Origin of the sequence: Pseudomonas sp. CFBP 13710 (genome assembly GCF_014842235.1) — a bacterium.
Lineage (GTDB): Bacteria > Pseudomonadota > Gammaproteobacteria > Pseudomonadales > Pseudomonadaceae > Aquipseudomonas > Aquipseudomonas baltica.
In genome coordinates, this window is record NZ_JACYVJ010000002.1 from 57,672 (window position 1) to 519,044 (window position 461,373).

The 461,373-nt window shown below is 62.3% G+C and carries 416 protein-coding genes, 11 tRNA genes, 1 other RNA gene and 4 pseudogenes (2 of these 432 running past the window's edge); 246 read left to right on the forward strand and 186 right to left on the reverse strand.

All coding sequences use genetic code 11. The annotated features are described in order from the left end of the window. Positions 1-857: the 3' portion of an LPS export ABC transporter permease LptG gene (gene lptG / locus IFT44_RS04805; protein ID WP_185794112.1), read on the forward strand. The gene continues 205 nt to the left of window position 1, outside the view; only the last 857 of its 1,062 coding nucleotides appear in the window; the start codon falls outside the window, past its left edge; the stop codon is at positions 855-857. A 28-nt stretch (positions 858-885) separates the two neighbouring features. Here the strand turns inward: lptG and IFT44_RS04810 are convergent, their stop codons facing one another. The 12 genes from IFT44_RS04810 to gap form a co-directional block, all read right to left on the reverse strand. Then, on the reverse strand, positions 886-1,377 hold the full coding sequence (locus IFT44_RS04810) for an RDD family protein (RefSeq protein ID WP_192137094.1): 492 nt from the start codon (positions 1,375-1,377) through the stop codon (positions 886-888). A gap of 96 nt (positions 1,378-1,473) precedes the next feature. Further along, entirely contained in the window at positions 1,474-1,686 is a 213-nt protein-coding gene (locus IFT44_RS04815; protein ID WP_122479618.1) for a cold-shock protein, read from the reverse strand. A 420-nt stretch (positions 1,687-2,106) separates the two neighbouring features. After that, positions 2,107-3,231 carry a glycine cleavage system aminomethyltransferase GcvT gene (gene gcvT, locus IFT44_RS04820; RefSeq protein WP_192137092.1) on the reverse strand — a complete coding sequence of 375 codons (1,125 nt, stop codon included), beginning with the start codon at positions 3,229-3,231 and terminating at the stop codon, positions 2,107-2,109. Between the two features lie 55 nt (positions 3,232-3,286). Further along, a complete protein-coding gene (gene gcvP, locus IFT44_RS04825) occupies positions 3,287-6,148 on the reverse strand; it encodes an aminomethyl-transferring glycine dehydrogenase (protein ID WP_192104302.1) in 2,862 nt (953 codons plus the stop codon). Positions 6,149-6,157: 9 nt separating this feature from the next. Next, positions 6,158-6,535 (reverse strand): glycine cleavage system protein GcvH, encoded by a 378-nt coding sequence (gcvH, locus tag IFT44_RS04830; protein ID WP_122479614.1) that lies wholly within the window; start codon positions 6,533-6,535, stop codon positions 6,158-6,160. Positions 6,536-6,860: 325 nt separating this feature from the next. Continuing rightward, a complete protein-coding gene (locus tag IFT44_RS04835) occupies positions 6,861-8,369 on the reverse strand; it encodes a sigma-54-dependent transcriptional regulator (RefSeq protein WP_192104301.1) in 1,509 nt (502 codons plus the stop codon). Positions 8,370-8,450: 81 nt separating this feature from the next. Beyond that, the gene (locus IFT44_RS04840; RefSeq protein WP_192053506.1) at positions 8,451-8,852 is read right to left on the reverse strand and encodes a YbaN family protein; all 402 of its coding nucleotides are present in this window, start codon (positions 8,850-8,852) and stop codon (positions 8,451-8,453) included. A 19-nt stretch (positions 8,853-8,871) separates the two neighbouring features. After that, on the reverse strand, positions 8,872-9,489 hold the full coding sequence (locus IFT44_RS04845; protein WP_122479612.1) for a biliverdin-producing heme oxygenase: 618 nt from the start codon (positions 9,487-9,489) through the stop codon (positions 8,872-8,874). 113 nt (positions 9,490-9,602) lie between these two features. Then, entirely contained in the window at positions 9,603-12,161 is a 2,559-nt protein-coding gene (locus IFT44_RS04850) for a TonB-dependent receptor (protein WP_192175534.1), read from the reverse strand. A 144-nt stretch (positions 12,162-12,305) separates the two neighbouring features. Further along, entirely contained in the window at positions 12,306-13,199 is an 894-nt protein-coding gene (locus tag IFT44_RS04855; protein ID WP_192137082.1) for a FecR family protein, read from the reverse strand. Positions 13,200-13,240: 41 nt separating this feature from the next. Next, positions 13,241-13,762, reverse strand: coding sequence for a sigma-70 family RNA polymerase sigma factor (locus IFT44_RS04860; protein ID WP_192175535.1), 522 nt, complete (start codon positions 13,760-13,762; stop codon positions 13,241-13,243). A 126-nt stretch (positions 13,763-13,888) separates the two neighbouring features. After that, entirely contained in the window at positions 13,889-14,890 is a 1,002-nt protein-coding gene (gap, locus tag IFT44_RS04865) for a type I glyceraldehyde-3-phosphate dehydrogenase (RefSeq protein WP_122713527.1), read from the reverse strand. A 274-nt stretch (positions 14,891-15,164) separates the two neighbouring features. Here gap and edd point away from each other — a divergent pair, with 274 nt between their 5' ends. The 9 genes from edd (at position 15,165) to IFT44_RS04910 (ending at position 26,086) form a co-directional block, all read left to right on the forward strand. After that, positions 15,165-16,991, forward strand: a complete 1,827-nt coding sequence (gene edd, locus IFT44_RS04870) for a phosphogluconate dehydratase (protein ID WP_192104294.1) — start codon at positions 15,165-15,167, stop codon at positions 16,989-16,991. Beyond that, positions 16,988-17,941 carry a glucokinase gene (locus IFT44_RS04875; protein ID WP_192175536.1) on the forward strand — a complete coding sequence of 318 codons (954 nt, stop codon included), beginning with the start codon at positions 16,988-16,990 and terminating at the stop codon, positions 17,939-17,941. Before edd ends, IFT44_RS04875 begins: the two co-directional genes overlap by 4 nt. Positions 17,942-18,006: 65 nt before the next feature. Then, on the forward strand, positions 18,007-18,729 hold the full coding sequence (locus IFT44_RS04880; RefSeq protein ID WP_122479605.1) for a response regulator: 723 nt from the start codon (positions 18,007-18,009) through the stop codon (positions 18,727-18,729). A gap of 22 nt (positions 18,730-18,751) precedes the next feature. Further along, complete coding sequence (locus IFT44_RS04885; protein WP_122479740.1) at positions 18,752-20,158, forward strand: ATP-binding protein; 1,407 nt, start codon at positions 18,752-18,754, stop codon at positions 20,156-20,158. 154 nt (positions 20,159-20,312) lie between these two features. Beyond that, complete coding sequence (locus IFT44_RS04890) at positions 20,313-21,599, forward strand: ABC transporter substrate-binding protein (protein WP_185794103.1); 1,287 nt, start codon at positions 20,313-20,315, stop codon at positions 21,597-21,599. A gap of 140 nt (positions 21,600-21,739) precedes the next feature. After that, the gene (locus IFT44_RS04895; RefSeq protein ID WP_122479603.1) at positions 21,740-22,645 is read left to right on the forward strand and encodes a carbohydrate ABC transporter permease; all 906 of its coding nucleotides are present in this window, start codon (positions 21,740-21,742) and stop codon (positions 22,643-22,645) included. Positions 22,646-22,650: 5 nt separating this feature from the next. Next, positions 22,651-23,487 carry a carbohydrate ABC transporter permease gene (locus IFT44_RS04900; RefSeq protein WP_163007624.1) on the forward strand — a complete coding sequence of 279 codons (837 nt, stop codon included), beginning with the start codon at positions 22,651-22,653 and terminating at the stop codon, positions 23,485-23,487. Between the two features lie 4 nt (positions 23,488-23,491). After that, positions 23,492-24,652, forward strand: coding sequence for an ABC transporter ATP-binding protein (locus IFT44_RS04905; RefSeq protein ID WP_122479601.1), 1,161 nt, complete (start codon positions 23,492-23,494; stop codon positions 24,650-24,652). A 129-nt stretch (positions 24,653-24,781) separates the two neighbouring features. Further along, positions 24,782-26,086 (forward strand): carbohydrate porin, encoded by a 1,305-nt coding sequence (locus IFT44_RS04910; protein WP_244646990.1) that lies wholly within the window; start codon positions 24,782-24,784, stop codon positions 26,084-26,086. Between the two features lie 305 nt (positions 26,087-26,391). On the opposite strand, the gene hexR is transcribed toward IFT44_RS04910, so the two are convergent. After that, positions 26,392-27,252: a DNA-binding transcriptional regulator HexR gene (gene hexR / locus IFT44_RS04915; protein ID WP_185794215.1), complete on the reverse strand. Its 861-nt coding sequence runs from the start codon at positions 27,250-27,252 to the stop codon at positions 26,392-26,394. A 213-nt stretch (positions 27,253-27,465) separates the two neighbouring features. Between hexR and zwf the strand changes: the two genes are divergently transcribed. From zwf to IFT44_RS04930, 3 genes are read left to right on the forward strand one after another with little or no spacing between them, the layout of a single operon-like run. Then, positions 27,466-28,935 (forward strand): glucose-6-phosphate dehydrogenase, encoded by a 1,470-nt coding sequence (gene zwf / locus IFT44_RS04920; RefSeq protein WP_122479598.1) that lies wholly within the window; start codon positions 27,466-27,468, stop codon positions 28,933-28,935. Next, positions 28,922-29,635, forward strand: coding sequence for a 6-phosphogluconolactonase (pgl, locus tag IFT44_RS04925; protein ID WP_192053518.1), 714 nt, complete (start codon positions 28,922-28,924; stop codon positions 29,633-29,635). Before zwf ends, pgl begins: the two co-directional genes overlap by 14 nt. Continuing rightward, a complete protein-coding gene (locus tag IFT44_RS04930; RefSeq protein WP_185794099.1) occupies positions 29,632-30,318 on the forward strand; it encodes a bifunctional 4-hydroxy-2-oxoglutarate aldolase/2-dehydro-3-deoxy-phosphogluconate aldolase in 687 nt (228 codons plus the stop codon). The genes pgl and IFT44_RS04930 overlap by 4 nt, the downstream gene beginning before the upstream one ends. Before the next feature lie 87 nt (positions 30,319-30,405). On the opposite strand, the gene IFT44_RS04935 is transcribed toward IFT44_RS04930, so the two are convergent. Continuing rightward, positions 30,406-30,648, reverse strand: coding sequence for a DUF3820 family protein (locus IFT44_RS04935; protein ID WP_122479595.1), 243 nt, complete (start codon positions 30,646-30,648; stop codon positions 30,406-30,408). Between the two features lie 230 nt (positions 30,649-30,878). Between IFT44_RS04935 and IFT44_RS04940 the strand changes: the two genes are divergently transcribed. Beyond that, positions 30,879-31,337, forward strand: a complete 459-nt coding sequence (locus IFT44_RS04940) for a ferritin-like domain-containing protein (protein WP_122479594.1) — start codon at positions 30,879-30,881, stop codon at positions 31,335-31,337. A gap of 60 nt (positions 31,338-31,397) precedes the next feature. Here IFT44_RS04940 and IFT44_RS04945 read toward each other — a convergent pair whose 3' ends face one another. Beyond that, entirely contained in the window at positions 31,398-34,493 is a 3,096-nt protein-coding gene (locus tag IFT44_RS04945; protein ID WP_192104286.1) for a multidrug efflux RND transporter permease subunit, read from the reverse strand. Beyond that, positions 34,490-35,641 carry an efflux RND transporter periplasmic adaptor subunit gene (locus tag IFT44_RS04950; RefSeq protein WP_192175537.1) on the reverse strand — a complete coding sequence of 384 codons (1,152 nt, stop codon included), beginning with the start codon at positions 35,639-35,641 and terminating at the stop codon, positions 34,490-34,492. The genes IFT44_RS04945 and IFT44_RS04950 overlap by 4 nt, the downstream gene beginning before the upstream one ends. Positions 35,642-35,916: 275 nt before the next feature. On the opposite strand from IFT44_RS04950, the gene IFT44_RS04955 reads away from it, so the two are divergent. Further along, on the forward strand, positions 35,917-36,207 hold the full coding sequence (locus tag IFT44_RS04955) for a hypothetical protein (protein ID WP_163007611.1): 291 nt from the start codon (positions 35,917-35,919) through the stop codon (positions 36,205-36,207). A 2-nt stretch (positions 36,208-36,209) separates the two neighbouring features. On the opposite strand, the gene IFT44_RS04960 is transcribed toward IFT44_RS04955, so the two are convergent. Both IFT44_RS04960 and IFT44_RS04965 read right to left on the reverse strand, forming a co-directional pair. Further along, positions 36,210-36,524 carry a hypothetical protein gene (locus tag IFT44_RS04960; RefSeq protein WP_192175538.1) on the reverse strand — a complete coding sequence of 105 codons (315 nt, stop codon included), beginning with the start codon at positions 36,522-36,524 and terminating at the stop codon, positions 36,210-36,212. A gap of 93 nt (positions 36,525-36,617) precedes the next feature. Then, positions 36,618-37,517, reverse strand: coding sequence for a chemotaxis protein (locus IFT44_RS04965; RefSeq protein ID WP_122479589.1), 900 nt, complete (start codon positions 37,515-37,517; stop codon positions 36,618-36,620). Positions 37,518-37,803: 286 nt separating this feature from the next. On the opposite strand from IFT44_RS04965, the gene IFT44_RS04970 reads away from it, so the two are divergent. From IFT44_RS04970 to alaC, 7 genes are all read left to right on the forward strand, one after another. After that, positions 37,804-38,310, forward strand: a complete 507-nt coding sequence (locus IFT44_RS04970; RefSeq protein WP_122479588.1) for a disulfide bond formation protein B — start codon at positions 37,804-37,806, stop codon at positions 38,308-38,310. 571 nt (positions 38,311-38,881) lie between these two features. Next, the gene (gene cyoA, locus IFT44_RS04975; RefSeq protein WP_122479587.1) at positions 38,882-39,817 is read left to right on the forward strand and encodes a ubiquinol oxidase subunit II; all 936 of its coding nucleotides are present in this window, start codon (positions 38,882-38,884) and stop codon (positions 39,815-39,817) included. A 3-nt stretch (positions 39,818-39,820) separates the two neighbouring features. Continuing rightward, on the forward strand, positions 39,821-41,836 hold the full coding sequence (gene cyoB / locus IFT44_RS04980; protein ID WP_122479586.1) for a cytochrome o ubiquinol oxidase subunit I: 2,016 nt from the start codon (positions 39,821-39,823) through the stop codon (positions 41,834-41,836). A 3-nt stretch (positions 41,837-41,839) separates the two neighbouring features. After that, positions 41,840-42,469, forward strand: a complete 630-nt coding sequence (locus IFT44_RS04985; protein WP_122479585.1) for a cytochrome o ubiquinol oxidase subunit III — start codon at positions 41,840-41,842, stop codon at positions 42,467-42,469. Beyond that, the gene (gene cyoD, locus IFT44_RS04990; RefSeq protein ID WP_122479584.1) at positions 42,470-42,802 is read left to right on the forward strand and encodes a cytochrome o ubiquinol oxidase subunit IV; all 333 of its coding nucleotides are present in this window, start codon (positions 42,470-42,472) and stop codon (positions 42,800-42,802) included. Positions 42,803-42,813: 11 nt separating this feature from the next. After that, the gene (cyoE, locus tag IFT44_RS04995) at positions 42,814-43,701 is read left to right on the forward strand and encodes a heme o synthase (RefSeq protein WP_122479583.1); all 888 of its coding nucleotides are present in this window, start codon (positions 42,814-42,816) and stop codon (positions 43,699-43,701) included. 186 nt (positions 43,702-43,887) lie between these two features. Continuing rightward, on the forward strand, positions 43,888-45,087 hold the full coding sequence (gene alaC, locus IFT44_RS05000) for an alanine transaminase (protein ID WP_122479582.1): 1,200 nt from the start codon (positions 43,888-43,890) through the stop codon (positions 45,085-45,087). Between the two features lie 4 nt (positions 45,088-45,091). Here alaC and IFT44_RS05005 read toward each other — a convergent pair whose 3' ends face one another. After that, positions 45,092-45,739: a DJ-1/PfpI family protein gene (locus tag IFT44_RS05005; protein ID WP_122479581.1), complete on the reverse strand. Its 648-nt coding sequence runs from the start codon at positions 45,737-45,739 to the stop codon at positions 45,092-45,094. A 312-nt stretch (positions 45,740-46,051) separates the two neighbouring features. Between IFT44_RS05005 and IFT44_RS05010 the strand changes: the two genes are divergently transcribed. Next, positions 46,052-46,837 (forward strand): substrate-binding domain-containing protein, encoded by a 786-nt coding sequence (locus tag IFT44_RS05010; protein ID WP_122479580.1) that lies wholly within the window; start codon positions 46,052-46,054, stop codon positions 46,835-46,837. Between the two features lie 23 nt (positions 46,838-46,860). Here the strand turns inward: IFT44_RS05010 and IFT44_RS05015 are convergent, their stop codons facing one another. Then, entirely contained in the window at positions 46,861-47,724 is an 864-nt protein-coding gene (locus tag IFT44_RS05015; protein ID WP_342214262.1) for a methyltransferase domain-containing protein, read from the reverse strand. 82 nt (positions 47,725-47,806) lie between these two features. Then, positions 47,807-48,767 (reverse strand): annotated as a pseudogene (locus tag IFT44_RS05020) (LysR substrate-binding domain-containing protein). A gap of 124 nt (positions 48,768-48,891) precedes the next feature. Between IFT44_RS05020 and IFT44_RS05025 the strand changes: the two are divergent. Both IFT44_RS05025 and IFT44_RS05030 read left to right on the forward strand, forming a co-directional pair. After that, positions 48,892-49,668, forward strand: a complete 777-nt coding sequence (locus tag IFT44_RS05025) for a 2OG-Fe dioxygenase family protein (RefSeq protein WP_122479577.1) — start codon at positions 48,892-48,894, stop codon at positions 49,666-49,668. 12 nt (positions 49,669-49,680) lie between these two features. Beyond that, positions 49,681-50,298: a LysE family translocator gene (locus tag IFT44_RS05030; RefSeq protein WP_192057707.1), complete on the forward strand. Its 618-nt coding sequence runs from the start codon at positions 49,681-49,683 to the stop codon at positions 50,296-50,298. A gap of 57 nt (positions 50,299-50,355) precedes the next feature. Here the strand turns inward: IFT44_RS05030 and IFT44_RS05035 are convergent, their stop codons facing one another. The 4 genes from IFT44_RS05035 to IFT44_RS05050 all read right to left on the reverse strand — a co-directional run bounded on the left by IFT44_RS05035 (position 50,356) and on the right by IFT44_RS05050 (position 54,221). Further along, positions 50,356-51,909, reverse strand: coding sequence for an alkaline phosphatase D family protein (locus IFT44_RS05035; protein WP_192104279.1), 1,554 nt, complete (start codon positions 51,907-51,909; stop codon positions 50,356-50,358). 58 nt (positions 51,910-51,967) lie between these two features. Continuing rightward, positions 51,968-53,173: an MFS transporter gene (locus IFT44_RS05040; RefSeq protein WP_192104277.1), complete on the reverse strand. Its 1,206-nt coding sequence runs from the start codon at positions 53,171-53,173 to the stop codon at positions 51,968-51,970. Positions 53,174-53,274: 101 nt separating this feature from the next. After that, positions 53,275-53,898, reverse strand: a complete 624-nt coding sequence (locus IFT44_RS05045; RefSeq protein WP_122479571.1) for a LysE family translocator — start codon at positions 53,896-53,898, stop codon at positions 53,275-53,277. Positions 53,899-54,136: 238 nt separating this feature from the next. After that, positions 54,137-54,221, reverse strand: a tRNA-Leu gene (locus IFT44_RS05050). Between the two features lie 109 nt (positions 54,222-54,330). Between IFT44_RS05050 and queA the strand changes: the two genes are divergently transcribed. From queA to IFT44_RS05080, 6 genes are all read left to right on the forward strand, one after another. Beyond that, a complete protein-coding gene (queA, locus tag IFT44_RS05055; protein WP_192104276.1) occupies positions 54,331-55,395 on the forward strand; it encodes a tRNA preQ1(34) S-adenosylmethionine ribosyltransferase-isomerase QueA in 1,065 nt (354 codons plus the stop codon). 14 nt (positions 55,396-55,409) lie between these two features. Continuing rightward, positions 55,410-56,525, forward strand: a complete 1,116-nt coding sequence (tgt, locus tag IFT44_RS05060; protein ID WP_163007623.1) for a tRNA guanosine(34) transglycosylase Tgt — start codon at positions 55,410-55,412, stop codon at positions 56,523-56,525. 51 nt (positions 56,526-56,576) lie between these two features. Next, positions 56,577-56,912 (forward strand): preprotein translocase subunit YajC, encoded by a 336-nt coding sequence (yajC, locus tag IFT44_RS05065; RefSeq protein ID WP_122479568.1) that lies wholly within the window; start codon positions 56,577-56,579, stop codon positions 56,910-56,912. A gap of 62 nt (positions 56,913-56,974) precedes the next feature. Further along, positions 56,975-58,843 (forward strand): protein translocase subunit SecD, encoded by a 1,869-nt coding sequence (gene secD, locus IFT44_RS05070; protein WP_122479567.1) that lies wholly within the window; start codon positions 56,975-56,977, stop codon positions 58,841-58,843. 9 nt (positions 58,844-58,852) lie between these two features. Continuing rightward, positions 58,853-59,764, forward strand: a complete 912-nt coding sequence (secF, locus tag IFT44_RS05075; protein ID WP_122479566.1) for a protein translocase subunit SecF — start codon at positions 58,853-58,855, stop codon at positions 59,762-59,764. A gap of 120 nt (positions 59,765-59,884) precedes the next feature. Then, positions 59,885-60,433, forward strand: coding sequence for a glycine zipper 2TM domain-containing protein (locus IFT44_RS05080; RefSeq protein WP_122713500.1), 549 nt, complete (start codon positions 59,885-59,887; stop codon positions 60,431-60,433). Here IFT44_RS05080 and IFT44_RS05085 read toward each other — a convergent pair. Next, positions 60,418-61,377, reverse strand: coding sequence for a LysR substrate-binding domain-containing protein (locus IFT44_RS05085; protein WP_192175539.1), 960 nt, complete (start codon positions 61,375-61,377; stop codon positions 60,418-60,420). The genes IFT44_RS05080 and IFT44_RS05085 overlap by 16 nt on opposite strands. A gap of 509 nt (positions 61,378-61,886) precedes the next feature. Here IFT44_RS05085 and IFT44_RS05090 point away from each other — a divergent pair. From IFT44_RS05090 to argE, 8 genes are all read left to right on the forward strand, one after another. Continuing rightward, the gene (locus IFT44_RS05090) at positions 61,887-63,407 is read left to right on the forward strand and encodes an amino acid ABC transporter permease/ATP-binding protein (protein ID WP_192175540.1); all 1,521 of its coding nucleotides are present in this window, start codon (positions 61,887-61,889) and stop codon (positions 63,405-63,407) included. Between the two features lie 29 nt (positions 63,408-63,436). Beyond that, entirely contained in the window at positions 63,437-64,309 is an 873-nt protein-coding gene (locus IFT44_RS05095) for a phytanoyl-CoA dioxygenase family protein (RefSeq protein WP_192175541.1), read from the forward strand. 25 nt (positions 64,310-64,334) lie between these two features. After that, positions 64,335-65,168, forward strand: a complete 834-nt coding sequence (locus IFT44_RS05100; RefSeq protein ID WP_122479562.1) for a transporter substrate-binding domain-containing protein — start codon at positions 64,335-64,337, stop codon at positions 65,166-65,168. Between the two features lie 72 nt (positions 65,169-65,240). After that, on the forward strand, positions 65,241-65,972 hold the full coding sequence (locus tag IFT44_RS05105) for a class II aldolase and adducin N-terminal domain-containing protein (protein ID WP_192104271.1): 732 nt from the start codon (positions 65,241-65,243) through the stop codon (positions 65,970-65,972). 122 nt (positions 65,973-66,094) lie between these two features. Continuing rightward, positions 66,095-67,390 (forward strand): flavin-containing monooxygenase, encoded by a 1,296-nt coding sequence (locus IFT44_RS05110; protein WP_192104269.1) that lies wholly within the window; start codon positions 66,095-66,097, stop codon positions 67,388-67,390. A 62-nt stretch (positions 67,391-67,452) separates the two neighbouring features. Further along, on the forward strand, positions 67,453-67,863 hold the full coding sequence (locus IFT44_RS05115) for a RidA family protein (RefSeq protein ID WP_122713495.1): 411 nt from the start codon (positions 67,453-67,455) through the stop codon (positions 67,861-67,863). Positions 67,864-67,876: 13 nt separating this feature from the next. Beyond that, complete coding sequence (locus IFT44_RS05120) at positions 67,877-68,554, forward strand: DUF1028 domain-containing protein (RefSeq protein WP_192175542.1); 678 nt, start codon at positions 67,877-67,879, stop codon at positions 68,552-68,554. Then, positions 68,551-69,705 carry an acetylornithine deacetylase gene (gene argE / locus IFT44_RS05125; RefSeq protein WP_192104266.1) on the forward strand — a complete coding sequence of 385 codons (1,155 nt, stop codon included), beginning with the start codon at positions 68,551-68,553 and terminating at the stop codon, positions 69,703-69,705. Before IFT44_RS05120 ends, argE begins: the two co-directional genes overlap by 4 nt. Before the next feature lie 88 nt (positions 69,706-69,793). Here the strand turns inward: argE and suhB are convergent, their stop codons facing one another. Beyond that, entirely contained in the window at positions 69,794-70,609 is an 816-nt protein-coding gene (gene suhB / locus IFT44_RS05130) for a type III secretion system regulator SuhB (RefSeq protein WP_122479557.1), read from the reverse strand. A 133-nt stretch (positions 70,610-70,742) separates the two neighbouring features. Between suhB and trmJ the strand changes: the two genes are divergently transcribed. Next, the gene (gene trmJ, locus IFT44_RS05135) at positions 70,743-71,495 is read left to right on the forward strand and encodes a tRNA (cytosine(32)/uridine(32)-2'-O)-methyltransferase TrmJ (protein WP_192104264.1); all 753 of its coding nucleotides are present in this window, start codon (positions 70,743-70,745) and stop codon (positions 71,493-71,495) included. Next, positions 71,496-72,275: a serine O-acetyltransferase gene (cysE, locus tag IFT44_RS05140; protein ID WP_185794077.1), complete on the forward strand. Its 780-nt coding sequence runs from the start codon at positions 71,496-71,498 to the stop codon at positions 72,273-72,275. A 46-nt stretch (positions 72,276-72,321) separates the two neighbouring features. On the opposite strand, the gene IFT44_RS05145 is transcribed toward cysE, so the two are convergent. Next, positions 72,322-72,549 carry a hypothetical protein gene (locus IFT44_RS05145; protein ID WP_192175543.1) on the reverse strand — a complete coding sequence of 76 codons (228 nt, stop codon included), beginning with the start codon at positions 72,547-72,549 and terminating at the stop codon, positions 72,322-72,324. Positions 72,550-72,699: 150 nt separating this feature from the next. Between IFT44_RS05145 and iscR the strand changes: the two genes are divergently transcribed. From iscR to IFT44_RS05240, 19 genes are all read left to right on the forward strand, one after another. Beyond that, entirely contained in the window at positions 72,700-73,197 is a 498-nt protein-coding gene (gene iscR / locus IFT44_RS05150; protein WP_122479554.1) for a Fe-S cluster assembly transcriptional regulator IscR, read from the forward strand. Positions 73,198-73,231: 34 nt separating this feature from the next. Next, positions 73,232-74,446, forward strand: a complete 1,215-nt coding sequence (locus IFT44_RS05155; RefSeq protein ID WP_122479553.1) for an IscS subfamily cysteine desulfurase — start codon at positions 73,232-73,234, stop codon at positions 74,444-74,446. 53 nt (positions 74,447-74,499) lie between these two features. Next, entirely contained in the window at positions 74,500-74,886 is a 387-nt protein-coding gene (gene iscU / locus IFT44_RS05160) for a Fe-S cluster assembly scaffold IscU (protein ID WP_043186545.1), read from the forward strand. A gap of 90 nt (positions 74,887-74,976) precedes the next feature. Continuing rightward, entirely contained in the window at positions 74,977-75,300 is a 324-nt protein-coding gene (gene iscA, locus IFT44_RS05165; protein ID WP_122479552.1) for an iron-sulfur cluster assembly protein IscA, read from the forward strand. 8 nt (positions 75,301-75,308) lie between these two features. After that, complete coding sequence (hscB, locus tag IFT44_RS05170; RefSeq protein ID WP_192104260.1) at positions 75,309-75,830, forward strand: co-chaperone HscB; 522 nt, start codon at positions 75,309-75,311, stop codon at positions 75,828-75,830. A 46-nt stretch (positions 75,831-75,876) separates the two neighbouring features. Beyond that, complete coding sequence (hscA, locus tag IFT44_RS05175) at positions 75,877-77,739, forward strand: Fe-S protein assembly chaperone HscA (protein ID WP_192175544.1); 1,863 nt, start codon at positions 75,877-75,879, stop codon at positions 77,737-77,739. 3 nt (positions 77,740-77,742) lie between these two features. Further along, positions 77,743-78,084 (forward strand): ISC system 2Fe-2S type ferredoxin, encoded by a 342-nt coding sequence (gene fdx / locus IFT44_RS05180; RefSeq protein WP_122479549.1) that lies wholly within the window; start codon positions 77,743-77,745, stop codon positions 78,082-78,084. 13 nt (positions 78,085-78,097) lie between these two features. Next, on the forward strand, positions 78,098-78,298 hold the full coding sequence (gene iscX, locus IFT44_RS05185) for a Fe-S cluster assembly protein IscX (RefSeq protein ID WP_122479548.1): 201 nt from the start codon (positions 78,098-78,100) through the stop codon (positions 78,296-78,298). A gap of 88 nt (positions 78,299-78,386) precedes the next feature. Then, positions 78,387-78,812, forward strand: coding sequence for a nucleoside-diphosphate kinase (gene ndk / locus IFT44_RS05190; RefSeq protein WP_043186559.1), 426 nt, complete (start codon positions 78,387-78,389; stop codon positions 78,810-78,812). 28 nt (positions 78,813-78,840) lie between these two features. Beyond that, complete coding sequence (rlmN, locus tag IFT44_RS05195) at positions 78,841-79,989, forward strand: 23S rRNA (adenine(2503)-C(2))-methyltransferase RlmN (protein ID WP_122479547.1); 1,149 nt, start codon at positions 78,841-78,843, stop codon at positions 79,987-79,989. A 14-nt stretch (positions 79,990-80,003) separates the two neighbouring features. After that, positions 80,004-80,759, forward strand: a complete 756-nt coding sequence (pilW, locus tag IFT44_RS05200) for a type IV pilus biogenesis/stability protein PilW (RefSeq protein WP_043186565.1) — start codon at positions 80,004-80,006, stop codon at positions 80,757-80,759. Continuing rightward, positions 80,756-81,739 (forward strand): RodZ domain-containing protein, encoded by a 984-nt coding sequence (locus IFT44_RS05205; protein ID WP_192104258.1) that lies wholly within the window; start codon positions 80,756-80,758, stop codon positions 81,737-81,739. Before pilW ends, IFT44_RS05205 begins: the two co-directional genes overlap by 4 nt. 1 nt (position 81,740) lies before the next feature. After that, positions 81,741-82,850 (forward strand): flavodoxin-dependent (E)-4-hydroxy-3-methylbut-2-enyl-diphosphate synthase, encoded by a 1,110-nt coding sequence (gene ispG / locus IFT44_RS05210; protein ID WP_122713484.1) that lies wholly within the window; start codon positions 81,741-81,743, stop codon positions 82,848-82,850. Between the two features lie 22 nt (positions 82,851-82,872). Beyond that, complete coding sequence (gene hisS / locus IFT44_RS05215) at positions 82,873-84,162, forward strand: histidine--tRNA ligase (protein ID WP_122479544.1); 1,290 nt, start codon at positions 82,873-82,875, stop codon at positions 84,160-84,162. A gap of 42 nt (positions 84,163-84,204) precedes the next feature. Continuing rightward, positions 84,205-84,846 carry a tetratricopeptide repeat protein gene (locus IFT44_RS05220; protein ID WP_122479543.1) on the forward strand — a complete coding sequence of 214 codons (642 nt, stop codon included), beginning with the start codon at positions 84,205-84,207 and terminating at the stop codon, positions 84,844-84,846. Further along, complete coding sequence (gene bamB, locus IFT44_RS05225; protein WP_197976848.1) at positions 84,839-85,993, forward strand: outer membrane protein assembly factor BamB; 1,155 nt, start codon at positions 84,839-84,841, stop codon at positions 85,991-85,993. The genes IFT44_RS05220 and bamB overlap by 8 nt, the downstream gene beginning before the upstream one ends. 120 nt (positions 85,994-86,113) lie before the next feature. After that, the gene (gene der, locus IFT44_RS05230) at positions 86,114-87,577 is read left to right on the forward strand and encodes a ribosome biogenesis GTPase Der (RefSeq protein WP_122479541.1); all 1,464 of its coding nucleotides are present in this window, start codon (positions 86,114-86,116) and stop codon (positions 87,575-87,577) included. A 320-nt stretch (positions 87,578-87,897) separates the two neighbouring features. Continuing rightward, on the forward strand, positions 87,898-89,046 hold the full coding sequence (locus tag IFT44_RS05235) for a pyridoxal phosphate-dependent aminotransferase (RefSeq protein WP_192175545.1): 1,149 nt from the start codon (positions 87,898-87,900) through the stop codon (positions 89,044-89,046). Continuing rightward, positions 89,043-89,843: an amidohydrolase gene (locus IFT44_RS05240; RefSeq protein WP_192053944.1), complete on the forward strand. Its 801-nt coding sequence runs from the start codon at positions 89,043-89,045 to the stop codon at positions 89,841-89,843. Before IFT44_RS05235 ends, IFT44_RS05240 begins: the two co-directional genes overlap by 4 nt. A gap of 206 nt (positions 89,844-90,049) precedes the next feature. Here IFT44_RS05240 and leuA read toward each other — a convergent pair whose 3' ends face one another. The 13 genes from leuA to IFT44_RS05305 form a co-directional block, all read right to left on the reverse strand. Then, positions 90,050-91,720: a 2-isopropylmalate synthase gene (gene leuA, locus IFT44_RS05245; protein WP_192057690.1), complete on the reverse strand. Its 1,671-nt coding sequence runs from the start codon at positions 91,718-91,720 to the stop codon at positions 90,050-90,052. 383 nt (positions 91,721-92,103) lie between these two features. Further along, complete coding sequence (locus IFT44_RS05250; RefSeq protein ID WP_192104250.1) at positions 92,104-92,925, reverse strand: M23 family metallopeptidase; 822 nt, start codon at positions 92,923-92,925, stop codon at positions 92,104-92,106. 3 nt (positions 92,926-92,928) lie between these two features. Next, positions 92,929-94,308 (reverse strand): exodeoxyribonuclease VII large subunit, encoded by a 1,380-nt coding sequence (gene xseA / locus IFT44_RS05255; protein WP_122479737.1) that lies wholly within the window; start codon positions 94,306-94,308, stop codon positions 92,929-92,931. 93 nt (positions 94,309-94,401) lie between these two features. Then, positions 94,402-95,370 carry a peptide ABC transporter ATP-binding protein gene (locus IFT44_RS05260; protein WP_122479535.1) on the reverse strand — a complete coding sequence of 323 codons (969 nt, stop codon included), beginning with the start codon at positions 95,368-95,370 and terminating at the stop codon, positions 94,402-94,404. Further along, on the reverse strand, positions 95,370-96,338 hold the full coding sequence (locus IFT44_RS05265; RefSeq protein ID WP_192175546.1) for an ABC transporter ATP-binding protein: 969 nt from the start codon (positions 96,336-96,338) through the stop codon (positions 95,370-95,372). Before IFT44_RS05265 ends, IFT44_RS05260 begins: the two co-directional genes overlap by 1 nt. A 10-nt stretch (positions 96,339-96,348) precedes the next feature. Beyond that, positions 96,349-97,260, reverse strand: coding sequence for an ABC transporter permease subunit (locus tag IFT44_RS05270; RefSeq protein ID WP_049861914.1), 912 nt, complete (start codon positions 97,258-97,260; stop codon positions 96,349-96,351). Positions 97,261-97,270: 10 nt separating this feature from the next. After that, complete coding sequence (locus tag IFT44_RS05275) at positions 97,271-98,281, reverse strand: ABC transporter permease subunit (protein ID WP_122479533.1); 1,011 nt, start codon at positions 98,279-98,281, stop codon at positions 97,271-97,273. 76 nt (positions 98,282-98,357) lie between these two features. Continuing rightward, positions 98,358-99,953 (reverse strand): ABC transporter substrate-binding protein, encoded by a 1,596-nt coding sequence (locus tag IFT44_RS05280; RefSeq protein ID WP_122479532.1) that lies wholly within the window; start codon positions 99,951-99,953, stop codon positions 98,358-98,360. 72 nt (positions 99,954-100,025) lie between these two features. Further along, positions 100,026-101,405: an OprD family porin gene (locus tag IFT44_RS05285; RefSeq protein ID WP_192175547.1), complete on the reverse strand. Its 1,380-nt coding sequence runs from the start codon at positions 101,403-101,405 to the stop codon at positions 100,026-100,028. A gap of 162 nt (positions 101,406-101,567) precedes the next feature. After that, positions 101,568-103,166, reverse strand: a complete 1,599-nt coding sequence (locus tag IFT44_RS05290; RefSeq protein WP_122479530.1) for an ABC transporter substrate-binding protein — start codon at positions 103,164-103,166, stop codon at positions 101,568-101,570. Positions 103,167-103,378: 212 nt separating this feature from the next. Further along, a complete protein-coding gene (locus IFT44_RS05295; protein WP_185794064.1) occupies positions 103,379-104,980 on the reverse strand; it encodes an ABC transporter substrate-binding protein in 1,602 nt (533 codons plus the stop codon). Between the two features lie 256 nt (positions 104,981-105,236). Continuing rightward, positions 105,237-106,838, reverse strand: a complete 1,602-nt coding sequence (locus IFT44_RS05300; protein ID WP_192057686.1) for an ABC transporter substrate-binding protein — start codon at positions 106,836-106,838, stop codon at positions 105,237-105,239. 62 nt (positions 106,839-106,900) lie between these two features. Then, positions 106,901-107,611, reverse strand: coding sequence for an SIMPL domain-containing protein (locus IFT44_RS05305; protein WP_192057685.1), 711 nt, complete (start codon positions 107,609-107,611; stop codon positions 106,901-106,903). Positions 107,612-107,780: 169 nt separating this feature from the next. Here IFT44_RS05305 and IFT44_RS05310 point away from each other — a divergent pair, with 169 nt between their 5' ends. The 6 genes from IFT44_RS05310 (at position 107,781) to IFT44_RS05335 (ending at position 114,733) form a co-directional block, all read left to right on the forward strand. Then, the gene (locus IFT44_RS05310) at positions 107,781-109,040 is read left to right on the forward strand and encodes an ATP-binding protein (RefSeq protein ID WP_122479526.1); all 1,260 of its coding nucleotides are present in this window, start codon (positions 107,781-107,783) and stop codon (positions 109,038-109,040) included. Then, positions 109,037-109,597 carry a response regulator transcription factor gene (locus IFT44_RS05315; RefSeq protein ID WP_122479525.1) on the forward strand — a complete coding sequence of 187 codons (561 nt, stop codon included), beginning with the start codon at positions 109,037-109,039 and terminating at the stop codon, positions 109,595-109,597. The genes IFT44_RS05310 and IFT44_RS05315 overlap by 4 nt, the downstream gene beginning before the upstream one ends. A gap of 154 nt (positions 109,598-109,751) precedes the next feature. Then, positions 109,752-110,501, forward strand: a complete 750-nt coding sequence (locus IFT44_RS05320) for a FadR/GntR family transcriptional regulator (RefSeq protein WP_122479524.1) — start codon at positions 109,752-109,754, stop codon at positions 110,499-110,501. A gap of 769 nt (positions 110,502-111,270) precedes the next feature. Then, positions 111,271-112,182 carry a 5-dehydro-4-deoxyglucarate dehydratase gene (gene kdgD, locus IFT44_RS05325; protein ID WP_122479523.1) on the forward strand — a complete coding sequence of 304 codons (912 nt, stop codon included), beginning with the start codon at positions 111,271-111,273 and terminating at the stop codon, positions 112,180-112,182. A gap of 208 nt (positions 112,183-112,390) precedes the next feature. Next, positions 112,391-113,332, forward strand: a complete 942-nt coding sequence (locus tag IFT44_RS05330) for an AEC family transporter (RefSeq protein ID WP_185794060.1) — start codon at positions 112,391-112,393, stop codon at positions 113,330-113,332. 45 nt (positions 113,333-113,377) lie between these two features. Further along, positions 113,378-114,733 (forward strand): amino acid permease, encoded by a 1,356-nt coding sequence (locus tag IFT44_RS05335; RefSeq protein ID WP_122479521.1) that lies wholly within the window; start codon positions 113,378-113,380, stop codon positions 114,731-114,733. A gap of 13 nt (positions 114,734-114,746) precedes the next feature. Here IFT44_RS05335 and IFT44_RS05340 read toward each other — a convergent pair whose 3' ends face one another. The 5 genes from IFT44_RS05340 to gatC form a co-directional block, all read right to left on the reverse strand. Continuing rightward, complete coding sequence (locus tag IFT44_RS05340; protein WP_122479736.1) at positions 114,747-115,772, reverse strand: calcium/sodium antiporter; 1,026 nt, start codon at positions 115,770-115,772, stop codon at positions 114,747-114,749. 57 nt (positions 115,773-115,829) lie between these two features. Continuing rightward, on the reverse strand, positions 115,830-116,195 hold the full coding sequence (locus IFT44_RS05345) for a septal ring lytic transglycosylase RlpA family protein (protein WP_342214264.1): 366 nt from the start codon (positions 116,193-116,195) through the stop codon (positions 115,830-115,832). 149 nt (positions 116,196-116,344) lie between these two features. After that, positions 116,345-117,790, reverse strand: coding sequence for an Asp-tRNA(Asn)/Glu-tRNA(Gln) amidotransferase subunit GatB (gene gatB / locus IFT44_RS05350; RefSeq protein WP_192175548.1), 1,446 nt, complete (start codon positions 117,788-117,790; stop codon positions 116,345-116,347). Between the two features lie 11 nt (positions 117,791-117,801). Then, a complete protein-coding gene (gene gatA / locus IFT44_RS05355; protein WP_192104244.1) occupies positions 117,802-119,253 on the reverse strand; it encodes an Asp-tRNA(Asn)/Glu-tRNA(Gln) amidotransferase subunit GatA in 1,452 nt (483 codons plus the stop codon). 16 nt (positions 119,254-119,269) lie between these two features. Next, entirely contained in the window at positions 119,270-119,557 is a 288-nt protein-coding gene (gatC, locus tag IFT44_RS05360; protein WP_122479517.1) for an Asp-tRNA(Asn)/Glu-tRNA(Gln) amidotransferase subunit GatC, read from the reverse strand. Between the two features lie 205 nt (positions 119,558-119,762). On the opposite strand from gatC, the gene mreB reads away from it, so the two are divergent. From mreB to tldD, 7 genes are all read left to right on the forward strand, one after another. Next, on the forward strand, positions 119,763-120,800 hold the full coding sequence (gene mreB, locus IFT44_RS05365) for a rod shape-determining protein MreB (protein WP_008371426.1): 1,038 nt from the start codon (positions 119,763-119,765) through the stop codon (positions 120,798-120,800). A 166-nt stretch (positions 120,801-120,966) separates the two neighbouring features. Then, positions 120,967-122,040, forward strand: coding sequence for a rod shape-determining protein MreC (mreC, locus tag IFT44_RS05370; protein WP_197976889.1), 1,074 nt, complete (start codon positions 120,967-120,969; stop codon positions 122,038-122,040). Further along, positions 122,040-122,528, forward strand: coding sequence for a rod shape-determining protein MreD (gene mreD, locus IFT44_RS05375; protein ID WP_122479515.1), 489 nt, complete (start codon positions 122,040-122,042; stop codon positions 122,526-122,528). The genes mreC and mreD overlap by 1 nt, the downstream gene beginning before the upstream one ends. 34 nt (positions 122,529-122,562) lie before the next feature. Continuing rightward, positions 122,563-123,150, forward strand: a complete 588-nt coding sequence (locus IFT44_RS05380; protein ID WP_192057683.1) for a Maf family protein — start codon at positions 122,563-122,565, stop codon at positions 123,148-123,150. A 62-nt stretch (positions 123,151-123,212) separates the two neighbouring features. Further along, complete coding sequence (rng, locus tag IFT44_RS05385) at positions 123,213-124,670, forward strand: ribonuclease G (RefSeq protein WP_122479513.1); 1,458 nt, start codon at positions 123,213-123,215, stop codon at positions 124,668-124,670. A gap of 94 nt (positions 124,671-124,764) precedes the next feature. Next, the gene (locus IFT44_RS05390; protein WP_192137020.1) at positions 124,765-128,580 is read left to right on the forward strand and encodes a YhdP family protein; all 3,816 of its coding nucleotides are present in this window, start codon (positions 124,765-124,767) and stop codon (positions 128,578-128,580) included. A gap of 287 nt (positions 128,581-128,867) precedes the next feature. After that, entirely contained in the window at positions 128,868-130,310 is a 1,443-nt protein-coding gene (gene tldD / locus IFT44_RS05395) for a metalloprotease TldD (protein ID WP_122479511.1), read from the forward strand. Positions 130,311-130,351: 41 nt separating this feature from the next. Here tldD and yjgA read toward each other — a convergent pair whose 3' ends face one another. Next, the gene (yjgA, locus tag IFT44_RS05400; protein WP_192137018.1) at positions 130,352-130,873 is read right to left on the reverse strand and encodes a ribosome biogenesis factor YjgA; all 522 of its coding nucleotides are present in this window, start codon (positions 130,871-130,873) and stop codon (positions 130,352-130,354) included. Between the two features lie 107 nt (positions 130,874-130,980). On the opposite strand from yjgA, the gene pmbA reads away from it, so the two are divergent. The 5 genes and pseudogenes from pmbA to IFT44_RS05425 all read left to right on the forward strand — a co-directional run bounded on the left by pmbA (position 130,981) and on the right by IFT44_RS05425 (position 134,662). After that, positions 130,981-132,327: a metalloprotease PmbA gene (gene pmbA / locus IFT44_RS05405; RefSeq protein ID WP_185794052.1), complete on the forward strand. Its 1,347-nt coding sequence runs from the start codon at positions 130,981-130,983 to the stop codon at positions 132,325-132,327. A gap of 114 nt (positions 132,328-132,441) precedes the next feature. Further along, positions 132,442-132,658: pseudogene (gene aspA / locus IFT44_RS05410) on the forward strand (aspartate ammonia-lyase); the annotation flags it as partial. 33 nt (positions 132,659-132,691) lie between these two features. Continuing rightward, complete coding sequence (locus tag IFT44_RS05415) at positions 132,692-133,144, forward strand: hypothetical protein (protein ID WP_122479507.1); 453 nt, start codon at positions 132,692-132,694, stop codon at positions 133,142-133,144. Between the two features lie 2 nt (positions 133,145-133,146). Further along, the gene (locus IFT44_RS05420) at positions 133,147-133,758 is read left to right on the forward strand and encodes a superoxide dismutase (protein WP_192053586.1); all 612 of its coding nucleotides are present in this window, start codon (positions 133,147-133,149) and stop codon (positions 133,756-133,758) included. 10 nt (positions 133,759-133,768) lie between these two features. Beyond that, positions 133,769-134,662: a ZIP family metal transporter gene (locus IFT44_RS05425; RefSeq protein WP_122479505.1), complete on the forward strand. Its 894-nt coding sequence runs from the start codon at positions 133,769-133,771 to the stop codon at positions 134,660-134,662. A 91-nt stretch (positions 134,663-134,753) separates the two neighbouring features. On the opposite strand, the gene IFT44_RS05430 is transcribed toward IFT44_RS05425, so the two are convergent. The 10 genes from IFT44_RS05430 to IFT44_RS05475 all read right to left on the reverse strand — a co-directional run bounded on the left by IFT44_RS05430 (position 134,754) and on the right by IFT44_RS05475 (position 141,790). Beyond that, entirely contained in the window at positions 134,754-135,026 is a 273-nt protein-coding gene (locus IFT44_RS05430) for an HPr family phosphocarrier protein (RefSeq protein ID WP_122479504.1), read from the reverse strand. Between the two features lie 16 nt (positions 135,027-135,042). Further along, positions 135,043-135,900 carry an RNase adapter RapZ gene (gene rapZ / locus IFT44_RS05435; RefSeq protein ID WP_122479503.1) on the reverse strand — a complete coding sequence of 286 codons (858 nt, stop codon included), beginning with the start codon at positions 135,898-135,900 and terminating at the stop codon, positions 135,043-135,045. 2 nt (positions 135,901-135,902) lie between these two features. Further along, positions 135,903-136,367: a PTS IIA-like nitrogen regulatory protein PtsN gene (ptsN, locus tag IFT44_RS05440; protein WP_122479502.1), complete on the reverse strand. Its 465-nt coding sequence runs from the start codon at positions 136,365-136,367 to the stop codon at positions 135,903-135,905. Between the two features lie 12 nt (positions 136,368-136,379). Beyond that, the gene (gene hpf / locus IFT44_RS05445; protein WP_049860579.1) at positions 136,380-136,688 is read right to left on the reverse strand and encodes a ribosome hibernation-promoting factor, HPF/YfiA family; all 309 of its coding nucleotides are present in this window, start codon (positions 136,686-136,688) and stop codon (positions 136,380-136,382) included. A 78-nt stretch (positions 136,689-136,766) separates the two neighbouring features. Then, complete coding sequence (locus IFT44_RS05450) at positions 136,767-138,260, reverse strand: RNA polymerase factor sigma-54 (protein WP_192175549.1); 1,494 nt, start codon at positions 138,258-138,260, stop codon at positions 136,767-136,769. 163 nt (positions 138,261-138,423) lie between these two features. Further along, on the reverse strand, positions 138,424-139,149 hold the full coding sequence (gene lptB / locus IFT44_RS05455) for an LPS export ABC transporter ATP-binding protein (protein ID WP_043186715.1): 726 nt from the start codon (positions 139,147-139,149) through the stop codon (positions 138,424-138,426). Beyond that, positions 139,149-139,694: a lipopolysaccharide transport periplasmic protein LptA gene (gene lptA / locus IFT44_RS05460; protein ID WP_043186718.1), complete on the reverse strand. Its 546-nt coding sequence runs from the start codon at positions 139,692-139,694 to the stop codon at positions 139,149-139,151. The genes lptB and lptA overlap by 1 nt, the downstream gene beginning before the upstream one ends. Further along, a complete protein-coding gene (lptC, locus tag IFT44_RS05465) occupies positions 139,681-140,253 on the reverse strand; it encodes an LPS export ABC transporter periplasmic protein LptC (protein ID WP_192175550.1) in 573 nt (190 codons plus the stop codon). The genes lptA and lptC overlap by 14 nt, the downstream gene beginning before the upstream one ends. Positions 140,254-140,261: 8 nt before the next feature. Next, positions 140,262-140,798, reverse strand: coding sequence for a KdsC family phosphatase (locus tag IFT44_RS05470; RefSeq protein WP_192053946.1), 537 nt, complete (start codon positions 140,796-140,798; stop codon positions 140,262-140,264). 17 nt (positions 140,799-140,815) lie between these two features. After that, a complete protein-coding gene (locus IFT44_RS05475; protein WP_122479499.1) occupies positions 140,816-141,790 on the reverse strand; it encodes a KpsF/GutQ family sugar-phosphate isomerase in 975 nt (324 codons plus the stop codon). Positions 141,791-142,024: 234 nt separating this feature from the next. Here IFT44_RS05475 and IFT44_RS05480 point away from each other — a divergent pair, with 234 nt between their 5' ends. The 10 genes from IFT44_RS05480 (at position 142,025) to hisC (ending at position 149,910) form a co-directional block, all read left to right on the forward strand. Next, positions 142,025-142,834 carry an ATP-binding cassette domain-containing protein gene (locus IFT44_RS05480; RefSeq protein WP_122479498.1) on the forward strand — a complete coding sequence of 270 codons (810 nt, stop codon included), beginning with the start codon at positions 142,025-142,027 and terminating at the stop codon, positions 142,832-142,834. Then, on the forward strand, positions 142,834-143,631 hold the full coding sequence (gene mlaE, locus IFT44_RS05485; RefSeq protein WP_043186730.1) for a lipid asymmetry maintenance ABC transporter permease subunit MlaE: 798 nt from the start codon (positions 142,834-142,836) through the stop codon (positions 143,629-143,631). Before IFT44_RS05480 ends, mlaE begins: the two co-directional genes overlap by 1 nt. Further along, positions 143,631-144,098 carry an outer membrane lipid asymmetry maintenance protein MlaD gene (gene mlaD / locus IFT44_RS05490; RefSeq protein WP_043186734.1) on the forward strand — a complete coding sequence of 156 codons (468 nt, stop codon included), beginning with the start codon at positions 143,631-143,633 and terminating at the stop codon, positions 144,096-144,098. The genes mlaE and mlaD overlap by 1 nt, the downstream gene beginning before the upstream one ends. 10 nt (positions 144,099-144,108) lie before the next feature. Continuing rightward, on the forward strand, positions 144,109-144,762 hold the full coding sequence (locus IFT44_RS05495) for an MlaC/ttg2D family ABC transporter substrate-binding protein (protein ID WP_122479497.1): 654 nt from the start codon (positions 144,109-144,111) through the stop codon (positions 144,760-144,762). Then, positions 144,762-145,064: an STAS domain-containing protein gene (locus IFT44_RS05500; protein ID WP_122713625.1), complete on the forward strand. Its 303-nt coding sequence runs from the start codon at positions 144,762-144,764 to the stop codon at positions 145,062-145,064. The genes IFT44_RS05495 and IFT44_RS05500 overlap by 1 nt, the downstream gene beginning before the upstream one ends. A 113-nt stretch (positions 145,065-145,177) precedes the next feature. Further along, on the forward strand, positions 145,178-145,417 hold the full coding sequence (locus tag IFT44_RS05505) for a BolA family protein (protein ID WP_043186744.1): 240 nt from the start codon (positions 145,178-145,180) through the stop codon (positions 145,415-145,417). A 22-nt stretch (positions 145,418-145,439) separates the two neighbouring features. Next, positions 145,440-146,705, forward strand: coding sequence for a UDP-N-acetylglucosamine 1-carboxyvinyltransferase (gene murA, locus IFT44_RS05510; RefSeq protein WP_122479496.1), 1,266 nt, complete (start codon positions 145,440-145,442; stop codon positions 146,703-146,705). Between the two features lie 69 nt (positions 146,706-146,774). Next, positions 146,775-147,410: an ATP phosphoribosyltransferase gene (gene hisG / locus IFT44_RS05515; protein ID WP_185794044.1), complete on the forward strand. Its 636-nt coding sequence runs from the start codon at positions 146,775-146,777 to the stop codon at positions 147,408-147,410. A gap of 125 nt (positions 147,411-147,535) precedes the next feature. Then, entirely contained in the window at positions 147,536-148,864 is a 1,329-nt protein-coding gene (hisD, locus tag IFT44_RS05520) for a histidinol dehydrogenase (RefSeq protein WP_192057678.1), read from the forward strand. Positions 148,865-148,866: 2 nt separating this feature from the next. Beyond that, positions 148,867-149,910 carry a histidinol-phosphate transaminase gene (gene hisC, locus IFT44_RS05525; protein ID WP_192057677.1) on the forward strand — a complete coding sequence of 348 codons (1,044 nt, stop codon included), beginning with the start codon at positions 148,867-148,869 and terminating at the stop codon, positions 149,908-149,910. Positions 149,911-150,068: 158 nt separating this feature from the next. Here hisC and IFT44_RS05530 read toward each other — a convergent pair whose 3' ends face one another. Continuing rightward, positions 150,069-150,893 carry a hypothetical protein gene (locus tag IFT44_RS05530; RefSeq protein WP_192057676.1) on the reverse strand — a complete coding sequence of 275 codons (825 nt, stop codon included), beginning with the start codon at positions 150,891-150,893 and terminating at the stop codon, positions 150,069-150,071. A gap of 301 nt (positions 150,894-151,194) precedes the next feature. After that, the gene (algW, locus tag IFT44_RS05535; RefSeq protein WP_122479491.1) at positions 151,195-152,358 is read right to left on the reverse strand and encodes a Do family serine endopeptidase AlgW; all 1,164 of its coding nucleotides are present in this window, start codon (positions 152,356-152,358) and stop codon (positions 151,195-151,197) included. Between the two features lie 114 nt (positions 152,359-152,472). On the opposite strand from algW, the gene IFT44_RS05540 reads away from it, so the two are divergent. From IFT44_RS05540 to IFT44_RS05555, 4 genes are all read left to right on the forward strand, one after another. After that, positions 152,473-153,231 (forward strand): Nif3-like dinuclear metal center hexameric protein, encoded by a 759-nt coding sequence (locus tag IFT44_RS05540; protein WP_122479490.1) that lies wholly within the window; start codon positions 152,473-152,475, stop codon positions 153,229-153,231. Between the two features lie 260 nt (positions 153,232-153,491). After that, positions 153,492-154,409: a sulfate adenylyltransferase subunit CysD gene (gene cysD, locus IFT44_RS05545; protein ID WP_122479489.1), complete on the forward strand. Its 918-nt coding sequence runs from the start codon at positions 153,492-153,494 to the stop codon at positions 154,407-154,409. Between the two features lie 14 nt (positions 154,410-154,423). Beyond that, positions 154,424-156,322, forward strand: a complete 1,899-nt coding sequence (gene cysN / locus IFT44_RS05550) for a sulfate adenylyltransferase subunit CysN (protein WP_192175551.1) — start codon at positions 154,424-154,426, stop codon at positions 156,320-156,322. 147 nt (positions 156,323-156,469) lie between these two features. Continuing rightward, entirely contained in the window at positions 156,470-161,092 is a 4,623-nt protein-coding gene (locus IFT44_RS05555; RefSeq protein ID WP_192175552.1) for a hypothetical protein, read from the forward strand. Between the two features lie 79 nt (positions 161,093-161,171). Here the strand turns inward: IFT44_RS05555 and IFT44_RS05560 are convergent, their stop codons facing one another. Further along, positions 161,172-161,609, reverse strand: a complete 438-nt coding sequence (locus IFT44_RS05560; RefSeq protein ID WP_049860598.1) for a YhcB family protein — start codon at positions 161,607-161,609, stop codon at positions 161,172-161,174. Positions 161,610-161,749: 140 nt separating this feature from the next. Here IFT44_RS05560 and IFT44_RS05565 point away from each other — a divergent pair, with 140 nt between their 5' ends. From IFT44_RS05565 to zapE, 3 genes are all read left to right on the forward strand, one after another. Next, complete coding sequence (locus tag IFT44_RS05565) at positions 161,750-162,379, forward strand: alpha/beta hydrolase (RefSeq protein WP_192175553.1); 630 nt, start codon at positions 161,750-161,752, stop codon at positions 162,377-162,379. A 34-nt stretch (positions 162,380-162,413) separates the two neighbouring features. After that, positions 162,414-163,763, forward strand: coding sequence for a tryptophan--tRNA ligase (locus IFT44_RS05570; protein ID WP_192175554.1), 1,350 nt, complete (start codon positions 162,414-162,416; stop codon positions 163,761-163,763). Positions 163,764-163,848: 85 nt separating this feature from the next. After that, positions 163,849-164,943: a cell division protein ZapE gene (gene zapE / locus IFT44_RS05575; RefSeq protein ID WP_122479484.1), complete on the forward strand. Its 1,095-nt coding sequence runs from the start codon at positions 163,849-163,851 to the stop codon at positions 164,941-164,943. 165 nt (positions 164,944-165,108) lie between these two features. Here zapE and IFT44_RS05580 read toward each other — a convergent pair whose 3' ends face one another. Continuing rightward, positions 165,109-166,005, reverse strand: coding sequence for a GlxA family transcriptional regulator (locus IFT44_RS05580; protein WP_192175739.1), 897 nt, complete (start codon positions 166,003-166,005; stop codon positions 165,109-165,111). 289 nt (positions 166,006-166,294) lie between these two features. Further along, complete coding sequence (locus IFT44_RS05585) at positions 166,295-167,335, reverse strand: NADP(H)-dependent aldo-keto reductase (RefSeq protein WP_192175555.1); 1,041 nt, start codon at positions 167,333-167,335, stop codon at positions 166,295-166,297. Positions 167,336-167,586: 251 nt separating this feature from the next. On the opposite strand from IFT44_RS05585, the gene rplM reads away from it, so the two are divergent. The 7 genes from rplM to IFT44_RS05620 all read left to right on the forward strand — a co-directional run bounded on the left by rplM (position 167,587) and on the right by IFT44_RS05620 (position 172,247). Then, positions 167,587-168,015, forward strand: coding sequence for a 50S ribosomal protein L13 (gene rplM / locus IFT44_RS05590; RefSeq protein ID WP_043186791.1), 429 nt, complete (start codon positions 167,587-167,589; stop codon positions 168,013-168,015). A 14-nt stretch (positions 168,016-168,029) separates the two neighbouring features. Beyond that, positions 168,030-168,422: a 30S ribosomal protein S9 gene (gene rpsI, locus IFT44_RS05595; RefSeq protein WP_192175556.1), complete on the forward strand. Its 393-nt coding sequence runs from the start codon at positions 168,030-168,032 to the stop codon at positions 168,420-168,422. Between the two features lie 132 nt (positions 168,423-168,554). Further along, entirely contained in the window at positions 168,555-169,163 is a 609-nt protein-coding gene (petA, locus tag IFT44_RS05600) for a ubiquinol-cytochrome c reductase iron-sulfur subunit (RefSeq protein ID WP_185794208.1), read from the forward strand. Next, the gene (locus IFT44_RS05605) at positions 169,163-170,377 is read left to right on the forward strand and encodes a cytochrome b (RefSeq protein WP_244652100.1); all 1,215 of its coding nucleotides are present in this window, start codon (positions 169,163-169,165) and stop codon (positions 170,375-170,377) included. The genes petA and IFT44_RS05605 overlap by 1 nt, the downstream gene beginning before the upstream one ends. Beyond that, positions 170,374-171,096, forward strand: a complete 723-nt coding sequence (locus IFT44_RS05610; RefSeq protein ID WP_192175557.1) for a cytochrome c1 — start codon at positions 170,374-170,376, stop codon at positions 171,094-171,096. The genes IFT44_RS05605 and IFT44_RS05610 overlap by 4 nt, the downstream gene beginning before the upstream one ends. Before the next feature lie 84 nt (positions 171,097-171,180). Continuing rightward, complete coding sequence (locus IFT44_RS05615) at positions 171,181-171,798, forward strand: glutathione S-transferase N-terminal domain-containing protein (protein WP_049860608.1); 618 nt, start codon at positions 171,181-171,183, stop codon at positions 171,796-171,798. Between the two features lie 17 nt (positions 171,799-171,815). Next, positions 171,816-172,247, forward strand: coding sequence for a ClpXP protease specificity-enhancing factor (locus IFT44_RS05620; RefSeq protein ID WP_192175558.1), 432 nt, complete (start codon positions 171,816-171,818; stop codon positions 172,245-172,247). Between the two features lie 52 nt (positions 172,248-172,299). Here IFT44_RS05620 and IFT44_RS05625 read toward each other — a convergent pair whose 3' ends face one another. From IFT44_RS05625 to IFT44_RS05640, 4 genes are all read right to left on the reverse strand, one after another. Beyond that, positions 172,300-172,878, reverse strand: coding sequence for a BON domain-containing protein (locus IFT44_RS05625; RefSeq protein WP_122479478.1), 579 nt, complete (start codon positions 172,876-172,878; stop codon positions 172,300-172,302). After that, positions 172,875-173,468: a phosphoheptose isomerase gene (locus tag IFT44_RS05630; RefSeq protein WP_122479477.1), complete on the reverse strand. Its 594-nt coding sequence runs from the start codon at positions 173,466-173,468 to the stop codon at positions 172,875-172,877. The genes IFT44_RS05625 and IFT44_RS05630 overlap by 4 nt, the downstream gene beginning before the upstream one ends. 120 nt (positions 173,469-173,588) lie before the next feature. Beyond that, positions 173,589-173,960, reverse strand: a complete 372-nt coding sequence (locus IFT44_RS05635) for a YraN family protein (protein WP_192175559.1) — start codon at positions 173,958-173,960, stop codon at positions 173,589-173,591. Next, entirely contained in the window at positions 173,960-175,753 is a 1,794-nt protein-coding gene (locus IFT44_RS05640) for a penicillin-binding protein activator (RefSeq protein ID WP_192175560.1), read from the reverse strand. Before IFT44_RS05640 ends, IFT44_RS05635 begins: the two co-directional genes overlap by 1 nt. A gap of 164 nt (positions 175,754-175,917) precedes the next feature. On the opposite strand from IFT44_RS05640, the gene rsmI reads away from it, so the two are divergent. The 18 genes from rsmI to lpxC all read left to right on the forward strand — a co-directional run bounded on the left by rsmI (position 175,918) and on the right by lpxC (position 195,389). Continuing rightward, positions 175,918-176,820 carry a 16S rRNA (cytidine(1402)-2'-O)-methyltransferase gene (gene rsmI, locus IFT44_RS05645; protein WP_192104038.1) on the forward strand — a complete coding sequence of 301 codons (903 nt, stop codon included), beginning with the start codon at positions 175,918-175,920 and terminating at the stop codon, positions 176,818-176,820. Between the two features lie 76 nt (positions 176,821-176,896). Continuing rightward, an RNA gene (gene rnpB / locus IFT44_RS05650) (RNase P RNA component class A) lies at positions 176,897-177,272 on the forward strand. Positions 177,273-177,611: 339 nt separating this feature from the next. Beyond that, a complete protein-coding gene (gene mraZ, locus IFT44_RS05655) occupies positions 177,612-178,067 on the forward strand; it encodes a division/cell wall cluster transcriptional repressor MraZ (RefSeq protein WP_122479473.1) in 456 nt (151 codons plus the stop codon). Then, entirely contained in the window at positions 178,064-179,011 is a 948-nt protein-coding gene (rsmH, locus tag IFT44_RS05660; RefSeq protein WP_163007610.1) for a 16S rRNA (cytosine(1402)-N(4))-methyltransferase RsmH, read from the forward strand. Before mraZ ends, rsmH begins: the two co-directional genes overlap by 4 nt. Then, positions 179,008-179,301, forward strand: a complete 294-nt coding sequence (ftsL, locus tag IFT44_RS05665) for a cell division protein FtsL (RefSeq protein WP_122479472.1) — start codon at positions 179,008-179,010, stop codon at positions 179,299-179,301. Before rsmH ends, ftsL begins: the two co-directional genes overlap by 4 nt. Beyond that, the gene (locus IFT44_RS05670) at positions 179,301-181,046 is read left to right on the forward strand and encodes a peptidoglycan D,D-transpeptidase FtsI family protein (protein ID WP_163007622.1); all 1,746 of its coding nucleotides are present in this window, start codon (positions 179,301-179,303) and stop codon (positions 181,044-181,046) included. Before ftsL ends, IFT44_RS05670 begins: the two co-directional genes overlap by 1 nt. After that, positions 181,046-182,509, forward strand: coding sequence for a UDP-N-acetylmuramoyl-L-alanyl-D-glutamate--2,6-diaminopimelate ligase (locus IFT44_RS05675; RefSeq protein WP_192175561.1), 1,464 nt, complete (start codon positions 181,046-181,048; stop codon positions 182,507-182,509). The genes IFT44_RS05670 and IFT44_RS05675 overlap by 1 nt, the downstream gene beginning before the upstream one ends. Further along, entirely contained in the window at positions 182,502-183,869 is a 1,368-nt protein-coding gene (locus tag IFT44_RS05680; protein WP_192175562.1) for a UDP-N-acetylmuramoyl-tripeptide--D-alanyl-D-alanine ligase, read from the forward strand. Before IFT44_RS05675 ends, IFT44_RS05680 begins: the two co-directional genes overlap by 8 nt. Beyond that, entirely contained in the window at positions 183,869-184,951 is a 1,083-nt protein-coding gene (mraY, locus tag IFT44_RS05685; RefSeq protein ID WP_122479468.1) for a phospho-N-acetylmuramoyl-pentapeptide-transferase, read from the forward strand. Before IFT44_RS05680 ends, mraY begins: the two co-directional genes overlap by 1 nt. A 5-nt stretch (positions 184,952-184,956) precedes the next feature. Further along, positions 184,957-186,303 (forward strand): UDP-N-acetylmuramoyl-L-alanine--D-glutamate ligase, encoded by a 1,347-nt coding sequence (gene murD / locus IFT44_RS05690; RefSeq protein WP_192104030.1) that lies wholly within the window; start codon positions 184,957-184,959, stop codon positions 186,301-186,303. Continuing rightward, positions 186,300-187,514: a putative lipid II flippase FtsW gene (gene ftsW, locus IFT44_RS05695; protein WP_122479466.1), complete on the forward strand. Its 1,215-nt coding sequence runs from the start codon at positions 186,300-186,302 to the stop codon at positions 187,512-187,514. Before murD ends, ftsW begins: the two co-directional genes overlap by 4 nt. Then, a complete protein-coding gene (murG, locus tag IFT44_RS05700; protein WP_192175563.1) occupies positions 187,504-188,580 on the forward strand; it encodes an undecaprenyldiphospho-muramoylpentapeptide beta-N-acetylglucosaminyltransferase in 1,077 nt (358 codons plus the stop codon). The genes ftsW and murG overlap by 11 nt, the downstream gene beginning before the upstream one ends. Then, positions 188,573-190,018, forward strand: a complete 1,446-nt coding sequence (gene murC / locus IFT44_RS05705; protein WP_122713415.1) for a UDP-N-acetylmuramate--L-alanine ligase — start codon at positions 188,573-188,575, stop codon at positions 190,016-190,018. The genes murG and murC overlap by 8 nt, the downstream gene beginning before the upstream one ends. Next, positions 190,015-190,974 (forward strand): D-alanine--D-alanine ligase, encoded by a 960-nt coding sequence (locus IFT44_RS05710; protein WP_192053610.1) that lies wholly within the window; start codon positions 190,015-190,017, stop codon positions 190,972-190,974. The genes murC and IFT44_RS05710 overlap by 4 nt, the downstream gene beginning before the upstream one ends. 4 nt (positions 190,975-190,978) lie before the next feature. Then, complete coding sequence (locus IFT44_RS05715) at positions 190,979-191,848, forward strand: cell division protein FtsQ/DivIB (RefSeq protein WP_122479462.1); 870 nt, start codon at positions 190,979-190,981, stop codon at positions 191,846-191,848. Positions 191,849-191,862: 14 nt separating this feature from the next. Beyond that, entirely contained in the window at positions 191,863-193,119 is a 1,257-nt protein-coding gene (gene ftsA / locus IFT44_RS05720; RefSeq protein WP_122479461.1) for a cell division protein FtsA, read from the forward strand. A 52-nt stretch (positions 193,120-193,171) separates the two neighbouring features. After that, the gene (ftsZ, locus tag IFT44_RS05725) at positions 193,172-194,365 is read left to right on the forward strand and encodes a cell division protein FtsZ (RefSeq protein WP_049860625.1); all 1,194 of its coding nucleotides are present in this window, start codon (positions 193,172-193,174) and stop codon (positions 194,363-194,365) included. A 112-nt stretch (positions 194,366-194,477) separates the two neighbouring features. Beyond that, positions 194,478-195,389, forward strand: coding sequence for a UDP-3-O-acyl-N-acetylglucosamine deacetylase (gene lpxC / locus IFT44_RS05730; protein WP_043186858.1), 912 nt, complete (start codon positions 194,478-194,480; stop codon positions 195,387-195,389). Between the two features lie 96 nt (positions 195,390-195,485). Here lpxC and IFT44_RS05735 read toward each other — a convergent pair whose 3' ends face one another. Beyond that, positions 195,486-195,941 (reverse strand): DUF721 domain-containing protein, encoded by a 456-nt coding sequence (locus IFT44_RS05735; RefSeq protein WP_122479460.1) that lies wholly within the window; start codon positions 195,939-195,941, stop codon positions 195,486-195,488. Positions 195,942-196,249: 308 nt separating this feature from the next. Between IFT44_RS05735 and secA the strand changes: the two genes are divergently transcribed. From secA to IFT44_RS05750, 3 genes are all read left to right on the forward strand, one after another. Then, complete coding sequence (secA, locus tag IFT44_RS05740) at positions 196,250-198,991, forward strand: preprotein translocase subunit SecA (RefSeq protein WP_192175564.1); 2,742 nt, start codon at positions 196,250-196,252, stop codon at positions 198,989-198,991. A 226-nt stretch (positions 198,992-199,217) separates the two neighbouring features. Then, the gene (gene argJ, locus IFT44_RS05745; RefSeq protein ID WP_185794028.1) at positions 199,218-200,435 is read left to right on the forward strand and encodes a bifunctional glutamate N-acetyltransferase/amino-acid acetyltransferase ArgJ; all 1,218 of its coding nucleotides are present in this window, start codon (positions 199,218-199,220) and stop codon (positions 200,433-200,435) included. Between the two features lie 67 nt (positions 200,436-200,502). Further along, positions 200,503-201,447, forward strand: coding sequence for a Nudix family hydrolase (locus IFT44_RS05750; RefSeq protein ID WP_185794027.1), 945 nt, complete (start codon positions 200,503-200,505; stop codon positions 201,445-201,447). A gap of 98 nt (positions 201,448-201,545) precedes the next feature. Here IFT44_RS05750 and IFT44_RS05755 read toward each other — a convergent pair whose 3' ends face one another. The 3 genes from IFT44_RS05755 to IFT44_RS05765 form a co-directional block, all read right to left on the reverse strand. Continuing rightward, positions 201,546-202,106 (reverse strand): cob(I)yrinic acid a,c-diamide adenosyltransferase, encoded by a 561-nt coding sequence (locus IFT44_RS05755; RefSeq protein WP_192137001.1) that lies wholly within the window; start codon positions 202,104-202,106, stop codon positions 201,546-201,548. Between the two features lie 2 nt (positions 202,107-202,108). After that, complete coding sequence (locus IFT44_RS05760; protein ID WP_185794025.1) at positions 202,109-204,124, reverse strand: ATP-binding protein; 2,016 nt, start codon at positions 204,122-204,124, stop codon at positions 202,109-202,111. A 273-nt stretch (positions 204,125-204,397) separates the two neighbouring features. Further along, on the reverse strand, positions 204,398-205,375 hold the full coding sequence (locus tag IFT44_RS05765; RefSeq protein WP_192175565.1) for a putative 2-dehydropantoate 2-reductase: 978 nt from the start codon (positions 205,373-205,375) through the stop codon (positions 204,398-204,400). 157 nt (positions 205,376-205,532) lie between these two features. Here IFT44_RS05765 and IFT44_RS05770 point away from each other — a divergent pair, with 157 nt between their 5' ends. Next, positions 205,533-206,012 (forward strand): YajQ family cyclic di-GMP-binding protein, encoded by a 480-nt coding sequence (locus tag IFT44_RS05770; protein ID WP_192057661.1) that lies wholly within the window; start codon positions 205,533-205,535, stop codon positions 206,010-206,012. A gap of 199 nt (positions 206,013-206,211) precedes the next feature. Further along, positions 206,212-207,054, forward strand: a complete 843-nt coding sequence (locus IFT44_RS05775) for a mechanosensitive ion channel family protein (RefSeq protein WP_122479452.1) — start codon at positions 206,212-206,214, stop codon at positions 207,052-207,054. Positions 207,055-207,108: 54 nt separating this feature from the next. Here the strand turns inward: IFT44_RS05775 and IFT44_RS05780 are convergent, their stop codons facing one another. Together IFT44_RS05780 and IFT44_RS05785 are read right to left on the reverse strand one after the other, a co-directional pair. Then, positions 207,109-208,647: an AmpG family muropeptide MFS transporter gene (locus IFT44_RS05780; RefSeq protein WP_122479451.1), complete on the reverse strand. Its 1,539-nt coding sequence runs from the start codon at positions 208,645-208,647 to the stop codon at positions 207,109-207,111. Positions 208,648-208,688: 41 nt separating this feature from the next. After that, entirely contained in the window at positions 208,689-209,057 is a 369-nt protein-coding gene (locus IFT44_RS05785) for an MGMT family protein (protein WP_122479450.1), read from the reverse strand. An 81-nt stretch (positions 209,058-209,138) separates the two neighbouring features. On the opposite strand from IFT44_RS05785, the gene IFT44_RS05790 reads away from it, so the two are divergent. The 9 genes from IFT44_RS05790 to IFT44_RS05830 all read left to right on the forward strand — a co-directional run bounded on the left by IFT44_RS05790 (position 209,139) and on the right by IFT44_RS05830 (position 216,897). Then, a complete protein-coding gene (locus IFT44_RS05790) occupies positions 209,139-210,146 on the forward strand; it encodes a DUF481 domain-containing protein (protein WP_185794023.1) in 1,008 nt (335 codons plus the stop codon). Between the two features lie 155 nt (positions 210,147-210,301). Continuing rightward, on the forward strand, positions 210,302-210,793 hold the full coding sequence (locus IFT44_RS05795) for an FxsA family protein (protein WP_122479448.1): 492 nt from the start codon (positions 210,302-210,304) through the stop codon (positions 210,791-210,793). Between the two features lie 248 nt (positions 210,794-211,041). Beyond that, positions 211,042-211,335 (forward strand): co-chaperone GroES, encoded by a 294-nt coding sequence (locus tag IFT44_RS05800; protein ID WP_192057660.1) that lies wholly within the window; start codon positions 211,042-211,044, stop codon positions 211,333-211,335. A gap of 45 nt (positions 211,336-211,380) precedes the next feature. Beyond that, positions 211,381-213,027: a chaperonin GroEL gene (groL, locus tag IFT44_RS05805; protein ID WP_122479446.1), complete on the forward strand. Its 1,647-nt coding sequence runs from the start codon at positions 211,381-211,383 to the stop codon at positions 213,025-213,027. Between the two features lie 133 nt (positions 213,028-213,160). Next, positions 213,161-213,844: a two-component system response regulator ColR gene (colR, locus tag IFT44_RS05810; protein WP_122479445.1), complete on the forward strand. Its 684-nt coding sequence runs from the start codon at positions 213,161-213,163 to the stop codon at positions 213,842-213,844. Continuing rightward, a complete protein-coding gene (locus IFT44_RS05815; protein WP_192053618.1) occupies positions 213,834-215,123 on the forward strand; it encodes a sensor histidine kinase in 1,290 nt (429 codons plus the stop codon). Before colR ends, IFT44_RS05815 begins: the two co-directional genes overlap by 11 nt. 144 nt (positions 215,124-215,267) lie before the next feature. After that, positions 215,268-215,948: a class I SAM-dependent methyltransferase gene (locus IFT44_RS05820; protein WP_122479443.1), complete on the forward strand. Its 681-nt coding sequence runs from the start codon at positions 215,268-215,270 to the stop codon at positions 215,946-215,948. Positions 215,949-215,953: 5 nt separating this feature from the next. Next, positions 215,954-216,670 (forward strand): lipopolysaccharide kinase InaA family protein, encoded by a 717-nt coding sequence (locus IFT44_RS05825; RefSeq protein ID WP_185794021.1) that lies wholly within the window; start codon positions 215,954-215,956, stop codon positions 216,668-216,670. Then, a complete protein-coding gene (locus IFT44_RS05830; protein WP_122479441.1) occupies positions 216,670-216,897 on the forward strand; it encodes a hypothetical protein in 228 nt (75 codons plus the stop codon). The genes IFT44_RS05825 and IFT44_RS05830 overlap by 1 nt, the downstream gene beginning before the upstream one ends. A 37-nt stretch (positions 216,898-216,934) precedes the next feature. Here the strand turns inward: IFT44_RS05830 and IFT44_RS05835 are convergent, their stop codons facing one another. The 7 genes from IFT44_RS05835 to IFT44_RS05865 form a co-directional block, all read right to left on the reverse strand. Then, complete coding sequence (locus tag IFT44_RS05835; RefSeq protein WP_122479440.1) at positions 216,935-218,032, reverse strand: DUF1513 domain-containing protein; 1,098 nt, start codon at positions 218,030-218,032, stop codon at positions 216,935-216,937. A gap of 2 nt (positions 218,033-218,034) precedes the next feature. After that, positions 218,035-219,099, reverse strand: coding sequence for an imelysin family protein (locus IFT44_RS05840; protein ID WP_192175566.1), 1,065 nt, complete (start codon positions 219,097-219,099; stop codon positions 218,035-218,037). Positions 219,100-219,124: 25 nt separating this feature from the next. Beyond that, positions 219,125-220,552 carry a di-heme oxidoreductase family protein gene (locus IFT44_RS05845; protein ID WP_192175567.1) on the reverse strand — a complete coding sequence of 476 codons (1,428 nt, stop codon included), beginning with the start codon at positions 220,550-220,552 and terminating at the stop codon, positions 219,125-219,127. A 98-nt stretch (positions 220,553-220,650) separates the two neighbouring features. Then, positions 220,651-222,003 (reverse strand): imelysin family protein, encoded by a 1,353-nt coding sequence (locus IFT44_RS05850; RefSeq protein ID WP_122479438.1) that lies wholly within the window; start codon positions 222,001-222,003, stop codon positions 220,651-220,653. 129 nt (positions 222,004-222,132) lie between these two features. Further along, positions 222,133-224,202 (reverse strand): putative bifunctional diguanylate cyclase/phosphodiesterase, encoded by a 2,070-nt coding sequence (locus tag IFT44_RS05855; RefSeq protein ID WP_192175741.1) that lies wholly within the window; start codon positions 224,200-224,202, stop codon positions 222,133-222,135. 257 nt (positions 224,203-224,459) lie between these two features. Then, on the reverse strand, positions 224,460-225,056 hold the full coding sequence (locus IFT44_RS05860) for a superoxide dismutase (RefSeq protein ID WP_122479436.1): 597 nt from the start codon (positions 225,054-225,056) through the stop codon (positions 224,460-224,462). Positions 225,057-225,242: 186 nt separating this feature from the next. Further along, on the reverse strand, positions 225,243-225,842 hold the full coding sequence (locus tag IFT44_RS05865) for a LysE/ArgO family amino acid transporter (RefSeq protein WP_122479435.1): 600 nt from the start codon (positions 225,840-225,842) through the stop codon (positions 225,243-225,245). 89 nt (positions 225,843-225,931) lie between these two features. On the opposite strand from IFT44_RS05865, the gene IFT44_RS05870 reads away from it, so the two are divergent. The 3 genes from IFT44_RS05870 (at position 225,932) to IFT44_RS05880 (ending at position 228,890) form a co-directional block, all read left to right on the forward strand. Continuing rightward, positions 225,932-226,822: a LysR family transcriptional regulator ArgP gene (locus IFT44_RS05870; RefSeq protein WP_192175568.1), complete on the forward strand. Its 891-nt coding sequence runs from the start codon at positions 225,932-225,934 to the stop codon at positions 226,820-226,822. 139 nt (positions 226,823-226,961) lie between these two features. Continuing rightward, the gene (locus tag IFT44_RS05875) at positions 226,962-227,960 is read left to right on the forward strand and encodes an NAD-dependent epimerase/dehydratase family protein (RefSeq protein WP_192175569.1); all 999 of its coding nucleotides are present in this window, start codon (positions 226,962-226,964) and stop codon (positions 227,958-227,960) included. A gap of 90 nt (positions 227,961-228,050) precedes the next feature. Then, positions 228,051-228,890, forward strand: coding sequence for an ATPase (locus IFT44_RS05880; protein ID WP_192175570.1), 840 nt, complete (start codon positions 228,051-228,053; stop codon positions 228,888-228,890). A 37-nt stretch (positions 228,891-228,927) separates the two neighbouring features. Here the strand turns inward: IFT44_RS05880 and IFT44_RS05885 are convergent, their stop codons facing one another. From IFT44_RS05885 to IFT44_RS05895, 3 genes are read right to left on the reverse strand one after another with little or no spacing between them, the layout of a single operon-like run. Continuing rightward, positions 228,928-229,977, reverse strand: a complete 1,050-nt coding sequence (locus IFT44_RS05885; protein WP_122479431.1) for an alkene reductase — start codon at positions 229,975-229,977, stop codon at positions 228,928-228,930. 15 nt (positions 229,978-229,992) lie between these two features. Next, positions 229,993-231,159: an MFS transporter gene (locus IFT44_RS05890; RefSeq protein WP_122479430.1), complete on the reverse strand. Its 1,167-nt coding sequence runs from the start codon at positions 231,157-231,159 to the stop codon at positions 229,993-229,995. 13 nt (positions 231,160-231,172) lie between these two features. Next, positions 231,173-231,475, reverse strand: coding sequence for an ArsR/SmtB family transcription factor (locus IFT44_RS05895; protein ID WP_043186925.1), 303 nt, complete (start codon positions 231,473-231,475; stop codon positions 231,173-231,175). 141 nt (positions 231,476-231,616) lie between these two features. On the opposite strand from IFT44_RS05895, the gene IFT44_RS05900 reads away from it, so the two are divergent. After that, positions 231,617-232,189, forward strand: a complete 573-nt coding sequence (locus IFT44_RS05900; protein WP_192175571.1) for an acyl carrier protein phosphodiesterase — start codon at positions 231,617-231,619, stop codon at positions 232,187-232,189. A 59-nt stretch (positions 232,190-232,248) separates the two neighbouring features. Here the strand turns inward: IFT44_RS05900 and IFT44_RS05905 are convergent, their stop codons facing one another. Continuing rightward, entirely contained in the window at positions 232,249-233,019 is a 771-nt protein-coding gene (locus tag IFT44_RS05905; protein WP_192175572.1) for a lysophospholipid acyltransferase family protein, read from the reverse strand. Beyond that, positions 233,019-233,774 (reverse strand): L-ornithine N(alpha)-acyltransferase, encoded by a 756-nt coding sequence (olsB, locus tag IFT44_RS05910; protein WP_192175573.1) that lies wholly within the window; start codon positions 233,772-233,774, stop codon positions 233,019-233,021. The genes IFT44_RS05905 and olsB overlap by 1 nt, the downstream gene beginning before the upstream one ends. A gap of 209 nt (positions 233,775-233,983) precedes the next feature. On the opposite strand from olsB, the gene IFT44_RS05915 reads away from it, so the two are divergent. The 4 genes from IFT44_RS05915 to sbcB all read left to right on the forward strand — a co-directional run bounded on the left by IFT44_RS05915 (position 233,984) and on the right by sbcB (position 238,183). Further along, positions 233,984-235,063, forward strand: coding sequence for a serine hydrolase domain-containing protein (locus tag IFT44_RS05915; protein ID WP_192175574.1), 1,080 nt, complete (start codon positions 233,984-233,986; stop codon positions 235,061-235,063). Next, positions 235,060-235,389: an amidase gene (locus IFT44_RS05920; protein ID WP_192057648.1), complete on the forward strand. Its 330-nt coding sequence runs from the start codon at positions 235,060-235,062 to the stop codon at positions 235,387-235,389. The genes IFT44_RS05915 and IFT44_RS05920 overlap by 4 nt, the downstream gene beginning before the upstream one ends. A gap of 123 nt (positions 235,390-235,512) precedes the next feature. Next, positions 235,513-236,670, forward strand: a complete 1,158-nt coding sequence (locus IFT44_RS05925) for a phospholipase D-like domain-containing protein (protein WP_192175575.1) — start codon at positions 235,513-235,515, stop codon at positions 236,668-236,670. A 73-nt stretch (positions 236,671-236,743) separates the two neighbouring features. Continuing rightward, a complete protein-coding gene (gene sbcB / locus IFT44_RS05930; RefSeq protein ID WP_192175576.1) occupies positions 236,744-238,183 on the forward strand; it encodes an exodeoxyribonuclease I in 1,440 nt (479 codons plus the stop codon). 96 nt (positions 238,184-238,279) lie between these two features. On the opposite strand, the gene mvaT is transcribed toward sbcB, so the two are convergent. Continuing rightward, on the reverse strand, positions 238,280-238,660 hold the full coding sequence (gene mvaT, locus IFT44_RS05935; RefSeq protein ID WP_192175577.1) for a histone-like nucleoid-structuring protein MvaT: 381 nt from the start codon (positions 238,658-238,660) through the stop codon (positions 238,280-238,282). Between the two features lie 314 nt (positions 238,661-238,974). Here mvaT and purU point away from each other — a divergent pair, with 314 nt between their 5' ends. Together purU and IFT44_RS05945 are read left to right on the forward strand one after the other, a co-directional pair. Beyond that, on the forward strand, positions 238,975-239,826 hold the full coding sequence (purU, locus tag IFT44_RS05940; protein ID WP_192175578.1) for a formyltetrahydrofolate deformylase: 852 nt from the start codon (positions 238,975-238,977) through the stop codon (positions 239,824-239,826). A 2-nt stretch (positions 239,827-239,828) separates the two neighbouring features. Further along, positions 239,829-240,056, forward strand: coding sequence for a hypothetical protein (locus tag IFT44_RS05945; RefSeq protein ID WP_185794220.1), 228 nt, complete (start codon positions 239,829-239,831; stop codon positions 240,054-240,056). Here IFT44_RS05945 and IFT44_RS05950 read toward each other — a convergent pair. Then, complete coding sequence (locus IFT44_RS05950) at positions 240,025-241,020, reverse strand: lysylphosphatidylglycerol synthase transmembrane domain-containing protein (RefSeq protein ID WP_192175579.1); 996 nt, start codon at positions 241,018-241,020, stop codon at positions 240,025-240,027. The two genes, IFT44_RS05945 and IFT44_RS05950, sit on opposite strands and share 32 nt — an antisense overlap. A 216-nt stretch (positions 241,021-241,236) precedes the next feature. Here IFT44_RS05950 and IFT44_RS05955 point away from each other — a divergent pair, with 216 nt between their 5' ends. Continuing rightward, positions 241,237-242,709, forward strand: coding sequence for a helicase HerA-like domain-containing protein (locus IFT44_RS05955; RefSeq protein WP_192175580.1), 1,473 nt, complete (start codon positions 241,237-241,239; stop codon positions 242,707-242,709). Between the two features lie 68 nt (positions 242,710-242,777). Here IFT44_RS05955 and IFT44_RS05960 read toward each other — a convergent pair whose 3' ends face one another. Together IFT44_RS05960 and IFT44_RS05965 are read right to left on the reverse strand one after the other, a co-directional pair. Continuing rightward, positions 242,778-244,250 (reverse strand): inorganic phosphate transporter, encoded by a 1,473-nt coding sequence (locus tag IFT44_RS05960; RefSeq protein WP_122479418.1) that lies wholly within the window; start codon positions 244,248-244,250, stop codon positions 242,778-242,780. A gap of 297 nt (positions 244,251-244,547) precedes the next feature. Next, entirely contained in the window at positions 244,548-244,748 is a 201-nt protein-coding gene (locus tag IFT44_RS05965) for a hypothetical protein (protein WP_122479727.1), read from the reverse strand. A gap of 275 nt (positions 244,749-245,023) precedes the next feature. On the opposite strand from IFT44_RS05965, the gene pcaR reads away from it, so the two are divergent. The 9 genes from pcaR (at position 245,024) to pcaC (ending at position 254,500) form a co-directional block, all read left to right on the forward strand. Next, positions 245,024-245,893 (forward strand): pca regulon transcriptional regulator PcaR, encoded by an 870-nt coding sequence (pcaR, locus tag IFT44_RS05970; protein ID WP_185794003.1) that lies wholly within the window; start codon positions 245,024-245,026, stop codon positions 245,891-245,893. Between the two features lie 165 nt (positions 245,894-246,058). Beyond that, positions 246,059-247,405 carry an MFS transporter gene (locus IFT44_RS05975; RefSeq protein WP_192175581.1) on the forward strand — a complete coding sequence of 449 codons (1,347 nt, stop codon included), beginning with the start codon at positions 246,059-246,061 and terminating at the stop codon, positions 247,403-247,405. Positions 247,406-247,538: 133 nt separating this feature from the next. Beyond that, positions 247,539-248,399 carry a CoA transferase subunit A gene (locus IFT44_RS05980; protein ID WP_192136989.1) on the forward strand — a complete coding sequence of 287 codons (861 nt, stop codon included), beginning with the start codon at positions 247,539-247,541 and terminating at the stop codon, positions 248,397-248,399. Next, entirely contained in the window at positions 248,396-249,175 is a 780-nt protein-coding gene (locus IFT44_RS05985) for a CoA-transferase subunit beta (RefSeq protein ID WP_122479414.1), read from the forward strand. The genes IFT44_RS05980 and IFT44_RS05985 overlap by 4 nt, the downstream gene beginning before the upstream one ends. Then, entirely contained in the window at positions 249,172-250,377 is a 1,206-nt protein-coding gene (pcaF, locus tag IFT44_RS05990) for a 3-oxoadipyl-CoA thiolase (RefSeq protein ID WP_192175582.1), read from the forward strand. Before IFT44_RS05985 ends, pcaF begins: the two co-directional genes overlap by 4 nt. A 219-nt stretch (positions 250,378-250,596) precedes the next feature. Next, positions 250,597-251,886, forward strand: a complete 1,290-nt coding sequence (locus IFT44_RS05995) for an MFS family transporter (protein ID WP_122479412.1) — start codon at positions 250,597-250,599, stop codon at positions 251,884-251,886. 45 nt (positions 251,887-251,931) lie between these two features. Beyond that, positions 251,932-253,296, forward strand: a complete 1,365-nt coding sequence (locus IFT44_RS06000; RefSeq protein ID WP_192175583.1) for a 3-carboxy-cis,cis-muconate cycloisomerase — start codon at positions 251,932-251,934, stop codon at positions 253,294-253,296. 10 nt (positions 253,297-253,306) lie between these two features. Continuing rightward, complete coding sequence (gene pcaD, locus IFT44_RS06005; protein WP_192175584.1) at positions 253,307-254,095, forward strand: 3-oxoadipate enol-lactonase; 789 nt, start codon at positions 253,307-253,309, stop codon at positions 254,093-254,095. A gap of 12 nt (positions 254,096-254,107) precedes the next feature. Continuing rightward, positions 254,108-254,500, forward strand: a complete 393-nt coding sequence (gene pcaC, locus IFT44_RS06010; protein ID WP_185793997.1) for a 4-carboxymuconolactone decarboxylase — start codon at positions 254,108-254,110, stop codon at positions 254,498-254,500. Positions 254,501-254,548: 48 nt separating this feature from the next. Here the strand turns inward: pcaC and IFT44_RS06015 are convergent, their stop codons facing one another. From IFT44_RS06015 to IFT44_RS06030, 4 genes are all read right to left on the reverse strand, one after another. Further along, positions 254,549-255,814, reverse strand: coding sequence for an OprD family porin (locus IFT44_RS06015; RefSeq protein WP_122479409.1), 1,266 nt, complete (start codon positions 255,812-255,814; stop codon positions 254,549-254,551). Positions 255,815-256,141: 327 nt separating this feature from the next. Then, positions 256,142-257,596: an AdeC/AdeK/OprM family multidrug efflux complex outer membrane factor gene (locus tag IFT44_RS06020; RefSeq protein WP_122479408.1), complete on the reverse strand. Its 1,455-nt coding sequence runs from the start codon at positions 257,594-257,596 to the stop codon at positions 256,142-256,144. Then, positions 257,593-260,769: an efflux RND transporter permease subunit gene (locus IFT44_RS06025; protein ID WP_122479407.1), complete on the reverse strand. Its 3,177-nt coding sequence runs from the start codon at positions 260,767-260,769 to the stop codon at positions 257,593-257,595. The genes IFT44_RS06020 and IFT44_RS06025 overlap by 4 nt, the downstream gene beginning before the upstream one ends. 3 nt (positions 260,770-260,772) lie before the next feature. Beyond that, positions 260,773-261,921: an efflux RND transporter periplasmic adaptor subunit gene (locus IFT44_RS06030; RefSeq protein ID WP_122479406.1), complete on the reverse strand. Its 1,149-nt coding sequence runs from the start codon at positions 261,919-261,921 to the stop codon at positions 260,773-260,775. Between the two features lie 258 nt (positions 261,922-262,179). On the opposite strand from IFT44_RS06030, the gene IFT44_RS06035 reads away from it, so the two are divergent. Together IFT44_RS06035 and IFT44_RS06040 are read left to right on the forward strand one after the other, a co-directional pair. Then, complete coding sequence (locus tag IFT44_RS06035; RefSeq protein ID WP_122479405.1) at positions 262,180-262,812, forward strand: TetR family transcriptional regulator; 633 nt, start codon at positions 262,180-262,182, stop codon at positions 262,810-262,812. A 137-nt stretch (positions 262,813-262,949) separates the two neighbouring features. Beyond that, positions 262,950-263,846 (forward strand): DMT family transporter, encoded by an 897-nt coding sequence (locus tag IFT44_RS06040; protein ID WP_122479404.1) that lies wholly within the window; start codon positions 262,950-262,952, stop codon positions 263,844-263,846. A 141-nt stretch (positions 263,847-263,987) separates the two neighbouring features. Here IFT44_RS06040 and IFT44_RS06045 read toward each other — a convergent pair whose 3' ends face one another. Both IFT44_RS06045 and IFT44_RS06050 read right to left on the reverse strand, forming a co-directional pair. Next, entirely contained in the window at positions 263,988-265,496 is a 1,509-nt protein-coding gene (locus IFT44_RS06045; protein WP_342214266.1) for an MDR family MFS transporter, read from the reverse strand. Between the two features lie 124 nt (positions 265,497-265,620). Next, positions 265,621-266,550 carry an AraC family transcriptional regulator gene (locus tag IFT44_RS06050; protein WP_122479402.1) on the reverse strand — a complete coding sequence of 310 codons (930 nt, stop codon included), beginning with the start codon at positions 266,548-266,550 and terminating at the stop codon, positions 265,621-265,623. A gap of 311 nt (positions 266,551-266,861) precedes the next feature. Between IFT44_RS06050 and IFT44_RS06055 the strand changes: the two genes are divergently transcribed. Next, on the forward strand, positions 266,862-267,185 hold the full coding sequence (locus IFT44_RS06055; RefSeq protein ID WP_185793995.1) for a putative quinol monooxygenase: 324 nt from the start codon (positions 266,862-266,864) through the stop codon (positions 267,183-267,185). A 42-nt stretch (positions 267,186-267,227) separates the two neighbouring features. Next, a complete protein-coding gene (locus IFT44_RS06060; protein WP_122479400.1) occupies positions 267,228-267,467 on the forward strand; it encodes a hypothetical protein in 240 nt (79 codons plus the stop codon). Here IFT44_RS06060 and IFT44_RS06065 read toward each other — a convergent pair. From IFT44_RS06065 to bglX, 5 genes are all read right to left on the reverse strand, one after another. Beyond that, positions 267,460-268,086, reverse strand: a complete 627-nt coding sequence (locus tag IFT44_RS06065; RefSeq protein WP_122479399.1) for a flavin reductase family protein — start codon at positions 268,084-268,086, stop codon at positions 267,460-267,462. The genes IFT44_RS06060 and IFT44_RS06065 overlap by 8 nt on opposite strands. A gap of 96 nt (positions 268,087-268,182) precedes the next feature. Beyond that, the gene (locus tag IFT44_RS06070; RefSeq protein WP_185793992.1) at positions 268,183-269,502 is read right to left on the reverse strand and encodes an MFS transporter; all 1,320 of its coding nucleotides are present in this window, start codon (positions 269,500-269,502) and stop codon (positions 268,183-268,185) included. 160 nt (positions 269,503-269,662) lie between these two features. Further along, on the reverse strand, positions 269,663-270,991 hold the full coding sequence (locus tag IFT44_RS06075) for a sigma-54-dependent transcriptional regulator (protein ID WP_122479397.1): 1,329 nt from the start codon (positions 270,989-270,991) through the stop codon (positions 269,663-269,665). Next, positions 270,988-272,742 (reverse strand): sensor histidine kinase, encoded by a 1,755-nt coding sequence (locus tag IFT44_RS06080; protein ID WP_342214267.1) that lies wholly within the window; start codon positions 272,740-272,742, stop codon positions 270,988-270,990. The genes IFT44_RS06075 and IFT44_RS06080 overlap by 4 nt, the downstream gene beginning before the upstream one ends. Positions 272,743-272,766: 24 nt before the next feature. Next, a complete protein-coding gene (gene bglX, locus IFT44_RS06085) occupies positions 272,767-275,058 on the reverse strand; it encodes a beta-glucosidase BglX (protein WP_192175585.1) in 2,292 nt (763 codons plus the stop codon). A 223-nt stretch (positions 275,059-275,281) separates the two neighbouring features. On the opposite strand from bglX, the gene IFT44_RS06090 reads away from it, so the two are divergent. Together IFT44_RS06090 and IFT44_RS21220 are read left to right on the forward strand one after the other, a co-directional pair. Beyond that, entirely contained in the window at positions 275,282-276,487 is a 1,206-nt protein-coding gene (locus tag IFT44_RS06090) for a class I SAM-dependent methyltransferase (RefSeq protein WP_192136983.1), read from the forward strand. 85 nt (positions 276,488-276,572) lie between these two features. Next, positions 276,573-276,785 (forward strand): response regulator transcription factor, encoded by a 213-nt coding sequence (locus IFT44_RS21220; RefSeq protein ID WP_342214268.1) that lies wholly within the window; start codon positions 276,573-276,575, stop codon positions 276,783-276,785. A 22-nt stretch (positions 276,786-276,807) separates the two neighbouring features. Here IFT44_RS21220 and IFT44_RS06100 read toward each other — a convergent pair whose 3' ends face one another. Beyond that, on the reverse strand, positions 276,808-277,827 hold the full coding sequence (locus IFT44_RS06100; RefSeq protein ID WP_192175587.1) for a DUF4917 family protein: 1,020 nt from the start codon (positions 277,825-277,827) through the stop codon (positions 276,808-276,810). Positions 277,828-277,967: 140 nt separating this feature from the next. On the opposite strand from IFT44_RS06100, the gene IFT44_RS06105 reads away from it, so the two are divergent. Next, entirely contained in the window at positions 277,968-279,038 is a 1,071-nt protein-coding gene (locus IFT44_RS06105; protein ID WP_192175588.1) for a glycerophosphodiester phosphodiesterase, read from the forward strand. 98 nt (positions 279,039-279,136) lie between these two features. Here the strand turns inward: IFT44_RS06105 and IFT44_RS06110 are convergent, their stop codons facing one another. Together IFT44_RS06110 and IFT44_RS06115 are read right to left on the reverse strand one after the other, a co-directional pair. Next, positions 279,137-279,451: a hypothetical protein gene (locus tag IFT44_RS06110; RefSeq protein ID WP_122479390.1), complete on the reverse strand. Its 315-nt coding sequence runs from the start codon at positions 279,449-279,451 to the stop codon at positions 279,137-279,139. Between the two features lie 100 nt (positions 279,452-279,551). Continuing rightward, positions 279,552-280,133: a hypothetical protein gene (locus IFT44_RS06115; protein ID WP_192175589.1), complete on the reverse strand. Its 582-nt coding sequence runs from the start codon at positions 280,131-280,133 to the stop codon at positions 279,552-279,554. 368 nt (positions 280,134-280,501) lie between these two features. On the opposite strand from IFT44_RS06115, the gene IFT44_RS06120 reads away from it, so the two are divergent. Then, entirely contained in the window at positions 280,502-280,942 is a 441-nt protein-coding gene (locus tag IFT44_RS06120) for a VTT domain-containing protein (protein ID WP_192175590.1), read from the forward strand. 77 nt (positions 280,943-281,019) lie between these two features. Here the strand turns inward: IFT44_RS06120 and IFT44_RS06125 are convergent, their stop codons facing one another. The 7 genes from IFT44_RS06125 to IFT44_RS06155 all read right to left on the reverse strand — a co-directional run bounded on the left by IFT44_RS06125 (position 281,020) and on the right by IFT44_RS06155 (position 286,981). Then, positions 281,020-281,241 (reverse strand): PLDc N-terminal domain-containing protein, encoded by a 222-nt coding sequence (locus IFT44_RS06125; protein WP_122479387.1) that lies wholly within the window; start codon positions 281,239-281,241, stop codon positions 281,020-281,022. 375 nt (positions 281,242-281,616) lie between these two features. Continuing rightward, positions 281,617-281,787 (reverse strand): hypothetical protein, encoded by a 171-nt coding sequence (locus tag IFT44_RS06130; RefSeq protein WP_240998811.1) that lies wholly within the window; start codon positions 281,785-281,787, stop codon positions 281,617-281,619. 147 nt (positions 281,788-281,934) lie between these two features. After that, positions 281,935-282,894 (reverse strand): alpha/beta hydrolase, encoded by a 960-nt coding sequence (locus tag IFT44_RS06135; RefSeq protein WP_192103971.1) that lies wholly within the window; start codon positions 282,892-282,894, stop codon positions 281,935-281,937. A gap of 49 nt (positions 282,895-282,943) precedes the next feature. Next, positions 282,944-283,966: a transketolase family protein gene (locus IFT44_RS06140; protein ID WP_122479386.1), complete on the reverse strand. Its 1,023-nt coding sequence runs from the start codon at positions 283,964-283,966 to the stop codon at positions 282,944-282,946. Then, a complete protein-coding gene (locus tag IFT44_RS06145; protein ID WP_192175591.1) occupies positions 283,963-284,811 on the reverse strand; it encodes a transketolase in 849 nt (282 codons plus the stop codon). Before IFT44_RS06145 ends, IFT44_RS06140 begins: the two co-directional genes overlap by 4 nt. An 18-nt stretch (positions 284,812-284,829) precedes the next feature. Next, positions 284,830-286,131: an MFS transporter gene (locus IFT44_RS06150; protein ID WP_192175592.1), complete on the reverse strand. Its 1,302-nt coding sequence runs from the start codon at positions 286,129-286,131 to the stop codon at positions 284,830-284,832. Positions 286,132-286,231: 100 nt separating this feature from the next. Next, a complete protein-coding gene (locus tag IFT44_RS06155; RefSeq protein WP_122797196.1) occupies positions 286,232-286,981 on the reverse strand; it encodes an SDR family NAD(P)-dependent oxidoreductase in 750 nt (249 codons plus the stop codon). A gap of 189 nt (positions 286,982-287,170) precedes the next feature. On the opposite strand from IFT44_RS06155, the gene IFT44_RS06160 reads away from it, so the two are divergent. Next, positions 287,171-288,088: a LysR substrate-binding domain-containing protein gene (locus tag IFT44_RS06160; protein WP_122479383.1), complete on the forward strand. Its 918-nt coding sequence runs from the start codon at positions 287,171-287,173 to the stop codon at positions 288,086-288,088. A gap of 132 nt (positions 288,089-288,220) precedes the next feature. Here the strand turns inward: IFT44_RS06160 and IFT44_RS06165 are convergent, their stop codons facing one another. Together IFT44_RS06165 and IFT44_RS06170 are read right to left on the reverse strand one after the other, a co-directional pair. Next, positions 288,221-288,766 (reverse strand): cysteine hydrolase family protein, encoded by a 546-nt coding sequence (locus IFT44_RS06165; RefSeq protein ID WP_192136974.1) that lies wholly within the window; start codon positions 288,764-288,766, stop codon positions 288,221-288,223. Positions 288,767-288,847: 81 nt separating this feature from the next. Then, positions 288,848-289,738 (reverse strand): MBL fold metallo-hydrolase, encoded by an 891-nt coding sequence (locus IFT44_RS06170; RefSeq protein ID WP_192136973.1) that lies wholly within the window; start codon positions 289,736-289,738, stop codon positions 288,848-288,850. Positions 289,739-289,883: 145 nt separating this feature from the next. Here IFT44_RS06170 and IFT44_RS06175 point away from each other — a divergent pair, with 145 nt between their 5' ends. Continuing rightward, entirely contained in the window at positions 289,884-290,864 is a 981-nt protein-coding gene (locus IFT44_RS06175) for a GlxA family transcriptional regulator (RefSeq protein WP_122479380.1), read from the forward strand. 104 nt (positions 290,865-290,968) lie between these two features. Here IFT44_RS06175 and IFT44_RS06180 read toward each other — a convergent pair whose 3' ends face one another. The 7 genes from IFT44_RS06180 to IFT44_RS06210 all read right to left on the reverse strand — a co-directional run bounded on the left by IFT44_RS06180 (position 290,969) and on the right by IFT44_RS06210 (position 296,015). Further along, entirely contained in the window at positions 290,969-293,050 is a 2,082-nt protein-coding gene (locus IFT44_RS06180) for a TonB-dependent receptor (RefSeq protein WP_244652102.1), read from the reverse strand. A gap of 109 nt (positions 293,051-293,159) precedes the next feature. After that, positions 293,160-293,555, reverse strand: coding sequence for a DUF2946 domain-containing protein (locus tag IFT44_RS06185; RefSeq protein ID WP_192175745.1), 396 nt, complete (start codon positions 293,553-293,555; stop codon positions 293,160-293,162). 192 nt (positions 293,556-293,747) lie between these two features. Continuing rightward, positions 293,748-294,353, reverse strand: a complete 606-nt coding sequence (locus tag IFT44_RS06190) for a hypothetical protein (protein ID WP_122479378.1) — start codon at positions 294,351-294,353, stop codon at positions 293,748-293,750. Continuing rightward, positions 294,353-294,526, reverse strand: coding sequence for a hypothetical protein (locus IFT44_RS06195; protein ID WP_163007609.1), 174 nt, complete (start codon positions 294,524-294,526; stop codon positions 294,353-294,355). Before IFT44_RS06195 ends, IFT44_RS06190 begins: the two co-directional genes overlap by 1 nt. A 340-nt stretch (positions 294,527-294,866) precedes the next feature. After that, positions 294,867-294,940: transfer RNA gene (locus tag IFT44_RS06200), tRNA-Gly, on the reverse strand. Between the two features lie 165 nt (positions 294,941-295,105). After that, entirely contained in the window at positions 295,106-295,798 is a 693-nt protein-coding gene (locus tag IFT44_RS06205; RefSeq protein WP_192175593.1) for a pseudouridine synthase, read from the reverse strand. 7 nt (positions 295,799-295,805) lie between these two features. Further along, positions 295,806-296,015, reverse strand: a complete 210-nt coding sequence (locus tag IFT44_RS06210; RefSeq protein ID WP_185794202.1) for a cysteine-rich CWC family protein — start codon at positions 296,013-296,015, stop codon at positions 295,806-295,808. 221 nt (positions 296,016-296,236) lie between these two features. Between IFT44_RS06210 and IFT44_RS06215 the strand changes: the two genes are divergently transcribed. Next, positions 296,237-296,632 (forward strand): hypothetical protein, encoded by a 396-nt coding sequence (locus IFT44_RS06215; RefSeq protein WP_122713343.1) that lies wholly within the window; start codon positions 296,237-296,239, stop codon positions 296,630-296,632. Between the two features lie 49 nt (positions 296,633-296,681). Here the strand turns inward: IFT44_RS06215 and IFT44_RS06220 are convergent, their stop codons facing one another. Then, positions 296,682-297,794, reverse strand: coding sequence for an enoyl-CoA hydratase/isomerase family protein (locus IFT44_RS06220; RefSeq protein WP_192057619.1), 1,113 nt, complete (start codon positions 297,792-297,794; stop codon positions 296,682-296,684). 171 nt (positions 297,795-297,965) lie between these two features. Between IFT44_RS06220 and ung the strand changes: the two genes are divergently transcribed. Further along, positions 297,966-298,652 carry a uracil-DNA glycosylase gene (gene ung / locus IFT44_RS06225; protein WP_192175594.1) on the forward strand — a complete coding sequence of 229 codons (687 nt, stop codon included), beginning with the start codon at positions 297,966-297,968 and terminating at the stop codon, positions 298,650-298,652. Here the strand turns inward: ung and IFT44_RS06230 are convergent. From IFT44_RS06230 to IFT44_RS06245, 4 genes are all read right to left on the reverse strand, one after another. Beyond that, positions 298,649-299,686 (reverse strand): AbrB family transcriptional regulator, encoded by a 1,038-nt coding sequence (locus IFT44_RS06230; RefSeq protein WP_192175595.1) that lies wholly within the window; start codon positions 299,684-299,686, stop codon positions 298,649-298,651. The two genes, ung and IFT44_RS06230, sit on opposite strands and share 4 nt — an antisense overlap. Further along, positions 299,679-301,193, reverse strand: a complete 1,515-nt coding sequence (locus IFT44_RS06235) for a tripartite tricarboxylate transporter permease (protein WP_192175596.1) — start codon at positions 301,191-301,193, stop codon at positions 299,679-299,681. The genes IFT44_RS06230 and IFT44_RS06235 overlap by 8 nt, the downstream gene beginning before the upstream one ends. A 1-nt stretch (position 301,194) precedes the next feature. Next, entirely contained in the window at positions 301,195-301,653 is a 459-nt protein-coding gene (locus tag IFT44_RS06240) for a tripartite tricarboxylate transporter TctB family protein (protein WP_122479723.1), read from the reverse strand. A 153-nt stretch (positions 301,654-301,806) separates the two neighbouring features. Further along, the gene (locus tag IFT44_RS06245) at positions 301,807-302,790 is read right to left on the reverse strand and encodes a Bug family tripartite tricarboxylate transporter substrate binding protein (RefSeq protein ID WP_122479372.1); all 984 of its coding nucleotides are present in this window, start codon (positions 302,788-302,790) and stop codon (positions 301,807-301,809) included. A gap of 281 nt (positions 302,791-303,071) precedes the next feature. On the opposite strand from IFT44_RS06245, the gene IFT44_RS06250 reads away from it, so the two are divergent. Continuing rightward, a complete protein-coding gene (locus IFT44_RS06250; protein WP_049860714.1) occupies positions 303,072-303,743 on the forward strand; it encodes a response regulator in 672 nt (223 codons plus the stop codon). After that, complete coding sequence (locus IFT44_RS06255; RefSeq protein ID WP_192175597.1) at positions 303,736-305,118, forward strand: sensor histidine kinase; 1,383 nt, start codon at positions 303,736-303,738, stop codon at positions 305,116-305,118. The genes IFT44_RS06250 and IFT44_RS06255 overlap by 8 nt, the downstream gene beginning before the upstream one ends. Here IFT44_RS06255 and IFT44_RS06260 read toward each other — a convergent pair. Continuing rightward, positions 305,115-305,927, reverse strand: coding sequence for an HDOD domain-containing protein (locus IFT44_RS06260; protein WP_122479370.1), 813 nt, complete (start codon positions 305,925-305,927; stop codon positions 305,115-305,117). The genes IFT44_RS06255 and IFT44_RS06260 overlap by 4 nt on opposite strands. A 53-nt stretch (positions 305,928-305,980) precedes the next feature. Then, positions 305,981-306,922 carry a CAF17-like 4Fe-4S cluster assembly/insertion protein YgfZ gene (gene ygfZ / locus IFT44_RS06265; RefSeq protein WP_192103951.1) on the reverse strand — a complete coding sequence of 314 codons (942 nt, stop codon included), beginning with the start codon at positions 306,920-306,922 and terminating at the stop codon, positions 305,981-305,983. Between the two features lie 126 nt (positions 306,923-307,048). Between ygfZ and IFT44_RS06270 the strand changes: the two genes are divergently transcribed. Both IFT44_RS06270 and IFT44_RS06275 read left to right on the forward strand, forming a co-directional pair. Continuing rightward, positions 307,049-307,303, forward strand: coding sequence for an FAD assembly factor SdhE (locus IFT44_RS06270; RefSeq protein WP_122479368.1), 255 nt, complete (start codon positions 307,049-307,051; stop codon positions 307,301-307,303). After that, positions 307,287-307,739: a protein YgfX gene (locus IFT44_RS06275; RefSeq protein WP_192175598.1), complete on the forward strand. Its 453-nt coding sequence runs from the start codon at positions 307,287-307,289 to the stop codon at positions 307,737-307,739. The genes IFT44_RS06270 and IFT44_RS06275 overlap by 17 nt, the downstream gene beginning before the upstream one ends. Here the strand turns inward: IFT44_RS06275 and nadB are convergent. Then, on the reverse strand, positions 307,708-309,324 hold the full coding sequence (gene nadB, locus IFT44_RS06280) for an L-aspartate oxidase (RefSeq protein ID WP_192175599.1): 1,617 nt from the start codon (positions 309,322-309,324) through the stop codon (positions 307,708-307,710). The two genes, IFT44_RS06275 and nadB, sit on opposite strands and share 32 nt — an antisense overlap. A 579-nt stretch (positions 309,325-309,903) precedes the next feature. On the opposite strand from nadB, the gene rpoE reads away from it, so the two are divergent. From rpoE to pdxJ, 11 genes are all read left to right on the forward strand, one after another. Then, positions 309,904-310,485: an RNA polymerase sigma factor RpoE gene (gene rpoE / locus IFT44_RS06285; protein ID WP_011535354.1), complete on the forward strand. Its 582-nt coding sequence runs from the start codon at positions 309,904-309,906 to the stop codon at positions 310,483-310,485. A 30-nt stretch (positions 310,486-310,515) separates the two neighbouring features. Next, positions 310,516-311,109, forward strand: a complete 594-nt coding sequence (locus tag IFT44_RS06290; protein ID WP_192175600.1) for a sigma-E factor negative regulatory protein — start codon at positions 310,516-310,518, stop codon at positions 311,107-311,109. An 8-nt stretch (positions 311,110-311,117) separates the two neighbouring features. Further along, positions 311,118-312,068 (forward strand): MucB/RseB C-terminal domain-containing protein, encoded by a 951-nt coding sequence (locus IFT44_RS06295; protein WP_192175601.1) that lies wholly within the window; start codon positions 311,118-311,120, stop codon positions 312,066-312,068. A 321-nt stretch (positions 312,069-312,389) separates the two neighbouring features. Beyond that, positions 312,390-313,775 (forward strand): DegQ family serine endoprotease, encoded by a 1,386-nt coding sequence (locus IFT44_RS06300; protein WP_244652120.1) that lies wholly within the window; start codon positions 312,390-312,392, stop codon positions 313,773-313,775. Positions 313,776-314,045: 270 nt separating this feature from the next. After that, positions 314,046-315,842: a translation elongation factor 4 gene (gene lepA, locus IFT44_RS06305; protein WP_122479362.1), complete on the forward strand. Its 1,797-nt coding sequence runs from the start codon at positions 314,046-314,048 to the stop codon at positions 315,840-315,842. A gap of 9 nt (positions 315,843-315,851) precedes the next feature. Next, positions 315,852-316,706, forward strand: a complete 855-nt coding sequence (lepB, locus tag IFT44_RS06310) for a signal peptidase I (RefSeq protein ID WP_122479361.1) — start codon at positions 315,852-315,854, stop codon at positions 316,704-316,706. Between the two features lie 52 nt (positions 316,707-316,758). Then, on the forward strand, positions 316,759-317,136 hold the full coding sequence (locus tag IFT44_RS06315; RefSeq protein ID WP_122479722.1) for a DUF4845 domain-containing protein: 378 nt from the start codon (positions 316,759-316,761) through the stop codon (positions 317,134-317,136). Further along, the gene (gene rnc / locus IFT44_RS06320) at positions 317,133-317,822 is read left to right on the forward strand and encodes a ribonuclease III (RefSeq protein ID WP_122479360.1); all 690 of its coding nucleotides are present in this window, start codon (positions 317,133-317,135) and stop codon (positions 317,820-317,822) included. The genes IFT44_RS06315 and rnc overlap by 4 nt, the downstream gene beginning before the upstream one ends. Then, positions 317,815-318,717, forward strand: coding sequence for a GTPase Era (era, locus tag IFT44_RS06325; protein WP_192175603.1), 903 nt, complete (start codon positions 317,815-317,817; stop codon positions 318,715-318,717). The genes rnc and era overlap by 8 nt, the downstream gene beginning before the upstream one ends. Positions 318,718-318,842: 125 nt before the next feature. Continuing rightward, entirely contained in the window at positions 318,843-319,529 is a 687-nt protein-coding gene (gene recO / locus IFT44_RS06330; RefSeq protein ID WP_192057612.1) for a DNA repair protein RecO, read from the forward strand. Positions 319,530-319,570: 41 nt separating this feature from the next. Next, positions 319,571-320,314, forward strand: coding sequence for a pyridoxine 5'-phosphate synthase (gene pdxJ, locus IFT44_RS06335; RefSeq protein ID WP_192053694.1), 744 nt, complete (start codon positions 319,571-319,573; stop codon positions 320,312-320,314). On the opposite strand, the gene IFT44_RS06340 is transcribed toward pdxJ, so the two are convergent. The 7 genes from IFT44_RS06340 to IFT44_RS06370 all read right to left on the reverse strand — a co-directional run bounded on the left by IFT44_RS06340 (position 320,311) and on the right by IFT44_RS06370 (position 328,683). Continuing rightward, entirely contained in the window at positions 320,311-321,498 is a 1,188-nt protein-coding gene (locus IFT44_RS06340; protein ID WP_122479356.1) for a M20 aminoacylase family protein, read from the reverse strand. The two genes, pdxJ and IFT44_RS06340, sit on opposite strands and share 4 nt — an antisense overlap. Before the next feature lie 35 nt (positions 321,499-321,533). Continuing rightward, positions 321,534-322,835 carry an MFS transporter gene (locus IFT44_RS06345; RefSeq protein ID WP_192103939.1) on the reverse strand — a complete coding sequence of 434 codons (1,302 nt, stop codon included), beginning with the start codon at positions 322,833-322,835 and terminating at the stop codon, positions 321,534-321,536. A 381-nt stretch (positions 322,836-323,216) separates the two neighbouring features. Beyond that, positions 323,217-324,119, reverse strand: a complete 903-nt coding sequence (locus IFT44_RS06350; RefSeq protein WP_122479354.1) for a LysR family transcriptional regulator — start codon at positions 324,117-324,119, stop codon at positions 323,217-323,219. 54 nt (positions 324,120-324,173) lie between these two features. Continuing rightward, complete coding sequence (gene nadE, locus IFT44_RS06355; RefSeq protein WP_192175604.1) at positions 324,174-325,001, reverse strand: ammonia-dependent NAD(+) synthetase; 828 nt, start codon at positions 324,999-325,001, stop codon at positions 324,174-324,176. A 50-nt stretch (positions 325,002-325,051) separates the two neighbouring features. Further along, a complete protein-coding gene (gene copM, locus IFT44_RS06360; RefSeq protein ID WP_122479352.1) occupies positions 325,052-325,393 on the reverse strand; it encodes a CopM family metallochaperone in 342 nt (113 codons plus the stop codon). Between the two features lie 405 nt (positions 325,394-325,798). Next, a complete protein-coding gene (locus IFT44_RS06365; RefSeq protein WP_244652103.1) occupies positions 325,799-327,460 on the reverse strand; it encodes an ATP-binding protein in 1,662 nt (553 codons plus the stop codon). 68 nt (positions 327,461-327,528) lie between these two features. Beyond that, positions 327,529-328,683 carry an SIR2 family protein gene (locus IFT44_RS06370; protein ID WP_244652104.1) on the reverse strand — a complete coding sequence of 385 codons (1,155 nt, stop codon included), beginning with the start codon at positions 328,681-328,683 and terminating at the stop codon, positions 327,529-327,531. 467 nt (positions 328,684-329,150) lie between these two features. On the opposite strand from IFT44_RS06370, the gene IFT44_RS06375 reads away from it, so the two are divergent. From IFT44_RS06375 to IFT44_RS06395, 5 genes are read left to right on the forward strand one after another with little or no spacing between them, the layout of a single operon-like run. Beyond that, positions 329,151-329,501, forward strand: coding sequence for a metalloregulator ArsR/SmtB family transcription factor (locus IFT44_RS06375; protein WP_192057606.1), 351 nt, complete (start codon positions 329,151-329,153; stop codon positions 329,499-329,501). Between the two features lie 22 nt (positions 329,502-329,523). Continuing rightward, on the forward strand, positions 329,524-330,813 hold the full coding sequence (locus IFT44_RS06380) for an arsenic transporter (RefSeq protein ID WP_192057605.1): 1,290 nt from the start codon (positions 329,524-329,526) through the stop codon (positions 330,811-330,813). A 9-nt stretch (positions 330,814-330,822) separates the two neighbouring features. Then, the gene (locus tag IFT44_RS06385) at positions 330,823-331,293 is read left to right on the forward strand and encodes an arsenate reductase ArsC (protein ID WP_192057604.1); all 471 of its coding nucleotides are present in this window, start codon (positions 330,823-330,825) and stop codon (positions 331,291-331,293) included. A gap of 20 nt (positions 331,294-331,313) precedes the next feature. Beyond that, positions 331,314-332,027: an arsenical resistance protein ArsH gene (gene arsH / locus IFT44_RS06390; protein WP_192057787.1), complete on the forward strand. Its 714-nt coding sequence runs from the start codon at positions 331,314-331,316 to the stop codon at positions 332,025-332,027. 18 nt (positions 332,028-332,045) lie between these two features. Continuing rightward, complete coding sequence (locus IFT44_RS06395) at positions 332,046-332,597, forward strand: arsinothricin resistance N-acetyltransferase ArsN1 family B (RefSeq protein WP_192057603.1); 552 nt, start codon at positions 332,046-332,048, stop codon at positions 332,595-332,597. A gap of 215 nt (positions 332,598-332,812) precedes the next feature. On the opposite strand, the gene IFT44_RS06400 is transcribed toward IFT44_RS06395, so the two are convergent. The 5 genes from IFT44_RS06400 to IFT44_RS06420 form a co-directional block, all read right to left on the reverse strand. Then, on the reverse strand, positions 332,813-335,698 hold the full coding sequence (locus IFT44_RS06400; RefSeq protein WP_122479351.1) for a ribonucleoside-diphosphate reductase subunit alpha: 2,886 nt from the start codon (positions 335,696-335,698) through the stop codon (positions 332,813-332,815). A 531-nt stretch (positions 335,699-336,229) separates the two neighbouring features. Then, on the reverse strand, positions 336,230-340,666 hold the full coding sequence (locus tag IFT44_RS06405; RefSeq protein WP_192175605.1) for a SpvB/TcaC N-terminal domain-containing protein: 4,437 nt from the start codon (positions 340,664-340,666) through the stop codon (positions 336,230-336,232). A 108-nt stretch (positions 340,667-340,774) separates the two neighbouring features. Then, the gene (locus IFT44_RS06410) at positions 340,775-345,538 is read right to left on the reverse strand and encodes a Tc toxin subunit A-related protein (RefSeq protein WP_192136959.1); all 4,764 of its coding nucleotides are present in this window, start codon (positions 345,536-345,538) and stop codon (positions 340,775-340,777) included. Positions 345,539-345,639: 101 nt separating this feature from the next. Then, positions 345,640-349,200, reverse strand: coding sequence for a Tc toxin subunit A (locus IFT44_RS06415; RefSeq protein ID WP_192175606.1), 3,561 nt, complete (start codon positions 349,198-349,200; stop codon positions 345,640-345,642). Positions 349,201-349,388: 188 nt separating this feature from the next. Then, positions 349,389-350,912: a fumarate hydratase gene (locus IFT44_RS06420; protein WP_122479347.1), complete on the reverse strand. Its 1,524-nt coding sequence runs from the start codon at positions 350,910-350,912 to the stop codon at positions 349,389-349,391. Positions 350,913-351,241: 329 nt separating this feature from the next. Here IFT44_RS06420 and IFT44_RS06425 point away from each other — a divergent pair, with 329 nt between their 5' ends. Both IFT44_RS06425 and IFT44_RS06430 read left to right on the forward strand, forming a co-directional pair. Next, complete coding sequence (locus IFT44_RS06425; RefSeq protein ID WP_122479346.1) at positions 351,242-352,348, forward strand: GGDEF domain-containing protein; 1,107 nt, start codon at positions 351,242-351,244, stop codon at positions 352,346-352,348. Further along, positions 352,341-353,270: an iron-sulfur-binding ferredoxin reductase gene (locus IFT44_RS06430; RefSeq protein WP_192103924.1), complete on the forward strand. Its 930-nt coding sequence runs from the start codon at positions 352,341-352,343 to the stop codon at positions 353,268-353,270. The genes IFT44_RS06425 and IFT44_RS06430 overlap by 8 nt, the downstream gene beginning before the upstream one ends. A gap of 99 nt (positions 353,271-353,369) precedes the next feature. On the opposite strand, the gene pyk is transcribed toward IFT44_RS06430, so the two are convergent. Then, entirely contained in the window at positions 353,370-354,824 is a 1,455-nt protein-coding gene (gene pyk / locus IFT44_RS06435) for a pyruvate kinase (protein ID WP_122479344.1), read from the reverse strand. 190 nt (positions 354,825-355,014) lie between these two features. Between pyk and IFT44_RS06440 the strand changes: the two genes are divergently transcribed. Together IFT44_RS06440 and IFT44_RS06445 are read left to right on the forward strand one after the other, a co-directional pair. After that, positions 355,015-355,389 (forward strand): tetratricopeptide repeat protein, encoded by a 375-nt coding sequence (locus IFT44_RS06440; protein WP_056843377.1) that lies wholly within the window; start codon positions 355,015-355,017, stop codon positions 355,387-355,389. A 122-nt stretch (positions 355,390-355,511) separates the two neighbouring features. Beyond that, positions 355,512-355,874: a PilZ domain-containing protein gene (locus IFT44_RS06445; RefSeq protein ID WP_122479721.1), complete on the forward strand. Its 363-nt coding sequence runs from the start codon at positions 355,512-355,514 to the stop codon at positions 355,872-355,874. 15 nt (positions 355,875-355,889) lie between these two features. On the opposite strand, the gene IFT44_RS06450 is transcribed toward IFT44_RS06445, so the two are convergent. From IFT44_RS06450 to IFT44_RS06460, 3 genes are read right to left on the reverse strand one after another with little or no spacing between them, the layout of a single operon-like run. After that, complete coding sequence (locus tag IFT44_RS06450) at positions 355,890-357,737, reverse strand: DUF4350 domain-containing protein (RefSeq protein ID WP_192103920.1); 1,848 nt, start codon at positions 357,735-357,737, stop codon at positions 355,890-355,892. Positions 357,738-357,784: 47 nt separating this feature from the next. After that, complete coding sequence (locus IFT44_RS06455; protein WP_185793959.1) at positions 357,785-358,492, reverse strand: 4'-phosphopantetheinyl transferase family protein; 708 nt, start codon at positions 358,490-358,492, stop codon at positions 357,785-357,787. A 41-nt stretch (positions 358,493-358,533) separates the two neighbouring features. Next, positions 358,534-359,028, reverse strand: a complete 495-nt coding sequence (locus tag IFT44_RS06460) for a SprT family zinc-dependent metalloprotease (protein WP_122479342.1) — start codon at positions 359,026-359,028, stop codon at positions 358,534-358,536. Positions 359,029-359,192: 164 nt separating this feature from the next. Here IFT44_RS06460 and ttcA point away from each other — a divergent pair, with 164 nt between their 5' ends. Further along, positions 359,193-360,017, forward strand: a complete 825-nt coding sequence (ttcA, locus tag IFT44_RS06465) for a tRNA 2-thiocytidine(32) synthetase TtcA (protein WP_185793958.1) — start codon at positions 359,193-359,195, stop codon at positions 360,015-360,017. A 128-nt stretch (positions 360,018-360,145) separates the two neighbouring features. Here the strand turns inward: ttcA and IFT44_RS06470 are convergent, their stop codons facing one another. From IFT44_RS06470 to minC, 6 genes are all read right to left on the reverse strand, one after another. Next, positions 360,146-362,284: a mechanosensitive ion channel family protein gene (locus IFT44_RS06470; protein WP_192175607.1), complete on the reverse strand. Its 2,139-nt coding sequence runs from the start codon at positions 362,282-362,284 to the stop codon at positions 360,146-360,148. A 117-nt stretch (positions 362,285-362,401) separates the two neighbouring features. Next, positions 362,402-363,691, reverse strand: coding sequence for a M18 family aminopeptidase (locus IFT44_RS06475; protein WP_192175608.1), 1,290 nt, complete (start codon positions 363,689-363,691; stop codon positions 362,402-362,404). 123 nt (positions 363,692-363,814) lie between these two features. Further along, positions 363,815-364,450, reverse strand: coding sequence for an RluA family pseudouridine synthase (locus tag IFT44_RS06480; protein ID WP_122479338.1), 636 nt, complete (start codon positions 364,448-364,450; stop codon positions 363,815-363,817). 90 nt (positions 364,451-364,540) lie between these two features. Beyond that, positions 364,541-364,795 (reverse strand): cell division topological specificity factor MinE, encoded by a 255-nt coding sequence (gene minE, locus IFT44_RS06485; protein WP_122479337.1) that lies wholly within the window; start codon positions 364,793-364,795, stop codon positions 364,541-364,543. Continuing rightward, positions 364,795-365,607, reverse strand: a complete 813-nt coding sequence (gene minD, locus IFT44_RS06490; RefSeq protein WP_122479336.1) for a septum site-determining protein MinD — start codon at positions 365,605-365,607, stop codon at positions 364,795-364,797. The genes minE and minD overlap by 1 nt, the downstream gene beginning before the upstream one ends. 152 nt (positions 365,608-365,759) lie before the next feature. Next, positions 365,760-366,497, reverse strand: coding sequence for a septum site-determining protein MinC (gene minC / locus IFT44_RS06495; protein ID WP_192136953.1), 738 nt, complete (start codon positions 366,495-366,497; stop codon positions 365,760-365,762). 139 nt (positions 366,498-366,636) lie between these two features. Here minC and IFT44_RS06500 point away from each other — a divergent pair, with 139 nt between their 5' ends. Next, positions 366,637-367,566 carry a lipid A biosynthesis lauroyl acyltransferase gene (locus IFT44_RS06500; protein ID WP_192057594.1) on the forward strand — a complete coding sequence of 310 codons (930 nt, stop codon included), beginning with the start codon at positions 366,637-366,639 and terminating at the stop codon, positions 367,564-367,566. A gap of 107 nt (positions 367,567-367,673) precedes the next feature. On the opposite strand, the gene IFT44_RS06505 is transcribed toward IFT44_RS06500, so the two are convergent. The 3 genes from IFT44_RS06505 to IFT44_RS06515 all read right to left on the reverse strand — a co-directional run bounded on the left by IFT44_RS06505 (position 367,674) and on the right by IFT44_RS06515 (position 370,437). Then, positions 367,674-368,453, reverse strand: a complete 780-nt coding sequence (locus IFT44_RS06505) for an MlaA family lipoprotein (protein ID WP_122479333.1) — start codon at positions 368,451-368,453, stop codon at positions 367,674-367,676. Beyond that, entirely contained in the window at positions 368,446-369,744 is a 1,299-nt protein-coding gene (locus IFT44_RS06510; RefSeq protein WP_122479332.1) for a serine/threonine protein kinase, read from the reverse strand. Before IFT44_RS06510 ends, IFT44_RS06505 begins: the two co-directional genes overlap by 8 nt. Before the next feature lie 180 nt (positions 369,745-369,924). Then, on the reverse strand, positions 369,925-370,437 hold the full coding sequence (locus IFT44_RS06515; protein WP_185793954.1) for a DUF2062 domain-containing protein: 513 nt from the start codon (positions 370,435-370,437) through the stop codon (positions 369,925-369,927). 147 nt (positions 370,438-370,584) lie between these two features. On the opposite strand from IFT44_RS06515, the gene IFT44_RS06520 reads away from it, so the two are divergent. The 8 genes from IFT44_RS06520 to IFT44_RS06555 all read left to right on the forward strand — a co-directional run bounded on the left by IFT44_RS06520 (position 370,585) and on the right by IFT44_RS06555 (position 377,616). Next, complete coding sequence (locus IFT44_RS06520) at positions 370,585-372,816, forward strand: DNA internalization-related competence protein ComEC/Rec2 (RefSeq protein WP_192175609.1); 2,232 nt, start codon at positions 370,585-370,587, stop codon at positions 372,814-372,816. Between the two features lie 80 nt (positions 372,817-372,896). Then, positions 372,897-373,532, forward strand: a complete 636-nt coding sequence (locus tag IFT44_RS06525; RefSeq protein ID WP_163007608.1) for a MotA/TolQ/ExbB proton channel family protein — start codon at positions 372,897-372,899, stop codon at positions 373,530-373,532. After that, positions 373,529-373,957: an ExbD/TolR family protein gene (locus tag IFT44_RS06530; protein WP_122479328.1), complete on the forward strand. Its 429-nt coding sequence runs from the start codon at positions 373,529-373,531 to the stop codon at positions 373,955-373,957. Before IFT44_RS06525 ends, IFT44_RS06530 begins: the two co-directional genes overlap by 4 nt. Continuing rightward, positions 373,957-374,952, forward strand: coding sequence for a tetraacyldisaccharide 4'-kinase (gene lpxK, locus IFT44_RS06535; RefSeq protein WP_192175610.1), 996 nt, complete (start codon positions 373,957-373,959; stop codon positions 374,950-374,952). The genes IFT44_RS06530 and lpxK overlap by 1 nt, the downstream gene beginning before the upstream one ends. Before the next feature lie 25 nt (positions 374,953-374,977). Beyond that, the gene (locus tag IFT44_RS06540) at positions 374,978-375,163 is read left to right on the forward strand and encodes a Trm112 family protein (RefSeq protein ID WP_122479326.1); all 186 of its coding nucleotides are present in this window, start codon (positions 374,978-374,980) and stop codon (positions 375,161-375,163) included. Then, entirely contained in the window at positions 375,160-375,924 is a 765-nt protein-coding gene (gene kdsB / locus IFT44_RS06545; protein WP_192175611.1) for a 3-deoxy-manno-octulosonate cytidylyltransferase, read from the forward strand. Before IFT44_RS06540 ends, kdsB begins: the two co-directional genes overlap by 4 nt. A gap of 35 nt (positions 375,925-375,959) precedes the next feature. After that, complete coding sequence (murB, locus tag IFT44_RS06550; RefSeq protein ID WP_192175747.1) at positions 375,960-376,982, forward strand: UDP-N-acetylmuramate dehydrogenase; 1,023 nt, start codon at positions 375,960-375,962, stop codon at positions 376,980-376,982. Positions 376,983-377,022: 40 nt separating this feature from the next. Continuing rightward, positions 377,023-377,616, forward strand: coding sequence for a nucleotidyltransferase family protein (locus tag IFT44_RS06555; protein ID WP_192175612.1), 594 nt, complete (start codon positions 377,023-377,025; stop codon positions 377,614-377,616). A gap of 65 nt (positions 377,617-377,681) precedes the next feature. Here IFT44_RS06555 and IFT44_RS06560 read toward each other — a convergent pair. After that, a tRNA-Met gene (locus tag IFT44_RS06560) sits at positions 377,682-377,758 on the reverse strand. A 254-nt stretch (positions 377,759-378,012) separates the two neighbouring features. Here IFT44_RS06560 and dinB point away from each other — a divergent pair. Next, entirely contained in the window at positions 378,013-379,077 is a 1,065-nt protein-coding gene (gene dinB / locus IFT44_RS06565; RefSeq protein WP_192175613.1) for a DNA polymerase IV, read from the forward strand. A gap of 9 nt (positions 379,078-379,086) precedes the next feature. On the opposite strand, the gene IFT44_RS06570 is transcribed toward dinB, so the two are convergent. The 3 genes from IFT44_RS06570 to IFT44_RS06580 all read right to left on the reverse strand — a co-directional run bounded on the left by IFT44_RS06570 (position 379,087) and on the right by IFT44_RS06580 (position 383,202). Continuing rightward, positions 379,087-380,037: a hypothetical protein gene (locus tag IFT44_RS06570; protein ID WP_192175614.1), complete on the reverse strand. Its 951-nt coding sequence runs from the start codon at positions 380,035-380,037 to the stop codon at positions 379,087-379,089. 15 nt (positions 380,038-380,052) lie between these two features. Further along, positions 380,053-381,768, reverse strand: a complete 1,716-nt coding sequence (locus IFT44_RS06575; protein WP_192175615.1) for a proline--tRNA ligase — start codon at positions 381,766-381,768, stop codon at positions 380,053-380,055. Positions 381,769-381,930: 162 nt separating this feature from the next. Next, positions 381,931-383,202, reverse strand: a complete 1,272-nt coding sequence (locus IFT44_RS06580) for an OprD family porin (RefSeq protein WP_122479320.1) — start codon at positions 383,200-383,202, stop codon at positions 381,931-381,933. 840 nt (positions 383,203-384,042) lie between these two features. On the opposite strand from IFT44_RS06580, the gene IFT44_RS06585 reads away from it, so the two are divergent. Next, positions 384,043-384,474, forward strand: a complete 432-nt coding sequence (locus IFT44_RS06585; protein WP_192053959.1) for an HIT domain-containing protein — start codon at positions 384,043-384,045, stop codon at positions 384,472-384,474. Then, positions 384,471-384,677, forward strand: a complete 207-nt coding sequence (locus IFT44_RS06590; protein WP_049861523.1) for a SlyX family protein — start codon at positions 384,471-384,473, stop codon at positions 384,675-384,677. Before IFT44_RS06585 ends, IFT44_RS06590 begins: the two co-directional genes overlap by 4 nt. 63 nt (positions 384,678-384,740) lie before the next feature. On the opposite strand, the gene IFT44_RS21225 is transcribed toward IFT44_RS06590, so the two are convergent. Beyond that, positions 384,741-385,331 carry a cold-shock protein gene (locus IFT44_RS21225; protein ID WP_049861522.1) on the reverse strand — a complete coding sequence of 197 codons (591 nt, stop codon included), beginning with the start codon at positions 385,329-385,331 and terminating at the stop codon, positions 384,741-384,743. 314 nt (positions 385,332-385,645) lie between these two features. On the opposite strand from IFT44_RS21225, the gene IFT44_RS06600 reads away from it, so the two are divergent. From IFT44_RS06600 to nadA, 19 genes are all read left to right on the forward strand, one after another. Then, a complete protein-coding gene (locus IFT44_RS06600) occupies positions 385,646-386,116 on the forward strand; it encodes a Dps family protein (RefSeq protein WP_192175616.1) in 471 nt (156 codons plus the stop codon). Positions 386,117-386,433: 317 nt separating this feature from the next. Next, a complete protein-coding gene (locus tag IFT44_RS06605; RefSeq protein WP_122479717.1) occupies positions 386,434-386,721 on the forward strand; it encodes a ribbon-helix-helix domain-containing protein in 288 nt (95 codons plus the stop codon). 60 nt (positions 386,722-386,781) lie between these two features. After that, on the forward strand, positions 386,782-387,003 hold the full coding sequence (locus IFT44_RS06610) for an FmdB family zinc ribbon protein (protein ID WP_122479318.1): 222 nt from the start codon (positions 386,782-386,784) through the stop codon (positions 387,001-387,003). A 101-nt stretch (positions 387,004-387,104) separates the two neighbouring features. Then, positions 387,105-388,880 (forward strand): aspartate--tRNA ligase, encoded by a 1,776-nt coding sequence (gene aspS, locus IFT44_RS06615; RefSeq protein WP_122479317.1) that lies wholly within the window; start codon positions 387,105-387,107, stop codon positions 388,878-388,880. A 105-nt stretch (positions 388,881-388,985) separates the two neighbouring features. Beyond that, complete coding sequence (locus IFT44_RS06620) at positions 388,986-389,732, forward strand: YebC/PmpR family DNA-binding transcriptional regulator (RefSeq protein WP_192175617.1); 747 nt, start codon at positions 388,986-388,988, stop codon at positions 389,730-389,732. A gap of 160 nt (positions 389,733-389,892) precedes the next feature. Beyond that, on the forward strand, positions 389,893-390,417 hold the full coding sequence (ruvC, locus tag IFT44_RS06625; RefSeq protein WP_122479315.1) for a crossover junction endodeoxyribonuclease RuvC: 525 nt from the start codon (positions 389,893-389,895) through the stop codon (positions 390,415-390,417). 117 nt (positions 390,418-390,534) lie between these two features. Continuing rightward, on the forward strand, positions 390,535-391,143 hold the full coding sequence (ruvA, locus tag IFT44_RS06630; RefSeq protein ID WP_122479314.1) for a Holliday junction branch migration protein RuvA: 609 nt from the start codon (positions 390,535-390,537) through the stop codon (positions 391,141-391,143). Next, positions 391,144-392,199: a Holliday junction branch migration DNA helicase RuvB gene (gene ruvB, locus IFT44_RS06635; protein WP_122479313.1), complete on the forward strand. Its 1,056-nt coding sequence runs from the start codon at positions 391,144-391,146 to the stop codon at positions 392,197-392,199. Positions 392,200-392,339: 140 nt separating this feature from the next. Continuing rightward, complete coding sequence (gene ybgC / locus IFT44_RS06640) at positions 392,340-392,795, forward strand: tol-pal system-associated acyl-CoA thioesterase (RefSeq protein WP_192057584.1); 456 nt, start codon at positions 392,340-392,342, stop codon at positions 392,793-392,795. 2 nt (positions 392,796-392,797) lie between these two features. Next, positions 392,798-393,493 carry a protein TolQ gene (tolQ, locus tag IFT44_RS06645; protein ID WP_122479311.1) on the forward strand — a complete coding sequence of 232 codons (696 nt, stop codon included), beginning with the start codon at positions 392,798-392,800 and terminating at the stop codon, positions 393,491-393,493. 14 nt (positions 393,494-393,507) lie between these two features. Further along, positions 393,508-393,963: a protein TolR gene (gene tolR, locus IFT44_RS06650; protein ID WP_122479310.1), complete on the forward strand. Its 456-nt coding sequence runs from the start codon at positions 393,508-393,510 to the stop codon at positions 393,961-393,963. Beyond that, entirely contained in the window at positions 393,963-395,060 is a 1,098-nt protein-coding gene (gene tolA, locus IFT44_RS06655) for a cell envelope integrity protein TolA (protein ID WP_446730837.1), read from the forward strand. The genes tolR and tolA overlap by 1 nt, the downstream gene beginning before the upstream one ends. Continuing rightward, on the forward strand, positions 395,057-396,361 hold the full coding sequence (gene tolB, locus IFT44_RS06660; RefSeq protein ID WP_122479308.1) for a Tol-Pal system beta propeller repeat protein TolB: 1,305 nt from the start codon (positions 395,057-395,059) through the stop codon (positions 396,359-396,361). Before tolA ends, tolB begins: the two co-directional genes overlap by 4 nt. Positions 396,362-396,413: 52 nt before the next feature. Next, positions 396,414-396,917: a peptidoglycan-associated lipoprotein Pal gene (gene pal, locus IFT44_RS06665; RefSeq protein ID WP_043187198.1), complete on the forward strand. Its 504-nt coding sequence runs from the start codon at positions 396,414-396,416 to the stop codon at positions 396,915-396,917. Between the two features lie 6 nt (positions 396,918-396,923). Next, the gene (gene ybgF, locus IFT44_RS06670; protein ID WP_185793943.1) at positions 396,924-397,760 is read left to right on the forward strand and encodes a tol-pal system protein YbgF; all 837 of its coding nucleotides are present in this window, start codon (positions 396,924-396,926) and stop codon (positions 397,758-397,760) included. 162 nt (positions 397,761-397,922) lie between these two features. Further along, entirely contained in the window at positions 397,923-398,570 is a 648-nt protein-coding gene (gene queE / locus IFT44_RS06675; RefSeq protein ID WP_192175618.1) for a 7-carboxy-7-deazaguanine synthase QueE, read from the forward strand. 1 nt (position 398,571) lies between these two features. Next, positions 398,572-399,258, forward strand: a complete 687-nt coding sequence (gene queC, locus IFT44_RS06680) for a 7-cyano-7-deazaguanine synthase QueC (RefSeq protein ID WP_185793942.1) — start codon at positions 398,572-398,574, stop codon at positions 399,256-399,258. Positions 399,259-399,318: 60 nt separating this feature from the next. Further along, positions 399,319-399,394: transfer RNA gene (locus tag IFT44_RS06685), tRNA-Lys, on the forward strand. A 228-nt stretch (positions 399,395-399,622) separates the two neighbouring features. Beyond that, a complete protein-coding gene (nadA, locus tag IFT44_RS06690; RefSeq protein ID WP_192053723.1) occupies positions 399,623-400,681 on the forward strand; it encodes a quinolinate synthase NadA in 1,059 nt (352 codons plus the stop codon). On the opposite strand, the gene IFT44_RS06695 is transcribed toward nadA, so the two are convergent. The 4 genes from IFT44_RS06695 to IFT44_RS06710 all read right to left on the reverse strand — a co-directional run bounded on the left by IFT44_RS06695 (position 400,682) and on the right by IFT44_RS06710 (position 408,744). Next, positions 400,682-401,857, reverse strand: a complete 1,176-nt coding sequence (locus IFT44_RS06695) for an OpgC family protein (RefSeq protein ID WP_192175619.1) — start codon at positions 401,855-401,857, stop codon at positions 400,682-400,684. 251 nt (positions 401,858-402,108) lie between these two features. Continuing rightward, positions 402,109-406,401: a DEAD/DEAH box helicase gene (locus IFT44_RS06700; RefSeq protein WP_192175620.1), complete on the reverse strand. Its 4,293-nt coding sequence runs from the start codon at positions 406,399-406,401 to the stop codon at positions 402,109-402,111. Positions 406,402-406,515: 114 nt separating this feature from the next. Further along, positions 406,516-407,403 (reverse strand): protease HtpX, encoded by an 888-nt coding sequence (gene htpX / locus IFT44_RS06705; RefSeq protein WP_043187206.1) that lies wholly within the window; start codon positions 407,401-407,403, stop codon positions 406,516-406,518. A gap of 129 nt (positions 407,404-407,532) precedes the next feature. Then, entirely contained in the window at positions 407,533-408,744 is a 1,212-nt protein-coding gene (locus IFT44_RS06710; RefSeq protein WP_122479716.1) for a pyridoxal phosphate-dependent aminotransferase, read from the reverse strand. Positions 408,745-408,908: 164 nt separating this feature from the next. Between IFT44_RS06710 and msrB the strand changes: the two genes are divergently transcribed. Beyond that, positions 408,909-409,316: a peptide-methionine (R)-S-oxide reductase MsrB gene (msrB, locus tag IFT44_RS06715; protein ID WP_122479301.1), complete on the forward strand. Its 408-nt coding sequence runs from the start codon at positions 408,909-408,911 to the stop codon at positions 409,314-409,316. A gap of 20 nt (positions 409,317-409,336) precedes the next feature. Continuing rightward, on the forward strand, positions 409,337-409,819 hold the full coding sequence (locus IFT44_RS06720; protein WP_122479300.1) for a glutathione peroxidase: 483 nt from the start codon (positions 409,337-409,339) through the stop codon (positions 409,817-409,819). A gap of 9 nt (positions 409,820-409,828) precedes the next feature. On the opposite strand, the gene IFT44_RS06725 is transcribed toward IFT44_RS06720, so the two are convergent. Next, positions 409,829-412,138: a response regulator gene (locus tag IFT44_RS06725; RefSeq protein ID WP_192175621.1), complete on the reverse strand. Its 2,310-nt coding sequence runs from the start codon at positions 412,136-412,138 to the stop codon at positions 409,829-409,831. 126 nt (positions 412,139-412,264) lie between these two features. Between IFT44_RS06725 and IFT44_RS06730 the strand changes: the two genes are divergently transcribed. Further along, positions 412,265-413,155, forward strand: coding sequence for a DUF815 domain-containing protein (locus tag IFT44_RS06730; protein WP_122479298.1), 891 nt, complete (start codon positions 412,265-412,267; stop codon positions 413,153-413,155). Further along, on the forward strand, positions 413,152-413,643 hold the full coding sequence (locus IFT44_RS06735) for a GAF domain-containing protein (RefSeq protein ID WP_122479297.1): 492 nt from the start codon (positions 413,152-413,154) through the stop codon (positions 413,641-413,643). The genes IFT44_RS06730 and IFT44_RS06735 overlap by 4 nt, the downstream gene beginning before the upstream one ends. Before the next feature lie 13 nt (positions 413,644-413,656). Here IFT44_RS06735 and IFT44_RS06740 read toward each other — a convergent pair whose 3' ends face one another. Further along, positions 413,657-414,427 (reverse strand): hypothetical protein, encoded by a 771-nt coding sequence (locus tag IFT44_RS06740; protein WP_122479296.1) that lies wholly within the window; start codon positions 414,425-414,427, stop codon positions 413,657-413,659. A gap of 329 nt (positions 414,428-414,756) precedes the next feature. On the opposite strand from IFT44_RS06740, the gene IFT44_RS06745 reads away from it, so the two are divergent. The 7 genes from IFT44_RS06745 (at position 414,757) to IFT44_RS06775 (ending at position 415,682) form a co-directional block, all read left to right on the forward strand. Continuing rightward, positions 414,757-414,832: transfer RNA gene (locus IFT44_RS06745), tRNA-Glu, on the forward strand. A 2-nt stretch (positions 414,833-414,834) separates the two neighbouring features. Next, positions 414,835-414,910, forward strand: a tRNA-Gly gene (locus IFT44_RS06750). Between the two features lie 103 nt (positions 414,911-415,013). Further along, positions 415,014-415,089, forward strand: a tRNA-Glu gene (locus IFT44_RS06755). 2 nt (positions 415,090-415,091) lie between these two features. Next, positions 415,092-415,167, forward strand: a tRNA-Gly gene (locus IFT44_RS06760). A 103-nt stretch (positions 415,168-415,270) separates the two neighbouring features. Beyond that, a tRNA-Glu gene (locus IFT44_RS06765) sits at positions 415,271-415,346 on the forward strand. A 181-nt stretch (positions 415,347-415,527) separates the two neighbouring features. Beyond that, positions 415,528-415,603, forward strand: a tRNA-Glu gene (locus IFT44_RS06770). Positions 415,604-415,606: 3 nt separating this feature from the next. Then, positions 415,607-415,682: transfer RNA gene (locus IFT44_RS06775), tRNA-Gly, on the forward strand. 149 nt (positions 415,683-415,831) lie between these two features. On the opposite strand, the gene IFT44_RS06780 is transcribed toward IFT44_RS06775, so the two are convergent. The 12 genes and pseudogenes from IFT44_RS06780 to IFT44_RS06835 all read right to left on the reverse strand — a co-directional run bounded on the left by IFT44_RS06780 (position 415,832) and on the right by IFT44_RS06835 (position 429,721). Continuing rightward, positions 415,832-416,698: a TauD/TfdA dioxygenase family protein gene (locus IFT44_RS06780; RefSeq protein ID WP_192175622.1), complete on the reverse strand. Its 867-nt coding sequence runs from the start codon at positions 416,696-416,698 to the stop codon at positions 415,832-415,834. A gap of 62 nt (positions 416,699-416,760) precedes the next feature. Further along, complete coding sequence (locus tag IFT44_RS06785; protein ID WP_192053742.1) at positions 416,761-418,095, reverse strand: LLM class flavin-dependent oxidoreductase; 1,335 nt, start codon at positions 418,093-418,095, stop codon at positions 416,761-416,763. Positions 418,096-418,107: 12 nt separating this feature from the next. Continuing rightward, complete coding sequence (locus IFT44_RS06790; RefSeq protein ID WP_192175623.1) at positions 418,108-419,085, reverse strand: ABC transporter substrate-binding protein; 978 nt, start codon at positions 419,083-419,085, stop codon at positions 418,108-418,110. Between the two features lie 604 nt (positions 419,086-419,689). Then, positions 419,690-421,309, reverse strand: coding sequence for a dipeptide ABC transporter ATP-binding protein (locus tag IFT44_RS06795; RefSeq protein ID WP_192175624.1), 1,620 nt, complete (start codon positions 421,307-421,309; stop codon positions 419,690-419,692). Next, on the reverse strand, positions 421,306-422,262 hold the full coding sequence (locus IFT44_RS06800; protein WP_192175625.1) for an ABC transporter permease: 957 nt from the start codon (positions 422,260-422,262) through the stop codon (positions 421,306-421,308). The genes IFT44_RS06795 and IFT44_RS06800 overlap by 4 nt, the downstream gene beginning before the upstream one ends. Before the next feature lie 20 nt (positions 422,263-422,282). Continuing rightward, the gene (locus tag IFT44_RS06805) at positions 422,283-423,242 is read right to left on the reverse strand and encodes an ABC transporter permease (protein WP_192175626.1); all 960 of its coding nucleotides are present in this window, start codon (positions 423,240-423,242) and stop codon (positions 422,283-422,285) included. After that, positions 423,239-424,891, reverse strand: coding sequence for an ABC transporter substrate-binding protein (locus IFT44_RS06810; RefSeq protein WP_192175627.1), 1,653 nt, complete (start codon positions 424,889-424,891; stop codon positions 423,239-423,241). The genes IFT44_RS06805 and IFT44_RS06810 overlap by 4 nt, the downstream gene beginning before the upstream one ends. 84 nt (positions 424,892-424,975) lie before the next feature. Then, entirely contained in the window at positions 424,976-425,767 is a 792-nt protein-coding gene (locus IFT44_RS06815; protein WP_192053751.1) for an ABC transporter ATP-binding protein, read from the reverse strand. Positions 425,768-425,771: 4 nt separating this feature from the next. Continuing rightward, a pseudogene (locus IFT44_RS06820) lies at positions 425,772-426,545 on the reverse strand (ABC transporter permease); the annotation flags it as partial. A gap of 64 nt (positions 426,546-426,609) precedes the next feature. After that, the gene (locus tag IFT44_RS06825; RefSeq protein ID WP_192049845.1) at positions 426,610-427,404 is read right to left on the reverse strand and encodes a class II aldolase/adducin family protein; all 795 of its coding nucleotides are present in this window, start codon (positions 427,402-427,404) and stop codon (positions 426,610-426,612) included. A gap of 113 nt (positions 427,405-427,517) precedes the next feature. Further along, positions 427,518-429,101, reverse strand: a complete 1,584-nt coding sequence (locus IFT44_RS06830) for a rhodanese homology domain-containing protein (protein WP_192175629.1) — start codon at positions 429,099-429,101, stop codon at positions 427,518-427,520. Beyond that, positions 429,098-429,721: a cysteine dioxygenase family protein gene (locus IFT44_RS06835; protein WP_122479284.1), complete on the reverse strand. Its 624-nt coding sequence runs from the start codon at positions 429,719-429,721 to the stop codon at positions 429,098-429,100. The genes IFT44_RS06830 and IFT44_RS06835 overlap by 4 nt, the downstream gene beginning before the upstream one ends. Before the next feature lie 94 nt (positions 429,722-429,815). On the opposite strand from IFT44_RS06835, the gene IFT44_RS06840 reads away from it, so the two are divergent. From IFT44_RS06840 to mntP, 3 genes are all read left to right on the forward strand, one after another. Beyond that, positions 429,816-430,709 (forward strand): LysR family transcriptional regulator, encoded by an 894-nt coding sequence (locus IFT44_RS06840; protein WP_192175630.1) that lies wholly within the window; start codon positions 429,816-429,818, stop codon positions 430,707-430,709. Positions 430,710-430,857: 148 nt separating this feature from the next. Beyond that, the gene (locus IFT44_RS06845; protein ID WP_192175631.1) at positions 430,858-431,982 is read left to right on the forward strand and encodes an acyl-CoA dehydrogenase family protein; all 1,125 of its coding nucleotides are present in this window, start codon (positions 430,858-430,860) and stop codon (positions 431,980-431,982) included. 226 nt (positions 431,983-432,208) lie between these two features. Further along, positions 432,209-432,775, forward strand: a complete 567-nt coding sequence (gene mntP / locus IFT44_RS06850; RefSeq protein WP_192057570.1) for a manganese efflux pump MntP — start codon at positions 432,209-432,211, stop codon at positions 432,773-432,775. Positions 432,776-432,871: 96 nt separating this feature from the next. Here mntP and IFT44_RS06855 read toward each other — a convergent pair whose 3' ends face one another. Continuing rightward, complete coding sequence (locus tag IFT44_RS06855) at positions 432,872-433,837, reverse strand: aliphatic sulfonate ABC transporter substrate-binding protein (protein ID WP_192175632.1); 966 nt, start codon at positions 433,835-433,837, stop codon at positions 432,872-432,874. Between the two features lie 644 nt (positions 433,838-434,481). Between IFT44_RS06855 and IFT44_RS21315 the strand changes: the two are divergent. The 3 genes and pseudogenes from IFT44_RS21315 to IFT44_RS06865 form a co-directional block, all read left to right on the forward strand. Next, positions 434,482-435,156: pseudogene (locus tag IFT44_RS21315) on the forward strand (Tc toxin subunit A); the annotation flags it as partial. 153 nt (positions 435,157-435,309) lie between these two features. Continuing rightward, positions 435,310-439,446: an Ig-like domain-containing protein gene (locus tag IFT44_RS21265; RefSeq protein WP_342214271.1), complete on the forward strand. Its 4,137-nt coding sequence runs from the start codon at positions 435,310-435,312 to the stop codon at positions 439,444-439,446. Between the two features lie 48 nt (positions 439,447-439,494). Beyond that, on the forward strand, positions 439,495-443,601 hold the full coding sequence (locus tag IFT44_RS06865; protein WP_342214272.1) for a Tc toxin subunit A-related protein: 4,107 nt from the start codon (positions 439,495-439,497) through the stop codon (positions 443,599-443,601). Between the two features lie 77 nt (positions 443,602-443,678). On the opposite strand, the gene IFT44_RS06870 is transcribed toward IFT44_RS06865, so the two are convergent. Next, positions 443,679-444,089 (reverse strand): PA2817 family protein, encoded by a 411-nt coding sequence (locus IFT44_RS06870; RefSeq protein ID WP_192175635.1) that lies wholly within the window; start codon positions 444,087-444,089, stop codon positions 443,679-443,681. Between the two features lie 72 nt (positions 444,090-444,161). Then, positions 444,162-446,609: an acyl-CoA dehydrogenase gene (locus IFT44_RS06875; RefSeq protein WP_192175636.1), complete on the reverse strand. Its 2,448-nt coding sequence runs from the start codon at positions 446,607-446,609 to the stop codon at positions 444,162-444,164. Between the two features lie 384 nt (positions 446,610-446,993). On the opposite strand from IFT44_RS06875, the gene IFT44_RS06880 reads away from it, so the two are divergent. The 5 genes from IFT44_RS06880 (at position 446,994) to IFT44_RS06900 (ending at position 451,945) form a co-directional block, all read left to right on the forward strand. After that, entirely contained in the window at positions 446,994-447,926 is a 933-nt protein-coding gene (locus IFT44_RS06880) for an ABC transporter ATP-binding protein (protein ID WP_122479275.1), read from the forward strand. Then, a complete protein-coding gene (locus tag IFT44_RS06885; RefSeq protein ID WP_122479274.1) occupies positions 447,923-448,702 on the forward strand; it encodes an ABC transporter permease in 780 nt (259 codons plus the stop codon). Before IFT44_RS06880 ends, IFT44_RS06885 begins: the two co-directional genes overlap by 4 nt. A 154-nt stretch (positions 448,703-448,856) precedes the next feature. Then, a complete protein-coding gene (locus tag IFT44_RS06890) occupies positions 448,857-449,711 on the forward strand; it encodes a glycine betaine ABC transporter substrate-binding protein (protein ID WP_122479273.1) in 855 nt (284 codons plus the stop codon). A 267-nt stretch (positions 449,712-449,978) separates the two neighbouring features. Then, entirely contained in the window at positions 449,979-450,290 is a 312-nt protein-coding gene (locus IFT44_RS06895) for a DUF485 domain-containing protein (RefSeq protein WP_122479272.1), read from the forward strand. After that, positions 450,287-451,945 (forward strand): cation acetate symporter, encoded by a 1,659-nt coding sequence (locus IFT44_RS06900; RefSeq protein ID WP_185793918.1) that lies wholly within the window; start codon positions 450,287-450,289, stop codon positions 451,943-451,945. The genes IFT44_RS06895 and IFT44_RS06900 overlap by 4 nt, the downstream gene beginning before the upstream one ends. Before the next feature lie 102 nt (positions 451,946-452,047). Here IFT44_RS06900 and IFT44_RS06905 read toward each other — a convergent pair whose 3' ends face one another. Then, complete coding sequence (locus IFT44_RS06905; protein WP_122479270.1) at positions 452,048-452,206, reverse strand: DUF3309 family protein; 159 nt, start codon at positions 452,204-452,206, stop codon at positions 452,048-452,050. Positions 452,207-452,374: 168 nt separating this feature from the next. Here IFT44_RS06905 and IFT44_RS06910 point away from each other — a divergent pair, with 168 nt between their 5' ends. Beyond that, a complete protein-coding gene (locus IFT44_RS06910) occupies positions 452,375-452,707 on the forward strand; it encodes a YnfA family protein (protein ID WP_192175637.1) in 333 nt (110 codons plus the stop codon). Between the two features lie 218 nt (positions 452,708-452,925). Further along, on the forward strand, positions 452,926-453,123 hold the full coding sequence (gene csrA / locus IFT44_RS06915; RefSeq protein ID WP_043187251.1) for a carbon storage regulator CsrA: 198 nt from the start codon (positions 452,926-452,928) through the stop codon (positions 453,121-453,123). 3 nt (positions 453,124-453,126) lie between these two features. On the opposite strand, the gene IFT44_RS06920 is transcribed toward csrA, so the two are convergent. From IFT44_RS06920 to IFT44_RS06955, 8 genes are all read right to left on the reverse strand, one after another. Continuing rightward, positions 453,127-453,354 (reverse strand): YheU family protein, encoded by a 228-nt coding sequence (locus IFT44_RS06920; protein WP_122479268.1) that lies wholly within the window; start codon positions 453,352-453,354, stop codon positions 453,127-453,129. A 112-nt stretch (positions 453,355-453,466) separates the two neighbouring features. Beyond that, positions 453,467-454,657 (reverse strand): osmoprotectant NAGGN system M42 family peptidase, encoded by a 1,191-nt coding sequence (locus IFT44_RS06925; RefSeq protein WP_122479267.1) that lies wholly within the window; start codon positions 454,655-454,657, stop codon positions 453,467-453,469. A gap of 107 nt (positions 454,658-454,764) precedes the next feature. Continuing rightward, complete coding sequence (gene ngg / locus IFT44_RS06930; protein ID WP_192057563.1) at positions 454,765-456,507, reverse strand: N-acetylglutaminylglutamine synthetase; 1,743 nt, start codon at positions 456,505-456,507, stop codon at positions 454,765-454,767. Positions 456,508-456,510: 3 nt separating this feature from the next. Beyond that, the gene (locus tag IFT44_RS06935; RefSeq protein WP_192175638.1) at positions 456,511-458,283 is read right to left on the reverse strand and encodes an N-acetylglutaminylglutamine amidotransferase; all 1,773 of its coding nucleotides are present in this window, start codon (positions 458,281-458,283) and stop codon (positions 456,511-456,513) included. A 171-nt stretch (positions 458,284-458,454) separates the two neighbouring features. After that, complete coding sequence (locus tag IFT44_RS06940) at positions 458,455-459,219, reverse strand: ABC transporter ATP-binding protein (protein ID WP_122479264.1); 765 nt, start codon at positions 459,217-459,219, stop codon at positions 458,455-458,457. Positions 459,220-459,232: 13 nt separating this feature from the next. After that, positions 459,233-460,348, reverse strand: coding sequence for a succinylglutamate desuccinylase/aspartoacylase family protein (locus tag IFT44_RS06945; RefSeq protein ID WP_192175639.1), 1,116 nt, complete (start codon positions 460,346-460,348; stop codon positions 459,233-459,235). A gap of 9 nt (positions 460,349-460,357) precedes the next feature. Next, positions 460,358-461,068: an ABC transporter permease gene (locus IFT44_RS06950; RefSeq protein WP_192175640.1), complete on the reverse strand. Its 711-nt coding sequence runs from the start codon at positions 461,066-461,068 to the stop codon at positions 460,358-460,360. Continuing rightward, on the reverse strand, positions 461,065-461,373 hold the end of the coding sequence (locus tag IFT44_RS06955; protein ID WP_192053784.1) for an ABC transporter permease. Its footprint extends 420 nt past the window's final position; only the last 309 of its 729 coding nucleotides appear in the window; its start codon lies beyond the right edge, outside the window — the gene reads right to left on this strand; it ends in the stop codon at positions 461,065-461,067. Before IFT44_RS06955 ends, IFT44_RS06950 begins: the two co-directional genes overlap by 4 nt.

The window sequence follows — 461,373 nt, forward strand, 5'->3', positions numbered from 1 at the left end:
TGATCGGCTGCCTGATCGGCCTCGGCAGCCTGGCCAGCAGCAGCGAGTTGACCATCATGCGTGCGGCGGGCGTCTCGGTGGGGCGCATCGTCTGGGCCGTGATGAAGCCGATGCTGGTGCTGATGGTGGTCGGCGTACTGGTGGGCGAATACGTCGCCCCGCCGGCAGAGAACAAGGCTCAGGCCGAGCGCTCGCTGGCCCTGGGCAGTGGCGATGCGCAAAGCGGCAAGCACGGCATGTGGCACCGCCAGGGTGACGAGTTCATCCACATCAACACGGTGCAGCCACGCGGCCTGCTGTACGGGGTGACGCGCTACCGTTTCGATGATCAGCGCCACATGCTCAGCGCCAGCTTTGCCCGCAAGGCGCAATACGACGGCGATCACTGGCAGTTGAGCGAGGTCACCACCACGCTGTTTCACGCCGATCGCAGTGAAGTGGTCAAGGCTCCCGAGGAGCGCTGGGATGTTTCCCTGACACCTCAGTTGCTCAGCACCGTCATCGTCGCACCCGAAGCGTTGTCCATCTCCGGGCTGTGGGGATACATCCACTACCTGGCCGACCAGGGCCTCAACAACGGTCAGTACTGGCTGGCGTTCTGGGTCAAGGTGCTGCAGCCGCTGGTAACGGCGGCATTGGTGTTGATGGCCATCTCCTTCATCTTCGGTCCATTGCGCTCGGTCACCCTGGGCCAGCGCGTGTTCACCGGTGTGCTGGTGGGCTTCGTGTTCCGCATTGCCCAGGACCTGCTCGGGCCTTCGAGCCTGGTGTTCGGCTTTCCGCCGCTACTGGCGGTGGTGTTGCCTGCGGCGATCTGCGCGGTGGCGGGACTCTGGCTGCTGCGACGCGCCGGCTAGCGCCTGGCGGTCACCTTCGAACCGGCCCTCAGTGGCCGGTTTTTTCTTTGGCAACCCGCACGACCTGGCTACGTGAACCCAAGTCGTGCCAGGTGCGCTGGCGGCGCTCCATCAGCATCCACCACCAACCGAGCCCCAGGCACAGCCAGGACAGCAGTGCCAGCACGAAGCGCAGCAGCGCCTGGCCGAGGCTGACGGTGCTGCCGTCGACGTTCTGCACGCGAATGCCCCAGGCCTGCATACCCAGGGTCTGTCCGCCATGGGTCCAGAAACGAGCGAAGAAGGCGAACGACAGGCCTGTCAGCAGCAGCGACAGCCATGGATCGCGATCCAGCGCACCCGCCTCGGAAAGGACGCGCAGACGGGCCTCACCGTACCAACCCATCTGGGCCAGCTTGTACAGCGCGGCGGCAGCCATCAGCAGCGCCAGACACAGGATCAGGTCGTAGGTCGCTGCGGCCAGGCGCCGAGCCAGGCTCGCCGGTATCGGCTGCAGGTTGTGCGCTGCAATGGGCGCCATCGAAGATCCTTGGGCAGAATTGGCCGGTCACGTCGGCCGAGCGGCCACAAAAAAACCCCAGGCTATCAGCGCTGGGGCTTTTCGGCGACGCTCGAATCAAGCCTCGGCTTGAACCTCGTCAGCCTGCAGGCCTTTCTGGCCCTGCACGGCAACGAAGGTGACCTTCTGGCCTTCCTTCAGGCTTTTGAAGCCGTTGCCCTGAATGGCGCGGAAGTGTACGAACAGGTCCGGGCCGCTCTCAGGGGTGATGAAACCAAAACCTTTTTCGTCGTTGAACCACTTGACGGTACCGCTTTGACGATTCGACATAGCTTAATTTCCTTGAAACCTAGAATTATTAACAGCGTCTTTCACATGAAAGAGTACTGGGCTGATTTGCAGGAAAGTAAGAGACGTCGAACGGGTTGTAGCAATGATCAGAGCTACTGCCCAGGTCACGATCCAAGCGACCCATGCAAACACAGTGGAGAAACTTTACGCTAACTTCAGCGAGAAAAACAAGCCCTCGCAACCTGCGCATTTCGAGCTTTTTTTGCCGCATTTCAGGCCGTATCCGCCGCGTTGCTCCACGATCGTGCACGACGCTGTATTCCCTTGACGCCAATGGATTCAAGCAGTGGCAATCATGGGCCGAAGTGCGGTGGAACCATGACGCTTTATAGACGCGTCATAGTTTTTATCTACCAGCAGCGACTGTTTGCGCACTCGCAGGGATATCCGGTCTTTCATTCACCCACGATAATAGCGTTGAGCAACGAAGGGCATCTTGGCAACTTTCAAGGGCACGGGCTTGCCACGCACGATGGCCTGCAGTTCGTTATCCAAGGCAGCGGCGCTGGCGTCGACGTAGCCCATGGCAACCGGCGCGTCCAGTGTCGGGCCGAACCCGCCGCTGCACACGCGGCCGACTTCCACTCCTTGAGCGTTGATGATCGACGCACCTTCGCGCACTGGAGTGCGATCCTGCGGCAGCAGGCCGACGCGCTTGCGTGCAACGCCTTCGCGTTGCTGGGCAAAGATGATGTCAGCACCTGGGAAGCCACCGGCGCGCGCACCCTCGGCACGGCGCGCCTTGGAGATGGCCCACAGCAAACTGGCCGCAATCGGTGATGTCTCGCTGTCCATGTCATGGCCATACAGGCACAGGCCCGCCTCCAGGCGCAGCGAATCGCGTGCGCCCAGGCCGATCGGTTCCACTTCAGGCTCGGCCAGCAGGGCGCGCGCAAGCGCTTCTGCCTCGCTGCTGGGCACGGAAATCTCGAAGCCGTCTTCGCCGGTGTAGCCCGAGCGACTCACGTAGCACTCAACGCCCAGCAGCTTCACGCTGGCGAACTGCATGAAGGTCATGTCTGCGACTTCCGGCGCCAGGCGTGCCAGCACCGTTACCGCTGCTGGCCCCTGCAGTGCCAAAAGCGCACGTGCGTCGAACAACGCCTCGATTTCGCAGTGACCGTGCAGATGGCGTTGCAGATGGGCAAGGTCCTGATCCTTGCAGGCGGCGTTGACCACCAGCAGCAAGGTGTCGTTGCCCAGGTTCGCCACCATCAGATCGTCGAGAATGCCGCCTTGTTCATTGGTGAACATGGCATAGCGCTGCATGCCCACGGGCAGGTCGATGATGTCCACCGGCACCAGCGTCTCCAGTGCCTTGGCGGCATCGGCGCCGGTCAGGCGAATCTGGCCCATGTGCGACACGTCGAACAACCCGGCCTGGGCACGGGTGTGGCGGTGCTCCTTCATCACGCCCAGCGGATACTGCACCGGCATGTCGTAACCGGCGAACGGCACCATGCGCGCGCCCAGTTCCAGGTGCAGCGCGTGCAGGGGTGTTTTTTGCAAAGTGGCATCGGACATTGTTTGTTCCTTGCGAGGCAGGGCGCGCAGCGATCAACGCCGCGCGCCGCAGTCGTCACGCTTGCTGATAGGCTTCGATGGAAGGGCAGGCGCACACCAGGTTGCGATCGCCGAAAACGTTGTCGACCCTACCTACAGGTGGCCAGTACTTGTTTTCCTGCAGCGTCGGCAGCGGGTAGACAGCCTGTTCGCGGCTGTAGGCGTGGCTCCACTCACCGACCAGTTCGGCGGCGGTGTGCGGCGCGTTTTTCAGCGGGTTGTCTTCGCGATCCAGACGGCCTTCCTCGACGGCGCGAATCTCTTCGCGGATCTGGATCATGGCGTTGCAGAACCGATCGAGTTCTTCCAGCGACTCGCTTTCGGTCGGTTCGATCATCAAGGTACCTGCCACCGGGAACGACATGGTCGGGGCATGGAAGCCGAAGTCGATCAGGCGCTTGGCGACGTCGTCGACGCTGATGCCGCTGCTGTCCTTGAGCGGGCGTACGTCGAGGATGCACTCGTGGGCCACCAGTCCGTTGCTGCCGGCATAAAGGATCGGGTAGTGCTGTTCCAGGCGCCGGGCAATGTAGTTGGCGTTGAGGATGGCCACCTGGGACGCACGCTTGAGACCGTCGCCGCCCATCATGCGAATGTACATCCAGGTGATCGGTAGGATGCTGGCGCTGCCGAACGGCGCCGCGCAGACCGCACCCTGTTTGCGCTCCAGCGCGGCATGGCCGGGCAGGAACGGCGCGAGGTGCGCTTTCACGCCAATCGGCCCGACACCTGGGCCGCCACCGCCATGGGGAATGCAGAACGTCTTGTGCAGGTTCAGGTGGGACACGTCGCCGCCGAACTTGCCTGGAGCGCACAGGCCGACCATGGCGTTCATGTTGGCGCCATCGATGTACACCTGGCCACCGTGGTCATGAATGATCGCGCAGATCTCGCGGATGCCCTCCTCGAACACGCCGTGGGTGGACGGGTAGGTGATCATCAGTGCGGCGAGCTTGTCACCGTGCTCGATGGCCTTGGCGCGCAGGTCTTCGATGTCGACGTTGCCGCGTGCATCGCAGGCGGTGACCACCACGCGCATCCCGGCCATGTGCGCGGTCGCCGGATTGGTGCCGTGCGCCGAGGATGGAATCAGGCAGATGTCGCGGTGCGCTTCGCCACGGCTCTGATGGTAGGCACGAATGGCCAGCAGGCCGGCGTATTCACCCTGGGAGCCGGCGTTGGGCTGCAGTGAAACGGAGTCGTAGCCGGTGGCAGCGCACAGCATGCTCTCCAGCTCGTCGGTCAGTAACTGATAGCCCCGGCTCTGCGCGGCCGGTGCGAAAGGGTGCAACTGGCCGAACTCGGCCCAGGTCACCGGGATCATTTCGCTGGCGGCATTGAGCTTCATGGTGCAGGAGCCCAGTGGGATCATGGTGCGATCCAGGGCCAGGTCTTTGTCGGCCAGGCGGCGCAGGTAGCGCATCAGCTCGGTTTCCGAGTGATAGCGATTGAACACCGGATGCTGCAGGATCGCCGACTGGCGCAGCAGCGGCTCGGGCAGTTGATCGCCGACCTCATTGGCCAGGGTCTGGAACACCACCTGCGTGCTTGCGTTGTGGAACAGCTGCCACAAGGCTTCCACGTCGGCCTGGCGGGTGGTTTCGTCCAGCGAGATGCCCACGCGCTGCGCGTCGACTTCGCGCAGGTTGATGCCTGCAGCCCGGGCCTGCTCGTGCAGGCGCTCGGTCGCGCTGCCGGTGGCCAGGGTCAGGGTGTCGAAGAAATGTTGCTGCTCCACGCGCACGCCCAATTGGGTCAGGCCACGCGCCAGGATGGCGGTGAGCTGGTGGGTGCGTCGTGCGATCTGGATCAGGCCGGCCGGGCCATGGTAGACCGCGTACATGCTGGCGATGTTGGCCAGCAGCACCTGGGCCGTGCAGATGTTGCTGGTGGCCTTCTCGCGACGGATGTGCTGTTCACGGGTCTGCATGGCCAGGCGCAGCGCGCTCTTGCCATGGCGATCCACCGACACGCCGACCAAACGCCCAGGCATGTCGCGTTTGAAGCTGTCACGGGTGGAAAAGTACGCCGCGTGTGGGCCACCGAAACCCAGTGGCACGCCAAAACGCTGGGCGCTGCCGATGGCGACGTCGGCACCGAATTCGCCCGGAGGGCTGAGCAGCGTCAGGGCGAGCAGGTCAGCCGCCACGGCTACCAGGGCATTGCCGGCATGAAAGCGCTCTACCAGTTCACGGTAGTCGAAAATGTCGCCGTTGCTGGCGGGATACTGCAGCAGAGCGCCGAAGAAGCCGTCGGTGTCGGCGAGCTCATGCTCGTCGCCGATGACCACGTCGATACCCAGCGGCTCGGCGCGGGTGATCAGCACGGCCAGGGTCTGTGGATGGCAATGGCTGGAGGCGAAGAAGCGCTGGCTGTTCTTGTTCTTGCTCAGCCGTTTGCAGAAGGTCATGGCCTCGGCGGCGGCGGTCGCTTCATCGAGCAACGAGGCATTGGCGATGGGCAGTCCGGTCAGGTCGCTGATCAGGGTCTGGAAGTTGAGCAGCGCCTCCAGACGGCCTTGGGAAATCTCCGGCTGATACGGCGTGTAGGCCGTGTACCAGGCGGGGTTCTCCAACAGGTTGCGCAGGATCGGCGCCGGCGTGTGGGTGTTGTAGTAGCCCTGGCCGATGTAGTTCTTGAACAGTTGGTTCTGCTGGGCGATGGCCTTGATCGCGGCAAGGGCATCGGCTTCGCTCTGCCCGGCAGAGAGACCGAGCACGCTGGTGCCCTTGATGCTTTCGGGGATGACGCTGGCGCTCAGGGCATCGAGGCTGTCGAAACCCAGAAAATCGAGCATGGCCTGCTCGTCGGCCGGGCCTGGGCCGATGTGGCGAGCGATGAATTCATTGTCGGTGTGCAATGCAATGGCGCGAGTCATGGTGGGTCCTCAGCCTTGGGCGGCGATCAGGTTGTCGTAGGCGGTCTGGTCGAGCAAGGCGCGAACCTGTTCGAGGTCGTCGGGAATGAACCGGAAGAACCAGCCCTGGGCCAGTGGGTCCTGGTTGACCAGTTCCGGAGCCGCATCGAGTGCCGCGTTGACTTCGACGATCTCGCCATCCAGGGGCATGTTGATGCTGCTGGCGGCCTTCACCGATTCCAGCACCGAAACCTCGGCATCGCGCGCATGGCGGGCCAGTTCGGGCAACTGCACGAAAACCACGTCGCCCAAAGCATTCTGGGCAAATGGGGTGATACCGACCGTGACGCTACCGTCGGCTTCGAGGCGCAGCCATTCGTGTTCGACGGTGAAACGCAACTCGCTCATGGAAACTCCGCAGTGATTTGGGGTTCAGCAATGAGGGTTACTTAGCAAGATGGTTGCCAGATTTCCCAAAGTCACAGCCTGCAAGGGCTCCAGGCAAATCACACCCATCAAGGATCGCAACGGTTGTAACGAAAACACTACGCAACACCCAGACCAGCAAACTTCCTGATTCCCCTGTAGGAGCGGCGCGAGCCGCGTCGGCGGTAGACGCGGTCTATTGCATGGACCCAGGCGAGCCCGGACGCGGCTTGCGCCGCTGCTACAGAAGTCGTATCGAATTACGTACGCTGTATTGAAATAGATACAGTCCGGTTCGGCTGAGGTATCAGCTCGCGCCACCGATTCCATACTTGCGCAACCGGTTGGCGATGGCCGTGTGGGATGTCAGTAAACGGCTGGCCAGTTGCCGGCTGGATGGATAACTGGGGTACAGCTTTTCCAGAAGTGCTTTTTCGTAGGCGCCAACGGCCTGCTCCAGGCTGACGACGTCGCCGTCGTTGCGTCGACTCACGCTGGTGCCGGCAATGTCCAGATCGCCGATGTCGACTGTGTTGCTTTCGCAGACGGCGGCTGCGCGAAAGATCACGTTCTGCAACTGCCGAACGTTGCCCGGCCAGCGGTTGCCCAGCAGGGCCGGATAGGTGCTCGTCGTCAGTCGGCACATCGGTCGCTGAATCTGCGTGCAGGCCTGCTGCATGAAATAACGGGCCAACAGCAGGATATCCTCGCCGCGCTCGCGCAGGGGTGGCACGTTCAGGTTGAGCACGTTCAGGCGGTAGAACAGATCTTCGCGGAAGGCGCCTTCGGCCACCATCTGCTCCAGATTGCGGTGGGTGGCGCTGAGGATGCGTACGTTGACCTTGACCTCACGGTCGCCGCCTACCCGGCGAAAGCTGCCATCGTTGAGGAACCGCAGCAGCTTGGCCTGCAGGTACGGCGACATTTCGCCGATTTCGTCGAGAAACACCGTGCCTTGGTGGGCTAGTTCCATCAGCCCCGGCTTGCCACCGCGCTGGGCGCCGGTGAACGCGCCGGGGGCATAGCCGAACAGCTCGCTCTCGGCGAGGTTTTCCGGCAGGGCGGCGCAGTTGAGCGCCAGGAACGGCGCGCCGTGGCGCGCGCTGACGGCATGGCAGGCCCGCGCCACCAGCTCCTTGCCCGTGCCCGTCTCGCCTTGGATCAACAGCGGCGCATCCAGCGCCGCAACACGTTGCGCCCGGGCCTTGAGCGCACGGATCGGTGCAGAGTCGCCCAGCAGCGAATCGAACCCTTCGGCGTGGTCGTGGTGCAGGGCGGCCAGTCGCTCACCCATGCGGTTGGGCGGGTATAGCGTCAGCAGGGCACCGGCGTCGGTGATGGGTGTGGCATCGAGCAACAGCGTCTGGCCATTCAGGTTGACCTCGCGCAGTGGCAGGCGGAACCCTTGTTCGAGCAAGGCGCCGAGCAAGGCAGGATCGGCGAACAGGTCCGCCACCGACTGTCCGGCGGGCTCGCGGCCGTACAGCTCGACCAAAGCCGGGTTGGCCAACAGCACATTGCCGGCACTGTCCAGTGCCAGCACTGGATCGCCCATGGCGGCCAGCAAGGCTTCAAGCTGCAGGTGCCGGCGTTGTCCTGGAAGAATATCGACCACGCGCACGTCCTCCACACCCCGCACCCGGAACAGCGCATCGTGCAGTTCTTCCAGCACCAGCGGGCTGAGGGTCGGTGCGTCGATATAGACGTTGGGTGGGACCATCTCGACTGCGTCGAGGTTGAGGTTGCGCGCCCCCAACAGGGCCAGCACTTCCTGGGTGATGCCGACACGGTCGATGAAGCTGACGTGGATACGCATGGGGTCTCGAGCATTCCGGACAGCGGAGGGACGCAGTATGCCTTGCCATCGCGCAAAGCTGTAGCACCTACGCGGGCGTGCTCAGTGCTGGGGGTTGATGCGTTCGGGCCGCGACCAGATCCACAGGTTGACCAGCACCATGCCGGAGATCGCCGCGTACACCGGCCAGTGCTGCTTGAGGGTAAACCACATGAGCACTGAACAGAGGACCATGCTGACGGTTGCGCTGACCTTGGTTCGACGGGTTATGACCTTGCCATTGCGCCAGTTCCGCAACATCGGGCCGAACAGCTTGTGGTTCTCCAGCCAGGCGCTCAGCCGCGGTGAGCTTTTGGTCGCCGCCCACGCGGCCAGCAGGATGAACTCGGTGGTGGGCAACCCCGGCACCACGATGGCGATCAACCCGATGATCAGGCTGGTATAGGCCAGCAGGCCGTAAAGCACGCGGGCCAGCTTTGAGGGGAGCGGGCGAGGGTTGTCCATGAGTTCCATACAGTGGGGGTCAGGCCGGCGCCGTTTCCTTGTGGTCGGCGTAGGTGTGTTGCAGCAGCACCTGCAAGCGCGCAAACGCATCGTTGGCCGCCTGATCAGCTTGCGCTTCTTCAGCCGCGCTGAACGGCAGGGCGTCGAAGATCGCGTTGAAGGCTTTCCAGCCTTTGCCGCGTCCGCCCTCGGGTTCGGCCAAATGGCGAGCACCGAAACTGGCGGTGTAACCCAAGGCGTTAGCCCGTTTGATCAGGATGGCGGCGCCGAGTTTAGACCCTTCGGAGACGCGAATCCAGGTGAGTGCCGTGGCCTGACTGGGCTCGCTGAGGGCGCCCGGAACAGGTTGCGGAATGGCCACGCCCAGATCGATCAGATCGGCCTTGGCTGCCTCTGCGCGGCAGCGCTCGGGCAGATCGGGAAACAAGGCGATCAGGGCCGGGTCGTTGTACAGGTGTTGCAACTCGGATTGGAACAGGTACTGCATCTGCAGAAAGCGCGCATAGCTTTGCGGCGTATCGAATGGCGCGTAGCGGGCCACGGTATTTTCCAGGCTGTCGTGCAACGCCTGGCTGATCGCGCGCAAGCGGGCGGAGCGCAGTGGGGCGAGGTCCTGAGTGTGCTCGGTGACGGTCATTGCGAGTTCCTTGAAAAATGCGGTGCTGTTTAGACGAGACGAATCAACTCACAGCGGACCGTAAAAAAATCCCACCACAGGGGCAGCGGTTATCTGCCCCTACAGTGCCATTATCAGATGTCCCAAACCAGATTGATCGCGAAATTACGACCGGGAGCAGTGAGGCGGTCGAGGTTGGCGGGTGATGTCACCGCCGCTTCGCCCACGCCGTCATAACTGCGCACGTCGTCCCATAGCCAGTATTTCTTGTCGGTGAGGTTGTACAGGCCGGCGTTGACCGTGACGTCGTCGGTGACCTTGTAGTAACCGGCCAGGTCGAGGATGCCGAAGCCAGGCGTTTTGAACACACCGCTGCCGTCCGGCGACTTGAACGCGCTGCTGTCCACTCGGTTCTGCCGCTTGACCAGTGTCCAACTGAGCAGGCCACCATACTGCTGCTGCTCGTAGCCCAGGCCGAATACGCCCTTGAGCGGATTGACGCTGTTGATCGGTTGGCCGTTGTCTTCGTTCTTGCCATGGGCGTACGCGATGGAGCCCTGGCTGTAGAGACCTTGCGGTGCACCGAAGCTGTCCAGGTTCAAGCGGCCCTTGAGCTCGACGCCCTTGATGGTGGCATGCTTGATATTGTTGCTTTGGAACACGGCGGACGTCGCCCCGGGGCTGACCGCATCCTCGTTGATGAAGTCGCGGTACTGGTTGTAGAACACCGCGATATCGAAGGTGCCTGCCTCGAACTTGCCGCGTAGGCCGGTTTCATAACTTCTGCTTTTTTCCGGTTCCAGATCCGGATTGGGCTGGACCGTATAGCCTGCGCCAAGGTTTTCGAAGCGTCCATAAAGCGCCTTGGCCGAAGGTGTGCGGAAGCCTTCGGCGTACTGCCCATACCAGGTGTAGTGGTCATCGAAGTCGTAGGTCACGCCCAGCGTGGGTGACAACCGGTGCCAGTTCCGGTCGTTGTCGGCCACGGTGTACTCGCCAGTGGGGTTGACCGTGCGCAGGAACTCATCGGTCAGGCGGGGCTTGAGCTGGGTGTAGTCATAGCGGGCGCTGGGTCGCAAGGTCCACTGGTTCCAGCGAATCTCGTCCTGAGCGAACAGGCTGTAGGTGTTGATGGTCGGGTCGGGGAAGTCGCTGGATTTGACCAGGCGATCGGCCGCGCTGTCGGCGCCGATGGCTCGGCAACTGCCCATCACGGTCAAGCAGGTCCCGTAGCCGCTGCGTGAGCCGGTAACCTTCTGCTGGCGTATGTTGGTGCCGTAGGTCAGCAGGTGATCGGTTTGTCCCAACTCAAAGGCCTTGTCCAGTTGCAGGTCGAACACCCACTGGCGCTCTTTGTAAAAAGTGTCACGCGCTCGCAACACATCGCGCGCGCGCGGGACGACATAGTGCTCTTCGGTGTGCTGGTCGGTCTTGGCGATCTGGTAGTTCAAGCTCCACTTGATGTGATCGGCCACGACGCTGTCCAGCTCGAAGTCGTGATTCAAGCCGAAGCGCTCGCGGGTGATGGTGTCATTGCCACCGCGCGATTGATAGAAGTTCAGCGGCCTGCCATTTGCATAGGGGCCGCCATAGGCACTTTTCAGATCGACATCGCGGTCGTCCTTGTAATTTTCGTAGGTGAGCCCGAATCGAGCATCGTCGGCGTAGTTCCAGCCCAGCTTGGCCAGGACATTGGTCGAGCGCACGTCCTTGGGGTCGGCTGCGGTGCGGCTCAGCCCTGTGCTGGTATGGTCGCCGTAGGATTCGGTCTCGTGGCCACTGCGCTGGCTCAGATGCAAGAGGGCATCGACGTCACCCGAACGGCCGGCCACGGTGGCCGAGTTCAGCCAGCTTTCGTCTGCCGAACTGTAACCGGTCTTCAGGCGTGCGCCGACATCCTTGCCGGGCTTGATGATGTCTTCCGGGTCCAGGGTGTAGTAGCTGACCACCCCACCGATGGCACTGCTGCCGTAGAGCGACGACGCCGGCCCGCGCAGGATTTCCACACGCTTGACGATTTCCGGGGCGACGTAATTGCGCTCGGTTTGCGCATAGGGGCCGTTGAAGAAGCTGTCCGGCACCTCGACGCCATCGACCTGGGTGAGCACACGGTCGCCGTCGATACCACGAATGTTGTAGCCGGTAAGGCCGCTGCGCAAACCGGTGCCGCCTGCGGAGACGCCCGGTTCGTAACGCACCAGGTCCTGAAGGGTGTTGACGTTGTCACGGTCCAGCTGCGTGCGGCCCTGGACGCTGACGGTACTCGGGACGCTGTTGGCGCTTTGTTCCTGGCGTGTGGCGCTGACGGTCATCTGTTGCAGGGCGATCACGGCGCCCGGCGAGCTGCGCTCGAGTACAACGTTGTTGGCGCTGATTTTCCGGTAGCGCAAGGGTGTCCCTGCGAGCAGCCGATCCAGTGCCTGTTCCGGCGTCAGGTTACCGCGCGCACCGGGTGAAATGACGTCCTGGGCAAGCTCGGCGGGCAGTCCGACTTGCCAGCCCGTCGTGGTGCTGAAGCCGTTCAAGGCCGACGCCAGAGTCTGCCGAGCGATGCTGAAGGCGTGATTGACGCTGATGCGGGCGCTGTTCGGTGTCAGCTCCGCAGCGCTGCCTACGGCAGGCACGGCGGCCACCAGCAGGGCAGCGGTGAGCACCGAGTGGTGAAACTGAGGACGAGTGAAACCTTTGGACATCGAAAGCGCTCCCTGTCGCGTGTCGTTATAGTGTTACCGATCCGAATGCGAATCAGTTGCATTGGCTATGACTAGACGGATGGGGAAGCGCTACAGCGTAAAAATAATTATGCGGTGTCTCGGTCCGTGGATATGACGTATCCGTCAGTTCAGGATGACCAGCGCCGGAAACTCCCGCACCTGTGCCGACGTCACCTGAGCCAACGAGCGAACCACTTCGAGCGGGTTGTCCAGGCGGTAATTGCCGGTCACTGCCACCTGCTCAAGCTTCTTGTCGGTGTTGATGATCCACCCCGGGTAATAGCGCCGAAGTTCGGCAAGTACCTCGCCCATTGGGCAATTCTCGAAGATCAAACGGCCCTGGACCCAGGCCAGATCCTTCTGTGGATCGAGCCGCTCACGCGTGCCGAATCCCCTGGGGCCGATGCGTATGCTGTCGCCGGCGTTCAGGCGCACCGTCTCGTCGTGGCTGGCGCTGAGGTCGACGTTGCCGCGCTGCACCCGCACTTGCGCCTGGCCATCGTGGTAGCTCACGGCGAAGGCACTGTCGAGCACATCGGCACGCACCGGGCCTGCTTGCACCTTCAGGGGTTGTCGGCGGCTGGGAGGCACCTCGAAAAAAGCTTCGCCTTCGTACAGGCGTGCGCTGCGTTGCCGGGTGTCGATGCGGCTGGAGAAGGCCGAATCGGTGTTGAGCAGTACCTTGGAACCGTCTTCCAGTTGCAGGTGTTGCCGTTCGCCGACCTGGGTCAGATGAGCGGCCTGTACGCGCAGCGGCAGGTGGGTGAAATTCAATACGCCTACCACCAGCATTGCGGCGGTAGCCAGTGGTTTCCAATGCCGACGCCAGGCCGGCAGTCGGCGCCGCGTTTGCAGGGCGACGGCGGCCTGGTGAATCGGCGCGCCGTGCCATACCGCGCGGGCCTGCTCGAATGCCGCGGCATGTTCGGGGTCGGCCAGCAGCCAGGCCTCGAATGCCCTTTGCTCGGTGGGGTCGGTGCAAGGCTGGGCAATCAACCAATCGATGGCTTGCTCCATGGCAGGCGTCGGTGGCGCTCGCTCTGGTAGATGCTGCCGATTCACGGATGCTCCTCCAGGCGCTGGGCGACACCGATGCAGATCGCCATGATCAATTTCAATTCCTTTTGCACGGTGCTTGCCGAGACGTGCAGCTCATCGGCAATTTCCACATAACTGCTGCCATGCACTCGGCTCAGGATGAAAATCCGCTGCTGGCGCGGCGTCAGTCGAGCCAGGCTCACGGTCAGCCTGGCCAGAAGCCGCTCAGCATGGGCGACCTCGTCCGGACTGCTGGCCACTGCTGCAATGCTTTGTAGCACGTCGAGGGGCACATCTTCGACCATGGTTCGCTCGTGCACCCGCCGTGAGCGCAGATAATCCAGGGCCAGATTGCGTGCTGTCTGAAACACGAAGGGTTCGAGGTGCTCGATGCGTCGCTCACCCAGGGCACGATTCACCCTCAGGTAGGTTTCCTGAAGCAGGTCTTCGGCGGTGCTGGGGTTGCGTACCATGCGCTGAAGGGTTCGCAGCAGACTCAAGCGTTGGGAGAGGAAAACGGAATTGAAGCGTGATTGACTCACGGAATTGCCCGGACGGAAAGCAGAAGATGATAATGCTTCTCATCTGTGCGCCTGGTCAAGTCGCTATCTTTGCAAGAGGTATCGCGGCTGGAAACGGCATCCACCGTATCCAGCCGCTATGGCGCCTTACTTGGCGTTGATCAGCGCCAGGCAGTTGTCCAGCATGCGGTTCGAGAAGCCCCACTCGTTGTCGTACCAGGCCATGACCTTGACCAGCTTGCCGTTGACCTTGGTGTGGTTGGCATCGAAGATCGACGACAGCGGATTGTGGTTGAAGTCGGTGGAAACCAGCGGCAGGGTGTTGTAGCCCAGCACCTTGGATTGCTCGGCCGCGGCATGCATCAGCGCATTGATCTCGTCGCGGCTGGCTTCGCGCGAAAGGTTCAAGGTCAGGTCGACCAGCGAGACGTTGATCACCGGCACGCGCACCGCCATACCGGTCAACTTGCCGGCCAGCTCCGGCAGCACCAGGCCAACGGCTTCGGCAGCGCCGGTCTTGCTGGGGATCATCGATTGGGTCGCCGAGCGGGCGCGGTAGGGGTCGCTGTGGTACACGTCGATCAGGTTCTGGTCGTTGGTGTAGGCGTGGATGGTGGTCATCAGGCCCTGCTCGATGCCCAGCTCGCGGTGCAGCACCTGGGCCACCGGGGCCAGGCAGTTGGTGGTGCAAGAAGCGTTGGAGATCACTTCGTGGGACTGACGCAGCACGTCGTGGTTGACGCCATACACCACGGTGGCATCGGCGCCCTTGGCCGGTGCCGAGATGATCACCTTGCGCGCGCCGGCCGTCAGGTGCGCGGCAGCCTTTTCACGGTCGGTGAACAGGCCGGTGCACTCGAACACCACGTCGATGTTCTCGGCCTTCCACGGCAGTTCCGCCGGGTTGCGGATGGCACTGACCGAGATGCGGTCGCCATTCACCGTGAGGCCTTCCTTGTCGTGCTCGACCGTGCCGTCGAAGGTGCCATGCACCGTGTCGTACTTGAGCAGGTGGGCGTTGATCGCGCTGTCACCCAGGTCGTTGATGGCGACGACCTGCAGGTCCTGGCGGTAGCCTTGGGTATAGAGTGCCCGCAGGACATTGCGGCCGATGCGGCCAAAACCGTTGATTGCTATGCGAATGGTCATGAGTGATTCCTGTGATCAGATTGGGTGATTCCCCTTGGATCAGGTCCGGGCAAGCAGGTCACGTAATCTGTTTTGTTGTTGGAATTACAAGATTATTCGCATAGAAATAGAAAACAAGCCTTTTTAGTGGCAATATTTTGTTCTATCTACAACGAGTGACCGGTACAACCCTTCCTTCACATCGATTCTTGCCTGCAGGGCTTTGAGCCCTGACATGGGTCGTAGTTCGGACAGAGTGTTGCAGAGGTCGCCCCCAAAGCCTGGAGTTCTTCACATGCATCCCCGCGTCCTTGAGGTCACCCAACGGCTGATTGCGCGTAGCCAAGCTACCCGCAAGCACTACCTGCAACTGATCGACAGCGCCGCCAGCGACGGGCCCATGCGCGGCAAGCTGCAGTGTGCGAACTTTGCCCACGGAGTAGCGGGGTGCGGCACCGAAGACAAGCACCAACTGCGCATGATGAATGCGACCAACATCGCAATCGTTTCGTCATATAACGACATGCTCTCGGCGCACCAGCCCTACGAAACCTACCCGGAGCAGCTCAAGCAGGCGTTGCGCGAGATCGGCTCGGTCGGCCAGTTCGCCGGTGGCGTGCCGGCCATGTGCGATGGCGTGACCCAGGGCGAGGCCGGCATGGAACTGAGCCTGGCCAGTCGTGAAACCATCGCGCTGTCCACGGCCGTGGCCTTGTCCCACAACATGTTCGATGGCGCCCTGATGCTCGGCATCTGCGACAAGATCGTCCCGGGCCTGATGATGGGCGCGCTGCGCTTTGGCCATCTGCCGATGATCTTCGTCCCCGGCGGGCCGATGCCGTCGGGCATCTCCAACAAGGAGAAGGCCGATGTTCGCCAGCGTTATGCCGAGGGCAAGGCGAGCCGTGAAGAATTGCTCGAATCAGAGATGAAGTCCTACCACAGTCCGGGCACCTGCACGTTCTACGGCACGGCCAACACCAACCAGTTGCTCATGGAAGTGCTGGGGTTGCACCTGCCGGGGGCCTCGTTCGTCAATCCCAACACACCGCTGCGCGATGCGCTGACTCACGAGGCGGCCCATCAGGTGACACGCCTGACCAAGGCCAACGGCGAGTTCACGCCCATCGGCCGCATCGTCGATGAAAAGTCGCTGGTGAATTCGATCGTCGCCCTGCACGCGACGGGCGGTTCGACCAACCACACCCTGCACATGCCGGCGATCGCCATGGCTGCGGGCATCATCCTGACCTGGCAGGACATGGCCGATTTGTCCGAAGTGGTGCCCACCCTGTCCAATGTCTATCCAAACGGCAAGGCTGACATCAACCATTTCCAGGCAGCTGGCGGCATGGCTTTCCTGATTCGCGAGTTGCTCGCAGCGGGCCTGTTGCACGAGGACGTGAACACGGTGGCCGGTCATGGCCTGAGCCGCTATACCCGCGAACCGTTTCTGCAAGAGGGCCGGCTGGTCTGGCGCGAGGGTCCCGAGGCGAGCCTCGACGAAACCATCCTGCGCCCCGTGGCACGGCCTTTCTCGGCCGAGGGTGGATTGCGCGTGATGGAAGGCAATCTGGGTCGGGGCGTCATGAAAGTGTCTGCCGTGGCGTTGGCGAACCAAGTAGTGGAGGCGCCGTGCCGCGTGTTCCAAGACCAGCAGGAGCTGGCCGATGCGTTCAAGGCCGGCGAACTGGAAAAGGATTTCGTCGCGGTCATGCGCTTCCAGGGGCCGCGCTCCAACGGCATGCCGGAACTGCACAAGATGACGCCTTTTCTCGGCGTGCTGCAGGATCGCGGCTTCAAGGTCGCGCTGGTCACCGACGGGCGCATGTCCGGCGCGTCCGGCAAGATTCCCGCCGCGATTCACGTCAGTCCCGAGGCGGCCAGCGGTGGCCCGTTGGCCTTGGTGCGCGATGGCGATATCATCCGGGTCGACGGTGTCGAAGGTACCTTGCAGGTACGCGTCGATGCCCAGACGCTGGCCAGCCGCACCCCGGCGGTCGGCACCTTGGCCAATGGCGTAGGGTGCGGGCGTGAACTGTTCGGGTTCATGCGCCAAGCCTTCAGCTCGGCCGAGCAAGGCGCCAGTGCCTTCACTTCGGGGTTGGAGATTTTGCGATGACACTCGCCCTTATCGGCGACATCGGCGGTACCAACGCACGTTTCGCCCTCTGGGAAAACGATGCACTGCATTCGGTTCGGGTCTTCCCCACGGCAGACTACACCAGCCCCGAGCACGCCATCGGCGTGTACATGGCCGACCTCAAGCTGCAGAAGGGCGACATCGGCGCCGCGTGCCTGGCGGTAGCGGGCCCGGTGGACGGTGACGAGTTCCGCTTCACCAACAGCCATTGGCGCCTGAGCCGCAAGGCGTTCTGCGCAAGCCTGCAGATCGGGCACCTGCTGCTGATCAATGACTTCACCGCCATGGCGTTGGGCATGACCCGTCTACAGCCCGATGAATACCAGCTGGTCTGCGAGGGCGAAGCGGATCCCGCACGTCCGGCAGTGGTCATCGGCCCAGGCACGGGGCTGGGCGTGGGCACGTTGATCGCCCTGCGCAACGGCTGGATGGCATTGCCGGGTGAGGGCGGCCATGTCGACCTGCCCGTCGGCAGCGCGCGCGAAGCCCAACTGCGCGCGCACATCGAAGCGCAGATCGGTCACGTCAGCGCCGAGACGATTCTCAGCGGTGGTGGGTTGTTACGGTTGTATCAAACTGTGTGCGAAGTGGACGGCCACACGCCTTCCTGCACTTCGCCTGCGGAGGTTACCAATGCCGGGCTTGCCGGCGACCCCGTCGCTCGGGAAACCCTGGAGCAATTCTGCCGCTTCCTGGGCAGGGTGGCGGGCAACAACGTGCTGACCGTGGGTGGTCGGGGCGGCGTGTACATCGTCGGTGGCGTGATCCCGCGCTTTCTCGACATCTTCATGCAAAGCGGTTTCGCCGAGAGCTTCGCCGACAAGGGCTGCATGAGCGATTACTTCAAGGGCATCCCGGTGTGGGTGGTCACGGCCGAGTTCTCCGGGCTGTTGGGTGCAGGCGTGGCCTTGCAACAGGCGCAGGCTTGAGCGTTTAATCAGCCCTTGAAAAAAGCCGGGCGTATCGACCCGGCAATGACAACAAGGACGCCCACGTGAGCACTGTCGGCAAATCGATCCTGCTGGTCGATGACGATCAGGACATCCGCGAACTGCTGGACACCTACCTTAGCCGCGCCGGTTTCGCCGTGCGCACCACGGCCGATGGCGCGGGCTTTCGCGAAGCGCTTGGCGCCGAGGTCGGCACCGACCTGGTGATTCTCGACGTCATGCTGCCCGACGAAGATGGCTTCAGCCTGTGCCGCTGGATCCGCCAGCATCCGCGCATGGCCCAGGTGCCGATCATCATGCTGACCGCCAGCTCCGACGAAGCCGACCGCGTGATCGGCCTCGAGCTGGGAGCCGATGACTATCTGGGCAAGCCGTTCAGCCCGCGCGAGCTGCAGGCGCGCATCAAGGCGTTGCTGCGACGCAGCCAGTTCGCCAGCGAGCGCAGTGGCGAAGTACTCGGCTTCGACGACTGGCGGCTGGATACCGTCAGCCACCGCCTGTTTCACACCGACGGGGAAGAGGTGTTCCTGTCCGGTGCCGACTTCGCCTTGCTCAAGCTGTTCCTCGACCATCCGCAGCAGATCCTCGACCGCGATACCATCGGCAACGCCACTCGCGGGCGCGAGCCGATGCCGCTGGATCGCATCGTCGACATGGCGGTCAGCCGCCTGCGCCAACGCCTGCGCGACAATGACAAACCCTCGCGGCTGATCCGCACGGTACGTGGTAGCGGCTACTTGCTGGCGGCCCACGTTGCGCCTGTTTAAGCCGCGCTCACTGCTGGGTCGCATGCTGTTGCTGACACTGCTGGCGGTGCTGCTGGCGCAGGGCTTGTCCAGCGTCATCTGGCTGTCGCAGCTGCGTGCCACCCAGCTCGAAGGGTTGGTGACCAGCGCCCGCAGCCTGGCCCACTCGATGGCGGCCAGCGTCAGCTATTTCCGCTCCTTGCCACTGGCCTATCGGCCGCTGGTCCTGGATCAGCTGCGCAGCATGGGCGGTACGCGCTTTTTCGTTTCGCTCAACGACAAGCCACTGGGTATGCAGCTGCTCGAATCGACCGCGCGCAAGACTGCAGTGATCGATGCAGTTTCTGCAGTGCTCCGCACCCAGCTGGGCGTCGACGTGGATATCTCGGTGGCCTTCGTCAGCCCCGACGACCTGCGCATCTTCAATAGCGGCCTGAAGCTCGACGAGCTGCCGCGCTCCTGGGCGCACTACGCCTTGACCCTGGAACCGGTCAACCCGCCGGTGCTGGTCACCCAGATTCGCCTGGGACCCACCGAATGGCTGTACATCGCTTCGCTGTTGCCCGAACCCTATACCACGCTCGAGGAAGAGGGCCTGCCTGCCCAGCAGATCTGGTTCATCGCCCTGACCAGCGGGTTCCTGCTGCTGTTCATTGGCGTGCTCGTGCACTGGCAAAGCCGGCCCCTGAAACGCCTGGCCCGCGCCGCACGCGAGCTGTCGCTGGGCGAGGTGAGCAACGAACCGCCCATGGACGGCGGTGGCAGCGAGGTGGTGGAAGTGGCGCGTGCGCTGAATGCCATGCGCGAGCGCATCAGCCGCTACCTGACCGAGCGCAGCCAGCTGTTCAGTGCGATTTCCCACGACTTGCGCACGCCCATCACGCGCCTGCGGCTGCGCGTCGAACTGCTCGACGATCCAGCCCTGGAAGCCAAGTTCGGCCGTGACCTGGACGAGCTGGAATTGCTGGTCAAGGGCGCGCTGCAATGCGTCAAAGACACCGACATCCACGAAAACATCGAACGGGTCGATCTCGATCAGGTACTCGACTGCCTGGTAGAGCCCTATCTGGCGCCGCACGGCAACGGCCGAGTGACCCTGGAAGGCAAGGCGCGCCGGGCTTATACCGGCAAGCCGCTGGCGATCAAGCGCTGCATCGGCAATCTGATCGACAACGCACTCAAGTACGGCGACCGCGCGCACTTGTCCATCCATGACGACGCCGAGGCCTTCGTGTTGTACGTCGACGACGAAGGCCCTGGGGTGCCGGAGCAACGGCTGCAGAAAGTCTTCGAGCCGCACTTTCGTCTGGCCGGCACTCAGCAGGGCTACGGCCTGGGCCTGGGCATCGCACGCAATATCGCCCACAGCCATGGCGGCGAGGTGACCTTGCAGAATCTTCCGGCTGGCGGGTTGCGCGTGACGTTGGTGTTGCCACGCAAGGCGGTGTGAGACGTTCATGCGTGCTCACGCCAGCCGATCGAATGTCACCAGTCGGTGACATTTCCCCATCCCTTCGTTACCTGCGCCCCTGTGGCGATGTTTACACTCTCATGCAACGCAAGCATCAGACTTGCATCTGCATAACAACAAAAAAGGATGTCCCATGAACTCGCTCTCCCGCCTCGCCATCGTCGTTTCCCTTGCCTCCGTGTTCCCGCTCAGTGCCCTGGCTGCCGACTCCAAAGGTTCGGTCGAAGTGGTGCATTGGTGGACGTCCGGCGGTGAAAAAGCAGCAGTCGACGTGCTCAAGGCGCAGGTGGAGAAAGACGGTTTCACCTGGAAAGACGGCGCCGTGGCCGGCGGCGGCGGTTCCACCGCAATGACCGTGCTCAAGAGCCGCGCCATGGCTGGCAATCCTCCTGGCGTTGCCCAGATCAAAGGCCCCGACATCCAGGAATGGGGCAGCACCGGGCTGCTCAGCACCGAAGCCCTGAAGCAGGTTGCCGTGGATGAGAAGTGGGACAGCCTGTTGGTCAAGAAGGTGTCTGACACCGTCAAGTACGACGGCGAGTATGTGGCCGTTCCCGTGAACATCCACCGGGTGAACTGGCTGTGGATCAACCCCGAGGTGTTCAAGAAAGCTGGTATCGAAAAGGCGCCGACTACCCTCGAAGAATTCTATGCAGCCGGCGACAAGCTCAAGGCCAAGGGCTTCATCGCGCTGGCCCATGGTGGTCAGCCATGGCAGGACAGCACCGTGTTCGAAGACGTGGTGTTGTCGGTCATGGGCGCAGACGGCTACAAGAAAGCCTTCGTCGACCTCGATGAGAGCACCCTGACGGGTGAACAGATGGTCAAGGCGTTCACCGAGCTGAAGAAGGTCGCAACTTACATGGACCCCAACCGTGCCGGGCGTGACTGGAACATCGCGGCTGCCGACGTCATCAATGGCAAGGCCGGCATGCAGATGATGGGCGACTGGGCCAAGTCCGAGTGGACCGCGGCAGGCAAGGTGGCCGGCAAGGATTACCAGTGCGTGGCCTTCCCCGGCACCGAGAAAGCCTTCACCTACAACATCGACTCGCTGGCCGTGTTCGAACTCAAGAACAAGGACGACATGGCCGCGCAGCAAGACCTGGCCAAGGTTGCACTGGGCACCGACTTCCAGAAAGTCTTCAGCATGAACAAGGGTTCGATCCCGGTACGTACCGACATGCTCGCCGAGATGGACAAGTTGGGCTTCGACGCCTGCGCCCAGACGGCGGCCAAGGACTTCCTGGCCGACGACAAGACCGGCGGCCTGCAGCCGAGCATGGCGCACAACATGGCGACGACGCTGGCGGTGCAGGGCGCGATCTTCGATGTGGTGACCAACTACATCAACAATCCCCAGGCTGATCCGCAGAAGGCCGCCTCGCAGCTGGCCAAGGCCATCAGTTCGGCCAAGTGAACATCAGGCTGACACACCCAGCCCTGTAGCACCGGCGCAAGCCGGGTCCCGATCGCCGCCGTTGCATCATGCATTCGCGGCGCTGCCGGACGCGGCTAGCGCCGCTGCTACACACTATCCAACGAAGCGGACATCTCAACATGAGCTCAACTGCTGTCATGCGCAGGGCTTCGCCCCTGGACGCCCTGCAGCGCTGGCTGCCCAAGCTGGTGCTGGCACCGAGCATGCTGATCGTGCTGGTCGGCTTCTACGGCTACATCCTGTGGACCCTGGTGCTGTCCTTCACCACTTCAAGCTTCATGCCCAACTACAAGTGGGCGGGCCTTGCGCAGTACGCGCGGCTGATGGACAACGATCGCTGGTGGGTCGCGAGCAAGAACCTCGCGGTCTTCGGTGGCCTGTTCATTTTCATCAGCCTGGTGCTGGGGGTATTCCTGGCAGTGCTGCTGGACCAGCGCATTCGCCGCGAAGGCTTCCTGCGCACCATCTACCTGTATCCCATGGCGCTGTCGATGATCGTCACCGGTACCGCCTGGAAGTGGCTGCTCAACCCGGGCATGGGCCTGGACAAACTGCTGCGCGACTGGGGCTGGGAAGGCTTTCGCCTGGACTGGCTGGTTGACCAGGACCGGGTGGTCTACTGCCTGGTGATCGCGGCCGTTTGGCAGGCCTCGGGCTTCGTCATGGCGCTGTTCCTGGCCGGCCTGCGTGGCGTCGACCAGTCGATCATTCGCGCCGCCCAGGTGGACGGCGCCAGCCTGCCCACCATCTACCTGCGCATCGTCCTGCCGAGCCTGCGTCCGGTGTTTTTCAGCGCCTTCATGATTCTTGCGCACATCGCCATCAAGAGCTTCGACCTGGTAGCTGCGATGACGGCGGGAGGGCCGGGCTACTCGTCGGACCTTCCCGCGATGTTCATGTACGCCTTCACCTTCAGCCGGGGCCAGATGGGGCAGGGGTCGGCCAGCGCCATGCTGATGCTCGGCGCGATCCTGGCCATCCTGGTGCCCTACCTGTACTCCGAACTGCGGGGCAAACGTCAATGAACCCTATGACCGGCAAACCGGCCCTGACCTTCAGTCGCGTGGCGATCTACGCCGTGCTGCTGCTGGCCGCGGCCATCTACCTGGTGCCGCTGGTGGTGATGCTGCTGACCAGCTTCAAGACACCCGACGACATCCGCACCGGCAACCTGCTGAGCCTGCCGGAAGTGTTCACTGCCATCGGCTGGGTCAAGGCCTGGGGTTCGGTGGGCGGGTACTTCTGGAACTCGGTGATGATCACCGTTCCTGCCGTGCTGATCTCCACCTTCATCGGTGCCATGAACGGCTATGTGCTGTCGATGTGGAAGTTTCGCGGCTCGCAACTGTTCTTCGGCCTGCTGCTGTTCGGCTGCTTCCTGCCGTTCCAGACCGTACTGTTGCCGGCGTCATTCACCCTGGGCAAGTTCGGCCTGGCCAACACCACCACCGGGCTGGTGCTGGTGCACGTGGTGTATGGGCTGGCATTCACCACGCTGTTCTTCCGCAACTATTACGTGAGCGTGCCGGACGCACTGGTCAAGGCCGCACGCCTGGATGGCGCCGGGTTCTTCACCATCTTCGGCAAGATCCTGCTGCCCATGTCGATCCCGATCGTCATGGTCTGCCTGATCTGGCAGTTCACCCAGATCTGGAACGACTTTCTGTTCGGCGTGGTGTTCGCCAGCGGCGATGCACAGCCGATCACCGTGGCATTGAACAACCTGGTCAACACCAGTACCGGGGTCAAGGAATACAACGTGGACATGGCAGCGGCAATGATCGCCGGCCTGCCGACGCTGTTGGTCTACATCTTCGCTGGCAAGTATTTCCTGCGCGGGCTCACGGCCGGCGCGGTCAAGGGGTAGCAACATGGCAACGCTGGAACTGCGCAACGTAATCAAGACCTACGGCAGCGGCTTGCCGGACACGCTGAAGAACATCGAGCTTTCGATCGACTCGGGGGAATTCCTGATCCTGGTGGGGCCGTCGGGCTGTGGCAAGTCGACCCTGATGAACTGCATTGCAGGCCTGGAGAACATCTCCGGCGGGGCGATCCTGGTCGACGGCGAAGACATCAGCGGCATGAGCCCCAAGGACCGGGACATTGCCATGGTGTTCCAGAGCTACGCGCTGTATCCGACCATGACGGTGCGCGAGAACATCTGCTTCGGCCTGAAGATCCGCAAGATGCCCCAGGCTTCGATCGACGAAGAAGTAGCGCGAGTGGCCAAGCTGTTGCAGATCGAGCATCTGCTCGAACGCAAGCCCGGCCAGCTCTCCGGTGGCCAGCAGCAGCGTGTGGCGATGGGGCGCGCACTGGCGCGGCGGCCCAAGATCTACCTGTTCGACGAGCCGCTGTCCAACCTCGACGCCAAGCTGCGGGTGGAGATGCGCACCGAGATCAAGTTGATGCACCAGCGCCTGAAGACCACCACGGTCTACGTGACCCACGACCAGATCGAGGCCATGACCCTGGGTGACAAGGTGGCGGTGATGAAGGACGGCATCATCCAGCAGTTCGGCACGCCGCAGCAGATCTACAACGATCCGGCCAACCTGTTCGTGGCCAGCTTCATCGGCTCGCCGCCGATGAACTTCATTCCGCTGCGCCTGACCCGCCAGGACGGTCGCCTGGTGGCGCTGCTCGACAGCGGCCAGGCGCGTTGCGAACTGCCGCTGGGCATCGCCGACGCGGGGCTGGAGGATCGCGAGATCATCCTCGGCATCCGCCCCGAGCAGATCGCCCTGGCCAGCGAGCAGGTCACGGGTTTGCCCACCCTGCGTGCCGAAGTGCAGATCACCGAGCCGACCGGGCCGGACACGCTGGTGTTCGTCACCGTGAACCAGACCAAGGTGTGCTGCCGCATGGCGCCGGATGCTGCGCCGGCCATAGGCGCCACCTTGAACCTGCTGCTGGACCCGAGCAAGGTCCTGATTTTCGATGCGGCCAGCGGTGCGCGCCTCGGCGCCACGCGAACCGCGCAGGAAGCTGCACCCTTGGGCAACGTGACCCAGTTCAAAGGACGCTGAATAGCGATATCGGCGGGCGGCCTGTCGCCTGTCATTGGCAAGACTGTACAACACGTCAATAACAATAAAAGAGGAAGAGGGATGAACAGCAGACTTATCACTAAACCCAGACTGATCGGCCAGTTGTCGATGCTCGGCGCCTTGAGTCTGGCCGGCAGCGTGCATGCCGCTGGGGCTTTTACCGAAGAGTCGCCGTGGATGACCGGTGACTGGGGTGGGGCCCGTACGGAGTTGCTGGAAAAGGGCTACGATTTTTCGCTGGAATACGTAGGGGAAGTTGGCAGCAATCTCGACGGTGGCTACAACGACGACACCACCGCACGCTACAGCGACCAGTTCGCCCTGGGCGTGAAGATGGACCTGGAAAAGATTCTGGGGTGGAAGGATGCGGAGTTCAAGCTGGCCATCACCGAGCGTAGCGGCCGCAACATCTCCAATGACCGGATCGGCGACCCGCGTGCCGGCACCCTGAGTTCATCCCAGGAAGTCTGGGGCAGGGGCCAGACCTGGCGGCTTACCCAGATGTGGTACAAGCAGGGTTATTTCGACGACAAGCTCAACGTCAAGATCGGCCGCTTCGGCCCTGGCGAAGACTTCAACAGCTTCCCGTGCGACTTCCAGAACCTGGCGTTCTGCGGTTCGCAGGTCGGCAACTGGGTGGGCAACATCTGGTACAACTGGCCGGTCAGCCAGTGGGCGTTGCGTATCAAGTACAACATCACCCCGGAAGTGTATGCGCAGGTGGGCGTGTTCGAGCAGAACCCCTCGTACCTGGAAACCGGTAACGGCTTCAAGCTCAGCGGCAGCGGCACCAAGGGCATGATCCTGCCGGTTGAACTGGTATGGACGCCCAAGCTCAACGACCTGCCGGGCGAGTATCGCCTGGGCTACTACTACAGCACGGCCAAGGCCGACGATGTGTATGAAGATGGCAATGGCCAGGCGGCTGCGGTTTCCGGCGCCAGCTACAAGTCCCACAGCAGCAAGCACGGCGCCTGGATCGTCGCCCAGCAACAGTTGACCAGTCACAACGGCAGCGCCGCGCGTGGCCTGAGCATCTTCGCCAACGCCACCGTGCACGACAAGGACACCAACTTCGTCGACAACTATCAGCAGATCGGCCTGACCTACATGGGGCCCTTCGACGCCCGGCCCAAGGACGACATCGGTGTGGGCATCGCGCGCATCCACGTCAACGACGACGTGCGCAAGAATCGCCGCCTGGTTAATGATCTGAACAACATCGAAGACTACGACAATCCGTCATACCTGCCGATCCAGGACACCGAGTACAACGCCGAGATCTACTACGGCTTCCACGTGACCAACTGGCTGACGGTGCGGCCCAACGTGCAGTACATCAAACATCCTGGCGGCGTGAACCAGGTGGATGACGCACTGGTGGCCGGGTTGAAGATCCAGTCCAAGTTCTGATTTGTGGTGTGCGCTTTCCGGGCGACTCAGGTCGCCCTTTTTTTCGACCTAGTAACGGGCTCACCGTAGGAGCGGTCATCGGCCGCGAATGCTGCCCCGCGATGAAACTGGCACACCGCGGTGTTCTTTTCGCGGCCGCTGACCGCTCCTACGTGGGATCAGGGGCTTATTCATCCCATTTACCTGCGGTTTGACCGTAGGAGCGGTCATCGGCCGCGAAAGGCTCGCTGCGGTGAATCTGATCCACCGCAGCGTTTTTTTGCGGCCACTGACCGCGCCTGCAGATCCATGTCCTTTGCCTGCATTCAGTCCAGGCCATCCCCAGCCGGGTAGCGACTCACGTTCAGGCTTTCCTTGATCTTCCTCAGGTGCGGCTGGAAATCCACGCCGCGCCGTAGCGTCATGCCCGTGGCCAACACATCGAGCACAGTCAATTGCACGATGCGCGATGTCATCGGCATATAGATATCCGTGTCTTCAGGCAGGGGTATGTTCAGGCTTACGCTGCTGGCCTTGGCCAAGGGCGAGCCTGCTGCCGTCAGCCCTAGCACCGATGCACCGTTTTCCCGTGCCAGGCGGGCGACTTCCACCAGTTCGCGCGTGCGCCCGGTGTAGGAGATGATCACGAACAGCTCGCCGGTATGGGCAACCGACGCCAACATTCGCTGCATGAGGACATCGGCATGGGCCGACACCGCCAGGTTGAAGCGAAAGAACTTGTGTTGGGCATCGAGCGCCACCGGCGCCGACGCGCCGAGGCCGAAGAAGTGGATCTGGCGTGCCTGGATCAACATGTCCACGGCGCGGCTGACCAGCGCCGGATCGAGTTGCTGGCAGGCGCTGTCCAACGAAGCGATGGCACTGCCGAAAATCTTCTGGGTATAGGCCGCCGGGTCGTCGTCGGCTTCTACCGCGCGACTGACGTAGGCTGCGCCACTGGCCAGGCTTTGCGCCAGTTGCAGCTTGAGCTCGGGGTAGCCGCTGACGCCGAAGGAACGACAGAAGCGGTTCACCGTCGGTTCGCTGACCTTGGCGGCCTGCGCCAGAGCGGCAATACTGAAGCGGGTCGCCTGCTGCGGATTGAGCAGAATGACCTCGGCCACCTTGCGCTCGGCCTTGTTCAGCTCATCGAGGCGGCTCTGGATCTGTTCCAGAAGATTTCGCACACGGTCCATGGTATGTCCTTGGGTCTACTGCAGCGCCAGCGAGCATGTCTGGCCAGGCTGTCTTCACGGGTGGCTTATCCTACTGGGGGGCGCAGTGCGCCACCACCCGTATCTGCCTGAATGGGTAAATGTTGTGGTTATTACTACATTCTGCCTTGAATCGTCCCCTGAAAAAGGGTATTTCTACGTCAACTTGATAGAAGAACAAACATCATGCCCTCAATGACCGCAGGATCATGCACCTTTGCTCTTTTTGGCGCCCTGGGCGACCTGGCATTGCGCAAGCTGTTTCCGGCTCTATATCAACTCGATCGCGCGCAGTTGCTGCACGCCGATACACGCATTCTCGCCCTGGCCCGCGAGCCCGGCGACGAAGCCCATCACCTGGGTGTCATCGAGGCAGGGTTGCGCAAGTTCGTTTCCGACGCCCAGCTCGAGCCCGACGCGGTGCAGCGTTTTCTGGCGCGGCTGAGCTATGTGCACGTGGACTTTCTGGATGCCGACACCTACGTCGCACTGGCCGAGAAAGTCGGTGACGCCGAACAATTGATCGCCTACTTCGCCACACCGGCGGCGGTCTACGGCGCCATCTGCGAAAACCTGCACAAGGTCGGCCTGACCGCGCGTACCCGCGCCGTGCTGGAAAAGCCTATCGGCCACGACCTGGAATCCTCGCGCCGGGTCAACGATGCCGTCGCGCAGTACTTCCCGGAAAATCGGGTCTACCGAATCGACCACTACCTGGGCAAGGAGACGGTGCAGAACCTCATTGCCCTGCGCTTCGCCAACAGCCTGTTCGAAACCCAGTGGAACCAGAACTACATTTCCCACGTTGAGATCACCGTCGCGGAAAAAGTGGGTATCGAAGGGCGCTGGGGCTACTTCGACCAGGCCGGCCAGCTGCGCGACATGATCCAGAATCACCTGCTGCAGCTGCTCTGCCTGATCGCCATGGACCCACCGGCCGACCTGTCCGCCGACAGCATTCGCGATGAGAAGGTCAAGGTGCTCAAGGCGCTCGCGCCATTCACCGCCGACGGCTTGACCCAGCAGGTCGTGCGTGGCCAGTACATCGCGGGCTACAGCGAAGGCCGTCCGGTGCCGGGTTATCTGGAAGAAGAAAACTCCAACACCCAGAGCGATACCGAGACCTTCGTCGCGCTGCGTGCCGATATCCGCAACTGGCGCTGGGCCGGCGTGCCGTTCTACCTGCGCACCGGCAAGCGCATGCCACAGAAGCTGTCGCAGATCGTCATCCACTTCAAGGAACCGCCGCACTATATCTTCGCGCCCGAGCAGCGCCTGCAGATCAGCAACAAGCTGATCATCCGCCTGCAACCGGACGAAGGTATATCGCTGCGCGTGATGACCAAGGAGCAAGGCCTGGACAAGGGTATGCAACTGCGCAGCGGGCCGCTGCAACTGAATTTCTCCGACACCTATCGCAGTGCGCGCATTCCAGATGCGTACGAGCGATTGCTGCTGGAGGTGATGCAGGGCAATCAGAACCTGTTTGTCCGTAAAGATGAAATCGAATATGCGTGGACATGGTGCGATCAGCTCATCGCCGGCTGGAAGAAATCCGGCGATGCTCCCAAGCCGTACGCGGCAGGTTCATGGGGGCCGATGAGCTCGATTGCCCTGATCACACGCGATGGGAGATCCTGGTATGGCGATATCTGATTTGCAGTTCCCCGAGGGGGTCAAGGTTCACGATTGCGTGAGCGCACCGTTGCTGGCCGAAGCCCTGGCCGGCAAGGTCGCCGAGCAACTGCGCCAGGCGATCGAGCGCCAGAACGTGGCAACCCTGGTGGTTTCCGGCGGGCGCAGCCCGGTGGCTTTCCTGGAGTGCCTGGCGCGTCAGAGCCTGGACTGGTCACAGGTAGTGATCTCCCTGGCCGACGAGCGTTGGGTGCCCATCGAGCACGCCGACAGCAATGCCGGCCTGCTCAAGCGCCACCTGCTGGTAGGCGCGGTCGAGCAGGCACGTTTCGTCAGCCTGTACCACACCACGTCCAGCCAGGAGGAGGCCGCCGCAGTCGCCGATGACCTGCTCGGCCAATTGCCGCCGATCGACGTGCTGGTACTGGGCATGGGCGATGACGGGCACACCGCTTCGTTGTTTCCCGATAGCCCCAACCTTGAACAGGCTCTGGCGCTGGACAGCGAGCGCCGCTGCTGGCCCATGCTGGCGCCGAGCGTACCGCATCAACGCCTGAGCATGAGCCGTGCGTTGCTGGCCTCGGCCCGTTTCAAGGTGCTGTCGGTGCAGGGCGAAAGCAAGTTGACCACGCTGCGCACTGCACTGGCCGGCGACGACGTGGCGCAGATGCCTATCCGCGCCTTCCTGCACTCCGCGCTGGATATCTACTGGTGTCAATGAATCAAGGAACCGCCGCTATGATCACCACCGAACAACAGCAACGCATGGTCGACAAGGTTGCCCGGATCGACGCCCTGGCGGCGCGTGCGCGAATTCTGCCGGTCATCACCATTGCCCGTGAAGAAGACATTCTGCCCCTGGCCGATGCCTTGGCGGCCGGGGGGCTGACCGTACTGGAAGTGACCCTGCGCTCGGCACTCGGGCTTAGGGCCATCCAGGTGCTGCGCGAGCAACGCCCGGAACTGCTGGTCGGTGCTGGTACGGTGCTGACCCGCGAAATGCTCGCCGCAACCGAGCAGGCCGGCTCGCAGTTCACCGTCACCCCCGGCGTGACCCAGGACATGCTCGAGGCCGGTGTGGAAAGCTCGTTGCCGTTGCTGCCGGGCATCAGCAGCCCGTCCGAACTGATGATGGGTTACGCGCTGGGCTATCGCCGCTTCAAGCTGTTCCCCGCCGAGGTGAGCGGTGGCGTGGCTGCCATCAAGGCGCTCGGCGGGCCCTTCCCGGAAGTACGCTTCTGCCCGACTGGCGGCGTCGGCCCGGGCAACATCAACAGCTACATGGCTCAATCCAATGTGATGTGCGTGGGCGGCTCCTGGATGCTCGACAGCCAGTGGATTGAAAACCGCGATTGGGCACGCATTCAGGAGTGCAGCGCGCAGGCGCTGGCTCTGCTCGACTGATTCGACTTCGTTAGGCGCTTCACGCTTGTCTTTCAGTGCGCTCGGTCGGCGCACTTTTTTTTGCCTGAAAGAAAGTTGCCAGACGGTTCAGCGCCCATCGGCGATGCGCGGCTTGCCATGCTTGACCCGCAGCGGATCGAGCAGGTCGGACAAGCCGTTGTGATCGATTTCCTGCATCAGCGCCAGCAGCCCACCTAGTTCACCTTTAGGAAAACCCTCGCGGGCGAACCAGTTCAGGTAATGCCCCGGCAGGTCGGCGATTACTCGGCCCTTGTACTTGCCGAAGGGCATTACGAAGGTCACCAGCGATTCAAGTTTTTCGGGGTTCATGACTGAATATTCACAAGGGTGTGGGTCTGCAAAAACGGCGTTGCGCGAGGTTACATGCATTCTGCACGGTCACAAAGTCGTCGATCATGCATAAAGACAGCTTCGGAAAAACGTCGGCTATGTTAACTCTTTGATATATATCATTTTTGTTTGCTTTGGAAGCTGGCACGAAGGCTGCTGTATGGACAGCATCCCAACGCGGTTTCCGATTTCCACAGGAATTCAAAAAGATGAATGATTCTGCCAAGACGGTTGTTTCCATCCTGAACAAGCTTATCGAGACCTGCAAGGACGGCGAGGAAGGCTTCAAGACCTGTGCCGAAGACATCAAGAATCCCGAACTGAAGGCTTTGTTCACCAAGCATTCCCAGGAATGCGCCGAAGCGGCCGGTGAACTGCAGGCCGAGGTCATCGCACTGGGCGGCACCCCGGAAGACTCCACCAGCGTGAGCGGTGACCTGCATCGTCGCTGGGTCGACGTCAAATCGATCTTCACCGGCAAGGATGAAGAAGCGGTGCTGAACGAAGCCGAGCGCGGCGAAGATGTGGCTTTGAAAGCTTACAAGGAAGCCTTGACCGAGGCGCTCCCGGCCAACATCTTCACCATTGTCGAGCGTCAGCTTGCCGGTGTGCAGCGCAACCATGATCAGGTCAAAGCCCTGCGCAACATCGCTCGCGCCAGCAGCTGAGCAGTCACGCTGTCGCTGTAAAGAAAACGCCCGCATCGGGCGTTTTTTGTTGGTCGATGTTCAGTGGCTGGCCGGCAACGCCGGTGTTCTGGAACCGTCGGTGCGATGGAACAGCCGCTCCAGTTGCAGATAGATCACAGGGGTGGTGAACAGCGTCAGCATTTGGCTGATCAGCAGTCCCCCCACCACGGCGATGCCCAGTGGCTGGCGCAGTTCGGCACCGGCGCCATAGCCGAACATCAGGGGTAGTGCGCCCAGCAGTGCGGCCAGTGTGGTCATGATGATCGGGCGGAAGCGCGTCAGGCAGGCTTTGTGAATCGCTTCACGGGCGTCCAGCCCTTCGCTGCGCTGCGCATGCAGGGCGAAGTCGATCATCAGAATGCCGTTCTTCTTGACGATCCCGATCAGCAAGACCAGGCCGATCAAGCCCATGATGGAAAAATCCTGTCCCCATAGCCATAGCAGCAACAAGGCACCCAGCCCAGCCGATGGCAGGGTCGAGATGATGGTCAGCGGGTGAACGAAGCTTTCGTACAGCACGCCGAGAATGATGTAGACCGCCACCAGTGCGGCCAGAATCAGCCAGGGCTGGCTGGCCAGCGAACTCTGGAAAGCCTGGGCAGCGCCCTGGAAGCTGCCGGCGATAGAGGCGGGCATGGCCAATTCGGCTTGCGTGCGTTCGAGCAAACCGACGGCCTCGCCCAAGGCCACGCCGGGCGCCAGATTGAACGACAGGTTGGCCGCCGGAAACAGGCCATCGTGGCTGATCGACAGCGGGCCCTGAGTGGGTGCCTCAACCTTGGCCACGGCCGACAGCGGCACCATTTCGTTGGTCAGGGGCGAGCGCAGGTAGAAGTACTGCAGACTCTGCGCCTTGCCGCGCTGATCGGCCTTGAGTTCCAGAATGACCTTGTACTGGTTGGTTTCGGTCTGGAATTCGTTGATCTGGCGCTGACCGAATGCATCGTACAGCGCCTGGTCGATGTCGCTGGTGGTCAGGCCGAAACGCGAAGCTGCCACCCGATCGATGCTGATGTGGGTCACGCTGCCACCCAGCTGCAGGTCGTTGGACAGGTCGCGAAAGGCCGGGTTGGCACGCAGTCGTTCGGTCAGGCGTTCGGTCCACAGGTTCAGGCTCGGCCCGTCGTTGCTCTTGAGCACGTACTGGTACTGGCTGCGGCTTGGCCCGGCGCTCAGGTTGATGTCCTGTCCGGCGCGCAGGTAAAGCACCACGCCAGGCACCTGGGCGAGCTGGGGCCGCAAGCGGTCGATGAATGCGCTGGCCGACACGTCGCGTTCGCTCTGTTCCTTGAGGCCGATCCAGAATCGCCCGGTGGCGATGGTCTGGTTGCTGCCGGTTACGCCCACGGCGTGGGAATAGGCCCTGACCGCCGGATCTGCACCGATGATACGGGCTAGGGCAAGGTGTTTTTCCTGCATGTCTTTGTAGGAAATGTCGGCGGCCGCTTCGGTCGTGCCGAGAACGAAGCCGGTGTCCTGCACCGGGAAAAACCCCTTCGGGATGAGCACGTAGCCCGCCACCGACAAGGCAACGGTCAAGCCGAACACGGCCAGGGTGATGCCCTGGTGAGCCAGTGCGCGGATCAGACCTTTGTCGTACCAGGCCAGCAGGCGCTCACTGAAGCCCGCGCGTGCGGCGTGTGCGGGGCGGCGCATGAACAGCGCGCATAGCGTCGGTGCCAGGGTCAGGGAAACCACCACCGAAATGAGGATGGTAGAGGTTGCCGTCAGCGCGAATTCCTTGAACAGGCGCCCGACCACGCCGCCCATGAACAGCAGTGGAATGAATGCAGCAATCAGCGAAAAGCTGATCGACACTACCGTGAAGCTGATCTCGCTGGCGCCCTTGATCGCCGCTTCACGCATGCCATCGCCAGCCTCCAGATGGCGATGGATGTTCTCCACCACCACGATCGCATCGTCGACCACGAAACCGACACTGATGACGATGGCCACCAAGGTCAGGTTGTTCAGGCTGAAACCCATCAGGTACATGGCGGCGAACGTTGCGATCAGCGAAACGCCCAGCACGCTGGACACGATCAGCGTGGCCGACAACTGGCGCAGGAACAGGGCCATGACGGCCACCACCAGCAGCACGGCGATCAGCAGCGTCAGCTCCACTTCGTGCAGGGATGCACGGATGGTCTGGGTGCGGTCGTTGAGTACGGTGACATCCACGCTTGCCGGCAGCATCTCCTGCAGGCGTGGCATGGCGGCCAGTATGCGGTCGACCGTGTCGACGATGTTCGCACCGGGCTGGCGGAAGATCGTCAGGTTCAAGCCTGGCTGATCACCCGACCAGGATTGCACATAGGCGTTCTCCGCACCCTTGATCACGGTTGCGACGTCCTTGAGTTGTACCGGTGCGCCATTACGGTAGGCCACCACCAGCTGCGCGTACTCATGAGCCTCGAAGAGCTGGTCGTTGGTGGCCAGTGTGGACACGCTGGTGTCACCGTACAGAGCACCCTTGGCCAGGTTCAGGCTGGTCTGTTGGATGGCACCGCGCAGGTCGGCAAGCGTCAGCTCCAGCGCTGCGAGGCGCTCTGGGGCTGCCTGCACACGGATCGCCGGGCGTTGCTGGCCGGTGATGTAGACCTGGCCAACGCCCTCGATCTGGCTCAGTTGCCTGGCCAGCAGGGTTTCGGTGTAGTCGCTCAACACGTGGGTGGGCATCTGCGCCGAACTCACGCTGAGGATCAGCACCGGGCTGTCTCCCGGATTGACCTTGCGCCAGGTCGGCAGGTTGGGCATGTCCTGCGGCAAGCGTCCGGCTGCCGTGTTGATCGCCGCCTGGACCTCCTGGGCGGCGGTGTCGATGCTTTTGCTCAGGCTGAACTGCAGGATCAGGTTGGTCGAGCCCAGGGCGCTGCTGGAGGTCATCTGGGTCATGCCGGGAATGGCGCTGAACTGCACCTCCAGCGGCGTGGCCACCGAAGACGCCATGGTCTGTGGACTGGCGCCGGGCAGTTGCGCGTTGACCTGGATGGTCGGAAAGTCCGCTTCGGGCAGTGGCGCGATCGCCAGCCGGGTGAAAGCCAGGCCACCGAGCAACACCAGCGCTAGGGTCAGCAGCACGGTGGCCACCGGATGGTCGATGCACCAGGCGCTGATCGAGCGCCCGGTGCTCATCGCAAGGTCGCTGCGTTGTCCACCGTTGGCTCGAGCACCTGTACGCGGGCTCCCGGCCTCAACCGCGATTGCCCGTCACTGACCAGCACGTCGCCCGCAGCAACGCCGTCTATCAAGCTTTGGGTCGACGTCTGGTAGCGCACCTGCACCGGCACCTGCTCGACTTTGGCGTCTGTCACGCGGTACACATAATGGCCTTCGATACCGCGCTGCACTACGGGCAACGGCACCACCAGAGCGTTGCGTTCGACGCCGACCTGCAAGCCGACACTGACCAGTTGGCCTGGCCACAAGGTGTGTCGGCCGTTGTGAAACTCGGCCTTGGCGCGGATGGTTCCGGTGCTTGCGGCAATCTGATTGTCGAGCAGCGTCAGGTGACCCTCACCCACCAGCTTGCCCGTTTCGGTATCGCCATCGAGGTAGGCGCGCACCACTGCCGGCTGCGGCCGGTCGAGCAAGGACTGCAACGTCGCCAGCTCCTGCTGGGGGAGCGAGAATTCCACTGCGATGGGGTCGATCTGGGTCACTGTGAACAAGCCTTCGGCATCGCTGACACGCAGGAAGTTGCCCGGATCCACACGGCGGATACCGACCCGACCGGTTACCGGAGAGTGAATCTGGGTGTAGGACAACTGCACCTGAGCGGCAGCGATGGCGGCCTGATTGCCTTGCAAGGTCGCGGTGAGCTGGTCGAACAGGGCCTGTTGTTCGTCGAGCAACTGGCGCGAAATACCATTGTCGCGACTCAGGTCCTTGTAGCGGCGCAGATTGACCCCTGCCACCTGCAACTGCGCCTGGCTCTGGCTGGCTTGCGCCCGCGCCTGAGCAAGGCTGGCGCGAATGGCACGATCGTCGATGCTGGCCAGCGCATCACCCTTGTTCACCCATTGGCCTTCCTTCACGGCGACCTGCGCCAGAACCCCATCGACCTGCGCGCGCACGGTCACGCTGTGCAGCGAAAGCACCGAGCCGATACCGGTGAGATAACGCGGCACATCGGCCTGCACCACGGTGATTACACGCACCGGGATGGGCATTGCCGGCACTGGCTTGTTCGCTGCAGTGCGATCAAGCAGCAGCCAGGCCGCGCCTGACACGACGACAAGCAGCAAGCCTGCCAGTAACAGCGGTCGGATGGCTATGCGCATGCGTATCGGACACCGGCAGGGGGAAGAGCTGGCAGTTTGACCTTAGTCGCGTCGCCTTGCCAAGCCCAAGCCCCGGCGTGATTGGTCGTGCGCAGGCCACGCCTGCCGCGCGCTCCTGATTCGGAAGGGAAAAAATCGTTCGGCTTCGCTGGAAATACACCAACAGTATCTATCGGGTTTTTCCTACGAGTTGCGCTGAATAGACCTATAGCGCCGCCCAGTTGATCACCAGAGACTTTCTTCCTTACAACAAGTCGATAAATGAAGGAAGGCCAGTGATCGTTATGGACTGTGTGAAGTATGGCAAAGGATTGCTGCTGGCGAGTCTGATTCCCGTGATGCTGGCGTTGCTGTACGTCAGCACGCTGCCGGCGGCGATCAAATGCTGTGCATTTCAACTGGCCCTCGCCCTGGGCATGCTGGTGTTGCTGTCGACCCGCGTGCCGTGGGTAAGGGTGCTGGTGGTCGCCTCGTTCATGCTCAAGTTCGCGGCCCTGGAGGCCCTCGACGAGAAAGCTGGCAACGTGCCGTTCATCAGTATTCTCTACGCATTCATTTTGCTGTGACGCTACTTGCCCTGTACCGAATCCCACGGGGTCACGAACGCCTTGCGGCTCTGTTTTTGGTACAGGCAGAGTTCTGCGCCAGGCTGGTTCTTCATGTGCGCCTGCGGGTAGCGGCCTTGAATGAGCACTGCGGTATAGCCCACGCGGTCTTCGAACTCGGCGGGAGCGCTGGCCACTCGGGCCTGTTTCAGCGTGGTGGCTTCCAGGCAGGTGCTGGCGACGCGCTTGTCGTGTTCCGCCCACGCCTGGTCGGTCGATGCCATCGCGTGGGTGGTGAAGCCGCCGAGTGCGAGCAACAGGGTCAGGTAGGTTTTCATGGTCGTGGTTCCTGCGCCTTGTGAACAGGCAGCCATTATGCCCAACTGATGTTCATATGCGTACCTGGACGCCTGCGCCAGGCCCCGGCTGTTTCAGCGTGCCTGCTCCGTGACGAAGCGCGCCGCGGTGATCAGGCAGCCGGTGAGTTCCGGAGAGGAAAACTTGGTCAACACCGCGTTGGCACCGGCCAGGCGCGCCTTCTCGCTGTTCATCGTGCTGTCCAGCGAGGTGTGCAGCAGGACGTAGAGGTCCTTGAAGTCCGGTGTATCGCGCAGGGTGCGGGTCAGCGCATAGCCGTCCATTTCCGACATCTCGATATCCGATACCAACACATTGATCTGCGCATCGGTACCCTGCAGCTCCAGCAGGCAATCGATCGCCTCGCGGGCGCTGCGCGCCGTGCGGCATTCGATGCCCAGTGTGCGCAGGGTGATGAGCGACTGCTGCAGCGCCACATGGCTGTCGTCCACGACCAGAATCCTGGCGTTGGCAAGGCAGCGCGCGTCGGCATCGCTCAAGCGTTGAGGGTCGCCCTGCAGTCGCGCCGGGGCGATACCGTGGATGACTTTCTCGATATCCAGCACCTGCACCAAGGCACCGTCCACCTGGGTAACGCCGGTGATGAACGACTTGGTACCCGAGCCGTAGGGCGGCGGACGAATATCGGTGCTCAGGCAATGGACGATGCGGCTGACAGCCTGTACGTGAAGGCCCTGCTTGGAGCGGCTGACGTCGGTGACGATCAGGCAACCGCCGGAAGGGTCGAGCAATGGCTGTTCACCGATCGCTCGGCTCAGGTCGATGACGGACAGCGCCTGGCCACGCAGGGTTGCCACGCCCTTGACGTGCGGGTGCGCTTCGGGAAGCCGGGTCAGGGCAGGGCAGGGGATGATCTCGCTGACCTTGAGCAGGTTGATGGCCATCAACTTGCCGCTGCGCAAGGTGAACAGCAACAGCGAAAGGGAATCTGCGCGGGCGTTCTGGGATGCCATGTGAACCTTCTTGATGAAACCGATGCAGGGCCGTGAACAGCCGACCCATCGAGTGCGTTGCCTATGTATCGACTCGGCGTGCGCAGGCTTTAACGCGATCGTCGACAGGCTGCGAGCAGGGTCTTAACGTCGGTTTAATCGACAGAGCATAACTGTAGCGAGGTTGGCGGAAATCTCTGGTTACATCGTATTTCCGGATTTTTCCTACAGTCGTCCGCGCGAGTCAGCGTGTAGACTGGCGCCCATCGAAAACCCGCCCGTTTTGGCCTGTGAAGGGAAAGCTGCAATGAACGAAGTCAACTTGCGCCTGAACCGCGAACGCCGTTTCCTGGTGCTGCTGGGAGTGATCTGCCTGGCCCTGATCGGCGGCGCGCTGTACATGCAGATCGTGCTGGGCGAGGCGCCATGCCCGCTGTGCATCCTGCAACGCTACGCCCTGTTGTTCATTGCCCTGTTCGCGTTCATCGGCGCGGCCATGCGCGGCCGTACCGGCGTGACTTTGTGCGAAGGGCTGGTGGTGCTCAGTGCGCTGGGCGGTATCGCAGCTGCCGGCCGCCATGCGTGGGTGCTGGCCAATCCAGCGGTCAGCTGCGGCCTCGACACGTTGCAACCCATCGTCGACGGTCTGCCCCTGGCCAATCTGATGCCCAGTGTGTTCCAGGTGCAGGGGTTCTGCTCCACGCCCTATCCACCGGTGCTGGGCCTGTCGCTGGCGCAATGGGCGCTGGTAGCTTTCGTGATGACGGCTATTCTTGTACCACTGGGCATCTATCGCAATCGCACTCGCCGCTGAGTATTCCAGCACGCACGCCCGGTCATTATTCGTGCCGGAATCCGATTCCCCGTTGATGGGGTAAAGGCGCGAATGTGGCAACGTGTCGCCCTTGAGTTTGCAAAAGCCTCGTAATTACGGGCCTTTGCAAGGGTTGGCTGGGGTGCGACATCGTGTCGCAAGGCTTTGAAAGTGCGTCGGATTGTTGCATAATTTGGAAATACCTGTTGCCGGATTAGTCGTAGTCAATGGGTAATAGGCTCACTACAATCGCGGAAATTTCAGTGGGTCAGTGCCTCAAAAAGGGCAGGTCAGGTGGTCGCATGCACCAATGACAGGCACTTTTCGTACCGTTGGCACTGCCTGGCTGAACCCTTGCGTGGTCCGTGCACTCAAGGGAAGGAGTATGCAGCCCTTCGGCTGCGCACGTCATGACAGCTGCACCGCTCCAGACCGGTCTTGTCATCCCGCAGCAACTGCGAGCCTGGCATGTCCGTATTCAATCCCGATATAAATGCTGGCGCTTGGCAGGTCGAAGTGTTGGCTACCAAAACACAATTGCATTGAAGCAAGCTGCTCTAGAGGTCGTGAGATGAGTAAAAAGCGTTACCCCAGACTGTTTGGCATACTGCCCTTTTTAGGCATGCTTTTTCTCGGCGGGTGCAAGTGGACCCTGATCGACTCGAAAGGGCAGGTGGGCATCGACGAACGCAACCTGATCTACATCGCCACCGGGCTGATGTTGCTGGTGGTGATCCCGGTCATCGTCATGGCGCTCGCGTTCGCCTGGAAGTACCGTGCCTCGAACAAGGAAGCGACCTACACGCCTGAATGGGCGCACTCCACCAAGATCGAACTGGTGGTATGGGGCATCCCGCTGCTGATCATCATCGCGCTGGGTTACGTGACCTATGTGTCGACTCATCACCTGGACCCCTACCGTCCGCTGGAATCCGAGCACAAGCCGGTGACCATCCAGGTCGTGGCGCTGGACTGGAAGTGGCTGTTCATCTATCCGGAACAAGGCATCGCCACGGTCAACAAGATCGTCTTCCCGGCGAATGTACCGGTCAACTTCCGCATCACTTCCGACTCGGTCATGAACTCGTTCTTCATTCCGCAGCTTGGCGGCCAGATCTACGCGATGGCCGGCATGCAGACGCAGCTGCACCTGATCGCCAATGAAAATGGCGAGTTCGACGGCATTTCCGCGAACTACAGTGGTGCAGGCTTCACCGGCATGAAGTTCAAAGCAGTCGCTACGACCCAGGCCGATTTCGATGCATGGGTCAGTGAAGTGAAGAGCGCGCCTAAGCAGCTCGATGCAGCTACCTACGAAGCGCTGGCCAAACCTAGCGAGAAAAACCCGGTCGAGCTGTATTCCTCGTACGTTCCGAACCTGTTCCAGACCATCATCGACAAGTATGAAGGGATGAACCCAGGCAAAGGCGTCAGCCACGAGGGGAAACAGGCCTCGAACGAAGGGATGGACATGGGCAAGAATTCAGCTGCTGGGGCAGAGGAGTAAAAGATGTTCGGTAAACTTAGTCTGGAAGCGGTGCCCTTCCACGAGCCGATAGTGATGGTGACACTTGCCGTCGTTGCGCTGCTCGGGGCGGTGGTGTTCGGTCTGATCACCTATCACAAGAAGTGGACGTACCTGTGGACCGAGTGGTTCACGTCGGTCGACCACAAGAAAATCGGCGTTATGTACATCGCCGTTGCCCTGGTCATGCTGTTGCGGGGCTTTGCCGACGCCATCATGATGCGCTCGCAACAGGCTGTGGCCACTGCTGGCTCGACCGGCTTCCTGCCGCCCGAGCACTATGACCAGATCTTCACCGCTCACGGTGTGATCATGATCATCTTCATGGCCATGCCATTCATGATCGGTCTGATGAACATCGTCGTGCCGCTGCAGATCGGCGCACGCGACGTAGCCTTTCCGTTCCTGAACTCGGTCAGCTTCTGGCTGTTCGTGGTCGGCGCGCTGCTGGTCAACATCTCCCTGGGGGTCGGCGAGTTCGGCAAGACGGGCTGGGTGGCGTATCCACCGCTGGCGGGCATCCAATACAGTCCCGGAGTCGGTGTCGACTACTACATCTGGGCATTGCAGATATCCGGTCTGGGTACATTGCTGACGGGCGTCAACTTCATCGTCACCATCCTGAAGATGCGTGCGCCCGGCATGACCCTGATGAAAATGCCGGTGTTCACCTGGAACTGCCTGTGCACCGCTGTACTGATCGCTGCATCGTTCCCGATCCTCACCGCTGTACTGTTCATGCTGACGCTTGACCGTTATCTGGGCTTCCACTTCTTCACCAACGAGCTTGGTGGGAACCCGATGATGTACGTCAACCTGTTCTGGGCCTGGGGTCACCCCGAGGTGTACATCCTTATCCTGCCGGCATTCGGTGTGTTCTCGGAAGTCACTTCAACGTTCTGTCGCAAGCGCCTGTTCGGTTACGTGTCGCTGGTATGGGCAACCATCGCCATCACCGTGCTGTCGTTCATCGTCTGGCTGCACCACTTCTTCACCATGGGTTCGGGTGCCAACGTCAACGCCTTCTTCGGCATCATGACGATGGTGATCGCGATCCCGACGGGTGTGAAGATCTTCACCTGGCTGTTCACCATGTACCGCGGCCGCATCGAGTTCACCACTCCGATGCTGTGGACCATCGGTTTCATCGTGACCTTCAGCATCGGCGGCATGACCGGCGTTCTGCTGGCAGTGCCCGGTGCTGACTTCGTGTTGCACAACAGCCTGTTCCTGATCGCTCACTTCCACAACGTGATCATCGGCGGTGCGGTATTCGGTTACCTGGCCGGCTTCACTTTCTGGTTCCCGAAAGCCTTCGGCTTCAAGCTCAACGAGCGCCTGGGCAAGTACTCCTTCTGGTGCTGGCTGGTAGGTTTCTACCTGGCGTTCATGCCGCTGTACGTGCTGGGCTTCATGGGCATGACCCGTCGCCTGAACCACACCGACAACCCAGACTGGACGCCGTGGCTGTACGTGGCTTTCGTCGGCGCGCTGTTCGTGGCCGCCGGTATCGGCTTCATGCTGCTGCAACTCTATGTCTCGATCCGCGACCGTCATCTGAATCAGGACGTCTCGGGCGACCCATGGGATGGCCGTACCCTGGAGTGGTCGACTTCGTCGCCACCACCGTTCTACAACTTCGCCGAGCAACCAGTGGTTTCCGACCTGGACGCTTACTGGGGCATGAAGGAACGTGGTGAAGCCACTGCCAACGCTGCGGACTACAAGCAGATTCACATGCCGCGCAACACCGGTATGGGCGTGCTGATGTCGTTCTTCGGTCTGATTCTGGGTTTCGCTGCCATCTGGCACATCTGGTGGGCGGCTGCGATCGGTCTGGCCGGCATGGTCATCACCTTGATCGTGCGCAGCTATGACGATGACATCGACTACTACGTACCGGCTGAAGAAGTCGCTCGTATCGAAGGTGAACGCATGGCTCGCCTGGCAAACGCCGCACGAGTTGATTCTCGTCTGAACTCCACGGTGGAGAAGGCTTAAACAATGTCTAACGCAACCCTAAACGCGGAAGTGGCTCACGAGCACGAGCACGGTCACGACGATCATGATCATCACGATTCCGGGGGCATGACTGTCTTCGGTTTCTGGATCTACCTGATGACCGACTGCATCCTGTTCGCGTCGATCTTCGCCGCCTACGCAGTACTGGTTAACAACGTTGCCGGTGGCCCCTCGGGCCACGACATCTTCGAGCTGCCGTTCGTGGCAGCCGAAACCGCACTGCTGCTGTTCAGCTCCATTACCTATGGCTTCGCCATGCTGGCGCTGCACAGCAACGACAAAAGCGGTGTGATGAAGTGGCTGTTCGTCACTTTCCTGCTGGGCGCAGGCTTCATCGCGATGGAAATCTACGAGTTCCACAAGCTGATCGAAGAGGGCTTCGGCCCGCAGCGCAGCGGCTTCCTGACCGGGTTCTTCACCCTGGTCGGTACCCACGGCCTGCACGTGACCAGCGGTTTGATCTGGATGGCGGTGCTGATCGCCCAGGTCAAATCCAAAGGCCTGACCGCAACCAACAACACGCGCATGAGCTGCCTCAGCCTGTTCTGGCACTTCCTGGACGTGGTCTGGATCTGCGTGTTCACCGTCGTCTATCTGATGGGAGCTCTGTAAATGGCAAACCCTCATACCACTTCGGCCGGTAGCAGCCACGGTAGCTACAAGTCGTACATGATCGGTTTCGTGCTGTCGGTCATCCTGACCGCGATTCCGTTCGGCCTGGTGATGTTTCCGAGCATGTCCAAGGAAGCCACCCTGTGGATCGTGATGATCTTCGCGGTGATTCAGGTGCTGGTTCACCTGGTCTACTTCCTGCACCTGGACCGCACGTCCGAACAGCGCTGGAACGTGATTGCCTTCGTGTTCTCTGCGTTGATCATCGCGTTCCTGGTAGGCCTTTCGCTGTGGATCATGTTCAGCATCCATCACTTCATGATGGCGAAGTAAGGAACCCGGACATGTCCGTAAAGCACTTTATCCAAATCACCAAACCGGGGATCATTTTCGGTAACGTGCTTTCCGTGGCAGGTGGGTTCTTCCTGGCCTCTCAAGGGCATGTCGACATCGGGCTGTTTCTGGCCACGGTGATCGGTACATCGCTGGTAGTGGCGTCGGGCTGTGCATTCAACAACTGCATCGACCGTGACATCGACGTGAAGATGGAGCGCACCAAGAATCGCGCGTTGGTTCAGGGGCAGATTTCGGTGAAGGTCGCACTGATCTTCGCCACGCTGCTGGGGGTTGCCGGGATGGTCATGCTGTACGCATTGGCCAACCCGCTGGCGGCCCTGTGCGGCTTGATCGGCTTCGTCATCTACGTGGGCTTCTACAGCCTTTATCTGAAGCGCAAGTCGGTGCACGGCACCCTGGTCGGCAGCCTGTCCGGTGCCATGCCTCCGGTGATCGGTTACGTGGCAGTGAGCAACAGCTTCGATCTGGCGGCATTGACGTTGCTGGTGATGTTCAGCCTGTGGCAGATGCCCCATTCGTATGCGATCGCAATCTTCCGCTTCAACGATTACCTGGCGGCTTCGATTCCGGTGCTCCCGGTCAAGCGGGGTATCGTGGTGGCGAAGAAGCATATCCTGATCTACATCCTGGCTTTCCTCCTGGCGACGCTGATGCTGACCCTGGGTGGCTATGCCGGCATGAGCTACCTCGCAGTTGCCGCAGCCATGGGCATGTACTGGTTGTACATGGCCTGGACAGGTTACAAGGCGGTCGATGACAAGGTCTGGGCGCGCAAGCTGTTCGTGTTCTCGATCTTCACCATCACCGCGTTGAGCGTAATGATGTCCCTAGATTTCAAGGCGCCGGGCGAGCTGTTGCTGACCTACGCGCATTGATCCTGCTGCAGCGATAAAAACGCCCCGGACCGAACAGTTCCGGGGCTTTTTTTTGGGGCAAAGGTTGGGTCCGCACCGCATATTGCGCTTTACATCCCCGCATCGGCCCCGTTATCTTTCGGGCTGGCCACCGCAGTGGCCAACGTCGCTCGGACGGTTCCGGGCGCTTACGTATCCGAGGAAGTCATGGCCGAACCTGTTCGCCCGCGCCGCTTTGCGCGCATCGATCGTCTCCCCCCCTATGTGTTCAATATCACCGCCGAGTTGAAGATGGCTGCGCGTCGGCGCGGCGAAGACATCATCGACCTGAGCATGGGCAACCCCGACGGCGCCACGCCACCCCATATCGTCGACAAGCTGGTGACCGTTGCCCAGCGCGAAGATACCCACGGCTACTCCACTTCCCGCGGCATTCCGCGGCTGCGCCGGGCCATTTCGCGCTGGTACAAGGACCGCTATGCGGTCGATATCGACCCTGAAGACGAAGCCATCGTCACCATTGGCTCGAAAGAGGGTCTGGCGCACCTGATGCTGGCCACGCTCGACCAGGGTGATACCGTGCTGGTGCCCAACCCCAGCTACCCGATTCATATCTACGGTGCGGTGATCGCCGGCGCCCAGGTGCGCTCGGTGCCGCTGGTGCCGGGCGTGGACTTCTTCAACGAGCTGGAGAGGGCGATCCGCGAATCCATTCCCAAGCCGAAGATGATGATCCTGGGCTTTCCATCCAACCCGACCGCGCAGTGTGTGGAACTGGATTTCTTCGAGCGGGTGGTGGCCCTCGCCAAGCGCTACGACGTCTTGGTGGTGCATGACCTGGCCTATGCCGATATCGTCTACGACGGCTGGAAAGCGCCGTCGATCATGCAAGTGCCGGGCGCCAAGGACATCGCCGTCGAATTCTTCACCCTGTCCAAGAGCTACAACATGGCTGGCTGGCGGATCGGCTTCATGGTCGGCAATCCCGAGCTGGTCAATGCGTTGGCACGCATCAAGAGCTACCACGATTACGGCACGTTCACGCCGTTGCAGGTCGCAGCCATCGCCGCGCTCGAAGGCGATCAACAGTGTGTGAAGGACATCGCCGAGCAGTACCGCCAGCGCCGCAACGTGCTGGTCAAAGGCTTGCACGAACTGGGCTGGATGGTCGAGAACCCAAAGGCGTCGATGTATGTCTGGGCCAAGATTCCGGAGGCCTACGCGCACATGGGCTCGCTCGAGTTTGCCAAGAAGCTGCTGGCCGAAGCCAAGGTCTGCGTCTCGCCCGGCATCGGCTTCGGTGACTATGGCGACGACCACGTACGTTTTGCGCTGATCGAAAACCAGGATCGCATTCGGCAGGCCGTGCGTGGCATTCGCCAGATGTTTCGCAACGACAAGAGCTGACGCTCTACCCTGGCATATCGTGCCACTCGTACTGCATCTGGCGAGCGGTGAGGCGCGCCGCATCGGCACCGAGCAGGCGTGCCACCAGATGCAGGCTCATGTCGATGCCGGCGGAAATCCCGGCGCTGGTGACCAGGCTGCCAGCATCGACATAGGGCACATTCTCCCGCACATCGAGGTCCGGGTAGCTGTCGCGCAGCTCCTGGATGTCGGCCCAATGGGTGGTGACGCTCTGCCCCTCCAGCAGGCCAGCCTTGGCCAGGATCAACGCGCCACTGCATACCGAAGTGAGCAACCCGGTCGTCGCCGCCATCCGCCGCACCCACGCGAGGGTATTCGGGTCATTTACAGGTTGATCGATCACGCCCCCCGGCACGATCAGCACATCGCTGTGCACCTCTTCATCGAACTGGGCGTCGGGCTGCACCCGCAGCTCGTAGCGGGCGGTGAGCAGGTCGCGACTGGCCGCAACCGTGCTGACCACGAATGGCGCGTGAATGCTCAAACCGTCGCGCAGCGCAACGCGGGTGGCAACGCTGAACACTTCGTACGGCCCGGCGAAGTCGAGAATCTCGATACCGGGGTAGAGCAGGATGACAACCTGCAAGGGGCGGTCGAAAATCTGCAGTTCGGGGGGCAAGGCCTTGGACATACGGTCACTCCAGTCTGGAGCACGCATCATCGAGCTGAACGGTAAAAGGGTAAATGACAGTTACCCCACAGATCCTGCCAAAGTGTCGTGATTGCTTGCATCGCACGTTTGCGCGGCCAGGGCTGAAATTGTTTCTCGACGTTGCAATTGCCGAACATCACCTTTTTAAATGGCAACCTGATCCTGGCTTTTGGCCGATTGCGCGTAAACTTATCCTTCTTCGCGAGGCGGTCGACCATCACCGCACTCGTCCGCTGTGCCTCTGGCCAGTCATCGGCCAGGCTTCATCTTCACTTTCAGGATCATATCGTCATGACCAAACGGCTCACCAGCGCTCTGCTGGCTTGTGTATTGCTCGGCTCCAGCGCTGCCCACGCGCAGAAGGCGCCACCACCGGTGCAGTTGTCCCTGCTCGGGTCCGGCGGCGTGGTCAGTGCCATGCAGACCATCGTCGTCGAATACGAAAAAGCCACCGGCATCAAGGTCACCGTGCTGCCTTCACCTGCCATCGGCGACAACCCCATGGCCATCTCCAGTCGGCTGGAGCGCGGCGAGCGTGCCGACCTGGTGCTCACCGAAGACGCCGCGTTGAACAAACTCATTCAATTGGGTGAAGTGCAGCGCGAACCTCGCGTGGATGTCGGCAAGTCCTTCATTGCCATGGCCGTACGCCAAGGTGAGGCCAAGCCAGACATCGGCAGTGTCGACGCTTTTCGCAAGACGCTGATAGACGCCCGCTCGCTGGCCTACTCCAACAGCACCAGCGGCCTGTACCTGTCGCACCTGCTGTTTCCGCGGATGAAACTGGCCGAACAGCTTCGCGACAAAAGCAGCCTGGTAGACAGCGAACCTGTGGGTGCCGTGGTTGCTCGGGGCGATGTGCAACTGGGTTTCCAGCAATTGAGCGAGCTCAAGGCGGTACCGGGCATCGATATAGTCGGCCTGATTCCCGATGCGGTGCAGAAGATGACTTTGTATTCGGGCGGTGTCACGCGTACCAGCGCCCACCCTGAAGAGGCCGCCGCATTGCTGCAGTACCTGAGCACACCGGCAGCCCGTCTCGCCATTCAGGAAAGCGGGCTTACGCCGGTGCATTGATCACGCCGGGCGCCAACGGTGGTCTAGAGAATCTTCACAGTATGAAAGGCCACGGTGTCATAGGGCACGGTTACTTCCTGCTTGTCCTTGAGCTGGGGGTGGGTGGCAATGATTTCGCGGACTCTCTGGTAAATCGGCTCTTGCTGTTCAGGGGGGAGGGTGGCGATGAAGCTGATGGAGCGCACCCGGTTGAGAATCACGTCTTCCGGCGTGCCGGTGTGCGAATGGCTGAAGTGCTTTTCCACCAGCGGGTGGGCGAAGCCCTTGTGCGGGAACATTTCACGCCACTGTTGGGTGTAGAACCGCGGGCTGTCACCGGCCACCGCGCTGACCACGTCCGCCACCTGACGTACCCAGTCCTCGCGGGTATCGCGCAGGTTCCAGATCATTCCCAGGCGTCCGCCGCGCTTGAGCACCCGGTGGATTTCCTTCATGGCCTCGGGTTTGGCAAACCAGTGGAAGGAATGCGCGCAGATCACCGCGTCCACCGATTCGTTTTTCAACGGGATCTCTTCGGCGGCACCCTCGAGTATCTTCACGTAGGGCTTGTCGCCCCAGTTGAGTTCCAGCTTCTCGCGCATGGCGGAAACCGGTTCCACCGCGAACACCTCGGCGCCGATATCGACCAACCGCGGAATGAACTTGCCAGTCCCCGAGCCCAGGTCGAGTACAGTTGTATGGGGTGGGTCCCATTTGCTGTGCGGCTTGATCTGCATGATCTCGCGCAGCCAGTTGTCGAGTTCCTTCGGGTAGTCCGGGCGCCCCTTGTCGAATGAGCTGGCACCCTGCAGATAGCCTTTTACAGCCATCGATGGAAGGAGTTTGAGAAGTTTTTCGGTCAAGCTCTTGGGGTTTGTGGTGCTACTGTTTTTGTCGAAATTGCTCATGTTCGCCCTCGCACGCTTGCTAGCGCGGTTGTTGTCGCCAGGCTGATCGCACAGCGCAACGCCCAACCAGCCACGGTGGGCGTTATAAGACAAAGCGTAGCCCAAGGTCGTTGAGGTAACCTTTAATTCGTGCAGGGTGGGGTGAAACCGGATCAGCGTCCGTCGGAAAGTGTCTGGGCAACCGATGCCTCTGCCTGCTCGTTCAGCCACTGTCTGAAGACGGCGCACTTCGTGCTTTCTTCCGGCAATCGCGGGTACAGCACCACGTACTTCGAACCATCGCGAGTGAAGCCGAAGGGCGCTACCAATTGCCCGGATGCCAGTTCCTCTTGAACCATCAACAGTGACGCCACGCTCACGCCCAACGCAGCAGTAGCGGCCTGCAGGCACAGGTAGAAATGCTCGTACTCGACGGTTGCCACTTCCCCTGGCACTTTCTTCGCCAGTCGCAGCCACTGCTCCCAGGCAGCCGGTCGTGTGCTGCTGCGCAGCACGTGCACACCACTCAATCGCCTCACCGATTCCGCCAAGGCGGGCGCGCAAACCGGACCGACCCATTCAGGACACAACGCAGCACTTTCGACTGAATCGTCCCAGCGAAAATCGTCGCGTCGAATGGCCAGGTCAGCGCCGCATCGAGAAAAGTCGATCGGCCCACCCGCCGCCAGCAATTGAATCTGGATCTGCGGGTGCGCCTGATGGAAGGCAGGCAGGCGGGGAATCAGCCATTTCATCGCAATCGTCGGTTCGCAGGACACTACCAGCGTGTCTTCGCGCGCTTTTTGCTGCACCTGGCGGACCGCCTGCTCCAACTGCTCGAACATCGGCTGCGTGACGTCGTGCAGCAGCCGTCCTGCGTGGTTGAGAAAGACCGCACGATTGCGCCGATCGAACAGCTCCACCCCCAACGCGTCTTCCAGCGAGCGAATCTGGCGGCTGACCGCGCCGTGCGTCACGTGCAGTTGCTCGGCCGCCTTCATGAAGCTTTGGTTCTGCGCAGCGGCGTTGAAAAAGCGGAAAGAGGCGAGGGGCGGAAGGCTCATACGAACGACGAAATCTCACAGGTTTCGACGACTATAAATCGTTTTTTCCTGCCTGCGCAAAACTCCATGATTGCGCTCGTTGCCGGGCATTTTGGCAGCCTTACCAATAAAATGGAGAGAATCCATGGAAGATATGCATAAGCGTGCAATGCCGAGCAGCGCCATTGGACTGAGGCTTTTCGAGCCGTCAATCAACGATGTATGTGAAAGCGTGGCTCACAGTGGCTTCGCCTTTCTGCAGCCTCCCACGGTCGCTCACTTGCTGGACACCGTCGTGCCTGGCTTCATCCAGGACTGGGAACAGTTTCGGCAAAGCTGGGATCATCTGCAGCAGGATACATTCATGGGGGATGGCGGCACCTATCGCCTGCGTCGCCATGCGACCCTCTCCATCGAGCAAGGCAGTCGCCACTGGCAGGCTTGCGCTCATCGACCGCATTACCAGAACGTCGAGCACAACGGCCTCAACGGCGGCATCGTCCGGCATTACGCGCCGTTCACGACCGAGGTCTGCTCAGGCAAGGTGTTTTCGGCAGTGATGGACCTGTGCTGCGCCTTTCTCGGCGTCCTCGCTGGGCAAAGTGCCTGGCATATCGAAGCGCATCAGTTCCGTATCGATGCATCCCGCGGAGCGGCGTCCCCGACACCTGAAGGTGTGCACCGCGATGGCGTCGACTTCGTGTTCATGCTGCTGGTCAATCGAGTCAACGTGATGGAGGGCGAGACGTCCATCTACGACAATGACCTGCGGCTGCTGGCAAGGCACTCGATGATCCATGAACTGGAAGCCGCCCTGCTCAACGATGAGCAGGTTCGACACGGCGTCAGCGCCGTCATCCCCATACACCCCGATCGACCTGCCCACCGGGATGTCCTGGTCGTCACTTTCAAGAAACGTTGACGGGACGTGATCATGAACGAATTATTGGCAGTCGCCCTGATTACCGTACTGGCCGTCATCAGCCCGGGCCCGGACTTTGCCATGGTCACCCGCAACAGCTATGCCTACGGGCGTCAGAGTGGTTTGATCGCGGCTTTGGGCATTGCTTGCGGTGTACAGGTGCATGTGTTCTACACCGTGTTCGGCATCGCCGTGATCATCACTCAGTCGCCACTGTTGTTCATGGGCATGAAATGGCTGGGTGCCGGTTATCTCATCTACCTGGGCGTGCGCTCGTTGCTCAACACCTCCAAGTTGGCATTGGCCAACGTGGGAGGCGGGGCGCCGTCATTGTGCAGCGCATTTCGGACAGGCTTCTTCACCAATGCCCTCAATCCCAAGACCATGCTGTTCGTGGTAGCCACTTACAGTCAGGTCGTACAGGCGGGCAGTTCGATAATGACGAACTTTGCCTATGGCTTGTTCATGTCGTTCTCGCACTGGGTGTGGTTCAGCATCGTGGCGCTGTTCTTCTCGTCCGGGCCGCTGCGTCGGCGGATGCTGGAGAAACAACACGTTGTCGATCGGGTGATCGGCACCGCCCTCATAGGGTTGGCCGCGTGCCTGGTACTGCCGGGCCTTGGCAGTTGAGCCATTGCACCGCCCTCGCCGCGGCTATTTGTCCGGATGGGTGCTGTGCAATGGGCGTCAAACCGGCTGCAGCTTCTTCTCGAACACCACCACGCCATCCAGATCACGCAGTTGCACGGTCATTTCTCCGCTCTGGCCCTCGATCTGTACTTCACCGAAAAACTGGAAACCTGCGAACGGTGAGGTGTTCTGGGCCGGTGGTGCTTTCTGGAACACCACCTGTGGGCCAAAGGTGGCGTCCAACGGGTTGGGGCCGAAGCTGCCGGCGTTCAGTGGCCCGGCGACGAATTCCCAGAACGGTTCGAAATCCTGGAAGGCAGCGCGGTCCGGATGGTAGTGATGCGCGGCGCAGTAGTGCACGTCGGCGGTCAACCAGACCGTATTGACCACTTTCTGCTGGCGCACGAAGCCGAGCAGCTCGGCGATCTCCAGCTCGCGCCCCTTGGCGGCCCCATCATCGCCGTTGGCGATCGCCTCCCAGCGCCCGACCCCCGGGCTCATTTCACCATCCGGGACACCCAAGCCGATGGGCATATCGGCGGCAATGACTTTCCATTGAGCCTGCGACCCTTTGAGCCCGGACTTCAGCCAGTCCAGTTGCACCTGTCCGAGAAACGCCGTGCGGGCTTCGGGCCTGGCCGCCAGGTTATCGTCGTTGCCACCGCGGTAGCTGCGCATGTCCAAGACGAAGATGTCCAGCATCGGCCCATAGCTGAGCTTGCGGTAGATACGCCCGCCGTTGTCGGCGCGCTGCAGGCGCATGGGCGCGTACTCGAGCCACGCCTGACGTGCGTTGCCGACCAAATGGCGAATGTCGCGGTTCTGGTAGCGCGCGTCGAGTTGCTTGCTGGGCGACCAGTTGTTGGTCACCTCGTGGTCGTCCCATTGCCAGATCTGCGGCACCTCGGCATTGAAGCGCCGCACGTTTTCATCCATCAGGTTGTAGCGGTAGTTGCCGCGGTACTCGTCCAGAGTTTCCGCCACCTTGCTCTTGGCTTCGGTGGTGATGTTGCGCCATACGCGGCCATTCTCGGTGGTCACCGTGGCGGGCACCGGCCCGTCGGCGTAGATGGTATCGCCGCTGTGGATGAAGAAATCCGGCAAGCGCAGACGCATGGCTTCATAGATGCGCATGCCGCCGATATCAGGGTTGATACCGAAGCCCTGGCCCACGGTGTCGCCGCTCCACACGAAACGGATGTCGCGACGCTGCGAAGGCTCGCTGCGCAGATGGCCGAACCACGGTTCGCTGCTGACGCCGGTCTGCGCGTCTTCGAACTGCACGCGATAGAAGATCGCCTGGTCCACCGGCAGGCCGCTGAGTTCGACCCGCGCGGTGAAATCGCTGCCCGCGTCGGCCAGTGGCGATACCGAACGGCGAGGGTTGGTGAACATGCTGCGCGTATCCCATTCCACTACCATGCGTGCCGGGCGGTCGCAGCGGCTCCAGACCATGGCCCTGTCGCCCATCAGGTCGCCGGACTGCACGCCGTCAGTCAGTTGTGGCCGGTCCTTGACCGAGGCGATCACCGCCGGCGCCAGCCCAGGCAACAGAAAGCCTGCCCCCACGGCTTGGACGAGGCGACGGCGCTTGAGATCGAACATGGTCATGGCATAGCCCTTGGAAAGTGAAAGGGCTATGTAAGCGTGGGGATGTGACAGGGGCGTGTCAGCCAGGCACGATAACCTCGCTCGCCGAAGTTGCCTGCAGCGTACGCAGCCCTGTGAGCACGGCGGTCAGCATTAACAGCCCGGCACCGATGGCAACGGCGAACCCGGCACGGGTACCGAAGTGGTCGATGACCATACCGGCGACTGCCCCACCCATCGCGATGCCGACACTGACCCCTGTGCTCAGCCAGGTCAGCCCTTCGGTGATCTTGCCGGGCGGCAGGATTTTCGTGCCGATGTTCATTACCACGATCAGCGTCGGTGCGAACGACATGCCGGTGATGAACAGCAATCCGGTGAGCCAGTACACGTTGGGCGCGAAGATCGGCAACGTCGTTGCCACGGCAGTGAAGACCGCGCCAATCAGCAGCTGAGTTTCGTACGCCAGCCCACTTCTCACTGTCCCGAACGTGATCCCGGCAACCATCGAACCTGCAGCGAATCCCGCGAGGATAAAGCTGGCGGCTGCTGGCCAGCCTTGTTCCTTGGCAAAAGCCACTACCGCCACATCGACCGAGCCGCCGAGCAACCCCAGCGCCAGCATCGCCACCACGATGATCCGCAAGGCAGGAATGCGCAGCGGGGAAGTGGAGGGCCCCTTGACCGCCGGCACCGGCGGCGGCTCGGTTTCATGCTGGCGCAGAAAGGCAACCACGCCCACGGCCAACAACACGGCGGCTACCAGCGGGCCGGCTTGTGGAAACAGACCGCTGCTCAACGCGATGGACAACGGGGGACCGACGATGAAGGTGAACTCCACCAGCACTGTATCCAAGGAGTACGCGGCGTGCAGTTGTGGTTTTCCGCGAAACAGGTAGGCCCAGCGTGCGCGGATCATTGCGCCGAAACTGGGGAGCACGCCCGCCAGGGCGGCCAGCACGAACAGCACCGGCAGCGGCGCATGCCAATGCACGGCGCCGATCAGGGCCAGAAGCATGCCGATACTGAACGCCGCGACGGGCGCCAGCACCTTGCGCTGGCCGCGCTGATCCACCAGTTTCGAAATCATCGGCCCGAGTATGGCGCTGGTCAGGGTAAAAGTACCCGCCACTGCGCCTGCAACCCAATAACGCCCGGTTTCATGCACCAGCATGGTGATGAGGCCCAGCCCGATCATGGTCTGTGGAAGCCGGGCCATGGAGCCCGCCAGTAACAGAGCCACGACGCCCGGGGTTGCGAAGAATGTACGGTAGGCATTACTCATGTGAAGGGCGGAACTCCTTGTTCGCGGGGGGCATGAGGGAGAAGTTTACAGGGCCAACGAGGCGGGATGGATACCTGTCCGGAGGTGCTTCGGGAGAGTGGTCATATCGGCCGCTCAAGAAATAGAAGTCGTGCTGCCAGTGCTGTCATCACGCTCGCAAAGCCATAATTGGCCCAGCGTCGAGGCATGCTGTTCAACCGTCCGCGCAGCGTTCCCGCACACAGTGCCAGCACACTGTGAAAAACCAGGGAGATCAGCAGAAGCAGCACACCCAGCATGACCAGTTGAACCGTCACACTGGCGTTGCCGACAGTGACGAATTGCGGCAGAAACACCATGAAGAACAGCAGGCCTTTGGGGTTCAGCAAGCTGTTGAGCGTGGCGCGAATGAAGATCTTGCGGATCGAACCCAGGGGGCGGGGTGCAGCGCTTTCGCCAGTCGGCGCCGTCAGCGCTTGCCAGGCCAGCCACAACAGATAGCACGCACCGGCCAGCCGTAACAAGTCGAAGGCAGGCGCCCAACTCATGACGACAGCGCCCATGCCGGCGCTGACCAACAGCGTCAGCAGCAAGTCCGCCAGCGAAATCCCCAACGCCGCCGCCACCCCGGCCCGCCAGCCATGGGCCAGCGCATGGCTGGTGACGAAGGCCATGTTCGGTCCGGGAACGACCAACAGGAGCATTGCGGCGATAACGAACAGGTAGAGGTTAGCTGCATCCGGCATGACGAGCGCTCCTGTGGATTGAGTTCACAGGGTAGGCGCATCGAGGGAGCGGCGGGAGGTACAGTTCAACAGAAGGTGGGGACAACAGTGGTCGGGGCGGGGCCTGTCGGGCGACGGATGGGTGCGGAAGTGGTAGCGATTGGGCTGGCGCCTTCGCGGCCACTTGCCGCCCCTGCAACGGGAGTGGGAGAAATCGCAGACGAAAAAAAAGACCTTCGCGAAGGTCTTTTTTCTGATTTGGTGCCCCGAGGGAGACTCGAACTCCCACTCCTTTCGAAAACGGATTTTGAATCCGCCGCGTCTACCAATTCCGCCATCAGGGCTTACAGGCGGCGAAGTATAGAGACGGCGCGACCACTGGTCAATCAGCTTTCATGGTCAATTTTGCAGATTTTTGCTAGAATTTTCAGCCCTATACAGCCGAACCCTATCATGCGTGTCGCCGATTTCTCTTTCGAGCTTCCTGATTCCCTGATCGCTCGCCATCCGTTGGCGGAGCGCCATGGCAGCCGCCTGTTGGTCCTCGATGGGCCGTCCGGTGCGCTGGATCATCGTCAATTCACCGATCTGCCCGGTTTTCTCAGGCCAGGGGACCTGATGGTGTTCAACAATACCCGGGTGATTCCGGCACGGGTGTTTGGCCAGAAGGCGTCGGGGGGCAAGCTGGAGATTCTGGTCGAGCGCGTGCTGGACAGCCATCGCGTGCTGGCCCACGTGCGTTCCAGCAAGTCGCCCAAGCCGGGTTCGAAGATCTTGCTCGACGGCGGCGGCGAGGCCGAGATGGTCGCGCGGCATGATGCGCTGTTCGAGCTGCGCTTCAATGAAGAGGTGTTGCCACTGCTCGATCGGGTCGGGCACATGCCGTTGCCGCCCTACATCGACCGGCCTGACGAGAGCGCCGATCGCGAGCGCTATCAGACCGTGTACGCCGAGAAGGCTGGCGCGGTGGCGGCGCCGACGGCGGGGCTGCATTTCGACAAGGCGCTGCTGGCGCAGATCGAGGCGATGGGGGTCCAGACCGCCTTCGTGACGCTGCATGTCGGCGCCGGTACCTTCCAGCCGGTGCGGGTCGAGAAGCTTGAAGACCACCACATGCATAAAGAGTGGCTGGAGGTCAGCCAGGACGTGGTCGACGCGGTGCAGGCGTGCAAGGCCCGCGGTGGTCGAGTGGTGGCGGTAGGCACCACCAGCGTGCGCTCGCTGGAAAGCGCGGCGCGTGACGGCGTATTGAGGCCGTTCAGTGGCGATACCGATATCTTCATCTTTCCGGGGCGACCGTTCCATGTGGTCGATGCCCTGGTCACCAATTTCCATTTGCCGGAGTCCACGCTGCTGATGCTGGTCTCGGCGTTCGCGGGTTATCCCGAAGCCATGGCGGCCTATGCGGCAGCGGTGGCCAACGAGTACCGCTTCTTCAGTTACGGTGATGCCATGTTCATCACCCGCAATCCGGCGCCTCGCGGTCCCAGCGAAGCCGCGCCAGGGGATCAAGCATGAGTCGCACCTGTCGTATGTCGTTCGAATTGCTGGCCACCGATGGCAAGGCCCGTCGTGGCCGCCTGACCTTCCCGCGTGGCGTGGTGGAGACCCCGGCGTTCATGCCGGTGGGCACCTATGGCACGGTCAAGGGCATGTTGCCGCGCGACATCGAGGCGATCGGTGCGCAGATGATTCTGGGCAACACCTTCCACCTGTGGTTGCGCCCGGGCACTGCGGTGATCAAGGCGCACGGCGACCTGCACGACTTCATGCAGTGGAAAGGGCCGATTCTGACCGACTCCGGTGGGTTCCAGGTGTTCAGCCTTGGCGCCATGCGCAAGATCAAGGAGGAGGGGGTTTATTTTGCGTCTCCCGTCGACGGTTCCAAGGTGTTCATGGGGCCGGAAGAATCGATGCAGGTCCAGCGCGACCTGGGCTCGGACGTGGTGATGATTTTCGACGAGTGCACGCCTTACCCGGCCGACGAGCACACCGCGCGCACCTCCATGGAGCTGTCGCTGCGCTGGGCGCAACGGTCCAAGGACGCGCATGGCGAAAGCACCGCGGCGCTGTTCGGCATCGTTCAGGGCGGCATGCACGAGAACCTGCGCATGCGTTCGCTCGAAGGCCTGGACAAGATCGGTTTCGATGGCCTGGCCATCGGCGGCCTGTCGGTGGGCGAGCCCAAGCATGAAATGATCAAGGTGCTCGACTACCTGCCGGGCCTGATGCCGGCTGACAAACCTCGTTACCTTATGGGGGTAGGCAAACCCGAAGACTTGGTCGAGGGTGTGCGCCGCGGCGTCGACATGTTCGACTGCGTGATGCCGACGCGCAATGCGCGCAACGGGCATCTGTTCATCGACACGGGCGTGCTGAAGATCCGCAACGCGTTCCATCGCCACGATGATTCGCCGCTGGACCCTACCTGCGATTGCTATACCTGCCGCAACTTCTCGCGCGCTTATCTGCATCACCTGGACAAGTGTGGCGAAATGCTCGGTAGCATGTTGAATACCATCCACAATTTGCGTCATTACCAGCTGCTGATGGCTGGTTTGCGCGAGGCTATTCAACAGGGTACATTGGCCGCCTTTGTCGATGCCTTCTATGCCAAGCGCGGGCTGCCCGTGCCGCCCTTGGACTGACCGTTTTATAAAGACTTTAAGTCAATAACTTCTAAGTAACTGGAGCGTTGAATGAGCTTTTTGATCCCCGCCGCTTTCGCGGACGCCGCTGCACCGGCTGCTGGCCCTGCCGGCTCTGGCTTCGAGTGGATTTTCCTGGTCGGTTTCCTGGTCATCTTCTACATGATGATCTGGCGTCCGCAGGCCAAACGTGCCAAGGAACAGAAAAACCTGTTGGGCAACCTGCAGAAAGGTGACGAAGTGGTCACCAGTGGCGGCATCGCCGGCAAGATCAACAAGGTCACCGACGACTTCGTGGTCATCGAAGTGTCCGACACCGTCGAGCTGAAAATCCAGAAGGGCGCCATCGCCGCGACCCTGCCCAAAGGCACGCTCAAAGCGATCTAAGCTGCAGACTTTTACCCATGTCGGGGCGCGCAAGGCGCCCCGCGTCTTGAACGGGCGGCGTGATGCTGAACAAATACCCTCTGTGGAAATATGTACTGATCCTGGCGGTGCTGGCGATCGGTTTTATCTATTCCGCACCTAATCTCTATCCTGATGACGCGGCCATCCAGGTCAGCGGCGCGAGCACTTCGCTGCAGGTCAATCAGGCAGATCTGGATCGCGTCGGCACGGCACTCAATGCCGCCGGCATCCAGGTCAAATCCGCAAGCCTCGCCGAAAACGGCAAGGGTGGTCTGCTGCGCCTGACCAAGGCCGAAGACCAGTTGCCGGCCAAGGATGTCGTGCGCAAGGCGCTGGGCGATGACTATGTGGTGGCCCTGAACCTGGCTCCGACCACGCCGCCCTGGTTGCGCAGCCTGGGTGCAAGCCCGATGAAGCTGGGCCTCGACCTGTCCGGTGGCGTGCACTTCCTGCTCGAAGTCGACATGGACAAGGCGCTCGACGCCCGCATGAAAGTCTACGAAGGCGAAGTCAAGACGCTGCTGCGCAAGGAGCGCGTGCGTTATCGCAGCCTGCCGCAGCAGGATGGCGCCATTCAGCTGGGCTTCAGCGACACCGCTACCCGCGACCAGGCACAAGCCCTGATCCGCAAGAGTTTCACCGATTTCGACCTGACTGCCAGCGAGCGCAGCGAGTTGTCGGTGCTGCGCCTGGCCATGACCCAGGCCAAGGTCGCGGAGATCCGCGAGTACTCCATCAAGCAGAACCTGACCACGGTGCGTAACCGGGTCAACGAGCTGGGTGTGGCCGAGCCGCTGGTCCAGCGCCAGGGTGCCAACCGCATCGTGGTCGAGCTTCCGGGCGTGCAGGACACTGCCGAAGCCAAGCGTATCCTCGGCAAGACCGCCAACCTCGAGTTCCGTCTCGGTGCCGGTCCGGATGATTCCAAGGCGACTACCGAAACCTTCGAGTTCCGCGAGGGCAACCGTGCTCCCGCGGCAGTCGAGCGTGGCCTGATCATCACCGGTGACCAGGTTACCGATGCCCAGGCCAGCTTCGACGAACACGGCCAGCCACAGGTGAACATCAAGCTCGATGGCCACGGCGGCGACCTCATGAGCCGCGCCACGCGCAGCAACGTTGGCCGCAGCATGGCGGTGATCTTCATCGAGCAGCGCCCGACTACGCGCTACGTCAAGCAGACGGTCAATGGGGTCGAGAAGGACGTTGCGGTACAGACCTTCACCGAAGAGAAGAAGATCATCAGCCTGGCGACCATCCAGTCGCCGCTGGGCAGCCAGTTCCGCATCACCGGCCTCAACGGCCAGGGTGAGTCATCCGAACTGGCGCTGCTGTTGCGTGCCGGTGGTCTGGCGGCACCGATGTACTTCGCCGAAGAACGTACCATTGGTCCGAGCCTGGGTGCCGACAACATCACCAAGGGTGTCGATGCATCGCTGTGGGGCATGCTGTTCGTCTCGCTGTTCATTATTGCCATCTACCGCTTCTTCGGTGTGATCGCCACCGTGGCACTGGCCTTGAACATGGTCATGCTGCTGGCGCTGATGTCGCTGCTGGGGGCAACCCTGACGCTGCCGGGCATTGCCGGTATCGTGCTGACGATGGGCATGGCGGTGGACGCCAACGTGCTGATCTTCTCGCGCATACGTGAGGAAATCGCCAATGGCATGAGCATCCAGCGCGCCATTCACGAAGGTTTCGACCGCGCCTACACCGCGATCATCGATGCCAACCTGACGACGCTGCTGGTCGGCGGCATTCTCTTCGCCATGGGCACCGGCCCGGTCAAGGGCTTCGCCGTCACTATGTCCCTCGGGATCTTTACCTCGATGTTCACGGCCATCATGGTGACCCGCGCAATGGTCAACCTGATCTACGGCGGTCGGGACTTCAAGAAGTTGTGGATTTAAGGGGCTGCCATGTTACGTACCATCAACTTCATGGGCGTTCGCAATATTGCGTTCGCCATCACCGTGCTCCTTACCGTGCTGGCGTTGTTCAGCATGTTTCACAAGGGCATGAACTACGGGCTGGACTTCACCGGCGGTACGCTCATCGAGCTGACCTACGAAAAGCCGGCCGACCTGGGCCTGGTGCGTGAAGAGCTGGTGAAAGCCGGTTATCACGATGCCGTGGTGCAGAACTTCGGTGCTACCACCGACCTGCTGGTGCGCATGCCGGGTGAAGACCCGCAATTGGGCAACCAGGTCGCGGCGGCGCTGCAGACGGTCGGTGGCGACAACCCTGCCACGGTCAAGCGCGTCGAATTCGTCGGTCCGCAGGTGGGTGAAGAACTGCGCGACCAGGGCGGCCTCGGCATGTTGCTGGCGCTGGGCGGCGTGCTCATCTATCTGGCGTTCCGCTTCCAGTGGAAGTTCGCAGTCGGCGCGATCCTGTCGTTGATCCACGACGTGATCGTCACCGTCGGCCTGCTGTCGTTCTTCCAGATCACCTTCGACCTGACGGTGCTGGCGGCGGTACTGGCCATCATCGGTTACTCGCTCAACGACACCATCGTGGTATTCGACCGGGTTCGCGAGAACTTCCGGGTGATGCGCAAGGCGTCCTTGATCGAGAACATCAACGTGTCCACCACCCAGACGCTGCTGCGAACCGTGGCGACCTCGGTGTCGACCTTGCTGGCCATCGCCGCACTGATGTTCTTCGGTGGCGACAACCTGTGGGGCTTCTCGCTGGCGTTGTTCATTGGCGTGATGGCCGGCACCTACTCGTCGATCTACATCGCCAACGTGGTACTGATCTGGCTGAACCTGAGCAGCGAGGATCTGATTCCTCCAGTGGCCAAGGACCAGGTCGACGACCGTCCATAAGACGTTCGACTGTCCCGGCGGCAAGGCCCGAAAGGCGCGAGTATTGAACTCGCGCCTTTTTTTATGCTCCAAGGCATGGAAGCGTGGCTTCGTGCCATGATTGTAGTCAGGAGGTTCAAAGTGAATAAATCGTTGCTGATTGGTGCAGTGCTCGGTGCAGTCGGTGTTACAGCCGGAGGTGCCGTTGCAACCTACAGCCTCGTGAACAAGGGCCCCGAGTACGCTGACGTATTGGCCGCAGAGCCGATCAAGCAGCAGATCAAGACGCCTCGCGAAGTGTGCAAGGACGTCACCGTGACTCGCCAGAAGGCCGTTCAGGACCAGCATCAGATCGTTGGCAGCGTCCTTGGTGCAGTGGCAGGTGGTTTGCTCGGCAACCAGGTCGGCGGTGGCAATGGCAAGAAGATCGCGACCGTGGCCGGTGCCGTCGGCGGTGGCTATGCAGGCAACAAGGTGCAGGAAGGCATGCAAGGCCGTGACACCTACACCACCACCCAGACGCGCTGCAACACCGTCAATGACATCAGCGACAAGGTCGTTGGCTACAACGTGAAGTACCAGCTCGATGGCAAGGTTGGCCAGGTGCGCATGGATCGTGATCCCGGTTCGCAGATCCCTGTGAACAAGCAGGGTCAGTTGATCTTGGGCGAAAATCAAGCCGGGCAGTAAGCCTCTCGCTCTGCCTCGATCGCAGGCGCCGCCGCCCCAGGTGGCGTCAGCTCCACACTTGAACAGTACTCCATGAACAGCCGGGTCGCCCGACTTGGCTGGTTGTTGCGCAGGTGCGCCATCACCAAGGTCGAGGCAGGCATATCGTCTTCGATCTCCAGATGAGCCAGCAGCTTGCCGTCGTATGTCATCTGCGTACACGGCCGCGTCACCAGCACCGAAAACCCCAGACCTTGCCCTACCATGCAGCGCACCATTTCAATGGAAGGGGAGCTGTAGGCGACCACTGGCGCATAGCCCTTTTCGGTGAAGATATCCATGAAGTAGCTGCGACTGGGGACGGCGTCGAGCAGGATCATCGGCTCCTGGCTCAGGGCCTGCAAGGTCACGGACGGCTGTTGTGCCAGGGGATGCTCGACAGGCAGCAGCGCGTAGGGCTTGTGCGGTGCGTTGAGGGCCTGTTTGTGTATGGTCGTGCCCAGCTCCAGATCGTAGAGAAAAGCCAGGTCGAAGCGACCCCGGTGCAGGCCATGCATCAATTCATGTTGTTCGCCGTCATACAACTGAATGGAAACTTCCGGGTACAGGCTTTTGAATCCAGCCACCAACTTGGGCATGTACAAAGGCGCTGCCGATTCGAAACAGCCAATGGCAATAGTGCCGGAAACATTGCCATTCTCGGCGCGTGAGTCCTGTTCCAATTCCTGGGACAGGCGCAACAACTCCTTGGCCTTCTCATAGATCCTGCCGCCCCCAGCGGTAAGTGAAACACCCTGGGCATGATGGCGAACGAACAAGGGTTGGTTGAAGGCTTCTTCCAGATTCCTGATGGCAACCGAGATGGACGGCTGGGATATATGCAGTTGTCTGGACGCTTCGGCAATGCTGTCCTGTTCTACGGCAGCCACGAAGTATTTAAGTTGCCGCAGGGTAAAGTGCATCACGTTCGACTCCTGTGCAGCGCTGTTCCGCGATGCGCTGGCTGAATAGGTTTTACCTATCTTTGCCAAGGCTGTGCGAAGACCATGCCAGTACTGGCCTGGCCATATCGCCAGCATTGCGGGATGTTCCCGTGGCACGGCGCGGCAGCCTGCTTCACCAGGGCGCTCCTGGCTGCGACATTCCGGCACATCCAGCAAATACAGGCAGGTTTGCCTTTGCGCAGCGAAACGCCCCATGTTCGCACGGACTGGAAGTTCACCGCGCCAATACCGTGCACGGGCTTTTCGAAGGTCGTGGTTGTTTCACTGCGTAGCGCACGAAGTCTTCTGTAGCGAACTACCCGAGCCGCTCCTGCTTAGATTTTTCCTATGCAAGGGGCTCGAATTTACTAATTTCGGCACGACCTGGCATCAATCATGATGGTTTCAAGACGGGCAGAACGGGCAACGTTCGAAGTTCAGATCCGACAGGAAGTCACCCATCACTATTGACCTTGCCGAGCGAGCCGACGATGACGTTTGACTGGAAATACATGTTTGGTCTGCTCAGCGATACCGAGTTCTGGATGGCGGCCTGGACCGTGATTCAACTCAGTGTATTGACCTGGGTCATCAGTATCGTGCTGGGCTTTGTTCTGGCCCTGGCGAAGCAGTCCACCCGTCCATTGATCAATCTGCCAGCGCGCGGTTATATCTGGCTGTTTCGCAGTCTGCCGCTGTTGGTGCTGCTGATATTCGTCTACAACCTGCCGCAGGCGATACCGTCCACATCGGCCGTACTGGCCAACCCGTTCTGGGCTGGCCTGATCGCGCTGGTGCTCAGTGAAACCGCCTACGTCGCAGAGATCCATCGTGGTGGCTTGCTGTCCATCGCCAAGGGCCAGAGCGAGGCCGCCCGGGCCCTGGGCCTGCGGTTTGCGGGCACGCAATGGCGCATCGTCATTCCCCAGGCATTGCGGGTGGCGCTGCCTTCGCTCACCAATGAATTCATCTCCATCGTCAAGCTCAGCTCGCTGGTGTCGGTGATCTCGTTGACCGAGATCCTCATGGTGGGTCAGCGCCTGTACTCGCAGAACTTCCTGGTCATGGAAACCATGGCCGGAGTGGCGTTCTTCTACGTGCTGATCGTGACCGTGTTCGACTTTCTGCTCAAGCGCCTGGAGCGCTATCTGGACGTGACCCAGACCAAGGCCGCGCGCCTGCCCGATGCCGAAGTGCTGCGGCTGGCCACCGAGCACAAGGCTGCCGTGGCGCGGCCCAACAGCGATTCGACTGGCCCCGCGCTCCAGGCGACCAAGCTGCACAAGGCCTACAACGACGTCGAAGTACTGGGCGCGGTGAGCTTGCAGATCCAGCCGGGTGAAGTGGTGTCGGTCATCGGCCCTTCGGGTTCGGGCAAGACCACGCTGATTCGCCTGCTCAACGGGCTGGAGCAGATCGACAACGGTGACATCAAGATCAACGGCCAGCCGTTCATTCACCTGGACCGACAGGGCGCACAGCCGCAGCGCTATGTAGAACACGCCGAGCATCGCCTGAACATCGGCATGGTGTTCCAGAGCTTCAACCTGTTCCCGCACATGACCGTGCTCAACAACCTGCTCATGGCCCCGCGTTATCACCGCCTGGCGCCGCTGGCCGATCTCCGGCAGCAGGCCTACGCCCTGCTGCACAAGGTCGGCATGCTCGACCATGCCTGGAAGTACCCGCATCAGTTGTCCGGTGGCCAACAGCAACGCGTGGCGATTGCTCGCGCACTGATGATGCGCCCACAGATCATGCTGTTCGACGAACCCACCTCGGCGCTCGACCCTGAGAAGGTCAACGAGGTGTTGCAGGTCATCGAAGCGCTGGCCAGCGAAGGCATCACCATGATCATCGTGACCCACGAAATGAATTTCGCCTTCAAGGTTTCCGATCGCATCGTCTTCATGGAGAAGGGCCGCGTGGTCTGCGATGACAGCCCGCAGGCGCTGCGTAGCGGGCATAACCCACGGGTGGAAGCGTTCCTCAAAGATGTCTCGTTGGCCTGAATCCAACCTAACTGGTGCGAGTAGCAAACATGATCGAGCAATGGCAGATAGACCGGTTTCATCAAGATGGCTTTCTGGTCGTGGAGGACGTGCTGGCTGCGCCTGAAGTCGCCGCGCTGCAACAGGACTTCGACCAGTGGGTTCAGGACAGCCGCAGCCAGTCCCAGGCGTGGGGGGAAACGCTGGATGGGCGCCCCCGCTTCGATGTGGAAAGCGATCACCGCGCGGACCATCCTTCGCTGCGCCGCGTGGCCTCGCCCACCGAGATTTCGCCGGCGTATCGCCAGGCCGCCTTCGCCTCGCGCATGGCCGAGATTGCCGGACAGTTGATCGGCGGCGCCGGTACGCGCTTCCACCACAGCAAGATCAACTCCAAGCTGCCGCACACCGCCACCCAGGTGAAATGGCACCAGGATTTCCTGTTCACCCCGCACAGCAACGATGACCTGGTGACGGCGCTGTTGATGATCAGCGAAGTGACCCCGCAGAACGGCCCGCTCAAGGTCATCCCCGGCAGCCACACGGGCCCGCTGTGGTCGCACTGGCACGACGAGCGCTTTACCGGTGCGGTGGCCGATGCCGTGGTCGATGAGCACTGCCAGGCACCGGTGGCCTGCTTCGGTCCGCCCGGTTCGGTGTGCTTCATGCACACCCGTCTGCTGCATGCCTCAAGCCCCAACCACACCGAAGATCCGCGAACCCTGTTCATCAGCGTCTACGCCGCCGAGGACGCTTTGCCGCTGGCCGACAACCCGCTGCCCAGCGAGCACGCCGGGCTTCTGGTGGCCGGGCGCGAGAGCGGCCTGGTGCGCAGCACCGATCACCACGTTCGCCTGCCCCAGAAACCCAAGGGTGCATCGTTTTTCGTCCAGCAGGCCGGTACCGACCTGACGACTGCCTGACTCCATTGACTGCGAGGAATACCCCATGAAATTGCCAAGCCTGATCGTCCGCCCCGTTGCCATGGCCGTGTTCGGCGCCGTCCTGGCTGCCAGCTCGTTGAGCGCTTCGGCGTTCCAGCAGCCCGGCAAGATCGTCGCCGGTTCCGATATGACGTTCTTCCCCTACGAGTACATGGAGAAGAACAAACCCGCCGGCTTCGATATCGAATTTCTCGACGGTCTGGCCAAGGTCATGGGCATGACTGCGGAAAACATCGACACGCGCTTTCCCAACCTGATCAGCGGACTGCAGGCCGGACGGTTCGATATCACCAACTCGTCGATGTACATCACCGCCGACCGCCTGAAGGTGATCGACATGGTCCCTTACCTGAAAAGTGGCGAGTCGATACTTGCAGTGAAGGGCAGTGACTATCAGCCCAAGACGCCCGAAGAGTTCTGCGGCCACAAGATCGGCTCCATGGGTGCCACGTCCTGGCTGCAGCAGTTGCAGAAGCTGTCTGCCGAATATTGCGTGAAGAATGGCCTGCAGCCGATTGCCATCAGCGAGTACGGCACCGATCCACAGGCAACCCAGGCCATGCTGGCGCACGCAGTCGAGGCGCAGATCACCGATGCGGCGGTCGCCCGTGGTGTGGTCGACAAGCTGGGCAACCGCGTGGTGATTTCCTCGCAGACCCTGATCTACCCGGTGCTCAACGGCTTCGGCGTGAAGAAGGGCAACGATGCCGTCAGAAACGCGCTCGTCGAAGGCCTGGAAAAGTACAGCAAGACCCCTGAGTACGCCGCCTTGCTGGCCAAGTACAAGTTCCAGGCGCCGACTGCCGATGACATCGCCACATTGATGCCCAAGCCCTGATATCGCGCATCAAGATCAGCCAACAGTGCCCGTGGATCGTCGCGGGTACGTGCCAACGGAGTGTTCAGCGCCATGGCCCTGAGTTTCGAAGAACAGACGCGCGTCGACCTGGCGGCGACGTTCCGTATCATCGCCCACCTGGGCATGCATGAGGCGGTCGCCAACCATTTCAGTGCGGCCATCAGCGCCGACGGCAAGCAGTTTCTGCTCAACCCCAAATGGGTGCATTTTTCCCGCCTGCGGGCCAGCGATCTGTTGCTGCTCGATGCCGACGATGCCGAAGCCGCCCAGCGCCCGGACGTGGATGCCACTGCCTGGTCGATCCACGGCCAGGTTCACCAACGCCTGCCCGATGCCCGTGTGGTGCTGCATCTGCATCCGGTCTATACCACCGCCGTGGCCTGCCTGGCGCAGCCCAGGATCGTGCCGGTCGACCAGAACACGGCGCGCTATTTCAACCGCGTCGCGGTGGATGAACTGTATGGCGGCATGGCCGATACCAGCGCCGAGGGCGCGCGCCTGGCCAGCCTGCTGCAGGACAAGAGCCGGCTGCTGATGGGCAACCATGGTGTCATCGTCACTGCCCCCACGGTGGGTGAGGCGTTCGATGACATCTGGACCCTGGAGCGCGCCTGCCAGATTTTGGTAACCGCCTGGTCGACCGGCCAGCCGCTCAAGGTGCTGGCTGATGAAGTGGCGGAAAAGACCGCGCGGGACTGGGAGAAAATCAGCGATTTTTCCCAGCGCCATTTCGAAGAAATGAAGTACCTGATGATTCAGGCGGATCCCTCGCTGGTGGACTGAGCACCCGACATCCACTGAGCGCTCTGCACAGCCTCGCGGGTGCCGCAGGACGCCGTGTGCCCGGCTTTCGAATTTTCATGAAGACAGCGGCAAGCCCTGACGGCCTGCCGAAGGATGCCAAGATGAACCAACAGATCACCGAAATAGACACCCTGGTAGTGGGTGCTGGACAGGCCGGGGTGGCCATGAGCGAGCACCTGAGCCGTCTGGGCATCCCTCACCTGGTACTGGAGCGGGCTCGCATCGCCGAAGCCTGGCGCTCGGGCCGTTGGGACTCATTGGTGGCCAACGGCCCGGCCTGGCACGATCGGTTCCCCGGCCTGGAATTCGACATGGACCCGGATGGCTTCGCCGGCAAGGAGCAGGTGGCCGATTATTTCGAAGCCTATGCCCGCACATTCGACGCGCCGATCAAGACCGGTGTGGAGGTCAAGCGAGTGACGCGCAACGTCGGTCGCGCCGGCTTCACCGTGGAAACCAGCGCGGGCACCTATTCGGTCAAGCACCTGGTGTCGGCCACCGGGCCGTTCCAGAAACCGGTCATCCCGGCCATCGCGCCCACTGATTCAGCGCTTCACCAGATCCATTCGGCGCACTATTTCAACCCCGAGCAATTGCCCGCAGGCGCGGTGCTGGTGGTCGGTGCGGGGTCATCCGGGGTGCAGATCGCCGAGGAGCTGCTGCGCGCAGGACGCAAGGTCTACCTGTCGGTCGGTCCGCACGATCGGCCACCGCGCGCTTACCGCGGACGGGATTTCTGCTGGTGGCTGGGTGTGCTCGGGCTGTGGGACAGCGAAACCGTGCAAGCGGGCCGCGAGCACGTCACCATTGCCGTCAGTGGCGCCCGCGGCGGGCATACCGTGGACTTTCGTCGCTTGGCGCAAGCCGGGATGGTGCTGGTCGGCCTGACCGAGCGCTTTGCCGATGGCACCGTCACCTTTGCCCAGGACCTGAACGACAACCTCGACCGGGGTGACGAGAACTATCTGGCCCTGCTCGATGCGGCCGATGCCTATGCCGAGCGCAACGGCCTGGACTTGCCCCTGGAACCCACTGCCCGCGAGCGCGTAGCCGACGCGGCGTGCATCGCCCAGCCGCTGCAGGCGCTGGACCTGGCCGAGGCGGGCGTGGCCACGATCATCTGGGCCACCGGTTATTCTCAAGACTACAGCTGGCTGCAGGTGGACGCCTTCCACGCCAACGGCAAGCCGCGTCACCAGCGCGGCGTGAGCAGCGAACAAGGCATCTATTTCGTCGGTCTGCCATGGTTGTCGCGGCGCGGTTCGGCGTTTATCTGGGGCGTATGGCACGACGCCCGGCATGTCGCCGACCAGATCGCCACCCAGCGCAAATACCGCGCCTACGACGAGTCCAGGTCAGCCGCGGACTTGCCCGCCGCGTTGCGCGCCAACGCTTGATCGCAGCTGTTGATCACTACTGTGTGGCGTCACCTCGACGCCTACGCCAAGGAGTTTCGTTCATGGTTACCCATACCCGCATTCGGATGTTCAACACCAAGGACACCTACCCCAACCAGAGCCTGGACAATGACCTGTGCCAAGCTGTCCGGGCCGGCAATACCGTGTATGTGCGCGGTCAGGTGGGCACCGACTTCGACGGCAACCTGGTGGGGCTTGGTGACCCGGCGGCGCAGGCCGAGCAGGCCATGAAAAACGTCAAGCAGTTGCTGGAAGAGGCGGGCAGCGACCTGTCGCATATCGTCAAGACCACGACCTACATCATCGATCCGCGCTATCGCGAGCCGGTCTATCACGTCGTCGGCCGCTGGCTCAAGGGAGTCTTCCCGATTTCCACTGGCCTGGTGGTGTCGGCCCTCGGCCAACCGCAGTGGTTGATGGAAATCGACGTGATCGCCGTCATCCCGGAATGAGGAGTTCCCTGCCATGACCTTTTCCATTGCGGCACGCTGCGCCGAAACCGGCCAGTTGGGCATCGCCATCAGTTCTTCGAGCATTGCCGTGGGCGCCCGCTGCCCGTGGCTGCTGGCCGGTGTGGGGGCGGTGTCGTCACAGAACATCACCCTGCCAGCCCTCGGCCCGCAGACGCTTGTGCTGCTCGAACAGCAGGTGTCGCCTGCCGAGGCGTTGCAGCAGGTGCTGGGCCGCGACGGTTTCGGTGAGTACCGGCAGATCATCGCCATCGATGCGCAGGGGCGCAGCGCCCATGTCAGTGGTAGCCAGACCTTGGGCATTCACCATGCGCGCAGCGGTGAACACTGCGTAGCGGCAGGCAACATGCTGGCCGCCACCGCGGTGGTCGACGCTTTGGTCGAGGCGTTCCAAGAGGCCTCCGGGCACCTGGCCGAGCGCTTGCTGCATGCCATGCTGGCCGGGCTGGCCGCCGGTGGCGAAGCCGGGCCGGTGCACTCTGCGGCGCTGAAAGTAGTAGGTGAGCTGCCGTGGCCCGTCGTCGACCTGCGAGTGGACTGGGCCGAGCATGATCCTTTGGGTGAGTTGCAGCAGCTGTGGCAGGCCTATCGACCGCAGATGCAGGACTATCTCGACCGCGCTTTGAATCCGGCGGTGGCGCCGGGTTACGGCGTGCCGGGAGACGCCCGATGAGCGCCAGCCGTGATCTGCTGGCGCAGTTGGTGGCCTTCGACACCACCAGTCGCGAGTCGAACCTGGCGCTGATCGAATTCGTTCAGGGCTACCTGGCAGAGTACGGCGTGAGCAGCGAGCTGATCTACAACGAGGCTCGCAGCAAGGCCAATCTGTTCGCCAGCATCGGCCCTGACCATGTGCCGGGCATCGTCCTGTCGAGCCATACCGATGTGGTGCCGGTAGACGGCCAGGCTTGGACCCATCCGCCGTTCCAGCTGAGCGAGGCGGATGGGCGCCTGTATGGCCGCGGCACGGCCGACATGAAAGGCTACATCGCCTGCGTACTGGCGCAGGTGCCGGCATGGGTCGAGGCACCCCTGCGCAGGCCGCTGCACATTGCGCTGTCCTACGATGAGGAAGTCGGCTGCCTGGGCGTGCGCTCGCTGCTCGAAGCGTTACGTCACCGGCCGGTGCAGCCGATGTTGTGCGTGATCGGCGAACCGACCGAACTGGCGCCCGTGCTCGGCCACAAGGGCAAGCTGGCGATGCGTTGCGAGGTAGAGGGGTTGGCTTGTCACTCGGCCCATGCGCCGAGCGGGGTCAATGCCATCGAGTACGCCGCGCGGCTGATTGCCGAACTGGGACGGCTGGGTGAGGCGCTGCAAACCCCGGATGCACGCAACGAGCGCTTCGATCCGCCGTTTTCCACGGTGCAGGTGGGGATGATCGCGGGCGGTACGGCGCTCAACATCGTACCCCAGCATTGCCGTTTCGATTTCGAGGTGCGCTCGCTGCCCGCCGAGGATCCGCGACAGTTGACCCAGGCCCTGCAACGTTACGCTGAGCACACGTTGCTGCCGGCCATGCAGGCGGTCGGTGGCCAGAGCGCCATTCGCTTCAGCGAGTTGTCCAGCTATCCGGGCCTGGACGTGAGCCATGCCAGCGAGGCCGCTGGCTGGATCGCACGGTTCAGCGGTTCGCGGGCGTTCTCCACAGTGGCGTTCGGCACCGAAGGCGGGCTGTTCGATCAGGCAGGTATCGCCACGGTGGTGTGCGGGCCGGGCAGCATGGCGCAGGGGCACAAGCCCGATGAGTTCGTCAGCATCGCGCAACTGGCTGGCTGCGACGAGATGCTGGGTCGAATACTGGCCTTTGCCTGCGAAGAATAGTCCGTGTTGGCGTGAATCTCGGGCATGAAAAAAGCACCCATCAGGGTGCTTTTTTCGTCGCGGCGCTTGTCGCGTCGGCGCTCGGCGCTCAGCGCTTGAGCGAAGCCGGCAGGTGCGGCTGGATGGCGGTCAGCACCGCCTTGAAGCACTTGGTGTTGCCGGCCACGATGTGGCCGTTTTCGAGGAAGTTGTGGCCGCCGGTGAAATCGCTCACCAGACCGCCTGCTTCCTGAATCAGCAGCACGCCCGCAGCCATGTCCCATTCCGACAGACCCGACTCCCAGAATGCGTCGAAGCGGCCCGCGGCGACGTAGGCCAGATCCAGGCTGGCGGAGCCGGCGCGGCGGATGCCGGCGGTCTGGCCCACCAGGCTGCGGAACATGCCCAGGTAGTTGTCGAGGTTGTCCATCTGGTTGTCACGGAACGGAAAGCCGGTGCCCAGCAAGGCGCCGTCCAGGCTGGTGCGACCGCTGACACGCAGGCGGCGACCGTTGAGTTGGGCGCCACGGCCACGGCTGGCGGTGAATTCTTCCTGGCGCACCGGGTCCAGAACCACCGCGTGCTCCAGGCGACCGCGGTATTTGCAGGCGATGCTGACGGCGAAATGCGGGACGCCGCGCAGGAAGTTGGTGGTGCCGTCCAGTGGGTCGATGATCCACAGGTAGTCTTCGCCTTCGCCGCTGCCGGCGTGGAAGCCGGTTTCTTCGCCACGGATGCCGTGGGTTGGATAGGCCTTGCGCAGGGCGTCGATGATTTTCTGTTCGGCGGCGCGATCGACTTCGGACACGTAGTCCTTGGCATCTTTCTCGTCGACCTTGATGGTATCCAGGCGCTCGATGGAGCGGAAGATCAATTCACTGGCGCTGCGGGCGGCGCGCAGCGCGATATTCAGCATGGGCTGCATGGACGTTTCACCTAGGTCGTTAAAGAAAGCCGCGCATTCTAGCAGAAAAGTCGTGGACAAGAAGAGGGACATAGCCTTAGTTATAGGCCTTCTGTAATATTTGCCGCCCTTTCCCCGACACAGAGCCCTAGCCGTGCTGGATAACATCCGAGTCGTCCTGGTCAATACCAGCCATCCCGGCAACATCGGTGGAGCGGCGCGCGCCATGAAGAACATGGGCCTGTCGCGGCTGGTGCTGGTCGAGCCCCGCGATTTTCCGTCGCCCGAAGCCGAGGCGCGCGCCTCGGGTGCCAGCGACGTGCTGGAAAACGCCCAGGTGGTCGCCACGCTGGAAGAGGCACTGGTGGGCTGCACGGTGGTGTTGGGTACCAGCGCCCGCGACCGCAGCCTGCCCTGGCCCTTGGTGGATCCCCGTGAATGCGGCGAAAAAGTCATCGACGAAGCGGGGCAGGGCAAGCAGATCGCGCTGGTGTTCGGCCGCGAGCATGCGGGCTTGACCAACGACGAGCTGCAACGCTGTCATTTCCATGTGCACATCCCGTCCAACCCCGATTTCAGCTCGCTGAACCTGGCGGCTGCTGTGCAGGTGCTCGGCTATGAGGTGCGCATGGCCTGGCTGGCGGGCAAGCGGCCGGCGGCTGCCGTGGAGAAGGCCGAAGAGCTGGCGACCAGCGACGAGATGGAGCGCTTCTATGGCCATCTGCAGGACACGCTGGTCGATATCGCCTTTCTCGACCCGGAAAAACCGCGGCATTTGATGGCGCGCCTGCGTCGGCTGTTTGGCCGCAGCGCCGTGAACAAGTCGGAAATGAGTATTTTGCGCGGCATTCTCACCGAGACCCAGAAGGTCGCTCGGGGCGAGCCGCATAAGCGCAAGGATCAGTAAATGTTCGAACGTCTGCGGGAAGATATCCAGAGTGTTTTTCATCGCGATCCGGCTGCGCGCAATGCGTTCGAGGTATTGACCTGCTACCCCGGCATGCACGCCATCTGGCTGCATCGGGCGGCCCATGCCTTGTGGAAGCGGGATCTGAAATGGCTGGCGCGGGTGGTGTCGAATTTCGGTCGCTGGATGACCGGGATCGAAATTCATCCGGGCGCCACGGTGGGCCGGCGGTTTTTCATCGATCACGGCATGGGCATCGTGATCGGCGAGACGGCCGAGATCGGCGACGATGTGACGATCTATCAGGGCGTGACCCTGGGCGGTACCAGTTGGAACAAAGGCAAGCGCCATCCAACCCTGGCCGACGGCGTGGTGGTAGGGGCGGGCGCCAAGGTGCTCGGGCCGTTCACCGTGGGCGCCGGGGCCAAGGTCGGCTCCAATGCGGTGGTGACCAAGGAGGTGCCGCCCGGCGCGACCGTGGTGGGGATCCCGGGCAAGATCATCGTCAAGAGCGACGACCAGCTCGATGCGCGGCGCAAGGCCATGGCCGAGAAGATCGGCTTCGATGCCTACGGTGTCGGTGGGGAAGATATGCCGGACCCGGTGGCCAGGGCCATCGGCCAACTGCTCGATCACCTGCATGCAGTGGATGGGCGCCTCGAGGGCATGTGTGGCGCGCTCAACCAGTTGGGCAGCGACTACCGTGCCAAGGACCTGCCGCCCCTGCGTGACGAGGATTTCGAATGCGTGCAGGGTGCGGAGCGCAAGGCCAATCCCTGATCCATCAGATCCACCGCGGTGTCCGTTTCGCGGCCGATGACCGCTCCTACGCGTGCCTCGATACCCCGTAGGAGCGGTCCATGGCCGCGAAAGGCGCACCGCGGTCCAGCAGATCCACCGCGGCGCCCATTTCGCGGCCGATGACCGCTCCTACGCGTGCCTCGACACCCCCGTAGGAGCGGTCCATGGCCGCGAAAGGCGCACCTCGGTCTGGCAGATCCACCGCGGCATCCATTTCGCGGCCGATGGCCGCTCCTGCGGGGGGAGTGCGCACGATGGGGTTCTCCCTCCTGCATCATTAGTCTGCTATCATTGCGCCGCCGTTTTTGCACTCAAGTCCTAGTAATTCAGTAGGACTTATAGTTGACAAATTTACTCGGAAATAGGATGATCGAACCTATTCCGAGAACCCGTGGTAATAGCCATGCGACTGACAACTAAAGGCCGATACGCCGTCACTGCCATGCTTGACCTGGCATTGCACGCGCAGCGTGGGCCGGTCTCATTGGCCGACATCTCCGAGCGCCAGGGCATTTCGCTGTCCTACCTGGAGCAACTGTTCGCCAAGCTGCGCCGGGGCAACCTGGTGTCCAGCGTGCGCGGCCCGGGCGGTGGTTACCAGCTTTCCCGCGAAATGGAAGGCATCCAGGTTGCACAGGTCATCGACGCGGTCAACGAATCGGTCGACGCCACCAAGTGCCAGGGCCTGGGTGATTGCCACGCCGGAGACACCTGCCTGACCCATCACCTGTGGTGCGACCTCAGCCAGCAGATCCATGAATTTTTGAGCGGCATCAGTCTGTCCGACCTTGTCACTCGCCGTGAAGTGCAAGAAGTCGCCCAGCGCCAGGACCTGCGCCGTTGCAACAGCAACGGCCGCACGCAACGCCTGGACAAGATCGAAACGTCTGCCGTCGAATGAGAAAGCCAGGTTAGCCGCCTGATAGGAGATACCAATGAAGTTGCCGATTTACCTCGATTACTCCGCGACCACGCCAGTGGATCCACGCGTTGCACAGAAGATGATCGAATGCCTGCAGATGGACGGGAACTTCGGTAACCCGGCTTCCCGTTCGCACGTGTTCGGCTGGAAAGCCGAAGAAGCCGTCGAAAACGCCCGTCGCCAAGTGGCCGACCTGGTCGGTGCCGACCCGCGCGAAATCGTCTGGACCAGCGGTGCCACCGAGTCCGACAACCTCGCGATCAAAGGTGTGGCGCACTTCTACCAGACCAAGGGCAAGCACATCATCACCACCAAGATCGAGCACAAGGCGGTGCTGGACACCACCCGCCAGCTCGAGCGTGAAGGCTTCGACGTCACCTACCTCGAGCCCGGCACCGATGGCCTGGTCACCCCGGCCATGATCGAAGCGGTGATGCGCGACGACACCATCCTGGTTTCGGTCATCCACGTGAACAACGAGATCGGCGTGATCAACGACATCGCGGCCATCGGCGAACTGACCCGTTCGCGCGGCGTGCTGTTCCATGTCGATGCTGCGCAGTCCACCGGCAAGGTCGACATCGACCTGGCCGCGCTCAAGGTCGACCTGATGTCGTTCTCGGCACACAAGACCTACGGCCCCAAGGGTATCGGCGCGCTGTACGTCAGCCGCAAGCCGCGCGTTCGTCTGGAAGCTGCCATGCACGGCGGTGGTCACGAGCGCGGCATGCGTTCGGGCACCCTGGCCACGCACCAGATCGTCGGCATGGGTGAAGCCTTCCGTATCGCCAAGGAAACCATGGCGGACGAGAACGCACGCATCAAGGCCCTCAGCGACCGGTTCTACCAGCAGGTCGAAAACCTGGAAGAGCTGTACGTCAACGGTAGCCTGACTGCCCGCGTACCGCACAACCTGAACCTGTCCTTCAACTATGTCGAAGGCGAGTCGCTGATCATGGCCCTCAAGGACCTGGCAGTGTCTTCCGGTTCCGCGTGCACCTCGGCCTCGCTCGAGCCCTCGTACGTGCTGCGCGCCCTGGGCCGCAACGACGAGCTGGCACACAGCTCCATTCGTTTCACCTTCGGTCGCTTCACCACCGAGGAAGAAGTCGATTACGCCGCGCAGAAAGTCTGCGAGGCCGTCACCAAGCTGCGCGCGTTGTCGCCGCTGTGGGACATGTACAAAGACGGTGTCGATATCTCGAAGATCGAGTGGGCGGCGCACTAAGTAGCTGCCGGCAAGAGCGGCTTACCTGATGAGTTTCAGTAAGGATCAATATCATGGCTTACAGTGAAAAGGTCATCGACCACTACGAAAACCCACGTAACGTGGGCAAGATGGACGCCGAAGATGCCGATGTCGGCACTGGCATGGTCGGCGCTCCGGCGTGCGGCGATGTGATGCGTCTGCAGATCCGCGTCAACGAGCAGGGCATCATCGAAGATGCCAAGTTCAAGACCTACGGCTGCGGTTCGGCCATCGCTTCCAGCTCCCTCGCCACCGAGTGGATGAAGGGCAAGACCCTGGACGAAGCCGAGACCATCAAGAACACCCAGCTGGCCGAAGAACTGGCGTTGCCGCCGGTGAAGATCCACTGCTCGGTGCTCGCCGAGGACGCCATCAAGGCGGCCGTACGCGACTACAAGCAGAAGAAAGGTCTGCTCTGAGTCAGAGCGAAGCTGGACATAGTCGCAGGTTCGATACAGCGCGGTGCGGGTGACCGCTCGCGCGCAACCGTTTGCAGGTAAGGAGTCACGATGGCCATCAGCATGACAGAAGCCGCCGCCAATCACGTTCGCCGCTCCCTGGCAGGGCGTGGCAAGGGTGACGGCATTCGTTTGGGCGTACGCACCACCGGTTGCTCGGGGTTGGCCTACGTGCTGGAGTTCGTCGATGAAGCCGGCAGCGAAGACAAGGTCTTCGAGAACCATGGCGTCAAGGTGATCATCGATCCCAAGAGCCTGGTCTACCTGGACGGTACCGAACTCGATTTCGTCAAGGAAGGGTTGAACGAAGGCTTCAAGTTCAACAACCCCAACGTACGCGGCGAATGTGGCTGCGGCGAAAGCTTCAATATCTGAGGCTGACCGTGGGTACTCCTTGTCATTTCGCCCTGTTCGACCTCAAGCCCGGCTTTCGCCTGGATCTCGACCAGCTGGCTACCCGCTACCGCGAGTTGGCCCGTGAAGTCCACCCCGATCGCTTTGCCGACGCTCCCGAGCGCGAGCAGCGCCAGGCGCTGGAAAAGTCCGCGGGTTTGAACGATGCCTACCAGACCCTGAAGGCTGCGCCCAAGCGTGCGCGTTACCTGCTGTCCATCGGTGGGCAGGAAGTACCGCAGGAAGTCACGGTCCATGACCCCGACTTTCTTCTGCAGCAGATGCAGTGGCGCGAAGAGCTCGAAGACCTGCAGGACAGCGCCGACTTGCCCGGTGTGGCCGCCTTCAAGCGGCGGGTCAAGGCCGCGCAGGCTGAACTCGAAGACAGCTTCGCTGCCTGTTGGGATGACGCGGCGCAACGCGAACAGGCCGAACGCCTGATGCGGCGCATGCAGTTTCTCGACAAGCTTTCCTATGAAGTGCGCCAGCTCGAAGAGCGCCTCGACGATTAACCCAGTGTCGCTACGGCCACACGCCTGAATTCCTGACCTGATAAGCATGGCCCTACTGCAGATCGCCGAACCTGGCCAGAGTCCTCAACCACACCAGCGTCGTCTGGCCGTGGGGATCGACCTGGGCACTACCAATTCGCTGGTCGCTGCGCTGCGCAGCGGTCTATCCGAACCCCTGGCAGACGCAGACGGGCAGGTCATCCTGCCGTCTGCCGTTCGCTATCACGCCGATCGTGTCGAGGTCGGAGCGGCTGCCAAGGCTGCCGCCGCCAGCGACCCTTTCAACACCGTGCTCTCGGTCAAGCGCCTGATGGGCCGTGGCCTGGCCGACGTCAAGCAGCTGGGCGAGCAATTGCCCTACCGCTTCGTCGGTGGCGAGTCGCACATGCCGTTCATCCAGACCGTCCAAGGGCCGAAAAGCCCGGTGGAAGTGTCTGCCGATATTCTCAAGGCCCTGCGCCAGCGCGCCGAAGACGTCTTGGGCGGCGACCTGGTCGGGGCGGTGATCACCGTTCCCGCCTATTTCGATGACGCCCAGCGTCAAGCCACCAAGGACGCCGCGCGCCTGGCCGGGCTGAACGTGCTGCGCCTGCTCAACGAGCCGACGGCCGCTGCCGTCGCCTATGGCCTGGATCAGCACGCCGAAGGGCTGGTGGCGATCTACGACCTGGGCGGTGGCACTTTCGATATCTCCATCCTGCGCCTGACCGGCGGGGTCTTCGAAGTGCTGGCCACCGGCGGCGACAGCGCGCTGGGTGGCGACGATTTCGATCATGCCATCGCAGGCTGGATCGTCGAGCAGGCGGGCGTATCCGCCAACCTCGACCCTGGTGCGCAGCGCCAATTGCTGCAGGCGGCCTGCGCTGCCAAGGAAGCCCTGAGTCAGTCGTACAGCACCACCATCGAATACGGCAGCTGGAGCGCGGAGCTCACTCGCGACGCCTTCCAGGCGCTGATCGAACCCATGGTCGCGCGCAGCCTCAAGGCCTGCCGACGCGCCGTGCGTGACGCCAGCATCGAGATCGACGAGATCCTTGCTGTGGTCATGGTCGGTGGCTCTACCCGCGTGCCGCGGGTACGTGAAGCGGTCGGCGAGCTGTTCGGGCGCCAGCCGCTGACCGACATCGACCCCGATCAGGTGGTGGCGATCGGTGCCGCCATCCAGGCCGATACCCTGGCCGGCAACAAGCGCGACGGCGGCGAGCTGTTGCTGCTGGACGTCATCCCGCTGTCCCTGGGGTTGGAAACCATGGGCGGGCTGATGGAGAAGGTGATTCCGCGCAACACCACCATTCCCGTTGCGCGTGCCCAGGATTTCACCACCTACAAGGACGGCCAGTCGGCCTTGCTCGTGCACGTTCTGCAGGGTGAGCGCGAGCTGATCAGCGACTGCCGGTCGCTGGCCCGTTTCGAGCTGCGTGGCATCCCAGCCATGGTGGCCGGCGCGGCGAAGATCCGCGTGACCTTTCAGGTCGATGCCGATGGCCTGCTCAGTGTGTCCGCGCGCGAGCTGGGCTCTGGCGTGGAAGCGAGCATTCAGGTCAAGCCCTCCTATGGCCTGACCGATGGCGAGGTCGCCAGGATGCTCACCGATTCCTTCCAGTACGCCGGTGACGACAAGGTTGCTCGCCAGCTGCGCGAGCACCAGGTCGACGGCGAGCGTCTGCTCGAAGCGGTACAGGCCGCGCTGGACGCCGATGGCGAGCGTTTGCTCGACGACGAAGAGCGCATGGTGATCGGCCTGCAGATGGACGAGTTGCGCGCGCGGGTCAAGGGCGACGACGGTCCGGCCATCGAACAGCAGACCAAGCTGCTGTCGCAGGTGACCGATGCCTTCGCCGCGCGTCGTATGAACAATGCCGTGAAAGACGCCCTGTCAGGGCGCAACCTGAATGAAATTGAGGAATAACTGATGCCGAAGGTGACTTTTCTGCCCCACGCCGAGCATTGCCCGGACGGCATGGTGGTCGAAGCTGAAACTGGCCGGTCGCTGCTCGACGTTGCCCACGATCATCACATCGAGATCGAGAGTGCCTGTGGCGGCGTGTGCGCCTGCACCACCTGCCATTGCGTGATCCGTGCCGGTTTCGACACGCTGGAAGAAGCCGACGAGCTGGAAGAGGATTTCCTCGATCGCGCTTGGGGCCTTGAGCCGACGTCGCGCCTGAGCTGCCAGGCCAAGGTCGGCACCCAGGACATCACCGTCGAGATTCCCAAGTACTCGCTCAATCACGCCGCCGAAGCGCCGCACTGACCGAGGAATCGTCATGAGCTATGGTTGGAATGATGTACAGCGGATCGCCGAGGAGCTGGAAGAACGGCATCCGGAACTCGATCCGTATTCGATCGGCTTCACCCGCCTGCAGCAGATGATCAAGGCGCTGCCCGATTTCGACGACGCCTCCGGTCGCGTCGGCGAGAAGGTGCTCGAGGCGGTGCAGACCCTCTGGGCTGCCGAAAAGGACTGATCGATTTGCAGGTTAGGCAATACCCCGGAACCCGCGTATAATTCGCGGGTTTAATTTTTCGCTTCAATCACTGTTTCTGGAGTTTCACATGGCTGTTCAACGTACTTTCTCCATCATCAAGCCCGACGCCGTCGCCAAGAACGTCATCGGCGAGATCACCACTCGTTTCGAAAAAGCCGGCCTGCGCGTCGTTGCCTCGAAACTCAAGCAACTGTCCAAAGCCGAAGCCGAAGGCTTCTACGCCGAACACAGCGCTCGTGGCTTCTTCGGTGAGCTGGTTGCCTTCATGACTTCCGGCCCGGTCGTCGTCCAGGTTCTGGAAGGTGAAAACGCCATCGCTCTGAACCGCGAACTGATGGGTGCTACCAACCCTAAAGAAGCTGCTGCCGGTACCATCCGTGCCGACTTCGCCGAATCCATCGACGCCAACGCCGTCCACGGTTCGGACTCCGAAGCCGCTGCTGCCCGCGAAATCGCATACTTCTTCGCTACTACCGAAGTAACCACTCGCTAAGCCACGGCCAACGAGTGAAGGTGAACCCATGACTGATATGACTGGCAAGACGAACCTGTTGGGTCTGACTCAACCGGAAATGGAACAGTTCTTCGACTCGATCGGGGAGAAGCGCTTTCGTGCCGGTCAGGTCATGAAGTGGATTCACCATTTTGGCGTGGACGATTTCGATGCCATGACCAACGTCGGCAAGGCCCTGCGCGAAAAGCTCAAGGCCTGTGCCGAGATCCGCGGCCCCGAAGTGGTCAGCGAGGACATTTCCACCGACGGCACCCGCAAGTGGGTGGTGCGCGTGGCGTCCGGCAGCTGCGTCGAGACCGTGTACATCCCCCAGGGCAAGCGTGGCACCTTGTGTGTGTCGTCCCAGGCGGGCTGTGCGCTGGATTGCAGTTTCTGCTCCACCGGCAAACAAGGCTTCAACAGCAACCTCACCGCCGCCGAAGTCATTGGCCAGGTGTGGATTGCCAACAAATCCTTCGGCAGCGTCCCGGCGACCGTCGACCGTGCCATCACCAACGTGGTGATGATGGGCATGGGCGAGCCGCTGCTGAACTTCGACAACGTCATCGCGGCCATGCGCCTGATGATGGATGACCTGGGCTATGGCATCTCCAAACGCCGGGTCACCCTGTCGACCTCGGGTGTCGTGCCCATGATCGACGTGCTCGCCGATCACATCGACGTCTCCCTGGCCCTGTCGCTGCACGCGCCCAACGACGCGTTGCGCAACCAGTTGGTGCCGATCAACAAGAAGTACCCGCTCAAGATGCTGCTCGAGTCGTGCCAGCGCTACATGTCGCAGCTGGGCGAGAAGCGCGTGCTGACTATCGAGTACACCCTGCTCAAGGACGTCAACGACCAGCTCGAGCATGCCGTGGAAATGGTCGAGTTGCTCAAGAACGTGCCCTGCAAGGTCAACCTCATTCCGTTCAACCCGTTCCCGCATTCCGGCTACGAGCGCCCGAGCAACAATGCGATCCGTCGTTTCCAGGATCACCTGCATCAGGCTGGCTTCAACGTCACCGTACGCACCACCCGCGGCGAGGACATCGACGCGGCCTGTGGCCAGTTGGTGGGTCAGGTCATGGACCGCACGCGCCGCAGTGAACGCTACATCGCCGTACGCCAATTAGGCGCTGAGGCCGATATGCCGCAAACTGCCGCGAATCGGAACTGAACGAGAGGAACCCCATGACCCTGCGCGCTGCGCTGCTGATCGTATTCGCCTTGCTGACCGGCTGCGTCACCACGGGCAAGGTCAATCCGATGGACACCAGCAAGGGGCGGGACGAGGCACGTCAGGCCTATGTGCAACTGGGCCTGGGCTACCTGCAGGAAGGCAGTACCGAACGGGCGAAGATTCCCTTGAAAAAGGCCCTGGAGCTGAACAGCTCCGACGCCGACGCCAATGCCGCACTGGCCCTGGTGTTCCAGGCGGAGATGGAACCGGAGCTCGCCGAGCAGCATTTTCGCAAGGCTTTGAACGCTCGCAGCGATGCCCGTATCCTGAACAACTACGGCAGTTTCCTGTACGAGCAGAAACGCTACAAGGAAGCCTATGAACTGTTCGAGAAGGCCGCCGCCGATACGCTTTACCCGGAGCGTTCACGGGTCTTCGAGAACCTCGGCATGACCGCAGTGGCCCTTGGGCAACGCGAGGTGGCACAGCAGAACCTGGAGAAGGCCCTGCGGCTCAATCGGCAGCAGCCCCGTGCATTGCTGGAAATGGCCGAGATGTCATACCAGGACATGCATTATGTGCCGGCCAAGGAGTATTTCGACCGGTTCACCCAGCTGAGCGAGCACACCGCGCGCAGCCTGCTGCTTGGCACGCGTCTGGCGAAAGTCTACGAAGACAAGAACAAGGCCGCCAGTTATGGCCTGCAACTCAAACGGCTTTATCCCGGTACGCCGGAATATCAGCAATACCTGTCGGAGCAAAGATGAAAGCGGCGCATCCCGAAGTAGCAGCAGGCTCTCGTGTAAACCCCGGCGATACCTTGCGTCAGGCCCGCGAAAGCAAAGAGTGGTCGTTGCCTGAGGTGGCCGCCCGGCTCAATCTCACGCCCACCTCGCTGGCCAACTTGGAAGCGGGCGCGTTCGACAAGCTGCCCGGGCACACCTTTTCCCGTGGCTACATCCGCGCCTATGCCAAGTTGCTGGGTCTGGATCAGGCAGTACTGGTGCAGGCGTTCGACCAGTACACGGGCACCAATGCGCAGGGCAGCAACGTGCATGGCCTGGGTCGCATCGAAGAACCATCGCGCCTGGCTCACAACCTGCTGCGCATCGTCAGCCTGATGCTGGTACTGGCGCTGGTGGGTGGCGGTTTCCTCTGGTGGCAGGACAAGACCACCGCGCGGGGCACCGATCCGACCAACGTCGCGCTGGAGCACGTCGAAGTCGAAAGCGCCGATGGCACCACCCAGATCCATCCGCTCGACGAGCCTGAAGACCAGGCGGTCGTGGCTGCGCGCGAAGGCGAGCCGACGGCCTTGAGCCTGAACCAGGGCCAGGCCCCGGTCGACCCGGCCACCACCGGTACGCCTGCCGCCACGGCGCCGCAGCCGCCGGTTGCGGCGCAGACACCAGCGACCGTTGCCGCGCCGAGCCCGAGCAGCGCCCCGACTAGCAGTGCTGCCGCCCCGGCTGCCGTCCCTGCGCCCATTGAGGCTCCAGTGGCCGGGCAAGGCCAGGTCGGGATCAACTTCGTCGCCGATTGCTGGACTCAGGTCAGTGATGCCACCGGCAAGGTCCTGTACAGCGGTCTCAAGCGTTCCGGCGAGAATCTTCAGGTCGGCGGCAAGCCGCCGTTCGCCATACGCCTGGGCGTGGCCAATGCCGCCCAGGTGACTTACAACGGTCAAGCGGTGGATGTCGCGCCCTTTACCAAGGGCAATACTGCTCGCATGAAGCTGGGGCAATAACATGCACGGTGAATCTCCGATCAAGCGCCGCGAATCGCGCAAAATATGGGTTGGCTCGGTACCGGTGGGGGGCGATGCGCCCATTGCCGTGCAAAGCATGACCAATACCGATACCAATGACGTCGATGCCACCGTGGGGCAGATCCAGCGTCTGGTCGATGCCGGTGCCGACATCGTGCGCGTGTCCGTGCCCGACATGGACGCCGCCGAGGCGTTCGGTCGCATCAAGCAGCGCGTCAGCGTGCCGCTGGTGGCAGACATCCACTTCGACTACAAGATCGCCTTGCGTGTGGCCGAACTGGGCGTGGACTGCCTGCGCATCAACCCCGGCAACATCGGTCGCGAAGACCGCGTGCGTGCCGTGGTCGATGCCGCTCGCGATCGCGGTATCCCGATCCGGATCGGCGTCAACGCAGGCTCGCTGGAAAAGGATCTGCAGAAGAAGTACGGCGAGCCGACGCCCGAAGCGCTGGTCGAGTCGGCGCTGCGTCACGTCGAGCATCTGGTGCGCCTGGATTTCCACGATTTCAAGGTCAGCGTGAAAGCGTCCGACGTGTTCATGGCCGTCGACGCCTATCGCCTGCTCGCCAAGCAGATCATCCAGCCCTTGCACCTGGGCATCACCGAGGCCGGTGGCCTGCGCTCCGGCACGGTCAAGTCGGCGGTCGGTCTGGGCATGCTGCTGGCCGACGGTATCGGCGACACCATTCGCATTTCGCTGGCAGCCGATCCGGTGGAGGAGGTCAAGGTTGGTTACGACATCCTCAAGTCGTTGCGCCTGCGTTCGCGTGGCATCAACTTCATTGCCTGCCCCAGCTGTTCGCGACAGAACTTCGACGTGGTCAAGACCATGAACGAACTGGAAGGGCGTCTCGAAGACCTGCTGGTGCCGCTGGACGTCGCGGTCATCGGTTGCGTGGTCAACGGACCGGGCGAGGCCAAGGAGGCCCATGTCGGTCTGACTGGCGGTACGCCAAACCTGATCTACATCGACGGCAAGCCGTCACAGAAACTGACCAACGACAATCTGGTGGATGAGCTCGAAAGGCTGATCCGGCAGAAGGCAGCGGAAAAGGTCGAAGCCGACGCGGCGTTGATCATTCGCGGCTAACCGGGATTTCTAAGGATATTTTGTGAGCAAGACTCTGCAAGCCATTCGTGGCATGAACGACATCCTGCCCGAGCAGACGCCGCTGTGGCGCTACTTCGAAGGCACCGTGGCCGGTTTGCTGGACGGCTACGGCTACCGCCAGATCCGCATGCCCATCGTCGAGTTCACCGACCTGTTCAAGCGCTCCATCGGCGAAGTCACCGATATCGTCGAAAAAGAGATGTACACCTTCGAGGATCGCAACGGCGATTCCCTCACGCTGCGCCCCGAAGGCACTGCAGCCTGTGTTCGGGCAGTGCTCGAACATGGCTTGAGCGGTGGTGGCCAGGTGCAGAAGCTCTGGTACATGGGGCCGATGTTTCGTCATGAGCGGCCGCAGAAAGGGCGCTATCGCCAGTTTCACCAGATTGGCCTGGAGGTGTTCAACCTCGACGGCCCGGACATCGATGCCGAGCTGATCGTGCTGACCTGGCGGCTGTGGAAGCTGCTGGGTATTCGTGACGCGGTCACCCTGGAACTCAACAGCCTGGGTACCAGCGAAGCGCGCGGTCGCTATCGCGAGGCGTTGGTGGAGTTTCTCACCGCGCACCTGGACCAGATCGACGAGGACAGTCAGCGCCGCCTGAAAACCAACCCGCTGCGCGTGCTCGATACCAAGCACCCGGAAACCCAGGCGGTGTTGGTCAACGCACCGAAGCTGGCGGATTATCTCGACGACGAGTCGCGCGTGCATTTCGAAGGTTTGAAGGCACGTCTGGACGCCGCCGGCATTCCCTACGTGATCAACCCCAAGCTGGTGCGTGGCCTGGACTACTACAGCAAGACCGTCTTCGAATGGGTCACCGACAAGCTGGGCGCCCAGGGCACCGTCTGTGCCGGTGGCCGCTATGATGGCCTGGTCGAGCAGATGGGCGGCAAGCCGACACCGGGCGTGGGCTTTGCCATGGGCATCGAGCGTCTGATCCTGCTGCTCGAAACCCTGGAGCAGGTGCCCGAGTCGATTTCCCGACAGGTCGATGTGTACCTGTGTGCATTTGGCGAGCAGGCCGAGCTGGCAGGTCTGACCCTGGCCGAGCGGCTGCGCGACGAAGTGCCTGGGCTGCGCTTGATGGTCAATGCCGGTGCCGGCAGCTTCAAGAGTCAGTTCAAGAAAGCCGACAAGAGCGGTGCGTTGCATGCCTTGATCCTGGGGGACGACGAACTGGCCCAACAAGTGGTAGGTTTCAAACCCCTGCGCGGCCAGGGCGAACAACAGAACATTGCCTGGTCGGCATTGGCCGATCATCTGGCGACCTGCGTTGTGCAGGGCTGAATCAAGCAAGCATCAAGCATTTGCGCGAATAGGAGCATTGGGGTGTCGAGTACCGAAGACGAACAAATGGGCGAACTCAAGGACTGGTGGCAGCGTAACGGCAAGCCCTTGGTGACTGGTGGCCTGCTGGCCCTGGTCATCGTGTTCGGCTGGCAAGCCTGGACCCGATACCAGAGCAACCAGTCGCAGAGCGCTTCCAACCTGTACCAGCAGTTGCTGGAAGCCAGCCTGACCCCGACCGGCAAGCCCGATACCGCCCAGGTGGCGGATCTGGCCGGCAAGCTCAAGAACGAGTTCGGCGGTACTGCCTACGCGCAGTACGCCAGCCTGTTCCTGGCCAAGGCTGCCGTCGATGCCGGCAAGCTCGATGACGCTGCAGCCGAGCTCAAGACGGTGGTCGACAAGCCAGCCGACACCACCTTGGGTGAGGTTGCGCGTCAGCGCCTGGCACAGGTCATGGCCGCGCAGAACAAGGCCGAAGACGCCTTGAAGCTGCTCGACGGCGACACCGACAAGGCCTTCCTGGCGGCCCGCGAAGAGCTCAAGGGTGACCTGCTGGTGCAACTGGGCCGCAGCGACGACGCTTATGCCGCCTATCAAAAAGCCAAGGCTGCGCTGTCCGATGAAGCGGCGGTGGGTGGCCTTCAAATCAAGCTCGACGACCTGGCCAAAGGGGATGCGTGACGTGATCCGTTGGAAACATGCAGCATTGCTGGCCCTGGCCTTGATGGCCGTGGGTTGCAGCAGCAACAGCAAGAAGGAACTACCACCGGCCGAGCTGACCGACTTCAAGGAAGAAGTGTCCTTGCAGAAGGTCTGGAGCCGCGGTATCGGCGATGGCCAGGGCAAGACCTACAACATGCTCGTGCCGGCCGTCGAGAACGACCGTATCTACGCCGCCGATGTAACCGGTGAAGTGGTCGCGATGAACCGCATGACCGGTGACGTGTTGTGGAAGAAGGATCTGGACCAGCCGGTTTCCGGTGCCGTCGGTGTGAGCTACGGCATGGTGACCCTGGGGACCCTGCGTGGCGACGTGATCGCTCTGGACGCCGATACCGGCGAACAGCGCTGGAAGGCGCGGGTGAACAGTGAAGTGCTGGCGCCACCGGCCAACAATGGCAACGTCGTTGTAGTGCAGACCCAGGATGATCGCCTGATCGGCCTGGATGCCAGCACTGGCGACCAGCGCTGGCTGTACGACAGCACCCCGGCGGTGCTGACCCTGCGCGGTACGGGCGCGCCGCTGGTGACCAACCAGCTGGCGATTGCCGGGCTGTCGACCGGCAAGGTCGTGGCGTTGGACGTTTCCAACGGCGTGCCGGTCTGGGAAGCGCGGGTTGCCGTGCCCCAGGGCCGCTCCGAACTGGATCGGGTGGTCGATATCGACGGCGGCCTGCTGCTGTCCGGTGGCACGTTGTATGTGACCACCTATCAGGGCCGCATGGCCGGCCTGGACCTGGAAAGCGGGCGCGTGCTGTGGCAGCGTGATGCCTCCAGCTACGCGGGTGTCGCGCAGGGCTTCGGCAACGTCTACACCAGCCTGGCCTCGGGAACCGTGGAGGGCGTCGACGAGCGTTCCACCACCGCCCTGTGGAGCAACGACCAGCTGGCCCGTCGTCAGTTGTCGGCGCCCGAAGTGTTCTCCAGCTACATCGCAGTGGGCGACCTGGAAGGTTATGTCCATCTGTTGAGCCAGGTCGACGGTCGTTTCGTCAGCCGCACCCGGGTCGACAGCGATGGCGTGCGGGCTCGCCCGCTGGTCGTCGGCGACATGCTTTATATTTTCGGCAACAGTGGCAAGCTGGAAGCCCTGACCGTCAAGCAGTGATTGACTATGCTTGCTGACACCCGCGGGTGTCGGCAAGCCGCTTCCTTAGAAGCGCCTCGAACTCCGGCCGCTGCCTGCAGCGGCCTTTGTATTTTCTGAATCAACGCAGTGGAGAGCCGCATGGTTCCCGTAATCGCCCTGGTGGGCCGACCCAACGTCGGTAAATCCACCATGTTCAACCGCCTGACCAAGAGCCGTGACGCCATTGTCGGCGACCTGTCTGGTCTTACCCGTGATCGCCAATACGGTGAGGCGCGCTGGCAAGGGCGTTCCTACATTCTGGTCGACACCGGTGGTATTTCCGGTGACGAGCACGGCATGGACGAAAAGATGGCCGAGCAGTCGCTGCTGGCCATCGAAGAAGCCGATGTCGTGATGTTCCTGGTCGACGCGCGCGCCGGTTTCACCGCCGCGGACCAGATGATTGCCGAACACCTGCGCAAGCGTAACAAGCGCTCGCTGCTGGTGGCCAACAAGGTCGACAACGTCGACCCGGAAATGGCCAAGGCCGAATTTGCCCCGTTGGGCATGGGCGACGCGATTCCCGTGGCCGGTGCCCAGGGCCGCGGCCTCAACACGTTGCTCGAAGCCGCCCTGGGCGAGTTTCCGCGCGACGATGACGAAGTCGACCTCGAAGCCGATGTGGCCGAAGGCGAGGAGGCCGTGCGCATCCCGGGCCCGAGCGAGAAGGATGGCATCAAGATCGCCATCATCGGTCGGCCCAACGTTGGCAAGTCGACCCTGGTCAACCGCATGCTCGGTGAAGACCGGGTCATCGTCTATGACCAGCCGGGCACTACCCGCGACAGCATCTACATTCCCTTCGAGCGCAACGAAGAGAAATACACGCTGATCGACACGGCCGGTGTGCGCAAGCGCGGCAAGATCCACGAGGAAGTCGAGAAGTTCTCGGTGGTCAAGACGCTGCAGGCGATCAAGGACGCCAACGTGGTGATCTTCGTCATGGACGCGCGCGAAGGCGTGGTCGACCACGACTTGAACCTGCTGGGCTTCGCCCTGGAAACCGGTCGTGCCATCGTCATCGCGCTGAACAAGTGGGATGGCATGCAGCCCAGCGAGCGCGACTATGTGAAGGTCGAGCTGGAGCGGCGGTTGTTCTTCGTCGACTTTGCCGACATCCACTTCATCTCGGCGCTGCACGGCACCGGCGTGGGTAACCTGTATGCATCGGTGCAGGCTTCGTTCAAGTCGGCGATCACGCGTTGGCCCACCAGCCGCCTGACGCAGATCCTCGAGGATGCGGTGCAGGAGCACCAGCCGCCGATGGTCAACAGCCGCCGCATCAAGTTGCGTTACGCGCACTTGGGTGGTGCCAACCCGCCGTTGATCGTGATCCACGGCAACCAGGTGGAGCGGGTACCCAAGTCGTATGTGCGCTATCTGGAAAACACCTATCGCCGGGTGCTCAAGCTGGTCGGTACGCCGATCCGTATCGAGTTCAAGGGTGGCGAGAACCCGTACGAGGGCAACAAGAACACCCTCACCGATCGCCAGGTCAACAAGAAGCGCCGCCTGATGTCGCACCACAAGAAGGCCGACAAGAAGCGCCGCGACAAGCGTTGATACACCGTGGTGACGCCGGACGCGGCTCGCGCCGCTGCTACAGGAAAATGTGTAACCCGTAGCAGCGGCGCAAGCCGCGTCGGCGGTGGATGCGGTCCGTCAGACACACCACGCCCCCCGTAGCAGCGGCGCAAGCCGCGTCAGCGGTGGTTGCGGTCCGTCAGACACACCACGCCCCCCGTAGCAGCGGCGCAAGCCGCGTCAGCGGTGGATGCGGTCCGTCAGACACACCACGCCCCCCGTAGCAGCGGCGCAAGCCGCGTCGGCGGTGGATGCGGTCTGCCTGCTACACTGGAGAACGGTTTTCCAGGGAGCAGCTCATGATCAGCAGCAAGCTGCCGAATGTCGGCACCACCATCTTCACCACCATGTCGCAACTTGCCGCACAAACCGGCGCCTTGAACCTGTCCCAGGGTTTCCCGGATTTCGACGGTCCGCCTGCCTTGCTCGAGGCGGTCGGTCGCCACGTGCTGGCAGGCCACAACCAATACTCGCCCATGACCGGCCTACCGGCCCTGCGCGAACAGGTGGCGATCAAGGTCGAGCGTCTGTACCGGCGCACTGTGAACGCCGAAACCGAGATCACCATCACACCGGGCGCCACCCAGGCAATTTTCTGCGCGATCCAGGCAGTCATTCGCCCCGGCGATGAAGTCATTGTGTTCGATCCCTGCTACGACAGCTACGAACCCTCGGTCGAACTGGCTGGCGGCACCTGCGTGCACGTGCAGCTGGATGCCGAGAACTTCACGATCGACTGGCAGCGGTTGAGCGATGCCATTACCGCGCGCACACGCATGATCATCATCAACACGCCGCATAATCCCAGCGGTGCCTTGATCAGTGCCGCGGAACTGGACCGGTTGGCGGCACTGATCGCCGACCGCGACATCTACATACTCAGCGACGAGGTCTATGAGCATCTGGTGTTCGACGGCGTCGCTCACGCCAGCGTGCTCGCTCATGAACGCTTGTATGAGCGCGCGTTCGTGGTCAGCTCGTTCGGCAAGACCTACCACGTCACGGGCTGGAAAACCGGCTATGTGATCGCACCGCCGGCCCTGAGCCGGGAACTGCGCAAGGTGCACCAGTACGTCAGCTTCTGCGGGGTCACGCCGCTGCAGTACGCGTTGGCCGACTACATGGCCGCACACCCTGGACATGTGGATGAGCTGCCGGCGTTCTATCAAGGCAAGCGTGATCTGCTCTGCGACCTGCTGGCGGATTCCCGCTTCACGTTGACACCCACGCCCGGTACCTACTTCCAACTGGTCGACTATTCGGCGATCCGGCCTGACCTGAACGATGTCGACATGGCGCTGTGGTTGACGCGCGAGCATGGGGTAGCGAGCATTCCGGTGTCGGTGTTCTATTGCACCCCGGTAGCGGATCAGCGCCTGATCCGGTTGTGTTTCGCCAAACGTGAGGAGACGCTGCGCGAGGCAGCGAGCACATTATGCCGAATATGAGTGAAGCGACTGTTGTCGAGCATGCCCCGGAACTCAAGCTCGCATTGGTGCAGACCCAGCTGGCCTGGCACGACCGCGAAGCCAATCTCGAGCACTTCGATGCCTTGCTCGAGCACGCGCGGGGTGCAGATCTGGTGGTCCTGCCGGAGATGTTCACCACAGGGTTCTCGATGGAGTCCGAAAGCCAGTGCGAGCCGGAGAATGGGGTGACTCACGGCTGGCTGTTGGCGTGGGCCGACAAGCTCGACGCGGTAGTGACCGGCAGCGTGATCGTCCAGGCTGCAGACGGCAGCTATCGCAACCGCCTGTTGTGGGCGTGCCCGGACGGCCAGATGCTGCATTACGACAAGCGCCATCTGTTTCGCATGGCTGCAGAGCACGAGCACTACAGTGCTGGGGAGCACCAGGCGGTGTTTTCCGTGAAGGGCTGGCGCGTGCGTCCGTTGATCTGCTACGACCTGCGTTTTCCAGTGTGGAGCCGCGATGCCCAAGGCACTGACCTGCTGCTGTACACCGCCAACTGGCCGGGCGCGCGACGCATGCACTGGAATCGCCTGCTGCCAGCCCGGGCAATCGAGAACCTGTGTTACGTAGCCGCAGTGAACCGCGTGGGCACCGATGGCAAGGGCTTTGCCTACACAGGCGACAGCCAGGTGTTGGACTTTCAGGGCGAGAATCTGCTGAGCGCTGGCGAGGCCGACGGGGTCTTCCACGCAAGCCTAAGTACCGAAGCGTTGCGCGCCTACCGCGGCAGGTTCCCGGCCCATCTGGACGCTGACGAATACGAGCTGCGCTAGGAACGCTCATGCCTGACACGCCGCGGTGCGTTTTTCGCGGCCGATGATTCGATAGTATGTAGGAGCGGTCTGTGGCCGCGAAGGGTTCATGGCGTTATGCCTGACACACTGCGGTGTGTTTTTCGTGGCCGATGACCGCTCCTACGGGGTAGCGCAGGCATAAAAAAACCGGCCCTGATGGGCCGGCTCTTGTGTGGCCTGAGGCGTCAGGCCGCCTTGGCTTCCTGCTGGCTCAGCGACCGGTTCAGCGCGCTGAACAGGGCCTTGAAGCTGGCCGTGGTGATGTTTTCATCCACACCCACGCCATGCACGGGACGGCCACCGGCCACCCGCAGCTCGATGTAGGCTGCGGCCTTGGCGTTCGTGCCTGCGCCGATAGCGTGTTCGTTGTAGTCCATGATCTCGACGGCGATTGGCATGGAGGCGACCAGCGCTTCCAGCGCGCCGTTACCCTTGCCACGCCAGTGTTGGGTTTCTCCGTCACTGTGCACTTCGACGTCCACGGCACTGTTGCCGTTTTCTTCCTGCAACCGATGACTGATCAGCGCGTAAGGCGTGTTGGCCTGCAGATACTCCTTACGCAACAAGGCGTAGATCTGCTGGGCGGTCATCTCGAGGCCCAGGCGGTCGGTTTCACCCTGTACCACCTGGCTGAACTCGATCTGCATGCGGCGCGGCAGGCTGATGCCGTATTCCTGTTCCAGCAGGTAGGTGATGCCACCCTTGCCCGACTGACTGTTCACGCGGATGACTGCTTCGTAGCTGCGACCGATGTCGGCCGGGTCGATTGGCAGGTATGGCACCTCCCACAACGTGCCTTCCTTCTGCTGGGTAAACCCCTTGCGGATGGCATCCTGGTGCGAGCCGGAAAACGCGGTGTGAACCAGATCGCCCACATACGGATGACGAGGGTGCACCGGCAACTGGTTGCACTCTTCGACCACCTTGCGGATGCCGTCGATATCGGAAAAATCCAGCTCGGGATCGACGCCCTGGGTGTACAGGTTCAAGCCGAGGGTCACCAGGTCGACGTTACCGGTACGTTCGCCGTTGCCGAACAGGCAGCCTTCGACGCGATCCGCGCCGGCCATCAGACCCAGCTCGGTCGCAGCCACGCCGGTGCCACGGTCGTTGTGCGTGTGCAGGCTCAACAGCACGCTGTCGCGACGGTTGATATGGCGGCCGAACCATTCGATCTGGTCGGCATAGATGTTGGGCGTGGACACCTCCACGGTGGCCGGCAGGTTGAGGATGACCTTGTTCTGCGGGGTGGGATTCCACACCTCGATCACCGCATCGCAGACTTCCTTGGCGAACACGAGCTCGGTGGCGCTGAAAGTTTCCGGGGAGTACTGGAAGGTCCACTGGGTTTCAGGCTGCTGGGCTGCGTATTTGACGAACAGCTTGGCGGCATTTACCGCGATGTCCTTGACGCCCTGCTTGTCCTGGTTGAACACGATCTTGCGGAAGGACGGCGACGTGGCGTTGTACAGGTGAACGATGGCCTTCTTGGCGCCCTTGAGCGATTCGAAGGTGCGCGCAATGAGGTCTTCGCGGGCTTGGGTCAACACCTGAATGGTCGTGTCGTCCGGGATATGGCCGTCTTCGATCAGGGTGCGCACGAAGTCGAAATCGGTCTGCGACGCGGAAGGGAAGGAGGCTTCGATTTCCTTCACGCCAACGGCGACCAGGGTTTTCCAGAAGCGCAGCTTCTTGGCTGCGTCCATGGGCTCGATCAGCGACTGATTGCCGTCGCGCAGGTCGGAGCTGCACCAGATAGGGGCCGCGGTGATGGCTTTCGACGGCCAGGTGCGGTCGGGCAGGTCGATCGTCGGGAACGCACGGTACTTCTGCGACGGGTCTTTGAGCATGGACATGGTGAAAATCCTTGGTGAGCAGCCTGGGGAAAGGGCCTGCCGGTCATTCGAAAGGTGAAGGGGCGAGGCGACGCGTTTCAGCCAGGCAGTCGTGCACTGACCAAGCAGAGGCTGCGGTGTTGGCGGAGCTGGATGAGGGTGTGTGCAGTGTTCATGACCTCAACCCTAACCAGTGGGGTGAAAAATGGCAAGGGTATTGAGGAAAATGGTAGGGGAGTTGGGTATCTCGGAGCAGGCGAGATTTTATTGCTGAATATTTGGAAAGAGGTGCCAGAGATTGCGTGGCTTTAAGGGGCGGCGCAATGCGCTGGGTCGACGGTGCGGCCTTCGCGGGCAGAGCCCGCTCCCACAGGTCAAGCAGTGCTGAGAGGATTTCCGGTGGATCAAGGCTGAAAGGCGTTGATGAAGATCGCCGGATCGACCCGCGCATCGTTGAGGCTGACATTCCAGTGCATGTGCGGTCCGGTCGCGCGGCCGGTGGAGCCGACCCGGCCGACCACTGCACCGCGTACCAGGCTTTGCCCGACCTTCACGTCGATCTTGGACATGTGACAGAACATGCTGATGAAGCCCTGCCCATGGTCGACGAACACGGTGTTGCCATTGAAGAAGTAATCACCCACCAGAATCACCTTGCCATTGGCAGGGGTCTTGATCGGCGTGCCGGCCGGCACCGCGAAATCCAGGCCCGAGTGAGGATTGCGCTCCTCGCCGTTGAAGAAACGCCGCACGCCGAACTTGCTCGACAGCGGTCCGCTGACAGGCTTGTCCAGCAGCAGGTTGCTCGGCGTGCCAGCGCTGAAGCTGCGATAGGCGCGCAGCTGCTCGGCCAGTTCGCCGTCGATGCGTTTGATGTCGGCCGGGTTGGGGTTGACCTGCCGTGTATTCTTCAAAGTGATCCGCTGTTCCGGGTACTGTTTGCTGCCCACCTGAAAAGCGACGGTGCGCCCGGCCACGCTCAACTGCGCCGGGCCCGGCTTGACCGTCAATGGAATACCTACGATGGCGCGCCAGGTGCCTTGCTCGTTGACCACCAGCACCTGCCTGCCATCGTAGGTGGCCTTTGGTGCCTGGCTGGCGCTGCCCAGATCGACCACCACCACGCCGCCGGGCACCGGTTTGTTCAACAGCCGGGTGATGTAGCTGTCCGCCTGGGCGAACGAAGACAGGCATATCAGCAGGGCGACAACGAGAAAACGCGGCATGGATCAGTCCAGTAGGGAAAGGGTAACGGGCGTGAGGTGATTGTCCTCGACGCGCACTGCAAGCTCGCCTTCGCCGAGCCTTGCGATCAGGCATTGACCGCGCTGGGTCTGTTCGGCGCTGCGGATGGCCTGGCCCCGCTCATCGAGCAGGATGCTGTAGCCGCGTCCGAGGGTCGCCAATGGGCTGACCACGTGCAGGGTCTGCACCTGGCTCTGCAGCAACAGACGACGCGCCTTGAGGGTGTCGCGCATGGCCCGCGGCAAACGCTCGGCCAGGCCATCCAGGCGCTGTTTGAGCAGCCGCAGGACTCGGTCCGGGTGCTGCCCGGCCAGCCGCGTCTGCAACTGTGCCAGGCGGTGCCCGCGCGCGGTCATCTGCCGCTCGAAGGCACGGCGCATGCGCATGTCCAGGTCGTCCAGGCGCTGTGCCTGTTGGCGCAGACGTTCGCCGGGATGGCGCAGGCGGCGGGTCAGCCCTTCCACACGCAGGCGTTCGTGGGCCAGGCGATTGTGCATGCGCAACACCAGGCGCCGCTGCAGGCTGTCGAGTCGGCGCTGCAGGTCGCCGGCATCCGGCGCCAGCAGTTCGGCAGCTGCCGAAGGAGTAGGGGCACGTACGTCGGCCACGAAGTCGCTGATGGACACGTCGGTCTCGTGGCCTACGGCGCTGACGATCGGCGTCACGCAGGCATCGACGGCGCGCGCCACGGCTTCTTCGTTGAAGCACCAGAGATCCTCCAGCGAACCGCCGCCACGGGCGAGGATGATCGCGTCGAACCCGCGCGCATCGGCCAGGCGCAGGGCGCGGACGATCTGAGCGGTGGCTTCGCGGCCTTGCACGGCGGTCGGGATCAGGGTCAACTGGATCTGCGGGGCGCGGCGACGGAACACACTGATGATGTCGCGGATCACCGCACCGGTCGGCGAGCTGACGATCCCGATGCGTTGCGGGTGAGCCGGCAGCGCGACCTTGCGTTCGCTGCTGAACAGGCCTTCGGCATCGAGCTTGACCTTAAGCGCATCGAACGCCATGCGCAGTGCGCCGTCGCCGGCAGGCTCCACGGTGTCGAGGATCAGCTGATAGTCGCCACGGCCTTCGAACAGCGAGACCTTGCCACGCACCTTCACCGCCGCGCCGTCCTTGAGGACCTGGCGCACGCGTTGGGCGTTCTGCCTGAACAAGGCGCAGCGTACCTGCGCACCACTGTCCTTCAGGGTGAAATAGACGTGGCCGGACGCCGGACGCGCCAGGTTGGAGATTTCACCTTCGACCCAGATGTTGCTGAAGACGTCTTCGAGCAATACACGGGCGCGGCCATTGAGCTGGCTGACGGTGATGACCTCGCGATCGAGGTTGAGGCGGGCGAAGGGGTCTTTGATCATGTTCGGCATCATAGAGACATTCATCTGCGGATGCACTGGGAGGAGGGGGAGGGAAAAGGCCTCTTCGACAGTGAGCGAAGAGGCCTTGAAGCGTTACAGGAACTGTTCGGCGTAATGACACGCCACTTGCCGCGTATCCACCGGCCGGAACGCCGGTATTTCCGTGCTGCAGCGTTCGGTGGCGTACGGGCAACGCTTGTGGAATGCACAGCCCGACGGCGGATTCAACGGGTTGGGCAATTCGCCGACGATCTTGATCTTGGGCTTGAGCGGATCGGGCTTTATGGTCGGCGTTGCCGACAGCAGCGCCTGGGTGTACGGGTGCAGAGGCCGGGTGTAGATGTCCTCCTTGGGCCCCATTTCCGCCGGCCGGCCCAGGTACATCACCAGCACCTGATCGGCCACGTGACGCACCACCGCCAGGTTGTGCGAGATGAACACGTAGGCCGTGTTGAACTCCTGCTGCAGGTCCATGAACAGGTTCAGCACCTGCGCCTGGATCGACACGTCGAGTGCCGAGGTCGGCTCATCGGCGACCAGCACCTTTGGCTGCAGCATCATGGCACGAGCCAGGGCAATACGCTGGCGCTGACCACCGGAGAACATGTGCGGGTAGCGCTGGTAGTGCTCGGGCCGCAGGCCGACCTGTTGCATCATGGCCTGGACCTTCTCGCGTCGCTCGGCCTTGCTCAGCGAGGTGTTGATGAGCAATGGCTCACCCAGCTGATCGCCGATCTTCTGCCGCGGATTGAGCGAGGCATAGGGGCTCTGGAAGACCATCTGTACGTCCTTGCGCAATTGCTTGCGCTCGGCCTTGCTGGCGCCGGCGACTTCCTGGCCGGCGATCTGCAGCGACCCGGACGAAGGCTCTTCGATCAAGGTCAGCGCGCGAGCCAGGGTCGACTTGCCGCAGCCCGATTCACCGACCACGGCAAGGGTCTTGCCGGCTTCGAGCTCGAAGGACACGCCATTGAGGGCGCGCACCACGGCATCAGGCTTGAACAGCCCGGCCGAGACGTTGTAGTGGCGAGTAAGGTCGCGGGCGGTCAGTACGACGCTCATTACGCCACCTCCTGATTGAGTGGGTAGAAACAGCGCGCCAGGCTCTGGGTTTTCTGATCCAGGGCAGGGCGTTCGGTACGGCAGTTTTCACGCACGTACGGGCAGCGTGGCGAAAGCAGGCAGCCCTGCGGACGGTCGTAGCGGCCCGGGACGATACCGGGCAGGGTGGCCAGTCGCTCCGCGCCCTCGCTGTGCTCGGGGATGGCCATCAGCAGCGCTTCACTGTAGGGGTGCGCAGGGATATCGAACAGTTGCGGCACATGGCCCACCTCCACCGCCTGGCCGGCGTACATCACGCACACGCGCTGGGCGGTTTCGGCGACCACGGCAAGGTCGTGGGTGATCAGGATCAAGCCCATGTTCTGCTCTTGCTGCAGGTTGAGCAGCAAATCCATGATCTGCGCCTGAATGGTCACGTCCAGGGCAGTGGTGGGTTCGTCGGCGATCAGCAGCTTGGGTTCGCCGGCAATCGCCATGGCGATTGCCACGCGCTGGCTCATGCCACCGGACAGTTGATGGGGGTAGGCATCCAGACGGCTTTCCGCCGCAGGAATTTCCACCTTCTTGAGCAGTTCCAGGGCCCGCTGGCGCGCGGCCTTGCCGGACATGCCCAGATGCTGGCGCAAGACCTCCTCGATCTGGAAGCCCACGGTGTAGCTTGGGTTCAGGGCGGTCATCGGATCCTGGAAAATCATCGCCAGGTCCTTGCCGACCACCTTGCGCCGTTGCCGTGCGTTGAGCTTGAGCATGTCGTGGCCGTCGAACAGCAGCGAGTCGGCCGTGACGATGCCGGGCGCGTCGATCAGGCCCATCAGGGCCATCATGGTCACCGACTTGCCCGAACCCGACTCGCCGACGATGGCGAGCACTTCGCCCTTGTCCACGCTGAGGTCCAGCCCGTCGACGACCGGCACAGCCTTGGCGTCGCCAAAGCGCACGTTCAGGTTGTTGATATTCAAAAGTGACATGGTCGGCTCCTCAGGCGGCGTTCTTGAGTTTGGGGTCCAGCGCATCGCGCAGCCCGTCGCCCATCAGGTTGATTGCCAGCACGCTGAGCAGAATGGTCAGACCCGGCAGGCTCACCACCCACCAGGCGCGTTCGATGTAGTCCCGCGCCGAGGCCAGCATGGTGCCCCATTCCGGCGTCGGCGGTTGCACGCCCAGGCCCAGGAAGCCCAGCGCAGCGGCGTCGAGAATCGCCGAGGAGAAACTCAAGGTGGCCTGCACGATCAGCGGCGCCATGCAGTTGGGCAGCACGGTAATGAACATCAGGCGTGGCAGCGTTGCCCCGGCCAGCCGGGCGGCGGTCACGTAGTCGCGGTTCAGTTCACCCATCACCGCAGCGCGGGTCAGGCGCACGTAGGATGGCAGCGACACCACGGCAATGGCGATCACGGTGTTGATCAGGCCAGGGCCGAGAATGGCGACGATGGCCACTGCCAGCAGCAGCGACGGCAGCGCCAGCATGACGTCCATCAGGCGCATGATCGACGGCCCGAGGATGCGTGGGAAAAAGCCGGCCAGCAGACCCATGAGGATGCCCGGGATCAGTGACATCACCACCGACGACAGGCCGATCAGCAGCGACAGCCGCGAACCCTGGATCAGGCGCGAAAGCAGGTCGCGGCCCAGTTCGTCGGTGCCCAGGATGAACTGCCACTGGCCGCCTTCCAGCCATACCGGCGGGGTCAGGAGAAAGTCGCGGTACTGCTCGCTTGGGTTGTGCGGTGCCACCCAGGGCGCGAACAGCGCGCAGAAGACGATGATCAGCATGAACACCAGGCCGGCCACGGCGCCCTTGTTCTTGGCAAAAGCCTGCCAGAATTCTTTGTACGGGGAGGGATAGAGCAGGCTCTGATCCACCGCTACCGTTTCGATTTTCGTAGTCATGGATAGGGTCTCAGCGCTGATGACGGATGCGTGGGTTGGCCAGGCCGTAGAGGATATCCACGACGAAGTTGACCAGGATCACCAGGCAGGCGATCAACAGGATGCCGTTCTGCACGACAGGGTAGTCACGGGCGCCGATGGCCTCGATCAGCCACTTGCCGATGCCCGGCCAGGAGAAAATGGTTTCGGTCAGTACCGCACCGGCCAGCAGCGTGCCGACCTGCAGGCCGAACACCGTCAGCACCGGAATCAGCGCGTTGCGCAGGCCGTGCACGAAGACCACGCGGGCCGGCGACAGGCCCTTGGCGCGCGCGGTGCGCACGTAGTCCTCGCGCAGTACTTCGAGCATCGAGGAACGGGTCATGCGCGCGATCACCGCAAGCGGGATGGTGCCCAATACGATGGCCGGCAGAATCAGGTGATGCAGCGCATCCCACCAGGCGCCTTCGTCTTCGCTGAACAGCGTGTCGATGAGCATGAAGCCGGTTTTCGGCTCGATGTCGTACAACAGGTCGATGCGCCCGGAGACCGGCGTCCAGCCCAGGGTCACCGAGAAGAACATGATCAGGATCAGGCCCCACCAGAAAATCGGCATGGAATAGCCGGCCAGGGAGATGCCCATGACCCCGTGATCGAACAGGGAGCCTCGCTTGAGTGCGGCGATTACCCCGGCGAGCAGGCCCAGAATGCCGGCGAAGATCAGCGCGGCAATGGACAGCTCCAGGGTGGCCGGAAACAGTGCGGTGAACTCGGTCCACACGCTTTCACGGGTCCGCAGCGACTCGCCCAGGTTGCCCTGGGCAAGGTTGCCGATGTAGTCCAGGTACTGGGCATACAGGGGCTTGTTCAGACCCAGGCGTTCCATCGCCTGTGCGTGCATTTCGGGGTCGACCCGACGCTCGCCCATCATCACTTCGACAGGGTCACCGGGAATCAGGCGTATCAACGCGAAGGTCAATAGCGTGATGCCGAAGAAAGTGGGGATCAGCAATCCCACACGTCGGGCAATAAAACTAAACATCGTGCGTAGTACCTCATCAGCCGGTTAGGCATGCCCCGCGTCCGCCCGGTTGGGCGCCGAAGCGGGGCGTCTTTTTCTACTTCACCTGGGTGGTGGCGAAGTTATTATTGGTCATCGGGCTTATGTGGAAGCCTTCGACGTTCTTGCGCATGGCCGAGAACAGGCGTGGATACGCCAGGCTCAACCAGGGTTGCTCTTTGAGAAAAATGACCTGTGCCTGTTCGTAGAACGCCGCGCGCGCTGCCGGTTCAGTGGCTTCGCGGGCCTTGTTCACCAATGCATCGAACTCCGGGTTGCACCAGCGAGCGGCGTTTTCGCCGTTCTTCGCCGCTTCACACGTCAGGTTCGGGCTGAGAAAGTTGTCCGGATCGCCGTTGTCGCCGGCCCAACCGTAGAAAGCCAGGTCATGTTCGCCCAGTTTCAGGCGCTTGATCAACTCGCCCCACTCCAGCACGCGAATATCCAGCTTGATGCCTACCTTGGCCAGGTCCGCCTGGAGCAGCTGCGCCGCCAGGCTGGAATTGGGGTTCGTCGGGCTGCTGCCATTGCGCGCAAAAATGGTGAACGACGTACCTTCCGGAACGCCGGCTTCCTTGAGCAGCGCCCGGGCCTTGGCCGGATCGTAGGGCAAGTCCTTCAGGGAATGATTGTAGCCCAGCAAGGTGGTCGGGTAGGGGCCCACGCCCGGCGTTGCGTTGCCTTCGCCGAACAGCGTACGGACGAAGGTCTGCTTGTCGAAGGCCATCTGGATGGCCTGGCGCACGCGCACGTCGCTCAGGTACTTGTGGGTGGTGTTGATGGCCACGTAGCTGGTCATCAGGGCGTCCATTTCCGCGATCTTGAGCTGCGGGTCGGCTTTGATGCCGGGCACGTCGTCCGGCTTGGGGTACACCGCGACCTGGCATTCGTTGGCGCGCAGCTTCTGCGCCCGCACGTTGTTGTCCACGGTGATGGCGAAGATCAGCGGGTCGGCCGGTGGCTTGCCGTTGTAATAGTCGGGGTTGGCCTTGTAGCGAACCTGAGCGTCCTTGCTGTAGCGCACGAACACGAAGGGGCCGGTGCCGATCGGCTTGCTGTTCAGCTCGGCGGTCTTGCCGGCCTTGAGCAACTGGTCGGCATATTCGGCGGAATAGATCGAGGTGAAGCCCATTGCCATGTCGCGCAGGAAGGGCGCCTCTGGGCGCTTGAGCACGAAACGCACGGTCAGCTCATCAAGCTTGTCGATGCTCTGGATCAACTCACCCATGCCCATTGATTCGAAGTACGGATAGCCCATGGTCGACTTGTCATGCCAGGGGTGGTTGGCATCGAACTGGCGCATGAAGCTCCACAGCACGTCGTCGGCAGTGAGGTTGCGGGTCGGCTTGAAGTAGTCCGTGGTATGGAACTTCACGCCCTCGCGCAGGTGGAAAGTGTAGGTCTTGCCGTCTTCGCTGATGTCCCAGCTTCGTGCCAGGCCGGGCTGGATATCGGTGCTGCCCGGCGTGAAGTCGACGAGGCGGTTGAACACCGTTTCGGCTGAGGCGTCGGCCGTCACCGCACCGGTGTACTGAACGATATCGAAACCTTCGGGACTGGCTTCGGTGCAGACCACCAGCGGTTTGGCACTGGCGCCCAGGCTCATGCCGAGCAGGGCGGCGGCTACGGCAGCCTTGAGTGATAGCGTTTTCATCGTTGCCCTCGCAATCGCACGTAAGCGTAGTCGCTGCCCGTGATTCGGCGAACCACGGGCAGCGCTCGCCGATCAAAGAATCTGGAACGGAATGGTAGTGACGATGCGCAGCTCGTTGAGGCTGCCATCGACCTGATTGGCGCTGGCGCGGTGGGCACTGTAGGTCGCGCGAATGGTGCTGGCCTTCAATGGCCCGCCCTGCACGGCGTATGAGGTGCCGAAGCCGTACTCGTAATGGCTTTCGCCGTCCTGAGCCTGAATGCCGTCATAGCCGCCACCCCTGTAGCGCGTGCCATCGATGCCCCAGCCGCGCGCGGTGTAGACGCTGAACTTGAGCCCCGGTACGCCATAGCTGGCCATGTCCAGCCCGTAGCCGACCTGGAACGATTTTTCGTTCGGGCCGTTGTAGTCGGAGAACAGCGAGTTGGCCAGGAAGATGGCGTTGGTCTCGTGCAAATAGTCGAAGTATTCGTCGCCGTTCACTTCCTGGAAGGCCAGGGTCAGGCTGTGCGCCTTGTGCGTCGCGGTCAACGACAGGCTGTAGGTGTCGTTGTCGATGGCACCCATCTTGGCGCTGCCCGCATCCTTGGTCTTGTAATAGTTGAACCCGGTGCTCAGGCTCAGTACCGAGGCATCCCCCAATTCATGGGCTGCGCCGAAATAGTACTGGTTCCAGAGATCCTTGACGTTGGACGCGTACAGGCTGGTGGTCAGGCTTTTCAGCGGCTGGTAGTTGAGGCCGAAGATGTTGACCTGATCGGTAGTGGTGCCGTTGCCGTACTCGGTCCTGAATTTGCTCAGGCCCTGCTCGGTGCGCGGCGACACCCGGCTGAACGTACCGAGGTCGAAATCGAGGTTGTCGAACTCGGCGCTGTGCACGCTGACACCCTCGAAGCTGGAGGGCAGGGCACGGTTGCCGATGAAGGCCAGCACCGGTGTGTTCAGCGATTGCCGCCCGGCGGTCACCACCGTGTTTGAAACCCGTGCCTTGAGGTTGGCCAGGCCTGCCTTGGTCCACTGGTCGACCACTTCGCCGTCGTGGTCGGTCAGGGTGCGGTTGCCGCCGCCAGCCACGCGGCCTTTGCCTTGCTCCAGAGCGACGGTGTTGTAGGCCGCCACTTCGGTACTGAAACCTACCGTGCCTTGGGTAAAGCCCGAGGTGTAGTTGACGATGGTGCCCTGTACCCAGGTGTCGCGGCTGCCGGTGCGTTCGGTGGCGCCGTTGCCTTTGTTGATGCCCCAGGTCAGGCCGCGCTTGCCTTTTTCCTTGGCGAACCAGTTGCGCGTCGAGCCGGTCAGGCTCGAGTCCTCGATGAAGCCCTGGGCTTCATCCTGGGCGCTGCTGGTCTTGACGCTGAGAGGGACGAAAGCCTGGCTGACTTCTTCGGCCAGGGCCAGGGGCGTGAAACCGCTCAAGGACAACGTGAGTACTGCTCTCTTGGTGATTTTCAACTGAAGCTCCTTACATTTTTTGGTTTTATTGCCGCTTTATCGAGTGCGGCTTGTGCCCAATCCATGGCGGGTGGTGACAGTTGCAAACGTTTGCTTGCTCTTTTTTGCCAAAAGCTCCCCAAACCCATGGCACGACCATGGGTTTGGGAGGGCTGGGCTTATCTAGTCGCGGACGCTTACGCCGCCGAAATCGTTACGCCCGAACGGGCTGACCTTGAAGCCGTCGACCTTGGCGCTGACCGGCTGGTTGACGGTGGAGTGGGCGATCGGGGTGATCGGTACCTGCTGCTTGAGCAACTGCTGCGCCTGGCGATAGAGCACGCTGCGCTCGTCGCGATCGGTCACGCGCTTGGCCTGCTGCACCAGCTTGTCGTAGTCCTGGTTGCACCACATCGAGTAGTTGTTGCTGCCAATCGCATCGCAGCTGTACAGCGTGCCCAACCAGTTGTCCGGGTCACCGTTGTCGCCAGTCCAGCCAATCAGCGAAACGTCGTGTTCGCCGCGTTTGGTGCGGTCCAGGTACTCGCCCCATTCGTAGCTGACGATCTTGACCTTGAGGCCGATCTTGCCCCAGTCGGCCTGCAGCATTTCAGCCATCAGCTTGGCGTTGGGGTTGTACGGACGCTGCACGGGCATGGCCCAGAGGGTGATCTCGGTGCCTTCCTTGACCCCGGCGGCCTGCAGCATCTGCTTGGCTTTCTCCGGGTCGAAAGGTGCGTCCTTGATGCTCTCGTCGTAGGACCACTGGGTCGGCGGCATGGCATTGACTGCTTTTTGCCCGGCACCCTGGTAGACGGCCTTGAGGATGGCGTCCTTGTTCACCGCCATGTCCATCGCCTGGCGCACTTCCAGCTGGTCGAACGGCTTGTGGCGCACGTTGTAGGTGATGTAGCCCAGGTTGTAGCCGGCCTGCTCCATGACCTTGAGCTTGGGGTCTGCCTTGAGGCCCGCGAGGTCGGCGGGGCGTGGGTAGGCCGTCACCTGGCATTCGTTCTTCTTGAGCTTCTGCATGCGCACCGAAGCATCGGTGTTGATGGCGAAAATCAGCTGGTCGACCTTTACCTGGCTCATGTCCCAGTACTGCGGGTTGGCCTTGTAGCGGATCTGCGAGTCCTTCTGGTAACGCTGGAAGGCGAACGGGCCGGTGCCGATCGGCTTCTGGTTGATGTCGCGCATGTTGCCGCTCTTGAGCAGCTGGTCGGCGTACTCGGCGGACAGGATGGAGGCAAAGTTCATGGCGATGTTCTGCACGAACGCGGCATCCACGGCGTTGAGGGTGAACACCACGGTGTGGTCGTCAGCTTTTTCGACCTTGGCGATGTTCTTGTCCAGGCTCATGCTGACGAAGTAGGGAAACTCGGTGGGGTAGGCCTTGCGGAACGGCTGGTTGGGGTCGAGCATGCGGTTGAAGGTGAACAGCACGTCGTCGGCGTTGAAGTCACGGGTTGGCTTGAACGCCTCGTTGCTGTGGAACTTGACCCCTTCGCGCAGGTGGAAGGTGTAGGTCAGGCCGTCTTCCGAGATGTCCCATTTGGTGGCCAGTGCGGGAATGACACTGGTCCCGCCTTTTTCGAATTCGGTCAGGCGGTTGTAGATCGGTTGCGAAGCATCGTTGTCGGTGCCGCTGGTGTACTGGGCGATGTCGAAACCTGCGGGGCTGCCTTCGGAGCAGTACACCAGGCTGTTCGCGGCCTGGCTGAGGCCGACCTGGCCGAGCAGGCCCAGAGCGAGCATGGCGGAGCAAAGCTTTGTATGTCGCATGATAGTCCCTGTCTTGTTGTTTTCCGATCGTGGGTCGCCAGTCCCCTGGCAGGAATAGGACGGCCGTCGCCAAGGAAAGCTAGTTCCATTTGACTAAGGTGTATGTCGGCGTATTCCGGTAGTGCTGTGGGAAAGATCCTGGCGTTTGTGCAGGCAAAGTGAGCGACGGACCTGCCGGTCCATCGCTCGCCTGCATGGGGGAGACGCCTTTGTCAGTCCTTCAGGCCTACGCCATAGAACGAGTTCAAGCCAAAGGGGCTGATCTTGAAGTCGGTGACCTTGGCGCTCATGGGCTGGTAGACCGTGGAGTGCGCGATCGGGGTGATCGGCACCTGTTCCTTGAGGCGCACCTGAGCCTGCTTGTACAGTTCGGTGCGCTTGGCCTGGTCAGGCGTGGCCTTGGCGGTCTTGATCAACTGGTCGTAGTCCTTGTCGCACCACTTCGAGAAGTTGTTGCCGTTCACCGCGTCGCAGCCGTACAGGGTGCCGAGCCAGTTGTCCGGGTCACCGTTGTCGCCGCTCCAGCCGATCAGCATGGCATCGGTCTCGCCGGCCTTGGCTCGCTTGAGGTACTCACCCCATTCGTAACTGACGATCTTGGCCTTGATACCCACCTTGGCCCAGTCCGATTGCAGCATCTCGGCCATCAGCTTGGCGTTAGGGTTGTAGGGACGCTGCACCGGCATCGCCCACAGGGTGATCTCGGTACCTTCCTTGACGCCGGCCTCCTTGAGCAGCTTCTTGGCCTCTTCCACGTTGTAGCCGGCGTCCTTGATGCTTTCGTCGTAGGACCACTGGGTCGGCGGCATGGCGTTCACGGCCAGCTGGCCAGCGCCCTGGTACACGGCTTCGATGATGCTTTTCTTGTTCACGGCCATGTCCAGCGCCTGGCGGACCTTGAGGTTGCCCAGCGGTTCATGGGTGACGTTGTAGGCGATGTAGCCCAGGTTGAAGCCGGCCTGGTCAGGCATCTGCAGCTTGTTGTCTTCCTTGAGCGGCTTGAGGTCGGCCGGGCGCGGGTACACGCTGACCTGGCATTCGTTCTTCTTGAGTTTCTGCATGCGCACCGATGCATCGGTGGTGATGGCGAAGATCAGGTTGTCGATCTTCACGTCGTCCGGATTCCAGTAGTCCTTGTTGCCCTTGTAGCGAATCTGCGCGTCTTTCTGGTAGCGGTTGAACACGAACGGGCCGGTGCCGATCGGCTTCTGGTTGATGTCGGCGGCCTTGCCCTGCTTGAGCAGTTGGGCGGCGTATTCGGCGGACTGGATCGAGGCGAAGCTCATCGCCATGTTCTGGATGAAGGCGGCATCGACGGTCTTCAGGGTGAAGCGAACGGTGTGGTCGTCGAGCTTCTCGATGTTGGTGATGTTCTCGTCCATGCCCATGTCGGTGAAGTACGGGAACTCGGTCGGATAGGCTTTGCGGAACGGCATGTTCTTGTCGATCATGCGGTTGAACGTGAACAGCACGTCGTCGGCGTTGAATTCGCGGGACGGCTTGAAGTAGTCGGTGGTGTGGAACTTGACCCCTTCGCGCAGGTGGAAGGTGTAGGTCAGTGCGTCTTCGGAGATGTCCCAGCTCGTGGCCAGGCCTGGAATGACCGCAGTGCCGCCACGCTCGAACTGGCTCAGACGGTTGAAGACGGTTTCTGCAGAAGCGTCGAAATCCGTGCCACTGGTATACAGCGCCGGGTCAAAACCCGCCGGACTGCCTTCGGAGCAGAATACAAGGTTGCTCGCAGCATGGGCGAAAGGGGCGCTGGCAAGCAGGCCGGCCCCGACGATGAACGGAATGACCGCGGTTTTGAGCATGGTGGCCTCAGTTGTTGTCATTTTAAGAATGAGGGCGACCTTGTGGGCCGACCCGGCCGATACTTATGCAGGCGGCATACCCAAATCAACTGTTTGCATCGAATCGGGGTTGAAACGGTGGGACGGGCGTACACGAATGTCGCATCGATATAATTTTTTCGATAGTTGAACGCACGATCAATAACGTTTTGCAGCAGAACGCACGCTTATCGACCCCACTGCACCACGCTGGCGCACTGCAATGGGGCGTTAGGTATCACTGCGAGAGGCTGACACCGTAGAAAGGGGTCAGGCCGAAGGGGCTGATGCGGAAGTCCTGAACTTCCTTGCGCATGGGCTGGAACACCGTGGAGTTGGCGATGGGCGTGATCGGCACCTGTTGCTTGAGGATACGCTGCGCCTGCTGGTACAGCTTCACACGCTCGTCGCGATCGCTGCTCAGCTTGGCCTGCTGGATCAGCTTGTCGTAGGCCGGGTCGCACCATTTGGCGTAGTTGCTGCCCTTGACCGCCGCACAGCTGTAGAGCACGCCGAGCCAGTTGTCGGGGTCGCCGTTGTCGCCGGTCCAGCCGTAGATCATGGTGTCGTGCTCGCCGTTCTTGGCGCGCTTGATGTACTCGCCCCATTCGTAGCTGACGATGTTGGCCTTGATGCCGACCTTGGCCCAATCGCTCTGGATCATCTGCGCCGACATGCGCGCGTTGGGGTTGGAAGCGCGCTGCACCGTCATGGCCCACAGGTCGATGGTCGTGCCTTCCTTGATCCCGGCTTCCTTGAGCAGCGCGCGGGCCTTGGTGATGTCGTGGGGCGCGTCCTTGATGCCCGTGTCGTAAGACCATTGCGCGGGGGGCAGGGCGTTCTGTGCCAGTTGGCCGGCGCTCTGGTACACCGCCTTGATGATGGCGGGCTTGTCGATCGCCATGTCCAGTGCCTGACGCACCTTGAGTTGATCGAGCGGCGGATGGGTCACGTTGTAGGCAAGGAAGCCCAGGTTGAAGCCGGGCTGGCTGAGCACACGCAGGTTGGGATCCTGTTTCATCACCTCGATGTCGGCGGGACGCGGATAGCCGCTGACCTGGCATTCGCCGGCCTTGAGTTTCTGCAGGCGCACGGCAGCATCGGTATTGATCGCGAAGATCAGGTTGTCGAGCTTGACGTCTTCAGGCTTCCAGTACGCCTTGTTGGCAACGTAGCGGATCTGCGAATCCTTCTGATAGCGCTTGAAGACGAACGGGCCGGTGCCGATCGGTTTCTGATTGATGTCGGCAGCCTTGCCCTGCTTGAGCAGCTGCGCGGCATATTCGGCGGATTGCACCGAGGCGAAGCTCATGGCCAGGTTCTGCACGAACGCGGCATCGACCGTGGCGAGGGTGAAGACGACGGTGTGCTCGTCCTGTTTGCTGACCGACTTGATGTTGGTGTTCAGGCCCATGTCGGTGAAGTAGGGCGATTCCGAAGGGTAGGCCTTGCGAAAGGGGTGCTCGGGATCGAGCAGGCGCTGGAAGGTGAACAGCACGTCGTCGGCGTTGAAATCGCGGCTGGGCGTGAAGTAGTCGGTGCTGTGGAACTTGACCCCTTCGCGCAAGTGAAAGGTGTAGCTCAAACCGTCGGCCGATACGTCCCAGGAGGTGGCCAGGCCAGGCTCGACTTCGGTGCCGCCGCGCTTGAACTGGGTCAGGCGATTGAAGACGGTTTCCGCTGAAGCGTCGAAATCGGTGCCGCTGGTGTATTGGCTGGGGTCGAAGCCGGCGGGGCTGGCTTCGGAGCAGTACACCAGGGTGCTCGCGGCCTGGGCCATGGGCATCCCGGCACACAGGGCAGCGGTCAGGAGCAGTGGCTTGAAGGCGGGGATGTGCATGGGGGCCTCGGCAGATGAATGGCAATAGGGGATAGGGCCGCCCGATCAAGGGCGGCAGCGCATCAAGGCATCACGACTTCGATGACGCCATCAGCGTTGATGCTGACCTCGCTGGTGCCGGCTTCCACGTCCGGGGTTACCGGGGCAGCGTCGGAACGGGCGGCTTTCATCATCATCGGGGCGGACGCGTAGGGCCGCGGATAGCCCGCGCTGTTGAGGTTGAGATTGACCACCTTGTAGCTCTTGCCACCCAAGGCGTCGGTGGCCAGTTGAGCACGGGCCTTGAACGCAGCGACGGCTTCCTTGAGCAGGGCGTCTTCGCTCTGCTTGCGGGTCTTGTCGGCGATCGAGAAGTCCATGGCGCCCATTTTCAGGCTCTGCAGCAGTTCGCCGGTGAGTTTGGACAGCGCGGGGAAATCGGCGCTTTCCAGGCGCACTTCCGCGCGCTCGCGCCAGCCGGTGATGGCCTGGCCTTTGTCGTCATAGATCGGGTAGCTGTTGCGGCTGCCCTGGCGCACGATCACGCCCTTGACTTCGCGCGCCTGGGCGAGGGCTTTGTTCAAGGTGTCGGTAATTCCGGCGGCGAGCTTGGCCGGGTCGGCGTTCTGCTCTTCGCTGTAGAGGGTCACGAGCATCAGGTCGCGGGGCACTTCCTGGCTGACCTCGGCGCGCAGGGAAATCTGGTTGTAGCGGGCTTCGTCGGCCAGCGCGGGAAGGCTGGCCAGCAGGCTCGCGCCAAGGACCAAAGCGGCGCTGCGGGTGATGACGGGCATGGAAAACTCCTTGTTGTAGGTGCTGGGTAAGACTGGCCAGGCCGGATGCGGTTCCTGAACGATGCCTGGTTCATGCGTTTCGCGCGGTCATTTGCCGCAGTTTCCGCTGTCGGCGTGTCGAGTTGGTTATACTTGCACCGATCCGCCTGCAGCGCTCACTGGAGAGCAAATGCTCGCCCATCCTATGCCTCTTTCCGCTTCACGCCAGAACCTCTGGCGCCTGACCTTCATCCGCACCCTGGTACTGGCCGCTCAGGCCGGCTCGGTTGGTTTCGCCTACCTGACGCACCTGCTGCCGTTGCCCTGGCTGGCGCTGAGCACCACCCTGGCGGTGTCCGCCATACTCTGCGCGCTGACCGTCCTGCGCCTGCGCTTCTCGTTGCCGGTCACCGAGCTCGAGTACGCCCTGCAACTGGCCTGCGACCTGCTGATCCACAGTGTCCTGCTCTACTATTCGGGCGGCGGCGCCAACCCGTTCGTGTCCTACTACCTGGTGCCCCTGACCATTGCCGCCGTGACCCTGCCGTGGGTCTACTCCCTGGTGCTCTCAGGCATCGCGCTGGCCTGCTACACCTTCATGCTGGCGCACTTCTACCCCCTCGACACGCTGCCGATCGGCCGTGAAAACCTGCAGATCTACGGCATGTGGCTGAGCTTCGCCCTGGCTGCTTCGGTGATTACCTTCTTCGCTGCCAAGATGGCCGAGGAGCTGCGGCGCCAGGAACAGCTGCGTGCCCAGCGCCGCGAAGAGGGCCTGCGTGACCAGCAACTGCTGGCCGTGGCCACCGAGGCTGCGGGCGCTGCCCATGAGCTGGGTACGCCGCTCGCCACCATGAGCGTGCTGCTCAAGGAAATGCGCCAGGACCATCCCCAGCCTGAACTGCAGGAAGACCTGCAGGTGCTGCAGGATCAGGTCAAGCTGTGCAAGGAAACCCTCCAGCAACTGGTGCGGGCTGCCGAAGCCAACCGACGCATGGCCGTGGTCGATCAGCCGGTCACCGCCTGGCTCGACGAAGCCCTCAATCGCTGGCATCTGATGCGCCCCGAGTCCAGCTACCGTTTCCACCGCCTGGGCCAAGGCGAGGTGCCGCACCTGTCGCCGCCTCCGGACCTCACCCAGGCGCTGCTCAACCTGCTCAACAACGCCGCCGATGCCTGCCCCGACAACCTCGAGGTCAAGCTGGACTGGGACAGTGAAGACATCTTCATCGTGATCCGCGACCACGGCGCGGGTGTTCCCCTGGCCATTGCCGAGCAGATCGGCAAACCGTTCTTCACTACCAAGGGCAAGGGCTTCGGCCTTGGCCTGTTCTTGAGCAAGGCCAGCGTGACTCGCGCCGGCGGCTCGGTAAAACTCTATAGTCATGAAGAGGGCGGCACGCTCACCGAGCTGCGCCTGCCCCGTGGCGTCCCAGGAGATGATCGATGACTGACGAAAACCAAGTCGAAGGCGAAGAGCTGCCGCACCTGTTGCTGGTGGACGACGACGCCACGTTTACCCGTGTGATGGCCCGTGCCATGACCCGCCGAGGCTTTCGCGTAAGCACCGCAGGCAGCGCCGAGGAAGGCTTGAAGCTGGCCCAGGACGATGTACCCGACTACGCCGCGCTGGACCTGAAGATGGAAGGCGATTCGGGCCTGGTGCTGCTGCCCAAGCTGCTGGAGCTGGATCCGGAAATGCGCGTGGTGATTCTCACCGGCTATTCGAGCATCGCCACTGCGGTGGAGGCGATCAAGCGTGGCGCCTGCAACTACCTGTGCAAGCCCGCCGACGCCGATGACGTACTGGCGGCGCTGTCGGCCGAACACGCTGACCTCGACACGCTGGTGCCGGAAAACCCGATGTCGGTCGACCGCCTGCAATGGGAGCACATCCAGCGAGTGCTCACCGAGCACGCCGGCAACATTTCCGCCACGGCGCGAGCGCTGGGTATGCACCGGCGTACCCTGCAACGCAAATTGCAGAAACGCCCCGTGCGTCGGTAAATTCGCGTGGAGCGCTCTGGCTGGCGCCCTGCGCGCCCGGGTAGGCGGCATTCGCCCGCCCGCCGGGCCCTGCGGCGGCTCATGCCATGATCGTACAACCCGCTTTAGGCTATGATTGCTCCAATCACCGACCGTTTCGAGAATGACTTTCACTATGGATACTCAGAGCGCCGCCCCACGCGCCCGTCGCAAACCGCGCAGCCTGGCCCAGGAACTGGTGGCCGTGCTGACCCAGCGCATCCTCGATGGTGACCTCAAGCGTGGCGACAAGCTGCCTACCGAGTCGGCCATCATGGAAGAGCAGGGCGTCAGCCGGACCGTGGTGCGTGAAGCCATTTCCCGGCTGCAGGCGGCAGGTCAGGTCGAAACCCGCCACGGCATCGGCACCTTCGTGCTGGATACGCCCAGCCCGAGTGGTTTTCGCATCGATCCGGCGACCATCGTGACCTTGCGCGATGTGCTCGCCGTGCTCGAGCTGCGTATCAGCCTGGAAGTGGAGTCCGCCGGGCTGGCCGCCAGCCGTCGCTCGCCCGAGCAACTGGCGGCGATGCGCGCGGCCCTCGATGCGCTGAACGAAAGCGCGGCCCATGCCAGCGATGCAGTGGCGTCCGATTTCCAGTTCCATCTGCAGATTGCCTTGTCCACCGGCAACCGCTATTTCACCGACATCATGACGCACCTGGGCACCAGCATCATTCCCCGCACCCGCCTGAATTCGGCACGTCTGGCACATGACGACCAGCAGCACTACATGACCCGACTCAGTCGCGAGCACGAGGAAATCTACGACGCCATCGCCCGCCAGGATTCCGATGCCGCACGCGCAGCCATGCGCCTGCACCTGACCAACAGCCGCGAGCGTTTGCGCCAGGCGCACCAGGAAGCCGAAGCGGGCAGGGGCTGAACGCCGCGTCGGCGGTCGGCGCGGTGATCTGGCAGACCGCAGCGAGGCCGGACGCGGCTTGCGCCGCTGCTACAGAAACACCGCAACCCTTGTAGCAGCGGCGAAAGCCGCGTCGGCGGTTGCCGCGGTGTATCTGGCAGAACGCGGTGCCACCGGACGCGGCTCGCGCCGCTGCTACAGAAACACCGCAACCCTTGTAGCAGCGGCGCAAGCCGCGTCGGCGGGTGCCGCGGTGTATCTGGCAGAACGCGGTGCCACCGGACGCGGCTCGCGCCGCTGCTACAGAAACACCGCAACCCTTGTAGCAGCGGCGCAAGCCGCGTCGGCGGTTGCCGCGGTGTACCTGGCAGAACGCGGTGCGGCCGGACGCGGCTTGCGCCGCTGCTACAGAACACCGCAATCCTTGTAGCAGCGGCGCAAGCCGCGTCGGCGGCTGGCGCGGTGTATCTGGCAGAGCGCGGTGCCACCGGACGCGGCTCGCGCCGCTGCTACAGAAACACCGCAACCCTTGTAGCAGCGGCGCAAGCCGCGTCGGCGGGTGCCGCGGTGTATCTGGCAGAACGCGGTGCCACCGGACGCGGCTCGCGCCGCTGCTACAGGGATCCCTTGTGTCGTCTCGGCGTTCGGTGAAGCCCATCAGGGACAATCTGAAAATACTTCGTTCAACCTATTGAGGAACTGCATAAGTAGTTGTACGATGACGTACGACATCAGCCAGCCATGGCTGCTTGGTTGTTCAATTTTCCATGCGACTCAGGGTGTTCAAACAATGAATCCACAAGAACTAAAGTCCATCCTCAATCACGGCCTGCTGTCTTTTCCAGTAACCGACTTCACTGCCCAGGGCGACTTCCATCGCGAAGGCTACATCAAGCGCCTGGAATGGCTTGCCCCCTACGGCGCCAGCGCCCTGTTCGCCGCCGGCGGCACCGGTGAGTTCTTCTCCCTGGCTGCCAGCGAATACTCGCAAGTGATCAAGACTGCCGTCGACACCTGCGCCACCAGCGTGCCTATCCTCGCCGGCGTTGGTGGTTCCACTCGCCAGGCCATCGAGTATGCACAGGAAGCCGAGCGCCTGGGCGCGAAGGGTCTGCTGCTGCTGCCGCACTACCTGACCGAAGCGAGCCAGGACGGCGTAGCCGCCCACGTCGAGGCCGTGTGCAAATCGGTCAACATCGGCGTCATCGTCTACAACCGCAATGTCTGCCGTTTGAACGCGCCATTGCTGGAACGCCTGGCCGAAAGCTGCCCGAACCTGATCGGCTACAAGGACGGCCTGGGCGACATCGAACTGATGGTGTCGATCCGCCGTCGCCTGGGCGATCGCTTCAGCTACCTGGGTGGCCTGCCGACCGCCGAAGTCTATGCAGCGGCCTACAAGGCTCTGGGTGTGCCGGTGTATTCGTCCGCCGTGTTCAACTTCATCCCGAAGACCGCCATGGACTTCTACCGCGCAATCGCCGCTGAAGATCATGTCACCGTGGGCAAGTTGATCGACGACTTCTTCCTGCCTTACCTGGACATTCGCAATCGTAAATCCGGCTACGCAGTCAGCATCGTCAAGGCAGGCGCGAAGATTGCCGGCTACGACGCAGGCCCGGTGCGCACCCCGCTGACCGACCTGACCGGCGAAGAGTACGAAATGCTCGCTGCCCTGATGGACAAGATGGGTCCGCAGTAAGCCTCGAAACTGCAGTGCGGCTTTCGCGGCCGCTGACCGCTCCTATGGGAATCCTGCAGACACTGAGGATCTCTGTGGGAGCGGGGCGGGGGGCCAGCCCTCTGCCCGCGAAGCGGCCCTGCCTGCCATACCTTTCCAGAATTTCCCCGCCTGACCCCCACATCCTCGCTATCATTGTCGCCTGACCCCAGGCAACAGGTTCCCCGGCATGCTCGCCCTATTTCTGCAGACCCTGAACGTGACCGCTCCGGTGTTCGCCATGCTGTTTCTCGGCTACGGGCTGAAGCGGATCGAGTGGATCAACGACAACTTCATCAAGACCGCCTCGGCCCTGGTGTTCAACGTCTGCATGCCGTCGCTGCTGTTTCTGGGCATCTACCATGCCGACCTGCGCTCTGCACTCAAGCCGGGCCTGCTGGTGTATTTCGTGGTGGCCACGGTGGGCAGCTTCGCCATCGCCTGGTGGATCGCCACCAAGCGATGCCCGCAAGTCGACCGTGGGGTGTTCACCCAGGGCGCCTTTCGCGGCAACAACGGTGTCATCGGCCTGGCCCTGGCGGGCAGCATGTATGGCGACTACGGCATCTCCCTGGGCTCGATCCTCGCCGGTTTGGTGATCGTGCTCTACAACTCGCTGTCGGTAGTGGTGCTGGCGATCTACAGCCCGAACATCAAGTCCGATCCGCTCAGCATCTGCAAAAGCATCCTGGTCAACCCGTTGATCATCAGCGTGGTATTGGCCGTGCCCTTCGCCTGGTTGCAGGTGCCCATTCCCAACTGGATCCTGACCTCCGCTGACTACGTCGCGCAAATGAGCCTGCCGCTGGCGCTGATCTGCATCGGCGGGACCCTGTCGCTGGCCGCATTGCGCAGCAGTGGTTCGGTGGCGCTGAGTGCCAGCGCGGTGAAAATGATCCTGCTGCCGATCGTCGGTACCTTCGGTGCCTGGCTGTTGGGCTTTCGCGGGGCGGAACTGGGCATTCTGTTCCTGTATATTGGCGCTCCTTCGGCCTCGGTCGGTTATGTCATGGTGCGGGCCAGCGGCGGCAACTATTCGCTCGCCGCCGCCATCATCGTCATCACCACCCTGGCGGCAGCCATCACCACCAATATCGGAATATTCCTGTTGCAGTGGGGCGGCTGGATCTAGACGCTGCTTGCACACCCGCAAGCATTCACCCGCTAAGGAACCGCAATGGATGATCAATCCACCCCCGAAGGTCTGCATCGGGGTCTGAAAAACAGGCATATCCAGCTCATTGCCCTGGGCGGGGCGATCGGCACCGGCCTGTTCCTGGGCATCGCCCAGACCATCGGCATGGCCGGCCCGTCGGTCATCCTGGGTTACGCGATCGGCGGCCTGATTGCCTTCTTCATCATGCGCCAGCTGGGCGAAATGGTCGTTGAAGAGCCGGTCACCGGTACCTTCAGCCATTTCGCCAACCGCTACTGGAGCGGCCTGGCTGGCTTCATGTCCGGTTGGAACTATTGGGTGCTGTATGTGCTGGTAGGCATGGCCGAGTTGACCGCCGTGGGCATCTACATCAAGTACTGGTGGCCGGACGTGCCGACCTGGGCCTCGGCCGCGGTGTTCTTCGTGCTGATCAACGCGATCAACATGTTCCAGGTGAAGATCTATGGCGAGATGGAGTTCTGGTTTTCGCTGATCAAGGTGGCCGCCATCGTCAGCATGATCGGCTTCGGCGCCTGGATGCTGGCCACCGGCAGCGGTGGGCCGGACGCCAGCATCGCCAACCTGTGGCAATACGGCGGCTTCTTCCCCAACGGCATCGGTGGATTGACCCTGGCCATGGCGGTCATCATGTTTTCCTTCGGTGGCCTGGAGCTGGTCGGCATCACCGCCGCCGAAGCCGATGATCCCAAGCGCAGCATCCCCAAGGCCACCAACCAGGTGATCTACCGGATCCTGCTGTTCTACGTGGGCGCCCTGACCATCTTGTTGTCGCTGTATCCGTGGCAGAAAGTGGTCGAAGGTGGCAGCCCGTTCGTGATGATCTTCCATGCGCTGGACAGCAACGTAGTGGCAACCGTGCTCAACGTGGTAGTGCTGACCGCGGCGCTGTCGGTGTACAACAGCTGCGTCTATTGCAACAGCCGCATGCTGTTCGGCCTGGCGGTGCAGGGCGATGCGCCCAAGACCCTGCTCAAGGTCAACCGCCGTGGCGTGCCCATGAAAGCGCTGGGTATTTCCGCCATGGCGACCGGGTTGAGCGTGGTCATCAACTACCTGATGCCGGGCGAGGCCTTCGGCTTGTTGATGGCGTTGGCCGTGTCCGCACTGGTCATCAACTGGGGCATCATCAGCATCACTCACCTGAAGTTTCGCAAGGCCATGCGCGCCAACGGTCAGGCGACGTTCTTCCCCAGCTGGGGCTACCCGATCACCAACTGGGTATGCCTGCTGTTCCTGGCGGGCATTCTGGTGATCATGTACATGACGCCGGGAATCCGCATTTCGGTGCTGTTGATTCCCTTGTGGCTTGGGGTGCTGGCCGTGGCCTGGATGGTCAAGAAGCGTCGGGCAGGGTAGGAGGCCGCCTGGCTCAGTGCTGTCGGCGCCAGGCGCGCAGGGTGCCCCACAGCACCACCGCCGCCAGCAACGGCAGCACGTAGAACAGCATCAGCTCTTCCAGCCTGGCCGCCAATGGCATGCCCGTGGTGAACGCCACCACGTGCAGGCCATACGCGACGTACAACCCCAGCAGCACCAGCCCTTCGATCCGCGTGACCCGGTATCCGGAATAGAACAGCGGCAGGCACAGCAGGGTGACGCCGAGCATCACCGGCAGGTCGAAGTCCAGCGCGTTGGGTGACACGCTCAGGGGCGCAGGTGCCAGCACTGCGGTCAGGCCGAGCACACCGAGCAGGTTGAACAGGTTGCTGCCGATGACGTTGCCCACTGCGATCTCGCGGTGACCGCGAAAGGCGGCGACCAACGACGTCGCCAGTTCCGGCAGTGAGGTGCCGACGGCCACGATGGTCAACCCGATCACCCGGTCCGACAAGCCGAAATCGGTGGCCAGCTCCAGCGCCGCTTCCAGCAGCCAGTGGCTGCCCGCGCCCAGCAGCAGCAAGCCGCCGAGCATCATGCCCAGGCACTTGAGCCAGGGCGCTGTGCCCTGGGCTGTCGCCACCCGGCCCGGATGCCGAGACTGGCGCCACAGCACGCCCAGATAGCCGACCAGGGCCAGAAGCAGGACGCCGCCTTCCAGGCGCCCCAACTGTTCGTTCAGGGCCAGCCCGAACACCAGCGCACTGGCTGCGATCAACAGAGGAATATCGAGCCGCAGCAGTTGCCGCGAAACCCGTAGCGGAATGATCAGCGCGGACAGCCCCAGGGTCACCAGCAAACTGAAGATATTGCTGCCCACCAGGCTGCCGACGGCGATGTCCGGCGTACCGACGAACGTCGCCTGCAGGCTGACGGCCAGCTGCGGCACACTGCTGCCCAGCGCAACCACGCCCAGGCCCACTACCAGCGGCCTGATCTTGAGCGCGGCCGCCAGGCGCACGGCGCCGCGCACCAGGCACTCGGCGCCGGCAATCAGCAGCAGCAGCCCTGCGAACAGTTGCAGCAAGGTCGGGCCGGGCAGGGTGGCAAGATCGGGGATAAGGGTCGCTCCAGGTCAGTCTTGCAAGGTCTGCACGCGCACTCGGGCCGTGCCGCTGCGCAGCATGCCCAATTCTTCGGCAGCGCCTTTTGACACATCGATCAGGCGCCCGCGCGAATGTGGGCCGCGATCGTTGATCCGCACCACTACATTGCGCTTGTTGGACAGATTGGTCACCACTACCCGGGTACCGAATGGAAGCTGGCGGTGGGCAGCGGTGAGACCGTGTTGATCGAAGCGTTCGCCACTGGCGGTGCGAGCACCATGATGGCGTGCGCCGTAGTAGGAAGCGACCCCCTCGCGGTTGTAGCCGCGCGGGTCGATGAGGTCGTTCTGGCCGGCGCAGCCCGCCAGCACGGCAATTGCACCGACACAGCACACACGCAGCGCCTGTAGCAGCGGCGCAAACCGCGTTGGCGGTATTCGCGGTCCGTTTGCTTCACCGCGTTGAAGCCGGACGCGGCTCGCGCCGCTGCTACAACTGCGCCGGACGCGGCTCGCGCCGCTGCTACAGAAAAGGCGTCGGCGCATCAACCGGCCAGCTTGCTCTTGAGCAGCTCGTTGACCTGCTGCGGATTGGCCTTGCCCTTCGAGGCTTTCATTGCCTGGCCGACGAAGAAGCCGAACATCTTGCCGCGCTTGGCTTCGTCTGCCGCGCGGTACTGTTCGACCTGCTCGGCATTGGCAGCCAGCACTTCGTCGAGCACCTTCTCGATTGCCCCGCTGTCGGTGACCTGTTTCAGGCCACGCGCCTCGATGATCTGGTCGGCATCGCCTTCACCGTTGGCCATGGCTTCGAAAACCATCTTGGCGATCTTGCCGGAGATGGTGTTGTCCTTGATGCGCTGCAGCATGCCACCCAGTTGTGCGGCACTGACCGGCGACTCCTCGATTTCCACACCCTGCTTGTTCAACAGGCTGCCCAGCTCGACCATGACCCAGTTGGCGGCAAGCTTGGCATCGGCGCAGCTGGCCACCACCTGCTCGAAGAAGTCCGCCTGCTCACGGCTCGAAGCGAGGACGCTGGCATCGTAGGCAGACAGGCCGAACTCGTTCTTGAAGCGCTCGCGCTTGGCGGGCGGCAACTCGGGCAGGGTGGCCCGGGTGGTTTCCAGGAGCGAATCCTCGATCACCACCGGCAGCAGATCGGGGTCGGGGAAGTAACGGTAGTCGTTGGCTTCCTCCTTGCTGCGCATGGCGCGTGTCTCGTCCTTGTTCGGATCGTACAGGCGGGTCTGCTGGATGACCTTGCCGCCGTCTTCGATCAGTTCGATCTGGCGCGCGATCTCGCTGTTGATGGCGCGCTCGATGAAGCGGAACGAGTTGACGTTCTTGATCTCGCAGCGGGTGCCGAACTCGACCTGGCCCTTGGGCCGGATCGACACGTTGCAGTCACAGCGCAACGAGCCTTCGGCCATGTTGCCGTCACAGATGCCCAGGTAACGGACCAGCGAATGCATGGCCTTGACGTACGCCACGGCTTCCTTGGCACTGCGCATGTCGGGCTCGGAAACGATTTCCAGCAGCGGTGTGCCGGCACGGTTGAGGTCGATGCCGGTGCTGCCGCTGAAGTCCTCGTGCAGGCTCTTGCCGGCGTCTTCTTCCAGGTGCGCGCGTGTCACGCCGATACGCTTGACCGTGCCGTCTTCCAGGGTGATGTCCAGATGGCCCTTGCCGACGATCGGCAGCTCCATCTGGCTGATCTGGTAGCCCTTGGGCAGGTCGGGATAGAAGTAGTTCTTGCGCGCGAACACGTTGTGCTGGCCGATTTCGGCGTCGATTGCCAGGCCGAACATCACGGCCATGCGCACGGCTTCCTGGTTCAGCACCGGGAGTACGCCGGGCATGCCCAGGTCGACCAGGCTGGCCTGGGTGTTCGGCTCGGAGCCGAAGGTGGTGGAGCTGCCGGAGAAAATCTTCGACTGGGTGGCGAGCTGGGTATGAATCTCCAGCCCGATCACGACTTCCCATTGCATGATGTTTCTCCTTAGAAGCCTTCAGGCGCGCGAGTGTGCCAGTCGGTGACTTGCTGGTACTGGTGCGCCGCATTGAGCAGGCGGCCTTCCTGGAAATAGGGGGCCAGCAGCTGCACGCCGACTGGCAGGCCATCGACGAAACCGGCCGGCATCGACAGGCCCGGCAGGCCGGCCAGGTTGGCGGTGATCGTGTAGATGTCTTCGAGGTAGGCAGCAACCGGGTCGGCATTCTTGGCGCCCAGCTTCCAGGCCGGGTTTGGCGTGGTCGGGCTGAGGATCATGTCGACGTCTTCGAAGGCGGCCATGAAATCGTTCTTGATCAAGCGGCGGATCTTCTGCGCCTGCAGGTAATAGGCGTCGTAGTAGCCCGCCGAAAGTGCATAGGCCCCGACCATGATGCGGCGCTGCACTTCCGGGCCGAAGCCTTCGGCGCGCGAACGCTTGTACAGGTCGGTGAGATCCTTGGGGTGTTCGCAGCGATAGCCGAAGCGTACGCCGTCGAAGCGCGACAGGTTCGAAGAGGCCTCGGCCGGCGCGATCACATAGTAGGCGGCAATTGCCTGCTGCATGTTCGGCAGGCTGATGTCCTTGATGGTTGCGCCCAGCTTCTGCAGTTGCTCGATGCTGGCGTGAATCAGGTCGGCGATGCGCGGATCGAGGCCGGCACCGAAGTATTCCTTCGGTACGCCGATGCGCAGGCCTTGCAGCGAGCCGCCCAGGGTGGCGCTGTAGTCGGGCACGGGCTCATCGATGCTGGTGGAGTCCTGCGGGTCGAAGCCCGCCATGCCTTGCAGCAACAGGGCACAGTCCTCTGCGTTGCGCGCCAGCACCCCTGCCTGGTCGAGGCTGGAAGCGTAGGCGATCATGCCCCAGCGAGACACGCGGCCGTAGGTCGGCTTGATACCGGTGAGGTTGGTGAAGGCCGCCGGCTGACGGATCGAACCGCCGGTGTCGGTGCCCGTTGCCACCGGCAACAAGCGCGCCGCCACGGCTGCCGCCGAGCCACCCGAGGAGCCGCCGGGCACGTGGGCCAGGTTCCAGGGGTTTTTCACCGGGCCGTAGTGGCTGTTCTCGTTGGCCGAACCCATGGCGAATTCGTCCATGTTCAGCTTGCCCAGGGTCACCGCGCCCGCTGCATTGAGCCTGGCCACCACGGTGGCGTCATAGGGCGCCTGGAAGTTATCGAGCATCTTCGACCCGCAACTGGTGCGGATGCCCTGGGTGCAGAACAGGTCCTTGTGGGCCAGCGGCGCGCCCAGCAGGGCGCCGCCCTCGCCATTGGCGCGGCGCGCATCGGCCGCTTGCGCCTGGGCGATGGCATGCTCGGGGGTGACGGTGATGAAGCTGTTGAGCTGCGGGTCCAGCTCGGCGATACGCGCCAGCAGGGTACGGGTCAGCTCTTCGGCGGAAAATTTCTTGTCGGCGAGTCCGCGGGCGATCTCGGCCAGTGTCAGTTGATGCATGGCAGGCTCTTTCCCTTTACTCGATGACTTTCGGAACCAGATACAGGCCGTTCTCGACCGCCGGTGCGATGGCCTGGTAAGCCTCGCGCTGGTTGCGTTCGGTCACCTGGTCGGCGCGCAGCCGCTGGCTGGCTTCCAGTGGGTGGGCCAGGGGTTCGATGCCGCTGGTGTCGACCGCTTGCATCTGGTCGACGAGGCCCAGAATGCTGTTCAGTGCTTCGATGGTGCGTGGCATATCGGCTTCATTCAGGCCCAGGCGGGCCAGGTGAGCGATTTTTTCCACGTCGCAGCGTTCAAGCGCCATGGGGATCTCCAGTGGAAAATGAAATACGGCAAAGCCGTGGTTTTGGGGAACACTATCGCACTTCTGTGGTCATATGGCCGCGATCGAGTGCAGGCGTGCCCGGAAAAACAGCCAATTTAACATATTGGCGCCTTGCCCAAAATCCCCGCCGTTGTTAGAGTTTGCCGCACTTTTTTACCCACGCGTTGCCTAGGGTCCTTTTCCCATGTTCAAGAAACTGCGTGGCATGTTTTCCAGCGATCTTTCCATTGACCTGGGCACTGCCAACACCCTTATTTACGTGCGTGAGCGCGGTATTGTCCTGAATGAGCCATCAGTTGTGGCCATTCGGACCCACGGTAATCAGAAAAGTGTCGTTGCGGTCGGTACCGAAGCCAAGCGCATGCTCGGCCGTACTCCCGGCAACATCGCCGCCATTCGCCCGATGAAGGACGGCGTGATCGCCGACTTCAGCGTCTGCGAAAAGATGCTGCAATATTTCATCAACAAGGTGCACGAGAACAGCTTCCTGCAGCCCAGCCCGCGCGTGCTGATCTGCGTGCCTTGCAAATCCACCCAGGTGGAACGCCGTGCCATCCGTGAATCGGCGCTGGGCGCCGGTGCCCGCGAAGTGTTCCTGATCGAAGAGCCCATGGCGGCCGCCATCGGCGCCGGCCTGCCGGTCGAGGAAGCCCGCGGTTCGATGGTCGTCGACATCGGCGGTGGTACCACCGAAATCGCCCTGATCTCGCTCAATGGCGTGGTCTATGCCGAATCCGTGCGTGTGGGCGGCGACCGCTTCGACGAAGCCATCGTCACCTACGTGCGTCGCAACTACGGCAGCCTGATCGGCGAATCCACCGCCGAACGCATCAAGCAGGAAATCGGCACCGCTTACCCAGGCGGCGAAGTGCGTGAAGTCGACGTGCGTGGCCGCAACCTGGCCGAAGGCGTTCCACGCGCCTTCACCTTGAATTCCAACGAAGTGCTCGAAGCCCTGCAGGAGTCGCTCGCGACCATCGTGCAGGCCGTCAAGAGCGCGCTGGAACAGTCGCCTCCCGAGCTTGCGTCGGACATCGCCGAGCGCGGCCTGGTGCTGACTGGCGGTGGCGCGCTGCTGCGCGACCTCGACAAGCTGCTGGCCCAGGAAACCGGCCTGCCGGTGATCGTCGCCGAAGACCCGCTGACGTGCGTGGCTCGGGGTGGCGGTCGCGCCCTGGAAATGATGGACAAGCACACCATGGATCTGCTCTCCAGCGAATAACTTCGCGGGAAAGATTCCTGGGGTCGTTTACAGGTAGCGTCTTCGATGCTACCTGTATGCGTCCTGTACTTTCGATCCGGGCCGGTTTGCCGTCACATGAATGACCACATGAACATTTGCCTGGGAGGAGCGGCCTATTAAACCGCTTTTCACCAAGGGCCCCTCACTGGGCGTGCGCCTGTTGGTGCTGGTCGTGCTGTCGGTCGCGCTGATGGTCGTCGACGCGCGCTTCACCCTGCTCAAACCCGTGCGCAGCGAAATGTCGCTGGTGCTGATGCGTGCCTATTGGGTCACCGACCTGCCGCAGCGCCTGTACGAAGGCGTTGCCAGCCAGTTCGGCAGCCGCACCGAGCTGCTGGCCGAAAACGAGAAACTCAAGACCGAAGGCCTGTTGCTGCAGGGGCGCCTGCAGAAGCTGGCGGCGCTGACCGAGCAGAACGTGCGCCTGCGCGAGTTGCTCAATTCTTCGGCGCTGGTGAACGAAAAGGTCGAGGTTGCCGAGCTGATCGGCATGGACCCGAACCCGTTCACCCATCGCATCCTGATCAACAAGGGCGAGCGCGATGGCGTGGTACTCGGCCAGCCGGTGCTCGACGCGCGTGGCCTTATGGGGCAGGTGGTCGAATTGATGCCCTACACCTCGCGTGTGCTGCTGCTCACCGACACCACCCACAGCATTCCAGTGCAGGTCAACCGCAACGGGCTGCGCGCCATCGCCAGCGGCACGGGCAATCCCGAGCGGCTCGAGCTGCGCCACGTGGCCGACACTGCCGACATCAAGGAAGGCGACCTGCTGGTCAGCTCTGGCCTGGGCCAGCGATTCCCGGCGGGTTACCCGGTGGCCACGGTCAAGGAAGTCATCCACGACTCCGGTCAACCCTTCGCCATCGTCCGCGCCGTGCCGACCGCCGCCCTGAACCGCAGCCGCTATCTGCTGCTGGTGTTCAGCGACAGTCGCTCGCCGGAGCAGCGGGCTACCGAAGCGGCGCAGGCGCAAGAGGCGGCCGACCGCCAGGGTGCCGCGCCACAGGACGGTACCCCGGCGACGCCGGTCCCTGCAGCAACCTCCGCGCCAGCCACTGCTGCGCCCGCTGCGGCACCGGCAGCGCCTGCCCACACCACGACGCCGGCAGCCACCGCACCGGCGCGTGCCAGCTCGGCCCCGGCCGCCACCCCTGAGCGCACCCCGCCGGCGACACCTTCGCGCTCTGCGCCGGCCACCACACGGGAGAGGCAATAATGGTTGGTACGCGCTCGCGCAATGGCTGGGTGATCTGGCTGACCTTCGTCGTCGGCCTGTTGCTGTGCGTGTCGCCCATGCCGCAGTTCATGGAAGTGTTGCGGCCGCTGTGGCTGGCCCTGCTGCTGGCCTACTGGACGCTCTCGGTGCCGCACAAGGTGGGCATGACCACTGCCTGGATCCTCGGCCTGGCGCAAGACGTGCTGTTCGGCACCCTGCTTGGGCAGAACGCACTCATCCTTAGCCTCATCACTTTTCTCATCCTGTCCCTGGCCCAGCGCATGCGCATCTTTCCAATGTGGCAGCAGAGCCTGGTCATCCTCGTGGTCTTCGGTCTGGCGCAGCTGGTTCAGCTGTGGCTGAGCGCGCTGACCGGCAACCGCCAACCTACCCTGGCCCTGCTGTTGCCCGCCCTGATGAGCGCCTTGCTCTGGCCGTGGGTCAGCTATCTGCTGCGTGGCTTGCGCAAGCGCCTGGGCATCAACTGACGGGCCCGCGCGGCCCGACGCGGAGACGCCTTGCATGTCTACCCTGTACCTGGCTTCCAGCTCGCCCAGGCGTCGTGAACTGCTGACGCAGATCGGCGTACCCTTCACCGTGATCACTGCTGCCATCGACGAAACGCCCAGGCCCGGCGAAGAAAGCCGTGCATACGTGCAGCGCATGGCCGAAGAAAAAGCCCGCGCCGGCTGGCAGTCGCGTTCGCAGCCGGGGGCCGCTCACGTGCTGGGCGCGGACACGGCAGTGATCGCGCACGGACGCATTCTCGGCAAGCCGCGCGACCAAGCCGATGCCTTGGCAATGCTGGCTCTGTTATCCGGCAGCACCCATGAAGTGATCACCACTGCGGCGCTGTTCGATGGCACGCAGATGGACATCGGCACGGCCTCGGCACGGGTCACGTTCCGCCCGATCGACGAAGCCGAGGCCCGTGCCTACTGGGCCTCCGGCGAACCGGCGGACAAGGCGGGCGGCTATGGCATCCAGGGGCTGGGCGCAATATTCGTAGAAAAGCTCGAAGGCAGTTATTCTGCCGTCGTCGGCCTGGGTTTGTACGAAACCGCGGCGCTGCTGCAACGCAATGGCATCGCCTGCTGGCAAGTGTCCTGAGAGGGCCCGGCCGGCAGCGCCATCGCCATTACAACAAAAGACACCAGGAACGAGACCCAGCCATGAGCGAAGAGATTCTGATCAACATCACGCCGATGGAATCGCGCGTGGCCGTGGTGGAAAACGGTGTCCTGCAAGAGGTCCACGTCGAGCGCACCCAGCGGCGCGGGATCGTCGGCAATATCTATAAAGGCAAGGTGGTGCGCGTGCTGCCCGGCATGCAGGCCGCCTTCATCGACATCGGCCTGGACCGCGCCGCGTTCATCCATGCTTCGGAAATCTCCCTGCGCGAAGGCTCGACCCTGGAAACCATCAGCGCCCTGGTCCATGAGGGGCAGAGCCTGGTGGTACAGGTCACCAAGGACCCGATCGGCTCCAAAGGCGCGCGCCTGACCACCCAGCTGTCGATTCCCTCACGCTACCTGGTATACATGCCGCGCACCCGGCACGTCGGCATTTCCCTGAAGATCGAGGATGAAGGCGAGCGTGAACGCTTGAAGAAGGTGGTGGCAGACTGCGTCGAGAAAGAGGGTATCCAGGAGGTTGGCGGGTTCATCCTGCGCACCGCCGCCGAGGGGGCGGGCGCCGAGGAAATCCTCATGGACATCCGCTACCTGCGCCGGCTGTGGGACCAGATCAACGCGCAGATCCAGACCGTCGGGGCGCCGACCGAGATCTACGAGGACCTGGACCTGGCGCTGCGGACCCTGCGCGATCTGGTCAACCCGAAGATCGAGAAGATCCGCATCGACTCGCGGGAGACCTTCCAGAAGACCACGCAGTTCGTGGCCGAATTGATGCCCGAAATTGCCGACCGCCTGGAGCACTACCCGGGCGAGCGGCCCATTTTCGATCTGTACGGTGTGGAAGACGAGATCCAGCGGGCGCTGGACCGCAAGGTGCCACTCAAGTCCGGCGGCTATCTGGTGGTCGATCCGGCCGAGGCGATGACCACCATCGACGTCAACACCGGGGCCTTCGTCGGCCACCGCAACCTCGAAGAGACCATCTTCAAGACCAACCTGGAAGCGGCCACCGCCATTGCCCGGCAGCTGCGTCTGCGCAACATCGGCGGAATCATCATCATCGACTTCATCGACATGGAAGATGAAGAACACCAGCGCCAGGTTCTGCGCACCCTGGAGAAGCAGCTCGAACGCGATCACGCCAAGACCAACATCATCGGCATCACCGAGCTGGGCCTGGTGCAGATGACCCGCAAGCGCACTCGCGAAAGCCTTGAACAGGTCCTGTGCGAGCCCTGCATCTGTTGCCAGGGCCGCGGCAAGCTGAAAACCCCGGAAACGGTGTGCTACGAGATCTTCCGCGAGATCCTGCGCGAGGCTCGGGCCTATCAGGCCGTGGGCTACCGCGTGCTGGCCAATCAAAAAGTGGTCGACCGGCTGCTCGATGAAGAATCAGGCAATGTGGCTGAACTGGAAGCCTTCATCGGACGAACCATTCGCTTCCAGGTCGAGTCCATGTATTCCCAGGAACAATATGATGTGGTGCTGCTCTGAAACGGCCAGTGAAACGATTTTCCAGTCTTCAGGCTTCCAGTCTTCAAGCTTCGGGCTTTCAGGCTGACGCGGCCTGTGGCGGGAGCATGCCTGCATGGTCCGCTTGAATGCCGTGCTCGCTGGCCTGACGCGTTGGGCGCTGACGCTGTGTGCGGTGCTGCTGGTGTTGCTGGCGCTGTACGTCAGCCTGGGCCGGCAGCTGGTGCCCCTGGTGGCCGAATACGACGCGCAGATCGAGGCACGTGCCAGCGAAGCGCTGGGCATGCCGGTGCGCATCGGCAGCCTGGAAGGACGCTGGAGCCGTCTGGCACCGATACTGCTGGTTCACGATGTGCAAGTGGGCGAGGGCAGCAATGCGCTGCGTCTGGATCGAGTCAGGGTGGTGCCGGACCTGTGGGGCAGCCTGTTGGCGCGGTCGGTGCGCATTGCCCATCTCGAACTGGGCGGCGTACAGCTCAGCGCCGTCGAGGATGCTGCCGGCAAGTGGTCGCTCAAGGGGCTGCCGCAGCAGCAGGACCAGGCCTTCGACATGCAGCGCACGCTGCAGCAGATGCAACAGGTCGAGCGGCTGTCGGTGCTCGACAGCCAACTGACCCTGCAACCGTTCGAGCACGACCCGCTGACCTTGACCTATGTGGGTCTGAGCCTGCGCACCAGCGAAGAGCGCCAGCGCCTGGATCTGCGCCTGCATTTGCCTGATGGCCAGCCGCTGGCGCTGAACGTGGAGGCACAGCTGCGTGCCGAACGGTGGCGCCAGGGCCGTGCCCAGGTCTATCTGAACCTGCCGCAGAGCGACTGGGCGCAATGGTTGCCGAGCCGCTACACCCAGGCCTGGAAACTCGAACAGTTCAAGGCGGGCGGCGAGTTCTGGCTGGACTGGGCGGATGCCAACGTCCAGCGAGCCGTGGTCAAGCTCGATGTGCCGACGTTCAAAGGTGCCCGCGCCGAGCACAAGCCCTACGCCATCGCCGATCTCAAGCTGCAGGCCTGGGCGCAACGCAGCGCCGAAGGCTTCGACCTGAACCTGGGCACCTTGGCCATGACCCTGGATGGCAAGCCCTGGCAGACCCACGTGGCTCTGCAGCAGCGCGCCGCGACGTCCGCGGCCGAGGAGCAGTGGCGCATCCAGGCCGATCGTCTCGACCTGACACCGATCACGCCGTTGCTGGACGCGCTGGTGCCCCTGCCCAAGCAGGTGGCAGCCATCGCCAACGGCCTGAACCTCACCGGTGTGCTGCGCAACGTCTCGCTCGACATCCGCCCCAAGGCCACCGGGGCCGAGCGCCTGAGCTACGCGGCCAACCTCGAGAACGTCGGCTTCGACGCCTATTCCGGCGCCCCGGCGGCGGACAATGTCAGCGGTAGCCTGATCGGCGATATCGGCCAGGGCGAGCTGCGCCTGGACAGTGAAAAGTTCATGCTGCACCTGAGCCCGATCTTCGAAAAGCCCTGGTATTACCTCAAGGCCAACGCTCGCCTGAATTTCAAGCTCGATGAACACGCGTTCACCCTGATCGCACCGGCCATCAAGGTGCTGGGCGAAGAAGGCAACATTGCAGCGGACTTTCTCATTCGTCTGCCATTGCACCATGAGGCCGAGCCCTACATGGACCTGCGCGTCGGCCTGGTCGATGGTGATGGCGCCTACACCAGCAAATATCTGCCCAAGGTACTCAGCCCAGCGGTCGACCAGTGGCTGCGTACGGCGATCAAGCGCGGCGCGGTCGACCAAGGTTACTTCCAGTACCAGGGTTCGCTGGCCAGCGCGGCCGAGGCGCATTCGCGCAGTATCACGCTGTTCTTCAAGGTCCACGACGTGACCCTGGCGTTCCAGCCCGGTTGGCCGGAGGCGCGCAAGGTCGCCGGCAATGTCTATATCCAGGACGGTGACGTGCGCATCCTGGCCGACCGCGGGCAGATCCTCGACACCAAGGTCAGCGACGTTTCCGTCACTGTGCCCCATGTACCCCTTGGCGAGGACAGCCACCTGTATGTCAAAGGCAGCTTCGACGGGGGGCTGGCCGACGGTTTGAAAATTCTGCAGACCGCGCCCATCGGCACCGCCGACATTTTCGCCGGCTGGCAGGGTGAAGGCCCGCTCAAGGGCAGGCTCGACCTCGACATTCCGCTGGTCAAGGGCCATGAGCCCAAAGTCGTGGTGGATTTCAGCACCCACGCGGCCCGCCTGAAGATCAAGTCTCCGGAGCTTGCGCTCAGCCAGCTGGGCGGGGCGTTTCGTTTCGACTTCGACAAGGGGTTGAGCGGCGAGGGCATCACTGCCCAGGCGTTCGATCAGCCGGTGAAGGCGCAGATTTCTGCCGAAGGCAAGCCAGGCGAGCCGTTGACCCGCATCGTCGCCCACAGCCAGATCACCGTGAAGCGCCTGGTCGACTGGTTGCAGGTCAAGCAGGCCGTGCCGGCTTCCGGTGATATTGCCTACCAGCTGCAGCTCAAGTTGGGTGCCGACAGCCAGCTTCGCGTCGACTCCGACCTCAAGGGTGTCGACATCGACCTGCCTGCGCCCTTTGGCAAAACACGCCCTGTGGCGCGCCCGACCGTATTCGTGATGAACCTGCAGGACCGGGAACGCCGCTTCGACGTCACCTATGCCGATCTGGCCGGTTTTGCCTATGCAGCTCCGCCCGCCGACCTGGCCAATGGTCGGGGCGAGTTGCTGGTCGGCTCTGGTACGCCGCAGATGCCCACAACCCAGGGGCTGCGAGTCCGTGGCGCGTTGCCGACCCTGGATCTGGAGCCTTGGCAGCAGCAGGCCGAGCAATACACCGGTGGCGATCCGGGTGGCACTGCCAGCCAGTTGATCAATGCGGTCGACCTGCAGGTCGGCACGCTCAAGGGCTTCGGTCAGCAACTCGACCAGGCGCACGTGCAACTCAACCGCAGCCCCAGCGCCTGGCACCTTGCCCTGGCCAGCCAACAGATCACCGGCAAGGTCGATGTGCCCGATGGCAAGGCGACCCCGATCAACGTCGACCTCGATACCGTGCGCCTGCCGCCGGTCGATCCGAACGCGGTCAAGGCCGACAACCCGGTGGAAGCACCGGACCCTTTGGCCAATGTCGACCCACGCAAGATACCCGCGGTGAATGTCAGGATCCGCCAGCTGTTGCAGGGCGAAGAGTTGATCGGCAGCTGGTCGTTGAAGCTGCGCCCAACTTCCAAGGGTGTCGCCCTCAACGATCTCGACCTGGGTCTCAAGGGCTTGATGCTGCACGGCGCGGGCACATGGGAAGGCGCGCCGGGAGCCTCCAGCACGTGGTTCCGCGGGCGCTTGCAAGGCAAGAACCTGGCCGATGTGCTGCAGGCGTGGAAATTTGCCCCGACCGTGACCAGCGAGTCGTTCCACCTCGACGCCGATGGTCGCTGGCCGGGTTCGCCGGCCTGGGTCGGGCTCAAGCGTTTTTCCGGCAACCTGGACGCTACTTTGCGTGATGGCCAGTTCGTCGAGGTCGAGGGCGGCGCCCAGGCTCTACGCGTGTTCGGCCTGCTCAACTTCAATGCCATCGGCCGTCGCCTGCGCCTGGATTTCTCCGATGTGCTGGGCAAGGGTTTGAGCTACGATCGAGTCAAAGGCCTGCTGGTGGCCAGCGAAGGGGTCTATGTGACGCGTACCCCGATCACCCTGCGCGGTCCCACCACCGACATCGATCTGGACGGTACCCTGGACATGGTCCGCGACGGCGTCAACGCCAAAGTGCAGGTTGCCCTGCCGATCACCAACAGCCTGCCGCTGGCAGCGGTGCTGGTCGGCGCGCCGGTGGTGGGCGGCGCCTTGTTCGTGGTGAACAAGCTGCTGGGCGACCGCGTGGCGCGCTTCGCCAGCGTGCAATACCGCATCGAGGGTTCCTGGAAGGATCCGCAGATGACCCTGGTCAAGCCTTTCGGCGGCTGATGGCGCGGTGGCCGTCGCCCGGTATCGGACTGTCGGCCGGGCTCCGGTATTGAAAAAGTGTCCGGGCGGACGCATGTATTGAGCATCCGTCACCGACACCCGAATTGCGCGGGCCGCTTCCGGCCACCCGCGCGCAGTCATTTGCGCAGGACGCCACGCGTCCTGCGAGCACTTTCCCACGCAGCACGCGAAGCGTCCTGCGAGCTTTTTCTACGCAGTACGTCGAGCGTCCTGCGAGCTTTTTCTACGCAGTACGTCGAGCGTCCTGCGAACAGCGCGGAGTAAATATGAGCCAGATGTTATCCACCGTCAGCGAACACCTGCTGGCACCCGGCGGCCTCACGCTGGACAGCCTGCAGTCGGTGTTGGGCGAGTTGGCCGGCCCCGGTATAGACGCCGCCGACCTGTATTTCCAGGGTCAGATTTCCGAGTCCTGGGCGCTGGAAGACGGCATCGTCAAGGAAGGCAGCTTCAACCTCGATCAGGGCGTGGGCGTGCGCGCTCAGTCCGGTGAGAAGACCGGGTTCGCCTACAGCAACGCCATTACTCAGGACGCCCTGGTGCAGGCCGCGCGTGCGGCCCGCTCGATTTCCCGCGCTGGCCAGAACGGCCGCGTGCAGGCGTTCAGCAGTCCGGTGGTAAGCCAGTTGTACGGTCCCGACAACCCACTGGAGGTCCTGACCCGCGCCGAGAAAGTCGACCTGCTCAAGCGTGTCGACGCCGCTACACGCGCGCTGGACCCGCGTATCCAGCAAGTCACCGTCAGCATGGCCGGTGTATGGGAAAGAATTCTCGTCGCTGCAGCCGATGGCAGCCTGGCCGCCGACGTGCGTCCGCTGGTGCGCTTCAACGTCAGTGTGATCGTCGAGCACAATGGGCGTCGCGAGCGCGGTGGCCACGGTGGCGGTGGCCGCACCGATTACCGTTACTTCCTGGCCGAAGACCGCGCCATGGGCTACGCCCGCGAAGCGCTGCGCCAGGCGCTGGTCAACGTCGAGGCGGTGGCGGCGCCGGCCGGTACCATGCCCGTGGTGATGGGCGCGGGCTGGTCCGGCGTGCTCTTGCACGAAGCGGTCGGGCACGGCCTGGAAGGCGATTTCAACCGCAAGGGCAGCTCGGCCTACAGCGGCCGCGTGGGCGAGAAGGTCGCCTCCAGCCTGTGCACCATCGTCGACGATGGCACCCTGGCCGGGCGTCGCGGTTCACTGAGCGTCGATGACGAAGGCACGCCTACGCAGTGCACCACCCTGATCGAAAACGGCGTGCTCAAGGGCTACATGCAGGACAAGCTCAATGCGCGTCTGATGGGCGTGGCCGCCACAGGCAACGGTCGTCGCGAATCCTATGCGCACCTGCCCATGCCGCGGATGACCAACACCTACATGCTGGCGGGCGAAAGCGACCCGGCCGAAATCATCGCCTCGGTGAAGAAGGGCATCTATTGCGCCAACCTGGGTGGCGGGCAGGTGGATATCACCAGCGGCAAGTTCGTCTTCTCGACCAGCGAAGCCTACCTTATCGAAGACGGCAAGATCACCACGCCGGTCAAGGGCGCCACGCTGATCGGCAATGGCCCGGAAGCGATGAGCAGGGTCTCGATGGTCGGCAACGACCTGTCGCTCGACAGTGGCGTGGGTACCTGCGGCAAGGATGGGCAGTCGCTGCCCGTGGGCGTGGGCCAGCCGACCTTGAAGATCGACGCGATCACCGTGGGCGGTACCGGCGCCTGAAGCGGATGACAGGCAGGCCGGGCGGCCTGCCTTCAGGCGTATCAGCGCAAGCCGCGTTGAGTTTCGTCCAGCTCGCGGATGTACTTGAAGATCTTGCGCGTAGTGGCAGGCGGTTTGTTGTGCGCCGTCTCGTGCTGGGCCTGGCGAACCAGGTTGCGCAGGTGCTGGCGATCGGTTTCCGGGTACTCGGCGAAAAACGCCTCGAGCACCTGGTCCGGGCCGGCTACCAGCCGATCACGCCAGCGCTCCAGGTTGTGAAAGCGCTCGTTGTATTGCCGGGTGGAGGCGTCCACTTGGTCGAGCAGCACCAGAATGGCTTCGATGTCCTGGTCGCGCATCAGTTTGCCGATGAACTGGATGTGGCGTTTGCGCGCGATGTTCGCCGTGTGCTTGGAGGCATCGGCCAACGCCCGGCGCAGGCCATCGGTCAAGGGCAGGCGATCGAGCATGTCCGGCTTGAGCGTGATGAGGCGCTCGCCCAGATCGGTCAGCGCATGCAGCTCGCGCTTGACCTGAGTTTTGCTTTTTCCCTCGTCGAGGGAGTCGTCGTAAGAATCAACCATGGGGGCCGTCCGCAAATAAACGCCGCCATGATAACCAGTCGGGGGCCGCTTGTCTGGCCCGGCCGTAGATCGGCCCGCCCCGAACCCGAATTTGATTGGAGAACACCATGAACGCACCCCAGAGCGTCGGCCCGCAGGCATTGCCAGTCCTGCAGGAGCAAGTGCAGCAGATCATCGATGAAGCCAAGCGTCAGGGGGCCAGCGCCTGTGAGGTGGCCGTGTCGCTGGAGCAGGGCTTGTCCACATCGGTGCGCCAGCGCGAAGTCGAGACCGTCGAATTCAACCGCGACCAGGGTTTCGGCATCACCCTGTACGTCGGCCAGCGGAAGGGCTCGGCCAGCACCTCGGCGAGCGGTCCGCAGGCCATTCGTGAAACCGTCGCTGCAGCCCTGGCGATCGCCAAGCACACCTCCGAGGATGAAAGCTCGGGCCTGGCCGACGCCGCTCTGATGGCCCGCGAGCAGCCCGATTTCGACCTTTACCACGCCTGGGACATCACGCCCGAGCAGGCCATCGAGAAAGCCCTGGCCTGCGAAGCCGCAGCCTTCGACGCCGAGCCCTTGATCAAGAATGCCGACGGCACCACGCTCAACACTCACCAGGGCTGCCGCGTGTATGGCAACAGCCACGGCTTCATCGGTGGCTATGCATCGACGCGACACAGCTTGAGCTGCGTGATGATCGCCGAAGCCAACGGGCAGATGCAGCGCGACTACTGGTACGACGTAAGTCGGCAGGGCGAGTTGCTGGCCGATGCCGCTTCCATCGGTCAGCGCGCCGCGCAACGCGCTGCCGCCCGTCTCGGTGCACGGCCGGTGCCGACGTGCGAGGTGCCGGTATTGTTTTCGGCCGAACTGGCCGGGGGGCTGTTCGGAAATTTCCTCGCGGCGATCTCCGGTGGCAACCTGTACCGCAAATCCTCGTTCCTGGAAGGGGCGATGGGCCAGCGGCTGTTCCCCGAGTGGCTGACCCTGGACGAGCGTCCGCACCTGATGCGCGCCATGGGCAGCGCGGCATTCGACGGCGACGGCTTGGCAACCTACGCCAAGCCGTTCGTAGAGAATGGCGAGCTGGTGTCCTATGTGTTGAGTACCTATTCGGGCCGCAAACTCGGCTTGCCCAGTACGGCCAACTCCGGTGGCGTGCACAACCTGTTCGTAACCCATGGCGACGAAGACCAGAAAGCGCTGCTGCGCCGCATGGGCCGCGGCTTGCTGGTGACCGAACTGATGGGCCATGGCCTGAACATGGTGACCGGCGACTACTCGCGCGGTGCGGCCGGGTTCTGGGTCGAGAATGGCGAGATCCAGTTTCCGGTCCAGGAAGTGACCATCGCCGGCAACATGCGTGACATGTTCAAGCAGATCGTCGCCGTGGGCAACGATCTGGAACTGCGCAGCAACATCCGCACCGGCTCGGTGCTGATCGAGCGCATGACGGTCGCCGGGAGCTGATCCCGTTGCCCGGCCCTTCAGGTCGGGCAATCTGTGCTGCGATGCTTGTTTTGATTCTCAATATCAATCAATAATAAAACTCATTACCGCTGATGAGTGTCGATCATGCTCGGCAAGTTGAACGAGGCCAGGCTGAAGGGCGCTGGCCCGCCAGCCGATCGAGGTGGCCGCGGCCAACCCGATCATCGGATATCGGCAAGCTGTCCAGATTGCCGAGCTAGCCTACAGGGAAGGTCGGCCGGTGATTGATGTGGCGCTGGAACACATGGACTTGCGTCGCGAACAGCTCGGCGACGTGCTCGACCCGGAAAAGCTCACCGCTGGCGGTATCGGACCGCTGGGCAACCGCTGGGAGACATCCGCCATGCAGCACTGGAAACGAATCACGGAGACGGCCAATGCCAGCTTTGTCCGGGGCGAGCTGATCGAGGCGCGCGAGCATTACCTGCAGGCCCTGGCATGGGCCCAGGTGCTGTTCGAGCGCTGGGCGGATGTCGACGAAGCAGTGGCCGCATGCGTCATCTCCCACCACAACCTTGCCGACCTGCACCTGCAGTTGCATCAACCCGAAGAAAGCGCAGAGTACCTGTGCGCCATTCATGAACGCCTGTTGCACGCCGCCCAGGATTCCAGACTGCAGCCTGCGCTGCGCGATGCGGCCCTGCGCCATGCCAGCAAGACCTACGCCGAACTGCTCGGCTTCACTCGCCAGCATGGCGAATACCCCCGTACCCACCGGTTGCTGTGTGGTGCCGCCGACACCGACGTTGCGCCAGTCGTCACGCAACCCGATAACCTTCACTACGGAGTTCACTGAAAATGCCTTATACCTTGCCTGCCTTGTCGTATGCCTACGATGCCCTGGAGCCGCACATCGATGCTGCGACCATGGAAATCCACCACACCAAGCACCACCAGACCTACATTACCAACGTCAATGCCGCCATCGAGGGTACCGAATACGCCGAGTGGCCCGTTGAAAAGTTGGTCGCCTCGGTCAAGCAGCTGCCGGAAAACCTGCGCGGCGCCGTCACCAACCACGGTGGTGGCCATGCCAACCACAGCCTGTTCTGGGAAGTCATGTCGCCCAACGGCGGCGGCCAGCCGCAGGGCGGCGTGGCTCAGGCCATCGAAACCGAGCTGGGTGGGTTCGATGCCTTCAAGGAAGCGTTCACCAAAGCCGCGCTGAGCCGCTTCGGCAGTGGCTGGGCCTGGCTCAGCGTCACCCCGGAAAAGAAGCTGGTGGTGGAGAGCAGCGGCAACCAGGACAGCCCATTGATGAATGGCAACACGCCGATTCTGGGCCTGGACGTCTGGGAGCACGCCTACTACCTCAAGTACCAGAACCGTCGGCCTGAATACATCAACGCGTTCTACAACGTGGTCGACTGGGCCAATGTCGAGAAGCGCTACCAAGCCGCCGTGAACTGAGCCCCGCGCCATGGGATCGCAGGCCTTTGCGCTGGTCAGTGTTCGCCGCTTTCGCCTGGCGCTGGGCACGTTGCTGTTATTGGCAGGCGCGGCCCTGCTGGTAGGCGAGCTGCTAGCCTGGCTCGACCTTGAGCCGCGCATCCTGCGCGCGCTCGAAGGCGGTGCCATCTGCGCCCTGGGCACGGCTCTGGGCGCAGTTCCCGTACTGGTCATCCGCAGCATGCCAGTCGCCGTGGCTGATACATTGCTGGGCTTCGGCGCGGGCGTGATGCTTGCGGCCACTGCGTTCTCGCTGATCATTCCCGGGCTGGATGCGGCAGCGGCCATCGGCTTCTCGCGCTGGGGCGCTGGTGGCCTGATGAGCCTGGGCATCATGTCTGGAGCGTTCTGTCTTTATCTAGTGGACCGGAGGGTTTCCGGAGTCACACCGGACTATCTGGTGGGCAGCACGCAGCAGCCTGTGATCCCTGCACGTATCTGGATCTTCGTGATCGCCATCATCGCTCACAACATCCCGGAGGGCATGGCCATCGGCGTGTCGGCTGGCGGCGGCATGCACGATGCCGACAGCCTGGCGATGGGCATTGCCCTGCAGGACGTCCCCGAGGGCCTGGTGATTGCGCTGGTACTGGCAGGTGCCGGAATGGCGCGCTACAAAGCTTTCCTGATTGGCGCCGCGTCTGGGCTGGTCGAGCCGGTATTCGCCGTGCTCTGTGCCTGGCTGGTGCGTATGGGCGAGCTGTTACTGCCCCTGGGCCTGGCCTTCGCGGCCGGCGCGATGCTGCTGGTAGTGACCCATGAGATCATTCCCGAGTCACGCAGCAATGGTCATCACAAGTTGGCGAGCCTGGGTCTGTGTGTAGGGTTCTGCCTGATGATGGTCATGGACACTGCGCTGTCTTGACCCCTGACCCTTGAACCCAGAGCTCAGAACCTGACGTAGCGCAGTACTCGACTGCCGCTACCGGGTTCTGCTTCTCGGCCGTTGGCTGGCTTTACTCGCCTTCGTCGAACTTGTCGTTGATCAGTTTGACGATGGCATCGAGCGCCTGCTGATCCTGCTCGCCTTCGGTGTGCAGGTGAATGGTGGTGCCTTTTCCGGCAGCCAACATCATTACACCCATGATGCTCTTGCCGTCGACCAAAGCTTCCGGCGTACGGCCAACACGTACCTGGCAGGGAAAGCGTCCCGCCACGCCGACAAATTTCGCTGCGGCGCGGGCGTGCAGGCCGAGCTTGTTGATGATTTCTACTTGGAGGGCGGGCATTGCGCGGGGGATCCTTTCAGCTGAGGTCGCGATGGCGAACCTGGACGTTCTTGAGCGACTGCTGCAGCAATCGGCCCAGGCGCTCGGTCAAGTATACCGAGCGATGATGCCCGCCTGTACAGCCGATGGCGATGGTGACATAGGCACGGCTGCTGGCAGCGAAGCGCGGCAGCCATTTGAGCAGGTAGGAGGAGATGTCCTGATACATCTCTTCGACGTCCGGCTGGGCCGCCAGGTATTCGGCGACCGGGGCGTCGAGCCCGGACTGTTCTCGCAGCTCCGGCTTCCAGTAGGGGTTGGGCAGGCAGCGCACGTCGAACACAAGGTCGGCGTCTATGGGCATGCCGCGCTTGAATCCGAATGACTCCACCAGAAAGGCCGTACCAGGCTCTGGCTTGTTCAGCAGCCGGACCTTGATGGCATCGCGCAGCTGGTAGAGGTTCAGGTTGGTCGTGTTGATCTTGAGGTCGGCCAGATCGACGATGGGCCCGAGCAGGTCGCTTTCGACGCGAATGGCCTCGGCCAGCGAGCGGCTCTCGTTGCTCAGCGGGTGGCGGCGACGGGTTTCGGAAAAACGCTTGAGCAGCGTTTCTTCGTCGGCGTCCAGGTACAGCACATCGCAATTGATGTGCTTGGCCCGTACTTCGGCCAGCAGTTGGGGAAAACGTGATAAATGGCTGGGCAGGTTGCGCGCATCGATCGACACCGCTACCTGCGGCTGTGCCAGCTCGGTGTGGATCAGGGCACGCTCTGCCAGTTCGGGCAGCAACCCGGCCGGCAGGTTGTCGATGCAATAGAAACCGTTGTCTTCGAGAACATCCAGGGCAGTGCTCTTGCCTGAGCCTGAGCGGCCACTGACGATGATCAAACGCATGGTTAATGACCGCTCTGTTCGTCCAGTACCACTTGGTACAAGGCTTGATTGCTGGGCGCCGAACGCAGTTTCTCACGCACTTCCTTGCGATCGAGCATGCTGGCGATCTGGCGGAGCAACTCCAGGTGGGCATCGGTGGCCGCTTCGGGTACCAGAAGCACGAACAGCAGATCCACGGGAGCACCGTCGATGGCGTCGTAGTCGATCGGGGCGCTCAGGTGGATGAGGGCGCTGACGGGTGTATCGCAGCCCTTCAGGCGACAATGCGGGATGGCAATGCCGTTGCCGAATCCGGTCGAGCCCAGTTTTTCACGGGCAACGAGCGCTTCGAATACCGTTTGGGTATCCAGCGTGGGCACTTCGCGACCGATCAGCTCGGCGATGTTTTCGAGTGCTTTCTTCTTGCTGCCGCCCGGCACGTTCACGCATGAACGGCCGGGGGTCAGGATGGTTTCTAGTCGGATCATGAGTGGGGAGTGTCAGCGAGCAGTCGCGCCTTGCAGCAGACTTTGCTGTTTTTCCTTATGCTTTTTGAGTTGGCGATCCAGCTTGTCGGTAAGCAGGTCGATGGCCGCGTACATGTCGTCATGTTCGGCGTTGGCAACCACCTCACCACCGGGTATGCGCAGGGTGGCTTCGATTTTCTGTTTGAGCTTCTCGACCTCCATGATCACCTGAACGTTGGTGATCTTGTCGAAATGACGTTCGAGCCGCTCGAGTTTTTCCCCGATGTAGGTTCGCAGGGGTTCGGTCACATCCAGTTGGTGTCCACTGATGTTGACTTGCATACCGCTTCTCCTTATTGCCATTGCATAAAGAAGCAGGCTTGGGTGCCTGCCACTGGAACGCTGTGGCACATCGCAGGGCTACATCAACCGCTTGCGTTCGCTGGACGGCGCAATCCCGAGGGATTCGCGATACTTGGCGACCGTTCGGCGGGCTACCTGGATGCCTTGTGCCTCCAGTAAACCAGCGATCTTGCTGTCACTCAACGGCTTTTTCTGATTTTCGGCCGCGACCAGTTTCTTGATGATCGCGCGGATCGCCGTGGAGGAGCATTCGCCACCTTCCGAGGTACTGACATGGCTCGAAAAAAAGTATTTCAGCTCGTATATGCCACGGGGTGTATGCATGTATTTCTGCGTGGTCACCCGTGAAATGGTCGATTCGTGCATGCCCACCGCCTCGGCGATGTCGTGCAGCACCAGAGGCTTCATGGCCTCGTCGCCATAGTCGAGGAAGCCGCGCTGATGCTCGACGATCTGCGTCGCCACCTTCATCAGGGTCTCGTTGCGGCTCTGCAGGCTCTTGATGAACCAGCGCGCTTCCTGCAGCTGGTTGCGCATGAAGGTGTTGTCGGCGCTGGTGTCGGCGCGCCGCACGAAGCCCGCGTACTGCGGATTGACCCGCAGGCGTGGCACGGACTCCTGATTGAGCTCGACCAGCCAGCGGTCGCTGTCCTTGCGCACGATGACATCGGGCACGACGTATTCCGGCTCGCTGGATTCGATCTGCGAGCCGGGCCGCGGATTGAGGCTCTGCACCAGCTCGATGACCTGGCGCAGCTCGTCTTCCTTGAGCTTCATGCGGCGCATCAGCTGGCTGTAGTCGCGCGAGCCGAGCATGTCGATGAAGTCGCTGACCAGGCGCTGGGCTTCGGCCAGCCAACGGGTCTTGGGCGGCAGCTGGCGCAGCTGCAGCATCAGGCATTCGCTCAGGTTGCGGGCGCCAATGCCAGCGGGCTCGAACTGCTGGATGCGGTGCAGCACCGCTTCGATTTCATCCAGCTCGATGTCCAGTTCAGGATCGAAAGACTCGCAGATTTCCTGCAGCGTCTCGTCCAGGTAACCCTGGTTGTTGATGCAGTCGATGATGGTCACGGCGATCAGCCGATCGGTGTCGGACATGGGCGCCAGGTTCAGCTGCCACAACAGATGCGTCTGCAGGCTTTCGCCGACCGATGTGCGCGTGGTGAAGTCCCACTCGTCGTCATCGTTGCTCGGCAGGCTGCTGGCGCTGGTCTGGTAGATGTCTTCCCAGGCGGTGTCCACAGGCAGTTCGCTTGGGATGCGTTCGTTCCAGTCGCCTTCCTCGAGGTTGTCGACCGTAGGCGCGGATTCCTGGAAGCTCGGCTCCTGGACTTCCTGGGGCGGTGTCTGCTCGACCTTGTCGGCCAGCGGGTCGCTGTTGTCGAAGTCGTCGCCTTCTTCCTGGCGTTCGAGCATGGGATTGGATTCCAGCGCTTCCTGAATCTCCTGTTGGAGGTCCAGGGTCGATAGCTGGAGAAGGCGGATGGCCTGTTGCAACTGCGGTGTCATCGTCAGTTGCTGGCCCATACGTAGGACGAGCGATGGTTTCATGGCAGGAACTTAACACCTTGGTCGCCGGCGCGAAGCGCCTTCTACTACGGGTACCGAAGCACCCGGCTTATGTCGTAAGCAAATTATATGCCTGAAACCTGAGTGTTTGCCTAGGGCGCCATGAAAATTAATGCCCGTGGGAGGGCGCTGGCGCCCTCGGGCCTTACAAGCGGAACTCGTGGCCCAGGTAGACTTCGCGCACCAGATCATTGGCCAGAATGGTCTGGGCATCGCCTTCGGCAATCAGCTGGCCGTCGTTGACGATGTAGGCCGTTTCGCAGATATCCAGGGTCTCGCGGACGTTGTGGTCGGTGATCAATACGCCGATGCCCTTGGTCTTGAGGTGGTGGATGATCTGCTTGATGTCGCCGACCGAAATCGGATCGACACCGGCGAAGGGTTCGTCGAGCAGGATGAACTTGGGTGCGGTGGCCAGGGCGCGGGCGATCTCCACGCGGCGACGTTCACCCCCCGAAAGGCTCATGCCCAGGTTGTCGCGGATGTGCGTGATGTGGAATTCCTGCAGCAGGCCTTCGAGCTCTGCCAGCCGAGCCGTGGCATCGAGTTCCTTGCGGGTTTCCAGAATGGCCATGATGTTGTCGGCCACCGACAGCTTGCGGAAGATCGAGGCCTCCTGCGGCAGGTAACCGATGCCGGAGCGGGCGCGGCCATGCATCGGCTGGTGACTGACGTCCAGGTCGTCGATGAGCACACGGCCCTGATCGGCCTGCACCAGGCCGACGATCATGTAGAAACAGGTGGTCTTGCCGGCCCCGTTGGGGCCCAGCAGGCCGACGATCTGCCCGCTTTCGATGGACAGGCTGACGTCGCGTACGACTTGCCGGCTCTTGTAGCTCTTGGCCAGGTGCTGCGCTTTCAGAACTGCCATTACTGGGCCTTCTGCGGTGCGTCGGATTTCTTCTTCGGCTGGATCACCATGTCGATGCGCGGACGAGGCGTGGTGACCTTGCTGCCCGTGGCACGGCCGGCGTTGACCACCTGGCGCACGGTGTCGTAGACGATCTTCTCGCCTTCGGACGTGTTGCCGTCGTTGATGACCTTGGCCTTGTCGATCAGCACGATGCGGTTCTGCGCCGCGAAGTACTGGATGGTCATGCCGTAGGCCTGCACGATGGGCTTGTCGGCGGCGGGTTTCTGCTCGTAGTAGGCCAGGTTGCCGACAGCAGTGAACACGTCCACGTCGCCCGTGGCATTGCGGGTGATGGTCACGGTATTGCCGGTGATCTTCATCGACCCTTGGGTAATGATCACATTGCCCTTGTAGGTCGCCACACCCTGTTTGTCGTCGAGCTGGGCATCGTCGGACTGGATATGAATGGGCTGATCGCGGTCAGTGGGCAGTGCCCAGGCGCTCGCGCTTCCCAGTGCTGCGCTCAGGCTGAGCAAAAAGGGGAGGGTTTTAACGAGCCTCATACTGTCCTCTTACGTTGGACAGCAAGTTGATCTTGCTGTCATTCAGATACGCTTTCATGCCCTTGGCCGTCGACACGCCACCGGCGCCGTCGATTCTAACGTCTTGGTCGGTCTGCGCATATTGCTTCTGTGGGAAAACGGTCATGCGCGAGCTGGTGATCAGCGTAGCGCGGCTTTTCTGATCGGTACGCGCGATGCGCACCGAATCGATCAGCTCGACTTCGCTGCCATCGGGATTCACTTCGCCGCGATCGCTCGTCACGTGCCACGGATAGACGGTTCCGCGGTACAGCTGCATGTCCGGCTTGGTCAGCAAGGTGACCTGCGACGTCTTCACGTGCTCGACCTTGTTGGCAGTCATGTCGTACTGCACGCCGCCATCGGGCAGGTATTGCCGAGCCTTCGCGTTGATAGCGTAGTAATCGATCTGGCTTTCGTCGACGGCTGCCGTGGGCTGGTCGAGGAAGCGCTCCGGGCTGATGTCCCAGTAGCCGATGGCGGCGAACAGCAGCCCCAGCACACCCAGGATGACGATATTGCGGATTTTCTTGTTCAGCATGTCAGGCCCTACAGGTAGGCGGCGCGGGCCGCTTCGAGATTGCCTTGGGCATCGAGGATCAGCTCGCAGAACTCGCGTGCCGCCCCGAAGCCGCCACTGGCCTGGGTCACACCGTCGGCATGCTGGCGCACGAAGGCATTGGCATTGGCCACTGCCATACCCAGGCCCACCCGGCGAATCACCGGCAGGTCGGGCAGGTCGTCGCCCAGGTAGGCCACGTGTTCATAGCTCAGGCCGAGTTCGGCGAGCAGTCCGTCGAGCACCACGAGTTTGTCTTCACGGCCCTGAAAGAGGTGGGCGATGCCCAGGTTTCTGGCACGCCGCTCCACCACCGGGCTCTTGCGACCGGTGATGATGGCCGTGGTCACGCCACTATTGATGAGCATCTTGATGCCCTGACCATCCAGCGTGCTGAAGCTTTTGAACTCGCTGCCGTCTTCGAGGAAATACAGGCGGCCATCGGTCAGTACGCCGTCGACGTCGAATACGGCCAGCTTGATGGCCTTGCCTCGCTGCAGGAGGTCGTTGCTGCCAGTCTCGGGCATTGCACCATTCTCGGTCATTACATGACTCCCGCGCGCAGCAGATCGCCAAGGTTGAAGGCGCCTACCGGACAGTCTTGATCGTCAACCACGATCAGTGAGTTGATCTTGTTGTCTTCCATGATCTTCAGCGCCTCGGCAGCCAGCATGTCGGCGCGAGCCGTCTTGCCGTGGGAAGTCATGACGTCTTCGATTCGAGTGCTGTGGACATCGATGGTGCGATCCAATGTGCGCCGCAGATCGCCGTCGGTGAAGATCCCGGCCAGGCGGCCATCGGCTTCCAGGATGGCGGTCATGCCCAGGCCCTTGCGGGTCATTTCCATCAGCGCATCGCGCAGCAGTGTACCGCGCGCCACCTGTGGCAGCGCAGTGCCGGTGTGCATCACGTGCTCCACCTTGAGCAGCAGGCGTCGGCCCAGTGCTCCGCCGGGATGGGAGAAGGCGAAGTCTTCGGCCGTGAAGCCGCGCGCCTCGAGCAGGGCGATGGCCAGCGCATCGCCCAGCACCAGGGTAGCGGTGGTGGAGGAGGTCGGCGCCAGGTTCAGCGGGCAGGCCTCCTGAGCGACGCGCGCGTCGAGATTGACCTCGGCAGCCTGGGCCAGGGGTGAGTCGGGGTTGCCGGTCATGCTGATCAGCGGAATGCCCATGCGTTTTATCAAAGGCAGCAAAGTGACGATCTCCGCTGTCGAACCGGAGTTGGACAGGGCCAGGATGATGTCCTGGCGAGTGATCATGCCCATGTCGCCATGGCTGGCCTCGGCAGGATGCACGAAAAACGCCGGGGTGCCGGTGCTGGCCAGGGTCGCGGCGATCTTGTTGCCGATATGGCCGGACTTGCCCATGCCCAGCACGATCACGCGGCCGTTGCTTTCGAGGATCAATTCGCAGGCGCGCACGAAATCGGCGTCGATGTGGGCAAGCAGGCCCTCTACCGCTTCGATTTCGAGACGTATGGTGCGGTGCGCGGATTGGATCAGGTCGCTGGTCTGGCTCATGGCGAAAATCGGTAGGCCCGGTGAAAAGGCGGCGATTATAGCGGGAATGGACGTGCGACTCACCTGCCTATTTCGCGGCCCCGGTAAATCGATGGTACGTTTCGCCAATGGATCAATCTTGGGCGGCACGTGTCTGCAATGCTATAGTTCGCCGCTTGTTCGGCCTGTCCGCGCCAAGTGTCTTCGGTCAGAAGATGAGCGTCCGAGGGTAAGGTTGCACTGCAAGGAGTTTAAATGAGTGCCGATAGCGCCTACGCGGTCGAGCTGAAAGGGGTTTCCTTCAAGCGCGGTGCGCGGAGCATTTTCAACGACGTCGATATCCGCATTCCTCGCGGCAAGGTCACCGGTATCATGGGGCCTTCAGGTAGCGGCAAGACCACGCTCCTGCGTTTGATGGGCGCGCAACTGCGGCCCAGCGGCGGCGAAGTGTGGGTCAATGGCCAGAACCTGCCCAAACTCTCGCGCAGCGATCTGTTCGATGCGCGCAAGCACATGGGCGTGCTGTTCCAGAGCGGCGCGCTGTTCACCGACCTGGACGTGTTCGAAAACGTGGCCTTCCCGCTGCGCGTGCACACCGACCTGCCCGAAGACATGATCCGCGACATCGTTCTGATGAAGTTGCAGGCCGTTGGCCTGCGCGGTGCCATCGAACTGATGCCGGACGAACTGTCCGGCGGCATGAAGCGCCGGGTCGCGCTGGCCCGCGCCATCGCCATGGACCCGCAGATATTGATGTACGACGAGCCGTTCGTCGGTCAGGACCCGATCGCCATGGGCGTACTGGTGCGGCTGATCCGCCTGCTCAACGACGCCCTGGGTATCACCAGCATCGTGGTGTCCCACGACCTGGCGGAAACCGCGAGCATCGCCGACTACATCTATGTCGTAGGTGATGGCCAGGTGCTTGGTCATGGCACGCCAGAAGCCTTGATGGGGTCGGACAATCCGCGCGTCCGCCAATTCATGAAGGGCGATCCCGACGGCCCCGTGCCTTTTCATTTTTCCGCGCCCGACTACCGCGCCGATCTGCTGGGGAAGCGTTGATGCGCAAGAAATCAATCATGGAGCGCGTGCGCCTGTTTGGCCGCTCGGCCATCGACATGGTCGGCATCCTGGGTCGTTCCGGGCTGTTCCTCGGCCACGCGCTGGTGGGCCGCGGCGGCATCGGTGGCGGCTTCCAGCTGCTGATCAAGCAATTGTATTCAGTGGGCGTCATGTCCCTGCTGATCATCGTCGTGTCCGGCGTGTTCATCGGCATGGTGCTGGCGCTGCAGGGCTTCAGCATTCTGGCCAAGTACGGGTCGGAGCAGGCGGTCGGGCAAATGGTCGCGCTGACATTGCTGCGTGAACTCGGACCTGTGGTCACCGCTCTATTGTTCGCCGGTCGTGCAGGTTCTGCATTGACGGCCGAGATCGGCAACATGAAGTCGACCGAGCAGTTGTCGAGCCTGGAGATGATCGGCGTCGACCCGCTCAAGTACATCGTTGCGCCAAGGCTGTGGGCCGGTTTCATTTCCCTGCCGTTGCTGGCGATGATTTTCAGCGTCGTCGGTATCTGGGGTGGATCCTGGGTCGCCGTCGATTGGCTGGGCGTCTATGAAGGATCGTTCTGGGCCAACATGCAGAACAGCGTGAGCTTCACCGATGACGTGCTCAACGGTGTGATCAAGAGCCTGGTATTCGCTTTCGTCGTCACCTGGATCGCCGTGTTCCAGGGTTATGACTGTGAACCCACGTCCGAGGGCATCAGTCGCGCTACCACCAAGACCGTGGTCTACGCGTCGCTGGCCGTTCTGGGCCTGGACTTTATTCTGACCGCCCTGATGTTTGGAGATTTCTGATGCAAAACCGATCAATGGAAGTCGGAGTCGGCCTGTTCCTTCTGGCCGGCATCCTGGCTTTGCTGCTGTTGGCCTTGCGTGTCAGTGGTCTGTCCACCAGCGCGAACACCGAGAGCTACAAACTTTATGCCTATTTCGACAATATCGCCGGTTTGACTGTCAGAGCGAAGGTGACCATGGCCGGTGTGACCATCGGCAAGGTCACGGCTATCGATCTGGATCGCGACACCTTCACTGGCCGGGTGACCCTGCAGCTGGACAAGAAAGTGGACAATCTGCCCACTGACTCCACTGCTTCCATCCTGACCGCGGGCCTGCTGGGCGAGAAGTACATTGGTATCAGCGTGGGTGGCGAGGAAGCCTTGCTCACCGACGGCGGTACCATCCACGACACCCAGTCGTCCCTGGTGCTCGAAGACCTGATCGGCAAGTTCCTGCTCAACACAGTCAGCAAAGATGCCAAATAAGGAGTTATCCATGTTTTCGATCATGCGACGCAGCCTGCTGGTTCTGGTGGCTCTGCTACCGATGTGGGCCAACGCAGCCCCTGCGGTATCCGCACATCAGGTGGTACAGGGCGTCACCGACCGGCTGCTGTCGGATCTGGAAAAGAACCGCGAAACCTACCGCAGCAACCCTCAGGCTTTCTACGACGCGTTGAATTCCATCGTCGGTCCAGTCGTCGATGCCGAAGGCATATCGCGCAGCATCATGACCGTGAAGTACGCGAACCGGGCAACACCGGCGCAGAAAACGCGTTTCCAGGAAAATTTCAAGCGCAGCCTGATGCAGTTCTATGGCAACGCGTTGCTCGAATACAACAACCAGGGCATCACCGTTGGCCCGGCCAAGGATGAAAGTGGCACTCGTACCAGCGTCGACATGCAGGTCAAGGGCACTGGCGGAGCGGTGTATCCGGTTTCCTACACCCTGGAAAACCTGAACAACGAGTGGAAGGTGCGTAACGTCATCATCAATGGCATCAACATCGGCAAGCTGTTCCGCGACCAGTTCGCCGACAGCATGCAGCGCAACGGCAACGACCTGGACAAGACCATCGACGGTTGGGCGGGCGAAGTCGCCAAGGCCAAGGAAGTCACCGACAAAGCTGCCCCGACGAGCGCCCAGTGATGGATCAGGCTCGCGTCGAACTGGCCGGCGATCAGCTCAGTCTGGCCGGCGTGCTGGACTACCGCTCCGGCGCCGCCCTGCGCAAGCAGGGGCAGGCATTGATCCAGTCCAGCCCGGCCACGGCGCTGGTCATTGACTGCACTGCGGTCGAGAAATCCAGCAGCGTCGGCTTGTCCCTGCTGCTGGGCTTCATGCGCGATGCCGAGGCGGCCGGCAAGACCGTGCGGGTCCAGGCACTGCCCCACGATATGCGTCAGATCGCTCAGGTCACCGGCATGAGCGAATTCTTTTCACAGATTTGAGCGGCCCTCATCGAGGTCCTCTGGCCTGATCCCGTCGATACGGGGTTCGCAGTCGGGGGGCTTTTTTGTATGATGGCCGACCCGCGCGCACAGGGCGCCGATCGAGGTTGAGCATGCAGGCTGTAGAAGTGAAGGGTTTCCTTGAATCCAAGCTGCCGGGAGTGCAGGTGGAAGTCGAGGGCGAAGGCTGCAATTTCCAGCTGAACGTGATCAGTGACGAGCTGACCGCGCTTAGCCCGGTCAAGCGCCAGCAACAGATCTATGCTCATTTGAACCCATGGATCGCCGATGGCAGCATCCATGCGATCACCATGAAATTCTTCAGCAGCGCAGCCTGGGCTGAGCGTTCCTGAGCCATTCCGCGTCGAGACTCCAATGGACAAACTGATTATTACTGGCGGCGTTCGCCTTGATGGCGAAATTCGCATTTCCGGAGCGAAAAACTCCGCTCTGCCGATTCTGGCTGCCACCCTGCTGGCCGATGGGCCGGTAACGGTTGCCAACCTGCCGCACCTGCACGACATCACCACCATGATCGAGCTGTTCGGTCGCATGGGCATCGAGCCGGTGATCGACGAGAAGCTGGCGGTCGAGATCGATCCGCGCACCATCAAGACACTGGTTGCACCGTACGAGCTGGTCAAGACCATGCGCGCCTCGATCCTGGTGCTGGGCCCGATGGTCGCTCGCTTCGGCGAAGCGGAAGTGGCGCTGCCCGGTGGTTGCGCGATCGGCTCGCGTCCGGTCGACCTGCACATCCGCGGCCTCGAAGCCATGGGTGCGGTCATCGACGTGGAAGCCGGCTACATCAAGGCCAAGGCGCCGGAAGGTGGCCTGCGCGGCGCCAACTTCTTCTTCGACACGGTCAGTGTGACCGGTACCGAGAACATCATGATGGCCGCAGCCTTGGCCAATGGCCGCAGCGTCCTGCAGAACGCCGCGCGCGAGCCGGAAGTGGTCGATCTGGCCAACTTCATCAATGCCATGGGCGGCAACGTCCAAGGCGCCGGCACCGACACCATCACCATCGATGGTGTGAAGCGCCTGCACTCGGCGACCTACAAGGTCATGCCCGATCGCATCGAGACCGGTACCTACCTGGTGGCCGCCGCCTGCACAGGCGGCCGGGTCAAGGTCAAGGACACCGATCCGACCATTCTCGAAGCCGTGCTGGAAAAGCTTCGCGAGGCGGGCGCCGAGATCACCACCGGCGCCGACTGGATCGAACTGAACATGCATGGCAAGCGGCCCAAGGCGGTCAACGTGCGGACCGCGCCGTACCCGGCGTTCCCCACCGACATGCAGGCGCAGTTCATTTCGCTCAATGCCATTGCCGAAGGCACTGGCGCGGTCATCGAGACGATCTTCGAAAACCGTTTCATGCACGTCTACGAGATGCATCGCATGGGCGCGCAGATTCAGGTCGAGGGCAACACGGCCATCGTCACCGGCACCGAGAAGCTCAAGGGCGCACCGGTCATGGCGACCGACCTGCGGGCGTCGGCGAGCCTGGTGATTTCGGCGCTTACCGCCGAAGGCGACACCTTGATCGACCGCATCTACCACATCGACCGTGGCTACGAGTGCATCGAAGAAAAACTGCAGATGCTGGGCGCCAAGATCCGTCGCGTACCGGGCTGATGTGCGTGCAGGGCGCAGGGATGCGCCCGGTCGTTGCCAGAAACTTTCCTGTAAGGACTGACGTTTCCCATGTTGACCATTGCGCTGTCCAAAGGCCGCATTCTTGACGATACATTGCCGCTCCTGGCCGAGGCGGGCATCGTGCCCACCGAGAACCCGGACAAGAGCCGCAAGCTGATCATTCCCACGACCCAGGACGATGTACGCCTGCTGATCGTGCGCGCCACCGACGTGCCGACCTACGTCGAGCATGGTGCCGCCGACCTGGGTGTCGCCGGCAAGGACGTCCTGCTCGAATACAGCGGCCAGGGCCTGTACGAGCCCCTCGATCTGCAGATCGCCCAGTGCAAGCTCATGACGGCCGGCGCCATCGGCGCGGCCGAGCCAACCGGTCGGCTGCGTGTGGCCACCAAGTTCGTCAACGTTGCCAAGCGCTACTATGCCGAGCAGGGCCGCCAGGTCGATATCATCAAGCTCTACGGTTCCATGGAACTGGCGCCACTGGTGGGCCTGGCCGACAAGATCATCGACGTGGTCGACACCGGCAATACCCTGCGTGCCAACGGCCTGGAGCCCCAGGAACTGATCGCCCACATCAGCTCCCGGCTGGTGGTGAACAAAGCCTCCATGAAGATGCAGCACGCCCGCATCCAGGCGTTGATCGACACCCTGCGCAAGGCAGTGGAGTCGCGACACCGCGACTGATGCACCTGCGCAGGTCTGCAACCTGCGCCCGTCTATCCGCATCATAGCCAAATAACTCAAGTGCCCATGTGGATCGATTGGTAATCTATCGGCGCTTGAGCAATTGCCATTATTTGAGGCCCGCCATGACCGTTTCCACTGCTATTCGCCGACTCGATGCCACTGATCCGGACTTCGCCCGCCATCTGGACCATCTGTTGAGCTGGGAAAGTGTGTCAGATGACTCGGTCAATCAGCGCGTGCTGGACATCATCAAGGCCGTGCGCGAGCGGGGCGACGCCGCGCTGGTCGAATTCACCGAGCGCTTCGATGGCCTGCAGGTCGCCTCGATGGCCGACCTGATCCTGCCGCGCGAGCGTCTCGAACTGGCCCTCACACGCATTACCGATGTGCAGCGCAACGCTCTGGAAACCGCCGCCGAGCGGGTGCGTCTCTACCATGAGAAGCAGAAGCAGGATTCCTGGAGCTACACCGAAGCCGACGGCACGGTGCTCGGCCAGAAGGTCACACCACTGGACCGCGCCGGCCTGTACGTGCCCGGCGGCAAGGCCTCCTACCCGTCATCGGTATTGATGAACGCCATTCCGGCAAAAGTGGCGGGCGTTACCGAGGTGGTCATGGTCGTGCCCACGCCCCGAGGCGAGGTCAACGAGCTGGTGTTGGCAGCGGCCTGCATTGCCGGCGTCGACCGAGTGTTCACTATCGGCGGCGCCCAGGCCGTTGCGGCCCTGGCCTATGGCACCGAAAGCGTGCCGCGCGTGGACAAGGTCGTGGGCCCCGGCAATATCTACGTGGCGACTGCCAAGCGCCATGTGTTCGGCCAGGTCGGTATCGACATGATCGCTGGCCCCTCGGAAATTCTGGTGGTCTGCGACGGCGGCACCGATCCGGACTGGATCGCCATGGACTTGTTCTCCCAGGCCGAACATGACGAAGACGCCCAGGCCATTCTGGTCAGCCCCGATGCCGAGTTCCTCGACAAGGTCGCGGCCAGTATCGACAAGTTGCTACCGACCATGGAACGCGCCGAGATCATCAGTACCTCGATCAATGGCCGGGGCGCGCTGATCAAGGTCCGGGACATGCAGCAGGCGATCGAGGTGGCCAACCGAATTGCCCCGGAACACCTGGAGTTGTCGGTCGAAGACCCGCAGGCCTGGCTGCCGCAGATCCGCCATGCGGGTGCCATCTTCATGGGGCGTCACACCAGCGAAGCGCTGGGCGACTACTGCGCCGGCCCCAACCACGTGCTGCCGACTTCGGGCACCGCGCGTTTTTCGTCGCCTTTGGGTGTCTACGATTTCCAGAAGCGTTCGTCGATCATCTTCTGCTCGGAGCAGGGCGCTTCCGAGCTGGGCAAGACCGCTTCCGTGCTGGCTCGCGGCGAGTCCCTGAGCGCACACGCCCGCAGCGCCGAATACCGTATCCAACCCGATCTGGCAAAAGGGGAATGAGCATGAGCAGATTCTGGAGTCCCTTCGTCAAGAACCTGGTGCCCTATGTGCCCGGCGAGCAGCCCAAGGTTGCCAACCTGGTCAAGCTCAACACCAACGAGAACCCCTACGGCCCATCGCCCAAGGCGATCGAGGCCATGCGCGCCGAGCTGGGTGACGCCCTGCGTTTGTACCCGGATCCCAACAGCGACCTGCTCAAGCAAGCCGTGGCGGACTATTACGGGGTGCAAACCAACCAGGTGTTCCTGGGCAACGGCTCGGACGAAGTGCTGGCGCACATCTTCCACGGCCTGTTCCAGCATGACCAGCCGCTGTTGTTCCCGGACATCAGCTACAGCTTCTATCCGGTCTATTGCGGCTTGTACGGTATTGCCTTCGAGGCGGTGCCGCTGGACGAGCAATTCCAGATCCGGCCACAAGACTACGCCAGGCCCAACGCCGGGATCATCTTCCCCAACCCGAACGCACCCACTGGCTGCCTGTTGCCGCTCGACGCGGTCGAGCAGATTGTTCAGGCCAGCCCGGACTCGGTGGTGGTGGTGGATGAAGCCTACGTCGATTTCGGCGGTGAAACCGCGATCACCCTGGTCGATCGCTATCCGAACCTGCTCGTCACCCAGACTGTCTCCAAATCCCGTTCGCTGGCCGGCCTGCGGGTAGGGCTCGCGGTCGGCCACCCGGACCTGATCGAAGCGTTGGAGCGCATCAAGAACAGCTTCAACTCCTATCCGATCGACCGAGTGGCGGTCGCCGGCGCCGCCGCAGCGTTTGCCGACAAGGCCTACTTCGAAGACACCTGCGCCAAGGTGATCGCCAGTCGCGAAAAACTGGTGCAAGGGCTGAATGAACATGGATTCGAGGTACTGCCCTCGGCAGCCAACTTCATCTTCGCCCGCCACCCCGAACAGGACGCTGCAGCCATTGCCGCCCGCTTGCGCGAAAAGGGCGTGATCGTGCGCCATTTCAAGCAGGAACGCATCGCGCAATTCCTGCGCATCAGCATCGGTACTTCGGAACAGAACCAGGCGTTGCTGGATGCCCTGTGAGCAAGAAGATAAAAGCGGCTGGGCTGAACAAGCCGCTTGACCGGCAGACTTCCCTGGTCGGTTAGACTGCCGGTATAGGGCGCGGGACAGCAGGATAAGTTGTCAGCCGGCTAATGCTTCGCACAAGACCTGAGTGCTGCCGGCAGTGTGTTCATCGCCTAGCGTTTTTTCAAGGAGAATGACCCGAAACGGATACGAGGCCCCGTAAGTGTGATTGACAAGGTGTTCTGAGTAGCCGTGAAGGGTATTGGCGCTATCGACTCACTGGACGTGATATCTGTGTTGGGGACCCCACCACTGCCCGATATCGCGCCGAAGGCGAAGTTTTCCTCCTCGCCTATAGGATTGATGAAGGGCATCACCGTATAGGTAATCACGTAATGACTGCCAGGTTCGATGCGAGTGACCAACTGGCTGACGCGTTGGCCGTTGGCCAGTTGCACGCCGCCGTGCTGCCACTCGCCCCCTCCTCTCCAGTCCGTATTCGGACGCTCGAAGTGGCTATCCTTGATGAGTTCGTCGGGATTGGGAAAGTCATCGACGAGGCTGGGACTCCAGAACTGTACAGGGGTGCTTGCTTCAGAGCTGATTACGACTTCCAGATGAGTCGTCGCCGGTTGGGTTACATGTTCGAGCTCGTATACGAACGCGCCTGTCCTCAGGTAGAAGCTTGCCACCTCTATATCGTTTTCCTTGATGACGACACGGCCGACTTCAGCCACTGCTTGGGTAGCCTTTGATGAGCTATTTAACGCCAAGGCAATCATTCTGAACGTGTACTGTTTGGCTCTCGCTTCTATGGTCACTCCCTGCCTGATGCTGGCCTGATTGACCAGAATCGCGCCAGGCGGTGAAGAGGTGCAGTTGGCGGGGTCCCCTTTGTCGTCCGTGATCCAGTGGGTGAAACCTTGTTCGAACTCTGCGTTCTGTAACAGATTTCCTGGCAGCGCCAGAGGTGTGGTCGTAGGCGTTATGTTAGTCATGATCCATTTTCTCCGTGTGTGTGGCAAGAAAACAGGCTAGCTACGATTGTATGTTCCTGGGTAACTATCTTTTTACAAGCAAAACAGGAGTGATCTTGTATTTTCAGACCGCAGTGGGCTTTTCGCTAAACGCCGGGCGGCCAAGATAATTATCAGGTGAGCGTAATAATCATGAGTATGACGTTCGATACTTCTGCGCGAATAAAAACTTCGAGCGTGTATAGGTGTGTTACATCTGATAGAAATGACGTGACCGAGCTTGCATGCGATAGCCAACCGCCATCCGTTTTTCACTGCATCCCTACTTCTCCTCCTTCTTCACCGCCGCCGGCGCTGGTGGGGGGCGCAGGCCCACTTCGGCGTTGAGGGTGAGTTCCTTGCCCTTGCGCATCACCTGGATGGCGATCCGGTCGCCGGGCTTGGTGCGGGCGACCTGGTTCATCGAGCGGCGACCATCGCCGGCCGGCTCGCCATTGATGCTGAGGATGACATCGCCCAACTGCAGGCCGGCCTTGTGGGCCGGGCCGCCTTGAAACACTCCGGCGACGACGATGCCTGGCCGATCCTTGATGCCGAACGACTCCGCCAGCTCCTCGGTCATCGGTTGTACTTCGATGCCCAACCAGCCGCGGATCACCTGGCCATGTTCGATGATCGACTTCATCACCTCCAGCGCCAGCTTGGTCGGGATTGCGAAGCCGATGCCTTGCGAGCCGCCGGACTTGGAGAAGATGGCCGTGTTGATACCGGTCAGGTTGCCGTTGGCATCCACCAGCGCGCCGCCGGAGTTGCCGGGGTTGATCGCCGCATCGGTCTGGATGAAGTCTTCGTAGGTATTGAGGCCCAGCTGGTTGCGGCCGGTGGCACTGATGATGCCCATGGTCACGGTCTGGCCGACGCCGAACGGGTTACCGATGGCCAGCGCGACGTCGCCGATACGGATGCCGTCGGAGCGGCCGATGGTGATTGCTGGAACGTTCTTCAGATCGATCTTGAGCACCGCCAGGTCGGTCTCCGGATCGCTGCCGATTACCCGAGCCAGGGTCTCCCGGCCGTCTTTCAGGGCCACCACGATCTGGTCGGCGCCAGCTGTCACATGGTTGTTGGTGAGCAGGTAGCCTTCGGGGCTCATGATCACCGCCGAGCCCAGACTCGACTCCCAGCGCCGCTGCTTGGGCAGGTTGTCGCCGAAGAAACGCCGGAACTGTGGATCTTCGAACAGCGGGTGGGCACCTTTGTTGACCGCCTTGGTGGTGTACAGGTTGGCCACGGCGGGCGCTGCGATGGCTACGGCGTCGGCGTAGGACACCGGACCCTGGATGACGCTGGCGCTTTGCGGCGCCTGCTGCAGGTTGACGTCCTGGCTGGGCAGGCCGACCCATTGCGGAAAGCGCAGGATCACCAGCAGGGCGATCAATATGCCGGTCAACAGTGGCCAACCGAAGAAGCGCAAGGCCTTGAACATGGGAACGATCCTGAAGGGTAGCGGGGGGCTGTTTCTTAGGCGCGCAGGGGCGCCATAATGGCCGGCATTATACGGGCGCTCGCGCCGCGCTGAACTGCCTTTGTGGAGACTTTCATGGCTGTGGCACTGAACACGTTGGTCGAAGAAGCCGACCGTTACCTGAGCAGCACGAAGATCCAGGATTACTGCCCCAATGGCTTGCAGGTGGAAGGTCGCCCGCAGGTCATGCGCATCGTCAGTGGCGTGACGGCTAGCCAGGCGTTGCTCGATGCCGCGGTGGATGCCAGGGCCGATCTGGTGCTGGTGCACCATGGTTATTTCTGGAAGGGCGAAAACCCCTGCGTGGTCGGCATGAAACAGCGGCGGCTGAAGACCTTGCTCAAACACGATATCAGCTTGCTGGCCTACCACCTGCCGCTGGATCTGCACGCCGAAGTGGGCAACAACGTGCAGCTGGCGCGGCAGTTGGAAATCACCGTGGAAGGGCCGCTGGATCCGGCGGACAGCCGGGTCGTGGGGCTGATCGGTTCATTGCCCGAGCCCATGCATCCGCGCGACTTCGCCCGTCGCGTGCAGGAAGTGCTGGGCCGCGAACCGTTGCTGATCGAAGGCAGCGAAAAGATTCGCCGCGTCGGCTGGTGCACCGGCGGCGGCCAGGGTTACATCGACCGGGCGATCGCGGCCGGTGTGGACCTGTTCATCAGCGGCGAGGCTTCCGAACAGACCGTTCACAGTGCCCGCGAGAACGACATCAGCTTCATCGCCGCCGGCCATCACGCCACCGAACGCTACGGTGTGCAGGCGCTGGGTGAGTACCTGGCGCGGCGCTTCGCGCTCGAGCATGTGTTCATCGACTGCCCCAATCCTGTCTGATCGGTGGACGGAGGTGCCTGATTCGCGGGCAGAGCCCGCTCCCACAGTGCTCATAGTGATCTTGTGGGAGCTGGGCCGGTGGGATCGAGTCGGCTGGCAAGCCTCTGCCCGCCAAACACGAAACCCTCCAAACCACGAGGTATATTGATATACCCCTTCGATCTAACCACTCCCGATGACCAAACCGGACGCCGTGTTAAAGTGCCCGGCTCGAACACGGCCCGCAGGCCGTCCATAAAGACTGTATTCCGTGAGTAGCCATGGTCGACAAACTGACGCATCTGAAACAGCTGGAGGCGGAAAGCATCCACATCATTCGTGAGGTGGCCGCTGAGTTCGATAACCCGGTGATGTTGTATTCCATCGGCAAGGACTCGGCCGTGATGCTGCATCTGGCGCGCAAGGCCTTCTTCCCCGGCAAGCTGCCGTTCCCGGTGATGCACGTCGACACCCAGTGGAAGTTCCAGGAGATGTACAAGTTCCGCGACCGCATGGTCGAGGAGCTGGGCCTGGACCTGCTGGTACACGTCAATCCCGAAGGCGTGGCGCAGGGCATCAACCCCTTCACCCACGGCAGTTCCAAGCACACCGACATCATGAAGACCCAGGGCCTCAAGCAGGCGCTGGACAAGTATGGCTTCGACGCCGCCTTCGGTGGCGCTCGCCGCGACGAAGAGAAGTCGCGGGCCAAGGAGCGGGTCTACTCGTTCCGTGACAGCAAGCATCGCTGGGACCCGAAGAACCAGCGTCCGGAGTTGTGGAACGTCTACAACGGCAAGGTCAACAAGGGCGAATCGATCCGCGTATTCCCCTTGTCGAACTGGACCGAGCTCGACATCTGGCAGTACATCTACCTGGAAGGCATCCCGATCGTGCCGCTGTACTTCGCCGCCGAACGCGAAGTGATCGAGAAGAACGGCACGCTGATCATGATCGACGACGAGCGCATTCTCGAGCACCTCAGCGAGGAAGAGAAGGCCAGCATCGTCAAGAAGAAAGTGCGTTTCCGTACCCTTGGCTGCTACCCATTGACGGGCGCGGTGGAGTCCGAGGCGCAGAGCCTCACCGACATCATTCAGGAAATGCTCCTGACGCGAACGTCCGAGCGCCAGGGCCGTGTCATCGATCATGATGGCGCCGGTTCCATGGAAGACAAGAAACGTCAGGGCTATTTCTAGAGCAGGGTCAGAACATGTCGCACCAATCCGAATTGATCAGCGAGGACATCCTCGCCTACCTTGCTCAGCACGAACGCAAGGAACTGCTGCGCTTCCTCACCTGCGGCAACGTCGACGACGGCAAGAGCACCCTGATCGGGCGCCTGCTGCACGACTCCAAGATGATCTACGAAGATCATCTGGAAGCCATCACCCGCGACTCGAAGAAATCCGGCACCACGGGTGAGGAAGTCGACCTGGCGTTGCTGGTCGACGGCCTGCAGGCCGAGCGCGAGCAGGGCATCACCATCGATGTCGCCTACCGTTACTTTTCCACGGCCAAGCGCAAGTTCATCATTGCCGACACCCCGGGCCACGAGCAGTACACGCGCAACATGGCCACCGGCGCGTCCACCTGCGACCTGGCGATCATCCTGGTCGATGCCCGCTACGGTGTGCAGACCCAGACCCGTCGACACAGCTACATCGCGTCCCTGCTGGGCATCAAGCACATCGTCGTGGCCATCAACAAGATGGACCTCAAGGGCTTCGATGAGGGCGTGTTCGAGCAGATCAAGGCCGACTACCTGAAGTTCGCCGAGGCCATCAGCCTGCAGCCGACCACCTTGGCCTTCGTGCCGATGTCGGCGCTCAAGGGCGACAACGTGGTCAACCGCAGCGAACAGTCGCCGTGGTACAGCGGCCAGACCCTGATGGAAATCCTCGAAACCGTGGAGGTGGCAGCCGATCGCAACTTCAACGACCTGCGCTTCCCGGTGCAGTACGTCAATCGGCCGAACCTGAACTTCCGCGGCTTCGCCGGTACCCTGGCCAGCGGTATCGTGCACAAGGGTGATGAAGTGGTCGTCCTGCCATCGGGCAAGAGCAGCCGGGTCAAGTCCATCGTCACCTTCGAAGGTGAGCTGGAACACGCCGGCCCTGGCCAGGCGGTCACCCTGACCATGGAAGACGAGATCGACATCTCTCGCGGCGATCTGCTGGTGCATGCTGCCAACGTGCCGACCGTCTCCGACAGCTTCGAAGCCATGCTGGTGTGGATGGCCGAAGAGCCGATGCTGCCCGGCAAGAAATACGACATCAAGCGGGCCACCAGCTACGTGCCGGGCTCGATCGCCAGCATCGTCCACAAGGTCGACGTGAACACCCTGGCCGAAGGGCCGGGCAGCGCGCTGCAGCTCAACGAAATCGGCAAGGTGAAGGTGTCGCTGGACAGCGCCATCGCTCTGGACGGTTACGACAGCAACCGCACCACCGGTGCGTTCATCATCATCGACCGTCTCACCAACGGCACCGTCGGCGCCGGCATGATCATCGCGCCGGCCGCCGTCAGCCAGGGTGGCAAGGTTCATGGTCGCTCCGCCCATGTGACCACCGACGAGCGCGCCCAGCGCTTCGGCCAGCAACCGGCGACCGTGCTGTTCAGCGGTCTTTCGGGTGCGGGCAAGAGCACCTTGGCCTACGCCGTGGAACGCAGACTGTTCGACATGGGCCGTGCGGTATTCGTGCTCGATGGGCAGAACCTGCGACATGACCTGAACAAGGGCCTGCCACAGGACCGCGCCGGGCGCACCGAGAACTGGCGCCGTGCCGCTCACGTGGCGCGGCAGTTCAACGAAGCGGGCCTGGTGACTCTGGCCGCCTTCGTTGCGCCGGACGCCGCCGGCCGCGAGCAGGCACGCGACCTGATCGGTGCCGATCGGCTGGTGACCGTCTACGTCCAGGCCTCGCCTCTGGTCTGCCGCGAACGCGATCCACAGGGCCTGTACGCCGCCGACCAGGACAACATCCCCGGCGAGTCCTTCCCGTATGACGTGCCGCTGAATGCCGATCTGGTGATCGACACCCAGGCCTCGTCGGTGGATGAAGGGGTCAAGCAGGTGCTGGAGCTGCTGCGCAGCCGCGGCGCGATCTAAGCCCTCGGCCTTCTGGAACCGCAGGAGCGGACAGCGTCCGCTCCTGCATCCGGGTTCCGGTCTTTTCAGCCTGCCTTATCTGTCTACCACCCTTCGAGGCCAAGGGTAGCGCCTGCTAGGCGCTCATTTGTCTCGAAGGACCGACCCATGCTTGAACTCCTTTCCCTGAGTGGCGAAGTGGCCAAGGCTGCGCCACTGGCCAGCAGCGTGAGCAAACATTTCTGCTCTCGGCCCACCCTGCGCCAGGTCGCCAGCAATATCCTCGCCAGCGAGCTGTCGGCGCGATACCCCGACCTGGCACTGGACGTCGACCGCCTGCAGCTGCTCGAACCGCTGGCCACCCAGGCCAGGCCCAATGCCCCCGCTGTGCATGAGGCCCAGCGCTACCGTCGGCTGGCGCTGATTGATGTGCTGATCGACCGTTACATCCATACCCAGCAGCTCCGGCTGATTCAAGGCTATCACCTGCTCGCACATGAGCCGCTGGGCTCGCCCCCGTCGGCCCTGCCGGTGGCCCTGGTGCAGGTGCAGGGCATCGTCAACGAGTGGGGCCCGCAGATCATTACCACCTACAGCCAGGCACTGTGCGATTACTGGGACCAGGTCCAGGCAGACGGCAGCGATCGCTGGCATTGGCTGGCCTTGGCGCTGCAGTCGCGTCTGAAGGCCAGTATCGAGCGGGACAAAGCTGCCGGACGCCTGGACAGCGAGCAACTGGCGGCGGCCTCGTTGCTGGCGGCGATGCCCACCGCCAGCCTGCGCGCCAGGCATGAAGGTGACCCGATTCAGGCCAGCCTGATCCGCGTGCATGCGACGGGTGCCGGCCTGCAGCGGGAAGCCGAGCTGACCCACGCGCTGGTCATCCGCCGTCGCCTCGGCCTGCAGGGGCGCGAGGTCGTGCTGCTCTACACCCCCGTCAATGGCTTGGAGGGCTTTGCCAACCTGCAGGCGCTGGCGGATGCCTTCGCCGGTCACATGGGCCGCGAATTCACCGGCTCGGCCTTGGAATTGGCCCTGTATACACCCAACGGCGATATCTTCGAAGCGCAGGCACAGGCGATTCTCGAGCAGCAACTCAATGCCTTGCAGACCCTGGGCGCCTATTGCCAGCAACAACGCCTGGGCACTCGAGCGCTAACGGAGGGCTGCGAAAGCATCACCAGCCTGTTCGACCTCGACACTGCCCAGGAACGCGCCCGGCTACAGGCGCTTCACAGCGCACTGCCGCAGTGGCTCCGAGCTGCCAGTCTGACCCAGCGTCGCGCGTTCTCCCTGTACCTGGCGGCGTTGGCGATGGTGCGCGATGAGCAGAAAGGCGCATCGTTCCTCGATGCCATACCCACGCTTGAATCCTTTGCCCGGACGACCCTGGTCGAACAGATAGATGCCGACCATCCCGGCCAGCCGCTGGCCGACCTCGACGACGTTCAAGTGCACATTCTCACCGTGCCCAATGCGCAATTGAGTCTGATCAATGCCGGCGACATGGCCCTGGAAGATCAACAGATCAGCCTTGCCGAACTGGCTCTGTTCAACCTGTCGGGCCGCCCCCGCGGGCACCTGCTGATCAGGCCTCGCGCGGGTGCGTTGCTGCCGGACTGGGTCGATACCACCGCCATCGAAGCCCTGGTAACTCGCGCCGATGTAGGCGGGCGTTACCTGAAGCTGCTGAATCGGCAACTGCTCGAAGACCCCGTGCAGGCCCCACGTCGCCAGGAGCTGTTCACCCGGCAACTGGCCTATCAGTTGCCGTTGCTGGCGTTGGAGAACACCATCCGCGGTGAGCACGGCTTTACCGAACGGGGATGGCTGTATGTCGAACAGGTCATGAATGGCTTGGGTGACCTGGATGTCGACGGGCATCGTATCGGCCTTCGCAGCCTGGGTTTCCTGCCGGCACCGGGCATGAACGTCGATGTCGTGTGCAACATGTATGTATTCGGCGCATTGGACGGCAGCGGGGTGCAGGTGCTCTACCGACCCTTGTTCAAACCTTGCTTGAGCCAATACACCAGCGCTGCCGCGCTCATGGCCGCGATCAGCGAACCGGGCGATCTGCAGCGCAGCGTACTGGACTGGTTGGGCGAGGGCGCTCGTGCGCGCTATGCCAGCGGCGGCTTTCGCGAGCCGCATCTGCTGCGTTTCGCGCAGGGTTCGGATTTCGCCCCGATCAGCACGCCGGTCCCCGCAGCGCTGCAACTCACAGACATCTCCCCACCGTTGCTCGAGCACCTGTACCGCAGCAACGTACAGGCCTTGATCAACGTCGCGGACCGTCGATCGGTATCCAGCGAGGAAAGTCGCTGGATCGGGTTTCAGGCGCTCGGCTGGACGCTGTTCAACGCCTTGTTGCCGGTCCTCCCCGGACCGCTGGCCACGGCGGGCTGGCTGGTGCAGGCGATGGCCGCGACGAACGTCACGCTGATTGCGCAGGCTGCGGGGGATTCTGCCGCGGTCGATGATCAGATGTTCGACCTGCTGTTCAACATCGCCCTGGTCCTGCTGGCCCATGACGCTGGCCAGACGCCGACCGGTCGAGGTTTCGGCCAGCCTGCGGCAGGCCGGCAGAACACTGCGCCGGTCCGCAGTACCTGGGCGGCACCGCGCGATGCCATCGCCCACTCCGAAGGCACGCTGAGCTTTTCCTGGACGAGTGCGCAACATCGGCTCGGCACTGATCAGATCAAGGCTCTGGCGGCCTATCGCACCACACCGGGGCCAAGCATGACGCCGCCATTGGCGCACGGTCGCTATCAAGGCCTGCAGTTGGACGGCGAGCGTTGGTTGCTGGCCCTGGACGGCCACTTCTATGAGGTGGCTGCCGACGAAGACCAGTTGCGCATAGTCGACGGCAAACGCCCGCAGCGCCCGGGGCCCTGGCTGGCGCGAGACGAAGTGGGACGCTGGCGCCTGGACCTGCGCTTGCGTTTGCGCGGCGGCGGGCCCAAGCGTCGCATCGCGGCCTTGCGTGCCAGCAACCAGGCGCTGATGGTGTCCTACAACGCTGAAGTCGTGGCTTTCAACCAGCAGCGTGCAGGCTTGCACCAACGTGTCGACCGGGTGCTCGGCAAGCTTGGACGTGCCATGCAGGCCGGGGACAGCGAACGTCTGACCGGTCTGCGCGAGGCCCTGAGCGAGGCCACCGAAAGCTACCTCGGGGCCTTGCGCACGGTGCTGCGTGCCAGCAAGAAACTCAGTGAACTGGACCCCTATGCCGATCGTTCGAAGGAGCAGGCCGGGGCGCTGTTCCAACTGTGTGAACTGGCCCAGGAGGAGATCGTCAATCTGCGCTACAAGAGCATCGCGTATCGGGACCAGGCCGACCGGCTGCCGGCGACACTCGACGCCTCGGATCTCGATACCGTACAGTCCGCCGCGTTCTTCGACTTCGTGGCCGACAGCACCGAGGTGATGGATAAACAGATACAGCTGAGCAAGGAGCTGGCCGATTGGAAACGCCAGCTTCAGCGTATGCCCCTCGAAGGCGAGGCCGCCCTGAAAAAGCTCAAGGTGGACTGGATACAGGAGTTGTCGATACAGCGCTGGATCGGTCTGCTGGTCGACGGTCTGGCACTGACCTGCATCCGCAAGATCCCTGCGTTGCAGGAAGCCGAGCGGATCATGGAGTCGGTGGCCGGGCCCGTGCGGTTGGCCGCGCAAACCCATGCAGCCCTCGAGGAGAGCGCCAGCTACAACCTCAATGACCGCGTCGAAGTGCTCAACAGCCTGGACTTGCAGTATGAAGCGGCCCAGCAGGCACTGACCCTGCATGGCGAGCTGCTGGGAGAGCAGTTGCATCGTCCGGCGTTCGACCGCCTGGCCGCGCTGATCGCCGAGCTGCGCGACGATGCGCAGGCGTCGCTGGTGCCATTGGTTCGCGAGCAGCTCAGGATGACCCGCAAGCAGCGCCAGCAGGTGCGCCACAAAAACCTGTACATGACCCACCGTCGAGGCTTGGTGGTCGGCCAGCGACGGCCCAAGCTCAAACCCTCGGACAGCGACATCATCGATGTCATCGATCCGATCGAGAAAAAGGTCGTCGCCTCCTTCGGCAAGGATCTGGCCGAAGGCAACTGGCGTCAGCTTGATGTGGCGCCTGCGCCCCGGCCACGTGCAGTGGCGACGTCGGTCAATGCCGCGGTTCGTCGCGGCAACCGGTTGCTGCAGGGCGCCGACAGTGCGCTGAAGCAAGCCTGGAAACAGGCCGAAAAAGACTACCTGCCGGGCGAGGTCGAAGATCAACTCACCCTCTATGCTCGCCAGCTTGACGACAGCGCCGACGCCGTCGAGCAGCAGCTCACCCGGCACAATGCGGTAGACCAGGCCACCAGCCAGCACGCGTCGGCCCATGGCCGCGCCCAGTTGTTCCGCGACAAGGCCGGGCAACTCGTCAAGGACGGCAGGCTGATTCGTATCCACATGATCAAGCGCCAGGCGCCCACGGCTGCGCGGGTCGACTACCTCTACCGCGAGCAGGCCGTGCGCATCAGCCGCGTGGGCGGGCGCAGCAAGCTCAAGCGCTCGTCGGGTTTCCTCGAGGAATACCTGATTGCCGACACCACGGGAACGCCGTTGTGGTACGCGCATTTTCACTACCGAGAGCTCCGCACGCCCCGCGATCAATACACCACTGCGCATCTGAAAACCGTGGAGCAGCGCTTCGATGGCGTGGAACGGCAGAAGGCCGATGAAGCTGCCGGACGCGAGGTGATCGGCATTCTGCGTCGGGAGATCAAGGCGCCTTGCGACGAGGTGTACCTGAGCCTGTAGGAGCACGAGGCCCTGCAGCAGGCATAAAAAAAGCGGGACCTGAAAACAGGGCCCGCTTCTTGATAGGCGCCAGTGAAACCTACTTGCGCTTCAACCCATACTGCTCGTCCAGCATGCCAGGCGAGTTCGCTGCCTTGGGTGCGTAGTCGCGAGGCGGCTCGGCGTCGCGTGGTGGCGTGAGGCGCTCGCGGTGAGGCTGCGGGGCGTCCGAGTGCAGGGCGGCCAGCAGGCGCTGACGGGTAAGCTCGTCCAGGGCCAGACGGTCGGCGCCTTCGGCCAGGTGATCCTGCACTTCCTGATAGCTCTGGGTCAGTTTCTTGACCAGGATCGCGGTGCTGTTGAAGTGGGTGACCACTTCGTTCTGATAGGTGTCGAAACGTTCCTGGATGTCATCGAGCTGACGCTGCGTGCCATTGGGTACGGCGCGAGGCGCCAGGCGTGCGACGGCAAAACCGATGACCACACCGACCACCAGGGCCAGGGTCGGCAACAACCAAACTAAGAGCGAGAGTTCCACGAGTCCTTCCTCTATAAACGGCTTTGCTTTACGTTAACGGCTCGGACCTGCGCTGTATACCGCGCGCTTGCGCAAATTCGCAGGACGCAATCTTTCCAGCTAGACGAGTCGACCCTTCTTGAGGTCACGGAGTTCATCACTTGCTCATCCGCGAAACCGCAGTTTTCATCGACGGCCCCTCGGGCTCACTCGAAGCGTTGTACCTCGACACCGCCGATGCCACCGGCATCGCGTTGATCTGCCACCCCAATCCGGTACAAGGCGGGACCATGCTCAACAAGGTGGTGTCCACCTTGCAACGCAGCGCGCGCGACGTCGGCCTGTCGACCCTGCGCTTCAACTACCGGGGCGTGGGCGCCAGCGCAGGCAGCCATGACATGGGCACGGGGGAGGTCGACGATGCCCAGGCCGTGGCTGCCTGGCTGCGAGCGAAACACCCCGAGCTGCCGCTGACGATTCTGGGCTTTTCATTTGGCGGTTTCGTTGCAGCCACCCTGGCAGGTCGTCTGGAAGCCCAGGGCGAGGCGGTGAAGCATCTGTTCATGGTCGCTCCTGCGGTGATGCGGATGACTGAAAGCCTGCCGCAACAGGCCACGTTGACCGTGATCCAGCCGGACGCCGACGAAGTGGTTGATCCGCAGCTGGTCTACGACTGGTCCGACAACCTCGATCGCCCCCATGAGCTGCTGAAAGTGGCAGAATGCGGGCACTTTTTTCACGGCAAGCTGACCGACCTCAAGGATCTGCTGCTGCCGCGCCTTTCGAACTGATGCCTGTCCACGGCCCCTGAACAAGAACCGACCCATGACCACTCGTATCCTGACCGGTATCACCACCACTGGCACGCCTCACCTGGGCAACTACGCCGGGGCCATTCGCCCGGCGATCGTTGCCAGTCGGCAGAGTGACGCCGACTCGTTCTATTTCCTGGCCGACTATCATGCCCTGATCAAATGCGATGACCCGCTGCGCATTCAGCGCTCGCGTCTGGAAATCGCCGCCACCTGGCTGGCATCGGGCCTGGACGTGGAACGAGTGACCTTCTACCGGCAGTCCGATATTCCGGAAATCCCCGAGCTGACCTGGTTGTTGACCTGCGTTGCTGCCAAGGGCCTGCTCAACCGTGCCCACGCCTACAAGGCCTCGGTCGACCACAACGTCGCCGCCGGGGAAGACCCGGATGCCGGCATTTCCATGGGTTTGTACAGCTATCCGGTGCTGATGGCCGCCGACATCCTGATGTTCAACGCGCACAAGGTGCCGGTCGGTCGCGACCAGATCCAGCACGTGGAAATGGCCCGCGACATCGGCCAGCGCTTCAACCATTTGTTCGGCAAGGGCCGCGAGTTCTTCGTCATGCCCCAGGCCTTGATCGAGGAAAGCGTCGCCACCTTGCCAGGCCTGGACGGGCGCAAGATGTCCAAGAGCTACGACAACACCATTCCGTTGTTCACCAGCGCCAGGGACATGAAGGATGCGATCTCGCGCATCGTCACCGACTCGCGCGCCCCAGGCGAGGCGAAGGATCCGGACAGCTCGCACCTGTTTACCCTGTTTCAGGCGTTCGCCACGCCCGAGCAGAGCGCCGAGTTCCATGCCGCGCTGCGTGAAGGGCTGGGCTGGGGCGAAGCCAAGGCGCGTCTGTTCAGCCTGCTCGATGCCGAGCTGGGCGAAGCGCGCGAACGCTATCACCACTTCATCGAACGCCCGGCCGAACTGGAAGACATTCTCCTGGCGGGCGCTGCGAAAGCGCGTGCCGTCGCCACGCCTTTCCTGGGTGAGCTGCGTGAAGCGGTGGGGCTGCGCTCTTTCCGCGAGCAGGTCCAGGTGACCACGGCAGGCAAGAAGAAAGCCGCCAAGACCGCACGTTTCGTCAGCTTTCGTGACGACGATGGCAGCTTCCGCTTCCGCCTGCTCGATGCCAGCGGCGAACAACTGCTGCTGTCGCGCAGCTTCCCCGACGGCAAGGCAGCCGGGCAGGTCAGCAAGCAACTGCAACAAGGTAATGAACTGGACATCCGCAGCGATGCCGAAAGCTTCACGCTGTGGCTGGACGACACCTGCGTGGCCGACGGCCCGTCGTTCACCACGGCAGAAGCGCGCGATACCGCCGTCCAGGCGTTGCGCCAGGCGCTGCAACCTCAAGGGGAGTGATGCGACACGCTGTCGCAAAGCTCATTGCCATTATCCTGGGCCGTCGCTACAGTGACGGCCCGTTTTTGTTGCCTTGCTAACGAATATGACGCCCCTAGAACGATACCAAGCCGATCTCAAACGTCCCGAATTCTTCCACGACGCCGCCCAGGAAAATGCCGTCCGCCACCTGCAGCGTCTGTACGACGACCTGGTCGCTGCCGGCACCAGCAAGCCAGGCGTGTTCGGCAAGCTGTTCGGCAAGAAGGAACCCAAGCTGGTCAAGGGGATTTACTTCTGGGGCGGCGTTGGCCGTGGCAAGACCTACCTGGTCGACACCTTCTTCGATGCCTTGCCGTTCGAGCAGAAGGTGCGCACGCACTTTCACCGTTTCATGAAGCGCGTGCACGAGGAGCTGAAAACCCTCAAGGACGTGAAAAACCCGCTGACGGTCATCGCCAAGCGCTTCTCCGACGAGGCGCGGGTGATCTGCTTCGATGAATTCTTCGTTTCCGACATCACCGATGCAATGATTCTCGGCACCCTGATGGAAGAGCTGTTCAAGAACGGCGTGACGCTGGTGGCGACTTCCAACATCGTGCCCGATGGCTTGTACAAGGATGGCCTGCAGCGAGCGCGTTTCCTGCCGGCGATCGCGCTGATCAAGGAGCATACCGAGATCGTCAACGTCGACAGCGGCGTCGACTATCGCCTGCGCCACCTGGAACAGGCCGAGCTGTTCCATTCGCCGCTCGATGAGGCCGCTCAGGCCAGCATGCGCGAAAGCTTCAAGGCGCTGACGCACAACAGCACCAAGGTGGTCGAGAACGATCCCTTGATGATCGAGAACCGCGAGATCCGTGCGCTGCGCACCTGCGATGACGTGGCCTGGTTCGAATTCCGCGAGCTGTGCGATGGCCCGCGTAGCCAGAACGACTACATCGAGTTGGGCAAGATCTTCAACGCCGTGCTGCTCAGCGGTGTCGAGCAGATGAGCGTGACCACCGACGATATCGCTCGCCGCTTCATCAACATGGTCGACGAGTTCTACGATCGCAACGTGAAGCTGATCATCTCGGCCGAAGTGGAACTCAAGGACCTGTACACCGGTGGGCGTTTGAACTTCGAGTTCCAGCGCACCTTGAGCCGACTGTTGGAGATGCAGTCCCACGAGTTCCTGTCGCGCGCGCACAAGCCCTGACATACCGCAGCGTCTGGTTCGCGGCCGCTGACCGCTCCTACAAAATTCCTGCTTGGCACGGACTTGTGTGGGAGCGGTCCGATGTTGCGCCCTTCACGGCCGCTGACCGCTCCAACAATTCCCGGTAGGAGCGGTCAGCGGCCGCGAAGCGCACGGCGCTGTCGTTCAGGCCTCCTGCATGAACTGCTGGCGATAGCCGTTGGGCGACAGTTCGGTGTGCTGGCGGAACAGCCTGGCGAAGAAACTGGCATCGTCGTAGCCCACCTCGTAGCTGATGGTCTTGACGCTCTTGCGGGTACCCGACAACAGCCCCTTGGCGGTTTCGATGCGCAATCGCTGCAGGTAGTGCAGCGGCTTGTCACCGGTGGCGGCATGGAAGCGACGCATGAAGTTGCGAATGCTCATGCCGCGTTCGCGTGCGACATCTTCGAAGCGGAATTTCTCGGCGAAATGCTCTTCCAGCCATTGCTGTATATGCAGGATCGGCACGTCGCGATGCAGCTTCTGCCCGCCGAAGCCGATGCGTCCCGACGTATAGCTGCGCTGCACCTCGTACAGGGTATCGCGCGAGACCGCCTGAGCCACGTGGGCGCCACAGAACCGCTCGATCAGGTGAATGTACAGGTCACAGGCCGATACCGGTCCGCCGGCGCAGAACAGGTTGTCGGCGTCGGTCAGGTGCTTGTCCTGATTGAGCCGAACGCTTGGAAAGCGCTGTCTGAATTCCTCGAAGAAACGCCAGTAGGTAGTCGCCTCCTTGCCGTCCAGCAAGCCACTGGCGGCCAGCCAGAACACGCCGCTCGCCTCGCCGCACAGCACAGCGCCGCGCGCGTGTTGAGCGCATAGCCAGGGCAGCACCTGAGGGTAGCGCGCGGCAGCGCTGTCGAAGTCGCCCCAGCAGGCAGGCAGGATGATCAGGTTGGCATCTTCGAGGCCACCGTCCACGGGCAGCATGACGTCACTGAAACTGCACACCGGTAGCGCGTCCGGGCTGACCAGGCGTGTTTCGAAGAGGGCGTGGCGTTCCAGGCCCATCTGCTTGCCATAACGCAGGCTGGCCATGTGGAAGAAGTCCTTGGCTTGCATCAGGGTCGAGGCCATGACCTGGTCGGTGGCCAGAATGCAGACGCGCCGCAGCGCGGGCGTGTGGGGCGTGAAGATCATGATTTTATTCTTGTGGGGTGAAAGCGGTCAGGATATGGCCGAAGCGTCATCGGGTTCAAGCGAGGTCGAGAATGGGGCGGCGTTGATTGCATCGCGGCCGCTGACCGCTCCTGCGAAAGATCCATACGATCCGGTAGGAGCGGCCAGTGGCCGCGAAGAGGTCATCATGAACGGCAACGATCGAACATCAGGGCGCCGGATTCGGCTGCGCCTTATGGATCGCCTCGATACCCGCCAGCACGTCTTCGGACAGCACCAAATCAATGCTCGCCAGGTTGCTGTCCAATTGCTCCAGCGAGGTCGCGCCAATGATGTTGCTGGTCACGAACGGCTGCGCGGTGACGAAGGCCAGAGCCATCTGCGCCGGGTCCAAACCATGTTCGCGGGCCAGCTCTACGTAGCGGCTGGTGGCAGCGACCGCCTGCTCATTGGCATAGCGGGTAAAGCGGCTGAACAGCGCCAGACGACTGCCAGCCGGCCGCGCGCCGTTCTCGAACTTGCCCGAGAGCATGCCAAACGCCAGGGGCGAGTAGGCCAGCAGCCCGCACTGCTCGCGGATCGCCACTTCGGCCAGGCCTACTTCGAACGTGCGGTTGAGCAGGTTGTAGGGGTTCTGGATGGACACCGGGCGGGGCAGGCTGCCGCTGTCGGCCAGGCCCAGGAACTTCATCGTGCCCCATGGGGTTTCGTTGGACAGCCCGACATGCCTGATCTTGCCGGCCTTGACCTGCTCGTCGAGCACCTGCAGGGTTTCCTGCAGCGGGGTATCGAGCTGATCCTGGGTGTGCTGGTAGCCCAGCTTGCCGAAGAAATTGGTGCTGCGCTCCGGCCAGTGCAACTGATAGAGATCGATCCAGTCGGTCTGCAACCGCTGCAGGCTGGCGTCCAGCGCCGCAACGATATGCGCGCGGTCGAACTTCAGCTGGCCATCGCGGATGTGGCTGATGCCATTGCCGGGGCCTGCGATCTTGCTGGCCAGGATCCAGTCGGCGCGGTCGCCCTGGCGCTTGAACCAGTTGCCGATCACCCGCTCGGTGGCGGCATAGGTTTCCGGGCGCGGGGGCACCGGGTACATTTCTGCGGTGTCGATGAAATTGATGCCGGCCGCCTTGGCCCTTTCTATCTGCGCGAAGCCTTGCTCCTCGGTGTTCTGCTCGCCCCAGGTCATGGTGCCCAGGCACAGCGCGCTCACGTTCAGATCGGTACGTCCCAGCTGGCGATAGTGCATCGGTGACTCCTCTTGGCAAAGGAATCATAAAAGCAGGTTGATATTTTTTTCGCAATCTGGATAATTCGGCCCCTCTCTGCGAAGTGGAAGTGATGCCCCGCCTCCCGGAAGAATTTTGCCGTGTATGTGACGCGAAGACCCGAGCCCCCCAAAAGTGTCCCGTGCCCGGCTGCCTTTGACTTGTCAAAGTAAGCACTATTCAGTAAGATCCGCCGTCTCTTTTTGCTGGGCGGCCCCTGAGGCTATAAAGAATGAAAACTTTTACTGCTAAACCGGAAACAGTAAAGCGCGACTGGTTCGTCGTTGATGCTGCTGGTCAGACCCTGGGTCGTCTGGCTACAGAAATCGCGAGCCGTCTGCGTGGCAAGCACAAGCCTGAGTACACTCCTCACGTTGACACCGGCGACTATATCGTCGTCATCAACGCCGAGCAGGTGCGTGTCACTGGTGCCAAGACCACTGACAAGATCTACTACTCCCACTCCGGTTTCCCGGGCGGTATCAAGTCGATCAACTTTGAAAAGCTGATCGCCAAGGCGCCTGAGCGCGTGCTCGAGACCGCGGTCAAGGGCATGCTGCCCAAGAACCCGCTGGGTCGCGACATGTACCGTAAGCTGAAAGTCTATGCGGGCGCTGCTCACCCTCATACTGCTCAGCAGCCCCAAGAACTGAAGTTTTAACGGAATAGTTCATTATGTCGGCGACTCAAAATTACGGCACTGGCCGTCGCAAGACCGCAACCGCTCGCGTTTTCCTGCGTCCGGGCACCGGTAAGATCTCCATCAACAATCGCACTCTGGAAACCTTCTTCGGTCGCGAAACTGCCCGCATGGTAGTTCGTCAACCGCTGGAGCTGACCGATAACACCGAGAAGTTCGACATCTACGTCACCGTTATCGGTGGTGGTGTCAGCGGTCAGGCTGGTGCGATCCGTCACGGTATCACTCGTGCACTGATGGACTACAACGAAGCACTGCGTCCGGCCCTGCGTAAAGCAGGCTTCGTGACTCGCGATGCTCGTGAAGTTGAACGTAAGAAAGTCGGTCTGCGTAAAGCGCGTAAGCGTCCGCAGTACTCGAAGCGTTAATTCGCGTCTTCGTTCCAGAAAAAACCCGGTTCTCGCGAGCCGGGTTTTTTTTCGCCCGTCAATCCTTGGGAGGCGCTGGTACACTGCGCGCAAGACAATGCACACGCCTGTTGCAGCAGGCTAAGGTAAATGATGGCAGATGAGCAGGGCGGCGCGTGTGACATCGACCAGGGTCGCCGACGCTTTCTGGTCGGCACCACGACGCTGGTAGGCGCTGCCGGCGCAGTGGCTGCAGCAGTGCCCTTCGTGGCGTCATGGCAGCCCAGCGCGAAAGCCCGCGCAGCAGCCGCGCCGGTGAAGGTGAATATCGCCAAGATCGAACCGGGGCAGCAGATGGTTGTCCAGTGGCGCGGCCAACCCGTTTTCATCTGCCGACGCACGCCGCAGATCCTCGAACGCCTGGCCCAGAACACCGAGCATCTGGCCGATCCCCAGTCGCGCGATTCCGATCAGCCAGGCTATGTCGACCCAGCCCTGCGAGCCATCAAGCCCGAAGTGCTGGTGGTGGTGGGTATCTGTACGCACCTGGGGTGTTCGCCGACCTTTCGTCCCGAGGTCGCCGCCGCCGACCTCGGGCCGGACTGGCAGGGCGGGTATTTCTGCCCGTGTCACGGCTCGCACTACGATCTTGCCGGACGGGTCTTCAAGGCACAGCCCGCGCCGTTGAACCTGGCCGTGCCCGCGCATCACTACGAAAGTGCCGAGGTACTGGTGCTGGGTGTCGACGGGGAGGGCGCCTGATGCGTGGCCTGCTGCAGTGGATCGAGGCGCGTCTGCCGGTGGGTAGGGTATGGCGCGATCATCTGAGCCATTACTACGTCCCCAAGAACCTGAATTTTTTCTATATCTTCGGCTCGCTGGCGCTGTTGATGCTGCTCAACCAGTTGCTTACCGGCATCTGGTTGACCATGAACTACACACCCACCGCCGAAGGCGCCTTCGCCTCCATCGAATACATCATGCGCGACGTCGAATATGGCTGGCTCCTGCGCTACCTGCATTCGACCGGTGCGTCGGCATTTTTCATCGTGATCTACCTGCACATGTTCCGCGGGCTGCTGTATGGCTCCTATCAAAAGCCGCGCGAGCTGGTGTGGGTCTTCGGCATGTCGCTCTACCTGCTGCTGATGGCGGAAGCGTTTATGGGCTACCTGCTGCCGTGGGGGCAGATGTCGTATTGGGGCGCGCAGGTGATCATTTCCCTGTTCGGAGCGATCCCGATCGTGGGCGCTGACCTGGCTCAGTGGATCCGCGGTGACTATCTGGTTTCGGGTATCACCTTGAACCGTTTCTTCGCGCTGCACGTGGTGGCAGTGCCGCTGCTGATCGTGGGGCTGGTGGTGCTGCACATTCTCGCGTTGCACGAAGTTGGCTCGAACAACCCCGACGGCATCGATATCAAGCAGCTTCGGGATGCCGATGGCAAGCCGCTGGATGGCATTGCCTTCCATCCGTACTACACGGTCAAGGACCTGCTCGGGGTGGTGATCTTTCTCTTTGTGTTCAGCGCGGTGGTGTTCTTCTTTCCGCAGATGGGCGGCTATTTCCTGGAGCCGGCCAACTTCGAGCCTGCAAACGTGCTCAAGACGCCCGAACATATCGCGCCGGTCTGGTACTTCACCCCGTTCTACGCCATCTTGCGCGCCGTTCCCGACAAGCTCATGGGGGTGCTGGCCATGGCTTTCGCGATTGCCATCCTGTTCGTGCTGCCATGGCTGGACCGCAGCCCGGTCAAGTCGATGCGCTACAAAGGCTGGTTCAGTCGCGCGGCGCTGGCGCTGTTCTGCGTGGCGTTCGTGACGCTGGGCTACGTCGGCATGCAACCGGCCACGGTCATCACCACCTGGATAGCGCGGGGAGGCGTGGTGCTGTACTTCGGCTATTTCCTAGCCATGCCGCTGTACACGCGGCGGGAGATTACCCGGGCGGTACCCGATCGGATCCCTCGCCGATGAAATTCACGATTGCCGTCTTGCTGTTGCTGGCCCTGCCGCGGGCCTGGGCGGACCCGGTGGCGCCGCTGGTGCACCCGGTGGCAGTCGAGGTGAGCGACAAGGCGGCCTTGCGAGACGGTGCAAGCACCTTCGTCGGCTATTGCATGGGCTGCCACGGGGCCAGGTTTCAGCGTTACCAGACAGTGGCCGACGACCTGGGCGTACCCTATGAGCAAATGCTGCAGACCTTGGCCCCAGCCGGCGCAGCCATTGCCGATCACATGCAGACGCGCCTGCAGCCGGCCGATGCCAAAGCCTGGTTCGGCGCCGAGGTGCCCGACCTGACCCTGGTGGCTCGTGTGCGCGGCACGGACTGGCTGCACGCCTACCTGCTCGGCTTTCACGCCGACCCCCAGCGCCCCTGGGGTGTGAACAATGTCGTCTACCCCAACGTCGGCATGCCCAACGTGCTGGAAAGCCTGCAGGGCCGCCAGGTGCTCGACTGCCCCGAACCCACGGGCCAGCCGTGTACGCAGCTGCGGGTGATACCCGGTACCGGCAGCCTCGATGCGCAGCAATTCGACGCCAAGGTACGGAATCTGGTGGCCTTCCTGGCGTACTCGGCCGATCCGGCAAAGGCACAGAGCCGGCAGATCGGTGTGTACGTGCTGCTGTACCTGGCGCTGCTGATCATCCTTGCTTACTTGCTGAAACGCGAATACTGGAAGGACGTGCGTTGAAATTGCGGTAAACTGCGCGGCTTGCTTGCGCCCCCTGCCGGTGGCGCTCGTTTTTGCATTCATACATTCGCGAGGAGGACCGCCATGGGCGTGACCAATCGGTTGGCCTGTTACTCCGACCCCGCCGACCACTATTCTCATCGGGTGCGTATCGTTCTCGCCGAGAAAGGCGTCAGCGCAGAGATCATCAACGTGGAGGGCGGTCGCCTGCCACCCAGGCTGATCGAAGTGAACCCCTACGGCAGCACGCCGACACTGGTCGATCGCGATCTGGCCCTGTTCGAATCGACCGTGGTGATGGAATACCTCGACGAACGCTATCCGCATCCGCCACTGCTGCCGGTGTACCCGGTGGCACGTGCCAACAGCCGGTTGCTGATCCATCGTATCCAGCGCGACTGGTGCGGCCTGGCGGACCTGATCCTGGACCCGCGCAGCAAGGAAGCCGCCCGCGTGCAGGCGCGCAAGGAATTGCGCGAAAGCCTGACCGGTGTTTCGGCCTTGTTCGCCGACAAGCCCTGCTTTCTCAGCGATGAGCAAAGTCTGGTCGACTGCTGTCTACTGCCGATACTCTGGCGCTTGCCGATCATGGGTATCGAACTGCCGCGGCCTGCCAAGCCGCTGCTCGACTATATGGAACGTCAGTTCGCGCGGGAGGCCTTCAAGGCCAGCCTGTCCGCGGCTGAACGTGAAATGCGCTAGGTTTTGAGGAGCCGTTGATGAACTCCAGTCGTCCCTATTTGATCCGCGCGCTATACGAGTGGATCGTTGACAATGACTGCACCCCGCACATGCTGGTCAATGCCGAGTATCCCTCGGTCCAGGTGCCGCAAGGTTTCGCCAGCGATGGCCAGATCGTGCTGAACGTGTCACCCAGCGCTGTGCGCAATCTGCACATGGACAACGAAGCGGTCAGCTTCGACGGTCGCTTCGGTGGCGTGTCGCACACGCTGTTCGTGCCTTCGGGTGCCATCCTCGGTATCTACGCCCGGGAGAATGGCCAAGGCATGGTCTTCGACCTGGAGTCGCCCGAGCTGGACGAGGAAGAAGCCGAGTTCGAAGACATCGTCGAAGCCGATGACGACGTTCCACCGCCAGGCAACCCGCCGCCGCGCCCAACCGGGCGGCCGAGTCTGAAAGTGGTGAAATGAAAAAAGGCGATCCGCAAGGATCGCCTTTTTTCATGGTGGTGAACGGCTGTGGTCAGTCGATGTACTCGAACAGCTTGACGATCTTCTGCACACCGGAGACGCCTTGCACCAGGTTGGTGGCGCGGGTGGCCTCGGCCTGGGTCAGCAGGCCCAACAGGTAAACGATGCCGTTCTCGGTCACGACTTTGATGCGCGAACCAGGTATGGCGCTGTCGGCCAGCATCTGGGTCTTGATCTTGGTGGTCAGCCAGGCGTCGTTGTTGCGCGCCAGCAACGAGGAAGGCGCCAGCACCTGGATCTCGTTGTGGACCTTCTTGACTCGCTGCACTTCGCTGGCGGCCTGCTCGGCCAGGGCCTTGAGGTCGGCGCGCGGCGTCTGCCCGGCGAGCAGGACCACACCGTTGTAGCTGGTCACGACGACATGGGAGTTCTTGTCCAGGTCGATGTTGGCCTTGGCAATGTTCACCGATACCTTGGTTTCGATCAGCGAGTCGTCGATCTTGCTGCCCAGGGTGCGGGTACCGCGATCATCGTCGATCGGGTTGTCGCGGGTGGCAGTCAGGACCGAGCTGCAGCCGGTGACGCTCAAGGCCAGGCTCAGGGCCACTAGGGCAAGGCGGTTACGCTTCATTCTTCACTCCCGAACAGTTGGCTGTCGATCAAGTCGCAGAGACAGTGGATCGCCAGCAGGTGAACTTCCTGGATGCGTGCCGTGACGTTGGCTGGCACGCGGATCTCGACGTCTTCGGGCAACAACAGGGAGGCCATGCCGCCCCCGTCGCGGCCGGTCAGAGCCACCACGACCATGTCGCGGTCGTGGGCGGCCTGGATCGCCTGGATGATGTTGGCCGAGTTGCCGCTGGTGGAGATGGCCAGCAACACGTCGCCCGGCTGGCCCAGCGCGCGGATCTGCTTGGAGAATACCTCGTTGAAGCTGTAGTCGTTGGCGATCGAGGTAATCGTCGAGCTGTCGGTGGTCAGGGCGATGGCAGGCAGGCTGGGGCGTTCGCGTTCGAAGCGGTTGAGCAGTTCGGACGAGAAATGCTGGGCATCGCCGGCCGAGCCGCCATTGCCGCAGGAAAGCATCTTGCCATCGCTGAGCAAGGCACCCACCATGACCTGGCTGGCTTGTTCGATGTACGGTGCAAGGACTTCCATCGCCTGTTGCTTGGTATCGATACTGGCCTGGAAAAGCTGGCGAATTCGGGATTGCATGTCCATCAAGGTGACCTTAAGTAGGGCGGCTGGTCGGGCAAGACCGCAACGCGGCGGTGGTTCCCGGCACAAGAATGTGCAGCCCGCAAAGCAAAGAGCAAAAACCGGTGGCAAGGGTGTCGAGTGTCAGCTGTCGAAGGCATTGCGGATCCAGTTCAGGCGCGTGGCCCGAGTGCCGGTGCCTTCCAGGGCGATCACGTCGAAACGGCATGGATACTGGGCCCAGCGCGCTTCCTTGATGAGGAAATATTGCGCGGCCAGCACCAGCTTTTGGCGTTTGCGGGCGTCGATACTGGCCAACGCTCCACCCCATTGTGCATGCAGGCGATAGCGGACCTCGACGAATACTACTGTATCGCCATCTAGCATGACCAGATCAAGCTCGCCTCGTTTGCACAGCCAGTTCTGCGCCAGCAGCGTCAAGCCCTGTGCGCACAAGTGCTCCAGGGCTTGCTGCTCGGCCTCGCGACCCGCCTGCTGGCGGGGGCTCAGCGACATTACGGCGTGGTGTTGGGCAGGCGCTGGACCTGGCCACCGGCGAACTGCGCCCACGGCAATTGGCGCTCGATGCGTTGGCTGGCGCTCATGCCAAGGTTGCCGGACAGGCCTTCGATGCGGCTGTCGGGCAGGGCCTTGAGCTGGCCCAGGCGTGCGGCCAGGGTGTAGGCGTCAACGCCCATGGCATACAGTCGGCCCATGCTGCCGTTGGCCTGCGGCCACTGGCGGGTAACCTGCTGGCGCAACGGGTTGCTGGTGTCGAGCAACCACGGCGTCTCGCAGAAGCGGATGCCGGTCATGTCGTTGTACTGGGCCTGATCGCCGCTGGCGCTGAACACGTGCGAAGTGGCATAGACCGGCAGGTCGCCGGCGTACTGGAAGTTCAAGGTCGGCTTGATCTGCTGGGCCTGCTGCGGTGTGGCAGCGAGGAAGATGAAGTCGATGTCCTGGCGACGCGATCCCTGTGTCCCGGTGCTGCTCTGCAGGCCGCTGCCGGCGTTGCGCACGTTGAGCATGTCGGCGATCTGTTGGGCCAGTTGGACCGGCTGGTCGACGCGTTCGGCTGCAACCAGCGTGCCGCCGTTGGCTTCCCAGTCCTGGCGGAAGGCATTGAGCACACGGTCGCCCCACTCACCCTTGGGGATCATTGCCGCAGCGCTGTGCAAGCCGTCGGCACGTGCGCGACGGGACACTTCGCGCGCTTCGTCTTCGGCGGCCAGGCCGAATTGGAACAGCTGGGGTGGACCGAGTTGGTTGTTGTCGCTGTAGTTCAATGCCAGGGTTGGCAGTGGCAGCTGGGTGCGTGCCGCCAGTTGCTTGACCAGATTTTTCTCCAGCGGGCCGATCACCAGTTGCACGCCTTGCGCCTGCGCCTGGCGGTAGAAGTCGTCGAGCGAGCTGAGGCGCGAGCTGTCGATCACGTCGATGACCGGCGGCGTTTGCCCGGCTTGCTGGGCTTGGTAGTACGCCGCCATGAAGCCTTCGCGCAAGGCGCGGGCCACGCCGGCCAACTGGCCTTCCTGTGGCAGCAGCAGGGCGATTCGGGTCAGCGGCTGGCTGGCCAGGGCCTTGAGTTTGACCAAGGGGGTCGGCAGCTGTCTGGCGGCAGGGTGAGCCGCGTGCTGGGCCACCCAGGTATCGATGGCGGCTTGCTGCTGTTCCAGGGTGCCTGCCGATTTGACGGCCAGGGCCAGGCTCAGCCAACCGGCGAAGTCGTCGGTGCTCTGGTTTTGCAACTGCTCCACCGGCAGCGAAGCCACCAGTGCCCAGATGGCTTCGTGATTCTGGCCGGCGACCTCGCCACTGAGCAGGGGTGCCACGAATACGCGCTCGCGCGCCGCAGCCAGGATCTGCCCGTCGGCTTCCAGGGCCCGAGCGCGCACCAGATGCGCGCGTACCTGCTGGTCTGCGGGCAGCTCGCCCAGGCGCTGCAGGCTCGGATGATCGAGGGCGGCAAGCGCGGCCTTGGCATCGTTGCGGGTCAGTGCGAGCTCTGCGCCCAGGGTGCTGGCCAATATCTGCAGGCCTGGCTTGAGCAGTTCGATTCGCACTTGCTGCAGGATCTGCGCGGCGCGGGTTGGATCACCCTGGCGAGCGGCCTGGTCTGCCGCGCTCAAGCGCAAGGCTGCCGCTTCTTCCGGCGACTTGCTGGCGGTGGCGCGTTCGAGCAGCTGCTCGACGGTCGCGTCCGGCGTGCGCGGCAGCTCACCGAGATTGGATGAAGGCGAACTGGCGCACGCGGCCAGCAAGGCGGCGAGGCATAGGGCAGATAGAAGCCGCAGGCAGGCTGTCATGGGTATCTTCCTGATTTACTCGATCAATAGACGGGCAAGTGTACCCAAGCATCGGCCGGGGTGCGACGAGGATGGCAAGCCTGTCCTTATATAGGACAAGCAAATGTTTCACCTCGGCCGTGCCGGATCGCTGGGCGAGCACTGGCTGGCCTGGAGCCTGTACAATGCGGGTTTGGCCGAACGACAAGGTGTGTGCTGTGACTGCTTCAAGCGCTTCTAATTCCACCCCAGGCACACTTTATGTAGTGGCTACGCCCATCGGCAATCTGGACGACATGAGCGCGCGCGCGTTGAAGATCCTGGGCGAAGTAGCGTTGATCGCGGCCGAGGATACCCGCCATTCGGTGCGTCTGATGCAGCACTTCGGGTTGAATACGCCGCTGGCGGCCTGTCACGAGCACAACGAGCGGGACGAAGGCAGCCGTTTCATCCAGCGTCTGCTGGCGGGTGATGACATCGCGCTGATTTCCGATGCGGGTACACCGCTGATCTCCGACCCCGGTTATCACCTGGTGCGTCAGGCGCGTGCGGCGGGCGTGCAGGTAGTGCCGGTCCCCGGTCCCTGTGCCTTGATCGCGGCGCTGTCGGCGGCTGGCCTGCCGTCGGACCGTTTCATCTTCGAAGGTTTCCTGCCGGCCAAGACCGCCGGTCGCTGTGCGCGCCTGGAGCAGGTCAGGGAAGAACCGCGCACCTTGATCTTCTACGAGGCGCCGCATCGCATACTCGAATGCCTGCAGGACATGGAGAAAGTCTTCGGCGGTGAACGTTCTGCGCTGCTGGCGCGCGAATTGACGAAAACCTTTGAAACCCTCAAAGGCCTGCCGCTGTCCGAGTTGCGTGCATTCGTGGAAGCCGACAGCAATCAGCAGCGCGGCGAGTGCGTGGTACTGGTGGCGGGATGGACTGCGCCGGTCAGCGATGAGGCCGTCAGCACCGAAGTCATGCGCATTCTGGACCTGCTGCTGGCAGAGATGCCGCTCAAGCGCGCTGCCGCGGTGGCGGCCGAGATCACCGGCGTGCGCAAGAATCTGCTCTACCAGGTGGCCCTGGAAAAGCAGAAGGCGTGAGATTGGTTCGGCTCCAGGTCGATCGGAGCGATAAAAGCTTGTCCTGGCCGGTGCATGTCGTTAACCTGCGCGCCGGAGAGTCGATCGGACAGTCGCTGCCTGTTTTTGTTCCGCAACCCAGGTTGCTGGGCAGAGCGGGGGGAGGAAAGTCCGGGCTCCATAGGGCAGAGTGCCAGGTAATGCCTGGGAGGCGCGAGCCTACGGAAAGTGCCACAGAAAATAACCGCCTAAGCGCGCAAGCGCCGGTAAGGGTGAAAAGGTGCGGTAAGAGCGCACCGCACGTCTGGCAACAGTTCGTGGCTAGGTAAACCCCACTCGGAGCAAGACCAAATAGGGTTCCATATGGCGCGGCCCGCGTTGGAACCGGGTAGGTTGCTAGAGGTGTCCAGCGATGGCCATCGTAGAGGAATGACTGTCCTCGACAAAACCCGGCTTACAGATCGACTCTCCACCTTTTACCTTCGCGTCCCTTCGCTGTCCCTTGCGCTGTTTCGCAGAAAAAAACGGCTACCAAACCCCCTTTGGTAATGTCGAAAAAATCTTAGTCTTGAGACTCTACTTTAAGTTCAAGACGCAGATGCTTGAACTCAAACGGCTTTGTTCCTCCCCGACGCGTCTCAAATACCGTCTTCCCTTCATTTTGCGTTCTAAATCTCCGATCTATAAGGCTTTTCCCTACAGACGCGCCTTGACGGTGTGGTGGGGGGGTTCCTATAGTGTGCGCGAGTGGCGGGAAGTGGCGAAAAGTGGGTTTTTCGAGTGTAAAAGTCTGAGTTCAGGGGAAGCGCGACGTGTTTCGTGGAGCAAATCCGATCAACCTCGATGCCAAGGGACGGCTCGCAATGCCGAGTCGGTATCGTGACGAGTTGGATTCCAAATGCGCCGGCCAGCTGATCATCACGGTCGATACCATCGACCCCTGCCTGTGTGTCTACCCGCTGGATGAATGGGAACTCATCGAGGCCAAGCTTCGCGCCCTGCCATCGCTGGTGGAAAGCAACCGGCGCCTGCAGCGCCTGCTGATCGGCAATGCCGTCGACCTCGAGCTCGACGGCAGCGGACGTTTCCTGGTGCCTCCACGCCTGCGCGAGTACGCCCGGCTGGACAAGCACGCGATGCTGGTCGGCCAGCTGAACAAGTTTCAATTGTGGGACGAGGGTGCGTGGAATGCCGTCAGTGCGGCAGACCTTGCAGCTATACAACAACCGGGCGCCATGCCCGAAGAATTGCGTGATTTGATCTTGTGACTATTGATAGCGGCTTCAACCACATCACCGTGCTGCTCGACGAGGCCGTCGAGGCTCTGGCCGTGCGCGACGATGGTTGCTATCTGGACGGCACCTTCGGCCGTGGCGGCCATAGCCGCCTGATCCTGCGCCACCTGGGGCCCGACGGCCGCCTGTTGGGGTTCGACAAGGACCCTCAAGCGATTGCCACCGGGCAAGCGCTGGCGGCCGAAGACGGCCGCTTTGTCATTGTACAGCGCAGCTTTGCCGAACTTGGCGCCGAAGTGCGCGAGCGCGGCATGCATGGCAAGGTCAGCGGCATCCTCCTCGACCTGGGTGTTTCATCGCCACAACTCGACGATGCCGAGCGCGGCTTCAGCTTCCTGCATGACGGCCCGCTGGACATGCGCATGGACCCTTCGCGCGGCATGAGCGCGGCCCAGTTCATCGCAACCGCTGCCGAGGAAGAAATCGCTCGCGTCTTCAAGGAATACGGCGAAGAGCGCTTCGCCCGGCGCATGGCACGTGCGGTGGTGCAGCGTCGCGAAGTGCAGCCGTTCGAGCGCACCGCCGACCTGGCCGAGGTGCTCAAGGTTGCCAACCCGGCGTGGGAGAAGGGCAAGAACCCGGCAACCCGCGCCTTCCAGGGCCTGCGCATTCACGTCAACAATGAACTGGCCGACCTCGAGGCAGGCCTCGAGGCTGCCCTCGATGCACTGGAAATCGGCGGCCGTCTGGTAGTGATCAGCTTTCATTCCCTGGAAGACCGCATCGTCAAACTGTTCATGCGCAAACTGACCAAGGGCGAAGCCGACAACCTGCCGCGCAACCTGCCGGTGCGTTTCGAAGCCTTCGTACCCAAAGCCAAGCTGCACGGCAAGGCGCAATTCGCCTCCGAAACCGAGCTCAGGGCCAACCCGCGTTCGCGCAGCGCCGTCATGCGTGTCGCGGAGAAGCTGCGATGAGCAAGCTCCTCAACAAGCCGCTGCCAGGCGGCAGTTTTCTCATGCTGCTGCTGTTCATCGCCGTGCTGGTTTCGGCCATCGGCGTTTCCTACAGTGCGCACATCAATCGGCAGTTGCTCAATACGCTGTACGGCGAGCTCAGCGATCGCGACAAGGCGCAGGCCGAGTGGGGGCGCCTGATCCTGGAGCAAAGCACCTGGACCGCGCACAGCCGTATCGAAACCCTGGCCGCCGAACAACTGAAAATGCGCATCCCGGATGCCGCTGAAATTCGCATGGTGTCGCCATGATGAAGCTCGACGGGGCCTTGTTCCCGTGGCGGTTCCGCCTGATGGTCGGCCTGCTGTTGCTGCTGGTCGCCGGTATCGTTGCGCAGATCGTCTACCTGCAGGTCATCAACCGTGACTTCCTGATCGGTCAGGGCGATGCGCGCAGCATGCGCCACATCCCCATTCCTGCGCACCGTGGTTTGATCACCGACCGTAACGGCGAGCCTTTGGCCGTGAGCACGCCGGTGACCACCCTGTGGGCCAATCCCAAGGAAATGCAGCTGTCCAAGGACAAGTGGCCCGAACTGGCGCGCGCGCTTGGGCAGGAGCCCAAGGCTTTGGCCGCCCGTCTCGAGGCGCAGGCGAGCAAGGAATTCATCTACCTGGTACGTGGCCTGACGCCTGAGCAAGGCGCCTCGGTGCTCGACCTGAAAACCCCGGGTGTCTACGGCATCGAGGAATTCCGCCGGTTCTATCCGGCCGGCGATGTCACTGCGCACATGGTCGGTTTCACCGACCTCGACGATCACGGCCGTGAAGGCGTCGAGCTGGCCTATGACGAGTGGCTGGCCGGCGTGCCCGGCAAGCGTCAGGTCATCAAGGACCGGCGCGGCCGGCTGATCAAGGACGTCCAGGTGACCAAGAATGCCAAGGCCGGAAAGACCTTGGCATTGTCCATTGACCTGCGCCTGCAATACCTGGCCAGCCGCGAGCTGCGCAACGCCATCAACGAGAACGAAGCCAAGGCCGGCAGCATGGTCATCATGGACGTGAAGACCGGCGAAGTGCTGGCCATGGTCAACCAGCCTACCTACAACCCCAACAACCGCCGCACCATGTTGCCGGCGGCGATGCGCAACCGGGCGATCATCGACGTGTTCGAGCCGGGCTCGACCATGAAGCCGATCTCGATGAGTGCAGCGCTGGAAACCGGCCGCTGGAAACCCACCGACAAGGTGGACGTCTACCCCGGTACCTTGCAGATCGGCCGCTACACCATCAAGGACGTGACCAAGACCGAAGGCCCGGTGCTCGACCTGACCGGCATCCTGATCAACTCCAGTAACGTGGGCATGAGCAAGGTCGCCTTCGACATCGGCGGTGAAAGCATCTACCGGGTGATGTCGGCGGTTGGCCTGGGCCAGTACACCGGCCTTGGCTTCCCGGGCGAGCGCGTCGGCAACCTGCCCAACCATCGCGAATGGCGCAAGGCCGAGACCGCGACGCTGTCCTACGGCTACGGCCTGTCGGTGACGGCGCTGCAGCTGGTGCACGCCTATGCGGCGATCGCCAACAACGGCCGCATCGTGCCGCTGACCATTCTCAAGAGCGACCAGCCGCCGACCGCGGCGCAGGTCATTCCCGAGAAGGTCGCCAAGACCGTGCAGGGCATGCTTCAGCAAGTCATCGAAGACACCCGCGGCGTGTATCGCGCACGGGTGCCTTCGTATCACGTGGCGGGCAAGTCGGGTACCGCGCGCAAGGCCACCATCGGCTCGCGTGGGTATACCGAGAACGCCTATCGCTCGCTGTTCGCAGGCTTCGGTCCGATGAGCGACCCGCGCTACGCCATCGTGGTGGTGATCGACGAACCCAGCAAGGGTGGCTATTACGGTGGTCTGGTCAGCGCGCCAGTGTTCAGCAAGGTGATGTCCGGCACGTTGCGCCTGATGAACGTGCAGCCTGACAACCTGCCGCCGCCTGTACCACAGCAGCAAGTGAACGCCGCACCGGCGACTCCATTGATAAAAGGAGGGCGCGGCTGATGACCATGCCCCTGAGCAAGCTTTTTCCCGAAGCCAGCCGCGATCCGCTGATTCGCGAGTTGACCCTGGACAGCCGCAACGTTCGCCCCGGCGACCTGTTCCTGGCCGTGCCTGGAAGCAAAGTCGATGGCCGTGCGCACATCGCCGACGCCCTCAAGCTGGGTGCCGCCGCCGTGGCCTACGAAGTGGATGGCAGCACCGTGCTGCCGCTCACCGATGTACCACTGATTCCCGTGAAAGGCTTGATCGCGCAGCTGTCGAGCATTGCCGGGCGTTTCTACGGCGAGCCGAGTCGGCTGGTCAATCTGGTCGGCGTGACCGGTACCAACGGCAAGACCAGCATCACCCAACTGGTCGCCCAGGCACTCGATGCGCTGGGCGAGCACTGCGGCCTGATCGGCACCCTGGGCACCGGTTTCTACGGCGCCCTGCAGAGCGGCCGACTGACGACCCCCGACCCGATCGCCGTGCAGTCCACCTTGTATGACCTGAAAAAGGGCGGCGCCCATGCCGTGGCGATGGAAGTGTCGTCGCACGCGCTCGATCAAGGCCGCGTGGCCGCGCTGGATTTCGACATCGCGGTGCTGAGCAACCTGTCTCGCGACCATCTGGACTACCACGGCAGCATGCAGGCCTATGCAGCGGCCAAGGCGCAGCTGTTCGCCTGGCCGGGGCTCAAGTGCCGCGTGCTCAATCTGGACGACGAATTCGGTCGGCAGTTGGCCGAGCAGGAACAGGACTCACGCTTGATCACCTACAGCCTCGCCGACAGCGCCGCGACGCTGTTCTGCCGTGACACCCGCTTCGACGACCACGGCGTGCGCGCCACCCTGGTCACCGCGCACGGGGAATACAGCCTGAGCAGCCGCCTGCTCGGGCGCTTCAACTTGAGCAACGTACTGGCGGCGGTAGGGGTGCTGATGGGCATGGCCTATCCGCTCGACGACATCCTCAAGGTCATGCGCAACGTCGAAGGCCCTGTTGGCCGCATGCAGCGCCTGGGTGGCGCAAGCAAGCCGCTGGTAGTGGTCGACTATGCCCATACGCCCGATGCTCTGGACCAGGTGCTGCAAGCCTTGCGCCCCCATGCCAAGGGCCGGTTGCTGTGCCTGTTCGGCTGCGGCGGTGATCGCGACAGCGGCAAGCGTCCATTGATGGCCGAGGTGGCCGAGCGTCTCGCCGACCGTGTGCTGGTGACCGACGACAACCCTCGCAGCGAAGATCCGCTGCGCATCTTCGACGACATTCGCGCCGGCTTCTCCAGTGCCGCCAACGCAACGTTCGTGGCTGGCCGTGGCGCGGCCATCGCCCAGCTGATCGGTGCTGCCTCGGTCGATGACGTGATCGTGTTGGCCGGCAAGGGGCACGAAGACTATCAAGAGATCAATGGTGAGCGTCAGCCGTTCTCCGACCTGCAGCAGGCCGAACAGGCCCTGGCCGCATGGGGGACCGTCGATGCTTGACGCCATGACCCTCAGCCAGTTGGCCGACGCCTTGCAAGGCCACGTGCGTGGCGGCGATGCGCGCTTCGACGGCGTCAGCATCGATAGCCGTGCCATCGTTGCCGGCGATCTGTTCGTCGCGCTGGCCGGTCCTCGCTTCGATGGCCATGACTATCTCGACGAGGTGGCTGCCAAGGGAGCAGTAGCCGCGTTGGTGCAACACGAAGTTGCGGGCACGACGCTGCCCCAGCTGGTGGTGGCCGATACGCGCCTGGCGCTGGGTCAGCTCGGTGCGCTGAACCGGGCTGCGTTCAGCCGTCCGGTGGCGGCCATCACCGGCTCCAGCGGCAAGACCACGGTCAAGGAAATGCTCGCCAGCATCCTGCGTACACAAGGTGCGGTGCTGGCCACCCGTGGCAACCTGAACAATGACCTGGGCGCGCCGCTGACGCTGCTCGAGCTGGCGCCACAGCACACGGCAGCGGTGATCGAGCTGGGCGCGTCGCGCCTGGGCGAAATCGCCTACACCGTGGGCCTCACGCGTCCACAGGTAGCACTGATCACCAATGCGGGCACCGCTCACGTCGGCGAATTCGGCGGCCCGGAAAAGATCGTCGAAGCCAAGGGCGAGATTCTCGAAGGCCTGGGCGAGGGCGGTACGGCCGTTCTCAATCTCGACGACAAGGCTTTTGCAATCTGGCAGGCGCGTGCCGGCCAGCATGCCGTGCTGACCTTCTCGCTGGACAACGCCAAGGCTGACTTTCATTCCAGCGCCCGTCACAGCGATGCGCGCGGCTGCCCGTCCTTCACCCTGCATGGCCCTGACGGCGAGGTGCCAGTCCAGCTCAACCTGCTCGGTACCCACAACGTGCTCAATGCCCTGGCAGCCGCTGCCGCGGCCCATGCCCTGGGTGTGACGCTGGCCGGCATCCAGGCAGGCCTCAACGCGGTGCAGCCGGTCAAGGGCCGCACCGTGGCGCAGCTCGCGGTCAACGGTGCGCGGGTGATCGACGACACCTACAACGCCAACCCCACCTCGATGTGTGCGGCAATCGATATACTCGCCGGCTTTTCCGGGCGTACCGTCCTGGTTCTCGGCGATATCGGCGAACTGGGCGCCTGGGCCGAAGCGGGCCATCGCCAGGTCGGTGAATACGCGGTCGGCAGAATCGACGCGCTGTACGCGGTGGGCCCATTGATGAGCCACGCAGTCGCTGCGTTCGGTGCTCAGGGCCGACACTTCGCCAACCAGGCAGACCTGATTGCGGCGCTGGGCGCCGAGCAGGGTTCCACTACCACTATTTTGATCAAGGGATCACGCAGCGCGGCGATGGAAAACATCGTGGCGGCACTGTGCGGTCCTGGCGGGGAGAAACACTGATGCTGCTGCTGCTGGCGGAATTTCTGCAACAGTTCTACAAAGGCTTCGCGGTCTTTCAGTACCTGACCCTTCGCGGGATTCTGGGCGTACTGACCGCGCTGTCGCTGGCCCTCTGGTTGGGCCCCTGGATGATCCGCACCCTGCAGATTCGTCAGATTGGCCAAGCGGTGCGCAACGATGGCCCACAATCGCACCTGTCCAAATCCGGCACGCCGACCATGGGCGGCGCCCTCATTCTGTCGGCCATCGCCATCAGCACGCTGCTATGGGCCGACCTGTCCAATCGCTACGTCTGGGTCGTACTGGTCGTCACCCTGTTGTTCGGTGGCATCGGCTGGGTGGACGACTATCGCAAGGTGATCGAGAAAAACTCGCGCGGCCTGCCCAGCCGCTGGAAATACTTCTGGCAATCGGTGTTCGGCCTGGGTGCGGCGGTGTTCCTGTTCATGACCGCGAACAGCCCGGTGGAAACCACCCTGATCATCCCGATGCTCAAGGACGCCAGTATCCCATTGGGTGCCGGCTTCATCGTGCTGACCTACTTCGTCATCGTCGGCTCCAGCAATGCGGTCAACCTCACCGATGGCCTCGACGGCCTGGCGATTCTGCCGACGGTGATGGTGGGCGGCGCGCTGGGGATTTTCTGCTATCTGTCGGGCAACATTAAGTTCGCCGAATACCTGCTGATTCCCTATGTGCCGGGCGCGGGTGAGTTGATCGTCTTCTGCGGCGCGCTGATCGGCGCCGGGCTGGGCTTCCTGTGGTTCAACACCTATCCGGCCCAGGTGTTCATGGGCGACGTCGGCGCGCTGGCGCTGGGCGCCGCGCTGGGCACCATCGCGGTGATCGTGCGTCAGGAGATCGTCCTGTTCATCATGGGCGGCATCTTCGTCGTCGAGACGCTGTCGGTGGTGATCCAGGTCGCCTCGTTCAAGCTGACCGGTCGCCGCGTATTCCGCATGGCACCGATCCATCACCATTTCGAACTCAAGGGCTGGCCCGAACCTCGGGTCATCGTGCGTTTCTGGATCATCACCGTGATTCTGGTGTTGATCGGCCTTGCCACCCTGAAGCTGAGGTAGAACGAGTGTCTCTGATCGCTTCTTCCCACTTCCGCATCGTTGTCGGCCTCGGCAAGAGCGGCATGTCGCTGGTGCGCTTCCTGGCGCGCCAGGGCGTGGCGTTTGCCGTGGCCGACACGCGAGCAGCGCCGCCGGAACTGGCGACGCTACAGCGTGACTATCCCCAGGTGGAAGTGCGTTGCGGCGAGCTGGACGTGGAGTTCCTGTGCCGCGCCGACGAGCTCTACGTGAGCCCCGGCCTGGCGCTGGCGACCCCCGCCCTGCAACAGGCGGCGGCGCGCGGCGTGCACCTGTCCGGCGACATCGACCTGTTCGCCCGGCATGCCAAGGCGCCGATCGTGGCGATCACCGGCTCCAATGCCAAGAGCACCGTGACCACCCTGGTTGGCGAGATGGCGGTTGCGGCTGGCAAGCGCGTGGCCGTGGGCGGCAACCTCGGCGAGCCGGCGCTCGATCTGCTCGCTGACGACGTCGAGTTGTACGTGCTGGAGTTGTCGAGCTTCCAGCTGGAAACCACCCATCAGCTCAATGCCGAAGTGGCCACAGTGCTCAACGTCAGTGAAGACCACATGGATCGCTACAGCGGCCTGCCGTCCTATCACCTGGCCAAGCACCGGATTTTCCGTGGCGCGCGCAAGTTCGTCTTCAATCGTCAGGACGCCATGAGCCGGCCGCTGATCGGCGAAGGCATGCCGTGCTGGACCTTCGGCTTGAACAAGCCGGACTTCAAGGCCTTCGGCCTGCGCGAGGAAGACGGGCAGAAGTACCTGGCCTACGAGTTCGAGAACCTGATGCCGGTCAGCGCGCTCAAGGTGCGTGGCGCGCACAACCAGGCCAATGCCCTGGCCGCGCTCGCTCTGGGACACGCGGCAGGTCTGCCGTTCGACGCCATGCTGGCCAGCCTGCGTGAATTCACCGGGCTGACGCACCGTTGCCAGTGGCTGCGCGAGCGCGATGGCGTGGCCTGGTACGACGACTCCAAGGCCACCAACGTCGGCGCTGCCATTGCCGCCATCGAAGGCCTGGGCGCCGATATCGACGGCCAGTTGGTGCTGATCGCCGGTGGCGACGGCAAGGGCGCCGATTTCACCGCGCTGGGCAAGCCCATCCAGCGTCACTGCCGGGCACTGGTGCTGTTGGGCCGCGATGCCCCGCGCATCGCCGCCGTGGCCGGGCCGGGCGTTCCACAAGTTACCGTTGCCTCGATCGAGGAAGCGGTTCAGCAGTGTGCCGAACTGGCGCAGCCCGGCGATGCCGTGTTGCTGTCACCGGCCTGCGCGAGTCTGGACATGTTCAAGAATTACGAAGAACGCGGGCGGCGGTTCGCCCAGGCAGTGGAGGGCCTGTCATGATCTTTGGTGTCATCAAGCCATTTCCCTCGCCGCTGATCAGTGGCCGCGGGATCGACATCGACTTCGCCATGCTCGCGGGCTGCCTGGCATTGCTCGGCCTGGGCCTGGTGATGATCACCTCGGCCTCTTCGGAAGTAGCTGCGGTCAACTCGGGCAATTCGCTGTCGATGATGATCCGGCATCTGGTCTACCTGGTGATCGGTATCGGTACCTGCATCGTCACCATGATGGTGCCCATCGCCACCTGGCAGCGCCTGGGCGGTACGCTGCTGATCGCCGCCTTCGGCTTGCTGGTGATGGTGCTGTTGCCCGGCATTGGCCGCGAAGTGAACGGTTCGATGCGCTGGATCGGCTTCGGCATGTTCAACGTGCAGCCTTCGGAAATCGCCAAGGTGTTCGTGGTGATCTTCCTGGCGGGCTATCTGGTGCGTCGCCAGCAGGAAGTCCGCGACAGCTGGATGGGCTTCTTCAAGCCGTTCTTCGTTTTGTTGCCGATGGCCGGGCTGCTGCTGATGGAGCCGGACTTCGGCGCCACGGTGGTGATGATGGGCGCAGCGGCGGCGATGCTGTTCCTCGGTGGGGTGGGCCTGTTCCGCTTCGCCTTGATGGTGGCTCTGGCGGTCGGTGCGGTGTTCGTGCTGGTCCAGGCGCAGCCGTACCGCATGGCGCGGCTGATCACCTTCACCGACCCGTGGAGCGACCAGTTCGGCTCGGGCTATCAATTGACCCAGGCACTGATCGCCTTTGGCCGTGGCCAGTGGTTCGGTGTCGGCCTGGGCAACAGCGTGCAGAAGCAGTTCTACCTGCCCGAAGCGCACACCGACTTCGTGTTCTCGGTACTGGCCGAGGAGCTGGGGGTGATCGGTTCACTGTGCACCGTGGCCTTGTTCGTGTTCGTCTGTATCCGCGGCATGTACATCGGTTACTGGGCCGAGCGGGCCAAACAGTATTTCGCCGCGTACGTGGCCTATGGGCTGTCGTTCCTGTGGATCGGCCAGTTCCTGATCAACATTGGCGTGAACGTCGGCCTGCTGCCGACCAAGGGTCTGACCTTGCCGTTTCTCAGCTACGGCGGCAGTTCGCTGGTGATCTGCTGCGCCTGTCTGGGGCTGCTGCTGCGCATCGAATGGGAAAGCCGTTCGCACCTGGGCAGCGAAGAGGTGGAATTCAGCGAGAGCGATTTCGCCGAGGAGACGCCCCATGGCCGGTAAAGGCAATGTGCTGATCATGGCGGGCGGTACCGGGGGCCATGTGTTCCCGGCGCTGGCCTGCGCACGGGAATTCCAGGCGCGCGGTTTCAGCGTGCACTGGCTGGGCACGCCGCGCGGGATCGAGAACGAGCTGGTGCCTGCCAATGGCCTGCCACTGCACCTGATCGATGTCAGCGGTGTGCGCGGCAAGAGCCGGCTGGCTCTGCTCAAGGCGCCGTTCGCCATTTGCAAGGCCGTGTTCCAGGCGCGCCGCATCATCGCCCGGCTGCAGCCGGTGTGCGTGGTCGGCTTCGGTGGTTACCTGACCGGGCCCGGTGGCGTCGCCGCGCGGCTGGCCGGCGTGCCGGTGATCGTGCACGAGCAGAATGCCGTGGCCGGTACCGCCAATCGCCTATTGGTGCCTTTCGCCAGTCGGGTCTGCGAAGCTTTCCCCGACACCTTCGCCGCCTCGGCCAAGCGTCGTACCACCGGCAACCCGGTGCGTACCGAGCTGTTCATGGAAACCCCGCGTCAGGCACTCATCGGTCGCCAACCGCGTCTGCTGGTACTGGGTGGCAGCCTGGGCGCCGAGCCGCTGAACAAGCTGCTGCCCGAAGCCCTGGCTCAGGTGCCTGCGCACTACCGCCCCGAGGTGTTCCACCAGGCCGGCAAGCAACACGATGAAATCACCGCCGAGCGTTATCGCACCGCCGGTGTCGAGGCGCAGGTCGCGCCGTTCATCAAGGACATGGCCCAGGCGTATGGCTGGGCCGACCTGGTGGTGTGTCGCGCGGGTGCGTTGACCATCAGCGAATTGGCGGCCGCCGGCCTGCCGTCGTTGCTGGTGCCGTTGCCCCACGCGATCGACGACCACCAGACTCGCAATGCCGATTATCTGGCTCGCGAAGGCGCTGCCTTCCTGATGCCACAAGTGACAACCGGCGCGGCACAGCTTGCCGAGCGCCTGAAAGAGGTTTTGATGCAACCCGAAAAACTCCTGAGCATGGCGAGCACTGCCCGCCGCCTGGCCAAACCCGATGCCACGCGCAATGTGGTCGACGTCTGCCTGGAGGTGGCCCATGGTTGAGAACCAGAGAGCCATTCCGCAACCGGAAATGCGCCGTATCCGTCGTATCCACTTCGTCGGTATCGGTGGTGTGGGCATGTGCGGCATCGCCGAGGTGCTGTTGAACCTGGGCTACGATGTGTCCGGTTCCGACCTCAAGGCTTCGCCGGTGACCGAGCGACTGACGTCGTTCGGCGCGCAGATTTTCATCGGCCACCGTGCCGAGAACGCCGCCAGCGCCGACGTGCTGGTGGTGTCGAGTGCGGTCAACACCAGCAACCCGGAAGTCGCCACCGCGCTGGAGCGGCGGATTCCAGTGGTGCCGCGTGCCGAGATGCTGGCCGAGCTGATGCGCTACCGGCATGGCATTGCCGTGGCCGGCACCCATGGCAAGACCACCACCACCAGCCTGATCGCCTCGGTGTTCGCGGCCGGTGGCCTGGACCCGACATTCGTCATCGGCGGCCGGCTCAACGCGGCCGGCACCAATGCCCAGTTGGGCACCAGCCGCTACCTGATCGCCGAGGCCGACGAGTCGGACGCCAGCTTCCTGCACCTGCAGCCGCTGGTGGCCGTCGTCACCAACATCGACGCCGATCACATGGCGACCTACGGCAACGACTTCAACGTTCTGAAGAAGACCTTCGTCGAGTTCCTGCACAACCTGCCGTTCTACGGATTGGCCGTGGTGTGCCTGGATGACCCGGTCGTGCGCGAGATCCTCCCGCAGATCGCGCGGCCGACCTTGACCTACGGCATCAGCGAAGAGGCCGACGTGCGTGCCATCAACGTGCGCCAGCAGGGCATGCTGACCCACTTCACGGTGCTGCGCCGCGACCGCGAGCCGCTCAACGTGTCGGTCAACATGCCGGGCAACCACAACGTGCTCAACGCCCTGGCGACGATTGCCATTGCCACCGATGAAGGCATCAGCGACAGCGCCATCGTCCAGGGCCTCTCCGGCTTCCAGGGCGTGGGTCGACGTTTCCAGGTGTATGGCGAATTGCCGGTCGAAGGCGGCAGCGTGATGCTGGTCGACGACTACGGTCATCACCCCCGCGAAGTGGCGGCAGTGATCAGTGCCGTGCGCGGTGGCTGGCCCGATAAACGTCTGGTGATGGTATATCAGCCGCACCGTTTCAGCCGCACGCGTGACCTGTACGACGATTTCGTACAGGTGCTTGCCGACGCCAATGTGCTGCTGCTGATGGAGGTCTACCCGGCCGGCGAAGAACCCATCCCCGGCGCCGACAGCCGTCAGCTGTGCCACAGCATCCGCCAGCGCGGCCAGTTGGACCCTATCTACATCGAACGCGGCGTCGAGCTGGCGCCACTGGTCAAGCCGCTGCTGCGCGCAGGCGACATCCTGCTGTGCCAGGGTGCCGGTGACATCGGCGGGCTTGCCCCGCAGTTGCTCAAAAGCCCGCTGTTCGCGCAGGCCTCGGAGAAATCGCAATGAACATTCTGGATTCCAACACCCTGCGCTCGCAGATCATGCCCAGTGACTTCGGTCGCGTGGCCGTGCTCTACGGCGGCAAGAGCGCCGAGCGCGAGGTGTCGCTGAAGTCGGGCGCCGCGTGCCTGCAGGCCTTGCAGAGCGCCGGGGTAGACGCGTTCGGCATCGACGTTGGCGACGATCTGCTGGCCCGCCTGCAGGCGGAGAAGATCGACCGTGCGTTCATCATCCTCCATGGCCGCGGCGGCGAAGACGGCAGCATGCAAGGGTTGCTCGAGTGCTTGGGCATCCCCTACACCGGCAGCGGCATCCTTGCCAGCGCCTTGGCGATGGACAAATTGCGCACCAAGCAGGTGTGGCAGAGCCTCGGCCTGCCGACCCCGTCGCACGCCGTGCTGGCCAGCGAGCAGGATTGTATTTTTGCCGCTGGGGAACTGGGCTTCCCTTTGATCGTCAAACCCGCCCATGAAGGTTCAAGCATCGGGATGGCCAAGGTGAACAGCGTCGACGAACTGGTCGTCGCCTGGAAAGCCGCCAGCACCTACGATTCGCAAGTGCTGGTCGAACAATGGGTCCACGGCCCCGAGTTCACCGTCGCGACGCTGCGTGGCCAGATGCTGCCTGCGATTGCGCTGGGCACGCCCCACACGTTCTACGACTACGACGCCAAGTACGTCGCCAACGATACCCAGTACCGCATCCCCTGCGGCCTTGCTCCCGCCAAGGAACAGGAACTCACCGAACTCTGCGCCCGCGCCTGCGATGCCATCGGCATCCAGGGTTGGGGGCGTGTGGATGTGATGCAGGACCAGCAGGGCCGTTTCTGGCTGCTGGAAGTCAACACCGCTCCAGGCATGACCGATCACAGCCTGGTGCCCATGGCGGCGAACGCGGCTGGCCTGGATTTCCAGCAGTTGGTGCTGGCGATTCTGGCCGCCAGTTGCAAGGCGCGAGGTTAAGACCATGCACGGCCCAATGATTCGCCATCAGTCACCCGCCATCGGCCGCAACAAGCCGGTGCCGCGTGGCGCCAGCCGTATGGTGGCCAAGGAGCCACTGTCGGTGCGCCTGCCCAAGGCCAATTTCAGCATCTTCAGGAAGCTGATGTGGCCGGTGCTGTTGGTGGGTCTGGGCTTTGGCACCTACGAGGGTGCCCAGTACCTGATGCCCTACGCCGATCGCCCGATCACCAAGGTGTCGGTACAAGGCGACCTGGCCTACATCAACCAGCAGTCGGTGCAGGAGCGCATCCAGCCTTATGTCGGCATGACGTTCTTCAGCATCGACCTGACCCGCATGCGCACCGAGCTGGAAACCATGCCCTGGATCGCCCATGCCGAAGTGCGTCGGGTCTGGCCTGACCAGGTGGTGATCCGCCTGGAAGAGCAACTGCCGGTCGCGCGCTGGGGCAACGAGTCGCTGCTCAACAACCAGGGCCAGGCGTTCGCGCCTCGCGAACTGGGCAACTACGAACACTTGCCGCAGTTGTTCGGCCCGGTACGGGCCCAACAGCAGGTGATGCAGCAATACCAGGTGCTGAGTCAGATGTTGCGTCCACTGGGCTATTCGGTTGCCCGGCTGGAACTGACCGAACGCGGCAGCTGGTTTCTCACCACAGGCGCAGGAAGCGCCGGCCCGGGCATCGAGTTGTTGCTGGGACGTGACCACTTGCTGGAAAAAATGCGCCGCTTTATCGCCATTTACGACAAGACACTCAAAGACCAGATCACGAATATCGCGCGTATCGACCTGCGCTATGCCAACGGCCTGGCCGTGGGCTGGCGTGAACCGAGCGCCCCGACTGCGGACAAGCCCGCCGTCGCGAAGAATTGACAAGAGGCAGGACCATGGCAAACGTTCAAAGCGGCAAAATGATCGTCGGGCTGGACATCGGCACCTCCAAGGTGGTGGCGCTGGTGGGCGAGGTGGCAGCCGACGGTACGCTGGACATCGTCGGGATCGGTACCCACCCCTCGCGCGGCCTGAAGAAGGGCGTGGTGGTGAACATCGAGTCGACCGTGGCGTCGATCCAGCGCGCGGTCGAGGAAGCCCAGCTGATGGCCGGTTGCCGCATCCACTCGGCGTTCGTCGGCGTCGCCGGTAACCACATCCGCAGCCTGAACTCCCATGGTATCGTGGCCATTCGCGACCGCGAGGTCAGCACCGCTGACCTGGAGCGGGTTCTGGACGCGGCCCAGGCCGTGGCGATTCCCGCCGACCAGCGCGTATTGCACACCCTGCCGCAGGACTATGTGATCGACAACCAGGAAGGCGTGCGCGAGCCTCTGGGCATGTCCGGCGTGCGTCTGGAAGCCAAGGTCCATGTGGTCACCTGCGCCGTCAACGCTGCGCAGAACATCGAGAAGTGTGTGCGCCGCTGCGGCCTGGAAATCGACGACATCATTCTCGAGCAGCTGGCCTCGGCCTATTCGGTGCTGACCGATGACGAGAAAGAGCTGGGTGTCTGCCTGGTCGACATCGGCGGCGGCACCACTGATATCGCCATCTTCACCGAAGGCGCCATTCGCCACACCGCGGTCATTCCCATCGCGGGCGATCAGGTCACCAACGACATCGCCATGGCCCTGCGCACACCGACGCAGTACGCCGAAGAAATCAAGATCCGTTACGCCTGCGCCCTGGCCAAGCTGGCCGGCGCCGGCGAAACCATCAAGGTACCCAGTGTCGGCGACCGTCCTCCGCGCGAGCTGTCGCGCCAGGCGCTGGCCGAAGTCGTCGAGCCACGCTACGACGAGCTGTTCACCCTGATTCAGGCCGAGCTGCGTCGCAGCGGCTACGAAGACCTCATCCCGGCCGGCATCGTGCTGACCGGTGGTACGGCAAAAATGGAAGGCGCGGTCGAGCTGGCCGAAGAAATCTTCCACATGCCGGTGCGCCTGGGCGTACCGCATAGCGTGCGGGGACTGAGCGACGTTATCAGCAACCCGATCTATTCCACCGGCGTGGGCCTGCTGATGTATGGCCTGCAGAAACAGTCCGATGGCTTGAACCTGTCAGGTATCAGCAACAGCGGCAATTACAGCGATGACACCAAGGCTCCGGTGCTGGAACGGCTGAAGCGTTGGGTGCAAGGCAATTTCTGATTCAAAACGGCAGTAGCGGTAGGCGCACACAAATAGAGAAAGGAGAGGGCACATGTTCGAACTCGTAGACAACATCCCGCAAAGCCCGGTAATCAAAGTTATCGGTGTCGGCGGCGGCGGCGGCAACGCCGTCAACCACATGGTCAAGAGCAACATCGAAGGCGTTGAGTTCATCTGCGCCAACACCGATGCTCAGGCACTCAAGAACATCGGCGCGCGCACCATCCTGCAGCTGGGTACCGGTGTGACCAAGGGCCTGGGCGCTGGCGCCAACCCTGAAGTCGGCCGTCAGGCCGCGATGGAAGACCGCGAGCGCATCGCCGAAGTGCTGCAAGGCACCAACATGGTCTTCATCACCACCGGCATGGGCGGCGGTACCGGTACCGGTGCTGCGCCGATCATCGCCGAAGTGGCCAAGGAAATGGGCATCCTGACCGTTGCGGTCGTGACCCGTCCGTTCCCGTTCGAAGGCCGCAAGCGCATGCAGATCGCCGACGAAGGCATTCGCATGCTGTCCGAAAGCGTCGACTCGTTGATCACTATTCCCAACGAGAAGCTGCTGACCATCCTGGGCAAGGACGCCAGCCTGCTGTCGGCGTTCGCCAAGGCCGACGACGTGCTGGCCGGTGCCGTTCGCGGTATCTCGGACATCATCAAGCGTCCGGGCATGATCAACGTCGACTTCGCCGACGTGCGTACCGTGATGAGCGAAATGGGCATGGCGATGATGGGTACTGGTTGCGCCAGTGGTCCCAACCGCGCACGCGAGGCCACCGAAGCGGCCATTCGCAACCCGCTGCTCGAAGACGTCAACCTGCAGGGCGCTCGCGGCATTCTGGTCAACATCACCGCGGGTCCCGATCTGTCGCTGGGTGAATACTCCGACGTGGGTAGCATCATCGAAGCGTTCGCCTCCGACCACGCGATGGTCAAGGTCGGCACCGTCATCGACCCGGACATGCGCGACGAACTGCACGTGACCGTCGTGGCCACCGGCCTGGGCGCGAAGATCGAGAAGCCTGTGAAGGTCATCGACAACACCATGCAGACCGCAGCGCAGACGCCTCCACCGTCGCAGCAGCCGGCTCGCCAGGACGCACCGTCGGTGAACTACCGCGATCTGGATCGTCCGACCGTGATGCGCAACCAGGCCCACGCCGGTGCTGCCGCCGCGGCCAAGCTGAACCCACAGGATGACCTGGATTATCTGGACATCCCGGCCTTCCTGCGTCGTCAGGCCGATTGATGCAATTTATCAGGGGTATTAGGGTGATTGGTGTTCAGCAAAGGTTGGGTCTGCTATCATCGCCAGCCTTTGTTGATACCAGTTCGCAATTTGCGCTGAAGCGGCCAATGCCATGATTAAACAACGCACCCTGAAGAATATTATCCGTGCCACAGGCGTCGGTCTGCACTCCGGTGAGAAGGTCTACCTGACTTTGAAGCCTGCGCCCGTGGATACCGGCATCGTGTTCTGCCGTGTCGACCTTGACCCGGTCGTGCAGATTCCTGCACGCGCCCACAATGTCGGCGCCACCACGATGTCCACCACTTTGGTCAATGGCGATGTCAAGGTCGATACCGTAGAGCATCTACTGTCGGCCATGGCGGGCCTGGGAATCGATAACGCCTACGTCGAGCTCTCCGCGTCCGAAGTGCCGATCATGGATGGCAGCGCCGGACCCTTCGTATTCCTGATTCAATCGGCTGGCCTGGAAGAACAGGACGCGCCGAAGAAATTCATCCGCATCCTGCGTGAAGTGACAGTGACGGAGGGCGACAAGCGCGCCACTTTCCTGCCTTTCGAAGGTTTCAAGGTGAGCTTCGAGATAGATTTCGATCATCCTGTCTTCAAGGACCGCACCCAGAGTGCCAGTGTCGACTTCTCCAGCACGTCCTTCGTGAAGGAAGTCAGTCGCGCCCGCACCTTTGGTTTCATGAGCGACCTTGAGTACCTGCGCAAGCACAATCGTGCACTGGGCGGCAGCGTCGAGAACGCTATCGTGGTGGACGAGGCAGGCGTCATGAACGAGGACGGTCTTCGCTACGAAGACGAGTTCGTCAAGCACAAGATCCTCGATGCAATCGGCGATCTCTATCAGCTGGGTAACAGCCTGATTGGCGAATTCCGTGGCTACAAGTCGGGCCACGCACTGAACAACCAGCTTCTGCGTCGTCTGCTCGAGCAGGACGATGCGTGGGAAGTGGTCACGTTCGAAGATGCCAGTACGGTACCGATCTCCTACATGCGGCCAGCTGCGTTGGGTTGATACAACCTCTCTTTTCTGGTTACACATTTATAGGCCACCCATTGGGTGGCTTTTTTTTGCGTGGCGTTCAGGGTACCCAGGGCATTGCCGGCGGGTTCAGCGCACGCGTTTGGCGTGGGCTGCCAGGCGCTCCAGCGCGGCGCGCAGATTCGGATCGCTGATGCCGTCGGCGGTGGCCTGAATGTTCTCGCCCGCGCCGATGGACAGATCGATGCTGCGCTCTCCGGCCTTGCTCTGCACCGTGGGCGGCTGCACCTTGAACAGGATACGGGTCAGGCTGCCGAATTCCTCCAGGGCCTGCAGGTCGCGCTGCAGTCGCTTTTGCTGATAGCGCAGGCGCGTGGCCCAGTGGCCGTCGGTGACGATCAGCAACAGGCTGCCTTCGCGCCACGAGGCAACGTAGCAATGCTCGCGCGCCGCAGGCTGCAGCTGGCTCTCGAGCAGGCGCTGCAGGTGCGACAGGCGCTGGGCATGGCTGAACAAGGCCTTGAGCGGCTTGGCTTCGCGCAGCAGCACCGCTGGAGCCCGGGCGGGCAGGGGCCGAAAGACCATGGAGATACACCTGAGGTTACAGAGTCGGCATGTTAACAGAATCCCTTGTCGTCACCGTTTTACGTGGGTACACCGGCGGGCCTGTGAACGTTCGAATAGATGACATCTGCACCCTGCGGGTTGAAGTTGTCGAAAAAGCCCTTATTGTAAAACCGCCCCGTCACAACGCTGTGCCAGCATCGTGGACATCGCGCCACTTTCCTCTCCATCGTTTCCGGGTAGAATGCTCGTTCGCATGCGGCCATGAGGGCTGCACGGGCGACTCACGGGGCCGCCCTCCATCCCTATGTGTGGAAGATCCTGCCAATATGTTTGCGCCTTTGTTAAAGAAACTTTTTGGAAGCAAGAACGAGCGTGAAGTACGACGCATGCTCAAGACGGTACAAGCCGTCAATGCCTTCGAAGAGCAGATGGTGGCCCTTTCGGACGAGCAGCTGCGCGCCAAGACCGCAGAGTTCAAGGCCCGCCTGGCAAAAGGCGAGACCCTCGACCAACTGCTGCCCGAAGCCTTCGCCGTGTGCCGCGAAGCCGGCAAGCGCGTCATGGGCATGCGGCACTTCGATGTCCAGCTGATCGGCGGCCTCACCCTGCACGAAGGCATGATCGCCGAAATGCGTACAGGTGAAGGCAAGACCCTGGTGGCGACCCTGGGCGTTTACCTCAATGCGCTGTCCGGCAAGGGCGTGCATGTGGTCACGGTCAACGACTACCTGGCCCGTCGCGACGCCAACTGGATGCGTCCGCTGTACGAGTACCTGGGCCTGACCGTGGGCGTGGTCACGCCGTTCGCGCCGCCGGACGAGAAGCGTCTGGCCTACGCCGCCGACATCACCTACGGCACCAACAACGAATTCGGTTTCGACTATCTGCGCGACAACATGGCGTTCAGCATGGAAGAGAAATTCCAGCGCGAGCTGAATTTCGCCGTGATCGACGAAGTCGACTCCATCCTCATCGACGAAGCCCGCACGCCGCTGATCATTTCCGGTCAGGCCGAGGACAGCTCCAAGCTGTACACCGAAATCAACCGCCTGATTCCGCAACTCGAGCAGCACATCGAGGAAGTGGAAGGCCAGGTCACCAAGGAAGGCCACTACAGCATCGACGAGAAGACCCGCCAGGTCGAACTCAACGAAGCCGGCCACCAGTACATCGAGGAAATGCTCACCCGCGCCGGTCTGCTGGCCGAGGGCGAGAGCCTTTATTCGGCGCACAACCTGGGCCTGCTGACCCACGTGTATGCCGGCCTGCGTGCGCACAAGCTGTTCAACCGCAACGTCGAGTACATTGTCCAGGACGGCCAGATCCTGCTGGTCGACGAGCACACCGGTCGTACCATGCCGGGCCGTCGCCTGTCCGAGGGCCTGCACCAGGCCATCGAGGCCAAGGAAAACCTGAACATCCAGGCCGAGAGCCAGACGCTCGCCTCGACCACGTTCCAGAACTACTTCCGCCTGTACAACAAACTGTCGGGCATGACCGGTACGGCCGATACCGAGGCGTTCGAATTCGCCCAGATCTATCAGCTCAACGTGATGGTCATTCCGCCGAACAAGCCGCTCGCGCGCAAGGACTTCAACGACTTGGTGTACCTGACTGCGGACGAGAAATACGCCGCCATCGTCACCGACATCAAGGAAAGCATGGCCCAGGGCCGGCCGGTGCTGGTGGGTACTGCCACCATCGAAACCTCCGAGCACATGTCGCGCCTGCTCAAACAGGAAGGCATCGAGCACAAGGTGCTCAACGCCAAGTTCCATGAGAAGGAAGCCGAGATCATCGCGCAGGCCGGTCGTCCGGGTGCGCTGACCATTGCCACCAACATGGCCGGCCGTGGTACCGACATTCTTCTGGGCGGCAACTGGGAGGTCGAAGTGGCTTCCCTCGAGGACCCGTCGCCGGAGCAGATTGCCCAGATCAAGGCCGACTGGCAGAAGCGTCACCAGCAGGTGCTCGAATCCGGTGGCCTGCATGTGATCGCCTCCGAGCGTCACGAATCACGCCGTATCGACAATCAGTTGCGTGGCCGTGCCGGTCGCCAGGGTGATGCCGGTTCCAGCCGCTTCTACCTGTCGCTGGAAGACAGCCTGATGCGCATCTTCGCGTCCGACCGGGTGAAGAACTTCATGAAGGCGCTGGGCATGCAGTCCGGTGAAGCCATCGAACATCGCATGGTGACCAACGCCATCGAAAAGGCCCAGCGCAAGGTCGAAGGCCGCAACTTCGACATCCGCAAGCAATTGCTCGAATTCGACGACGTCGCCAACGAGCAGCGCAAGGTCATCTACCACATGCGCAACAGTCTGCTGGCGTCCGACAACGTCGGTGACACCATTGCCGACTTCCGCCAGGAAGTGCTGGGCCAGCTGTTCGCCCAGCACATTCCGCCACAGTCGCTGCCCGAGCAGTGGGACGTGGCCGGTCTGGAAGCGGCGCTGCAGACCGATTTCGGTGTGAGCCTGCCGATCCAGCAGTGGCTGGACGCCGACGACAAGCTCTACGAAGAAACGCTGCGCGAGAAAGTCATGGCCGAGCTGCTGGCGGCCTACACCGAGAAGGAAGACCAGGCCAGCGCCGATGCGTTGCGCACCTTCGAGAAGCAGATCCTGCTGCGCGTGCTCGACGACCTGTGGAAAGATCACCTGTCGACCATGGACCACCTGCGTCACGGTATCCACCTGCGCGGCTACGCCCAGAAGAACCCGAAGCAGGAATACAAGCGCGAGTCGTTCAGCCTGTTCCAGGAGCTGCTGGATTCGATCAAGCGCGACACCATCCGTGTGCTTTCCCACGTTCAGGTGCGCCGCGAAGATCCGGTCGAGGAAGAAGCTCGTCTGCGTCGCGATGCCGAAGAGCTGGCTGCGCGCATGCAGTTCGAACACGCTCCTGCACCAGGCCTGGATCAGCCCGAAGCCTTGGCGGAGGACGCCGAAGTGATTGCCGCCACGGTGTCGGAGCCGGTGCGCAATGACCAGAAACTGGGCCGCAACGAGCTGTGCTGGTGTGGTTCAGGCAAGAAGTTCAAGCATTGCCACGGCAAGATCGACTGATCGCCGCACATTGCTGCAAGCAGTAGCACGCCGCGACTGACGCCGGCTCCCCGTAGGAGCGGTCAGTGGCCGCGAAAAGTACGACACGGTCTGGCAGGTATACCGCGTCGTCTGTTTCGCGGCCGCTGACCGCTCCTGCGGTGGATTTCGGTGATCCGATCGCGGCGTTCGTCCATTCAATGGCGGCGTCGACGCTACGCCGTACAGTCTTCAAAGGAGTGCTCACATGGCTGTTGGTCTTGGTCCACTGCCCACGCTGCATGCGGTTCCCGGTTTCGAGCTGGGCATCTCCAGCGCCGGCATCAAACGCCCCGGCCGCAAGGACGTGGTGGTCATGCGCTGCGCCGAGGGTTCCAGCGTCGCTGGCGTGTTCACCCTGAATGCGTTCTGTGCGGCACCGGTCATCGTCTCCCGGCAGCGCGTGGGCGGCGCTGTGCGTTACCTGCTGACCAACACCGGCAATGCCAACGCCGGTACCGGTGAGCCCGGCCTGGCTGCCGCCGAGCGCACCACGGCGCGGCTCGCCGAATTGGCCGGGGTGGACGCCAGCGCCGTGCTGCCGTTTTCCACCGGAGTGATCGGCGAGCCTCTGCCCGTGGAGAAGATCGAAGGGGCCCTGCAGGCCGCTCTCGACGACCTGTCGGTGGACAACTGGGCCGCCGCGGCCACTGGCATCATGACCACCGATACCCTGCCCAAAGGCGCCAGCCGCCAGTTCCAGCACGACGGCGTGACGGTCACCGTGACCGGGATCAGCAAGGGTGCGGGCATGATCCGGCCAAACATGGCGACCATGCTTGGCTACATTGCCACCGACGCCAAGGTCGCGCCCCACGTACTGCAGGATCTGCTGCGCGACGGCGCCAACAAGTCGTTCAACCGCATCACCATCGACGGCGACACGTCGACCAACGACTGCTGCATGCTGGTGGCTACCGGGCAGGCGGCATTGCCGGAGGTCGGCGAGGCCAGCGGCCCGTTGTTCGCGGCGCTGAAGCAGGCGGTCTTCGAAGTGTGCATGGAAGTGGCCCAGGCCATCGTGCGCGACGGTGAAGGGGCAACCAAGTTCGTCACCGTCCAGGTCAACGGCGGCAGCAACCACCAGGAATGCCTGGATGTGGCCTACACCGTGGCTCACTCGCCGCTGATCAAAACCGCCTTGTTCGCCTCCGATCCGAACTGGGGGCGCATCCTGGCGGCCGTCGGCCGTGCAGGCGTGCCGGAACTGGATGTCAGCAAGATCGATGTGTTCCTGGGCGAGGTGTGCATCGCCAGTCGTGGCGCGCGTGCGGCCACCTATACCGAGGAGCAGGGTTCGGCGGTGATGGCGCAGGCAGAAATCGGCATTCGTATCGAGCTGGGCCGCGGCGATTGCAGCGAGACCATCTGGACCACCGACCTGTCCCATGAATATGTGAAGATCAACGCCGAATACCGTACCTGACGGTCAGGCCCGGGTGTGCTCCATGGTGCACCTGGGCGTTGGTAGCTCAGTGCGGCCTGGAGAATGCGTGAAACGAGTGCATGTAGCCGCCGCGGTGATCCGTGGCGCAGATAACCGTATCCTGATTGCCCGCCGTGCCGATGCCCAGCACCAGGGCGGTTTATGGGAGTTTCCCGGCGGCAAGGTCGAGGCCGGCGAGACGGTGCAGACGGCGCTCGCGCGGGAGCTGCGCGAAGAACTGGGGATCGAGGTCGGCCAGGCGCGGCCATTGATCAAGGTGCATCACGACTATGCCGACAAGCAGGTGCTGCTGGATGTCTGGGAAGTGACCGAGTTCACTGGCCAGCCGCACGGCGTCGAAGGTCAACCCGTGGCGTGGGTCAAGGCCCGCGAGTTGCCGGGCTACGAGTTTCCGGCAGCCAATCGTCCCATCGTCGCGGCAGCGAGCCTGCCCGGTGAATATCTCATCACTCCGGATGGGCTCGATAACCCGACCTTGTTGCGCGGGATGCAGAAGGCGATTGCCGGTGGCATCAAGCTGCTGCAGCTGCGTGCACCCAATGGCTACGATCCGCAGTACCGCGACCTGGCGGTGGATGCAGTGGGGTTGTGCGCCGGCAAGGCCCAGTTGATGCTCAAGGGGCCGCTGGAATGGCTGGGCGATTTCCCTTCGGCCGGTTGGCACCTGACGTCGGCGCAGTTGCGCAAGTACGCCAGCAAGGGCCGGCCGTTTCCTCAGGAGCGTTGGCTGGCGGCCTCTTGTCACGACGCCGAGGAGCTGGCGCTGGCGCGGCAGATGGGAGTGGATTTCATCACCCTGTCGCCGGTGCAACCGACCCTCACGCATCCCGATGCCCAGCCGTTGGGATGGGATCAGGCGCATGGTTTGATCGAGGGTTTCAACCAGCCGGTCTATCTACTGGGCGGGATGGGTCCGCAGGATCAGGCGAAGGCTTGGGAGATCGGCGCGCAGGGCGTCGCAGGCATCCGCGCGTTCTGGCCAACCCTGTAGCCGCCTTGGCTCCTGTAGCAGCAGCGCAGGCCGCGTCAGCTGTCCCTCGAGACCCACTGACCTGACGCGGTACTGGCGACCTGCAGCCTGCGCCACTCTCACGGCTTGGCAGGCTGCCAAAGGATCTCGGCAATAGCCTGGCGTCGAGCGATGATCCGCGCCGCCACGAACAGCAGGTCCGAAAGCCGATTGATGTACGCCAGGCTCACCGCTGACAAAGGCTCCACGGCATTGAGCTGCTGACAGCGACGCTCGGCACTGCGTGCCAGGCTGCGACAGACATGGGCCTGGGCGATCAGCATTGAACCGCCTGGCAGAATGAAATTCTCCAACGCGCCGACTTCGTCGTTCCAGGTATCGATGGCCGTTTCCAGACGCTGCACTTCGCCAGCATCGAGTGCCTGGTACGCGGGCATGGCCAACTCACCACCCAGATCGAACAGCCGATGCTGGCAGGGCGCAAGCACCTCGTACACCTCGTTCAGGCGAGCATCCTCCGTCAGTCCCGCCAGCAGCACGCCCAATTGGCTGTTCAAGGTGTCCACTTCGCCAATAGCCTCGACTCGCGGATGGTCCTTGGGCACCCGACGTCCATCGCCAAGCCCGGTTTCGCCCTGGTCGCCGGTGCGCGTGTAAATCTTCGTCAGGCGAAAGCCCATGCTCATATCTCCGTGGTGGTGAGGGGCAGCGGATTGCCGGCCAACGGCAGGCGCAGGGTGAAGCAGGTGCCCTGGCCAGGGCTGGATTGCACTTCCATCTGGCCCTTGTGGTTGTTGGTGATGATGAAGTAGGACACCGACAGGCCCAGGCCGGTGCCCTGGCCAATCTCCTTGGTGGTGAAGAAGGGCTCGAACGTACGCTTGCGCACGCTTTCGGGCATGCCCACGCCGTTGTCCTCGACCTGGATTTCCGCCCACGGCGGGCTCAGCCGGGTGCGCAGGATGATGCGCCCCGGCTCGTGCTCGTCGTTGCGCTGGTGAATGGCCTGCGCGGCGTTTTTCAGCAGGTTGAGCAGCACTTGCTCCAGCTCGTTGGCAGTGCCCGGTACCGGGCCCAGCGCCGGGTCGAACTGGCGCACGATGTTTTGTCCCTTGAAGTCGAAACCGATCGCCAGGTCGAAGTCGTTGCCGGCGATCTCCACCGCCTGGTCGATCAGGGCGGGCAGGTCGCACGGTGCCATTTCCCGCGTGCTGCGGCGGCTGAAGCTGAGCATGTGGGTGACGATCTTGGCTGCCCGTGCACCGGCCTGCTGAATGCCGTCGAGCAGCTGCGGGATTTCGCGCCCTTGCAGGTAGGCGTTCACTGCTGCCAGATCGACACCGGCATCGCTGGCCTGTTCGAGGTTCTTCGGCAGGTCGGCCGAAAGGCGGCGCCTGACGTTCTGCACGTTGTGCAGGATCGCGCCCAGGGGGTTGTTGATTTCGTGGGCCATGCCGGCGGCCAGCCCCCCCACCGAGAGCATCTTTTCCGACTGCACCATCATCTCTTCCAGGGACAGGCGCTGGGTGATGTCGTCGATGCGAATCACCACGCCGCGGCCGGCACCGCCCATCAGCGGATAGAAGGTCAGCGCGTAATGGTGTGGGGTGTCGTCCTTGACCCAGGTGACCCGCTCGATCTTGGCCACCGTGTGCTGTTCGACCGTGGTCTTGAGCTGCGGCAGGAACGGTTTGAGCGGGGCGAATGCAAGAAAGATCGGTTGATTGAGCGCCTCGTCCAGCGGCGTTCCGGAAAGTGCGCTGGCTTCCTGATTCCATTGGGTGACGTACAGCTGCTCGTCGAGGGCAATGAGTGCCGAAGGCATGGAGTCGATGATGCTGTTGAGGTAGTTCTGAAAGCCGGTGAGTTTCTTCTCGATCTTGCTGCGCACCTGGACTTCGAGTTCGAGCTTGCGGTTGGTGTGGCGAGTTTCTTCGGCCAGCCCCTGGGCCTGGTCGTAGGCGGCCTGGGACTCGTCGCGGGCACGCTTGAGTTGCTGTTCGCGGGCCTCGATGCGTGAAAGCATGGTGTTGAACGCTTCCGCCAGGCTGCCGATCTCGTCGTGGTTGCCGCGGCCGGCGCGCAAGGCGTAGTTTTCTTCGCGGGTGACCTGGCGCGACAGCTCTTCGAGGCGATAGATGGGTTGGGTGATCAAGCGCTTGATCTGCCGGGCGATGATCATCCACAACAGCACGCTGAACACCAGGATGCCCAGGCTGGCAGTCAGCGTGCCGGTGTAGAACGCCACGGGCAGTTCGCTGCTGGCCACCAGCAGCAGATGGCCGGCACTGGGCAGAGGCACCAACTGGGTGCTGCGGAATTCGGTGGAGCGCCAGGCTTCGATGCTGGCGAAGCGGGCCGGCATCTTCAGCCGGTCGCCGTGCTGCAACTGGGCCAGGCGCTCGCCCTGGGCGTCGTAGATGGCGGCGGCGCGCAACGGGGAATAGCTGTTGAGCTCTTCGAGCAGCGCTTCGGCGTCCTGCGGCGAGCGTACCGCCCGCTGCGCAAGGCCAGGGTTGGCCAGCAGTCGGCCGATGGTCTGCAAGGCCTGGGGCGCCATGCTTTCCTGGGAAATCCAGTAGGCGGCACTGATGAACGTGAGGTTGGCGACCAGCAGGACCGTGGTCAACAGCACCAGCAGGGCAGCCAGCAGTTTCTGGCCAACCGGCAGGTTTTCGAGTCTCTGGCGCAAGGGCATTGGCGGGTCGCTTCCACGGCAGGGCAGAGCGCCAGTGTAGCAAACCTGTTTTGCAAATCCCGCGGTTCGCCTGATACACCGCGGCGCCTGTTTCGCGGCCGATGACCGCTCCTACGCAGATCGTGCGTCCCTCCGTAGGAGCGGCCAGTGGCCGCGAAGAGCGCGCTGCGGTATGCCTGATTCACCGCGCGACTGTTTCGCGGCCACGGACCGCTCCTACGGAGATCGTGCGTCCCTCCGTAGGAGCGGTCGGTGGCCGCGAAGGGCGCGGTCTCAGGTCTTGTTCAAGGCCCGCACCAGCCGCGCCTGCAGCGCTTGCAGATGTGGCACCTCGCAGTGCCGCTCCAGCGCGGCTTTGCAGGCGTAGCCCAGCAGATAGTCGATTTCGGTGCGCCGACCCTGGTCGACGTCCTGGTACATCGAAGAGTAATTGGCAGCGGTCGCCTGGATAACCCGTCGTACTTCCTCGTGCAGCCCCTGGGCCGCGTCCACCTGCCCGCACGCGTCCAGCAGCTGTGCCAGCTCGGCGCAAAGGATGGCCACTTCGTCGTGATGGTCCGCCAACGCGCCATTGCGACAGCCGTACAGCACGGTCAGCGGGTTGATCGCGCAGTTGAGCGCCAGCTTGCGCCACAGGCGCGAATGGATACTGGGTGTCCACTGATGAGCGATGCCGGCACGCTTTAGGTCGGCCAGCAAGGCTGCAGGGTGGGTGGGGCAGGCCGGGTCGGCATCGCCCAGCCAGGTAAAGCCCTGCCCGGCGAAAACCGCCTGGAAATCGGCGGCACGGTAGGCGCCTTCGGTGGTCGAGGCATAGATACAGCGCGCCTGCGGCAGCATTTCGGCCACCGCCTGCTGACTGCCCATGCCGTTCTGCAGAAGGATCACTTCGGCGCCGGGTGCCAGCCGCGCGGCGACACTGGCAATGGCCGCTTGCGCATCGTAGGCCTTGCAGGTCAGCAACAGGCGGGTGATCGCGCCCTCGGCGGCCACGTCGGTGGCCGGCAGGCAGTGAACGCTGGCCTCGCCGCTTTCGATCAAGCGCAAGCCACCGGCTGCGCGGTAGGCCTGCAGGCGCGCGGCATTGCGCAATAACAGTTGCACCTGCAAGCCCGCGCGGGCCAGGCGGCACGCCCACAACGTACCCAGGCTGCCTGCGCCCAACACATGCCAGGATCGGGCTGCCGGCGGTTCTGCGACGACCAGCGCTGGTTCGTCGGCGGCCGCATTGCTTGGGGGGAGGTTGCGCATATCAGGCTCGTGTGGAAAGTGATGACCCATGCCTGAATTCAAGCGGTGGGGTGGCATTTCACGATGCCGGCTCCCTTATAATGAGCGGGCATTTCAATCGTCAAGCCAGGCGTGCTCCTTCTTTCAACGAGCCGCCGATCAATTCTGGAGGAAACACATGCCCTCGTTCGACGTAGTGTCCGAGTTGGACAAGCACGAAGTCACCAACGCGGTCGACAACGCCATCAAGGAGCTGGATCGCCGTTACGATCTCAAGGGAAAAGGCAGTTTCGCATTCAAGGAGCTGACGGTCACCCTGACCGCCGAAGCCGAGTACCAGCTGGAAGCCATGATCGAGATTCTCAAGCTGGCACTGGTCAAGCGCAAGATCGACGTGCAATGCCTCGAGGTCAAGGAAGCCTACGCCTCGGGTAAGGAAATGAAGCAGGAAGCGATCCTGCGCGAAGGTATCGAGAAGGAACTGGCGAAGAAGATCGTCGCTCACGTCAAGGACGCCAAGCTCAAGGTGCAGGCTGCCATCCAGGGTGAGCAGGTGCGCATCACCGGCAAGAAACGCGATGACTTGCAGGAGGCAATCGCTGCCCTGCGCGCGAAGGAATTCGGCATGCCGCTGCAGTTCAACAACTTTCGCGATTGATGAAGAACGGCGGGCCGGGCTGAACCTTGCCAGGCGACCGGCGTCGGAGCATCAGTGCGGCCGGAGCCTCTGGCGCCGGGCTTGCCGTGGCCTTTCAGATCGTGGCGCCGGTACGCCCGAGCTGGTCTTTGCCGGTTACCGCACGCTTTTCTTGAACGAAGCTTGAACGAAGCTTGAACGAAGGCGGTAGGAGAACCCCATGGATTTGAACGCGGAAGTCAATCATCTGGTCCAGGCCTCGCAGGCCTGGATTCCGATGGTCATGCAGTACGGCAGCAAGGTGATCCTCGCCTTGGTGGTGCTGTGCGTGGGTTGGTGGTTGATCAACCGAGTCACCGCCAACCTGCAGAAACTGCTGGCCCTGCGTCACATCGATCTGGCGCTGCAGAACTTCATCGGCACGATCGCCAATATCATCCTGAAGATCCTCTTGATGGTCAGCGTGGCCTCGATGATCGGTATCGAGACGACCTCGTTCGTTGCCGCCATCGGTGGTGCGACCCTGGCCATCGGCCTGGCCCTGCAAGGCAGCCTGGCGAACTTCGCCGGCGGCGTGCTGATCCTGCTGTTCCGTCCCTTTCGCATCGGCGACTGGATCGAAGCGCAGGGTGTGAGCGGTACGGTCGACTCCATCCAGATCTTCCATACCGTGTTGCGCACCGGCGATAACCGCACGGTGATCCTGCCCAACGGCAACCTGTCTAACGGCATCATCACCAACACCAACCGTCAGCCCACGCGCAAGATCACCTTCGACATCGGTGTGGACTACGATGCCGACCTGCAGAAAGCTCGCGAGATCCTGCTGGACCTGGCCAAGGACCCACGCGTGTTGCAGACCCCGGCACCCGAGGCCGTCGTGGCGGCCCTGGGCGACAGCTCGATCACCGTGTCCTTGCGGATCTGGGTGAACACTGGCGACTTCGGCGGCGTGACCAACATGCTCAACGGCGAGATCCGCGATCGCCTGCGTGCCGAAGGCATCGACATTCCGTTTCCGCAGCGTGTGATTCGGGTGATGCAGGAAGGCGAAGCCAAGTAGGTTCGCAACGCTTCACGAAAAAGCCCCGGTCATCATGGCCGGGGCTTTTTTTTGTCAGGAGGGTTCTTCGTCAGGCCCGTCGCGCGCGATGCGGGCATTCTCCTGCTTCCAGTGCAGGGCGATCAGCAGCAGGGTCGGCACACCGAGCAGGGCGGTGATGAGGAAGAAATTGTGGTAGCCGAACTTCTCGACCATGACCCCTGAGTAGCCCCCGATCAGGCGCGGCAGGAGGAGCATGATCGAGCTCAGCAGGGCGTATTGGGTCGCCGAGAACTTGAGGTTGGTCAGGCTCGACAGGTAGGCGACGAAGGCCGAAGTGGCGAGCCCGGAGCTGAAGTTGTCCAGCGAGATGGTCAGCACCAGCATCTGCAGATTCGGCCCCATGTCGGCCAGCATCAGGAACAGCAGGTTGGTCCCCGCCGACGTGATGCCACCGATGAACAGAATGGGCAGGATGCCGAAGCGCACGATCAGCAGGCCGCCGAAGCCGGCGCCGAGCAGGGTCATGATCAGGCCGAAGATCTTGCTGACGCTGGCGATCTGGTCCTTGGTGAAGCCTTGGTCGATGTAGAAGACGTTGGCCATGACACCCATCACCGTATCGGACATCCGGTAGGTCGCGATCAGGCCCAGCAGCAGCAATGCCTGCCAGCGGTAGCGCAGGATGAAATCGTTGATCGGTGTGAGCACGGGAGCCAACCCGCGGCGACCGACCGAAGACAGGCACACCGCAGTCAGGATTATGTAGAGCAGCGCACGCAGGAATGCCCGGTCTTCGAGCAGCAGGTCGATCAGGCTCTGGCTGCCGAACAGCACGCTGGCAAAATCGGTGTTGTACAACTGGGTGAACATCGCCGGCACCGACACCAGCAACACGATCAGCACGAACACCGACATCAGTTGGTGGCTGAAGCCGTAGCGCGCTGCGGACAATTGCGTGCGCAGGGCTACCGGGGGTTCGCGCATGATCAGGGTAGTGATCAGTGCCGGTACCATCAGCACACCGAACAGCAGGTACGTGTTGGCCCAGGCCTGGTGCAGATAGGCGAAGCCGGTGGAACCGAAGCCTTCGGCGAAGTACAGCGCACCGGCGGTGGCCAGCAACGCGGCCACGCGATAGCCGGCCATGTAGCTGGCGGCGAGGGCGGCCTGGCGCTGGTCTTCGGCGATTTCCAGGCGGTAGGCGTCTACCGCGATGTCCTGAGTGGCCGAGGCGAACGCGACCACCACAGCAATCGCGATCAACCACGACAGATGCTTCTGCGGGTCGCAGAAACTCATGCCCACCAGGCCGAGGATCACCAGAGCCTGAGCCAGAACCAGCCAGGAACGACGCCGGCCCAGCTTGCCGAGCAGTGGCAGCCGCCACTGGTCGAGCAGCGGCGACCATACCCATTTGAAGGCATAGGCCAGACCGATCAGGCTGGCGTAACCGATGGTTTCACGGGCGACGCCCGCTTCACGCAACCACACCGACAGGGTTGAAAACACCAGCATGTACGGCAGGCCGGCAGCGAAACCGAGCAGCAGAAGCACAACGGTGGAAGGGCTGGCATAAGCGGCGAGCGCGGCGCGCCAGGTTTTACGGGGCATGGGCTGGAATCTGCCTCAGTTTGCGAAACAAAGCGCGCACTCTAACCGCATGCCTGCTCCGGACGCCAGCCATGGCGTGCCATATCCACGCGATTCTTCATGATCAGCACGCCTTCGCCACGCAGGCGTGCGCGTTGTTCGGCCCCGCTGCACGTGCCTGCCGCTAGGCTCAGCCGCCCGCCGGCGGCAACCACACGGTGCCAGGGCAGGCGGGTACCGTCCGGCAGTTGGCTCAGGGTACGTCCGACCCAGCGGGCCGCCCGCCCGAGCATGGCCAGTTCGGCCAACTGTCCATAGGTCACCACTTTGCCCTCCGGTACCTGAGCCAGCACGGTGTACAGCGCAGTGCGGCGAACGGCCGCAGCCTGATCCGGAGTATTTTGCAGTTGAGAATTGAACTCGTCTGTCATCTCGGGGTCTGTCCTTGCTCGGATCTTGTCCTACCGAATAATGCCGCATTTCCTACACTTCAGAGCACCCAGAATCCGCTTATGTTGCCTAGAACCCTGCTGTGCCTTGCCCTGGCTTCCACCTCTTCCGTGACGTTTGCCGATACAGTCTGGTTGAAGAACGGCGACCGTATCTCCGGCAAGATTACCGTGTTCGACGGTGGCAAGCTGATGGTGAAGACTGAATACGGTGGTTCGATTCCTCTGGACTGGAAACAGATCAAGACCATGGAAAGCGACCAGGAACTGCTGGTCAAGCAGGATGACTACATCGGCGAGAAAACCAAGTCGTTCAAGGCCGCCGAAGACGGCAAAGTCATCCTGCAGAACGGTGATGCACCGAAGACCGTCGAGTTGGCCAGCATCCAGCAGATCATCAAGCCCAAGCCGGTGGTCACCGATCTGCAGATCAAGGGCAACGTCGACCTGGGCCTGGACTACAAGCGTGCCGAAACCGATACCGACGACTACAACGTCGCCTTCAAGACTACCGCCAGGCACGGCAAGTGGCGTCATATCGGCTCTGGCGAGTACAACCGCGAGTCCCAGGACAGCATCGTCACGACCGACAATTTCGATCTCGAATACTCCCTTGACCGCTTCCTCACCGATCAGTGGTTCTGGCAGGGCCGGGTTGATTACAAGCGTGACAAGATCGAGGACCTGGAGCGTCAGCGCACCGTGGGTACCGGCCCGGGCTACCAGTTCTGGGACGACGAACTGGGTGCGTTCTCCCTCGGTGGCTTGATCAACCGCACCGACTACCAGTATGCCGACGGCGACAAGGACAACTTCTATTCGCTGGCCATGAAGTGGGACTACAACCGCTACCTGATCGGCAAGACGGTCGAGTTCTTCACCCGCGGCGAACTCGGCAAGCCGATCGGCAACGTCGCCGACTACAGCCTGGATGCCGAAATGGGCCTGCGCTACAAGGTTACCGAATGGGCGTCGTTGAACCTCAAGGCCGAGAAGGACCTGGTCAGCGGCACCAGTGGTGCGGACCTGGACAGTACCCGCTACACCGCCGGTTTCGGTGTCGCCTGGTAACATTGCAATACGCCGACACAAGTCTGCGAGGCCCGGCTGGCGCGGGTTTCGCGGGACTGGCCTAAGCGACTGATGGGTCGCCACCTTGAATTAACGATTTATTGACGTCATCTAGGGTCTACTGGAAGGCATTCTTCCGTAGAGGAAACCATTTGATGCGCGCTTTTCTATTGCTGTTCCTGTTGTTCCCCGTGCTGGAACTGTACGTCTTCTTCAAGGTGAGCACGGCGATCGGGTTCTTTCCCGCGCTGCTGCTCATCATCGCCGGTTCGGCATTGGGTGTGCTGGTCATGCGCGTCGCCGGTCTGGCCACCGTCCTGCGTACCCGAGCCAGCCTGCAGCGCGGCGAGCTGCCTGCCGAGCAGATGTTCAATGGTCTGGTCACCGCCGTCGGCGGCGTACTGCTGATCGTGCCCGGCTTCATCAGCGATCTGCTGGCTGTGCTGTGCCTGCTGCCATTCACCCGGCACTTCCTGATCCGCAAGGTACGCGAGCGTGCCCAGGCGCAAGCCATGCGCCAGCGCGCGTTCGCCGACGACATGCCGCCCCCGGGTGGCCCGGCCCAGGCCTACCGAGCTCACGTCATCGAAGGCGAGGTGATCGAAGGCGAAGTGGTCGGTCGCGACACGTCGCGTCCGGACCGCTGAACACCTGCTGCAACGTGTCAACGGCGCCCTCGGGCGCCGTTTCTTTTGCAGCTTCGCCTGCAAATTTTTTCAGCCCGGCCCTTGTAATCGCTCGCGCCGACCTCATGTATGGGTCACCGCAAGGTTTGTGGCGATTGCGCCACACATGTTCCCGCGTCTTGCGGTGCAAGACGCGACCGGTTACGCCGGAAGATCCACACCGCCGGTACACACCGGCCGATGAAAACCATAATTAGGAGAGATCGACAATGAAGCTTCGTCCTCTGCATGACCGCGTCGTTATCCGTCGCAGCGAAGAAGAGTCCAAAACCGCTGGCGGTATCGTTCTGCCAGGTTCGGCCGCTGAAAAACCCAACCGTGGCGAAATCGTCGCAGTGGGCACCGGCAAGATCCTGGAGAGCGGCGAAGTTCGTGCGCTGGCCGTCAAAGTGGGTGACAAGGTGGTATTCGGCCCTTACTCGGGCAGCAACACCGTCAAGGTCGACGGTGAAGACCTGCTGGTGATGAGCGAGAGCGAGATCCTCGCCGTCGTCGAAGTCTGAAACCACTGAACTCCCGTTACTACCCAGTATTCAAGGAAATCGATCATGGCTGCTAAAGAAGTTAAATTCGGCGACTCCGCCCGCAAGAAAATGCTGACTGGTGTCAACGTCCTGGCAGACGCGGTAAAAGCGACCCTGGGCCCGAAAGGCCGTAACGTGATCATCGAGAAGAGCTTCGGCGCTCCGACCATCACCAAGGACGGCGTTTCCGTTGCCAAGGAAATCGAGCTCGAAGACCGTTTCGAAAACATGGGCGCGCAGCTGGTCAAAGACGTTGCCTCCCGTGCCAACGATGACGCAGGCGACGGCACCACGACCGCTACCGTTCTGGCTCAGGCCATCGTCAACGAAGGCTACAAGGCCGTCGCTGCCGGCATGAACCCGATGGACCTCAAGCGCGGCATCGACAAGGCGACCATCGCCGTTGTTGCCGAGCTGAAAAACCTGTCCAAGCCATGCGCCGATACCAAGGCCATCGCTCAGGTCGGTACCATCTCCGCCAACTCCGACAGCTCCATCGGCGACATCATTGCCGAAGCCATGGAAAAAGTCGGTAAAGAAGGCGTGATCACCGTTGAAGAAGGCAGTGGCCTGGAAAACGAGCTGTCGGTTGTAGAAGGCATGCAGTTCGACCGTGGCTACCTGTCCCCGTACTTCGTCAACAAGCCTGAGACCATGGTCGCCGAGCTGGACAGCCCGCTGATCCTGCTGGTCGACAAGAAAATCTCCAACATCCGTGAAATGCTGCCGGTGCTGGAAGCTGTTGCCAAGGCCGGCCGCCCGCTGTTGATCGTTTCCGAAGACGTCGAAGGCGAAGCCTTGGCGACTCTGGTCGTGAACAACATGCGCGGTATCGTCAAAGTCGCTGCCGTCAAGGCGCCGGGCTTCGGCGATCGTCGCAAGTCCATGCTGCAGGACATCGCCGTACTGACCGGCGGTACCGTTATCTCCGAAGAGATCGGCCTGAGCCTGGAAAGTGCCACCCTGGAAAACCTGGGCAGCGCCAAGCGCGTGACCATTTCCAAGGAAAACACCATCATCGTCGACGGTGCTGGCGTTGAAGGCGACATCCAGTCCCGTATCAACCAGATCCGTGCCCAGGTTGCCGAAACTTCCTCGGACTACGACCGTGAAAAACTGCAGGAACGCCTGGCCAAGCTGTCTGGCGGCGTTGCAGTGATCAAGGTTGGCGCTGGCTCCGAAGTTGAAATGAAAGAGAAGAAAGCCCGCGTTGAAGACGCCCTGCACGCAACCCGCGCAGCCGTCGAAGAAGGCGTGGTACCTGGCGGTGGCGTTGCACTGATCCGTGCTCTGGAAGCGCTGACCAACCTGACCGGCGACAACGCTGATCAGAACGTAGGTATAGCTGTACTGCGTCGCGCAGTCGAAGCACCGCTGCGCCAGATCGCTGCCAACTCCGGCGACGAGCCAAGCGTTGTCGTCAACGAAGTCAAGAACGGCAATGGTAACTACGGTTACAACGCTGCAACTGGCGTCTACGGCGACATGATCGAAATGGGTATCTTGGATCCTACCAAGGTGACCCGTTCGGCCTTGCAGGCTGCAGCTTCCATCGGTGGTCTGATCCTGACCACCGAAGCGGCCATTGCCGACAAGCCGAAAGCCGAAGGCTCGGCTGGCGGCGGCATGCCAGACATGGGCGGCATGGGTGGCATGGGCGGCATGATGTAAGCGAGTCCCGCGCTCTACCTGTCCTCAGGTAAGAAAAACCCCGGCCAGCGATGGCCGGGGTTTTTTTATGCCTGCCCAGCCTATAAGCTGCGCGAGCCCCGCCGGGGCGACAGCAGCACTCGGAGACCTGCCCATGCGAATCCTACTGGTTGAAGACAACCGCGACATCCTGGCCAACCTGGCCGATTACCTGGGTATGAAAGGCTACACCGTCGACTGCGCCCAGGACGGCCTGTCCGGATTGCACCTGGCGGCGACCGAGCACTACGACCTCATCGTGCTCGACATCATGCTCCCGGGCATCGATGGCTATACGCTGTGCAAGCGCCTGCGCGAAGATGCCCGGCGCGATACGCCGGTGATCATGCTCACCGCGCGCGACCAGCTGGACGATCGCCTGCAGGGTTTTCGTTCCGGCGCCGACGACTACCTGCTCAAGCCGTTTGCCCTGTCGGAGCTGGCAGCACGCATCGAAGCGGTCCTGCGCCGGGCCCAGGGCGGCGGTCGTCGCTCGCTGCAGGTGGGCGATCTCATCTACGACCTCGACACCCTCGAGGTCACCCGCGAGGGCCGCCTGCTCAAGCTCAACCCGGTTGGCCTCAAGCTGCTCGCCGTGCTGATGCAGAAGAGCCCCCATGTGCTGCGCCGCGAAGTGCTCGAGGAAGCTCTGTGGGGCGATGACTGCCCCGACAGCGACAGCCTGCGCAGCCACGTCCATCAGCTGCGCCAGGTGATCGACAAGCCGTTCGAGAAGCCCTTGCTGCACACCGTGCACGGTGTCGGTTACCGTCTTGCCGAAGGCCGCGATGGAGTTTAAGCAGAGCCTCGCGCAACGCATCATCATCGCGTTTGCCTTGATGAGTGCGCTGGTCGCAGGGGCGTTCGCGGTCGGTATCGTGGCTACCGTGCACCTGGTGGAGGAGCGGTTGATATCCGCAGGCCTGGGCGGCGACCTGCAGCGCCTGCTGCTGATGGACAACGCGGCCGACTGGAGCCATCGCCCCGAACCCGATCAGTTGTTCTACTACGATAACGGTCCGGGCGACTTCGCGCTCACTGCCGATGTGAGGCATCTGCCACGCGGCTTCCACGAAGTGTTTCGCGGCGACCTTTCCTACCACGCGATGATCGAGGTAGTCGACGGTCGTCGTTACGCCTTGCTGCAGGATCAGAGCGATTTCGAAGAGCGCGAAAGAGTGCTGTTCGCCGTGGTGCTGGTGGGCTTCGTGCTCAGTCTGGCCCTGGCGATCTTTCTTGGCTGGGTCTTGGCACGCAAGGTCATGGCGCCCGTGGTGCGCCTGGCCCGCCAGGTGCGCCATCGTGATCAGATTCTTGGCCTGGCACCGCCATTGGCACCGGACTATACGGCCGACGAAGTCGGCGAGCTGGCCGTGGCCTTCGATGCCACCCTTGGCCGCCTGCGCGATGCCTTGACCCGCGAACGGCTGTTTACCAGCGACGTGAGCCATGAACTGCGCACGCCGTTGATGGTGCTCGCCAGCTCCTGCGAGCTGCTGCTGGAGAATCCGGCGCTGCCGGAGCGTTCCCGTGCGCAGGTGCTGCGCATTGCCCGAGCCTGCGAAGACATGCGTGACCTGGTGCAGACCTTCCTGATGCTGGCGCGGGCCCAGCGCGACGACAGCGGCAGAGCCACGCCGGCCACTCTGGGTCAGGTAGCCGAAGCGCTGCTGACCCAATGGCGACCAGCCATCGAAAAGAAAGGCCTGGCCCTTGAGTTCGTCGCTGGCGCGCCCTTGGCGCAGACCTACAACGGTGCTTTTCTTCACGCCGTGATGGGCAACCTGCTGCGCAATGCCCTGCACTACACCGATCAGGGTTTCATTCGTCTGACGCTGGGGGCGAGCGGCTTCCATGTGGAAGACAGCGGTGTAGGGATCCCCGAGGCCCAGCGCGAGGCCATGTTCCAGCCGTTCGTGCGCGGCCCGGAGAAGCGTGGAGAAGGTCTAGGCCTGGGTCTGTCGTTGGTCCAGCGGATCTGCGAGGACCAGGGCTGGCAAGTCCATCTGGAGGCCGTCGAGCCTCATGGCTGTCGCTTCAGTGTGGAGCTGGGCCTTGGCAAGCAAGCCCTGGGGTGATGCTTGCTTCGCACCCCAGGTGCAATTATTGTAGGAAATATCCTGTATCAGCTCGGAAACTTCTGACAAATTTTTCACAATGACATGACCTAGCCATGACGGTTGGATGAATAAGGTGTGCGCCACTGTCCTGGAGGCGTGCCCATGTCCGATCCCGTGAAGCTGGAATTTTCCGATAAGTACGATCGCGCTCACGCGCAGAAGTATTTCGACAAACACCGCAACAGTTTTGCTCGACGCATGTCGCACCGACGTGACGAACAGCTGGCCCGCAAAGCCCTGGCCCTGGTCGGCGAGCCTGGATTGGTGCTGGACCTGCCGTGCGGCGCCGGTCGTTTCTGGCCGCTGCTGGCGGAGAAGCAGAACCGGGTGATCATTGGTGCGGACAACTCTGCGGCCATGGTGGAAACCGCCTGCGCTTCACAGCCGGCGCACATCGTTGGCCGGGTGCAGCCGCTGCAGACCTCGGCATTCGATGTGGCCCTGCCGGACAATTCGGTGGACAGCATTTTTTGCATGAGGTTGCTGCACCACATCGGCGAGGCCGAGCACCGCATGACGATTCTCAAGCAGTTTCATCGAGTGACGCGTGACAGTGTGGTCTTGTCGTTGTGGGTCGATGGCAACTTCAAGGCCTGGAAGCGTGAGCGGGCCGAGCAGCGTCGACGCCTGCACAACGAGCAGGATGGGTATCAGAACCGCTTCGTGTTGCCGGCGGCAACCGTTGAAGCGGAGTTCATCCAGGCCGGCTTCCGTATCCAGGAACGCCTGGACTTTTTACCGATGTACGCCATGTGGCGAGTATACGTTCTACGTAAGGGGTAAGCAGGATGGCGGTTGAAGGTATGACGGCAGGCACGGCGAGCGGAGATGCCGACTTCGATCACTATTGGCGGCAGCAGGGTGCCTGGGTGGAAGAGCCCAATGTCAGGCGCGGCGGTGAAAGCGGCGTGCAACGCCTGTTCGCTGCCGACGGGCAGATGATCTACGTCAAGCGCCAGGTCGGGCATATCTACCGCAGCTGGCTGCACCCGTTCGGTCGCCCAACGGTGCTGCGCGAACGCGATGCGTTGACCGCGCTCTACCAGCTCGACGTCAATGTACCGAAGATGATCTTCTGCGGTACGCAGCGCGACGAGAACAATCAGTGGCGCGCACTGCTGGTGACGCGTTCCTTGGACGGTTTCGAGGAGTATGAGCACTGGCTGCAGGGCGGGGGCCGCGAACGCCACGGCGAAGCGGTCCACGAGCAGATTCTGCAGAGCCTGGCGACCAATCTGGCGCGCATGCACCGCGGCCGCTGGCAGCACAGCTGCATCTATATCAAGCATGTGTTCGTGCGCGTGACAGGCGAGGGCAGCAATGCACGCGGTGAGGTAGCGCTGCTGGACCTGGAGAAGTGCCGTCAGCGCATGACCGCGCAGCAAGCTGCCTCCCACGACATGAAGCAGCTGCGTCGCCATTCGTCGTTCAGTGCACCCGACTGGCAGAAGTTGATCTACCTTTATGAAGCGGCATTCGGCAGCTCCATCAAAGGTTTAGCGTGATGAAACTAGAAATGGCACGAGGTTTGTTTCTGGTGGCAGCCCTGGGGGTGGCCACTGCGGCGGCAGCGGCGTGGGAACAACCCCGCTCGGCCATTGTCAGTGCGGCCCACGGTGAGGGCAATTGCCCATTGCCCCGGTCGCAGAAGGCGCACATCGCAGTGACCCCGGACAAGGATTTCATCCTGTTCATGCTGGGCCTGAGCCAAGGCGTGCGCACCCAGGGTTGAATTCCCGAGCCAGTTCGCTGGCTCACGTTGCACTGGCTCAAGCCAGGTACAGGTGGTTGTCCCAAAGCCCCGATGGCAATTGCAGCGGCATGCCCACCAGCTGCGCCGCCCGGCAGTCGTAATGGCGGCAGCGGCCTTGCCCCGACGTCACCACGAAACCGTCTTCCACAGCCCCCACGCCTGCGCAGTCGGGCAAGGTGCCGTCATGCCTGACCGCACCGCTGTCCATGTCCCAGATGAAGAAGCGGTTGGCCCTCGGCGCCGTCAGCGCCACCAGGCGCAACTCGCTGTGCACCGCAACGCTGGCGGTGTAGTGCCCCATGGATTGCAATTGCGTCAGCGAAACGGGAAAGGCTTCGAAGGGCTGGCCGGGACGCTTGACCGCCAACAGCGGCGCGCTTTCATGGGCAGGCCCCATGAATTGCTGGCAGGCGAAGACGGTAGCGTCGCTGCCGATTGCCAGGTGCCGCACGCTGTTCATCGGCTGTTCCAGACACTCCTTGCTCAGCAGGGTGCCATCGCGCTGCATCATCACCAGGCTCGGCTGCATGGCATCCAGATTCATCTCGATCCGGCTTTCGGCCTCGGTCCGAATACCGCCATTGGCCACCACCAGGGTTTCGCCGTCCGGCATCCACGATACCTGATGAGGGCCGATGCCATGGGTGGACAGTTCGCCACTGTGCACCAGGCGTCCGTCGACGAAGCGGTAGACCCCCAGAACGCCACGGCCTGGCTCGGTGGTGTCGTTCTCGGTGGCGTACAGCCACTCGCCATCCTTGTGCACTACTGCGTGGCCATAGAAGTGCCGATCTGCCTGGGATGCCAGGGTCTGCAGCAACACGCCGTCGCGCAGATCGATCAAGTAGCTTTCGGTGCCGGGACGGCGAGCCACGAACAGCGCCACGGGCAGCGTCGGGTGCGTGACGATGTCATGGCAGCGTTGGCCTACCTGCGTGGCGAACACCTCGCGGCCGTCCAGCCGATAGCCCACGGCGTAGTGCCCGCCATCGGCATCGTCGCGCGCAGACAACAGCAGCGGTTCGCGCTGCGGATGCCGGGCCAGCGTCCAGTTGCCCAGGGTCAGTGCCTTGAGCAGTACGTGGGTCAGCTTCTGCGCCGAGCGTACAATCATCGTCAGTCACCGTCGTTGGCATTGAAGCCCAGCTGGATGTTCAGGGCGCGGGCCAGTTCGCCTTCGTGCAGACGGTGGACCACGTTGAGGCTGTCGTAGAGGGTGTTGAGGAACTGTTTGCCGCCATCGTCGCCGAGCAGTTCACCGAGGTTGCGGGTATTGCCGTCGAGCAGCTTCATGGACGCGGCGTAGGCGGCGTCGATCTTGTCGGCCAGGGGTTTCTGCTCGGTGGGCAACAGGCCGCGCAGGCCCTTGCCGTCCACGCCGACCCAGACGGTCTGGGCGGCCGCCAGGCTCGCCCGCACGCTGTGCATCGACTGCGCGCTGCGCCAGGCCTCGGCCTGGTAGGGCTGGGCGATACCCTTGCTGAGGCGGCCCATGGGCGCGCCGAGCTTTTTCTTCAGGGTGTCGAGTGCGGTGACCTGCGCACGCAGTACATCGGCGATGGCTTCGTGGGAGTCGGCATAGCGCTGGTTGGGAAACTTGGTCATCTGCGCGAGCATGCCGTCGGCACTGTTCCAACTGGCGAGGATTTCTTCGGCCAGCGCTTTCTGCCGTTCGCCAATGGCGCTGAGCAGTGGACAGTAGCGTGCTTTCTGCGCGGCATCGGCAATTTCCGGCTTGCTGTCGAACAGGATGTACTCATAGGCCGACAGCCCCTGCACGACCACGCTGGCCTTGGCCAAACCCTGTGCGTCGATAGGTTGCTCGGCGTTGGCCAGTTGCTCGACCTGACGGCCGACGAGGTTCTTCTTGTCCGGCCAGAACTGCACCGACCAGGCTTTGTTGCCCTCGGCCAGCGGCCCGATCAGCAACGGTTGCAGCTCGGCCCAGGCTCTTTGCGCCTTGAGGAAATCGGCACGCGCGGCATCCAGTGGCTGCGTACCCTGGCAGAACGCCAGGGCGCTGGCAGCCAGTTGCCGATCGGCCTCCACCCAGCGGCTATAGGTCGGCAGGATGACCTGCTTGGCTATGGCCGCACTGGTAACGGCTTGCCGGTCTTGCGGCGAGCAGGCACCCAGTGCCAGGGCGGCAAGGCCGGTGAAGAGCAGCTTGGGACGGAACATGTAGGCTCCTGAAACGTGTGTTCATCTAGAGAGAGTTCAAGAACGCCAGCAGCGCAGCGCGCTGCTGGGCGTCGAATTGCAATACCTGTTGCCTGGCCGCTTCGGCTTCGCCGCCGTGCCACAGCACGGCTTCGAGCAGGTTGCGCGCGCGACCGTCGTGGAGAAACTGGCTATGCCCGCTGACCGTTTCGCTCAGGCCGATGCCCCACAGCGGCGGCGTGCGCCAGTCCTGTGCGCCGGCCTTGAACTCGCTGCGCCCGTCGGCCAGGCCGGGGCCCATGTCGTGCAGCAGCAGGTCGGTGTAGGGGCGAATCGTCTGGCTGCGCAGCTCGGGCTCCGCCGCGTCGCTGGCCGTGGTGTATTGCGCCACGTGGCAACCCTGGCAGCCGGCCTGATAGAACAGATTCTTGCCGGCCAGGACCTGCGGCGAGTCGACGTCGCGGCGCGCAGGCACACCCAGGTTGCGGGTGTAGAACAACACCAGACGCAGAATGTTATCACTGACTTCGGGTTCCCCGCCCGGGCCATTGCCGTTGACCGCCTGGCGACAATCGGTTTGCGCCGCCGTACAGTCATCGAAGGGACGCAGCGAGGTGGTCAGCCCCATGTCGCCGGAAAAGGCATGGACATTCTGCTGGTTCAGATTGGGCTGTCCGGCTTTCCAGCCGAAGCGGCCCGGCACGCTGCGGCCTTGGCTGTCGTCCCATACCTGATTGGGCCGACCCTTGATCGGCCCGGCGCTATCGGCCTGGTTGCGGACATTGGCCAGGATATCCGCTTCGCTGATTGCTTCGAGCAGGCCCAGGCCGATCATCGGTGGTGCGACCCGCGCAGAGAAGCGTGTGTCGGGATGCAGTGGGCCGTAGCCCAATTGGCTGATCTGCAACTGCGGCTGGCGCAGCTCGACCAGAGTGCCGTCCTTGAAGCGCACCGGCACGCTTTGATAGGTGACCCTCACCTTGCCTTCGGGCACATGGCCAGGGATGGCCATATCCTGCAGCTGTGTGCCGTAGACCGGCTCGGGCACCACGCCCAGGCGTTCGATCTCGCGCAGGTAATGCGGGCTGTCGGGCAGCGACAAGCGGACCAGCATGGAGACGGCGCTGAGCGCGTTGTCTTCGGGCGGATGGCCGCGGCCATCCTTGATGTGGCAGTTCTGGCAGGCATTGGTATTGAACAGCGGCCCCAGGCCGTCACGCGCGGTGGTGGTAGACGGCGCGATGACCCAGGGGCTGCGGAAGAAACTATTGCCCACGCTGAAATCCAGGCGTCGGACCGGAGAAAGATTGGCCGAGGGCATGGAGTAGGCGTTGACATCGAATTTGCGCACGGTGGCCTGCCCCGCGCTCTGTGCTTCGCCCGGCTCTGCCTGGGTGAAACGCGGGGCGTCGTCACACCCGACCAGGCCGCAGGCCAGGAGCAGGAAGACGACACGGGGCAGGGATGGGCGCATGGGTGGAAAGCTGTGGTGAAGGAAGCGGATGTTCGGCCGACGCATGGGGGCTGCAACTGGCGTCGGCGTAGCCTTCTCCAGTGCAGCCCCCGGTTGAATCAGAACTCGTGATCGGCGGTGTCCGGGTTCAGATCGGTGATGCCCAGTTTGCCGGCGGCCTGTTCGATTGCGCCGGTCTGCTTGACCAGGGCGGCGATTGCATCGCGTACCACCTGCTGGCCGGCGGCGTTGTCGGCGCTGATCAACTGGTCGAAGTGCTCGCCCTTGTTGGCGCGGTCGACGATGGCCTGCATCTTCGCTTCGGTGTCGGCCAGATCGGCCTTGAGCGCGGTATCGGCAGCCGGGTCGGCCTTGGCCACCAGTGAGGACAGGCTGGCGCCGGTCAGCTTGGTGCCGTCGGTACGGGTGTACTCGCCCAGGTACACGTTACGGATGCCCTTGGCATTGTAGAAGGCGGAATTGTGCGTGTTGTCGCTGAAGCAGTCGTGCTCGTCTTCCGGCGAGTTGGCTTCGAGCGCGACCTTCATGCGTTCGCCGGCCAGTTCGCCGAGCGACAGGCTGCCCATGCCGAAAAGCATTTTGCGCAGGCCACTGTCGACCGGTTCGCCGACCAGCGTGGCGCGGTAGTTGTCGGCCACGTTGGGCTTCCAGTTGGCGAGCATCTCTTCGAGGTCGCTGACCAGCAGATCGGTGACGGCCTTGAGGTAGGCGCGACGGCGATCGTTGTGGCCGCCGGTGGCGCCCGCGCCGTCCAGGTAGTCGGAGGCAGGGCGGTTGCCGGCGCCAGGGCCGGTACCGTTGAGGTCCTGACCCCAGAGCAGGAATTCGATGGCGTGGTAGCCGGTGGCGACGTTGGCCTCCGAACCGCCCAGCTCGTTCAGGCTGGCAAGCTTCTCGGGAGTGATTTCGCTGACGTCGACCTTGTCTTCACCGACCTGGATTTCCTTGTTGGCGATGATGTTGGCAGTCGCGCCCGGGTTGCCCAGGGCGTGTTCGTAGCTCTTGTCGGTGTAGTCGATCAGGCCTTCGTCCAGCGGCCAGGCATTGACCTGGCCTTCCCAATCGTCGATCAGGGTGTTGCCGAAGCGAAAGGTTTCGGTCTGCAGGTAGGCAGGGCGCGAGGCTACCCAGGCGTCGCGTGCGGCCTTCAGGGTGGCGTCGCTGGGTGCGGCAAGGAAGGCGTCCACGGCTTTCTGCAGCGTCTGGGCAGTGCTCAGCGCGTCTTCGAAGGTGGCGTGCACGATGTCAGCGTAATGGGCAACCACGGCCTTGGCGGCCGCCTCGTCCAGAGTCCCGGAGGCCGTGGGCACCGCAGCCGGGGCCGCCGGGGCGGATGCAGCCGGGGCTGGGGCCTGGGCAGCGGTGGTGGTTTGCTTGTCCTTGCTGTCGCAGCCGGCAAGAGCGATGGCGATGGCCAGCAGACTGGCGGTGGCCAGGGGCGTACGAATCATGGCGAAATCCTGCGTCAAGAGTGGCGAGCGGGCGCGCCTGTGGCGCGCAAAACTGCGCCATAATGCGAAAGATTTGCATTTTCTGTAAAGGGTTAATGTGAAAAAACCTTCAGGCTGGCATGTCTGCCGCTAGGTTTGCGACGGAGTCCGCGCCAGGCTGGTACGGCTGCGCTCGGATTGCTTGAGCAGGGCGGTCAGTTCGCGAGCGGCCAGGGGTTTGCTGTAGAGGTAGCCCTGGCCCTCATGACAGCCCTGGGCGACGATGTACGCTTCCTGCTCCAGCGTTTCCACGCCTTCGGCGATCACCTGCATGTTCAGGCTCTTGCCCAGCTGGATGATCGCCCGGACGATGGTCGCGTCGTCCTCGTCGTTGAGCACGTCCTGGACGAAACTCTTGTCGATCTTGATCTTGTCCAGTGGCAGTGACTTCAGGTAGCTGAGCGAAGAATAGCCCGTGCCGAAGTCGTCGATGGCGATCAGCGCACCCGAGCGTCGCAGACTCAGCAGGTGCTGCGCGGCGGTGCTGATGTCCTCCATCAGGCCGGTTTCGGTGACTTCCAGTTCGAGGCTGCGCGGCGGCAGGCGGTACATTTGCAGGATGTTGCTGACCACCCGCGGCAGTTCGTTGTGATGCAACTGCACGGTCGACAGATTGACCGCCATGCGCAAGCCGCTGAAACCCTGATCGTGCCACTCGCGCAGTTGGCTGCAGGCCTCGTTCAGCACCCACTCGCCGATGGCAATGATGCTGCGGTTCTGCTCGGCCAGCGGAATGAACTGATCGGGTGGCACCAGGCCGTGCTCGGGATGCTGCCACCTCAGCAGTGCCTCGACGCCGACGATCCGGTGGTCGCGGTAGCTGATCTGTGGCTGGTACACCAGATGCAGTTGATTGCGTGCCAGTGCCTCGCGCAGGTCTTTTTCCAGCTCGCGGCGCCGGCGCATCTCGGTGTCGACGCTGGCAATGTAGAACTGGTAGCGGTTGCGCGAGCGGACCTTGGCCAGGGTCATGGTCTGCTCGGCTTTCTGCAGCAGGTTTTCGGTGCTGTCGCCGTCTTCGGGAAACAAGGTGATGCCGATGGTGGCGCGCAGGCGGATGGAGTGCGGGTCGAGCGGGAAGGCCGCGTCGAGGTCGTCGAGGATGCGCTGGGCCAATTCCGCCGCTTCGTAAGGTTGTTCGATGTCGGCCTGGACCAGTGCGAACTGATCGCCGCCCAGGCGGGCCAGGGTGCCGAACCTGCCACTGTGGGCCCGCAGGCGATCGGCCAGCGCGCGCAGCAACTGGTCACCGGTCTGGTAGCCAAACTGTTCGTTGATGCCCTTGAAGTCGTCGAGGCCGACGCACAGCACCGCCACCCGCCGCTGCAGGCGATGGGCGTCGAGCAGGACCTTGTCCAGTTGCTGCTGCAATTGCACGCGATTGGCCAGGCCGGTCAGGAAGTCATGCTGGGCCATGTGCAGCATGCTGTCTTCGGCTTCGTGGCGCAGTTGGGTGTTGCGCTCGATGGAGGCCAGGAGTTGATTGGCGGTATTCACCCATAGGCCCAGCTCGTTGTGTTCATGGCCGCGCGGCAACGGCAATTGGTACTCGCCGGGGCGGTCGGGGTTGATCTGCAGCAAGTGTTTGATGATCCGCGACAACGGCTTGGTCAGCAGCCAGTGATAGATCAGGTACAGCAACAGGCCCAGGGCGAGCGCGCGCAAGGTGCCGGAGATGAAGATGATCACCGAGCTGACGATGAAATCCTCGCCATAGGTGGCGGTGTCCAGGGTGATGTGCAGGTCGCCGTAGTATTCGCTGTAGGGCCCGCGGCCGATCAGGCGTGTACCGAAGCTGCGCTCCTGGCCCAGGATGCGATCGGTCAGCCAGCGGCTGGTCAGGCTCTGCAGCGGACGCGAACGTTCGGCGAGCATAGGTTCGTCGGGATGGCCGATGGAAGCCTGGCGCACGGCATCGTCCTGGAACAACCCTTCGATGACCTGCATGCCCATTTCCCGGTCCAGGCTATAGACCGCCTGGGTCGACGGATCGCGGAACATGGCGAGGATCCGCTCGGCATCGGCGGAGATGGCCTGGCGGGTCTTGTAGCCATCGAAGACGATTTGCGCACAACTGAGCACCATGCCCACGACCAGTGCCGACATCAGTACCACGCGAAGCAACTTGACGGACAAGCTGTTCCTGACTTCCAGCTTCAATGGCAATTCCTTGTTTCGAACGCTTGGCATCAAGATGCCATGAGTATTGGCAACTTACCGTAAGCCGTAAAGCCACAAATGTGCGCGAGCCGTACCGATGGTCTTGAATCCCGGAGGACGCGCCAGTGTGTCGGCCGACCCGGACGTATTCTTGAGCGGCCATGTAGCAACAAGGTAAACGAAGCGTGCCTTCGGCGTATGCAGGCAGGCACAAAAAAGCCCGGCACGAAGGCCGGGCTTTTCAACAGTGCAGCAGGTCAGGCGGTGAACGCCTGGCCTTCGTACTGCTGGGCAACGAAGTCCCAGTTCACCAGGTTCCAGAACGCCTCAACGTACTTGGGACGGACGTTGCGGTAGTCGATGTAATAGGCGTGTTCCCAGACGTCGCAGGTCAACAGCGGGGTATCGCCGTTGGTCAGCGGGTTGCCGGCACCAATGGTGCTGGCCAGGGCCAGGGAACCGTCGGCTTTCTTCACCAGCCAGCCCCAGCCGGAACCGAAGGTGCCGACCGACGTCTTGGTGAATTCTTCCTTGAAGGTGTCGAACGAGCCGAACGCGGTGTTGATGGCTTCGGCCAGGGCACCGGTAGGCTGGCCGCCGGCGTTTGGCGCCAGGCAGTTCCAGTAGAAGGTGTGGTTCCAGACCTGGGCGGCGTTGTTGAAGATGCCACCGGAAGACGACTTGACGATCTCTTCGAGGGTCTTGCCTTCGAACTCGGTGCCAGGCACCAGGTTGTTCAGGTTCACGACATAGGTGTTGTGGTGCTTGTCGTGGTGATACTCCAGGGTTTCCTTGGAGATGTGCGGCTGCAGGGCATCGTGGGCGTAGGGCAGCGGCGGCAATTCGAAAGCCATGGTGATTCTCCTAATCAGGTCTGTTGCGGTTTGCGCAAGGCCGATCACGGGCGGCCTGGAAAACGTCGGCGAGTTTTTACTCTTTGCGACGCAGTGCCGGATCATAGCATCGGCATAGTGGCTTAACCACGCAACAACTGTGTGGAATAGAGGTTCCAGAGCCTTTGCGTGGCCAGACTGACGGTTTCAGGCGAATACCAGTTGCGCGGCTACGGCGAACATCATCACCGCCACCATCAGATCGAGCAGGCGCCAGGTGTTGGGCCGCGCCAGCCAGGGCGCCAGCCACGCCGCAGCCAGGGCCAGGCCGAAGAACCACAGCAGCGATGCGCTGGTGGCGCCGGCGACATAGGCGGCAGGCACGCTTTGCTGGGCGCCGAGCGAGCCGATCAGCAGGACCGTGTCCAGATACACGTGGGGGTTGAGCAGGGTCACCGCCAGGGCGCTGAGCAGCACCGCCCTGCGCGAGCGCAATCCGGCGGTGCCGGCCTGTTCCAGGCTTTGCCGCGAGCAGGCACGGCGCAGGGCCTTGACGCCGTACCAAAGCAGAAACAACGCACCGCCCCAGCGTGCCACCGCCAGCAAGGTCGGATTGTGCGCCAGTACCGTGGCCAGGCCGAACACACCCGCAGCCACCAGCAGCGCATCGCATACCACGCACAGCAGCGCCACGGGCAGGTGATGCTCACGGCGCAGGCTCTGCGCCAGAACGAAAGCGTTCTGCGTGCCGATCGCCATGATCAGGCCGAACGCGACCAGCAAACCGTTCAAGTAACTCTGCCACATCGCTGTATCTCCCATTTGATGCTGGCCATTGTGAGGGGTGGCGCGGTATAAGAAAAAGCAATAGTGCTGATCACTCATTAGGAAATCTGATGTTCGATTACAAGCTGCTCGCCGCGCTGGCCGCTGTGGTGGAGCAAACGGGCTTCGAGCGCGCCGCGCAGGTGCTGGGCCTGTCGCAGTCGGCCGTGTCGCAGCGGATCAAGCTGCTCGAGGCGCGGGTGGGTCAGCCCGTGCTGATTCGCGTCACGCCGCCGGCACCCACCGATATCGGCCGCCGCCTGCTCAACCATGTGCAGCAGGTACGCTTGCTCGAGCGTGACCTGCAGGGGCAGGTGCCGGCGCTGGATGAGCAGGGCATGCCCGAGCGCCTGCGGATTGCCTTGAACGCGGACAGCCTGGGCACTTGGTGGGCCGGCGCGGTCGCGGATTTCTGCATTCGCGAGCAATTGCTGCTGGACCACGTGGTGGAGGATCAGGACGTCGGGCTCAAGCGCATGCGCGCCGGTGAAGTGGCCGCCTGCCTGTGTGCCAGCGAGCGGCCCCTGGCCGGGGCACGCAGCCTGTTGCTGGGGGCCATGCGCTATCGCGCGCTGGCCAGCCCCGAGTTCATGGCTCGGCATTTTTCCGCAGGCTTCGAACCGGCCCATCTGCCCCGCACGCCTGCGCTGGTGTTCGGCCCCGACGATTATCTGCAACATCGTTTTCTGGCGTCGCTGGGGCTGGCGGAAGGTTTTCTCCATCACCTGTGCCCGTCGTCGGAAGGGTTCAACCGGTTGGCCAAGGCCGGGATGGGCTGGGGCATGGTCCCCGAGCTGCAGGTCGAGGATGCACTGGCTGACGGCAGCCTGATCGAGATCGTTGCCGGGCATCCTGTGGACGTGCCGTTGTTCTGGCACCACTGGCGCAACGGCGGGCAATTGCTCGAGCGCCTCACCCGGCATCTGCACGAGGGCGCCGCAAGCTGGTTGGTGCCGCTGTGAGCCCTGCGTGCGTCTACCGCTAGCGGCCCGGTCGCCCACAGCCAGGGTGCCGAGCAGAGAGTGACCTCGAAGAACGCTGCAGGACCTTCCCGAGCTCGTGCTGCGGCAACACATTGAACGATGCACAGCGGAGCAATTCATGAAGATTCTGGTTACCGGCGCAAACGGCTTTATCGGCGGGCGCTTCACGCGCATGGCGTTGGAGCAGGGGCTTGAAGTGCGCATCAACGGTCGCCGGGCCGAAGGGGTGGAGCATCTGGTACGACGCGGCGCACAGTTCATGCAGGGCGACCTGCTCGACCCCGACCTGGCCAAGCGCCTGTGCATCGGCGTCGACGCCGTGGTCCATTGCGCCGGTGCCGCAGGTACCTGGGGCCGCGCACAGATGTTCCAGCAGGCCAATGTCGAGGTCACCGAGAACGTCGTCGAGGCCTGCCTCAAGGAGCACGTGCAGCGGCTGGTATATCTGTCTTCGGCCGCGGTCTGTTTCGACGGTCGCAGCCATCTGGCCATCAAGGAAGAGCAGGTGCCGGGACGTCTGCGCGGGCATGCCGCGCGCAGCAAATGGCTGGCCGAGCGCAAGGTGCTCGGCGCTGCCGAGTTCGGCCTGGAAACCGTTGTGCTGCGAGCACATCGGGTGACCGGTGCGGGCGACGGGCAGCAGTTCGCGCGGTTGATCGAGATGCAGCGCAAGAATCGCCTGCGGATTATCGGCGACGGCTTGAACAAGGTCGACTTCACCAGCGTGCAGAACCTCAACCAGGCACTGCTGGGCGCTCTGACGGCGGGCGATACCGCGCTCAACCAGGTCTACAACATCAGCAATGGCGCGCCGATTCCGCTGTGGGATGTGATCAACTACGTGATGCGTCAGCTGGAGTTGCCCCAGGTACGTCGCTACCGCGACTTCGGCCTGGCCCACGGCAGTGCTGCGGTCTGCGAGTCGGCGTGCCTGCTCTGGCCCGGCCAACCCCGACCGCGCTTGTCGCGTTTTGAAGTCCAGGCCTTGCACGAGCATTTCACCCTGGATATCAATCGCGCTCGGCATTACCTGGGCTACGAGCCACGCACGTCCGTGTGGGCATCGCTGGATGAATTCTGTGGCTGGTGGCGTGCCCAGGGCACGCCCGGCGGTTGAGCCAATCGCCCGGGTGGTCGGCCAGTGCCCGCCGTTGCAAGGGTATACTCGCGGTCCTGGCCATTACCCCGTGACACAAAGGTTTCTCACATGCGCAAAGATGCTCCCGACGACTTCGACGACAACCTGCCCAGTTTGCGTGGTGATACCCGCGACGACCACGAGTTTGCCCCAGTGGGCGGCGGGCGCGATCGCGACGCGTTGTACTCGCGCAACACGCCGGTGGTGCGCGTCAAGGCGCCCAGCACGGGTGCGCTGTGGGCGCTGATCGGCGCGTTGTTCATTGCCCTGGGCGGCCTGGGCTGGTGGAGTTTCCAGCAGATCAACCTGATGGAGCAGCAACTGGTAGCGACTCAGGAGAGTTTTGCGCGCATCAGCGAAGAAGCGGCGGGGCGCCTGCAGGACATCAGCGGCAAAGTAGCCAACACCCAGTCCACTGCCGTATCCGGTAGCGAAGCGCTGCGGGGCGAAATCAAGCAGTTGCAGGACCAGCTGGCGCAACAGACTCAGCAACAGAGTGGCGTGGCCGGCCAGCAGAGCACCTTGCAGACCCGTCTGGAACAGGCCGCGTCTCAGGTGGCTGCGCAGCAGACGCTCAACGAGCAATTGCAGACGCAGTTGAAGGCGCTGGCGACCGAGCTTGCGACGTTGAAGCAGGCACAGCCGGACACCGGCAAGTTGCAGGCACGTCTGGACAGCGTGGACGGCGAGCTAGCCGCGTTGAAGAAGAGCAATCCGGGCGCGCAGCTCGAACGCCTGGAGCAGGATCTCATCGTGCTCAAGAGCGAGCAGGACAATCGACCGGCGGCCACCAGTGGCCCCAGCATCAGCGAGTTCGATGCGTTCCGCGGACAGGCCACGCGCAGCTTGAACACGCTGCAGAGTCAGGTGCAGAACCTGCAGCAGCAGATCAGCCAGCTGCGACGCTGAACGGCCGGGCACGCCTGGCGGCGGCCCGGCCTGCCGCTTACATGCGCGGGTAGTCCAGGTAGCCGGCAGCGCCCTTGGCGTAGAACGTTTCGGGGTGTGGCTCATTCAATGGCGCGTCGGCCTGCAGGCGCTCCGGCAGGTCGGGGTTGGCGATGTACGGCACGCCGAAGGCCACGGCGTCGGCGATGCCATTGGCCAGGGCAGCGTTGGCCGACGCCTTGTCGAAACGCTCGTTGACGATGTACGGACCGCCAAACGCATCACGCAGTTGCGCGGCCAGGCTGTCCTCGCCTTCCTTCTCGCGGGCACAGATGAACGCGATGCCGCGCTTGCCCAGTTCGCGGGCAACATAGGTGAAGGTTTCGGCACGGTTGCCGTCGCCCATGTCGTGCAGGTCGGCACGTGGCGAGAGGTGCATGCCGACACGGTCGGCGCCCCAGACGTCGATGGCCGCATCGGTCACTTCCAGCAGCAGCCGTGCACGGTTTTCCAGGGAGCCGCCATAGGCGTCGGTGCGCTGGTTGGTGCTGCTCTGCAGGAACTGGTCGAGCAGGTAACCGTTGGCGCCGTGGATTTCCACGCCATCGAAGCCCGCAGCCTTGGCGTTCTCTGCGCCCACTCGATAGGCCTCGACGATGTCGGCAATTTCAGCGGTTTCCAGCGCCCGTGGGGTTTCGAAACCGGTGATCGGACGCACCAGGCTGACGTGGCCGTCGGCGGCGATTGCGCTGGGGGCCACCGGCAGCTCGCCGTTCAGGTATTGCGAATGCGAGATCCGGCCCACGTGCCACAGCTGCAGCATGATCCGGCCACCGGCGGCGTGCACGGCCTGGGTGACGTTGGCCCAGCCGCGAACCTGGTCGTTGGACCAGATGCCAGGGGTGTCCGGGTAGCCAACGCCCATGGGCGTCACCGAGGTCGCTTCGCTGAGGATCAGCCCGGCGCTGGCGCGTTGCACGTAGTAGTCGGCCATCATCTGGTTGGGCACGCGGCCCTCGTCGGCGCGGCAACGGGTCAGCGGTGCCATGATGATGCGGTTCGGCAGTTCCAGTGCGCCGAGCTTGATCGGGTCGAAAAGTGTGGTCATGAAGAACAGCCTCTATCAGTGAGTGACGGGTGCCAGGTCCGGCGTCCGGGTCTGGCGAAAAGTGATCAGGGTGACGATCAGGGCAAGCACGGCCAGTGCGGCGGCGGCCAGCGGCACGCTGGTCAGGCCGAGGCCACCGGCGATGACGGCGCCGCCGATCCAGGCGCCCAGGGCGTTACCGACGTTGAAGGCACTGATGTTCAGGGTCGACACCAGGTTGGGCGCCGACTTGCCGAAGGTCACCACGTTGATCTGCAGCGCAGGCACGGCGGCGAATGCCGCGGCGGCCCAGAGGAATAACGTGATTTCGGTCGGGATGACGGCCACTGCGGTCCAGCTCAGCGCGGTGGACACCACGGCCATGGCCGCGAAGACCCCGATCAGGGTGGCACCCAGGCGTCGATCGGCCAGCTTGCCGCCGATGATGTTGCCCACGGTCAGGCCCAGGCCGATCAGCAGCAGGGTGTAGGTGACCCCGCGCGGTGATATGCCGGTGACATCACCCAGCAGCGGCGCGATGTAGGTGAACAGGGTGAACATGGACGCGGCGAACAGCGCTGTCATGCTCAGCGACAGCCAGATCCCGGCGCCCTTGAGGGCCGACAGTTCGGCGACCATGTCCAGCTTGGCTTCTTCGCGATTGCCTGGCAGAAAACGCAGCAGACCGATCAGCGCGATCACGCCGATCAGGGTGACCACCCAGAACGTCGAGCGCCAGCCCGCCGCCTGGCCCAGCGCAGTGCCCAATGGCACGCCCAGCACGTTGGCCAGGGTCAGGCCAGTGAACATCAAGGCCACCGCCGAGGCACGCTTGTTGGGTGCCACCAGCCCTGCAGCCACCACCGAGCCGATGCCGAAAAAGGCACCGTGGGACAGCGCGGTGACCACCCGAGCGAACATCAGCACGTTGTAGTCGCTGGCGATGGCGCAGAGCAGGTTGCCGACGATGAAGATGCCCATCAGCACCACCAGCGCCGCTTTTCGCGGCAGGCGCGCGGTGGCCAGGGCCATGAACGGCGCGCCGATGGCCACGCCCAAGGCGTAGCCGGTGACCAGCCAGCCGGCGCTGGGAATGCTGACGCCGAGGTCGCCCGCCACATCGGGCAGCAGGCCCATGATGACGAACTCGGTGGTGCCGATGGCGAAGGAGCTCAGCGCCAGGATCAGCAGGGATAAAGGCATGAAAAAATCCTTGTCAGAGCTGTGCGCTCATTTGCGCGAGAAACGCCTGGATGACGTCCTCGTTGCGTTTGAAGAAGTGCCACTGGCCAACCTTCTTGCTGCTGATCAGGCCTGCCCGTTGCAGGGTGGCCAGATGCGCCGAGACGGTTGACTGCGAGAGGCCGCAGCGTTGGTCGATCTGCCCGGCACATACACCGTTTTCGGTGCTGTGGTGCTGATCGGGAAACTGCCCCTGGGGATCCTTGAGCCACGCCAGGATTTCCCTGCGCACGGGGTGGGAGAGGGCTTTTATTATTTCGTCGAGATCGAGGGACATGACGTACTCGGCTTATATCGGGACGAAGCGAAATATATATCTGTATTTCGCGATATACAAATATGAATGTGTGCTAACGACGGGTCATTCGGCTATATCGGGTTATAACGATACAGTCGCAATGGTGCTAAGCTGCGCGGTATGAACTACCTGGCACACCTTCATCTCGGCGGTCCTGCACCTGAGCAACTGCTCGGCAGCCTCTATGGCGATTTCGTCAAAGGCCCGCTGGCAGGGCGCTTCAGCGCGCCCATGGAGGCCGGCATTCGCCTGCATCGGCAGATCGATGCATTCACCGACAGTCACCCGCTGGTGCTGCGCGCCATCGGCCGCTTCCCGGCCGAACGGCGCCGCTATGCCGGGATCATCGTCGATGTGTTTTTCGATCATTGCCTGGCGCTGCACTGGGCGGACTATTCCCGGCAGCCGCTGACGGCGTTCACCGACCATGTCTATCGGGTGCTGGCAGCCGAAGCCGAGCTGCCGGGGCGGCTGGCGGCCATGGCGCCGCACATGATCGCCGAGGATTGGTTGGGGTCGTACCGGGATTTCCAGATCATCGAGCGGGTGCTGCAGGGGATCTCACGGCGGTTGTCCAAGCCCGAAGGGCTGGCTGGGGGGTTCGAGGAAGTACAAGCCCTGTACGCGCCACTGACCGAGGATTTCCGCGCGTTCTATCCGGTGGTGCAGGGGTTCGCGCGGGAGAGGCGGTGACTGTACTGACGTATTCGCGAGCCCTCTGCCCGCGAATGACGCAACTCGGAACACCTGACTCACGCCGCCCGCCGCAGCTCCTCAACCTCCCCGAACAACGCGAAGCGCACTGCCTCCTGAGCCTCATAGGCCAGTGCCGCGCGTTCCTTGCCCAGGCTGGCGATCGGCGCCAGCACCTGGATCAACACCTGCCCGCGGGGCTGAGCAAAGATGCGCAGCAAGTGCGACAGCAGATCATCATCGCCTACAAACGGCGCGATCGGATCCAGCTCGCCGTCACGCTGATAGCGGATCGCGATCGGCTGCACCGGTACGCCGGCGTCTATGGCGCTGGACATCAGCCGCCCATGGAACGTACGCAGGCTGTGACCATCGGTGGTGGTGCCCTCGGGGAAGATCATCAGGTCCAGATCGTTGCGCAAGTGTTGGGTCATCTGCCGCCGGATCAACTGGCTGTCGCCCGCGCCGCGACGAATGAACAGCGTGCCGGCCTTGAGCGCCAACCAGCCGGCCACCGGCCAGGTACGCACTTCGGCCTTGGACAGGAACGAAAGCGGCGCCAGCATGCCGAGCAGAGGGATGTCGGTCCAGGAAACATGGTTGCCGACCCACAGCATGGGCTTGTGCGGCAACTCGCCCTGCACGGTCACCTCGAACGGCAGCGCGTTGCTCAGGCGCACCATGAACCAGCGCGACCAGCGCTGGCGACGGCCCATGCAGTCGGGCAGGCGCAGCCGCTCCAGCAGGCTGAACATCGCGGCCAGCGCCAGGCCCAGGCCGATCACCCAGAGCAGGCGCAGGATGCGCGCGTACACGCGCCAGCGCGGCATCACACGGCCGCCTTGAAGTGGCGGGCGTAGCGCGGGCAGAGATCGTCGCGCTTGAGCAGGATGAACACGTCGGCAACCTGGAAATCCGGGTCCCAGCACGGCTCGCCACAGATCTTCGCGCCCAGGCGCATGTAGGCCTTGAGCAGCGGCGGCAGTTCGGCAATCACGTTGCCTGGAATGTCCAGGCTGGGCAGGGGCATCTTCGGCTCGGCGCGCAAGTGCTCGGTGCACAGGTAGCGCTCGCGCAGACGCTGCATGATCGCCTGGGCCTGGATGCCGCCATCCTGCATCGGAATGCTGGCACAGCCCATCAGGTAATCGTAGCCACCTTCGTTCAGCACCTCCGCCAGCTCGCCCCAGAGCACCGCGATGGTGCCGCCGTTGCGGTAGGCGGGGGCCACGCAGGTGCGACCGATTTCCAGGATCGAGCCTTGCAGGTGGCGCAGGCCGTGCAGGCTGAATTCTTCTTCGCTGTAGAAGCGCCCCAGCCGGTCGGCAGCGCGGTGGTCGAGCAGGCGTGTGGTTGCTACCAGTCGCCCGGTGGCCAGGTCGCGCACCCCGATGTGCTGGCAATGGGCATCGTAGTCGTCGATATCCAGACCCTGCTCGGCGCTCTTGAGTTTGGCGTTGAGCTCGGTGCTGAACACGGCGAAGCGCAGGGCCTGGGCCTCGTGCAGAGCTTGCGGGCCGACAAGTCGTTCGGCGTGCAGACGGCGTTCGGTACGGGTGTGGCCAGAGCGTGCGATCTGAGTCATTGCAAGTCTCCAAAAGCCGGCCGGTGAGTGCGGCAGGTCGATTTTGCTAGGCATGGCCAGCCTAGGAAGACCCGGTGTCATCACCATGAAGCTTTGGTGATGCTTGCGTGACAGCCCTCGACTGCCATACGCCACACAACTCTTGCAGCGAACGGCTGTCATACCCGCACTGCACACTCGCTCCAACCTCGATCACGAGCCTTCCCCGCATGCCGCGTCTGCTTATCCTGTCGATCTCTCTGCTGTGCGCGTTACCGGTGTGTGCGCAGAATTGGCCATCCGAGCGATGGAGCCAGGCACCGGCACCGGCGTCGCCGGCCATTGCCGCCCTGGAGCAATACGCGTTCGTCGCCCGCGATGACGCCGTGCGCGAAGGCGTGCGCACCGATGCGCTGCTGGTGGTCCGCGACGGCGAGATCATCTACGAGCGCTACGCCGGCCCCGGTGCTGCCGACCGGGTGCATGCCACCTGGTCGATCAGCAAGAGCCTGCTGGCCACGGTAATGGGCGTGGCCTATGGCGAAGGGCGTTTTGCCCTGCAGGATGCCGCCGCTGACTATTTCCAGCCCCTTGCCCAGCACCGCGATATACGCGTGCAGGACCTGTTCCACTGGGCGTCGGGGCTGGACTGGCAGGAAGACTACGAATATGCACCGCTCAATTCCTCGGTGGTGGCGATGCTCTACACCCGTGGTCATCACGACATGGCCAGCTATGCGGCGAGCCACCGGCGTGCCTACGTGCCCGGCGAACATTTCCGCTACTCCAGTGGCGACAGCAATCTGCTCGCCGCAGCGCTGCGCAACATGGTCGGCCTGCACGAGTACCCGGACTATCCCTGGCAGGCGTTGTTCACGCCTCTGGGTATCGACCAGGCGGTGTGGGAAACCGATGCCAGCGGCACATTCGTCGCCTCGTCCTATGCCTACCTGACCGCGCGCGATCTGGCCCGCGTGGGCCTGCTGATGCAGCGCGATGGTCAATGGCGTGGCCGGCAATTGCTGCCGCAGGCGTGGGTGGCCTTCAACCGCAAGCCGTTCGCTCCGAGTGAGCACGTTGCGGGAGAGCCCGCAGCAGGCGCGCACTGGTGGCTCAACAGCAATATGGCCTGGCCCCATGCTCCGCGCAGCACCATGGCAGCACTGGGGCATTGGGGACAGGCGCTGTACGTGCTGCCCGAGCAACGCCTGGTGGTGGTGCGCTATGCCGACGACCGCGATGGCAGCTTCAGCCACGATGCGCTGTTGCAGCGGATCGTGGCCGCCTTCGCCGCACCGGGTGGCCAATGAGCACTGGCAAGCGCGCCTGGGCGGCGCTCGGCCTGCTGCTGTCGCTGGCGGCGGCCACTTGGCTGTGGCACGAACGCACGCAGTTGCTGGCCTTTCCCGACATTCTCAGCGCCTTTTCAGCGAAGGAATACTGTTCGTGCCGCTATGTGCTGCAAAACAGTGCCGACTACTGTCAGAGCTACATCAAGCAGTATCTGCCGCTCAGCAGCCTGAGCGAGGACGCTGGCCAGCGGCGGGTTATGGCCAGCGGCCTGGGGCGCAGCAATACGGCGGCCTGGGTTGGGCCCCGGCAAGGCTGCCGATTGATTCCCGGGAGCGACGGATGAACCGGCCCGAACCTGGTCTGCCTGCACCCGCCACCGATGTCTCCATCCACCTGGTTACAGGACTGCCCATGCGTGAATCGAACGGCTTGCAAGCGACCCTATCTGTCATGCAGGGGCGCTGACATGGGCGGGCCGGTGTTTCCGTGGCGCGAGAGCAGCGAATTCGAGTTGCTGATCGACGGGCCGCAGTTCTTCCCGCGCATGCTCGAGCGTATCGGCGAGGCCGAGCACGCGATCGATCTGGAACTGTACCTGGTGGAGGCAGGCGCCTGTGCCCAGGCCGTGGTCCAGGCACTGCACGCGGCGGCCGCACGGGGCGTGCATGTACGCTGCCTGTTCGACCACTACGGCTCGCTGGCCTTCACCGCAGAACTGCGCGCGCAGTTGACCGACGTCGGGGTGGAGCTGCGTTTCTACAACCCGATCAGTTGGCGCCGGGGCGTGCGCAACCTCTACCGCGACCATCGCAAACTGTTGCTGGTGGACCAGCAATGGGCGATGGTCGGCGGCACCGGTGTCACCGACGAGTTCTGGCAGCCGAATGAAAGTGTCAGCGAATGGCATGAGGTAATGGTGGCCATGACCGGCACCTTGGTCGCTGACTGGCAGATGCTGTTCGACCGCCAATGGCGCGCCAACCTGCGGCGTACCGCCTGGCGTCCGCCTACCCATTTCGGCTTGGCGCGCGTGCCACCCATGCCCGACGGCGGCCAGGGGCTGGGTCGGGTCGCCTACGCCGATGCCCGGCAACATCGCGACATTCTGCAGTCACTGGTGCGCGCACTGAACAGCGGACAGCGCCGCATCTGGCTGGCGACACCGTATTTTCTGCCGACCTGGAAGGTCCGCCGTTCGCTGCGTCGCGCCGCCAGCCGCGGCATCGACGTCAGGCTGTTGCTCACCGGTCCGCGCACCGACCACCCATCGGTACGCTATGCCGGCCATAACTATTACCCGAAGTTGCTCAAGGCGGGGGTCAAGATCTATGAATACCAGCCCTGTTTCCTGCACTTGAAAATGGTCTTGATCGACGACTGGGTCAGTGTCGGTTCGTGCAACTTCGACCATTGGAACCTGCGCTTCAATCTGGAAGCCAACCTCGAAGCGCTGGACCCTGGCTTGACTACGGCAGTGGAACGCAGCTTCATCACTGACTTCGCCGCCAGCCACGAAGTCAGCCTGGCCGATTGGCGCCGTCGGCCGTTCTGGGGGCGTGTTCAGCAACGCATTTTCGGCTGGATGGATCGCCTCAGCGTGGCGGTGTTTCGGCGCCGGGGCTGAGGCCGCCCGACAACCGTGGCCTCATGCGGGGCAGGGCTCTACACTGTCGCGCAACTGCGCACAGGACACCTCAGTGACTTCCAGCATTTTCTGGTACGACTACGAAACCACCGGTATCAATCCGCGCTGCGATCGGCCCTTGCAGGTCGCCGGCATCCGCACCGATGCAGAACTCAACGAGATCGCCGCGCCGGTCAATCTGTACTGCCAGCCCAGTGACGACATTCTCCCGCACCCGGCAGCCTGCATGATCACCGGCATCACGCCGCAGCGCCTGGCCGATCGCGGCCTGAGCGAGGCTGACTTCATGACCCGGGTCCACGCCCAGCTGGCGATGCCCGGTACCTGCGGGGCCGGCTACAACACCTTGCGCTTCGACGATGAAATGACCCGCTACAGCCTCTATCGCAACTTCTTCGACCCTTACGGTCGCGAGTGGCAGGGTGGCAACAGCCGGTGGGACTTGATCGACGTGGTCCGCGCTGCCTATGCGCTGCGCCCCGAGGGCATCCACTGGCCGCAGGTGGACGGACGGGCGAGCATGCGCCTGGAGCTGCTCACGGCCGCCAACGGCATCGACCATGGTCAGGCGCACGATGCGTTGTCCGACGTGCGTGCGACCATTGCGCTGGCGCGCTTGATTCGCCAGCGCCAGCCTCGGCTATACGACTGGCTGTTCCAATTGCGTGGCAAACAACGGGTGCAGGAAAACATCCAGCTGTTGCAGCCGCTGGTACATGTTTCCGGGCAATTCGGCGCAGCGCGACGCTATGCCGCAGTGGTGTTGCCATTGGCTTGGCATCCAAAGAATCGCAATGCCTTGATTGTCTACGACCTGGCTCATGATCCGCAGCCGTTGATCGAGCAAAGTATCGAGGTATTGCAAGAGCGTCTGTACAAACGCCGCGAGGATCTCGCGGAGGGCGAGGCGCCATTGCCTTTGAAACTTCTGCACATCAATCGCTGCCCGGTAATAGCCCCGCTCGGCGTACTGCGCGACGAAGATTGGCAACGCCTGAATCTGGACAAGCCGCTTTATCAAGCTCGGGCAATGCGTTTGTGCGATGCCCAACCGCAATGGCATTACAAATTGTCACCGTTGTATCAAGCGCAGGCGTTTTCCGAGAGTGTCGATCCGGAACAACAGTTGTATGACGGGTTCATCGGTGACCGCGACCGGTTATTGTGCGAACGGATTCGCACATTGGATCCAGAACAGTTGGCGACAGCTCAGTGGGTATTCGATGACGAGCGCCTGCCTGAATTGTTGTTCCGTTACAGGGCGCGCAACTTTCCGCATACCCTGAATCCTCTTGAAACACAGCGTTGGTTGCAATTCTGCCAACAGCGCCTGAGTGATCCACTATTGGGCGCGCCCAATACTCTGCAAGGTTTCAATGCCGCGCTGGCCGACTGCATGGTCAAGGCCGATCCGGCGCAGACCCAGGTGCTGAATCACTGGCAGACCTACGCGCAGGCACTGGCGGCGCGCCTGGGCCTACAGCCGACTTGAATTGAAGTCGCGGCCATAAAAAACGCCAGTCACAGGACTGGCGTTTTTTTATCTACAGGCTGTAATCTACAGACTGCGATCCAAACGATGTAGCGATCAGCCGAGGAAACTGGCCCAGCTTTCGACCACGTCACCACCCCATTTGGCTTTCCATTCTTTCAGGGTCTTGTGGTTGCCACCCTTGGTCTCGATGACTTCACCGTTGTGCGGGTTCTTGTATTGTTTGACCTTGCGCGCGCGCTTGGTGCCGGTAACTTTGCCCGGGGCAGGGCGCGGTGCCTTGTTCAACTTGGCTTCCGGATCCAGCAGGGCAATGATGTCACGCAGTGATTTCTGGTATTCGCCCATCAGGGTACGCAGTTTGCCTTCGAATTCCAGTTCGGTTTGCAATTTGTCGTCTTCGGACAGGTTCTTCAAGCGTGCCTGAAGCTCTTTGATAGCCTCTTCGGTTGCGCGATATTCGTTGATCAGGGACATGGTCATACCTCGGTAATGCAAGTGTCAGTGGAAACAGTGTCGTGATAATAAGCATCCACCGAGGCCAAGTAAACATTTAACGGAAACACTGCGTTGATACCGACAGTGCCTGCAACATCGAGGTGAATGATTTTTCATGTCATTACCGGGCAGATCTATTTAATACCTGTGACTCCATCGACAGTGTGCCGGCCGACCCGTTCGGTGGAGCGGGGCGGATGTGCGACACGCTTGAAAGGCTGCAATCAATACTGCAGATTCGGCCGTCAGCCGCTAGAATGGCGCCCTTTGCGAAGTTTCTGGAGTTTGAATACATGCGCACTTTTCGGCTGGTGACCGCTTGCCCGGACCGCGTTGGCATCGTTGCCAAAGTCAGCCATTTCCTGGCGTCCCACAACGGCTGGATCAGCGAATCGAACCACCACTCCGATGACCAGAACGGCTGGTTCTTCATGCGCCACGAAATTCGTGCCGACACCCTGCCGTTCGACATCGACGCCTTCCGCGAAGCCTTCGCGCCCATCGCCGAAGAATTCGCCATGGAATGGCGGGTCACCGACACCGCGCAGAAGAAGCGCGTGGTGCTCATGGCCAGCCGCGAATCCCACTGCCTGGCCGACCTGCTGCACCGCTGGCACAGCAACGAGCTGGACTGCGACATCGCCTGCGTGGTGTCCAACCACGACGACCTTCGCAGCATGGTCGAATGGCATGGCATTCCCTACTACCATGTGCCGGTCGACCCTCAGGACAAACTGCCGGCGTTCGCCGAAGTCTCGCGCCTGGTCGATCAGCACCAGGCCGATGTCGTGGTGCTGGCGCGTTACATGCAGATTCTGCCACCGCAGTTGTGCCAGGCCTATGCCGGCAAGATCATCAACATCCACCACAGCTTCCTGCCGTCTTTCGTCGGCGCCAAGCCTTACCACCAGGCCTCGCTGCGCGGCGTGAAACTGATCGGTGCCACCTGTCACTACGTCACCGAGGAGCTGGACGCCGGCCCGATCATCGAGCAGGACGTGGTTCGCGTCAGCCACAGCGACAGCATCGACGACATGGTGCGCTTCGGTCGCGATGTCGAGAAAATGGTCCTGGCCCGTGGCCTGCGCTATCACCTCGAAGACCGCGTGATGGTGCACGGCAACAAGACCGTAGTCTTCAGCTGAGCATGGACGAGCCGGGCGACAAGGCCAGTGCCAAGCCGTTGCCGGTGCTCGGTGCGGGCTGTGCGAGCCGCTTCGATCCCGAGGCGCTGAGCGAGGAGCACGGCACCGATTTTCCGGGTGCCGAGGCGTTGTGGGCGCAGCAGCTGCGGGAACAGCAGCAGGGCGAGCCTGCCAGCGACGTCGACACGCCCGCTGCGGTCAAGCCTGGCGGGCCCGCAGCAGCTTGTTGAGCAAGGGTTTGCCCAACAGGGCGACGAACACCGGGCCGCCGGCGATCAGGTAGAAGTAGTAGGTGACCAGCCGCCAGATCAGAATGGCGGCGGCAGCGGTCGACTTGCCTACCATGGGCGCCAACAGGGCGGCCGAGGCCAGCTCGGCGGCGCCCGCGCCGCCGGGCAACAGGCTGAACTGGCCGGCGCTCAGGGCCAGCATCTGAATCAGAAAGCTCCACGCCCAGTCCACCTCGCTGCCCAGCCCCTGCAAAGTGAAATACAGCACGCTGTAGCGCAGCGTCCAGTGCACGCAGGTCAAGGCAAACACCTGGGCAAGCACGCGGCGGGGCAGGCGGAAGTTGTCAGCGAAAGCGTCGAGAAAATGCAGCAGTTTGCGCGCCCAGCGCCGTCGTGTGGCGGGCTTGATGCGCAGCAATTGCAGGAGCCGGCCGTTGATCTTGATCACCGGGCGGTGATAGCGCGCCAGTACCGCACAGGCGATCAACGCGGCCGTCATCAGAACCCCGCTGGCCAGCAGCATGCTTTCCAGTGCCTGGCTGAGGTTGTGAAACAGCGCGTAGACCAGAATGCACAGCAGGGTGAAGAAGAAGAACATCAGGTCGTTGAGCTGGTCCATGGCGAACACGGCGCTGGTCTTGGCCGCGCCGATGCCCTGGCGTCCCAGCAAGGCCAGCAGGGTCAGTGGTGCGCCGCTGCCGCCCGGGGTGGCGCAATAGGCGAACTCTGCCGCCATCACTACCGCAACCGTCTTCAGCCGACCGATGCGTGCGGCCTGCTCGGCCAGCAGCAGCCGCAGGCGCATGGCATTCACCACCCAGCCGACGCAGATCATGCCGAACATGCCCAATAGCAGAAGCAGCGAGAACCCGCGCAGGCGCTGGAGCATTTCGCTGCCGCCCATGACGATGGGAATGAGCACGGCGACGGCGATGATCAGAACCAGCCACAGCATACGACTCATGGTAGGCGAGTCGTCGCCAGGTTCGAGGGCGGGGAAAGGCGAGTGCGCTGCATGGAAGAGTCCGTATGGGCCGGCGTCGGGCCGTCGTGGGCGAGATGATAGCCGCGTCGGCGCGATTCGTCAGCGACTTGGATTCACCCAGGATTTTTTCCTGCACACCGGCCGGTTTGGCATTACGCTGGGTCAGGCTTCATTGAATAACAGCAGAGGTGCAACATGACGGATGCCCGACACGTATTGTTCGGTGCCGACCTGAGCGGCGAGCCAGTGGGTCTGGACCTGCGCCTGGCCAACCGCCACGGTTTGATCGCCGGTGCCACTGGAACCGGCAAGACGGTCACCCTGCAGCGCTTGGCCGAGGCATTCAGCGAGGCCGGGGTGGCGGTCTTTGCCGCCGATATCAAGGGTGATCTGTGCGGCCTGGGCGCCAGTGGCAATCCGCAGGGCAAGATCGCCGAGCGGATTGCGCAGATGCCATGGCTGGAGTACCGCCCCCAGGCCTGCCCGGTCACCCTCTGGGACATTCATGGGCAGTCCGGCCATCCGCTGCGCACCACGCTCAGCGAAATGGGGCCGCTGCTGCTGGGCAGCCTGCTGGAACTCACCGACAGCCAGCAATCCGCGCTGTACGCCGCCTTCAAGGTAGCCGACCGCGAAGGCTTGCTGCTGCTCGACCTCAAGGATCTCAAGGCGCTGCTCAACCACCTCCGGGACAACCCAGAGCTGCTCGGTGACGACAGCGCGCTGATGACCACGGGCTCGAGCCAGGCCCTGTTGCGCCGCCTTGCCACGCTGGAGCAGCAGGGCGCCGAAGCGCTGTTCGGCGAGCCGGCCCTGCGCCTGGAAGACATTCTGCACCCCGACGCCGATGGCCGCGGCCGCATCCATCTGCTCGACGCCAGCCGCCTGGTGCACGAGGCGCCGAAAGTCTACGCCACCTTCCTGCTGTGGCTGCTGGCTGAGCTGTTCGAGCAATTGCCCGAACGCGGCGACGCCGACAAGCCGTTGCTGGCGCTGTTTTTCGACGAAGCCCACTTGTTGTTCAACGGCACCCCCAAAGCCCTGCAGGATCGCCTGGAGCAAGTGGTGCGGTTGATTCGCTCCAAGGGCGTCGGCGTGTACTTCGTCACCCAGTCCCCCAGCGACCTGCCCGATGCGGTGCTGGCCCAATTGGGCCTGCGCATCCAGCACGGTCTGCGGGCGTTCACCGCCCGAGAGCAGAAAGCGCTCAAGGCGGTTGCCGAAGGTTTCCGCCCCAACCCCGCGTTCGACACCCTGGCGGTGCTGACCGAGCTGGGCACCGGCGAGGCCTTGGTCGGAACGCTGGAGGAGAAAGGCACCCCGGCGATGGTCCGGCGCGTCTCGATCGCGCCGCCGCAGTCGCGTATCGGCCCGCTGACGGACGCCGAGCGTGCCGCCGTGGTCCGCGGCTCTGCACTGGTTGGGCGCTACGATCAGCCAGTGGATCGCGAGTCCGCCTATGAACTGCTGACCGCGCGCAAACTGGCGCCCGCCGCCGACCCCGCACAACCGCCCGCGCCAAGCCTGGCCGACAAGGCCGGCGAGTTTCTCAGTGGCGCTGCGGGGCAGGCATTGAAGTCAGCGATGCGCCAGGCGGCCAACCAGTTCGGTCGCCAGTTGGTCCGCGGCTTGATGGGGTCTTTGCTGGGCGGCAGCAAGCGCAAGTAGCGTCACCGTTTTCCCACCCATGCAAAAAGGCGCCCGCGGGCGCCTTTTCTGCAACTGTCGCTCATTACCTAGCCGACCAGTTGGCTCGCCAACCAGAACAGCCCGGCCGCCAGGCCCATGGAGGCCGGCAGGGTCAACACCCATGCCAGCATGATGGTGCGCACCGTGCCGCCCTGCAGCCCGCTCTTGTTGGCCACCATGGTGCCAGCGACGCCCGAGGACAGGATGTGGGTAGTCGACACCGGCAGGCTGAACACGTTGGCTGCGCCGATGGCGCACGCTGTGACGATCTGCGCCGACATGCCCTGGGCGTAGGTCATGCCTTGTTTGCCGATCTTCTCGCCGATGGTCAGCACCACGCGTTTCCAGCCGACCATGGTGCCGGTACCCAAGGCCAGCGCCACGGCCAGGATGACCCAGAACGGCGAGTATTCGGTGGTTGCGGTGAGGTCCTTGCGCAGCTTCTCGAGGTCGGATTTCTCACGCGGCTCCAGTGCTGGCAACTTGCCGACCTTCTTCGCCGTGTCATCCAGGCAGAGCAGGTAGCGACGCACTTCGATGCGACGCTCGGCCGCCAGCGAATGGTAGTCGGAGACACCTTCAAGCGTGCTCAACAGCGCTGCGATGGTAGGTTCGGTCTGCTGCGGATTGCAGCTGAACTTCTCTGGCAGATCGCCCTGCTGGGCTTTGCCCAGCGCCAGGAACTCACCCAGGGTGGCCTGGTTGCGCTGGTAGAACTGGCTCAAGTGCTGGGTCGCGTCGCGGGTCCGCTCGATCTGGTAGGTGGTCGAGTTCAGGTCAAGTACGAACTGCTGCGGGACGATACCGATCAATACCAGCATGATCAGGCCGATGCCCTTCTGGCCATCGTTGGAACCGTGCACGAAACTCACGGCCATGGCCGACAACACCAGCACCAGGCGATTCCAGAACGGTGGGTGCTTCTTGTCGTCCAGTTTGCGCCGCTGCTCCGGGGTCTTGTGCATCTTGGACGCCGGACGCCACCATTTCAGGCCGATCAGCACCAGGGCCGCCGCCACGAAGCCGGCGATGGGCGAGAACACCAGCGAGGCGCCGATGTCGATTGCCTTCTGCCAGTTGACGCCGTCGCCCAGGGGGATGTCGTTGATCAAGGCATTGGCCAGACCCACGCCCAGGATCGAACCGATCAGGGTGTGCGAACTCGAGGCCGGAATGCCGAAATACCAGGTGCCCAGGTTCCAGGTAATGGCCGCGGCCAGCAGCGAGAACACCATGGCCAGGCCATGTCCGGTGTTGACGTTGATCAGCAACTCCACCGGCAGCAGGTGGACGATCGCGTAAGCCACGCCAACGCCGCCCAGCAGCACGCCCAGGAAGTTGAAGATACCGGACAGGAATACGGCCAGGTGCGGCGGCATTGCCTTGGTGTAGATGACTGTGGCCACCGCGTTGGCGGTGTCATGAAAGCCGTTGATGAATTCGAAGGTGAGAACAAACGCCAGCGCTAAGAACAGGCTGACCAACACCCACGCATCCAGTGCGCTGAATAATTCGATCATGAAGGTTTTGTGACCGGGCCATTGAGGGGGCGCGATTATGCCAGAAATCGACGCGTTATGACCCCCCAGGCGCTGACCGGTGGGTCCGCTTTTCCGGCATTCAGCAGGCAGTGGCGAGGGCTGACGCCAATGCAGCAGGCACCTTGGCCCCGAAAATTCGGGCTCTCGGTAGCAGGCAACGTCCCGCATACAACCCTGAATAATTCAAACGGGCGTATGAAATCTGTCGCCACATGACGCATTTTTGATGGCAATTGACGTGGCAGGGCCGGCGCGGTGCGTCGTGCCACGTCAATATCAGGCGTTAGGCTGTTGCAGGTCTTTTTCGATCTTCTGGATCTCTTCCTGGAATGCCAGATCGACAATGCTGGCACGTTTGCGCCAAGGTTTGCGTTCGGGTTCCGGCTGAGCAGCGTAGGTGGTGATCTCGCCGCCGTAGACTTCCTTGTAACGTTGTTCCTGGCGCTCCAGTTGCGCGCGCAGTTCGTCTTTCGTCACATTCATTACTCTGATAAATGGAAAGTTGAAACCGGCTGACAGGGTTTCTCCAGCGCCGTGCCAGTTGGCGAACGCATTGTAGCGAGTCGCAGTGTCAACGGGGCACCTGGGTCTGTCATCGAATGTGTGTAGCTCGACTCGATACACACTAGGAAAACGCAAACAGGGATAAGTTTCAGCACCGGCCACGAAACGCCCGCTGCACAGGTTTGCGATTATCGCCCGCTGGTTCGATAATCGCCCTGGGCAGTTCCCAGTATCCAGAGGGCAGTTTGATGAGCGAAGACACTCCACCGGCAGCCTCGACAGTGCCCCAGCGAACTGCGTTCAGCTCCCTGGCTCCGCCGATCGTGGCATCGCCGGCCAAGCGCATCCAGGCGTTTACCGGCGATCCCGACTTCATGACCTCGCTGGCCCGCGGGCTGGCGGTGGTGCAGGCATTCCAGGAGCGCAAGCGACACCTGACCATCGCGCAGATCAGCCACCGCACCGAAATCCCTCGGGCCGCCGTGCGACGTTGCCTGCATACCCTGATCAAGTTGGGCTACGCCACCACCGATGGGCGCACCTACTCGCTGTTGCCCAAGGTCCTGACCCTTGGCCATGCCTACCTGTCGTCGACACCCCTGGCGGTGTCGGCACAGCCGTATCTGGATCGCATGAGCGAACAGTTGCACGAAGCCTGCAACATGGCCACGCTCGAAGGCGACGACATCCTCTACATCGCGCGCTCGGCCACGACCCAGCGGCTGATCTCCGTGGACCTGTCGGTGGGCGGCCGGCTGCCGGCGTATTGCACCTCCATGGGCCGCATATTGCTCGCCGCGCTCGACGACGCCTCGTTGCACGAATACCTGCAGCACACCGACCTTGCTCCCAAGACCAGCCGTACCTTGACCAGCAAGGTGACATTGCTCGAATGCCTGGAGCGGGTTCGCCAGCAGGGCTGGTGCATCGTCGATCAGGAGCTGGAGCAGGGCCTGCGTTCGATTGCCGTGCCGGTGTACGACGCGTCGGGCCAGGTGCTGGCGGCGCTCAACGTCAGCACCCACGCCGGTCGGGTGACGCGGGCGGAACTGGAGCAACGCTTCCTGCCGATCATGCTGGCTGCCAGCCGCGACTTGAGTGCGCAACTGTTCGCTTGAACCATCGTGGCCAGCGTGGGCATTGCAGTGTGCGGTGACCGCACACATCTGCAGGTGCGCGATTGACCGGGCCGGGGCGCGCTGACTAATGTCCATCGCATCGACTGCTCAGGCATGTGTCGATGTGCCAGTCTTTCCCGAATAACTACAATGACAAGAACAATAATGAACAGACCTGCCAACGCTGCAGGGGTGTGCCTGGATGTGCAGACCCTGATCAACGACCGACCGCTGTCGCGCTACCAATGGCGCGTGGTCATCCTTTGTTTCCTGATCGTCTTTCTCGATGGCCTGGACACCGCCGCCATGGGCTTCATCGCGCCCGCGCTGTCGCAGGAGTGGGGCATCGACCGGGCCAGCCTGGGGCCGGTGATGAGCGCCGCGCTGATTGGCATGGTGTTCGGCGCGCTGGGCTCCGGGCCCTTGGCCGACCGCTTCGGGCGCAAGCTGGTGCTGGTTGGGGCGGTGCTGGTGTTTGGCGGGTTCAGCCTGGCATCGGCCTACAGCAGCAACGTCGATCAACTGCTGATCCTGCGCTTTCTCACCGGCTTGGGGCTGGGCGCGGGTATGCCCAACGCCACCACGCTGTTGTCCGAATACACCCCCGAACGCTTTCGTTCGCTGTTGGTGACCAGCATGTTCTGCGGTTTCAACCTGGGCATGGCCGGTGGTGGGTTCATGTCCGCCAAGCTGATTCCTGCCTTCGGCTGGCACAGCCTGCTGTTGCTCGGCGGTGTGCTGCCGCTGCTGCTGGCGGTGGTGCTGATGGTCTGGCTGCCCGAGTCGGCGCGGTACCTGGTGGTACGCAACAAAAGCGTGGAAAAAATCCGTCGTACCCTTGCACCGATAGACCCTGAGCAAGTGGCGCGGGCCGAGCGTTTCAGCGTTCCCGAACAGAAAACCGTCAAAGCGAGCAACGTCCTCGCCGTGATCTTTTCGGGCACCTACCGTGCCGGGACCTTGCTGCTGTGGCTGACCTACTTCATGGGTCTGGTGATCGTCTACCTGTTGACCAGCTGGCTGCCGACGCTGATGCGCGACAGCGGCGCGAGCCTAGAGCAGGCCGCCTTCATCGGCGCGCTGTTCCAGTTCGGCGGTGTACTGAGTGCCGTAGGCGTGGGTTGGGCGATGGACCGGTTCAACCCGCACAAGGTCATCGCCACGTTCTACCTGCTGGCTGGCGTATTCGCCTACGCGGTAGGGCAAAGCCTGGGCAACATCACCGTGCTGGCGACGCTGGTGCTGATCGCCGGGATGTGCGTCAACGGCGCGCAGTCGGCGATGCCGTCGCTGGCCGCGCGGTTCTACCCGACGCAGGGGCGCGCCACCGGTGTGTCGTGGATGCTGGGCATCGGCCGTTTCGGTGCAATTCTGGGTGCCTGGATGGGCGCGACGCTGCTCGGCCTGGGCTGGAATTTCGAGCAGGTACTGACTGGGCTGGTCGTCCCTGCCGTACTGGCCACCGTGGCCTTGTTGATCAAGGGGCGCGTCAGCCACGCCGACGCTACCTGAAGCGCGCCGCTGTACTGTTCGATAATCGAACAGATAGTCGATAATCGGATTGTTCGTGTGAGGCTGGCGCCCTAACCTGTATGCCAGCTTCATTCAAACAAGATGGCTCACAGTACCGAGGAGTCCTGCCCACATGGCTGCAATTCTGTCGCTCACCGACGCGGTGAAGCAATTCGTCAACGATGGCGACACCATCGCGCTCGAAGGCTTCACCCACCTGATTCCAACCGCTGCAGGTCACGAGATCATTCGTCAAGGCAAGAAAGACCTTACGCTGGTGCGCATGACCCCCGACCTGATCTACGATCAGTTGATCGGCGCCGGTTGCGCTCGCAAGTTGATCTTCTCGTGGGGCGGCAACCCCGGTGTCGGTTCGCTGCATCGACTGCGCGACGCAGTCGAGAAGCAGTGGCCGCAAGCGCTGGAGATCGAAGAGCACAGCCATGCCGACCTGGCCAATGCCTATGTGGCCGGCGCCTCGGGCCTGCCGTTTGCGGTGTTGCGGGCCTATGCAGGCTCCGACTTGCCCAAGGTCAACCCATTGATCAAGACGGTCACCTGCCCGTTCACTGGCGAAGTGCTGGCCGCTGTGCCTTCGGTCCGTCCAGACGTCACAGTGATCCATGCGCAGAAAGCCGACCGCAAGGGCAACGTGCTGCTGTGGGGCATCCTCGGCGTGCAGAAGGAGGCCGCCTTGGCCGCCAAGCGCTGCATCGTCACGGTGGAAGAAATCGTCGACGACCTGCAGGCCCCCATGAACTCCTGTGTACTGCCAACCTGGGCACTGACTGCGGTCTGCCACGTACCGGGTGGGGCACATCCGTCCTACGCCCACGGCTACACCGAGCGCGACAACGTGTTCTACCAGGCCTGGGACCCTATCGCGCGAGACCGGCAGACCTTTACCGCCTGGATCGACACCTACATCCGTGGCACCCAGAACTTCAGCGAATACCAGGCGAAACTGGCCAGCGCAGCGCAGGTGACCCCATGACTTACTCCACCAACGAGATGATGACCGTCGCGGCTGCGCGGCGCTTGCGCAACGGCGCGGTGTGCTTCGTCGGCATCGGCCTGCCGTCCAAGGCCGCCAACCTGGCCCGTCTGACCTCCTCGCCGGACGTGGTGCTGATCTACGAATCCGGTCCGATTGGCGCTAAACCCACCGTGCTGCCCTTGTCCATCGGCGACGGCGAACTGGCGGAAACCGCCGACACGGTGGTGCCGACGGGTGAGATCTTCCGCTACTGGCTGCAGGGTGGACGTATCGACGTCGGCTTCCTCGGCGCCGCCCAGGTCGACCGTTTCGGCAACATCAACACCACCGTGGTGGGCGACTATCATCAGCCCAAGGTCCGCCTTCCGGGCGCTGGTGGGGCGCCGGAAATCGCCGGTTCAGCCAAGAGCGTGCTGATCATCCTCAAGCAGTCGCACCGCAGCTTCGTCGAGAAGCTCGATTTCCTCACGTCGGTGGGCCACGGTGACGGCGGCGACTCGCGCAAGCGCCTGGGCCTGCCGGGGCAAGGCCCGGTGGGGATCATCACTGACCTGTGCATCATGGAACCGGAAGCCGGCACCAACGAGTTCGTGGTCACCTCCATCCACCCCGGTGTGACCCGCGAGCAGATCAGTGCTGCCACCGGCTGGAAGGTCCGCTTCGCCGACGACGTGCAGACCACGGCCGAGCCCGACACCACCGAACTGGAGGCGTTGCGCGCCCTGGAAGCACGCACCGCGGCCGCCCATGGCCAGGCGCCGGGAGAAGCATGATGCGTGACGTATTCATTTGCGATGCGGTACGTACGCCCATCGGTCGCTTTGGCGGCAGCCTGGCCAACGTGCGTGCCGACGACCTGGCCGCCGTGCCGATCAAGGCGTTGCTCGAGCGTAACCCGACGGTGGATTGGGCGCAGGTCGACGAAGTGTTCATGGGCTGCGCCAATCAGGCGGGCGAAGACAACCGCAACGTCGCACGCATGTCGCTGCTGCTGGCCGGCCTGCCCGAAGGCGTGCCGGGCGTGACCCTCAACCGCTTGTGTGCTTCGGGCATGGATGCGGTGGGCACGGCGTTCCGCGCCATTGCCAGTGGCGAGATGGAGCTGGCGATTGCCGGTGGTGTTGAATCGATGTCGCGCGCACCCTTCGTCATGGGCAAGGCCGACGCCGGTTTTTCCCGCAACATGAAGCTGGAAGACACCACCATCGGTTGGCGCTTCATCAACCCGCTGATGAAGGCCCACTATGGCGTGGATGCGATGCCGCAGACCGCCGACAACGTGGCCGACGATTATCGGGTCTCCCGTGAGGACCAGGACGCCTTCGCCGTGCGCAGCCAGCAACGCACCGCTGCCGCCCAGGCGGCGGGCTTCTTCGCCGAGGAAATCGTACCAGTGCGCATTCCCGGCAAGAAGGGCGACACCGTGGTCGAGCAGGACGAGCATCCACGTGCCGATACCACCCTGGAAACCCTGGCCAGGCTCAAGCCGGTCAACGGCGCCGACAAGAGCGTGACCGCAGGCAATGCTTCGGGTGTCAACGACGGCGCCGCCGCCATGATTCTCGCCAGTGCCGAGGCAGTGCAGAAGCATGGCCTGACGGCCCGTGGCCGGGTGCTGGGCATGGCCAGTGCCGGGGTGGCGCCACGGGTGATGGGCGTCGGTCCGGTACCGGCAGTGCGCAAGCTGCTGGAACGCCTCAACCTGACGGTCGAAGACTTCGACGTGATCGAGCTTAACGAAGCGTTCGCCAGCCAGGGCCTGGCCGTGCTGCGCGAGCTGGGGCTGGCGGACGACGCGGCGCAGGTCAATCCCAACGGCGGGGCGATTGCCTTGGGGCACCCATTGGGCATGAGCGGGGCGCGGCTGGTGTTGACCGCGCTGCATCAGTTGGAAAAAAGTGGCGGCAAGCGCGGGCTGGCGACGATGTGCGTGGGGGTAGGGCAGGGTCTGGCGTTGGCGATCGAGCGGGTTTGATAGGCTTCACCGGCCTCTTCGCGGGCAGAGGGCTCGCCGCCCGCCCCGCTCCCACAGAAAAGCCCTCTCCCACATAGATCAAATGTTCTTGTGGGAGCGGGCTCTGCCCGCGAAGAGGCCCTAAAGCCAACCCTCAACCTCCCAGACCGCCAATCACCTTGTGCCTGAGGTTGTAACAGGTTATGTCTAGCCTTTACCGACCTCAATGAGAACTAAAACATGACAACAGTTCATTACACCGGTGAGGAGCGCAAGAAGCGCATATTCGCGATCGTCGGCGCTTCATCGGGCAACCTGGTGGAGTGGTTCGACTTCTATGTCTACGCCTTCTGCGCCATTTATTTCGCCCCAGCCTTCTTTCCTTCCGACGATCCAACCGTGCAACTGGTCAACACCGCCGGAGTGTTCGCCGCAGGCTTTCTGATGCGGCCGATCGGTGGCTGGCTGTTCGGCCGCGTGGCCGACAAGCATGGCCGCAAGAACTCCATGATGATCTCGGTGCTGATGATGTGCGCTGGCTCGCTGGTGATCGCCTGCCTGCCGACCTACGCCACCATCGGTGTCTGGGCACCGATCATCCTGCTGCTGGCCCGGCTGTTCCAGGGTCTCTCGGTGGGCGGTGAATACGGCACCACGGCGACCTATATGTCCGAAGTCGCCCTGCGTGGCCAGCGTGGTTTCTTCGCGTCGTTCCAGTACGTGACGTTGATCGGCGGGCAACTGCTGGCCGTGCTGACCGTGGTCATCCTCCAGCAGTTTCTCGATGAGCAGGAACTGCGGGCCTGGGGCTGGCGCATTCCGTTTTTCGTCGGTGCCGTCGCCGCGATCATCTCGCTGTTGTTGCGCCGTACGCTGAAGGAAACCAGCACCGCCGAAACGCGCAACGACAAGGACGCCGGCAGCATCGCCGGGCTGTTCAAGAATCACAGCGCAGCCTTCATCACCGTATTGGGCTACACCGCCGGCGGCTCGCTGATTTTCTACACATTCACCACCTACATGCAGAAGTACCTGGTCAATACCGCAGGCATGCATGCCAAGACCGCCAGCCTGATCATGACCGGCGCGCTGTTCCTGTACATGTGCATGCAGCCGCTGTTCGGCATGCTCGCCGACCGCATCGGCCGACGCACCTCTATGCTCTGGTTCGCCGGGCTCGGTACCTTGTGCACCTTGCCGATCCTCATGGCATTGAAGACCGTCACCAGCCCGTTCCTGGCGTTCGTGCTGATCACCCTGGCCCTGGCCATCGTCAGCTTCTACACCTCGATCAGTGGCCTGGTCAAAGCCGAGATGTTCCCGCCGCAAGTGCGCGCCCTGGGCGTCGGCCTGGCCTACGCGGTAGCCAACGCGGTGTTCGGCGGTTCAGCGGAGTTCGTCGCCTTGAACCTGAAGAACATGGGCAACGAAAATGCGTTCTACTGGTACGTCACGGTGATGATGGCCATCGCCTTCCTGTTCAGCCTGCGGCTGCCCAAGCAGCCCAAGTACCTGCATACCGACCATTAAACCCAGGGGCGCGCCATCGCTGGCGCGCCCTTGCAGGGGAGCTCCATGAACCAACCGCCGAACAATCAGTTGTTCGATGTCTACTTCACCGCCCCGGCCATGCGCCAGATCTTCTGCGACCATGGCCGGGTGCAGGGCATGCTCGATTTCGAAGCCGCGCTGGCTCGCGCCCAGGCGCGGGTCGGTGTGATTCCCAGCGCGGCAGTCGCTCCCATAGAGGCCGCGTGCAAGGCCCAGCTATACGACTTCCAGGCCTTGGCGCAGGCCATTGCCAGTGCTGGCAACTCGGCCATTCCCTTGGTCAAGATGCTCGGCAAGGTCATTTCCGCCACCGACGCCGAGGCCGAGCGCTACGTGCATCTGGGGGCGACCAGCCAGGATGTCATGGACACCGGGCTGGTCCTGCAGCTGCTGGCGGCAGTTGAGCTGATCGAATCCGACCTGCGCCTGCTGACCGACGCCCTGAGCCAGCAGGCTCGCCGCCATGCGGCCACGGTGATGCCCGGACGAACCTGGCTGCAACACGCCACACCTGTCACCCTGGGCATGAAGATCGCTGGCTGGCTCGGCGCCCTGACCCGCAGCCGGCAGCGCCTGCGCGAGCTCAGGCCGCGGCTGGCCTGCCTGCAATTCGGCGGCGCATCGGGCACCTTGGCCGCACTCGGCGATCGAGCCATGCCGGTGGCCCAGGCACTGGCCGAGGAACTGCACCTGAACCTGCCCGAGCAGCCTTGGCATACCCAACGCGACCGACTGGTGGAGCTGGCCTCGGTGCTGGGCCTGTTGGCCGGCAGTCTGGGCAAGCTGGGGCGTGATATCAGCCTGCTGATGCAGACCGAGGCGGCGGAAGTCTTCGAACCTTCGGCACCGGGAAAGGGCGGTTCCTCGACCATGCCGCACAAGCGCAATCCGGTCGGTGCGGCGGTGCTCATTGGCGCTGCCACCCGGGTGCCGGGTCTGCTGGCCACGCTGTTCAGCGCGATGCCGCAGGAACACGAGCGCAGCCTGGGGCTGTGGCACGCCGAATGGGAAACGCTGCCGGAGATCTGCTGCCTGGTGTCCGGCGCGCTGCAGCAGGCGCTGGCCATCGCCGACGGCATGCAGGTCGACGATGGGCGCATGCTGGCGAACCTGGAACTGACCCACGGCCTGGTGCTGGCCGAAGCCGTCAGCATCGTGCTGGCCCAGCGGATCGGTCGCGACCGCGCCCATCATGTGCTGGAACAGTGCTGCAAACAGGCCGTCGCCCAGGGCCGGCATCTGCGCGCGGTGCTCGGCGACGAGCCGCAGGTCACCGAGCATTTGGACGCCAATGAACTGGACCGTCTGCTGGACCCTTCGCATTATCTGGGCCAGGCCCGGGTCTGGGTCGAACGGGCGGTCGCCGAACACGATCTTTTGAATGCGTGAGGAGATGAGCGTGGCACAGGTACAACTCGCCGACGGCGAACTCGATTACAGCCTGCAAGGCCCCGAAGACAAGCCGGTACTGGTGCTGTCCAACTCGCTGGGCACCGACCGGCACATGTGGGACAGCCAGATGGCCGCCTTCACCGAGCATTTCCAGGTGCTGCGCTACGACACCCGTGGCCATGGCCAATCCCTGGTCTCCCCTGGCACCTATACCGTCGAGCAACTGGGCGGCGACGTGCTGGCGTTGCTCGATGCCCTGCACCTGGAGAAGGTGCATTTCTGCGGGCTGTCCATGGGCGGCCTGATCGGCCAATGGCTGGGGATCAACGCCGGCGAGCGCCTGCACAAGCTGGTGATCTGCAACACGGCGGCAAAAATTGGCACCCAGGACGTCTGGAACCCCCGGATCGAAATGGTCCTTGGGCAGGGCGAGGCGGCCATGCAGTCGCTGCGCGACGCCTCCATCGCGCGCTGGTTCACCCCGGCGTTCGCCGAAGCCAACCCGGGCGAAACCCGGCGCATCACCGACATGCTCGCGGCCACTTCGCCCCAAGGCTACGCCGCCAACTGCGCGGCCGTGCGCGACGCCGATTTCCGCGAGCAGTTGGGTGCCATCCAGGTACCGCTGCTGGTGATCGCAGGCACCGAGGACGCTGTGACCACGCCCGCCGACGCGCAATTCATCGTCGAGCAGGTGGCCGGTGCGCAGTACGCCGAGTTTGCCGCGGCGCATTTGTCCAACGTTGAAGTCGGTGCGCCTTTCAGTGCCCGCGTCGTCGAATTTCTGTTGCGCTGAAGGAGCACGTCCATGGACGAAAAAGAACGCTACGAAGAAGGTCTGAAAGTCAGGCGAGCGGTGTTGGGCGATGCCCACGTGGAACGCAGCCTGAACAACCTGACCGAGTTCAATACCGAGTTCCAGGAGATGATCACCCGCCATGCGTGGGGTGATATCTGGACCCGTCCGGGCCTGCCGCGGCACACCCGCAGCCTGGTCACCATCGCCATGCTGATCGGCATGAATCGCAACGACGAGCTCAAGCTGCACTTGCGTGCGGCGGCAAGCAACGGTGTCACCCGTGAAGAGATCAAGGAAGTCTTGATGCAGAGCGCCATCTATTGTGGCATTCCGGCGGCCAACGCGACGTTTCACCTGGCCGAATCGGTATGGGATGAGCTGGGCGTCGAATCCCGCCAGTGACGCCCGAGCGGGCCGGTGCGGGCGACATGCCCGTCACCGGCGCGAGGGTTACAGAATGCTCAGCGGATAGCTGACGATCACCCGGTTTTCGTCGAACTCGCTGGTGCTGTAGTCGCGGCGCATGGTCGAGTTGCGCCAGCGCATGTTCAGGCTCTTGAAGGTGCCCGACTGCACGGTGTAGGCCAGTTCGGTTTCGCGGCCCCATTCCTTGCCGTCGGTGACGGTGGCGGTGTGCACATTGTCGCCGCTGATGTAGCGGTTCATCAGGGTCAGCCCCGGTACGCCCACGCCGGCGAAGTTGAAGTCATGGCGCAACTGCCAGGATTTCTCCTTGGCGTTCTCGTAGCTGGAGTTGTAGCTGTCGTTGGCCAGGGTGCCGCCACTGGTGCCGTTGACGCGCATCCAGCCATTGTCGCCGGTGACTTTCTGCAGACCGACATAGAAGGTGTTGCTGCCGTACTTGGCCGACAGCAGCGCCGACCAGGTCTTGTTGTCCAGGTCACCGGCCCTTGCGCTGCCGTCCTCCTTGCCATGGAAGAAGCCCAGGTTGGCACCCAGGGTCCAGTCGCCCAAGGGCTGGCTGTGGAGAATCTGCAGGTACTGCTGCTGGTAGATGTCCTTGAGCTCGGCATTCCACAGGCCGACCAGGGTGTTCTTGCCGTTGAAGGTGTACTCGCCACCGACGAAATTGAAGCGGTCGGAAGTGATGCCGGCGCGGCCCTGCAGGAACATGTCCTCCATGCTGGCGTCGTTGCGCGGGCTGTTCTTGCGGAACTGGCCGCCGTACAGCGTCAGGCCGTCGATTTCCTGGGAGGTGACCTGTCCGCCCTGGAAAGTCTGCGGCAGCGAGCGCCCGTCATCCGAGCGCAGGATAGGCAGCACCGGCATCCATTCACCGACCTTGAGCACGGTCTTGGATATCTTGGCCTTGGCGGCCACACCCAACCGACCGAAATCGTCGGCCGGGTCATTGCCGTCATGCACAGGCAACAACTGCGTGCCATAGGTACCACGGCCGCCGTCGAGCTTGACCGAGTACATGCCCAGCACGTCCACACCGAAGCCGACCATGCCTTGGGTATAGCCGGATTTGGCATCGAGAATGAAGCTTTGGGTCCATTCCTCGGACTTGCTCTGCGGGAAGGCCGGGTTGGTGTGATTGCGGTTGAAGTAGAAGTTGCGCAGGTTCAGCCCTACCTTGGCGTCCTCCAGGAAGCCGGACTCGGCCGCAAAGGAGGGCAGGGCGGCCGTGGCAACGGTCAGCGCAATCAGGTTGGGCAACAGACGGGGTGAACGACGGAAGTGCTGGCGCATGGGGTAAACCTATTGTTATTGATTTTATGATTGACGCACGCTTGTACGAGCAGGTCATGCATGTTTCTGAGTGTTGCGCGGATGGTGCGTTGGGGTGACGCCCGATTCAACCGACCGCACGGGAATACGTGCGATAACCGAACACTAACTAACTGGTTAATAACAAGTCAGTTATCTGGTCATCAGACCACTATTGCTCAAGATTGAACTTTCGGCCAGTCCCGTGTGACATTTTCTTCAGGGGCTACCCTGTTCGTGCCGATGTCACCGCCTGACCTGCATAAAAAAACCACCGCAGGCGGTGGTTTTTTCTTGCAACGTTGCGCTTCAGCTTTTCGGCGCCTGCGCTGGCTGTGCCAACTGGGCCTGGCCCGTACGCTCGTACCAGCCGCCACCCAGGGCCTTGTACAGATTGACCTCGCTGGTCAGCTGCGAAAGCCGGTCGGTGATCAGCGATTGCTGGGCACTGAACAGCGAGCGCTGGGCATCGAGGAAGGTCAGGTTGCTGTCGATACCGATCCGATAGCGACGTTCAGCCAAGCGGTAGTAATCCTGGTTGGCTTGTACCGAGTCACGCTGGGCCTGCAACTGCTCGTTGTAGGTCTTGCGTGCGGCGAGGCCGTCGGACACTTCCTGGAAGGCTGTTTGAATGACCTTCTCGTAGTTGGCGATGTTGATGTCCTTCTGGATCTTCGAGTAGTCCAGGCTTGCACGCAGCGCACCGGCGTTGAAGATCGGCAGGCTGATGCTGGGCGAGAACAACCAGCTGCCGGAACCGGCGTCGAACAGGCCGGACAACTGGCGGCTCGAAGTGCCGGCGTTGGCGGTCAGGCTGATGCTGGGGAAGAACGCTGCGCGAGCCGCGCCGATGTTGGCGTTGGCGGCCAGCAAGGCGTGCTCGGCTTCGAGGATGTCCGGGCGCCGGGTCAGCAGCTGCGACGGCATGCCTGCGGGCACTTCGCTGAGCAGGTCGGCATCCAGGCCACGGGCTTCGGGCAGGTCCACCGGAATGCGCGTGCCCAGCAGCATGGTCAGGCTGTTGCGGTCCTGGGCCACCTGGCGGTGGTAGCGGGCCAGGCTGACCCGGGCGGTTTCCACCGCGGTGCGTGCCTGGCTCAGGTCCAGGGCCGAGGACACGCCCACTTCGGTGCTGCGGCTGGTCAGCTTGAGGCTTTGCTCGAACGCGCCCAGGGTGTCCTGGGTCAGTTTCAGCAGCGCCTGGTCGGCCTGCCAGGTCAGGTAGGCATTGGCCACGTTGGCCACCAGGCTGATCTGGGTGGAACGACGTGCCTCTTCGCTGGACAGGTAGGTCTGCAGCGCCTGTTCGTTGAGGCTGCGGATGCGGCCCCACAGGTCCAGTTCATAGGCGCTGACGCCCAGGGTGACCCCGTACTGGCTGGAGATGCCCGACTCGCCAAGCTGTGACAGGTCGGCCGGTGTGCGCTGACGCGTACCGGTGCCGTCGGCGTTGATCGCCGGGAACAGATCGGCGCGCTGGATGCGGTACTGCGCCCGGTAGGCCTCGATGTTCAGGGCCGCCACGCGCAGGTCGCGGTTGTTCTCCAGCGCCACCTGCACCAGGCGCTCGAGCGCCGGGTCGGTGAAGAACTGCCGCCAGCCTTGCTCGGCCGCAGCCACTTCGGCCGCATCGGCGGGCGCGTAGGCCTCGCCTTGCGGAAACTGCTCGGCCACTGGCAGGGCAGGCTGCTGGTACTCGGGGATCATCGAGCAGCCGCCGAGCACGAAGGCGGCGACAGCGATGGATATCAGTGACTTGCTCATTGGCCAGCCTCTTCGTGTGTAATGGCTTTGTCGTTGCCCTTGTCCTTCTCGTGTTCCTTGTCGTATTTGCTCTTGAACATCGACGACACGGCCACGTAGAACATCGGCACCCAGAAGATTGCCAGGACGGTGGCGGTGATCATACCGCCGATCACCCCGGTACCGATGGCATGTTGGCTGCCCGAACCTGCGCCGCTGGAAATCGCCAGCGGGACAACGCCGAGGATGAACGCCAGGGACGTCATGATGATCGGCCGCAGACGCATGCGGCATGCCTCGGCTGCTGCATCGACCAGGCTCTTGCCCTGTTCGTGCAGTTCCTTGGCGAACTCGACGATCAGAATGGCGTTCTTCGCCGCCAACCCTACCGTGACCAACAGGCCCACCTGGAAGAACACGTCGTTGGACAAGCCGCGCATGCTGGTGGCGATCAGCGCACCGATCACACCCAGCGGCACCACCAGGAGCACCGCGATCGGGATCGACCAGCTTTCATACAGGGCTGCCAGACAGAGGAACACGAACAGCAGCGATATCGCATAGAGCGCCGGGGCTTGCGAGCCGGACAGACGTTCTTCGTACGACAGGCCGGTGAACGAGTAGCCGATGCCATCAGGCAGTTTCTTCGCCAGCGCCTCGACCTCGGCCATGGCGTCACCCGAGCTGTAGCCCGGTGCCGGCGTACCGAGGATCTCCATCGCCGCCACGCCGTTGTAGCGCGACAGTTTGGGCGAACCGTAGATCCACTCACCGGTGGCGATGGCCGACAGCGGCACCATGGTCCCGGAGTCGTTGCGCACGTACCACTTGTTCAGGTCTTCGGGGGTCATCCGCGCTGCCGCTTCGCCCTGCACATAGACCTTCTTCACCCGACCGCGGTCGATGAAGTCGTTGACGTAGCTACCGCCCAAAGCGATGGACAGGGTCTGGTTGATGGTCGACAAGGTGATGCCCAGGGCACTGGCCTTCTCGTCATCTACGGTGAGCTGGTATTGCGGCTCGTCGTTCAGACCGTTGGGACGCACGCCCGCCAGGATCTTGCTCTGGGCGGCCATGCCGAGGAACTGGTTACGTGCCTCCAGCAGTTTTTCGTGGCCAACCCCGCCCTGATCCTGAAGGTAGAAGTCGAAGCCCGATGCGTTACCCAGTTCCAATACCGAAGGCGGGACCACGGCGAAGACCATGGCATCGCGGAAGCTGGCGAAATGCTTCTGCGCCCGCTCGGCGATCTTGAACACAGTCGTCTCGGCGTCGCGCTCACCCCAGGGTTTGAGCATGACGAACGCCAGGCCCGAACTCTGGCCACGACCGGCGAAGTTGAAGCCGTTGACACTGAACACCGACTTCACACCAGCGCCTTCGCCATTTTCCCCGTCGAGCAGGAAGGTGCGCATCTCGTCGATGACCTTCTGCGTCCGTTCGGCCGAGGAGCCTGCAGGCGTCTGCACCTGGGCGAAAATCACGCCCTGGTCTTCTTCAGGCAGGAACGCCGAAGGGATGCGGGTGAACAGGAAGATCATGCCAGCGAAAATGATCAGATAAACGATGAACGCCGGCAGCTTGTGCGTGACCATGCGCTTCACGCCGTTCTCGTAGCTGACCACGCTGCGGTCGAAGGTTCGGTTGAACCAGCCGAAGAACCCACGCTTGGGTTGGCCGTGTTTTTCCGGATCGATCGGCTTGAGCATGGTGGCGCACAATGCCGGGGTGAAGATCAGCGCGACCAGTACCGACAGCGCCATGGCCGAAACGATGGTGATCGAGAACTGTTTGTAGATCACACCGGTGGAGCCGCCGAAGAAGGCCATCGGCAGCAGTACCGCCGAGAGCACCATGGCGATACCCACCAGAGCGCCCTGGATCTGCTCCATGGACTTCTTGGTCGCCTCCTTGGGCGACAAGTGCTCCTCGGCCATGACCCGCTCGACGTTCTCCACCACCACGATCGCATCGTCCACCAATAGCCCGATGGCCAGGATCATGCCGAACATGGTCAAGGTATTGATGGTGAAACCGAACGCGGCGAGGATGCCGAAGGTGCCGAGCAGTACCACCGGTACCGTCATGGTCGTGATGACCGTGGCGCGGAAGTTCTGCAGGAACAGGTACATCACCAGGAACACCAGCACGATCGCTTCGATCAGCGTGTGCACGACGCCGGAAATCGACTCGGTCACGGTCGGCGTGGTGTCATACGGGTAAACCACTTTCATGCCTGGCGGAAAGAACGGCTCCAGGTTGGCCACGGTGGCACGGATCGCCTTGGCGGTGTCCAGTGCGTTGGCGCCCGAGGCCAGCTTGATCGCCATGCCCGAGGCCGGCTTGCCGTTGAACTGGGCGTCGATGCTGTAGCTCTGGCCGCCCAGGGCGATGCGTGCAACGTCCTTGAGACGTACCTGCGAACCGTCAGCGTCGACCTTGAGCAGAATGTTGCCGAACTGCTCGGCGGTCTGCAGGCGGGTCTTGCCGATGATGGTGGCGTTGAGCTGGGTGCCAGGCACGGCCGGCAGGCCGCCGAGCTGACCGGTAGCGATCTGCACGTTCTGCGCGCTGATCGCGGCGCTGATTTCCACCGGTGTCAGTTGATACTTGTTCAACTTGGCCGGGTCCAGCCAGATGCGCATGGCGTACTGCGAACCGAACACCTGGAAGTCGCCCACGCCCGAGGTCCGCGAGATCGGGTCCTGGATGTTGGAGACGATGTAGTTGGACAAGTCTTCACGGGTCAGCGTGTCGTCTTCGGCCACCAGGCCGATCACCAACAGGAAGTTCTTCACCGACTTGGTCACGCGCAGGCCCTGTTGCTGCACTTCCTGCGGCAACAGTGGGGTGGCCAGGTTGAGCTTGTTCTGCACCTGCACCTGGGCGATGTCGGGGTTGGTGCCCTGGTTGAAGGTCACGCTGATGGTCATGCTGCCGTCGGAGTTGCTCTCCGAGGAAACGTAACGCAGGTTGTCGATACCGTTGAGCTGCTGCTCGATGATCTGTACCACGGTGTCCTGCACGGTCTGTGCGGACGCACCTGGGTAGGTGACCTGGATGTCGATGGCGGTCGGCGCGATGGCCGGGTATTGGTTGATGGGCAGCTTGAGAATGGCCAGCCCACCCACCAGCATGATCACCAGGGCAAGTACCCAGGCGAAAATGGGTCGGTCGATAAAGAATTTAGACATCGATCACTCACCTTTGCCGTTGGCGGCAGGGGCGGACTGTTCAGGAGTCAGGTTGCCAGCATCCTTGACGGTCACATCGGCACCCGGCTTGACGTATTGCAGACCTTCGGTGATCAAGCGATCGCCGGCGTTAAGGCCCTTTTCGATCACCCAATAGGCGCCATCGGTGCGATTGGCCACCAGCTGACGCTGCTCGACCTTGTTGTCCTTGTTGACGATCAAGGCGGTCGGGGTGCCCTTCAGGTCACGCGTCACGCCTTGCTGGGGCGCCAGGATGGCTTCGCTGCGCACACCGGCCTGCAGCTTGGCGTGCACGAACATGCCGGGCAGCAGCACGTGTTCCGGGTTGGGGAACACGGCGCGCAGGGTCACCGAGCCTGTGGCTTGATCGACCGACACTTCGGAGAACTCCAGCTTGCCGGCCTGGGCGTACTCGCTGCCGTCTTCCAGGGTCAGCTTGACCGAAGCGGCGTTGTCGCCAGCCTTCTGCAGCTTGCCGCTGTCAAGGTCGCGTCGCAGCCGAAGCATTTCGGCGGACGACTGCGTCACGTCGACGTAGATCGGGTCCAGCTGCTGGATGGTCGCCAGGGCGTTGGTCTGGCCATTGGTCACCAGTGCGCCTTCGGTCACGTCGGAACGGCCGATGCGGCCCGAGATCGGCGCCATCACCTTGGTGTAGCGCAGGTCGATCTGCGCGCTCTTCACCGAGGCCTCTGCCTGCAGCTGCTGCGAGCGTGCGTTGTCGTATTCCTGGCGGCTGACGGCTTGCTCGTCGATCAGCTGCTTGTAGCGCCCGGCCAGCGACTTGGCCGACTCAAGCGTCGCCTGGGAGCTGCCCAGCGTAGCCTCGTACACCGACGGGTCGATCTGGTAGAGCTGCTGCCCGGCCTTGACCTCGGTGCCTTCCTTGAACAGACGCTTGAGGATGATCCCGTTGACCTGCGGCCGTACTTCGGCCACGCGGTACGCGGTGGTCCGGCCCGGCAGTTCGCTGGTCAATGTGTAGGGTTGGGTTTTCAGGGTAACCACGCCGACCTGAGGAGCTTGCTGAGCCTGTTGCGGGGCTGCTTCTTCCTTTTTGTCACAGCCGCTGAGCAAGGTTGCCAGGGCGACGGCGGATACCAGAGCGGTAACAACTGGCTTGAATTGCATGAAGATCCTCGGGTCGTGAGCGCGGGGGAGGGCTCAAGAATAGTGGAAAGGTAAAAAAATGTTACGACTGGATTAATAGCTTACTAACGAATATACTTACATTCGTGGTTGTTTGTAAACAACTTGATGGCCTGATGCCCGCGACGTTGCGGCGCACCCATCGATATTCCGGACAAGCCCCGCACAAAAGGGATTCCCGGCCTGAGCAGGCGCTGCGTTACGCATCGCGCGTGCATTGAAGATTGAGGTTCGACTGCCATGGTTCGCCGTACCAAAGAGGAAGCCCAGGAAACCCGCAGCCAGATTCTCGAGGCGGCCGAGCAGGCCTTCTACGAGCGCGGCGTGGCGCGCACGACCCTGGCCGACATCGCGACCCTGGCAGGGGTGACGCGCGGCGCCATCTATTGGCACTTCAGCAACAAGGCGGATCTGGTCCAGGCCATGCTCGACAGCTTGCAGGAGCCGCTCGAGGAGCTGGCCCAGGCCAGCGAGAGCGAGGATGAGCCCGACCCACTGGGTTGCATGCGTCAGTTGCTGATCCGCCTTTTCCAGCAGATCGCCGTAGACCCCAAGACCCGCCGCCTCAACGAAATTCTGCATCATAAGTGCGAGTTCACCGATGAAATGTGTGACATGCGCCGCCAGCGCCAGTCGGTCAGCATCGACTGCAATGTGCGCATCGAACGGTCGTTGCGCAACGCCGTGAACCGCGAGCAGTTGCCGCACGATCTGGACACCGTCAGGGCGGCCATCGCCTTGCACGCCTATATAGATGGCATGATCGGCCAATGGTTGCTCGTCCCCGACAGTTTCGATCTCTATCAGGAAGCGGAGCGTTGGGTGGACCTGAGCCTGCAGACGCTGAGCCTGACACCGGCGTTGCGCAAATAAAGTTCTGAATCAAGTTGTAACAGCGCCCCCGCTCGCGCCATCATCGACCCGACACCATCCAGCCGCTGCCCGAGTACCTGCGTGCGGCGGACAGGTCACGACCGTTACCCTTTCATCATCCTGTTGCGAGCGTGTGAATGAGCGTGCAAAACCCGTTGCTCACCGGGGTCAACCAGCCGCTGCGCGGTATCGCGCTGATTTGTCTGGCAACGTTGCTGTTCGCCAGCCACGATGCTTTGTCCAAGTACCTCTCCGGGCTGTTCCCCATCGTCGTGGTGGTATGGGCGCGCTACGTGGTGCACACCCTGTTGATGCTGGTCATATTCGTGCCGCAGACCGGGCTGTCCACGGTAATCCGTACCAAGCGGCCGGGGTTGCAGTTGTTGCGCGCGCTGTGCCTGATCGCCACCAGCCTGTTCTTCACCACCAGCCTGCGCTACATACCGCTGGCCGAAGCCACGGCGGTCAACTTCCTGGCGCCGCTGCTGGTGACGGCGCTGTCGGTGCCGTTGCTCAAGGAAGTGGTGACCCGTGCGCAATGGGCGGCGGTGATCACCGGCTTCATTGGTGTGCTTATCGTGATCCGCCCTGGCGGTGCCCTGTTCACACCGGCCATTCTGCTGCCACTGATATCGGCGTTCTTCTTCGGTCTGTACCAATTGCTGACGCGCAAGCTCAGCAGCATCGACAGCCCAACCACCAGCAATTTTCTCGCCGGTATCTTCAATACGCTGATCATGAGCGCCGCGCTGCCGTTCTTCTGGCAGGCGCCGGGGTGGATCGATGCATTGTTCATGGTCGGCCTGGGCACCTGCGGCATGCTCGGGCATCTGTTGCTGACCCAGGCCTTTCGCCATGCCGCGCCGGCGCTGCTGGCACCGTTCAGTTACGGGCAGATCCTGTTCGCCGGGATGTACGGCTACCTGATCTTCGACCACACCCCCGATATCTTCGGGGTGGTGGGCATCAGCGTGATCTGCCTCAGCGGCCTGGCCGTAGCCTGGGCCCAGCGCAAGAAGCGACCGGTTGCCTGAGCGGGCCCCTTCGCGGGTAGAACCCGCTCCCACAGGTCCCGCGAAGAGGTCAGACCTGCCCGGCACACAAGCCATTTCCCCCTAGAACCCTGTGGGAGCGGGTTCTACCCGCGAAGAGGCCAGGCCTGCCTTGCGCCCAAGCTACTTCTCACCATGCCCGCGGCCGCGCAATTCCAGATTGGGCAGCGCCAGTGCCACGGCCACTCCCAGCAGGGAGATGCCGGCACTGGCCCACAGCAGGTGCTGGAAGGTCTGCGCCAGTTCCATGCGCAAGGCATCGCGGGCAGGGCCTGCCGCAGCGTTGAGCCCGGTCAGCAGCACGTTACCACTCACCACCTCAAGCCCATGACCGCTCAGGGCACCATCCGCCAACTGCACACCGTGCAGCATGGCCAACAGCAAAGCCGACAGACAAGCCACCCCAACAGCGCCGCCTAACGAACGAAACAACGCCAAGGTACTGGTGGCCACGCCGATGTCCCTGGCCTGCACCGAATTCTGCGCGCCGACCAGCGAGGTGGGAAACTGCAGGCCGCAGGCGAACCCGGTCAACAGCATGAAGGTCACGCTGAGCAGCAGGTTGTCCGGGGGACTGAACGCCATGCCTAGAATCCCCAGCGGAGCGAGCAACGCCCCGGTCAGAATGATGGGTTTGTAGCGCCCGGTCTGCGATGTGCGACGCCCGCCCAGAAAAGCCCCGATGGGCAACCCCAATGCGAGTGGCAGCAGGTACAGAGCCGCCTGATCCGCGCCGGCACCGGTGACGGTCTGGAAGCGCAGGGGCATCATCACGCTCAGCCCGATGGCCTGGAAGCTGGTGAAAAACACCGTGCACCAGCACAGCACCGCTGCGCGATTGGCAAACAGATGCATCGGCAGCAGCGGTTCGCGAAAACGTCGTTCATGCCAGACAAAACCCAGCAGCGCTGCCGCGGCAATCACCAGCAGCGCCCACACCTGGGTGTCGTCCAGCCCATGCCCCTGCCCAACGCGGGTGATGCTCATGAGCAAGGTGCTCAGGCCGACGATCATCAGCACCGTACCCAGGTAATCGATGATCGGCGTACGCTGCGGTATGGGCAGCCCCGCCAGCTTGCGGCTGGCGTACCAGCAGGCGAACGCGCCTAGCGGCAGGTTGATCAGAAACACCCAGCGCCACGACAGGTACTGCGTCATGTAGCCGCCCAGCACCGGGCCCAGCACGCTGGCGGCTGCGTACATGCTGCTGAAATAGCCCTGGTAGCGGCCACGTTCGCGCGGCGGCACGACATCGCCGATGATCGCCTGGCTGACCGAAACCATGCCGCCAGCGCCGACGCCCTGCAGCAGGCGCGCCAGCACCAGTTGCTCCATGCTCTGCGCCATGCCGCAGAACAGCGACGCCAGGGTGAACAATCCCGTGCCGATCAGAATCATGCGTCGGCGTCCGTACAGGTCGCCCAGCTTGCCGTAGATCGGCGTGGCCACGGTCATGGCCACCATATACCCGGAGATCACCCAGGCCAGGCGGTCGACGTCGTTGAACTGGGCGGAGATCGCCGGCATGGAGACCGCAACGATGGTCTGGTCCAACGCGCCCAGGAAAATGGCCAGCATCAGGGCCACCAGAATGCTCTTGATGGCCGGTGGGGAGTGGCTGAGATCGGTCACAGGTAGGCCTGCAAAGAGACGCCCCGGCAAGATGGCCACGGGCTGCGGTCTTCGAGTGTACTTGATAGCTAGCTATCGGTTCTATTGGTGATCTGCGGTTTTTTTCAACCCTGCCAGCGTGACATCAGAGGCTGATGCGCAGGCGTGCCAGGTCACGCACCGGTGGTGCGCCGAAATGCCGGCTGTATTCGCGGCTGAACTGCGAAGGACTTTCGTAGCCCACGCGATACCCGGCGGCCGACGCATCGAGATCTTCGCTGAGCATCAGTCGACGAGCCTCCTGCAAGCGCAGCTGTTTCTGGTACTGCAACGGGCTCATGGACGTCACGGCCTTGAAACGGTGATGCAGGGTGGACACGCTCAGGTTGACTTCGCGAGCCAGGTCTTCGATGCGCAGGCTGCGCTGGAAATGCCGATTGATCCAGGCGATGGCCTGGCTGACTCGGTGGGTCTGGCTGTGGGCTACGGCGATTTCATACAAGCGGTGACCCTGTTGCCCGCCCAGCAGGCGATAGAGGATTTCCCGCCGCACCAGTGGCGCCAGCACGGCAATGTCCTTCGGTGTTTCCAGCAGGCGTACCAGGCGCAGCACGGCATCGAGAAACGCGGTGTCCATCTGCTCCACGTACAGGCCGCGCTGGGTCGAACGCGAAGGCACGCCCAGCGGCCCGGCGTCGGCGATCACCGCGTTGATTTCGTCGGGGTCGATGTCCAACCGCAGGGACAAGCTAGGGTCGCCGGGGCTGGCATCCAGGATCCGTCCCGAGATCGGCATGGCCACCGACACCACCATGAAGTTCAGCGGGTCGTAGATATAGCGCTCCTCCCCCAGGCGCACCTCCTTGCTGCCGTGGGCAAGGATGCACAGCGCCGGTTGCACCAACGCCGGGAACGACTGCACGCACTCTTCATAGCGCACCAGATGCAAGCCGCTGATCGCGGTGCCATGGCAGCCGGGTGCCTGTGCGCCACGGGCAATGCGCTCGGCAAGTTCGCAGCGACTTCGTTCCAGGGCAGGGTGCAGGGGCAGGGCAGCAGGTGCGGCGGGTTTCATGCAGGCTCCATGATCTGTGCATCACATGACCACGAGGATAATCCGCGCTTAATGCCAAGGGTAGACGATAGCTGCAGGATGTTTGCCCAATCCTGCCAAGTTGTAGGAGCGTCTTGTCCGAACCCGCACGTGCACTGTGCGGATGGGCAGGAAAACCGCCACACAGGGCCGCTTGGGTTGATTGAAACTGCAACCCTGCAGGATCGGGCAAGACCTTGACAGGAAACGGCTAACCCCTGTGGTCCGGGGTTGCGTAACGTTGTCGCAGCAACCTTGTTCACCGCAGACCGTTCAATCAGGGAGAGTCGAGCATGAACTCATTATCTACCGTCAGTCACTGTGCCTTGGTCACCGCCCGGCATGGGCATTCCGAACAGGTCGGGCTGAGGTTGTCGGCACTGGTGCGGCCTGCGCTGGGCATGCCCGGCTGCCTGCATTTTGCAGTCCAGCGCAGCCACGGCGACGAGCGATTGTGGCAAGTGGCCGGCGTCTGGCGCGATCACGCCGCGATGACCGCCTGGTTCAAATCCCCCGGCATGCAGGTGTTCTCCGACCTGGTCCAGGGCCTGCTGGTCACCAGCCTCGATCTGCACACTTTCGAGGATGCCGCGATCGAACAGGCCAGCGCGGCCTGAGCTGCGTACAATCGTGGCTTTTGCATAGCTGCGAGGTACGTCATGGCACGCAAGGTATTCGAACATCACGAAGCGGTTTCAGCGGTAGTGCCCAATGAAGGCAGTTACCACGCCGCCATCGCCATCAAGGCCCTGCAGGGCGGTGGTGCGCCGCGGTTCCATAAGGTGCTCGACGGCCAGTCGTTTCGTACCGCGCACGAGGCCGATGGTGCTGCCGCCGAGGTTTTGCTGACTCTGGCCGCTGTCGACGATGAAGGCGAGCCGCGCTTCGAGCCTACTTGACCTGCGGTCGGTGCATCTTGAACAGCGCCTGCGGACCGATCTCGAAATAATCGGCCGGCCCGCCGCCGCGCAGGATCGGACCGGCTGCGGCCGTGTCGTAGATCCCGTCCTTGAGCAATGACTTGGCGATGTGCACCGCCACCACTTCACCCAGGATCAGCCAGGTGGACACTTCCTGCTGGTCGGCGCCCTTGAGCTGAATGATCTGCGTCACCTTGCACTCGAACGACACCGGCGCTTCGAGCACCCGCGGCACGCTGACGATTGTCGACGGTGCATGGTGCAGGCCACTGAGTTCGAACTCGTCGACTTCGGGGCCGACCGCGGCGCAGCTCTGGTTCATCTGCTCGGCCAGGGCACGAGTAGACAGGTTCCAGACGAATTCACCGGTCTGTTCGATGTTGTTCAGGCTGTCCTTGCGTCCCACACTGGCGAAACCGATGATCGGCGGCGTGTAGTTGAAGGCGTTGAAGAAGCTGTACGGCGCCAGGTTCAGGCGACCTTCACGGTCGTGGGAAGAGATCCAACCAATGGGCCGCGGGCCGACGATGGCGTTGAACGGGTCGTGGGGCAGACCATGGCCCTTGGCCGGCTCGTAGTAGTAGGTGTCATCCGACATCAGGGGCAATCCTCAGCGTTCAGGTGCCCCCAGTGTGCGTCGGCCATGGCGGCCAGTGCAACTGCCCCCGCCTTTGCGGCGCAGGCATGCTCAGCTTCAGTCCGTTTCGATCCGTGAGTGCGTCTTGGTGTCCTTCATGAACACGTACACCAGCAGCGAGCAGGCGATGCAGGCGGTCACGTACCAGTAGTAACCGGTTTCCATGCCGATCTGCTTGAACCACAGGGCGATCAGTTCGGCGGTTCCGCCGAAGATCGACACGGTCAGCGCATAGGGCAGGCCGACGCCCAGGGCGCGGATCTCGGTGGGGAACAGCTCCGCTTTCACCACGGCGTTGATCGAGGTGTAACCGCTGACGATGATCAGCGCCGCCATGATCAGGAAGAACGCACCCCACCAGGTTTGAATGGTGTGCAGCGTGGTCAGGATCGGAACGGTACACACCGTGCCCAGTACCCCGAACGCGATCAGGATGGGGCGGCGTCCGATCTTGTCGGAGAGGGCGCCGACCACCGGTTGCAGGCACATGAACAGGAACAGCGTGGCCGCCGAGATAGCCGTCGAGTCCGCTTTGCTGAAGCCCACCGTGTTGACCAGGTATTTCTGCATGTAGGTGGTGTAGGTGTAGAAAGCCAGGGTACCGCCCATGGTCAGGCCGACCACAGTCAACAGTTCCTTGGGGTGGCGCAGCAGGGTGCGCATCGTGCTTTCCTTGGATTCCTTTTTCTGGGTGAAGGAGTCGGTCTCTTCCATGCCACGGCGCAACCACAGCGCCACCACTGCGCACAGCGCGCCGATCACGAACGGTACACGCCAGCCCCAGCTGAGCAGCTGTTCTTCGGTGAGCGTCTGCTGCAGCACGATCAGCACCGCCAGCGCGATCAACTGGCCGGAAATCAGGGTCACGTACTGGAAGCTGGAGAAGAAGCCGCGCCGTTCCCTGGTTGCCATCTCGCTCAGGTAGGTGGCGGACGTGCCGTACTCGCCGCCCACCGAGAGGCCCTGCATCAGCCGCGCCAGCACCAGCAGCACGGGCGCCCAGATGCCGATGGTTTCGTAGCTTGGTGTCAGCGCAATGACCAGCGAGCCAAAGCACATCAGCAATACCGACGCCATCAGCGCAGCCTTGCGGCCCTTGCGGTCGGCGTACAAACCCATCAGCCAGCCACCGATGGGACGCATCAGAAAACCGACGGCGAAGATCGCGGCGGTGTTGAGCAGTTGCGCGTTGAGGCTGTCCTTGGGAAAGAACACCTGGGCGAAATACAGCGAGAATGCCGCGTAGACGTACCAGTCGTACCATTCGACCATGTTGCCGACCGAGCCACTGAAGATCGACTTGACGCGGCTGGCGGTGGTGCGAGGCGGGGCGGATGCAGCGGTTGCCCCGGCGGGCAGGGTGTTGGAGTTATCCATGATGGATCCTTCTCATTATTGTTGGTAGCGCGTTGGTTCGCGCTTGCCAAGGCAATAGCAGGAGCCGTGCCAGCCGCTGCACCCCCCGCTTTCAGAGGGTTCACGAAAAAAAGCCGGCGGATTCTTGCCAATACGAGAGGTGGAGTGAGCGGATTCTTGCCTACTCGCGAAAGTCGTCGCGGGCCAGGCCGTGACGCTGCATCTTTTCGTTGAGGGTGCGCCGAGGCAGTTGCAGTTCCTCCATCACCGACTTGATATCGCCGCGGTGCCGCGCCAGTGCCGCGCGCAGGCATTGGGCTTCGAAGGCTTCCTGTTGTGCCGCCAGGGACAGCCGGACGCTGACCGTTTCCGCCGCTGGCGCGGCCAAGCCCAGCACGTGGCGTTCGGCAGCATTGGCCAGCTCGCGGACGTTGCCAGGCCAATCATGGCTGAGCAACTGGGCCAGTTGCGCCGAATTGACCGGCGGCGCCTGTCGCGCCAGACGCTTCGCGGTTGCCGCGGTGAAGTGATCGAACAGCCGCACGATGTCTTCGCGCCGCTCGCGCAATGGCGGCAGGCGCAGTTCGGCGACATTCAGCCGATAGGCCAGGTCTTCGCGAAACAACCCAGCCCGTGCCTGCTCCAGCAGGTCGGGCTTGCTCGCTGCGACCAGCCGCAGGTCAACCGGAATGCTCTGGTTGGAGCCCAGGCGCTCGAGCTTCTGCTCCTGCAGCACACGCAGCAGCTTGGCCTGCTGAGCCATCGGCAGGCTCTCCACTTCGTCGAGAAACAGAGTCCCGCCGTGGGCGTACTCCAATTTGCCGATGCGCTTGCCCTGGGCGCCGGTGAATGCACCGCTCTCGTGGCCGAACAGTTCGGCCTCGAACAATGCCTCGGGAATCGCGGCACAGTTGAGCGCTACGAAGGGTTTGCCAGCCCGTGGGCCGAAATCGTGCAGGCAGCGCGCAACCAACTCCTTGCCACTGCCGGTTTCGCCACGAATCACCACGTTGACCGGCAACTGCGCCAGATCCAGTACCTGGCGCCGCAGCTGGGCGATGGCGGGCGCAGCGCCAAGCAGGGTCGCCTGCAATTGCTCGCTGAAATCGGCCCGACTGTGCAGGCGCCGGTTTTCCAGAACCAGTCGACGCTTGTCCTGAGCGCGCTGCAGGCTGGTCAACAGGCTTTGCGGGCTGAAAGGCTTCTCGAGAAAATCGTAGGCACCCTCGCGCATGGCCTGCACCGCCATCGGCACGTCACCGTGCCCGGTCAACAGAATCACCGGCAACTCGGGGTCGCGGGCCTGGACCTGTGCCAGCAGGGCGAGCCCGCCCATGCCCGGCATGCGCACGTCGCTGAGTATGACCCCGGCGAAATCCGCCGGCAGCTGCGCCAGGCAGTCTTCGGCCTGGCTGAAGCGCTGCACCGAAAAGCCGCTGAGGCCCAACCACTGTTCAACAGCGTCGCGAATGCTCGCTTCGTCGTCGATGACCATCACTTGATTGCTCATGCAGGCTCCGTATCGATGGGCAGGGCAAGGGTGAAACGTGCGCCGTGTGCCAGGTTTTCCGCGCTCAACTGGCCGCCGTGTTCGTGAGCGATCGCCAGGGAGACCGCCAGCCCCAAGCCGAGGCCTTCGCCGATGGGCTTGGTGGTGAAGAACGGGTCGAACAAGTGTTCGAGGTGCTCGCTGGCGATGCCGCCACCGCTGTCGGCAATGTCCAGCTGCCATTGCTCGCCCTGAAGCTGCAGGCTGATGTGCATGTCCTTGGCCGGCACCCCGGTCATGGCGTCCAGCGCGTTGCGCAACAGGTTGATCAGCACCTGTTCGAGGCGAATCACGTCGCCACGGACACAGGCCGGCCGCCGGACCTGCAAGTGCAGGCGTACACCTGCCGTATGCAGGGGTGTTTCCAGCAACTGCAAGGCCTGGTCGAGCACCTGCGCCAGGTCGACTCGTTCGCGCACGCCGGCCGGGCTCTTGCGCGCGAAGGTCTTCAAATGGGTGGTCAAGGCCGCCATGCGTACCAACATCTGTTCCAGCGGCGCCAGGGCCTGGCGCGCCGCGTCGATGCGATCCTGATCGAGCAACAGCCGCAGGCTCGCCAGCTGCATGCGCTGCGCTGTCAGCGGCTGGCTGATCTCGTGGGCCAAGGCCGCCGACATCTGCCCCAATGCCGCCAGTTTGGCCGCCTGGACCAGGCCCTCCTGAGCATCGCGCAGCTCCCGGGTGCGTGCCCTGACCAGTGATTCCAATTGCTCGCGACCGCGCTGGCGCAGCGCAGCCAGGCGCCGACGCTGATTCAGCCAGAGGCCGCCGAAGACCAGGCTCAACCACAGGCCGGCCGCTGCCAGCGCGGCATTGCGGCTGTCCTCGGTACTCGCCATGGGAGGCTTGAGCAAGTGCAGGGTCCAGCCTTCGCTGGCCATCGGCAACGATGCCCACAGGTAGTCGGCCGTGCCTTGAGGGCCGTTGACGCGCACGTGTCGGGCCGCTCCATCGAGGTTGCCCAGCACCTGGTGGTCCAGCGGCTGCAAGGCTTGATCGTGATACTGACGGGTGCGCTGCAGTTCGGCGCGGTCGGCCTCGCTCAAGGGGTGCAAGGTGCGATACCGCCATCCCGGTCGGTTGGCGATGAACACCACCCCGCGCGCGTCACTGACCAGCAAGGTATCGGGCCCCTGCGCCCATTCCTGTTCCAGTTCGGGCAGCTCGAGCTTGACCACCATGGCACCGAGAAAACCGTCCCGAGCGTCCTTGATCGCACTCGACAAGAAGTAGCCGGGAATGCCGCTGGTCACGCCTACCGCATAGAAACGCCCGCTGCCCTGGCTGACCGACTGGCTGAAATAGGGACGGAAGGCGTAGTTGTGACCCACATAGCTGGTCGGCAGACGCCAGTTGCTGGCTGCCACCGCCAGGCCCTGATGGTCGAGCAGTTCCAGGGTCGACGACCGCGCCGCCGCGTTGATGCGCTCAAGCTTGCGGTTGAGCATGTTCTGGGTGGCCGGATCGATCGGCCCCTGCAGCGACTGCTGCAGCTGAGGATCCAGCGCCAGTACGGCAGGCAGGGTGCGATACCGTTCGATCAGGGTGTGCAGGCTGTTGGCGTACAGCGCCAACTGGCCATTGCTGCGTGCCGCCTCCTCGTTCTGCGCCAGCAGCTGGGCGTGACGGCCCGCCCATACGGCGGACAACGACGCGCCGGCCACGATGACCAGCACGATGACGGCCAGGCGCGGGGCGCGGGAACCGGTCACGGGCGCTATCGAGCCGTTGCCGACCTACAACAACTCGAAGGTCGCCTCTTTGACGTCCTCGGAGTCCAGCCCGATCATCACGGTGAACTGCCCGGCCTCGGCGGCCCGCACCAGTTGCTGGTTATAGAACTTCAGATCACCCTCGACGATATCGAATGTCAGGGTCTGGCTTTCGCCCGGCTTGAGCATCACCTTGCGGAAATGCTTGAGCTCCTTGACCGGTCGAGCCATCGAAGCAGCGACATCACGCAGATACAGCTGAACCACGGTCTCGCCGGCGACCTTGCCGACGTTGCGCACGTTGATGCTGGCCGTCACCTTGCCGTCGCGGCTCAGGCGCTTGCTCGACAGGCTGACGTCCGACAGGCTGAAGTCGGTGTAGCTCAAGCCGTAGCCGAAGGGGTACAGCGGGCCCTGCTCGCTGTCGAAATACTGCGAGCTGTAGTTGCCCGGATGCCCCGGCGTGAACGGTCGGCCGATGCTCAAGTGGCTGTAGTACAGCGGCACCTGGCCGACCGAGCGCGGGAAGGTGACCGGCAGTTTGCCGGACGGGTTGTAGTCGCCGAACAACACGTCGGCAATGGCATTGCCGCCTTCGGTGCCGCTGTACCAGGTTTCCAGCACCGCATCTGCCTGGCGCTGTTGTTCGCCAATGGTCAGCGGGCGGCCGTTCATCAGCACCAGCACCAGCGGTTTGCCCGTGGCGCGCAGTGCAGTGATCAAGGCTTGCTGGGTACGCGGCAGGTCGAGGGCAACACGGCTGGCCGATTCATGGGTCATGCCGCGCCATTCGCCCACCGCGGCCACGATCACGTCGGCGTCGCGTGCCGCTGCCAACGCTTCGTCGATCAAGGCCTGGCCGGAGCGTGGGTCGATGGCCTGCTTCACGTGCTCGGGGTTGAAGTGGGCGATGAAGTCCAGCGTCGCACGGTCATCGGTGAGATTCGCACCCTTGGCATAAGTGACCTTGGCGGGGTCGGCCACGGCATTGCGTAATCCGTTGAGCAACGTCACCGATTGCGTCGCCACGCCGGCTGCCGACCAGCTGCCGAGCATGTCGTCCGGCGCGTCGGCGAGGGGGCCGATGAGGGCAATGCGCGCGTCTTTTTTCAGCGGCAGCGTCTGCTTCTGGTTCTTCAGCAACACCAGCGTCCTGCGCGCGACATCACGCGCTTCGGCGCGATGCAGGCGGCTTTCCGCGTTGACATCGGCCGGGTCGTCCTGGGCCTTGCCGATGCGCAGGTACGGGTTGGCGAACAGGCCCATGTCGTATTTGGCGCCAAGCACCTCGCGCACCGCGTTATCGATGTCGGCCTGGCTGATCTGGCCGCTCTTGAGCAGCCCCGGCAGATGTTCGCCGTACGCCTGGTCGTTCATGCTCATGTCGATGCCGGCCTTGATGGCCAGCTTGGCCCCCTCACGGTCGTCGCTGGCCACGCCATGCTTTATCAATTCATGAATTGCACCGTGGTCACTGATGGTGACGCCCTTGAACCCCCATTGCTTGCGCAGCACATCCTGCATCAGCCAGGTATTGGAGGTCGCCGGCACACCGTTGATGGAGTTCAGGGCGACCATCATGCCACCTGCGCCAGCATCGACCGTGGCGCGATAAGGCGGCAGGTAGTCCTGGAACATCCGTTGCGGGCTCATGTCGACGGTGTTGTAGTCGCGCCCGCCCTCGATCGCGCCGTACAAGGCGAAGTGCTTGGCGCTCGCCATCATTCGGTCCGGGCTGGCCGGGCTGGGGCCCTGTATGTTTTCCACCATCACCCGGGCAATTTTCGACACCAGGTGGGTGTCTTCGCCAAACCCCTCGCTGATGCGGCCCCAGCGCGGATCGCGAGAGATGTCGACCATCGGCCCGAAGGTCATGTCGATACCGTCGGCCGCCGCTTCGGCGGTCGAGGTTCTGGCACTCAAGGCAATGGCGTCCATGTCCCAGCTCGCGGCCAGGCCCAGGCTGATCGGAAACTGCGTGCGGTGACCGTGGATCACGTCGTAGGCGAAGAACATGGGAATCTTCAGGCGGCTGCGCTGCGCGGCATCCTGCATGGGCCTGTTGTCGGCGCGAGTGACCGAATTGAAAGTGCCGCCGATGCGCCCTGCGGCGATCTCGGCCTCGATGCGCTGGTGAGTCATTTCCCCACCGATGGCGATCAGGCGCAACTGGCCGATCTTCTCGTCCAGGGTCATGCGTGCGATCAGGTCGGCAACGAATGCATCCTTGTTCTGCGGACCTAGGGAAGGGCTATCGGCATACGCGGTTTGCAAGGCCAGGCCAACGACGACACCCAGCAGACACAGCTTGTTCATTGAGTTCTTCTCTCTGGCCTACCGCAGGGATGCCGCAGCCGATTACGGGTGACAGTGTTTTTATAGTTTGCCGGAGGTGTTTTAACGTATCGGCGCTCGTCAATCCAGTCGGGTGCCGGGATTGATACAAATGCATCCGCGCAAGCAGCGTCGAATCAAATCCCCCAAGTCCATTCACAGCCACTAAAATGCCTGCCTGAATAGACCCGAGATCCGTTTCGCCATGTCCGTCACCGACCCCCGCGCCGAATTCCTTGCCCTGCTCGACACCAGCCTGGCGCAGAACGCTTTCATCAAAGTGGTGCTGGCTCGCCATGTCGGCCAGGAACCGGACCTGCAGCGGCTGATCGTCAAGTTGGCGACCATCAAGGGCGAGCCTTGCCTGTCGTTCGTGTATCGCTACAAGACGCGCGACATCACCAAGAACTTCAGCCTGACCGATGGCCAGCAATTCATTGCCGACGCCTTGCCCGACACCTTCAAGAACGCGCACCTGCTGACCTTGACCGACGAGTTGCAGCTCGAATTCAGCAAGAAGAACAAGGCCAGCCTGCACCGCAACAAGCAACAGCAGGAGCGGGCCGCGCCGGAGTTGGGTCACGATCGGGAGAAGAAGCGTTATCTGGAGCTGAGCCGGCCGTTTCTGCATGACCTGGGTGTCACCGACAAGCAGCAGCAGTTGATCCCGGCGATGTCGCGCAAGTGGAAACAGATCAACAAGTTCATCGAGGTGTTTTCCCACGCCTTCGCCTCGTCCGTGCTGGCCAGGACAGACGCGCCCGTGCGGGTCGCCGATTTCGGCTCGGGCAAGGGTTACCTGACGTTCGCCATCCATGACTATGTGGCCAACTCGCTGCAGCGTCAGGCTCAGGTCACCGGCGTCGAACTGCGTCCGGACATGGTCGAGTTGTGCAATACCGCCGCCGCATCCTTGGAACATCCGGGGCTGGTGTTCGAGTGCGGTGACGTGCGTTCGGTGGTGCCCAGCGAGATCGACGTGATGATCGCCCTGCATGCCTGCGACATCGCCACCGACTACGCCATTCACACCGGCATTCGCTGTGGCGCGGCGATCATCATGTGCTCGCCGTGCTGTCACAAGGAAATCCGCCTGCAGATCCAGAGCCCAGGCTTGCTCAAGCCCATGCTGCAATATGGCCTGCATCTGGGCCAGCAGGCCGAGATGGTCACCGACAGTTTGCGCGCCCTGCTGCTGGACGCCTGTGGCTACGAGACCAAGGTGTTCGAGTTCATTTCCCTGGAGCACACCAACAAGAACAAGATGATTCTGGCGGTCAAGCGCGACACGTCCGGCCCGTCCGCCGAAGCGCTGGCGAAGATCGAGGAACTGAAAGCCTTCTACGGCATTCGCGAGCAGCGTCTGCAGACCCTGCTGCAGGAAGACGGTCTGCTGGGCCAGGCGCTGTGAGGCATCGGGACTACAAGTCGCCGGCATTGTGACCCACCCCTGACGAGCGCCACCATGAGGCTCAAGTCAAGGGTTGGAGTTCGCAGTGACGCTCGACATCAAGCTGACGCCGCGCGAGCAGGAAGTGCTCGTCTGGAGTGGCAGGGGCAAATCCTCGTGGGAAATCTCGCGCATACTGGCCTGCTCCGAGGCCACGGTGAATTTCCATTTCGCCAACATTCGCCGCAAGTTCGCCGTGGGCTCGCGCAACGTGGCCGTGCTGCTGGCGCTGCAGAAAGGTCTGATATCGCTGTGGTGAGCGCCTGGTTGCGCTCGAGTCTTCAACGACGCTTCTTCAATACCGCAGGAACGGCCACGTTCAATTGCGCACTGCCCAGGCCATGGCTGGTCGCGTCGAAGAAATACAGCGCCTTGCCGCAGCCGGCGAACAACTCTTCGAAGCGCTGTTTCTGGCTGATGATCCAGGCATCGCTGAGCGGGAAGATCGACACATAAAAAGTCTGCGCAGGCGCCAGGCGCAGCGCCTGAAGGATGTGCGCATCGTCGCTGTCCAGGTTGTGGCCGAAGATGCACACAGTGCCGTCTTGCCGGCTCAACTCGCCGTGGCACCAGCTCAGGTAGTCCGAATCACGGATGGTGCGCAGCTTCTGCGCACTGGGCCCTTCGTTGACCAGCAACGGCACGTCGCCAGGCGTGTTGATCGCAAACCCGTCGAGCAAGGCTTCGCCCTCGGCGGTGCGTTGCCGGGTCGTACCGTCGCTGTTCTTGATCAGCTGCAGACCGCCGTGCAGGTACAGCATGCGGCAGCCTGTGGAGGCGGTGTGGCGAATGTCGAAACCGGTGTCCACATCCATCAGCTCGGCAAAACCCTGCGGGTCGTGCTGCACGGCCCAGGGGCAGAGCAGGTCGTAGTTGCTGCTGTACACCGTGTCGAACGCGCGCAGTGCAAGGTTGAGCGCGGCCAGGCGCTGTTCATCGAGCAGGCGAAAGGGAATGTGCACGCTGCGCACCGCATGGATCAACGCTTCCTTGATCGCATAGTAGCGATTGAGCGGGGCGGTGGAACTGATCGCCAGGGCGGCATTGACCCGAACGGTGCTGTTGAGCACCGCCAGCACCTGTTCGAAGCTGCGGGTCTGCAGCGATTTGAACAACGCCAAATCGGTCAGGCTCAAGGGTTTGTTGCGCACCTTTTGCGCGCGCTCGAACAACCCGTCGTAGGCGAAGCTGCGCCACACCGCGCGGCTGGCGCCGTTGCCCAGCAACAGGCTTTGTGCAGGCTGACGGCTATGCAGGGTTTGCCAGTCGTCGAGGTGGGCGTCGAAGGTGTCATGTGCCATGGTGATGATTCGTTCTACTCGTGTCTTGGGCAAGGGCGCGACTCTATCACGCCATGTCCTGTCATCCGACGCCGTCTATGCTGGGTCGGTTCACCGGCATCAAACCGCGCCGTTTTCGATCATCCGTGGAAGGACTACACATGTTGGCACACCTGTACAAGACGCTTTGCCTCACTGCTGCCATGGGCGCAGCTGCCTCGGCCCAGGGGCAAACCCCCGATCAGTTGGCTCACGCCGCCAACATTCCGCACCCTGCGGTCATTGCCCATCGAGGTGCTTCGTTCGATGCACCGGAATCGACACTGCCGGCCTACCTGCTGGCCCGTGACCTGGGCGCCGACTATCTGGAGCTCGATGTGCAGCGCACTCGCGACGGGCAACTGATCGCACTGCACGACGATACCTTGCTGCGCACCACCGACATCGCCAGCAAGTTTCCCGAGCGCAAGGACAAGCCGGCCAGCGACTTCACCCTGGCGGAGCTGAAAACCCTGGATGCCGGCAGCTGGTTCAATGCAGCGCACCCCGAGCGCGCCCGTGACAGTTACAAAGGCTTGAAGATTCTCACCCTGGATGAGGTACTCGACGTGGCGCAAGGCGGTACGCACACGCCTGGGGTGTACATCGAAACCAAGGTGCCGCAGCAGTTTCCTGGTATCGAGCGTGACCTCAAGGCCAAACTCGAGCAGCGTGGCTGGCTCGACGGTCAGCACCGGGTCGTGTTGCAGACGTTCGAAAAAGGCAGCCTGGAGCTGCTGGCCAAGGAAATGCCGCAGGTGCCCAAGGTATTGCTGCTATGGGTAGGCGAGGGCAGCATCGAGCCCGAATCCAAGGTGACGTTCGCAGCGTCCGGCATGAAGGACAAAGCGGCTTACTACGCCCAGCAACGGCCCCGCGACCGTGCCGAGTTCGAGCGCTGGCTGGACATCGCCAAAGCCAACGGCGCGGTGGGTACCGGGCCTTCGGCAGCGTTGACCGAGGGGGGAGAGCAGAGCTACATGGACCTGGTTCAGCCCTGGATGAACAAGCTGACCCACGACAAAGGTCTTCTGGTGCACGTGTATACCGCGGACGAGCCGGTCGATTTCAAGAAGGTCAGTGACGCAGGCGTGGATGGCATCTTCACCAACCGTACCAGCGAGCTGCTGAAGTTCTACAAGCGTCCTGCCGCTGAATCGGTTATCGAGGTTCTTCGACGCAACGGTTACTGACCTGCAGAAACGCCAACGGCGCGAATCCGGTTGACCTTGCAATTGCGCCTGGCAATTTGAAGGACGGAATTCGCGCCGCTGCAGAAGGTGCGGTGGGCTTATTTGCCAGCGCCGCTGCCGTTGCCGCCGCTGTTGCCCGAGCTGCCATCGCCTTTGGTCGCGCCCATCGGGGTAGGGCCACCGTCGGTGGTGCCGGCGTCTGCGCCCTGGCTCATGGAACCGGTCTTGCCGTCGATACCGGTGGCGTTGCCATTGTCAGGTGACTTGTCAGTGCCTGGAATGACCTGCTTGCCCGATGGTGCTTCCGGGGTGGCAGTAGGGTTGCTGTCATTGGATGCCGCAATCGCCGCGAACGACGAGGCCGACAGAAGACCGGCCAGAGCCAGCGAGGCAAGCTTTTTGCTAATCATCATGGTGCATCTCCGCAGTGATTGGGGTACAAGCATTGGGCCAGCGTCTTGCGCGCAAGGTGCCGTCGAGGCGACGAGCGGCATCTCGTCGCAGCAATGCTTCTCAGCGGTATTGACGATGAAATCCAGGTGGATGGCGTCTGGCTGTATCAATGGAGATGGGCTGCCCGCGCTTCAGCCAGGCATCAAGGGTCTGGCCAAAGGTGTGGTCACTGCAATCGCGCAGCAGCATCAGCGGAATGTCCAGATGCCGCGCCACCGCTCGCGCGCTGTCACGCTCCTGATGCTGAAACACCTCTACCTCGGTCGGCGAAGCGTGGCTGGCCGGCAAGCGCTTCAACACCGTCCACGGATCGCCCTCCAGCAACAGAATCGCCCCCAGGGAAAGCCGCTCGAACGCCGTCAGATCGGTGCCCGACGAACGTGGGCGCTTGCCCATCAACGCCACGTTTCCTTCCAGCAGCATCGACTTGCCACTGGCGGCGATGCTGGTCACGGCCAGTTCCAGTGCCTGGCGGTTGCGGTCTCGATTGGTCGCATAGCGATCATCGCTCCATTTCACACAGGCCAACACCTGCCTGACCAAACCCGAAGCACTGCTGTGCAACACGCCCCGACGGTGCGCGTAATGCTCGCAATGCCAGGTTTTTCCCACGCCATGAATACCGGCTACCAGGATGATCATGATGGATGTCCCTATCAAGTAAGAGGGTATTACTAGGCTGGATAGGCAACTGAACCGTCAACGTCAGTGTCAGAAATTTCTTCGCAATGTTGGGTGGTTTTCTGATTGAGTTGGCGTAACTGGCTGTTTGATCGAGAAATCAAGGGCGCTGGGCGGGGGGGCTTTGCAAGGTTGCGGGCAACGAATCTGTGCTGATCGATGCGCTACATCTGCATCTTGTTTATCTGTATAGCTGGTGCCAATGGGACAGTTTCCACACCATGCGGTGCAGCAGAGCCGGTATCAGCCCTTGAAACCTGCGAGCTGTTGCGGATAACTGCGTTTGAAACGTTCACTCCGCAGCAGGCCTGCACACGCGAGATGACAAGGTGTTCGAACTGACCAGCTATGTAAGCCTTTTCGTCGTGGCGTTCGGTGCCGCCACGCTTCTGCCTTTGCAATCCGAAGCGGTATTGGTGGGCATGCTTGTTTCGCAACACTACGCAACGGTGTTGCTCGTACTGATCGCCACGGCGGGCAACGTGCTCGGTTCCGTGGTGAACTGGTACCTGGGCCGCTCTATCGAACGCTTTCGGCACCGCCGTTGGTTTCCCATCAGTGAGCGCCACTTGGATAAAGCGCAGAATGCCTACCTGCGCTACGGATACTGGGCGCTCTTGTTCAGCTGGGTGCCGATCATCGGTGATCCCATCACTATGATCGCTGGCGTCATGCGTGAGCCGCTCTGGCGTTTTCTGGTCGTGGTTACGCTGGCCAAGGCGTTTCGATATTTGGCACTGACCGCGATCACGCTTGGCTGGGTGATATGAACGCCTTCAGCCGAACGCCTGGGAATGGCGAATCAAACACATGCCAGCCAACGAGTATCAGATGGGTAGGATCGGCATCAGCCTTTGCTGTGTTTATCCGATGTTGGCGGAATGGCAACGCCTCTCGGCCCCGCGATGCCCCAGATGGCGAGTCCGACAAGGGGCAATACAAAGATCAGCACCGTCCAGCCCAGCTTCGTGCCGGAGCTTTTGGTGCTTCGCCAGACGCTCGTCAGTACCCAAGCGTCCAGCAACAGAACGATCACGGCGGACGCCGCCCAGAAAATCGAGGTTTCCATGGTTTATCACTCCTGAGCAATCACCTACAGGAGAGGGATACCGGTCTGCGCAAGTTCCCGATCATTTCCAGTTGGCGATTGACCGTACGTTCCCGTGCTCGATTTGCATGATGTAGAAGGGGGGGCGAATCGGCGTCTGTGCATTGGCTGATGATATCCATGAGCTGGCGAAGCAGACGGCCTGAGAGTCGTTACGCCGGATGCAGTGTTCTGCGGAGTATGGCGAACGGCGTTCGGCGGCTAAGAGGCTGAGCGGGGAGGGTGGAAAAAATCAAAATACTGATCTGCTTCGCTACCCGACTCAGGGCTGAACGAAAAAACCGGCATCCCGCGAGAAATGCCGGTTTTCTTGTTTCCAGCGGATCACCTGAATAGTCAGACGATGAAGTTCACCAACCGGTTAGGTACTACGATCATCCTTCCAGCCCCTTCCAGATGTTTGCTTAACACCGCATGGGACAGCGCCTGGGCACGTATCGTGTCATGGTCGGCGTCGGCCTGGATCAGAATTTCCCCACGCAGCCTGCCATTGACCTGCACCATCATCTTCACTTCGTCCCGCTTCAGGGCGTCGCTGTCCGGGGTCGCAGATCGCTCAAAGGGGCGCGAGGGGGCCGCCGCTTGGTCCCTAGTTGCGAAATCAAGATGGAGCTGTAGACAGCGCACTAGAGAAGATTGGCGTCTGACTATGCTTCAGTTTGCCACTGCAACGTGCACCATCTTCCCGAGTGCCCTCCTCACATCGCTGTTGCTTTGCTCTGTAACGGCCCCCGGGTACTGATCGAACATATGAGGTACGCCGGGGTAGACGTGCATCTCCACCGGAACGCCGGATCGTGACAATTTCAGACCAAACTCTACGTCTTCTTCCAAAAACAGATCCAGCGCGCCAACACCGATGAAGCTTGGTGGAAGGCCCTCAAGATGCGGAGCGAGCGAGGGAGACAATAAATACGCTCGTTCATCATTGGCGTCGTATTCACCTTGCATGCACTGCCAACAGAAATGATTCGCTGCTCGCGACCAACTCAGCCTGCCCGTCGCCGGGTTATTCATGAGCGATGATGCAGACCCCGTTCGATGATCAAGCATGGGGTAAATCATGACCAGACCTGCAGCCTTGCGTTGCTCCCTGTCTCTTGCCAACAGCGCCAAAGCGGCAGCGAGCCCGCCCCCTGCGCTGTGGCCCATGATGACTACTTTATGCTCGTCTATCCCTTGAGAAAGTGAGTTGAGATAGATCCAGGTCAGTGCCCTGTAGCAGTCCTCGAGGGGCGCCGGAAAAGGATGTTCCGGCGCCAGGCGATAGTCGACTGCAACCACGACGACCTGAAGATCGGCGGCAAGGTCGGCCAGATAGCCGTCCGCCATCTCCGGACAACCCAGAACAAAGCCACCCCCGTGGATGTACAGGATGGCCGGCAATGGTAGGTTCTGAGTCGTTTCGGATCTTGGTCGATGAATGCGCAAACGTACAGGTGGACAGTCGGCATCACTCTCAGTCCATTGTTGCTGACCGTGGGCCGTGTCGGCTGAGCGATAGTCGTTGTGGATATCATCCCGGATGCTTGCAAGGGTTTCTCGAGTCCACTGCCTGGAGGGCTCGGTCAGGAAGAATTCATAGGACGGATCAAGGAGCCTATCTGTGTCCATCGGGCTGTTCCTTCTCTGAATCGGGGGCATACAGCCCCCGAGAAATGAGTCAAAGCCAGCTCTTGATCCGAGCGCATACGGCTTGAGTGGAAATGCCATAACGGTCGTGCAGTGTAGGCAGAGCGCCAGCGTCGAGAAAGGCGTCGGGCAGTGCAATTTGCCGGAATGCGGGCGTCACGCCATTGCGCAGCAGGACAGTCGCCACTGCTTCACCCAGACCACCGATGATCGAATGGTTCTCTGCCGACACGACCAGCCTGCCTGGCTTTCGAGCTTCCGCCAGAATGGTTTGTTCGTCCAACGGCTTGATGGTGGGTACGTGAAGTACCGCCACATCAATACCATCGGCTTGAAGCGCCTTGGCTGCCTCCAGGGCTCGCATGGTCATCAAGCCGGTCGAGACGATCAGAACGTCATTGCCTGTGCGCAGGGTCTTGGCTTTTCCGATCTCGAAGGTGTAGCCATATTCATCCAGCACCAGCGGAACGTTACCGCGCAGCAAACGCATGTACACCGGGCCGTTGTGAGCGGCGATGGCGGGAACGGCTTGCTCGATTTCAAGCGCATCGCAGGGGTCGACAATCATCAGGTTCGGCATCGCGCGGAAGATGGCCAGATCGTCGGTGGCTTGATGGCTGGGGCCATAACCGGTCGTTAAACCTGGCAACCCGCAGACGATCTTGACGTTGAGGTTCTCTTCAGCGATTGCCATGCAGATGAAATCATAGGCACGGCGCGAGGCAAACACGGCATAGGTAGTGGCAAAGGGAACAAAGCCCTCGCGCGCCATGCCTGCAGCGGCACTCATCAGTAGCTGTTCAGCCATGCCCATCTGATAGAACCGGTCAGGATGTGCCTGCGCGAAGATATGCAGATCGGTGTATTTGGCCAGGTCGGCGGAGAGCCCAACGATATCAGGCCGGTCTGCAGCCAGGGCCGCCAGGGCGTGGCCAAATGGGGCCGATCGGGTTGCCTGACCTTCAGAAGCGATCGACGCAATCATTGCAGAGGTGGTGAGTTTCTTCTTGGCGGCCACTGGAGCCTGGGCAGTGTCGTTCTTCAAGTCGTTCATACAGTGTCTCCTTCTTCGAGGTGGTTCAAGGCCAGGTTCCACTCATGCTCATCCACGCGAATGAAATGGGCCTTCTCCCGAGTTTCCAGAAACGGCACGCCTCTACCCATTTTGGTATCGCAGATGATCACTCGCGGTTGAGCTTGCGAATGACTGCGTGCGGCATCGAAAGCCTCGACCAACGCGTCCAGATCATTGCCATCCACTCGCTGCGTGAACCAACCGAACGCCTGCCAACGGTCAACGATGGGTTCGAACGCCAGAATTTCGCTGGAGCGGCCATCCGCTTGTTGGTTGTTTACGTCCACAATGGCGATCAGATTATCGAGCTTCCAGTGAGAGGCTGACATCACCGCTTCCCAGGTCGACCCTTCGTTCAGCTCACCGTCGGACAGCAGGTTGTAGACGAACGAGTCAGAACCTTTACGTTTGAGCCCCAGGCACGCACCGACGGCAATGCCCAGACCCTGGCCCAGCGAGCCGCCTGTGATCTCCATGCCAGGGGTGTAGGTTGCCATCCCGGACATCGGCAGGCGGCTGTCATCGGAGCCATAGGTTTCGAGCTCGTCTAACGGGATGATTTCCGCTTCGATCAGTGCCGCATACAGCGCAATGGCATAGTGGCCAATGGAGAGATAGAAGCGGTCACGTTGTTCCCATTCGGGGTCGTGGGGCTTGTAGTTCAATGCGTGAAAGTAGGCCACAGCGAGCAAGTCAGCCGCTCCCAATGCCTGACCGACGTAGCCTTGACCTTGAACCTGGCCCATGCGCAGCGCATGACGACGGATATTCAGGGCGCGTTGTGCCAGTGATGTTTCAGAAACCTTGGATGAAATAGCAGTCATTGCATGTACTCCGTTGACTCAACGATTGACCGAGGCGGCGGGGATTCGCAGTACCAGGCAAGCACCCATGCACAGCACGCCGGTGATGAGGTACATCCCTATCGCGCTTGATCCGGTCGTGGTGGTGATCCAGCCAATCAGGTAGGGCGAGCAGAAGCCGGCGAGGTTGGCGAAGCTGTTGATGCCGGCGATTCCCGCAGCGGCAGAAACCCCGCCCAGCAGTGTGGTCGGTAGCATCCAGAACAAGGAGGAGGCAGACAGAACCCCTGCCGCCGCCAGGCAGAGACTCAGGACAGAGACGACCAGGTTTCCACCGAAGATGGCTGCCAACGTAAGGCCCAAGGCCCCTGCGATCATGGGTGCAATCAAGTGCCACCGACGTTCGCGGTGCTTGTCGCCACTTCGGCCCATCAACAGCATTGCCACGATTGCGCACATGTAAGGCAAGCTGGTGACCAAGCCAATGTGCAGGGGGTCGGAAACCCCGGCATTGCGGATCAAGGTAGGTAGCCAGAAGGTGATCGCGTACTGACCCATCACGACACAAAAGTAGATGCACGCCAGCATCCACAGGCGACGGTCGCGCAAAAAATCACGTACCGAACCGTGAGTGACCTTACGACTGTTGTCCTCCGCCAGTTCCTTGTTCACAAGCTCCTTTTCTTCATCGGTGAGCCAGGTGGCCTGGTGTACGCCATCCTTCAGATACGCCAGTACGAAAAAGCCAACAATGACCGTAGGTATCGCTTCGATGACGAACATCCACTGCCAGCCGGCCCATCCATGAAAGCCTGCAAACTTGGCCATGATCAAGCCGGAAAGAGGTCCGCCGATCATTCCTGAAAGTGGAATCGCAATGAACCAGAGCACGGTCATCTTGGCTCGGCGATACGAGGGAAACCAGTAGGTGAGGTAAAGCAGCAACCCCGGCGCCAGGCCTGCTTCAGCAATGCCCAGGAGGAAGCGCAGCACATAGAATTGCCAGGCCGTTTCCACAAAAGCGAAGAGGGCAGAGATGATGCCCCACGAGATCATGATGCGGGCGATCCATCGACGCGCCCCAACTTTGTGAAGAATCAGATTGCTGGGAACTTCGCAGAGAAAGTAGCCAAGAAAGAACATGCCGGCACCGAGGCCGTACACAGTTTCACTGAGCGACAAGTCGCTCATCATTTGCAGTTTGGCGAAGCCGACGTTCACACGATCCAGATATGCACACAGATAACAGAGCATCAAGAAAGGCATCAGCCGCCAGGCGGTTTTGCGATAAGCATTCGAGCGCACGGTCGAAACCGCTTCGAGCGTCATGGAAGTCATCATGATTGTCCGATCTCTTGTTTTTATAGACGGCCAGGCGCAGTTGCCCAGCGTGCCATTGATCTAGAACAACACGGGTCAGTGTCGACCCGGTTACCTGTCCTCAGTGGATCAGCATGCCGCCATTGACATCTAGCGTGATGCCAGTGAGGTACGAAGACAGATCGCTTCCAAGAAACAGCGCAGCGTTGGCGACATCCTGAGCCGCGCCGAGGCGACCTAGCGGGATGCCATCGATAATCGCGTGACGACGCTCGTCCTGCATCAAGCCGCCAGTGATATCGGTATGAATCAAACCGGGAGCAATGGAATTGACGCGAATGTTGTCCGGCCCGAATTCCCTGGCCATTGCCTTACCGAGGCCCAATACGCCCGCTTTGGCCGCGCTGTAGTGCGGCCCGCCGAATATGCCGCCACCGCGTTGAGCCGATACCGACGACATGCAGACGATGCTTCCGCAGGCCTGACTTTTCATGAACGGAATGACGGCTTGAGACATGAGCAAAGTGCCGCGCAAACTTACATCCAACACTCTGTCGTAGTCGGAAGGGCTGATATCAAGGGTCTTGATCGGCTGGGTGATGCCCGCGTTGTTGACCAGAATGTCTATTCGACCGAAGCGCGCGATGACCTTGTCGACCGCTTGTTTGACTTGATGTTGGTCTGCGACGTTGGCGGCCACTCCCAGATGGCCTTCACCCAACGCCGAAGCGGCGTCGCGCGCGGCGGATTCATCGAGGTCCAGGATGACGACATGGGCACCCTGCTGGGCGAACGTGATGGCAGTGGCTCGACCGATTCCGCGTTCAGATGCAGCACCGGTGATGATTGCAACTTTGCCTTGAAGAAGCATGGGGAATTCCTGTGATTGTTTTTATGATTCGATTCGAAAATCGATGGCTCAGGGTGTTCCTCGCACGCGCATCCAGCAATATTGCAAGCCTCACTGCTAGCTGAGGAAAATTCACTTCTCGTCACCAGACACGCAGGATGATTGAATAAGACTCGCCCAGAAAATCTCAACAATAAGAGCCGAGTACTTATGCGCCTTCACGACAGTGCGCCCCGGGACCTGCCACCGCTGAGGGCCATTCAAGCCTTCGAGCAAACGGCCCGCTTTGGCAATCTCGCCAGGGCGGCCGAAGTATTGAATCTGACACCCTCAGCTGTCAGCCATCAGTTGGCGAATCTGGAAGCGATGATAGGTAGACAGCTTTTCGTGCGCGCTGCCCGTGGCGTCACCCTCACCCCGGTGGGCGAGCAGTACCTCAAGGATATTTCCGGTTTGCTGCACAGCCTCGAGGTGGCGACCGAAAGAGCCGCCAGTGACGTGAGTCTCGACTGCCTGCGACTGCACTCCTCTCCAAGCTTCGGCCTGCTTTGGCTGATGCCGCGCCTGGAAGCATTCCGCGTGAGTCATCCCGATATCCAGATCAACCTGTCGTGTTCCTATGAGTCCTTGCACTTCAGTCGGGACAAGATTGATGTCGATATACGCCATGGCCTTCCCAACTGGCCCAGCTATGAAGTGCGAACGGTGCGCAACGAAGCCTTTGCGGTGCTGGCTTCTCCACAGTTGTTGGCAAAGCGTCCAGTCGTCAGCGCCGGTGACTTGTTGAACAAGGAGTTGATCCTCTCGGAAGCGACGCTGCTCCAGTGGCCCGAATGGTTCGCACAGCACGGCCTGGCCCGCCCCGAACATCCCTATGCGTTGAGCTTCGATCGTTCCTACATGACATTGGAGGCTGCAAGCCACGGCCTTGGTTTTGCACTGGAAAGTACGCTGCTGGCGCAGAAATATCTCTCGTCGGGCGCACTTGTGGAAGTTGCACCTGAATCGTTGAGTGCCGCTGTTGCTGCTCACCACTTGGTGTTCCCAAAAGCCCATTCGTCCTTTCCCAGGGTCAGGCGGTTTCTGACGTGGATGGAGGGGGAGATGGGGCACCGGTTTGTGTTCTGAAACGGCGTTCCCGGGTGGCAGATTGACCTTGAATTTTGATCACCGCTTGATCTTGAACGAGACAACTCCGTTATCGGGCCGCTCCCCTAGAGAGAGCCCTTACGGGCTCCGACTGACCGAGTTACTACGCTTTCAAGCCGACAAGTACTCGTCGACGGATTGGACGCTGGCGTAGCCGAACTCGAATGCTGCCATCACTGCCGCATGGGCCTGCGCTGCGGGCACAGTCACACCACGAAAAGTCAGATCCAAGGTGGCACACGCATCATGCAGTACCGTGACCGGGTAACCCATATCTACAGCGGCGCGTACAACGGCGTCGATGCACATATGGCTCATCGCCCCTATCACTACGATTTCCTCTACACCTTCAGCATCCAGGCGCTGTTTCAGATCGGTTTCCCTGAAGGCATTGATGTGCTTTTTGACAATCACAGGGTCGCGGTCCTCGGGCGTTACCGCGGATTGGATTTGCGCACCGGCACTTCCCTTGACGAAGATCGTGGCGCCTTCATTGTCCGTCTCATGCCGTATGTGAAACACCGGAATGCCGGCATCGCGTGCATGACGGATCACCCGCACTGCATTCGCGACGGCCTCTTCAATCCTGGTCAACGGCAGGTTGCCAGTGGGCAAGTATTCGTTTTGCAAATCAACTACTACAAGACCTCGTTTCATGAGTCATCTCCAGTCGTATTATCAATGTGTTGGCTCTGTAAGGACCGAACTGTTCACGGGGCATCAAGCTGGCGTCCGCGATCAGAACTTCAGTGAAGCACCGTCCTCCGGAATGTCGACGTGACGCTCGATACCTTGCTGCTTGACGTAGGTACGCAGCTCTTCACGCGTAAGTGACATGTGGTTGACAGCGTCCATGTGCACAGCAACGATCTTCGCGTTTTCCGCGGCCTTCGTTGCACGCAGAACATCTTCCTCGCCCATGATGATTGCGCCTTCGTAACCGGTCATCTTGGCTTTGCCGGCATTCAGCACAATGACCTCGGGGTGATACTTCGCGATAGCTTCGTCCACTCCTTTACGCCAGATGGTGTCCCCCGCGAGGTATAGGGTCTTGTAGCCCGGCGCTTGAAAAACGACGCCCATTGCTTCACCCAGAGGTTTCGCGAGAGCGGGCACGGCATACATTTCGTCAGTGCCATGCTGGCCACCTGTCTTGGTGAGTTTGACGCCGCCGAATTCGGCATCACCCTGAAGAACGCGGACTTTCTTGAAACCTTGGGAACGAATCAACTTCGCATCTTCTTCATGCTGCGTGAACAACGGAATGTCTTTGGGCAACGCTTTTTGTGCGGCATCGTCCCAGTGGTCAAGATGCGTGTGAGTGACGATGACCGCGTCGACGCCGGAGATCACTTTTTCAGCTGATTCAGGCAGGTCGACCAACGGGTTACGCAAGTTGCTGCGATAAGTGTTCTCGAATCCTGGGTAGGTTCCTTTTTTGGACAGCATCGGATCGATCAAGAAGGTCGTAGCGCCATAGGTGATTTTCACCGTCGCGTTGCGAACCTGCTGCAGGCTGACTGCATGAGCCGCATCGGGTGTCTCGGATAGGTTCGAGCCTGCCAATACCGGCATGGCGACTGCAGTGCAGGCCATGCTGAGCGCAAAGGGGAGGTTTCTGATATTCATGGAGATACATCCTGTTGATATGTGGATGATTCCATTCTTGCGTAATGGGAAAGTAGGCAACAGTGGCCTGAATGACATAGTTCGATATAATCGGGCCAATCTGTTGCTTTGTTTGGCGACGTCGATAATCTGGAGAGGCTCCTCCATGCAATCCATCCGTGTAGCGGTTCTGGCGTTCAACGGCGTGAGCCTCTTCCACCTTTCGGTACCGGGAATGGTGCTGGGTACGGCGCAATCAGCGCCTGGCGCACCCCGATACGAGGTCAGTTACTGCGCAGAGCTGCCAGGTATGGTGACCAGTGATCAAGGCATCGGCTTGGCAGTCGCGCACGGCCTTGAGCTGATGGAGGCAGCGGACGTCATCGTCATCCCTGCGTGGGGCGATCAATCGGTTATTGCGTCCGCCGAACTCGTGAAAGCGCTGCAGCTCGCCGATGAGCAGGGCAAGCTCATAGTCGGATTGTGTCTGGGTGCATTCGTCCTGGGCGACGCCGGGTTACTGGACGGTAAAGAAGCGACTACTCACTGGGCTGTAAGGGACGAGTTCGCCAGGCGTTTCCCGAAAGCGTGTTTCAGGCCTGAAGTGCTCTATGTCAGTGCCGGCAACATCGTGACCTCTGCAGGAACGGTAGCGGCCATTGACTGCTGCCTTCACCTCGTTCGGCAGCGACTTGGCGCCGACGTGGCGAATCGCACGGCGAAGATGCTGGTGACGCCGCCTCACCGGCAGGGCGGTCAAGCGCAATACGTCGAGCATCCTGTGCCGCAGCTTTCCAGCGAGACCCATTTATCCGAAGTACTGGCGTGGGCCAGAATGAACCTGGCCAGCGAGTTGCCGTTGGACGTGCTCGCGGACAAGGCAAAAATGAGCAGACGCACATTCACTCGGCGTTTCAGGGAGGCCACTGGCGGTACCGTATCCAGATGGTTGAATGCCGAGCGAGTGGCTCGGGCGCAACAGCTGCTCGAAACCACGGATCTACCCATTGAATGCATTGCCGGGGAGGCCGGCTTTGGAACGCCGTTATCCTTGAGGCAGCAATTCGGCGCGCAACTCGGCACCTCGCCATCCGAGTATCGGCGGATGTTTTCTCGCGCAATGGAAGTGGAAGGCAAAACCCGGTGAATCACACTTTCTTCAGGTCGCGTGCTTGATACCCAACTCGGTATGGGTATTGGTTCGGTCTTCCGTGTTGCTGGGGCCAAACAGGCCCCAGCGATCTTGCTCGATCAAAAGTCCACGGTCACTCCGGCGTAAATCGCACGACCATCGCCTGGTGAGTGCAGGGATGCCCTAGCGCCGTCCGGGTCGTACCAAACGTATTCATAGTATTGGTCGGCAAGGTTCTTCAATTGCAAGTCTACGCTGACTGACTGAGTCACTTGATACGTCGCGCCTAAGTTCATGAGAACGTAGCCGCCATAACGTCTTTTCGTGTTCTCACGCTCCAGGTAATAGTCGGTCTGCCCGTTCATCCATGCAGTCAGTTGCAATGCAGGTGTCGCGTCATAGCTGATGCCGGCGCTGTATAGATGATGGGGGATATGGTCGATTTCCTGGCCTTTGCTGTCAGGCAGCGAGCTGCTCGGCTGAAGAATCTTCGAGTACTGCCAAGAGTAGGCCAACCAGATGTCGGTGCGCTCGTTGGGGTACAGGTTCATCTGCAAATCGTAGCCCCAGCGCCGGGTTTCTCCGACGTTGTCGGACTCGCCACTAGGGTCGTTCAGTCTGCGACTGACCTCTCCTGAAGCTTCCTGCTGCCAATAAGCTAAACGTCCGTCCATCCAGTCGGCCGGAGTGAACTTGACCCCGGTTTCCCAACCTTCGTTGATCGAGGGCGCCAGATCGGTGTCCCTGGGCGGAATCTTGTAAGCCGCAGCCCCTGTGCCCACCTGAAAGGTACGCCCCCAGTTTGCATAGACGCTGGCAACGTCCCACGGTGAATAGACAACGCTGATCTTTGGCTGCTTGATCAGCCCGTAGTCGTTGATGTCGTAATCCTTGCCGATCATTTCGTTGGTGAAGGTGCCCTGGATCTTGTCGACCCGGTAGGCCGGCACGATCTTCAGTGACTCGAAAGGTTTGATCTCAGCCTGGACATAAGCGCCGTAAATGTCGAAGTCGAATCGTTGATCGCGGGTAGTTGCCAGACGAGCGCGGTCCCTGGTGCGATAGCGTTCGCTTTCGTTTTGCTGCTGCTGCACGTCTGCACCGCTTTCCAGAGCGAAGTCGTGGAGCCAGCTGACTTCAGGGCGCCAGGTCAGCGAGGTGAGCGCGCCATATTGCGTCTCGTAGGCGTCACGCTCTTGCTGTGAGCTCGTGCGCCAATATTGCGTCCAGCGCCTGTCATCAAAGGTATTGACGTAGGTTTTCGCTGACCAGGCCAGCGTATCGGTCAAGTCGGTATCCAAATTCAAGCTGATCTGGTTCATGCGCCGAGTGCCCTTGTCCGTCGCATTGAAGCTGTTGGTCATTTCCGGATGATGACGTGCATCGGCTTCGGCCAGATAGCCCGGCTCCTGTGCTTCGGTTTCGTAGTGACGAGCGATCAGTCCGATGCGATAGCTGTCGTCATCCGGTGTGTAGAACCACTTGCCCGACATTGAAAACTTGTCTGCTTCGGCGTGATCCCGGTAGCCACTGGATTTCTGATAGGCAAAGAAATAGTTCTGCGACCAGTTGCTGCTTTCAATGCCCTTGGCAAGTTGCGCTTCCTGAGTATTGAAGCTGCCATAACGCAGCCGTACCTTGCTGTAGTCGCCTCCGGTGCGGGTCAGCATATTGACGTTGCCGGCAATGTTGTTCAGGCCATAGCGCGCATCGCTGGTGCCACGCACCACCTCGATGCTGTCCAACTCCATGGGGAAAATCATGTCCATGTACGGCATGTTGCCGTCGTTGCTGTTGCTGGGGATGCCGTCGATCAATAATTTGACCGCGTTCACTTCACCTTCACCATTGAAGCCGCGGAACGAGATTTTTCCCGAAGTGGTGCCTTGATTGAACTCGGTCAGCATCACCCCCGGGGCGCGGCGGAAAAGCTCCCAACTGTAGTTGACCGGCATTTTTTCAAGGATGTCAGCGCCCAGAATATCCACTGAGCTGAGCACACTGCGGGTGGCCAAAGGGCCGCTGGTCGAGCCTTGAACGCTCACGGCGCCCAAGGTGAGCGTTGAGTTTTCCAGCCTGCCGGCTTCAGCCAGTGCCAAGGACAGCGGGCTGGATGCCAGTACGCCTATCGACAATACGGGCCATATGGAACGGGACACAGACAAACGCTTTGCATGGCGCAAAGAAAATGGAGCAGGCATGGGACGCACTTCCTGATCATCAAGAAACTTCAAGGGCGTTCGGCAACCGTCGCGGATCGCGGAACGAATTCAAAGCGAGCAGCACCGCACGCAGTGGGCGGTGTTGCGATCAGGCGAAAGGGGAGGCGCGTGGACTCAGGCTGGGCCAGCGGATCCTTGGGTGCAAGGTTGGCAGTTCAGGATCATCAAGAATGACCCTGGGGGTGTACTGCGGCAGGAAATGGCGGTAGTAATCCGAGGGCAGGGCCGCCAGCCCGGCATGGCCGCAACAGCAGTCCACATGGTGCATGGCGCGTTCGGGTTCGGATTGAGGTATCTGAAGCGCCTCGATCGCCTGGCGAAACTCAGCTGAGACGACGCTCGAGTTTCCCCCGGAACAAAATCCGCCCCACAGCATGAGATTTACATCGGGCGCTTGCATCGCACGGCTGAGCGGCATGGCCAGAATGTTCATCAAGATCGCCAAGCAGGCAATCCAGGGTCGGATACGTCTCAACGAACTCATCAATGAAGTCGCCGCGAAGGGGCGGTCATTTAGCGCGGTTTGCTGAACGATGTACATTTTCATACGTGCGCTATTTTGTCGCACGTATAGTGCGGGCAAGTTCGTTCACCGGCATTGACGCGGTTTAGGCTGGTGGTCGATGAGGCTGCGGAGAAGATCGGACTGAAAGTCCCGGAAACTACATTTAGTTAGTCAGGGCTGGAAGAGTGATCCGTCGCTGTTCCTGGGGAGGAAATAGCCTTTGATGCAAGACGCGTCGCGGATGCAGAGTTGAACATGGGTTTGCTTGCGAAAAAAAGTGCCTGGGTAAAGCTGCGGCCCTTCCAAAAATGGAGAACGCACCGATGCATACTCAGGAAGACCCACCGAATCTCTGGCTTCATGAAGGGTCATGAACACGGCGCAATCCAGGTGTCTGAGCAGGTTGTCCTGGTCTGCGTTGAATCCAGGTCGGTTTATCGGGATTTCGTCCGAGGTGGCGACAAGGATCTCGTAAGCGCCGCGTAGCTCTTCCAGTGCGCCCTCATCAGTAAGGTTGAGACACAGCTTCAAGTCGATGACCGCGCCAATGACATAGGGATGCTTGATCCACCCCTTACCGCGCTTGGTGTACTTACTGATATGTTCGGCGTAGCTAAACGCGCGTTCGGGACTGTTCTCCCAGAAGTAGGCACCTCTACCCAACCAGTCATAGTCATTGACGCTTGCCGCGATGTGGTCGCCTGCAAGAACAGCTTCCCCGATCTCGCGATCGCAGCCATGGAAGCCAAGAACGAACGAAGGAAGCTGCTGGTACATCAGCGATAAGAGGCCTTGAGCTGACCTTTACTGTTGTAGATCCCGGTCTTGAGGCGAAAAGCCTTGGCCTCTGCTGGATCGCTTGCAAGGATCTGAGCCAACTGACGAAATCGCTCGGCAGCTTCGATATGCGGGTTTTCAGCCTTGACAGTTCTTTTAGCGTGTATGGGCATGTCGACCTCCTGTGGCAGATATACGCTGGCTCTATGCACAAATAGTGGATTGTCAGGTGAGCACGCTGGTTTGCAAACGTCTTGGCGTACGTGTTGCTTCCCCAAACCATATCCAGCACACCCGTGCGGGCCACCTGCAGTGAGACGTCAATCCGTGTGGGACACGGTGTCGCTGGTCGTTCCGCTCGCGGTATTGGCTGATGATATCCAAGAGCTGTCAAAGCAGATAGCCGCAAATTCGTTACGTCGGAGGCAATGTTCTACGGAGTATGTCGAACGGCATTCGGCGGATACGAAGCTGAGCGGGAATGGTAGGGAAATGAAAATACTGCCTGAAACATGGAGCGGGTAGAGGGAATCGAACCCTCAACTAAAGCTTGGGAAGCTTTCGTTTTACCACTAAACTATACCCGCATGACGCGTTGTTTCCGTGCCGCTGGCAGTTCATTGCGAACTCGATTGCCAGCTTGGCGACCTCGGTGCACTGCGTCTTTCGACACCTGCTCCGGGCGGCTGACTTTGTACCAGAAGCGCCTGGCAATTTGAAGCGCTAATTTTCGTTTCTCTGCTCGATTCCCCTCAAACCAGACCGATCTCCTCTGCGCTCAAGCTGCGATACTGGCCGGGTTGCAGGCTGTCATCGAGTACCAGCGCGCCCATGCGCTCTCGGTGCAGCGTGAGCACCTTGTTCTGGAAGTAGCCGAACATCCGCTTCACCTGGTGGTAACGCCCTTCGACGATGCTCAGGCGCGCCAGGCGCGGGCCGAGGATATCGAGGTAGGCGGGCAGGGTGGTGAGGTCTTCGAAGGCGAAGTAGATGCCCTTGGCGAACGTCTCGACGTAATGGGGTTCGATGACCTGCTCGGTCTCGACCAGGTACACCTTGGGCAGCTTGGTTGCCGGTTGGGTCAGGCGGCGTGACCATTGCCCATCGTTGGTCAGGATCATCAACCCGGTGGTGTTGAAATCCAGTCGCCCGGCCAGGTGCAGTTGATGTTTGTCCGGCACGTCGACCAGGTCGAGCACGGTGCGATGCTGCGGATCCTGGGTAGCGCTGACGCAGCCGGCTGGTTTATGCAGCATCAGGTAGCGTGCGCGATGCCCAACCTGCAACAGGTCCTGATCGAGGCGCACTTCGCTGAATTCAGTGACGGGATGCAGCGGGTCGCGGACCACGCTGCCATCCACCTGGACCCGTCCTGCGATCAAGGCCAGGCGCACCTGCTGCCGGTTGAAGCGTTCGAAATTGGAAAGAAATCTGTCCAGACGCATTGCTGCGCTATGCCTCCGACTCAGGCAGTTGCTCATTCACTCGCGCGCAGCGCGGACACAAGCAGGCGGCGTTGCGCAAATGCTCGGGCAAAGCTCGCAGCACAGCGGGGTCGATGCTGACCGTGTAGCACCAGCACGGCTGTGCAGCCGTCTTGGCATCGGCCAATGTGCAGTCGTTGCGGCCGCCGCAGGCTGGGCAAAGGCGGCTGTCGGTCAGCGCGAGCGTGGTCATGAGCGATCCGTGAAGGTATGAACGTGGCATTCTACTTCAGCGCCCTGCAGGTCGGCGAAAAGCGTCAATGCAGAACGCTTTGTATCAATTTATTGCCGTGTGAAATGCAGTATCTTTTCCGCTGTCTGAGTTATGCCCAGAACCATCGTTCCGGGTAACGACCAGTCGTGCTGGTTCGATCCCTCTCGCGGTCCAGGAGGCCGCTTATGTCCCCTAGAGCTCTTTTGATCGTGGTATTGGGCTTGTTGACAAGTGCCTGTGTGCCCTATGGAGGGGGAGGTTACTACCGCACCGAAGTCTATTCCGTGGACAGCTCGCCGAGAGGCGGCTACTACCCCTACAGCCAGCCCTATGGCAGCGGTTACTACGTGACGCCGGCACCGCGCTATTACGAGGGGCCGCGCTACTTCTCGGCGCCTCGGTATTACGCGGTGCCGCCGCCGCGCTACTACGGTCCGCCTGCGCCGCACTACCGGCCGGGGTTCAGGCCAGGGCGCGGCCCCGATCCACGCTGGCGCGACGGGCCGGCGCGGCATTACGGCCAGGATTGGAATCGGGGTCGAGGCTCCGACCGCGGCCCTGGCCGGGGCGGTCGGCACTAATCAGCAACGGCGCCCTCAGGGGCGCCGTTTTCGTTTTGTCACCTGCCATTCAGTAATCACAAAGATCCGCCAGCGGATGACGGCCTTCCCAGGCCTTGCCGAAATGCGCCTCGACCACTGCCTGCGGTACATGGTCGACATCGGGCCAGTGCCAGTGCGGCTGGTTGTCCTTGTCGATCAGGCGTGCACGCACGCCTTCGCTGAATTCGGGATGACGGCAGCAGTTCAGGCTCAAGCTGTATTCCATCTGGAACACCTGGGCCAGCGACAAGTGGCGGGCACGGGCCAATTGCGCCCAGATCAAATGCGCGGTCAGCGGGCAGCCCTTGGCGAGGTTGCTGGCGGCCTTGGCCAGCAAGGGGTCCTCGTGTCGTTGCCATTGCACCAGTGCATGCCAGGCGCCCGGCGCATCGCTGACGTCCAGCTGGGCGTCGATGGCGGCCCGGCGCGGCAGCCACTGCGCCGCTGGGGCACTGTCGCGCGCATCGTGTTCGAGGGCCTTGAGCAGGCTGTTCAACTGCATGGCGGTCTGCTCCTGCCAGTTCAGCTGCAGCAGGCCGTCGAGCAGATCTTCGTATTGATCGTCGCGCAGGCAACGGTCGGCCAGGCCCAGGTCAAGGGCGTCACGGGCGTTGATCTGCGCGCCGGTCAGGCCCAGGAACAGACCGAGCTTGCCGGGCATGCGCGAGAGGAATCCGCTGGCGCCGACATCCGGGTACAGGCCGATGGTGATCTCGGGCATGGCCAGGCGGCTGCTCGGCGTGACGATGCGAATGCTCGACGCCTGCAGCAAGCCCATGCCACCGCCCAGTACGTAGCCGTGGCCCCAGCAGATCACCGGCTTGGGGTAGGTGTGCAGGCGGTAGTCGAAGCGGTATTCGGCAGCGAAGAAACGCGCTGCCAGCGGCGGCACTTCGCCGGGGTGGGCGCGGCAGGCCTGAACCAGGCTGCGCACATCGCCCCCGGCGCAGAAGGCTTTTTCGCCTTCGCCGCGCAAGACGACGCAGACCACGCGGTCATCCTGCGCCCACTCATCGAACTTTCCGGCGAGCGCTTCGAGCATCGGCAAGGTCAAAGCGTTGAGGCTCTTCTCTGCAGCAAGCGAGACGATACCGATACGTGCGCCATTGCCGGCACTGAGTTCTTCGAAATTCAAATCCATCGTGACCTCGCATCAAAGGGGCGGTAGCCGCGGAACAGCCATGGCGAATGGCCGGCGTAGGGTGGCAGCGATCCTGTCCGGATTTGACTTTCCATGTCCGCTTTCCTACCGTCCGCCCACTGATTTCCGGCGCCTTCTGTTTTTTGGTGCCTGCTTCTTTTTGGTGAACATATGAGCACAGACGACCGCATCAAACTCGAGCCTAGCTGGAAAGCTGCACTGCGTGAGGAATTCGACAAGCCCTACATGGCCCAGTTGCGCGAATTCCTGCGCCAGGAACATGCGCTGGGCAAAGAAATCTATCCGCCTGGGCCGCTGATCTTCAACGCGCTCAATACCACGCCGCTGGAACAGGTAAAAGTCGTGATTCTCGGCCAGGATCCCTACCACGGTCCGGGCCAGGCGCATGGTCTGTGTTTTTCGGTGCAGCCAGGCATCCCCACGCCGCCCTCGCTGGTGAACATCTACAAGGAGCTCAAGCGCGATCTGAACATCGACATCCCCAAGCATGGCTATCTGCAAAGCTGGGCGGAGCAGGGGGTGTTGCTGCTGAATACCACCATGACGGTGGAAAGGGCGAATGCCGCCGCCCACGCGAAAAAAGGCTGGCAGCCGTTCACCGACCGCATCATCGAAGTGGTCAGCGAGCAGCAGGCCAGCGTGGTGTTCATGCTCTGGGGCGCCCATGCGCAGAGCAAGCAGAAGCTGATCGACAACAGCAAGCACCTGGTGCTGACGTCCGTGCACCCCTCGCCGTTGTCGGCGCACAAGGGCTTCATCGGCAACGGGCATTTCAGCCGTGCGAACAAGTTTCTCGAACAGAACGGTCTGACCGCCATCGACTGGCGCCTGCCTTAAGCCACCGGTCGGCGCTTCTGCCACTGGCGAAACAGCGGCTCGGCCAGAAACAGCACGAACAGCAGGCGCATCACCTGCATCGCTGTCACCAGCGGTACCGACAGCTGCAGCACCTCGGCGGTCAGGCTCATCTCGGCAATGCCACCGGGCATCATGCCCAGGGTCAGCGAGCGCAGGTCGAGGTTGGTCAGGGCGCTCAGGGCCAGCGCGCAGCCGCCGGCAATGGCCATGGTCAGGGCGGTGCTGATCAGCGTGCGAGCGAGAAACGACGGTGCGCGGCGAAAGAACGCGCGATTGAAGTGACAGCCCAGGCCGCTGCCGATCAGCCACTGGCCGATCTGGCTGCCACCGTCCGGCAGGCCGATGTGCAGATCGAAGCTTACGCTCATGGCAGCGCTGACCAGCAGGGGGCCGAACAGCCAGGGGTTGGGCTGGTCCAGTCGCTGCCAGATCCAGGCCGCCACCCCGGCGAGGGGGAAGATCAACGCCAGCCAGGCCCAGTCGACGCCGCCTTCATGGCTGATGGGTGTGCCGTCGCCCATCAGGAATTTGAACAGCGCCGGCACGCACAGCACCACCGCCAGCACCCGCAGACTCTGCCCTGCGGCGACGCGGCTGAGGTCGGCGCCGTTGCGCGCGCCCAGGTTGACCATTTCGCCGGAACCGCCCGGCATGCTGGAAAAAAAAGCCGTGGCCCGGTCTTCACCGGTGCGCAGCATCAGCCACACGCCCACGGCACTGGAAACGCTGGTGATCAGCGCTCCGAAAAAAATCAGGCCGAAATGGCCGCCCACCTGCTCCATCACCAAGGGGGTGAAGTGCAGGCCGATGCCTATGCCGACGATCCACTGGCCCAGCTTGCGGCCATTGGGTATTTCCGCCAATTGCCAAGGTGTCAGGCAGCGCACCAGGATGATCGCCAGCAACGAGCCGATCATCCAGGGCAGCGGCCAGCCGATCAGGCTGGCGACATAGCCGCCAGCCAGACCCACGAACGGTGTACCCCACCAGTTGTGCAGGAACCGATCAAACATCGGCAGCGGCACGACGCATGGCAGCGCGCTTGCGCCAGATACGCACCACCGGCAGCAGCAGCATCAGAATGGTCAGGATCCAGACACCTGCGGTGATCGGGCTGCCCCAGAGAATCTGCAGCTCACCGTTGGAAATCGACAGCGCGCGACGCAGGTTCTGCTCCATCAGGCCACCCAGGATGAAACCGAGCAGGACGGGCGACAACGGGAAATCCAGCTTGCGCAGGATGTAGCCGAAGATGCCGATACCGATCATCAGGAACAGGTCGAAGGTGGTCGCGTGGACCGCGTAGACGCCGATGCCGGTGATGATGGCGATGACCGGTACCAGTGCCCAGTTCGGCACGGCGAGGATCTTGGTGAAGATGCGGATCATCGGGATGTTCAGGATCACCAGCATGATGTTGGCGACGAACAGCGAGGCGATCAGGCCCCAGACGATGTCCGGTTGCTGTTGGAACAGCAGCGGGCCTGGAGTGATGTTGTACAGCGACAGGGCGCCGATCATCACTGCGGTGGTGCCCGAACCCGGTACGCCCAGGGTCAGCATCGGCACCAGGGCGCCGCAGGCAGTGGCACCGATGGCGGTTTCCGGCGCGGCCAGGCCACGCTTGTCACCTTGGCCGAACTTGCCGCTGGCACCTGCCAGGCGCTTCTCGGTGGTGTAGGCCACCGCGCTGGCCAGGGTGGCGCCGGCGCCGGGCAGTACGCCCATGATGAAGCCCAGCACGCCGCAGCGAATGTTCACCCAGAACACCGAAGCGGCTTCCTTGAGGTTGAACATCATGCGCCCGGTGGCCGTGACGGCCACGCTGCCGTGGTGAGTCTTTTCCAGCAGCAGGAGGATTTCACTGATCGAGAACAGGCCCAGCACCAGCACGACGAACTGGATGCCGTCGGCCAGGTGGATGTTGTCGCCAGTGAACCGGTACACGCCGCTGTTGGCGTCGATGCCGACACTGGACAGGAACAGACCGATCAGCGCGGCGATGAACGTCTTCAACGGCCTGTCACCGGCCATGCCGCCCAGGCAGACGATGGCGAACACCATCAACACGAAGTATTCCGCAGGGCCGAAGGCAATCGCCCATTTGGCCAGGATCGGGGCAAACATGACCATGCCGCAGGTGGCGATGAATGCACCGATGAACGAGCTCCACGCGGACAACGACAGCGCAACGCCGGCCAGACCCTGGCGGGCCATCGGGTAGCCGTCCAGAGTGGTCATCACGGTCGATGCTTCGCCGGGAATGTTGAGCAGGATCGAGCTGATACGACCGCCGTATTCGCAGCCCAGGTATACCGCTGCCAGCAGGATCAGCGCCGACTCCGGCGGCAGGCCCAGGGCGAAGGCGATCGGGATGAGCAGTGCCACGCCATTGATCGGCCCCAGGCCCGGCAGCAGGCCGACCACGGTGCCGATCAGGGTGCCCGACAGGGCGGTGACCAGATTGTAGGGGGTCAGGGCAACGCCGAAGCCCTGACCCAGGTAGCCAAGAGTATCCATGTCAGTTCTCCAGAACGCTGAGCAGGCCCAGGGGCAGCGGCACGTCCATGACTTTGTCGAAGAGCACGTACAGGCCGATGCTCATCAAGGTGATGATGATCACGCTGGGCACTGCGCGGCCGCCGTACAGCAGGGCCATCGGAATGCCGATCAGGATGCTGCTGAGAATGAAGCCAAGGGGTTCGAACAGCCCGGCGAACACCAGCAGCAAACCGATGCATATGGCGATCTTCTTCAAGGTCGGGCGGTCCAGCGGCGGCTCTTCCTCGCTGTGCACGATCGGAGTGGGACGAAACACCAGATACAGCAGGGCCAGGCTCATCAGGCCCAGCATCAGCAACGGGTAGGCGCGCGGGCCTACCGGCTCATAGGAAAAGGGTGCCTGGTAGGGCCAGGCCATCAGTGCCAGACCGGCACAGACAAGCAGCAACAGCAGGGCGAAAAGCCGTTGAACGATCATGATCATGGTCATGTTCCTTCGTGAAGGAGGACGATGGTGGTGTCGGCAGGGAAGCCTTCGCGGGCAGAGATCCGCTCTCACAGTGGACGTGTACATCCAACCCTGTGGGAGCGGGTCTCTGCCCGCGAATGGCTCCCCGCGGACCCAGGCCGATTACTGAACCAGGCCGAATTCCTTGGCCAGGGTCTTGTATTCGGCGACCTGTTTCTTCACGTAGGTGTCCAGCTCCTGCCCGGTCATGGCGAACGGGAACAACTCGCGCTGGTCACGCAGCTTGGCGAATTCTTCGGATGCCAGCAGCTTGTCGAACGCCGCTTTCCACCAGTCGTATTCGGCGTCGGTCACCTTCGGCCCCAGGTAGAAGCCGCGCACCACAGGCCAGACGATGTCGTAGCCCTGCTCCTTGGCAGTAGGGATGTCCTTCATTTCCGGCTCGTCCAGACGCTTGTCGGAGAACACCGCGAGCAGGCGCATGTCACCGCTGAGGATGTGCGGCATGGAGTCGGAGATGTCGGTGCTGCCGACCTGGATGTGGCCGCCGAGCAGGGCCGTGGCGATTTCACCGCCACCTTCCAAGGCAACATAGCGCAGGTCACGCGGGTTGATCCCGGCCGCCTTGGCGATCAGTGCGGTCTGCATCCAGTCCTGGCTGCCGACGGTGCCGCCGGAGCCGATCACGACTTTGCTCGGGTCGGCCTTGAGCGCCTTGACCAGGTCATCCAGTGTCTTGTAAGGCGAATCGCTCTTGACCGCGATGGCGCCATAGCTGGTGCCTACCGCAGCCAGCCAGCGTACGGCGTTCTCGTCGAAACGGCCAAACTTGCCTTGCGCCAGGTTGAGTAGCGAGCCGCTGGACCAAGCCACCAACGTGCCTGCGTCGGCCGGGCGCTGGGCGACCACCGCGTTGTAGGCCACGGCGCCGACGCCGCCGGGCATGTAGGTGACGCGCATGGGTTTGGACAGCAGTTTCTCGTTGACCAGCGCGCTTTGGGCAAGTTTGCAGGTCAGGTCGAAGCCACCGCCAGGCGAGGCTGGGGCAATGCATTCAGGACGTTTGGGTTCTTCCTGGGCAAGCAGCGGGGCACTGATGAACAGGCAGCTGACAGCCAGGGCAAGCGGACGCATGGCGCGGATCATGGGTATTTCTCCATTGTTGTTCTTGTTATCGAAAACGTATCGTGACGTTTGCGTGGCAGGTCTCTACGGACTCGCCTTGCTGAAACCTTATGTTGCGAACCTTTCACCAAGCTTTCAGTGGCGGTCAATCTGCCAAGACTGCTTCACAGTCCGGCACGGGCCTGTAAACTCGGGCACATAAAGCGGTTGATGAGCCTTTCGCAGCTGGCGCTGACAGCAGCGAATACCGTACTACGGCAACATCATCCCGACATAGAAAAGATTGGCCGTGAGGAATACCGATGCGTGTCCTGCTTGTAGAAGATCACCTGCAGTTGGCCGAAAGTGTCGCCCAGGCGCTGAAAGCCACCGGCTTGACCGTCGATGTGCTGCACGACGGCGTCGCGGCAGACCTGGCCCTGGCCAGCGAGGAGTACGCCGCCGCGATACTCGACGTCGGCCTGCCCAGGCTCGATGGTTTTGAAGTGCTGGCGCGCCTGCGGGCGCGGGGCAAGAATTTGCCGGTGCTGATGCTCACGGCGCGCAGCGACGTCAAGGACCGCGTCCATGGCCTGAACCTGGGCGCCGACGACTACCTGGCCAAGCCGTTCGAGCTCACCGAGCTGGAAGCCCGGGTCAAGGCCCTGCTGCGGCGCACCGTGCTTGGTGGTGAGCGCCAGCAACGCTGCGGTCCGCTGGCCTATGACCTGGATACGCGACGCTTCACCCTGGGCAAGGAACTGCTGACCCTGACCTCGCGCGAACAGGCGGTGCTCGAGGCGCTGATTGCCCGTCCGGGACGGGTGATGAGCAAGGAGCAATTGGCGGCGCAGGTGTTCGGCCTGGACGAGGAAGCCAGCGCCGACGCCATCGAGATCTATGTGCACCGCCTGCGCAAGAAGCTCGACAAGCAACCGATCGCCATCGTCACCTTCCGCGGTCTGGGCTACCTGCTGGAAAGCCGCGATGCGTGAAGTCAGCAGCCTGCGTTGGCGGCTGCTGTGGAACCTCGCCATGCTGCTGGTCTTCCTGATGCTGGCCAGCGGTCTGAGTGCCTACTGGAATGGCCGCGAAGCAGCCGACACGGCTTATGACCGGACCCTGCTGGCCTCGGCGCGCACCATCGCCGCCGGGCTGTCCCAGCGCGACGGCACGCTCAGTGCCGACGTGCCCTACGTGGCCCTGGATACCTTCGCCTACGACAGCGCCGGGCGCATCTACTACCAGGTCAACGACATCGACCACAAGCTGATCTCCGGCTACGAAAACCTGCCGGCGCCGCCGCGCGGCACTCCGCGTACGGACGACTACCCAGCCCTGGCCACGTTCTACAGCGGCCGTTATCTAGGGCAGAACGTACGTGTGGTGAGCCTGCTCAAGGCGGTCAGCGAACCGAACATGATCGGCATGGCAGAAATTCGCGTGGCCGAGACCGAAGAAGCGCGCGTGTCGATGGCCCGTAGCCTGATGGCCGACACCCTGCTGCGCCTGGGCATGCTCGGCGGCGGCGCCTTGTTGCTGGTATGGGTCACGGTCAGCGCCGCCCTGCGCCCACTGGAGCGTCTGCGCGACGAAGTCGAAGACCGTCAGCCGGATGACCTGCGCCCCCTGCCGCTGGTCGAGGTCCAGCGCGAACTGTGGCCGCTGGTGCAGGCCCTCAACCATTTCACCGAGCGCCTGCGCGTCCAGTTCGAGCGTCAGGCGCAGTTCATTGCCGATGCTGCCCACGAGTTGCGCACGCCGCTGGCAGCGCTCAAGGCGAGGGTGGAGTTGGGCTTGCGCGCCGAACAGCCGGAAGTCTGGCGCACCACCCTGCAGCAGGCGGTGGAAGGCACCGATAAACTGACCCACCTGGCCAATCAGTTGCTGTCGCTGGCCAGGGTCGAGAACGGCGCACGGGCCATTGCCGAAGGCGGCGCCCAGCGCCTGGACCTGAGCCAATTGGCCCGCGAACTGGGCATGGCCATGGCGCCCCTGGCCCACGGCCGAGGCGTGGCGCTGGCATTGGAGGCCGACGAGCCCATCTGGCTGCGCGGCGAGCCGACGTTGCTCAACGAACTGCTCAGCAACCTGGTGGACAACGCCCTGGCGCATACCCCGGCCGGCGGTAACGTCATTTTGCGCGTGCTGGCCCCCGGCATCCTCGAAGTCGAGGACGACGGGCCAGGCATTCCGGCGGACGAACGCGATCGCGTGTTCGAGCGCTTCTACCGGCGCAATGCGCAGAGCAGCGGAACCGGACTGGGGCTGGCCATCGTCGGGGAAATCTGCCGCGCACACATGGCGCGCATCAGCCTGCACGATGGCGCCAGGGGCGGTTTGAAAGTGCGTGTCGACTTCGCGCTCTAGTTCAGCAGCGACTGGGCCTGCAGCAGATCGCTGGCCAGCAGCACCGGGCTTTGCTTGATCTCCAGGCGCTGGTACGCCGGATGCTCGACCAGGATCGGCAGGCCTGTGTTGTGCGGCAAGCGCAACAGCGTGGCGATCATCACCAGATCGCCATAATCGGTTTCGGTGTTGTGCCGGTTCAGGTCCAGGAACTGGCCGGGCACCTGCGCAAGCATGGCCGGAAAATCCCATTTGTGCAGGATGTGGTCGCCTATCCGCGGATGGATATGCTCGACCACATGGGTGAGGCTCACCGGGTCGGCCAGCAGCTCGTTGTGCTCCTGGGCATAAGTCAGGATCGGCAACACGCCGATCTGGTGCACCAGGCCGGCGAGGGCGGCGCGGTCGGGCTTGAGGGTGGTGAAGCGTCGAGCCAGTTCGGTGCACATGCCGGCCACCTCCAGGCTGGTCCGCCAGGCCTCGCGCATGCGGCTTTGCACAGCAGGCGCGCGGGCGTGGAAGATCTGTTCGATGACCAGGCCGATGGCCAGATTGCTGCTGTAGTTGACGCCCAGCCGATTGATCGCCGTACGCACGTCGGTGACCTCGAAACTGGCGCGCAGCAGTGGGCTGTTGACCACCTTGAGCAGGCGCGCCGACAGCGCTGCGTCCTGAGCGATGACCTGGCTCAGGCGATTGACGCTGACGTTGTCGTCCTCGGCCGCTTCACGAATTTTCAGGGCCACTTCCGGCATGGTCGGCAACACCAGCTCGTCACGGTCGATGGCGGCCAGCAAATCCCTTTGTACTGTATCGGCCAGCTGATTCATTCGACGCCTCGGCATAGCGGGAGAGGGGTGCGCAGGCCTTGCAGCGGGCCATGCTAGCGCTGTATTTCACGGTCTCGATCAAGTGTATAGGGCAAGGTCAGAAGTGCCAGCGCAGGGCCTTCGAGACTGCCCAGATGAATGCGGCCATCCTCGACGGCGTTGTCCTGCAGTACGGCCAGGGCCTCGTAGCCCTCGGCCGTCGGTGCGGCCAGGGCAATCTCGCCGATGGCACTGCCATGCACCGGCGAGAACAGCGCAGCACCCGGTTCCGGACGCGTCGGGCCGGCCAGTTGCACGTGGTAGAGACGTCGCTTGAGTTTGCCCAGGTACTGCATGCGCGCCACGATTTCCTGGCCGGTGTAGCAACCCTTCTTGAAGCTCACGCCGCCCACGGCCTGCAGATTCAGCATCTGTGGGATGAACAGCTCGCGAGTCGGCTCCAGCACCTGGCCGATACCGGCGCGGATCTGCCCCAGCAGCCAATCGTCGAGCGAGCCCTGGGCCAATTGTTCGGCCAGCCGCGTGGCGAGGTTCTCGGCCTGCTCGGCAGGCGCCCACAGTTCGGCCCGAGCCGGCGAGACGCGCACCGCGATCAGCGCGCCGTGACGTACCACGGCATCGGTTTCCAGGGGCAGGTCCAGGCCCAGCGCGTTCAGCGCGCCATCGCCGTGCTGCACGCCGAAGCGCACCCAGGCGTCGCTCTCGTCGGTGAGCTTGGACTTGGAGAACACCGCGTACTTCTTCAGGTCGGCCAATTGTGCTTCGAGCAGGCCGCGGGCCATGGCCAGAACACAGCCATCGCCCTGCAAAAGAATGCGAAAGCTGGACTGCATGCGGCCTTTCTGCGTGCAGCGCGCGCCGAGACTGGCCGTGTGCTCGTCCAGGTAGTTGAGGTTGCAGGTGAGCTGGCCCTGCAGGAACTTGCCGGCGTCCGAGCCGCGAACGGCGAGGACGCCCTCGTGGGTCAGGGTGCAGAACATAGCGCTATCGGACATGGGTCATCGCTGAGTTGAAAAGACTGGACGTCATCATAGAGCCCCGCGCCGGGGGAATGCTATCCCCGCCGCCCTGACACCCCACCGACGCCTCTGTATACTGCGCGCCTATTCAAGGAGCCCCCCATGGTCGAAAACGTTGAACTCAACCGGCTTTACTGGCACAGCCGCCGCGGCATGCTGGAGCTGGACGTGTTGCTGGTGCCTTTCGTCAAGGAAGTCTATCCCCACTTGAATCAGGTGGATCGCGATGTCTACGTACGCCTGCTCGAATGTGAAGATCAAGACATGTTCGGCTGGTTCATGGAGCGTAACGAGTCCGATGACCCCGAGTTGCAGCGCATGGTTCGGATGATCCTGGATCGTGTCCAGCCCAAGTAACCGCTTCGAGTGCCACTGGCAGCCCTCGCGGCGGCTGCTGGCCTTCTACGTGCTGGCGCAGGCCTCGGCGTGGCTGGCCAACCTGCTGATGGATGCGCCCGTACTCGTGCACCTGGCCGCCGCGGCGCTATGCATCGCGCACGCACTGTACGTATTGCCGCGGCAAGTGTTGCTCGGCAGCCCCCACGCCGTGACCGGCCTGCGCCGTGATCGTAGCGGCTGGTCCGTGTGGACCGCGGCCGCTGGCTGGCAAGCGGTGCAGCTGCGCCCCGACAGCATGGCGCTGCCCCATGTGGTTGTGCTGCGCTTCCGCCTGGCCGGTCAGCGACAGGTGCGCAGCGCTTGTATCCTGCCTGACTGCCTGGATGCAGACACCCATCGACGCCTGCGCCTGCGGCTCAAGTTCAGTCGGCAAAGGTGGGCGGTTCCAGAATAGTGTCATGTGCCTCTGGCAGCAGGTCTGGATAGTCGAGCGTGTAGTGCAGGCCTCGGCTTTCCTTGCGCTGCATGGCCGACGCAATCATCAGCTCGGCCACTTGCGCCAGGTTGCGCAGTTCGATCAGGTCACGGCTGACCTTATAGTTGCTGTAGAACTCATCGATCTCGTCGAGCAGCAGGCGCACTCGGTGCTGCGCGCGCTGCAGACGTTTGGTGGTGCGCACGATGCCCACGTAGTCCCACATGAAGCGCCGCAACTCGTCCCAGTTGTGGGCAATGATCACGTCTTCGTCCGAATCGGTCACCTGGCTGGCGTCCCACTGCGGCAACGGTCCGGGCGGTGCGACTTCGGCCAGGCAGGAAACGATGTGCTCGGCGGCGGAGCGGGCGTAGACGATGCATTCGAGCAGGGAATTGCTGGCCATGCGGTTGGCGCCGTGCAGGCCAGTGCAACTGGTTTCGCCAATGGCATACAAATGGGGGACGTCGGTGCGGCCGTGCCGGTCCACCTGCACGCCGCCACAGGTGTAGTGGGCGGCTGGTACGACAGGAATGGGCTGGCGGGTGATGTCGATGCCGAACGTCAGGCAGCGTTGGTATACCGTCGGGAAATGGCTGCGGATGAAGTCTGCCGGTTTGTGGCTGATGTCCAGGTACACACACTCGGCGCCCAGGCGCTTCATTTCGTGGTCGATGGCGCGCGCCACGATATCGCGCGGGGCAAGCTCGGCACGCGAGTCGAAGCGAGGCATGAAACGCTCGCCGTTGGCCAGCTTGAGCAGGGCGCCCTCGCCACGCAGCGCTTCGGTGATGAGAAAACTCTTGGCCTGGGGGTGATACAGGCAGGTCGGGTGGAACTGGTTGAATTCCAGATTGGCGACCCGGCAGCCCGCGCGCCACGCCATGGCAATGCCATCGCCGCAGGCACCGTCGGGGTTGCTGGTGTACAGGTAGACCTTGGCGGCGCCACCGGTTGCCAGCACGGTGAAGCGCGCCGCGTGAGTGTTCACCGCGCCGCTGCGATGATCCAGCACGTAGGCGCCGAGACAGCGGTCCTCAGCGCGGCCCAGGCGCCGTTCGGTAATCAGGTCGATGGCCGCGCACTGCTCCATGAGTTCGATGTTGGGCCGCAGGCGCGCCGCTGCCAACAGCGTGTCGAACATCGCCGCGCCGGTGGCATCCGCCGCATGAATGATCCGGCGCTGGCTGTGGCCGCCTTCACGGGTCAGGTGAAAGGGGAAGCCGGTGTGCGCGGGATCCGATTCGTGTTCACGGGTAAACGGCACGCCCAACTCGACCAGCCACTCAATCGCCGCCCGGCTGTGCTCTACGGTGAAGCGCACGGCCTCTTCATCGCACAGGCCGGCGCCCGCTTCGAGCGTGTCCTGAACGTGAGCCTCGACGGTATCGGTATCGGCCAGTACGGCCGCCACGCCGCCCTGTGCCCAGGGCGTCGAGCCATCGCCCAGCCCACCTTTGCTGATGACCGCGATGCGCAGCGTGGCGGGCAACGCCAGCGCGAGGCTCAAGCCTGCGGCTCCGCTACCGATCACCAGAACATCGTGTTGCAGTTGCTTGCCCATTCGAAGGTCATCCGCAGGTCGAAAGTAAGGTTGCGTGAAGCGCCATCCAGCGTGCCGTTCGCGCCTGTTGTGCACGTCCCGCTGGTATATCCAAGGGGGTAGCGGCACAATAGCGGCACCTTCGACGCACGGAGTCCAGGGTTTCCCGCTGGCGTGGCGCGGCATTTATAGCAGCCGCATCGACGCTTGCGCTACGCGAACAGGCGCTCGACCTGGGCTGCGCGAGCTGAATCACTTCAGTTATAGGAACGGTTGTAGGACCGAGTAAGCCGTGCGTATAGGCTTAAACCTTCGTTTTTGTGGGAACTTTCCAAGAAAGCCTGCAATCAATAGAAGGTTGCCTATAGGAAGGAAACAGCGTCGAACAGTGGTTGCATTGGCAATGCCAGGTTGCAGCGCTCGACGGAAAGATTATCGGCGCAGCCCGGCACGTTCGAGCTGCGCTTTCCGTGCAGGCTTGATCCAGGCCTGCGGGAAACTTGCCTGGAGGGGAGAACTTTTGCGAATAGCCCGAGTCTATGGTTGCAAGCCTGAACGATGGCCTGAGCAGCGCTCCTTCCGGACCCATGAGGAGTGTTCATGCTAACCCAGGAAGAGGATCAGCAGCTGGTCGAGCGTGTACAACGCGGTGATCGGCGAGCGTTTGATCTGTTGGTGCTGAAATACCAGCACAAGATTCTCGGGTTGATCGTGCGGTTCGTGCACGACACCCATGAAGCCCAGGACGTGGCGCAGGAAGCTTTCATCAAGGCTTACCGCGCGTTGGGCAATTTTCGCGGAGACAGCGCGTTCTACACGTGGCTGTACCGTATCGCCATCAACACGGCGAAAAACTATCTGGTGTCCCGCGGACGCAGGCCACCGGACAGTGACGTAAGTTCCGAGGACGCGGAGTTCTATGACGGCGATCATGGCCTCAAGGATCTCGAGTCACCGGAACGTTCACTGCTGCGCGATGAGATCGAGGGTACCGTCCATCGAACCATCCAGCAGCTGCCTGAAGACCTGCGCACGGCATTGACCCTGCGCGAGTTCGACGGTTTGAGTTACGAAGACATTGCCAGTGTCATGCAGTGTCCGGTGGGGACCGTGCGGTCGCGGATTTTCCGTGCCCGGGAAGCCATCGACAAAGCCCTGCAGCCGTTGTTGCAGGAATCCTGAGACAGCGGCGATAGCCAAGAGAGGAACGCCATGAGTCGTGAAGCCCTGCAGGAATCGCTGTCCGCAGTGATGGATAACGAAGCGGACGAATTGGAACTGCGTCGGGTACTGACCGCGCTGGACGATGCCGAAACCCGTGCCACATGGGCACGTTTTCAGGTCGCTCGTGCTGTCATGCACAAAGATCTTCTGGATCCGCGCCTGGACCTGTCGGCTGCAGTGTCGGCAGCCATTGCCGAAGACGTTGTGCCGGCAGCGGCTGCTCGCGGCCCATGGCGCAGCCTCGGTCGTCTGGCCGTGGCTGCTTCGGTGACCGTCGCCGTGCTGGCAGGCGTGCGCCTGTACAACCAGGACGACATTACCGGCGCCGAGTTGGCGCAACAGCAGCCTGCGCAGCAAGCGCCGTCGACGCCGATGGTGCAAGGTCCGGCCGTTCTGGCGGGCTACACGCCCGACAGCTCCGACGCACCAGGGCCGATGGCCAACGGTGTGCTTAAAGGTGAGGAAGGTTTGAACGACCAGCGCCTGCCGGGTTATCTGCGTCAACATTCGCAGGAAGCTGCCGCCAAAGGTTCGGAAAGCGCTCTGCCTTATGCCCGTTCCGCGAGCATGGAAAACCGTTAATCCCGATCATGCGTGCGGCTCTGCTCCTGCCATTTCTCCTTGGCCTGGCCGCACCGGCCGCTGCTGCACCCGATGCAGCTCAGTGGCTCGAAAGCATGACGCGCGCCGAGCGCACTCAGAGTTTCGAAGGCACGTTCGTCTACGAACGTGACGGTGATTTCTCCACTTATCAGGTTTGGCACCGTGCTGGCGACGGCGGGGTGCGTGAGCGTGTGCTCAAATTGGATGGTATCGCGTCCGAGCGTGTCCAGGCCGGTGGCCGTACGGCCTGCGCAACGGGCAACCCAGTGCTCGGCGTGGTGCAAGGTCCTGTTGGCTCCGATGGCGTTGTCGATCCGCTCAAGTTGATGTCGTGGTACGACCTGCGCGTTGCCGGAGCTTCCAGGGTCGCCGGCCGCGAGGCGGTGGTGGTGACTCTGGTTCCCAGGGATCGCGACCGCTATGCCTTCGAGATGCATCTGGACGCACGTACCGGCCTGTTGCTCAAGTCTTTGTTGATCGACGCGCAAGGGCGACTGCTCGAACGCTTGCAGTACACGCGTCTGGCAGTGGGAACCCCTGCGTCCGCTGACTTGAAGGCGACACCAAATTGTAAGCCTGTATTGCATGCGCTCGCTGCCACTGCACCGCGCGATGTCTCCGCGTGGCGCTCCCAATGGATCCCGGCTGGCTTCGAACTGGCCCAGACAGGCCTGCGCAAATCTTCGGCCAGCAATGCCAGTGTGACCAGTCTGCTGTACGCCGATGGGCTTGCGCATTTTTCTGTATTTGTTGAACCGCTCAATGGTGCATCTGCGCGCGATACCCGCGTCCAGCTTGGCCCGACAGCGGCAGTGTCGCGACGGTTGAAGACCTCGGAAGGTGAAATGATGATCACGGTAGTGGGTGAAATCCCGCTGGGCACCGCTGAGCGAATAGCCCTGTCGATGCAACGCCAGGATGTTCAGGCTCGGCGTTGAACTGTGCACGCCCAAAGGCGCCGTCCATGCGTCGCGACAGGCCTTCATGCTGGTTTAATCATCGCGACGTAACGTGAAAGCTGTTTCATGCAGGTTGCAAACCGCCGGTTTTTTTCTTATAGGTCTGTGCTTCGGGGGCGAACCGTTATGCAGTTGCTGGTTCGCTGCCGTGCGCCGCGCCGGAACACGGGATTGCCAGAGGGCCGAATTCCGGTTTTGCCGACCGCACAACCCTATTGCTCAACCATGCTCGTTACGAACGGGAGCCGTATGTCGATAACACGTTTCAACCCCTTTCTTTCACTGTTCGCGGCAGTGCTGATGCTGGGCAACGTTGCCAGCGTGCAGGCTGAAGCGTTGCCTGATTTCACCACGCTGGTCGAACAGGCTTCGCCCGCCGTGGTGAACATCAGTACCACGCAGAAACTGCCGGATCGCGGGGTGGCTGCCAGCCAGATGCCAGATCTGGAGGGCCTGCCGCCGATGTTTCGCGAGTTCTTCGAGCGCAACATGCCACGCGGTGGACCGCGTTCCCCGCAGCGCGGCGATCGTCAGCGCGAAGCGCAGTCGTTGGGTTCGGGTTTCATCGTGTCGGCCGACGGCTATGTACTCACCAACAACCACGTGATCGCCGACGCCGACGAAATCATCGTGCGCCTGTCCGATCGCAGTGAGCTGAAGGCCAAGCTGGTCGGCACCGATCCGCGCACCGACGTGGCGCTGTTGAAAATCGACGGCAAGAATCTGCCTACGGTCAAGCTGGGCGATTCGGCCAAGTTGAAAGTAGGCGAGTGGGTATTGGCCATCGGCTCGCCGTTCGGCTTCGACCATTCGGTCACCAAGGGCATCGTCAGCGCCAAGGGCCGTACACTGCCCAATGACGCCTACGTGCCGTTCATCCAGACCGACGTGGCGATCAACCCAGGCAACTCGGGTGGCCCGCTGTTCAACATGAACGGTGAAGTGGTGGGTATCAACTCGCAGATCTTCACCCGTTCCGGCGGCTTCATGGGCTTGTCCTTCGCCATTCCGATCGACGTTGCCCTGGACGTTTCGGACCAGCTCAAGAAGGACGGCAAGGTCAGCCGCGGCTGGCTGGGCGTGGTCATTCAAGAGGTCAACAAGGACCTGGCCGAGTCGTTCGGCCTGGACAAGCCGGCCGGTGCACTGGTTGCACAGGTGCTCGAAGAAGGCCCGGCAGCCAAGGGCGGCTTGCAGGTGGGTGATGTGATCCTGAGCATGAATGGCCAGCCGATCGATATGTCGGCTGACCTGCCGCATCTGGTCGGAGGGCTCAAGGCCGGTGCCAAGGCCAGCCTGGAAGTGATCCGCGAAGGCAAGCGCCGCACGATCGACGTGACCGTTGGTGCGATGCCGGATGACGATCAGGATCTGGATACAGGCGCCAAGGCCCAGACCGAACGCAGCAGCAATCGTTTGGGTGTGTCGGTGGCAGAGCTGACCACCGAACAGAAAAAGGCACTCGAGCTCAAGGGCGGCGTGGTCATCAAGGAGGTGCAGGACGGTCCGGCTGCGCTGATCGGCCTGCAGCCCGGCGACGTCATCACGCACCTGAACAACCAGGCCATCGAGTTGTCGAAGCAGTTCGCCGATATCGCCAAGGGCCTGCCGAAGAATCGTTCGGTGTCCATGCGCGTGCTGCGTCAGGGCAGGGCGAGCTTCATCACCTTCAAGCTGGCTGAGTAAGCAGGTTGGGTGTATGAACGAAAGGCGACCTTCGGGTCGCCTTTTTTCATGGCCGGTTGTGTGGCCTTCGCGGGCAGAGACCCGCTCCCACAGTTCATGCGATCGCGCGGTTCCCTGTGGGAGCGGGGCGGGCGGCGAGCCATCTGCCCGCGAAGACGTCCGTACAACCACCCCTCGACCCACCGCTCCCACACCCGAACGTTATTCAGGTACAATTCCCGGCTATTTTTCGTTGGGCGTTCGGCCCGCAGCCTTTTTGAGTGTTGACCCGTGAGTGATTTGAGTCATATCCGCAATTTCTCCATCATCGCCCACATCGATCACGGCAAGTCGACCCTCGCCGATCGGTTCATCCAGATGTGCGGCGGCCTGGCCGACCGCGAAATGGAGGCCCAGGTCCTGGACTCCATGGACCTGGAGCGTGAGCGCGGGATCACCATCAAGGCGCACAGCGTCACCCTGCACTACAAGGCGCAGGACGGCAAAACCTACCAGCTGAATTTCATCGATACCCCTGGGCACGTCGACTTCACCTACGAAGTCAGCCGCTCGCTGGCGGCCTGCGAAGGCGCGCTGCTGGTGGTGGATGCGGGGCAGGGCGTCGAAGCCCAGTCCGTGGCCAACTGCTACACGGCCATCGAGCAAGGCCTGGAAGTGATGCCGGTGCTGAACAAGATGGACCTGCCCCAGGCCGACCCGGACAAGGTCAAGGACGAGATCGAGAAGATCATCGGCATAGACGCGACCGACGCCGTGGCCTGCAGCGCCAAGAGCGGCATGGGCGTGATCGATGTGCTCGAGCGCCTGGTGCAGACCATTCCGGCCCCTACTGGCGATATCGAAGCACCGTTGCAGGCGTTGATCATCGACTCCTGGTTCGACAACTACCTGGGCGTTGTCTCGCTGGTGCGCGTGCGCCATGGCCGGGTGAAGAAGGGCGACAAGATTCTGGTCAAGTCCACCGGCAAGGTGCACCTGGTCGACAGCGTCGGCGTCTTCACTCCCAAGCACACCGCCACGGCCGACCTCAAGGCGGGCGAGGTGGGCTTCATCATCGGCAGCATCAAGGACATTCACGGCGCGCCGGTCGGCGACACCCTGACCTTGAGCAGCACGCCCGATGTTGCCGTGCTGCCCGGCTTCAAGCGCATTCAGCCGCAGGTCTACGCCGGGCTGTTCCCGGTCAGCTCGGAAGACTTCGAAGATTTCCGCGACGCGTTGCAGAAACTGACCCTCAACGATTCCTCGCTGCAGTACCTGCCGGAAAGCTCCGATGCCCTGGGCTTCGGTTTCCGCTGCGGGTTCCTGGGCATGCTGCACATGGAGATCATCCAGGAGCGCCTGGAGCGCGAGTACGACCTGGACCTGATCACCACGGCGCCGAGCGTGATCTTCGAAGTGGTCATGAAGACCGGTGAAACCATTTATGTGGACAACCCGTCGAAGCTTCCGGACGCCTCGTCCGTCGAGGACTTCCGCGAGCCGATCGTGTCGGCAACGATTCTTGTGCCTCAAGAGCACCTGGGCAACGTCATTACCCTGTGCATCGAGAAGCGCGGCGTGCAGCGCGACATGCAATTCCTCGGCAGCCAGGTTCAGGTTCGCTACGACCTGCCGATGAATGAAGTGGTGCTGGACTTCTTCGACCGCCTGAAATCCACCAGCCGTGGCTATGCCTCGCTGGACTACCATTTCGAGCGTTACCAGTCGGCCAACCTGGTCAAGCTGGATGTGTTGATCAACGGCGACAAGGTCGATGCCCTGGCGCTGATCGTGCACCGCGACAATGCGGCCTACAAGGGCCGTGCGTTGACCGAGAAAATGAAGGAGCTGATCCCTCGGCAGATGTTCGATGTGGCAATCCAGGCCGCCATTGGCGGACAGGTCATTGCCCGGACCACTGTCAAGGCGCTCAGAAAGAACGTACTGGCCAAGTGTTACGGTGGCGACGTGAGCCGTAAGCGCAAGCTGTTGGAGAAACAGAAGGCCGGTAAGAAACGCATGAAGCAGGTCGGCAACGTGGAAATTCCACAGGAAGCCTTCCTTGCTGTGCTCAGGTTGGAATAGTCGAGTCCTATGTCACTAAATTTCCCGCTGTTGCTGGTCATCGCCGTAGCCGTTTGTGGTCTGCTGGCCTTGCTTGATCTGGTCGTCCTGGCGCCACGACGACGGGCTGCGATCGCCACCTACGAGGGCAGCGTCAGCCAGCCCGAGCCGGCGGTGGTCGAGCGCCTGGACAAGGAACCGCTGCTGGTCGAATACGGCAAGTCGTTCTTCCCGGTGCTGTTCATCGTGCTGGTGCTGCGCTCGTTTCTGGTCGAGCCGTTCCAGATTCCTTCGGGCTCGATGATCCCGACCCTGGAAGTGGGTGATTTCATCCTCGTGAACAAGTTCTCCTACGGCATTCGCCTGCCGGTGGTGGACAAGAAGATCATCGAGGTCAACGATCCCAAGCGCGGCGACGTGATGGTGTTCCGCTACCCCAGCGACCCCAACGTCAACTACATCAAGCGCGTGATCGGCTTGCCGGGCGACCAGATTCGCTACACCTCGGACAAGCAGCTGTACGTCAACGGCGAATTGATCGCGCGGCAACTGGTCGGCAGCGAGCCGGGCAGCCTGGGCAGCGCCGAGTTGTACAAGGAAAAGCTGGGCGAAGTCGAGCACGTCATCCGCCAGGAAATGTCGCGCTATCGCGCGCCGCCCGACAGCCAGTGGACGGTGCCTGCCGGGCACTACTTCATGATGGGCGACAACCGCGACAACTCGAACGACAGCCGCTACTGGGACGATCCGTCGATTCCCAAGGAACTGCTGGGCATGGTCCCCGACCAGAATATCGTCGGCAAGGCCTTTGCCATCTGGATGAGCTGGCCCGAGCCCAAGCTCAGCCACTTGCCCAACTTCTCGCGAGTCGGGCTGATCAAGTAGCGCCGCCGGCGCCGTCCACGGACGGCGCCGAATGTTTTCAGAGGTGTCCAGCATGAACGCAGTGAAGTCCCAGCAAGGCATGTCCATCGTTGGCTGGTTGCTCACCCTGGCGGTGATCGCGTTCGTGGCCAGTACGGCTTTCAAGCTGGTGCCGCACTACATGGACTACCGGACGCTGACCCAGGCCATCGAGTCGGCGGGTGCCGACAAGTCCACCCGGGTCGATACGGTGGGTGAATTCTATGGCCACGTCAGCCGGGCCATGCAGGTCAACAATATTCAGGATCTGGATTTGAACAAGGTTTTAAGCATCACCGAGGCGGGTAACACGTTCAAGGCCCACCTCAAGTACGAAAAGCGTGAGCCACTGATCCAGAATCTGGATGTGGTGGTGAAGTTCGATCGTGAGTTCAGCGTGGTCAAGCCGTGACCGCTTCCCTGGGCCGCCTCGAACGCCAGCTGGGCTACACTTTCAAGGACCAGGACCTGATGGTGCTGGCACTGACCCATCGCAGCTTCGCCGGGCGCAACAACGAGCGCCTCGAGTTTCTCGGCGATGCCATCCTCAATTTCGTCGCTGGCGAAGCGCTTTTCGAGCGCTTTCCGCAAGCCCGCGAAGGCCAGCTTTCGCGCCTGCGCGCGCGTCTGGTCAAGGGTGAAACCTTGGCCATACTGGCCCGCGGCTTCGATCTGGGCGATTACCTGCGCCTGGGCTCGGGCGAATTGAAGAGTGGTGGCTTTCGCCGCGAATCGATCCTGGCCGATGCCCTCGAAGCACTGATCGGGGCCATCTACCTGGACACCGGTATGGATGCAGCGCGTGATCGCGTGCTGGCCTGGCTGGAAGGGCAGTTCGAAGGACTGACGCTGGTCGACACCAACAAAGATCCCAAGACCCGCCTGCAGGAGTTCCTGCAGTCGCGCGGTGCTGAACTGCCGCGCTATGAAGTGGTGGATATCCAGGGCGACCCGCACTGCCGACAGTTCTTCGTCGAGTGTGAAGTCGTCCTTCTGAATGAGAAAAGCCGGGGCCAGGGCGTCAGCCGTCGCATCGCCGAACAGGTGGCCGCCGCGTCTGCCCTGATCGCCCTGGGCGTGGAGAATGGCAATGACTGATGCACCCGTTACCCGTTGTGGCTATGTAGCCATCGTCGGCCGTCCGAATGTCGGCAAGTCGACGTTGCTCAACCACATTCTGGGGCAGAAGCTGGCGATCACGTCGCGCAAGCCGCAGACCACCCGCCACAACATGCTGGGCATCAAGACCGAGGGCGAGATCCAGGCCGTCTATGTCGACACCCCGGGCATGCACAAGGGCAATGAAAAGGCCCTGAACCGCTACATGAACAAGACCGCCTCGGCAGCGTTGAAAGACGTCGACGTGGTGATCTTCGTGGTCGACCGCACCAAGTGGACGGACGAAGACCAACTGGTTCTGGAGCGGGTGCAGTACGTGCAGGGGCCGGTGATCCTGGCGATCAACAAGACCGATCGCATCGAGGACAAGGCTGAGCTGATGCCGCACCTGGCCTGGCTGCAGGAACAGCTGCCGAACGCCGAGATCGTGCCGATTTCCGCGCAGCACGGGCATAACCTCGAAGCGCTGGAAAAAGTGATTGCCGGGCATCTGCCGGAGAACGGGCATTTCTTCCCGGAAGACCAGATCACCGACCGCAGCAGCCGGTTTCTCGCTGCCGAACTGGTGCGCGAGAAGATCATGCGCCAGCTGGGCGCCGAGCTGCCGTACCAGATCACCGTCGAGATCGAGGAATTCAAGCAGCAGGGCAAGACGCTGCACATCCATGCCTTGATCCTCGTCGAGCGTGATGGTCAGAAGAAAATCATCATTGGTGACAAGGGCGAGCGTATCAAGCGCATCGGCATGGAAGCGCGCAAGGACATGGAGGTGCTGTTCGACTCCAAGGTCATGCTCAATCTGTGGGTGAAGGTGAAGGGCGGTTGGTCCGACGACGAGCGAGCGCTGCGTTCGCTGGGCTACAACGACCAGTAATTTCACATCGCGGACGACACCCTGTAGCAGCGGCGCAAGCCGCGTCACAGGGTGCAGCAGATCTTCTGTTCGTTCGCGCGGGTTCGTGACGCGGCTTGCGCCGCTGCTACAGGTTTGCGTAAGTCATGTCCAATGCCCCGACGCCACAACCTGCCTACGTCCTGCACTCGCGCGCCTATCGCGAAACCAGTGCTCTCGTCGATTTCCTCACCCCCCAGGGCCGCCTGCGCGCTGTGCTGCGCAATGCGCGCGGCAAGGCGGGCACCCTGGCGCGTCCGTTCGTACCGCTCGAGGTCGAGTTTCGCGGCAAGGGCGAACTCAAGAACGTTTCGCGTATGGAGTCCGCCGGGGTGGCGGTGTGGATGCTCGGCGACGCGCTGTTCAGCGGCCTGTATCTGAACGAGCTGCTCATTCGCCTGTTGCCCAGTGAAGACCCCCACCCCCAGCTGTTCGAGCATTATGCCGCCACCCTTCAGGCACTTGGCGCAGGGCGTGCGCTGGAACCTTTGCTGCGCTCTTTCGAGTGGCGCCTGTTGGACCAGCTCGGTTATGGCTTCGCCTTGGACATCGACGTCAACGGTGAACCTGTAGCGACCGACGGCTTGTACCGCTTGCTGGTGGATGCTGGCCTGGAACGGGTCGAGCTGTTGCAGCCAGGGTTGTTCCAGGGCGCCGAGTTGCTGGCCATGGCCCAGGCCAGCTGGGAAACGCCAGGTGCGCTGGCCGCGGCCAAGCGCCTCATGCGCCAGGCCCTGGCGGTGCACCTGGGCGGTCGGCCGCTGGTCAGTCGCGAGCTGTTTCGCAAGCCCTGACCAACACGTATGCTGTGGCTTGGATTTTTCGGAGAGTTCTCGTGAATACCTGTAACCGCATTCTGCTGGGCGTCAACATCGACCACGTGGCGACGCTGCGCCAGGCCCGTGGCACGCGCTACCCCGATCCGGTCAAGGCCGCGCTCGACGCCGAGGAAGCCGGAGCCGATGGCATCACCGTGCATCTGCGTGAAGACCGTCGGCACATCCAGCCGCGCGATGTGCTGCTGCTCAAGGACGTGTTGCAGACGCGAATGAATTTCGAAATGGGCGTTACCGAGGCCATGCTGACCTTTGCCGAGCAGATTCGCCCGGCTCATGTCTGCCTGGTGCCTGAAACCCGCGAAGAACTGACCACCGAGGGCGGCCTGGACGTCGCCGGTCAGGAGGCCAAGATCAAGGCCGCCGTCGAGCGTCTGGGCAAGCTGGGGTGCGAGGTGTCGCTGTTCATCGATGCCGACGAGCGCCAGATCGAAGCCTCGAAGCGGGTGGGTGCGCCGGCTATCGAACTGCACACCGGCCGCTATGCCGACGCCCAGACCCCGACCGATGTCGCCGATGAGCTGCAACGAATCGTCGACGGCGTGGGTTTCGGTCTGGGCCACGGGCTGATCGTCAACGCCGGCCATGGTCTGCACTATCACAACGTCGAGCCGGTGGCCGCGATTCGCGGGGTCAACGAGCTGAACATCGGTCATGCGCTGGTGGCCCATGCGTTGTTCGTGGGCTTCAAGGCCGCGGTGGCCGAGATGAAGGCGTTGATTCAGGCGGCAAGCAAGCGCTAGTCGCCCAGTGGTTGCAGATAGTCTTCCACCAGCCGCGCCCAGCACGCGGCGCCCAAGGGAATCACGGCGTCGTTGAAGTCATAGTGGTCGTTGTGCACCGAGCAGCCATTGAACGACCCGGTGCCGTTCCCCAGGACGAAATAGCAGCCTGGACGCTCGTTCAGCATCCAGGCAAAGTCCTCGCTGCCCATCAAGCGTACCGGCATCTGCTGCAATACATTGTCCGCACCCAACACCGCGCAGGCAGCGGCATGCATACGTGCGGTTTCTTCGGGCGCATTGACCAGCACGGGTGCCAGCAACCGGTATTCGATGGCTGCGGTGACGCCGAAGCTGGCTGCCTGCCCCTGCACGATTTCGCGGATCCGTTGCTCCACCTTTTCGCGTACGGCAGGCGTTGCGGTACGCACACCGAGCATCAGGGTGGCGCTCTCTGGAATGATGTTGTAGACGGTACCGGCGCGGACCTTGCCCACACTCACCACCGCAGCGTCGCTGGTCGAGAGGTTGCGCGAAACCACCGTTTGCAACGCAGTGATGATGCCTGCCAGGGCTGGTATAGGATCAATGGCGCGTTCCGGCATGGCGCCATGGCCACCTCGGCCTGTCAGGGTAATCTGCACTTCTTCCGAAGACGCCATGAAGGCGCCGGACTGAACCACGGCCACCCCGACCGGCAAGCCGGGCATGTTGTGGAAGGCATAGACCGCGTCGCAGGGAAACCTGGCGAACAGGTCGGCTTGCAGCATCGAGCGCGCCCCCGTCAAACCTTCCTCGTCCGGCTGGAAAATCAAATTCAAGGTGCCGTCGAATCGAGCGTCTGCCGCCAGATGCTCCGCCGCCGCCAACAAGGTTGCAGTATGCCCATCGTGGCCACAGGCATGCATGCAGCCTGGACGCTCGCTTGCCCAGGGCAGCCCGTTGCGCTCCAGGATGGGCAATGCATCCATGTCCGCTCGGATGCCCAGCGTACGTGTGGATTGCCCGCGCCTGAGTACGCCCACAACGCCTTTGCCCACGTCGGCATGGACTTCATAACCCCATGCAGCGAGCCGTTCGGCCACGATTGCCGCGGTGCGACAGGTGTCGATCCCCAGTTCGGGGTGGCGGTGAATGTCTTGGCGCAGTGTCGCAAATCGTGTTGCAGTGCTGAGCAGGTGCGGGTGAACCATGGGCTCGCTCATGGGCATCTTCCTCTGTGTTGCAGTGTATTGAACGATCAGTCGCGGCCGGGATGCTCTGGCAGCAGGCGCAGGGCACACAGACTGAGCGCCACGGTGGCCACCAGGTACAGCGCCGGGGTCAATGGGTTGCCGGTGACGTTGATCAGCCATGTCACCAGCAGCGGTGAGAATCCACCGAACAGCGTCACACTGACGCTGTAGATTATCGACATGCCGGTCACCCGTTGTTCCCGGGGGAATGCTTCGAGCAGCATGGCCATGCTCGGCGCCAGTCCGATCGCCATCGGTAGAATCAGCAGGATGATGGCCACGATGCACAGCAGAACGTTCTCGTGGCTCAAGAGCATGAATGCCGGGTAGACCGTCAGCAGCGCCAGCCCGGTAACCCCATAGAGCAACGGCTTGCGGCGAATGAAACCGTCCGCATAACGGCCGGCGATGGGCGTAATGACGACGAGCAGGGCGCTGGCCAGGCCGACCAGGGCAAACCCCAGGCTCTGCGGGCGGCCAAGTGTCTGGGTCAGGTAGGTGGGCATGTAATAGACCACCATGTACATGGTCACGGTGGTTGCCGACATCCAGGCGATGCCCAGCACCAGGGTGCGGCTTTGCGTCTTGAGCAACTGTCCCAGCGAGGGTGCAGTGGCGGTGGCCGTGTGCGTTTCATCCAGATGCTGGCGGATGAACCAGCCGACCGGGCCGATCAGCAGGCCGATCACGAATGGCACCCGCCATCCCCACTCCAGCAACGATGCCTCGCTGAGACTGCTGGTCAGCAGCAAGCCCGTGCCCGCACCCAGCAATGCGGCAGCGCCTTGACTGGCGCCCTGCCAGCTGACCACGAAGCAACGGTTGTCGGTGCGTCCCGACTCCATCATGAACGCCGACGCGCAACCCACTTCGCCACCGACCGAAAGCCCCTGCAGCAGCCGGGCGATCACCAGCAGGACACTGGCACTGATGCCGATACTGGCGTAGGTGGGTGTGAAGGCGATGATTCCGGTACCCACCGTCATCAGGGCAATGGTCAGCGACAGTGCAGCCTTGCGCCCTCGGCGGTCGGCGACTCGACCGATGAGCAACGCACCCAAGGGCCGCATGACGAAGCCGACGGCAAATGTCGCCAGAGACATGAGCAGCGAGGCCATGGGCGAGGACCCGGGAAAGAACAACTGACCGATGATGACTGCGAAAAAGCTGTACACGGTGAAGTCGTAGATCTCCAGGCCGTTGCCCAGGGAAGAAGCGATGATGACCCGACGCATCTTGTTGGGCTGCGGTGCGGGCGGTGCATCGGCGACAGGAAGAGGTGAATCGCTGGCAAGAGTGCTTTTCATAGGTAAGGCCTGTACCCGGAATCGTGGTGCGGGCCAGTGTCGGGGATGGGTTCGGTCACTGCACATCACATTTAATCAAGGGCTTATGGCTTGGTTTCGATTCAGGCGATGACTGATACCGGATGGCGCTGCTGGGGGGAATGAGCGACCCAAAACCATCCAGACGAGTAGCGGAAAATGGGAAGGTTGGTAACCGTGGGAGGCGTTGCCTCTGAGCTGAAGCCGTTTCATTCACTGACCGTAGGCTCTAGCCTGGGGATTCGGCAAAGTTGAGGGTCTGAAATTACGGTCCGTGCAAGGGCTTGAGTATTGCTCAACTCGAAATGTCTGAATCCGCTGTTTTGAAGGGTTCGCCGTCAGGGTATTGGTCCAAGTGGCCGTTTACGCAAAGCTGGCCTGCAGTTGACCGAACAACAGGCTCGCGGTCCGGGTCAGGTAGGCCTGGTTCACGCACACCACATTGACCGAAAAATCGGGAACCGCCTCTTGCAACCCAAGCGTATGCAGGTAGTTGGCCATATCGGTCATGCCCGCCCAGCAGGGCCCGAGGGCACTCTCACTGACCACCATCACGGCATCGCTCTCGATCAGCATCTTCAGCGCCAGATTCATTGCGGTGCATTCGAACACCTTGGACGGGCGGCCAAGCGCGCTGCCGGCGAACAGTTGATTGAACTGGGATTGGCTGTCTGCAACAGGATCGACGCTGATCCACTGGGCGTGCTGCAGTAACCGCAGCGATCTCACGTGGCGCAGCGGATGATCCTTGCGCACCGCCACGCTGCCGGGAATGCGGCACAGCGGCTGCCAGTCCAGCCCTACGGCATGGCTTGGCACTTGCGACGTCAGGGCAAAGTCCAGCAGGCCATCGCGCAGATGCTGCAGCAACTGGGCAGGGCGCATCTCCAGTACCTTCAGCGCGGCGTTTGGGTAGGTCTGCTGGAAACGCAGAAGGGTCTGTTGCAGTGGCGGCAGCAGCGCGGTGACGGGCGTCACTCCCAGGGTGACCTCGCTCACGGTCAGCCCCTTCATGTCTTCGATTTCCTGACGCGCTCGCCGCACGCTTTCCAGCGCCTGGCGAGCGTGGGTCAGCATGCGCTGGCCATGCTCGGTCAGGCTCATGCCTTTGTTGGAACGAACCAGAAGGGTAACCCCCAGTTCGTTTTCCAGTTCCTTCATCGCCCGGCTCAATGCCGACTGCGTGAGGTGCAGCACGTGCGAGGCGTCTTGCAGGCTCCCGGTTTCATGAATACAGACAAGTGCGCGCAGTTGATGCAATTTCATTGTGGGTTGATCTCCCTGACCTGTTCAGATGATCAACCGCACATCGAAGGGAAATCAAGGCGAAAACGGCAACACACGTTTGTGATGCGTCTGGTCGTACGCCTTCACGATAATCCCATAGGCTTCGTCGCCCACCGGCTCACCGTGGAGGAACGCGTCGATCTGCTGGTAGCTCACGCCATGGGCGTCTTCGTCCGGCTTGCCGGGTCGCAGTTCTTCGAGGTCGGCCGTTGGCACTTTCATCACCAGATTGTCTGGTGCCCCCAGCCGGCGGGCGATGGCACGAACCTGGTTTTTCACCAGCCCGCTGAGCGGCGCCAGGTCGCACGCCCCATCACCGAACTTGGTGAAGAACCCCATGACGGCTTCGGCGGCATGGTCCGTGCCGATCACCAGGCCATTGTTGGCATTGGCGATGGTGTACTGCGCGACCATGCGGACCCGTGCCTTGACGTTGCCCATGACGAAATCGCGACGGGCATCGCTCAGACCGTGCAGTTGTGCTGTCTGCTGGGCAAGGCCTTGCACGGCATCGGCGATGTTCACCGTTTCTTCGACATCCGCCTTGATGAAGCGCAACGAGGCGGCAGCGTCGTCCTCGTCGTGCTGGACGTTGTAGGGCAGGCGCACTGCGATGAATCGGTAGTCAGGGTCGCCGCTGCTCTTGCGCAGTTCCTCGATGGCCACCTGTGCCAGGCGCCCGGCCGTGAGCGAGTCGACGCCGCCGCTGATGCCCAGTACCAGAACCTTCAAGCCGGCCGTGGTCAGACACTGCTTGATGAACGCCTTGCGGCGTTCCATTTCCTGGTCGATGGCGTGGTCATCGGCGAACGGCGGGATCACGGCCAGGGCGGCTGCGATTTCGCTTTGGCGGTTGCTCATGGGCGGACTCCTTGAAGTGGGGGGCGAGCGCGATAGGGCGAAAGCTTACATCACTTCTGATGCTTCTTGACCCACGTCTCCATCTGATCGATTTCCGCCTGCTGGGCTTTGATGATGTCCTCGGCCAGCTTGCGCATCTCAGCGTCCTTGCCGTATTTCAACTCGATCCTGGCCATGTCCAGTGCGGCCTTGTGGTGGGCCAGCATGCCTTTGGCGAAAGCAACGTCGGCGTCGGTTTCCATGCCGCCTTCGTGCATGGATTTCTGCATGGTCTCCATGCTCATCATGTACTCGTGCTGCATTGGGGTCATGTCGCTGTTGCTGTGCGACATTTCGGCGGCAAAGGCTGGGGCGGCCATACAGGCCAGGAGCAGGGCAGCGGTGGTTTTCATGGTAGTGACCAATCCGAGAGTGGGTTCGAGGGGTTGACGGGTAACCGTGGGGAAGGTTCCACGTGCGGTGTTTCGGGATGTGCGAGAACAGCGTCCGCGCGCCGAGCACAAAAAAGCCCGCTTCACGTTACCGTGAGGCGGGCTTCAGGGTCTAGCCGCCGCTTACTGGCATAATACTTATAGGAATCTACGTATACATTCGTCTTGCCCAACGCTGGCGGGGGTTTGACCAAATAATTTTTCAGAATTTTTTGCGAAAACGTATACATTTGGTGTTTTCAGCTTCATTTTGAAGGTCAAAGTATACGTTTTTACAGTCCAGATTTTAACCCCCCAATTTTCTGATGTCGGACGTCCCTGACCAATCTACGAGCAGGCCACGCTTCAATCCGGCTAAGCTAGCGCCTATCGACCAGGATCGCGATTCCACCATAATTCTTGGAAGCTCGGCCCGTCCGATTTTGGAGGCTGGGTGGGACGTCCGATCTGAATAGTTACAGGGATTGGAAAATCTACACCTACCAATGCCACCTCACCTTGTTTCAGATTGGGCAAGAACGCCGCAGCGGAACGATCCAGCTCTCCACACGCACGCTCGACCACTTCTCGGTCACGGTCATTTGTAAGGCGATGCACGAGCAACGTGCCCATCTGACTCAGCACTCCCTCTGTGATGTCTCGCGGTCGCTGAGTCACCAGGCAGATGTTAAGCCCGTATTTTCGTCCCTCTTTCGCGATGAGTTCGAACGCATCCAAGTTCTGAACGTCGTCTTCATTCCCTAATGTTTTTCCTAGGAAATTGTGAGCTTCGTCCAAGATGACGATTAGCGGGCGCTGCCTGAAAGACTCGTTGCGTGCTCGAAGCAATAACAGTCTGCCGATAGCGTTGGCGATGACTTCTCTCGCGTTGAACTCATAGCCAACTGAGCTGAGGCATATTCTGAATAGCCGCTTTTCACCGGTAATAAATTCATCCAGATGTTCAACTAAACTCGGTAGGCCCTGAGCTGGGCTAAATACGCTGCTCAACGAAGGGGAGTCCATTACGCTCATGATACGTGTCATAAGAGAGGAGCAATAAGATAGCTCGCTACTCGCAGCGCCCCATCTAGTCATATCGTTGTTATGGCCGGTCGGGTAGCAGCATTCCTCGACAATTTGCCGAACCAACATGCCCGGATCGAAGGGTAGATTTGGATTACCTACCCTGTTGGCGTTGTCGTCCCTGTTCATCGCTCGACGGAAATCAGCTTTGAGTTGACTTACTTTCGGGACATACCCTCCTGGGAAGATATCTGGAGCCAACGCTGCCAGTCTCAGGCTCTTGATGGCTTCTCTGAGTTTCGGGCCTTGGGTTTTACCAGATGGCTGAAAGAGTGCAATGAAATCAGTCTCATTGAAGCAGGTGGGTGGAATGCCTACCTCAAGTGAGCCTGTCGTGCGATGCAGCGGGTTTCCAAGATGTTGATGTGTTGAGTCCTCCCCCTCAAGCGACCGGTACTCCCCGGTAGCGTCCACAAGCACGATCTTGCAGGCATATCGACGACACTCCTCAATAAGCTTTGAAGTCGTCCAGCTTTTCCCTCCCCCAGTTGAGCCCAAGATCGCGCAATGCCGACCAAAGAGTTTTTCTGGCGTTACAGCAATCGCGAAACCGCCGTCCCCAGAAACATGTCCGAGGTTAAGCGTTACGCGGGGAGACTCTCCATTTATTCCGCTCGAAATCAATGTTGGGATTTTGGAGATAAACGAGCCCGGTGCTGAGTAAACCCGGTCTCCCAATCGTGGGTAGGAGCTGACGCCTGCAGTGACTTTCAAGGTGTGAGGGTGAACAGACCCCAGCAGGCGGATAAAGCCGATCGCGTCAATAGCATGCGTGCCAGCAAAATCTTGGGAAATCTCGGTACGCTCGCGATCAGGTAGGTTCACCTCGGTGATGCGTCCTAAGAGCACTGCCTGCTGACCCTCGATCAGAACCAGTTCCCCCACCTCACCCTTGCCATAGCGATTTTGACCGAGATATCGACCGCTGTTCTCTCCAGCATGTGCCAAGTTGATTTTGATCAACTGCGCAGCCACGCTGGTGACCACCCCGATTTTAAGCGTGCTAAGGAGTATTCCTTCTGGGGACATGATTACCTACCGATCCGTTTGACTGCGTTCGCCAAATTCTCAGCTGGCGAAGCCGTGCGTAGGTGGGGGATATGCGCGGCCAGATCGCTGAATGAACCACTAACAAAATGGACGTCGAAACCACGCTGAGCGAGATCGCGGAATTTTCCCCAGTAGGCGCTCGATCCATTATCCCCACGATTGTGGACATGGCTGATGCCACTGTAGTCGCAAAGAATCAGCTTCAGGCTAGGGTTGGATTGCAAGGCTGAATAGATCGGTTCGGAAAGGTGGTCATCGTTAAACCCGAATCCTGACACAACCAGACAGCTGTTTGGTTGACGTAAAAACTCCAGAAATCTTGAAAGCAGCTCCAAGTGGGGTTGAAGAAACGCTTGCTGGTATTTTCCTTTTGCGGGATATATCAGGCATGCGTTTTCCGGCGTCGGTCGGCTGTCCTCATAGATTTCATGACCATCACGGCTCCAGCTGACTGATCCGTGTAGCTTCAGCAGTTGAAAAATGCCTTCGGCAAACTCGTGGCTGTCTGCCTCCCGGCGCACGATGTCGTACGTGAAATGTTTGCCGTCAAACCGGCGTCTGCGGGTGTAGGAAAATCCGTCAATAATGACCATGCCCAGTTCCGACGCTGCCGTTTCAAAACACATGTCATAGTTTGTCGTAAACACCTTCAGGCGCGGGTCACGAACCCTTCTCCTAGCCAGCTTCTGGAGGAGTTCACGATATGCCGATATGTCTGAAGTGGGCAGAGTAATGAACGTTGAGCAAGCGTGTAGGATTTGCTCCTTCACGCGTGCGACAAACTCTTCGACGACTTGGTCGTCATTGAACGCCAGGTAGGCGTCGCACTGTGATAAGAAATGCTCAATGTTCGGATTATCGCGCCCGGCGTAACGGACACGCTCAGTAACCTGCTGGCCGGCAGCTGTCAGCGCATGGGTCTGCGGGTCACACATCGAGTCTTGCCATAGCTTCCACATGCTAGGCCCGCCTGGGTTACCTAGAGATGTACCGCTTCCAGCAAAAAAACCTAAGTTAGGTACCTGAAGAGCAGACGAAAACATCTCGCTAAGCCTATTCCTGTTCGAGCTGATCACATTTTCATCATCAGGCTCGACGCCCTTCAGGACTTGATAAGCCTCAGCTGTCAGCGGCATCCACTCACTAGCACCTGGTGGAAGGTATGCCTGCTGCCCTTGGTACGTGGGTGGGAGAGGAATTACAGGCAGTCGTGGTGGAGGGACAAATGGAGGTGCATCGACTGGCATAGAACACGTTCCTGTGTTGTGAAATAAAAGCCATACAGCCCCGGCCTTTCAACCGTTCCCAAGCTGCCTGCTTGATATCTGCTTGGCATCATATCGCAAGCGGACTTAGCGACGTATGGCAGATCGCCTACACCGGAGCCGAGTCAGATGGGGAGTCCATGGGGAATCAACTAGGCCCCAAATCGTCGATCACATGCAAGCTGGCGAGTGCTGATCTCGCGCTATCGCTGCCTTTGAAGTGAACCTCAACCTCCGATACCTGGATCATCAAGTCCGGTCGCTAGTCATTTGTGCAAGAGAACTGAATGTGTTTATATCTGTATATTCGGTTATCCACATATCTAGGTCGATTGCTTATGAACCTTGCACCACACACCTTCTTCAAGTGCCTGGGAGACGAAACCCGCGCTCGGATCATGCTCATGCTGTCCGCAGAGGGTGAGCTGTGCGTGTGCGAGTTGATCTGGGCACTGGACGATAACCAGTCGAAGGTTTCCAGGCACCTTGCACAGTTGCGTGCTTGCGGGTTACTCGCGGATCGCAGGCAGGGTCAGTGGGTTTACTACCGCCTACATCCCGAACTTGAACAGTGGGCGCTAGATGTTCTGAACGTCACTACACAGGCCCACCAGTCCTGGGTTAACGACCATCAAGGGCGGCTGGCTTCCATGGAAGACAGACCAGTGCGCCAAGCCTCCTGCTGCTGACCTCCTGATCTGGAACATACCCATGCTCATCGCTGCGTCGATTTTCGTAGTTACGCTCGTGCTCGTTATCTGGCAACCAAGGGGCTTAGGCGTCGGCTGGAGCGCAGCAGCGGGTGCCGTTCTGGCATTGTTGACCGGCGTGGTGAGCCTGGGGGATGTGCCGGTTGTATGGCACATCGTCTGGAACGCTACCGCGACCTTCATTGCCGTGATCATCATCAGTTTGCTGCTCGATGAAGCGGGATTCTTCAAATGGGCGGCGCTACATGTGGCTTGCTGGGGTCAGGGCAAAGGCGGACGCCTGTTTGCGCTGATGATCCTGCTCGGTGCAGCCGTCTCAGCACTGTTCGCCAATGATGGAGCCGCACTGATTCTGACCCCGATCGTCATCGCGATGCTGACGGCGCTGCGCTTTAGTCCAGCATCGACTTTAGCGTTCGTGATGGCCGCAGGCTTTATCGCGGATACCGCCAGTCTGCCCATGGTGGTGTCCAATCTGGTCAACATCGTTTCGGCAGACTTTTTTGGCGTGGGTTTCGGTAAGTATGCATCGGTGATGTGGCCAGTGAACCTGGTGGCGGTGGCAGCGACGCTATTCATGCTCTGGATGTTCTATCGCAAGGACATTCCCGCCCAGTACGACGCGGGTCAGCTTGAGGCTCCAGAGTCGGTAATTCGTGATCGGGCGACCTTCATTGCTGGCTGGTGGGTACTTGGCCTGCTGCTGATTGGTCTGTTCGCACTGGAGCCGCTAGGTATCCCCATCAGCGCCGTTGCTGCTGCGTGTGCGATGATCCTGCTGGTCATCGCAGGTAAAGGCCACATCATCTCCACAAGAAAGGTCATCAAGCACGCGCCCTGGCAAATTGTCGTGTTTTCGCTGGGCATGTATCTGGTGGTCTATGGCCTGCGTAATGCCGGCCTAACCGACTCGCTCTCGGGGCTGCTGAACATATTTGCCGAGCATGGCCTATGGGCCGCTACCTTGGGCACCGGTATCACCGCTGCGCTGTTGTCTTCGATCATGAACAACATGCCGAGTGTGCTTATCGGCGCTCTGTCCATTCAGGGCAGCGACGCTACGGGACTGGTACGTGAGGCCATGATCTACGCCAACGTCATCGGTTGCGATCTTGGCCCCAAGATCACGCCCATCGGAAGTCTGGCCACGTTGCTGTGGCTGCATGTGCTGTCGCAGAAAAATATCCGCATCACCTGGGGCTACTACTTCAAAGTCGGCAGCATCCTCACCCTTCCTATCTTGCTGGTAACGCTGATGGCACTGGCGTTACGGCTGAGCATCCCTGTCTAGGAGAAACCCATGAAAGTACTATTTATGTGTACGGCAAACAGCTGCCGGAGCGTTCTCTCGGAGGGGGTGTTCAACCACGTGGCCCCGAGCGGTTTTACTGCCCTCAGTTCGGGGAGCTTCCCAAGCGGGCACCTGAACCTGCGTGCCGTGAGCACGCTGCAAGCGCTCGGTATCGGCACCACAGATCTCTACAGCAAAGGCTCAGAGGTTTTTTCGAACTCACCACCGGATGTGGTGATCACCGTGTGTGACAAGGCTGGAGGCGAACCCTGCCCGGTCTATTTCGGGCCTGCTGTCAAAAGCCACTGGGGTCTTGCCGATCCTTCCGATGTTGAAGGAACAGACAGCGAAATCCAGGCCGCATTTGACGCAACCGTAGTCCTGATTAAAAAGCGTTTCGAGGCATTCTTCAGTCTGGATCATTCGACGCTTACACCGCAGGAATTGAAGCGCGAACTAGATCGAATAGGTGAACTGTAATGGACGAATTGTCCACGGATATTGGTCCGGATCTTCCAAATCTGGATCTGTCACTGGTTGATATCCCCTCAATGGATCTGCTTCAGGGCCACGATCACCTGGCCCACAAGCCACGTATTTTGTTGTTGTATGGTTCGACCCGTGAGCGCTCTTTCAGCAGGCTACTGACCCAAGAGGCAGCGCGCATCCTGAACCTAATCGGAGCCGAAGCCGTCATCTTTGATCCCTCGGGTCTACCTCTCCCCGACGACGCTCCGGAAGACCATCCAAAGGTCAAAGAGCTGCGGGATCTGGTTCTATGGTCAGAGGGACAGGTGTGGTGTTCGCCAGAGCGTCACGGTGCAATGTCTGCTGTATTCAAAGCCCAGATCGACTGGATTCCGCTCACCATGGGCGCTGTCCGGCCCACTCAGGGCAAGACGCTGGCCGTCATGCAGGTTTGCGGTGGATCACAGTCCTTCAACACGGTAAACCAGCTGCGGACCCTCGGGCGCTGGATGCGGATGATCACCATCCCAAACCAGTCGTCAGTACCCAAAGCCTTCCTGGAGTTCGACGACGCAGGGCGTATGAAGCCATCTGCCTACTACGACCGTGTGGTGGACGTGCTGGAGGAACTGATGAAGTTCACGCTGATGGTTCGGGGCCGGGAAACGTATCTGGTAGACCGCTACTCGGAGCGCAAGGAAAGCGCCGAGGCACTCTCGAAACGAGTCAATCAAAGATCGATTTGAGCCACCAATAGGATAGAGATGAGCAACACGACAGTAAGGATTGCGCAGATTTCGGACGCTCAAGCCATCCAGGCAATTTACGCACCGATGGTAGAACGCACCGCGATTTCGTTTGAGCTTGAGCCCCCTACCGTCGAAGAAATGGCCAAGCGGATTGGGTCGACTTTGCCTACCTACCCGTATCTGGTAGCGGAGCGAGACTGCCAGGTCATCGGCTATGCATATGCCAGTCAGCACCGGGCTCGGGAGGCATATCGCTGGTCGGTCGACGTTACCGTCTATATATCGCCAGAAGCGCACCGTAGTGGCGTCGGTCGGGCACTGTATGACGTGTTGCTGCCGACATTGAAGAGGCAAGGTTTTCACGCAGCCTACGCCGGGATCGCGCTGCCCAACGACGGCAGTATTGGGTTGCACGAAGCGCTGGGCTTCGCTCACATCGGTACGTATCCAGAAGTGGGATTCAAGCATGGCGCCTGGCATGACGTCGGGTATTGGCGAATTGCGCTGGATGTGAGGAGTCCCCCAAAACCGCTCGTGTCTTTCACCAAAAGCAGTCCGAAACATTAAATGGGCGCCCTTCCTGATCGACCAGCGCGGTCATCGGAAAGTCGTCTAATTCGGTGAAAGATCTGATGGGGAAAGTGAGCAATGTATACGATTCCGACCTATGAGCTAGATAGGGCGGCAAGTATAGAGAGGGTATACGAGGAGTGGACGCTCCAACCCCTTGTATCTATTGGGGTTGGAGATTTAGCTAAGTATACGTTTAAAGCTTATGAACCCTACTGACAGGCTTCGCAATCCGGCTCGTCGATTGCACAGGCCTTTGGCACAGGAGCCGGGCCGGCTGGCGCGGCCTGCATCGGGGCGCTGTTGCCGCCACTCGACACTGCATTGAGGTTGCTGGTGCTGATGGTCGACTTCTCGGTGCTGGTCGCGGCCAGGGCACGGAGGTAGTAGGTGGTCTTCAGGCCACGGTACCAGGCCATGCGGTAGGTCACGTCGAGCTTCTTGCCTGAAGCGCCGGCGATGTACAGGTTCAGCGACTGGGCCTGGTCGATCCACTTCTGGCGACGGCTGGCTGCGTCGACGATCCACTTGGTGTCCACTTCGAACGCGGTCGCATAGAGGTCTTTCAATTCCTGCGGGATGCGTTCGATCTGCTGTACCGAGCCGTCGTAGTACTTCAGGTCGTTGATCATGACCGAGTCCCACAGGCCGCGCTCTTTCAGGTCGCGAACCAGGTAGGGGTTGATCACGGTGAACTCGCCCGACAGGTTCGATTTCACGTACAGGTTCTGGTAGGTCGGCTCGATCGACTGCGACACGCCGGTGATGTTGGCGATGGTCGCGGTCGGCGCGATGGCCATGATGTTCGAGTTGCGAATGCCTTTCTGCACGCGCGCACGTACCGGCGCCCAGTCCAGCGATTCGTTGAGGTCGACATCGATGTACTTCTGGCCACGGGCCTCGATCAGGATCTGTTGCGAATCCAGCGGCAGGATGCCCTTGGACCACAGCGAGCCCTGGAACGTCTCGTAGGCGCCACGCTCGTCGGCCAGGTCGCAGGACGCCTGGATGGCGTAGTAGCTGACCGCTTCCATCGACTTGTCGGCGAACTCGACGGCGGCATCGGAACCGTACGGGATGTGCTGTTTGTACAGCGCATCCTGGAAGCCCATGATGCCCAGGCCGACCGGGCGGTGCTTGAAGTTGGAGTTGCGCGCCTGCGGCACCGAGTAGTAGTTGATGTCGATCACGTTGTCGAGCATGCGCACGGCGGTGTTGATGGTGCGCTCGAGCTTGGCGGTGTCCAGCTTGCCGTCGGCAATGTGGTTCGGCAGGTTGATCGAGCCCAGGTTGCAGACCGCGATCTCGTCCTTGTTGGTGTTCAGGGTGATCTCGGTGCACAGGTTCGAGCTGTGGACCACGCCCACGTGCTGCTGCGGCGAGCGCAGGTTGCACGGGTCCTTGAAGGTCAGCCATGGGTGGCCTGTTTCGAACAGCATCGACAGCATCTTGCGCCACAGGTCTTTGGCCTGGACGGTCTTGAATACCTTGATCTTGTTGTACTCGGTCAGCGCTTCGTAGTACTCGTAGCGCTCCTCGAAGGCCTTGCCGGTCAGGTCGTGCAGGTCCGGCACTTCGTTGGGCGAGAACAGGGTCCACTTGCCGTCGTCGAAGACGCGCTTCATGAACAGGTCGGGGATCCAGTTGGCGGTGTTCATGTCGTGGGTACGACGACGGTCATCACCGGTGTTCTTGCGCAGCTCGATGAACTCTTCGATGTCCAGGTGCCAGGTTTCCAGGTACGCGCAGACCGCGCCCTTGCGCTTGCCGCCCTGGTTCACTGCCACGGCGGTGTCGTTGACAACCTTCAGGAAAGGTACGACGCCTTGGGATTTACCGTTGGTGCCCTTGATGTACGAGCCCAGCGCGCGAACGGGGGTCCAGTCGTTGCCCAGGCCGCCGGCGAATTTGGACAGCATGGCGTTGTCGTGGATCGCGCCGTAGATGCCCGACAGGTCGTCCGGTACGGTGGTCAGGTAGCAGCTCGACAGCTGCGGACGCAGGGTGCCGGCGTTGAACAGGGTCGGGGTCGAGGCCATGTAGTCGAAGGACGACAACAGGTTGTAGAACTCGATCGCACGGTCTTCCTTGTTCTTCTCTTCGATCGCCAGGCCCATGGCCACGCGCATGAAGAAGATCTGCGGCAGTTCGAAACGCACGCCATCCTTGTGGATGAAGTAGCGGTCGTACAAGGTCTGCAGGCCCAGGTAGGTGAACTGCTGATCGCGCTCGTGGTTGATCGCCCGGCCCAGTTTTTCCAGGTCGAAGGTGGCCAGCACGGGGTTCAGCAGTTCGAACTCGATACCCTTGGCGATGTAGGAGGGCAGCGCTTTGGCGTACAGGTCGACCATCTCGTGGTGCGTGGCGCTTTCAGCCACTTCCAGGAAGCTCAGGCCTTCGGCGCGCAAGGTGTCCATCAGCAGGCGGGCGGTGACGAACGAGTAGTTCGGCTCGCGCTCGACCAGGGTGCGCGAGGTCATCACCAGGGCGGTGTTGACGTCGGTGAGGGCCACACCGTCGTACAGGTTTTTCAGGGTTTCCTTCTGGATCAGGCCACCGTCGACTTCGGCCAGGCCTTCGCAGGCTTCGTTGATGATGGTGTTCAGGCGGCCCATGTCCAGCGGCGCCAGGCTGCCGTCGGCCTTGGTGATGCGGATGCTGGGGTGCGCTTCGACCGGTGCATCGGCCGGAGTGCGGGTGGCGCGCTCCTTGGAGCGCTCGTTGCGGTAGATCACGTAGTCGCGCGCGACCTTCTGCTCGCCGGCGCGCATCAGGGCCAGTTCGACCTGGTCCTGAATCTCTTCGATGTGGATGGTGCCACCCGATGGCATGCGCCGCTTGAAGGTGGCGGTGACCTGTTCGGTCAGGCGCGCGACGGTGTCGTGGATGCGCGACGAGGCGGCGGCGTTGCCGCCTTCAACTGCAAGGAACGCCTTGGTGATGGCCACGGTGATCTTGTCGTCGGTGTAGCCGACCACGGTACCGTTGCGCTTGATCACGCGCAGTTGGCCTGGAGCGGTCGCGGCCAGATCCAGATTGGCATCGTTGGCCTGCGGCGCCTTGGCCGGCGAGTTCTCGCGAGTTGTGTCGGTTTGCATGGGGTGAGTATCTCCACGTTCAAAAATTTGAGCGGACGCCAATCGTTGGGTCCGTCACCGAAAAGCTGTCCGCGGAAGGCCGAGGCCTTCAGCCGGGTGTAGGAAAGAGCGGAAAATGCGGCCGTCCGCAGGTAGCGGCAGGCGGAGAATTCGTGGGCGAAAAAACTCGGGGAAAGCACGCTGCAAGGGCTTGAGTTCTTGCTTTGACTTGTGCTTGGTTTTTCAGGCGAAACCCTACATGTAGTGGTTTTGCGCGCCGGGGATACAAGATAATGCGGTCTGGGGGTCATTGCAAGGTGCCAGACTGTGGATAACATGTGGGTATTGTGTGGGTGACGGCGCTAGCCCGCGCCGTGTCTGGACTGGAGGCAAATGACCGTTTGTCCCCAGACTTTTGGTGAACCTCGCCACAGGCCCACTGGACAACTGACGCTCACCGGGCTTGGCAAGCGACGCTGTCACTTCATGGCTCGACAGGGCGGCGACATGCCGCCCTGCGAGCAGTGTCCGCCGGGCTAGCGGCGGTAGGGATCAAGCCTCGGCAGCGCGCATCGCCAGCACCTCCTCGGCCGTGTCGTTCTCGTCTTCGCTGATGCTGTACCAAGGGGTATGGCGCTGGCGGCGCAACCAGCCGGCCGCAGTCCAGGTCTCCGTCGGCCGTCCCAGGGCGTCATAGCGCTGCAGATCATGGTAGCTGTGCTCGGCATCGCGATGGCTGGCGTCATCGATATAGCGATCACTGTTGGCGAAGTACGGACGGTACACACGAATCACCTGTCCCTTGGTGTCGTACTCCACGCGCTGGCTGACCCGCCAGCGTGGATCGGCATGGGCATCCTCGGCCAGCAGCATGCCGTCACCGTCCACCTGGTGGGCCATGCCGGGCTCGACCCGCTGCTTGCTTTGCAGGTTGCGCCCGAAGCCGTCGAAGCTCTCGATGCTCATGCGTACCTGGCGCTCGGGGTCGCCGGGGTAGCGATCGGCCTGGAACGCCGCCACGCGAACCGGCTGGCGAGGATAGCTGGCCAGTGGCGCCAGAGTCTCGGCGACCGCGTCGGCCAACAGGCCCTGCTGCCATCCCTTGCGAGCCGAGGCACGCAGCTGCCCACTCAGGGTCACGCGACCGGCCATCACCTGCTCGCCCAGCGCGTAGCTGTCGGTCACACCAACAGCGGGCACCTCGCCCATCCAGGCATCGCCTTCATGGATATAGGCCATGGCCCAGTCACCCAGGCCAGCGGCGTCGTCGGCAATCGCTTCGGCAATACTGCCGGCCATGGTCTGGCCCTGCAACGGTGCAAAGCCCACCGGCTCGCCCATCTCGGTGCCGAAGAAGCTGCTCAGCGACAAGCGTCCGAAGGCGTCATAGCTGGCTTGCTGGCGATTGTCGTTGGGGTCGACCACGTCCACCGGCTGCAAGTGCCGGTAGTCATACCGTGCCTGGGTAGTGCAGCCATCGGCGGCGATTACCTTCACTGGCAGCAACTGGTAGGCATCGTACTGCACGCGTGTTTCACCCATCGCGGGACTCTGCCGGTAGGCCTGGACCTTGTAGAACGCCTGGGCGTCGCCGTAGGTGGCATACCCCTGGCGCACCGACCACAGCACGCGGTCCGGCTCTTCGGGCAGGAATGCCGGCATGGGTTGATAACCCAGTTCCACCAGCTTGGCGTCCAGCGCTTGCGGCTCCAATACCTCTGCATAGGCTTGCAGCGCTGCTTCATCCAGCTCGGCCGCCTCGGCGAAGTCGGCCAGGGCGAGGAAACTGGCGCTGCCGTCGCTGCACCCTTGATAGCGTTGCATGCTCAAGGCGGTCAGGGTCCTGGGCGCGGTGTTGCCCAACAGCCCATCGTCACGCAACAGCGCTTCGTAGCCGAGCTGGTCCAGTGTCACGTCGGCCTTGGGCAGCGACCAGGCGTTGCCCCGTGCACGGTAGGGCAGGTGCAAGCGCCAGTACTGTGGGTCATCGGCCAGATGGATGGCTTGGGTACGGCTTTCGCTGAAGTAATAGCGATGCTGGGCCGGGTCGAACGCATCTCGCCACCAGGTCTGCTCGTGTTCGTCGCTGTAGGGTGGGGTGTCGATCTCGTGCTTGCGCCGGGCATAGGCGATGCTGACTGCGTGGGTCACTGTACCGAAAGCATCGGCGCGCAATTGCACGCTGTGGCTGCATTGCGGGTCGTCGGCGATGCGCTCGTACTGGTAGCTCAGGGTTTCCAGGGTCATGGGCAGCAGGGTGGCGTAACGCTGCCGCGCGCTGCGCGGTTGCAGCAGGCGCAGGGCAGGGCGTTGTACCTGCACCGAATAAGGCACCGCCGCACAGGCTTGACCGTCCAGGCCGAACACTTCGGTGCGCAGCACCTGACCGCTGAGCGCACAGGCCATGTCGTGGCGCAAGCCTTCGTCCTGTTCGGTGACGATGCTGTCATTGCCGGTCTGGGCATCGTGGCGCAGCAGCAGAATCGGGCCCAGTGTCCGTGCCTGCGGATCATGCTCGACGGTGCCATGCAGGACTTCATCCACTGCTCGGCCGGTGTGGTACCAGGTCTTGGTCAGCAGCACTGGCGAGGTTGGCTCGGCACTCGCCGACGGCGCTTCGGAGTCCGTGGCGATTACCAGGCCGAAGCCACGCATCTCGCGCTCACGGCCATCGTAATGACCTCGGCGATACTGCACGCGCTGGCTCAAGGTATTGCCGGTGATCTCGTCGTGCTGGGTCTGGCCCACCACCACGTGCACCGGAAACGGCAGTTCGGCAACCGGTGTGAGCCCTGCGGCCAGCCGTTCGGCTTTTTCATCCAGCCATTCCTGAGCCGAACTGCGGTAGCAGGCCTGGGTGTCCGCGCCCATGTTGTTGTTCGACCCCACCAGCAGGTAGGGCTTGCGACCTGAATTGAAGTCCAGCTGCCAATGCTGCCCCGGCAGGTGCGGTACGCTGAGCACCAGGCTCGAACAGCCCAGCCCCTGCAAGTCGGCAACACTCACCTGCCAAGTGTTGTCGTAGCGCAGGCCTTGGGGCCAGGCCTGCAGCACCGGTTCGGCAAAGCCATTGCCGCTCTGGTTCAGGAATACCTGTGCATGCTCGCTGTTCAGGTAGATCAGGTCGGCGGCGCCGGAGCCATCCAGGTCAGCCAGGCGTACCCGCGACGCATCGAACTCACCGAAGGCAAACGGCAGGCTGGCCATCTTGAAGCTTTTGCCGAACATGCCGCGGCCCAGGTTCGGCCAGCAGCGCAGCTCGTCATGGCGGATGCGGATCAAGTGCTGCTGGCCACTGCCCAGCACGTCGCTGAACGCCACCAACTCATGCTGGCTGTTGCTGGCCAATGGCAGCGCGTCGTCGGCGTGGGCAACGTCACGGGGCAGGGCGAAACCTTTGTCGCGCGCGCTGGGGTACAGCCGCACGCTGCGGCTGCCGATCATCGCGAAATCACGCAGGCCATCGCCGACAAGGTCGGTCATTTGCCCCTCGGCGCTGAAGAACTCCAGTGGAAAGGCATCGAACGGGTGGAAACCGGACCACGCTCGATCGTTGCCCAAGGTGAAGAAACCGCTGTACCCGGGCTGGGCGACGATCCAATCCAGACGGCCGTCGCCGGTCAGGTCGCTGAGGAACTGGCGAGCGGGCTTGCGCGCGTCCGCGACCGGTTGCCTGGGCAATTGCTGCCAAGGTGCGTAGGCCACGGCATCTGGGTCGGCCGAGTCATCGCCGCGCACCGGTTCGCGGTAGCGCCAACTGTCGTCCTGGCGGTAAAGCACGCCGGGCAGGCCCTCGCCATACAGGTCAACCAACTGATAGGTCTGGCCATCGTCGAGGCCCGGCATCGCTTCGAACCCGCGGTAACGCGCGTCTTCGAAGCGGAAATGCTCGTAGCGAAATTCCAGCGGCGGCTGTTCGACCATCTCGGTGCCTTCACAGGCCTGAGCGATGGCGGCCGTGAGCAGGCTGTAACCGTGACACTGGCGATATTCCAGCCACAAGCGGTTGACCAGCACGGGCACGCTGCCCAGTTCGTCGAACCGATGGAACATCAGCACCTGATGGCACCGCCGCAAGCTGCGCAGTTCGAAACCGTAGGCAAAGTTGGCGATGGGGTCGGGCCGCAGCGGCCAGGGCTGGCTGGCGGCGTAGGTCGGTACGCTGCCCTGCTCGATGGCGCGTTCGCCATAGTCCAGCACCAGGTCGAAATGCCAATGCTCGGGCAGGCTCGCTTCATCCCACAAATACAGCGGTGCATGGGCGGTGAAGTTGCCATAGCGCACACGGCTCAGGTAACGCTGGGCGCTGTGGTCGCGTTCATCGCCTTCAGCCAGGCCAACGCCGTCTTCGGCGCGGTACTCGTAGACGACGTGATCGCCGGTGGGCGTTACCGATTCCTCCAGCAGCCATTCGCCCACCTGCTTCGGCGCGTGGGCTGGGAAGACGCGCGCACTGGCGCGCTTGCCGTACAGGTGCAGGCCGCCATCGCTGCCATGGACCAGCCAGAACCCGGCGTCGGCATCGTCCAGCTGCCAATGCTCGATACGCGCGAAGCTGCCTTCCACTCTGGGGCAGTGGCGAGTCACTCGGTAACTGGCCCCCAGCGCCTGGCCGCGAAAGGTATGGACGGTGGTGCTGACGATGACGCCTTGGGCGTCGCGCTGTGGCAGCAGGACATCGCCGCCCGGGCCGACCATTTCGTCGTCGACGGTGTACGCCGGTACGCCTTTTTGCGTGCGCCGGGCGATGCTCTGGCGGCTCAGCCCCCAGCCCATGCCGCAGGGGCCGTTACCGGCGCCGCTGCTGTAGCTCAAGCCCAGTTGTGGGGTGGCGCCGCGGCCAGGTGAGAGTGGCAGCGCGATGCTGAACGAGGCAGCGCCGCTGGCGCCCACCGAGCCCCAGCCCTTGCCGATGCTCTGGATGGCGCCGCCGCCTTTGGGAAGTGAAGGCGTGTTGATCGCCAGTGGAGTGTCGTGGTGTGTATTCATGAGTAGGTATCACTGAAGATGGGATAGAGACCGAGCGCGTGGCCCGGTCCTTTGAATGATGAGTCGCCTTGTTTGCGAGCCTTCTGCCCGCGAAAGCGACCGCCCGAACTACGCCGACTTCGCCGTGTAGCTAACCCGCACGATCACATCGCTCAACGCCGCCAACAGCTCGGGCGTGGAGCGGGTGAAACGCAGGTTCCAGGTCGACACCGCCCCTGTGCCCTCGAACGGCAGGTAGCGCTCGTCGTCGAAGTTCAGGGTGAACATGCCGTCGTCGTCGACACCGCTGGACAGGGCGATCTGTTGGCTGGCGCGCATGTTTTCCCAGACGTTGGCACCCACCGTGTCGGCCATTTCCACCTTGCTGTAGGTTTGCGTAAGCACGGCCGCCAGGTCCTCGTAAGGGCCCAGCACCGCTGGCAAGGTCACGCTGACGCGCTTGATGCGGCGCAGGTACTGGCCGGGGTAGTCGTTGTCGAAGAGGCCCTGTTCCAGCTTGATTTCCAGCCCACCGGTCTTGCCCAGGTCCTCGACGATGGTCGCCCACGGCTTGGCCTCGGTTTCCTGCAGACGGCGCACCGACACGGTCTTGGTGATCTCCAGCGAGCGCGCATTGCGTTGCAGATAGGCCGCTTCCATCTTCATCAGGTTGAGCTTGAGCGACTCACCGGCGGTAAGGCCGCGGTAGCTGTCCTTCCAGGCACCTGGCTGAACGAAGCGGGTCTTCAAGTCGGCGATCTCGTACTGCCAGCACGCTTCGGCGGCCAGGCACAGCGACAACGTGGTGTCGTAGGCCTGGTAGTAAAACGTGGCGAACTGACCGTTGAGCCATTGGTAGAGCTGGGCATTGGTGAAGCGTTTGTTGAGGAACTGATAGGTGGTGGCCGCTTGATCGACCATCAGTTCGGTCTGCCGCAACTGCTCGGCGGTGACCTTGGCCTGCTCGTCGTGCACCGCCAGCTGCGCATCGATCTGCTCGATCTCGCGTTTGGCCTGTTCTTCGGCGTGCATCCACTCCTGATGGCGACGACGGTATTGCTCGGTGCGGTCCAGTGCTTCGGCTGCACCATGGAACGCGGTGGCCATGCCCTGCGCCACGGCGGTGGCAATACCGGTGACGCCTTCCAGGCGCCAGCCGCCAGTGGTGGCGCCGACGATTGCGCCACCGGCCATGCCGGCGATTACGCCGCCCACTGCACCGACCTGGTTGGGCGCTACCTTGAGGCCCTCGCCGATGGCCTGGGAGACGAAACCCACCCCTTCGGCGACTCGACCTTGCAGGTGCAAGGCGCCGGCAGATACTTCGCCGGCGCTCACGACTTCAGAAGCCAGGGTGGCGTAATGGCTCAAGCGGTTTTCAGCGATTGCACGACTGGCCAACAGCGCCTTGCGGCCTTCGGCCTCCACACCCTGAACCAGCTGCTGCAGGACGATGGCCTGCTTGGCCATGTCCCAGGCTTGCTGCTGTTGCATTTCCTGCAGTTGAGCGTTGTCCTTGCGTTCTAGCAACGAGAGCAGGGTGCTGCCGAACTGGATCAGGTTTTCTACCGCAGCGCTGGCACGGTTGTGCATGACGCTGAAACGGTAGTGCGGGATTTCCTGGCCGAGCAACCGACCGCTACCGCCCCCGGCGGCTGCGGAGCCGAACGCCGACATCAGCGCGCGTGGATCCAGCGGTGCGGCGAACAGTGGCAACTGCAGCGGCTTGCCGTCCAGGGTGCGGTTATGCCGCAGGTTGCGCAGCCGCGCTTCGGCGGTGTCCCAGTTCTGCACCAGTTCGCGGTTCAGGGCCACGCGGAAATGTGGGCTGTCGAGTTCGGCCAGCGAAGGGTCGACCGCAAAAGGCATGAGCGCCAGCGGCGGCTGCTGGAAGATGATGAGTGACCGACCGTCGTTCTCGGCGGCACTTTCGGCGACCAGGCGCTCCTGCTCGATCAGACGTTGCTCGAACGCGCGCAGCCCGCCACTGACCGAATCCGACAGCTTTTTCAGCGTCAGCGGCTTCCAGCCGCTGACCAGGCGCTTGTCCGGACGCGGGCCCAACAGGTCCAGCACGCGCACATACCAAAGCTTGGCTTCGTTCAACGCATCCGGCGTCAACTGGCGATACGCCGCATCGCCGCGGTCCAGCAGGTTGCGAACGAAGTGGCTGTACACCGCCTTGCGGTAGTGCACCGGGTTGTCGCTGGCGATGCCGTCCGGATCGATCGGCGCGCGGGTGGCACGCTCGCGGCTCAGGTCGTCCACTAGCGGGCGCACGTTCCAGTAGTCGGGACGGCCGCTGCTGTCGGCGCGTCGGCTCGGGTCGAAGATGAAGCTGAGCCAGTGCTCGGCTTCGCTGAACTGTTGCTCGGTGTTCAGGCGGTGGCTGATAAGGAACGGCAGGTGGAAGAACAGCTCCCAGAAGTACAGGCCGTTGGCGCCTTTGAAGTCCATGAAGGGGTCTGCCGAGCCGTTGCCTAGCCCAGGCTCGGGCAGGCATTGGGTTTCCCAGGACAACAGGTTTTCCAAGGCAACGTTGGCGCGCTCGATCAGGTTGCGGGCGAACAGGGTGTTCATGCGGATGGGTTGTCGGTTGGCGTTGTTGTTGTCGTTCTTGGCAATTGTTGAGTTGGCGAAGTCTATGTACTCAACGGTGCCCAACGTTGGGTTGGTATGCCGAGAAATCTTTGGAGCGCGCAGGCTGTCTCCGGAACCAATCGCCTGAAGTTCGATTTTTGTAGCTTTGCAGCAGTGCCCCAGGCTTCTGGTAACGCCAACACCACGCTGGGTTACATAGACGCCGTGAATGACGGTGAAGGTTGTGTCCGGGAAGTTGGCTGACCAATCAGGCCGCAGTGTCTCCGGATTGATGGCGATATCGATGCTCTGGTTATGCTGGCCGGGTAACAACTCGGAAGTCGCTGTCGGCGCAACTTTCAGATTAGTCTTTTGCGTCATGCTGGGCGGTGTTGGCGTAGTAACCGACGTTGCTCGGGCGAGAAATTGCTGATAGTTCTGAGTGAGGGTGTTGGGTAAAGCGTTGAGAAGACCCTGATGGAAAAAAACGCCACTGCTCGTATGCGTGATAGTCAGGCCGAGCCCTGGTGGAATGGCTGGATCTGAACCGGTGAGGCGGTCAAAGGCTGCCCGCGTCAACCGCTTGCCTGCTAGGCTGGCGGTACCGGACGAAGCGTTCAGCGTCAGGTTTGAGCCTGTACTATTTTTCAGGAATGGAGTAAATGTACCCTCACGACTTTTGTAAAATGTGTAATCGAAATTCTGCTTGAAAGCGTCATATGTAGCTCGAAATGTGGACCTTGCGTCCAGGATAATGTCGCTCGTTGCATCTGTCGGTTTGAGTCCGATCAACGATAAACTAAAGCCAGTGTTTGTACACTCGATATTGAACTCTTGTTCGGATGTGAACGCGGTGGCCACGTGTGATGAAAAGCTGAGCCTGTTGGTCGTGGCGTTGAACGTCACCTGGCGGTTTACCGAACTATTCCCCACCCTGTCCTGCCACCCAAGATAGTTCCAGCCTTGAACTTCAGAACTATTGGGATGGGGGGAAGTGGTGCTTACAGACTTGATGGATATGACGCCCGCTGTTACCGGAAACTGAAAACGCCCGGCATTGGCGTTGGCGAACAATCGTCCCGCTCGCAGTACCATCAACCTGTAGATGCCGGTGTCGGAGGTGTCGTCATCAACCATCCCGCGCTCAGGAAATAGCGCCGTGGTCACGAAGTTTTTGTCTAGCTTCAGACTCTTCAGGCACTTGTAGGTGTCGCGGGTACCGTCGTTGTTTGCGCCGGTCGAATAACCTTTGTGCATCAGCATCAATAGGCCTTCAGGATTTGTCGACTTATCCACTACCGCAACTGTGTGTACGTCCAGCATAGCGGCTGATCCCGGGTCAACGTCAACATCCATGTAGCACTGCGGTGCGCTCCAACTGTCATCGTATTTCTTGTAGGTGAGGTTCAGGCGCAGCTTCGCCGACATTTTTGGTTTGCTGCTGGTTAATGAGCGATGGGGATACTTGCCATCTTCGGGCGGCGTGGCCTCAAGGTCACCGCTGCCGCCGGGCTCTACACTTTCAACGTACTCAACCCACACCACGAACAACCGGTTATTGAAGTAAACCGGGCGAATGGTGTGTTCGATGGCAGTATCGGAGATGGGCAGGTTGGCCCGTTTCCAGTCCGACCAAGCCCCTGGGTTCGGATTGTCCACCTTCGGCCCTTGAGTACCACTGACGTAGGTACGTTCGGCCATGTTCACCGAGCGCCAGTAGTAGGCGCCCTCGGCGCGGGACTTGCCGATGAAGTAGTAGGTGGACTCCTTGAAGTCGGTGCCGGCGATGTAACCGTTGATGATGCTCAGATTGGCCACTTCCTCGAAGCTGGCCAAGTAGTTCTGCACCGCCTCCTGAGTAGTGTCCAAACTGATGCGGTTCTGATTGATGTCGTTCTCGAGCTGCTGGAAATAGCTGGATTTCTTCATCCGCAGCGAGGGGTCGATGTACAGCGAGGGGTACCAGGCCAACTGTTGGTTGGCCGCCCACAGTGGGTACTGACTACGCTGGTCGCGCCATTCGCCGAGCAGCGCTTCGCTGAAGCGTACGTCGTTGTAACCCGGCTCCATGCCCAGCAGCGCGCCGTTGATGTACTGCTGCAGACTGGCGATGGCACTGGCTACGGGGCTGGTTTCCACGGCCTGGGTGACCTGGGTGTCCAGCAGCAGGTATTCGTACAGGTCGTTTTCGGTTTTCAGTTTATTGGCCAGGCCAAGGTCGGCCAGAGTGGCGTCGTTGGGCACGACTTCGCCCAGGTAGTAGGCGACGAGGGCGTCGCGAAAGCTTTCGTTGAGTGTGGCTGCGATGGTCATGCAGGTATTCCTTTGGATGAGTAATGGAGGGGCGCCAGTGCTGACCCCTTCGCGGGCTGAGCCCTCTGCCCGCGAAGGGGCCGGCCTGGACACCCAGTGAATCAGCGGTTTACAGCCGCCATGGCCGCCTGGCCCACCGCTTGCCAGTCAGCTTCGGGGCTGTCGGCATGCAGGGAGCAGGCTTTGAGCAGGGTCGCGGCGTTGAGGCCGGTTTCCAGCGAAAGGGCCTGTGCGCGGCGCACCCAGTCGATATGGGCAACGCTCTTGGCGGTTTGCTGAGGCAGCAGCGCGGTGAGCACCGCCACCTCGCTTTCGCTCCAGCCCAGCAAGCTCGCCAGTGCGGCATTGCAGGTTTGCGACTGGACCGCCAGTTGGCGTTTGCCGGGCCGTCTGGATACCAATGCATTGGCTTGCTGCACGTAACCAAGCAGGCGCTCTTCCGTCTGCCCCAAGGTGTTGAACAGGCTGTCGTAGGCCTTGAGCAGGTGCAGGGTGTTCAAGGACAACGGCCACAGGCTGTCGCACCCCAGCCACGCCGGGTTGACGACGAAGCTGCGCAATGCGGCGGCGCCGACATTGGCCCAGCTGACAGCGCGTGTGCAGGTGTCGATCTGGCGCAGGTCGGCCAGCACCGTACTCACTTTGGCGGCATCGGGCTCGGCGTCCATCGGCCAGGCCTGGAAGGTGCGCTCGAGCAGGCGGTAAGGTGAAACATCGGCGCAGTGAGCGACCCATACCGCCAATTCCGGCAGGAGCGTGGTGTGTTCCTGCAGCAGGCCTTCCACAAGCCTCTGCTGGCGGCACAGGGCGTTGGCCAGATACGTATTCAGTGTGTCTTCGGCGATCTGGACGTCATTGGCGGCCAGCCCCAGCGAGGCGACCAGCGAGCGAACCTTTTCTGCCAGCTGCTGCTGATCGGTGTCGGTCAGCGTTGGTTGAAGCGGCTTGACCAGCCCGGCCGCATCAATGATGGCTGAGGTCCCTTTGCCCAGTTCCGTGTGCCAGTCGATGGCTGCGCCGGTGGCTTTGTTGGGTAGACCGAGGGCGGATATCGTGGCGGCGTTCACGGCCAAGGTACGGCCCTCATCGGCCATCTGCTGCAGGCGCTCGAGCAGGGCGTTGCCTGGCTCCTGTGCAGCGTCCGTGCTCAACAAGGCGAGCAGCCCGGTGACCGTGAGTTTATTGGCCTTGAGCCAGCGCACGGCCCAGTCCAGTTCCATCAGGATGTCGAGGATGTCCTTGCCAGCAGAGTCCAGCGCTTTCAAGCGACCGCTGGCAATCGACCCGCGATAGGCGCTGCCACCCAGCAAGGTCGTCAGCTCCCAGAAGTCGCTGGCCGAGAGACCGAACATCTGCGCGATACGGGCTTGGCGGTAAAGCGAGGACACCACTGCCAGCGAGCGTTTCAATGGCGTCACGGCAGTCAGGGTGTCGGCGACCAAGCGTTCGAACTCTCGGCCTGGTTGAACGCCCAGGCTTGCGCAGAGTTGCGCGACGGTTTTCTGGTGCAGTGGATCAGAGGAGTTCAGGTTGAAACCACCGTCATCAATCACCAAAGGCCTATCGAAGAGCACGGGTGTATTGAACGCTTTGTCGAGCATGGAAACCTGACCCGTCGCGGCGTAGGGCGAGACATGGTGTACGAATGCGGCAAACTCATCAGCCGCAATCGAGTACTCGCGGCTGAAGTAGCGGTACATCCCGAGTGTCCTGAGCGTATTGCCGTTGATTAGCAGTCCAGCATTGGCATCACTTTCAGAACGCATGGCGCCGATCATGAGAATGTCCAACTGAGCGAACGAGAGGCCGGTAGCCTTCTGCAGCCGGATCATGCGTTGCAGCCGGTCGTATCGCTCGAGGCTGGTATTGGTCAGCTGCCATTTATCGCCAGAGGTGGCTTTGGCCAGGCCGATAGTGTTGTCGTAGTTGTCATAGGATTTTGTGCCTGAGTCCTTCCCACCAATGCCGTTTATGTAGCTGGCTCCGTAGTGATTGGAGCGGGGGAAAGGTCTGGAACCGCGAATGCCGGTGGCCATGCGGTTGAGGGAGATGAAGTTAGGCGACTGTATGGGGGCGAATGCCTTGACTGCGAGCAGGTTTTCCGTGGCCTTACTGTCAAGGTCTGTGGAGTGAAGAAAACGGTCCAGGCCAACCAGTGGATTCATCGAGCCATGGGTAAAATCCACTCCGTAGTGCGTGACAAAAAACGCGCGCTCTTGGTCATTCAGAGCACAGTCGTCGTCAGGCGTGAAGGTGAATTTCCAAGGTGCAACCCGCTTCGAAGGTGCCCAGTCCTCGAGCTGCGACCAGGATTGTGCCGTGATCAACACATCACAGCGGCGGCCAGCGGCGTCGCTCAACGCAGCATCGGTGCCCGAATAGGTAATTATTAGTGTCTTGGTATTCAGCGTGCTGCCGTAGACAGCGTTGTGCATGTGCCATTTTTTGGCGGCTGGATAATCCTGACTGGCAAACTTGACGGGCAGCTCTCTAATAGACTGCTCGGCCCCTGTGAACACTAGATGAGCAAGTGTGTCATCCCTCGATGAAGACCACTCCAACTGCAAAGCCGGAGGCTCGACCGACTTAACGGAGGTTTGTGACGGCATCAGAAAGCCACTAGTGAAGTGCTTGTGTGACTTGAATTGTTCGGCGCCTGGCGTCAGGAATTGTTTATTACCCAGTAGATCGCGCAGTGATACATAGAAATGGCTGAACGGGGAGGCCGATGTCACCAGCGTCTCGATAGTTGGACTCAAACCTGCCAATCCAATTTGGGCGACGGTAGCGCTTATTCCTACGGATCCATAAGCAGACTCCTCGCCGAGCGGCGAGATACTCATCCGGTAGTTCAACTCCCCCAGCGTCGGCTTTTCACCGCTCAACGCCAAGCTCACCTGCTGATGCGCAAAGTGATAGGGAAACACGAACGGATGCTTTTTCTCCGCCAGCAACTCATGAATCGGCCGCGCGTCGCCTTTCTCCGTCTGGTATTTGGCAATGCCCTGGCTCAACACGTTGTTCACCAGGTCCAGCATTGGCACGCTCTGGTAGGTGCTCTGCTCGTCGATCAACAGGCTGTCCAGGTCCGGCCGGCGCACCGCCAGCGGTATCCGCAGTGGCGACGTGGACGCGCCTTCGATCTTCTGCTCGGCAAAGCGGCGCAACGAGCCCAGGTAGGCCACCGGGCCGTCCATGGCTTCGATGGCGCCGACCTTGCAGAACTGGTCCCAGTTTTCCTTGAACAGGTTGGGGTAGCTCGGGCCGATGTCGACCAGTGCACGCACGCCGGTCTGCGGGGCGATCAGTGGCAGGTTGCGGCCTGAGGACACGACGTCTTCACGATAGGAACGGGCGATCTGGGTGGCGTAGCACAGGGCATTGTCGTAGGCCAGTTCGCCATCGGCATCGCTGAGGGTACGTAGCTGACGGGTGAATTCGGCCTTGGGTTGGCGAATGATGTCGAATACCGAGCTCATGCCCATTTCCGGCATCGCGTCGGCAAAGCTCATTCTGCCCAGCAGGCGATTTTCCGGGGTGAGCGGAACCAGGTTGTCGAACAGCGGGTTAGGTGTTGGATCCGCCAACTCGGGCAGCTCGACCTCGGGAAGCAGATGGTCGCCGTCGTCGAAAATTGGGTCGGGGAGTTCAGGTGTGTTCATGGTGTGCCTCGCTCATGGGGGTAATCAGGCCGACTTTTTAGCGGGCCTGCCGAGAGCGGGGTATCCACAGAACTGATAGGTAGGCAAAGCCTGGCCACGCGGTTAGGGTCGCCTGTCCAGCTGAATCCGGCTCATGAACGCAAAAAAGCCCGGCACAGAGCCGGGCTTCTCGGTTCAGCACGAAACGCTTACTGCACTTCCACCGCCAGGCTTTCGGCGATCCTGGCTTGCCAGATGGCTGGCCCGGTGATGTGGACCGACTCACCCTTGCTGTCGACGGCGACGGTGACCGGCATGTCCTTGACGTCGAACTCGTAGATCGCTTCCATGCCCAGTTCTTCGAAGGCCACCACGCGCGACTTCTTGATCGCCTGGGCCACCAGGTAGGCGGCGCCACCCACGGCCATCAGGTACACGGCCTTGTGGTCCTTGATCGCCTCGATGGCGGTTGGGCCGCGCTCGGACTTGCCGATCATGCCCAGCAGGCCGGTCTGGTCGAGGATCTGCCGGGTGAACTTGTCCATCCGCGTGGCGGTGGTCGGGCCGGCAGGGCCTACCACTTCTTCGCGGACCGGATCGACCGGGCCGACGTAATAGATGAAGCGGCCCTTGAGGTCGACCGGCAGGGTTTCACCCCTGTTCAGCATCTCGACCATGCGCTTGTGCGCCGCATCGCGGCCAGTGAGCATCTTGCCATTGAGCAGGATGGTTTCACCGGGTTGCCAGCTTTGCACCTCTTCGGGCGTCAGCGTGTCGAGATTGACCCGGCGCGCCGACGGGCCGGCTTCCCAGACGATTTCCGGGTAAGCGTCCAGGTCCGGCGCTTCGAGTTCAGCCGGGCCGGAGCCGTCGAGCACGAAGTGGGCGTGGCGAGTGGCGGCGCAGTTGGGGATCATGCACACCGGCAAGGAGGCAGCGTGGGTCGGGTAGTCCATGATCTTGACGTCGAGCACGGTGGTCAGGCCGCCGAGGCCCTGGGCGCCGATGCCCAGCTGGTTGACTTTCTCGAACAGCTCCAGGCGGATCTCCTCGATGCGGTTCTGTGGGCCACGTGCCTTGAGCTCATGGATGTCGATGGACTCCATCAGCACTTCCTTGGCCATCACCGCAGCCTTTTCGGCCGTGCCGCCGATACCGATGCCGAGCATGCCGGGCGGGCACCAGCCGGCGCCCATGGTTGGCACGGTCTTGAGGACCCAGTCGACGATCGAGTCGGACGGGTTGAGCATGGCCATCTTCGACTTGTTCTCGGAGCCACCGCCCTTGGCGGCCACATCCACTTCCACGGTGTTGCCGGGAACGATGGAGTAGTGGATCACGGCCGGCGTGTTGTCCTTGGTGTTGCGGCGAGCGCCAGCCGGGTCGGCCAGGATGGACGCGCGCAGCACGTTCTCCGGCAGGTTGTAGGCGCGGCGCACGCCCTCGTTGATCATGTCGTCCAGGCTCATGGTGGCGCCGTCCCAGCGCACATCCATGCCTACCCGCACGAACACGGTGACGATGCCGGTGTCCTGGCAGATCGGCCGATGGCCGGTGGCGCACATGCGCGAGTTGATCAGGATCTGGGCGATGGAGTCGCGCGCCGCCGGGGATTCTTCACGCAGGTAGGCCTGGTGCATGGCCTGAATGAAATCCACGGGGTGGTAATAGGAAATGAATTGCAGGGCGTCGGCGACGCTCTGAATCAGGTCGTCTTGTTTGATCACGGTCATGGGGCGCGCTCCTCTTGTGGGGAACATTCGTTGAAAAAGCCGGTCAGGTCTTGCCTGGCGCATGGCTTTCGAGGTGCGTCAACTTGTAGCAGGTCGGCGCGAAAAAGGCGCGGCAGTATAGCGCGGCTGGATCGAGCTGACACTCCGCAATGGCGGGTTGGCGTGGTGTCGAGGCAGATACGCCGTTGGTCCGGTAGCCAGTAGACTTCGTCGAGCAATCCAAATTTGAATAGTTATTTCACCCCTTGGCCATTACTATGGCATCACGCCTTTGCACTATTACGGTGCAATCAGGGGAGGGATTCCCATTCAGCACAGCGAGCCTGCGAGTGACCGAGTCCACCCTGCAACATCTACTGATCAAGCGTTTCTCACTGGCCGCCGGCACTTACGCTTTGGTAGTGGCGCTGGTGTGGGTGGCGGTTCTGACGCAGTATTGCCGCGTGTCTCTGGTGACGGCGGTAGGCACCACCTGCCTGGTCGCGATCAGCCAGGGCGCGCTGTATTGGGTATTTCGCAGCGGAGCCAATCAACGTTTCAGCGATCCCAGCCTCACCGAGTTTCAAGTGCTGCTGGCGGTAGCCTGGCACACCTGGTTGATCGGCAATCTGGAAGTGGCACGCGGCACTTTCATGGTGATGTATGTGTTGATCCTGCTGTTCGGCGTTTTCCACCTGCCACGTCGCGCCTTCGTACGCTGTGCGCTGGTGGTGTTCGTCGCCTTCGTCGGGGTCAATCTGTGGGAGGCCTACCGCATGGCCCTGCCGGACCCGGGCCTGGCCACTCTGCAGATCTGCGCCATGCTGGTGGTGCTGTTGTGGTTGTGCATGTATGCAAGCTATGTACAAACCTCGCGCCAACGCATGCGCCAACGCCGTTATGCCTTGCAGGCCCATCAGGACACCCTGCGGGGCATGATGCGCCAGCTTGAAGACCTGGTCGCCACCGATGAGCTGACAGGCTTGTTCAATCGTCGACACTTCCTGCGCCTGGCCTCGCGCGAGCTGGCCACGCTCAAGCCCGATGTCGAGCATGGCCTGGCGCTGATCGACCTCGATCACTTCAAACGCATCAACGATATCCACGGCCATGCGGCCGGTGACCAGGTGCTGCAAGCCTTCGCGGCCTTGACCCAGGATTGCCTGCGCGACGGCGACGTGCTGGCCCGGTACGGCGGTGAAGAATTCGTGCTGCTCATGCCCGAAGTCGACGCAGACCAGCTGGTGCGGTGCTGCGAGCGGCTGCGCAGCGCCTTTGCCGACGCCGATCCGCAAGGGCTGGGCGCAGCCAATCTGAGTCTGTCGGTGGGCATGACCATGCTCAAGCAGGGCGATGATCTGGATGATGCGCTGCAGCGTGCCGACCAGGCGCTGTATCGCGCCAAAGGTGAAGGCCGCAACCGCTGCGCGGCGGCCTGGGACATGGCCGATGCCTGAGCTGGACGTCGGTGGCAGGCGCTGGACGGTGGCGGCGGGCAGCAACCTGCTCGACGCCCTCAACCAGGCCGGCTTGCAGGTGCCCTTCAGCTGTCGCGCCGGCAGTTGCCACGCCTGCCTGGTGCGCTGTGTTGGCGGTGAGCCACAGGACCGCAAGCCCGATGCGTTGAATGCCACAAAGCGTGAGCAGGGCTGGCGCCTGGCCTGTCAGTGTCAAGTCGTCGAGGATCTGCAGGTGGCGGTCTTCGATCCACAGGGCGACGGTGTGACGGCGCATGTGATCGGCTGTGACTGGCCTTCGGCAAACGTGCTGCGCCTGCGACTAGAGGCGCAGCGCCCGCTGCGCTATCAAGCCGGTCAGCACATGCTGCTGTGGACGGTTGCACCCGACGGCGTGCAAATCGCGCGGCCCTATTCCATCGCCAGCCTCGCCCAGGCCGATGACTTTCTGGAGTTTCATCTGGACTGTCGGCGCCCCGGTGCTTTCATCGATCAGGCTCGTCGCCTGAAGGTTGGCGATACTCTGCAGCTGGGCGAAGTGCGCGGTGGAGCCTTGCACTACGATCCTGAATGGCAGGCTCGGCCATTGTGGTTGTTCGCTGCCGGCACGGGTCTGGCTCCGTTGTGGGGTGTGCTGCGAGAAGCGTTGCGACAAGGTCATCACGGCCCGATCCGGTTGTTGCACATGGCCAACGAGCACTACCTGCATGAACCGTTGCGCGCGCTTGCCCAGCTTCATGCCAACCTTGCGGTAGAGCAGTTTCCGGCAGGCGAGCCGCCGCCGTTGCGCCTCCTGTCGCGCCAGACCATCGCCCTGGTGTGCGGCTCGCCGATCAGCGTGGAAGAGTTTTCCCGAAGGCTGTTCCTGGCCGGCCTGCCCCGAAGTCAGCTGTACAGCGATGTCTTCGTCGGCCGCGGCTGAGTCGCAACACGCATTCGCGGGCCACAGAGCGGTCCTACAGAAATGCAAAAGGCCCCGAGGTTTCAACCCCGGGGCCTTCGGTCTTGCAGCCAACGGCTATCAGTCGACCAGCGGGTCACCCACGTGCAGGATTTTCATCCCGTTCGTGCCACCCGTCTGTGCGTAGCTGTCGCCCTTGGTCAGGATGACCCAGTCGCCCTGTTGCACGATGCCCATCTCGAGCAGCTTGTCGATGGCAGCCTTGCTCACTTCGCTCGGCGGCAGAACGGCCGGATCGAAGTCCACCGGGTAGACCCCGCGGAACATCGCGGCACGGGCCTGGGTCGCTCGCTGTGGCGAGAAGGCGAAGATCGGCACCGAAGAACGCAGGCGCGACATGATCAGCGAGGTGTAGCCGGTTTCCGTGAGCGCGATGATTGCCTTCACACCCGGGAAGTGGTTCGCCGTGTACATGGCAGCCAGCGCGATGCTTTCGTCGCAACGCTGGAACTGCGTGTACAGGCGATGGCTGGACTTCTTGCTGGTCGGATGCTTCTCCGCGCCGACGATGATCCGCGCCATGGCCTGCACGGCTTCGATCGGGTAGGAGCCGGCAGCGCTTTCGGCCGAAAGCATCACGGCGTCGGTGTAGTCGAGCACGGCGTTGGCCACGTCGGACACTTCAGCGCGGGTCGGCATCGGGTTCTGGATCATCGACTCCATCATCTGGGTCGCCACGATCACCGCCTTGTTGTTGCGGCGAGCATGCTGGATGATCTTTTTCTGGATGCCGATCAGCTCGGCGTCGCCGATTTCCACTCCCAGGTCGCCGCGCGCCACCATGACCGCGTCACTGGCACGGATCAGGCCGTCGAGGGTTTCGTCGTCGGCGACTGCTTCGGCGCGTTCGATCTTGGCCACCAGCCAGGCGGTACCGCCCGACTCGTCGCGCAACTGACGCGCGTATTCCATGTCCGACGCATCACGCGGGAAAGACACGGCCAGGTAGTCCAGGTCCATCTCGGCGGCAAGCTTGATGTCCGCCTTGTCTTTCTCGGTCAGGGCCGGTGCGGTCAGGCCACCACCGCGGCGGTTGATGCCCTTGTGGTCGGACAGCGGACCGCCGATCAGTACCGAGCAGTGCAGCGAGTCGGCGGTGGCGGTTTCCACGCGCATGACCACGCGGCCATCGTCGAGCAACAGTTCGTCGCCCACGCCGCAATCCTTGACCAGGTCCGGGTAGTCGATACCCACGACCTCCTGGTTGCCGTCGGTGAGCGGATGGCTGGTGGAGAAGGTGAAGCGGTCGCCGACCTTCAGTTCGATGCGTTTGTTGGTGAACTTGGCGATGCGGATCTTCGGACCTTGCAGGTCGCCGAGCAGGGCGACGTGACGCCCCAGGCGCGCGGCGATCTCGCGGATCAGACGGGCGCGAGCCTTGTGCTCATCCGGTGTACCGTGGGAAAAGTTCAGGCGAGCGACATCCAGACCAGCCTTGATCAGTTGTTCGATCACTTCCGGCGAGTTGGAGGCGGGGCCCAGGGTGGCAACGATTTTGGTACGGCGAACGGTCATGCACTGACTCCTTTATTGAAGCGCTGCCAAAGGCTACTCCTCAATTGCGCTGTAGTCATCGTTCCTCTGCACAACATGTCCAGGAATTGGCCGGGAGGATTTGCACGCACCGGCATCCAATGCCTGGGTATTGAAGATTCCCGGCAATGGGTCGATAAACCCTGATACCCCCCTGCGGCAGGAGAATCCCATGCGCGCGCTTGTATTGATTGCCCTGGCCATCGCCGTGTCAGGCTGCACCCGCTGGTCGATGGACCAGCACTTGAACAGCGCCTATCGCGCCTACGACGACGGCAATTGCGAGAAAGTCGTGCTGGAACTGTCCCAGGTCGACCGCAAGAGCCGGTCGCGGCCCTATGTGCAACCGGAGGTCTCGATGCTGCGTGGCCAGTGCCTGGAGCGCCAGAAGTTGTACGTCGACGCCGCCCAGACCTACCAGTACATCATCAACCGCTATCCCTCCAGCGAGTACGCCTACCGCGCCCAGGCGCGCCTGCAGACGCTCGATCAACTGGGCCATGTGCGTCCGGGTGTGCCCGCGCAGCCACGGCCGGCGGCATTCTGAGGTAAATTTCCTGTACTCTGAAACAGCCTTGAAGAAGGCCTGGGCTACGCTGGACGAGTGGAGCTACGAAACGACAGAGGATGAACACGACACATATGCCGGATATCTACAGCAGGCCCATCATGTACACCGAGCGTCGGATCGAGCGGCATCAACTGCCGTACTACCTCAAGGTCTACAACCGCCACACCGGTCGTGCCATGGGCTACATGGGCAACGTGTCGGATGTCGGGCTGATGCTGATCAGCGAGCTGCCGTTGCTGGTCGGGCCGGTGTTCGAACTGCAGGTGAAAATCCCTTCGGTCGAAGGCGAGCCCAAGCTCATCGACCTCTCGGCGCAGTGCCTGTGGTGCCATGAAGACGCCACGCCGGGGCACTACGATTCGGGCTTCGAGCTGCAGGGCCAGGTGCCCACCGAGTTCCTCAAGCTGGTCGACGCGCTGCGTCAGTATTTCACGTTCCATCCCCATGGCACGTCGGCCTGACGGGTCATCCAGGGTTCAGGTACGCGGCTGCCGCAGGCTTCGATAGCGCATCAGCGATTCTGCGGCGATCTCGCCAGGCCATGCGTCCACGACATTCACGCCGCCTGCGGCCAGCCGATCATGCAGGCGCTGGCGCAGCAGCAGGCGCTGCATCACTCCGCAGTAGAGCAGTGCTTCGCGGCGGGTTCGGACCGGCTGTTGACGCAGGCGCTCGAGTGCTTCATCGCGCAGGCTGGCCAGCAATACCGGCCAGCGCTGCGCGGCCCTGCTCAACGCCAGGGGCAAGGTCGATTCGATGCCGGCATGAAAGCCGGTCACCATCACCAGCAATGCGTAGTCGTGTTCGTCGCGGTGCAGGGCATCCAGGACCGTGGCGGGATCGCCGTCTATCTGGCAGGGCTCGAGCTGCGCGAGCGCTTCAACCAGGCGCTGCAACTGTTCGGCGCCGGGTTGCGGTTTCAAGTGTACGGGCGACGTGCTGGAAGACACGTGCAGGCCGACGGCGAATCCGTCAGCCAGTACCGTTTCGGCCAGTTGCAGGCAAGCGTGTACGGCGTGTTTCAGGTCGTTTGAGTGGGCACCTGGGTGACTGGACCAGGCGCCACACTCGAGCAGGATCATCACCGCCCGCTCGGCCGGGATGGCGGACGGCCCGACCGTCCCCACTGCAGCAGAGACGGGGTGGCCGATCCGGGCAGCGGCCGACATCGGCCCCAGGCTGTCCCGCAAGCGTTGCAATTGCGCAACGGTGCGGGTGAACACTCGAGCGGGCATCCGCCGACCGCGCACGGGCATCAGTGCGGCACCGATGCTGCGGGTCGATTGCTGCGAGAGTTGGGCCAGCACCTGCCACTGCTCGGCCACTGCAAGCGCGTCGAAGCCCGGATGGTGCAGGCACGCACGCTGCAGCAGGTCTTTCTGCAGGGCGGCCAACACTTCTCCCGGCCCCAGCTCGCGCAGGGATCGACGTCCTTGCTCACGAATGCCCTGCAACTGACCTCGGTCCAGCAGGTTCGGCGCACGCTGTGGCCGCTGTCGCGTCCTCATCCACCACAGGCCCGGCACGGCTGCCAGAAGCAGCGCGGCAAACACCCACAACGCGTATCGCCCAGGCGGCTCAGGCACCGGCTGGAACACCCAGGTCACTTCGCTGCCCTGATTCAGGTACCACAGCAGCCAGGCATTGTCGTAGCGCTGGATCTGATCGTCGGTCCACAGGCGGGCATCGCTGACCAGGGTGATGAGGCCCTCGCCGTAGGCCATCTGCATCAGATGCGTGGCGCCGTTGCTGTTGGCCCAGGACTGGACCTTGCCGGTCGGGTCATCCAGATGGCGTTGCGTGTCGAAACCCATATAGGCCGGCGCCGATTCGTCTTCCAGATAGAGCTTGGTCAGCGAAGGGTAGTCGTCGCCCGCCGCAGGCGGCAGTTGCGGCAACTGCGAGCTCGACTGCACGCGAATCTGCAGGCGATCGAGCAAAGCGTCCCCACTGCTGGCGCGGGCCTCGTCCCACAAGGCGTCGGCGACCGCCAGCAGGCGTCCGCCACGCTGTACCCAGCCCAGCAGACGGTCGACTTGCTGGGCCGACAGCGGTGTTTGCCGGTGCAGCAGCATCAGGCTGTGGCCGCGTGCGGGCAGCGTGTCCAGTTCGTCGCAAGTGGTTGTCGCCTGGTTGGCCAGCCCTTGTGCCTGGAGAAAGTCCCGGGCACCTCGATAGGGCGTACTCACCGACGGCTGTGAAGCGAGGATTCGCGCGATGGATTGCCGTGCAGCCTGGCTGTTCAGCGTCTGATCGAGCAGACGCGGGCTGTCGAGATCGGCGGCGCCGGAGAGGCCGGCCCACAGCGCCAGTGCAACCAGCAAAGCCGCTGCACGCCGAGCACGCCGAGCACGCTGCCGTCGGGGTGGTCTCAACGGACCGCCACCAGGCTCAACAGCTGCCCATCGAGCCAGGCGAACTGCCCGTCGATTTCGAATCCGCTGGCGAACTGCGGTGACAGGTCGATCAACAGGCGCAGGCGTGCCTGCCCTTGGGCAGACCAATGCAGCACTTCGGCATGTTCGAAATAGAAGCGCTTGCCGACCAGCGGATACAGCGCCTTGAACAGGCTTTCCTTGAGGGAGAACGTCAGGGTCACCACCATGGCCACCTGGTTGGGGTCCATCCGGGCCTGCTCGTCCAGGGTCAGTATTTCCGCGCGCAGCCGTTCGGCGCGCGCCAGCGGCAGCAGGCTCTCGATATCCAGGCCCAGTCCCTGGCAGTCATCACGGCTGGCGACCACGGCTGCGGCCCGACCGCTGCCATGGGTAATCGACCCTACGGTCTGTTCAGGCCAGATCGGCGCGCGGTCGGTGCCGATGACCGGCACCTGCGCTTCGCCGGTGAGGGCCAGCAGTGCCTCGCGTGCGCAGACACGCCCAGCCAGGTACTCGGCCTGGCGCTTGGCCACCGAACGCTGGATCGACGCAGGCGCGACGATGCCGCACCGCGAGAAATCCTCGGTCGTGAACGCGCTGTGCTCGAAACGGTTGCTGAACAACCTTGCGCCGGGCACCGATTCAGGCAGTGGCCAGTGCTGGCGCAGATCGCTCAGGCAAGCGGGGAGGGCTGTATTCATGTGCGCATTCTGCCCAGCCTCGTCGTGCAAGGGAATGACGATCATTGCACGCGCGTTTCACCGCTGAACACCAGGGTCTGGCGGCACCGCCGGCACAGGTAGCGGCGGCCTTTGCCAACCATGCCGTGGCGCTGGGCCGAAAAGGCGAAGTCGCCGTCGGCGCAGGGGCATTTGTAGAGGTAACGGATAACCTGGCGACGTTTCACCGCATAGCTGTGGCAACGGTGGGGTGTCAGCTCGTAGACACCGCGCATGATCAGTTGCCATTCCTCGCCATGGGGCGCAATGCGGTCGCCGAACAACTGGTGGGCTACCAGGTGCGCGACTTCGTGGGGCACGGTCTGCCTGAGGAAGTCCTCGGTGTTCTCGCGGTAGAGCTGTGGATTGAAGCGCAGCAGGTTTTCATGCAGGTGCGCGACACCGGCTTTCTGCCCGCGCAGCTTGGTGCTGACCACCGGGCGCCGGAAAGGCCGCTTGAAAAACAGTTCGGCCTGGCAGAAACAGGCTTCGACGCGTTGATTGAGTTGCTCGGGCATTCTTTGACACACTCCAGATGCGCCGATTATGCCGCAACGTCCAGGCATTGCCGAGCCACCCGTCGGTGCCACGCGCAGGTATCGCTTGCCGCGGCGCTACACCCAATACATCAAAGCGCGTAAAATGCCCGGCTTTTGTCACACACCTCGCGGATCCTGTCGCCATGGGCACTCTTTCGGTCAACCAGAACAAATTGCAGAAACGCCTTCGCCGGCTGGCCGGTGAAGCCGTAGCCGACTACAACATGATCGAAGACGGCGACAAGGTCATGGTCTGTCTTTCGGGTGGCAAGGACAGCTACACGATGCTCGATGTGCTCCTGCACCTGCAGAAGGTGGCGCCCATCGCTTTCAGCATCGTCGCCGTGAACATGGACCAGAAGCAGCCGGGCTTCCCCGAGCAGGTGCTGCCGGCCTACCTGGAACAGCTGGGCGTGGAGTACCACATCGTGGAGAAGGACACCTATTCGGTGGTCAAGGAGCTGATCCCCGAAGGCAAGACCACCTGCTCGCTGTGCTCGCGCCTGCGTCGCGGCACCCTGTACAACTTCGCCGACCAGATCGGCGCGACCAAGATGGCCCTGGGGCACCACCGCGACGACATCGTCGAGACGTTCTTCCTCAACATGTTCTTCAATGGCTCGCTCAAGGCCATGCCGCCCAAGCTGCTTGCCGACGACGGGCGCAACGTGGTGATCCGGCCGTTGGCTTACTGCCACGAGAAGGATATCCAGGCCTACTCCAACTTCAAGCAGTTCCCGATCATTCCCTGCAACCTGTGCGGTTCCCAGGAAAACCTGCAACGCCAGGTGGTCAAGGACATGCTGGTTGACTGGGAGCGCAAGACGCCCGGCCGCACCGACAGCATCTTCCGCAGCCTGCAGAACGTGATGCCATCGCAGTTGGCCGACCGCAATCTGTTCGACTTTCACAACCTGCGCATCGACGACAGCGCCCCGGTGCGGATCGCCAATGTGGTGAACCTGTAACACCGCGGCGCCCCGTTCGCGGCCGATGGCCGCTCCTACGGCGATCCAGATCTCCCGTAGGAGCGGCCATCGGCCGCGAAAGCCTAGACCCCCTGTAGGAGCGGTCAGTGGCCGCGAAGGGCGCCCCGCTATTTCTCGCCAGCCGCGCCTGCCGTGATCACCTGCACACTCAGGCGCGGCGTCGCCAGGTCCAGCCCGGCCTCGTCCATCTGCCGCTTGAGTGCCAGGTTGAAGGCCCGCGACACCTCCCACTGCTTGATCGGGCCGGTCTTGAACCGCGCCCGCAGGATCGCCGTACCCGACTCGAAGCTCTCCACGCCCTGAAACTCCAGCGGCGACCAGATATCGCGCCGATGCAACGGATCGCTGCGCATCTTCTGGCCCACTTCGCGCATCATCTTGATGGCGTCGTCGATGCCCATGCTGTAGGGCACCGCCACGCGGAAGATGGCATAGCCGAATTCCCGCGAGTAGTTCTTGATGCTCTTGATTTCGCTGAACGGAATGGTGTGCACGATGCCGTCGATATCGCGCAGGCGCACGGTACGGATGGTCAGGCCTTCCACAGTGCCCAGGTGCCCACCTACATCCACGTAGTCATCGATGGCCAGGGAATCCTCGATGATGATGAACAGCCCGGTGATCAGATCCGCCACCAGCGACTGCGCGCCAAAACCGATGGCCAGGCCGATCACACCCGCACCCGCCAGCAGTGGCGTGACGTTCATGCCCATGTTGGCCAGGGCAATGATCGCCGCAATGATGAAAATGGTCACGAACAGCACGTTGCGAATCAGCGGCATCATGGTCTGCGCGCGCGCATTGGCCATGCCCTTGCGCGAGCGCGTGAGGGCATGGTGGATACCGGTGTCAGCCAGGATCCACACCAGCCAGGCGAAGATCAGCGTGCCCACCAGGCTGGCCAGGCGCACCGAGATCTCGTGGCCATCGCCTTCGGTGAAGCCGATCAGCGACATGCCCCACACGCGCAGGCCCAGATCGATGAAAACCACCCAGATCAGCAGGTGCATCAAGGTGTAGGCAAAGTGACTCAAGCGCTCTGAATACAAGGCATGACGCCGCGGGCCCTTGGGCGGGCGCAGGGCGTGACGCCGGATCAGGCCATTGATGACCATGCACAGGATCAACAGCACCGCACACATCAGCGACTGGCGCAGGGCCGTGCTGGTGTCGCCGGCCGAGAAGAACGTGGCGAACAGCGAGATGCCGACCAGCACCAGCGCCGGCAGGTACCAGAAGCTGCCGAGGATCTCGATGGTGTCGCTCAAGGCTCGTCGGGTCAGGCGCCGCGACAGCGGCTGGTTGCGGATCAGGTGGGCGATGGGCCGGCGAAAGCGCAGGATGAACAGCCCGGTCGACAGTGCCGCCAGTACATTGGCCAGGGTCGCGGCGCTGTGTGCCAGGTGCTGGCCGAGCGCAGCGACCATCCGTGGGTCGCTCAACGCCTCGCCGAAGGCGGCGAAACTGCCGATCAGCCACAGGGGGCGAAACGCACGGTGACGCAGGATGTTCAGCGCGCGGTGTCGATGGGGTCCGTCGAGCAGGGAAAACGCGATCACGCAAATCGCGGAAAACAGTGTGCCGACCACCAGCGCGTAGGCCATCACCATCGCCAGGCTCTTGCCCAATGAAGAGGGCAGGGCGTAGCCCACATAAACGGTAATGACCAGCGCCACCAGCCAGGGCCCGAGCTTGCGCAAGGCAAAGCGCAGCAGGTCGAGGGTACGCGGATGCTGTGGCAACTCTTCCGACAGGCCAAAGCGCACGCGCACGCGATGCCCGATCCAGATCAAACTGTAGGCAAGCAGGCTCCACACCAGAATGATCAACAGAAATGCGCCGATGATCGGCGGCCATTCGGCCATCGGCAGGGCCAGCGCCTCTAGCTCTTCATGGGCCAGGGCGACTTCCGCGCCCCAGCGCTGGAACGGACTGTTATCGCCGGAAAACTGCTGGTCGACGTGCGCCAGGGCACTGCCGATCATGCCCAGCACGCCCTGCTCGGCCGCGGGTTGGGCTTGCCGGGTGCTGTCCCGCAGTTTTTTCAGGTCGCTCAGCAGGCGCGTGCGCTGCTGTTCGTTTTCCAGGGTCTGGATCACCTGATCCAGGGACTGACCCAGGGGTTGGGCAGGTTGCTCGGCGGGTTTCTCCGAGCTTCCCCCCAGCAATCCAGGCAAGGCAACGGCCTGAGCGGTGATCGGCAGTAGCAACAGGACTGCAAGCGCCAGGCGCAGGAAAAGGGCCATCAGTGGAATCACCTGTAGATCGGTGTTTGCGTGGTCCGCCCTGTGCCCGCCGAGGGCCGGCCACGAAGAGTGGAAACGTGAGCGTCACCTGCGTGCCGGCCGCTCACGTGCGTGCTGCTAGGGCAGCTCGTTGCTGGCATAGAACGCGTCCAGTACCTTCACCAGATGCGCCAGGTCATGGCTGCCGGCAAGCTCGCGAATCGAATGCATGGCAAACGTCGGCAAGCCGATGTCGACGGTCCTGATGCCCAGGTGGCTGGCGGTGATCGGGCCGATGGTCGAACCGCAACCCATGTCGCTGCGTACCACGAAGCTTTGCACCGGTACTTCCACGGCCATGCACAGGTGGCGGAAGAACCCCGCCGTTTCGCTGTTGGTGGCGTAGCGCTGGTTGCTGTTGACCTTGATCACCGGCCCGGCATTGAGTTTGGGCCCGTGGTTGGCGTCGTGCTTGTCGGCGTAGTTGGGGTGAACACCGTGGGCATTGTCGGCCGACACCAGCAGCGAACGCTGGATGCTGCGTACATACTCGTCGCCCTCGGGCAGCAGGCGCTGCAGGACCTGTTCGAGCATCGGCCCGTCGGCGCCACAGGCCGAACTGGAACCGATCTCTTCATGGTCGGTACACACCAGCACGCAGCTTTCATCGCCCTGGGCATCGAGCAGGGCCTGCAGGCCGGCGTAACAGGACAGCAGATTGTCGAGCCGCGCGCCGGCGATGAAATCACCGTGCAGGCCAATCACCGCAGCACTTTGCGTGTCGTAGAAGCTGAGCTCGTAATCCAGCACCACGTCGGCATTCAGCCCGTGTTCGCGTGCCAATTGCTCGGTCAGCAGCGCACGGAAATCGACCCGCTCGTCACCGGCCACCTGAGCCAGCACGGGTGGCAGTTCGTTCTGTGCGTTGATCGCCCAGCCCAGGTTGGCCTCGCGGTTGAGATGAATGGCCAGGTTGGGCACCACGGCAATCGGCAGGCGGAAATCGATCAGCTGGCTTTCGACCTTGCCGTCACGGCGAAAGGTGACCCGGCCGGCCAGCGACAGATCGCGGTCGAACCAGGGCGCCAGCAACGCACCGCCATAGACTTCGACGCCCAGCTGGAAGAAGCCCTGGCGCTGCAACTCGGGTTGCGGCTTCACCCGCAGGCAGGGGCTGTCGGTGTGAGCGCCAACCAGGCGCAGGCCGCTCAGCAGCGGTGAATGCTTGCCCAGCCTGACGGCAATGATCGAGGAATCGTTGCGCGTTACGTAGTAGCGCCCACCGGGCACCGTGTTCCAGCTCTCGCGCTCGTCCAGCCGCTGGTAACCGGCTGCCTCGAGGCGGCGAGCCAGCGTCGCGGTGGCGTGGAATGGGGTAGGGGAGGCCTTGAGAAAATCGATCAGGCCTTGGTTCAAAGCTTCACGCATAGAAAACTCCAGACAGCAATGCCACCGAGTTTACCCGATTGCCCACCCGTGTGGCTGCTGCTCCCACACAGGACCTGGCATACCGGCAGGAGCGGTCATCGCCCGCGAAAGCCTCACCGCTGTTCAGAAGGGTGCGGCGCACTCGAATTTCATCCGCTCACCCGTCACCGGATGGGTAAACGCCAGCATGCTGGCATGCAGGCACAACCGTTCGTGTGCCTGCAACGCCTCGGGGTGGGCATACAGCCGGTCACCCAGCAGCGGATGACCGATCGACAACAGGTGCACGCGCAATTGGTGCGAACGCCCGGTGATCGGCGTCAGCTCCACGCGACACCACTCGCCGCAGCGCTCCAGCACCTTCCAGAAGGTCAGCGCATGTTTGCCGTGCTCGTGATCCACCACGTGCCGTGGCTTGGTCGGCGGATCGTAGCGCAGCGGCAGGTCGACACTGCCACTGTCCAGCGCAGGCTGGCCCCAGGCCAGGGCGGTATAGGCTTTTTCCGTCTCGCGGTCGTGGAACTGACGGGACAGCTCGCGGTGGCTGTCGGCATCGCGCGCCAGCAGAATGATGCCGCTGGTTTCCCAGTCCAGGCGATGCACGATGCGCGCCTCGGGAAAGCCGTTTTCCTGCAGGCGGGTGATCAGGCAGTCCTTGTTGTCGTCGGCGCGCCCGGGCACCGACAACAACAGGGTCGGCTTGTCGATGACCAGCACGGCGGCGTCCTGGTGGATGATGCGAATGTTCGACAACGGCATGAAAGGTCTATCTCTCAGAAACGCCAACGGCGGCGCGTCGACCCTTTTCAGCAAAGGGCCGGCGGGCCGCCGTGGAGCCGAGCGCAGGGCTCAGCGGTCGGGCAGGGTAATGTTCAATTCCAGAATCGAGCAGCTACCCTGATTCTCGAGCGCAACCTGTACCTGGTCGCTCTCGATGTTCACATACTTGCGAATCACTTCCACCAGCTCTTTCTGCAGAGCCGGCAGGTAGTCAGGGGTAGTGCGTTGGCCGCGTTCATGCGCCACGATGATCTGTAGACGCTCTTTCGCGACCGACGCGGTATTGCCTTTCTTGCGGTCACGAAAGAAGTCGAAAATATTCATTAGCGACCTCCAAACAGGCGCTCGACCCAGTTCTTCTTCTTGAAATCAAGGAAGCGGTGGGGCTTTTCCTTGCCCAGCAAACGGTCGACGGCATCGCTGTACGCCTGGCCGGCGTCGCTCTGGTCGTCGAAAATCACCGGCGTACCCGAGTTGGACGCCTTGAGCACTGCTTCGGATTCCGGAATCACGCCCAGCAGGCGGATGGCCAGGATTTCCTCGACGTCTTCCACGCCCAGCATCTCGCCGCGGCTGACGCGCTCGGGGCTGTAGCGGGTGATCAGCAGGTGTTCCTTGATCGGATCCTCGCCGTTCTCGGCGCGTCGCGACTTGCTCGCCAACAGGCCAAGCATGCGGTCCGAGTCGCGTACCGAGGACACCTCGGGGTTGGTCACCACGATCGCCTCATCGGCGAAATACATGGCCAGGTGAGCACCTTTCTCGATGCCTGCCGGGGAGTCGCACAGAATGTAGTCGTGGGTCTTGGACAGCTCGGTGATGATCTTCTCGACGCCTTCCTTGGTCAGGGCATCCTTGTCGCGCGTCTGGCTGGCAGCCAGGATGAAGAGGTTCTCGACGCGCTTGTCCTTGATCAGGGCCTGCTGCAGGGTCGCTTCACCGTTCACCACGTTGACGAAGTCGTACACCACGCGGCGTTCGCAGCCCATGATGAGGTCAAGGTTACGCAGGCCGACGTCGAAGTCGATGATGACGGTTTTGTGGCCGCGCAGTGCGAGGCCGGTGCCGATGGCGGCGCTGGTGGTGGTCTTGCCCACACCACCCTTGCCGGATGTAACCACTAGAATCTTGGCCAAGGTGTATCACCCCTACTTAAAAAGGGACTGTTAATCCCCGAAAAAACATGACTTCAAAACATCGGCGGACTGCATGTGCCTGCGGTACCGGAAGCGTACCGCTCGACAACCGCGCTATTTGAAAGTTGCGCTGAAAATGGCGGCAGTATCCGTTAAAGACGGGTGATGTTCAACACATCCCCCGATAAGCTCACCTGAACGGGCGCACCCCACAGCGGGTCGCGACGCAGGTCTTCGGAGACCTTGTACTGCCCGGCGATGGAAAGCAGTTCGGCGCCCAGTTGCTGACAGAAGATGCGGGCCTTGCGGTCGCCCTTGATGCCCGCCAGGGCGCGGCCACGCATCGGGCCGTACACATGAATGTTGCCATCGGCCAGCAGTTCGGCACCCGAGCTCACCGAGCTGATCACCACCAGGTCGCAGCCCTGGGCGTAGATCTGCTGGCCGCCACGGATCGGCGTGGTGATCACGCGAGTCGGCTGGATCAAGGGCTCTGGAGGCTTTTCCGGAAGCTTCTCGGGCTTGCGCTCTTCGACTTCCAGCGGTCGTTCGCGGGCACCCGAGGGTGGCAGCACCGGCAAGTCGATGGCGATTGCCGCCGCGATGTCTTCGATGCGGCTGGCACGCAGCGCCAGGGTCCGCAGGCCATGATGACGGCAGATGCGCATCAGGCCCGGCAGGTCGATGCTGCCTTGGTTGGCGGGCAGTTTGTCCAGCGCCAGCACCAGCGGCGTGTTGCTGAAGAAGTTCGGGGCCTGCGCGACCTTGGCCGCCAACTGGCGGTCGAGGCCGGCAAGATCGTTCTTCGCCAACTCAAGCACGGTGATGGCGAGCATGCTGCCCTTGAGTTGGAACACAGGTTCCTGGTCTAGCTGATCGGTCTGGCTCATGGTCGGCAAAACGCGCCTTGTAACTAAAAAAAGTGCCGAGACTTATAGCGAGAACCACCTTCCCCTGCAAGCCGCGACGCAGCGATGGGTGGTCAACCCATGTAGAATGCCCCGCCTTGTTGCCTGTTCGGAATCGTCAATGGACCGCCCGCGTTTTCGCCGATCTTTTCTTCATCCGCGCTTCTGGCCCCTGTGGCTGGGGCTCGGCGCGTTGTGGCTGGTCGTGCAATTGCCCTATCGCGCCTTGCTCAGGCTGGGCCGCTGGCTGGGGATGGGCATGTACCGCGTGGCCAGTGAACGTCGCCGCGTGGCGGCGCGCAACCTCGAGTTGTGCTTCCCGCAGATGCCGCCCGTCGAAAGAAAACGCCTGCTCAAGGAAAACTTCGCATCCACCGGCATCGCATTCTTCGAAATGGCCATGAGCTGGTGGTGGCCACAGTCGCGCCTGGCAAGGCTGGCGCACATCGAAGGGCTCGAGCACCTGCAGGCGGCGCAACGTGAGGGCGAGGGCGCAATTCTGATGGCGCTGCATTTCACCACCCTGGAAATCGGTGCAGCGTTGCTGGGCCAGCGCCACACCATCGACGGCATGTACCGCGAGCATCGCAATGCACTGTTCGATTTCGTCCAGCGCCAGGGCCGCGAACGGCACAATCCCGATTCGCTGGCGGTAGAACGCGAGGACGTGCGCGGGATGATCAAGCTGCTGCGCAAGGGCCGCGCTATCTGGTACGCACCCGATCAGGACTATGGCGCCAAGCAGAGCATCTTCGTGCCGCTGTTCGGTATCGAGGCGGCCACGGTGACGGCTACCACGCATTTCGCCCGACTGGGCAAGGCACGGGTCATCCCGTTCACGCAACGGCGGCTGGAAGACGGCTCTGGCTATCGGCTGGTTTTGCATCCACCGCTGCAGGGGTTCCCCGGCGAGAGCGAAGCGGCCGATGCGTTGCGCATCAACCAGTGGGTGGAACAGGCCGTGACCGAATGCCCCGAGCAGTACCTGTGGGCCCACCGCCGCTTCAAGTCGCGGCCTGTCGGCGCACCGAAACTGTACGAGAAGCGCTGAGCGGGGTGGGGTGGACGAACCAGCGTCGACCCCGCTCTCACAATCGCCTGAAGCTCAGCTCTGGTTGGAGCGGTTGCTACCGGCGAAGAGGCCCGTGCGCGATGCGCTTACTCGGCGATCTGCAGCTTGCGCGACTCGGTGTACACGTAACGCACCTTCTCGTACTCGAACGGTGAGTTCAGCTGACCGTAGCGGAAGCTGTTGCTGTAGCGCCGATCCACGGCACGCAACGCCCACAACTCTGGATGATTGCTGCTGACCTCGGACACATTGAGGAAATTGATCTGGTTCTCGACGGCGAAGTCGAACACCAGGCCGGTGGTGTCGCGCAGGTTGGACGGCCCCAGGATCGGCAAGACCAGGTAGGCGCCGTTCGGCACACCGTAGAAGCCCAGGGTCTGACCGAAGTCTTCGGCCTGCTTCTGCAGGCCGAACCAGGTGGCCGGGTCCCACAGGCCCGCCACGCCCAGCGTGGTGTTCACCAACAACCGTCCAGATGTATCCAGGGCACGCTTGCCCTTGAACTGCAGCAGGCTGTTGACCAGGCTCGGCACTTCGCCCAGGTTGCTGAAGAAGTTGCTCACCCCGGTGCGCAGGAACGACGGCGTGATGTACGTATAGCCGTTGACCACCGGCAGGAATACCCACTCGTCGAAACGATAGTTGAAGTGGTAAAGGCGCCGGTTCAGGTTTTCCAACGGGTCGTAGACGTTCAACGCCGTGAGCGTGGAGCGCTCGAACTCGCGCTGGTCCAGGCCAGGGTTGAACTTGAGTACCTGCAACGGTTGCTTGAAGCCGTCGCTGTCGACCTTCTGGACGGTGCTGTCGTCGGCCTGGGCAACGCCTGCGCACAGCAGCGTTGCCATCAACAGGAATGTTCTAGCCACGGAAGAACTCCAGCATAGCGTCGCTGTTGACGCGGTAATTGAGGTTGCCGCAATGGCCGCCATAAGGGTAAACGGTCAAGCGATCGCCAAAGGTCTTGCGCAGGAAGCCCAGATCGCCAGGGCCCAGGATCACATCGTCGGCGTTGTGCATGACGCTGATCTTGGTGCTGTTCTGCAAGTAGTCCTTGATGCCATACAGGCTCACCTGATCCACCAGCTGCAGCAGGCTGCCACCGTCGGTGCGGGCGCGCCACATCGGAATCACCTGCTCGGTCAGGTAGCAGTCGAAGTCGCACTGCAGCGCCCGGCGCAGGAACGGCGTTAGGCTGGTGCCTTCGCTGATCGGATACTTGGGCGGCGTGATCAGCCCACGGCGGTTGATCAGGTCGGAGGTGAAGGCAATGTCGGCAGCCGAAAACCGGAACGAGGTGCCGATCAGCATGGCCATCTGCTCGTTGGAAAGGTGCTGCTTGGACTGCTGGAAATCGTAGAGCAGCGCATCGTTGAGGTCGATATAGCCCTTCTGCTGGAAGTAGCGCGTCAGCTTGTTGAGGACCAGCTCATAGAACGTCGTGCTGTTGTTGATGCCCTTGACCTGGGTCTGCACCAACTTGTCGAGGTTGGTGATCGAGGTGTAGAGGTTGACCGGCGGGTTGAGCAGCAGCACTTTCTTGAAGTTGAAACTGCGCCGGGTCTCATCCAGCTGGCTGACGAACGCTGCGTCCAGCGCGCCCAAGCTGTACCCGGTCAGGTAGAAATCGGTGATCGGCAACTTCGGATGCTGGGCACGCACGCCCTGCATGACCCGGTACAGGTCTTCGGCATCTTCGCGGGTCACGCCCGGAGTGGCGAAGCGCGACGCGGCGCTGATGAAGTCGAAGCTGGTGGGTGAGGACAGCTGCACCACGTGGTAGCCGGCCTGGTAATACAGCTTTTTCAGGTATTCGTTGAGCGAACTGCTGTAGGGCGCACCGGTGCCGGCAATGAGGAAGATCAGTGGCGCGGCATGGTCCTGCTGGGCCAGGCGATAGCGCAGCTTCTTCACGGCCCAGAAATTGTCCGGCAGGATGAACTCTCGCTCCGGGCGCACGTTGAGGCTGTAGTCGGCCTGATCGATGTCTTCGTCCAGGGGCAGCTTGGGCCGTAGCTCCGGCGGTGTCGAAGCGATCGTGGCCTCGAACGGGTTGGTGAGCGGATAGCCATAGGTGGCGGGGTCGATATCCTTCGCCAACGCGGACGCACTCATGATGAGGCCGCCAAGCAGGGCAGCGAAGCGCAATGATCGGAGCATGACGGAGTCCCTAGAGGAGAATGCTGTGTTGACGTTCGAGGCTAGGACAAGCGCACTGGTGGCAAGTTGCCAAGCCGCTGGGTTTTTAACACAACAACTCGTCCTGACCGGCGGCAAGATACACTGAATTCACCACTCGATGCGCGTGCTCCGACCTGCTGCACGCCACAGTGAGCAGTGCTACCGCCGCTGCTTGCGTCGCCGCCATTGGCGACTGACCCACCAGCGCCAGTAAAACATTGTCAGGAAGTATGCCAACGCTCCCAGTACCACGCCAGTCACCACCGAGCCGAGCAGGAACGGCTGCCACAGCGTGGACATCTGGCTCATCACCCAGTCCCAGCTGTACGAGTCGGGTAGCTGCCGCGGTGGCTGACCCAGCAGCCAGGACCCTACCTTGTACGTGCAATAGAACACCGGCGGCATGGTGATCGGGTTGGTCAGCCACACCAGGCTGACCGCGATGGGCATGTTGCCGCGCACCATGATGGCCAGGGCCGCCGCCAGGAGCATCTGCAGCGGGATGGGCATGAACGCGGCGAACAGGCCGACCGCCATCGCCCGGGCCACGGAATGACGGTTCAGGTGCCAGAGGTTGGCGTCATGCAGGAGGCGACCCAGGAATCGCAGCGACTTGTGTTCACGAATCGTCTCTGGGTCCGGCATGTAGCGCTTGAACAGGCGACGCGGCATAGCGGTCTCGCACGTATCTGTCTGGATGTGTCCGGCAGTATGCACAAGTTGCCTGAAGTCCGAGCTCAGACTTTGTGACATTTGATAAGGCGCGACGCGGCCCGTTTGCCCTTAGCCTTGCCCGGCGGTTTTTCCAGGGAGGAAGGTATGCGCACAGCGATGTTGGCGTTGGCGACCGGGATGGTGTGTCTGCGTTGGCTGCCGACGCTTCCATCATTGAGCTGGCTGGTAGGCATGGGTGCAGGTGCGATGTTGTTGCTGGCAGCGCGCCGCTGGCATTGCGCGCTCGTTCTGCTGGGCCTGTGTTGGGCCTGTCTGCACGCCCACTGGGCGACGAACGGACAGTTGGCGTCTGCGCTGGACGGACAAACCCTGTGGCTCGAAGGGGAGGTGGTGGGCCTGCCGGCAACCAACGGCAGCACGGTGCGCTTCGAACTGGCCGAGGCCTGGTCGCGCCGTGCGCAGCTACCGTCGCACCTGCGCCTGGCCTGGTATGGCGGCCCGCGGGTCGTCAGCGGCGAGCGTTGGCGGCTGGCCGTGAAACTCAAGCGGCCGCGGGCATTGGTCAACCCCGGAGGTTTCGACGCCCAGGCCTGGGCCCTGGCCAAGGGCATCGGCGCCACCGGCAGCGTCAAGGCCGGCCAGCGGGTGCGGGCGGCCCGTCTGGCCTGGCGCGATGGCGTGCGCCAGCGGCTGCTGGCTGTGGACAGCCAGCAGCAGGGCGGCACGCTCGCCGCCTTGCTGCTGGGCGACGGTTCGGGCGTGTCCCGCCAGCAGTGGGACGTTCTCCAGGCCACGGGGACCGTGCATCTGTTGGTTATCTCCGGCCAGCACGTCGGCCTGCTTGCGGGGTTGCTGTATGGCCTGGTTGCCCTGTTGGCAAAACTCGGTGTCTGGCCGGCGCGTTGGCCCTGGTTGCCCTGTGCCTGCGCATTGGCGTTCACCGGCGCGTTGGCGTATGGGCTGTTGGCCGGCTTCCAGGTGCCGGTACGCCGAGCCTGCATCATGATCGGCCTAGTGCTGTTGTGGCGGCTGCGCTTTCGCCACCTGGGCGTGTGGTCGCCGCTACTGCTGGCATTCACCACGGTCTTGCTGGTCGACCCCCTGGTCAGCCTGCAGCCGGGATTCTGGCTGTCGTTTTGCGCGGTGGGAGTGCTGCTGCTGGCGTTTTCCGGACGTCTGGGCGGTTGGCGCTGGTGGCAGGCCTGGACGCGCGCGCAGTGCTGCGTGGCGGTGGGTCTGCTGCCGGTGATGGTGGCCCTGGCGTTGCCGGTGAGTATCAGCGGGCCGCTGGTGAATCTGCTGGCCGTGCCCTGGATCAGTCTGCTGGTGCTGCCGGTGGCCATGGCCGGTGCCGTGCTGCTGCCTGTGCCATGGGTGGGCGAAATCCTGCTGTGGCTGGCCGGAGGCGCACTGCGCGGCCTGTTTCAATGGCTGACCTGGGCCGCCGAGTGGGGGCCTTCCTGGCTGCCGCCGGGGCTGTCGCCCGGGGTATGGCTGGTGCTGGTCATCGGCGTGCTGTTGCTGTTGCTGCCGGCCGGTATTCCATTGCGCTGGTTGGGCGTGCCGATGGCCGGGTTGCTGTTGTTCAGCCCGCGTCAGGTACCGCCCGTGGGCCAGGCCGACATCTGGGTGCTGGATGTCGGCCAGGGGCTGGGTGTGCTCGTGCGCACCGCCCAGCACCAGTTGCTCTACGACACCGGTCCCGGCCTGGGCGAAATCGACGCCGGCGCCAGTGTGGTGGTGCCCAGCCTGGTAGCCCTGGGCGTGCGGCGCCTGGATGCGATGATCATCAGTCATGCGCACCTCGATCATTCCGGTGGTGCTGGCACCGTTATGCGACGCCTGCCGGTCGACCAGACGCTGGCCGGTGAGCCCGACCTTTTGCCCGCCGCGTGGCAGGCGCAGCCTTGCGAGCCCGGGCGCAGTTGGGAGTGGGACGAGGTGAAGTTCGTCTTGTGGCGCTGGCCGTCGGCCGTGCCCGGCAATCCCGCCTCGTGCGTACTCTGGGTCGAAGCCAATGGCGAGCGCCTGCTGCTCAGCGGCGACATCGACGCGGCGGCCGAAAAAGCCCTGGTCGCGAGCGGTTTGCCGGTTCAGGCGCACTGGTTGCAAGTGCCGCACCACGGCAGCCGGACGTCATCGAGCAAGCCCTTGCTGGATGCAGTGCGTCCACAGGCAGCGTTGATCTCCAGGGGGCATGGCAATACCTTCGGCCATCCCCATGCCTCCATACTGGCGCGTTTTCAGGCATTGGGCATCGCCACCCACGACACCGCCGAGGACGGCGCGTTGCGTGTCCGCCTGGGTACCTTTGGCCCGGTGCAGCGGCAGCGCTCCCAGCGACGTTTCTGGCGCGAGGCACCCGACCACCCCTGAGCTTTCCAACGGTCATCGCACGCTTCGACGCGCCTCACCCCTATGGTAGAGTGGCGAACTTTTTCGAGGGGATCGTACCTGTGTGGGAATTGGTTAAGTCTGGCGGCTGGATGATGTTGCCAATCATAGTGAGCTCCATCGTCGCCCTGGCTATCATCGCCGAGCGCTTGTGGACCTTGCGTGCCAGCCGTGTTGCGCCTGCCCATCTGGTCGGCCAGGTCTGGCGCTGGAAGAAAGACAAACAGCTGAGCAAGGAAAAGCTCAAGGAGTTGCGTGCCCACTCGCCGCTTGGCGAGATCCTCGCGGCTGGCCTGGCGAATTCACGCCATGGCCGCGAAATCATGAAGGAAAGCATCGAGGAGGCGGCCAGCCGGGTCATCCACGAGCTGGAACGCTACATCAGTACCCTGGGCACCATTGCCGCCATGGCGCCGCTGCTGGGTCTGCTCGGCACGGTGATCGGCATGATCGAGATCTTCGGCTCGTTCACCGGAGGCGCCGTCAGCGGTAACCCCGGTGTCATGGCAGGCGGTATCTCCAAAGCGCTGGTCACCACGGCTTCCGGCCTCATCGTCGCGATCCCGGCGCTGTTCTTCCATCGCCTGCTGCAACGGCGCATCGACGAGCTGGTGGTGGGCATGGAGCAGGAAGCCATCAAACTGGTGGAAGTCGTGCAGGGTGATCGCGAGGTCGACCTGGCCGAGGAAAAAGCGTGAAGTTTCGTCGTCGCAGTCGGGAAAACATCGAGCTCAACCTGATCTCGCTGATAGACGTCGTGTTCGTGCTGTTGCTGTTCTTCGTCATCACCACCACGTTCACCCGCGAAACCCAGCTGCGTGTCGAGCTGCCCGAAGCGGTGAACGGCGCGCCGGAACAGGCCAGCAACCTCAAACGCATCGACATCGCCATCAGCGCCGAAGGCGTCTATGCGGTGAACAACCAGTTGCTACCGAAAAGCGACCTGCCGACCCTGCTCGACGCCCTGCGTACCGCATCGGCCGGTGACAGCTCGCTGCCACTGTCGATCAGCGCCGACGGCAAGACGCCGCATCAAGCGGTCATCAGCGCCATGGACGCGGCCGGCAAGCTGGGTTTCAGCCAGATCAGCATGATCACCGTCGAGGCGCAGGCGAATCCCTGATGAGCTTCGCCGACCGATTGTCCGCCGCCTGGTATGCCGGCCATCGCGCACTGTGGCTGTTGCGTCCGCTGGAGTGTCTGTACCGCAGTGTCGTGGCGCGCAAGCGTCGGCGATTCGAGGCCGGGCAGGGCGTAATCTACCGCGCCCCAGTGCCGGTGCTGGTGGTCGGCAACATCACCGTCGGTGGCACCGGCAAGACCCCGATGATCCTCTGGCTGATCGAGCACTGCCAGGCGCGCGGCCTGCGCGTCGGCGTGGTCAGTCGCGGCTACGGCGCCAGGCCACCGAGCCTGCCATGGCGGGTCCGCGCCGATCAGGACGCTGCCCAGGCGGGCGACGAGCCGTTGCTGATCGTGCGGCGCAGCGGGGTGCCGCTGGTGATCGACCCCGACCGTGGCCGCGCCGTACGTGCGCTGCTCGAAGCCGAGCCCGTGGACCTGGTGCTCAGCGACGATGGCTTGCAACACTACCGCCTGGCGCGCGACATCGAACTGGTGCTGATCGACGCGGCGCGCGGGCTGGGCAACGGTCGCTGCCTGCCCGCCGGCCCGTTACGCGAGCCAGTCGAGCGCCTGCAGTCGGTCGATGCCGTGCTGTGCAACGGTGCCGCCGGCGATTCGGCGCAAGGCTACGGCCTGACCTTGCAAGCCCGGGCGCTGATCAACGTGCGCAGCGGCGAGCGCCGACCGTTGAGCCACTTCCCGCCAGGGCAGGCAGTGCACGCCGTGGCCGGGATCGGCAACCCGCAACGTTTCTTCGACACCTTGCAGGCGCTACACTGGCAGCCTGTCGCTCACGCTTTCGCCGATCATGCCCGGTTCACGCCGCAGGCCCTGTGTTTCGAGCCACCGTTGCCCGTGGTCATGACCGAGAAAGATGCCGTGAAGTGCCGCGAGTTCGCCGCTGCGGATTGGTGGTACCTGGCCGTCGACGCCCAGCCTTCGCCCCATTTCATCGGTTGGCTCGACCAGCGCCTGACCAGCCTTTTGCCCTGATCCCCTTGCCCTGAAGGATTTTTCCATGGACACCAAACTGCTCGATATCCTCGCCTGCCCGATCACCAAGGGTCCGCTCAAGCTCAGCGCCGACAAGCGCGAGCTGATCAGCAAGGGCGCTGGCCTGGCCTATCCCATCCGCGACGGCATTCCGGTGATGCTGGAAACCGAAGCGCGGACCCTGACCGACGACGAGCGCCTGGATAAATGAGCACGGCTTTCACCGTAGTGATACCCGCGCGGTACCAGTCGACCCGCCTGCCGGGCAAGCCACTGCAGATGATCGCCGGCAAGCCGATGATCCAGCATGTCTGGGAACAGGCCTGCAAGAGCACGGCGGCGCGAGTCGTGGTTGCCACCGACGATGTGCGCATCGAGTCCGCCTGCCGAGCGTTCGGCGCCGAGGTGGTGATGACCCGGGCCGATCATGAGTCCGGTACCGACCGTTTGGCCGAGGTATGCCAGGCTTTGGGTCTGGATGCCGAGTCCATCGTGGTCAACGTGCAGGGCGACGAGCCGTTGATTCCGCCCGTAGTCATCGACCAGGTGGCGGCCAATCTCGCTGCCAGCCACGAGGCCGCCATGGCAACCCTGGCCGAGCCGATCACGGACGTGGAAGCGTTGTTCAACCCCAACGTGGTCAAGGTGGTCACCGACCTGAACGGCCTGGCGCTGACCTTCAGCCGAGCACCGTTGCCGTGGGCGCGTGACGATTTCGCCAATGATCGCGATGCCCTCCCGGCCCAGGTCCCCTACCGTCGTCATATCGGTATCTATGCCTACCGTGCCGGCTTCGTCCAGGATTTCGTGCAGTGGGGCCCTTGCTGGCTGGAAAACACCGAGCGCCTCGAGCAGCTGCGTGCGCTCTGGCACGGGGTACGCATCCATGTGGCCGATGCCGTGCAGGCGCCGCCCGCCGGTGTCGACACCGCGCAAGACCTGGAGCGCGTGCGGCGCCTGCTGGAGGCTTGATGGCAGCCCATGGCAACGTTCCGCCAGCTGAGTCCATGAGTCTGGACATTCGCGCCAATCAGTCGCTCAAGCCGTACAACACCTTTGGTATCGAGGTGAAGGCAGCGTTTCTGGTCGCGGTGCATGACGATGTCGAGTTGATCCAGGCGTTGGCCTGGGCCACCACGAACGGTCTGCGTGCGCTGGTGATCGGTGGTGGCAGCAACCTGTTGCTGACCGCCGACCTCTCCGACGTGCTGGTAGTGCGCATGGCCAGCCGCGGCGTGCGCGTGCTCGCAGAGGCCGGTGATCAGGTGGTGCTGGAAGCCGAAGCCGGCGAGCCGTGGCACCCTTTCGTATTGCAGACGCTTGAACAAGGTCTGGCAGGTCTGGAAAACCTCAGCCTGATTCCTGGAACCGTGGGTGCAGCGCCCATGCAGAACATCGGTGCCTACGGCGTCGAGATCAAAGACGTGTTCGCCGGCCTCACTGCGCTTGACCGGGACACGTTGCAGATACGCGACTTCAGCGCCGCCGAGTGCGCATTCGGCTATCGCGACAGCCTGTTCAAGCGCCAGCCCGGCCGTTGGGTGATCCTGCGCGTGCGCTTCACGCTTTCACGTTCCGCGCCGGTGCATCTGGACTACGGCCCGGTGCGTCAGCGGCTGGCCGAACAGGGAATCCAGCACCCGACGCCCACCGACGTCAGCGCCGCCATCTGCAGCATCCGTCGAGAAAAGCTTCCCGACCCTGCCGAGCTGGGCAATGCCGGCAGCTTCTTCAAGAACCCGGTCGTGACCGCCTCGGTGCTGGACGCCATTCGCAGCGAGCATCCCGATGTGGTTGCCTATCCCCAGGCCGATGGCCTGTACAAACTGGCGGCGGGTTGGCTGATCGAGCGCGCCGGCTGGAAGGGCCATCGCGAGGGCGACGCCGGCGTGCACCGCTTGCAGTCATTGGTGCTGGTCAATCACGGCAATGCATCGGGCAAGCAGCTGCATGCCCTGGCCCAGTGCATCCAGGACGATATCCAGTCACGCTTCGGTGTGGTGCTGGAGATGGAACCCAATCTGTATTGAGCGTCCGTACGGCGCATCGTGACTATCGGAGCCTACCCCCATGTCAGCCATCACCGCCCCCTGTGCCTTGATTCTCGCTGCAGGGCAAGGGCGCCGTTTCCAGGACGCCGCAGGGCAGGGCAGCGACAAACTGCTTGCACGGTGCAGCGGGCTGGACGGCATCGAGCGCAGCGTCATCGAACAGGTGATGCGCAACCTCGGTGATACGCTCGAGCGGCGTGTGCTGGTCACCCGTGCGCACAAGACGCAGGTGATTCAGCTGGGCGAAACCTACGGCTGCGAGGTGGTATTGCTCGACTCCGCAGGCATGGGCGACAGCCTGCGCACGGGTGTCGAAGCCAGTCTGGATGCCGATGGCTGGCTGGTGTGCCTGGGCGACATGCCGTTCGTGACTCCCCCAACGTTCGCCAGGGTAAGCCAGTGCATGGCGCCGGAGCGTATCTGCGTTGCCCATGGCGCTCAGGGTCACGGGCACCCGGTAGGCTTTGGCCGCACCTTTCGTGAGCAGTTGCTGTCGCTGCAGGGTGATCAGGGGGCTCGACGATTGTTCGCCGAGGCACACACGCAACGGGTGGCGTGCGACGACCCAGGGATCTACCGCGATGTGGATCGGCCAGGCGACCTCGTCGGGTAACGGGTCGGCGAACAAATTGCAGGCAACAAAAAAGGCCACTTTTTCAAGTGGCCTTCTTCGTTGTTTGGTTGCGGGAGCCGGATTTGAACCGACGACCTTCGGGTTATGAGCCCGACGAGCTACCAGACTGCTCCATCCCGCGTCTGTGTGGGCTATTCTACAGCGCGGCGCCTGCTTGTCAAACCCTGATTTCAAGAAAACTCTTTTCCATCAATCGCTTAGCTTTGCCGATAGTGCTACGAGTCAGGCGGGGCGGGGCTTCCAGCGGTATTGGGGGGATTTGTCGATGGGCAAAAGAATGCGCGCCGGGCTTTGGCCATGGCGCTTATCGCTGCGAGTGAGATAATACCGTTGTTTTTGTACGATCTTTTACCAGCTTGGTACCCCGCCCAGACCATGACGCAGCGCAAGATCATCCATGTCGACTGTGACTGCTTCTATGCCGCCATCGAAATGCGTGACGACCCCCGGCTGGCCGGCAAGCCACTGGCCGTCGGCGGCTCGGCGGAGCGTCGCGGGGTGATCGCCACCTGCAACTATGAAGCCCGCGCCTATGGCGTGCGTTCAGCCATGAGCTCGCGACACGCGCTCAAGCTGTGCCCCGACCTGATCATCGTCAAACCGCGCATGGATGCCTATAAAGAAGCGTCGCGGGAGATTCAGGGGATTTTTCGCGAGTACACCGACCTGATCGAGCCGCTGTCGCTGGACGAGGCCTACCTCGACGTTTCCGACTGCCCGCATTTTTCCGGCAGCGCCACGCGAATTGCCCAGGACATCCGGCGCAAGGTATCCAAGCGCCTGCACATCACGGTTTCGGCGGGGGTGGCGCCAAACAAATTTCTGGCCAAGATCGCCAGCGACTGGCGCAAGCCGGACGGCCTGTTCGTCATCACCCCGGCACAGATCGAAGATTTCGTCGCCGCCTTGCCGGTCACCAAGCTACATGGCGTAGGCAAGGTCACCGCCGACAAGCTGGCCCGCCTGGGGATCGACAGCTGCCTGGAACTGCGTGAATGGACCAAGCTGGCGCTGGTGCGCGAATTCGGCAGCTTTGGCGAGCGTCTCTACAGCCTGGCACGCGGCATCGACGAGCGCGTGGTGCAGAACGACAGTCGGCGGCAGTCCATCAGCGTGGAAAACACCTACGAGGCGGACCTGCCGGATCTGGCCAGTTGCCTGGACAAGCTTCCAGAGCTGATGCAGACCCTGGCCGAGCGCATCGACCGGATCGACAGCAGCTATCGTCCGGGCAAGCCTTTCGTCAAAGTGAAGTTTCACGACTTTACCCAGACCACCCTGGAACAGGCAGGGGCGGGCAGGGACCTGGAAAGCTACCGGCAGCTACTGGGTCAGGCCTTCGCCCGTGGCGGCAAGCCGGTGCGCCTGTTGGGCATCGGCGTGCGCCTGCTGGACCTGCGTGGGGCCCACGAGCAGCTGGAACTGTTCAGCGACGGCTGACCGGCTGGCTCAGGTCCCGGGATCGGCGACCAGTCGGCCGGTGTCCCTGCGCAGCGACTTGAGGAAATCCTGCTGCAATTCGGGGTCGTTGCGGGTCAGCTCGATCAGGCTCTGTTCCAGTTCGCTGGCTTCGTCTTCCAGGCCCAGTTCGGCCAGGCGCTTGACCCGATACACCCACTGACCGACCTCGTCACCTTCCAGGTCGTCGAAGATCAGCGTGTGCGCTTCGGCCAGTTTGCCGCGCAGGTCCGGGCTCACCGGCAGCAGGGCGCTGGCCCGGGTCTGGGTTTCCTCGTCCACCACGCTCAGTTGCAGACGTGTGACGTGGGTCAGATCCTGTTCCGCAAACGGGTTGTCGAGCAGGTTGATGCGCAACACACCGTTGGCGTCGGTTTCCAGGTCATAGGTTTTGCGGCCGGTGCCCACTTGTACCGGCCGCTCGCTCCATGGCGTGCTGTCGTGCTCCACGCGCCTGTCTGTCTGCACCTCGTCGATACCGGCAAGGTTCTGCTCGGCACGGCCGTTGGACTGCACGTTCATGAACGGATTGAGTCCGGCGAAACCATAGCTGACCCAGTCCTTGGTCACGCTGTCGGGCAGGCTGCCGAAGGTCGCCACGTTCACCACGTTGGCGCCGACGCCGGCGACCACGGCCACCACCCCTAGCGGAATCTCGTAGACTTCACGCCAGGGTTGATAGGGTGTGTAGCGGTCGTAGTGACGTGTGGTCTCGAACGCCGTGACCTCGAAATCCTTGAGTTCGCGAATGCGCACGCGACGTTGCGGCGTCTGCAGCACCTCGGGCTTGCCCAGGTCGATCTGCACGCTGTGTTCGAGCAGCTTGCGCTCGATGCGCTCTTCGTGTTCGTTGCGCTGCGACATCTGGTTGGCACAGCCACTGACCAGCAGGGTGCTGCACAGGGCAGCACCACCGAAGGCCAAGGTAGTTCGCTTGAACATGGTTTCTCGAATCTGTCAGCGGCGCACGCGAGCCTGGATGAAAGACAGGACGTCGTCGACAGGCAAGGCCTGTGCGGCTTCCTCGGTACGGCCCTTGTATTCCAGGTTGCCTTCGGCCAGGCCACGGTCGCTGATGACGATCCGATGGGGAATGCCGATCAGCTCCATGTCGGCGAACTTGATCCCGGGGCTGGTTTTCTTGTCGCGGTCGTCCAGCAGCACTTCGAAGCCCGCCTCGGTCAATTCCGCGTACAGCCGGTCGGTGGCTTCGCGCACTTGCTCGGTTTCGTAGCGCAACGGCACCAGGGCGACCTGGAAAGGCGCCAGGGTATCGCTCCAGATGATGCCGCCAGCATCGTTGTTCTGCTCGATGGCAGCAGCCACCACGCGCGACACACCGATGCCGTAGCAGCCCATGGCCAAGGTCACCGGCTTGCCGTTCTCACCCAGTACCTGGCACTTCATGGCTTCGCTGTACTTGGTGCCCAGCTGGAAGATGTGACCCACCTCGATACCGCGCTTGATGGTCAGGGTGCCCTGGCCATCCGGGCTGGTGTCGCCGTCGACCACGTTGCGCAGATCGGCAATCTCGGGCAGCGGCAGATCGCGCTCCCAGTTGACGCCGAAGTAATGCTTGTCGTCGATGTTGGCGCCCACGGCGAAATCGCTCATGAAAGCTACCGAGCGATCGATGATACAGGTCAGGGGCAGGTTCATTGGGCCCAGGGAACCTGCGCCCGCGCCGATGGCATCACGCAGTTCCGCTTCGCTGGCCATGACCAGCGGATTGGCAACCAGCGGTTGGTTGGCGGCCTTGATCTCGTTCAGCTCGTGATCGCCACGGATGATCAAGGCAATCAATTTGCCGTCTTCGGCGGCGTGGACCACCAGCGTCTTCACGGTCTTCTCGATCGGCAGGCCGAAGTTTTCCACCAGTTGGGCGATGGTCTTGGCGTTGGGCGTGTCGACCAGGCGCAGTTCCTCGAGTGCGGCGCCACGCTCGGTTTCGCGGGGGATCGCCTCGGCCTTCTCGATGTTGGCTGCGTAGTCGGACGTATCGCTGAAGACGATGTCGTCTTCGCCGGACTCTGCCAGCACATGGAATTCGTGGGAGCCGGCGCCGCCGATGGAGCCGTTGTCGGCTTCCACCGCGCGAAACTTCAGGCCCAGGCGGGTGAAGATGTTGCTGTAGGCCAGGTGCATGCGGTCATAGGTGGCCTGCAGCGAGGGCTGGTCGGCGTGGAAGGAGTACGCATCCTTCATGATGAACTCGCGACCGCGCATCAGGCCGAAGCGCGGACGGATCTCGTCACGGAACTTGGTCTGGATCTGGTAGAGATTGATGGGCAACTGCTTGTAGCTGTTGAGCTCGTTGCGCATCAGGTCGGTGATGACTTCTTCGTGGGTGGGGCCGGCGCAGAAGTCACGGTCGTGGCGGTCCTTGAGGCGCAGCAGCTCGGGACCGTACTGCTCCCAGCGCCCCGACTCCTGCCACAGTTCGGCCGGCTGGATGCCGGGCATCAGCACTTCGAGAGCGCCGGCGGCGTCCATTTCCTCGCGCACGATCCGCTCAACCTTGCGCATCACCCGAAGACCCATCGGCAACCATGTGTACAGGCCCGAAGCGAGCTTGCGGATCATGCCGGCACGCAGCATCAGCTGATGGCTGATCACGACCGCATCGGAAGGGGTTTCTTTCTGTGTGGCGAGCAGATATTGACTGGTGCGCATGGTTGACCGTTGTCTTCGCGAAATTTTATCGAGGTCTGGCATTGTACGGGGGTGATTGGGCGACGTACAGGCGTAGGGCCGGGCTTTGCCGGGCGCCGCGATCCAGACGCAGAAAAGCCCGGCAGGGCCGGGCTTTTCGAGGTGAAGCGACCTGCTGGGCTGTTACATGATGCTCAGAGGGTACTCGACGATGAAGCGCAGGTCGTTGTTCGACGGACCGTAGTCGGCATCGTAGGCGTTGTTGGCGCGGTAGATGGCGCTACGCAGGCGGAAGGACATGTCCTTGATCGGGCCTTGCTGAACCACGTACTTGGTTTCGAAGTCCCACTCGTGCTCTTTGCCTTCTTCACCGTTGCTGGCTTCGATGTTGTCGCCAGTGATGTAGCGAGTCATGAAGCTCAGGCCAGGTACGCCGTAGGTTGCCATGTTGATGTCGTAGCGAACCTGCCACGATTTCTCTTCGGCGCCGACGAAGTCGGAGTACTGAACGGAGTTGTTCAGGAACACGGTGCCGCCGCCGTCCACGCCGTAGGCGTAGCCGGTGTCGCCGGAACTGCGCTGGTAGCCCAGGGTGAACTTGTGCGCGCCCAGGCTATAGGCAACCGCGGTGCTCCAGATCTTGTTGTCGACGTCGCCGCCCAGATCTTCGCCCTGGCTCTTGGTGCGATAGGCGTTGAAGTCGAAGTTCAGCGACTGCAGGTCGTCGATCGGCAGGGTGTAGTTCAGGTTGACGTACTGACGCTTCCAGTAATCTTCCACGTCGGACGCAGCGACCGTACCGGTGAAGTTCTTGGTGAAGGCGTAGGTGGCGCCGGCGATGTCGGCGGACTTCAGGCCCAGGGAGTCGTGACCCATGCCGGTCTGCGCGCTCATCGAGGTGAAGCGACCGATGTTCAGGGTCAGGTTGTCGATTTCGTTGCTGGTGATCGACGTGCCGGTAGCGACTTCAGGCAACAGACGGCCGTCATCGGTCGCGAAGACCGGGCTGGCAACGATCTGCTGGCCGTATTTGAGTACGGTGTTGGAGAAGCGGAACTTGACGGCCGCTCCGCCCTTGGTCTGGCTGTGTTCCAGGTTGCCTTCGTCGTCGGCTGCGAACAGGCCGTTGCTGCGGCGACCGGTACCGCCGTCCAGGCGCACCGAACCGAAGCCCATTGCATCGACACCGGCACCGATGGTGCCTTGGGTGAAGCCCGACTCGTAGAACATCTGGGCGCCAAGGCCAGTGTCTTCACGATAGCCCTTGTCGCTGCCTGCGGTAGGGTTGCCTGCGCCGTGCTTGTAGTCACGGTTCATGTACAAGGCACGCAGCTTGAGGTTCAGGGTGCTGTCTTCCACGAAACCCTTGGACTCGTCCTGGGCGGAGGCCAAAGCCAACTGCGAGGTGCCGGCTGTTACAGCCAGTGCGATCATGCTCCACTTCATCACGCGCATCGTGATTTGCTCCTTTGGTTTTTAAGAAGAGTAACCACTGCCTCACCTGTTTTTTTATCTGAGGCAGTTCTTTCTTTTTATGACGGCGCGGAACGTATACCACGCCGGTCATGTTGGCGATACTTCAAGTCCGCTGTTGCATGTCCAGGCTTACAACCACACTTGGGTTGCGTGCCTGCACTAACGTGCGTCATTGATTCACTGTTTCCGTTTGTTCCGGTTTCGTCTTCCCACGTCCCCGGTGACCGTGCTGGGATGAATGCAACAAGCGTGCACAAACGTGCCAGCAGTTCACATATTTTTCACTTTTCTTCCAGTGGTTCGGCCAAGCCCGCGTAAAACCGGCGCATCGGGCCATTCCTGCTTTCCTCGGCAACGAATACCGCTGTGCGAGTGAATCCTGTTTCGCGGCGCAAACGTTACCGCAGGGTGACAAGAGTGGGTAGATTGCGAGGCCTTGATGCACCGAGACCTTCCCTGGTGGACCTTTTTGGTGCGAAAGGTGACGTCCTGAATGGCAAGGCTAGACCACCGACAGGAATTGGCAACGCTGTGCCCACGTAAAGAAGGACCGCTTGTCAGGCAGTTACGCGCGGTACTGCATAAAGCGCGTGAACTGCAGCGAAAGGCGGTTCGGCAAGCCCTGATGCCGCGGGCGATCCTGGGGCGGAAGGCACCAAAACCGTGCTTCCCTTACGACTCGGTGCGAGATGCGCCGGTTGCAGGCATGTCGAGTTGATGCCGGTGGGTTCGGAAAAAACCGATCAGGCACGCTATCCTTGGCATTCGATGATTCGCGGCCATGCCTCGATCCCCCATTCCTTCCTGTGGAGAACGCCCGTGTTCAGCCTGGATGCCCGACTTGCCGGAGACGCTCATGTCATCGGTGACTTCGCACTTTGTCGCCTGCTGCTCAGTAATGACGCCAGGTATCCCTGGTTCATCCTCGTGCCGCGACGCCCGGAGATCACCGAGGTGTTCGAACTCGATGACGCAGACCGTGAAGTGCTGTGGAGCGAAACCAATGCATTGGCAAAGTTGCTTCACCAGCACTATGGCGCCGACAAGATCAACATCGCGACCCTGGGCAATGTCGTGAGTCAGTTGCACATGCACGTGATCGTTCGCTACCGGGCCGACGCGGCCTGGCCTGCGCCCGTGTGGGGCAAGCTGCCGTCCATGCCATACACCGCCGAGCAATTGGTGGCGGTTCGCCAGAGGCTGGCAGGCGTGCTGGGCACCGATTTCGTTTTCACGGAGGGCAGGGCATGAGTCTGGAAGATCGCGTGATGGAGCTGGAGACACGTCTGGCTTTTCAGGATGACACCCTGTCTTCGCTCAGCGACGAACTGATCCTGCAACAGCGGGCGATCGAGCGCCTGCAGATGCAGTTGGCCGCGCTGCTCAAGCGTCAGGAAGAAATGGTCGGCCAGTTCGAAACGGCTACCCAGGAGGCGCCGCCGCCGCATTACTGAAATCTTTTTTTCGGCAATGAAAAACGCGGGCAATGCCCGCGTTTTTTTATTGCTGCATTGGAGTCAGCGACGTGGCGATGCCGCAATCACGTCTTCGGCCTGCAGACCCTTGTCACGGTTCATGACCGAGAACTCGACCCGTTGGCCTTCGACCAGCACGCGATGGCCTTCGCCACGAATGGCACGAAAATGCACGAAGATGTCGTCGCCGGAATCGCGGGAAATGAAGCCGAAGCCCTTCGACGTGTTGAACCACTTCACCGTACCGGTATCGCGGTTGGTCATGTCGTACTGCACGGCGCTGGGTGCCGGTGACGCGCGGTAGAAGCTGATCGACAGGTGCGCCAGGCACGCGAGCAGTGCGCACAACAGGCCCGGCAGGATGCCGATGGCCGGCAGCGGCACCAGCAACGTCAGGGTCTGGGTGATCACCGAGGCAACCAGCAGCACACTGACCAGATTTTGCAACAGATGACGTGGGCCTTTGTTCCAGCGCGGTATCACTGGAGCCAAAAGCAGGTTGAGCAGACCGAACAGCGCCAGGTAGATTGCGTCGGGTTGTTGCAGGTAAGGCGCTACATCGGCCCGCAGGCTTGGTATGAACGACAGCAGCACGGCCGCTGCGCCCGTCAGGAGGTGGACGATTTTCAACATTTGATTGGCTCACTCTAAGATCAGGCATCAGGAAGAGCTGATACCGCAACAAGCACAGCGTTGGGGTGACAATAATTGCCGAGCATCTGCAGGGATCAGCCTATGCGCCACGGCTTGATGAATCGCCCCGGCGGCACGCGGTCTATTTAACAGCAAAGCCCGATCCTTCTCAAATCGGCCAGAGCGCCGCCCGACGCCGTCGGGCGGATAGCCTGCGCAACTTGCCCGAGGCCGGAGCTGCGTGGGTCGATGGGTCTTGGTAAAGTGGGCATCCACCCGTGGTGGTATACATTCATCGTCATCAAGGACATCACATGGCAATCGATATCGGCATCAGCGAAGAAGATCGCAAATCGATCGTGGACGGCCTGTCCCGTCTGCTTTCCGACACCTACGTCCTGTACCTCAAAACGCACAGCTTCCACTGGAACGTGACCGGCCCGGCTTTCCGTACCCTGCACCTGATGTTCGAAGAGCAATACACCGAACTGGCGCTGGCCGTGGACTCCATCGCCGAGCGTATCCGTGCCCTCGGTTTTCCCGCGCCTGGCGCCTATTCGGTCTATGCCCGCCTGTCTTCGATCAAGGAAGAGGAAGGGGTGCCCTCGGCCCAGGACATGATCAAGCAACTGGTCGAAGGCCAGGAAGCCGTTACCCGCACGGCCCGCGGTATCTTCCCGCTGCTGGACAAGGTCAGCGACGAGCCGACGGCCGACCTGCTGACCCAGCGCATGCAGGTGCACGAGAAGACTGCCTGGATGTTGCGTTCGCTGCTCGAAGGCTGATCCCTGGCGACACGGCGGCGCCTTTTGCACTGCTGCGCCCGCCGTGTCGATCCAGCTTTTCCCGCTTGCCACCGGCCTGGGTGCGGGGGTTCGCTCCTACCCAACGACGCCGCTCTTCGTACGTATGCACTTCCGTATTCCCCTGTCGTCATCGTTCGCCGATACGCTTCCATAGATCCGTCAGCACACCTCCAGGGTTGGAGGGGCGATCATCTAGGAAGCACTGATCCATGGAACGGAACATCATCGTCACCCGGGCGCGCCAGCTCGATCGATCGAGCAAGCTTGCCGTCGATCCCTACTCGGACAACTTCGACATGGGCCTGGCCAGGCCTGTCTCGCGTTCGGTTCGCTTGAACGGTTTCGCCACCTGCCTGCGCCTGGAACGGATCTACTGGGAGATTCTCGAGCGCATCGCCCTGGCCAATGAATGCACGGTGAACGCGCTGCTTTCCTACGTCGACCGCGAAGTGCACCTGCGCCATGGCGGCGTCAAGAATTTCAGCGGACTGGTGCGGGTAGTCTGTGTCACCTACTTGATGGGACGTGATCGAACGTCGTCTGTTACCTTGGACGGCTGCGCAGCGTCGATTAACCGGATATAATCCCGCGTTTCGCCCTGGCGCCGCTTGCGCCGCGGTCATTTGGTTGCCGAGACACTACCCATGCCGATGTACGACTATCAATGTGCTTCCTGCGGTCATCAGATGGAAGTCATTCAAAAGATCAGCGCCGAGCCTTTGACCGATTGCCCTGCCTGCCAGGCGCCACAACTGAAAAAGGTGCTTTCCATGCCGGGCTTCCGCCTCAGCGGCACCGGCTGGTACGAGACCGATTTCAAGACCGGCAACAAGAAGAATCTGGCAGGCGGCGACAAGGCCGAGTGAATTGCCCGGCCCCGGCCTGCTCCTGCACTATGTCCAGGGTGCCGCGTGTCCAGCTACACGCCGTCATCGAATCATGAATTACGAGAAGTGAAACCACTACTATGATGCGCAGCCACTATTGCGGCCAACTGAACGAGACCCTGGAAGGTCAGGAAATCACCCTGTGCGGCTGGGTCCATCGCCGTCGCGACCATGGCGGGGTGATCTTCCTCGACATTCGGGATCGTGAAGGCATGGCCCAGGTGGTCTTCGACCCCGATCGCGCCGACAGCTTCGCCGCCGCCGATCGCGTGCGCAGCGAGTACGTGGTCAAGGTCACCGGCAAGGTCCGTGCGCGGCCCGCCGGCGCAGTCAATCCAAACATGGCGTCTGGCGCCATCGAAGTGCTGGGCTACGAGCTCGAAGTGCTGAACGAAGCGGAAACCCCGCCGTTTCCGCTCAACGAGTACTCCGACGTGGGTGAGGAAACGCGCCTGCGCTATCGCTTCATCGACCTGCGTCGTCCCGAAATGGCCGAGAAGCTGCGCCTGCGCTCGCGCATCACCACCAGCATTCGCCGCTACCTCGACGAAAACGGTTTCCTCGACGTCGAAACGCCGATCCTGACCCGTGCCACCCCCGAAGGCGCACGTGACTACCTGGTGCCCAGCCGTACCCACCCCGGCAGCTTCTTCGCCCTGCCGCAGTCGCCCCAGCTGTTCAAGCAGCTGCTGATGGTGGCCGGTTTCGATCGTTACTACCAGATCGCCAAGTGCTTCCGCGATGAAGACCTGCGTGCCGATCGTCAGCCCGAGTTCACTCAGATCGACATCGAGACAAGTTTCCTCGACGAGAGCGAAATCATCGGCATCACCGAAACCATGGTGCGCAAGCTGTTCAAGGAAGTGCTCGACGTCGAGTTCGGCGATTTCCCGCACATGACCTTCGAAGAAGCCATGCGCCGCTACGGCTCGGACAAGCCCGACCTGCGCAACCCGATGGAACTGGTCGACGTCGCCGATCAGCTCAAGGATGTCGAGTTCAAGGTCTTCAGCGGCCCGGCCAACGATGCCAAGTGCCGCGTTGCCGCACTGCGCGTTCCAGGCGGGGCGAGCATGCCGCGCAAGCAGATCGACGATTACACCAAGTTCGTCGGCATCTACGGCGCCAAGGGCCTGGCCTACATCAAGGTCAACGAGCGCGCCAAGGGCGTCGAGGGCCTGCAGTCGCCGATCGTCAAGAACATCCCTGAAGCCAACCTCGACGTGATCCTGGATCGCGTTGGCGCGGTCGATGGCGACATCGTGTTCTTCGGTGCCGACAAGGCCAAGATCGTCAGCGAGGCATTGGGTGCGCTGCGCATCAAGCTGGGCAACGATCTCGACCTGCTGACCTGCGAATGGGCGCCGATGTGGGTCGTCGACTTCCCGATGTTCGAAGAGAACGACGACGGCAGCTTCAGTGCGCTGCACCATCCGTTCACCGCACCCAAGTGCACGCCTGCCGAGCTGGAGGCCAACCCGGCCACTGCCCTGTCGCGCGCCTATGACATGGTACTCAACGGCACCGAGCTGGGCGGCGGTTCCATCCGTATCCACCGCAAGGACATGCAGCAGGCCGTGTTCCGCCTGCTCGGTATCGAAGCTGCGGAACAGGAAGAGAAGTTCGGCTTCCTGCTCGACGCGCTGAAATACGGTGCACCACCCCATGGTGGCCTGGCCTTCGGCCTGGACCGTCTGGTCATGCTGATGACCGGTGCGCAGTCGATCCGTGAGGTCATCGCCTTCCCGAAAACCCAGAGCGCCGCGGACGTCATGACCCAGGCGCCTGGCGTGGTCGATGCCAAGGCGCTGCGTGAACTGCACATTCGCCTGCGCGAACAGCCCAAGGCCGAGTAACTGCTGACAGGGCGCATCTTCGGATGCGCCCTTGCGTTGGGCGGTGGAAAAACCTTGCCAGGGGCAGGGTTCGTATGGGTAACACACAGAAACTGGAGTTGCGTTATGGCTGGTCATTCCAAGTGGGCGAACATCAAGCACCGCAAAGAGCGCCAGGATGCCAAGAGGGGCAAGATCTTCACCAAGTGGATTCGTGAGCTGACCGTCGCTGCCCGCCAGGGCGGCGGCGAGCCAGGTTCCAATCCGCGTCTGCGCCTGGCGCTGGACAAGGCGCTGAGCGCCAACATGAGTCGCGACATCATCGATCGCGCGATTGCACGAGGCACCGGGGCAGCCGGCAGCGACGACGTGGTCGAGCTGAGCTACGAGGGCTACGGACCTCGTGGCGTTGCCGTGCTGGTCGAATGCATGACCGACAACCGCAACCGGACCGCTGCCGCGGTGCGCCATGCGTTCAGCAAATGCGGGGGCAATCTGGGTACCGATGGCTCGGTGGCGTATCTGTTCGAGCGCAAGGGGCAGTTGTCGTTCGCCCCGGGCGTCGATGAGGATGCGTTGATGGAGGCGGCCATGGAGGCCGATGCCGACGACATCGTGACCCATGGCGACGGCTCGATGGACGTGTTCACCTCGTTCGCCAGCTTCTACTCGGTGGGCAATGCGCTGCAGGCGGCCGGTTTCAATGCCGATGAAGCCGAGATCGTCATGGCGCCGACAACCAGTGCCGAACTCGATGCGGAAGGTGCCGAGAAGGTGCTGAAGCTGATCGACATGCTCGAAGATCTGGATGATGTACAAAACGTCTATTCCAACGCCGAGATATCCGACGCCGTGATGGAGCAGCTTGGCTGATCGGCTTGTGTGTTTCATCTAAGCCATGCTTTACCAGTGCCGGCCTCTTGGCCGGTAGATGGCTCGCCGCCCGCGGCGCTCCCACATGCTATGCACACCCATGTGGGAGCGGGTTCTACCCGCGAAGGCGTCAGCCGTGTTCCTCACTACTGCAGGCTTTATGACTTTAATTCTTGGAATCGACCCAGGCTCGCGCATCACCGGGTTTGGCGTCGTGCGTGAAACCGGACGCGGTTGCGAATACGTGGCTTCGGGCTGTATTCGTACCGGCGGCGGACTGCTGCATGATCGTCTGCAGATCGTTTTTCGTGGGGTGCGTGAGGTGATCCAGACCTACGGTCCGGTGACCATGGGCATCGAGCGGGTGTTCATGGCCCGCAACGCCGATTCGGCCCTGAAGCTGGGTCAGGCGCGCGGCGCTGCCATCGTCGCAGCGGCGGAGGAGGGGCTGGAGATCGCCGAGTACAGTGCCACCCAGGTCAAGCAGGCCATCGTCGGCACCGGTGCCGCCAACAAGGAACAGGTACAGATGATGGTCATGCACCTGCTCAAACTGACCCAGAAACCCCAGATCGATGCCTCCGATGCCCTGGCCATCGCACTCACCCATGCGCACACCCGATCCAGCCTCATGCCCCACGGCCTGAGCGCGGCCCGCAGTCGCGGTGGGCGTCTGCGCCTGTAGCGGCTTACATCGTTTCAAACTTTTTTGCTTGCAGCTCACCTCAGTCCTGTAATGATGGCCCTTGAACTGGCCCGCATGAACAGGGCGTGACTGCGCCTTCCGACAAAGGATTCATACGTGATTGGACGCCTGCGCGGTACCTTGGCTGAAAAGCAGCCGCCGCACCTGATTCTCGACGTCAACGGGCTGGGCTATGAGCTCGAAGTGCCGATGACCACGCTCTATCGGCTGCCGCCGGTCGGCGAAAGCGTGACCCTGCACACCCACCTGGTTGTGCGTGAAGACGCTCAGTTACTCTATGGCTTCTATGAAAAGCGCGAGCGCGAGCTGTTCCGTGAGCTGATCCGCTTGAACGGCGTCGGCCCCAAGCTGGCACTGGCGCTGATGTCGGGGTTGGACGTCGACGAACTCGTGCGCTGCGTGCAGGCTCAGGACACCTCGGCGCTGGTGAAGATACCCGGCGTGGGCAAGAAGACCGCCGAGCGGCTTCTGGTCGAACTCAAGGATCGCTTCAAGGCCTGGCAGACCACGCCGAGCATGTTCGAGCTGGTGCCCAGCGGGCCGCAGGGGCCGGCGCCGGTCAACAGCGCCGAAGCCGATGCCGTCAGTGCGCTCATCTCCCTGGGCTACAAGCCCCAGGAGGCCAGTCGCGCCGTGGCGGCCATCGACGCCAAGGGGCTGAGCAGCGAAGAATTGATCCGCCGCTCGTTGAAGGGAATGATCTAAGTGATCGAAGCCGACCGTCTGATCGCCGCCACCGGCCGCGATCGGGAAGAAGTACAGGATCGGGCCATCCGCCCGCTCAGCCTGGCCGACTACATTGGCCAGCCCACCGTGCGCGAGCAGATGGAGCTGTTCATCCAGGCTGCGCGCGGGCGCAGTGAATCCCTGGATCACACCTTGATCTTCGGCCCGCCCGGGTTGGGCAAGACGACCTTGGCCAATATCATCGCCCAGGAAATGGGGGTGTCGATCAAGAGCACGTCGGGGCCGGTACTGGAACGGCCGGGCGACCTGGCTGCCCTGCTCACCAACCTGGAACCCCACGATGTGCTGTTCATCGACGAGATCCACCGGCTGTCGCCCATCGTCGAGGAAGTCCTGTATCCGGCCATGGAGGACTTCCAGCTCGACATCATGATTGGCGAGGGTCCCGCGGCACGTTCCATCAAGCTCGATCTGCCGCCGTTCACCCTGGTCGGGGCCACCACCAGGGCGGGCATGCTGACTAATCCGCTGCGTGACCGCTTCGGTATCGTCCAGCGCCTGGAGTTCTACAGCACCGCGGACCTTGCAACCATCGTCAGTCGATCGGGCAATATCCTCAACCTGGAGATCGAGGACGAAGGTGCCTTCGAGATCGCCCGCCGCGCCCGCGGTACGCCGCGAATCGCCAATCGCCTGCTGCGCCGCGTGCGCGACTTCGCCCAGGTGCGTGGCAAGGGGCACATCACCAAGCCCATCGCCGACCTGGCGCTGAACATGCTCGACGTCGACGAGCGCGGCTTCGACCACCAGGATCGCCGGCTGCTGCTGACCATGATCGAGAAGTTCGACGGTGGGCCGGTGGGTGTCGACAGCCTCGCCGCAGCCATCAGCGAAGAGCGCCACACCATCGAGGACGTCCTGGAGCCTTACCTCATTCAGCAGGGCTACATCATGCGCACCCCGCGCGGCCGGGTCGTGACGCGCCACGCCTACCTGCATTTCGGTCTGAACATTCCCAACCGGCTGGGCGACATGCCGGGCAGCGATGCCATGTCCGAAGAAATCGACGCATGAAAGGCCCCTCGCACAGCGACCTAATTCGGCTTTCCGTGGTCCTAGGGGCTGACACGGCTTTTGCATGGCCCTTGCCTGCACACGCGACGAAAAAACAGTTGCCCGGGCGGATTGGCAACCTGAGGAGTAAGCACTAGAGTATGCGCGCGCAAAACGGGGTTCAGGCGTTCGCCCATCAGTGTCGGGTCTATTACGAAGACACCGACGCCGGCGGCGTCGTCTATTACGTCAACTACCTCAAATTCATGGAGCGGGCTCGTACCGAGCGCTTGCGTGCGCTGGGTTTCGTCCAGTCGCAGCTGGCAGGTGAGAACCTGCTGTTCGTCGTGCATTCGGCAGAGGCGCGCTACCATGCGCCGGCGCGGTTGGACGACGAGCTCGCGGTGACCGCCGAAATAACCGAATTGAATCGCGCCAGCCTGCGTTTCAAACAGCAGGTATGGCGGGTGAAAGATACAACGCTGCTCTGCGAAGGGCAGTTCATGGTGGCCTGTGTGCGCGCCGATAACTTCAGACCCCGGGCCATTCCCCCAGCCTTGCGTACGGCCTTTGCCGACGCAGGCGGCCTGGGCAAACAATCCAGTGCAGGAGATTAAGCGTGGAAGCTAACGTCGTCGACCATACCTCCATGTGGAGTTTGGTCAGCAATGCCAGTGTCGTGGTGCAGTTGGTAATGCTTATTCTGGTGGCCGCCTCGGTCACCTCGTGGGTCATGATCTTTCAGCGCAGTTCGATGCTGCGCGCCGGTCGTCGTGCCCTGGACAGCTTCGAGGAACGCTTCTGGTCGGGCATCGACCTGTCCAAGCTGTACCGTCAGGCTGGCAGCAATCCCGACCCTGATTCGGGTGTCGAGCAGATTTTCCGTGCTGGCTTCAAGGAGTTTTCCCGCCTGCGCCAGCAGCAGGGCGTCGATCCCGATGCCGTGATGGAAGGCGTGGGCCGTGCCATGCGCGTGGCGATTTCCCGTGAGGAGGAGAAGCTCGAACAGGGTCTGCCATTCCTGGCAACCGTCGGTTCCACCAGCCCCTACGTGGGTCTGTTCGGTACCGTATGGGGCATCATGAACTCGTTCCGCGGCCTGGCTTCGGCGCAGCAGGCGACTCTGGCCACCGTTGCGCCAGGTATTGCCGAAGCGCTGATTGCCACGGCCATCGGTCTGTTCGCAGCGATTCCGGCCGTCATCGCCTACAACCGTTTCGCTGCTCGCAGCGAAACCCTGATCAACCGCTACTACACGTTCGCTGACGAGTTCCAGGCCATCCTGCACCGTAAAGTGCACACCAGCGAAGAGTGAGCAGGGATAACCCAATGACTCGAGGTCGTCGCCCAAAACGCAAGCCGGTCGCCGAGATGAACGTGGTGCCCTACATCGACGTGATGTTGGTACTGCTGGTCATCTTCATGGTCACCGCTCCGATGATCAACCAAGGTGTGAAGGTCGATCTGCCCAAGGTTTCCAGCGAAGCGTTGCCGCAGGACAACAACACTCAGGTGCTCACCATTTCCATCAAGGCCGACAAGACCTACTACTGGAACGTCGGCAAGGAAGTAGACACTGAAAAGCAGCAGGACAAGGCCATGACGCTGGCGCAGATGACCCAGGCCGCCACCGCGATCATCAACCAGGGCAATGCCAGCGGCAAGAAGACCCAGGTCTTCATTCGCGGTGACAAGACCGTGGATTACGGGGCTGTCATGGGCGCCATGGGTGGTTTGCAGCAGGCAGGTGTCGGTAACGTTGGCTTGATTACCGAGGCCCCCTGATGCGAAAGCGAGAGCATTCAGCCTCGGAAAGCTTCTTCTGGCCCACGGTCTGGGCGGTAGCCCTGCACGTGCTGATCTTCGGGATGCTGTTCGTCAGTTTCGCCATGACGCCCGAACTGCCTGAAGCGCGACCCATCGTGCAGGCTACGCTCTATCAGCTCAAGTCCAAGAGCCAGGCCACCACCCAGACCAACCAGAAACTGGCGGGCGAGGCGAAGAAGTCTGCTGCGCGGCAGACCGAAGTCGAGCAGATGGAGACCAAGAAGCTGGAGCAGGAAGCCATCAAGGCCGCGGAACAAAAGAAAGAGGAAACCGCTCAAAAGGCCGAAGCGGCGAAGAAGGCCGACGAAGCCAAGAAGTCCGATGCTGCCGCCAAGGCGGAAGCCGCCTCTGCGGCAGCGGCCAAGGCTGAGGCTGCCAAGGCCGAAGCCGCTGAAAAAGCGGCCGAAGCCAAGAAGAGCGAGCTGGCCGATATCGCCAAGAAGAAGGCCGAGCAGGAAGAGGCCAAGAAGGAGGCAGCCGAGGACGCGAAGAAGAAGGCTGCCGAGGACGCCAAGAAAAAAGCCGCCGAAGACGCGAAGAAGAAAGCCGAAGACGACGCCAAGAAGGCCACTGCGGCCGAGGAAGCGAAGAAGAAGGCCGCCGAGGACGCGAAGAAGAAGGCTGCGGCCGATGCTGCGAAGAAGAAGGCTCAGGACGCAGCTCGCAAGGCAGCGGAGGACAAGAAGGCGCAGGCATTGGCCGATCTGCTTTCCGACAAGCCTGAACGCCAGCAGGCGCTCGCCGACGAGCAGGGTGATGAGGTCGCGGGCAACTTCGACGATCTGATCCGCTCGCGAGCAGCCGAAGGGTGGGCGCGTCCGCCTTCGGCACGCAAGAACATGACCGTGGTATTGCAGATCAACATGTTGCCCGATGGTACCGTCACCAATGTCAGCGTCTCACGCTCCAGTGGCGATGGTCCCTTCGACAGTTCGGCGGTTGCTGCGGTCAAGAACATTGGCCGTTTAACGGAAATGCAGGGTTTGAAACCAGCTGACTTCAACCCCTATCGTTCCTTCAAGATGACATTTACACCTGAGGATCTTGCCTTGTGATTACCCTTCTTCGAGGACTGCTCGTCGTCCTTTGCTGCGCAGCCGGCATGGCCTCTGCGGACGAAAAGAACATTCTGGTCACCAGCGGTGCCGACCGTGCCACGCCGATTGCCGTCGTGCCGTTCGGTTTCCAGGGCGGCAGCGTGTTGCCTGACAACATTGCCGAGATCGTCGGCAACGACCTGCGCAACTCGGGCTACTACGCACCCATTCCACCGCAGAACATGATCAGCCAGCCTTCCCAGGCCAGCGAAGTCATCTACCGCGACTGGCAGGCGCTGGGTGCCCAGTACGTCATGGTCGGCAGCATCACGCCGGCCGGCGGCCGCTTGCAGGTGCAATACGCGCTGCTTAACGTCAATACCCAGCAACAGGTGTTGACCGGCAGCGTCTCGGGCACTACCGACCAGTTGCGTGACATGGCCCACTTCATCTCCGATCAGTCGTTCGAGAAGCTGACCGGGATCAAGGGTGCGTTCTCCACGCGCATGCTCTACGTGACCGCCGAACGGGCCGGCACCAATGCCACCCGTTACACCCTGCAGCGTTCGGACTACGACGGCGCCCGTGCGGTGACCCTGTTGCAGTCGCGCGAGCCGATCCTGTCGCCACGCTACTCGCCCAACGGCCGCAACATTGCCTATGTATCGTTCGAACAGCGCCGTCCGCGGATCTTCCTGCAGAACGTCGACACCGGCCGCCGCGAGCAGTTGACCAACTTCGAAGGCCTCAACGGTGCCCCGGCGTTCTCGCCGGACGGCAATCGCCTGGCGCTGGTGCTGTCCAAGGACGGCAACCCGGAGATCTACGTGATGAACCTGGCGTCGCGCGCGCTGACCCGCGTGACCAACAGCCCGGCCATCGACACCGAACCCTTCTGGGGCAAGGATGGTTCGACCCTGTACTTCACGTCGGACCGTGGCGGCAAGCCACAGATCTACAAGACCAGCACATCCGGTGGCGCCAATGCCGAGCGTGTGACGTTCGTGGGCAACTACAATGCCAACCCGAAACTTTCGGCTGACGAAAAGACCCTTGTAATGATCCATCGGCAAGATGGTTTCACCAATTTCAAGGTGGCGGCGCAGGACCTGGAGCGCGGAAGCGTAAAGATCCTCACAGATTCAACTCTTGATGAGTCGCCTACTGTTGCGCCCAACGGCACCATGGTAATCTACGCCACCCGCCAGCAGGGCCGGGGAGTCTTGATGCTCGTGTCGCTAAACGGCCGCGTGAGGCTCCCGCTTCCTACCGCTCAAGGCGAAGTCAGAGAACCGTCCTGGTCCCCTTACCTGAACTGACGCGGCGTAATACGTTGTACTTAACACATTGGGGTTCATTAGGAGTTTCACGATGGAAATGCTGAAGTTTGGTAAGTTCGCTGCGCTGGCCCTGGCCTTGTCCGTAGCTGTAGGTTGCTCGTCCAAAGGCGGCGAAGATGCCGGTCAAGGCGGCGCTGCTGTCGACCCTAACGCTGGTTACGGCGCAAACACCGGTGCCGTTGACGGTTCCCTGAGCGAAGAAGCTGCTCTGCGCGCTATCACCACGTTCTACTTCGAATACGACAGCTCGGACCTGAAGCCAGAAGCCATGCGCGCTCTGGACGTTCACGCCAAGGACCTGAAAGCCAACGGCGCTCGCGTCGTCCTGGAAGGTAACACCGACGAGCGCGGTACTCGCGAGTACAACCTGGCACTGGGCGAGCGTCGTGCCAAGGCTGTTCAGCGTTACCTGGTACTGCAAGGCGTTTCGCCAGCCCAGCTGGAACTGGTTTCCTACGGTGAAGAGCGTCCAGTGGCTACTGGCAACGACGAGCAGTCGTGGGCTCAGAACCGTCGCGTCGAACTGCGTAAGTAATTCGTCATGCGAACGTGCCGTCGTGCTGTAACTGTTCTGGCTTTCGCCCTGCCTGTGATGGCTTGGGGCGCGGTGCCTGTGGTCGATAGCAACAACAATGGAGGCTACGGTAACAGTGGCGCCGTTGGTGGCAGCTATCCGCCCTCAGGTTACGGTACGAACGGCGCCTCGGCCGGGACAGTCGCGCAAGCGCCTGTCTCGGCTCAGGGCGAGCTGTTCATGCAACTGCAGCAAATGCAGGAAGACATCGCACGTCTGCGAGGTCAGGTCGAAGTCCAGCAGAACGATATCCAGCGCCTGAAACAGGAAGGGCTCGAGCGGTATCAGGAACTCGATCGTCGGATTGGCTCGGGGGTTGCACCTGCACCCAGTGCCCAACCGGATAATTCTTCAGCCAGCGGCGCGTCTAGCGGCGCTGGTGCTTCATCGGCTGCCGGGCAGTCGTCCGCAGGCGCAGAGCCTGGCGATCCGGCCAAGGAGAAGCTGTATTACGATGCAGCCTTCGACCTGATCAAGGCCAAGGATTTCGACAAGGCCAGCCAGGCCTTCGCCGCGTTTCTGCGCAAATACCCGAACAGCCAGTATGCGGGCAATGCCCAGTACTGGCTGGGCGAGGTCAACCTCGCCAAGGGTGACCTGCAGGGCGCAGGCCAGGCTTTCGCCAAGGTCAGCCAGCTCTATCCCAAGCACAACAAGGTGCCGGATTCGCTCTACAAGCTGGCCGACGTCGAGCGCCGCTTGGGCCATACCGACCGAGTCAAAGGCATTCTGCAGCAGGTTGTGACCCAATATCCGGGCACGTCCGCTGCGCAGTTGGCGCAGAAAGACCTGCAAAGATTGTGAAGCCTGCCATGTGATTCGAAGAAACCCGCGCCTGTCGTGGGTTTTTTCGTTAGAATTTGCCGCCATTTTATGAACACGCTTCCTGAGGCCGCGCGATCGCGGGCCGCCTGAAGTGCCCAACGGAGGCGGTCAGCCTGTTTCGCTGTCACGCCCGTGGACCCTATGCAAGACACACTACGTATTACCGAAGTCTTCTACTCGTTGCAGGGTGAGACGCGGACCGCCGGCTTGCCCACGGTTTTCGTGCGCCTGACCGGTTGCCCTTTGCGCTGCCAATATTGCGACAGCGCCTACGCGTTCAGTGGGGGAGCCCAGCGCACGCTCGATTCGATCATGGAACAGGTGGCCAGCTACAAGCCTCGCTATGTATGCGTCACCGGAGGCGAGCCATTGGCTCAGCCCAATGCCATCCCGTTGATGCAGCGGCTTTGCGATGCCGGCTATGAAGTTTCCGTGGAAACCAGCGGCGCACTCGACATCAGCGCGGTCGACACCCGCGTCAGTCGCGTGCTCGACTTGAAGACACCGGGTTCTCTCGAAGTCCATCGCAACCGTTACGAGAACATCGAGCTGCTGACCCGCAACGACCAGGTCAAGTTCGTCCTGTGCTCGCGCGAGGACTATGACTGGGCCGTGTCCAAGCTGATTCAGTACGGGCTGGACGGTCGTGCCGGCGAAGTGCTGTTCTCGCCGAGCAAGGATCAACTGCGCGCTACCGATCTGGCCGACTGGATCGTGGCCGACAACCTGCCGGTGCGCCTGCAGATTCAGCTGCACAAACTTCTTTGGAACGACGAGCCGGGGCGCTGAGATGAACCATACCCAACACGAGAAAAAGGCAGTCATTCTGCTTTCCGGCGGCCTGGATTCCGCCACTGTCGTGGCGATGGCCAAAGCCCAGGGCTACGCCTGCTATACCATGAGCTTCGACTATGGCCAGCGCCATCGGGCCGAACTCGATGCCGCGGCACGTGTGGCTCGGGACCTGGGCGTGATACAGCACAAGGTCATCGGGCTCGACCTGGATGGCATGGGCGGCTCGGCACTGACCGACACCTCGATCGATGTGCCGGAGACCTTGGGTGAGGGCATCCCGGTCACCTACGTTCCAGCTCGCAACACGGTGTTTCTGTCATTGGCCCTGGGTTGGGCCGAGGTGCTCGAAGCGCGCGACATCTTCATTGGCGTCAATGCGGTGGACTATTCGGGCTATCCGGATTGTCGGCCCGAGTTCATCGAGGCTTTCGAGCGCCTGGCCAACCTGGCCACCAAGGCGGGAGTGGAAGGCAATGGCTTCACCATACAGGCACCGCTGCAGAACATGAGCAAGGCCGACATCGTCAAGGCAGGTGTGGCGCTGGGTGTGGACTATGGCCTGACAGTGTCGTGCTACCAGGCCGATGATCAGGGGCAGGCCTGTGGCAAGTGCGACAGCTGCCGCTTGCGTGCCGAGGGCTTCGCTGCGGCAGGTGTGAGCGATCCGACACGCTATTTTTGATTTATTTTCTGTAGGGTGTTGAATTACCAAAAGAATTCGGTATTATACGCCCCACGAAACGGGTCGTTAGCTCAGTTGGTAGAGCAGTTGGCTTTTAACCAATTGGTCGTAGGTTCGAATCCCACACGACCCACCATTTCGAAACCCGCAGCTTGCAAAGGCTGCGGGTTTTTTTATGCCTGTGATTCGGTGGTTGTGGCTGCACCGTCTATAAGCCTTTCTATAAGGCTTTGCTAACGGCTGGTTTCTCTGTAGCCTGCGCCAGCCCTCAAAAGCCTCACGAAAGCCAGGGCATATACTCCCAGGCCTTGTCGGCCCGGCCTATACTCGACTCTCGCGCATCAGCGCCCGCAGGTCTTGCCCCATGACGCAGATATCCGAACGCCTTCTGGTCCAGGCTCACCTGGATGCCAAGCAGCCCCGGCCACTGACACCGGAACAGGAAGCCGACTACCGTGCCGCCATCGCCGCCGAGCTCAAGGCTCAGGATGCGGTCCTGGTTGCCCACTACTACTGCGATCCCGTGATCCAGGCATTGGCCGAGGAAACCGGTGGCTGCGTCTCCGACTCGCTGGAGATGGCGCGCTTTGGCAATCAGCATCCGGCCCGAACGGTGCTGGTGGCAGGTGTCAGGTTCATGGGCGAGACGGCGAAGATTCTCAATCCGGAAAAGCGTGTGCTGATGCCCACCCTGGAGGCGACCTGTTCGCTGGACCTGGGTTGCCCGGTGGACGCGTTCTCGGCCTTCTGCGACCAGCATCCCGAACGCACCGTGGTGGTTTACGCCAATACTTCGGCTGCGGTGAAAGCCCGTGCCGATTGGGTCGTGACGTCGAGTTGCGCGCTGGAGATCGTCGAAAGCCTGATGGACAACGGCGAGAAGATCATCTGGGCACCCGACAAGCACCTGGGCAACTATATTCAGACCCACACCGGCGCGGACATGTTGATGTGGGACGGTGCCTGCATCGTTCACGAGGAGTTCAAGGCGCGGCAGTTGGCCGACATGCGGGCGCTGTACCCCGACGCCGCGATTCTGGTGCATCCCGAGTCGCCGGCCGAAGTGATCGCTCTGGCGGACGCCGTGGGTTCGACCAGCCAACTGATCGCCGCCGCCCGAACACTGCCGCAGCAGACCCTGATCGTGGCCACCGACCGCGGTATCTTCTACAAGATGCAGCAGGCAGTTCCCGGCAAGACCTTGATCGAGGCCCCTACGGCCGGCAACGGTGCCGCCTGTCGCAGTTGTGCGCATTGCCCGTGGATGGCCATGAACACCCTGCAGCGCACCTTGGAATGCCTGCGCGCGGGCAGCAACGAAATCACTGTGGATGCGGCGCTGATTCCCCAGGCCATTCGGCCGCTCAAGCGCATGCTGGACTTTACCCAGGCCGCGCGCCTGAAGCTGGCCGGCAACGCCTGATCAGAGGCTTTTGCCCAGCGCGACCACAGGCCGTTCGGACTTCGCCAGCTCAAGCTTCGGCAACTCTGGCCGCGGACGGCCCAGTCGTTTGTTCAGTTCCAGCCATTCGGCCAGGGCCAGCATCAGGCCCGCGCCCACCAGCGCACTTGCGATCTGCATCGCCAGCTGGTCGTCGGCCAGGGCATTGGCCATGTCGGCCAACGGTGCCAGCACCACGCTGAGGCAGAAGACCTCGAGCGAATAACGTCCCATCAGCGCAACCTTGCGTGCCAGCAGATGATTCACCCACTCGCCCTGGGGTATCAGCTTGGCCACGCAGTAGGCCAGGGCCACGAAGTGCAAAAGCCGTGACGGCGAGAGGTTGGTCTTGTCGATGGGGTAGAGCAGTTCGCCAAACCAGCCGGGCATCAGCGCCTCGTGCAGCACCGGCCAGCGCCAGCCCAGGGCGACCAGCGCGCTGAATGTCACCAGTGTGGCGCACGCGAGAAACAGCGGCTGGCGGCCCAACGGGCGTGCCACCGCGACTGGCGCGCGTGCCGCATGCAGCGCCGTGGCGCCACCCAGTACGAACAGCACTTGCCAGGCCAAGGGGTTGAAATACCACAGGCCGTTGTCGTGCGCCGGGATGTTCCAGCCCAGCCATTGCACTGCCAGGTACAACACTAGCGACAAGCCGATGGCTTGCGCTGGCCGCTTGATCAGCAGTGGCAGGACGATCGGCAGGCCGAGCAGCAACACGATGTACAGCGGCAAAGGGTCCATCAGGTTGGGTTTGAAGCGCAGCAGCAGTTCGTCGACCATGGCCTGTTGCGGGTTGGAGACGAAATAGGTGAGGTTCATTTCCTGGATCATGTCGCGCGTTTCGACGTGATTGTTGGCAACGAAAATGATGCCCATCAGCACCGCCAGGAGGAAGATGTGCACCACGTACAACACCCAGGCGCGGCGCAGTATGCGCACCGTGGCGACCAGGTAGCCGTCGCGCAGGGCGATCTTGCCGTAGGCCAGCACGGCTGCGTAGCCGGCGAGAAACACGAACACCTCCGCCGCATCGCTGAAGCCGAAGTTGCGCAGCGTGAAGCTGGCCAGTGGGTTTTGCGGTATGTGATCCCAGAAAATGAAGATCAACGCCAAACCTCGATAGAAATCGATCCGATGGTCTCGATCGTTAGTCATGGCGACAGGCTCTTGCGAATAGGAAGGATGTAGTAGGGATTGGGCGCCGGGCATTACGGTTCCGTATCGGCGGCCATTATCGATCAGCGGCGCGGAGGTTGGCCGGTTTCGCAACGAATTGCAAAAGTTTGGCTATTACGGAATGTCACAAGGCTGAGTTGACGCAGCCCTTGTGGTCGCGGCGCAAGCTGTGTCCGGCCTCACCGCTTTCAGGCTCACCGTGCGCACCCATGACGCGGCTTGCGCCGCTGCTACAGGGATGGGTGGATCAGTTGTCGGCGCACTTCCGTGGTTTCTTCGCTCCAGTACACCGGTTTGCCTGCAATCAACGCCGCCACCGGCAGCCCATCGCGGTACAGCACGCGGTTGCCCGGCAGCGCCGGCACACTTTTCTGGATCTGCAGGGGGTCGGCTCCGGGCAGTGGCAGCAGGGTACCGACCAGGTTCAACGGGTCGCTGGCCGTGATCGATACCAGGGTGCCATCGACCGGTCGCTTGCGCACCTCGCGCAGGGCTGGGATGGCCTCGGGCAGTGCGAACTGCTCACCGGACAAACCATCGATGAAACGCCCCCCGCGGATCTGCCCGCGTGCCTCCAGGCGCTGCAGCGCGCGCAACAGGTCGCGCCAGCTGGGCAGCCAGTCGGCTTCGCGTTGCAGCAGACGCCAGAACACCACGCCGTAGCGGCGCAGCAGCACCAGCGCGACCTGTTCCACGGCTTCATCGGGCGCGCAACCGGGCGCCTGCAGCAGAGCCCAGCGGCCGGCATCGTCCATGCCACCGATGAACGCGCCACGACCGCGGCGACTGCTGCGCGCCTGGCGTTTGCCGGCCGGGGTGATCAGCGCGCGCAGGCCGGCGAAACTGTCGGCATTCACGCGACCCGCGGCGACCAGCTCCTGCAGGGCGTTCTCGGCTTCGGTGCGCAGCAGGCGTGTCTGGTGGACCAAGTCGTCGAAAAACATGGCGCCTTGCGCGGCCAGGGTCTGCTCCAGCTTCTGCGCACGCATGGACAGTTCCTGCGGCTGCACTGCCGCAGCCAGGCTGCGCCACAAAGGCAGGCGCGCGCGCGGCAGCAGCACGATCGGCGTGTTGCGCAGGGTCGCACCCTTGCCACTGCTGGCCAGCCGCGCCCAGACCGTCTTGCCGCTGCGGCTGGCGCGGTCCAGCCACGACGGATCGTATCCGCGCAGTCGAGCCGGCAGCAGGTCGTTCTCCCAGGCGCTGGCCGGCGCGCTGTAGCCTTCGAGCTGGTCGAGCAAGCGGCTCATTGCCGCTTCGCCTTGCAGGCGCGTACCGGGCGCGAGGCACTGCCAGTCGAGGAGGAAGCGCATGAACACTTGCAGGCTGACCGGTTCGATCTCGCGGCGCAGACGCTTCACCGTGTAGCGGTGGATGCGCGCCAGCAGGTGCCGTTCGCACCAGTGGGTTTCCTCGAGGTGTGCGATAAACCGGCCACGCATGACGTAGCCCTGGTTTTCCAACACAAGCAGGGCTTGTTCGACGAGCGCGGGATGCAGGTTCAGCGGGGCGGCGATTTCACCCAGCCGCTGCGGGCCGAACCCGCTCAAGCGAGCGCGGATCAGTTCCACTGTCGCTTCCTGCTTCGTCCACGTCTGCGCCAGGTGCGCGGGCATCCGCAATGCTGGCGACAGCTCGATACCCCCATAGATGGCCTGCAGGCAGGCCACCCGTTCCAGGGCCAGCCACAGGTGGCTGCCGTCGCCCAGGGTCAGGCGTGCCGCGCGACCTGTACCGGCCAGGGCCTTCAACAGCGGTAGCTCGCTGGCCCCAACCTCGCGTTCGGCCAATGCGCCCAGGCTCATCAACGCCTCGTGCATCTCGTCATTGCTGACAGGGGAGGGCCATGCTTCGGCGGCCACTGCCGCGATGGCATCCTTGTCCAGTTCGCCCATGTCGTCCGCTGTGCGCGGTTCGTCCCAGCGCCGGTTGAGCACCGCCTGGGTACGTCGCTCTTCCAGCGGAGCGTCGTCGAGAAACGCATAGGGCCTGGCATTGAGGATCGCTGCCGCCAGTGGCGAAGGGCGGGGCAGATCACGCTGGATGACGCTGATCTGACCGGTTTCGATGCGCCGCAGCAGGGCCAGCCAGCCCTCGCTGTCCATGGCGTCGTGCAGGCAGTCGTCGAGGGTTTGCGCGACCAGCGGGTGGTCGGGAATCTCCCGTTCGCCAACGATGTTCTCCAGGCAGGCGATCTGGTCGGGGAATACCGTGGCGATCAGGTCCTCGCTTTTCATTCGCTGCAGCTGCGGGGCCACCTTGCGTCCGCCACTGTAGCGGGGCAGAGCCAGGGCCGTAGCGGCGTTCCAGCGCCAGCGTACGCCGAACAGCGGAGCGTCGAGCAGCGCCTGGGTCAATATCGACTCGGCACTGTTGCTGTGCAGGTAGTGCCAGACGTCCTCCAAGGCGAAGCTGTGGCTGGTTGACAGGGATAGCACGATGGCATCTTCACTGGCTGCCGCTTGCAGCTCGAAATTGAACGTGCGACAGAACCGCTTGCGCAGGGCCAGGCCCCAGGCCCGGTTGATGCGGCTGCCGAATGGCGTGTGGATGACCAGCTGCGTGGCACCCGAGGCATCGAAGAAACGCTCCATGATCAGCGTGTCCTGGGACGGCAGCGCGCCAAGCGCCTCGCGCGTACGGGAGAGATAATCGAGCAATTGCCCAGCGCTGTCCTGGGCCAGGTCGAGCGCGTCCTGCAGCCACGGCAGCACGGGCTCGGGTAGCCCGTCACTGAGCGCCAGGCGTTGGTCTATCGAGGCCTGCAGGCGCGCCACGCCCGCCGACAGCTCGGCGCTGCGTCCGGGCATCTCCCCGAGCCAGAAGGGGATGTTCGGCGCCTGACCGTGGGCATCTTCGACCCGTACCTTGCCGCCTTCGATGCGCAGGATGCGGTAGGAGCGATTGCCCAGCTGGAAGATGTCGCCAGCGAGGCTTTCCACGGCAAAATCCTCGTTGACGCTGCCGATGCTCAACGCCTGGGGCTCCAGCAGCACCGCATAGTCGGCGTTGTCGGCTATGGCGCCTCCGCTGGTGACCGCAGTCAACTTGCTGCCGCGCCGGCCGCGCAGGCTCTGGGTGACTGCATCACGGTGCAGATAGGCGGCGCGCACGCCCTGACGCCCGCTGTAACCTTCGGCCAACATGCGCAGCAACGCTTCATAGCGCGTGTCGTCCAAGGCCGCATAGGGCGTTGCCTGACGGAACATCTGCAGCAACGCCTGCTCCGGCCATTCCTGGCAGCTGACCTCGGCGATGATCTGCTGGGCCAGTACGTCCAGCGGCGCCTGGGGAATGCGCAGGATATCCAGTTCGCCGCGCCGCACGCAGTCCAGCAACGCTACGCATTCGATCAGGTCATCCCGAGAAATTGCAAACAGGCGGCCCTTGGGAATACCGCCGACGTGGTGGCCGGAACGGCCCACCCGCTGTAGAAACGCTGAAATGGAGCCGGGCGAGCCGATCTGGCAGACCAGGTCTACGTCACCGATGTCGATGCCCAGCTCCAGCGAGGCCGTGGCGACCAGCACCTGCAGGTCGCCACGCTTGAGCCGTTGTTCGGCATCCAAGCGCTGCTCCTTCGCCAGGCTGCCATGGTGGGCCGCCACTTGCTCGCGCCCGAGCCGCTCGCTCAGATGGCGCGCCAGACGCTCGGCCAGGCGCCGGGTATTGACGAACACCAGGGTGGTCCGGTGCGCCTGGGCAAGCTCGGCCAGGCGGTTGTAGACCAACTCCCAGACGTCATTGGGCATGACCGCCGCCAGCGGCACCGCGGGCACTTCGATGGCCAGGTCGCGGGGGCGGGCGTGACCGATGTCGACGATCGAACACATCCGCTGCGCACCGACCAGGAACTGCGCCACCTGAGCGATCGGCTTTTGCGTGGCGGACAGGCCGATACGTCGCAGCGGCTTGCTGCACAGTGCCTGCAGACGCTCCAGGCTCAAGGCCAGATGGCTGCCACGCTTGCTGCCGGCCACTGCATGGATCTCATCGACGATCACCGTGCCGACATCCGCGAGCATGCGGCGGCCGGAGTCGGATCCGAGCAGCACATAGAGCGATTCGGGCGTGGTAACCAGGATGTGCGGAGGGTGCCGGCGCATGGCGGCCCGCTCTTTCTGCGGCGTATCGCCGGTACGTACCCCGGCGGTGAGGGTCAGCGCGGGCAGGTCCATGCCGGCCAATTGCTCGGCAATACCCTGCAGTGGACGTTGCAGGTTCAGCTGGATGTCGTTGGACAAGGCCTTGAGCGGTGAGACGTACAGCACCAGGGTGCGTCGCGGCAGCTCGCCTCCTTGCGCGAGGCCCAGCTGCACCAGCTCGTCGAGAACGGCCAGGAAGGCCGTCAGGGTCTTGCCCGAGCCGGTGGGTGCGGCGATCAGGGTCGAGTGGCCCTGCTGGATCAACGGCCAGGCCTGGGCCTGGGCGGGAGTGACGGCAGCAAATTGCCGGCGGAACCAGGCGCTTACTGCCGGATGGAAGTTGGCCAGTGCCGAATCGTGTTGTGCAGGTAGGTTCATGATCTATTGATGGGGAACGCGCAGCGAAGTTGCAACCGGCAGGGGGCCGCAGGTGCATTGCCGCAACCCACAAAAAAGGGCGACTCGCGTCGCCCTCGATCAAGCCCGTTGCATTCAACCGCGACGGCGCAGCGCTTCGATACGGTCTTCCAGTGGCGGGTGGGTCATGAGCAGGCCGGCCAGGCCATGCTTGAGTCCACCGTTGATGCCGAAGGCGTTCAGCGAGTCGGGCATCTGCACGGGAACGCCCTGCTCGGAGCGCAGGCGCTGCAGCGCACCGATCATCGCGTTGGTGCCGGCCAGCCGGGCACCGGCTTCGTCGGCGCGGAACTCACGGCGGCGCGAGAACCACATGACGATGACGCTGGCCAGGATACCCAGTACCAGTTCGGCGACGATGGTCGCGATGTAGTAGGCGATGCCCTGGCCTTGCTCGTTCTTGAAGATCACCTTGTCGACGAAATTGCCGATGATTCGAGCGAAGAACATCACGAAGGTGTTCACCACGCCCTGCACCAGCGCCAGGGTGACCATGTCGCCGTTGGCCACGTGGCCGATCTCGTGGGCCAGCACCGCCTTGACTTCGTCGGGGGAGAAACGCTCGAGCAGGCCCTGGCTGACGGCCACCAGGGCGTCGTTCTTGTTCCAGCCGGTGGCGAAGGCGTTGGCCTCGTAGGCCGGGAAGATGCCGACTTCGGGCATCTTGATGCCTGCCTCGCGCGACAGCTCCTCGACGGTCTGCAGCAGCCATTGTTCGTGACGGGTGCGCGGTTGGGTGATGATCTGCGTGCCGGTGCTCATCTTTGCCATCCACTTGGAGATGAACAGCGAGAACAGCGAACCGGCGAAGCCGAACACGGCGCAGAAGATCAGCAGCTGATTGAGGTTCAGATCCACCCCGTTGGCCGCCATGAACCCATTGAAGCCAAACAGGCTCAGGGTAATGCTGGCAATCAGCACAACCGCAAGGTTAGTGGCCAGAAACAGCAAGATGCGCATCATGGTTGTAACGTTCTCCTGACGGATAGAAGTGTTGCGTATGCGCTATATAAGGCCCGAGACCGGTCGATTCAACCGGGGGACTATTTCAAACTGTGTATATGCGCACGGACACTTGAATACGTTCGGTTTTTACTGGCGATAATTCTTCAGGAAGCGGCCGATGCGACCGATGGCCTGCTCGAGGTCGTCGACCCGCGGCAGCGTCACCACCCGGAAATGGTCTGGGTTGGGCCAGTTGAACGCCGTGCCCTGGACCACCAGCAGCTTTTCCGACAACAGCAGGTCGAGCACGAACTTCTCGTCGTTGAGGATCGGGCACACCTTGGGATCGATGCGCGGGAAGGCGTAGAGCGCACCCATGGGTTTGACGCAACTGACGCCGGGAATGTCGTTGAGCAGCTCCCAGGTGCGGTTGCGCTGTTCCAGCAGGCGACCGTTGGGCAGCACCAGGTCGTTGATGCTCTGGTAGCCGCCCAGCGCGGTCTGGATCGCGTGCTGGCTCGGCACGTTGGCGCACAGGCGCATGTTGGCGAGGATGTCGATGCCTTCGATGTAGCTCTGGGCGTTGTGCTTGGGCCCCGAAATGGCGATCCAGCCGGAACGGAAACCGGCCACGCGGTAGGATTTGGACAGGCCGTTGAAGGTCAGGCACAACAGGTCCGGGGCCAGCGAGGCGGTGCAGATGTGTACGGCGTCGTCGTAGAGGATCTTGTCGTAGATCTCGTCGGAAAACACCACGAGGTTGTGCTGGCGAGCGATTTCCAGCATGCCCAGCAGCACTTCCCTGGAATACACGGCGCCGGTGGGGTTGTTCGGATTGATGATCACCATGGCCTTGGTGTTGGGGGTGATCTTGGCCTTGATGTCGTCCAGGTCTGGCCACCAGTTGGCCTGCTCGTCGCAGAGGTAGTGCACGGCATGGCCACCTGCAAGGCTGACCGAGGCTGTCCACAGCGGGTAGTCGGGCGCCGGGATCAGTACTTCGTCGCCATTGTTGAGCAGGGCCTGCAGCGACATGACGATCAGCTCGGAGACGCCGTTGCCCAGGTAGATGTCCTCGATGCCGACCCCTTCCACCTGCTTCTGCTGGTAGTACTGCATGACCGCCTTGCGCGCACTGAACAGCCCCTTGGAGTCGCTGTAGCCTTGGGCGGTGGGCAGGTTGCGGATGACATCCTGAAGAATTTCCACGGGTGCCTCGAAACCGAACGGCGCCGGGTTGCCGATGTTCAGCTTGAGGATGCGGTGGCCTTCCTCTTCCAGGCGCTTGGCGTGCTTGAGCACCGGCCCGCGGATGTCATAGCAGACGTTGGCGAGCTTGTTCGATTTGCTGAACTGCATGGTGAGGTCCCGAAAGATGGCAAGGCCCGCGCCGGCCCTGATGATGAAAAAAACGATTCGCTGCAACGCGGGTGACAGATTGCTGTCCAAAGGCGCAATCATACGTGCCGCCTGATCGTTGCAAAAGACACAGATCGGGCTTTTTGAACTGCCGAGGTGTACCGATGGGCAAGCTCACGCGAAGCGAAGAAGAATGGAAGAAAATGCTCGATCCCGAGCAGTACAATGTGTGTCGCCTGAGCGCGACCGAGCGGCCTTTCACGGGCAAGTACAACGACTTCAAGGGTGACGGCATCTTCACCTGCGTCGGCTGCGAAGAGCCGTTGTTCGACTCGCGCAGCAAATTCGATTCCGGCTGCGGCTGGCCGAGTTTCTCCGCACCGATCGGCGAGCAGGCGATGGTCGAGATCCGCGATACCACCCACGGCATGGTCCGTACCGAGGTCAAGTGCGCCACGTGCGACTCGCACCTGGGTCACGTGTTTCCCGACGGCCCGGCCCCGACCGGCCTGCGCTACTGCATCAACTCGGTGTGCCTGGACTTCCAGCCGCGGGCCGACCAGCCGGCATGACCTCTGACAAGAAAGCGACCATGAGCAAAGATCTTCTTTCCATCCCGTGCATCACCCTGGACGGCCAGCACAAGACCATCGGCGATTTCGCCGGCAAGGTCCTGCTGGTGGTCAATACGGCCAGCCAGTGTGGCTTTACGCCACAGTACAAGGGGTTGGAGGAGCTGTGGCAGACGTATCGCAAGCAGGGCCTGGTGGTGCTGGGGTTTCCCTGCAACCAGTTCGGCAATCAGGAGCCCGGCGATACCCTGGACATCGTGCAGTTCTGTGAAAAGAACTTCGGCGTGAGCTTCCCGATGTTTCGCAAGATCGATGTCAACGGCGACCTGACCCATCCGCTGTTCGTGCAGCTCAAAAAGCGCGCACCGGGGCTGTTCGGGTCGGAGAAGGTGAAATGGAATTTCACCAAGTTCCTGGTGGCGCCCGACGGCAGCGTCAAGCGCTTCGCGCCGTTGACCAAACCCGCCGCGCTGGCCCACGAGATCGAAATGGCGCTGCGCTGAACCTGGTTGCTATTCAGGTACCCACTGGTCGATCAGCATGACCAGTTCCTCTCGACGGAACGGCTTGGCCAGATAGTCGCTCATGCCCGCCGCGCGGCAGCGCTCGCGTTCTTCGGGCATGGCATTGGCCGTCAGCGCAACGATCGGCAGCTGCGGCCAGCGCCCGCTTCGACGAATCTGCCGGCTGGCTTCGTAGCCATCCATGACCGGCATGTTGCAGTCCATCAGCACCAGGTCGAACTCGTGCTTTTCCAGCTCGCTGAGTGCCTCGCCACCGTGCGCGGCCACGGTGACCTCGCACCCCAGCTTGCTCAGCATGCCTTTGGCCACCAGCTGATTCACCGGGTTGTCCTCCACCAGCAGGATGCGTGCCCGCCGTTGCGCGCTGCGCCGGTTGGCCAAGTGGTCGAGCGCGGTGGGTTCGTCACCCACCAGGCTGCGGCGCAACGCCTGATACAGTGCATTGCGTGCCAGCGGCCGGGCTTGTTGCTGCAACGGCATCAGCGCGTTGGCCTGCTCGGTGGGCAGGAAGTTGCCGTAGGCGGTCACCAGCAGAATCGGTGCCTGGATACCGGGACGCAGGCCGAACAGGCAGTCCAGGCTGTCGGTGACGACCAGGTCTGGAGTGATACCGGTAAGGTCCGCGCCCAGGTCGTAGCGCTGGTAATCGATGCCCCATAGCGGCAGCAGATCGTGCAACAGCTCTGCCAGGCCGCTGCCGGCGTGCCCGACCAGCAACACCTGGCCACGCAGCAACGGCGGAACGTAGGCCGGACTGTGCGCTATGAGCGGCAGGTCGGCATAGAACTGGCTGCCGAAACCGGCTTCCGAGCTGATGCTCAGGCGCCCCTGCATGGCCTCGCAAAGGTTGTTGGTCAGGGCCAGGCCCAGGCCCGTGCCGCCGAACTGCCGGGTGATGCCGGCGCCGGCCTGGGTGAAGGGCTGGAAGATCTTGACCTGCGCTTCCTGGGCGATACCGATCCCGGTGTCACTGACTTCGATGCGCACGCCACCCGGACGGGTATAGAGGCGCACGTCGACGCGGCCGAAGCGGGTGAATTTCAATGCGTTGGACAACAGGTTGCTGACGATCTGCCGCACCCGGGTCGGGTCGCCCAGGACCAGGGCGGGAAAGTGCGGATCGATCAGGCAGGTCAGCTCGACGCTGGGCGCCGCGTTCTGCGACAGCAGGTTGGCGGTGTCTTCGATCAGGGCGCCGAGGTCGAAGGGGATGCGCTCCAGCTCCAACTGGCCGGCGTCGAACTTGGAAAGGTCGAGGATATCGTTGAGCAACTCGACCAGCACCTTGCCCGAGTCGTGCGCGATGGAAAGTTGCTGACGCTGCTCGGCGTTGAGCGGGCTGTCCAGCGACAGGGCAATCATGCCCAGCAGGCCGTTGAGCGGGGTACGAATCTCATGACTCATGTTGGCCAGGAAGGAGGCGCGCGCCTGGGCCATGTCCAGGGCCGTGCGGCGGGCCTTTTCCAATTCTTCGTTGGACATGCTCAGGCGCGTATTGCTGGCCTTGAGCTCGGTGGTCCGCGCCGACACGATGTTTTCCAGCTCACCCAGGTACTCGGTCAAGCGATTCTCGGCGCTGCGCCGCTGCTGGATCTCCGTGGCCATGCTGATGAACTGCTGGTTGGCGACCTTCACCAGCACGCCGATCTCGTCGTGCTCGTGGCCCGGCGGGTAGTCCAGGCGCGCGGGCTTGGGCTGGTGCGGATCGCTGCTGCTCAAGGCGCGGATGACCCGGTTGAGGGGCTTGGTCAGCATCAGGTAGAAAAACCCCAGCAGCATGCCGGTGAGCAGCGCCGTGCGCAGGAAGCCGCTGGCCAGGGTGATTTCGGCGCGGCGCAGGAAACGGTTGCCGATGGCGAAGGTGTCGACGCTCAGTTGCAGGGTGCCCAGGCGGTCGTTGGGCATGTGCGACAGAAACAGGGGGTCTTCGTACTGGCGCTGGGCGTCGAAGAGTATGTCGCTGAGGAAGCGGTAGCTGCTTTCCAGGCGCGGTCGCTGCACGCTGGCCAGCACGTTGCCGTTGTTGTCCGTCAGCCGCGCGCCGGTGATCGACTCCGACTGCAGCAGGCCCAGGGTGAGTTCCTTGGCGAGTTCGGCATCGATGTTGTAGGCGATGCGCGAAGCCGGGTTGTGACTGATTTCGAGCAGCGAGCGCATCTGCCGATCGATGGCTTCGTTGACATTGGAATAATCGATGCCGATCTGGATAACACTGAGCAAAGCCCCCAGAATGAAGCCGACCAGTACCGTCAGGCGTGCTTGTTTATAGGACAGCCGCTGGGTGAATTTTATATCCATGGGTACTGGGCCAATTTCCATTCCGTGCGCAGGGCCAAAGCATGGATCATGTGTGTGCGCCGCAGCGTGCGACGGCATGTCCGCCTTGCCGAACCTTTTACACGCAACTTGCCTTGAGGAAAAGTCGTGGACTCTCGTTTGAATGCCTTTCTTGAGCGCGCCGAATCCGTGCTGGCGCGGCTCGAGCCGTTGCTGCCCGCGCTTCGCGGCGAAATCGACTGGAATCAGTGCCTGGCCGCGCGCTGGCAGCGTGAAGGCCGCAGCGGCTACCTGTTGCCGCTGGAGGTCAGCCTGGACATGCGTCTGAGCGACCTCATCGGTGTCGACCAGCAGCGCCAGCAGCTGGCGCGCAACACCCAGCAGTTTCTCGATGGCCACCCAGCCAACCATGCGTTGCTGTGGGGATCGCGCGGCACCGGCAAGTCATCGCTGGTGCGAGCGCTGCTTGCCGAACATGCGGGCGCAGGGCTGCGCCTGATCGAGATCGAGCGCGACCATCTGGCCGACCTGCCGCGGGTGGTCGAGCAGTTGCAGAAACTGCCGCAGCGTTTCGTGCTGTTTTGCGACGACCTTTCGTTCGAAGCGGGCGAGGGCGACTACCGGGTGCTCAAGAGCGTGCTCGACGGTTCCCTCGAGCAGGCGCCTGACAATGTGCTGCTGTATGCAACCTCCAACCGTCGCCATCTGGTCCCCGAGCATCAGAGCGACAACGAGAACTGGTCCCGGGTCGACGGCGAGTTGCACCCCAGCGAAGCGGTCGAAGACAAGATCGCTCTGTCCGACCGGTTTGGCCTGTGGCTGTCGTTCTATCCGTTCACCCAGGAGCACTTCCTGCGTGTGGTGGAGCACTGGATCGGCGAACTCGCTCGCGACAGCGGCCTGCAATGGTCGCGTGACGAGCAACTGGATATCCTTGCCGTGCGCTGGGCGACCGGACGGGGCAACCGCAACGGCCGCTGCGCCTATCAATTCGCCCGTTACTGGGTAGGCCTCAAACTGCTGGAGCAACAAGCATGATCGATTTGCACGCCGCAGGCGCGGGGCTGGAAGGCTACCGCATGCTGTGCGCTCAACTGCAATCGCTGTTGGCCGACGAGCGTGATTTCGTCGCCAATGCGGCGCAATTCTCGGCGTTTCTGTTCAACCAGGTCGACGACCTGAACTGGGCGGGCTTCTACCTCAACCGCAACGAGGAGCTGGTACTGGGGCCCTTCCAGGGGCAGGTGGCCTGCGTGCGCATTGCGTTTGGCCGTGGCGTCTGCGGGGCCGCTGCGGCGACCCGGCAGACCCAGCGGGTCGAGGACGTGCATGCGTTCCCCGGGCACATCGCCTGCGACAGCGCATCGAACAGCGAACTGGTGATTCCGCTGGTCAAGGACGGCGTGCTGATCGGCGTACTGGATCTGGACAGCCCACGTACTGCCCGCTTCAGCGAAGCGGACCAGCAGGGCCTGGAACAGCTGGCGGCGATCTTCCTCGAAGCGACCGACTGCAGCCGCTACTGAAGCGCCAGCCTGTTCAGTCGTAGTTGGTCTTCTTCTGGAACGGGTCTTCCTTCTCGTCGGCCTTCAAGCCGTCGGTGAGTTCGTTGACTTCGTTCCCGGTCGGCTCCATCTGGCTGAGCACCATGGCATTGGTGCGCTTGAGCATCTTCTGCAAGTACTCCAGCTGCTCTTGGTAGAGCGCAGCGTCGGGCTGACCCTTGAGGTATTGCACGCCCCGCTCGAATGCCAGCCGCGCGCGGCCCGGCTGGCCCTCTCCCAGCAGTTGCTGGCCCAGGTTGTTGAAGAATTCGATGTGCAGCAGGACCAGAATGCTGCGGATCTCGCGGCCCCAGTGCTTGGTTTCGGCCGGGTTGAGAAAGCCCTCCTGAGCGGCACGCGTGACCTGCGCATGCAAAGCTTCGAGCAGAAAGCGTACTTCCTTGGCCTGGTCTTCGGTCAGGATCGGGAAGGGCGGATTGCCGATTGCAATGTCATCGCCCTTGGCGATCTCACCGTGCAACTCTTCAAGGCGCGTCTTGAGCGGCGCGTTCTGCCTGTCGAGCAGCAACAGGCGCTGGCTGATGTTCAGCTCCAGCCGGGTAAGCAGTTGCTTGAGAGCAGGGGTCATCAGCTGGCCGGGGAACGTCTCGCCGATGCGCCCGCAGCGGCGCAGGCGGTCGGTGAGCTCGAGCTTGTCGCGCGCCTTGGCCAGCTTGTTGCTCTCGACCATGTTGTTGAGCAGGCCGATGACGATAAGGATGGCGATCCCCGTTACGATGAACAGGGTGATCATGAGTGGAGTCACCGGGGAGCTCTCGAGGTTGAGTGAGGTTGAAGTGTAGGGCCGGTCTGCCGACACCGATAGCACAACACGCTGCAACGCATTTATAGAGGTACCAGCGCTGTCCGTCGCAACTATGGCTTTGTGCTATTACTGCTGTCAAAAGCTTATTCATCTCCACGTGTCTCGCTGCTTCATCAGCACGCCCGGCTGGCCCGCAAAGCACGGTGAAGTCATTGATTTAAATAAATTTATAACAGGGGGTTGACGACCCTCGAAAGCATCCATAGAATGCGCGCCACTTGCAGCGTAAAGCACACAGCGAAGCGCGGTAGGGAGTGAAGTTGTAGCGTGTCCCCTTCGTCTAGTGGCCTAGGACACCGCCCTTTCACGGCGGTAACAGGGGTTCGAGTCCCCTAGGGGACGCCATTGCGGGAATAGCTCAGTTGGTAGAGCACGACCTTGCCAAGGTCGGGGTCGCGAGTTCGAGTCTCGTTTCCCGCTCCAGTTTAAGCAGTGTGGCCTTCGGGCGGCACTGAGTGAAACCAGCACCCAGTCTTCGGACATGGGTCTGGGCGCCGGAATACACACCATGTGTTTCGGTCAGCGTGTCCCCTTCGTCTAGTGGCCTAGGACACCGCCCTTTCACGGCGGTAACAGGGGTTCGAGTCCCCTAGGGGACGCCATTGCGGGAATAGCTCAGTTGGTAGAGCACGACCTTGCCAAGGTCGGGGTCGCGAGTTCGAGTCTCGTTTCCCGCTCCAGTTTAAGCAGTGTGGCCTTCGGGCGGCACTGAGTGAAACCAGCACCCAGTCTTCGGACATGGGTCTGGGCGCCGGAATACACACCATGTGTTTCGGTCAGCGTGTCCCCTTCGTCTAGTGGCCTAGGACACCGCCCTTTCACGGCGGTAACAGGGGTTCGAGTCCCCTAGGGGACGCCATTTCGGGAATAGCTCAGTTGGTAGAGCACGACCTTGCCAAGGTCGGGGTCGCGAGTTCGAGTCTCGTTTCCCGCTCCAGTTTAAGCAGTGTGGCCTTCGGGCGGCACTGAGTGAAACCAGCACCCAGTCTTCGGACATGGGTCTGGGCGCCGGAATACACACCATGTGTTTCGGTCAGCGTGTCCCCTTCGTCTAGTGGCCTAGGACACCGCCCTTTCACGGCGGTAACAGGGGTTCGAGTCCCCTAGGGGACGCCATTTGCGGGAATAGCTCAGTTGGTAGAGCACGACCTTGCCAAGGTCGGGGTCGCGAGTTCGAGTCTCGTTTCCCGCTCCAAATTCAATGAAAACGCCGCTCAGAGATGAGCGGCGTTTTTGTTCGTGTGTGATTTATGAGTCATGCACCGTGGCGTGCCTTTCGCGGCCGATGACCGCTCCTACGCAGTAGCGAGCCGACCGTAGGAGCGGTCAGCGGCCGCGAAGGGTTCACTGCGGGCTGTCAGGCTGAACCCGGCGCCGATGGGGGATGTCGTCGTCGGCAATCAATACCCGTTCCATTGCCCGCGGGAAATCACCGTAGTTGTACACCGGGTAATGCAATGCCCCACGGTTGTCCCAGAACGCTACATCTCCGGCTTGCCACTTGAAGCGCACCTGGTACTCAGGGTTGCTCACTTCCTTGAGCAACAGGCCGACGATCTCGCGGCTTTCCTCCAGTGACAGACCCAGAATCTGCGGTGACATCGAAAAGTTGATGAACAACGCATCTTCGCCCGTCTCCGGATGCGTACGCACCAGTGGGTGCGCGACGATCGGGTAGTTGTAGCCGACCTTGTCCAGCGCAGGTTTGAAGTTGTGGGTGACGAAGGCATTGTCGATGCGCTCGCGCAGGGCCGCCGGCAGGCTGCGGTACACCAGGCCGGTGTCGGCCCAGAGCGTGTCGCCGCCGGTTTCGGGCAGCGACACCGCGCGTAGCACGGCGCCGAAGGTGGGTTTGAGCATCCAGCTGGTATCGGTATGCCAACGGCCCTTGCGGGCGTCGCCGTAACGGTCGCGGGCTTCACTTCCCAGAATCAGGTGGGCGTTGGGACGCTCGTGGTCCTGCTTCTGGGTGGTCGGATGCTGGTACAGCTCGCCGAACTGACGGGCGAACGCCAGTTGCTGGGCGGTATCGATGTGCTGGTCACGGAAGAACAACACTTTGTGCTTGAGCAGCAAGGCACGTATTTCATCACGGGCGTGCGCGTCGAGTGGACGTCGCAGATCCACGCCCTCGATCTGCGCGCCGATGGTAGGCTCCAGCGCAGTGGCGCGGATCGCCGTGGCAGGGCGCGGTATTTTTTCGGCAAACATGGCAGATGTCCTTTGCAATCGAGTGCCGGAGCCCACGGCCACGGCGGGTGGGGAAAGGGAATTCAGGCCACTTCTTCGTTGCGGCGCGCGGTTGCGTTGCGATTGGTCGGCACCTCGAGGCCGAGGCTGTCGCGCAGGGTCAGGCCGGGGTATTCGGTGCGCAACAGTCCGCGTTGCTGAAGGATCGGCACCACGTAGCGGGTGAAGTATTCAAGGCCGTTGGGCAACAGCGAGTTGATGATGAAGCCATCGGCGGCGTGACCCTCGAACCAGGCTTGCACCGCGTCGGCGACTTCTTCTGGCAGGCCGACGAAATCCCGGTCGGGCTTGGCGAAGCGCAGCGCCACTTGGCGCAAGGTCAGGTTCTCTTCACGGGCCACGTGCTTGATACGCTCGGACGTACCTTTGTGGCTGTTGGCGCCCAGGTCGCCCAGATCGGGGAAGGCCGCGTCCAGGTCATGCCCGTTGAAGTTGTAGTCGTTGAACGGGCGGCCGAGGGCGACGATGGCGTCTTCGATGCCCACCAGGTCTGCAGCTTCCTGATAGCGGCGCTCGACCTCGTCGCGGTCCCGGCCCACGATCGGGCTGATGCCGGGCAGGATGAACAGTTTGTCCGGGTTGCGACCGGCCTTCGCAGCACGTTGCTTGAGGTCTTGGTAATAGGCGTGCGACTCGGTGAACGACTCGTGCCGGCAGAAGATCGCATCGGCGTTCTGCGCCGCGAATGTACGGCCGTCTTCGGAAACGCCGGCCTGGAAGATCACCGGTTGACCCTGGCGCGAGCGGGCGATGTTCAGGGGTCCCTTGACCTGGAAGAATTCGCCCTGATGGTTCAGTGCGTGCAGCTTGCTGCGGTCGAAAAACTCGCCGGTGGCCTTGTTGCGGGTAAAGGCGTCGTCTTCCCAGGAATCCCACAGCCCCTTGACCACATCCACGTGCTCCCGGGCGATGCGGTAGCGAACGGCATGGGGCGGGTGCTCGGCCTTGCTGAAGTTGTCGGCGGTGCCGGACAGCCAGGAGGTGACCACGTTCCAGCCGGCGCGCCCGCCACTGATGTGGTCGAGCGAAGCCAATTGCCGCGCCACCTGGTAGGGCTCGGTGTAGCTGACCGTGATGGTAGCCACCAGGCCGATGTGCTCGGTGGTGGCGGCCAGGGCCGAGAGCAGGGTGAGCGGTTCGAAACGATTGAGGTAGTGCGGGCTCGAGCGTTCGTGAATGTGCAGGCTGTCGGCGATGAAGGCGAAGTCGAAGCGCGCCTCTTCGGCCAGCCGCGCCTGCTGTTGGTAGTAGCGCAGGTTGGTGCTGGCGTCGGCCAACGCCTGCGGATGGCGCCACTCGCCCCAGCCATGCCCCACACCGTGGATCATGGCGCCCAGTTTCAGTTGTCGTGTGCTCATGGGAATCTCCTGTTATGGCGCGCTGGCCAGTGGGGTTTGGGTGGGTGCACGGTAGGCGTTGAAATGCTTGTCGAAACCTTGGGCAACCTTGACCGGCTGGGCCAGCACGCCTTCCTCCAGATAGATGTCGGCGGTTTGCTGCAGGTCGGCAATCACCGCGTCGGTGATCTCGGCGCGGGTGTAGCGGGTCTCGTTGACCGAGGCCAGGTGCACCGCCAGGGGCAGGCGGGTGACCTGGGCCTGGGCTGCGGCGAACTCGTCGTGGTGGGTGTTGGCCCATTGGTAGGCACGTTCCAGGCGCACGACGAAGTCCTCGACCTGCGCGCGCTTGGTCTTGGTGGCTTGCTCGGTGGCGACCAGGTAGGTGTTGTTGGTCAGCAGGTCGGTGCCCTTGCGCAGGATGCGGGCGTTGCCTTGGTTCAGCGCAATGGTGGTGTAGGGGTCCCAGGTCGACCAGGCGTCGGCGTCGCCGGACTGCAGGGCGCCTTGGGCATCGCTGGGCAGCAGGTTGACGAAGGTGATGTCGGACGTCTTCAGGCCCGCGTCACGCAAGGCCTTGATCACCAGGAAGTGGCCGATGGAACCGCGATTGGTGACGACCCGCTTGCCCTTGAGGTCGGCGACCGACTGCAGCGGCGAGTCCTTGGGCACCAGGATGGACGTGGTATAGCGGCCTTCGAAATGGGTAATGCTGACGGCCTTGAGCGGCGCGCCGGAACCCAGCGCGAAGACATAGGGCGCATCGCCCAGATAACCCACGTCCACCGCGCCGGCGTTCAACGCTTCGCCCAGCGGCGCGGCGGCTGCGAATTCCGAGAACTCGATGGGGTAGGGAACGTTCTTGAGTTCACCGGCCGCGCTGAGCAGCAGCTTCAGGGTGGATTTCTGATTGGCAACGCGCAGTGGTTCGAGCTTGTCGGCCCAGGCCAGGGGGCCGGTGGCCAGCAGCCCCACGGCCAGGACGAAAGTAAGGACACGGGAACGGGTCATGGACAGCGACTCCTGAAGAGGGATTGAGTTACCTCCACCAGGCAAGGGGTCGGTCTGCATTCAAGCTAAAGCTCTAACGAGGCGCTGTGAAATGACATTTAGTTCTAAGTTAATTATTCTTTTTATGAATTCTGTCGTCGGTCGAATATGCGTGGCTAGCATATTTTTGTATGGGTCTGTCTCGTAGGAGCGGTCCGTGGCCGCGAAGGGGCGCTCCGGTCGTTCAGGCGTACCGCGGTGCTTTCTTCGCGGCCTATGACCGCTCCTACGGGGGTTGCGCGGAGTATTGTAGGAGCGGTCCGTGGCCGCGAAGGGGCGCTGCGGTGGTTCAGGCATACCGCGGTGCTTTCTTCGCGGCCGATGACCGCTCCTACGGGGATTGCGCGGAGTATTGTAGGAGCGGTCCGTGGCCGCGAAGGGGCGCTCCGGTCGTTCAGGCGTACCGCGGTGCTTTCTTCGCGGCCTATGACCGCTCCTACGGGGGTTGCGCGGAGTATTGTAGGAGCGGTCCGTGGCCGCGAATGGGCGCTGCGGTGGTTCAGGCGTACCGCGGTGCTTTCTTCGCGGCCGATGACCGCTCCTACGGGGGGCGGGATGACGTGGCTCAGGCCAGGGCGCGTTGACGCTTGCCGGGGACGGCGTCCAGCAGGGCCTGGGTGTAGGCATTCCCCGGATGGTTGAACAGCTGCGCAGTGGGGCCCTGGTCGACGATGCGGCCCTGGCGCATCACCAGCACCTCATCGGCCACATTGGCGATCACTGCCAGGTCGTGGGAGACAATGACGTAGGCGATGCCCAGCTCGCGTTGCAGCTCGTCGAGCAGATCGAGGATCTGCCGCTGCACCGAGACGTCCAGCGCCGACACCGGCTCGTCCAGCAGCAGAAGGTCGGGCTGCAGTGCCAGGGCCCGGGCGATGGCCACACGCTGGCGCTGGCCGCCGGACAGCTCCCTGGGCAAGCGGTCGAGGAAGTGGGCCGGCAGATGCACTCGTTCGATCAATTCACGCGCAGCCCGATCGAGCTCCGCCCCTCGGGCCAGGCCGAACGAGACGAGAGGTTCGACGATGCTGTCGAAGATCGACAGGCGCGGGTCCAGCGCTGCGAACGGGTTCTGCTGCACCAGTTGCATGCGCCGACGCAGCGGCCGGAATTGTCGCCAGCCGAAATCGGTCACGTCCTGCTCGGCAAACTCGATGCGGCCGCTGTCGGCTTTCTCCAGCCCCAGGGCAATGCGCAACGCCGTACTTTTGCCCGACCCGGATTCGCCGACGATGCCCAGGGTCTGCCCGGCGCAGACCTTGAAGCTGACATCGGCCAGCGCCTGGAAGCGGTCGGCCTGGCCACGGACCCGTGGCAGCCGGTAATGCTTGTTTACCGCAGTCAGCGCCAGCAGCGGCGGTTGCCCTGGCGCAGCCGCAGCGCGCGGTGCGCGGGGCTCGGCGAAGGCTGGCGCGGCGGCGATCAAGGCGCGGGTGTAAGGCTGGGTCGGCTTGGCCAGTACCTGCTGCGGCGTGCCGTGCTCGACCAGCGTCCCGGACTTCATCACCAGCACCCGGTCAGCGCGGTCGGCGGCCACGCCCAGGTCGTGGGTGATGATCAGCAACGAGATGCCACGCTCGCGCACCAGCCCCTCGAGATGATCGAGAATCCGCTGCTGCACGGTCACATCCAGCGCACTGGTCGGCTCATCGGCGATGATCAAGCGCGGGTTGCCGGCCAGCGCGATGGCGATCAGCACGCGTTGACGCATGCCGCCGGAGAGCTCGTGAGGGTACTGCCGGGCGCGCAGCGTCGGGTTGTCCAGGCCGACCTGGGCGAGCAGCTCGCCGACATCGTTGTCCACCCCGCGGTAGCGCCCACCTCTGGCCAGCACCAGAGCCTCGGCGATCTGCACGCCGATGCGCTGGGTGGGGTTGAGGCTGACCATCGGGTCTTGAGGCACCAGGCCGATGGTGCGGCCGCGCAGTTGGCGCTTGACGCGTTCGCTGGCCTGGCTCAGGTCCTGCCCGGCCACCACCAGCCGACCGGCGGTCAGCACGGCGCTGTCAGGCAGCAAGCCGAGGATAGCGTTGGCCACAGTGGTCTTGCCCGAGCCCGATTCTCCGACGATGGCCAGGGTCTCGCCCTGGGCCAGGCTGAACGATACATCCGTCACCGCCTGGGTGTGCTGCGCACCCTGGCGGTAGGCGATGCCCAGGTTGTGGACTTCAATGAACGCGGTCATCGCTTGATCTCTTCAAGGGTGCGGGCCAGGTGATTGAGGCTGAACACCACCGCCACGACAAAGGCACCGGGCAACAGCGCCACCCATGGCGCGGTGATCAGAAAATGCCGTCCGGTAGCGATCAGCGTGCCCCATTCCGGCGCCGGCGGCGCGGCGCCGAAACCCAGGAAGCTGAGGCCTGCGGTGGCCAGGATGGCCGCGCCGAAGTCCAGGGTGGCGAGTACGGCGACCGGCCCCCAGGCGTTGGGCAGGATGTGCCGCCACAACGTCTGCAACCAGCTCGCGCCACCCAAGCGGGCGGCCTCCACGTAGGGCAGGGTCTTCACCCGCAACACCTCGGCGCGGGTGGTGCGGGCAAAACCGGGAATGATCCCTACACCCACGGCGAGGGCTACCGGCAAGGTGCCGAAGCCGATGGCGGTGACGATGGCCAGGGCCAGCAGCAAGCCAGGCAGGGCCAGCAGCACGTCGATCACGCGCATGATCAGCGCATCCACGCGGCCCCCGGCGAACCCCGACAGCACGCCCAGGCTCAAGCCGCCGAGCAGGGCCAGGCCAACCGCCAGCAGCGCTGCCTGAATCGACAGGCTGGCGCCGTGGATCACGCGGGTATACAGGTCGCGGCCCAGCTCGTCGGTGCCGAACCAATGGGTGGCGTTGGGCGCGGTGAGCTTGGCCAGCGGCGCCGTGGCATTGGGGTCGAAGCCGCTCAGCACGCCCGGTGCCAGCGCAGCCAGCAAGGCGAAGGCGACTACCAGCGCGGCCAGCATGAAGCCGGGCCGGCGCAACAGGGGACGTGAAGCGCTGAGCAGGCGTGACCAGCGATTGCGCCGTCGCCATGGCGTGGTGGCCTCCACTGGCAATGGCGGGGATGGCGTCGTAGCCGGCAAGCGTTGTATCGACGGCGAGCCGAACCGACGGTCGAGGTTGTGCACGGCGTTGGATGAAGGCATGAGCGGAATCCTTGGCAGGCCTAGGCCGCACTGGGCGCACGGGGCGCGTGGGTGATACGGGGGTCGAACATCGGGTAGAGCAGGTCCACCAACAGGTTCACCACCACGAAAGCGGCCGCGGAGATGGCGACGATCGCCAGCACCACCGGAATGTCCTGGCGCAGTACCGCTTCCTGGGCCAGGCGCCCGACACCGTTGCGGCTGAAGATGGTTTCCACCAGCACCGCACCCGACACGGTGTTGCCGACCTGCAGGCCGAACAGCGTGAGAATCGGCAGCGCCGCGTTCTTCAGGCCGTGGCGGTACTGCACCTGGGCGCGGCTCAGACCCTTGGCGTAGGCCGTGGTGATGTAGGGCTCGCGCCACACGTGCTGAAATCCGCGTTGCAGCACCTGGGCATACACCGCCGCGCTGGGGATCGCCAGGGTGATGGCCGGCAGCACCAGGCTGTCCAGGCCCTGACTGCCGGTGGCGGGGAACCAGCCCAGGCCGAAGGCGAACACCTGTATCAGTAGCAGGCCCAGCCAGAACACCGGCACCGAGAACCCCAGCGACGGCAGGCGCGCCAGGGCCGATTGCAAGGGTTGCCAGCGCACGTAGGCGGTCAGATAGGCCAGGCCGATGCCGCCGATCAACGACAGCACGATGGCCGAACCGGCCAGGGTCAGGGTTTGTGGCAGGCGCTCGGCCAGCAGCGCAGTCACGGGCCGGTTGAGCGACAGCGACTGACCGAAGTCACCGTGCAGGGCCCGCCAGAGCAGATGCCCGTACTGCTCGAACAGGCCGCGATCCAGCCCGTAGTAGGCACGTGCCTTGGCCAGGTCCGCCGGCGACAGCGCATCGACTTCCAGGCCCGAGGCGCTGAGCATGATTGACAGCGTGTCGCCGGGCAGCAGGTAGAGGATGAAGTAGGTGATGGTATAGGCGCCCCACAGCACCAGCAGCGCCTGGCCGACACGCCCCAGCAGGTAACGGTTCATGGCGTGCCGACCTCGATGTCACCGAGGAAGGCGAAGCCTTCTGCGGTCCAGTGGAAGTTCTTCACCCGAGCCGCCGTGGCTGCCTGCCAGACACGCTCGTAGATCGGGATGGCCGAGGCCTCGTCCACCAGCAGGTCCTGCAGATCGCCGTACGCCTTGGCGCGTTGCTCGGCTTGAGTGGCAGTGATGCCAGCGTCGAACAGCGCGGTGGCCCGGTTCAGGGTCGCCGATTCGTAGGTATTGGTGGCCAGGGTCGAGCTGTTGGCGCTGCGCGGATCGAGAATGGTCTGCAGAATGATCGGATCGGCGCGGGTCATGTAGGTGGACGTCAGGTCGTAGTTGCCCTGGGCATTGGCGGCGGTCCATTCGGCGCGGGTCACCACGTTGAGTTTCAGGTCGATACCCACCTTGCGCAGTTGATCCTGAACCAGCACATCGCCGGCCGTTTCACTGCCGTTGATGTTGTAGGCCAGGCTCAGGCGCTTGCCGTCCTTGTGTCGATAGCCATCGGCAGCCGGTGCCCAGCCTGCCTCGTCCAGCAAGCGTGCGGCGCCGACAGCGTCGTAGCCAAGCTTGGCGCCCTGGGCCTTGAAGTACGGCGTGGTGCTGTCGTACACACCGTTGACGACGGGGAAATCGGCGTTGTACACGGTGCTGGCGTAGCTCTTGCGGTCGATGGCCTTTAGCAGTGCCTGGCGCACTTTCCTGTCGGCCAGTACACGGCCGTTGCGGGTGTTGGGGTAGAGGTTCAACGCGGGGCCGGGCAAGGCGCGGCTCTGAATGGTAGCGCCCTTGCTCTGGTACAGCTTGAGGTCGACTTCCGAGAACGGGTTGCGCGGCCACAGCACATCGACCTTGCCCTGCAGGAACAATCCGTTGCGTACGCTTTCCTCGGCGATGTAGCTGATTTCCACGGTATCCAGATGGGCGTCGGCCTTGTTCTTCATGTTCGCCGACGCCCAGTGGTAGCCCGGTCGACGGGTCAGTCGGGCGCCGCTCTCCGGCGTGTAGTGCTCGAGCACGAACGGCCCGGTGCCGATGATCTGGCCGAGCGAGCGCTGCTTGGCGGTCAACTGGTAGGAGGCAGGTGCAAGAATCGCCAGGTTGGTGGTGGACGTGGCCTGGAGGAAGCCGGCGTTGGGTCGTGACAGCACCAGTTTGACGGTGAAGTCGTCGAGCACTTCGGCATGGTCGTAGCCCGCCAGGTAGGTTGCGCCGAAGGTCGCCGGCAGCTCCTGGGCGAATGCCTTGTCGCTGTCGAAGGCGGCCTTCACGGCGTGGGCGTCGAAGCGCTCGCCGTTGCTGAAGGTGACGTCGTCACGTAGTTGGAAAGTGTAGCTCAGGGCATCGTCGCTGATGTCCCAGCTCTTGGCCAACCAGGGAATGATCTTGCCGGTGTCCGGGTCCTGGTCGGTCAGTGATTCGGCGACGTTGCGCAGCAGCACGCGATGTTCGAGCCAATAGACCTGGAACGGGTCGACGCTGACCAGGGTGGTGTTGTCGCCGAAGAAGGCGATCTTGAGGGTCTTGTCGGCGTGTTCGGGGGCCGAGGGCGAGCAGCCCGCCAGTGTTGCGAGCAGTATGCCCAGTGCCAGCAGGCGGGGGCGTTGGGGCAGGTTCGAAGCCGATGGGTGGGTTGGGTGGGGCATGGGTGACTGTCCTTTGTAGTGCTGTGATCGGCTTGGGTTTGGGGTGGGCGGCGAGCCCTCTGCCCGCGAAGGGCGCACCATCATTCAGGTCGCGAGCGCTCGTGGTCTGTTGGCCTGTGGCAAGGGTCCATCGGCCACCTGAGGCGGGCCTGCTTCCACGCCCAGCAGCCCCAACAGGCGTCGGCGAATGGCATTGAAGGCCGGTGTGCCTTTTTCCCGAGGGCGATCCAGGCCAATGGGCAGCGCTTCGGCAATGCGCCCGTTCTTGAGCACGATGATGCGATCGGCCAGCAGGATCGCTTCCTCGACATCGTGGGTGACCAGCAGCACTGCAGGCCCGTGGGCACGCCATAGGTCGATGATCAACTGATGCATGCGAATGCGGGTCAGCGCATCGAGGGCGGCGAACGGTTCGTCCAGCAGCAGCAGGCGAGGCTCGCGCACCAGGCTGCGGGCCAATGCCACGCGCTGGGCTTCACCCCCGGACAAGGTGGCGGGAAAGGCATCGAGCCGATGCGCCAAACCCACTTCGGTCAGCGCCTTGACCGCACGCTCGCGGGCCTGGGGGGTGCGCACGCCCAAGGTGACGTTCTTCCACACGCGCTTCCACGGCATCAGGCGCGGTTCCTGGAACACCGCCGAGCGGGCCGCAGGCACCAGCAGGCGGCCACCTTCGATCGGGTCGAGCCCGGCCAGCGAGCGCAGCAGGGTGGTCTTGCCCGAGCCGCTGGCGCCCAGCAGGGCAACGAACTCGCCGGGCGCGATGTCCAGGTTCAAGCCATCGATGACGCGGTTGGCGCCGAACTGACGTACCACGTTCTGCAGGCTGACGGCGGGTTGTGGGTGCAACGGGCGGGTGACGTTGTGTGCGGTCATGGGATCAGCTCTTCACGAAGGAGGGGCGCCAGGCCAGGGCGTAGTGCTCCAGGGCGCGGATGATGCCGTCGATCAGCAGCCCCAGCAGGCTGTACACCAGCAGGCAGATGACGATGATGTCGGTGCGCATGAAGTCGCGCGCGTCGCTGGCCAGGAAGCCGATGCCGGAGGTGGCGTTGATCTGCTCGACGAACACCAACGCCAGCCAGGAGATCGCCAGCGAATAGCGCAGGCCGACGAAGAACGACGGCAGCGCGCCGGGCAATATCACGTGCCAGACCAGTTCGCGACGGTTCAGCCCCAGGGTGTTGCCGGCTTCGATCAGCTTGGGGTCGATGCTGCGGATGCCGGCGAACAGGTTCAGGTACACCGGAAAGGTGGTGCCCATGACGATCAGCGCGACCTTGGTGAATTCGCCGATGCCGAACCACAGAATGAACAGTGGCACCAGCGCCAGTGAGGGTACGGTGCGCAGCATCTGCATGGGTGAGTCGAGCAGCACTTCGCCACGCCGCGAAAGGCCGGTGAGCAGGGCCGCGACGGTGCCGATGAACACACCAATGGCCAGGCCCGACACCGCGCGCTGCAGGGATATCAGCAGATGCGCCGGGAGCTCGCCGCTGATGGTCAGGGCCCAGAACGTCACACCGATGCTCGACGGCGCGGCGATGATACGCGGCGGGATCAGCCCGACCCGCGAGGCCAGCTCCCAGAGCACCAGGATCGCCAGCGGGCTCAGCAGCCTGAGCACGAAGCCTGGCACGCGCACGCCGCGGCGGGGTGCGCTGGGGGTGACTTCGAGCATGTGGATGGGCGCTCTGGCGATCGGCGCAGAGGCGATTTCAGGTGGCATAGTCTTGGCCCTCGCGGTCCAGTTGACGGATCAAGGCGTCCCAGTGCAGTTGGATCTTGGGGTTGTCGCCGCTGGCTGCACTGGCGGACTGCTGGTGCACCTTGTCGATGGCCGCCTGCGGTGCCAGCAGCAGCTCGGCATTGCCGCCGGCCTGGGCGGCGATCTGGATGTTGCAGGCCCGCTCCAGCCCATGCAGTTCGCGGAAGGCATGTTCGACACTGACGCCTCCGGTCAACAGGCCGTGGTTGCGCAGGATCAGGATGTTGCTGTTGCCCAGGTTGCGAACCAGGCGCGTCTGTTCGTCCAGGTCCAGGGCTATGCCTTCATAACCGTGGTAGGCGACGCGGCTGTAGTAGAGCAATGCGTGCTGGGACAACGGCAGCAAGCCGTTGCGCTGGGCCGACACTGCAGCACCATCGCGGGTATGGGTGTGCAACACGGCTTTGAGGTCGGGGCGTGCGCGGTGGATGGCGCTGTGGATCACGTAGCCGGCGTGGTTGATGCCCAGCCCCAGTGGATCGTCGATCAGCTCGCCGTCGATATCCACCTTGACCAGATTGGATGCGGTGATTTCATCGAACAGCAGGCCGAAGGCGTTGATCAGGAAGTGTTCCTGATCACCCGGCACGCGGGCCGAGAAATGCGTGTAGATATGATCGGTCCAGCGCAACTGCGCGGCGATGCGATAGGCAGCCGCAAGCTTGACGCGCACCTCCCATTCCTGCGGCGTGACACGCTGGCGCAGCGTGGGCGTGGAATCGTGCAGAACGGACAACGAAGTCATCGGGTCTCTCCTGAAAAACGTGCGTGCCGGCGGCGACGGCACATGAGTGCGATCGCCGCTCGGTCCGGTTTCATCAGGTCCCGAGCAGCCAGTGATGTAGGGGCGTTGCGGTGTCAGATCACCTTGAAGCCGTGGGTGCCGTCCCTGGCCAGTTGCTCGACCAGGCCGAACTCCCAATCCAGGTAGCCTTGCATGGCTTGGCGAGGGTTGTCGGTGCCCTCGTAGGGGCGCCGGTAGCGGTCGCTGCGGGGCACGGCCAGATGGCGTTCGCCGGCTTCCACCGGCAGGCCCTGGGCCACCCAGGCGGCGTTGCCACCTTCGAGGAGGAACACCGGTTTGCCGGTCAACGCCTGCAGATCGGCCACCGCGAAGCGTGCCAGCAGGCCGCTGCCGCAGGTCACCACGTAGCGTTCGGCCACGGGTACGTTCTCCAGGGCCTGGGGCAATTGCGCGCGCAGTGCCCAATGAGCACCGGCGATATGACGTTGCACGTGGTTGGCGCTGCTGGTGAAGTCGAACACCTGGGTGTTGCCCTCGCGTTGCCACTGAGCGAGCGTCGCCGGGCTGATCGTCTCGGCTTCCGGCAGGGTCGGCAGGGGCGTCTGCCAGGCGCCGTCGGCAGTGAAATCGCTGGACTGTGCATCGTCCAGCACGAACACGTCCCAACCCATCTGGGCCAGCCACGACGCGCTCATATTGGCGCGTACGCCGTCGTCGTCCACCAGCACCAGCCGCGCACCGCGCACGCTGGCGAAATGATCGGTTTCCTGCACCAACTGGCCGCCCGGGGTAGAGCGCGCCGCAGGCAGGTGCCCGGCCGCGTATTCTTCCGGGGTGCGCACGTCGAACACATAGGTGGTGCGGCCCTGTTCGGTTTGCCAGCGGGCCAGCGCTGCAAGCGTCGCGTGTTGCACACCGGCCCTGTCCGCGACCGCGCGTGCCGACTGCGCCGCTGCCGCGCGGGTGTGCTCGGCGACTTCGCCGAAGCGACGTTGCTGGCCGTGCTCCAGTGTCTGACCTGCCAATGTCCAGCCGATGGTACCGTTGCGCAGTGCCGACACCGGGTTGGGAATGCCCGCATTGACCAGCGACTGCGTGCCGATAATGCTCCGGGTGCGACCGGCGCAGTTGACGATCACTCGGGTCTGCGGATCGGGCGCGAGTTCGCGGATGCGCAGCACCAGTTCGGCGCCTGGCACACTGATGCCGCCCGGAATGCTCATGGTCTGGTATTCGTCGAAGCGTCGTGCGTCGACCACCACCACGTCGGCCCGGCTGTCGAGCAGGGCCTGCACGTCCTCGGCCGCCAGTGAAGGCGTATGCAGCAGGCTTTCGACCAGCTCGCCGAAGGCCTTGCTCGGTACGTTGACGTCGCGAAACAGCTCGCCGCCTGCATCGTGCCAGCCGGCAAGCCCGCCTTGCAGCAGCGCCACATCGGTATAACCGAGCGCTTGCAAGCGTTGCGCGGCCACGGCGGCAAGGCCTTCGCCGTTGTCATAGACGGTGATGGCCGTATCGCGGCGCGGTACCCGGGCGTAGATGTCCAGTTCCAGCCGGGACAGGGGGATATTGGCGGCGAACAGTGGGTGAGCCTCGGCGAAAGGCGCCTCTTCGCGGACATCGATCAATGCCACTTCCTGGCCGTCCAGCAGTGCCTGGCGCAAGGTGGAGTAGGGGCGTACGGCAATCTGGCTCATGCGGGTGAACTCTCTTTTGGCTGGCGCTCTTTGGACAAGTCCCAGAAATTGGGGATACCGGCATTGGAATAACCGGAAATGAATGGCTTTTCTTCGCCGCTTTCGCTGTACACAGCGCGCGCTACCGCGCCGATATTGGCGCCGTAGACATGGATGCTGATGGACACCCGATCGTGGAAGGCATTGCTGACTTGATGGATGTCGCCGATGCTGGGTGATACCGCTTCGACCTGGCCCGGCCCGAGGCGGATCGGCGCACCGTCGGGCACCAGGCGCCCATCGGCTTCGCGGCTGAAGCCTTGGGAAAACTCGGCACCGCGCAACATGCCGATCAGGCCCCAGACGCGATGGTCATGGATCGGTGTGCTCTGCCCAGGGCCCCAGATGAAGCTCACCACGGAAAAACGCTGGCGGGCGTCGGCGTGCAGCAGGAATTGCTGGTAGCGTTGCGGATCGGGCTGGGCAGCGATGGCCGGCAGCCAGTCGTCGTGGCTGACCAGCCGCTGCAGCAGCACTGCGCCTTGTTCCAGCACCGCCGGCTCGCTGGGTTCGCGATCCAGCAACTCGGCCAGGTCGCCGACGAACTGGCGAAAGCGGTCATAGCGCAGTGGATGAGTCATTTCAGTAGCCCTCGAACAGATTCGTTATTACCCTAGCAAAGGGATTAAGCTTCCCGAAATTCAATTTGTTCATAAGCTAATATGCGAAAAGCGAATGAAGATAGATGACATCCAAGCGTTCCTGGCAGTCGTGCGCCTGCAGTCCCTGAGCGTGGCCGCCGAATCCCTGCAGCTGACTCAGTCCGCCGTCACCCGGCGCCTGCAAAGTCTCGAAGAGTCGCTGGGCGCAATTCTGCTCGACCGGCACACCAAGCCGATGAAACCCACGGCCATCGGCCTGCGCGTGTATGAACGCTGCCAGGGCGTGATGCGCGAGGTCGATTCGCTGCACGAGCTGGTGGCCGAAGACGCAGCGCCCTCCGGCAATCTGCGCCTCGGCGTGCCGCAGACGGTCGGTGACGCCGTGCTGCTCGATGCCCTGCAAGCCTTGAAGCAGCGCTTCGTCGATTTGCACGTGCAGGTTGCCCACGGCTGGGGTGGACAGCTGGTCCAGCGTATCCAGCACCGTGAGCTGGATGCGGCTGCGGCGCTGTTCCCGGCAGGCAAGGTGTTTCCCGACGGCGTGGTGGGTCACTCGCTGGCACGCATGCCGCTTCTGGTGGTTGGGGCCAAGGGCCTGGATTTCGGCAAACGCTGCAAGCTGGCCGACTGCCAAGGCGAAGGTTGGGTGCTGAATCCCGACGGTTGTGGCTTTCGCGCTGGCCTTTCGCACGCCCTGGCCGAGCAGGGCCTGAGCCTGAAACTGAACCTGGAGACCTTTGGCACCGACCTGCAACTGGGCCTGGCGGCCAGCGGCATGGGCCTGGGTCTGGTCCCGGCACCGCTGTTGCAGCACAGTCGCCACCGCGAACAACTGCAGGTTCTGCAGGTGGCGGATTTCAAACCCATGGTCGACCTGTGGCTGGTGCATGCGGCGTTCGTAGGCAACCTGCAAGGCGCGATCAGGCTGTTCGGGGAAAGCGTGGCACACGGGATGAATACGGACTGATGGAGCAAGATACGTGCGCGTTTAGCATATTAGGATATGCCTAAAATGATCTTTACTCATGTCCTTGAAGGTGCGTAGATTAGTCGACAACCACAGCGCTGCCGCTTCGAGTTGCGTTGCCGTGCACTTGTCCGACCGAGTTCTCGCCATGCCCCAGTTAGACCCCGGCGCCCTTGCCGCGCTCACCGAACGAATGGCACTGCACGCCGAGCGCTACGACCGCAGTGGCGAGTTCCCCCATGACAACATCGACCACCTGCACAGCCTCGGCCTGCTCGCGCTGACCGTGCCCACCGCCTATGGCGGCGGCGGGGCCGACCTGGCAACAGCGCAGAAAGTGGTGGCCGCAGTCGCCAAGGGCGAGCCGGCCACGGCGTTGATTCTGGTCATGCAGTACCTGCAGCAGGCCCGCCTGCACCAGAGCGAGCGTTGGCCTCAGGCATGGAAGCAGCGCCTGGCGCTGGACGCCTTGGAAAGCGGGGCGCTGATCAATTCGCTGCGGGTCGAGCCCGAACTGGGCACGCCGGCCCGCGGCGGCCTGCCCAACACCGTGGCGCGACGTACCGCCGAGGGCTGGCGACTGGGCGGCCGCAAGATCTATTCCACTGGCAGCCACGGCCTGACCTGGCTGCTGGTGTGGGCGCGCAGCGATGATGACGATCCGTTGGTGGGTTCCTGGCTGGTGCACCGAGACACCCCCGGAATCACCATCGAAGACACCTGGGACCACTTGGGCATGCGTGCCACGTGCAGCCACGATGTGGTCTTCGACGACGTGCTGGTGCCGTTCGACCAGGCCGTCAGCGTAAGTCCGGCCAGCACGCCGCAGCCGGAACTGGACGGCGAAGGCCTGCTGTGGATGGCGGTGCTGATGTCCAGTGTCTACGACGGCGTCGCCCAGGCCGCACGTGATTCGTTCATCGATTGGCTGCAGCACCGCGTACCGGCCAATCTCGGTGCCGCCCTGGCGACGCTGCCGCGCTTCCAGGAACGGGTCGGCGAGATCGACAGCCTGCTGCTGGCCAACCAGGCCCTGTTGCAATCGGCCGCCGAAGGCCGCCTGCCCGCCGAGCGCTGGCCCGCCATCAAGTACCTGGTGTGCAACCAGGCCATACGCGCCGTGACTCTGGCCATCGAAGCCGGCGGCAACCCGGCGCTGGACCGTCGCAACGCGCTGGAAAGGCACTACCGCAACGTGCTCTGCGCGCGCATTCACACGCCTCAGGATGACAGCGCCCTGGTTGCAATAGGGCGTCAGGCACTGGCGCTCTGACACCCATCAACGAGCTCACGAAATTTTCATGTGCCGCTGATTACAGTGGCGTCCCTTGTTGGGGAGTAGCCTGCTCTGGACCTCGGTCCAGCGCGTTCGTGTCAACATTCTCGGCTGCCTGCCGTGGCACGAACACCTTGTGGTTGGTGAGACCAACGATGCATCCATGCCTAAAGCCGGGCGTGTGGTCGCGTCGTTGACTCATAGCCCGGCTGGATCTTCGACCGTGAACCCCATTTCCATCATCTTCGTCGCCCTGGCGATGTCCACCGACGCCTTCGCCGCCGCCATCGGCAAAGGCGCGACACTGCACAAACCGCGATTCACGGAAGCACTTCGTACGGGTGTCATCTTCGGTGCTATAGAGACCATCACCCCCTTGATAGGGTGGTTCATAGGCCAGGCGGCGACTGAGTACGTTCAAGACTTCGACCACTGGATCGCCTTCGTGCTATTGGTGGGACTTGGGCTGCACATGATTTACAACGGCGTCAAGGATGAAGCCCCTGAAGAAGACAAGCCGCAACAGCATTCCTTTGCCATTCTGGCCGTCACCGCCTTTGCCACCAGCATCGATGCTCTTGCGGTTGGCGTAGGCCTGGCCTTCGTCGACGTGAACATCTGGATTGCAGCCGCCGCCATCGGCGTGGCGACCACGGTCATGGTCACGATCGGCGTGATGCTGGGTCGGGTACTGGGCGTCGTGGTGGGCAAGCGCGCGGAAATCGTGGGCGGCATCGTGTTGATGCTGGTCGGTGCGGTGATTCTCTACGAGCATTTGTCTGCGGCGTAATCGGAGCAGTGGACTGCTCATGGGCTGCGTTTTCCGGCCCGGTTGGCGGCGGCAGGTGAGGGGCCGCCGCACAGATCCTGGGAGTGCGTCGTTGGATTACTCGCCCGGCGCCCACACCTCCACCTTCACCGCATCGATCCGCTTGGGAATCAGCTTCTCGTCGTGAAAGGCATCGGCGATCTTCTGCTGCTCGGCCAATCCTTCGCGGGTGACGGGCTGCACATCGTAGCTGCGGCGGGCGTTCGCCTGCTGCACCACTGCCGGGTCAAGATTGCCCCAGAGCGGACCCAGAATCGCGGCGGCGTCGGCCGGGTTCGCCTTGACCCATTTGCCAGTTTCGGCCAAGTCGTCGAACACCGTTTTCAGGATCGCCGGGTTGGCCTTCGCATAAGGCGTGCCTGCCAGATAGTAGCGCTTGTACGAGGCCAGGTTTTCGCTGCCCGCCAGTACGCGGGTAGGTTGGTGCTGCTGCGCGGCACTGAGGAACGGTTCCCACGCCACCCAGGCATCCACCTTCTGGTTTTCGAAGGCGGCGCGACCGTCGGCGATGGTCAGGTAGGCCGGCTTGATGTCAGTGAACGTCAGATCACCCTTGCGCAAGGCCGCCAGCAGCAGGTAGTGAGCCCCTGCCGCCTTGGTGACTGCTACGGTATGGCCACGCAGGTCTGCCAGCGATTTGAGCGGCGAGTCCTGCCGCACCAGAATCGCCTGGGCCTGCGGTGAAGCCGATTCGGACGCGTAGTAGGTCAGCTTGCCGCCGGCAGCTTGAGCGAACACCGGCACCGTGTCGGCAACGTCTGCCGACAGGTCGACGTTGCCGACGTTAAGCGCTTCGAGCAGCGGCTGGCCACTGGCAAATTCGTGCCAGCTGACGCGCACGCCTTTGTCTGCCAGTTGCTTCTCCAGCGTACCTTGCTGCTTGAGCAGCACCATCAGCGTCGAGGACTTCTGGTAACCGATGCGCAGCTGGGTTTCTGCCGCTGCCGAAAAGCTGAAGGCAACGCCGAGCGCAACGCTGAGGCTGGCGGCAAGCAGGTGCCGCGGGGTGAAGAGGGTGGACATGGTTTCAAGTCTCGTCTCCGACGCATCCGCGGGGCGCGGTCGGCTCGAAGAGAACGGGGAAGGGCATGCCGGTGATCCGGTGAAGCGACTATAGAAGAACAGTTCAAAGCACGGTAATGGCGTTTAGTTATCAGCTTATGCAGCCTCACCGGCCAAACTGATTCGCACTGCACTTCACCCGCCGGTTCTTTATCGATGCGAAAGGTTCTCAGTAGGCGCCTGTCATCTTCGCATATACAAATTTCTCTTTTTAAAACATACACGTACCTATCACTTCTGTCAGGCGACGTCCAAGGAAACATTACCTAGTGTGGCGGCTTCACTGCGCAGCCCGTTCGCGGGCCTGCGCCGAACAGCCAAGGTAGACAGCCATGAAAGATGAAACGCCGGCGGAACGTACCCTATCCGCACATTTGAAGAATATCGCCGTCAATGCCGAACAGCACCAGACCCTGTCCAAGGTTCAAGGCTGCACGGCAATGGAGATCGCTCAAGGCAGCGTCGACGACCTGATCAAGCTCGGCAAGGGTTTTGACGTAGATCAAGCGCAAGCCTTGCATCAGCGCGCCAGCTCGGTGGCCGTGCTCGCAGCGCGACAGATGCGCGAACAACGCCTCAAGGCCAGCGAGCCGGCTTCGGCGGCCATGGCCCGCAGCGGCGTCCGTGCGCTGGTCGACGGCCCCAGCTTCGAAAGCCAGTTCACCCCCAGTTGGTCGAGCAACTGCATGCCCGGCGCTATCGAGGCAACCTCCTCGCCTGCGGCTTATCTGACCAGTCTTTACCGTCTTGCCACCCAGACCATCGAGCCTCTGGCCATCGAAGGTGAAGCCATCACGCTGGCCCGGCGTCGTCCCGATCTGGTTGACCTGACCTTGGACCCGGTGAGCCTGGAGCGCGTCGAGCCGACTGTAGTGATCGTCAATGAGATTCTCGAGCGCGCCGCGCGCGAGTTTCTGGACGGCCGCAACCGCAGCGAAGAAGCGGTAGACGATGTACTGCTGGCCACCCGTTATCCTTTCCAGTTGCCGTATGAGCGGTATCAGGCGCAGATCAACCATGTGCTGCAGCGCAAGTGCTACCAACTGGGTGACGTGGTTCGACAACTCGATCCCAAGTTCCCCTATTTCAAGGAGCAAGGGTTGCATTCGGCGGCCTCCGACGATGCCCTGCAACTGGACGCCGCGTTTGGCCCCGAGCAGCGCGCGCTGCTGCTGGAAGCGCCTTATTTTCCGCTGACGAACCTGGCCCGCAAGGCCCCAGGCCTCCAGCGCCAGGCAGCCATGGCCGTGGCTCAGGCCAGCTTCTACAACCGTCACTACGGTGTTGCCAACGCCGAGCCGCTGGTGGATATCCCTACCTTCTGCAAGCGCACGGGCATCAACCAGGCGCAACTGGAAGACCTGCTGTCCATTGAAACGCGCGCACCGGTGGCTTCGCCCAATGTGGCCGGGTTGGCGCCGGCATCGCCTGCCGTGGTCGGTTCCAGCTACATCAACGCGGGTACCGCGCCGACCTTGGGCGTGGTCAGTGAGGGTGGGGCGATGCACCGTTTCATCGGCCACACCGATGGCCATTTCGACCGCCTGCAACGCATCATTCGTCTGTCGCGCTGGATGGAGCTGAGCTTCGCCGACATCGATCTGCTGCTATCGGCAGCCTTCAAGACCGAGCACGGCAAGACCCCGCACGCTTTTCAGATCACCGAAAACACCCTGCGCATGCTGGGTCTGTTTCGCCAACTGCAGCGCGATTTCAAGGTAACCGCTGAAGACTTTTCGGCGCTCGTTCATGGCGTAGGCCTGTATGCGTGCGGCAGTGACACGCCGCAGTTCGATCGCATTTTCAATGCCAGCGGCCTGTTTGAAACGCCGTTGTGTCTGGACGACAGCGTATTTCCAATCGTCCCGGCAACGGAGAATCAGTACCGCAAGGTCGATCATCTGTGCAGCGCGCTGGGCATCAGTTTCGAAACCTACGTCTACATCGCTCGCTACATCGCTCAGGGGCTCCACAGTCAGGGCAACGAAAGCATGGCTGACTTCGATATCAACAGCTTGCGGTGGTCCCACGCTGTAGTCTCGGCGTTCTACCGCCTGGTGAAGCTGCCACGCTATCTGGGCATTTCGAGTATCGAGGCGATTGCCTTGCTGCAATTGATCAACCAGAGCGCCAACCAGTACATCAACCGCCTGGCGCAGCCCCGGCTTGCCGTGCATCAGCACTCGGAAACGACTGACACCCTGAGTGTGATCCAGTCCTTGGCCGATGTGATCAAGTGGTGCAACACGCATCAGTTGTCGGTCAACTGGTTGTATCAGCAGGTCATGCCACTGACTCCCGTTGCGGCAGCGACCGAGCACGAGATCGATCTGCTCAAGCAGATTCAATCACGTATGGGAGCGGTATTGGTCAGCCAGGCGACCTTCGTCGAAGCAGGTGCACCGCAGTATTCAGCGGGTGATGCGCCAACTGCGATTGACTGGCTGGCTGAATTCGAAGCGCTCGTTTCCGGTGACGGCCTGATCATTGATCGCAGCATCATGGCCCCCGAGTACGAGGACGAAGCCTACTATACCGAGCGGCTGCTGGAGCTGATCGATCGCGTGATGAGCCGCCATGGCTTCACAGCGATCTCCGACCTGCGCATCAAACTGTTCAGTGTGGTGATGGACGCCCGTGCCGCTCAGCAGAGCCTGGTTTGGGAATGCCTGGCCAGCACCTTGAAGGTGACTGCCGAGCAGTGCCGCGAGCTGCTGCTGTGGGCGCGTGGCACGACCTATCAGTTGCTTGCCGAAGTACTGCGGGTGTTCGCCATCGAGGGGGGCGCCGGTGTCGCGGTGCCCGTGGGCGATGAAGTGCTGACCATCCTGGCACGTCTGGCGCGCCGGGCAGCGATCGCGCAACAGCTGAACGTCAGCGCCATGGCCTTGCGCAGTTTTGTGCGTAACCCTGAGTGGTTCGGCCGCCCGGCGCAAGTTCGCCGAACAAGATCCGCCACCTGGTCGATCGACGACATCGGCTTTGCAGACCTCTACAGCCTGGTGCAGTACCAGCGAGTGGTGAAATTCAGCCGTCGCGGTGAGCAGGAGTTGCTCGACTACCTACAGCTGGTGAACAGCCTGCCCCAAGAGCTCAGCGATGCCGATGCCGAACTTGTACGCGAAGATGCTGCGGGCAAGATCGCCGGATTTATCGGCTTCGGCACTCGCGACATTCTGCAAACAGCCGCGCTGTTGGCTGACAACGGGATTCTGCTGACGGTGCTGGAACTGGATCACCTGATCCGTATTCGCGAGTTCTGTAACGAGCTGCAATTGGGCACCACGGCAGTGGTCGACTTGAGTCGGCTGCGCAGCGACAGTTCGCGCAACGACTACCGGGCCGCTGGCGAGGGTGCCTTGGCCAGCTTGACCGCCAGCCTGTCAGGTGAAGGCAAACAAGTGGAAGGTGAACTGGGGCAAAGCGAGTCTTCATGGATCATTGTCGACCGTGAGCTGTTGGTGGCCAGGACCGACGAGGTCGCACGCTTCACCATTACCGTCAGAAACTTCCTGGGCCAGCCGATGGGTGGTATTCGAGTCGCCTGGCGTACCAGCCTGGGCGAACTGCAATTACCCGCGATGACGGAAACCGACGCCAATGGCGAAATGACCGCGACCCTGATGGCTGGCGATGAGATGGGCACCGCTCAGGTCACCGCCACCTACGGCCTGGACCGGCAGATCCAGGCGCCGCTGGTGCGGATCGATTGCGATGAAAGCACCCTTGACTTCATCGAGGTGCCCCATTACCCGAATCCTGCCGAGGCGCTGGCGGGTGACCGTGAAGAAATCGAGTTTGCGGTGGAACTCGTGGATATGCATGGCAACGTGGGTCGCGATCGTGTGGTGCGGTGGGAGACGGACCTGGGTCAATTCCTGCGTCCGCAGACGCGCACCGATAGCGAAGGCCTGGCGTATGCGACGTTGCACAGCCAGCCGTCGGGTCCGGCCAGCGTGGTAGCGGTGTTCGAGTTCAACGGTAACGAGCACGCGTTTCAACCCGTCAGGTTCCTGGAACAGCCTTACTTTCAATACATACGCTTCGCGAGCGCCATCGCGGCGACCCAGCCGGTAGAGGTCACTTGCCGCATTATCAACCTGGATGAAACGCCTGTAATCGGCGCCACAGTGACTTGGGGTTGCACCGTCGGCGGCTTTGATCAGCAAGCTACGAGCATCACCGATGGGCAGGGTATTGCCCGCATCAATTTCACCGCAGCCCAGGCAGGGTCCGTGATAGTGAGCGTTGATGCCACTGTGTCGGACACCCAATTGCGCCCCCTCGCCAGTGCTGCGACGCCTATCTTCGAGCTGCCAAGACTGGTCGAACATGCACCATTGGAGCAGATTTTCGGCATCGGCCAGTCACGCCCAGCGCAGTTCCGTGTACGCCTGGAGCCAGCATTGAGCCGCTACCCCGTGACGTGGCACCAAGGCAGTAGGGAGCTCGGAACCAGCTACACCGATAGTCAAGGTTGGACCGCATTCGAATATCGCTTCGCGGCGGGTGATCACGGCCAGAAAGTGGTGACAGCGCGAACCATTGGGGTAAACAACGCGGCTGATTTCGCAGTCGCAGTCATGCACGCTCACGAATCTTTACAAGTGTCGTCGCTGGGTGAAACGGGTGATCTGTTGAATCATTCTGATGGCAGCTCGTTCGTCATGGGGCGTGGTGGGCAGGGAGCATTGAGCGTACGTGCTGTCCGTGGGGATATCGGCGATGATCGTGCATGGGTGCAATGGAGCTTGGTTGGCGGCGCTGCCGACATGCAAGGAATTGTCATTTCACCTGCAGCGGGCGAGAAAGCCTATGCCGATGAGCAAGGGCACATGCATTTTGATTTCAATGGGGAGTACGCCGATTTCAAAGAAGGTGGTGCAGCGGATAACGTGCTTGTCTTGAGATTCGAGAGCAATTTGGGTGTCATTGAAACCCGAGAAGTGCATGTGAAGGAGATCGTGACACTTGGCATCTTTCAAGCTTGGAGGCAGCATGACTACCTAAATACCCACGGGCTCAGTGTCCAGCTGAACTCGCAAAGTGGACGTCCGCTGATAGGCGGCACGGTGCACTTCAGGCAAACGGATGGAAACCCCCCGGAAAGACCTCTATTACCAAACAGTGCTGGGGGCTGTGCTTACAGAGGAATCTATACCAGTAATAACCGCTGGGATAACACGCTTACTGTACGCCCGGATACCTGCGCGGTGTTCAGGGACGGAATGAACACTGTTGATCATGTGAACTTTGTTATCCCCGAAGACCGGCGAAATCTGCCGGCGGCGTTCAGAACTGTGGCCAGTAGCAGTGATTCACGCGTACGGTTCGAAGGAAACATTGCTTATGTTCCCAAACGCGCCGAAGTGCCGATGACGGTCAGGGTTCTGTACGGTAACGAACCCGTGCTGGCTATAACTCCTGCTGGCTATAGGGTCGTCTCGACACCTGGAACCTGCGGCCCGGATGGCTACATGGAATTGATGCTGTCCGAGACTCAAACCAGTCCGTACAGCGTGATGGACAATTTCGTAGGCTACGAAATCATGAAGATCATTCCGGAATAAAAGTGTCTGGTTGATCAATTGTATTGCCCTTATTATCGAGATATTATCGTGACCGAGTTCACTGCTGCTCTATTTTCCGCACACCGCGACGCACTGGTCGCCTATTACCTAGGCCAAATAGTTCCGGAACACCCCGTGCCCGGCGCTCGCCGTCTGGAAACCCCTGAGGACTTGTACGAATACCTGCTTATCGACAACCAGGTCAATGCCCCTGTCGATACCAGCCGTATCGCCATGGGCATGGCCAGTCTTCAGCAATACATTCATGCCATCTACAATGGGATGGAGCCTGGCTATCGTGGAATTTTCGACAAGCAGGCGCAGCAACTCTGGCGCGAAAGCAAGAGTGAGTACGCTATCTGGGCGGGTAATCAGATGTTGCAGGATTACCCCGAGAACTACATCGAACCCACACTACGTCTCAATCAGACGCAGGCATTCACGGAATTAACCAACGACATCAATCAGAGTCGTCCGTCCAAAGATTCCGTGCAGCACGCATTGCGGCACTACTTGAACAAGTTCGAACACTTGAGCAATCTGAACGTGGTGGCCGGCTATATTGATGGCGTGGACTTTCGTAATGCCGATTACTACTTTCTGGGGCGGCAGAACGTCGAGCCCTATCAGTATTTCTGGCGCAAGGCCCAGGTACGTTTTGGCGAGGCCACCGGCCAGGCCGAAGGTGACGATTACCTGAGCCCCACTGCCTGGAGCGAGTGGTTGCCGGTAAACATCCCTTCGGGAAGCGAGATCCTGCACATCAGGCCGCTACTACTGGACGGTCGTTTGTATGTCGCGTGGATCAGCCAGCAAGAAAAGATGCGCGAACGCCCCGACGGCGACGACGTGGTAGGTACCCACGAGTCCGTGCCAAGTTACAGTCTGAACGTGGCCTACCAAATGATTGATGGCAGTTGGTCGCCAGCCATGGTCACGGTGCTCATGGATAAGCGTAAATACGATCCAGACGCCGACTATTTCGTGGCCTTTGTCAGCGAGGCCGATCCAGACGACAAGAAAATTGTCTTTGCATATGGCGTGACCGATGCAGACCAGCCTGATTATGAAGGATTGATTTTCGATGCGCGGTTCAATGTGCTGTTTCACGATGTCGTGAACCACACTGGCGTCAGCGGTTATCTGGGAAAAATGCTCAATGCCTTGCAGCATTTCTCCAACGCAGATAATTCGTTGCAACATCCGCTGGCCAGCGACCGCTGGACCCACCCTGCAGTGACCCAAGGCTATGAAGAGGCTTATCATAAAGTTGGCGCTTTGAGTGGGTGGATGCGGTTGGTGACGTGGTTCTGCATCGATAAAGAAGGGCGCTACTGCCTGCGCGTTCGTGGTCAAGTCACTAAAGCCTTCATCAACGCCACGACAGAACGCCCGCATAACGCCCATTTAATTTTGAGCTGTTATGTCAGCGGGGTGCAAAAGGCGGGGGCAGAGTTCCGCGACATCGCCCTGAACGGCAATGCCTGGACGCCGGATGTCATGTTTGTGTTTGGCGCACAACCTGGGGACATCCCGTCCACGATCGACATCAGCTTTGGCGACGTGGCGAGCACACCTTCGCGGGATCATTATGTGGTCACGCTCAATGCCTTGCCCGAGGCTCGTCCCAAACTGCGTCACGAGGCGACTGGAGGGCAGTTTCTCGACTTGACCGCGCTGCGGCTGACTGGACTGCAATACGTCCGCCTCAATACGCTGTTTGCCCGAGACCTGGTTGCCAAGGCAAACGTGTCGGTAGATGCCGTACTCAACTGGTCCACCCAGCATATGCAGGAACCGCCGCTTCCGGGTAGCACTGCGGTGAGCTACATGGACTTCCATGGCGCCAACGGACGATATTTCTGGGAGCTGTTTTTCCATGTGCCCCATGCGGTCGCCCAACGTCTGCACAACGAGTTCGATTTCTTCGGTGCCGAAGAGTGGCTCCACTACATCTTCAACCCGCAAGCCAAGATCAAGCCCACCCAGCCGCCCAGCCCCTTGTACTGGTCGGTGCGCCCTCTAGAGGAGGCCAGCAGTGGTGACTATGAAGTGGTCGGTATCACCGATCCCGACGCGATCTGCTATTCACATCCAGAGCACTACCGCAAGGCGATCTTTACCTTGTATGTGCGCAACCTCATGGCCTATGGCGATTCCCTGTACCGTCGCCTGACCCGCGACAGTTTGAACGAGGCGAAGCTGATGTACGTGCGTGCGCTCTCGTTGATGGGTAACAAACCGGACAACCGGATGGTCGGTCGCTGGGAACCTGTCAGCCTGGGCGTGGCTGCTGAAATGAACGGGCAAACGTTCGCACGCTACGAACATCCACTGAGCGCACGCTCGCTACCCGCCATACAGGGCGAGGATCGGCCATGGTTCGAACTGCTCGACTCCGAACGTTTCCGCCTGCCGGTCAACACCCAGCTGCTGGATATCTGGGACGACATTGCGCGGCGACTCGAGAACCTGCGCAACAATCTGACCATCGACGGCAAGCCGCTGCTGTTGCCGCTCTATGCTCCGCCGGTGGACCCGAAAATGCTGCTGCGCGCGCAGAACAGCGCCAGTGGGCTGGTACAGCGCAGTGTCGGTGGCATGGCGCCGATTCCGCCGTATCGCTTCCGCGCGCTGCTGCCGCGGGTGCAGAATGCGGTAGAGACCCTGATTCGTTTCGGCGAGCAGGTACGCACTTACCGTGAGCTCAAGGATCGTGCCGAGCAGGAAGAACTGCAACAGTCCCACGTCCTGGAGCTGTCGCAGTTCGGGATCAAGCTGCAGGAATTGGCGATCGACCAAGCTGACGCAGGTCTGGTGGCATTGACCAGCAGTCGCCAGGTCATCAAGCAGCGCTTCGACTACTACTCAAAGCTGGCCGAAGAGAACGTTTCGTCGGCAGAGGAGCGGGCCAAGGACCTGAACTTGAAGTCCGCCATCGCCAGCGCAGGCACTCAGGCCCTGGAACGTGTCGCCGGCGCGGTGAATATGGGCTCGGTGATCGTCACGGCTGTGGGTGGTGGACACACCCGTGCCGGTTCGGCCGTCCAGGCTGTGGCCGTGGTTGCCGGAATGGCAGCCGATTCCATGCGTATCGATGGCGAGATGCTTTCCATCAACGAGCAATACCGGCGTCGCCTGGTCGAGTGGGAGTTTCAGCGCGACCAGGCGTCGGCCGAGCTGTCGGCGGTGGACAAGCAGATCAATGTCCAGAAGCTGCAGATAGAATCCGCTCGTGAGCAACTGGCCCATGCCGTACGCAGCGAACAGCAGTCGCAGGACTACTATGCATTTCTGAAAACCCGCAGCACCAATGCCGGCCTGTACCAATGGCTGCTCAGTCAGCTGTCGACCTTTTACTTCCAGGCGTACGATGCGGTTGTCGCGTTGAGCCTGAATCTGGAAGCCTGCTGGCAGTATGAGCTGGGTGATTTCCAGACTCGATTCATTCAGCCCAACGTGTGGTTCGAAAACTACTTCGGCCTCACCGCCGGCGACGCGCTGAAGCTGCAACTGCTGCGCATGGAGGCGGCCTACCTGAAACGCAATGAACGGCGTCTGGAGCTGACCAAGACCGTTTCCCTCAAGTCTCTGTTCGAGAAGATAGGCAGCAAAGAGCGCTGGGAGATGGCGCTGACCCAGCTCAAGGAGCGCGGGGAACTGACGTTCGACCTTCACTGCTCGTTGTTCGACGGCGATTACCCGGGGCATTACCTGCGGCAGTTGGTCAGCGTCTCGGTATCACTGCCGGTTGTGGTCGGGCCCTATCAGCAGATCCATGGCGTGTTGACCCAAGTGTCCAGCAAAACCGTGACCAAGGCCGACCTGCGGGCGATGAATTCGCTGTACGGCCTGCCGGATGCGAACACCCAGCATATCCTGTTCAACCCCCGTGCCAGCCAAAGCATCGCCCTGTCCTCTGGCATGGACGATCACGGCCTGTTCATGCTCGACTTCAACGACGAGCGCTACCTGCCGTTCGAGGGAACTGGCGCGGTTTCCAGCTGGCAATTGAAATTCCCTCGCCACGATCGTGCGCCTCAAAGCGCAATGCTCGATACCTTGACTGACATCATCGTCAACCTGCGCTACACCGCAGTGGATGGTGGGCCAGGGTTCGCCAGTCAAGTGGAGGGTCTGCTGGATCAGATGTGATCTGATCCCACCTGGCTGAAACGACAAAGGGGTCGCTCGATGAGCGACCCCTTTGTCGTTATGCATCCGGCGTCCAGTCAGTGGCGAGCTTCCTGCCCCGACATCGCCATCAGCTGCTTCTCCTGATTCCAGTCGAAGGGTTCGTCGTTCTCCTCGGCTTCGAAACGGCGCTCTTCAAGCGCCTGGTACAGCGCGATTTCTTCGTCGGGCATGTAGTGCAGGCAGTCGCCGGCGAAGAACCACAGGAGGTCGCGCGGCACCAGATGGGCAATCTGCGGATAACGGGTGATGACCTGGCACATGATGTCCTGGCCCAGGTACTGGCTTTCCACCGGGTCGACCGGCAGTTGCGCACGCAGCTCATCGAAGCGCTCCAGAAACAGCGCGTGGCTTTCCTCGGGCACCTGCTCCGCCTCGCCCAGGGCCACGAGGATGCTGCGCAGGTGGTCCAGCAAGACAAGGTGATGTTCGAGATGGTGAATGGCCATGGTGGGGTCCTCTTGAGCGAAACGGGCGCGGGAGTATAAAGCTCCACGCGCCCGCTGTCTTTTCGCTGATCCTCAGCGGACCTTGTCCGCAGTGGGCAGCAGCTCTTCCTTGCTGAAGTCGTCGACGTCGATCACCTTGCGTCGCGCAGCTTCTGCCTGTTGCAACGTCTGCGCCTCGGCGGGTTGCAGCACGCCGGCGTGCAGGGCTGCATCGATCAGCGACTGGCCGGGTGTAGCGCTGAATTGCCGCGCCTTGTAGGCCTGTTGCAGTTTCCTGTGCAGCGGCTGGCTGTCGCGCAGCAGGTCGAACGCCACTTGCAGCGCGCCGACCGGATCGTCCGCGCCCTGTGGGCGGTAGCAGCCGGCCAGCAGTTCTTCCAGCGCTGGGTCGCCTTTGTGGCGACCGGTGATGGCCGCCACTTCGGCTTCCAGCTTGTCGGAAGGCCCGGTGTGTCGCCGACCGAACGGGAAGACTACGCCACGCAGCAGATACCCGAGCGCCTTGTTGGGGAAGTTTTTCAAGATGCCATCCAGCGCGTGCTCGGCCTGGCCCAGGCTTTCTTCCATGGCCCAGCACACCAGCGGCCGCAGATGCTCGGGCGAGTTCTGGTCGTGATAGCGCTTGAGCGCTGCAGAACTCAGGTACAGGTAGCTGAGCACATCGCCCAGACGCGCCGACAGCCGCTCGCGACGCTTGAGCTCGCCACCGAGCAGCATCATGCTCAGGTCCGCCAGCAGGGCAAAGGCAGCTGCCTGCCGGTTCAGGGCGCGGAAATAGCCTTGGGCAAGACGGTCACCCGGCGCCTGTTCGAAGTGGCCCAGGCCCAGGCTCAAGACAAAGGTACTGGCCGCGTTACCGACGGCGAAGCCGATGTGCTTGAGCAGCAGCGCGTCGAACTCCAGCAGTGCCTGATCCTGGTCTTCGCGGCCAGCCAGGGCCATTTCCTTGAGCACGAACGGATGGCAGCGGATGGCACCTTGGCCGAAGATCATCAGGTTGCGCGACAGAATGTTCGCGCCCTCCACGGTGATGAAGATCGGTGCGCCTTGCCAGTTGCGACCCAGGTAGTTGTTGGGGCCCATGATGATGCCCTTGCCACCGTGGACATCCATGGCGTGGGTGATGCAATCGCGCCCGCGCTCGGTCAGGTGGTACTTGAGAATGGCCGAAAGCACCGAGGGTTTCTCCCCCAGGTCTACCGCATTGGCGGTCAGCATGCGGGCGCTGTCCATCAGCCAGGCGTTGCCACCAATCCTGGCGAGAGATTCCTGGATCCCTTCGAAGGCCGCCAGCGGGACGTTGAACTGCTCGCGAATCTGCGCGTATTGGCCTGTGACCAGGCTGGTGTACTTGGCGGCACCGGTGCCGACTGCCGGCAAGGAGATCGAACGACCCACCGACAGGCAATTCATCAGCATCATCCAGCCCTTGCCCAGCATCGGCTGGCCGCCGATGAGGTAGTCGAGGGGGATGAACACGTCCTTGCCCGAATTCGGCCCGTTCATGAAAGCAGCGCCGAGTGGCAAGTGGCGACGACCGATTTCCACACCCGGTGTGTCGGTCGGAATCAGCGCCAGGCTGATGCCCAGGTTTTCCTTGTCGCCCAGCAAGTGCTCGGGGTCGTGGGCCTTGAAGGCCAGGCCAAGCAGGGTGGCGATCGGACCCAGGGTGATGTAGCGCTTTTCCCAGGTCAGGCGGATGCCGATGACTTCCTCACCTTGCCACTGGCCTTTGCAGATGACACCGACGTCGGGCATCGCGCCCGCATCCGAGCCTGCCAGGGGGCCGGTCAGCGCGAAGCAGGGGATGTCGTCGCCCCGTGCCAGGCGAGGCAAGTAGTGATTGCGCTGCTCGTCGGTGCCGTGGTGCAGCAGCAGTTCAGCGGGGCCGAGCGAGTTCGGCACCATGACGGTAGACGCGAGGTCGCCGCTGCGAGTGGCCAGCTTCATCGCCACTTGGGAGTGGGCGTAGGCCGAAAAGCCCTTGCCGCCATATTCCTTTGGAATGATCAGGGCGAAAAAGCCATGCTCTTTGATGTGGGTCCAGGCGGCCGGCGGCAGGTCCATGTCCTGACCGATCTGCCAGTCGCTGACCATGGCGCAGAGCTGCTCGGTCGGGCCGTCGATGAATGCTTGCTCTTCTGCGCTCAACTGCACCTTGGGGTAGGCCAGCAAGGTGTTCCAGTCGGGCCGGCCGCTGAACAGTTCGCCATCCCACCAGACCGTGCCGGCATCGATGGCATCGCGCTCAGTGTCGGACATCGGCGGCAGGGTCTTCTTGAACCAGCGAAACAAGGGCGCGCTGAAATGCTTGCGGCGCAGCTCTGGCAGCAGCAATGGCAGCGCGCTGGCAATCAGCAACAGCCAGAGCAGCGTCAGCAACCATCCAGGCGCGTGACTGGCCGCGCCCATGATCACCAGAAACACGGCGACGATACCCATGGCGGGCAGGGCGGCAATGCGCCGATGAGCCAGCCAGGCGATGCCGACCACGAGGGCGACGATCCACAACAACAACATAGTGTTTTCTCCGTGTAAGCCAGGCGGGACGAACCACCTGCAGTTGCCGTCGACACGGGGCGGCAGACGGGAAAACGGTGGCCAGGCACGTAAGCTTCGGTGTGGGACAGATCCGGTACTTGCCTGGATAGTGACCGTTGCAGGGTAGGGGAGTTCGCGGCGCAGAAGGCCGCAGGCAGTTGCCCGGAACGTTCGCTGGCCGCTGTGGCCCTATCTGCATGGGCGCTCGCGGCACGCGTGGGACTGATGTGCACTATCGACAGCAGTCACTTTACGGGGGCGGTCACCGCGCCCATCATGGAGTCAGCTGTTACACATCTGGTTGCAAATCATCGCAGTCGCCCTTACTTCATCACCACTCTCAACACGGCGTATAGACCCCTTATGAGTTCTGCTCTGTCCATTCGACAGTTGACCAAGACCTACGGCAACGGGTTTCAGGCCCTCAGCGGCATCGACCTCGACGTAGCGGAAGGCGACTTCTTCGCACTGCTGGGCCCCAACGGCGCAGGCAAATCGACCACCATCGGTATTCTTTCCACCCTGGTCAACAAGACCAGCGGCACGGTCAACATCTTCGGCAACGACCTGGACCGCCAGCCGGCAGCGCTCAAGCGCAGCATTGGCGTGGTGCCTCAGGAGTTCAACTTCAACCAGTTCGAGAAGACCTTCGACATCGTCGTGACCCAGGCCGGCTACTACGGGATTCCGGCCAAGGTCGCCAAGCAGCGTGCCGAACAGTACTTGACCCAGCTGGGGCTGTGGGACAAGCGCGATACGCCGTCGCGGTCGCTGTCGGGCGGCATGAAGCGGCGCTTGATGATCGCACGGGCGCTGATCCACGAGCCGCGCCTGCTGATTCTCGATGAGCCCACCGCCGGCGTCGACATCGAACTGCGGCGTTCGATGTGGGGCTTCCTCACCGAGCTGAACGAAAAAGGCATCACCATCATCCTCACCACCCATTACCTGGAAGAGGCCGAGCAGCTGTGCCGCAACATCGGCATCATCGACCACGGCACCATCGTCCAGAACACCAGCATGCGTGAACTGCTCGGCACCCTGCACGTGGAGACCTTTCTGCTCGATCTGGGCCAGCCGCTGAACGCGGCGCCGCAGCTGCAAGGCTACCCCTGCACCCTGGTCAATCCGCAGACGCTGGAAGTGCAGGTCGACAAGGAGATCGGCATCACCTCGCTGTTCGGCCAGCTGGCGCTGTTGAACATTCCGGTGCTGAGCCTGCGCAACAAGACCAATCGCCTGGAGGAGTTGTTCGTGTCTCTGGTGGAGAAGAATCTGAGGAAGGTTGCGGTATGAGTTCCGAATTCCAGGCCAATGTGGTCGCTCTCAACACCATCGTCTACCGCGAAGTGCGGCGCTTCACGCGGATCTGGCCGCAGACCCTGCTGCCGCCAGCCATCACCATGGTGCTGTACTTCGTCATCTTCGGTAACCTGATCGGCAAGCAGATCGGTGGCATGGGTGGCTTCAGCTACATGGAGTACATCGTGCCGGGGCTGATCATGATGTCGGTGATCACCAACTCCTACGGCAACGTGGTCTCGAGTTTCTTCGGCGCCAAGTTCCAGCGTTCCATCGAAGAGCTGATGGTTTCGCCACTGTCGCCGCACACCATTCTGATCGGCTATGTCGCGGGTGGGGTGTTGCGCGGCTTGATGGTCGGGATCATCGTCACCGCACTGTCGTTGTTCTTCACCGATCTGCAGGTGCATCACCTGGGCATCACGGTGCTGGTGGTGCTGCTGACCGCCACGATCTTTTCCATGCTGGGCTTCGTCAACGCGGTGTTTGCGCGCAACTTCGACGACATCTCCATCGTGCCGACCTTCGTCCTCACACCCTTGACCTACCTGGGTGGGGTGTTCTATTCGATCAGCCTGCTGCCGCCTTTCTGGCAGACCGTGTCCCTGGCCAATCCAGTGCTGCACATGGTCAATGCCTTCCGCTACGGCATCCTTGGCGTCTCGGATATCAGCATCGGCGTGGCGGTGGCATTCATGCTGGTGGCCACGGTGGTGCTGTACTTCGCCTGCGTGAAGTTACTGGTCAGCGGTCGCGGCATGCGCAGCTGAGTTCCCCCGGCCGGACCGCAAGGCCCGACCATGTCGTTTCTCGACGGTTCAAGGTCGTAGGTGGAGCATGATCATCGGCGCGCGAAGTCGATGATCAGGACGCCAACATATGCCGTGCGGCATTCGTCGCGCGCAGCCTTATCGGGGAAGCAGAATGAACATGAAGAAAGTTCTCGGAGCCAGTGCTGCTCTGGTTCTGGCCATGGGATGTAGCTGGGCCAGCGCTGCCGCCAAGGAAGTCACCATCGGCTACGTCGACGGATGGTCGGACAGCGTTGCCACCACCCATGTCGCCGCCGAAGTCATCAAGCAGAAGCTGGGCTATGACGTGAAGCTGCAGGCAGTGGCCACCGGGATCATGTGGCAGGGCGTGGCCACCGGCAAACTCGACGCGATGCTTTCTGCCTGGCTGCCGGTGACCCACGGCGAGTACTGGGCCAAGAACAAGGACAAGGTGGTCGACTACGGCCCCAACTTCAAGGACGCCAAGATCGGCCTGATCGTGCCTGAATACGTCAAGGCCAAGACCATCGACGACCTCAAGACCGACGAGACCTTCAAGAATCGCATCGTGGGCATCGACGCGGGCTCGGGTGTGATGCTCAAGACCGATCAGGCGATCAAGGACTACGGCCTGTCCACCTACAAGCTTCAGTCCAGCTCCGGCGCCGGCATGATTTCGGAGCTGACCCGTGCCGAGAAGGCCAACGAATCCATTGCCGTGACCGGTTGGGTGCCGCACTGGATGTTCGCCAAGTGGAAACTGCGCTTCCTGGAAGACCCTAAAGGCGTGTACGGCGCTGCGGAAACCGTCAACAGCATCGGCAGCAAGGGCCTGGACAAGAAGGCGCCGGAAGTGGCTGCCTTCCTGAAGAAGTTCCAGTGGTCGTCCAAGGACGAGATCGGTGAAGTCATGCTGGCCATCCAGGACGGCGCCAAGCCTGATGCCGCCGCCAAGGCCTGGGTCGACAAGCACCCTGACCGTGTGGCCGAGTGGACCGCCAAGTAACCAAGTGACCCCAAACGGGCTGCCTTGCACGCGGGCCGCCCGTAGGAGCGGTCATCGGCCGCGAATCAGGCACCGCGGAGCACCAGATACAGCACTGCACCATTCGCGGCCACGGACCGCTCCTACGTCGAATTGTGAAAAGGTCGCCCATGGGCGACCTTTTTTCATTTCCAGGCCCCGATCTACTACTAAGGTCGTCTGGAGTGCGCTCCAGAGCAGCCTAAAGTGGAATACGTTCTATCCATCTATGCTGCGAGGACAAAAACAATGAACGACAGCATTTACCTCTCGATTCAAAACAGCCCACGCTTCAAGGAGCTGGTGAGAAAAAGAGAGAAGTTCGCCTGGATACTTTCAGCAATCATGCTTGGACTGTATTCGGCCTTCATCCTCTTGATTGCCTACGGCCCGCACATCCTGGGCGCCAAGATCAGTCCTGAGTCGTCGATCACCTGGGGCATTCCCATCGGTGTCGGCCTCATTCTTTCCGCCTTCGTGTTGACCGGTATCTACGTCAAGCGCGCCAATGGCGAGTTCGATGACCTGAATCGCCTGATCCTGCAGGAGGCCAAGCAATGATGCGGCGTCTATTGGCAACAATGGGCGCATTCGCCCTGGCTCCAAGCGTGATGGCGGCCGATGCACTGACCGGCGCGGTGCAGAAGCAGCCGCTCAACGTGGCGGCGATCATCATGTTCGTGCTGTTCGTCGGTGCCACCCTGTGCATCACCTACTGGGCCTCCAAGCGCAACAAGTCAGCCGCGGACTACTACGCCGCCGGCGGCAAGATCACCGGTTTCCAGAACGGCCTGGCAATTGCCGGCGACTACATGTCGGCGGCGTCCTTCCTGGGGATTTCCGCGCTGGTGTTCACCTCCGGCTACGATGGCCTGATCTACTCCATCGGCTTCCTGGTGGGCTGGCCGATCATCCTGTTCCTGATCGCCGAGCGTCTGCGCAACCTGGGCAAGTACACTTTTGCCGACGTGGCGTCCTATCGCCTGAAGCAGAAAGAAATCCGTACCCTGTCGGCCTGTGGTTCGCTGGTGGTGGTGGCGTTCTACCTGATCGCGCAGATGGTAGGTGCCGGCAAGCTGATCCAGCTGCTGTTCGGCCTCGACTACGCCGTGGCCGTGGTTCTGGTGGGTATCCTGATGTGCCTGTACGTGCTGTTCGGCGGCATGCTGGCGACCACCTGGGTACAGATCATCAAGGCGGTATTGCTGCTGTCCGGTGCGTCCTTCATGGCCCTGATGGTGATGAAACACGTCAACTTCGACTTCAACGTGCTGTTCTCCGAAGCCATCAAGGTGCACGCCAAGGGTGAAGCCATCATGAGCCCCGGTGGGCTGGTGAAGGATCCGATCTCGGCCTTCTCGCTGGGCCTGGCGCTGATGTTCGGTACGGCTGGCCTGCCGCACATCCTGATGCGCTTCTTCACCGTTTCCGATGCCAAGGAAGCTCGCAAGTCGGTGCTCTACGCAACGGGCTTCATCGGCTACTTCTACATCCTGACCTTCATCATCGGTTTCGGCGCGATTCTGCTGGTCAGCACCAATCCGGCGTTCAAGGACGCAGCCGGTGCCTTGCTCGGTGGTAACAACATGGCCGCGGTGCACCTTGCCGATGCGGTCGGCGGCAGCATCTTCCTCGGCTTCATCTCGGCCGTGGCCTTCGCCACCATCCTGGCTGTGGTGGCCGGCCTGACCCTGGCCGGTGCTTCGGCGGTGTCCCACGACCTGTACGCCAGCGTCATCAAGAAAGGCAAGACCAACGACAAGGACGAGATCCGCGTTTCCAAGATCACCACCGTCTGCCTCGGTGTCCTGGCGATCGGCCTGGGTATCGCGTTCGAAAGCCAGAACATCGCCTTCATGGTGGGCCTGGCGTTCTCGATCGCGGCCAGCTGCAACTTCCCGGTCCTGCTGCTCTCGATGTACTGGAAGAACCTGACCACCCGCGGCGCCATGATCGGTGGCTGGATGGGCTTGATCAGCGCAGTGACGCTGATGATCCTCGGCCCGACCATCTGGGTGCAGATTCTGCATCACGACAAACCGATCTATCCCTACGAGTACCCAGCTCTGTTCTCGATGGCCATCGCCTTCATCGGTATCTGGTTCTTCTCGATCACCGACAAGTCGGCAGCCGCTGACGAAGAGCGTGCGCTGTTCTACCCGCAGTTCGTGCGTTCGCAAACCGGTCTGGGTTCCAGTGGGGCAGTCTCCCACTGATACCTGCACCACTCTGCAAGCAAAAAAAATCCGATGCCCGCGAGGGCATCGGATTTTTTCATGTCTGCTGTGCGGCCCGGTGCAGGCTGCACATCGGCAAGATTATATCTTGCCGAGCAATACCAGGATCAGCAGGATGACCAGTACAGTACCGATGATACCCGACGGGCCATAACCCCAACTTCTGGAGTGCGGGAATACTGGCAATCCGCCAATCAACAGCAGAATCAGAACGATGATCAGTATGGTGCCCATGGCGATTTCCTTATTTGGACAATGAGATGATTCGTCAGCGAGCCAGTAGCACTCGTCCGCCTAATAGCTCGGACTATGACCTGCCGTAAAAAGTCCCAAAGATTTAAAAATGTTTCCGAGGCGGGTCTGGGCTGGCGTATTCTCGCGGGCTGATATTGGCTCTGGAGAGTTCGAGTGCTCAATTATGTGTGGTTTTTGCTGGCCGCCCTTTTCGAGATCGCCGGCTGCTATGCCTTCTTCCTCTGGCTGCGGATGGGCAAGAGCGCGCTGTGGGCATTGGCAGGCGTGCTGAGCCTGACCTGTTTCGCGCTGTTGCTCACGCGCGTGGAAGCCGCCTATGCCGGCCGTGCGTATGCAGCCTACGGTGGCATCTACATCGTCGCTTCGCTGGGGTGGCTGGCGGTGGTCGAGAAAGTTCGGCCGCAGACCTTCGACTGGCTCGGCGCAACGTTGTGCGTGCTGGGGGCGAGCATCATCCTGTGGGGGCCGAAGCTGCAACAGGGCTAGGAGTGGCGAGTGTGGCCAAGATTGTAAATATCCATACAAAGAAAGCCTGAAGTGTATGGATCGGTACAACTAAGTGACGGCTTGCCTGCTGCAAGTGCGAAATATCTGACAGGGAATTTACTAACTTTCGTAGGCTTAAACTGTATTGCTCTGCTTGCCTTGTGATGGTCGAAAACAGGGTCCACCCTCAAGAAGCATTCATTTGAGGGAACAAAGCCATGCTGGTATTGACGCGACATGTAGGCGAGCTGATCTCGATCGGCGATGACGTCTGGATCAAGGTGCTGGACGTGCGGGGCAACACCGTGCGCTTCGGCATCCAGGCGCCCAAGGACGTGGAAGTGCACCGTGCCGAGGTCTATCGGCGAATCCAGGAGAAGCACGGCAAGCATGCCAAGGAGGTGCCGGTGGTGTGACGCTCAGTCGAACAGCTCGGGCGCTATGTCGTGCTTGAGCATCAGCGTGCACTGCTGGCTCTCCGGATCGAAAACGATGAACGCCTGTTTCTTGGCCAGTGCATGACGCACGCGCTCGACCCGCGTCTGCAAAGGTGTTTCATCGCCGTTGTCGGTTCCGTCGCGGGTCACGAAATCTTCGATCAGGCGGGTCAGGGTGTCGGCTTCAAGGTGGTCGTAGGGAATCAGCATGTTCGGCGCTCACAGGGTAGGCCGGCATTGTAACAGTGCCGCGCCTGCCCGAGGCCCCAAGCCAGACAGCGGCAAGGGGCAGGGCGGCGGTGGTCCGGTTGGATCAGGCCGATCAATGGCTGGATTTCTGCCCCAGCACGTCTTCGACCGCAGGTACGCGGGTGTCCGATTCCATCTGCGCGTCGTGCTCCAGCTGATGACTGAAACGCTCGAGCGAGCCGTTGTTCGGCTTGGCATCGCTGGCGAACACCGGTGGGCTCAGCATGTAGGCGGTAAGAATGCGGCTCAGCGCGCTCAGGCTGTCGATGTGGGTGCGTTCATAGCCATGGGTTGCGTCGCAGCCGAACGCCAGTAGCGCGGTACGAATGTCGTGTCCGGCCGTGACGGCCGAGTGGGCGTCACTGAAGTAGTAACGAAACAGGTCGCGCCGCACCGGCAGTTCGTTCTCGTCGGCGAGCCGCAACAGATGCCGCGACAGGTGATAGTCGTAGGGGCCACCGGAGTCCATCATGGCCACGCTCACGGCGTGCTCGCTCGAATGCTGGCCGGGTGCGACAGGTGCGATGTCGATGCCGACGAACTCACTGACGTCCCACGGCAGAGCCGCCGCCGCGCCGGAGCCGGTTTCCTCGGTGATGGTGAACAATGGATGGCAATCGATCAGAGGCTCGTAGTCGCTCTCGACGATGGCCTTGAGCGATGCCAGCAGCGCGGCAACACCTGCCTTGTCGTCCAGATGGCGGGCACTGATGTGGCCGCTGTCGGTGAACTCGGGCAGTGGATCGAACGCCACATAGTCGCCGATGTTCACCCCCAGCGACTCGCAGTCGGCACGCGTCGCGCAGTAGGCATCCAGGCGCAACTCGACATGGTCCCAGGTCACTGGCATCTGGTCGACGGCGGTGTTGAACGCATGCCCGGAGGCCATCAGGGGCAGCACGCTGCCGCGGATCACGCCGCTGTCGGTGAAAACGCTGACACGGCTGCCTTCGGCAAAGCGGCTCGACCAGCAGCCTACCGGCGCCAGTGACAGGCGACCGTTGTCCTGCACCGCCCGTACGCTGGCGCCAATGGTGTCCAGATGCGCAGACACCGCGCGGTCCGGTGAATTCTGCTTGCCCTTGAGAGTCGCGCGAATGGTACCGCGGCGTGTCATTTCAAAGGGAATGCCCAGCTCTTCGAGACGTTCGGCGACGTAGCGCACGATGGTATCGGTGAACCCGGTAGGGCTGGGAATGGCGAGCATTTCCAGCAGCACTTTCTGCAAGTACTGGATATCCGGTTCGGGAATTTTGGCTGTCATGGAAACTCCTGAGGTGGATAGGGTTATGGGGACCGCTTCTTCACGATCCCGGTAGCGTTTCAGCGCGGAGCCTGTGCGGGTCGCCGCGGCAGGCTCCATGCGGGCTTTTACCTGGGGCCGCTGTGCGGGAACAGCAGATCGACGAAACGCTCTGCCGTCGGTTGCGGTTCGTGGTTGGCCAGGCCCACGCGCTCGTTGGCTTCGATGAACACGTACTCCGGCTGGTCGGCGGCCGGAACCAAAAGGTCCAGACCCACCACCGGTATGTCCAGCGCGCGAGCGGCACGCACCGCTGCGTCGGCCAGTACCGGGTGGAGAGTCTGCGTGACGTCCTCCAGATGCCCGCCGGTGTGCAGGTTGGCCGCTCTGCGCACTGTCAGCGTCTGGCCGCTCGGCAGAATGCTGTGCATATCGAAACCGGCGGCCTGCACGGTGCGCAGGGTTTCCTGGTCCAGCGGAATCCGGCTCTCGCCGCCAGTGGCCGCCTGGCGACGGCGGCTCTGCACATCGATCAGCGTGCCAATGTCGGTGTGCCCGTCACCGATGATCTGCGCCGGCCGGCGGATGGCTGCCGCAACCATTTCGTAGCCGATGACCACGATGCGCAGGTCCACCCCTTCATGGAAGCTTTCGAGCAGGACCCGGCTATCGAACTGACGAGCATGCTCGATGGCCTGCTGCACCTCGTCGAGTGTGCTCAGGTCCACGGCCACACCGTTGCCTTGCTCACCGTCGAGCGGCTTGACCACCACCCGGCCATGTTCGTCGAGGAAGTCTTGGTTGTCGTCGGCACTGCCCGCCAGCTGCTGCGCCGGCAAGCTCAGGCCAGCGGCCCTGAGCACCTTGTGGGTCAGGCTCTTGTCCTGGCACAGGGTCATGCTCACCGAGCTGGTCAGGTCGCACAATGATTCGCGGCAACGGATGCGCCGGCCACCGTGCGCCAGCGTGAACAGACCAGCCTCGGCGTCGTCCACCTGCACATCGATGCCCCTGCGAAACGCCTCGTCGACGATGATCCGCGCGTAGGGATTGAAATCGGCCTGCGGGCCGGGGCCCAGGAACAGTTTCTGGTTGATGCCGTTCTTGCGCTTGATGGCGAAGGTGGGCAGGTTGCGAAAGCCCAGCTTGGCGTAGAGGTTCTTGGCCAGGCGGTTGTCGTGCATCACCGACAGATCGAGGTAGGCCAGGCCGCGGCTCATGAAGTGCTCGACCAGATGCCGCACCAGCACTTCGCCGACACCTGGGCGTGTGCAACGTGGGTCGACGGCCAGGCACCACAGGCTGCTGCCTTTTTCCGGGTCACGAAAGGCTTTGGCATGGTTGAGGCCCATGACACTGCCGATCACATGGCCGGTGTCTTCATCTTCGGCCAGCCAGTACACCGGTCCGCCCTGATGTCGTGGGGTCAGCAGGCTCTGGTCAATGGGCAGCATCTTGCGCTTGAGATAAAGCTGGTTGATGGCCTGCCAATCGCCATCGCTCTGCGCCCGACGAATACGGAACCCACGAAACACCCGCTGCGCGGGTCGATAATCGCTGAACCACAGGCGCAGGGTATCGGACGGATCGAGGAACAGTTGTTGTGGCGCCTTGGCCAATACCTGCTGCGGCGCGGCAACGTACAGAGCGATGTCCCGCTCACCCGGTTGTTCGTTGAGCAGCTCGGCAGCCAGGGCGTCCGCGTCGGGGTAGGTATGCCCGATCAGCACGCGGCCCCAGCCGCAGTGCAACGGTCGTTGTTGCAGGTCGTCGCTATGGCCTTCTTCGGCCAGCCGCGCCTGCAATCGCTCGTAGGACGGCGACTGGCCGCGCTGCAAGCGCTGGTTGAATGCCGTGGCATGAGCTTTCATCGATCAGAGTCCTTGTTCGCTGAGCCACAGGTTCAACGCCGCCAGCTGCCAGAGCTTGGAGCCGCGCAGTGGCGTGAGCTGGCCTTGCGGATCGGTCAGCAGACGGTCGAGCATGTTCGGGTTGAACAAGCCGCGGTCCTGGCTGGGGTCCAACAGCAGGTCGCGCACCCAGTTGAGTGTGTCGCCTTCAAGATGCTTGAGGCCAGGCACCGGGAAATAGCCTTTCTTGCGGTCGATGACCTCGCTCGGAATCACCAGCCGCGCCGCTTCCTTGAGCACCTGCTTGCCACCATCGGGCAGCTTGAACTTGCCCGGAACCCGCGCGGAAAGTTCGACCAGTCGATAGTCCAGGAACGGCGTGCGCGCTTCCAGGCCCCAGGCCATGGTCATGTTGTCGACGCGTTTGACCGGGTCGTCGACCAGCATCACTGTGCTGTCCAGGCGCAAGGCCTTGTCCACCGCTGCATCGGCGCCGGGCATGGCGAAGTGCTCGCGCACGAAGTCACCGGCAGCATCGTTGGCGGTCAGCCATTTGGGTGCCACGGTTGCCGCGTAGTCGTCGTAGCTGCGGTCGAAGAACGCATCGCGATAGGCCTGGTACGGATCGCTGGCGCCGTCCACTTGTGGGTACCAGTGGTAGCCTGCGAACAGTTCGTCGGCGCCCTGGCCGCTCTGTACGACCTTGCAATGCTTGGCAACTTCCCGCGAGAGCAGGTAGAAGGCGATGCAGTCGTGGCTGACCATCGGCTCGCTCATCGCGCGGAACGCGGCGGGCAGCTGCTCGATGATCTCTCGCTCCTCGATGCGCAGCTGGTGGTGCTGAGTACCGTAGTGTTTGGCGATCAGGTCGGAATACTGGAACTCGTCGCCACGTTCGCCGCCGGCATCTTGAAAGCCGATGGAGAAGGTCGACAGATCCTTCACGCCCACTTCGCGCAACAGACCTACCAGCATGCTCGAATCGACGCCGCCGGACAGCAGCACGCCCACATCCACGGCGGCCCGCTGGCGAATGGCAACCGCTTCGCGGGTGCTTTCCAGCACACGGTCGCGCCAGTCTTCCAGGGTCAGGTTGGCTTCGTCGGCATGGGGCCCATAGGGCAAGGTCCACCACGTTTGCTGTTCGGTCTTGCCGTTGGCATCGATGCGCATCCACGTCGCTGGCGGCAGTTTTTCGATGCCCGCGATCAACGTCCGTGGCGCAGGCACTACGGCGTGGAAGTTCAGGTAGTGGTTCAACGCCACCGGGTCGAGCATCGGGCTGATGTCGCCACCCTTGAGCAACGCCGGCAGGGCCGAAGCGAAGCGCAGGCGCTTGTCGGTGCGCGACAGGTACAACGGCTTGACGCCCAGACGGTCGCGGGCAATGAACAGACGTTGCGTGTCGCGCTCCCAGATGGCGAAGGCGAACATGCCGTTGAGCTTGGGCAGCAGTTTTTCGCCCCAGGCATGATAGCCCTTGAGCAACACCTCGGTGTCGCCGCCCGAATAGAAGCTGTAGCCCAGCGCTTCCAGCTCGCTGCGCAGTTCGGGAAAGTTGTAGATGGCACCGTTGAACGCCAGGCTCAGGCCCAGCTGGGCGTCGGTCATCGGCTGCGCGGAGCCGTCCGACAGGTCCATGATCTTCAGGCGGCGATGGCCCAGGGCAATCGGCCCTTGCGCCTGAAAACCCCAGGCGTCCGGCCCGCGTGGGGCCAGTTCATGGGTAATGCGTTCCACGGCCGCAAGGTCCGCAGGTTGAAAGTCGAAGCGCAACTCACCAGCTAATCCGCACATAAGTCCTTACCGGTTTTTCCGTTGGGGAATGGCCGAGTTAAGTTCGGCCAGGTATGAAACTGACCGAGGCGAGTAGCGAGAGTTTTAGAACGATCGGTTATAAGGGCGATAAGTCGCCGAGTAAGCATTCGCGGGTAGAACCCGCTTCCACAGGTATGCGGTGGCTGATGACTATTTGAGATTACCGCTGAGAAACTGCCGGAGGCGTTCGCTTTTCGGATTGACCAGCACCTGAGAGGGCGGGCCTTCTTCCTCGACCAGCCCCTGATGCAGGAACAGCACCTGGCTCGAGACTTCGCGGGCGAAGCTCATCTCGTGGGTAACCATGATCATGGTCCGGCCTTCCTCGGCCAGGCCCTTGATCACCTTCAGCACCTCACCCACCAGCTCCGGGTCGAGCGCCGAGGTAGGTTCGTCGAACAGCATGACCTCCGGTTCCATGGCCAGTGCGCGGGCGATGGCCACGCGTTGCTGCTGGCCGCCGGAGAGGAACGCTGGATACTGGCTGGCAACCCGTTCAGGCAAGCCGACCTTGTCCAGGTAGCGCAACGCGCGGGCCCGCGCTTCGTCCTTGTCGATTCCCAGCACCCGGCGTGGCGCCATGGTGATGTTGTCGAGCACGGTCATGTGGCTCCACAGGTTGAAGTGCTGGAACACCATGGCCAGGCGCGTGCGCAGGCGCTGCAATTCTTCGGCGTCGGCAACCCGCATGCCGCCGTGGTCGCTGATCATCTGGATCGGCTTGCCATCCAGGCTCATGGCGCCGTCGTCGGGCTGCTCGAGAAAGTTGATGCAGCGCAAAAAGGTGCTCTTGCCCGAGCCGCTGGCGCCGATCAGGCTGATCACGTCACCCGTGCTGGCCTTGAGCGAGACGCCCTTGAGCACCTTGTTGTCGCCATAGCTCTTGTGCAGGCCGTCGATGGTCAGTTTGTACATGCGCAACACGTCCTCAAGGTTGAAGTAGATAGCCGCTGCGGCAGGCCTGGGTACCCGCGACATGGGCCACCAGCATGCCAGCGGTGGCCATGCGCCGCAGCGAGCGGGCGTACATCAGGCCAGGCTGCCGATTGCGCACCGGGGTAACCGTATTGCTCAGCGGATCGATGATCTCGGCGATCAACTGGTCGGCTTCCAGGTACTGTCCGGGCATCGCGCTGTACACCAGCAGCCCGCCCACCGGCGCTGTAACCGGTTCTACGGCAGCCAGCGGCGTTGCTGCGGCGAGCAACGCCGGCAGCTCGGCCGGCTGGCGGTCGATGGCACCGACGCTGGCCAGGTAGTCGAGGATGGCCTGGCAGTCGCCGCTGGCCATCGGATGATTGACGTCGCCCTGGCCGCGCAATTCGACAGTGACCGAAAAGCTGCCCATGGCGATCGGGAAGCGCTCGCCGAAACGTTGCTGCAGCTGCCACCACAACAGGCTGAAGCACTCGTCGAACGACTGCCCGCCCGAATCGGTAGCCAACAGACTGGCCTGGGCGCCCAGATAGCGCGCCAGCGGCTCTACCTGCGGCCAGGCCTCGGGCGTGGTGTACAGATGCTGCACGGCTTCGAAGTCGCAGTGCAGGTCCAGCACCATATCGGCGTCGCACGCCAGGCGCTGCAGGGTCAGGCGCTGCGACTGCAGGGCGGTGGCGGGCTGCAGCCGGTTCAGCCCATCGCGAAGATGCGTGCGGATCAGCGCGGTATTGCGCGCCACATCCTCACCCAGCAGGCTCTCGACGGCGCACCCGACCTGATCGGCCAGGTCGACGAAACGGCGATTGAAGTTCTCGCCGGTTTCCAGCTCGTAGCGGCCCATGGGGGTGTCCATGACGATCTGGTCGAGCCCGGCCGGGTTGGCGATGGGCACCACCACGACCTGCCAGCGCAGTTGCCCGGCGCTTTCCAGTTCGGCCAGGCGCTGACGCAGGTGCCAGGCGACGAGCATCCCCGGCAGCTCGTCGGCATGCAGCGAGGCTTGGATATAGACCTTGCCGGCACCGGTTGGGCCGTAGCTGAAGCTGTGTATCTGGCGCGCGGTGCCCGGTAGCGGGGCCAGCAGTTCATGAATGTCGTGTTGCATGTTCAGGTCCTAGTGCGTCGGGCCGAGAAAGGCCAGCCAGCGGCGTTCGGCCAGGCGAAACAGTCCAACCAGAGCGAAGGTGACGGTCAGGTAGATCAGCGCGGCGATACCGAAGGATTGGAAGGTCAGGAAGGTCGCCGAATTGGCGTCACGCGCGACCTTGAGAATGTCCGGGATGGTGGCGGTGAACGCCACCGTGGTCGAGTGCAACATGAGGATCACTTCGTTGCTGTAGTAGGGCAACGAACGGCGCAGGGCGGACGGCATGATCACGTAGGCATACAGCTTCCAACCGCTGAGGCCGTAGGCTTTGGCCGCCTCGACCTCGCCGTGGTTCATGCTGCGGATGGCCCCGGCGAAGATTTCCGTGGTGTACGCGCAGGTGTTCAGCGCGAATGCCAGCACCGTGCAGTTCATCGAGTCGCGGAAGAAGTCGTTGAGCAGAGGCTGCCCACGCACCGCCTCCAGGCTGTAGATGCCGGTGTAGCAGATCAGCAGCTGGATATAGAGCGGGGTGCCGCGGAACAGGTACGTGTAGAACTGCACTGGCCAGCGTACCCAGCGCCGATTCGAGACCCGTGCGATCGACAGCGGCACCGAGAACACGAAGCCGATCACCAGGGCGGCAGTGAGCAGCCACAGGGTCATCGCCAGGCCGGTGATGTTCTGCCCGTCGGAGTAGAGGAACGGTCGCCAGTATTCTTGAAGAAGCTCGATCATCGCAGGGCCTCCCGGGTGCCCGCGCTGTAGCGTCGTTCAAGCCAGCGCAGGGCGATGTTGGAGGCACTGGTGATCAACAGGTAGATGAGCGCGGCCAACACCAGGAAGTAGAACAACTGATAAGTGCTCTTGCCCGCGTCCTGGGCGGCCTTCACCAGATCGGCCAGGCCGATGATCGACACCAGCGCCGTGGCCTTGAGCATGACCATCCAGTTATTGCCGATACCGGGCAGGGCGTAGCGCATCATCTGCGGAAACACGACATAGCGAAAGCGCTGCGAGCGCTTGAGGCCATAGGCCGTGGC

Bases quoted from the DNA above. Each gene is read 5' to 3' on its own strand.
- IFT44_RS04810 (WP_192137094.1), bottom strand. From the start codon at position 1,377: ATGGCGCCCATTGCAGCGCACAACCTGCAGCCGATACCGGCGAGCCTG.
- IFT44_RS04815 (WP_122479618.1), bottom strand. From the start codon at position 1,686: ATGTCGAATCGTCAAAGCGGTACCGTCAAGTGGTTCAACGACGAAAAA.
- gcvT (WP_192137092.1), bottom strand. From the start codon at position 3,231: ATGTCCGATGCCACTTTGCAAAAAACACCCCTGCACGCGCTGCACCTG.
- gcvP (WP_192104302.1), bottom strand. From the start codon at position 6,148: ATGACTCGCGCCATTGCATTGCACACCGACAATGAATTCATCGCTCGC.
- gcvH (WP_122479614.1), bottom strand. From the start codon at position 6,535: ATGAGCGAGTTGCGTTTCACCGTCGAACACGAATGGCTGCGCCTCGAA.
- IFT44_RS04835 (WP_192104301.1), bottom strand. From the start codon at position 8,369: ATGCGTATCCACGTCAGCTTCATCGACCGTGTCGGCATCACCCAGGAA.
- IFT44_RS04840 (WP_192053506.1), bottom strand. From the start codon at position 8,852: ATGGACAACCCTCGCCCGCTCCCCTCAAAGCTGGCCCGCGTGCTTTAC.
- IFT44_RS04845 (WP_122479612.1), bottom strand. From the start codon at position 9,489: ATGACCGTCACCGAGCACACTCAGGACCTCGCCCCACTGCGCTCCGCC.
- IFT44_RS04850 (WP_192175534.1), bottom strand. From the start codon at position 12,161: ATGTCCAAAGGTTTCACTCGTCCTCAGTTTCACCACTCGGTGCTCACC.
- IFT44_RS04855 (WP_192137082.1), bottom strand. From the start codon at position 13,199: ATGGAGCAAGCCATCGATTGGTTGATTGCCCAGCCTTGCACCGACCCC.
- gap (WP_122713527.1), bottom strand. From the start codon at position 14,890: ATGACCATTCGCATAGCAATCAACGGTTTTGGCCGCATCGGCCGCAAT.
- edd (WP_192104294.1), top strand. From the start codon at position 15,165: ATGCATCCCCGCGTCCTTGAGGTCACCCAACGGCTGATTGCGCGTAGC.
- IFT44_RS04875 (WP_192175536.1), top strand. From the start codon at position 16,988: ATGACACTCGCCCTTATCGGCGACATCGGCGGTACCAACGCACGTTTC.
- IFT44_RS04885 (WP_122479740.1), top strand. From the start codon at position 18,752: ATGCTGTTGCTGACACTGCTGGCGGTGCTGCTGGCGCAGGGCTTGTCC.
- IFT44_RS04890 (WP_185794103.1), top strand. From the start codon at position 20,313: ATGAACTCGCTCTCCCGCCTCGCCATCGTCGTTTCCCTTGCCTCCGTG.
- IFT44_RS04895 (WP_122479603.1), top strand. From the start codon at position 21,740: ATGAGCTCAACTGCTGTCATGCGCAGGGCTTCGCCCCTGGACGCCCTG.
- IFT44_RS04900 (WP_163007624.1), top strand. From the start codon at position 22,651: ATGACCGGCAAACCGGCCCTGACCTTCAGTCGCGTGGCGATCTACGCC.
- IFT44_RS04905 (WP_122479601.1), top strand. From the start codon at position 23,492: ATGGCAACGCTGGAACTGCGCAACGTAATCAAGACCTACGGCAGCGGC.
- IFT44_RS04910 (WP_244646990.1), top strand. From the start codon at position 24,782: ATGCTCGGCGCCTTGAGTCTGGCCGGCAGCGTGCATGCCGCTGGGGCT.
- zwf (WP_122479598.1), top strand. From the start codon at position 27,466: ATGCCCTCAATGACCGCAGGATCATGCACCTTTGCTCTTTTTGGCGCC.
- pgl (WP_192053518.1), top strand. From the start codon at position 28,922: ATGGCGATATCTGATTTGCAGTTCCCCGAGGGGGTCAAGGTTCACGAT.
- IFT44_RS04930 (WP_185794099.1), top strand. From the start codon at position 29,632: ATGAATCAAGGAACCGCCGCTATGATCACCACCGAACAACAGCAACGC.
- IFT44_RS04935 (WP_122479595.1), bottom strand. From the start codon at position 30,648: ATGAACCCCGAAAAACTTGAATCGCTGGTGACCTTCGTAATGCCCTTC.
- IFT44_RS04940 (WP_122479594.1), top strand. From the start codon at position 30,879: ATGAATGATTCTGCCAAGACGGTTGTTTCCATCCTGAACAAGCTTATC.
- IFT44_RS04945 (WP_192104286.1), bottom strand. From the start codon at position 34,493: ATGAGCACCGGGCGCTCGATCAGCGCCTGGTGCATCGACCATCCGGTG.
- IFT44_RS04950 (WP_192175537.1), bottom strand. From the start codon at position 35,641: ATGCGCATAGCCATCCGACCGCTGTTACTGGCAGGCTTGCTGCTTGTC.
- IFT44_RS04960 (WP_192175538.1), bottom strand. From the start codon at position 36,524: ATGAAAACCTACCTGACCCTGTTGCTCGCACTCGGCGGCTTCACCACC.
- IFT44_RS04965 (WP_122479589.1), bottom strand. From the start codon at position 37,517: ATGGCATCCCAGAACGCCCGCGCAGATTCCCTTTCGCTGTTGCTGTTC.
- IFT44_RS04970 (WP_122479588.1), top strand. From the start codon at position 37,804: ATGAACGAAGTCAACTTGCGCCTGAACCGCGAACGCCGTTTCCTGGTG.
- cyoA (WP_122479587.1), top strand. From the start codon at position 38,882: ATGAGTAAAAAGCGTTACCCCAGACTGTTTGGCATACTGCCCTTTTTA.
- cyoB (WP_122479586.1), top strand. From the start codon at position 39,821: ATGTTCGGTAAACTTAGTCTGGAAGCGGTGCCCTTCCACGAGCCGATA.
- IFT44_RS04985 (WP_122479585.1), top strand. From the start codon at position 41,840: ATGTCTAACGCAACCCTAAACGCGGAAGTGGCTCACGAGCACGAGCAC.
- cyoD (WP_122479584.1), top strand. From the start codon at position 42,470: ATGGCAAACCCTCATACCACTTCGGCCGGTAGCAGCCACGGTAGCTAC.
- cyoE (WP_122479583.1), top strand. From the start codon at position 42,814: ATGTCCGTAAAGCACTTTATCCAAATCACCAAACCGGGGATCATTTTC.
- alaC (WP_122479582.1), top strand. From the start codon at position 43,888: ATGGCCGAACCTGTTCGCCCGCGCCGCTTTGCGCGCATCGATCGTCTC.
- IFT44_RS05005 (WP_122479581.1), bottom strand. From the start codon at position 45,739: ATGTCCAAGGCCTTGCCCCCCGAACTGCAGATTTTCGACCGCCCCTTG.
- IFT44_RS05010 (WP_122479580.1), top strand. From the start codon at position 46,052: ATGACCAAACGGCTCACCAGCGCTCTGCTGGCTTGTGTATTGCTCGGC.
- IFT44_RS05015 (WP_342214262.1), bottom strand. From the start codon at position 47,724: ATGAGCAATTTCGACAAAAACAGTAGCACCACAAACCCCAAGAGCTTG.
- IFT44_RS05025 (WP_122479577.1), top strand. From the start codon at position 48,892: ATGGAAGATATGCATAAGCGTGCAATGCCGAGCAGCGCCATTGGACTG.
- IFT44_RS05030 (WP_192057707.1), top strand. From the start codon at position 49,681: ATGAACGAATTATTGGCAGTCGCCCTGATTACCGTACTGGCCGTCATC.
- IFT44_RS05035 (WP_192104279.1), bottom strand. From the start codon at position 51,909: ATGACCATGTTCGATCTCAAGCGCCGTCGCCTCGTCCAAGCCGTGGGG.
- IFT44_RS05040 (WP_192104277.1), bottom strand. From the start codon at position 53,173: ATGAGTAATGCCTACCGTACATTCTTCGCAACCCCGGGCGTCGTGGCT.
- IFT44_RS05045 (WP_122479571.1), bottom strand. From the start codon at position 53,898: ATGCCGGATGCAGCTAACCTCTACCTGTTCGTTATCGCCGCAATGCTC.
- queA (WP_192104276.1), top strand. From the start codon at position 54,331: ATGCGTGTCGCCGATTTCTCTTTCGAGCTTCCTGATTCCCTGATCGCT.
- tgt (WP_163007623.1), top strand. From the start codon at position 55,410: ATGTCGTTCGAATTGCTGGCCACCGATGGCAAGGCCCGTCGTGGCCGC.
- yajC (WP_122479568.1), top strand. From the start codon at position 56,577: ATGAGCTTTTTGATCCCCGCCGCTTTCGCGGACGCCGCTGCACCGGCT.
- secD (WP_122479567.1), top strand. From the start codon at position 56,975: ATGCTGAACAAATACCCTCTGTGGAAATATGTACTGATCCTGGCGGTG.
- secF (WP_122479566.1), top strand. From the start codon at position 58,853: ATGTTACGTACCATCAACTTCATGGGCGTTCGCAATATTGCGTTCGCC.
- IFT44_RS05090 (WP_192175540.1), top strand. From the start codon at position 61,887: ATGACGTTTGACTGGAAATACATGTTTGGTCTGCTCAGCGATACCGAG.
- IFT44_RS05095 (WP_192175541.1), top strand. From the start codon at position 63,437: ATGATCGAGCAATGGCAGATAGACCGGTTTCATCAAGATGGCTTTCTG.
- IFT44_RS05100 (WP_122479562.1), top strand. From the start codon at position 64,335: ATGAAATTGCCAAGCCTGATCGTCCGCCCCGTTGCCATGGCCGTGTTC.
- IFT44_RS05105 (WP_192104271.1), top strand. From the start codon at position 65,241: ATGGCCCTGAGTTTCGAAGAACAGACGCGCGTCGACCTGGCGGCGACG.
- IFT44_RS05110 (WP_192104269.1), top strand. From the start codon at position 66,095: ATGAACCAACAGATCACCGAAATAGACACCCTGGTAGTGGGTGCTGGA.
- IFT44_RS05115 (WP_122713495.1), top strand. From the start codon at position 67,453: ATGGTTACCCATACCCGCATTCGGATGTTCAACACCAAGGACACCTAC.
- IFT44_RS05120 (WP_192175542.1), top strand. From the start codon at position 67,877: ATGACCTTTTCCATTGCGGCACGCTGCGCCGAAACCGGCCAGTTGGGC.
- argE (WP_192104266.1), top strand. From the start codon at position 68,551: ATGAGCGCCAGCCGTGATCTGCTGGCGCAGTTGGTGGCCTTCGACACC.
- suhB (WP_122479557.1), bottom strand. From the start codon at position 70,609: ATGCAGCCCATGCTGAATATCGCGCTGCGCGCCGCCCGCAGCGCCAGT.
- cysE (WP_185794077.1), top strand. From the start codon at position 71,496: ATGTTCGAACGTCTGCGGGAAGATATCCAGAGTGTTTTTCATCGCGAT.
- iscR (WP_122479554.1), top strand. From the start codon at position 72,700: ATGCGACTGACAACTAAAGGCCGATACGCCGTCACTGCCATGCTTGAC.
- IFT44_RS05155 (WP_122479553.1), top strand. From the start codon at position 73,232: ATGAAGTTGCCGATTTACCTCGATTACTCCGCGACCACGCCAGTGGAT.
- iscU (WP_043186545.1), top strand. From the start codon at position 74,500: ATGGCTTACAGTGAAAAGGTCATCGACCACTACGAAAACCCACGTAAC.
- iscA (WP_122479552.1), top strand. From the start codon at position 74,977: ATGGCCATCAGCATGACAGAAGCCGCCGCCAATCACGTTCGCCGCTCC.
- hscA (WP_192175544.1), top strand. From the start codon at position 75,877: ATGGCCCTACTGCAGATCGCCGAACCTGGCCAGAGTCCTCAACCACAC.
- fdx (WP_122479549.1), top strand. From the start codon at position 77,743: ATGCCGAAGGTGACTTTTCTGCCCCACGCCGAGCATTGCCCGGACGGC.
- iscX (WP_122479548.1), top strand. From the start codon at position 78,098: ATGAGCTATGGTTGGAATGATGTACAGCGGATCGCCGAGGAGCTGGAA.
- ndk (WP_043186559.1), top strand. From the start codon at position 78,387: ATGGCTGTTCAACGTACTTTCTCCATCATCAAGCCCGACGCCGTCGCC.
- rlmN (WP_122479547.1), top strand. From the start codon at position 78,841: ATGACTGATATGACTGGCAAGACGAACCTGTTGGGTCTGACTCAACCG.
- pilW (WP_043186565.1), top strand. From the start codon at position 80,004: ATGACCCTGCGCGCTGCGCTGCTGATCGTATTCGCCTTGCTGACCGGC.
- IFT44_RS05205 (WP_192104258.1), top strand. From the start codon at position 80,756: ATGAAAGCGGCGCATCCCGAAGTAGCAGCAGGCTCTCGTGTAAACCCC.
- ispG (WP_122713484.1), top strand. From the start codon at position 81,741: ATGCACGGTGAATCTCCGATCAAGCGCCGCGAATCGCGCAAAATATGG.
- bamB (WP_197976848.1), top strand. From the start codon at position 84,839: ATGCGTGACGTGATCCGTTGGAAACATGCAGCATTGCTGGCCCTGGCC.
- der (WP_122479541.1), top strand. From the start codon at position 86,114: ATGGTTCCCGTAATCGCCCTGGTGGGCCGACCCAACGTCGGTAAATCC.
- IFT44_RS05235 (WP_192175545.1), top strand. From the start codon at position 87,898: ATGATCAGCAGCAAGCTGCCGAATGTCGGCACCACCATCTTCACCACC.
- IFT44_RS05240 (WP_192053944.1), top strand. From the start codon at position 89,043: ATGAGTGAAGCGACTGTTGTCGAGCATGCCCCGGAACTCAAGCTCGCA.
- leuA (WP_192057690.1), bottom strand. From the start codon at position 91,720: ATGTCCATGCTCAAAGACCCGTCGCAGAAGTACCGTGCGTTCCCGACG.
- IFT44_RS05250 (WP_192104250.1), bottom strand. From the start codon at position 92,925: ATGCCGCGTTTTCTCGTTGTCGCCCTGCTGATATGCCTGTCTTCGTTC.
- xseA (WP_122479737.1), bottom strand. From the start codon at position 94,308: ATGATCAAAGACCCCTTCGCCCGCCTCAACCTCGATCGCGAGGTCATC.
- IFT44_RS05260 (WP_122479535.1), bottom strand. From the start codon at position 95,370: ATGAGCGTCGTACTGACCGCCCGCGACCTTACTCGCCACTACAACGTC.
- IFT44_RS05265 (WP_192175546.1), bottom strand. From the start codon at position 96,338: ATGTCACTTTTGAATATCAACAACCTGAACGTGCGCTTTGGCGACGCC.
- IFT44_RS05270 (WP_049861914.1), bottom strand. From the start codon at position 97,260: ATGACTACGAAAATCGAAACGGTAGCGGTGGATCAGAGCCTGCTCTAT.
- IFT44_RS05275 (WP_122479533.1), bottom strand. From the start codon at position 98,281: ATGTTTAGTTTTATTGCCCGACGTGTGGGATTGCTGATCCCCACTTTC.
- IFT44_RS05280 (WP_122479532.1), bottom strand. From the start codon at position 99,953: ATGAAAACGCTATCACTCAAGGCTGCCGTAGCCGCCGCCCTGCTCGGC.
- IFT44_RS05290 (WP_122479530.1), bottom strand. From the start codon at position 103,166: ATGCGACATACAAAGCTTTGCTCCGCCATGCTCGCTCTGGGCCTGCTC.
- IFT44_RS05295 (WP_185794064.1), bottom strand. From the start codon at position 104,980: ATGCTCAAAACCGCGGTCATTCCGTTCATCGTCGGGGCCGGCCTGCTT.
- IFT44_RS05300 (WP_192057686.1), bottom strand. From the start codon at position 106,838: ATGCACATCCCCGCCTTCAAGCCACTGCTCCTGACCGCTGCCCTGTGT.
- IFT44_RS05305 (WP_192057685.1), bottom strand. From the start codon at position 107,611: ATGCCCGTCATCACCCGCAGCGCCGCTTTGGTCCTTGGCGCGAGCCTG.
- IFT44_RS05310 (WP_122479526.1), top strand. From the start codon at position 107,781: ATGCTCGCCCATCCTATGCCTCTTTCCGCTTCACGCCAGAACCTCTGG.
- IFT44_RS05315 (WP_122479525.1), top strand. From the start codon at position 109,037: ATGACTGACGAAAACCAAGTCGAAGGCGAAGAGCTGCCGCACCTGTTG.
- IFT44_RS05320 (WP_122479524.1), top strand. From the start codon at position 109,752: ATGGATACTCAGAGCGCCGCCCCACGCGCCCGTCGCAAACCGCGCAGC.
- kdgD (WP_122479523.1), top strand. From the start codon at position 111,271: ATGAATCCACAAGAACTAAAGTCCATCCTCAATCACGGCCTGCTGTCT.
- IFT44_RS05330 (WP_185794060.1), top strand. From the start codon at position 112,391: ATGCTCGCCCTATTTCTGCAGACCCTGAACGTGACCGCTCCGGTGTTC.
- IFT44_RS05335 (WP_122479521.1), top strand. From the start codon at position 113,378: ATGGATGATCAATCCACCCCCGAAGGTCTGCATCGGGGTCTGAAAAAC.
- gatB (WP_192175548.1), bottom strand. From the start codon at position 117,790: ATGCAATGGGAAGTCGTGATCGGGCTGGAGATTCATACCCAGCTCGCC.
- gatA (WP_192104244.1), bottom strand. From the start codon at position 119,253: ATGCATCAACTGACACTGGCCGAGATCGCCCGCGGACTCGCCGACAAG.
- gatC (WP_122479517.1), bottom strand. From the start codon at position 119,557: ATGGCGCTTGAACGCTGCGACGTGGAAAAAATCGCTCACCTGGCCCGC.
- mreB (WP_008371426.1), top strand. From the start codon at position 119,763: ATGTTCAAGAAACTGCGTGGCATGTTTTCCAGCGATCTTTCCATTGAC.
- mreD (WP_122479515.1), top strand. From the start codon at position 122,040: ATGGTTGGTACGCGCTCGCGCAATGGCTGGGTGATCTGGCTGACCTTC.
- IFT44_RS05380 (WP_192057683.1), top strand. From the start codon at position 122,563: ATGTCTACCCTGTACCTGGCTTCCAGCTCGCCCAGGCGTCGTGAACTG.
- rng (WP_122479513.1), top strand. From the start codon at position 123,213: ATGAGCGAAGAGATTCTGATCAACATCACGCCGATGGAATCGCGCGTG.
- IFT44_RS05390 (WP_192137020.1), top strand. From the start codon at position 124,765: ATGGTCCGCTTGAATGCCGTGCTCGCTGGCCTGACGCGTTGGGCGCTG.
- tldD (WP_122479511.1), top strand. From the start codon at position 128,868: ATGAGCCAGATGTTATCCACCGTCAGCGAACACCTGCTGGCACCCGGC.
- yjgA (WP_192137018.1), bottom strand. From the start codon at position 130,873: ATGGTTGATTCTTACGACGACTCCCTCGACGAGGGAAAAAGCAAAACT.
- pmbA (WP_185794052.1), top strand. From the start codon at position 130,981: ATGAACGCACCCCAGAGCGTCGGCCCGCAGGCATTGCCAGTCCTGCAG.
- IFT44_RS05415 (WP_122479507.1), top strand. From the start codon at position 132,692: ATGCAGCACTGGAAACGAATCACGGAGACGGCCAATGCCAGCTTTGTC.
- IFT44_RS05420 (WP_192053586.1), top strand. From the start codon at position 133,147: ATGCCTTATACCTTGCCTGCCTTGTCGTATGCCTACGATGCCCTGGAG.
- IFT44_RS05425 (WP_122479505.1), top strand. From the start codon at position 133,769: ATGGGATCGCAGGCCTTTGCGCTGGTCAGTGTTCGCCGCTTTCGCCTG.
- IFT44_RS05430 (WP_122479504.1), bottom strand. From the start codon at position 135,026: ATGCCCGCCCTCCAAGTAGAAATCATCAACAAGCTCGGCCTGCACGCC.
- rapZ (WP_122479503.1), bottom strand. From the start codon at position 135,900: ATGCGTTTGATCATCGTCAGTGGCCGCTCAGGCTCAGGCAAGAGCACT.
- ptsN (WP_122479502.1), bottom strand. From the start codon at position 136,367: ATGATCCGACTAGAAACCATCCTGACCCCCGGCCGTTCATGCGTGAAC.
- hpf (WP_049860579.1), bottom strand. From the start codon at position 136,688: ATGCAAGTCAACATCAGTGGACACCAACTGGATGTGACCGAACCCCTG.
- IFT44_RS05450 (WP_192175549.1), bottom strand. From the start codon at position 138,260: ATGAAACCATCGCTCGTCCTACGTATGGGCCAGCAACTGACGATGACA.
- lptB (WP_043186715.1), bottom strand. From the start codon at position 139,149: ATGGCAGTTCTGAAAGCGCAGCACCTGGCCAAGAGCTACAAGAGCCGG.
- lptA (WP_043186718.1), bottom strand. From the start codon at position 139,694: ATGAGGCTCGTTAAAACCCTCCCCTTTTTGCTCAGCCTGAGCGCAGCA.
- lptC (WP_192175550.1), bottom strand. From the start codon at position 140,253: ATGCTGAACAAGAAAATCCGCAATATCGTCATCCTGGGTGTGCTGGGG.
- IFT44_RS05470 (WP_192053946.1), bottom strand. From the start codon at position 140,798: ATGCCCGAGACTGGCAGCAACGACCTCCTGCAGCGAGGCAAGGCCATC.
- IFT44_RS05475 (WP_122479499.1), bottom strand. From the start codon at position 141,790: ATGAGCCAGACCAGCGACCTGATCCAATCCGCGCACCGCACCATACGT.
- IFT44_RS05480 (WP_122479498.1), top strand. From the start codon at position 142,025: ATGAGTGCCGATAGCGCCTACGCGGTCGAGCTGAAAGGGGTTTCCTTC.
- mlaE (WP_043186730.1), top strand. From the start codon at position 142,834: ATGCGCAAGAAATCAATCATGGAGCGCGTGCGCCTGTTTGGCCGCTCG.
- mlaD (WP_043186734.1), top strand. From the start codon at position 143,631: ATGCAAAACCGATCAATGGAAGTCGGAGTCGGCCTGTTCCTTCTGGCC.
- IFT44_RS05495 (WP_122479497.1), top strand. From the start codon at position 144,109: ATGTTTTCGATCATGCGACGCAGCCTGCTGGTTCTGGTGGCTCTGCTA.
- IFT44_RS05500 (WP_122713625.1), top strand. From the start codon at position 144,762: ATGGATCAGGCTCGCGTCGAACTGGCCGGCGATCAGCTCAGTCTGGCC.
- IFT44_RS05505 (WP_043186744.1), top strand. From the start codon at position 145,178: ATGCAGGCTGTAGAAGTGAAGGGTTTCCTTGAATCCAAGCTGCCGGGA.
- murA (WP_122479496.1), top strand. From the start codon at position 145,440: ATGGACAAACTGATTATTACTGGCGGCGTTCGCCTTGATGGCGAAATT.
- hisG (WP_185794044.1), top strand. From the start codon at position 146,775: ATGTTGACCATTGCGCTGTCCAAAGGCCGCATTCTTGACGATACATTG.
- hisD (WP_192057678.1), top strand. From the start codon at position 147,536: ATGACCGTTTCCACTGCTATTCGCCGACTCGATGCCACTGATCCGGAC.
- hisC (WP_192057677.1), top strand. From the start codon at position 148,867: ATGAGCAGATTCTGGAGTCCCTTCGTCAAGAACCTGGTGCCCTATGTG.
- IFT44_RS05530 (WP_192057676.1), bottom strand. From the start codon at position 150,893: ATGACTAACATAACGCCTACGACCACACCTCTGGCGCTGCCAGGAAAT.
- algW (WP_122479491.1), bottom strand. From the start codon at position 152,358: ATGTTCAAGGCCTTGCGCTTCTTCGGTTGGCCACTGTTGACCGGCATA.
- IFT44_RS05540 (WP_122479490.1), top strand. From the start codon at position 152,473: ATGGCTGTGGCACTGAACACGTTGGTCGAAGAAGCCGACCGTTACCTG.
- cysD (WP_122479489.1), top strand. From the start codon at position 153,492: ATGGTCGACAAACTGACGCATCTGAAACAGCTGGAGGCGGAAAGCATC.
- cysN (WP_192175551.1), top strand. From the start codon at position 154,424: ATGTCGCACCAATCCGAATTGATCAGCGAGGACATCCTCGCCTACCTT.
- IFT44_RS05555 (WP_192175552.1), top strand. From the start codon at position 156,470: ATGCTTGAACTCCTTTCCCTGAGTGGCGAAGTGGCCAAGGCTGCGCCA.
- IFT44_RS05570 (WP_192175554.1), top strand. From the start codon at position 162,414: ATGACCACTCGTATCCTGACCGGTATCACCACCACTGGCACGCCTCAC.
- zapE (WP_122479484.1), top strand. From the start codon at position 163,849: ATGACGCCCCTAGAACGATACCAAGCCGATCTCAAACGTCCCGAATTC.
- IFT44_RS05580 (WP_192175739.1), bottom strand. From the start codon at position 166,005: ATGGCCAGCCTGCGTTATGGCAAGCAGATGGGCCTGGAACGCCACGCC.
- IFT44_RS05585 (WP_192175555.1), bottom strand. From the start codon at position 167,335: ATGCACTATCGCCAGCTGGGACGTACCGATCTGAACGTGAGCGCGCTG.
- rplM (WP_043186791.1), top strand. From the start codon at position 167,587: ATGAAAACTTTTACTGCTAAACCGGAAACAGTAAAGCGCGACTGGTTC.
- rpsI (WP_192175556.1), top strand. From the start codon at position 168,030: ATGTCGGCGACTCAAAATTACGGCACTGGCCGTCGCAAGACCGCAACC.
- petA (WP_185794208.1), top strand. From the start codon at position 168,555: ATGGCAGATGAGCAGGGCGGCGCGTGTGACATCGACCAGGGTCGCCGA.
- IFT44_RS05605 (WP_244652100.1), top strand. From the start codon at position 169,163: ATGCGTGGCCTGCTGCAGTGGATCGAGGCGCGTCTGCCGGTGGGTAGG.
- IFT44_RS05610 (WP_192175557.1), top strand. From the start codon at position 170,374: ATGAAATTCACGATTGCCGTCTTGCTGTTGCTGGCCCTGCCGCGGGCC.
- IFT44_RS05615 (WP_049860608.1), top strand. From the start codon at position 171,181: ATGGGCGTGACCAATCGGTTGGCCTGTTACTCCGACCCCGCCGACCAC.
- IFT44_RS05620 (WP_192175558.1), top strand. From the start codon at position 171,816: ATGAACTCCAGTCGTCCCTATTTGATCCGCGCGCTATACGAGTGGATC.
- IFT44_RS05625 (WP_122479478.1), bottom strand. From the start codon at position 172,878: ATGAAGCGTAACCGCCTTGCCCTAGTGGCCCTGAGCCTGGCCTTGAGC.
- IFT44_RS05630 (WP_122479477.1), bottom strand. From the start codon at position 173,468: ATGGACATGCAATCCCGAATTCGCCAGCTTTTCCAGGCCAGTATCGAT.
- IFT44_RS05635 (WP_192175559.1), bottom strand. From the start codon at position 173,960: ATGTCGCTGAGCCCCCGCCAGCAGGCGGGTCGCGAGGCCGAGCAGCAA.
- IFT44_RS05640 (WP_192175560.1), bottom strand. From the start codon at position 175,753: ATGACAGCCTGCCTGCGGCTTCTATCTGCCCTATGCCTCGCCGCCTTG.
- rsmI (WP_192104038.1), top strand. From the start codon at position 175,918: ATGCGGGTTTGGCCGAACGACAAGGTGTGTGCTGTGACTGCTTCAAGC.
- ftsL (WP_122479472.1), top strand. From the start codon at position 179,008: ATGAGCAAGCTCCTCAACAAGCCGCTGCCAGGCGGCAGTTTTCTCATG.
- IFT44_RS05670 (WP_163007622.1), top strand. From the start codon at position 179,301: ATGAAGCTCGACGGGGCCTTGTTCCCGTGGCGGTTCCGCCTGATGGTC.
- IFT44_RS05675 (WP_192175561.1), top strand. From the start codon at position 181,046: ATGACCATGCCCCTGAGCAAGCTTTTTCCCGAAGCCAGCCGCGATCCG.
- IFT44_RS05680 (WP_192175562.1), top strand. From the start codon at position 182,502: ATGCTTGACGCCATGACCCTCAGCCAGTTGGCCGACGCCTTGCAAGGC.
- mraY (WP_122479468.1), top strand. From the start codon at position 183,869: ATGCTGCTGCTGCTGGCGGAATTTCTGCAACAGTTCTACAAAGGCTTC.
- ftsW (WP_122479466.1), top strand. From the start codon at position 186,300: ATGATCTTTGGTGTCATCAAGCCATTTCCCTCGCCGCTGATCAGTGGC.
- murG (WP_192175563.1), top strand. From the start codon at position 187,504: ATGGCCGGTAAAGGCAATGTGCTGATCATGGCGGGCGGTACCGGGGGC.
- murC (WP_122713415.1), top strand. From the start codon at position 188,573: ATGGTTGAGAACCAGAGAGCCATTCCGCAACCGGAAATGCGCCGTATC.
- IFT44_RS05710 (WP_192053610.1), top strand. From the start codon at position 190,015: ATGAACATTCTGGATTCCAACACCCTGCGCTCGCAGATCATGCCCAGT.
- IFT44_RS05715 (WP_122479462.1), top strand. From the start codon at position 190,979: ATGCACGGCCCAATGATTCGCCATCAGTCACCCGCCATCGGCCGCAAC.
- ftsA (WP_122479461.1), top strand. From the start codon at position 191,863: ATGGCAAACGTTCAAAGCGGCAAAATGATCGTCGGGCTGGACATCGGC.
- ftsZ (WP_049860625.1), top strand. From the start codon at position 193,172: ATGTTCGAACTCGTAGACAACATCCCGCAAAGCCCGGTAATCAAAGTT.
- lpxC (WP_043186858.1), top strand. From the start codon at position 194,478: ATGATTAAACAACGCACCCTGAAGAATATTATCCGTGCCACAGGCGTC.
- IFT44_RS05735 (WP_122479460.1), bottom strand. From the start codon at position 195,941: ATGGTCTTTCGGCCCCTGCCCGCCCGGGCTCCAGCGGTGCTGCTGCGC.
- secA (WP_192175564.1), top strand. From the start codon at position 196,250: ATGTTTGCGCCTTTGTTAAAGAAACTTTTTGGAAGCAAGAACGAGCGT.
- argJ (WP_185794028.1), top strand. From the start codon at position 199,218: ATGGCTGTTGGTCTTGGTCCACTGCCCACGCTGCATGCGGTTCCCGGT.
- IFT44_RS05755 (WP_192137001.1), bottom strand. From the start codon at position 202,106: ATGGGCTTTCGCCTGACGAAGATTTACACGCGCACCGGCGACCAGGGC.
- IFT44_RS05760 (WP_185794025.1), bottom strand. From the start codon at position 204,124: ATGCCCTTGCGCCAGAGACTCGAAAACCTGCCGGTTGGCCAGAAACTG.
- IFT44_RS05765 (WP_192175565.1), bottom strand. From the start codon at position 205,375: ATGCGCAACCTCCCCCCAAGCAATGCGGCCGCCGACGAACCAGCGCTG.
- IFT44_RS05770 (WP_192057661.1), top strand. From the start codon at position 205,533: ATGCCCTCGTTCGACGTAGTGTCCGAGTTGGACAAGCACGAAGTCACC.
- IFT44_RS05775 (WP_122479452.1), top strand. From the start codon at position 206,212: ATGGATTTGAACGCGGAAGTCAATCATCTGGTCCAGGCCTCGCAGGCC.
- IFT44_RS05780 (WP_122479451.1), bottom strand. From the start codon at position 208,647: ATGCCCCGTAAAACCTGGCGCGCCGCGCTCGCCGCTTATGCCAGCCCT.
- IFT44_RS05785 (WP_122479450.1), bottom strand. From the start codon at position 209,057: ATGACAGACGAGTTCAATTCTCAACTGCAAAATACTCCGGATCAGGCT.
- IFT44_RS05790 (WP_185794023.1), top strand. From the start codon at position 209,139: ATGTTGCCTAGAACCCTGCTGTGCCTTGCCCTGGCTTCCACCTCTTCC.
- IFT44_RS05795 (WP_122479448.1), top strand. From the start codon at position 210,302: ATGCGCGCTTTTCTATTGCTGTTCCTGTTGTTCCCCGTGCTGGAACTG.
- IFT44_RS05800 (WP_192057660.1), top strand. From the start codon at position 211,042: ATGAAGCTTCGTCCTCTGCATGACCGCGTCGTTATCCGTCGCAGCGAA.
- groL (WP_122479446.1), top strand. From the start codon at position 211,381: ATGGCTGCTAAAGAAGTTAAATTCGGCGACTCCGCCCGCAAGAAAATG.
- colR (WP_122479445.1), top strand. From the start codon at position 213,161: ATGCGAATCCTACTGGTTGAAGACAACCGCGACATCCTGGCCAACCTG.
- IFT44_RS05815 (WP_192053618.1), top strand. From the start codon at position 213,834: ATGGAGTTTAAGCAGAGCCTCGCGCAACGCATCATCATCGCGTTTGCC.
- IFT44_RS05820 (WP_122479443.1), top strand. From the start codon at position 215,268: ATGTCCGATCCCGTGAAGCTGGAATTTTCCGATAAGTACGATCGCGCT.
- IFT44_RS05825 (WP_185794021.1), top strand. From the start codon at position 215,954: ATGGCGGTTGAAGGTATGACGGCAGGCACGGCGAGCGGAGATGCCGAC.
- IFT44_RS05830 (WP_122479441.1), top strand. From the start codon at position 216,670: ATGAAACTAGAAATGGCACGAGGTTTGTTTCTGGTGGCAGCCCTGGGG.
- IFT44_RS05835 (WP_122479440.1), bottom strand. From the start codon at position 218,032: ATGATTGTACGCTCGGCGCAGAAGCTGACCCACGTACTGCTCAAGGCA.
- IFT44_RS05840 (WP_192175566.1), bottom strand. From the start codon at position 219,099: ATGTTCCGTCCCAAGCTGCTCTTCACCGGCCTTGCCGCCCTGGCACTG.
- IFT44_RS05845 (WP_192175567.1), bottom strand. From the start codon at position 220,552: ATGCGCCCATCCCTGCCCCGTGTCGTCTTCCTGCTCCTGGCCTGCGGC.
- IFT44_RS05850 (WP_122479438.1), bottom strand. From the start codon at position 222,003: ATGATTCGTACGCCCCTGGCCACCGCCAGTCTGCTGGCCATCGCCATC.
- IFT44_RS05860 (WP_122479436.1), bottom strand. From the start codon at position 225,056: ATGGCTTTCGAATTGCCGCCGCTGCCCTACGCCCACGATGCCCTGCAG.
- IFT44_RS05865 (WP_122479435.1), bottom strand. From the start codon at position 225,842: ATGTGGCAGAGTTACTTGAACGGTTTGCTGGTCGCGTTCGGCCTGATC.
- IFT44_RS05870 (WP_192175568.1), top strand. From the start codon at position 225,932: ATGTTCGATTACAAGCTGCTCGCCGCGCTGGCCGCTGTGGTGGAGCAA.
- IFT44_RS05875 (WP_192175569.1), top strand. From the start codon at position 226,962: ATGAAGATTCTGGTTACCGGCGCAAACGGCTTTATCGGCGGGCGCTTC.
- IFT44_RS05880 (WP_192175570.1), top strand. From the start codon at position 228,051: ATGCGCAAAGATGCTCCCGACGACTTCGACGACAACCTGCCCAGTTTG.
- IFT44_RS05885 (WP_122479431.1), bottom strand. From the start codon at position 229,977: ATGACCACACTTTTCGACCCGATCAAGCTCGGCGCACTGGAACTGCCG.
- IFT44_RS05890 (WP_122479430.1), bottom strand. From the start codon at position 231,159: ATGCCTTTATCCCTGCTGATCCTGGCGCTGAGCTCCTTCGCCATCGGC.
- IFT44_RS05895 (WP_043186925.1), bottom strand. From the start codon at position 231,475: ATGTCCCTCGATCTCGACGAAATAATAAAAGCCCTCTCCCACCCCGTG.
- IFT44_RS05900 (WP_192175571.1), top strand. From the start codon at position 231,617: ATGAACTACCTGGCACACCTTCATCTCGGCGGTCCTGCACCTGAGCAA.
- IFT44_RS05905 (WP_192175572.1), bottom strand. From the start codon at position 233,019: ATGCCGCGCTGGCGCGTGTACGCGCGCATCCTGCGCCTGCTCTGGGTG.
- olsB (WP_192175573.1), bottom strand. From the start codon at position 233,774: ATGACTCAGATCGCACGCTCTGGCCACACCCGTACCGAACGCCGTCTG.
- IFT44_RS05915 (WP_192175574.1), top strand. From the start codon at position 233,984: ATGCCGCGTCTGCTTATCCTGTCGATCTCTCTGCTGTGCGCGTTACCG.
- IFT44_RS05920 (WP_192057648.1), top strand. From the start codon at position 235,060: ATGAGCACTGGCAAGCGCGCCTGGGCGGCGCTCGGCCTGCTGCTGTCG.
- IFT44_RS05925 (WP_192175575.1), top strand. From the start codon at position 235,513: ATGGGCGGGCCGGTGTTTCCGTGGCGCGAGAGCAGCGAATTCGAGTTG.
- mvaT (WP_192175577.1), bottom strand. From the start codon at position 238,660: ATGTCCCTGATCAACGAATATCGCGCAACCGAAGAGGCTATCAAAGAG.
- purU (WP_192175578.1), top strand. From the start codon at position 238,975: ATGCGCACTTTTCGGCTGGTGACCGCTTGCCCGGACCGCGTTGGCATC.
- IFT44_RS05945 (WP_185794220.1), top strand. From the start codon at position 239,829: ATGGACGAGCCGGGCGACAAGGCCAGTGCCAAGCCGTTGCCGGTGCTC.
- IFT44_RS05950 (WP_192175579.1), bottom strand. From the start codon at position 241,020: ATGAGTCGTATGCTGTGGCTGGTTCTGATCATCGCCGTCGCCGTGCTC.
- IFT44_RS05955 (WP_192175580.1), top strand. From the start codon at position 241,237: ATGACGGATGCCCGACACGTATTGTTCGGTGCCGACCTGAGCGGCGAG.
- IFT44_RS05960 (WP_122479418.1), bottom strand. From the start codon at position 244,250: ATGATCGAATTATTCAGCGCACTGGATGCGTGGGTGTTGGTCAGCCTG.
- pcaR (WP_185794003.1), top strand. From the start codon at position 245,024: ATGAGCGAAGACACTCCACCGGCAGCCTCGACAGTGCCCCAGCGAACT.
- IFT44_RS05975 (WP_192175581.1), top strand. From the start codon at position 246,059: ATGAACAGACCTGCCAACGCTGCAGGGGTGTGCCTGGATGTGCAGACC.
- IFT44_RS05980 (WP_192136989.1), top strand. From the start codon at position 247,539: ATGGCTGCAATTCTGTCGCTCACCGACGCGGTGAAGCAATTCGTCAAC.
- IFT44_RS05985 (WP_122479414.1), top strand. From the start codon at position 248,396: ATGACTTACTCCACCAACGAGATGATGACCGTCGCGGCTGCGCGGCGC.
- pcaF (WP_192175582.1), top strand. From the start codon at position 249,172: ATGATGCGTGACGTATTCATTTGCGATGCGGTACGTACGCCCATCGGT.
- IFT44_RS05995 (WP_122479412.1), top strand. From the start codon at position 250,597: ATGACAACAGTTCATTACACCGGTGAGGAGCGCAAGAAGCGCATATTC.
- IFT44_RS06000 (WP_192175583.1), top strand. From the start codon at position 251,932: ATGAACCAACCGCCGAACAATCAGTTGTTCGATGTCTACTTCACCGCC.
- pcaC (WP_185793997.1), top strand. From the start codon at position 254,108: ATGGACGAAAAAGAACGCTACGAAGAAGGTCTGAAAGTCAGGCGAGCG.
- IFT44_RS06015 (WP_122479409.1), bottom strand. From the start codon at position 255,814: ATGCGCCAGCACTTCCGTCGTTCACCCCGTCTGTTGCCCAACCTGATT.
- IFT44_RS06020 (WP_122479408.1), bottom strand. From the start codon at position 257,596: ATGAGCAAGTCACTGATATCCATCGCTGTCGCCGCCTTCGTGCTCGGC.
- IFT44_RS06025 (WP_122479407.1), bottom strand. From the start codon at position 260,769: ATGTCTAAATTCTTTATCGACCGACCCATTTTCGCCTGGGTACTTGCC.
- IFT44_RS06030 (WP_122479406.1), bottom strand. From the start codon at position 261,921: ATGCAATTCAAGCCAGTTGTTACCGCTCTGGTATCCGCCGTCGCCCTG.
- IFT44_RS06035 (WP_122479405.1), top strand. From the start codon at position 262,180: ATGGTTCGCCGTACCAAAGAGGAAGCCCAGGAAACCCGCAGCCAGATT.
- IFT44_RS06040 (WP_122479404.1), top strand. From the start codon at position 262,950: ATGAGCGTGCAAAACCCGTTGCTCACCGGGGTCAACCAGCCGCTGCGC.
- IFT44_RS06050 (WP_122479402.1), bottom strand. From the start codon at position 266,550: ATGAAACCCGCCGCACCTGCTGCCCTGCCCCTGCACCCTGCCCTGGAA.
- IFT44_RS06055 (WP_185793995.1), top strand. From the start codon at position 266,862: ATGAACTCATTATCTACCGTCAGTCACTGTGCCTTGGTCACCGCCCGG.
- IFT44_RS06060 (WP_122479400.1), top strand. From the start codon at position 267,228: ATGGCACGCAAGGTATTCGAACATCACGAAGCGGTTTCAGCGGTAGTG.
- IFT44_RS06065 (WP_122479399.1), bottom strand. From the start codon at position 268,086: ATGTCGGATGACACCTACTACTACGAGCCGGCCAAGGGCCATGGTCTG.
- IFT44_RS06070 (WP_185793992.1), bottom strand. From the start codon at position 269,502: ATGGATAACTCCAACACCCTGCCCGCCGGGGCAACCGCTGCATCCGCC.
- IFT44_RS06075 (WP_122479397.1), bottom strand. From the start codon at position 270,991: ATGAGCAATCAAGTGATGGTCATCGACGACGAAGCGAGCATTCGCGAC.
- bglX (WP_192175585.1), bottom strand. From the start codon at position 275,058: ATGAACAAGCTGTGTCTGCTGGGTGTCGTCGTTGGCCTGGCCTTGCAA.
- IFT44_RS06090 (WP_192136983.1), top strand. From the start codon at position 275,282: ATGTCCGTCACCGACCCCCGCGCCGAATTCCTTGCCCTGCTCGACACC.
- IFT44_RS06100 (WP_192175587.1), bottom strand. From the start codon at position 277,827: ATGGCACATGACACCTTCGACGCCCACCTCGACGACTGGCAAACCCTG.
- IFT44_RS06105 (WP_192175588.1), top strand. From the start codon at position 277,968: ATGTTGGCACACCTGTACAAGACGCTTTGCCTCACTGCTGCCATGGGC.
- IFT44_RS06110 (WP_122479390.1), bottom strand. From the start codon at position 279,451: ATGATGATTAGCAAAAAGCTTGCCTCGCTGGCTCTGGCCGGTCTTCTG.
- IFT44_RS06115 (WP_192175589.1), bottom strand. From the start codon at position 280,133: ATGATCATCCTGGTAGCCGGTATTCATGGCGTGGGAAAAACCTGGCAT.
- IFT44_RS06125 (WP_122479387.1), bottom strand. From the start codon at position 281,241: ATGGAAACCTCGATTTTCTGGGCGGCGTCCGCCGTGATCGTTCTGTTG.
- IFT44_RS06130 (WP_240998811.1), bottom strand. From the start codon at position 281,787: ATGATGGTGCAGGTCAATGGCAGGCTGCGTGGGGAAATTCTGATCCAG.
- IFT44_RS06135 (WP_192103971.1), bottom strand. From the start codon at position 282,894: ATGGACACAGATAGGCTCCTTGATCCGTCCTATGAATTCTTCCTGACC.
- IFT44_RS06140 (WP_122479386.1), bottom strand. From the start codon at position 283,966: ATGAACGACTTGAAGAACGACACTGCCCAGGCTCCAGTGGCCGCCAAG.
- IFT44_RS06145 (WP_192175591.1), bottom strand. From the start codon at position 284,811: ATGACTGCTATTTCATCCAAGGTTTCTGAAACATCACTGGCACAACGC.
- IFT44_RS06150 (WP_192175592.1), bottom strand. From the start codon at position 286,131: ATGATGACTTCCATGACGCTCGAAGCGGTTTCGACCGTGCGCTCGAAT.
- IFT44_RS06155 (WP_122797196.1), bottom strand. From the start codon at position 286,981: ATGCTTCTTCAAGGCAAAGTTGCAATCATCACCGGTGCTGCATCTGAA.
- IFT44_RS06160 (WP_122479383.1), top strand. From the start codon at position 287,171: ATGCGCCTTCACGACAGTGCGCCCCGGGACCTGCCACCGCTGAGGGCC.
- IFT44_RS06165 (WP_192136974.1), bottom strand. From the start codon at position 288,766: ATGAAACGAGGTCTTGTAGTAGTTGATTTGCAAAACGAATACTTGCCC.
- IFT44_RS06170 (WP_192136973.1), bottom strand. From the start codon at position 289,738: ATGAATATCAGAAACCTCCCCTTTGCGCTCAGCATGGCCTGCACTGCA.
- IFT44_RS06175 (WP_122479380.1), top strand. From the start codon at position 289,884: ATGCAATCCATCCGTGTAGCGGTTCTGGCGTTCAACGGCGTGAGCCTC.
- IFT44_RS06180 (WP_244652102.1), bottom strand. From the start codon at position 293,050: ATGCCTGCTCCATTTTCTTTGCGCCATGCAAAGCGTTTGTCTGTGTCC.
- IFT44_RS06185 (WP_192175745.1), bottom strand. From the start codon at position 293,555: ATGAGTTCGTTGAGACGTATCCGACCCTGGATTGCCTGCTTGGCGATC.
- IFT44_RS06190 (WP_122479378.1), bottom strand. From the start codon at position 294,353: ATGTACCAGCAGCTTCCTTCGTTCGTTCTTGGCTTCCATGGCTGCGAT.
- IFT44_RS06195 (WP_163007609.1), bottom strand. From the start codon at position 294,526: ATGCCCATACACGCTAAAAGAACTGTCAAGGCTGAAAACCCGCATATC.
- IFT44_RS06205 (WP_192175593.1), bottom strand. From the start codon at position 295,798: ATGCGTCTGGACAGATTTCTTTCCAATTTCGAACGCTTCAACCGGCAG.
- IFT44_RS06215 (WP_122713343.1), top strand. From the start codon at position 296,237: ATGTCCCCTAGAGCTCTTTTGATCGTGGTATTGGGCTTGTTGACAAGT.
- IFT44_RS06220 (WP_192057619.1), bottom strand. From the start codon at position 297,794: ATGGATTTGAATTTCGAAGAACTCAGTGCCGGCAATGGCGCACGTATC.
- ung (WP_192175594.1), top strand. From the start codon at position 297,966: ATGAGCACAGACGACCGCATCAAACTCGAGCCTAGCTGGAAAGCTGCA.
- IFT44_RS06230 (WP_192175595.1), bottom strand. From the start codon at position 299,686: ATGTTTGATCGGTTCCTGCACAACTGGTGGGGTACACCGTTCGTGGGT.
- IFT44_RS06235 (WP_192175596.1), bottom strand. From the start codon at position 301,193: ATGGATACTCTTGGCTACCTGGGTCAGGGCTTCGGCGTTGCCCTGACC.
- IFT44_RS06240 (WP_122479723.1), bottom strand. From the start codon at position 301,653: ATGATCGTTCAACGGCTTTTCGCCCTGCTGTTGCTGCTTGTCTGTGCC.
- IFT44_RS06245 (WP_122479372.1), bottom strand. From the start codon at position 302,790: ATGATCCGCGCCATGCGTCCGCTTGCCCTGGCTGTCAGCTGCCTGTTC.
- IFT44_RS06250 (WP_049860714.1), top strand. From the start codon at position 303,072: ATGCGTGTCCTGCTTGTAGAAGATCACCTGCAGTTGGCCGAAAGTGTC.
- IFT44_RS06255 (WP_192175597.1), top strand. From the start codon at position 303,736: ATGCGTGAAGTCAGCAGCCTGCGTTGGCGGCTGCTGTGGAACCTCGCC.
- IFT44_RS06260 (WP_122479370.1), bottom strand. From the start codon at position 305,927: ATGAATCAGCTGGCCGATACAGTACAAAGGGATTTGCTGGCCGCCATC.
- ygfZ (WP_192103951.1), bottom strand. From the start codon at position 306,922: ATGTCCGATAGCGCTATGTTCTGCACCCTGACCCACGAGGGCGTCCTC.
- IFT44_RS06270 (WP_122479368.1), top strand. From the start codon at position 307,049: ATGGTCGAAAACGTTGAACTCAACCGGCTTTACTGGCACAGCCGCCGC.
- nadB (WP_192175599.1), bottom strand. From the start codon at position 309,324: ATGGGCAAGCAACTGCAACACGATGTTCTGGTGATCGGTAGCGGAGCC.
- rpoE (WP_011535354.1), top strand. From the start codon at position 309,904: ATGCTAACCCAGGAAGAGGATCAGCAGCTGGTCGAGCGTGTACAACGC.
- IFT44_RS06290 (WP_192175600.1), top strand. From the start codon at position 310,516: ATGAGTCGTGAAGCCCTGCAGGAATCGCTGTCCGCAGTGATGGATAAC.
- IFT44_RS06295 (WP_192175601.1), top strand. From the start codon at position 311,118: ATGCGTGCGGCTCTGCTCCTGCCATTTCTCCTTGGCCTGGCCGCACCG.
- IFT44_RS06300 (WP_244652120.1), top strand. From the start codon at position 312,390: ATGCTGGGCAACGTTGCCAGCGTGCAGGCTGAAGCGTTGCCTGATTTC.
- lepB (WP_122479361.1), top strand. From the start codon at position 315,852: ATGTCACTAAATTTCCCGCTGTTGCTGGTCATCGCCGTAGCCGTTTGT.
- IFT44_RS06315 (WP_122479722.1), top strand. From the start codon at position 316,759: ATGAACGCAGTGAAGTCCCAGCAAGGCATGTCCATCGTTGGCTGGTTG.
- era (WP_192175603.1), top strand. From the start codon at position 317,815: ATGACTGATGCACCCGTTACCCGTTGTGGCTATGTAGCCATCGTCGGC.
- recO (WP_192057612.1), top strand. From the start codon at position 318,843: ATGTCCAATGCCCCGACGCCACAACCTGCCTACGTCCTGCACTCGCGC.
- IFT44_RS06340 (WP_122479356.1), bottom strand. From the start codon at position 321,498: ATGAGCGAGCCCATGGTTCACCCGCACCTGCTCAGCACTGCAACACGA.
- IFT44_RS06345 (WP_192103939.1), bottom strand. From the start codon at position 322,835: ATGAAAAGCACTCTTGCCAGCGATTCACCTCTTCCTGTCGCCGATGCA.
- IFT44_RS06350 (WP_122479354.1), bottom strand. From the start codon at position 324,119: ATGAAATTGCATCAACTGCGCGCACTTGTCTGTATTCATGAAACCGGG.
- nadE (WP_192175604.1), bottom strand. From the start codon at position 325,001: ATGAGCAACCGCCAAAGCGAAATCGCAGCCGCCCTGGCCGTGATCCCG.
- copM (WP_122479352.1), bottom strand. From the start codon at position 325,393: ATGAAAACCACCGCTGCCCTGCTCCTGGCCTGTATGGCCGCCCCAGCC.
- IFT44_RS06370 (WP_244652104.1), bottom strand. From the start codon at position 328,683: ATGCCGCTGACAGCTGAGGCTTATCAAGTCCTGAAGGGCGTCGAGCCT.
- IFT44_RS06375 (WP_192057606.1), top strand. From the start codon at position 329,151: ATGAACCTTGCACCACACACCTTCTTCAAGTGCCTGGGAGACGAAACC.
- IFT44_RS06380 (WP_192057605.1), top strand. From the start codon at position 329,524: ATGCTCATCGCTGCGTCGATTTTCGTAGTTACGCTCGTGCTCGTTATC.
- IFT44_RS06385 (WP_192057604.1), top strand. From the start codon at position 330,823: ATGAAAGTACTATTTATGTGTACGGCAAACAGCTGCCGGAGCGTTCTC.
- IFT44_RS06395 (WP_192057603.1), top strand. From the start codon at position 332,046: ATGAGCAACACGACAGTAAGGATTGCGCAGATTTCGGACGCTCAAGCC.
- IFT44_RS06400 (WP_122479351.1), bottom strand. From the start codon at position 335,698: ATGCAAACCGACACAACTCGCGAGAACTCGCCGGCCAAGGCGCCGCAG.
- IFT44_RS06405 (WP_192175605.1), bottom strand. From the start codon at position 340,666: ATGAATACACACCACGACACTCCACTGGCGATCAACACGCCTTCACTT.
- IFT44_RS06410 (WP_192136959.1), bottom strand. From the start codon at position 345,538: ATGACCATCGCAGCCACACTCAACGAAAGCTTTCGCGACGCCCTCGTC.
- IFT44_RS06415 (WP_192175606.1), bottom strand. From the start codon at position 349,200: ATGAACACACCTGAACTCCCCGACCCAATTTTCGACGACGGCGACCAT.
- IFT44_RS06420 (WP_122479347.1), bottom strand. From the start codon at position 350,912: ATGACCGTGATCAAACAAGACGACCTGATTCAGAGCGTCGCCGACGCC.
- IFT44_RS06430 (WP_192103924.1), top strand. From the start codon at position 352,341: ATGCCTGAGCTGGACGTCGGTGGCAGGCGCTGGACGGTGGCGGCGGGC.
- pyk (WP_122479344.1), bottom strand. From the start codon at position 354,824: ATGACCGTTCGCCGTACCAAAATCGTTGCCACCCTGGGCCCCGCCTCC.
- IFT44_RS06440 (WP_056843377.1), top strand. From the start codon at position 355,015: ATGCGCGCGCTTGTATTGATTGCCCTGGCCATCGCCGTGTCAGGCTGC.
- IFT44_RS06445 (WP_122479721.1), top strand. From the start codon at position 355,512: ATGTACACCGAGCGTCGGATCGAGCGGCATCAACTGCCGTACTACCTC.
- IFT44_RS06455 (WP_185793959.1), bottom strand. From the start codon at position 358,492: ATGAATACAGCCCTCCCCGCTTGCCTGAGCGATCTGCGCCAGCACTGG.
- IFT44_RS06460 (WP_122479342.1), bottom strand. From the start codon at position 359,028: ATGCCCGAGCAACTCAATCAACGCGTCGAAGCCTGTTTCTGCCAGGCC.
- ttcA (WP_185793958.1), top strand. From the start codon at position 359,193: ATGGGCACTCTTTCGGTCAACCAGAACAAATTGCAGAAACGCCTTCGC.
- IFT44_RS06470 (WP_192175607.1), bottom strand. From the start codon at position 362,284: ATGGCCCTTTTCCTGCGCCTGGCGCTTGCAGTCCTGTTGCTACTGCCG.
- IFT44_RS06475 (WP_192175608.1), bottom strand. From the start codon at position 363,691: ATGCGTGAAGCTTTGAACCAAGGCCTGATCGATTTTCTCAAGGCCTCC.
- IFT44_RS06480 (WP_122479338.1), bottom strand. From the start codon at position 364,450: ATGCCGTTGTCGAACATTCGCATCATCCACCAGGACGCCGCCGTGCTG.
- minE (WP_122479337.1), bottom strand. From the start codon at position 364,795: ATGAATATTTTCGACTTCTTTCGTGACCGCAAGAAAGGCAATACCGCG.
- minC (WP_192136953.1), bottom strand. From the start codon at position 366,497: ATGAGCCAGACCGATCAGCTAGACCAGGAACCTGTGTTCCAACTCAAG.
- IFT44_RS06500 (WP_192057594.1), top strand. From the start codon at position 366,637: ATGGACCGCCCGCGTTTTCGCCGATCTTTTCTTCATCCGCGCTTCTGG.
- IFT44_RS06510 (WP_122479332.1), bottom strand. From the start codon at position 369,744: ATGCTCCGATCATTGCGCTTCGCTGCCCTGCTTGGCGGCCTCATCATG.
- IFT44_RS06515 (WP_185793954.1), bottom strand. From the start codon at position 370,437: ATGCCGCGTCGCCTGTTCAAGCGCTACATGCCGGACCCAGAGACGATT.
- IFT44_RS06520 (WP_192175609.1), top strand. From the start codon at position 370,585: ATGCGCACAGCGATGTTGGCGTTGGCGACCGGGATGGTGTGTCTGCGT.
- lpxK (WP_192175610.1), top strand. From the start codon at position 373,957: ATGAGCTTCGCCGACCGATTGTCCGCCGCCTGGTATGCCGGCCATCGC.
- IFT44_RS06540 (WP_122479326.1), top strand. From the start codon at position 374,978: ATGGACACCAAACTGCTCGATATCCTCGCCTGCCCGATCACCAAGGGT.
- kdsB (WP_192175611.1), top strand. From the start codon at position 375,160: ATGAGCACGGCTTTCACCGTAGTGATACCCGCGCGGTACCAGTCGACC.
- murB (WP_192175747.1), top strand. From the start codon at position 375,960: ATGAGTCTGGACATTCGCGCCAATCAGTCGCTCAAGCCGTACAACACC.
- IFT44_RS06555 (WP_192175612.1), top strand. From the start codon at position 377,023: ATGTCAGCCATCACCGCCCCCTGTGCCTTGATTCTCGCTGCAGGGCAA.
- dinB (WP_192175613.1), top strand. From the start codon at position 378,013: ATGACGCAGCGCAAGATCATCCATGTCGACTGTGACTGCTTCTATGCC.
- IFT44_RS06570 (WP_192175614.1), bottom strand. From the start codon at position 380,037: ATGTTCAAGCGAACTACCTTGGCCTTCGGTGGTGCTGCCCTGTGCAGC.
- IFT44_RS06575 (WP_192175615.1), bottom strand. From the start codon at position 381,768: ATGCGCACCAGTCAATATCTGCTCGCCACACAGAAAGAAACCCCTTCC.
- IFT44_RS06580 (WP_122479320.1), bottom strand. From the start codon at position 383,202: ATGCGCGTGATGAAGTGGAGCATGATCGCACTGGCTGTAACAGCCGGC.
- IFT44_RS06590 (WP_049861523.1), top strand. From the start codon at position 384,471: ATGAGTCTGGAAGATCGCGTGATGGAGCTGGAGACACGTCTGGCTTTT.
- IFT44_RS21225 (WP_049861522.1), bottom strand. From the start codon at position 385,331: ATGTTGAAAATCGTCCACCTCCTGACGGGCGCAGCGGCCGTGCTGCTG.
- IFT44_RS06600 (WP_192175616.1), top strand. From the start codon at position 385,646: ATGGCAATCGATATCGGCATCAGCGAAGAAGATCGCAAATCGATCGTG.
- IFT44_RS06605 (WP_122479717.1), top strand. From the start codon at position 386,434: ATGGGCCTGGCCAGGCCTGTCTCGCGTTCGGTTCGCTTGAACGGTTTC.
- IFT44_RS06610 (WP_122479318.1), top strand. From the start codon at position 386,782: ATGCCGATGTACGACTATCAATGTGCTTCCTGCGGTCATCAGATGGAA.
- aspS (WP_122479317.1), top strand. From the start codon at position 387,105: ATGATGCGCAGCCACTATTGCGGCCAACTGAACGAGACCCTGGAAGGT.
- IFT44_RS06620 (WP_192175617.1), top strand. From the start codon at position 388,986: ATGGCTGGTCATTCCAAGTGGGCGAACATCAAGCACCGCAAAGAGCGC.
- ruvC (WP_122479315.1), top strand. From the start codon at position 389,893: ATGACTTTAATTCTTGGAATCGACCCAGGCTCGCGCATCACCGGGTTT.
- ybgC (WP_192057584.1), top strand. From the start codon at position 392,340: ATGCGCGCGCAAAACGGGGTTCAGGCGTTCGCCCATCAGTGTCGGGTC.
- tolR (WP_122479310.1), top strand. From the start codon at position 393,508: ATGACTCGAGGTCGTCGCCCAAAACGCAAGCCGGTCGCCGAGATGAAC.
- tolA (WP_446730837.1), top strand. From the start codon at position 393,963: ATGCGAAAGCGAGAGCATTCAGCCTCGGAAAGCTTCTTCTGGCCCACG.
- pal (WP_043187198.1), top strand. From the start codon at position 396,414: ATGGAAATGCTGAAGTTTGGTAAGTTCGCTGCGCTGGCCCTGGCCTTG.
- ybgF (WP_185793943.1), top strand. From the start codon at position 396,924: ATGCGAACGTGCCGTCGTGCTGTAACTGTTCTGGCTTTCGCCCTGCCT.
- queE (WP_192175618.1), top strand. From the start codon at position 397,923: ATGCAAGACACACTACGTATTACCGAAGTCTTCTACTCGTTGCAGGGT.
- queC (WP_185793942.1), top strand. From the start codon at position 398,572: ATGAACCATACCCAACACGAGAAAAAGGCAGTCATTCTGCTTTCCGGC.
- nadA (WP_192053723.1), top strand. From the start codon at position 399,623: ATGACGCAGATATCCGAACGCCTTCTGGTCCAGGCTCACCTGGATGCC.
- IFT44_RS06695 (WP_192175619.1), bottom strand. From the start codon at position 401,857: ATGACTAACGATCGAGACCATCGGATCGATTTCTATCGAGGTTTGGCG.
- IFT44_RS06700 (WP_192175620.1), bottom strand. From the start codon at position 406,401: ATGAACCTACCTGCACAACACGATTCGGCACTGGCCAACTTCCATCCG.
- htpX (WP_043187206.1), bottom strand. From the start codon at position 407,403: ATGATGCGCATCTTGCTGTTTCTGGCCACTAACCTTGCGGTTGTGCTG.
- IFT44_RS06710 (WP_122479716.1), bottom strand. From the start codon at position 408,744: ATGCAGTTCAGCAAATCGAACAAGCTCGCCAACGTCTGCTATGACATC.
- msrB (WP_122479301.1), top strand. From the start codon at position 408,909: ATGGGCAAGCTCACGCGAAGCGAAGAAGAATGGAAGAAAATGCTCGAT.
- IFT44_RS06720 (WP_122479300.1), top strand. From the start codon at position 409,337: ATGAGCAAAGATCTTCTTTCCATCCCGTGCATCACCCTGGACGGCCAG.
- IFT44_RS06725 (WP_192175621.1), bottom strand. From the start codon at position 412,138: ATGGATATAAAATTCACCCAGCGGCTGTCCTATAAACAAGCACGCCTG.
- IFT44_RS06735 (WP_122479297.1), top strand. From the start codon at position 413,152: ATGATCGATTTGCACGCCGCAGGCGCGGGGCTGGAAGGCTACCGCATG.
- IFT44_RS06780 (WP_192175622.1), bottom strand. From the start codon at position 416,698: ATGTTTGCCGAAAAAATACCGCGCCCTGCCACGGCGATCCGCGCCACT.
- IFT44_RS06785 (WP_192053742.1), bottom strand. From the start codon at position 418,095: ATGAGCACACGACAACTGAAACTGGGCGCCATGATCCACGGTGTGGGG.
- IFT44_RS06790 (WP_192175623.1), bottom strand. From the start codon at position 419,085: ATGACCCGTTCCCGTGTCCTTACTTTCGTCCTGGCCGTGGGGCTGCTG.
- IFT44_RS06795 (WP_192175624.1), bottom strand. From the start codon at position 421,309: ATGACCGCGTTCATTGAAGTCCACAACCTGGGCATCGCCTACCGCCAG.
- IFT44_RS06800 (WP_192175625.1), bottom strand. From the start codon at position 422,262: ATGCCTTCATCCAACGCCGTGCACAACCTCGACCGTCGGTTCGGCTCG.
- IFT44_RS06805 (WP_192175626.1), bottom strand. From the start codon at position 423,242: ATGAACCGTTACCTGCTGGGGCGTGTCGGCCAGGCGCTGCTGGTGCTG.
- IFT44_RS06810 (WP_192175627.1), bottom strand. From the start codon at position 424,891: ATGCCCCACCCAACCCACCCATCGGCTTCGAACCTGCCCCAACGCCCC.
- IFT44_RS06815 (WP_192053751.1), bottom strand. From the start codon at position 425,767: ATGACCGCACACAACGTCACCCGCCCGTTGCACCCACAACCCGCCGTC.
- IFT44_RS06825 (WP_192049845.1), bottom strand. From the start codon at position 427,404: ATGACTTCGTTGTCCGTTCTGCACGATTCCACGCCCACGCTGCGCCAG.
- IFT44_RS06830 (WP_192175629.1), bottom strand. From the start codon at position 429,101: ATGAGCCAGATTGCCGTACGCCCCTACTCCACCTTGCGCCAGGCACTG.
- IFT44_RS06835 (WP_122479284.1), bottom strand. From the start codon at position 429,721: ATGACTCATCCACTGCGCTATGACCGCTTTCGCCAGTTCGTCGGCGAC.
- IFT44_RS06840 (WP_192175630.1), top strand. From the start codon at position 429,816: ATGAAGATAGATGACATCCAAGCGTTCCTGGCAGTCGTGCGCCTGCAG.
- IFT44_RS06845 (WP_192175631.1), top strand. From the start codon at position 430,858: ATGCCCCAGTTAGACCCCGGCGCCCTTGCCGCGCTCACCGAACGAATG.
- IFT44_RS06855 (WP_192175632.1), bottom strand. From the start codon at position 433,837: ATGTCCACCCTCTTCACCCCGCGGCACCTGCTTGCCGCCAGCCTCAGC.
- IFT44_RS06870 (WP_192175635.1), bottom strand. From the start codon at position 444,089: ATGGCCATTCACCATCTCGAACATCACCTTGTCTTGCTGGACCACCTG.
- IFT44_RS06875 (WP_192175636.1), bottom strand. From the start codon at position 446,609: ATGTTGTTGTTGTGGATCGTCGCCCTCGTGGTCGGCATCGCCTGGCTG.
- IFT44_RS06880 (WP_122479275.1), top strand. From the start codon at position 446,994: ATGAGTTCTGCTCTGTCCATTCGACAGTTGACCAAGACCTACGGCAAC.
- IFT44_RS06885 (WP_122479274.1), top strand. From the start codon at position 447,923: ATGAGTTCCGAATTCCAGGCCAATGTGGTCGCTCTCAACACCATCGTC.
- IFT44_RS06890 (WP_122479273.1), top strand. From the start codon at position 448,857: ATGAACATGAAGAAAGTTCTCGGAGCCAGTGCTGCTCTGGTTCTGGCC.
- IFT44_RS06895 (WP_122479272.1), top strand. From the start codon at position 449,979: ATGAACGACAGCATTTACCTCTCGATTCAAAACAGCCCACGCTTCAAG.
- IFT44_RS06900 (WP_185793918.1), top strand. From the start codon at position 450,287: ATGATGCGGCGTCTATTGGCAACAATGGGCGCATTCGCCCTGGCTCCA.
- csrA (WP_043187251.1), top strand. From the start codon at position 452,926: ATGCTGGTATTGACGCGACATGTAGGCGAGCTGATCTCGATCGGCGAT.
- IFT44_RS06920 (WP_122479268.1), bottom strand. From the start codon at position 453,354: ATGCTGATTCCCTACGACCACCTTGAAGCCGACACCCTGACCCGCCTG.
- IFT44_RS06925 (WP_122479267.1), bottom strand. From the start codon at position 454,657: ATGACAGCCAAAATTCCCGAACCGGATATCCAGTACTTGCAGAAAGTG.
- ngg (WP_192057563.1), bottom strand. From the start codon at position 456,507: ATGAAAGCTCATGCCACGGCATTCAACCAGCGCTTGCAGCGCGGCCAG.
- IFT44_RS06935 (WP_192175638.1), bottom strand. From the start codon at position 458,283: ATGTGCGGATTAGCTGGTGAGTTGCGCTTCGACTTTCAACCTGCGGAC.
- IFT44_RS06940 (WP_122479264.1), bottom strand. From the start codon at position 459,219: ATGTACAAACTGACCATCGACGGCCTGCACAAGAGCTATGGCGACAAC.
- IFT44_RS06945 (WP_192175639.1), bottom strand. From the start codon at position 460,348: ATGCAACACGACATTCATGAACTGCTGGCCCCGCTACCGGGCACCGCG.
- IFT44_RS06950 (WP_192175640.1), bottom strand. From the start codon at position 461,068: ATGATCGAGCTTCTTCAAGAATACTGGCGACCGTTCCTCTACTCCGAC.